Source organism: Aeromicrobium sp. NPDC092404, assembly GCF_040684095.1.
GTDB lineage: Bacteria > Actinomycetota > Actinomycetes > Propionibacteriales > Nocardioidaceae > Aeromicrobium.
This window is the reverse complement of the sequence record NZ_JBFBFI010000001.1, coordinates 110190-558736: the sequence shown is the minus strand read 5'-3', so window position 1 is coordinate 558736 and position 448547 is coordinate 110190. Positions and strand designations below refer to the sequence as shown.

General features: G+C 69.5%; 450 protein-coding genes, 12 tRNA genes and 2 other RNA genes (2 of these 464 cut by a window edge). 186 read left to right on the top strand and 278 right to left on the bottom strand.

Annotated features, from left to right (window positions below; all coding sequences use genetic code 11):
* From AB0N22_RS02915 to AB0N22_RS02895, 5 genes are all read left to right on the top strand, one after another.
* On the top strand, window positions 1-437 hold the 3' portion of the coding sequence (locus AB0N22_RS02915) for a heme-copper oxidase subunit III (RefSeq protein ID WP_364635838.1). The gene continues 133 nt to the left of window position 1, outside the view; 437 of the gene's 570 nt are visible here — the last part of the coding sequence; the start codon falls outside the window, past its left edge; its stop codon occupies window positions 435-437.
* 72 nt (window positions 438-509) lie between these two features.
* The gene (locus AB0N22_RS02910) at window positions 510-1334 is read left to right on the top strand and encodes a cytochrome c (RefSeq protein WP_364635835.1); all 825 of its coding nucleotides are present in this window, start codon (window positions 510-512) and stop codon (window positions 1332-1334) included.
* On the top strand, window positions 1331-2380 hold the full coding sequence (locus tag AB0N22_RS02905; RefSeq protein ID WP_364635832.1) for a Rieske 2Fe-2S domain-containing protein: 1050 nt from the start codon (window positions 1331-1333) through the stop codon (window positions 2378-2380). The genes AB0N22_RS02910 and AB0N22_RS02905 overlap by 4 nt, the downstream gene beginning before the upstream one ends.
* Window positions 2377-4104: a cytochrome bc complex cytochrome b subunit gene (locus AB0N22_RS02900; protein WP_364635829.1), complete on the top strand. Its 1728-nt coding sequence runs from the start codon at window positions 2377-2379 to the stop codon at window positions 4102-4104. Before AB0N22_RS02905 ends, AB0N22_RS02900 begins: the two co-directional genes overlap by 4 nt.
* Window positions 4105-4168: 64 nt before the next feature.
* Window positions 4169-4366, top strand: a complete 198-nt coding sequence (locus tag AB0N22_RS02895) for a hypothetical protein (protein ID WP_364635826.1) — start codon at window positions 4169-4171, stop codon at window positions 4364-4366.
* A 4-nt stretch (window positions 4367-4370) separates the two neighbouring features.
* On the opposite strand, the gene AB0N22_RS02890 is transcribed toward AB0N22_RS02895, so the two are convergent.
* The 11 genes from AB0N22_RS02890 to AB0N22_RS02840 all read right to left on the bottom strand — a co-directional run bounded on the left by AB0N22_RS02890 (window position 4371) and on the right by AB0N22_RS02840 (window position 14835).
* Window positions 4371-5546 carry an Ig-like domain-containing protein gene (locus tag AB0N22_RS02890; protein WP_364635823.1) on the bottom strand — a complete coding sequence of 392 codons (1176 nt, stop codon included), beginning with the start codon at window positions 5544-5546 and terminating at the stop codon, window positions 4371-4373.
* 64 nt (window positions 5547-5610) lie between these two features.
* Window positions 5611-6006 carry a cytochrome c oxidase subunit 4 gene (locus tag AB0N22_RS02885; RefSeq protein WP_364635820.1) on the bottom strand — a complete coding sequence of 132 codons (396 nt, stop codon included), beginning with the start codon at window positions 6004-6006 and terminating at the stop codon, window positions 5611-5613.
* Between the two features lie 3 nt (window positions 6007-6009).
* Window positions 6010-7782: a cytochrome c oxidase subunit I gene (gene ctaD, locus AB0N22_RS02880; RefSeq protein WP_364635817.1), complete on the bottom strand. Its 1773-nt coding sequence runs from the start codon at window positions 7780-7782 to the stop codon at window positions 6010-6012.
* Complete coding sequence (coxB, locus tag AB0N22_RS02875) at window positions 7782-8630, bottom strand: cytochrome c oxidase subunit II (RefSeq protein WP_364639184.1); 849 nt, start codon at window positions 8628-8630, stop codon at window positions 7782-7784. The genes ctaD and coxB overlap by 1 nt, the downstream gene beginning before the upstream one ends.
* Window positions 8631-8754: 124 nt before the next feature.
* Window positions 8755-9729: a carbohydrate kinase family protein gene (locus AB0N22_RS02870; protein ID WP_364635814.1), complete on the bottom strand. Its 975-nt coding sequence runs from the start codon at window positions 9727-9729 to the stop codon at window positions 8755-8757.
* Between the two features lie 58 nt (window positions 9730-9787).
* Complete coding sequence (locus AB0N22_RS02865) at window positions 9788-10156, bottom strand: iron-sulfur cluster assembly accessory protein (RefSeq protein WP_364635811.1); 369 nt, start codon at window positions 10154-10156, stop codon at window positions 9788-9790.
* An 80-nt stretch (window positions 10157-10236) separates the two neighbouring features.
* Window positions 10237-11352, bottom strand: a complete 1116-nt coding sequence (locus tag AB0N22_RS02860; RefSeq protein WP_364635808.1) for a glycerate kinase — start codon at window positions 11350-11352, stop codon at window positions 10237-10239.
* A gap of 7 nt (window positions 11353-11359) precedes the next feature.
* Entirely contained in the window at window positions 11360-12631 is a 1272-nt protein-coding gene (locus tag AB0N22_RS02855) for an aminotransferase class I/II-fold pyridoxal phosphate-dependent enzyme (RefSeq protein ID WP_364635805.1), read from the bottom strand.
* A 27-nt stretch (window positions 12632-12658) separates the two neighbouring features.
* The gene (locus tag AB0N22_RS02850) at window positions 12659-13228 is read right to left on the bottom strand and encodes a hypothetical protein (protein ID WP_364635802.1); all 570 of its coding nucleotides are present in this window, start codon (window positions 13226-13228) and stop codon (window positions 12659-12661) included.
* A 4-nt stretch (window positions 13229-13232) separates the two neighbouring features.
* Window positions 13233-14135, bottom strand: a complete 903-nt coding sequence (htpX, locus tag AB0N22_RS02845; protein ID WP_364635799.1) for a zinc metalloprotease HtpX — start codon at window positions 14133-14135, stop codon at window positions 13233-13235.
* On the bottom strand, window positions 14110-14835 hold the full coding sequence (locus AB0N22_RS02840; protein ID WP_364635796.1) for a PspA/IM30 family protein: 726 nt from the start codon (window positions 14833-14835) through the stop codon (window positions 14110-14112). Before AB0N22_RS02840 ends, htpX begins: the two co-directional genes overlap by 26 nt.
* A gap of 77 nt (window positions 14836-14912) precedes the next feature.
* On the opposite strand from AB0N22_RS02840, the gene AB0N22_RS02835 reads away from it, so the two are divergent.
* Entirely contained in the window at window positions 14913-15443 is a 531-nt protein-coding gene (locus AB0N22_RS02835; protein WP_364635793.1) for a DUF3043 domain-containing protein, read from the top strand.
* A 19-nt stretch (window positions 15444-15462) separates the two neighbouring features.
* Here the strand turns inward: AB0N22_RS02835 and AB0N22_RS02830 are convergent, their stop codons facing one another.
* Window positions 15463-15663, bottom strand: coding sequence for a hypothetical protein (locus tag AB0N22_RS02830; protein ID WP_364635790.1), 201 nt, complete (start codon window positions 15661-15663; stop codon window positions 15463-15465).
* Between the two features lie 3 nt (window positions 15664-15666).
* Window positions 15667-16767 carry a glycine cleavage system aminomethyltransferase GcvT gene (gcvT, locus tag AB0N22_RS02825; protein ID WP_364635787.1) on the bottom strand — a complete coding sequence of 367 codons (1101 nt, stop codon included), beginning with the start codon at window positions 16765-16767 and terminating at the stop codon, window positions 15667-15669.
* Between the two features lie 58 nt (window positions 16768-16825).
* Here gcvT and AB0N22_RS02820 point away from each other — a divergent pair, with 58 nt between their 5' ends.
* A complete protein-coding gene (locus AB0N22_RS02820; RefSeq protein WP_364635784.1) occupies window positions 16826-18274 on the top strand; it encodes a leucyl aminopeptidase in 1449 nt (482 codons plus the stop codon).
* Window positions 18271-19623 (top strand): serine hydrolase domain-containing protein, encoded by a 1353-nt coding sequence (locus tag AB0N22_RS02815; RefSeq protein WP_364635782.1) that lies wholly within the window; start codon window positions 18271-18273, stop codon window positions 19621-19623. The genes AB0N22_RS02820 and AB0N22_RS02815 overlap by 4 nt, the downstream gene beginning before the upstream one ends.
* A 34-nt stretch (window positions 19624-19657) precedes the next feature.
* Here the strand turns inward: AB0N22_RS02815 and AB0N22_RS02810 are convergent, their stop codons facing one another.
* Together AB0N22_RS02810 and AB0N22_RS02805 are read right to left on the bottom strand one after the other, a co-directional pair.
* Window positions 19658-20005 (bottom strand): DUF1801 domain-containing protein, encoded by a 348-nt coding sequence (locus tag AB0N22_RS02810; protein ID WP_364635779.1) that lies wholly within the window; start codon window positions 20003-20005, stop codon window positions 19658-19660.
* A gap of 17 nt (window positions 20006-20022) precedes the next feature.
* Complete coding sequence (locus AB0N22_RS02805; protein WP_364635777.1) at window positions 20023-20601, bottom strand: hypothetical protein; 579 nt, start codon at window positions 20599-20601, stop codon at window positions 20023-20025.
* Between the two features lie 107 nt (window positions 20602-20708).
* Here AB0N22_RS02805 and lpdA point away from each other — a divergent pair, with 107 nt between their 5' ends.
* From lpdA to AB0N22_RS02785, 4 genes are read left to right on the top strand one after another with little or no spacing between them, the layout of a single operon-like run.
* Window positions 20709-22091 (top strand): dihydrolipoyl dehydrogenase, encoded by a 1383-nt coding sequence (gene lpdA / locus AB0N22_RS02800; RefSeq protein ID WP_364635774.1) that lies wholly within the window; start codon window positions 20709-20711, stop codon window positions 22089-22091.
* A 20-nt stretch (window positions 22092-22111) separates the two neighbouring features.
* A complete protein-coding gene (sucB, locus tag AB0N22_RS02795; RefSeq protein ID WP_364635771.1) occupies window positions 22112-23989 on the top strand; it encodes a 2-oxoglutarate dehydrogenase, E2 component, dihydrolipoamide succinyltransferase in 1878 nt (625 codons plus the stop codon).
* 3 nt (window positions 23990-23992) lie between these two features.
* Entirely contained in the window at window positions 23993-24883 is an 891-nt protein-coding gene (locus AB0N22_RS02790) for a TIGR01777 family oxidoreductase (RefSeq protein WP_364635768.1), read from the top strand.
* On the top strand, window positions 24880-25401 hold the full coding sequence (locus AB0N22_RS02785; protein ID WP_364635765.1) for a DUF664 domain-containing protein: 522 nt from the start codon (window positions 24880-24882) through the stop codon (window positions 25399-25401). Before AB0N22_RS02790 ends, AB0N22_RS02785 begins: the two co-directional genes overlap by 4 nt.
* A 12-nt stretch (window positions 25402-25413) precedes the next feature.
* Here the strand turns inward: AB0N22_RS02785 and AB0N22_RS02780 are convergent, their stop codons facing one another.
* Window positions 25414-25845: a hypothetical protein gene (locus tag AB0N22_RS02780; protein WP_364635762.1), complete on the bottom strand. Its 432-nt coding sequence runs from the start codon at window positions 25843-25845 to the stop codon at window positions 25414-25416.
* 80 nt (window positions 25846-25925) lie between these two features.
* Here AB0N22_RS02780 and lipB point away from each other — a divergent pair, with 80 nt between their 5' ends.
* From lipB to AB0N22_RS02765, 3 genes are read left to right on the top strand one after another with little or no spacing between them, the layout of a single operon-like run.
* Window positions 25926-26648: a lipoyl(octanoyl) transferase LipB gene (lipB, locus tag AB0N22_RS02775; RefSeq protein WP_364635759.1), complete on the top strand. Its 723-nt coding sequence runs from the start codon at window positions 25926-25928 to the stop codon at window positions 26646-26648.
* Between the two features lie 36 nt (window positions 26649-26684).
* The gene (gene lipA / locus AB0N22_RS02770; protein WP_364639181.1) at window positions 26685-27608 is read left to right on the top strand and encodes a lipoyl synthase; all 924 of its coding nucleotides are present in this window, start codon (window positions 26685-26687) and stop codon (window positions 27606-27608) included.
* A gap of 10 nt (window positions 27609-27618) precedes the next feature.
* The gene (locus AB0N22_RS02765) at window positions 27619-28326 is read left to right on the top strand and encodes a DUF4191 domain-containing protein (RefSeq protein ID WP_364635757.1); all 708 of its coding nucleotides are present in this window, start codon (window positions 27619-27621) and stop codon (window positions 28324-28326) included.
* Between the two features lie 60 nt (window positions 28327-28386).
* On the opposite strand, the gene AB0N22_RS02760 is transcribed toward AB0N22_RS02765, so the two are convergent.
* A complete protein-coding gene (locus AB0N22_RS02760; protein ID WP_364635754.1) occupies window positions 28387-28746 on the bottom strand; it encodes an RDD family protein in 360 nt (119 codons plus the stop codon).
* Window positions 28747-28917: 171 nt separating this feature from the next.
* Between AB0N22_RS02760 and glnA the strand changes: the two genes are divergently transcribed.
* From glnA to AB0N22_RS02735, 5 genes are all read left to right on the top strand, one after another.
* Window positions 28918-30339, top strand: a complete 1422-nt coding sequence (gene glnA / locus AB0N22_RS02755) for a type I glutamate--ammonia ligase (protein WP_364635751.1) — start codon at window positions 28918-28920, stop codon at window positions 30337-30339.
* A gap of 274 nt (window positions 30340-30613) precedes the next feature.
* Window positions 30614-31261, top strand: a complete 648-nt coding sequence (locus tag AB0N22_RS02750) for an SGNH/GDSL hydrolase family protein (protein WP_364635748.1) — start codon at window positions 30614-30616, stop codon at window positions 31259-31261.
* Window positions 31262-31325: 64 nt separating this feature from the next.
* Complete coding sequence (locus AB0N22_RS02745; protein ID WP_364635746.1) at window positions 31326-31592, top strand: hypothetical protein; 267 nt, start codon at window positions 31326-31328, stop codon at window positions 31590-31592.
* Between the two features lie 39 nt (window positions 31593-31631).
* The gene (locus tag AB0N22_RS02740; protein WP_364635743.1) at window positions 31632-33035 is read left to right on the top strand and encodes an NAD(P)-binding protein; all 1404 of its coding nucleotides are present in this window, start codon (window positions 31632-31634) and stop codon (window positions 33033-33035) included.
* Window positions 33036-33215: 180 nt separating this feature from the next.
* On the top strand, window positions 33216-33872 hold the full coding sequence (locus AB0N22_RS02735) for a GNAT family N-acetyltransferase (protein WP_364635740.1): 657 nt from the start codon (window positions 33216-33218) through the stop codon (window positions 33870-33872).
* Window positions 33873-33882: 10 nt separating this feature from the next.
* Here AB0N22_RS02735 and AB0N22_RS02730 read toward each other — a convergent pair whose 3' ends face one another.
* A complete protein-coding gene (locus AB0N22_RS02730) occupies window positions 33883-34803 on the bottom strand; it encodes an NAD-dependent epimerase/dehydratase family protein (RefSeq protein ID WP_364635737.1) in 921 nt (306 codons plus the stop codon).
* A gap of 126 nt (window positions 34804-34929) precedes the next feature.
* On the opposite strand from AB0N22_RS02730, the gene AB0N22_RS02725 reads away from it, so the two are divergent.
* Entirely contained in the window at window positions 34930-35649 is a 720-nt protein-coding gene (locus AB0N22_RS02725) for a TetR/AcrR family transcriptional regulator (protein ID WP_364635734.1), read from the top strand.
* A gap of 93 nt (window positions 35650-35742) precedes the next feature.
* A complete protein-coding gene (locus AB0N22_RS02720; RefSeq protein ID WP_364635731.1) occupies window positions 35743-36156 on the top strand; it encodes an SRPBCC family protein in 414 nt (137 codons plus the stop codon).
* Between the two features lie 7 nt (window positions 36157-36163).
* Here the strand turns inward: AB0N22_RS02720 and AB0N22_RS02715 are convergent, their stop codons facing one another.
* Window positions 36164-36796 (bottom strand): TetR family transcriptional regulator, encoded by a 633-nt coding sequence (locus AB0N22_RS02715; protein ID WP_364635728.1) that lies wholly within the window; start codon window positions 36794-36796, stop codon window positions 36164-36166.
* Between the two features lie 137 nt (window positions 36797-36933).
* Between AB0N22_RS02715 and AB0N22_RS02710 the strand changes: the two genes are divergently transcribed.
* The 6 genes from AB0N22_RS02710 (at window position 36934) to AB0N22_RS02685 (ending at window position 41586) form a co-directional block, all read left to right on the top strand.
* Window positions 36934-38022 carry an FAD-binding oxidoreductase gene (locus AB0N22_RS02710; RefSeq protein WP_364635725.1) on the top strand — a complete coding sequence of 363 codons (1089 nt, stop codon included), beginning with the start codon at window positions 36934-36936 and terminating at the stop codon, window positions 38020-38022.
* A 16-nt stretch (window positions 38023-38038) separates the two neighbouring features.
* Window positions 38039-39322 (top strand): acyl-CoA desaturase, encoded by a 1284-nt coding sequence (locus AB0N22_RS02705; protein ID WP_364635723.1) that lies wholly within the window; start codon window positions 38039-38041, stop codon window positions 39320-39322.
* A 24-nt stretch (window positions 39323-39346) separates the two neighbouring features.
* Window positions 39347-39562: a hypothetical protein gene (locus AB0N22_RS02700; protein WP_364635721.1), complete on the top strand. Its 216-nt coding sequence runs from the start codon at window positions 39347-39349 to the stop codon at window positions 39560-39562.
* 128 nt (window positions 39563-39690) lie between these two features.
* A complete protein-coding gene (locus AB0N22_RS02695) occupies window positions 39691-40920 on the top strand; it encodes a cyclopropane-fatty-acyl-phospholipid synthase family protein (protein WP_364635718.1) in 1230 nt (409 codons plus the stop codon).
* 3 nt (window positions 40921-40923) lie between these two features.
* Entirely contained in the window at window positions 40924-41202 is a 279-nt protein-coding gene (locus AB0N22_RS02690) for a WhiB family transcriptional regulator (RefSeq protein WP_364635715.1), read from the top strand.
* Window positions 41203-41247: 45 nt separating this feature from the next.
* On the top strand, window positions 41248-41586 hold the full coding sequence (locus AB0N22_RS02685) for a TfoX/Sxy family protein (protein ID WP_364635712.1): 339 nt from the start codon (window positions 41248-41250) through the stop codon (window positions 41584-41586).
* A gap of 15 nt (window positions 41587-41601) precedes the next feature.
* On the opposite strand, the gene AB0N22_RS02680 is transcribed toward AB0N22_RS02685, so the two are convergent.
* Both AB0N22_RS02680 and AB0N22_RS02675 read right to left on the bottom strand, forming a co-directional pair.
* Window positions 41602-42171, bottom strand: coding sequence for a hypothetical protein (locus tag AB0N22_RS02680; protein ID WP_364635709.1), 570 nt, complete (start codon window positions 42169-42171; stop codon window positions 41602-41604).
* 63 nt (window positions 42172-42234) lie between these two features.
* The gene (locus AB0N22_RS02675) at window positions 42235-45156 is read right to left on the bottom strand and encodes a bifunctional [glutamine synthetase] adenylyltransferase/[glutamine synthetase]-adenylyl-L-tyrosine phosphorylase (RefSeq protein WP_364635707.1); all 2922 of its coding nucleotides are present in this window, start codon (window positions 45154-45156) and stop codon (window positions 42235-42237) included.
* 122 nt (window positions 45157-45278) lie between these two features.
* Between AB0N22_RS02675 and AB0N22_RS02670 the strand changes: the two genes are divergently transcribed.
* Both AB0N22_RS02670 and AB0N22_RS02665 read left to right on the top strand, forming a co-directional pair.
* Entirely contained in the window at window positions 45279-45707 is a 429-nt protein-coding gene (locus AB0N22_RS02670) for a YciI family protein (RefSeq protein ID WP_364635704.1), read from the top strand.
* Between the two features lie 84 nt (window positions 45708-45791).
* Window positions 45792-47021, top strand: coding sequence for an RNA polymerase sigma factor (locus AB0N22_RS02665; RefSeq protein WP_364635701.1), 1230 nt, complete (start codon window positions 45792-45794; stop codon window positions 47019-47021).
* On the opposite strand, the gene AB0N22_RS02660 is transcribed toward AB0N22_RS02665, so the two are convergent.
* The 3 genes from AB0N22_RS02660 to AB0N22_RS02650 form a co-directional block, all read right to left on the bottom strand.
* Entirely contained in the window at window positions 47005-48342 is a 1338-nt protein-coding gene (locus AB0N22_RS02660; RefSeq protein ID WP_364635698.1) for a glutamine synthetase family protein, read from the bottom strand. The genes AB0N22_RS02665 and AB0N22_RS02660 overlap by 17 nt on opposite strands.
* A 61-nt stretch (window positions 48343-48403) precedes the next feature.
* The gene (locus AB0N22_RS02655; RefSeq protein ID WP_364635695.1) at window positions 48404-48724 is read right to left on the bottom strand and encodes a transcriptional regulator; all 321 of its coding nucleotides are present in this window, start codon (window positions 48722-48724) and stop codon (window positions 48404-48406) included.
* Entirely contained in the window at window positions 48717-49301 is a 585-nt protein-coding gene (locus AB0N22_RS02650) for a hypothetical protein (RefSeq protein WP_364635692.1), read from the bottom strand. Before AB0N22_RS02650 ends, AB0N22_RS02655 begins: the two co-directional genes overlap by 8 nt.
* 112 nt (window positions 49302-49413) lie before the next feature.
* Here AB0N22_RS02650 and AB0N22_RS02645 point away from each other — a divergent pair, with 112 nt between their 5' ends.
* A complete protein-coding gene (locus AB0N22_RS02645; RefSeq protein ID WP_364635690.1) occupies window positions 49414-51165 on the top strand; it encodes an NAD+ synthase in 1752 nt (583 codons plus the stop codon).
* A 93-nt stretch (window positions 51166-51258) separates the two neighbouring features.
* Entirely contained in the window at window positions 51259-52143 is an 885-nt protein-coding gene (panB, locus tag AB0N22_RS02640) for a 3-methyl-2-oxobutanoate hydroxymethyltransferase (RefSeq protein ID WP_364635687.1), read from the top strand.
* 14 nt (window positions 52144-52157) lie between these two features.
* Here panB and AB0N22_RS02635 read toward each other — a convergent pair whose 3' ends face one another.
* Genes AB0N22_RS02635 through AB0N22_RS02625 form a run of 3 tightly spaced genes read right to left on the bottom strand, consistent with a single transcriptional unit; the run spans window position 52158 to window position 53414 of the window.
* Window positions 52158-52430 carry a hypothetical protein gene (locus AB0N22_RS02635; RefSeq protein WP_364635684.1) on the bottom strand — a complete coding sequence of 91 codons (273 nt, stop codon included), beginning with the start codon at window positions 52428-52430 and terminating at the stop codon, window positions 52158-52160.
* A complete protein-coding gene (locus AB0N22_RS02630; RefSeq protein ID WP_364635681.1) occupies window positions 52427-52627 on the bottom strand; it encodes a hypothetical protein in 201 nt (66 codons plus the stop codon). Before AB0N22_RS02630 ends, AB0N22_RS02635 begins: the two co-directional genes overlap by 4 nt.
* A gap of 4 nt (window positions 52628-52631) precedes the next feature.
* Entirely contained in the window at window positions 52632-53414 is a 783-nt protein-coding gene (locus AB0N22_RS02625) for a class I SAM-dependent methyltransferase (RefSeq protein ID WP_364635678.1), read from the bottom strand.
* 53 nt (window positions 53415-53467) lie between these two features.
* Here AB0N22_RS02625 and map point away from each other — a divergent pair, with 53 nt between their 5' ends.
* Window positions 53468-54316, top strand: coding sequence for a type I methionyl aminopeptidase (map, locus tag AB0N22_RS02620; protein WP_364635675.1), 849 nt, complete (start codon window positions 53468-53470; stop codon window positions 54314-54316).
* 26 nt (window positions 54317-54342) lie between these two features.
* Here the strand turns inward: map and AB0N22_RS02615 are convergent, their stop codons facing one another.
* Entirely contained in the window at window positions 54343-55179 is an 837-nt protein-coding gene (locus AB0N22_RS02615) for an aldo/keto reductase (protein ID WP_364635673.1), read from the bottom strand.
* Between the two features lie 167 nt (window positions 55180-55346).
* Here AB0N22_RS02615 and AB0N22_RS02610 point away from each other — a divergent pair, with 167 nt between their 5' ends.
* Window positions 55347-55586, top strand: coding sequence for a hypothetical protein (locus tag AB0N22_RS02610; RefSeq protein WP_364635670.1), 240 nt, complete (start codon window positions 55347-55349; stop codon window positions 55584-55586).
* Window positions 55587-55633: 47 nt separating this feature from the next.
* Here the strand turns inward: AB0N22_RS02610 and rnpB are convergent.
* Window positions 55634-56020: RNase P RNA component class A (gene rnpB / locus AB0N22_RS02605), an RNA gene on the bottom strand.
* A gap of 243 nt (window positions 56021-56263) precedes the next feature.
* On the opposite strand from rnpB, the gene AB0N22_RS02600 reads away from it, so the two are divergent.
* From AB0N22_RS02600 to yaaA, 3 genes are read left to right on the top strand one after another with little or no spacing between them, the layout of a single operon-like run.
* The gene (locus AB0N22_RS02600) at window positions 56264-56815 is read left to right on the top strand and encodes a TMEM165/GDT1 family protein (protein ID WP_364635667.1); all 552 of its coding nucleotides are present in this window, start codon (window positions 56264-56266) and stop codon (window positions 56813-56815) included.
* A gap of 10 nt (window positions 56816-56825) precedes the next feature.
* Entirely contained in the window at window positions 56826-57899 is a 1074-nt protein-coding gene (locus AB0N22_RS02595) for an SLC13 family permease (RefSeq protein ID WP_364635664.1), read from the top strand.
* A gap of 26 nt (window positions 57900-57925) precedes the next feature.
* A complete protein-coding gene (yaaA, locus tag AB0N22_RS02590) occupies window positions 57926-58690 on the top strand; it encodes a peroxide stress protein YaaA (protein ID WP_364635661.1) in 765 nt (254 codons plus the stop codon).
* Here the strand turns inward: yaaA and AB0N22_RS02585 are convergent.
* From AB0N22_RS02585 to AB0N22_RS02560, 6 genes are read right to left on the bottom strand one after another with little or no spacing between them, the layout of a single operon-like run.
* Complete coding sequence (locus tag AB0N22_RS02585; protein WP_364635658.1) at window positions 58687-59808, bottom strand: bifunctional RNase H/acid phosphatase; 1122 nt, start codon at window positions 59806-59808, stop codon at window positions 58687-58689. The genes yaaA and AB0N22_RS02585 overlap by 4 nt on opposite strands.
* Entirely contained in the window at window positions 59805-60548 is a 744-nt protein-coding gene (locus tag AB0N22_RS02580; RefSeq protein WP_364635655.1) for a C4-type zinc ribbon domain-containing protein, read from the bottom strand. The genes AB0N22_RS02585 and AB0N22_RS02580 overlap by 4 nt, the downstream gene beginning before the upstream one ends.
* A gap of 56 nt (window positions 60549-60604) precedes the next feature.
* Window positions 60605-61726 carry a Nif3-like dinuclear metal center hexameric protein gene (locus AB0N22_RS02575; RefSeq protein ID WP_364635652.1) on the bottom strand — a complete coding sequence of 374 codons (1122 nt, stop codon included), beginning with the start codon at window positions 61724-61726 and terminating at the stop codon, window positions 60605-60607.
* Window positions 61727-61773: 47 nt separating this feature from the next.
* Window positions 61774-63912, bottom strand: a complete 2139-nt coding sequence (locus AB0N22_RS02570) for a RecQ family ATP-dependent DNA helicase (RefSeq protein WP_364639178.1) — start codon at window positions 63910-63912, stop codon at window positions 61774-61776.
* A 26-nt stretch (window positions 63913-63938) separates the two neighbouring features.
* Complete coding sequence (locus AB0N22_RS02565) at window positions 63939-65102, bottom strand: hypothetical protein (RefSeq protein ID WP_364635649.1); 1164 nt, start codon at window positions 65100-65102, stop codon at window positions 63939-63941.
* Between the two features lie 55 nt (window positions 65103-65157).
* A complete protein-coding gene (locus AB0N22_RS02560) occupies window positions 65158-65928 on the bottom strand; it encodes a putative protein N(5)-glutamine methyltransferase (RefSeq protein ID WP_364635646.1) in 771 nt (256 codons plus the stop codon).
* Window positions 65929-66020: 92 nt separating this feature from the next.
* Here AB0N22_RS02560 and AB0N22_RS02555 point away from each other — a divergent pair, with 92 nt between their 5' ends.
* Window positions 66021-66452, top strand: coding sequence for a CBS domain-containing protein (locus tag AB0N22_RS02555; RefSeq protein ID WP_364635643.1), 432 nt, complete (start codon window positions 66021-66023; stop codon window positions 66450-66452).
* Between the two features lie 113 nt (window positions 66453-66565).
* The gene (locus tag AB0N22_RS02550; protein WP_364635640.1) at window positions 66566-66925 is read left to right on the top strand and encodes a hypothetical protein; all 360 of its coding nucleotides are present in this window, start codon (window positions 66566-66568) and stop codon (window positions 66923-66925) included.
* A gap of 18 nt (window positions 66926-66943) precedes the next feature.
* Here the strand turns inward: AB0N22_RS02550 and AB0N22_RS02545 are convergent, their stop codons facing one another.
* From AB0N22_RS02545 to AB0N22_RS02530, 4 genes are all read right to left on the bottom strand, one after another.
* Window positions 66944-68476, bottom strand: coding sequence for an adenylate/guanylate cyclase domain-containing protein (locus AB0N22_RS02545; protein WP_364635637.1), 1533 nt, complete (start codon window positions 68474-68476; stop codon window positions 66944-66946).
* A gap of 100 nt (window positions 68477-68576) precedes the next feature.
* Window positions 68577-68650: transfer RNA gene (locus AB0N22_RS02540), tRNA-Val, on the bottom strand.
* A 161-nt stretch (window positions 68651-68811) separates the two neighbouring features.
* On the bottom strand, window positions 68812-69270 hold the full coding sequence (locus AB0N22_RS02535) for a peroxiredoxin (protein WP_364635634.1): 459 nt from the start codon (window positions 69268-69270) through the stop codon (window positions 68812-68814).
* A gap of 42 nt (window positions 69271-69312) precedes the next feature.
* Window positions 69313-69699 (bottom strand): DUF3052 domain-containing protein, encoded by a 387-nt coding sequence (locus AB0N22_RS02530; RefSeq protein WP_364635631.1) that lies wholly within the window; start codon window positions 69697-69699, stop codon window positions 69313-69315.
* A gap of 126 nt (window positions 69700-69825) precedes the next feature.
* Between AB0N22_RS02530 and aceE the strand changes: the two genes are divergently transcribed.
* The gene (gene aceE, locus AB0N22_RS02525; RefSeq protein ID WP_364635628.1) at window positions 69826-72582 is read left to right on the top strand and encodes a pyruvate dehydrogenase (acetyl-transferring), homodimeric type; all 2757 of its coding nucleotides are present in this window, start codon (window positions 69826-69828) and stop codon (window positions 72580-72582) included.
* A gap of 56 nt (window positions 72583-72638) precedes the next feature.
* The gene (locus AB0N22_RS02520; RefSeq protein WP_364635625.1) at window positions 72639-73700 is read left to right on the top strand and encodes a phosphatase PAP2 family protein; all 1062 of its coding nucleotides are present in this window, start codon (window positions 72639-72641) and stop codon (window positions 73698-73700) included.
* 5 nt (window positions 73701-73705) lie between these two features.
* On the opposite strand, the gene AB0N22_RS02515 is transcribed toward AB0N22_RS02520, so the two are convergent.
* Window positions 73706-74656 carry an alpha/beta fold hydrolase gene (locus tag AB0N22_RS02515; protein WP_364635622.1) on the bottom strand — a complete coding sequence of 317 codons (951 nt, stop codon included), beginning with the start codon at window positions 74654-74656 and terminating at the stop codon, window positions 73706-73708.
* 89 nt (window positions 74657-74745) lie between these two features.
* Between AB0N22_RS02515 and AB0N22_RS02510 the strand changes: the two genes are divergently transcribed.
* Window positions 74746-75567 (top strand): acyl carrier protein, encoded by an 822-nt coding sequence (locus tag AB0N22_RS02510; protein WP_364635619.1) that lies wholly within the window; start codon window positions 74746-74748, stop codon window positions 75565-75567.
* Window positions 75568-75580: 13 nt separating this feature from the next.
* Here AB0N22_RS02510 and AB0N22_RS02505 read toward each other — a convergent pair whose 3' ends face one another.
* Window positions 75581-76090, bottom strand: coding sequence for a DUF3145 domain-containing protein (locus AB0N22_RS02505; RefSeq protein WP_364639175.1), 510 nt, complete (start codon window positions 76088-76090; stop codon window positions 75581-75583).
* Window positions 76091-76201: 111 nt separating this feature from the next.
* On the opposite strand from AB0N22_RS02505, the gene AB0N22_RS02500 reads away from it, so the two are divergent.
* Window positions 76202-76507, top strand: a complete 306-nt coding sequence (locus AB0N22_RS02500) for a GNAT family N-acetyltransferase (RefSeq protein WP_364635616.1) — start codon at window positions 76202-76204, stop codon at window positions 76505-76507.
* Window positions 76508-76513: 6 nt separating this feature from the next.
* Here the strand turns inward: AB0N22_RS02500 and AB0N22_RS02495 are convergent, their stop codons facing one another.
* Window positions 76514-78571: a PhoX family phosphatase gene (locus tag AB0N22_RS02495; RefSeq protein WP_364635613.1), complete on the bottom strand. Its 2058-nt coding sequence runs from the start codon at window positions 78569-78571 to the stop codon at window positions 76514-76516.
* Between the two features lie 136 nt (window positions 78572-78707).
* On the opposite strand from AB0N22_RS02495, the gene AB0N22_RS02490 reads away from it, so the two are divergent.
* The gene (locus AB0N22_RS02490; RefSeq protein WP_364635610.1) at window positions 78708-79391 is read left to right on the top strand and encodes a GAF and ANTAR domain-containing protein; all 684 of its coding nucleotides are present in this window, start codon (window positions 78708-78710) and stop codon (window positions 79389-79391) included.
* Between the two features lie 2 nt (window positions 79392-79393).
* Here AB0N22_RS02490 and AB0N22_RS02485 read toward each other — a convergent pair whose 3' ends face one another.
* The 3 genes from AB0N22_RS02485 to AB0N22_RS02475 all read right to left on the bottom strand — a co-directional run bounded on the left by AB0N22_RS02485 (window position 79394) and on the right by AB0N22_RS02475 (window position 80735).
* Window positions 79394-79822, bottom strand: a complete 429-nt coding sequence (locus tag AB0N22_RS02485; protein ID WP_364635607.1) for an HAD family acid phosphatase — start codon at window positions 79820-79822, stop codon at window positions 79394-79396.
* A gap of 253 nt (window positions 79823-80075) precedes the next feature.
* On the bottom strand, window positions 80076-80591 hold the full coding sequence (locus AB0N22_RS02480) for a hypothetical protein (protein WP_364635604.1): 516 nt from the start codon (window positions 80589-80591) through the stop codon (window positions 80076-80078).
* Window positions 80592-80661: 70 nt separating this feature from the next.
* Window positions 80662-80735: transfer RNA gene (locus AB0N22_RS02475), tRNA-Met, on the bottom strand.
* A gap of 27 nt (window positions 80736-80762) precedes the next feature.
* Between AB0N22_RS02475 and AB0N22_RS02470 the strand changes: the two genes are divergently transcribed.
* On the top strand, window positions 80763-81503 hold the full coding sequence (locus AB0N22_RS02470; protein WP_364635602.1) for a PIG-L deacetylase family protein: 741 nt from the start codon (window positions 80763-80765) through the stop codon (window positions 81501-81503).
* Window positions 81504-81505: 2 nt separating this feature from the next.
* Here AB0N22_RS02470 and AB0N22_RS02465 read toward each other — a convergent pair whose 3' ends face one another.
* The 12 genes from AB0N22_RS02465 to AB0N22_RS02410 form a co-directional block, all read right to left on the bottom strand.
* Window positions 81506-81721: a hypothetical protein gene (locus AB0N22_RS02465; protein WP_364635599.1), complete on the bottom strand. Its 216-nt coding sequence runs from the start codon at window positions 81719-81721 to the stop codon at window positions 81506-81508.
* Entirely contained in the window at window positions 81714-82418 is a 705-nt protein-coding gene (locus tag AB0N22_RS02460) for a hypothetical protein (protein WP_364635596.1), read from the bottom strand. The genes AB0N22_RS02465 and AB0N22_RS02460 overlap by 8 nt, the downstream gene beginning before the upstream one ends.
* A 92-nt stretch (window positions 82419-82510) precedes the next feature.
* Window positions 82511-82583: transfer RNA gene (locus AB0N22_RS02455), tRNA-Asn, on the bottom strand.
* Entirely contained in the window at window positions 82546-83043 is a 498-nt protein-coding gene (locus tag AB0N22_RS02450; RefSeq protein WP_364639172.1) for a sigma-70 family RNA polymerase sigma factor, read from the bottom strand. Before AB0N22_RS02450 ends, AB0N22_RS02455 begins: the two co-directional genes overlap by 38 nt.
* Window positions 83044-83241: 198 nt before the next feature.
* Window positions 83242-85143: a DNA primase gene (dnaG, locus tag AB0N22_RS02445; RefSeq protein ID WP_364635593.1), complete on the bottom strand. Its 1902-nt coding sequence runs from the start codon at window positions 85141-85143 to the stop codon at window positions 83242-83244.
* Between the two features lie 10 nt (window positions 85144-85153).
* On the bottom strand, window positions 85154-85783 hold the full coding sequence (locus tag AB0N22_RS02440) for a hypothetical protein (RefSeq protein ID WP_364635590.1): 630 nt from the start codon (window positions 85781-85783) through the stop codon (window positions 85154-85156).
* 34 nt (window positions 85784-85817) lie between these two features.
* Complete coding sequence (locus AB0N22_RS02435) at window positions 85818-87050, bottom strand: deoxyguanosinetriphosphate triphosphohydrolase (RefSeq protein ID WP_364635587.1); 1233 nt, start codon at window positions 87048-87050, stop codon at window positions 85818-85820.
* Window positions 87047-87523: a GNAT family N-acetyltransferase gene (locus tag AB0N22_RS02430; protein ID WP_364635584.1), complete on the bottom strand. Its 477-nt coding sequence runs from the start codon at window positions 87521-87523 to the stop codon at window positions 87047-87049. The genes AB0N22_RS02435 and AB0N22_RS02430 overlap by 4 nt, the downstream gene beginning before the upstream one ends.
* A 13-nt stretch (window positions 87524-87536) precedes the next feature.
* Complete coding sequence (gene mutM, locus AB0N22_RS02425; RefSeq protein WP_364635581.1) at window positions 87537-88388, bottom strand: bifunctional DNA-formamidopyrimidine glycosylase/DNA-(apurinic or apyrimidinic site) lyase; 852 nt, start codon at window positions 88386-88388, stop codon at window positions 87537-87539.
* Window positions 88389-88397: 9 nt separating this feature from the next.
* Window positions 88398-89117 (bottom strand): ribonuclease III, encoded by a 720-nt coding sequence (gene rnc, locus AB0N22_RS02420; protein ID WP_364639169.1) that lies wholly within the window; start codon window positions 89115-89117, stop codon window positions 88398-88400.
* Window positions 89117-89302, bottom strand: a complete 186-nt coding sequence (rpmF, locus tag AB0N22_RS02415; RefSeq protein ID WP_056213101.1) for a 50S ribosomal protein L32 — start codon at window positions 89300-89302, stop codon at window positions 89117-89119. Before rpmF ends, rnc begins: the two co-directional genes overlap by 1 nt.
* Before the next feature lie 3 nt (window positions 89303-89305).
* Window positions 89306-89854 (bottom strand): DUF177 domain-containing protein, encoded by a 549-nt coding sequence (locus AB0N22_RS02410; RefSeq protein WP_364639166.1) that lies wholly within the window; start codon window positions 89852-89854, stop codon window positions 89306-89308.
* A 166-nt stretch (window positions 89855-90020) separates the two neighbouring features.
* Between AB0N22_RS02410 and dinB the strand changes: the two genes are divergently transcribed.
* A complete protein-coding gene (dinB, locus tag AB0N22_RS02405) occupies window positions 90021-91205 on the top strand; it encodes a DNA polymerase IV (RefSeq protein ID WP_364635578.1) in 1185 nt (394 codons plus the stop codon).
* Window positions 91206-91276: 71 nt separating this feature from the next.
* On the opposite strand, the gene coaD is transcribed toward dinB, so the two are convergent.
* From coaD to AB0N22_RS02385, 4 genes are read right to left on the bottom strand one after another with little or no spacing between them, the layout of a single operon-like run.
* On the bottom strand, window positions 91277-91750 hold the full coding sequence (coaD, locus tag AB0N22_RS02400; protein ID WP_364635575.1) for a pantetheine-phosphate adenylyltransferase: 474 nt from the start codon (window positions 91748-91750) through the stop codon (window positions 91277-91279).
* A gap of 1 nt (window position 91751) precedes the next feature.
* Entirely contained in the window at window positions 91752-92294 is a 543-nt protein-coding gene (rsmD, locus tag AB0N22_RS02395; RefSeq protein ID WP_364635572.1) for a 16S rRNA (guanine(966)-N(2))-methyltransferase RsmD, read from the bottom strand.
* Window positions 92291-94435, bottom strand: a complete 2145-nt coding sequence (gene recG, locus AB0N22_RS02390) for an ATP-dependent DNA helicase RecG (protein WP_364635569.1) — start codon at window positions 94433-94435, stop codon at window positions 92291-92293. Before recG ends, rsmD begins: the two co-directional genes overlap by 4 nt.
* On the bottom strand, window positions 94435-96024 hold the full coding sequence (locus AB0N22_RS02385; RefSeq protein ID WP_364635566.1) for a DAK2 domain-containing protein: 1590 nt from the start codon (window positions 96022-96024) through the stop codon (window positions 94435-94437). Before AB0N22_RS02385 ends, recG begins: the two co-directional genes overlap by 1 nt.
* A gap of 160 nt (window positions 96025-96184) precedes the next feature.
* On the opposite strand from AB0N22_RS02385, the gene rpmB reads away from it, so the two are divergent.
* From rpmB to AB0N22_RS02370, 3 genes are read left to right on the top strand one after another with little or no spacing between them, the layout of a single operon-like run.
* Window positions 96185-96370 (top strand): 50S ribosomal protein L28, encoded by a 186-nt coding sequence (gene rpmB / locus AB0N22_RS02380; RefSeq protein ID WP_364635563.1) that lies wholly within the window; start codon window positions 96185-96187, stop codon window positions 96368-96370.
* Window positions 96371-96410: 40 nt separating this feature from the next.
* Window positions 96411-97829 carry an amidase gene (locus AB0N22_RS02375; protein WP_364635560.1) on the top strand — a complete coding sequence of 473 codons (1419 nt, stop codon included), beginning with the start codon at window positions 96411-96413 and terminating at the stop codon, window positions 97827-97829.
* Window positions 97826-98332, top strand: coding sequence for a GNAT family N-acetyltransferase (locus AB0N22_RS02370; protein ID WP_364635557.1), 507 nt, complete (start codon window positions 97826-97828; stop codon window positions 98330-98332). The genes AB0N22_RS02375 and AB0N22_RS02370 overlap by 4 nt, the downstream gene beginning before the upstream one ends.
* An 11-nt stretch (window positions 98333-98343) precedes the next feature.
* On the opposite strand, the gene AB0N22_RS02365 is transcribed toward AB0N22_RS02370, so the two are convergent.
* Entirely contained in the window at window positions 98344-99300 is a 957-nt protein-coding gene (locus AB0N22_RS02365; RefSeq protein ID WP_364635554.1) for a thiamine-phosphate kinase, read from the bottom strand.
* Between the two features lie 87 nt (window positions 99301-99387).
* Between AB0N22_RS02365 and AB0N22_RS02360 the strand changes: the two genes are divergently transcribed.
* Complete coding sequence (locus AB0N22_RS02360) at window positions 99388-99624, top strand: Lrp/AsnC ligand binding domain-containing protein (protein WP_364635552.1); 237 nt, start codon at window positions 99388-99390, stop codon at window positions 99622-99624.
* A 10-nt stretch (window positions 99625-99634) separates the two neighbouring features.
* Window positions 99635-100087 (top strand): DUF3515 domain-containing protein, encoded by a 453-nt coding sequence (locus AB0N22_RS02355; RefSeq protein ID WP_364635549.1) that lies wholly within the window; start codon window positions 99635-99637, stop codon window positions 100085-100087.
* Here AB0N22_RS02355 and AB0N22_RS02350 read toward each other — a convergent pair.
* A complete protein-coding gene (locus AB0N22_RS02350) occupies window positions 100084-101142 on the bottom strand; it encodes a D-alanine--D-alanine ligase family protein (RefSeq protein ID WP_364635546.1) in 1059 nt (352 codons plus the stop codon). The two genes, AB0N22_RS02355 and AB0N22_RS02350, sit on opposite strands and share 4 nt — an antisense overlap.
* A 48-nt stretch (window positions 101143-101190) precedes the next feature.
* Here AB0N22_RS02350 and AB0N22_RS02345 point away from each other — a divergent pair, with 48 nt between their 5' ends.
* A complete protein-coding gene (locus tag AB0N22_RS02345) occupies window positions 101191-102258 on the top strand; it encodes a PLP-dependent aspartate aminotransferase family protein (RefSeq protein WP_364635544.1) in 1068 nt (355 codons plus the stop codon).
* Here the strand turns inward: AB0N22_RS02345 and AB0N22_RS02340 are convergent.
* A complete protein-coding gene (locus AB0N22_RS02340; protein WP_364635541.1) occupies window positions 102255-103256 on the bottom strand; it encodes an NAD(P)H-dependent glycerol-3-phosphate dehydrogenase in 1002 nt (333 codons plus the stop codon). The two genes, AB0N22_RS02345 and AB0N22_RS02340, sit on opposite strands and share 4 nt — an antisense overlap.
* Window positions 103257-104009: a lysophospholipid acyltransferase family protein gene (locus AB0N22_RS02335; RefSeq protein ID WP_364635538.1), complete on the bottom strand. Its 753-nt coding sequence runs from the start codon at window positions 104007-104009 to the stop codon at window positions 103257-103259.
* 43 nt (window positions 104010-104052) lie between these two features.
* On the opposite strand from AB0N22_RS02335, the gene AB0N22_RS02330 reads away from it, so the two are divergent.
* The gene (locus tag AB0N22_RS02330) at window positions 104053-104241 is read left to right on the top strand and encodes a hypothetical protein (protein WP_364635536.1); all 189 of its coding nucleotides are present in this window, start codon (window positions 104053-104055) and stop codon (window positions 104239-104241) included.
* Window positions 104242-104245: 4 nt separating this feature from the next.
* Here the strand turns inward: AB0N22_RS02330 and leuD are convergent, their stop codons facing one another.
* Together leuD and leuC are read right to left on the bottom strand one after the other, a co-directional pair.
* The gene (gene leuD / locus AB0N22_RS02325) at window positions 104246-104845 is read right to left on the bottom strand and encodes a 3-isopropylmalate dehydratase small subunit (RefSeq protein WP_364635534.1); all 600 of its coding nucleotides are present in this window, start codon (window positions 104843-104845) and stop codon (window positions 104246-104248) included.
* 2 nt (window positions 104846-104847) lie between these two features.
* Entirely contained in the window at window positions 104848-106269 is a 1422-nt protein-coding gene (gene leuC / locus AB0N22_RS02320; RefSeq protein WP_364635531.1) for a 3-isopropylmalate dehydratase large subunit, read from the bottom strand.
* A gap of 88 nt (window positions 106270-106357) precedes the next feature.
* On the opposite strand from leuC, the gene AB0N22_RS02315 reads away from it, so the two are divergent.
* A complete protein-coding gene (locus AB0N22_RS02315) occupies window positions 106358-107074 on the top strand; it encodes an IclR family transcriptional regulator (protein WP_056213070.1) in 717 nt (238 codons plus the stop codon).
* Here AB0N22_RS02315 and AB0N22_RS02310 read toward each other — a convergent pair.
* The 4 genes from AB0N22_RS02310 to AB0N22_RS02295 form a co-directional block, all read right to left on the bottom strand.
* Window positions 107071-107535: a hypothetical protein gene (locus tag AB0N22_RS02310; protein WP_364635529.1), complete on the bottom strand. Its 465-nt coding sequence runs from the start codon at window positions 107533-107535 to the stop codon at window positions 107071-107073. The genes AB0N22_RS02315 and AB0N22_RS02310 overlap by 4 nt on opposite strands.
* Window positions 107536-107547: 12 nt before the next feature.
* Complete coding sequence (locus tag AB0N22_RS02305) at window positions 107548-107985, bottom strand: Rho termination factor N-terminal domain-containing protein (protein ID WP_364635526.1); 438 nt, start codon at window positions 107983-107985, stop codon at window positions 107548-107550.
* Window positions 107986-108069: 84 nt separating this feature from the next.
* Window positions 108070-108546: a methylated-DNA--[protein]-cysteine S-methyltransferase gene (locus AB0N22_RS02300; protein ID WP_364635523.1), complete on the bottom strand. Its 477-nt coding sequence runs from the start codon at window positions 108544-108546 to the stop codon at window positions 108070-108072.
* Window positions 108543-109988, bottom strand: a complete 1446-nt coding sequence (locus AB0N22_RS02295; RefSeq protein ID WP_364635520.1) for an AlkA N-terminal domain-containing protein — start codon at window positions 109986-109988, stop codon at window positions 108543-108545. The genes AB0N22_RS02300 and AB0N22_RS02295 overlap by 4 nt, the downstream gene beginning before the upstream one ends.
* 97 nt (window positions 109989-110085) lie before the next feature.
* On the opposite strand from AB0N22_RS02295, the gene AB0N22_RS02290 reads away from it, so the two are divergent.
* On the top strand, window positions 110086-110871 hold the full coding sequence (locus AB0N22_RS02290) for a hypothetical protein (RefSeq protein ID WP_364635517.1): 786 nt from the start codon (window positions 110086-110088) through the stop codon (window positions 110869-110871).
* A 58-nt stretch (window positions 110872-110929) separates the two neighbouring features.
* Here the strand turns inward: AB0N22_RS02290 and AB0N22_RS02285 are convergent.
* From AB0N22_RS02285 to AB0N22_RS02270, 4 genes are all read right to left on the bottom strand, one after another.
* Window positions 110930-111005, bottom strand: a tRNA-Glu gene (locus tag AB0N22_RS02285).
* A gap of 66 nt (window positions 111006-111071) precedes the next feature.
* Window positions 111072-111143, bottom strand: a tRNA-Gln gene (locus AB0N22_RS02280).
* Window positions 111144-111219: 76 nt separating this feature from the next.
* Complete coding sequence (gene gltX / locus AB0N22_RS02275) at window positions 111220-112719, bottom strand: glutamate--tRNA ligase (RefSeq protein ID WP_364635514.1); 1500 nt, start codon at window positions 112717-112719, stop codon at window positions 111220-111222.
* On the bottom strand, window positions 112709-113491 hold the full coding sequence (locus AB0N22_RS02270) for a fumarylacetoacetate hydrolase family protein (RefSeq protein WP_364635512.1): 783 nt from the start codon (window positions 113489-113491) through the stop codon (window positions 112709-112711). The genes gltX and AB0N22_RS02270 overlap by 11 nt, the downstream gene beginning before the upstream one ends.
* A gap of 88 nt (window positions 113492-113579) precedes the next feature.
* Between AB0N22_RS02270 and AB0N22_RS02265 the strand changes: the two genes are divergently transcribed.
* The 3 genes from AB0N22_RS02265 to AB0N22_RS02255 are packed head-to-tail and all read left to right on the top strand — an operon-like array spanning window position 113580 to window position 116091.
* Window positions 113580-114125, top strand: coding sequence for a TetR family transcriptional regulator (locus AB0N22_RS02265; RefSeq protein WP_364635509.1), 546 nt, complete (start codon window positions 113580-113582; stop codon window positions 114123-114125).
* Window positions 114122-115084: a nitrilase-related carbon-nitrogen hydrolase gene (locus tag AB0N22_RS02260; protein ID WP_364635506.1), complete on the top strand. Its 963-nt coding sequence runs from the start codon at window positions 114122-114124 to the stop codon at window positions 115082-115084. The genes AB0N22_RS02265 and AB0N22_RS02260 overlap by 4 nt, the downstream gene beginning before the upstream one ends.
* Window positions 115081-116091 (top strand): agmatine deiminase family protein, encoded by a 1011-nt coding sequence (locus AB0N22_RS02255; protein ID WP_364635503.1) that lies wholly within the window; start codon window positions 115081-115083, stop codon window positions 116089-116091. The genes AB0N22_RS02260 and AB0N22_RS02255 overlap by 4 nt, the downstream gene beginning before the upstream one ends.
* On the opposite strand, the gene AB0N22_RS02250 is transcribed toward AB0N22_RS02255, so the two are convergent.
* The 4 genes from AB0N22_RS02250 to AB0N22_RS02235 form a co-directional block, all read right to left on the bottom strand.
* Window positions 116076-116840, bottom strand: coding sequence for an isoprenyl transferase (locus tag AB0N22_RS02250; protein WP_364635500.1), 765 nt, complete (start codon window positions 116838-116840; stop codon window positions 116076-116078). The two genes, AB0N22_RS02255 and AB0N22_RS02250, sit on opposite strands and share 16 nt — an antisense overlap.
* Window positions 116840-117568: a DNA repair protein RecO gene (gene recO, locus AB0N22_RS02245; RefSeq protein WP_364635497.1), complete on the bottom strand. Its 729-nt coding sequence runs from the start codon at window positions 117566-117568 to the stop codon at window positions 116840-116842. Before recO ends, AB0N22_RS02250 begins: the two co-directional genes overlap by 1 nt.
* An 83-nt stretch (window positions 117569-117651) precedes the next feature.
* Window positions 117652-117873, bottom strand: coding sequence for a hypothetical protein (locus tag AB0N22_RS02240; protein WP_364635495.1), 222 nt, complete (start codon window positions 117871-117873; stop codon window positions 117652-117654).
* Entirely contained in the window at window positions 117873-118301 is a 429-nt protein-coding gene (locus AB0N22_RS02235) for a VOC family protein (protein WP_364635492.1), read from the bottom strand. Before AB0N22_RS02235 ends, AB0N22_RS02240 begins: the two co-directional genes overlap by 1 nt.
* Window positions 118302-118353: 52 nt before the next feature.
* On the opposite strand from AB0N22_RS02235, the gene AB0N22_RS02230 reads away from it, so the two are divergent.
* Entirely contained in the window at window positions 118354-119010 is a 657-nt protein-coding gene (locus AB0N22_RS02230) for a DUF429 domain-containing protein (RefSeq protein WP_364635489.1), read from the top strand.
* 133 nt (window positions 119011-119143) lie between these two features.
* Here AB0N22_RS02230 and AB0N22_RS02225 read toward each other — a convergent pair whose 3' ends face one another.
* The 4 genes from AB0N22_RS02225 to leuA all read right to left on the bottom strand — a co-directional run bounded on the left by AB0N22_RS02225 (window position 119144) and on the right by leuA (window position 125287).
* The gene (locus tag AB0N22_RS02225) at window positions 119144-120649 is read right to left on the bottom strand and encodes an aldehyde dehydrogenase family protein (protein ID WP_364635486.1); all 1506 of its coding nucleotides are present in this window, start codon (window positions 120647-120649) and stop codon (window positions 119144-119146) included.
* A gap of 1 nt (window position 120650) precedes the next feature.
* Entirely contained in the window at window positions 120651-121745 is a 1095-nt protein-coding gene (locus AB0N22_RS02220) for a saccharopine dehydrogenase C-terminal domain-containing protein (protein WP_364635484.1), read from the bottom strand.
* Window positions 121746-121891: 146 nt separating this feature from the next.
* Entirely contained in the window at window positions 121892-123409 is a 1518-nt protein-coding gene (glpK, locus tag AB0N22_RS02215) for a glycerol kinase GlpK (protein WP_364635481.1), read from the bottom strand.
* A 138-nt stretch (window positions 123410-123547) separates the two neighbouring features.
* Window positions 123548-125287 (bottom strand): 2-isopropylmalate synthase, encoded by a 1740-nt coding sequence (leuA, locus tag AB0N22_RS02210; RefSeq protein ID WP_364635478.1) that lies wholly within the window; start codon window positions 125285-125287, stop codon window positions 123548-123550.
* A gap of 141 nt (window positions 125288-125428) precedes the next feature.
* On the opposite strand from leuA, the gene AB0N22_RS02205 reads away from it, so the two are divergent.
* Window positions 125429-126415, top strand: a complete 987-nt coding sequence (locus AB0N22_RS02205) for a glutathione S-transferase C-terminal domain-containing protein (RefSeq protein ID WP_364635475.1) — start codon at window positions 125429-125431, stop codon at window positions 126413-126415.
* Here AB0N22_RS02205 and AB0N22_RS02200 read toward each other — a convergent pair.
* The 4 genes from AB0N22_RS02200 to AB0N22_RS02185 all read right to left on the bottom strand — a co-directional run bounded on the left by AB0N22_RS02200 (window position 126412) and on the right by AB0N22_RS02185 (window position 132365).
* On the bottom strand, window positions 126412-128619 hold the full coding sequence (locus AB0N22_RS02200) for a DUF3488 and transglutaminase-like domain-containing protein (RefSeq protein ID WP_364635472.1): 2208 nt from the start codon (window positions 128617-128619) through the stop codon (window positions 126412-126414). The genes AB0N22_RS02205 and AB0N22_RS02200 overlap by 4 nt on opposite strands.
* Window positions 128606-129868, bottom strand: a complete 1263-nt coding sequence (locus AB0N22_RS02195; RefSeq protein ID WP_364635469.1) for a DUF58 domain-containing protein — start codon at window positions 129866-129868, stop codon at window positions 128606-128608. Before AB0N22_RS02195 ends, AB0N22_RS02200 begins: the two co-directional genes overlap by 14 nt.
* Before the next feature lie 5 nt (window positions 129869-129873).
* Window positions 129874-130812 (bottom strand): AAA family ATPase, encoded by a 939-nt coding sequence (locus tag AB0N22_RS02190; protein ID WP_364635467.1) that lies wholly within the window; start codon window positions 130810-130812, stop codon window positions 129874-129876.
* Between the two features lie 83 nt (window positions 130813-130895).
* Window positions 130896-132365, bottom strand: a complete 1470-nt coding sequence (locus tag AB0N22_RS02185) for a class I SAM-dependent methyltransferase (protein ID WP_364635464.1) — start codon at window positions 132363-132365, stop codon at window positions 130896-130898.
* A 112-nt stretch (window positions 132366-132477) separates the two neighbouring features.
* Between AB0N22_RS02185 and AB0N22_RS02180 the strand changes: the two genes are divergently transcribed.
* Together AB0N22_RS02180 and AB0N22_RS02175 are read left to right on the top strand one after the other, a co-directional pair.
* Window positions 132478-132963 carry a flavodoxin family protein gene (locus AB0N22_RS02180; RefSeq protein WP_364635462.1) on the top strand — a complete coding sequence of 162 codons (486 nt, stop codon included), beginning with the start codon at window positions 132478-132480 and terminating at the stop codon, window positions 132961-132963.
* A gap of 31 nt (window positions 132964-132994) precedes the next feature.
* A complete protein-coding gene (locus AB0N22_RS02175; protein WP_364635459.1) occupies window positions 132995-133720 on the top strand; it encodes a hypothetical protein in 726 nt (241 codons plus the stop codon).
* Here the strand turns inward: AB0N22_RS02175 and AB0N22_RS02170 are convergent.
* From AB0N22_RS02170 to AB0N22_RS02160, 3 genes are all read right to left on the bottom strand, one after another.
* Complete coding sequence (locus tag AB0N22_RS02170; RefSeq protein ID WP_364635456.1) at window positions 133676-134818, bottom strand: hypothetical protein; 1143 nt, start codon at window positions 134816-134818, stop codon at window positions 133676-133678. The two genes, AB0N22_RS02175 and AB0N22_RS02170, sit on opposite strands and share 45 nt — an antisense overlap.
* Before the next feature lie 94 nt (window positions 134819-134912).
* Window positions 134913-135932: a PHP domain-containing protein gene (locus AB0N22_RS02165; RefSeq protein ID WP_364635453.1), complete on the bottom strand. Its 1020-nt coding sequence runs from the start codon at window positions 135930-135932 to the stop codon at window positions 134913-134915.
* Between the two features lie 9 nt (window positions 135933-135941).
* Entirely contained in the window at window positions 135942-136742 is an 801-nt protein-coding gene (locus AB0N22_RS02160; RefSeq protein ID WP_364635450.1) for a pentapeptide repeat-containing protein, read from the bottom strand.
* 25 nt (window positions 136743-136767) lie between these two features.
* On the opposite strand from AB0N22_RS02160, the gene AB0N22_RS02155 reads away from it, so the two are divergent.
* The gene (locus AB0N22_RS02155; RefSeq protein ID WP_364635448.1) at window positions 136768-137034 is read left to right on the top strand and encodes an acylphosphatase; all 267 of its coding nucleotides are present in this window, start codon (window positions 136768-136770) and stop codon (window positions 137032-137034) included.
* Between the two features lie 76 nt (window positions 137035-137110).
* Complete coding sequence (locus AB0N22_RS02150) at window positions 137111-137548, top strand: hypothetical protein (protein WP_364635445.1); 438 nt, start codon at window positions 137111-137113, stop codon at window positions 137546-137548.
* 84 nt (window positions 137549-137632) lie between these two features.
* Here the strand turns inward: AB0N22_RS02150 and era are convergent, their stop codons facing one another.
* The 8 genes from era to hrcA form a co-directional block, all read right to left on the bottom strand.
* Window positions 137633-138550: a GTPase Era gene (gene era, locus AB0N22_RS02145; RefSeq protein WP_364635443.1), complete on the bottom strand. Its 918-nt coding sequence runs from the start codon at window positions 138548-138550 to the stop codon at window positions 137633-137635.
* Window positions 138547-138876: a cytidine deaminase gene (locus tag AB0N22_RS02140; protein ID WP_364635440.1), complete on the bottom strand. Its 330-nt coding sequence runs from the start codon at window positions 138874-138876 to the stop codon at window positions 138547-138549. Before AB0N22_RS02140 ends, era begins: the two co-directional genes overlap by 4 nt.
* Window positions 138860-140170, bottom strand: a complete 1311-nt coding sequence (locus tag AB0N22_RS02135) for a hemolysin family protein (protein WP_364635438.1) — start codon at window positions 140168-140170, stop codon at window positions 138860-138862. Before AB0N22_RS02135 ends, AB0N22_RS02140 begins: the two co-directional genes overlap by 17 nt.
* Window positions 140171-140180: 10 nt before the next feature.
* Complete coding sequence (ybeY, locus tag AB0N22_RS02130; RefSeq protein WP_364635435.1) at window positions 140181-140657, bottom strand: rRNA maturation RNase YbeY; 477 nt, start codon at window positions 140655-140657, stop codon at window positions 140181-140183.
* A complete protein-coding gene (locus AB0N22_RS02125; RefSeq protein WP_364635432.1) occupies window positions 140635-141672 on the bottom strand; it encodes a PhoH family protein in 1038 nt (345 codons plus the stop codon). Before AB0N22_RS02125 ends, ybeY begins: the two co-directional genes overlap by 23 nt.
* A gap of 79 nt (window positions 141673-141751) precedes the next feature.
* Entirely contained in the window at window positions 141752-142096 is a 345-nt protein-coding gene (locus AB0N22_RS02120) for a histidine triad nucleotide-binding protein (RefSeq protein ID WP_364635429.1), read from the bottom strand.
* Window positions 142093-143241: a molecular chaperone DnaJ gene (dnaJ, locus tag AB0N22_RS02115; protein WP_364635427.1), complete on the bottom strand. Its 1149-nt coding sequence runs from the start codon at window positions 143239-143241 to the stop codon at window positions 142093-142095. Before dnaJ ends, AB0N22_RS02120 begins: the two co-directional genes overlap by 4 nt.
* A gap of 29 nt (window positions 143242-143270) precedes the next feature.
* Entirely contained in the window at window positions 143271-144287 is a 1017-nt protein-coding gene (gene hrcA / locus AB0N22_RS02110; protein WP_364635424.1) for a heat-inducible transcriptional repressor HrcA, read from the bottom strand.
* 59 nt (window positions 144288-144346) lie between these two features.
* Here hrcA and AB0N22_RS02105 point away from each other — a divergent pair, with 59 nt between their 5' ends.
* Entirely contained in the window at window positions 144347-144790 is a 444-nt protein-coding gene (locus tag AB0N22_RS02105; RefSeq protein WP_364635422.1) for a hypothetical protein, read from the top strand.
* Complete coding sequence (locus tag AB0N22_RS02100) at window positions 144783-145622, top strand: DUF3097 domain-containing protein (protein WP_364635419.1); 840 nt, start codon at window positions 144783-144785, stop codon at window positions 145620-145622. Before AB0N22_RS02105 ends, AB0N22_RS02100 begins: the two co-directional genes overlap by 8 nt.
* Here the strand turns inward: AB0N22_RS02100 and AB0N22_RS02095 are convergent.
* From AB0N22_RS02095 to lepA, 6 genes are all read right to left on the bottom strand, one after another.
* Complete coding sequence (locus AB0N22_RS02095) at window positions 145612-146454, bottom strand: CHAP domain-containing protein (RefSeq protein ID WP_364635416.1); 843 nt, start codon at window positions 146452-146454, stop codon at window positions 145612-145614. The two genes, AB0N22_RS02100 and AB0N22_RS02095, sit on opposite strands and share 11 nt — an antisense overlap.
* A 56-nt stretch (window positions 146455-146510) precedes the next feature.
* Window positions 146511-147611: a CHAP domain-containing protein gene (locus tag AB0N22_RS02090; protein ID WP_364635413.1), complete on the bottom strand. Its 1101-nt coding sequence runs from the start codon at window positions 147609-147611 to the stop codon at window positions 146511-146513.
* A 106-nt stretch (window positions 147612-147717) separates the two neighbouring features.
* A complete protein-coding gene (hemW, locus tag AB0N22_RS02085; protein ID WP_364639163.1) occupies window positions 147718-148878 on the bottom strand; it encodes a radical SAM family heme chaperone HemW in 1161 nt (386 codons plus the stop codon).
* 33 nt (window positions 148879-148911) lie between these two features.
* Window positions 148912-150747, bottom strand: a complete 1836-nt coding sequence (locus AB0N22_RS02080; protein WP_364635410.1) for an AMP-dependent synthetase/ligase — start codon at window positions 150745-150747, stop codon at window positions 148912-148914.
* A 67-nt stretch (window positions 150748-150814) separates the two neighbouring features.
* Complete coding sequence (locus AB0N22_RS02075) at window positions 150815-151450, bottom strand: MOSC domain-containing protein (protein ID WP_364635407.1); 636 nt, start codon at window positions 151448-151450, stop codon at window positions 150815-150817.
* 97 nt (window positions 151451-151547) lie between these two features.
* A complete protein-coding gene (gene lepA, locus AB0N22_RS02070) occupies window positions 151548-153398 on the bottom strand; it encodes a translation elongation factor 4 (RefSeq protein WP_364635404.1) in 1851 nt (616 codons plus the stop codon).
* Between the two features lie 166 nt (window positions 153399-153564).
* Here lepA and rpsT point away from each other — a divergent pair, with 166 nt between their 5' ends.
* Window positions 153565-153825: a 30S ribosomal protein S20 gene (gene rpsT, locus AB0N22_RS02065; RefSeq protein ID WP_056212949.1), complete on the top strand. Its 261-nt coding sequence runs from the start codon at window positions 153565-153567 to the stop codon at window positions 153823-153825.
* A 40-nt stretch (window positions 153826-153865) separates the two neighbouring features.
* Here the strand turns inward: rpsT and AB0N22_RS02060 are convergent, their stop codons facing one another.
* The 10 genes from AB0N22_RS02060 to AB0N22_RS02015 form a co-directional block, all read right to left on the bottom strand.
* A complete protein-coding gene (locus AB0N22_RS02060; RefSeq protein WP_364635400.1) occupies window positions 153866-155032 on the bottom strand; it encodes a DUF418 domain-containing protein in 1167 nt (388 codons plus the stop codon).
* Entirely contained in the window at window positions 155032-156006 is a 975-nt protein-coding gene (gene holA / locus AB0N22_RS02055) for a DNA polymerase III subunit delta (RefSeq protein ID WP_364635397.1), read from the bottom strand. Before holA ends, AB0N22_RS02060 begins: the two co-directional genes overlap by 1 nt.
* 9 nt (window positions 156007-156015) lie before the next feature.
* Entirely contained in the window at window positions 156016-158253 is a 2238-nt protein-coding gene (locus AB0N22_RS02050) for a ComEC/Rec2 family competence protein (protein WP_364635394.1), read from the bottom strand.
* On the bottom strand, window positions 158253-158990 hold the full coding sequence (locus AB0N22_RS02045; RefSeq protein ID WP_364635392.1) for a helix-hairpin-helix domain-containing protein: 738 nt from the start codon (window positions 158988-158990) through the stop codon (window positions 158253-158255). Before AB0N22_RS02045 ends, AB0N22_RS02050 begins: the two co-directional genes overlap by 1 nt.
* Before the next feature lie 190 nt (window positions 158991-159180).
* The gene (locus AB0N22_RS02040) at window positions 159181-160023 is read right to left on the bottom strand and encodes a DegV family protein (protein WP_364635389.1); all 843 of its coding nucleotides are present in this window, start codon (window positions 160021-160023) and stop codon (window positions 159181-159183) included.
* 56 nt (window positions 160024-160079) lie between these two features.
* Window positions 160080-162914: a leucine--tRNA ligase gene (gene leuS, locus AB0N22_RS02035; protein WP_364635386.1), complete on the bottom strand. Its 2835-nt coding sequence runs from the start codon at window positions 162912-162914 to the stop codon at window positions 160080-160082.
* A 108-nt stretch (window positions 162915-163022) separates the two neighbouring features.
* Window positions 163023-163271, bottom strand: coding sequence for a hypothetical protein (locus AB0N22_RS02030; protein WP_364635383.1), 249 nt, complete (start codon window positions 163269-163271; stop codon window positions 163023-163025).
* A gap of 9 nt (window positions 163272-163280) precedes the next feature.
* Complete coding sequence (locus AB0N22_RS02025) at window positions 163281-164996, bottom strand: sodium:solute symporter family protein (RefSeq protein WP_364635380.1); 1716 nt, start codon at window positions 164994-164996, stop codon at window positions 163281-163283.
* A 115-nt stretch (window positions 164997-165111) separates the two neighbouring features.
* On the bottom strand, window positions 165112-165783 hold the full coding sequence (locus tag AB0N22_RS02020) for a TrkA family potassium uptake protein (protein ID WP_364635377.1): 672 nt from the start codon (window positions 165781-165783) through the stop codon (window positions 165112-165114).
* Window positions 165776-167131, bottom strand: a complete 1356-nt coding sequence (locus AB0N22_RS02015; RefSeq protein WP_364635374.1) for a potassium transporter TrkG — start codon at window positions 167129-167131, stop codon at window positions 165776-165778. Before AB0N22_RS02015 ends, AB0N22_RS02020 begins: the two co-directional genes overlap by 8 nt.
* A gap of 52 nt (window positions 167132-167183) precedes the next feature.
* On the opposite strand from AB0N22_RS02015, the gene AB0N22_RS02010 reads away from it, so the two are divergent.
* The 8 genes from AB0N22_RS02010 to AB0N22_RS01975 all read left to right on the top strand — a co-directional run bounded on the left by AB0N22_RS02010 (window position 167184) and on the right by AB0N22_RS01975 (window position 177315).
* Entirely contained in the window at window positions 167184-169004 is a 1821-nt protein-coding gene (locus AB0N22_RS02010) for a CDP-glycerol glycerophosphotransferase family protein (RefSeq protein WP_364635372.1), read from the top strand.
* Window positions 169005-169049: 45 nt separating this feature from the next.
* The gene (locus AB0N22_RS02005; RefSeq protein WP_364635369.1) at window positions 169050-170024 is read left to right on the top strand and encodes a glycosyltransferase; all 975 of its coding nucleotides are present in this window, start codon (window positions 169050-169052) and stop codon (window positions 170022-170024) included.
* Entirely contained in the window at window positions 170014-171192 is a 1179-nt protein-coding gene (gene glf / locus AB0N22_RS02000; RefSeq protein WP_364635366.1) for a UDP-galactopyranose mutase, read from the top strand. Before AB0N22_RS02005 ends, glf begins: the two co-directional genes overlap by 11 nt.
* On the top strand, window positions 171182-172393 hold the full coding sequence (locus AB0N22_RS01995; RefSeq protein ID WP_364635363.1) for a CDP-glycerol glycerophosphotransferase family protein: 1212 nt from the start codon (window positions 171182-171184) through the stop codon (window positions 172391-172393). Before glf ends, AB0N22_RS01995 begins: the two co-directional genes overlap by 11 nt.
* Window positions 172394-172396: 3 nt before the next feature.
* On the top strand, window positions 172397-173860 hold the full coding sequence (locus tag AB0N22_RS01990; RefSeq protein ID WP_364635360.1) for a hypothetical protein: 1464 nt from the start codon (window positions 172397-172399) through the stop codon (window positions 173858-173860).
* A complete protein-coding gene (locus AB0N22_RS01985; RefSeq protein WP_364635357.1) occupies window positions 173857-174795 on the top strand; it encodes a phosphatase PAP2 family protein in 939 nt (312 codons plus the stop codon). The genes AB0N22_RS01990 and AB0N22_RS01985 overlap by 4 nt, the downstream gene beginning before the upstream one ends.
* Before the next feature lie 64 nt (window positions 174796-174859).
* A complete protein-coding gene (locus AB0N22_RS01980; protein WP_364635354.1) occupies window positions 174860-175366 on the top strand; it encodes a SigE family RNA polymerase sigma factor in 507 nt (168 codons plus the stop codon).
* Window positions 175363-177315 (top strand): beta-propeller domain-containing protein, encoded by a 1953-nt coding sequence (locus AB0N22_RS01975; protein WP_364635351.1) that lies wholly within the window; start codon window positions 175363-175365, stop codon window positions 177313-177315. Before AB0N22_RS01980 ends, AB0N22_RS01975 begins: the two co-directional genes overlap by 4 nt.
* A 13-nt stretch (window positions 177316-177328) precedes the next feature.
* Here AB0N22_RS01975 and AB0N22_RS01970 read toward each other — a convergent pair whose 3' ends face one another.
* The 3 genes from AB0N22_RS01970 to AB0N22_RS01960 form a co-directional block, all read right to left on the bottom strand.
* Window positions 177329-178435 (bottom strand): patatin-like phospholipase family protein, encoded by a 1107-nt coding sequence (locus tag AB0N22_RS01970; protein WP_364635349.1) that lies wholly within the window; start codon window positions 178433-178435, stop codon window positions 177329-177331.
* Window positions 178436-178602: 167 nt separating this feature from the next.
* On the bottom strand, window positions 178603-180021 hold the full coding sequence (locus tag AB0N22_RS01965) for a bifunctional cytidylyltransferase/SDR family oxidoreductase (protein WP_364635346.1): 1419 nt from the start codon (window positions 180019-180021) through the stop codon (window positions 178603-178605).
* Window positions 180022-180047: 26 nt separating this feature from the next.
* The gene (locus AB0N22_RS01960; RefSeq protein ID WP_364635343.1) at window positions 180048-180908 is read right to left on the bottom strand and encodes a siderophore-interacting protein; all 861 of its coding nucleotides are present in this window, start codon (window positions 180906-180908) and stop codon (window positions 180048-180050) included.
* Between the two features lie 35 nt (window positions 180909-180943).
* On the opposite strand from AB0N22_RS01960, the gene AB0N22_RS01955 reads away from it, so the two are divergent.
* Window positions 180944-182869, top strand: a complete 1926-nt coding sequence (locus AB0N22_RS01955) for a M13-type metalloendopeptidase (RefSeq protein WP_364639160.1) — start codon at window positions 180944-180946, stop codon at window positions 182867-182869.
* Window positions 182870-182987: 118 nt separating this feature from the next.
* Entirely contained in the window at window positions 182988-184208 is a 1221-nt protein-coding gene (locus AB0N22_RS01950) for an MFS transporter (protein WP_364639157.1), read from the top strand.
* On the opposite strand, the gene AB0N22_RS01945 is transcribed toward AB0N22_RS01950, so the two are convergent.
* The 17 genes from AB0N22_RS01945 to AB0N22_RS01865 form a co-directional block, all read right to left on the bottom strand.
* A complete protein-coding gene (locus AB0N22_RS01945; protein WP_364635340.1) occupies window positions 184209-185366 on the bottom strand; it encodes a hypothetical protein in 1158 nt (385 codons plus the stop codon).
* A 2-nt stretch (window positions 185367-185368) separates the two neighbouring features.
* Window positions 185369-186178 (bottom strand): DUF5819 family protein, encoded by an 810-nt coding sequence (locus AB0N22_RS01940; protein ID WP_364635337.1) that lies wholly within the window; start codon window positions 186176-186178, stop codon window positions 185369-185371.
* Window positions 186179-186281: 103 nt separating this feature from the next.
* Window positions 186282-187697 (bottom strand): LPXTG cell wall anchor domain-containing protein, encoded by a 1416-nt coding sequence (locus tag AB0N22_RS01935; protein ID WP_364635334.1) that lies wholly within the window; start codon window positions 187695-187697, stop codon window positions 186282-186284.
* Between the two features lie 193 nt (window positions 187698-187890).
* The gene (locus tag AB0N22_RS01930; protein ID WP_364635331.1) at window positions 187891-188658 is read right to left on the bottom strand and encodes a hypothetical protein; all 768 of its coding nucleotides are present in this window, start codon (window positions 188656-188658) and stop codon (window positions 187891-187893) included.
* A gap of 61 nt (window positions 188659-188719) precedes the next feature.
* Entirely contained in the window at window positions 188720-190243 is a 1524-nt protein-coding gene (locus tag AB0N22_RS01925) for an alpha/beta hydrolase (RefSeq protein WP_364635328.1), read from the bottom strand.
* Window positions 190244-190585: 342 nt separating this feature from the next.
* Window positions 190586-190658: transfer RNA gene (locus AB0N22_RS01920), tRNA-Ala, on the bottom strand.
* Between the two features lie 64 nt (window positions 190659-190722).
* A complete protein-coding gene (locus AB0N22_RS01915) occupies window positions 190723-191370 on the bottom strand; it encodes a histidine phosphatase family protein (RefSeq protein WP_364635325.1) in 648 nt (215 codons plus the stop codon).
* Window positions 191367-191720, bottom strand: coding sequence for a ribosome silencing factor (gene rsfS, locus AB0N22_RS01910; protein ID WP_364635322.1), 354 nt, complete (start codon window positions 191718-191720; stop codon window positions 191367-191369). The genes AB0N22_RS01915 and rsfS overlap by 4 nt, the downstream gene beginning before the upstream one ends.
* Window positions 191717-192346 (bottom strand): nicotinate-nucleotide adenylyltransferase, encoded by a 630-nt coding sequence (gene nadD / locus AB0N22_RS01905; RefSeq protein ID WP_364635320.1) that lies wholly within the window; start codon window positions 192344-192346, stop codon window positions 191717-191719. The genes rsfS and nadD overlap by 4 nt, the downstream gene beginning before the upstream one ends.
* A gap of 5 nt (window positions 192347-192351) precedes the next feature.
* Window positions 192352-192495 carry a hypothetical protein gene (locus AB0N22_RS01900; protein WP_364635319.1) on the bottom strand — a complete coding sequence of 48 codons (144 nt, stop codon included), beginning with the start codon at window positions 192493-192495 and terminating at the stop codon, window positions 192352-192354.
* 12 nt (window positions 192496-192507) lie between these two features.
* Window positions 192508-193755 carry a glutamate-5-semialdehyde dehydrogenase gene (locus AB0N22_RS01895; RefSeq protein ID WP_364635316.1) on the bottom strand — a complete coding sequence of 416 codons (1248 nt, stop codon included), beginning with the start codon at window positions 193753-193755 and terminating at the stop codon, window positions 192508-192510.
* Between the two features lie 22 nt (window positions 193756-193777).
* The gene (gene proB / locus AB0N22_RS01890; protein WP_364635313.1) at window positions 193778-194866 is read right to left on the bottom strand and encodes a glutamate 5-kinase; all 1089 of its coding nucleotides are present in this window, start codon (window positions 194864-194866) and stop codon (window positions 193778-193780) included.
* Window positions 194866-196434, bottom strand: coding sequence for a GTPase ObgE (obgE, locus tag AB0N22_RS01885; protein WP_364635310.1), 1569 nt, complete (start codon window positions 196432-196434; stop codon window positions 194866-194868). The genes proB and obgE overlap by 1 nt, the downstream gene beginning before the upstream one ends.
* A 131-nt stretch (window positions 196435-196565) precedes the next feature.
* Complete coding sequence (rpmA, locus tag AB0N22_RS01880) at window positions 196566-196829, bottom strand: 50S ribosomal protein L27 (protein WP_364635308.1); 264 nt, start codon at window positions 196827-196829, stop codon at window positions 196566-196568.
* A gap of 12 nt (window positions 196830-196841) precedes the next feature.
* Entirely contained in the window at window positions 196842-197150 is a 309-nt protein-coding gene (gene rplU / locus AB0N22_RS01875) for a 50S ribosomal protein L21 (RefSeq protein ID WP_364639154.1), read from the bottom strand.
* Between the two features lie 95 nt (window positions 197151-197245).
* Window positions 197246-199837: an Rne/Rng family ribonuclease gene (locus AB0N22_RS01870; protein ID WP_364635305.1), complete on the bottom strand. Its 2592-nt coding sequence runs from the start codon at window positions 199835-199837 to the stop codon at window positions 197246-197248.
* A 165-nt stretch (window positions 199838-200002) separates the two neighbouring features.
* Window positions 200003-200767 carry a TIGR03936 family radical SAM-associated protein gene (locus AB0N22_RS01865; protein WP_364635302.1) on the bottom strand — a complete coding sequence of 255 codons (765 nt, stop codon included), beginning with the start codon at window positions 200765-200767 and terminating at the stop codon, window positions 200003-200005.
* Between the two features lie 109 nt (window positions 200768-200876).
* Here AB0N22_RS01865 and AB0N22_RS01860 point away from each other — a divergent pair, with 109 nt between their 5' ends.
* Window positions 200877-202100, top strand: coding sequence for an MFS transporter (locus AB0N22_RS01860; RefSeq protein WP_364635299.1), 1224 nt, complete (start codon window positions 200877-200879; stop codon window positions 202098-202100).
* Here the strand turns inward: AB0N22_RS01860 and AB0N22_RS01855 are convergent.
* The 4 genes from AB0N22_RS01855 to AB0N22_RS01840 form a co-directional block, all read right to left on the bottom strand.
* Window positions 202090-202284, bottom strand: coding sequence for a hypothetical protein (locus tag AB0N22_RS01855; protein WP_364635296.1), 195 nt, complete (start codon window positions 202282-202284; stop codon window positions 202090-202092). The two genes, AB0N22_RS01860 and AB0N22_RS01855, sit on opposite strands and share 11 nt — an antisense overlap.
* 144 nt (window positions 202285-202428) lie before the next feature.
* Entirely contained in the window at window positions 202429-205296 is a 2868-nt protein-coding gene (locus AB0N22_RS01850) for an AAA family ATPase (RefSeq protein ID WP_364635293.1), read from the bottom strand.
* Window positions 205297-205348: 52 nt separating this feature from the next.
* Window positions 205349-205546, bottom strand: a complete 198-nt coding sequence (locus AB0N22_RS01845) for a hypothetical protein (RefSeq protein ID WP_364635290.1) — start codon at window positions 205544-205546, stop codon at window positions 205349-205351.
* Between the two features lie 126 nt (window positions 205547-205672).
* Window positions 205673-207604 carry a TIGR03960 family B12-binding radical SAM protein gene (locus AB0N22_RS01840; RefSeq protein ID WP_364635287.1) on the bottom strand — a complete coding sequence of 644 codons (1932 nt, stop codon included), beginning with the start codon at window positions 207602-207604 and terminating at the stop codon, window positions 205673-205675.
* Window positions 207605-207701: 97 nt separating this feature from the next.
* On the opposite strand from AB0N22_RS01840, the gene AB0N22_RS01835 reads away from it, so the two are divergent.
* On the top strand, window positions 207702-208328 hold the full coding sequence (locus tag AB0N22_RS01835) for a hypothetical protein (protein WP_364635285.1): 627 nt from the start codon (window positions 207702-207704) through the stop codon (window positions 208326-208328).
* Window positions 208329-208338: 10 nt separating this feature from the next.
* On the opposite strand, the gene ndk is transcribed toward AB0N22_RS01835, so the two are convergent.
* The gene (gene ndk / locus AB0N22_RS01830; protein WP_364635282.1) at window positions 208339-208746 is read right to left on the bottom strand and encodes a nucleoside-diphosphate kinase; all 408 of its coding nucleotides are present in this window, start codon (window positions 208744-208746) and stop codon (window positions 208339-208341) included.
* 102 nt (window positions 208747-208848) lie between these two features.
* Between ndk and AB0N22_RS01825 the strand changes: the two genes are divergently transcribed.
* The 5 genes from AB0N22_RS01825 to ugpC all read left to right on the top strand — a co-directional run bounded on the left by AB0N22_RS01825 (window position 208849) and on the right by ugpC (window position 214890).
* Window positions 208849-210510 carry a glycoside hydrolase family 13 protein gene (locus AB0N22_RS01825; protein ID WP_364635279.1) on the top strand — a complete coding sequence of 554 codons (1662 nt, stop codon included), beginning with the start codon at window positions 208849-208851 and terminating at the stop codon, window positions 210508-210510.
* A 101-nt stretch (window positions 210511-210611) separates the two neighbouring features.
* Window positions 210612-211931: an extracellular solute-binding protein gene (locus AB0N22_RS01820; protein ID WP_364635276.1), complete on the top strand. Its 1320-nt coding sequence runs from the start codon at window positions 210612-210614 to the stop codon at window positions 211929-211931.
* On the top strand, window positions 211928-212869 hold the full coding sequence (locus AB0N22_RS01815) for a sugar ABC transporter permease (protein ID WP_364635273.1): 942 nt from the start codon (window positions 211928-211930) through the stop codon (window positions 212867-212869). Before AB0N22_RS01820 ends, AB0N22_RS01815 begins: the two co-directional genes overlap by 4 nt.
* Before the next feature lies 1 nt (window position 212870).
* A complete protein-coding gene (locus tag AB0N22_RS01810) occupies window positions 212871-213722 on the top strand; it encodes a carbohydrate ABC transporter permease (protein WP_364635270.1) in 852 nt (283 codons plus the stop codon).
* A 4-nt stretch (window positions 213723-213726) separates the two neighbouring features.
* Window positions 213727-214890 (top strand): sn-glycerol-3-phosphate ABC transporter ATP-binding protein UgpC, encoded by a 1164-nt coding sequence (gene ugpC, locus AB0N22_RS01805; RefSeq protein WP_364635267.1) that lies wholly within the window; start codon window positions 213727-213729, stop codon window positions 214888-214890.
* A gap of 6 nt (window positions 214891-214896) precedes the next feature.
* On the opposite strand, the gene AB0N22_RS01800 is transcribed toward ugpC, so the two are convergent.
* Genes AB0N22_RS01800 through AB0N22_RS01785 form a run of 4 tightly spaced genes read right to left on the bottom strand, consistent with a single transcriptional unit; the run spans window position 214897 to window position 218091 of the window.
* The gene (locus AB0N22_RS01800; protein WP_364635264.1) at window positions 214897-215751 is read right to left on the bottom strand and encodes a chromosome partitioning protein ParB; all 855 of its coding nucleotides are present in this window, start codon (window positions 215749-215751) and stop codon (window positions 214897-214899) included.
* Window position 215752: 1 nt separating this feature from the next.
* A complete protein-coding gene (locus AB0N22_RS01795; protein ID WP_364635261.1) occupies window positions 215753-216376 on the bottom strand; it encodes a metallophosphoesterase in 624 nt (207 codons plus the stop codon).
* Window positions 216377-216415: 39 nt separating this feature from the next.
* Entirely contained in the window at window positions 216416-216757 is a 342-nt protein-coding gene (locus AB0N22_RS01790; protein ID WP_364635258.1) for a DUF4233 domain-containing protein, read from the bottom strand.
* Window positions 216754-218091 (bottom strand): folylpolyglutamate synthase/dihydrofolate synthase family protein, encoded by a 1338-nt coding sequence (locus tag AB0N22_RS01785; protein WP_364635255.1) that lies wholly within the window; start codon window positions 218089-218091, stop codon window positions 216754-216756. The genes AB0N22_RS01790 and AB0N22_RS01785 overlap by 4 nt, the downstream gene beginning before the upstream one ends.
* A gap of 130 nt (window positions 218092-218221) precedes the next feature.
* On the opposite strand from AB0N22_RS01785, the gene AB0N22_RS01780 reads away from it, so the two are divergent.
* Complete coding sequence (locus AB0N22_RS01780) at window positions 218222-220339, top strand: MMPL family transporter (RefSeq protein WP_364635252.1); 2118 nt, start codon at window positions 218222-218224, stop codon at window positions 220337-220339.
* An 85-nt stretch (window positions 220340-220424) separates the two neighbouring features.
* A complete protein-coding gene (gene valS / locus AB0N22_RS01775) occupies window positions 220425-223010 on the top strand; it encodes a valine--tRNA ligase (protein ID WP_364635249.1) in 2586 nt (861 codons plus the stop codon).
* 6 nt (window positions 223011-223016) lie between these two features.
* Here the strand turns inward: valS and AB0N22_RS01770 are convergent, their stop codons facing one another.
* Window positions 223017-224672 (bottom strand): putative PEP-binding protein, encoded by a 1656-nt coding sequence (locus tag AB0N22_RS01770; protein WP_364635246.1) that lies wholly within the window; start codon window positions 224670-224672, stop codon window positions 223017-223019.
* Between the two features lie 124 nt (window positions 224673-224796).
* Between AB0N22_RS01770 and AB0N22_RS01765 the strand changes: the two genes are divergently transcribed.
* On the top strand, window positions 224797-225564 hold the full coding sequence (locus tag AB0N22_RS01765) for a DeoR/GlpR family DNA-binding transcription regulator (RefSeq protein WP_364635243.1): 768 nt from the start codon (window positions 224797-224799) through the stop codon (window positions 225562-225564).
* Here the strand turns inward: AB0N22_RS01765 and AB0N22_RS01760 are convergent.
* From AB0N22_RS01760 to AB0N22_RS01675, 18 genes are all read right to left on the bottom strand, one after another.
* Window positions 225561-226565, bottom strand: coding sequence for a cytochrome d ubiquinol oxidase subunit II (locus AB0N22_RS01760; protein WP_364635239.1), 1005 nt, complete (start codon window positions 226563-226565; stop codon window positions 225561-225563). The genes AB0N22_RS01765 and AB0N22_RS01760 overlap by 4 nt on opposite strands.
* Entirely contained in the window at window positions 226562-227965 is a 1404-nt protein-coding gene (locus AB0N22_RS01755) for a cytochrome ubiquinol oxidase subunit I (protein ID WP_364635236.1), read from the bottom strand. Before AB0N22_RS01755 ends, AB0N22_RS01760 begins: the two co-directional genes overlap by 4 nt.
* 78 nt (window positions 227966-228043) lie before the next feature.
* Complete coding sequence (locus AB0N22_RS01750; protein ID WP_364635233.1) at window positions 228044-229204, bottom strand: saccharopine dehydrogenase NADP-binding domain-containing protein; 1161 nt, start codon at window positions 229202-229204, stop codon at window positions 228044-228046.
* Window positions 229205-229238: 34 nt separating this feature from the next.
* A complete protein-coding gene (gene clpX, locus AB0N22_RS01745; RefSeq protein WP_364635230.1) occupies window positions 229239-230510 on the bottom strand; it encodes an ATP-dependent Clp protease ATP-binding subunit ClpX in 1272 nt (423 codons plus the stop codon).
* Window positions 230511-230656: 146 nt separating this feature from the next.
* Window positions 230657-231259 carry an ATP-dependent Clp protease proteolytic subunit gene (locus AB0N22_RS01740; protein WP_364635227.1) on the bottom strand — a complete coding sequence of 201 codons (603 nt, stop codon included), beginning with the start codon at window positions 231257-231259 and terminating at the stop codon, window positions 230657-230659.
* On the bottom strand, window positions 231256-231834 hold the full coding sequence (locus AB0N22_RS01735; protein WP_364639150.1) for an ATP-dependent Clp protease proteolytic subunit: 579 nt from the start codon (window positions 231832-231834) through the stop codon (window positions 231256-231258). The genes AB0N22_RS01740 and AB0N22_RS01735 overlap by 4 nt, the downstream gene beginning before the upstream one ends.
* A 117-nt stretch (window positions 231835-231951) precedes the next feature.
* Window positions 231952-233118, bottom strand: a complete 1167-nt coding sequence (locus tag AB0N22_RS01730) for a phytanoyl-CoA dioxygenase family protein (protein ID WP_364635224.1) — start codon at window positions 233116-233118, stop codon at window positions 231952-231954.
* Complete coding sequence (locus tag AB0N22_RS01725) at window positions 233115-234113, bottom strand: Gfo/Idh/MocA family oxidoreductase (protein ID WP_364635221.1); 999 nt, start codon at window positions 234111-234113, stop codon at window positions 233115-233117. The genes AB0N22_RS01730 and AB0N22_RS01725 overlap by 4 nt, the downstream gene beginning before the upstream one ends.
* 76 nt (window positions 234114-234189) lie before the next feature.
* Entirely contained in the window at window positions 234190-235341 is a 1152-nt protein-coding gene (locus tag AB0N22_RS01720) for a Gfo/Idh/MocA family oxidoreductase (protein ID WP_364635218.1), read from the bottom strand.
* Window positions 235338-236228, bottom strand: a complete 891-nt coding sequence (locus AB0N22_RS01715; RefSeq protein ID WP_364635215.1) for an ATP-binding cassette domain-containing protein — start codon at window positions 236226-236228, stop codon at window positions 235338-235340. The genes AB0N22_RS01720 and AB0N22_RS01715 overlap by 4 nt, the downstream gene beginning before the upstream one ends.
* On the bottom strand, window positions 236225-237271 hold the full coding sequence (locus AB0N22_RS01710) for an ABC transporter permease (protein ID WP_364635212.1): 1047 nt from the start codon (window positions 237269-237271) through the stop codon (window positions 236225-236227). The genes AB0N22_RS01715 and AB0N22_RS01710 overlap by 4 nt, the downstream gene beginning before the upstream one ends.
* 96 nt (window positions 237272-237367) lie before the next feature.
* Complete coding sequence (locus AB0N22_RS01705) at window positions 237368-238330, bottom strand: sugar ABC transporter substrate-binding protein (protein WP_364635209.1); 963 nt, start codon at window positions 238328-238330, stop codon at window positions 237368-237370.
* A gap of 51 nt (window positions 238331-238381) precedes the next feature.
* On the bottom strand, window positions 238382-239878 hold the full coding sequence (locus AB0N22_RS01700) for a CoA-acylating methylmalonate-semialdehyde dehydrogenase (RefSeq protein WP_364635206.1): 1497 nt from the start codon (window positions 239876-239878) through the stop codon (window positions 238382-238384).
* Window positions 239875-241806: a 3D-(3,5/4)-trihydroxycyclohexane-1,2-dione acylhydrolase (decyclizing) gene (iolD, locus tag AB0N22_RS01695; protein ID WP_364635203.1), complete on the bottom strand. Its 1932-nt coding sequence runs from the start codon at window positions 241804-241806 to the stop codon at window positions 239875-239877. Before iolD ends, AB0N22_RS01700 begins: the two co-directional genes overlap by 4 nt.
* The gene (gene iolB / locus AB0N22_RS01690) at window positions 241803-242654 is read right to left on the bottom strand and encodes a 5-deoxy-glucuronate isomerase (RefSeq protein WP_364635200.1); all 852 of its coding nucleotides are present in this window, start codon (window positions 242652-242654) and stop codon (window positions 241803-241805) included. Before iolB ends, iolD begins: the two co-directional genes overlap by 4 nt.
* Complete coding sequence (locus AB0N22_RS01685; protein WP_364635197.1) at window positions 242651-243544, bottom strand: aldolase; 894 nt, start codon at window positions 243542-243544, stop codon at window positions 242651-242653. The genes iolB and AB0N22_RS01685 overlap by 4 nt, the downstream gene beginning before the upstream one ends.
* Window positions 243544-244494 carry a 5-dehydro-2-deoxygluconokinase gene (iolC, locus tag AB0N22_RS01680; RefSeq protein WP_364635194.1) on the bottom strand — a complete coding sequence of 317 codons (951 nt, stop codon included), beginning with the start codon at window positions 244492-244494 and terminating at the stop codon, window positions 243544-243546. Before iolC ends, AB0N22_RS01685 begins: the two co-directional genes overlap by 1 nt.
* On the bottom strand, window positions 244491-245384 hold the full coding sequence (locus AB0N22_RS01675; RefSeq protein ID WP_364635191.1) for a TIM barrel protein: 894 nt from the start codon (window positions 245382-245384) through the stop codon (window positions 244491-244493). Before AB0N22_RS01675 ends, iolC begins: the two co-directional genes overlap by 4 nt.
* A 122-nt stretch (window positions 245385-245506) precedes the next feature.
* Between AB0N22_RS01675 and AB0N22_RS01670 the strand changes: the two genes are divergently transcribed.
* Both AB0N22_RS01670 and AB0N22_RS01665 read left to right on the top strand, forming a co-directional pair.
* Entirely contained in the window at window positions 245507-246244 is a 738-nt protein-coding gene (locus AB0N22_RS01670) for a GntR family transcriptional regulator (protein WP_364635188.1), read from the top strand.
* Window positions 246245-246310: 66 nt separating this feature from the next.
* Window positions 246311-246952, top strand: coding sequence for a flavin reductase family protein (locus tag AB0N22_RS01665; RefSeq protein WP_364635185.1), 642 nt, complete (start codon window positions 246311-246313; stop codon window positions 246950-246952).
* Between the two features lie 7 nt (window positions 246953-246959).
* Here AB0N22_RS01665 and AB0N22_RS01660 read toward each other — a convergent pair whose 3' ends face one another.
* The 5 genes from AB0N22_RS01660 to AB0N22_RS01640 form a co-directional block, all read right to left on the bottom strand.
* Window positions 246960-247430 carry an SRPBCC family protein gene (locus AB0N22_RS01660; RefSeq protein ID WP_364635182.1) on the bottom strand — a complete coding sequence of 157 codons (471 nt, stop codon included), beginning with the start codon at window positions 247428-247430 and terminating at the stop codon, window positions 246960-246962.
* Window positions 247431-247457: 27 nt separating this feature from the next.
* Window positions 247458-248717: an alpha/beta hydrolase gene (locus tag AB0N22_RS01655; RefSeq protein WP_364635179.1), complete on the bottom strand. Its 1260-nt coding sequence runs from the start codon at window positions 248715-248717 to the stop codon at window positions 247458-247460.
* A gap of 57 nt (window positions 248718-248774) precedes the next feature.
* The gene (tig, locus tag AB0N22_RS01650) at window positions 248775-250142 is read right to left on the bottom strand and encodes a trigger factor (protein ID WP_364635176.1); all 1368 of its coding nucleotides are present in this window, start codon (window positions 250140-250142) and stop codon (window positions 248775-248777) included.
* A gap of 129 nt (window positions 250143-250271) precedes the next feature.
* Window positions 250272-251936, bottom strand: coding sequence for an alkaline phosphatase D family protein (locus tag AB0N22_RS01645; RefSeq protein WP_364635173.1), 1665 nt, complete (start codon window positions 251934-251936; stop codon window positions 250272-250274).
* Window positions 251937-252032: 96 nt separating this feature from the next.
* Window positions 252033-252106, bottom strand: a tRNA-Pro gene (locus tag AB0N22_RS01640).
* Between the two features lie 31 nt (window positions 252107-252137).
* Between AB0N22_RS01640 and AB0N22_RS01635 the strand changes: the two genes are divergently transcribed.
* Both AB0N22_RS01635 and AB0N22_RS01630 read left to right on the top strand, forming a co-directional pair.
* Window positions 252138-252683 (top strand): 4-amino-4-deoxy-L-arabinose transferase, encoded by a 546-nt coding sequence (locus AB0N22_RS01635; protein WP_364635170.1) that lies wholly within the window; start codon window positions 252138-252140, stop codon window positions 252681-252683.
* A 47-nt stretch (window positions 252684-252730) separates the two neighbouring features.
* Window positions 252731-252807: transfer RNA gene (locus AB0N22_RS01630), tRNA-Gly, on the top strand.
* A gap of 103 nt (window positions 252808-252910) precedes the next feature.
* Here AB0N22_RS01630 and AB0N22_RS01625 read toward each other — a convergent pair.
* A complete protein-coding gene (locus tag AB0N22_RS01625; protein WP_364635167.1) occupies window positions 252911-253471 on the bottom strand; it encodes a type 1 glutamine amidotransferase domain-containing protein in 561 nt (186 codons plus the stop codon).
* A 161-nt stretch (window positions 253472-253632) separates the two neighbouring features.
* On the opposite strand from AB0N22_RS01625, the gene AB0N22_RS01620 reads away from it, so the two are divergent.
* Window positions 253633-254274 carry a hypothetical protein gene (locus tag AB0N22_RS01620; protein ID WP_364635164.1) on the top strand — a complete coding sequence of 214 codons (642 nt, stop codon included), beginning with the start codon at window positions 253633-253635 and terminating at the stop codon, window positions 254272-254274.
* Between the two features lies 1 nt (window position 254275).
* Here AB0N22_RS01620 and AB0N22_RS01615 read toward each other — a convergent pair whose 3' ends face one another.
* The 8 genes from AB0N22_RS01615 to AB0N22_RS01580 are packed head-to-tail and all read right to left on the bottom strand — an operon-like array spanning window position 254276 to window position 261595.
* Window positions 254276-254851 (bottom strand): YdeI/OmpD-associated family protein, encoded by a 576-nt coding sequence (locus AB0N22_RS01615; protein WP_364635161.1) that lies wholly within the window; start codon window positions 254849-254851, stop codon window positions 254276-254278.
* Window positions 254848-256020 carry a PP2C family protein-serine/threonine phosphatase gene (locus AB0N22_RS01610; RefSeq protein ID WP_364635158.1) on the bottom strand — a complete coding sequence of 391 codons (1173 nt, stop codon included), beginning with the start codon at window positions 256018-256020 and terminating at the stop codon, window positions 254848-254850. Before AB0N22_RS01610 ends, AB0N22_RS01615 begins: the two co-directional genes overlap by 4 nt.
* 10 nt (window positions 256021-256030) lie before the next feature.
* Window positions 256031-256843 carry a DNA-formamidopyrimidine glycosylase family protein gene (locus AB0N22_RS01605; RefSeq protein WP_364635155.1) on the bottom strand — a complete coding sequence of 271 codons (813 nt, stop codon included), beginning with the start codon at window positions 256841-256843 and terminating at the stop codon, window positions 256031-256033.
* Window positions 256836-257294, bottom strand: a complete 459-nt coding sequence (locus tag AB0N22_RS01600) for a ribose-5-phosphate isomerase (RefSeq protein WP_364635152.1) — start codon at window positions 257292-257294, stop codon at window positions 256836-256838. The genes AB0N22_RS01605 and AB0N22_RS01600 overlap by 8 nt, the downstream gene beginning before the upstream one ends.
* Window positions 257295-257327: 33 nt before the next feature.
* Window positions 257328-258869 (bottom strand): CDP-glycerol glycerophosphotransferase family protein, encoded by a 1542-nt coding sequence (locus tag AB0N22_RS01595; protein ID WP_364635149.1) that lies wholly within the window; start codon window positions 258867-258869, stop codon window positions 257328-257330.
* Window positions 258870-258885: 16 nt separating this feature from the next.
* Complete coding sequence (locus tag AB0N22_RS01590) at window positions 258886-259779, bottom strand: alpha/beta hydrolase (RefSeq protein ID WP_364635146.1); 894 nt, start codon at window positions 259777-259779, stop codon at window positions 258886-258888.
* Window positions 259780-259808: 29 nt separating this feature from the next.
* Window positions 259809-260450 (bottom strand): DsbA family protein, encoded by a 642-nt coding sequence (locus AB0N22_RS01585; protein ID WP_364635143.1) that lies wholly within the window; start codon window positions 260448-260450, stop codon window positions 259809-259811.
* Complete coding sequence (locus AB0N22_RS01580; RefSeq protein ID WP_364635140.1) at window positions 260447-261595, bottom strand: glutamate--cysteine ligase; 1149 nt, start codon at window positions 261593-261595, stop codon at window positions 260447-260449. The genes AB0N22_RS01585 and AB0N22_RS01580 overlap by 4 nt, the downstream gene beginning before the upstream one ends.
* 73 nt (window positions 261596-261668) lie before the next feature.
* Between AB0N22_RS01580 and pepN the strand changes: the two genes are divergently transcribed.
* Together pepN and AB0N22_RS01570 are read left to right on the top strand one after the other, a co-directional pair.
* A complete protein-coding gene (pepN, locus tag AB0N22_RS01575) occupies window positions 261669-264188 on the top strand; it encodes an aminopeptidase N (RefSeq protein WP_364639148.1) in 2520 nt (839 codons plus the stop codon).
* Between the two features lie 174 nt (window positions 264189-264362).
* Window positions 264363-265340, top strand: coding sequence for a hypothetical protein (locus AB0N22_RS01570; RefSeq protein WP_364635138.1), 978 nt, complete (start codon window positions 264363-264365; stop codon window positions 265338-265340).
* A gap of 102 nt (window positions 265341-265442) precedes the next feature.
* On the opposite strand, the gene AB0N22_RS01565 is transcribed toward AB0N22_RS01570, so the two are convergent.
* Complete coding sequence (locus AB0N22_RS01565; protein WP_364635135.1) at window positions 265443-265727, bottom strand: hypothetical protein; 285 nt, start codon at window positions 265725-265727, stop codon at window positions 265443-265445.
* A gap of 33 nt (window positions 265728-265760) precedes the next feature.
* Here AB0N22_RS01565 and AB0N22_RS01560 point away from each other — a divergent pair, with 33 nt between their 5' ends.
* On the top strand, window positions 265761-266696 hold the full coding sequence (locus AB0N22_RS01560) for a mechanosensitive ion channel family protein (RefSeq protein WP_364635132.1): 936 nt from the start codon (window positions 265761-265763) through the stop codon (window positions 266694-266696).
* Window positions 266693-267073, top strand: coding sequence for a globin (locus AB0N22_RS01555; protein WP_364635129.1), 381 nt, complete (start codon window positions 266693-266695; stop codon window positions 267071-267073). Before AB0N22_RS01560 ends, AB0N22_RS01555 begins: the two co-directional genes overlap by 4 nt.
* A gap of 45 nt (window positions 267074-267118) precedes the next feature.
* Here AB0N22_RS01555 and AB0N22_RS01550 read toward each other — a convergent pair whose 3' ends face one another.
* The 3 genes from AB0N22_RS01550 to AB0N22_RS01540 are packed head-to-tail and all read right to left on the bottom strand — an operon-like array spanning window position 267119 to window position 269605.
* Window positions 267119-267841 (bottom strand): thioesterase family protein, encoded by a 723-nt coding sequence (locus AB0N22_RS01550; RefSeq protein WP_364635126.1) that lies wholly within the window; start codon window positions 267839-267841, stop codon window positions 267119-267121.
* A 31-nt stretch (window positions 267842-267872) separates the two neighbouring features.
* The gene (locus tag AB0N22_RS01545) at window positions 267873-268097 is read right to left on the bottom strand and encodes a biotin/lipoyl-binding carrier protein (RefSeq protein WP_364635123.1); all 225 of its coding nucleotides are present in this window, start codon (window positions 268095-268097) and stop codon (window positions 267873-267875) included.
* Window positions 268097-269605 carry a carboxyl transferase domain-containing protein gene (locus tag AB0N22_RS01540; RefSeq protein WP_364635121.1) on the bottom strand — a complete coding sequence of 503 codons (1509 nt, stop codon included), beginning with the start codon at window positions 269603-269605 and terminating at the stop codon, window positions 268097-268099. The genes AB0N22_RS01545 and AB0N22_RS01540 overlap by 1 nt, the downstream gene beginning before the upstream one ends.
* Before the next feature lie 170 nt (window positions 269606-269775).
* Between AB0N22_RS01540 and fabG the strand changes: the two genes are divergently transcribed.
* From fabG to AB0N22_RS01525, 3 genes are read left to right on the top strand one after another with little or no spacing between them, the layout of a single operon-like run.
* Window positions 269776-270531, top strand: coding sequence for a 3-oxoacyl-ACP reductase FabG (gene fabG, locus AB0N22_RS01535; protein WP_364635118.1), 756 nt, complete (start codon window positions 269776-269778; stop codon window positions 270529-270531).
* A gap of 1 nt (window position 270532) precedes the next feature.
* The gene (locus tag AB0N22_RS01530; RefSeq protein ID WP_364635116.1) at window positions 270533-271567 is read left to right on the top strand and encodes a phosphotransferase family protein; all 1035 of its coding nucleotides are present in this window, start codon (window positions 270533-270535) and stop codon (window positions 271565-271567) included.
* Window positions 271568-271577: 10 nt separating this feature from the next.
* Window positions 271578-272195 (top strand): TetR/AcrR family transcriptional regulator, encoded by a 618-nt coding sequence (locus tag AB0N22_RS01525; RefSeq protein WP_364635113.1) that lies wholly within the window; start codon window positions 271578-271580, stop codon window positions 272193-272195.
* Between the two features lie 8 nt (window positions 272196-272203).
* Here the strand turns inward: AB0N22_RS01525 and AB0N22_RS01520 are convergent, their stop codons facing one another.
* Both AB0N22_RS01520 and AB0N22_RS01515 read right to left on the bottom strand, forming a co-directional pair.
* On the bottom strand, window positions 272204-272602 hold the full coding sequence (locus AB0N22_RS01520) for a holo-ACP synthase (protein ID WP_364635110.1): 399 nt from the start codon (window positions 272600-272602) through the stop codon (window positions 272204-272206).
* On the bottom strand, window positions 272593-281592 hold the full coding sequence (locus AB0N22_RS01515; RefSeq protein WP_364635107.1) for a fatty acid synthase subunit beta domain-containing protein: 9000 nt from the start codon (window positions 281590-281592) through the stop codon (window positions 272593-272595). The genes AB0N22_RS01520 and AB0N22_RS01515 overlap by 10 nt, the downstream gene beginning before the upstream one ends.
* Before the next feature lie 184 nt (window positions 281593-281776).
* Here AB0N22_RS01515 and AB0N22_RS01510 point away from each other — a divergent pair, with 184 nt between their 5' ends.
* Both AB0N22_RS01510 and AB0N22_RS01505 read left to right on the top strand, forming a co-directional pair.
* On the top strand, window positions 281777-282718 hold the full coding sequence (locus AB0N22_RS01510) for an oxidoreductase (RefSeq protein ID WP_364635104.1): 942 nt from the start codon (window positions 281777-281779) through the stop codon (window positions 282716-282718).
* Window positions 282715-283290, top strand: coding sequence for a TetR/AcrR family transcriptional regulator (locus tag AB0N22_RS01505; protein ID WP_364635101.1), 576 nt, complete (start codon window positions 282715-282717; stop codon window positions 283288-283290). Before AB0N22_RS01510 ends, AB0N22_RS01505 begins: the two co-directional genes overlap by 4 nt.
* Here AB0N22_RS01505 and AB0N22_RS01500 read toward each other — a convergent pair.
* The 3 genes from AB0N22_RS01500 to AB0N22_RS01490 are packed head-to-tail and all read right to left on the bottom strand — an operon-like array spanning window position 283287 to window position 286433.
* A complete protein-coding gene (locus tag AB0N22_RS01500; protein ID WP_364635098.1) occupies window positions 283287-284042 on the bottom strand; it encodes an SDR family oxidoreductase in 756 nt (251 codons plus the stop codon). The genes AB0N22_RS01505 and AB0N22_RS01500 overlap by 4 nt on opposite strands.
* Entirely contained in the window at window positions 284039-285256 is a 1218-nt protein-coding gene (locus AB0N22_RS01495; RefSeq protein WP_364635095.1) for an acetyl-CoA C-acetyltransferase, read from the bottom strand. Before AB0N22_RS01495 ends, AB0N22_RS01500 begins: the two co-directional genes overlap by 4 nt.
* A 31-nt stretch (window positions 285257-285287) precedes the next feature.
* Window positions 285288-286433, bottom strand: coding sequence for an acyl-CoA dehydrogenase family protein (locus AB0N22_RS01490; RefSeq protein WP_364635092.1), 1146 nt, complete (start codon window positions 286431-286433; stop codon window positions 285288-285290).
* A gap of 103 nt (window positions 286434-286536) precedes the next feature.
* Between AB0N22_RS01490 and AB0N22_RS01485 the strand changes: the two genes are divergently transcribed.
* A complete protein-coding gene (locus AB0N22_RS01485; RefSeq protein ID WP_364635089.1) occupies window positions 286537-287112 on the top strand; it encodes a TetR/AcrR family transcriptional regulator in 576 nt (191 codons plus the stop codon).
* Here AB0N22_RS01485 and AB0N22_RS01480 read toward each other — a convergent pair.
* Window positions 287109-287654, bottom strand: a complete 546-nt coding sequence (locus tag AB0N22_RS01480) for a YceI family protein (RefSeq protein ID WP_364635087.1) — start codon at window positions 287652-287654, stop codon at window positions 287109-287111. The two genes, AB0N22_RS01485 and AB0N22_RS01480, sit on opposite strands and share 4 nt — an antisense overlap.
* Before the next feature lie 98 nt (window positions 287655-287752).
* Here AB0N22_RS01480 and AB0N22_RS01475 point away from each other — a divergent pair, with 98 nt between their 5' ends.
* Entirely contained in the window at window positions 287753-288226 is a 474-nt protein-coding gene (locus AB0N22_RS01475) for a MarR family transcriptional regulator (RefSeq protein WP_364635079.1), read from the top strand.
* Here AB0N22_RS01475 and ettA read toward each other — a convergent pair.
* From ettA to AB0N22_RS01450, 5 genes are all read right to left on the bottom strand, one after another.
* A complete protein-coding gene (ettA, locus tag AB0N22_RS01470) occupies window positions 288223-289905 on the bottom strand; it encodes an energy-dependent translational throttle protein EttA (RefSeq protein WP_364635077.1) in 1683 nt (560 codons plus the stop codon). The two genes, AB0N22_RS01475 and ettA, sit on opposite strands and share 4 nt — an antisense overlap.
* A gap of 43 nt (window positions 289906-289948) precedes the next feature.
* Complete coding sequence (locus AB0N22_RS01465) at window positions 289949-290398, bottom strand: single-stranded DNA-binding protein (RefSeq protein ID WP_364635074.1); 450 nt, start codon at window positions 290396-290398, stop codon at window positions 289949-289951.
* Between the two features lie 107 nt (window positions 290399-290505).
* Window positions 290506-292155 (bottom strand): GTPase, encoded by a 1650-nt coding sequence (locus AB0N22_RS01460; RefSeq protein WP_364635071.1) that lies wholly within the window; start codon window positions 292153-292155, stop codon window positions 290506-290508.
* On the bottom strand, window positions 292152-293867 hold the full coding sequence (locus AB0N22_RS01455) for a dynamin family protein (RefSeq protein ID WP_364635068.1): 1716 nt from the start codon (window positions 293865-293867) through the stop codon (window positions 292152-292154). The genes AB0N22_RS01460 and AB0N22_RS01455 overlap by 4 nt, the downstream gene beginning before the upstream one ends.
* Before the next feature lie 103 nt (window positions 293868-293970).
* Window positions 293971-295158: a PrsW family intramembrane metalloprotease gene (locus AB0N22_RS01450; RefSeq protein ID WP_364635065.1), complete on the bottom strand. Its 1188-nt coding sequence runs from the start codon at window positions 295156-295158 to the stop codon at window positions 293971-293973.
* A 92-nt stretch (window positions 295159-295250) separates the two neighbouring features.
* Here AB0N22_RS01450 and AB0N22_RS01445 point away from each other — a divergent pair.
* Window positions 295251-295324, top strand: a tRNA-Arg gene (locus AB0N22_RS01445).
* A gap of 69 nt (window positions 295325-295393) precedes the next feature.
* Here the strand turns inward: AB0N22_RS01445 and AB0N22_RS01440 are convergent.
* Window positions 295394-296275: a LysR family transcriptional regulator ArgP gene (locus AB0N22_RS01440; protein ID WP_364635062.1), complete on the bottom strand. Its 882-nt coding sequence runs from the start codon at window positions 296273-296275 to the stop codon at window positions 295394-295396.
* A gap of 70 nt (window positions 296276-296345) precedes the next feature.
* Between AB0N22_RS01440 and AB0N22_RS01435 the strand changes: the two genes are divergently transcribed.
* The 3 genes from AB0N22_RS01435 to AB0N22_RS01425 are packed head-to-tail and all read left to right on the top strand — an operon-like array spanning window position 296346 to window position 297705.
* Window positions 296346-296972: a LysE/ArgO family amino acid transporter gene (locus AB0N22_RS01435; protein WP_364635059.1), complete on the top strand. Its 627-nt coding sequence runs from the start codon at window positions 296346-296348 to the stop codon at window positions 296970-296972.
* The gene (locus AB0N22_RS01430) at window positions 296969-297349 is read left to right on the top strand and encodes a CrcB family protein (RefSeq protein WP_364635057.1); all 381 of its coding nucleotides are present in this window, start codon (window positions 296969-296971) and stop codon (window positions 297347-297349) included. The genes AB0N22_RS01435 and AB0N22_RS01430 overlap by 4 nt, the downstream gene beginning before the upstream one ends.
* Window positions 297346-297705, top strand: a complete 360-nt coding sequence (locus tag AB0N22_RS01425; RefSeq protein ID WP_364635054.1) for a CrcB family protein — start codon at window positions 297346-297348, stop codon at window positions 297703-297705. The genes AB0N22_RS01430 and AB0N22_RS01425 overlap by 4 nt, the downstream gene beginning before the upstream one ends.
* 62 nt (window positions 297706-297767) lie before the next feature.
* Here the strand turns inward: AB0N22_RS01425 and AB0N22_RS01420 are convergent, their stop codons facing one another.
* Window positions 297768-298532, bottom strand: coding sequence for a thioredoxin domain-containing protein (locus AB0N22_RS01420; protein ID WP_364635051.1), 765 nt, complete (start codon window positions 298530-298532; stop codon window positions 297768-297770).
* Window positions 298533-298666: 134 nt separating this feature from the next.
* Between AB0N22_RS01420 and orn the strand changes: the two genes are divergently transcribed.
* Window positions 298667-299290: an oligoribonuclease gene (orn, locus tag AB0N22_RS01415; RefSeq protein ID WP_364635048.1), complete on the top strand. Its 624-nt coding sequence runs from the start codon at window positions 298667-298669 to the stop codon at window positions 299288-299290.
* A gap of 61 nt (window positions 299291-299351) precedes the next feature.
* Window positions 299352-299427, top strand: a tRNA-His gene (locus AB0N22_RS01410).
* A gap of 42 nt (window positions 299428-299469) precedes the next feature.
* On the opposite strand, the gene AB0N22_RS01405 is transcribed toward AB0N22_RS01410, so the two are convergent.
* Both AB0N22_RS01405 and AB0N22_RS01400 read right to left on the bottom strand, forming a co-directional pair.
* Entirely contained in the window at window positions 299470-300243 is a 774-nt protein-coding gene (locus AB0N22_RS01405) for a DUF4097 family beta strand repeat-containing protein (RefSeq protein ID WP_364635045.1), read from the bottom strand.
* On the bottom strand, window positions 300243-301991 hold the full coding sequence (locus AB0N22_RS01400; protein WP_364635042.1) for a glycerol-3-phosphate dehydrogenase/oxidase: 1749 nt from the start codon (window positions 301989-301991) through the stop codon (window positions 300243-300245). The genes AB0N22_RS01405 and AB0N22_RS01400 overlap by 1 nt, the downstream gene beginning before the upstream one ends.
* A 104-nt stretch (window positions 301992-302095) precedes the next feature.
* Between AB0N22_RS01400 and AB0N22_RS01395 the strand changes: the two genes are divergently transcribed.
* On the top strand, window positions 302096-302761 hold the full coding sequence (locus tag AB0N22_RS01395; protein WP_364635039.1) for a histidine phosphatase family protein: 666 nt from the start codon (window positions 302096-302098) through the stop codon (window positions 302759-302761).
* Between the two features lie 120 nt (window positions 302762-302881).
* Here AB0N22_RS01395 and AB0N22_RS01390 read toward each other — a convergent pair whose 3' ends face one another.
* Window positions 302882-303868 carry a pirin family protein gene (locus AB0N22_RS01390; RefSeq protein ID WP_364635036.1) on the bottom strand — a complete coding sequence of 329 codons (987 nt, stop codon included), beginning with the start codon at window positions 303866-303868 and terminating at the stop codon, window positions 302882-302884.
* Window positions 303869-304015: 147 nt separating this feature from the next.
* Between AB0N22_RS01390 and AB0N22_RS01385 the strand changes: the two genes are divergently transcribed.
* The 5 genes from AB0N22_RS01385 to AB0N22_RS01365 all read left to right on the top strand — a co-directional run bounded on the left by AB0N22_RS01385 (window position 304016) and on the right by AB0N22_RS01365 (window position 307338).
* On the top strand, window positions 304016-305536 hold the full coding sequence (locus AB0N22_RS01385; protein WP_364635033.1) for an NAD(P)/FAD-dependent oxidoreductase: 1521 nt from the start codon (window positions 304016-304018) through the stop codon (window positions 305534-305536).
* Window positions 305537-305568: 32 nt separating this feature from the next.
* A tRNA-Lys gene (locus tag AB0N22_RS01380) sits at window positions 305569-305641 on the top strand.
* 80 nt (window positions 305642-305721) lie between these two features.
* A complete protein-coding gene (locus AB0N22_RS01375) occupies window positions 305722-306060 on the top strand; it encodes a TraR/DksA C4-type zinc finger protein (protein ID WP_364635030.1) in 339 nt (112 codons plus the stop codon).
* A gap of 73 nt (window positions 306061-306133) precedes the next feature.
* Window positions 306134-306415 carry a zf-TFIIB domain-containing protein gene (locus AB0N22_RS01370; protein ID WP_364635027.1) on the top strand — a complete coding sequence of 94 codons (282 nt, stop codon included), beginning with the start codon at window positions 306134-306136 and terminating at the stop codon, window positions 306413-306415.
* A 74-nt stretch (window positions 306416-306489) separates the two neighbouring features.
* On the top strand, window positions 306490-307338 hold the full coding sequence (locus AB0N22_RS01365) for an NAD(P)H-binding protein (protein ID WP_364635024.1): 849 nt from the start codon (window positions 306490-306492) through the stop codon (window positions 307336-307338).
* Here the strand turns inward: AB0N22_RS01365 and AB0N22_RS01360 are convergent.
* Entirely contained in the window at window positions 307335-307937 is a 603-nt protein-coding gene (locus AB0N22_RS01360; protein WP_364635021.1) for a hypothetical protein, read from the bottom strand. The genes AB0N22_RS01365 and AB0N22_RS01360 overlap by 4 nt on opposite strands.
* 35 nt (window positions 307938-307972) lie before the next feature.
* Here AB0N22_RS01360 and AB0N22_RS01355 point away from each other — a divergent pair, with 35 nt between their 5' ends.
* A complete protein-coding gene (locus AB0N22_RS01355; protein WP_364635018.1) occupies window positions 307973-308269 on the top strand; it encodes a DUF503 family protein in 297 nt (98 codons plus the stop codon).
* A 7-nt stretch (window positions 308270-308276) separates the two neighbouring features.
* Window positions 308277-308891, top strand: coding sequence for an FMN-binding negative transcriptional regulator (locus tag AB0N22_RS01350; protein ID WP_364635016.1), 615 nt, complete (start codon window positions 308277-308279; stop codon window positions 308889-308891).
* A gap of 64 nt (window positions 308892-308955) precedes the next feature.
* On the opposite strand, the gene AB0N22_RS01345 is transcribed toward AB0N22_RS01350, so the two are convergent.
* Together AB0N22_RS01345 and AB0N22_RS01340 are read right to left on the bottom strand one after the other, a co-directional pair.
* On the bottom strand, window positions 308956-310128 hold the full coding sequence (locus tag AB0N22_RS01345) for a hypothetical protein (protein WP_364635013.1): 1173 nt from the start codon (window positions 310126-310128) through the stop codon (window positions 308956-308958).
* Window positions 310129-310426: 298 nt separating this feature from the next.
* Window positions 310427-312307, bottom strand: coding sequence for a hypothetical protein (locus AB0N22_RS01340; protein ID WP_364635010.1), 1881 nt, complete (start codon window positions 312305-312307; stop codon window positions 310427-310429).
* 440 nt (window positions 312308-312747) lie between these two features.
* Here AB0N22_RS01340 and AB0N22_RS01335 point away from each other — a divergent pair, with 440 nt between their 5' ends.
* Genes AB0N22_RS01335 through AB0N22_RS01325 form a run of 3 tightly spaced genes read left to right on the top strand, consistent with a single transcriptional unit; the run spans window position 312748 to window position 315322 of the window.
* Window positions 312748-313797, top strand: coding sequence for a CoA ester lyase (locus AB0N22_RS01335; protein ID WP_364635007.1), 1050 nt, complete (start codon window positions 312748-312750; stop codon window positions 313795-313797).
* A gap of 9 nt (window positions 313798-313806) precedes the next feature.
* Window positions 313807-314682, top strand: a complete 876-nt coding sequence (locus tag AB0N22_RS01330) for a CoA ester lyase (protein ID WP_364635004.1) — start codon at window positions 313807-313809, stop codon at window positions 314680-314682.
* Window positions 314683-314710: 28 nt separating this feature from the next.
* Window positions 314711-315322: a hypothetical protein gene (locus AB0N22_RS01325; protein WP_364635001.1), complete on the top strand. Its 612-nt coding sequence runs from the start codon at window positions 314711-314713 to the stop codon at window positions 315320-315322.
* 56 nt (window positions 315323-315378) lie between these two features.
* Here AB0N22_RS01325 and AB0N22_RS01320 read toward each other — a convergent pair whose 3' ends face one another.
* The 3 genes from AB0N22_RS01320 to AB0N22_RS01310 all read right to left on the bottom strand — a co-directional run bounded on the left by AB0N22_RS01320 (window position 315379) and on the right by AB0N22_RS01310 (window position 317423).
* Window positions 315379-315540, bottom strand: a complete 162-nt coding sequence (locus AB0N22_RS01320; protein WP_364634998.1) for a hypothetical protein — start codon at window positions 315538-315540, stop codon at window positions 315379-315381.
* Window positions 315541-316021: 481 nt separating this feature from the next.
* Window positions 316022-317140 (bottom strand): FUSC family protein, encoded by a 1119-nt coding sequence (locus AB0N22_RS01315; RefSeq protein WP_364634995.1) that lies wholly within the window; start codon window positions 317138-317140, stop codon window positions 316022-316024.
* Window positions 317141-317174: 34 nt separating this feature from the next.
* Complete coding sequence (locus AB0N22_RS01310; RefSeq protein WP_364634993.1) at window positions 317175-317423, bottom strand: DUF3618 domain-containing protein; 249 nt, start codon at window positions 317421-317423, stop codon at window positions 317175-317177.
* Between the two features lie 73 nt (window positions 317424-317496).
* Between AB0N22_RS01310 and bcp the strand changes: the two genes are divergently transcribed.
* The 4 genes from bcp (at window position 317497) to AB0N22_RS01290 (ending at window position 318827) form a co-directional block, all read left to right on the top strand.
* Window positions 317497-317967, top strand: coding sequence for a thioredoxin-dependent thiol peroxidase (bcp, locus tag AB0N22_RS01305; protein WP_364634990.1), 471 nt, complete (start codon window positions 317497-317499; stop codon window positions 317965-317967).
* Window positions 317968-318006: 39 nt separating this feature from the next.
* A tRNA-Leu gene (locus tag AB0N22_RS01300) sits at window positions 318007-318088 on the top strand.
* 147 nt (window positions 318089-318235) lie between these two features.
* Window positions 318236-318391: a hypothetical protein gene (locus AB0N22_RS01295; RefSeq protein WP_364634987.1), complete on the top strand. Its 156-nt coding sequence runs from the start codon at window positions 318236-318238 to the stop codon at window positions 318389-318391.
* Window positions 318392-318428: 37 nt separating this feature from the next.
* Window positions 318429-318827: a GAF domain-containing protein gene (locus AB0N22_RS01290; protein WP_364634984.1), complete on the top strand. Its 399-nt coding sequence runs from the start codon at window positions 318429-318431 to the stop codon at window positions 318825-318827.
* A 33-nt stretch (window positions 318828-318860) separates the two neighbouring features.
* Here the strand turns inward: AB0N22_RS01290 and AB0N22_RS01285 are convergent, their stop codons facing one another.
* Window positions 318861-319286: an SRPBCC family protein gene (locus tag AB0N22_RS01285; protein ID WP_364634981.1), complete on the bottom strand. Its 426-nt coding sequence runs from the start codon at window positions 319284-319286 to the stop codon at window positions 318861-318863.
* A gap of 58 nt (window positions 319287-319344) precedes the next feature.
* Between AB0N22_RS01285 and AB0N22_RS01280 the strand changes: the two genes are divergently transcribed.
* From AB0N22_RS01280 to AB0N22_RS01270, 3 genes are all read left to right on the top strand, one after another.
* A complete protein-coding gene (locus AB0N22_RS01280; protein WP_364634978.1) occupies window positions 319345-320523 on the top strand; it encodes a benzoate/H(+) symporter BenE family transporter in 1179 nt (392 codons plus the stop codon).
* Window position 320524: 1 nt separating this feature from the next.
* Window positions 320525-320989: a tRNA (cytidine(34)-2'-O)-methyltransferase gene (locus tag AB0N22_RS01275; RefSeq protein WP_364634975.1), complete on the top strand. Its 465-nt coding sequence runs from the start codon at window positions 320525-320527 to the stop codon at window positions 320987-320989.
* Between the two features lie 145 nt (window positions 320990-321134).
* Window positions 321135-321827 carry an SGNH/GDSL hydrolase family protein gene (locus tag AB0N22_RS01270; protein WP_364634972.1) on the top strand — a complete coding sequence of 231 codons (693 nt, stop codon included), beginning with the start codon at window positions 321135-321137 and terminating at the stop codon, window positions 321825-321827.
* On the opposite strand, the gene rdgB is transcribed toward AB0N22_RS01270, so the two are convergent.
* The 9 genes from rdgB to AB0N22_RS01225 all read right to left on the bottom strand — a co-directional run bounded on the left by rdgB (window position 321824) and on the right by AB0N22_RS01225 (window position 328219).
* Window positions 321824-322435 (bottom strand): RdgB/HAM1 family non-canonical purine NTP pyrophosphatase, encoded by a 612-nt coding sequence (rdgB, locus tag AB0N22_RS01265; protein WP_364634969.1) that lies wholly within the window; start codon window positions 322433-322435, stop codon window positions 321824-321826. The two genes, AB0N22_RS01270 and rdgB, sit on opposite strands and share 4 nt — an antisense overlap.
* Complete coding sequence (gene rph, locus AB0N22_RS01260) at window positions 322432-323151, bottom strand: ribonuclease PH (RefSeq protein WP_364634966.1); 720 nt, start codon at window positions 323149-323151, stop codon at window positions 322432-322434. Before rph ends, rdgB begins: the two co-directional genes overlap by 4 nt.
* Window positions 323152-323164: 13 nt before the next feature.
* Window positions 323165-323929, bottom strand: coding sequence for an MBL fold metallo-hydrolase (locus AB0N22_RS01255; RefSeq protein ID WP_364634963.1), 765 nt, complete (start codon window positions 323927-323929; stop codon window positions 323165-323167).
* Window positions 323926-324738, bottom strand: coding sequence for a glutamate racemase (murI, locus tag AB0N22_RS01250; protein WP_364634960.1), 813 nt, complete (start codon window positions 324736-324738; stop codon window positions 323926-323928). The genes AB0N22_RS01255 and murI overlap by 4 nt, the downstream gene beginning before the upstream one ends.
* An 87-nt stretch (window positions 324739-324825) precedes the next feature.
* Entirely contained in the window at window positions 324826-325803 is a 978-nt protein-coding gene (locus tag AB0N22_RS01245) for a ribose-phosphate pyrophosphokinase (protein ID WP_364634957.1), read from the bottom strand.
* Between the two features lie 110 nt (window positions 325804-325913).
* Window positions 325914-326462 carry a hypothetical protein gene (locus AB0N22_RS01240; protein ID WP_364634954.1) on the bottom strand — a complete coding sequence of 183 codons (549 nt, stop codon included), beginning with the start codon at window positions 326460-326462 and terminating at the stop codon, window positions 325914-325916.
* Window positions 326463-326530: 68 nt separating this feature from the next.
* Window positions 326531-327478 carry a cysteine synthase gene (locus tag AB0N22_RS01235; protein ID WP_364634951.1) on the bottom strand — a complete coding sequence of 316 codons (948 nt, stop codon included), beginning with the start codon at window positions 327476-327478 and terminating at the stop codon, window positions 326531-326533.
* Between the two features lies 1 nt (window position 327479).
* Entirely contained in the window at window positions 327480-327758 is a 279-nt protein-coding gene (locus AB0N22_RS01230; protein WP_364634949.1) for a MoaD family protein, read from the bottom strand.
* Window positions 327758-328219, bottom strand: a complete 462-nt coding sequence (locus AB0N22_RS01225) for a M67 family metallopeptidase (protein WP_364634947.1) — start codon at window positions 328217-328219, stop codon at window positions 327758-327760. Before AB0N22_RS01225 ends, AB0N22_RS01230 begins: the two co-directional genes overlap by 1 nt.
* A 137-nt stretch (window positions 328220-328356) precedes the next feature.
* On the opposite strand from AB0N22_RS01225, the gene AB0N22_RS01220 reads away from it, so the two are divergent.
* Both AB0N22_RS01220 and AB0N22_RS01215 read left to right on the top strand, forming a co-directional pair.
* Window positions 328357-328950, top strand: a complete 594-nt coding sequence (locus AB0N22_RS01220; protein ID WP_364634944.1) for a TetR/AcrR family transcriptional regulator — start codon at window positions 328357-328359, stop codon at window positions 328948-328950.
* 17 nt (window positions 328951-328967) lie between these two features.
* Window positions 328968-329861 carry an alpha/beta fold hydrolase gene (locus tag AB0N22_RS01215; protein WP_364634941.1) on the top strand — a complete coding sequence of 298 codons (894 nt, stop codon included), beginning with the start codon at window positions 328968-328970 and terminating at the stop codon, window positions 329859-329861.
* 6 nt (window positions 329862-329867) lie between these two features.
* On the opposite strand, the gene AB0N22_RS01210 is transcribed toward AB0N22_RS01215, so the two are convergent.
* Both AB0N22_RS01210 and clpS read right to left on the bottom strand, forming a co-directional pair.
* On the bottom strand, window positions 329868-330452 hold the full coding sequence (locus AB0N22_RS01210) for a DUF2017 domain-containing protein (RefSeq protein ID WP_364634938.1): 585 nt from the start codon (window positions 330450-330452) through the stop codon (window positions 329868-329870).
* Window positions 330453-330487: 35 nt separating this feature from the next.
* On the bottom strand, window positions 330488-330784 hold the full coding sequence (clpS, locus tag AB0N22_RS01205) for an ATP-dependent Clp protease adapter ClpS (RefSeq protein ID WP_364634935.1): 297 nt from the start codon (window positions 330782-330784) through the stop codon (window positions 330488-330490).
* A 53-nt stretch (window positions 330785-330837) separates the two neighbouring features.
* Between clpS and AB0N22_RS01200 the strand changes: the two genes are divergently transcribed.
* Both AB0N22_RS01200 and AB0N22_RS01195 read left to right on the top strand, forming a co-directional pair.
* Window positions 330838-332166: a nicotinate phosphoribosyltransferase gene (locus AB0N22_RS01200; RefSeq protein ID WP_364634933.1), complete on the top strand. Its 1329-nt coding sequence runs from the start codon at window positions 330838-330840 to the stop codon at window positions 332164-332166.
* Complete coding sequence (locus tag AB0N22_RS01195) at window positions 332163-332714, top strand: nicotinamidase (protein ID WP_364634930.1); 552 nt, start codon at window positions 332163-332165, stop codon at window positions 332712-332714. The genes AB0N22_RS01200 and AB0N22_RS01195 overlap by 4 nt, the downstream gene beginning before the upstream one ends.
* On the opposite strand, the gene AB0N22_RS01190 is transcribed toward AB0N22_RS01195, so the two are convergent.
* Window positions 332707-335625, bottom strand: a complete 2919-nt coding sequence (locus AB0N22_RS01190) for an esterase-like activity of phytase family protein (protein WP_364634927.1) — start codon at window positions 335623-335625, stop codon at window positions 332707-332709. The two genes, AB0N22_RS01195 and AB0N22_RS01190, sit on opposite strands and share 8 nt — an antisense overlap.
* Before the next feature lie 104 nt (window positions 335626-335729).
* Here AB0N22_RS01190 and AB0N22_RS01185 point away from each other — a divergent pair, with 104 nt between their 5' ends.
* Entirely contained in the window at window positions 335730-337025 is a 1296-nt protein-coding gene (locus AB0N22_RS01185; protein WP_364634925.1) for a GNAT family N-acetyltransferase, read from the top strand.
* Window positions 337025-337519 (top strand): GNAT family N-acetyltransferase, encoded by a 495-nt coding sequence (locus AB0N22_RS01180; protein WP_364634922.1) that lies wholly within the window; start codon window positions 337025-337027, stop codon window positions 337517-337519. The genes AB0N22_RS01185 and AB0N22_RS01180 overlap by 1 nt, the downstream gene beginning before the upstream one ends.
* Here the strand turns inward: AB0N22_RS01180 and AB0N22_RS01175 are convergent.
* The 7 genes from AB0N22_RS01175 to AB0N22_RS01145 all read right to left on the bottom strand — a co-directional run bounded on the left by AB0N22_RS01175 (window position 337516) and on the right by AB0N22_RS01145 (window position 345763).
* Window positions 337516-338541, bottom strand: a complete 1026-nt coding sequence (locus tag AB0N22_RS01175) for an LLM class flavin-dependent oxidoreductase (RefSeq protein WP_364634919.1) — start codon at window positions 338539-338541, stop codon at window positions 337516-337518. The two genes, AB0N22_RS01180 and AB0N22_RS01175, sit on opposite strands and share 4 nt — an antisense overlap.
* Window positions 338542-338718: 177 nt before the next feature.
* Window positions 338719-341235, bottom strand: coding sequence for a hypothetical protein (locus AB0N22_RS01170; protein WP_364634916.1), 2517 nt, complete (start codon window positions 341233-341235; stop codon window positions 338719-338721).
* A 49-nt stretch (window positions 341236-341284) separates the two neighbouring features.
* Window positions 341285-342181, bottom strand: coding sequence for an oxygenase MpaB family protein (locus AB0N22_RS01165; RefSeq protein WP_364634913.1), 897 nt, complete (start codon window positions 342179-342181; stop codon window positions 341285-341287).
* A gap of 54 nt (window positions 342182-342235) precedes the next feature.
* A complete protein-coding gene (locus AB0N22_RS01160) occupies window positions 342236-343180 on the bottom strand; it encodes an alpha/beta hydrolase (protein ID WP_364634911.1) in 945 nt (314 codons plus the stop codon).
* Window positions 343181-343217: 37 nt separating this feature from the next.
* Window positions 343218-344918, bottom strand: a complete 1701-nt coding sequence (locus AB0N22_RS01155; RefSeq protein WP_364634908.1) for a DEAD/DEAH box helicase — start codon at window positions 344916-344918, stop codon at window positions 343218-343220.
* Window positions 344908-345180 carry a DUF3039 domain-containing protein gene (locus AB0N22_RS01150; protein WP_364634905.1) on the bottom strand — a complete coding sequence of 91 codons (273 nt, stop codon included), beginning with the start codon at window positions 345178-345180 and terminating at the stop codon, window positions 344908-344910. The genes AB0N22_RS01155 and AB0N22_RS01150 overlap by 11 nt, the downstream gene beginning before the upstream one ends.
* A 34-nt stretch (window positions 345181-345214) precedes the next feature.
* Window positions 345215-345763, bottom strand: a complete 549-nt coding sequence (locus tag AB0N22_RS01145) for a YqgE/AlgH family protein (RefSeq protein WP_364634902.1) — start codon at window positions 345761-345763, stop codon at window positions 345215-345217.
* Between the two features lie 62 nt (window positions 345764-345825).
* Between AB0N22_RS01145 and AB0N22_RS01140 the strand changes: the two genes are divergently transcribed.
* The gene (locus tag AB0N22_RS01140) at window positions 345826-346584 is read left to right on the top strand and encodes a MerR family transcriptional regulator (RefSeq protein ID WP_364634899.1); all 759 of its coding nucleotides are present in this window, start codon (window positions 345826-345828) and stop codon (window positions 346582-346584) included.
* A 58-nt stretch (window positions 346585-346642) separates the two neighbouring features.
* Here the strand turns inward: AB0N22_RS01140 and AB0N22_RS01135 are convergent, their stop codons facing one another.
* Complete coding sequence (locus AB0N22_RS01135; RefSeq protein WP_364634896.1) at window positions 346643-347101, bottom strand: hypothetical protein; 459 nt, start codon at window positions 347099-347101, stop codon at window positions 346643-346645.
* A gap of 141 nt (window positions 347102-347242) precedes the next feature.
* On the opposite strand from AB0N22_RS01135, the gene AB0N22_RS01130 reads away from it, so the two are divergent.
* Window positions 347243-347893 carry a TetR/AcrR family transcriptional regulator gene (locus AB0N22_RS01130; RefSeq protein ID WP_364634893.1) on the top strand — a complete coding sequence of 217 codons (651 nt, stop codon included), beginning with the start codon at window positions 347243-347245 and terminating at the stop codon, window positions 347891-347893.
* A 3-nt stretch (window positions 347894-347896) separates the two neighbouring features.
* On the opposite strand, the gene AB0N22_RS01125 is transcribed toward AB0N22_RS01130, so the two are convergent.
* Genes AB0N22_RS01125 through AB0N22_RS01115 form a run of 3 tightly spaced genes read right to left on the bottom strand, consistent with a single transcriptional unit; the run spans window position 347897 to window position 350490 of the window.
* A complete protein-coding gene (locus tag AB0N22_RS01125) occupies window positions 347897-348931 on the bottom strand; it encodes a DUF3048 domain-containing protein (protein ID WP_364634890.1) in 1035 nt (344 codons plus the stop codon).
* 56 nt (window positions 348932-348987) lie between these two features.
* Window positions 348988-349473 (bottom strand): histone H1-like repetitive region-containing protein, encoded by a 486-nt coding sequence (locus AB0N22_RS01120; RefSeq protein WP_364634888.1) that lies wholly within the window; start codon window positions 349471-349473, stop codon window positions 348988-348990.
* Window positions 349474-349476: 3 nt separating this feature from the next.
* A complete protein-coding gene (locus AB0N22_RS01115; RefSeq protein WP_364634886.1) occupies window positions 349477-350490 on the bottom strand; it encodes an OmpA family protein in 1014 nt (337 codons plus the stop codon).
* A 109-nt stretch (window positions 350491-350599) separates the two neighbouring features.
* Between AB0N22_RS01115 and AB0N22_RS01110 the strand changes: the two genes are divergently transcribed.
* Genes AB0N22_RS01110 through AB0N22_RS01100 form a run of 3 tightly spaced genes read left to right on the top strand, consistent with a single transcriptional unit; the run spans window position 350600 to window position 356597 of the window.
* Window positions 350600-355144: an ATP-dependent helicase gene (locus AB0N22_RS01110; RefSeq protein ID WP_364634883.1), complete on the top strand. Its 4545-nt coding sequence runs from the start codon at window positions 350600-350602 to the stop codon at window positions 355142-355144.
* Complete coding sequence (locus AB0N22_RS01105; protein ID WP_364634880.1) at window positions 355137-355916, top strand: DNA-formamidopyrimidine glycosylase family protein; 780 nt, start codon at window positions 355137-355139, stop codon at window positions 355914-355916. The genes AB0N22_RS01110 and AB0N22_RS01105 overlap by 8 nt, the downstream gene beginning before the upstream one ends.
* A gap of 60 nt (window positions 355917-355976) precedes the next feature.
* Complete coding sequence (locus AB0N22_RS01100; RefSeq protein WP_364634878.1) at window positions 355977-356597, top strand: vitamin K epoxide reductase family protein; 621 nt, start codon at window positions 355977-355979, stop codon at window positions 356595-356597.
* Here the strand turns inward: AB0N22_RS01100 and AB0N22_RS01095 are convergent.
* The gene (locus AB0N22_RS01095; RefSeq protein WP_364634875.1) at window positions 356594-356884 is read right to left on the bottom strand and encodes a 4a-hydroxytetrahydrobiopterin dehydratase; all 291 of its coding nucleotides are present in this window, start codon (window positions 356882-356884) and stop codon (window positions 356594-356596) included. The two genes, AB0N22_RS01100 and AB0N22_RS01095, sit on opposite strands and share 4 nt — an antisense overlap.
* Before the next feature lie 132 nt (window positions 356885-357016).
* Between AB0N22_RS01095 and AB0N22_RS01090 the strand changes: the two genes are divergently transcribed.
* On the top strand, window positions 357017-357523 hold the full coding sequence (locus tag AB0N22_RS01090; RefSeq protein ID WP_364634872.1) for a sigma-70 family RNA polymerase sigma factor: 507 nt from the start codon (window positions 357017-357019) through the stop codon (window positions 357521-357523).
* The gene (locus tag AB0N22_RS01085; RefSeq protein WP_364634870.1) at window positions 357520-358191 is read left to right on the top strand and encodes a zf-HC2 domain-containing protein; all 672 of its coding nucleotides are present in this window, start codon (window positions 357520-357522) and stop codon (window positions 358189-358191) included. The genes AB0N22_RS01090 and AB0N22_RS01085 overlap by 4 nt, the downstream gene beginning before the upstream one ends.
* A gap of 203 nt (window positions 358192-358394) precedes the next feature.
* Here AB0N22_RS01085 and ssrA read toward each other — a convergent pair.
* The 8 genes from ssrA to AB0N22_RS01045 form a co-directional block, all read right to left on the bottom strand.
* Window positions 358395-358763: a transfer-messenger RNA gene (ssrA, locus tag AB0N22_RS01080) on the bottom strand.
* Between the two features lie 93 nt (window positions 358764-358856).
* A complete protein-coding gene (locus AB0N22_RS01075) occupies window positions 358857-360233 on the bottom strand; it encodes an MFS transporter (protein ID WP_364634867.1) in 1377 nt (458 codons plus the stop codon).
* Window positions 360230-361105, bottom strand: coding sequence for an amidohydrolase family protein (locus tag AB0N22_RS01070; protein WP_364634864.1), 876 nt, complete (start codon window positions 361103-361105; stop codon window positions 360230-360232). The genes AB0N22_RS01075 and AB0N22_RS01070 overlap by 4 nt, the downstream gene beginning before the upstream one ends.
* A 2-nt stretch (window positions 361106-361107) precedes the next feature.
* Entirely contained in the window at window positions 361108-361581 is a 474-nt protein-coding gene (gene smpB, locus AB0N22_RS01065) for an SsrA-binding protein SmpB (RefSeq protein ID WP_364634862.1), read from the bottom strand.
* Between the two features lie 46 nt (window positions 361582-361627).
* Window positions 361628-362872 carry a peptidoglycan DD-metalloendopeptidase family protein gene (locus AB0N22_RS01060; RefSeq protein WP_364634859.1) on the bottom strand — a complete coding sequence of 415 codons (1245 nt, stop codon included), beginning with the start codon at window positions 362870-362872 and terminating at the stop codon, window positions 361628-361630.
* 207 nt (window positions 362873-363079) lie between these two features.
* Entirely contained in the window at window positions 363080-363994 is a 915-nt protein-coding gene (ftsX, locus tag AB0N22_RS01055) for a permease-like cell division protein FtsX (protein ID WP_364634856.1), read from the bottom strand.
* 9 nt (window positions 363995-364003) lie between these two features.
* Entirely contained in the window at window positions 364004-364693 is a 690-nt protein-coding gene (gene ftsE / locus AB0N22_RS01050; protein ID WP_364634853.1) for a cell division ATP-binding protein FtsE, read from the bottom strand.
* 46 nt (window positions 364694-364739) lie between these two features.
* The gene (locus AB0N22_RS01045) at window positions 364740-365954 is read right to left on the bottom strand and encodes an ROK family transcriptional regulator (protein ID WP_364634849.1); all 1215 of its coding nucleotides are present in this window, start codon (window positions 365952-365954) and stop codon (window positions 364740-364742) included.
* A 103-nt stretch (window positions 365955-366057) separates the two neighbouring features.
* Between AB0N22_RS01045 and AB0N22_RS01040 the strand changes: the two genes are divergently transcribed.
* The 6 genes from AB0N22_RS01040 (at window position 366058) to AB0N22_RS01015 (ending at window position 372693) form a co-directional block, all read left to right on the top strand.
* Entirely contained in the window at window positions 366058-367593 is a 1536-nt protein-coding gene (locus AB0N22_RS01040) for a sugar ABC transporter ATP-binding protein (RefSeq protein ID WP_364634846.1), read from the top strand.
* Window positions 367590-368603 carry an ABC transporter permease gene (locus AB0N22_RS01035; RefSeq protein ID WP_364634844.1) on the top strand — a complete coding sequence of 338 codons (1014 nt, stop codon included), beginning with the start codon at window positions 367590-367592 and terminating at the stop codon, window positions 368601-368603. The genes AB0N22_RS01040 and AB0N22_RS01035 overlap by 4 nt, the downstream gene beginning before the upstream one ends.
* Window positions 368604-368648: 45 nt before the next feature.
* Window positions 368649-369698 carry a substrate-binding domain-containing protein gene (locus AB0N22_RS01030; protein WP_364634841.1) on the top strand — a complete coding sequence of 350 codons (1050 nt, stop codon included), beginning with the start codon at window positions 368649-368651 and terminating at the stop codon, window positions 369696-369698.
* 78 nt (window positions 369699-369776) lie between these two features.
* Window positions 369777-370964, top strand: a complete 1188-nt coding sequence (locus AB0N22_RS01025; RefSeq protein WP_364634838.1) for a Gfo/Idh/MocA family oxidoreductase — start codon at window positions 369777-369779, stop codon at window positions 370962-370964.
* Window positions 370961-371968: a sugar phosphate isomerase/epimerase family protein gene (locus AB0N22_RS01020; protein ID WP_364634835.1), complete on the top strand. Its 1008-nt coding sequence runs from the start codon at window positions 370961-370963 to the stop codon at window positions 371966-371968. Before AB0N22_RS01025 ends, AB0N22_RS01020 begins: the two co-directional genes overlap by 4 nt.
* A gap of 125 nt (window positions 371969-372093) precedes the next feature.
* Window positions 372094-372693, top strand: a complete 600-nt coding sequence (locus AB0N22_RS01015) for a hypothetical protein (RefSeq protein ID WP_364634832.1) — start codon at window positions 372094-372096, stop codon at window positions 372691-372693.
* Here the strand turns inward: AB0N22_RS01015 and prfB are convergent.
* Window positions 372690-373796 (bottom strand): peptide chain release factor 2, encoded by a 1107-nt coding sequence (gene prfB, locus AB0N22_RS01010; protein ID WP_364634830.1) that lies wholly within the window; start codon window positions 373794-373796, stop codon window positions 372690-372692. The two genes, AB0N22_RS01015 and prfB, sit on opposite strands and share 4 nt — an antisense overlap.
* A 22-nt stretch (window positions 373797-373818) precedes the next feature.
* Window positions 373819-374001, bottom strand: a complete 183-nt coding sequence (locus AB0N22_RS01005) for a DUF5302 domain-containing protein (protein WP_364634827.1) — start codon at window positions 373999-374001, stop codon at window positions 373819-373821.
* A 37-nt stretch (window positions 374002-374038) separates the two neighbouring features.
* On the opposite strand from AB0N22_RS01005, the gene AB0N22_RS01000 reads away from it, so the two are divergent.
* Complete coding sequence (locus tag AB0N22_RS01000) at window positions 374039-374455, top strand: HIT family protein (RefSeq protein WP_364634824.1); 417 nt, start codon at window positions 374039-374041, stop codon at window positions 374453-374455.
* Here the strand turns inward: AB0N22_RS01000 and AB0N22_RS00995 are convergent.
* Window positions 374452-374574, bottom strand: a complete 123-nt coding sequence (locus AB0N22_RS00995; protein WP_364634821.1) for a hypothetical protein — start codon at window positions 374572-374574, stop codon at window positions 374452-374454. The genes AB0N22_RS01000 and AB0N22_RS00995 overlap by 4 nt on opposite strands.
* Before the next feature lie 86 nt (window positions 374575-374660).
* On the opposite strand from AB0N22_RS00995, the gene AB0N22_RS00990 reads away from it, so the two are divergent.
* Both AB0N22_RS00990 and AB0N22_RS00985 read left to right on the top strand, forming a co-directional pair.
* The gene (locus tag AB0N22_RS00990; protein ID WP_364634818.1) at window positions 374661-375020 is read left to right on the top strand and encodes a hypothetical protein; all 360 of its coding nucleotides are present in this window, start codon (window positions 374661-374663) and stop codon (window positions 375018-375020) included.
* A gap of 355 nt (window positions 375021-375375) precedes the next feature.
* Window positions 375376-376083, top strand: a complete 708-nt coding sequence (locus AB0N22_RS00985; protein ID WP_364634816.1) for a hypothetical protein — start codon at window positions 375376-375378, stop codon at window positions 376081-376083.
* 165 nt (window positions 376084-376248) lie between these two features.
* Here AB0N22_RS00985 and AB0N22_RS00980 read toward each other — a convergent pair whose 3' ends face one another.
* On the bottom strand, window positions 376249-376863 hold the full coding sequence (locus AB0N22_RS00980; RefSeq protein WP_364634814.1) for a hypothetical protein: 615 nt from the start codon (window positions 376861-376863) through the stop codon (window positions 376249-376251).
* Window positions 376864-377010: 147 nt separating this feature from the next.
* Between AB0N22_RS00980 and AB0N22_RS00975 the strand changes: the two genes are divergently transcribed.
* The 6 genes from AB0N22_RS00975 (at window position 377011) to AB0N22_RS00950 (ending at window position 384004) form a co-directional block, all read left to right on the top strand.
* A complete protein-coding gene (locus AB0N22_RS00975; RefSeq protein WP_364634811.1) occupies window positions 377011-378297 on the top strand; it encodes a hypothetical protein in 1287 nt (428 codons plus the stop codon).
* A 159-nt stretch (window positions 378298-378456) separates the two neighbouring features.
* Complete coding sequence (locus AB0N22_RS00970; RefSeq protein WP_364634808.1) at window positions 378457-378699, top strand: hypothetical protein; 243 nt, start codon at window positions 378457-378459, stop codon at window positions 378697-378699.
* Window positions 378700-378723: 24 nt separating this feature from the next.
* Complete coding sequence (locus AB0N22_RS00965) at window positions 378724-379242, top strand: DinB family protein (RefSeq protein WP_364634805.1); 519 nt, start codon at window positions 378724-378726, stop codon at window positions 379240-379242.
* 100 nt (window positions 379243-379342) lie between these two features.
* Window positions 379343-380623 (top strand): DUF222 domain-containing protein, encoded by a 1281-nt coding sequence (locus AB0N22_RS00960; protein WP_364634802.1) that lies wholly within the window; start codon window positions 379343-379345, stop codon window positions 380621-380623.
* A 64-nt stretch (window positions 380624-380687) separates the two neighbouring features.
* Window positions 380688-383444: a penicillin acylase family protein gene (locus tag AB0N22_RS00955; protein WP_364634799.1), complete on the top strand. Its 2757-nt coding sequence runs from the start codon at window positions 380688-380690 to the stop codon at window positions 383442-383444.
* Between the two features lie 11 nt (window positions 383445-383455).
* Window positions 383456-384004: a hypothetical protein gene (locus AB0N22_RS00950; protein WP_364634796.1), complete on the top strand. Its 549-nt coding sequence runs from the start codon at window positions 383456-383458 to the stop codon at window positions 384002-384004.
* Here the strand turns inward: AB0N22_RS00950 and AB0N22_RS00945 are convergent.
* The gene (locus tag AB0N22_RS00945) at window positions 384001-384600 is read right to left on the bottom strand and encodes a TetR/AcrR family transcriptional regulator (RefSeq protein ID WP_364634793.1); all 600 of its coding nucleotides are present in this window, start codon (window positions 384598-384600) and stop codon (window positions 384001-384003) included. The genes AB0N22_RS00950 and AB0N22_RS00945 overlap by 4 nt on opposite strands.
* 138 nt (window positions 384601-384738) lie before the next feature.
* Between AB0N22_RS00945 and AB0N22_RS00940 the strand changes: the two genes are divergently transcribed.
* The 4 genes from AB0N22_RS00940 (at window position 384739) to AB0N22_RS00925 (ending at window position 388198) form a co-directional block, all read left to right on the top strand.
* Window positions 384739-385455 (top strand): response regulator transcription factor, encoded by a 717-nt coding sequence (locus AB0N22_RS00940; protein WP_364634791.1) that lies wholly within the window; start codon window positions 384739-384741, stop codon window positions 385453-385455.
* Window positions 385456-385460: 5 nt separating this feature from the next.
* Entirely contained in the window at window positions 385461-386870 is a 1410-nt protein-coding gene (locus tag AB0N22_RS00935) for a HAMP domain-containing sensor histidine kinase (protein WP_364634788.1), read from the top strand.
* Between the two features lie 102 nt (window positions 386871-386972).
* Window positions 386973-387716, top strand: a complete 744-nt coding sequence (locus tag AB0N22_RS00930; RefSeq protein WP_364634785.1) for a PspA/IM30 family protein — start codon at window positions 386973-386975, stop codon at window positions 387714-387716.
* Window positions 387713-388198: a DUF2505 domain-containing protein gene (locus AB0N22_RS00925; RefSeq protein WP_364634782.1), complete on the top strand. Its 486-nt coding sequence runs from the start codon at window positions 387713-387715 to the stop codon at window positions 388196-388198. Before AB0N22_RS00930 ends, AB0N22_RS00925 begins: the two co-directional genes overlap by 4 nt.
* Before the next feature lie 4 nt (window positions 388199-388202).
* Here the strand turns inward: AB0N22_RS00925 and AB0N22_RS00920 are convergent, their stop codons facing one another.
* The 4 genes from AB0N22_RS00920 to AB0N22_RS00905 are packed head-to-tail and all read right to left on the bottom strand — an operon-like array spanning window position 388203 to window position 391766.
* Window positions 388203-388511: a hypothetical protein gene (locus tag AB0N22_RS00920; protein ID WP_364634779.1), complete on the bottom strand. Its 309-nt coding sequence runs from the start codon at window positions 388509-388511 to the stop codon at window positions 388203-388205.
* Window positions 388508-389914 (bottom strand): wax ester/triacylglycerol synthase family O-acyltransferase, encoded by a 1407-nt coding sequence (locus tag AB0N22_RS00915; protein ID WP_364634776.1) that lies wholly within the window; start codon window positions 389912-389914, stop codon window positions 388508-388510. Before AB0N22_RS00915 ends, AB0N22_RS00920 begins: the two co-directional genes overlap by 4 nt.
* A gap of 41 nt (window positions 389915-389955) precedes the next feature.
* A complete protein-coding gene (locus tag AB0N22_RS00910; RefSeq protein WP_364634773.1) occupies window positions 389956-391107 on the bottom strand; it encodes a hypothetical protein in 1152 nt (383 codons plus the stop codon).
* Complete coding sequence (locus AB0N22_RS00905; protein WP_364634770.1) at window positions 391104-391766, bottom strand: hypothetical protein; 663 nt, start codon at window positions 391764-391766, stop codon at window positions 391104-391106. Before AB0N22_RS00905 ends, AB0N22_RS00910 begins: the two co-directional genes overlap by 4 nt.
* Before the next feature lie 109 nt (window positions 391767-391875).
* On the opposite strand from AB0N22_RS00905, the gene AB0N22_RS00900 reads away from it, so the two are divergent.
* Window positions 391876-392124: a helix-turn-helix domain-containing protein gene (locus AB0N22_RS00900; RefSeq protein WP_364634767.1), complete on the top strand. Its 249-nt coding sequence runs from the start codon at window positions 391876-391878 to the stop codon at window positions 392122-392124.
* Here AB0N22_RS00900 and AB0N22_RS00895 read toward each other — a convergent pair.
* Window positions 392108-392611, bottom strand: a complete 504-nt coding sequence (locus tag AB0N22_RS00895) for a hypothetical protein (RefSeq protein WP_364634765.1) — start codon at window positions 392609-392611, stop codon at window positions 392108-392110. The two genes, AB0N22_RS00900 and AB0N22_RS00895, sit on opposite strands and share 17 nt — an antisense overlap.
* A 125-nt stretch (window positions 392612-392736) precedes the next feature.
* Between AB0N22_RS00895 and AB0N22_RS00890 the strand changes: the two genes are divergently transcribed.
* Together AB0N22_RS00890 and AB0N22_RS00885 are read left to right on the top strand one after the other, a co-directional pair.
* Window positions 392737-393333, top strand: a complete 597-nt coding sequence (locus AB0N22_RS00890; RefSeq protein ID WP_364634762.1) for a LysM domain-containing protein — start codon at window positions 392737-392739, stop codon at window positions 393331-393333.
* A complete protein-coding gene (locus tag AB0N22_RS00885) occupies window positions 393330-393812 on the top strand; it encodes an Rv3235 family protein (protein ID WP_364634759.1) in 483 nt (160 codons plus the stop codon). Before AB0N22_RS00890 ends, AB0N22_RS00885 begins: the two co-directional genes overlap by 4 nt.
* A gap of 63 nt (window positions 393813-393875) precedes the next feature.
* Here the strand turns inward: AB0N22_RS00885 and secA are convergent, their stop codons facing one another.
* From secA to ahcY, 9 genes are all read right to left on the bottom strand, one after another.
* Window positions 393876-396584 (bottom strand): preprotein translocase subunit SecA, encoded by a 2709-nt coding sequence (gene secA, locus AB0N22_RS00880; protein ID WP_364639145.1) that lies wholly within the window; start codon window positions 396582-396584, stop codon window positions 393876-393878.
* An 80-nt stretch (window positions 396585-396664) separates the two neighbouring features.
* Window positions 396665-397876, bottom strand: a complete 1212-nt coding sequence (locus tag AB0N22_RS00875) for a crosslink repair DNA glycosylase YcaQ family protein (protein WP_364634756.1) — start codon at window positions 397874-397876, stop codon at window positions 396665-396667.
* A gap of 31 nt (window positions 397877-397907) precedes the next feature.
* The gene (locus AB0N22_RS00870; protein WP_364634753.1) at window positions 397908-398570 is read right to left on the bottom strand and encodes a response regulator transcription factor; all 663 of its coding nucleotides are present in this window, start codon (window positions 398568-398570) and stop codon (window positions 397908-397910) included.
* Between the two features lie 44 nt (window positions 398571-398614).
* The gene (raiA, locus tag AB0N22_RS00865) at window positions 398615-399241 is read right to left on the bottom strand and encodes a ribosome-associated translation inhibitor RaiA (protein ID WP_364634751.1); all 627 of its coding nucleotides are present in this window, start codon (window positions 399239-399241) and stop codon (window positions 398615-398617) included.
* Between the two features lie 118 nt (window positions 399242-399359).
* On the bottom strand, window positions 399360-400067 hold the full coding sequence (locus tag AB0N22_RS00860) for a phosphoribosyltransferase family protein (RefSeq protein ID WP_364634748.1): 708 nt from the start codon (window positions 400065-400067) through the stop codon (window positions 399360-399362).
* Window positions 400068-400127: 60 nt separating this feature from the next.
* The gene (locus AB0N22_RS00855; protein WP_364634745.1) at window positions 400128-401912 is read right to left on the bottom strand and encodes an LpqB family beta-propeller domain-containing protein; all 1785 of its coding nucleotides are present in this window, start codon (window positions 401910-401912) and stop codon (window positions 400128-400130) included.
* Entirely contained in the window at window positions 401909-403438 is a 1530-nt protein-coding gene (mtrB, locus tag AB0N22_RS00850) for an MtrAB system histidine kinase MtrB (protein ID WP_364634742.1), read from the bottom strand. The genes AB0N22_RS00855 and mtrB overlap by 4 nt, the downstream gene beginning before the upstream one ends.
* A gap of 28 nt (window positions 403439-403466) precedes the next feature.
* Window positions 403467-404165, bottom strand: a complete 699-nt coding sequence (gene mtrA, locus AB0N22_RS00845; RefSeq protein WP_364634739.1) for an MtrAB system response regulator MtrA — start codon at window positions 404163-404165, stop codon at window positions 403467-403469.
* A gap of 83 nt (window positions 404166-404248) precedes the next feature.
* Entirely contained in the window at window positions 404249-405676 is a 1428-nt protein-coding gene (gene ahcY / locus AB0N22_RS00840; RefSeq protein WP_364634736.1) for an adenosylhomocysteinase, read from the bottom strand.
* A gap of 145 nt (window positions 405677-405821) precedes the next feature.
* On the opposite strand from ahcY, the gene AB0N22_RS00835 reads away from it, so the two are divergent.
* The 5 genes from AB0N22_RS00835 (at window position 405822) to AB0N22_RS00815 (ending at window position 410507) form a co-directional block, all read left to right on the top strand.
* Window positions 405822-407504: a hypothetical protein gene (locus tag AB0N22_RS00835; RefSeq protein WP_364634734.1), complete on the top strand. Its 1683-nt coding sequence runs from the start codon at window positions 405822-405824 to the stop codon at window positions 407502-407504.
* A 1-nt stretch (window position 407505) separates the two neighbouring features.
* A complete protein-coding gene (locus AB0N22_RS00830) occupies window positions 407506-408507 on the top strand; it encodes a hypothetical protein (protein ID WP_364634731.1) in 1002 nt (333 codons plus the stop codon).
* 73 nt (window positions 408508-408580) lie between these two features.
* On the top strand, window positions 408581-408841 hold the full coding sequence (locus AB0N22_RS00825) for a DUF3311 domain-containing protein (RefSeq protein WP_364634728.1): 261 nt from the start codon (window positions 408581-408583) through the stop codon (window positions 408839-408841).
* On the top strand, window positions 408838-409899 hold the full coding sequence (locus AB0N22_RS00820) for a hypothetical protein (protein ID WP_364634725.1): 1062 nt from the start codon (window positions 408838-408840) through the stop codon (window positions 409897-409899). Before AB0N22_RS00825 ends, AB0N22_RS00820 begins: the two co-directional genes overlap by 4 nt.
* Window positions 409794-410507, top strand: a complete 714-nt coding sequence (locus AB0N22_RS00815) for a hypothetical protein (RefSeq protein ID WP_364634723.1) — start codon at window positions 409794-409796, stop codon at window positions 410505-410507. The genes AB0N22_RS00820 and AB0N22_RS00815 overlap by 106 nt, the downstream gene beginning before the upstream one ends.
* 82 nt (window positions 410508-410589) lie before the next feature.
* Here the strand turns inward: AB0N22_RS00815 and AB0N22_RS00810 are convergent, their stop codons facing one another.
* From AB0N22_RS00810 to AB0N22_RS00800, 3 genes are read right to left on the bottom strand one after another with little or no spacing between them, the layout of a single operon-like run.
* Complete coding sequence (locus tag AB0N22_RS00810) at window positions 410590-410757, bottom strand: Trm112 family protein (RefSeq protein WP_364634721.1); 168 nt, start codon at window positions 410755-410757, stop codon at window positions 410590-410592.
* Between the two features lie 22 nt (window positions 410758-410779).
* The gene (locus AB0N22_RS00805) at window positions 410780-412138 is read right to left on the bottom strand and encodes a phosphomannomutase/phosphoglucomutase (RefSeq protein WP_364634719.1); all 1359 of its coding nucleotides are present in this window, start codon (window positions 412136-412138) and stop codon (window positions 410780-410782) included.
* Window positions 412135-412455 carry a DUF3499 domain-containing protein gene (locus AB0N22_RS00800; RefSeq protein ID WP_364639142.1) on the bottom strand — a complete coding sequence of 107 codons (321 nt, stop codon included), beginning with the start codon at window positions 412453-412455 and terminating at the stop codon, window positions 412135-412137. The genes AB0N22_RS00805 and AB0N22_RS00800 overlap by 4 nt, the downstream gene beginning before the upstream one ends.
* Before the next feature lie 57 nt (window positions 412456-412512).
* Between AB0N22_RS00800 and AB0N22_RS00795 the strand changes: the two genes are divergently transcribed.
* The gene (locus AB0N22_RS00795) at window positions 412513-412959 is read left to right on the top strand and encodes a metallopeptidase family protein (RefSeq protein ID WP_364634716.1); all 447 of its coding nucleotides are present in this window, start codon (window positions 412513-412515) and stop codon (window positions 412957-412959) included.
* 7 nt (window positions 412960-412966) lie between these two features.
* On the opposite strand, the gene AB0N22_RS00790 is transcribed toward AB0N22_RS00795, so the two are convergent.
* Genes AB0N22_RS00790 through AB0N22_RS00780 form a run of 3 tightly spaced genes read right to left on the bottom strand, consistent with a single transcriptional unit; the run spans window position 412967 to window position 417399 of the window.
* A complete protein-coding gene (locus tag AB0N22_RS00790) occupies window positions 412967-414310 on the bottom strand; it encodes a DUF5719 family protein (protein WP_364634713.1) in 1344 nt (447 codons plus the stop codon).
* The gene (locus AB0N22_RS00785; protein ID WP_364634710.1) at window positions 414307-417105 is read right to left on the bottom strand and encodes a glycosyltransferase family 2 protein; all 2799 of its coding nucleotides are present in this window, start codon (window positions 417103-417105) and stop codon (window positions 414307-414309) included. The genes AB0N22_RS00790 and AB0N22_RS00785 overlap by 4 nt, the downstream gene beginning before the upstream one ends.
* Window positions 417106-417144: 39 nt before the next feature.
* Window positions 417145-417399, bottom strand: a complete 255-nt coding sequence (locus AB0N22_RS00780; RefSeq protein WP_056212467.1) for a WhiB family transcriptional regulator — start codon at window positions 417397-417399, stop codon at window positions 417145-417147.
* 117 nt (window positions 417400-417516) lie between these two features.
* Here AB0N22_RS00780 and AB0N22_RS00775 point away from each other — a divergent pair, with 117 nt between their 5' ends.
* From AB0N22_RS00775 to AB0N22_RS00760, 4 genes are all read left to right on the top strand, one after another.
* On the top strand, window positions 417517-418293 hold the full coding sequence (locus AB0N22_RS00775) for a 2-phospho-L-lactate transferase CofD family protein (RefSeq protein ID WP_364634706.1): 777 nt from the start codon (window positions 417517-417519) through the stop codon (window positions 418291-418293).
* Entirely contained in the window at window positions 418290-418955 is a 666-nt protein-coding gene (locus AB0N22_RS00770; RefSeq protein WP_364634704.1) for a TIGR03089 family protein, read from the top strand. Before AB0N22_RS00775 ends, AB0N22_RS00770 begins: the two co-directional genes overlap by 4 nt.
* A gap of 81 nt (window positions 418956-419036) precedes the next feature.
* Complete coding sequence (locus tag AB0N22_RS00765) at window positions 419037-419894, top strand: ABC transporter permease (RefSeq protein WP_364634701.1); 858 nt, start codon at window positions 419037-419039, stop codon at window positions 419892-419894.
* The gene (locus AB0N22_RS00760) at window positions 419884-420672 is read left to right on the top strand and encodes an ABC transporter ATP-binding protein (RefSeq protein ID WP_364634699.1); all 789 of its coding nucleotides are present in this window, start codon (window positions 419884-419886) and stop codon (window positions 420670-420672) included. Before AB0N22_RS00765 ends, AB0N22_RS00760 begins: the two co-directional genes overlap by 11 nt.
* Window positions 420673-420698: 26 nt before the next feature.
* On the opposite strand, the gene AB0N22_RS00755 is transcribed toward AB0N22_RS00760, so the two are convergent.
* Both AB0N22_RS00755 and AB0N22_RS00750 read right to left on the bottom strand, forming a co-directional pair.
* Complete coding sequence (locus AB0N22_RS00755; protein WP_364634696.1) at window positions 420699-422102, bottom strand: LCP family protein; 1404 nt, start codon at window positions 422100-422102, stop codon at window positions 420699-420701.
* Between the two features lie 95 nt (window positions 422103-422197).
* Window positions 422198-423631, bottom strand: a complete 1434-nt coding sequence (locus AB0N22_RS00750; RefSeq protein WP_364634693.1) for an LCP family protein — start codon at window positions 423629-423631, stop codon at window positions 422198-422200.
* A gap of 156 nt (window positions 423632-423787) precedes the next feature.
* Between AB0N22_RS00750 and AB0N22_RS00745 the strand changes: the two genes are divergently transcribed.
* The 3 genes from AB0N22_RS00745 to AB0N22_RS00735 are packed head-to-tail and all read left to right on the top strand — an operon-like array spanning window position 423788 to window position 426744.
* Window positions 423788-424936, top strand: a complete 1149-nt coding sequence (locus AB0N22_RS00745; protein WP_364634690.1) for an LCP family protein — start codon at window positions 423788-423790, stop codon at window positions 424934-424936.
* A gap of 24 nt (window positions 424937-424960) precedes the next feature.
* Window positions 424961-425905 (top strand): 2,3,4,5-tetrahydropyridine-2,6-dicarboxylate N-succinyltransferase, encoded by a 945-nt coding sequence (dapD, locus tag AB0N22_RS00740; protein WP_364634687.1) that lies wholly within the window; start codon window positions 424961-424963, stop codon window positions 425903-425905.
* A 14-nt stretch (window positions 425906-425919) separates the two neighbouring features.
* The gene (locus tag AB0N22_RS00735) at window positions 425920-426744 is read left to right on the top strand and encodes a hypothetical protein (RefSeq protein ID WP_364634684.1); all 825 of its coding nucleotides are present in this window, start codon (window positions 425920-425922) and stop codon (window positions 426742-426744) included.
* Between the two features lie 69 nt (window positions 426745-426813).
* Here AB0N22_RS00735 and dapC read toward each other — a convergent pair whose 3' ends face one another.
* Together dapC and fdxA are read right to left on the bottom strand one after the other, a co-directional pair.
* Window positions 426814-427920 (bottom strand): succinyldiaminopimelate transaminase, encoded by a 1107-nt coding sequence (gene dapC / locus AB0N22_RS00730; RefSeq protein WP_364634682.1) that lies wholly within the window; start codon window positions 427918-427920, stop codon window positions 426814-426816.
* On the bottom strand, window positions 427917-428240 hold the full coding sequence (fdxA, locus tag AB0N22_RS00725) for a ferredoxin (protein ID WP_364634679.1): 324 nt from the start codon (window positions 428238-428240) through the stop codon (window positions 427917-427919). Before fdxA ends, dapC begins: the two co-directional genes overlap by 4 nt.
* A 96-nt stretch (window positions 428241-428336) precedes the next feature.
* On the opposite strand from fdxA, the gene AB0N22_RS00720 reads away from it, so the two are divergent.
* Together AB0N22_RS00720 and AB0N22_RS00715 are read left to right on the top strand one after the other, a co-directional pair.
* Window positions 428337-429317, top strand: coding sequence for a GNAT family N-acetyltransferase (locus AB0N22_RS00720; RefSeq protein ID WP_364634676.1), 981 nt, complete (start codon window positions 428337-428339; stop codon window positions 429315-429317).
* Between the two features lie 41 nt (window positions 429318-429358).
* Window positions 429359-430207 carry a 3,4-dioxygenase subunit beta gene (locus tag AB0N22_RS00715; RefSeq protein ID WP_364634674.1) on the top strand — a complete coding sequence of 283 codons (849 nt, stop codon included), beginning with the start codon at window positions 429359-429361 and terminating at the stop codon, window positions 430205-430207.
* 25 nt (window positions 430208-430232) lie between these two features.
* Here AB0N22_RS00715 and AB0N22_RS00710 read toward each other — a convergent pair whose 3' ends face one another.
* Genes AB0N22_RS00710 through mshB form a run of 4 tightly spaced genes read right to left on the bottom strand, consistent with a single transcriptional unit; the run spans window position 430233 to window position 434134 of the window.
* On the bottom strand, window positions 430233-432365 hold the full coding sequence (locus AB0N22_RS00710; RefSeq protein ID WP_364634671.1) for a VanW family protein: 2133 nt from the start codon (window positions 432363-432365) through the stop codon (window positions 430233-430235).
* Window positions 432362-432895: a flavin reductase family protein gene (locus tag AB0N22_RS00705; RefSeq protein ID WP_364634668.1), complete on the bottom strand. Its 534-nt coding sequence runs from the start codon at window positions 432893-432895 to the stop codon at window positions 432362-432364. Before AB0N22_RS00705 ends, AB0N22_RS00710 begins: the two co-directional genes overlap by 4 nt.
* Window positions 432892-433227, bottom strand: coding sequence for a hypothetical protein (locus AB0N22_RS00700; RefSeq protein ID WP_364634665.1), 336 nt, complete (start codon window positions 433225-433227; stop codon window positions 432892-432894). Before AB0N22_RS00700 ends, AB0N22_RS00705 begins: the two co-directional genes overlap by 4 nt.
* Window position 433228: 1 nt before the next feature.
* The gene (gene mshB, locus AB0N22_RS00695) at window positions 433229-434134 is read right to left on the bottom strand and encodes an N-acetyl-1-D-myo-inositol-2-amino-2-deoxy-alpha-D-glucopyranoside deacetylase (protein WP_364634663.1); all 906 of its coding nucleotides are present in this window, start codon (window positions 434132-434134) and stop codon (window positions 433229-433231) included.
* Window positions 434135-434204: 70 nt separating this feature from the next.
* Between mshB and AB0N22_RS00690 the strand changes: the two genes are divergently transcribed.
* Window positions 434205-436286: a prolyl oligopeptidase family serine peptidase gene (locus AB0N22_RS00690; protein ID WP_364634660.1), complete on the top strand. Its 2082-nt coding sequence runs from the start codon at window positions 434205-434207 to the stop codon at window positions 436284-436286.
* A gap of 21 nt (window positions 436287-436307) precedes the next feature.
* Here AB0N22_RS00690 and AB0N22_RS00685 read toward each other — a convergent pair whose 3' ends face one another.
* Window positions 436308-436574, bottom strand: coding sequence for a hypothetical protein (locus AB0N22_RS00685; RefSeq protein WP_364634658.1), 267 nt, complete (start codon window positions 436572-436574; stop codon window positions 436308-436310).
* Window positions 436575-436704: 130 nt separating this feature from the next.
* On the opposite strand from AB0N22_RS00685, the gene AB0N22_RS00680 reads away from it, so the two are divergent.
* Together AB0N22_RS00680 and AB0N22_RS00675 are read left to right on the top strand one after the other, a co-directional pair.
* A complete protein-coding gene (locus tag AB0N22_RS00680) occupies window positions 436705-438276 on the top strand; it encodes an ABC-F family ATP-binding cassette domain-containing protein (protein ID WP_364634655.1) in 1572 nt (523 codons plus the stop codon).
* Window positions 438277-438297: 21 nt separating this feature from the next.
* The gene (locus AB0N22_RS00675; RefSeq protein ID WP_364634652.1) at window positions 438298-439539 is read left to right on the top strand and encodes an FAD-binding protein; all 1242 of its coding nucleotides are present in this window, start codon (window positions 438298-438300) and stop codon (window positions 439537-439539) included.
* 8 nt (window positions 439540-439547) lie between these two features.
* Here AB0N22_RS00675 and AB0N22_RS00670 read toward each other — a convergent pair whose 3' ends face one another.
* The 3 genes from AB0N22_RS00670 to AB0N22_RS00660 are packed head-to-tail and all read right to left on the bottom strand — an operon-like array spanning window position 439548 to window position 441615.
* On the bottom strand, window positions 439548-440414 hold the full coding sequence (locus AB0N22_RS00670; protein WP_364634649.1) for a bile acid:sodium symporter family protein: 867 nt from the start codon (window positions 440412-440414) through the stop codon (window positions 439548-439550).
* A gap of 8 nt (window positions 440415-440422) precedes the next feature.
* Window positions 440423-440860, bottom strand: coding sequence for a cupin domain-containing protein (locus tag AB0N22_RS00665; RefSeq protein ID WP_364634647.1), 438 nt, complete (start codon window positions 440858-440860; stop codon window positions 440423-440425).
* Window positions 440857-441615 (bottom strand): phosphotransferase, encoded by a 759-nt coding sequence (locus AB0N22_RS00660; protein ID WP_364634644.1) that lies wholly within the window; start codon window positions 441613-441615, stop codon window positions 440857-440859. Before AB0N22_RS00660 ends, AB0N22_RS00665 begins: the two co-directional genes overlap by 4 nt.
* Before the next feature lie 9 nt (window positions 441616-441624).
* Here AB0N22_RS00660 and AB0N22_RS00655 point away from each other — a divergent pair, with 9 nt between their 5' ends.
* Window positions 441625-442860 (top strand): YibE/F family protein, encoded by a 1236-nt coding sequence (locus AB0N22_RS00655; RefSeq protein ID WP_364634642.1) that lies wholly within the window; start codon window positions 441625-441627, stop codon window positions 442858-442860.
* Between the two features lie 2 nt (window positions 442861-442862).
* Here AB0N22_RS00655 and AB0N22_RS00650 read toward each other — a convergent pair whose 3' ends face one another.
* Window positions 442863-443039 carry a hypothetical protein gene (locus AB0N22_RS00650; RefSeq protein ID WP_364634639.1) on the bottom strand — a complete coding sequence of 59 codons (177 nt, stop codon included), beginning with the start codon at window positions 443037-443039 and terminating at the stop codon, window positions 442863-442865.
* A 229-nt stretch (window positions 443040-443268) separates the two neighbouring features.
* Between AB0N22_RS00650 and AB0N22_RS00645 the strand changes: the two genes are divergently transcribed.
* Entirely contained in the window at window positions 443269-443478 is a 210-nt protein-coding gene (locus tag AB0N22_RS00645) for a hypothetical protein (protein WP_364634637.1), read from the top strand.
* Between the two features lie 57 nt (window positions 443479-443535).
* On the opposite strand, the gene AB0N22_RS00640 is transcribed toward AB0N22_RS00645, so the two are convergent.
* Entirely contained in the window at window positions 443536-444162 is a 627-nt protein-coding gene (locus tag AB0N22_RS00640) for a class I SAM-dependent methyltransferase (protein WP_364634634.1), read from the bottom strand.
* 118 nt (window positions 444163-444280) lie between these two features.
* Here AB0N22_RS00640 and AB0N22_RS00635 point away from each other — a divergent pair, with 118 nt between their 5' ends.
* Both AB0N22_RS00635 and AB0N22_RS00630 read left to right on the top strand, forming a co-directional pair.
* The gene (locus AB0N22_RS00635) at window positions 444281-444862 is read left to right on the top strand and encodes a hypothetical protein (RefSeq protein WP_364634631.1); all 582 of its coding nucleotides are present in this window, start codon (window positions 444281-444283) and stop codon (window positions 444860-444862) included.
* A gap of 152 nt (window positions 444863-445014) precedes the next feature.
* The gene (locus AB0N22_RS00630; protein ID WP_364634628.1) at window positions 445015-445173 is read left to right on the top strand and encodes a hypothetical protein; all 159 of its coding nucleotides are present in this window, start codon (window positions 445015-445017) and stop codon (window positions 445171-445173) included.
* Window positions 445174-445191: 18 nt separating this feature from the next.
* Here the strand turns inward: AB0N22_RS00630 and AB0N22_RS00625 are convergent, their stop codons facing one another.
* The 4 genes from AB0N22_RS00625 to AB0N22_RS00610 all read right to left on the bottom strand — a co-directional run bounded on the left by AB0N22_RS00625 (window position 445192) and on the right by AB0N22_RS00610 (window position 447905).
* Window positions 445192-445545: a DUF1801 domain-containing protein gene (locus AB0N22_RS00625; protein WP_364634625.1), complete on the bottom strand. Its 354-nt coding sequence runs from the start codon at window positions 445543-445545 to the stop codon at window positions 445192-445194.
* A gap of 195 nt (window positions 445546-445740) precedes the next feature.
* Window positions 445741-446829, bottom strand: coding sequence for a redox-regulated ATPase YchF (gene ychF, locus AB0N22_RS00620; RefSeq protein WP_364634622.1), 1089 nt, complete (start codon window positions 446827-446829; stop codon window positions 445741-445743).
* 19 nt (window positions 446830-446848) lie between these two features.
* A complete protein-coding gene (locus AB0N22_RS00615) occupies window positions 446849-447367 on the bottom strand; it encodes a GNAT family N-acetyltransferase (protein WP_364634619.1) in 519 nt (172 codons plus the stop codon).
* The gene (locus AB0N22_RS00610) at window positions 447354-447905 is read right to left on the bottom strand and encodes a GNAT family N-acetyltransferase (RefSeq protein ID WP_364634616.1); all 552 of its coding nucleotides are present in this window, start codon (window positions 447903-447905) and stop codon (window positions 447354-447356) included. Before AB0N22_RS00610 ends, AB0N22_RS00615 begins: the two co-directional genes overlap by 14 nt.
* A 94-nt stretch (window positions 447906-447999) precedes the next feature.
* Between AB0N22_RS00610 and AB0N22_RS00605 the strand changes: the two genes are divergently transcribed.
* Window positions 448000-448422: a DUF6542 domain-containing protein gene (locus AB0N22_RS00605; RefSeq protein ID WP_364634613.1), complete on the top strand. Its 423-nt coding sequence runs from the start codon at window positions 448000-448002 to the stop codon at window positions 448420-448422.
* A 53-nt stretch (window positions 448423-448475) separates the two neighbouring features.
* On the top strand, window positions 448476-448547 hold the 5' portion of the coding sequence (locus AB0N22_RS00600; RefSeq protein WP_364634610.1) for a class I SAM-dependent methyltransferase. Its footprint extends 762 nt past the window's final position; only the first 72 of its 834 coding nucleotides appear in the window; its start codon is at window positions 448476-448478; its stop codon lies off the right edge, out of view.

Here is a 448547-nt window from a genome sequence, read left to right as displayed (position 1 = left end):
CCGCCAACACCACGATCCTCGTGCTGTCGTCGCTGACCTGCCAGTTCGGCGTGTTCGCCGCCGAGCGCGGCAAGCCGGGCCGCACCGGCAAGCTCCACCAGATCAAGCTGTGGGGCATGCGTGAGTGGTTCCTCCTCACCTACCTCATGGGCGCCGTGTTCATCGCCGGCCAGGCCACCGAGTACGCCGCCCTGGTCACCGAGCACGTCACGATCTCGTCGTCGCCCTACGGCAGCGTGTTCTACCTCGCCACCGGGTTCCACGGCATCCACGTCCTCGGCGGCCTGATCGCGTTCCTGCTGGTCATCGGGCGAACGTTCGCCGCCCGCAAGTTCACGCACGAGCAGGCGATCTCGGCGATCGTCGTGTCCTACTACTGGCACTTCGTCGACATCGTCTGGGTCGGCCTGTTCGCGACGATCTACATCCTCAAATAAGGCTTCCCTCACTGCATGTCGGGTCACCGCCCGAAGGTATTCTCAGAAGCACTCCAAGGAACGAGGTTCTCGGTGCGGAAACTGTCCACCAGACGCCGGCATCCACTCGCCGGCATCGTCGTGATGCTTGTGGCGCTCGGCGTTGTCGGAGGTGTCTACTCAGCTGTCGCACCTGAGCCCGCCAAGGCCGAGACCGTGTCGACGCAGGATGTCGAGGCCGGTCGCGACCTGTTCTTGATCGGCTGCGCCAGCTGCCACGGCAAGAACGCCGGCGGCATCGAGACCAAGCGCGGCGGCAACTATGGTCCGTCGCTGATCGGCGTGGGCGCGGCCGCGGTCGACTTCCAGGTGGGCACCGGACGCATGCCGATGGCCCAGATGGCCCCGCAGGCCCCCAAGAAGGATCCCGAGTACACCGCCGAGGAGACCCGGCAGCTCGCGGCCTACATCGCGACGCTCGGCCCCGGCCCCGCGATCCCCGACGAGGAGTACACCAACACCTCCGGCAAGACCGCTGAGCAGATCCGCGAGGGCGGCGAGTTCTTCCGCACCAACTGCACCGCTTGCCACAACTCGGTCGGCGCCGGTGGCGCCCTCCCCGGTGGCAAGTACGCCCCTGCCCTCGACGGCGTCAGCGCCAAGCACATCGCCGAGGCCATGATCACCGGCCCGCAGCAGATGCCGGTGTTCTCCGACGACGTCATCACCCCTGAGGACAAGAGCAACATCATCGCCTACATCGAGGCGGTGCAGGAGCAGCCCAACTACGGCGGCATGGCCGGCGGCGGCCTCGGCCCGGTGGTCGACGGACTGTTCACCTGGATCATCGGCATCGGCGGCCTCGTGATCGCCGCCGTCTGGATCGGTGCCCACGGAGCGAGAGTGAAGAAGAAATGAGCGACGAGCTCGACCGCGTGCCCGACACCGAGCCGGTGCGGGATCCCGGCCTGCCCGAGCACCAGTACCGGCCGACCGACGTCGACCCGGCCCAGGACCGTCGCGCCGAGCGACAGATCTCGGGCATGTTCGCGGTGGCAGCGGCGCTGCTCGTTGGCTTCTGCGTGGCTTACATCATGATCGACGAGGACCAGACGTTCCTCGGCTGGTCCGCCATGAACTTCACGCTCGGCGCGACCCTCGGCGGCGCGATGCTGCTGATGGGCGTCGGGATCATCCAGTGGGCCAAGAAGCTCATGGGCGATCACGAGATGGTCGAGATGCGCACTCCGGCAGCCTCCAGCTCGGAGGACCGCGCCCACGCGCTCAAGGACCTCAACGACGGCATCAACGAGTCCGGCTTCGGCCGCCGCCCGCTGATCCGTCGCACGCTCTTCCTCTCGATGGGCGCACTGGGCCTGCCGGCCATCGTCCTGCTGCGCGATCTCGGCCCGCTGCCCCACGGCCACCGCAACACGGTCTGGAAGAAGGGCATGCGCGTCGTCAACGATGTCTCCGGCACTCCCCTGAAGCCCGCCGACCTGCAGGTCGGCCAGCTCGTCAACGCCGAGCCCGCGATCATGTACGAGACCGACGAGGACGGCCACCCGGTCCTGCACGGCGCCGAGCTGCTGGCCGCGAAGTCCAAGGCCGCCGTGATCGTCGTCCGCATGCGTCCCGAGGACATCACCCCGGACAAGGGCCGCGAGAACTGGGGCGTCGGCGGCATCCTCTGCTACTCCAAGATCTGCACGCACGTCGGCTGCCCCATCAGCCTGTGGGAGCAGCAGACGCACCACCTGCTCTGCCCGTGCCACCAGTCGACGTTCGACCTGGCCGACAACGGCAAGGTCGTCTTCGGTCCGGCACACCGGCCGCTGCCCCAGCTGCCCCTCGCGGTGGACGCCGAGGGCTACCTGATCGCCGTGAGCGACTTCACCGAGATCGTGGCGCCCAGCTACCCAGAGCTGGTCCGCGACCAGAAGAGGTTGGACGATAAGTCATGAGCACCGTCGACGACACCACCAGCACCGAGGGCACCGCCATCGAGGACACCGGCTTCGGCAAGAAGGCTGCCGGCCCCGTCGGCTGGCTGGACGACCGCCTGGGCCTGGCCGGTGCCAGCAAGCGCTCGCACCTGCTCCGCAAGGTGTTTCCCGAGCACTGGTCGTTCATGCTCGGCGAGATCGCGCTCTGGAGCTTCGTCGTCCTGCTGCTCACCGGAACGTTCCTGACGTTCTGGTTCGTGCCGAGCATGGGTGAGACGACCTACAACGGCTCCTACACCCCGCTCAACGGCCTGGAGATGTCGCAGGCGTACGCATCGACGCTCGACATCTCGTTCGACGTCCGCGGCGGCCTCCTGATCCGTCAGATCCACCACTGGGCGGCTGCGCTGTTCGTCGCCGCCATGATCGTGCACATGCTGCGCGTCATGTTCACGGGCGCCTACCGCAAGCCGCGCGAGATCAACTGGCTGATCGGCCTCGGCCTCCTGCTCCTCGGCCTCGTCGAGGGCTTCGCCGGCTACTCGCTCCCGGACGACCTGCTGTCCGGCACGGGCCTGCGGTTCGTCGACGGGCTCGTCAGGTCGATCCCGATCGTCGGGTCCTACCTCGAGTTCTTCATCTTCGGCGGCGAGTTCCCGGGGGACATCATCATCCCGCGCCTCTACATGGCGCACATCCTGCTGATTCCTGCACTCCTGCTCGGGCTCATCGGTGCCCACATGCTGCTGCTCGTCTACCACAAGCACACGCAGTGGCCTGGCCCCGGACGCACCGAGAAGAACGTCGTCGGCTACCCGATGCTTCCGGTCTACGCCGCCAAGGCGGGCGGGTTCTTCTTCGTGGTGTTCGGCTTCACCGCCCTGATGGGTGCCACGCTGCAGATCAACCCGATCTGGGCCTACGGCCCCTACAACCCGTCCGAGGTCACGGCCGGCTCCCAGCCGGACTGGTACATGGGCTTCGTCGAGGGCGCCGTCCGCATCTTCCCCAACTGGGAGAGCACGTTCTTCAACTTCACCTGGAGCTGGAACGTCTTCCTGCCGGGGGCGATCCTGCCCGGACTGTTCCTGGGTGTCGGCGCCGGCTGGCCGTTCATCGAGCAGTGGATCACGGGCGACAAGCGGGAGCACCACCTGCTGGAGCGCCCGCGCAACGCGCCGTTCCGGACCGCGTTCATCGTCGCCGGCATGACGGCGTACGGCGTGCTGTGGATCGCGGGTGGCAACGACATCATCGCCACCCAGTTCAACATGAGCCTCAACGCGATCACGTGGTTCTGCCGCATCGGCTTCTTCATCCTGCCGATCGTCATGTTCATGATCACCAAGCGGATCTGCATCGGCCTGCAGCGCGCTGATGCCAACCGCATCCTGCACGGCTACGAGACCGGTGTCATCGAGCGTTCGCCTGACGGCGGGTTCACGGAGCGCCACGCTCCCCTGCCGGTCGGCGCGCAGTACACGCTCACGACGCACGACCGGCTGCCGGTGCTCGAGGCCCCGGCAGAGACCGATCACAACGGCGTGGCAGCCCCGCACAGTCGCCGCGAGAAGCTCCGGGCCAAGCTCCGGGCGTTCTACTACGACGGGGCGCTCGACAAGCCCACCGTCGAGGACGTCCATCACGCTGAGGAGCACCTGCGCGACCACGACGGCCACCCGGTCGAGCTCGGCGACGAGTTCCAAGGCGTGTCCGAGACCGGTATCCCGCGCGTGCACTAGATCGCCGGTTCGACCCGCAAGCCCCCGCCAGCACGCTGGCGGGGGCTTCGTCGTTCTGACGGCGATGCCCCCGCCAGCACGCTGGCGGGGGCTTCGTCGTTCTGACGGCGATCTCGCCATCGGTGACGCCCTCGACGGCGCCCCCACCCTGCTGCGCACCTTGGTGCTCGCCACGGCCGCCGTGCCGATCGTCGTCTACGGCCCGATGCCGCAGCTGCACCGGGCCCGCGGCACCCTGATCGTGCGCCGACGCAACCGGTGAGGCCTCAGGTCTTGTCGAGCGCCGAGCCCTGGACCCAGGTCGACCACGGCACGTTCCAGTCGGTCCAGCCGTTTCGGTCCTCCAGCGGCCTCGGGCTGTTGATGTAGCGGACCACGTCGCCGCGTCGGGAGTTGCGGTAGAGCCAGCCCGCGTCGGCGGTGCTCATGCCGGTGCACCCGTGGCTCACGTTGGCCCTGCCCTGAGAAGCCACCGACCAGGGCGCGGCATGCAGGAACTCGCCCGAGTTGGTGACCCTCATGGCCCAGCGCACGTTCTCGATGTTGTAGTAGCCGGGGTCCTCGGAGTCGACACCGGTCGTGGCAGCGTCCATGTCGATCGAAGGGAACTTCTCCATGATGACCTTGGTGCCCTCGCGGGTGCGGTGGGTGCTGTCCCCCGTCGACACCGGGATCGTCTTCTCCACCTTGCCGTCGACGGTGTACTTGAGCCGGTGCTTGGCGACGTTGACGACGCTGACCCGCTTGCTCCCGACCTTGAAGTCGATGAGCTGGTCCTGCTGCCCGTAGACGCCGTTGCCGGCGGGCAGCCCGTTGAGGCGGAGGTTGATCTTGACGCGGGCGTGAGCGGGCCAGAACGTACGCGGGCGGAAGTGCGCCTCTCGGTCCGAGAACCAGCTCCACGAGCCTGACACGGCCGGCTTGGACTGCACGCTCATGCTGCGCTCGAACAGGGCACGGTTCTTGACCGGCACGTCGAACGTGACGATCACGGGCATGCCGACGCCGACCGTCTCACCTTGGAGCGGTGCGACGGACGGATAGGTCTGCTGCTCGAGCGTCAGGGGCTGGGTCGTGAAGTGCCGGACGAGGCGTCCGCGCTTGCCGTCCTCACCCTTGCCGTTGACCTTGAGCGTGTAGGCCGTGCCCGGCTCGAGCCGCTGACCCGCGCGCCAGGAGCCGTCGGCGACCCGACCCCGGATCGTGGACTTCCCGTCGTCGCTCGCGAGCACGCCGCTCGTGATGGAGCCGTCCTGCGCCTCAACCGTGACCACGGTGCTGACCTTGACGTCGGCGGCCTTCTCGTCGACGTTGGCGGTCAAGGACACCGGGTCCTTGGCCTCACCGGGCGTGACGGCATCCTTGACGCCATCAGCGGTGCAGGCGGACAAGGCCACGAGAGCCGCGCACACGAGCGCGGCCGGCAGACGAAGATCCCTCACCAGGTCATTCTAGGTGGTCGGGCGTAGCAGCCTACGCCCATCGACCGGCGTGCTGCGACGTGGATCAGTGCGCGTGGACGCCGCGGTAGTACTCGAAGATCCAGCCGACCGCGGTGACGGCCATGAACACCGAACCGATGATGAACAGCCACCAGCCGATCACGACGCCCAGCACCACGACAGCCAGCGACGCGGCGCAGAACAGCGGCCACCAGCTGTAGGGCGGGAAGAAGCCCTGCTCGCCGGCACCGTCGGCGATCTCACCGTCGCTGCGGTCCTCAGGACGAGCCGGGATCTGCTTGGCCACGACAGCCAGGTAGAAGCCCAGCAGCGCGGTCAGCAGGAAGGTCATGGTCAGCGCCGAGGTGCCGGTGGGGTCGTGGGTCAGCACCCAGTAGACCGGCGCGACGATCGCGAAGAAGATGCCGCACGCGACGATGGTCCAGTACTCAGCCTTCATGGATCAGTGACCGCCCTTGCCGTCGTCGGTGGTGTCTGTCGGCGCCTGGCCCTCGCCCTTGCCCTCGACATCGGGCGCGTCGGCGAAGGCCGACTGCTCCCCCGGGTTCTCGAGCAGCTCGAGCCGCGCGATCTCCGGGTGGTGCAGGTCGAACGCGGGGCTCTCGGACCGGATCCGCGGCAGCGACGCGAAGTTGTGGCGCGGCGGCGGTGACGACGTCGCCCACTCGAGCGAGCGGCCCCAGCCCCACGGGTCGTCGAGGCCGACGAGCGGGCCCCGACGCGACTTCCAGACGTTGTAGAAGAACGGCAGCGTCGAGGCGCCGAGCAGGAAGGCCCCGATCGACGAGATCTCGTTGAGGGTCGTGAAGCCGTCGGTCGCGCTGTAGTCGGCATAGCGGCGCGGGAAGCCCTCGACGCCCAGCCAGTGCTGGACGAGGAACGTCATGTGGAACCCGATGAACAGCAGCCAGAAGTGGATCTTGCCGAGCTTCTCGTCGAGCATGCGGCCGGTGAGCTTGGGCCACCAGAAGTAGAAGCCGGCGAACATCGCGAACACCACGGTGCCGAACACGACGTAGTGGAAGTGCGCGACCACGAAGTAGCTGTCGGAGAGCTGGAAGTCCAGCGTCGGCGACGCCAGGATGATGCCGGTCAGGCCGCCGAAGAGGAACGTCACGAGGAAGCCGAGCGAGAAGATCAGCGGGGTGTCGAAGGACAGAGATCCCCCCCACAACGTGCCGATCCAGTTGAAGAACTTGACTCCTGTCGGCACCGCGATCAGGAAGGTCATGAACGAGAAGAACGCCAGGTCGACCGAGCCGGTCACGAACATGTGGTGCGCCCACACGGCCACCGAGAGCGCCGCGATCATGAGCGTTGCGCCGACCAGGCCCATGTAGCCGAAGATCGGCTTGCGGGCGAAGACCGGCAGGATCTCGGTGATGATGCCGAAGAACGGCAGGGCGATGATGTAGACCTCTGGATGCCCGAAGAACCAGAACAGGTGCTGCCACAGGATCGGGCCACCGTTGGCGGCGTCGAAGACGTGCGCACCCAGGCGCCGATCGGCCTCGAGCGACAGCAGCGCGGCGGCGAAGATCGGGAACGCGATGATGACCAGGATGCTCGTGACCAGCGTGTTCCACACGAAGATCGGCATGCGGAACATCGTGAGACCGGGGGCTCGCATCGTGAAGATCGTGGTGATGAAGTTGACGCCGCCCAAGATGGTGCCGAGGCCCGACATCCACAGGCCCATGACCCACAGGTCACCGCCTATGCCCGGAGAGTTCACCGCATCGCTGAGCGGTGCGTACGCGAACCAGCCGAAGCTCGCCGCTCCACCGGGGACGAAGAAGCCGGAGACGACGATCGTCGAGCCGAACAGGTAGAGCCAGTAGCTGAACATGTTGAGCCGCGGGAACGCGACGTCAGGTGCACCGATCTGCAGCGGCATGATCGCGTTGCCGAAGCCGAAGAACAGCGGCGTCGCGAACATCAGCAGCATGATCGTGCCGTGCATCGTGAAGAGCTGGTTGTAGGTCTCCTCGTCCACGATCTGCGTGCCGGGCTGGGCCAGCTCGGCGCGGATCAGGAGCGCCAGGATGCCGCCGATGATGAAGAAGGCGAACGAGGTGAAGAGGTACATGTTGCCGATCACCTTGTGATCGGTCGTGGTCAGCACCGTGACGACCTTCTGGCCGAGGGTGCGCTCCCGCGTTCCGGCGCGGAGCACCTCGGAGCCGTCGTCGAATGCCGCTGTTGCGTCGGCCATCAGTGCCCCGCTCCTTCCTGGACGTCTTCGGCGTTGCCGTTGCCCTCGTCTTCGAGGCCGGCGATCGTGTTGGCTTCCTTGGCACCCTTGGGCGCACCCGTCTGGTCCGCGTCCTGGAGCTCGCGCAGGTGCGCGTCGTAGTCGGCCCTGGACACGACGTGGACCTTGAAGATCATGCGTGAGTGATAGAGCCCGCACAGCTCCGCGCAGCGACCGGTGAAGGTGCCCTCGCGCGTCGGCGTCATGTCGAAGTGGTTCTTCTGGCCCGGGACGACGTCCATCTTGAAGTAGAACTCGGGGATCCAGAACGAGTGGATGACGTCGGGCGACAGCAGGTTGAACCGCACCGACTCGTCGACCGGCAGCCAGAGCTCGGTGGGGTCCTCGGGGGTCCCGATGTCGAACACGTCCTCGCCCTGGGTGGCGTCCTCGTCGAGGTAGTTGAACGCCCACTGCCACTTGCTGCCGACGACCTCGACGGTGTGGTCGGGGTTCTCGACGTCGCGCAGCATGTCGTTCTGCGACGTCACGGTGTGGAAGAAGAAGACCGCGACGATGATGACCGGCGCGAACGTGTAGAGCGCCTCGATCGGCAGGTTGTAGCGGATCTGCACCGGGACCTCGTCCTCGCTGCGGCGGCGGTAGCGGATCATCGAGTAGACGATCAGGCCGAAGACCAGCAGGAACACCACCAGCGTGGCGATCCAGGCACCCAACCAGACGTTCCACATGGCGTCCGAGCGGTCGCTGCCCTTGACGGGCAGCGCGAGACGCTGCACGTCGGAGTCATCGACGGGAGAACAGCCGCTCAAGATCACGGCGGCGACGGCGAGAACCGCCAGCTTCATCCGACCCACGGGGTGCCTTTCTGAACCATGACTGCACGTGAGGACACGTGCAGAACCTTACTTGAGCGCGACCGGGCACCTGCGGTGAGGTCAGCCTCTGTTGAACGGGTGTCGGCCCGACCTGTCACGCGAGCGCGAGGGCTGCGCCGATGTCAGCCTTCGCCTGCTCACCGTATGCCGCTGCGATGCGCTTGAGGAAGCCCTCACGCTCGAGCTGGTACTCCTGGGTGCCCTTGGTCTCGACGACGCTGGCGGCGATCGTGCAGCCGATCTGCGCCGAGCGCTCGAAGTCGAGTCCGGCCGCGATGCCGGCCAGGAATCCGGCACGGAAGCTGTCGCCGACGCCGGTCGGGTCGACCGCGACGATTCCTTCGTTGGCGCCGACCTCGATGGGGTCACCATCGGCCGGGTAGATCGTGACGCCGGCCTTGCCCCGGGTGACGATGCGCGTGCCGACGTGGGCCTGGACGTCGGCCGTCGACCAGCCGGTCTTCTGCTCGATGAGCGCCGCCTCGTAGTCGTTGCTGAACAGGTAGGTGGCCCCGTCGATCAGGTCGCGGATCATCTCGCCCTCGGCGAACGCGAGCTGCTGCGAGACGTCGGCGGCGAACGGCACGCCGCGCTCACGGCAGGCACGGGTGTGCCGCAGCATGCCCTCGGGATCGTCAGGTCCGATCAGGACCAGGTCGAAGTCCTCGCCGACGGCGAACAGGTCGATGTCGCGGGACTCGGACATCGCACCGGCATAGAACGTGGCGAACTGCGCCAGCTCGCTGTCGGTGGTGCACACGAACCGCGCGGTGTGGCGGGTCTCGGACACGAGGACGCCCGACGTGTCGACGCCGGCGTCGTCGAGCCAGCCGCGGTACTCCGCCTCGAAGTCGCGGCCGACAGCCCCGACCAGCAGGGCCCGGTGCCCGAGCTTGGCGAGGGCGTAGGCGATGTTGGCGGCACACCCCCCACGGCGTACGTCGAGGTCGTCCACGAGGAAGGACAACGAGATCTTGTCGAGCTGGTCCGGCACGAGCGAATCGGCGAACTTGCCCGGGAATGTCATGAGGTGATCAGTGGCGATCGAACCGGTGATGGCGAGGTGCACCCCCACACCATAGACAACGGCCTCCTGCGATGCAGGAGGCCGTCGTGTGTCGTAGGTCCTAGTGGAACGAATCACCGCAGGCGCAGGAGCCCGTGGCGGCCGGGTTGTCGATCGTGAAGCCCTGCTTCTCGATCGTGTCGACGAAGTCGATCGTCGCGCCACCGAGGTAGGGCAGGCTCATGCGGTCGACGACGACGTTGACGCCGCCGAACTCGAAGATCTGGTCGCCGTCGAGCGAGCGCTCGTCGAAGAACAGCTGGTAGCGCAGGCCGGAGCAGCCGCCGGGCTGCACCGCGATGCGGAGCGCGAGGTCGTCGCGACCTTCCTGGGCCAGGAGGCTGCTCACCTTCTCGGCCGCACCCTCGCTCAGGGTCACGCCGGTGGCAGGTGTGGTCTCGACGGTGGACTGCTCAGTCTCGATCGTCATGTGGTCTCCCATGGATCTGGTCTGTGGTCACGACACGGTGGTCAACATGTCCCGTGCCGATTCCATTCCATCGTACGCCGTCAATCCTCATGCCGAGGCGACCACGTGCGCGCGACACGCTCGGCGAGCGCCGCGAGGCTCGCATGGGGCTCCCCCATCGCAGCGTCGAGTCCCACGAGGTCGGACACCGAGTAGGCGCTCTCGACCCCCATGGCGCGCATCTCCCGGGAGCCGACGAGGACCTGCCCCGCGAGCACGATGCAGGGACGGGCCGCAGAGCCGGCGACCGACGCCACGCCGTAGACGACCTTGCCGGCGCGCGACGAGAAGTCGTACGTCCCCTCGCCCGTCACCACGAGGTCGTGCGCGTCCGCCTGGGCGGTGAGCCCGACGGCCTCGGCCACGAGGTCGATGCCGGAGACGACCTCGCCACCGAGCAGCATGAGCGCGAACCCCAGCCCGCCGGCTGCGCCGGCGCCCTTGGCGTCGGCGACCCGGCGCTCGGCCGGCGTCGAGCCGCAGGTCGCCTCGACGAACCGGTCGAGGATGCCGTCGACGGCGATGATCTCCTCGTCGGTCAGTCCCTTTTGCGGCCCGAACGTCTTGGTCGCCCCGAACATGCCGAGCAGCTGCACGTCCACATCGGCCGCGATGACGAGCTCGACCCCGTCGAGCCGGGCGCGGGCCGGAGCGAGATCGACCTGTGTGACGCCGGCGAGCCCGTCGGGCCCGGCGTCCAGACCTACGTCAGCGGTGGCCCCGAGGGCGGCGAGCAGGCCCGCTCCCCCGTCGTTGGTGGCGCTGCCACCGAGGCCGACCACGACGCGTCGGGCGCCCGCGTCGAGGGCGGCACCGATCGCCTGCCCGACGCCGTACGTGGTGGCGTGCAGCGGGTCCTGCGGATCCGCCAGGTGCAACCCGCACGCCTGGGCGCTCTCGACGTACGCCGTGCCGTCCGCGTGCAGGATCGTGACCGGGACGTCTGCGCCCACCGGCCCGCGCACGGTCGCGACCTCGAGATCGCCGCCGGTCCCCTGGTGCAGGACGTCGACGAAGCCCGGACCCCCGTCAGCCATCGCGGCGGCGTGGAGCTCGTCGTCGGGGGCGTGGCGCCGCCAGCCCTCGATGATCGCCCGGGCCGCCTCAGGGGCAGTGAGGGTGCCGCCGAACGCGTCAGGCGCCACCAGGACCCGCATGCGCGACCTACTGGGCGAGGGCCTGCTCGGCGGCGGCGATCAGCACGCACGTGGCGAGCACGTCGATCGCGGCCTCGAGCTCCTGGGGCGACGGGTAGGACGGCGCGATGCGGATGTTGCGGTCGCGCGGGTCGTCGCCGTACGGGAAGGCCGCACCGGCAGGTGTCATCGCGACGCCGGCCTCACGGGCGAGCTGGATGACCCGCGACGCGGTCCCGTCGACGACGTCGAGGCTGACGAAGTAGCCGCCCTTGGGCTCGGTCCAGCTCGCGACCCCGTGGTCGCCGAGGCGGGCACGCAGGATCTCGGCGACGGTCTGGAACTTGGGTGCCAAGATCGCCCGGTGGCCGTCCATGAGCTCGTGGACACCCTCGGCACTCTTGAGGAAGCGGGCGTGACGGAGCTGGTTGACCTTGTCGGGGCCGATCGTGCGCTTGCCGAGATGCTTGAGGTACCACTCGATGTTGGCCGCCGAGCTGCCGAGGAAGCACACGCCTGAGCCCGCGAACGTGACCTTGGAGGTCGACGCGAAGATCACCGGGCGGTTGGGATGCCCGGACGCTGAGCACAGTCCGAGGATGTCGGCTGTCTTGGTGTGCTGCTCCGTCAGGTGGTGCACGGCGTAGGCGTTGTCCCAGAAGATGCGGAAGTCCGGCGCCGCGGTCTCCAGCGCCGCGAGCTCGGCCGCGACGGCCTCGCTGACGACGGCGCCGGTCGGGTTGCTGTAGGTCGGGACGAGCCACATCCCCTTGACGGCCGGATCCTTGACGAGCTCACGCACCGCGGCGACGTCGGGACCGTCGTCGAGCAGGTCCACCGGCAGCATCTCGATGCCGTACTCCTCGAGCAGGGCGAAGTGCCGGTCGTAGCCCGGGACGGGGCAGATGAACTTGACGGCCTCCTCGACGCCCCACGGCTGCTCGGAGTCGGCGACACCGTGGAAGAGCGCGAACACGAGGTTGTCGTGCATCATCGCGAGGCTCGCGTTGTCACCCGCGACGACCTGGTCGACCGGCACCTGCATGATCGGTGCGAAGATCTCGCGCAGCTCCTTGAGCCCCGTGAGCCCGCCGTAGTTGCGCGTGTCGGTGCCGGCGGCGTCAGTGAACTCCGAGCCGGGCATCGACAGCAGCTCGTTGGACAGGTCGAGCTGGGCCGGCGACGGCTTGCCGCGCGTGAGGTCGAGCTTGAGGCCCGACTCCTTGAGCGTCTGGTAGGCCGCCGTCTGCTCGGCGAGCAGGGCCTGGATCTGGTCGGTGGAGAGGGTGTCGAACGTCACCTGTCCAACCTATCCGCCCGGGTCCTGTCAGCCGAGACCGGGAGCGCCCCAGATCGCGAGCCACTTCGTGAGGTCGGGCTCGACCGGCACGTCCTCGCCCACGATGCCGCGCACCTGCAGCTCCAGCGCGTTGTCACGCTTCTCGCCGTCGAGCGGAGCGAACGGGTAGAACGTGCCGCGCTTGTAGAGGTAGACCAGGGCGAGCGGCTTGGCGTCGACCGCGGTGAAGCCGATCGTCGAGCACAGCAGGGCCGAGCCGAAGCCCGCGTCGGCCAGCGAGCTGTTGACGGCGTGGAGGTCGGTCACGAGGCCCGACACGTCGCCGTCCGTACGGGTGACCGTGAGCCAGTGGAAGCCGAAGCGGTCCGTGCTGCGGGCGACGGTGGCGCCTGCGTTGGTCGTGATCAGCTTCTCGGCCTCGGCCATGACCGTGTCGTCGGCGCTGCCCTCGACGTCGCGGAAGCACACCGAGCCCGAGCCGCTGGTCGTGAAGCCCTCGGTCTGCAGCGACAGCGCGGCCTGCGGCACGGCGAACAGGACGTCGAGGTCGGCCTGCGGCGGCTTGGTACGACCGAGGATGGCGTCGAAGATGCCCACGGCGTCAGCCCTGCTCCGACAGCTCGGCGCTGACCTTGGCGAGCTGGTCGAGCCGGACCTGCAGCGGCGGGTGCGTCGCGAACATCGCGCCGATCGACTCGCGGTTGATCGCGGGGGCGAAGAAGAACGCGCTGATCGCCTGGCCCTCACGCAGGTCGCGGTTGGGGATGCGCGCCATGTCACCGGAGATCTTGACCAGCGCCGACGACAGCTTGGACGGCCGGCCGGTCAGGTAGGCGCCGCTGCGGTCGGCGCTGAGCTCGCGGTAGCGCGACAGCGACCGGGTGAGGACGAAGCTCACGAAGTAGACGACCATGCTGACGAGGAACACGACCAGGAACACGGCACCGCTGTTCTTGTTGCCCCGCCCCCCGAAGATGTTGCCGGCGTACATGCCCCAACGAGTGATGAAACCCGCGAGCAGGCCCAGCGACGAGGCGACGGTCATGACGGTGACGTCGCGGTTGGCCACGTGCGACAGCTCGTGCGCCAGCACGCCCTCGAGCTCGTCGGCGTCGAGCCGTTGCATGATGCCGGTCGTCACGCAGACCGAGGAGTGCTTGGGCGAACGCCCGGTCGCGAAGGCGTTGGGCATGTCAGTCACGGCGACGGCGACGCGGGGCTTCGGCATGTCGGCGAGGGCGCACAGCCGGTCGATCATGGCGTGCAGCTCGGGAGCCTGCTCGGGCTCGACGACCTTGGCTCCCATCGACTTCAGCGCGAGCGTGTCGGAGAAGAACCACTGGCCCCACGCGATGGCCAGGACGATGACGATGCCGAAGGCGCCCAGTGACGTCTGGGTCAGGAGGACCGCGCCGAACGCGACGTAGAGCGCGCCCAGGCCGAGGGAGACGCCGCCCATCCGCCAGGTCAGCCCACGATCACCTTTGAAGCGAGTCCGTGCCATCGTCGTCCTTCCCGGGAGTGGAGATCTGCTCGAGCTGCCGGTCGACCTCGGCGCTGTCGAGTGCGGTGTCGAAGCGGCGACGCAGCGCGTCGTCGGAGCTCTCGCCCGGCTTGGTCACCACGCCCTCGGCGACGAGCTCGTCGACGGCGTCGGCCGTGGCCTCGAGCTCACGCGTACGGCGTTCGGCCGACTCGACCGCCTGGCCGACGTCGCTCACTGAGGAGTTGATGCCGCGGGTCGCGCTGTTGATCTCGGCGCGCGCCGCCGCTGCCGTGTGGCGCGCGGCCAAGGTGTCCTTGCGAACGCGGAACGCCTCGACCTCCTGCTCGATCTTGAGGGCGGCAGCCTCCAGCTTGTCCTCCTCGAGCACCAGGTCGGCATGCCGGGTCCTGAGGTCGGCGGCCGCCTTCTCGAGGGTGACCTTGCGGGTCAGGACCGCTCGCGCCGCGTCGTCGTTGCCGTGAGCCACGGCCTGGCGTGCCTCGTCGTCGAGCTGCGCGGCCTGCTGGTCGAGCGCGGCGAGCTGGAGCTCGACCCGTTTGCGGCTCGTCGCGACGTCGGCCACGCCGCGGCGTACCTGCCGGAGGAGGGCCGTCTGGTTGCGGTAGGTCTCGTCGAGCTTGTCCTTCAGGTTCTCGACATCGTTGCCGCGGAAACGCCATGAGCGGAAGATCCTGGCGAGCCGCTTGCCGATGCTCATGCCGTGCCCTCCGTCGCCGTCGTCGGGCGGTTGCTGCGCTCGCTCATGTCACCAACCCTACGGGTAGGGTTGCGCCCGTGGTAGACGAGACAGAGGCCGGCAAAGGACGTCGCACGCCGACGCGCAAGGAGGCCGAGGCCGCGCGCAAGAAGCAGATGAAGGTCCCCCTGACGCGCAAGGAGCAGGCCAAGCGTGAGCGGGCCGCCCGCGAGGAGATCCGCCTCAAGCAGCGCGAGGCGCTCAAGACCGGCGACGAGAAGTACCTGCCGGCCCGCGAGCGCGGTCCGGTGCGCAAGTTCTGCCGCGACTACGTCGACCGCCGCTGGAACTTCGGGGAGTTCCTGCTCCCCCTGCTCGTGGTGATCCTGATCGCGGTGTACGTGGCCCCCGTCCTCACGTCACTCCTGTGGGCCGTGACACTGGCGGCGTTCGCGATCGACGAGCTCTTCCTGATCCGCGGACTGAAGCGGGAGCTCAAGAAGCGGTTCGCGCCCGAGGACGTCCGCGGCACGACCTCCTACACGTTCTTCCGCAGCACGCAGCTGCGCCGTCTCCGGCTGCCGAAGCCGCAGGTCAAGCGCGGCGACCCGCTCGCCAACCGCTACTGACTGGTCTCGCGCGGGTCGCTCAGGCGTCCTCGGCGTGCAGCGACATCGGGCCGTAGACCTCGGTCTCGCCCTCGAAGAGGCGTACCTGGTCGATGCCCTGCTCGATGAGCGACTCGAAGTCCTCGCCCACCCAGGACTCGGCGTCACCGCGGCTCTCGAACTCCTCGGACCGGCCCTTGACCTCGCCGAGTGAATCCTCCAACGTCCAGGTCCATGCCATGACTCAGCTCTCCTTGGTCGACGGTTGCACGAATGGTGGCTTGGTGACGGTAAAGGCCTCGGAGCGTCCGCGCACGTCGACGACGACGGTCGCGCCGTCCTCGACCGAGGGCTCGAGCAGGGCCAGCGCGATGCCTTGGCGGAGCGTCGGCGAGAACGTGCCCGAGGTGATCTCCCCGAGCTCGGCGCCGTCGGCGTCAGCGACCGTCATGCCGGGGCGCGGGATGCCGCGACCCTGTGCCAGCAACCCACGCAGCGTGCGGACGGTCTTCTCCGCGCGCTGACGCTCCAGTGCCGCCTTGCCCCAGAAGGCCGGCTTGCCCCAGCCGACCGCCCAGCCGGCGCGAGCCATGACCGGGCTGATCTCGGGCGACAGCTCGTGCCCGTGGAGCGGGTATCCCATCTCGGTGCGGAGGGTGTCGCGTGCACCGAGGCCGCACGCCCGGATGCCGTGCTGCTCCCCCGCTGCCATGACGGCGTCCCACACGTCGCCGGCGGACGCCGACGGCACGACGAGCTCGTAGCCGCGCTCGCCGGTGTAGCCCGTGCGGCAGACCGTGATGTCCTGGCCCGCGATCGTCGCGTCGGCGAACGACATGTACTCGTGGTCGACCGGCAGGTCGAGCGCCTTCAGCACCTCGTCGCTCAGCGGACCCTGGATCGCCAGGACGGCGTGATCGCGGTGCTGGTCGGTCACCTCGATGCCCGCGGGGGCGGCAGCCTGGAGGCGGGCGACGACCGCGGCGGTGTTGGCCGCGTTGGGGATCAGGAACACCTCGAAGTCGCTGCGCAGGTAGGCGATGAGGTCGTCGACGGTGCCGCCGTCGTCGTCGCAGCACAGGGTGTACTGGGCCTTGCCGGTCTCGATGCGGGCCAGGTCGTTGGTCAGGCACTCGTTGACGAACTGGGCCGCGCCCGTGCCACGCACCAGCGCCTTGCCGAGGTGGCTGACGTCGAACAGGCCGACTGCCTCGCGCACCGCCTTGTGCTCGGCGAGCACGCCCCCGCCGGCGTACTCCAGCGGCATGTCCCAGCCACCGAACTCGGCGAGCTTGGCCCCGAGGGCCACGTGGCGGTCGTGCAACGGCGAGTGCAGCAGATCCATGGGACCCAAGGTAGGGCACGGTCGCGCACGCTCGACGTGCGAGCCTAGAGTGGCGGACATGCTCTCAGTGACCCTCAGCACCGCCAAGCCGACCACTGCCCGCGCCGACGCACTGATCCTCGGAATCCGCGGCGACGAGGACAAGGGTGACCTGGCTCCCACGCTCGACCTGCTCGGGTTCACGGGCGAGAAGGGCCAGACCGTGACGTTCCCTGCCGGGGACGCCGCCAAGGCCTCCTTGATCGTGGCCGTCGCCCTCCCCGAGGAGCCGACCGCCGAGGACCTGCGACGCGCCACTGCACGCGGGGTTCGTGCTGCCAAGAACGCCACGAGCATCGCGATCGCCCTGCACCCGGCCGGGGTCGACGAGGTCGAGGCGATCGCCGAGGGCGTGCCCCTCGGCGCGTACGTGTTCGACACCTTCAAGTCCAAGAAGAAGGGCGACGCCAAGAAGCCCAAGCTCAAGTCCGCCGTGATCCTGAGCCCGTTCGCGCGGCAGACGACTGCGACCAAGGCCGTGGAGCGCGCCGCCACTGTCGCCGCCGCCGTCAACACCGCCCGCGACTGGGTCAACACGCCTCCCGGTGACCTGCGACCGGCCGACTTCGCCGAGGCCATCACGGCGCACGCCGGCACCGACGTCAAGGTCACGGTGTGGGACGAGAGGCGCCTGGCCAAGGAGAACTGCGGTGGCATCCTCGGCGTGGGACGCGGCTCCGACAGCCCGCCCCGGCTCGTCACGATGACGTACGCCCCGGCCGACGCGGTGACGCACCTCGCGCTGGTCGGCAAGGGCATCACGTTCGACTCGGGCGGACTCTCCATCAAGCCCGGCGCGTCGATGCAGACCATGAAGCTCGACATGGCCGGCGCCGCTGCCGTCGCCGCCGCGACCGTGGCGATCGCCCGTCTCGGCCTGCCGATCAAGGTCACGGCGTACGCCTGCATCGCCGAGAACATGCCGAGCGGCGGAGCGACGCGTCCCGGCGACGTGCTGTCGATGCGCAGCGGCGCCACGGTCGAGGTGCACAACACCGACGCCGAGGGTCGCCTCGTGCTCGCCGACGGTCTCGCGCTCGCGGCCGAGGGCAAGCCCGACCGCATCGTTGACGTCGCGACGCTCACCGGAGCGTGCGTCGTCGCCCTGGGCGAGCACACCAGCGGCATCCTCGGCAACGACGAGGAGTTCGGCGACACCGTCTTCGCGGCGTCCAAGTCGGCCGGCGAGTCGATGTGGCCCTTGCCCATCACCGAGGAGATGAAGGGCAAGGTCAACTCCTCCAGCATCGCCGACCTGCGGCAGCACAACCCCAAGCCGTACGGCGGCACGCTGTTCGCCGCGGCGTTCCTGCGGGAGTTCGTCAAGGACATCCCCTGGGCGCACCTCGACATCGCCGGTCCGTCGTTCAACGAGGGCAGTGCGTTCGACTACACGCCCGTCGGCGGCACCGGCACCGGCGTCCGCACGCTGGTCCGGCTGGCATCGGAGCTGGCCGGGGCTCGATGACGATCGACGCCGCCACGGCCAGGGCCCTGTCGCAGCGGTTGGCCGTCGAGCAGTCCACCCAGCGGCTGCCGTCGATCGCCGCCGGCATCGTCCGTGACGGCGCGCTCGTGTGGTCCGACGTCGCGGGCACCCTCGACGGGCAGGCAGGCGGCACGCCACCGACGACTGACACCCAGTACCGGATCGGCTCGATCTCGAAGACGTTCGTCGCGGTCGAGGTGCTGCGGCTCCGCGACGAGGGTCGCCTCGACCTCGGCGACCCGATCGGTACCCACCTGCCCGAGGTGCCGTTCCCCCAGGTGACCGTCGCCCAGCTGCTGACGCACACGTCCGGCCTGCAGGCCGAGACCGACGGGGACTGGTGGGAGCGCACCGAGGGCGTGCCCTGGGCCGAGCTGATGGCCTCGGCACCTCGGCTCCGGAGCACGCCCGGGACGGGCTTCCACTACTCCAACGTCGGTTTCGCCGCGCTCGGCGAGCTGATCGCCCGGCTCCGCGACCGACCGTGGGACGAAGCGGTGCGGACCGGCATCCTCGAGCCGCTCGGCATGACCCGTACGACGGTGAGGCCGGTCGCTCCGGCAGCACCCGGCCTCGCGGTGCATCCCTGGGCCGACCTCGTGCACGTCGAGCCCGAGCACGACGCCGTCGCGATGGCCCCCGCCGGGCAGCTGTGGTCCACCGTCGACGACCTGGCCCGCTGGGCAGCGTTTCTCGGCGGTCGGACCGCCGGGGTGCTGTCGGAGGCCACGCGGGTCGAGATGCTCCGGCCGATCGCGGTCAACGACCTTCCTGGCGTGGCGTGGACGGGCGCGCACGCGCTCGGCTGGCAGGTGTGGAACGTCGACGGCCGCCGCTTCGCCGGTCACGGCGGGTCGATGCCCGGCTTCCTCGCGACGCTCCGGGTCGACATCGAGTCCGGCGACGGGATCGTGCTGATGACCAACTCGACGAGTGGACTCGGCACGTCGACGTCGGACCTGCTCGACCTGTTGGCCGAGAAGGAGCCACTGGCCCCGAAGCCGTGGAGCGCCGACTCGGCGGAGGCTGCAGCGCTGGACCTCGTCGGCCCGTGGTTCTGGGGGACGTACGCGTTCACCCTGTCCATCGCCCCCGAGGGCGTGCTGCGCCTCGGGACGCCCGGCGAGGGACGCGGAGCCCGGTTCAGGCCCGATGGCGACGCCTGGGTGGTGCTGGACGGCTACTACCGCGACGAGCCGCTCACGGTGGAACGTGACGCCTCAGGCCAGCCCGTCCGGCTGCTGATCGCGTCGTTCGCCTTCACGCGTACGCCCTACGACCCCGACGCGACGGTCCCCGGCGGCGTGGACGAAGCCGGCTGGCACTGACCGTCCGCCTGCTCGGGCGGGCCGGTCGGCGGGTTCAGCGGCTGGCGGCGATGAACTGCACGATCCGGGTCAGCAGCTCGTGCGGCAGCGGGCGGTCGTACATGAGCTTCACGGTGTCCTTGTCCGAACGCAGCGGCGCGATCTCGGGCTCGAGGTCACCGTCCGCGACCGGGACCGGGTAGAGGCCGATGTGCTTCGACCACCCGGCGTAGTGGACCAGGTAGCGGTCGCCCAGGGTCACGCACGGCATCTGGTAGCGGATCGTCTCGCCGGACCCCGGCACGGCCGTCCTGATGGTCGCCCGGACGTCATCGAGAACGGCCTGCACCTCGACCGGGAAGGAGGCGATGTACTCGTCGACGGTGTCGAAACGCTCTGCCATGCCGTCAGTCTGGCAGGTCAGTCGGGCAGGCCGAGCGTCCGTGCTGCGTCCTCGACGGTGTCCCACTTGGTGCGCTCGCCGCCGAGCCGGTCGGGGTGCGCCTGCTTGCGGGCCTTGCGATAGACCCGCATGAGCTCGTCGAACGACGGATTGGTGGGCAGGGGGTCGACGCCGGCGACCGACTCCAGGGTCATGATCGCGGCGAGCTCCTTAGGCGTCTGCTTGGCCGGCGCGGAGGTCGTGGAGCTCGACGAGGACGGCGGCGGGGTGCCCTTGGCCTTGCGCAGGTCGTAGTCGCGCTTGCGTGACGGCACACCGACGAGGTTGGCGTCGTAGACCGGGATGTTGAGCTTCTTGCGGGCGAACTCGTAGGCCGCCTGCGCCGATGCGACCCGGCGCCGGATCGACTCGCCGTCGGCCGCCACCAGGAGCAACGTCGTCTGGGTGACGGACGTCTTGGGCTCGACGTACGCCTCGACACCCTGGCGTGACTCGGCGAAGGCGCGCAGCGCGTCGAGGTCGGCACGGCTGGCGTTGCGGTCGGAGACCACGGCGCCGCCGTCCGTCCTGGCCTTGCGGCCTCGGAAGATTCCCATGCGCACAAGTGTGCCCGATCGGAGGGCATCGCCGGATCAAACCCCGGTGGCAGCGTCCTTGCCGCAAGTGACAAGATGATGACGAACGACATCCTTGGGAGGACACCGTGGCGGACGTCGCCGGCAACAACTTCGACATCGTGATTCTCGGCGGCGGCAGTGGCGGCTACGCCTGCGCGCTGCGCGCGGTCCAGCTGGGCAAGAGCGTCGCCCTCATCGAGAAGTCCAAGCTGGGCGGGACCTGCCTGCACTGGGGCTGCATCCCGACCAAGGCGCTCCTGCACTCCGCGGAGGTCGCCGACCTGGCCCGCGAGGGCGAGAAGTACGGCATCAAGTCGACCTTCGACGGCATCGACATGAGCGCGGTCAACACCTACAAGGACGGCGTCATCGAGCGCCTCTACAAGGGACTGCAGGGGCTCATCAAGTCCGGCGGCATCACGGTCGTCGAGGGCGAGGGCAAGCTCGTCGATCCCAAGACGGTCGAGGTCAATGGCGAGCGCTACACCGGCGCCAACGTCGTCCTGGCGACCGGCTCGGTCTCCCGCACCTTGGGCCTCGACATCGGCGGCCGGGTCATCACCAGCACCGAGGCGCTCGCGATGAGCGAGGTACCCGAGAAGGTCGTCATCATCGGCGGCAGCGTCATCGGCGTCGAGTTCGCGTCGGTCTGGAAGTCGTTCGGCGCCGATGTCACGATCATCGAGGGCCTGCCGACGCTGATCCCGCTCGAGGACCCGTCGCTGTCCAAGCAGCTCGAGCGCGCGTTCCGCAAGCGCAAGATCAACTTCAAGACCGGCGTGAAGTTCAGCAGCGTCGAGCAGAACGAGTCCGGCGTCACGGTGTCCCTCGAGGACGGCACCACGATCGACACCGACCTCGTCCTCGTGGCCGTCGGCCGTGGACCCAACTCCGCCGGCATGGGCTACGAGGAGGCCGGCATCACGGTCGACCGTGGCTGGGTGCCCACCAACGAGCGGCTCGCGACCAACGTCGACGGCGTGTTCGCCGTCGGTGACCTCGTCCCCGGCCTGCAGCTCGCGCACCGCGGCTTCGCGCACGGCATCTTCGTCGCAGAGGAGATCGCCGGCCTCAACCCGCAGCCGGTCGTCGACTCGGGCATCCCCCGCGTCACCTACTGCGACCCCGAGGTCGCCTCGGTCGGCCTCACCGAGCCCCAGGCCCGCGAGAAGTACGGCGACGACAACGTCGAGATCCAGGACTACAGCCTCGGCGGCAACGGCAAGTCGCAGATCCTCGCGACGACCGGCAGCGTCAAGCTCGTACGCGAGAAGGACGGCCCCATCGTCGGCGTCCACATGATCGGCGCCCGCTACGGCGAGCAGGTCGGAGAGGCGTCCCTGATGGTCAACTGGGAGGCTTACCCCGAGGACGTGGCGCAGTTCATCCACGCCCACCCCACCCAGAACGAAGCTCTCGGCGAAGCAGCACTCGCACTCGCCGGCAAGCCCCTCCACTCGCACGCCTGACCCGGAGACCTGAGGACATCATGGCAACTGAAGTCACCCTTCCCGCGCTCGGCGAAAGTGTCACCGAGGGCACCGTCACGCAATGGCTCAAGCAGGTCGGCGACTCGGTCGCCGTCGACGAGCCGCTGCTCGAGATCTCGACCGACAAGGTCGACACCGAGATCCCGTCGCCCGTCGCCGGCACGTTGCTCGAGATCAAGGCCGACGAGGACGACACGGTCGAGGTCGGCGCGGTCCTCGCCGTGATCGGCGAGGAGGGTGAGAGCACCGACGACTCGGCGACGGCTCCCGTCTCCGAGGAGAACCTCCAGGCCGACAAGTCCCAGGACGACGGATCGACGTCCTCGGACGGCTCACAGCCCGAGCCCGACGCGGTCGCCGAGATGCGCACCGTGACTCCCGACGACAGTGCCGAGGCGGCGCACGACGCGGCCGAGACCGAGGCTGCCCCGCAGCCCGAGACCAAGCAGACCTCCGGCGGAACGGCTGTGACGCTCCCCGCGCTCGGTGAGAGCGTCACCGAGGGCACCGTGACCCAGTGGCTCAAGCAGGTCGGCGACGACGTCGCCGTCGACGAGCCGCTGCTCGAGATCTCGACCGACAAGGTCGACACCGAGATCCCGTCCCCCGTCGCCGGCAAGCTCCTCGAGATCAAGGTCGCCGAGGACGAGACCGTCGAGGTCGGTGCCGAGCTCGCGATCATCGGCTCCGCGGATGCCGCGCCCGCCGAACCGGCAGCCGAGGCCCCCGCTCCGGAGGCCAAGGCTGAGCCGGAGCCCGAGCCCGAAGCCAAGGCGGAGCCCGAGCCGGAGCCGGAGCAGGCACCTGCATCCGAGCCCCAGGCCGCCGAGCCGGAGTCACAGGCCAACCCGGCCGAGTCCTCGCCCCCGGCCGAGGCCCCCGCTGCCGCGGAGGCACCCGCCCCCGCGCCCGAGCCGGCACCTGTGCCCGCCGCGTCACCCGGTTCCACGGGCGACACCTATGTGACGCCCATCGTCCGCAAGCTCGCCAAGCAGCACGACGTCGACCTCGCGACCGTGACCGGCACCGGCGTCGGCGGGCGCATCCGCAAGCAGGACGTGCTCGACGCGGCCGAGAAGGCCTCCTCCGCCCCGGCAGCAGCACCCGCTGCCGCGGCCCCCGCTGCCCAGGCTCCCTCGGCCGAGCCGTCGCCGCTGCGTGGAAAGACCGAGAAGCTCAGCCGTCTGCGCAAGGTCGTCGCCAGCCGCCTGGTCGAGTCGCTGCAGATCTCGGCTCAGCTGACCCAGGTGCACGAGGTCGACGTCACCGAGGTGGCCCGCCTGCGGGCTCGGCACAAGGACGCGTTCCTCGAGCGTGAGGGCGTCAAGCTGACCTACCTGCCGTTCTTCGCCAAGGCCGCGATCGAGGCGCTCAAGCAGTACCCGACGCTCAACTCGGCCGTCGACATCGAGGCCGGGACGATCACCTATCCGGCCGGCGAGCACCTCGGCATCGCCGTCGACACCGAGCGCGGTCTGCTCGTGCCGACGATCAAGGATGCCGGCGACCTGTCGATCGCCGGGCTGGCCCGCAAGATCGCGGACGCCGCCGAGCGCACCCGCACCAACAAGATCACCCCGGACGAGCTGTCCGGTGCGACCTTCTCGATCACCAACCTCGGCAGCAACGGCGCGCTGTTCGACACGCCGATCATCAACCAGCCGCAGGTCGCGATCCTGGGCGTCGGCGCGGTCGTCAAGCGTCCTGTCGTGGTGACCGATGCGCAGGGCAGCGACAGCATCTCGGTCCGCAGCATGGCCTACCTCGCGCTGACGTATGACCACCGCATCGTCGATGGCGCCGATGCCGGCCGGTTCCTCACAGCGGTGAAGCAGCGCCTGCAGGGCGGCTCCTTCGAAGGCGAGCTCGGGTCCTGACCCATGCACGTCGTCATCGGTGGGGCATCGGGCTTCCTGGGCAGCGCCCTGACGCAGCACCTGCGTCAGGGCGGCCACCAGGTCACCCGTCTCGTACGCTCTGCCGACACCTCTGACGACACGTCGCTCTGGGACCCCTACACGGGTCGCATCGACCAGATCGTGATCGACCGCGCCGACGCAGTGGTCAACCTCTCGGGCGCCTCGGTGGCGCGATGGCCGCGTACGCCCCAGCGTCGCCGGGAGATCCTCGAGTCACGCACGGCCCCCACCAGCACGCTGGCCAAGGCCGTGGCCGCGTCGCCCAACCCCCCCGCCTTCATCTCGGCCTCCGGCATGTCGAAGTACGGCGTGGACCGCGGCGACGAGGTCCTGACCGAGAGCAGCACCGCCGGCAGCGGCTTCCTGCCCGAGGTCATCCACGCCTGGGAGGCGGCCGCAGCCCCGGCTGTCGACGCCGGGGCTCGGGTCTGCTTCATGCGCACCTCCCTGGCCCTCGACGGCGACGAAGGCCTGCTCCGGTTCATGCTGCCGGCCTGGAAGCTCGGCGTGGGTGCTCGCCTCGCCAGCGGTCGCCACTACATGTCGTTCATCTCGCGCCGCGACTGGGTGCGCGCGGCGGAGCTGCTCATCGAGTCCCCCGACCTCAGCGGGCCGTTCAACTTCGCGGCGCCGACTCCGGTGACCAACGCCGAGTTCACCGACGCGTTGGGCGACGCCGTCCACCGGCCGACGTTCCTCGTCGCGCCCGGCTTCGCCCTCAAGGCGGCGCTGGGCAGCATCGCCGACGATCTGCTCGGGTCGCTGCGCATCTTCCCGAGCGCGCTGCTCGACGCGGGCTTCACGTTCGAGGATCCCGACATCGCCTCGGCGCTCGGATCCGCCCTGCGATGAGCGGGTCGCTGCCGTCGCCCCACACGGCGTCGTCAGACCCGCAGGAGGCGTTCATCGCCTACCTGGACTTCTTCCGCGAGGCGGCCCGCCACAAGGTGGCCGGACTCGACGAGCAGGCCCTTCACCAGAGCCGATTGCCGTCAGGCTGGACTCCCGTCGAGCTGCTGGAGCACCTGGTCCACATGGAGCGCCGGTGGCTCGTGTGGGGATTCCTCGCCGAGCCCGTCGACCGCCCGTGGGGTGACCACCTCGACGACGTCGACTCCGGCCGGTGGGCCACCCGGCGCCCGCTCGAGGAGATCCTCACCGACCTCGCCGAGGGCGGCCGGCGCACGACGGAGATCGTCCGCTCGCACGACCTGCTCGACCAGGCTGCGACCGGCGGACGGTTCCCGGCGGACGGGGCGGTGCCCACCCTCACCACGATCCTGTTCCACGTGATGCAGGAGTACGCCCGCCACGTCGGGCACCTCGACATCGTCCGCGAGCTCATCGACGGGACCACCGGCGAGGAGTGACGCGAGGCCGGCTCAGCCCTGGTCGGACCCGGCGATCCGCCAGCCCTCAGGCGTACGCACGAGGGTGATCTCGCGACGCGACGACCGGTCCCTCGGCAGATCGGTCACGGCTCCGTCGGACCACACGACGCGCGCCGGGCCCAGCCGGTCGACGACGTCGAGCCGGGCCCGGGAGCCCGACGCCGCCAGCACACGGCACGAGATGACCCTGAGGTCGGCACCGACGACGCGCCCGCCACGGCGCCGGTAGTCGGCGATCGTCATCGCGTCCGCCTGCAGCGAGCGGCTGCCGCGGACGTACACCCGGTCGAGCAGCCCGGCCTCGGACGTCGCGAAGGCCTCGGCTCGCACCTCGTCGAGCTCGCCGAGCCTGGTCGCCCACTGGTCGGCAGGTGCGGGCGAGACGGCTCGCACGGCCGCGATCAGCACCCAGAGCCAGTCCATGGCGCCACTGTGCCGTCGTACGGCCACACGCGCTCGCCGCCGTCCACAGGCGGTCATCGCCGGAGGGTTACGCTGGAGACGTGACGCTGCAGATCCTGGACGAGTGGTACGGCGAGCGCGCGATCGACTACGCCGAGGCGTGGGAGCTCCAACGCGAGCTGCACGGTCAACGCGTGGCCGACGAGATCACCGACACCGCACTGTTCCTCGAGCACCCCGCGGTGTACACGGCGGGCCGGCGCACCGAGCCCCACGAGAGGCCGTTGGACGGCACTCCCGTCGTCGACGTCGACCGCGGCGGCAAGATCACGTTCCACGGTCCAGGCCAGCTCGTCGGCTACCCCATCACCAAGCTGCCGTCCCACGTCCTCGTGGTCGACTACGTGCGCCGGGTCGAGGAGGCGATGATCCGCGCCTGCGCCGATCTGGGCGTGACAACGGGACGTGTCCCCGGCCGCTCCGGCGTGTGGCTCGCTGCCGGCCAGGGCCGCATCGAGCGCAAGGTCGGCGCCATCGGCATCCGCGTCTCAGGCGGGGTCACGATGCACGGGTTCTCGCTCAACGCCAACGTCGACCTGGGCTTCTACGACCGCTTCGTGCCGTGCGGCATCGCCGACGCGGGAGTGACGTCGCTCAGCGCCGAGCTCGGCCGCGACGTGACGGTTCGTGAGGCCGCGGAGGCCATCACCCCGCACCTGCGCGCGCTGCTCGAGTGGCAGGCGTACGAGCCCTCCGCGGACCTGGTCCACGACGAACATCCCAGCGTCCCGGTCCTCGGTCTGAGCGCTGGGGCACGGGCGTAGGCTGGCACTGTGACCATCGCACCTGAGGGACGCAAGATGCTGCGTCTGGAAGTCCGCAACGCCGAGACCCCCATCGAGAAGAAGCCCGAGTGGATCAAGACCCGGGCCAAGATGGGTCCGGAGTACAACGAGCTGATGAAGCTCGTCAAGGGCGAGGGCCTCCACACGGTCTGTCAGGAAGCGGGTTGTCCTAACATCTTCGAGTGCTGGGAGGACCGCGAGGCGACCTTCCTCATCGGTGGCGAGCAGTGCACGCGCCGCTGCGACTTCTGCCAGATCGACACCGGCAAGCCCGACCCGATCGACCGCGACGAGCCCCGCCGCGTCGCCGAGTCCGTCCAGAAGATGGAGCTGCGCTACGCCACCATCACCGGCGTGGCCCGCGACGACGTCCCCGACGGCGGTGCCTGGCTCTACGCCGAGACGGTCCGCAAGATCCATGAGCTCAACCCCGGCACGGGCGTCGAGAACCTCATCCCCGACTTCAACGGCATCCCCGAGCTGCTCACCCAGGTCTTCGACAGCCGTCCCGAGGTGCTGGCGCACAACGTCGAGACCGTTCCGCGCATCTTCAAGCGCATCCGGCCGGCATTCCGCTACGAGCGCTCGCTCGACGTCATCACCCAGGCCCGTGACTACGGCCTGGTCACCAAGTCCAACCTGATCCTCGGCATGGGCGAGACCCGCGAAGAGGTCTCGCAGGCGCTGGTCGACCTGCACGAGGCCGGTTGCGACCTCATCACGATCACCCAGTACCTCCGCCCCTCGGTGCGCCACCACCCCGTCGAGCGGTGGGTCAAGCCCGAGGAGTTCGTCGAGCTCAAGACCGAGGCCGACGAGATCGGGTTCGCCGGCGTCATGTCCGGACCGCTCGTCCGCTCGTCCTACCGGGCCGGCAGCCTCTACAAGCAGGCCATCGAGTCAGGACGCGGCGGCGCTGCACTGCGCAACGCGACGTAGACTGACCCTCATGTCGAATGCCACCCCCGAACCCGCCAAGGGTCGCCTGGGCCAGATGCGCCAGGCGTACACGATCACCAAGCGCAGTGACCGCAACATCGGTCTGCTCCTGCTGCTGACCTTCCTGCTGGCCGGTGGCCTGGCGGCGACGCTCGGCTACTTCGTGTTCGGCACCGGCACCTTCGGCCTGATCTTCACGATCCTGTTCGGCGTGCTCATCGGCATCCTCGCGGCGCTCATCGTCTTCGGCCGCCGCGCCGAGAAGGCCGCGTACGCGCAGGTCGAGGGCCAGGTCGGCGCCGCCGCCGGCGCCCTGCAGATGCTGCGTCGCGGCTGGGAGCTCAAGCCTGCGGTGGCATTCACCAAGAACCAGGACGTCGTGCACCGCGTGGTCGGCCGGCCCGGCATCATCCTCGTCGGCGAGGGCAACCCCACGCGGGTTCGCAACCTGCTGACCGCGGAGAAGAAGAAGCACGCGCGCATCGGCGGCGACGAGGTCCCCGTGCTCGACGTCGTGGTGGGCAACGGTCCCGACGAGGTGCCGCTGACCAAGCTGGTCAAGCACATGCGCAAGCTGCCCAAGAACATCAAGCCCGCCCAGATGACGGCGGTGCTCTACAAGCTCAAGGCTCTCGACGCAATGCGTCCTGCCGCTCCCATGCCGCGTGGCCCCGTGCCGACGAGCATGAAGGGCTCCCGCAAGGCGATGCGCGGCTGATTTCGCGTCATGCCTTCTGAGGTCCGTGGGCCTCGGTCCTCATGACGCAACAGGCGTGGGTCAGGCTCGGGCGACGCGAGAGCCGGCGGCGAGGTCGTGGATGCCGCGCTTGTCGTCGGTCATGACGACCGCGGGGAGCACCAGGCACAGGAGCAGCGAGCGCACGAAGGCGCGTGGGAGGCCGATGGGGCGCCCGTCAGGGTTCTCCACCTTGAGCTTGAAGAGTCGCTTGCCGATCGTGAACCCCAGCAGTCCCGTCAGGACCGACATCTCGACGACGAAGAACGCCGTGATGATCAGGTTCTCCCGGATGTCCTCGGGCGGGTAGCCCGTGCCCACGATGGCTGCTGCGCTCAACGACGCGATGATCCAGTCGACGAGCAGGGCGCCGAGGCGGCGGACGAGCGAGGGAGGCTGCACGCGGCCGAGCCTACCGACGGCCCGATTGCGCTCGGCACGGGCACTTGTAACATTCCTGAAACAATCCAGTGACTGCCGGGAAACTGCCCGAGCCTAGCGTCAACGGTACGGTGCAGCGACGCACTCACCTGTCATCGACAACACAGGCCGCACAGCGGTCGAGGAGGCCCCATGTTCGGCAATGCCGACGAGCTGTTCAAGTTCATCAAGGACGAAGGTGTCGAGTACCTCGACGTCCGATTCACCGACTTGCCCGGCATCCAGCAGCAGGTCACCCTGCCTGCTTCGACCTTCGACGCCGACATGGTCGCCAACGGCGTCGCGTTCGACGGCTCGTCGATTCGCGGCTTCCAGACGATCGACCAGTCCGACATGGTGCTCTTCCCCGACATCAAGACCGCCTACATCGACCCGTTCAAGGCGCGCAAGACGCTCGCGATGGACTTCTTCGTCCACGACCCGATCACGGGCGAGGCCTACTCCCGCGATCCGCGCAACATCGCCCGCAAGGCCGAGGCCTACCTGGCGACGACCGGCATCGGTGACACCGCGTACTTCGCGCCCGAGGCCGAGTTCTACATCTTCGACCGCGTCAACTACGGCACCAGCGCCAACAAGTCGTTCTACGAGATCACGTCGGCCGAGGCCGCCTGGTCCACGGGTGACTCGATCGACGACAACCGCGGCTACAAGGTCCGCTTCAAGGGCGGCTACTTCCCCGTCGCGCCGACCGACAAGACCGCCGACCTGCGCAACGACATGATGAGCAACCTCACCGAGGCCGGCCTCGTCCTCGAGCGCGGTCACCACGAGGTCGGCACGTCCGGCCAGGCAGAGATCAACTACCGCTTCGACACGCTGCTCAAGGCCGCCGACGACGTCATGAAGTTCAAGTACATCGTGCGCAACACGGCGTGGGCGAACGACAAGACCGTCACGTTCATGCCGAAGCCGATCTTCGGTGACAACGGCTCGGGCATGCACGTGCACCAGTCGATCTGGAACGACGGCAGCCCGCTGTTCTACGACGAGGCCGGCTACGGCGGACTGTCGGACCTGGCGCGGCACTACATCGGCGGCATCCTGAAGCACGCGCCGTCGCTGCTCGCGTTCACCAACCCGTCGGTCAACTCCTACCACCGCTTGGTGCCGGGCTTCGAGGCGCCGATCGCGCTCGTCTACTCCGCCCGCAACCGTTCGGCCTGTGTCCGCATCCCGATCACGGGCTCGAACCCCAAGGCCAAGCGCATCGAGTTCCGCTGCCCCGACCCGTCCGCCAACCCGTACCTCGCCTTCTCGGCGCTGCTGCTGGCCGGGCTCGACGGCATCAAGAACAAGATCGAGCCGCCGGCGCCGATCGACAAGAACATCTACGAGCTGCCGCCCGAGGAGTACGAGGCCATCGACATGGTGCCGACCTCCCTCAACGCGGTGCTCGACTCGCTCGAGGCCGACCACGAGTTCCTCACCGCCGGTGACGTGTTCACGCCCGACCTGATCGAGACGTGGATCGACTACAAGCGCAACGAGGAGATCCTCCCCGTCCAGCTGCGCCCGCACCCGCACGAGTTCGAGCTCTACTACGACATCTGAGTGGTGGTCTCACCGACCTGAGAGCACGGCGTGAGGTGACTCCTCCGTCACTCAGCCGGCGAGAACAGTCGAACCGCCCGACGACAGCGCATGCAGGTCGCCCCCAGCCCTACGGCTGGGGGCGATCTGCGTCTCGTACGGCTCGCGCGAACGACGCGTGTCAACATCACCTCCGGAGCCGTGACCTGCCGTATATTTGGGCCCTGACCGACGGCGGGTCTGGTCCCCCTTCGAAGAAGCGAGAGACGATGTGAAGGCGCCCATCATTGTCCTCATGGTCGTCTTCGCGCTGGCGCTGTGCAGCACCGCAGTCCCGACCGGCTCCGTTGAATCTGCTGAGGCCGCGGCCACCCCGGCTCCCCGGGTCCTGTTCGTCGGCGACTCGTCGGTCTCGCTCTACAACAACAGGGTCGGCAGCTATCAGCGCGGCTGGTGGTCGTACGTGGCCGCCGCCAAGGGTTGGACCCCGATGAAGGACGCGGAGTACGGGTCGGGCTACCTGCGACGCGGCAACTCCTGCACGGGCACGCGGTACGCCCACCGGTTGCCTGTCGTGAGCGAGCGGAAGCCCGACGTGATCGTCGTGGCCGGCGGACGCAACGACGCCAAGAAGTGCGTGGCCGGCAAGCTGGTCCCAGCCACGACCGCCGAGCTGGCCCGGCTCGCCGACACCTACTTCGACGAGCTGTTGACCCGCGCGACGGCGGCTGGGGTCGACAAGGTCTATGTCCTGTCGCCGTGGGCCGGCGACTTCCCCGTGGGCTACAAGATCCGCCCGATCATCCGTGACGCTGCGCAGGCACATGGGTTCACCTGGATCTCGACGTCGTTCATCCCGAGGAACTACACGACCGACGGACTGCACCAGAACGCCAGCGGCAACCGCCTGATCCGCGATCAGGTCCTCGCGGGCATGTCCTAGCTGCCGACCCCCACGGCGCCGTGCGGGGCTGACCGTATCGAACATATGTTTTATTGTGGGCAGCATGGGGTTCGTCGACCGTTCCAGTGAGTTCCCGGAAGGCCGGGACCCCGTCAAGCAGCCCGCCCGTCACGTCTGGGTCAAGCCGTCGGCCCAGTACGCCATGACCCCATGGGCCGGGCTGCTGATCGAGTGGCGGCGTACGTCCTCCGGTGAGTGGCTCGCCCTCGTAGCCGTCGTCACCGGCGGGGTCGGCAACAGCCTCACCGTGCAGTGGCACAAGGCAGATCAGCTCGTCCCGGCCAAGGGCTACGCAATTCCCCCGAACTAGCCAGTGCCAGGCGGCCTCATGAGGTCCGATACTCAGGGGATGGACAGCAGCACCGACTACCTCGTCGTCGGCGCGGGCGTGAGTGGCCTCGCGTTCGCCGACAGCCTCGTCGCGCACAGCGACGCCGAGGTCACGATCGTCGACCGCCGTAGCGCACCGGGCGGGCACTGGACCGACGTCTACCCGTTTGTCCGGCTCCACTCCCCCTCGACCTACTACGGGGTCAACTCGCTGCGCCTTGGACAGGACGCGATCGACACGGCCGGGCCGAACGCCGGGCTGTACGAGCGCGCGTCCGCCGACGAGCTGTGGTCCTACTTCCGCGAGGTCACCGACCGGCTGACTGCGACCGGTCGGGTGAAGGCGCTGCTGGGTCACGAGGTGCTGGACGACGCGCAGGGCACCGTGCCCGTCCGCGACCGTGCCACCGGGGACATACAACGGATCGAGGTGCGACGCCGGGTGGTCGACGCCCGGTTCCTGGAGGTCTCCGTGCCAGCCACCCACACGCCGACGTTCGGGGTCGCGGCGGACGCGTCCTTCGCTCCGGTGCACCGCCTCCCCGAGGTCGCCCACAGCGCCTCGGCCTTCACGGTGCTCGGGTCGGGCAAGACTGCCGTCGATGCCGTGCTGTGGCTCATGGACAACGATGTCGACCCGGAGCGCATCCGCTGGGTCCGGCCCCGCGAGGCGTACGTCCACAACCGCGAGGCGTTCCAGGCGCTCGATCTGGTGGTCGACGTGATCGACGGCATCGCCACGGACACCGAGATCGGAGCCCGGGCGACCAGCAACGCCGACCTCGTCGCCGATCTCGAGCAGAACGGCCGGCTGATCCGTCTGGACCCTGACGTGCCGGCCACGATGTACCGCGGCGCCATGCTGAGCAGCCACGAGGTCGACCGGGCCCGACAGGTCGCCGACGTCGTCCGCCTCGGCCGGGTACGCCGCGTCGAGCGCGACCGGCTGGTGCTCGAGGACGGCGAGGTGCCGACCGACGGCGCGCTGCACGTGGATGCGAGCGCCAGCGGGCTGCGACTCGTCCCGCCGCGACCGATCTTCGCTCCAGGCCGGATCACCCTTCAGCAGGTGCGGCACAAGACCCCGTCCTTCAACGCCGCACTGCTGGGCTGGGTGGAGGCGAACCGGGAGGACGACACGGACAAGAACCGGCTGTGTCCTCCGAACCCGTTCACCCACTCCGTCGACGAGTGGGCCGCGATGTGCGCGCGGACCTGGCGCACCGAGAGCGGGTGGGGTGGCGAGCCCGACCTGCAGGCGTGGGTCGGGTCGTCCCGCCTCAATCTCATGCAGGCGCTCCCCCAGCACCTGCACGAGCCTCGCGCCCAAGCCGCCGTGACGCGCTTCGTCGCCAACGTCGGCGATGCCATCGTCCGTCTGGAGGAGATCGCGGGCCAGACCCGGCGCACTTCCTCGGAGTGACATGACGGCAGGTGGGTACGGCCACGGTGACCGAGAGGAACACCATGACCACACCGCACCCCGAAGATCCTGCCGAGGGTCCAGACACCCCGGCCACCACCGAGCCCGGGCAGGACCCTGCCGAGGACGCCGGACAGGACGTCGATCCGGCGCCCTGATCCGCGCTGGTTGAATGGCGGGATGACGACCGGCACCGAGCACGAGCTTGTCGAGCGCTGGATCACCACGTGGCGACACGCTCGGGCGCTCGAAGCCTCGGTCCTCGACGGCTGGCCGCTGGTGCATGTCCGCTCACGCACGCGTGAGTCCGAGCTGATCTGCATCGATCCGGGGCCGGACGCGTTCTTCGCGCTGTTCGAGCACATCGACGGGGATCCGCGGGCGATGCTCACGGTCATCGCGAGCGACGCCGACCCCTACCTGGCGCTCGACCTGCCCGCGGGCGTGAGGGTGGACCGCGACGACGAGACGCTGATGACCACGAGATTCACGCCGATCGACGCGCCGCTGCTCGACGCCGGGCTCACCCCACGGTGGGACATCGACGAGCATCGCACCAGGTACGTCCTGGAGTCCGGCGACCGCGTCGCCGCCGAAGGCACGATCGGCATCCTCGGCGAGGACGCGACGTTCGACGCGGTCGAGACCACGCCCGCGTTCCAGCGACGCGGGCTCGGCCGGCACGTCATGGCCACCCTCACGACGTACGCGATGGAGTGCGGCGCACAGCGCGGGGTGCTGGCGGCCTCAGCTCAGGGGCGCCGGCTCTACGAGTCACTGGGCTGGGACTCCGCGTTCGAGATGCTGTCGCTCATGGGCACCTCCACGGAGGAATGAGCTCGAGCGCTCAGACGACCGCGCTCCGGCGGCAGACCTCGTCCCAGGGAGTCGGCTCCATCCCGAAGTGCTGACGTGCCGCGTCGTCGTCGAGCACGTACGGCGCGTTCCACTGGTACGACAGCTGACGCAGCTCCCAGACCAGAGGCACGACCTTCGACAGCGCGGCGAAGACCGGCTCCGGCACCGAGCTGACCGGTACGGCCGGGTTCCCGATGCTGGTCAGCACGTCGGTGATGGCCTCCTGCTGCGTGCGCGGAGGGTTGCTAGGGACGTGCCAGGTCCGGCCGTGCGCGGTCTCGTCGTCGGCGGCCGCGATCAGCAGCCGCGCGACGTCGAGGACGTCGGTGAAGGTGTGCGGCTGGTCCTTGCGGTTGAAGACCCACGCCCGCCTGCCCTTGAGCGCACCGGGGACCTGGCGGGTCACGTGGCCGTTGCCGCCGACCCCGGTCCCGACATAGTCCGAGCCGCGGACCTCGACGGTCCGGATGCGCCCCGCCTCGTGCAGCGCCTTGGCGTCCGCCCACATCGTCGCACGCAGCCGACCCTTGAAGTCGGTGGCCGCGTCAGGCATGTCCTCGCGCATCGGCTGGTCCACCGGGCCGTACGGATAGAGGTTGCCGGTGATCGCGTAGACGGCTCCCGAGCGCTCTGCCGCGACGAGGAAGGCCGCAGCCAACGGCGGCCAGAACCTGCCCCACGTCGTGTAGTCGGCCGGGTTGGCGCAGTTGTAGAGCACCGATGCGCCCGCTCCGGCGGCGCTCAGGGCATCGGCGTCCGAGGCGTCCAGCGTGAGGTGCGTGACGCCGTCGATGCCGGTGTCCGTGCCCGAACGCGTGGCGACGACCACCTCGGAGCCCCGTGCCGCGAGCAGCTGGGCCACGTGGCGGCCGACGGGTCCGGCCCCCACGACGAGATGACGATCAGACATGGCGATGGTCCTTCCGTTGATGGAGAGCACCGCTCTCGATCATGATCCTGACACAAGAACCCAGCCAGTACAAGAGCACCGCTCTCGTTTGTTGCGTGTGCTCTCGGGTTGCGCCAGAGTGGACGCATGACAGTCGCACGCACGGCCCGCGAGCGGGCTCGACAAGAGATCACCGCCGAGATCCTGGCGGCGGGACGCGCCCAGCTTCGTCGAGTGGGTCCCGGTGAGCTCTCCCTGCGTGCCGTGGCGCGGGACGTCGGCATGGTCTCGTCCGCGGTCTACCGCTACTTCGCGAGCCGTGACGAGCTGCTGAACGCGCTGATCATCGCCGCGTACGACGAGCTCGGCGAGGCTGCCGAGGCCGCGGACGATGCTGTCCAGGACCGGGACGACCACGTGGCGCGCTGGATGGCGACGTGCCGCGCGACCCGTGAGTGGTCCGTCGCCCATCCGCACGACTACGCCCTGATCTACGGCTCTCCCGTGCCGGGCTACGCGGCGCCGCAGGACACCGTCGTCCCGGCGACGCGCGTGATCGTGCGGCTCGTCGAGATCATCGTGGCGGCGCATGCGGCCGGCAGCACGACCGCGGCCGCCATGCCGCCGGCGAGCGCCGCCGACCCCTCCGGCGTCGTCGCCGACGCGATCGCGTTCATCGCCGAGCGGAGCGACGTCGACCTCGAGACGCTGCCCGAGCTGGTGATGCGGACCCTGATGGTGTGGTCGACGATCTTCGGGACGCTCTCGTTCGAGCTCTTCGGGCACTTGAAGGGCTCGGTCAGCGACCTCGAGGGCTACTTCGAGCAGACCGCCTTGCGCCTCGCCGGCGACCTCGGCCTGGCGTGACGAGTGAGCAATCCCTCACCGGTTCGATGAGGCCGGGGGCGGAGCGGCACGCGACAATGTGGGCATACCTCCCAGCCGCGCCGAAGGATCTCCATGCCTCGCATCACCCGTCGTACGTTCGTCGCCGCCCCCGCTCCCCACGTGTGGCAGCTGGCCGGTGACTTCGCCGAGTGGCACCCCACGCTCCGCATCTACGCCAATGGCCCGGAGGCTCCTGCCGACGTCGTCGTGACGATCGTGTCGCGGGACGACGAGGCGATGACGCTGTCGTACCACATCCCTGATCCGCCGTTCCCGATCGCCAACCACCGGGCCACGATCCTGGTCGAGGACGCCGGCCACTCGTGCTCGTACGTCACGTGGGAGGCCGACTTCACCGCCGAGCCCGAGGTCCTGCAGGAGCTCGAGGACTCGATCGGCGACGACGTGTTCGTCAAGGCCCTCGACAACCTGGCGACGTACGCGCAGGACGAGTACGGCCGCCAGCAGATCGCCCGCGCCGGCTGACCCTCGCTCAGCTGCGCCAGTCCCTGAAGCCGACCACGATCAGGCGCATCTGCCTGCGGGCGCCCTCCTTGATCTTCTCCTCGAGGTCCGGGCGACCGTCAGGCATCTCGACGACCTCCTCGGCGTTGGAGACCATGTTGCGGACGAAGAGCCGCGACACCATCTGCACGTCCTCGGTCGACCAGTTCTCGATGTTGGGCAGCCGGGCCAGCACGACCGCCAGCTCGCTGACGAACAGGTCGAGCTCGTGCCGGATCGCCGTCCGGACGACCTCCGGCCCGCCCACGCGCTCGCGTGCCACGAACGCGAAGTGCGCCTTGCTCTGCTTGACGGCCTCGACGAGCACGTCGGCCGCCGCGTCGATGATGTTGTCGAAGACATGCGGATCGCGCTGTGCGTCGCGGATCATGCGCCGCAGCGTCGAGAACGACTGCTCGACGAGTGCGAGCCCGAGCTTGTCCATCGACTCGAAGTGCCGGTAGAACGCGGTCGGGACGACGCCGGCGTGGCGGGACACCTGACGCAGGCTGACCTGCGCAAACCCCTGCTCGTGGCTCAGCTCCAGGGCGGACGCGAGGATCGCCTGTCGGGTGCGCTCCTTCTGGACCTGGCGCGAGGCGGACTGGGCTGGCTCGGACACCTTCACAGCCTATCCACCCCTTTCGGTGCACACGTGTATCGCTGGTGTTGGAGGTCACTCGGCGCGTCAGTTGCGCGTACCGCGTGAGTCATGCACAATTTGAGTGTACGCATGTTCACTGATTTCGAGGAGACGGCATGGGCATCATCCGCAAGGCTCTCGCCTCGCGCCCCGTGGCCTCGCTGACCTCCCCGTTCACGATCGATCACTACCTCGACCAGATCCACCCGATGCTCGCAGCGGAGAACGTCCGCGCCCGGGTGGTCGAGGTGCGCCGGGAGACCGGTGACGCCAGCACGGTCGTCCTGCGCCCCAACGGCGCCTGGAACGGCTTCGTCCCCGGGCAGCACGTCCAGTTCGGCGTCGAGGTCGACGGCAAGCGCCGCGTCCGCGTCTTCTCGGTCTCCAGCTCCAAGGCCGCCAAGAAGGGCACCTTCAGCGTCTCGGTCAAGGCCCACCCCGACGGCTACGTCTCGCAGTTCCTGCACCACGAGCTCGAGCCCGGCACGATCGTCTACATGTCGCAGGCCGAGGGCGAGTTCGTCCTCCCCCGCGTCGTGCCGGACGACCTGCTGCTGATCAGCGGCGGCTCCGGCATCACCCCAGTCATGTCGATGATCCGCACGCTTCGCGACACCGGCCACCAGGGCCGGGTCACGTTCCTGCACTACGCCCGGTCGCGCGACGACGAGATGTTCACCGCCGACCTCGACGCCCTCGCCGACCTGCCCAACGTCACCGTGACCCGGGTCTACACCCGCAAGCCGGAGCCGGGCGCCGAGCTCGAGGGCCGCTTCCACGTCGACCACCTCAAGCACCTGGGCATCGACCCGACCGACACCCTGACGTACGTCTGCGGGCCCGCCGGCCTGATCGCGACGGTCCGTGACACCTACACCGAGCTCGGTGCGGCTGACCAGCTGCGCCTTGAGTACTTCAAGGTGCCGTCGGTCGACCTCGACGCAGCCGACGCCACCGGCACCGTGACGTTCGACGAGGCGGGCATCGAGGCCGACAACTCCGGCGCGACGATCCTCGAGCAGGCCGAGGCCGCCGGGCTCAAGCCGGAGTTCGGCTGCCGCATGGGCGTGTGCAACACCTGCGCCCTGAAGAAGAACAGCGGTGCCGTCCGCCACGTCGTGAGCGGTGAGGTCACCGCCAACACCGACGAGACCATCAAGATCTGTGTCAGCGTCCCCGTCGGCGACGTCAACGTCGCCATCTGAGAGAGGGAGAACCATCATGGCCAAGCACGCACCCATCGCACCCCGCAGCGCGAGCGCCCACGACGCCGCGCCCAAGTCGCTCGTCGGTGAGGACACCGAGAAGCGCGCCACCATCGGGCTCGACCTGATGACGTACGAGCAGCTCGAGGAGTTCGGCGAGGAGCTCAACGCCGTTCGCCAGCGGGTCCTGGACGACCTCGGCCAGAAGGACGCCGACTACATCCGGCGCGTCATCCGGGCCCAGAAGGCCAGCGAGGTGCTGGGCCGCATCGGCATCTTCATGCCGTTCTTCCCGCCCGCGTTCATCGCCGGCATCCTGTTCCTCGGCCTGGCCAAGATCCTCGACAACATGGAGATCGGCCACAACGTCATGCACGGCCAGTACGACTGGATGAACGATCCGATGATCGACGCCAGCCGCTACGAGTGGGACAACATCGCGCCCGCCAAGGACTGGAAGCACGGCCACAACTACATCCACCACACGTACACCAACATCCATGGCATGGACCGGGACATCGGCTACAACATGTTCCGCATCGACGAGGACCAGCCCTGGTACGCCAGCCACCGGTTCAACCTGCCGCTCGCGTTCGTCCTGATGCTCATCTTCGAGTGGGGCATCATGTATCACGGCGTCGAGCTGGACCAGTACCTCCAAGGCAAGATCACCAAGGAGGACTTCCAGGGTCGCAAGAAGCGCGCCCTGCGCAAGATCCGCAAGCAGGTCTTCAAGGACTACGTCGCGTGGCCCGTTCTCGGCATCGCGCTCGTGCCGTTCGTCGGCTGGTGGGCGCCCGTCGCGATCCTGGTCGCCAACATCGTCGCCAACGTCATCCGCAACGTCTGGTCCTTCATCATCATCTTCTGCGGCCACTTCCCCGCCGAGGTTCAGACGTTCGCCGAGGAGGACGCGCAGAACGAGACCCGCGGCCAGTGGTACCTGCGCCAGCTGCTCGGCTCGGCCAACATCACGGGCCACAAGCCGTTCCACGTCCTGACCGGCAACCTCAGCTACCAGATCGAGCACCACCTGTTCCCCGACATCCCGGCCCGCCGCTACCCCGAGGTCGCCGAGGACGTGAAGCTCCTGGTCGAGAAGTACGGCCTGCAGTACAACACCGGTCGCCTCTCAAAGCAGATCGGCAGCGTCATCAAGCAGCTGGCCAAGCTCGGCCACAAGCCGGACGATCCGTACAAGATCGGCAACAGCCCGGAGTCGAAGGCACTGCGTCGCGCGAAGCGCGAAGAGGCTGCCCGTCGCATGGAAGAGGCACGTGCGCCACAATTGACCTCGTAGTCACTGTGACCGAGAGGGAGTCCGATGGCACTGAGCCGCCGTGAGATCGCCAAGGATGTCCTCCAGCAGTCGACCGAGGCCGCGATAGCCAGTGCGGGCCACGTCGTGGCGATCCTGTTCGAGTCCGCCCGCAAGATCACGACCGAGATCGGTGCGTTCGGCACCGAGATCTTCGAGATCACCGAGGCGAGCAAGCGGGCCGGGCAGGACGCCGAGGCAACCAATCCGGTGGATCGCTAGCGACGAATCACTGGCATGAGCATGATCGCCAGCCGTCGACCCGGCCACCCTCACGCCCACCGGAACGCGTCCGCCCCCGCCCTGCGGGGTAGTCGTCGGACGACCGACTCGTTGCAGGGAGGCGTCCGATGACCGACATCGCCACAACCCGCTGGCCCGGCATCGCGCGGGCGCCGCGCACCCCGCTGAAGGCGCGAGTCGCCAAGGCGATCCTCAAGCCGACCGTCAACCACGTCCCCGTGCGGCTGACCTTCGCCAACGGCAGCACCTGGGGTGCCGGCGGCGCCGATTCCCCCGAGATGCGCGTCGTCCGTCCGAAGTCGTTCTTCGCCCGCCTCGGCGCCGACACCAAGATCGGCTTCGGTGAGGCCTACATGGCCGGTGACTGGACGACCGGGACCGGCACCGACCTGGCCGACCTGCTCGAGCCGTTCGCGGCACGCATGGCGACCATCGTGCCGGTGCCCCTGCAGCGGTTCCGGGTCTTCGTCGACAAGAAGCTGCCGCACCACCAGCGCAACTCGGTCAAGGGGTCGCGCAAGAACATCGAGGCGCACTACGACCTCTCCAACGACCTGTTCGCCCAGTTCCTGGACCCGACGATGTCCTACTCGTCCGCATGGTTCGAGAGCCCTGAGCAGGACCTCGAGGCCGCCCAGCTCCGCAAGATCGACGCGATCCTCGACGACGCGAACGTCACGGCCGGCACACGGGTCCTCGAGATCGGCAGTGGGTGGGGCGCACTCGCGATCCGCGCCGCACAGCGCGGCGCCACCGTCACGACCATCACGTTGTCGTCAGAGCAGGCCGCCCTCGCCCGGCAGCGCTTCGTCGAGGCCGGCGTCGACGTCGACCTCCAGCTCGTCGACTACCGGGAGGTCACCGGCGAGTACGACGCGATCGTGAGCGTCGAGATGATCGAGGCGGTCGGCGAGGAGTACTGGGCGACGTACTTCGCCAAGATCGACCAGCTGCTCGCCCCCGGTGGCCGCGTGGCCATCCAGGCGATCACGATGGACCACCACCGCTACCTGGCCACCCGCAACTCGTACGGCTGGATCCAGAAGTACATCTTCCCCGGCGGGCTCATCCCGTCCCTCGACGCGATCGACCAGACGCTGGGTGACTACACCGGCCTCACGGTCACGAACCGACGCTCGCTCGGCCAGGACTACGCCCGCACGCTGCACGAGTGGCGCGACCGGTTCACCACGAACTGGGAGGCCGTCCGGGTCCAGGGCTTCGACGAGACGTTCCGCCGGATGTGGGAGTTCTACCTGGCCTACTGTGAAGCGGGCTTCCGCACGGGCTACCTCGACGTCTACCAGCTGGCCATGGGCCGGCCGACGGAGGTCTGAGCCATGGCCAGCGTCAGCCGTCTGCCGAAGCCGCTGCAGGACTCGTACGAGTGGCAGTACGACGCGGCGTGCGTCGGTGCCGACGAGTCCGTGTTCTTCTCCCCCGAGGCCGAGCGCGGCCCGAGCCGCAGAGCGCGTGAAGCGGCCGCCAAGGCACTGTGCGCGGTGTGCCCGGTCGTTCAGGAGTGCCTGCAGCACGCGCTGACGGTCCGCGAGCCGTTCGGAGTGTGGGGCGGGATGAACATCAACGAGCGGGAGCAGCTCCTGCGCGCGAGCGCGTAGCGGTTTTCCCGGCCGGGTGTCCGAGCATGGTGCCATGCTGGGCCCATGCCGAGGATGGAGCAGGAGGCCGCGCACGCGCGGCTCGACGCGCTGTCGGCCGACCTGCAGCAACAGCCCGATGTCGACTGGGGCCGGATGTTCGGCTCGACCGGGATGCGGGTCAGGGGCAAGGTCTTCGCCGTCGCAGCACACGCCGGCGGCCTGCTGATCAAGGTCCCGGAGGCACACGCCGACGAGCTGGTCGAGACCGGCGTCGCCGACCGGATGGTCATGGGCGGTGTCCCTCGGCGCGAGTGGGTGCTGGTCCCCGACGACGCCGATGACGCCACGTGGTTCGCCGAGCTCCAGACGGCCTACACGTACGTCGACTCGATCACACCCTGAGCTGAGCCTCTCGGGTCAGTGCGGGACCAGGACCGACGGTGCATCGCCGATCGGCAGCTCCGCAGCCTCGCGGTCTCCACGCGAGTCGACCGTGGTGATGCTCTCCTTGCCCAGGTCGAAGTTCATCCGCAGCACGCTGTCGCCGACCAGAGCTGCCTCGCTTCGCCAGACTCGTCGGTCGACCAGCCAAACGGTGGATCCCCACGAGGCGGCCTTGTTCTTGTTGAAGACGGTGATGTCGAAGTTCAGTGACTCGCCATCGAAGTACGCGCTGGTGAGCGTGTCTGGATCGAGCCTGAGCGCGTAGTGCCCGCGGTCGTCCGTCGTGATCGGCTTGCTGTCACGAGTGTCGACGGTCCCGCCCTCCTCGACCTCACCGGCATCGTCGGGCCAGAGCGTCAGCCACACCTTGGCACCGGCCAGCGGTTCTCCTTCGTGCTTCACGATGCCCTGGACCACCATGGTTCCTGTGCCCGGTCCGGCTGTCGCGACCGGCTTGTCCGGCTTGTCCTCGCCTCCGCACGCCGCCAGCAGAGACGTAGCACTGGCCAGCAGGAGACCGATGGTGCGGGCCTTGAGACGCATGCGACTGAGTGTCGCAGATCAGGTGACTGGCAGGTCCCGTTTCCGGGATCGGGCCCCTGCGTCTCACTCGTAGAAGATGCGCTCCACGACCTTGCGGGCCTGCCGGGTCGTCCGGAGGTACTCGTCGACCATCCGCTCGCTCTGGTCCATGCCGTACCCCAGCAGGTGGGCGACACCGGCTCGCTCGGCGACCTGCTCCACCATCGACTCGGCCGGCTTGCCGCGCATCAGGACGACGGCGTTGCGGATGCGACTGACGAGACGCCACGCGGCCTCGAGCGCCTGGGCATCCTCCTCGCTCACGAGCTCGGCCTCCGTCGCGGCATGCAGGGCGTCAAGGGTCCGCGTCGTACGCATCCCGGGCACGGCGTGCGCGTGCTGCATCTGCAGGAGCTGCACGGTCCACTCGACGTCGGCGAGGCCCCCGCGACCCAGCTTGAGGTGCGTGTTGGGGTTGGCGCCCCGAGGCAGGCGCTCGGAGTCGACGCGCGCCTTGATGCGACGAACCTCCCGGATCTCGGCCGGCGTGGCACCACCCTCGGGCCAGCGCAGGGGGTCGATCAGCGCCGTGAATCGCTGGTTGAGGCTCGCGTCACCGACCGTCGCGTTGGCGCGCAGCAGTGCCTGCGCCTCCCAGACGGCCGACCACTTCTCGTAGTAGGCCCGGTAGGCGGCGAACGTACGGACCAAAGGCCCGTTCTTGCCCTCGGGACGCAGGTCAGCGTCGACGTCGAGCGGCGGGTCGTCCCCGGGCGCGGCGAGCATCTTGCGCAGGCCCTGAGCGACGGCCATCGCCGCCTCGGCCGCCTCGGTCTCGTCGGCACCCTCGACGGGGTCGTGCACGAACATCACGTCGGCGTCGGAGCCGTAGCCCGCCTCGCCGCCGCCCAGCCGCCCCATCAGCACGATCGACATCCGGGTCGGCATCTCGCCACGCTCGGCCTCGACTGCGGCCGTCGCGGCGTTGAGGGCTCCGTCGAGGGATGCCGTCGACACGTCGGTGAGCGCCTCGCCGACCTCGAGGATGTCGAGGCGGCCCAGCACGTCCGCGATGCCGATGCGTGACAGCTCGCGGCGCCGCACACGCCGCACGGCACGGATCGCGTCTTGGGGATTCTTGTGACGGCTGGACGCGAGCTCGACCTCGGTGCGCAGCCGATCCCGCTCGAGCGGGCGCAGCTCCGCGTCATCGCCCAACAGGGCCACGGAGTCGGGCGCGCGCAGGATCAGGTCGGTGACGTAGCGGCTGGACGAGAGCACGTGGGCGAGCTGCTCGGCGCCTTCGCCCTCGTCGCGGAGCTTGCGGAGGTACCAGTGGGTCTCACCGAGGCCCTCGGAGATCTTCCGGAACGCGAGCAGGCCGGCGTCGGGGTCGGGCGACTCGGCGAACCACGCCAGCATCGCCGGCAGCAACGACTTCTGGATCGCCGCGCGACGCGAGACGCCCGACGTCAGTGCCTGGATGTGCGCGAGAGCGCCCTTGGGATCCGCGAAGCCCAGCGCCGTGAGTCGTTGCTCGGCGGCGAGCGCCGTGAGTCGCAACCCGTCGGTCGGCAACGAGGCGACCGCCTCGAGCAGCGGCTGGTAGAAGAGCTTCTCGTGGAGCCGCCGGACGATGCGTCGGTGGGCCTGCCACTCCCGCGTGAGGTTCTCGGCCGGGTTCTGGCGGAAGCCCATGCTGCGGCCGATGCGGCGCAGGTCCTCGACGTCGTCCGGCACGATGTGGCTGCGCCGCAGCTTGTAGAGCTGGATGCGGTGCTCGAGCGTGCGCAGGAACTCGTACGCCTCCTCCATCGCAGCACCGTCTCGGCGGCCGACGTACCCACCTTCGATCAGCGCCTTGAGGGCGTGCACCGTCGTCGGACTGCGCAGCGACAGGTCGGCACGGCCGTGGACCAGCTGCAGCAGCTGGACGGCGAACTCCACGTCCCGCAGACCACCGGCGCCCAGCTTGAGCTGGCGCTCGCGATGGTTGGACGGGATGTTCTCGATGACCCGCCGGCGCATCGCCCGTACGTCCCCCACGAAGTTTTCGCGCGTGCTGGCCATCCAGATCATCGGCGACAGTGCGTCGAGATAGGCCTGCGCCAGCTCCTCGTCGCCGGCGGCGTAGCGGGCCTTGAGCAGCGCCTGGAACTCCCACGTGGTCGCCCACCGCTCGTAGTAGGCGATGTGGCTGGACAGCGAGCGAACCAGCGGGCCTGAGCTGCCTTCGGGGCGGAGGTTGGCGTCGACCTCCCAGATCGTGCCCTCACCGGTGTGCTCGCGGCAGAGCTTCATCACCGCTGCGGCGAGCCGGGTGGCGGCCGCGATCGCCGCTCCCTCGTCGGCGCCCTCGGCCGGCTCGTGGATGAAGATGACGTCGACATCGCTGACGTAGTTGAGCTCGCGCCCGCCGGTCTTGCCCATCGCCATGATCGTGAGCCGGCACAGCTCGCCCCCGTCGTCCGCAGCGCACGCGATCTTGAGCGCCGCACCCAAGGTCGCCACCGCCAGGTCGGCGAGCTCTGCCGAGGATTCCTCGAACGAGGTCAGGGCCGTCAGGTCCCGGGCCGCGATGTGCAGGAGCTTGCGGTAGTAGCCCACCCGCAGCTCGTCCGCGGTCGTCGCCTCCTCCATCTGCCGGCGGCGTACGTCCAGCGAGATCGGAGTCGTCGACAGCTCGGCGGTGCTCAGGTCGCGCACGTGCTCGGGGTGGCGCACCAGGAAGTCGCCGAGCGCCTCGCTCGTGCCGAGGACGACCAGCAGCCGTTGGCGCAGCTCGGCGTCCGTGGCGAGCAGGTCGAGCAGCTCGGCGGTGCCGAATCGTTCGGCGATGTTGGTCAACGACGCCAGGGCGGTGTCGGGACTGGCGACCCCCGCGATCTGGTCGACGAGGGCGTCCGGCACGGCCCCGAGCCTGGTGAGGTCGGCGACGGCGCCCTCCCCGTTGCGAAACCCCTTGCGGGCAAGTGCTAGGGCGAGCTCACGTGCGTCAGTTGCCACCCGTGCAGGCTACCCGGAAAGAAATCCGGAAAAATTCTGCGACATGTGTCGATCTCGACTTCTCCCGTTCGAAGCGTAGATGAGAGGGTCGAGACACGGCCTGCAAACGTAGAGGACACATCATGCGATACATGCTCATCATGCGGACGCCCACCGAGTTCGAGATGCCTGCCGACTTCGACTTCACCGAGGTCATCAACGCCATGGGCGCCTACAACGAGTCGCTGATCAAGGCCGGCGTGCTGCTGAGCGGCGACGGCCTGGCCCCCGCCGAGGAGGGCTTCGTGGTCGATTTCGACTCGACTCCCCCGGTCGTCACCGACGGCCCGTACGCCGAGGCGAAGGAGCTCTTCACGGGCTTTTGGATCATCCAGACCTCGAGCAAGGAGGAGGCCGCCGAGTGGGCCAAGCGCTGCCCCCTCGGCCCCGGCACCCGCCTGGAGGTGCGCCTCATGACGGAGACCGAGGACTTCGACCAGTCGAACGAGTACATCCAGAAGGAGTACGAGTGGCGCGAGCAGCTCGGCACCCACACCCCGGTGCAGGGCTGAGCCATAGAGCAGCGCGCGCAGGACACCGACGCGGCGGGTGTCGAGGATGACTCCTCGGCATCCGCCCGTCGTCGTGTCGAGGCGGTGTGGCGCATCGAGTCCGCGCGCATCGTGGCAACGCTGACGCGGGTCGTCGGCGACTTCGGTCTCGCCGAGGACCTGGCGCAGGAAGCCCTCCTCGACGCACTGGCCCAATGGCCGCGCGATGGCGTGCCACCCAACCCCGGCGCGTGGTTGACGACTGTGGCCAAGCGCAAGGCGATCGACGGCTGGCGCCGCAACGAGCGCCTCGACGACCGTCACGCCGCCATGGCCCGCGAGCTGGCCGAGCAGCAGCGGCTCGCCGCCGCCGATGACGACCTGCCGTGGGACCCCGAGACCATCGACGACGACGTCCTGCGGCTCGTCTTCACCGCCTGTCACCCGATCCTGCCGCGCGAGTCGCAGATCGCGTTGACCCTGCGTGTCGTGGGCGGCCTGACGACGGAGGAGATCTCTCGCGCCTTCATGATTCCCGTCGCGACGGTCCAGCAGCGGGTCGTGCGGGCGAAGAAGACCATCGCCGCGGCCGACATCCCGTTCGAGGTGCCGGCGCGCGAGGAGTTCGAGCAGCGGCTCGGCTCGGTGCTCAGCGTCGCCTACCTCATCTTCAACGAGGGATATGCCGCCACGTCAGGCTCGAGCTGGATGCGTACCGACCTGGCGTTCGAGGCGATCCGGCTCACCCGCATCCTGAGCGCCCTCGTGCCCGACGAGCCCGAGGTGCACGGCCTGCTGGCCCTGCTCGAGCTGCAGGCCTCGCGGTTCGCAGCACGGGTCGACGGCAACGGTGACCCCGTCCTCCTCGCCGACCAGGACCGCACACGGTGGGACCACGGCCAGATCCAGCGCGGCCGCGCGGCACTCGCGCGAGCCGACGCCGCAGGGCGCGGCCGAGGGGCGTACGCGTTGCAGGCCGCGATCGCCGAGTGCCACTCCGTCGCATCCTCGGCCGAGGAGACCGACTGGGACCACGTCGTCGCGCTCTACGAGGCGCTCGCGTCCTTGGCACCCTCGCCGATCGTCGACCTCAACCGTGCCGTTGCGACGGCGATGGCTCAAGGACCGGCCGCCGGGCTCGACATCGTCGACGAGCTCGCCGGCAGCGCCCTCAAGGGGCACCCGCTCCTGCTGGGCGTCCGCGGAGAGCTGCTCACTCGGCTCGACCGCCACGACGAGGCGCGCGCCGAGTTCCTCGCCGCCGCCGAGCTGACCCACAACGAGCGCGAGAAGGCCGTCCTGCTGCAGAAGGCCGGCGTCAGACCATCGGCATGAGGCGGTCGAGCTCGAACTGCGTGACCTGGGACCGGTAGTCCTGCCACTCGGACCTCTTGTTGCGCAGGAAGAAGTCGAAGACGTGCTCGCCGAGCGTCTCGGCGACGAGCTCGCTGCCCTCCATCGTCCGGATCGCCTCGTCGAGGTTGCGCGGCAGCGGAGCGATGCCCATCGCCTTGCGCTCGTTCTCGCTGAGGCCCCAGACGTTGTCCTCCGCCTCGGGAGGCAGGTCGTACTTGCCCTCGATGCCCTTGAGCCCGGCCGCCAGCACCAGGGCGAACGCCAGGTAGGGGTTGCAGCCGGAGTCGATGCCGCGGTGCTCGACGCGCGCAGACCCGCCCTTGTGCGGCTTGTACATCGGGACGCGGATGAGTGCCGAGCGGTTGTTGTGGCCCCAGCAGACGTAGTTGGGCGCCTCTCCCCCGCCGGCCAGCCGCTTGTAGGAGTTGACCCACTGGTTGGTCACCGCGGTGATCTCGGCCGTGTGCTCGAGGACACCGGCGATGAACGCGCGGCCGGTCTGCGACAGCTGGTACTCCGCGCCGGCCTCGTAGAAGGCGTTCTCGTCGCCCTCGAACAGCGACACGTGGGTGTGCATGCCCGAGCCGGGGTGGTCGGTGAAGGGCTTGGGCATGAACGAGGCCCACTTGCCCTGGCTGAGCGCCACCTCACGGACGACGGTGCGGAAGGTCATGATGTTGTCAGCGGTCGAGAGCGCGTCGGCGTAGCGGAGGTCGATCTCCTGCTGGCCCGGGCCGTTCTCGTGATGACTGAACTCGACCGAGATGCCCATGTTCTCGAGCATCGTGATGACCTCGCGGCGGAAGTCCTGGCCGCCGCCCTGCGCCGTGTGGTCGAAGTAGCCGCTGTCGTCGACCGGCACGGGCTGCTCGCCGAGGCCGGGCTTGCCCTTGAAGAGATAGAACTCGATCTCCGGATGCGTGTAGAACGTGAACCCCGCCTCGGCCGCCTTCTGCAGCGTTCGCTTGAGCACGTGCCGCGGATCGGCGTACGACGGCGTGCCGTCGGGCATCAGGATGTCGCAGAACATGCGCGCCGTAGCCGGGGTCTCGCCGCGCCACGGCAGGATCTGGAACGTGGACGGGTCGGGCATCGCCAGCATGTCGGACTCGTGGACGCGAGCGAAGCCCTCGATCGCCGATCCGTCGAAGCCGATGCCCTCGGCGAAGGCGCCCTCGAGCTCAGCCGGCGCGATCGCTACGGACTTCAGGGAACCGAGCACGTCGGTGAACCACAGACGTACGAAACGGACATCGCGCTCCTCGAGGGCGCGCAGCACGAAGTCTTCCTGTTTTCCCATGCTCACAGTGTGACCACGACGTGTTACGGCCATGTAAACGGGGTGCGGGGCCGCAGGCGCCTCAGGCGGTCCGTCCGGGACCCGCGAGACCCTTGAGCCGATCGAGCTGCGCCCAGTGCCGGGCGATGCGCTCTGCACCGTGCTCGGTCAGCGTGACGTTGGTGTTGGGCTTCTTGCGAACGAACCGCTTCTCGATGCGTACGAGGTCCGCGTCCTCGAGCTTCGTGAGGTGACTGGAGAGGTTGCCCTTGGTGAGTCCGGTCGTCCGCTGGAGGAAGACAAAGTCGGCCTCGGCCACCGACGTGAGGACGGTGAGGATCGCCAGGCGGCCGGGCTCGTGGATCAGCCGGTCGAGGGCGAAGTCGTCGTCAGGCTCAGGCATGGGCGTCCCCGCCGGATCCGAACCTGCGTACGAGCAGTCGGTGGTCGAGCAGTCCACTGATGATGAGGGCGATCCCCGCCATCCACAGTCCGGTGTTGCCGCTCATGCCCTCCCGCTCCCAGACCGGCAGGAGACCGGCGACGAGCAGCGTGCCGTAGACCACCACGTGATGGGTTCGCACACCGACCGTCGCCGCACCGACCATCAGCATGATGAGCGCCATCGAGATCGCGATCGTGTTGAGCGGCAGGTCGAGCGACCACGAAGCACGGCTCGACAGGAGCAGGGAGCCGAAGAAGATGGCCGGAGCCCCGACGAACATGGCAACGGCCATCCGGCGATGGTGGCGACCGGTCGGCCGCGACCAGCCGTATCTGCTGTTGTAGTGGCTGTTGAGGCCCCACGCGGCAAGGCCCAGCACCACGACACCCGCGACGAATGCCGCCGGGTGCTCGAACGGGCCCCAAGCGCTGTTGCCGAGCGCGGACAGGATCAAGAGACAGCCGCCGACGACCCCGAACAGTCCCCGGAAGTGTGAGTTCTCGGCGACTGCAGTGGTTACGTCGCTGTGTTGCATGGCGTTCTCCTCAAACTGGTTGGCGAGACAAACCTAACCGACGAAGACGACCACGTCAACTAGTCTGCGCCACAAACCTGACCGGCGCGCTTCGCGCCTATACGCTGACGGTGTGCCCCAGCTGCGTCTCGCCCTTGCCCAAGTCAACGCCACGGTCGGGGACCTGGCCTCCAACGCTGATCTCGTGGTCGAGCACTGCCGGCAGGCCGTCGAGCAGGGCGTGCACCTGGTGGTCTTTCCCGAGATGGTGCTGACCGGCTATCCGATCGAGGACCTGGCGATGCGCGCCTCGCTCATCAAGGCCTCGCGGGCTGCGGCCGAGGATCTCGCCGCCCGGCTCGAGCGCGAGGGATGCGGTGACGTCGTCGCGATGGTTGGCTTCCTCGACCAGGCTCAGGACGTCACCGAGACGATCGGCGTCCCCAAGAACGCCCCGACCAACTCCGTCGCCGTCATGCACGGTGGCCGGATCGTCGCCCGCCAGGCGAAACATCACCTGTGGAACTACGGCGTCGGCGACGAGATCCGCAACTTCGTTGCCGGTGACACGATCAACATCGTCCAGATCGGCGGCATCGACGTCGCGCTCGCGATCTGCGAGGACCTGTGGCGCGACGGCCCGTCCGCCGCCGCCAAGGCCGCCGAGGCCGCGCTGCTCGTCGTGCCGAACGGGTCGCCGTACGAGGCCGACAAGGACGACGTACGACTGGAGCTGTGCGCACGCCGGGCCAGCGAGGGCGAGTGCGTCCTGGCCTACGTCAACCTGGTCGGCGGACAGGACGAGCTGGTCTTCGACGGAGACTCCATCGTCGTCGACGCCACGGGCACGGTCCTCGGCCGCTCGGGACAGTTCGATCCGGAGCTGCTCGTCGTCGACCTCGACCTGCCCGCCGCGACCCCGGCGATGCCGGACGCCGACGAGCGTTTCGGCGGGCTCTCGATCAAGCGGACGATCATCAGCTCCGAACCCTTTGCGGCGTACGAACCGATGCCGACGGTCCACCACGAACGCATGCCACGGCTCGAGGAGATCTGGACGGCTCTCGTGGTGGGGTTGCGGGACTACGTGCACAAGAACGGCTTCCGGTCCGTGCTGTTCGGCATGTCCGGCGGCATCGACTCGACGCTCGTCGCCGCGCTGGCCGTCGACGCGCTCGGTGCCGAGAACGTCTTCGGCGTCTCCAACCCGAGCGCCTGGTCGAGCGAGCACTCGAAGTCGGACGCCGCCGAGCAGGCTCGTCGCACGGGGCTGTCGCTCGACACCGTGCCGATCGCGCCGATCTTCGACGCCTACCAGGAGGCGCTGCATCTTGACGGACTCGCCGAGGAGAACCTCCAGGCCCGCGTCCGCGCCGTCATCTGGATGGGACTGTCCAACCAGCACGGCCAACTGGTCCTGGCGTGCGGCAACAAGTCCGAGCTCGCCACCGGCTACTCGACGATCTACGGCGACGCGGTGGGGGCGTATGCGCCGATCAAGGACGTGCCCAAGACGCTGGTGTGGGAGCTGGCCCGGTGGCGCAACCAGGCGGCCACCGAACGCGGCGAGACGCCGCCCATCCCCGAGGACACGATCAGCAAGCAGCCGTCGGCCGAGCTCCGGCCCGGGCAGCTCGATTCGGACTCGCTCCCCCCGTACGACCTCCTCGACGCGGTCCTCGACGCGTACGTCGAGCGTGACCTCGGCTCGGCCGACGTCATCGCCGAGGGCTTCGATCCCGCTCTGGTCGAGCGCGTGATCACCCTGGTGGACAAGGCGGAGTACAAGCGCCGCCAGTACCCGCCCGGACCCAAGGTCTCCCGTCGAAACTTCGGGCGCGATCGCCGGGTGCCGATCACCCATCGGTGGCGCGAGAAGCTGTAACCAGTCTCACGTCTGCAACCTCTCCGGTTTCTGGCACGCTGGAGACATCCGTGGACTCCGCGAGGAGCTGCGAGACGACAAGGAGCAACGACCATGGCCGACGCCACCCCTGAAGAGACCGCGCCCTACGGCTCCGGACCGGCCGCAACGCCCGCTGCCCCGGCCGGAAGCAGCCAGATCCGCAAGATCCGCACGCATCACCTCCAGCAGATGAAGGAGCGCGGCGAGAAGTGGGCCATGCTCACGGCGTACGACCAGTACGCCGCCGCGACGTTCGACGAGGCCGGCATCCCGGTCATGCTCGTCGGTGACTCCGCGTCCAACAACGTCTTCGGCAACGAGACCTCGCTTCCGGTCACGGTCGACGAGCTGATCCCTCTCGTGCGCGCCGTGACCCGGTCGACGACGCGAGCCCTGATCGTGGCGGACCTGCCGTTCGGCTCCTACCAGCGCTCCCCCGGCCAGGCGTTCGACACCGCGGTCCGGTTCATGAAGGAGGCCAACGCGCACGCCGTGAAGCTCGAGGGCGGCCTGCCGATGGTGCCGCAGGTCAAGCTGCTGACCGACGGCGGCATCCCCGTGATGGCGCACATCGGATTCACCCCTCAGGCCGAGCACAACCTGGGCGGCTATCGCGTGCAGGGGCGGGGCGAGGCGGCCGAGAAGCTGATCGCCGAGGCCAAGGCGTTCGAGGAGGCCGGGGCGTTCGCCATCGTCATGGAGATGGTCCCGGCCCCCGTCGCTGCCGAGGTCACCAAGGCGCTGCGCATCCCGACGATCGGGATCGGCGCCGGCGTGGACTGCGACGCCCAGGTGCTGGTGTGGCAGGACATGATGGGGCTGCGCACCGGCAAGGCGCCACGCTTCGTCAAGCGCTACGCCGATCTGCACGGCGTGATGCTCGAGGCCGCCAAGGCCTACGCCGACGACGTCGCCAACGGCTCGTTCCCGGCGGCCGAGCACTCCTTCGAGAGCTGAGACCTCCTACGAGCTCAGGGGCTCCAGTCCCAGACGACGGCCCCGACCCAGGCCAGGCCCACCCACGCCAGCAGCCCCACGACCGGGACGATCATCGTCCGGCGCGGGTGAGGGCGCGCCCACCTGGCCACGAGCCAGACCTGCGGGCCCAACAAGGCGAACGCCATCGCGATCCCCCACCACGGGGCGAAGAGCGCCGTCGAGACCGTGCACCACAGCACCATGAACAGCCCGACGACGGCGACCCACGGTCCGGACCGGTCGAGGTTGAGCCTGCGCCGACTCACTCCTTCGGCTGCTCGGCGGCGTCGTCGTTCCAGTCGGGGTCGTTATCCCAGGCCTTCGTACGCTCCGCTGCGATCTCGTAGGCACGCGAGGCCTCTTCGGCCGTGTCGTACGGGCCGAGCCGGTCGGCCGCCCGGCAGCCGTCGGGGCCCTCGACCGTCTTGTGCTTCGTGCAGTAGTAGAACGTGCCGTCGCTCATGTGCTCACCCTTTCGAAGTCCGCCCCACGTTATCCGGTCGAGCCGGCTTGCGGCCGACTCCGTACCGGAGGTGGTTGACCAAGGTGTACCCGCCGTCCGGCCTGCGGAACGCCTTCGCCGCGGCCAGGACCGTCGGCGCCAGCTCTTCGAGCGTCTCCGGATCCTCGCCCAGCAGCACGCCGCGCACCAGCGCGTCGTCGTCGTCCGCGTGCCACGGCACCTTCACGAGGCCGCCTTCGGCGCTGACGAGACCGCCGCTCGTCAGCAGCTGCTCCAGCTCGCCCGCAGCCCTGAGAGCGCCTTCGGGGCGGGGCTCGTCGCCGACGGCGTCGGCCACGGCCGCCTCGATCGTGTCGAGGTCGTTGAGGTCGCGGCCGGCCCAGTTGACGACCGCCACGCTGCCGCCGGTCACCGTCACGCGTACCAGCTCGGCCAGGGCGGCGTCGGTGTCTGCCACCAGCTGCAGCGCGTTGACCGCGGTCACCAGCTCGAAGCTGTCAGTGGGCCACGGCAGGTGCTCGGCGACTCCGAGTTTGACGTCGGCACGAGGGACCCGGTCGTGGGCGAGGGCGACCATTCCCGGTGCGGGATCGATCCCAGCTGGAGCAAAACCCTGCCGCTCGAGGTGGGCGATCAGCTCGCCGGAACCGCACCCGACGTCCAGCACCCGCGAGCCGGGCGCAGGGACGGCGACGGCCAGGACCGCGGCCCAGGCAGGCTCGGGGAACCGGCCCCACAGCTCAGACCAGCCCTCGGCCACCTCCGACCAGCCGTCGCCTCCGTCCACGTGCCCCACGCTACCGAGCCGAACAGTTCGGGCGGGGTCTCTAGACTCGGCGGGTGACTGTCCTGACTGCTGGCCGCCTATCGGCCGAGCGTGCGGTGCCGTCGTCGATCGAGCGGCCCGAGTACGTCGGACAGATCGCGCCACTCCCCTATCGCGGACCTCTCGTGCGCGACGACGAGACGATCGCCGCGATGCGGATCGCCGGCCGGATCGCGGCCCAGGCGCTCGATGCCGTCGAGGCCGCCATCGCACCCGGCGTCACCACGGACAGGCTCGACGAGATCGGCCACACGTTCCTCGTGGACCACGGCGCCTACCCGTCGACGCTGGGCTACCGCGGCTATCCCAAGTCGCTGTGCAGCAGCGTCAACGAGGTCATCTGCCACGGCATCCCCGACGACCGTCCGCTCGAGGACGGCGACATCGTCAACATCGACATCACGGCCTTCATCGGCGGCGTGCACGGCGACACCAGCAAGACCTACCTCGTCGGCGACGTCGACCAGGAGTCACGCCTGCTGGTCGAGCGCACGCACGAGGCAATGATGCGCGCCATCCGCGCCGTCAAGCGTGGCCGCGAGGTCAACGTCATCGGCCGGGTCATCGAGTCGTACGCCAGGCGGTTCGGCTACGGCGTGGTTCGCGACTTCACCGGCCACGGCGTCGGACCCGCCTTCCACGACGGGCTCGTCATCCCCCACTGCGACGATCCGACCTACGACACCGTGATCGAGCAGGGCATGACGTTCACGATCGAGCCGATGCTGACGCTCGGGTCCGTCGAGTGGGACCTGTGGGAGGACGGCTGGACCGCGACGACGCAGGACACCTCACGGACGGCACAGTTCGAGCACACCTTGCTGGTGACCGCGGACGGCGCGGAGATCCTCACGCAGTCCTGAGGCAGCCGGGTCTCAGGCGCCAGTCGTCAGGGGATCCAGTTGAACGTGTCGGGGTCGGGCCCGGTGCGGTGATCCTTGTCGAGCGCCGTGATGAGACCCATGTCCGAGTCGGAGAGCTCGAAGTCGAACAGCGCGAAGTTCTCCTCGACCCGGCTGCGGGTGACCGACTTGGGGAAGACGATGTCGCCGCGCTGGACGTGCCACCGCAGGACGACTTGGGCCGGCGTACGTTCATGGGCGTTCGCGATGCCGGTGACCACCGGGTCGTCGAGCACGAGGCCCTGCGCGATCGGTGACCAGGCCTCGGTCGCGACGCCGTGCTCGGCGTTGACCGCGCGCACGTCGTCGTTGGTGAGGTAGGGGTGCACCTCGATCTGGTTGACCGCGGGCACGACCTCGGTCTCCTGGATCAAGCGGCGCAGATGGTTCGCCTGGAAGTTGGAGACACCGATCGCCCGCGCCCGCCCGTCGCGATAGATCTCCTCCAAGGCGCGCCAGGTCTCCACGAAGTCGACCTCGATGCCCGGCAGCGGCCAGTGGATCAAGAACAGGTCCACGTAGTCGAAGCCGAGGGCCTCGAGAGTCCCGTCGAACGCCGTCAGGGCGTCGTCGTGAGCGTGGAAGCCGTTGTTGAGCTTGCTCGTCACGAACACGTCGCCGCGGTCGAGACCCGACTCCCGCACGGCTTCTCCGACGCCCTTCTCGTTGCCGTACATCTCGGCCGTGTCGATGTGCCGGTAGCCGACCTCCAACGCCGTCAGCGTCGCCTCCTTGGTGTCCTTCGGCGGCACTTGGTAGACGCCGAACCCGAGCTGCGGGATGGCTGTTCCGTTGTTCAGGTCGATCGTGGGGACAGTGCTCATGAAGACAATCTCCTGTGAGGTTCGTGGGGTCTGAAAGCGCTCATCGGCCGCTGCCGGAGACCGGCGGGCTCGCTCTCGCCAGCGTACGTGGCGCGTGATGATGCGCACGCCTAACTTCCGTGCGTCCTGGTCGTTCTAGATGTGGGGGCCCAGACGAGGAGGACCAGATGCAGCGAGTCGTGCTCAACATGCAGATGAGCAGTGACGACGCGTTCAGCACCGTGTCCACCGCCTTGGGTGCCATCCCGGACATCACGATCGACGCCCCCGGCTGGAACAACAACCGCCACCTCGTCGTCACGATCGAGACCGACGATCCCGACATCGTCGACATCGTCCGCGAGATCACCTGGCAGTTCGACGCCTTGGCGATCCAGCACTCGTTGCACCTCGCCGACGCCGGCTGAGGCCGTCCGGCCCTCGCCGCCAGCCCGGACGGGCTCGATGCCGGGTGCGAATGAGCCGGCCTGTAAGCCGGATCCTGTCGGGCCACCGAAGTGGCCCGGGCGACCATCCATCTGGGACGCCCATTGCTGGACGCCTCGTGCAACCTACCCGCTGACATCGGACGAGCAGCCCGTCAGCGCAGGCCCGGAGGCCCTCTTGGTCTTGCTCCCGGTGGGGTTTACCTAGCCGTCCCGGTCACCCGGGACGCTGGTGAGCTCTTACCTCACCGTTTCACCCTTACCCGTTCCTCGAAAGGCCGTTGGCGGTTTGATTTCTGTGGCACTGTCCCGCACGTCGCCGTGGGTGGCCGTTAGCCACCACCGTCGCTCTACGGAGTCCGGACTTTCCTCGACACCCCACCGAGGTGGGGCGCCGCGGCCGCCCGGCCGACTCATTCGCGTCCTCCAGCCTACCGCCCGGCGCGACGGCATGGCGTCGTCCGCTAGGCTTGACCCGCGAAAGGGAGTAGTCCCCAACGGCTGTGTCGACATACTGACTCCACGAAGCTGTGGAATCCGGTGCAGCAGGCCACCTCGCGGTGGCGGACGAGACTTTCGACCGGGATGAGTCGATGACTATGCCTGGTCGAAGGCTTGTCATCCCGGCTCTTCGTCCAGGTGGACGAGGAGCTTTCTTCATGTACGCCGTCCTGCTGAGCGCGGCCCTGGTGTTCGTCGCCGAGCTCGGCGACAAGAGCCAGCTGATGTCGATGACGTTCGCGACGCGCTACCGCGCGCGCACCGTGATCATCGGCGCCGGCATCGCCTGCACGCTCACCAACCTCGTCTCCGCCCTCGTGGGCAACGCGATCGGCGACGCGCTTCCCGAGCAGGCCGTACGCGTCGCCGGTGGTGTGCTGTTCCTCCTGTTCGCCGCATGGACCCTGCGTCATCTGGCCGCCGGCGAAGAGCCCAAGGCCCCGGCCAAGGGTGGCGCGGCGGTGTTCGTCGTCGGGGTCGCCTTCGTGCTGTCCGAGCTCGGCGACAAGACCATGCTCGCGACGATGACGCTGTCGACGCAGCACCACTGGGTGCTGATCTGGATCGGCAGCACCGTCGGAATGCTGATCTCGATCGTGCTGGCGGTGTTCGTCGGACGCGCGCTGCTCCAGGCTCTGCCGATCAAGGCCGTGCACCTCGTGTCAGCCCTGTTGTTCGCCGCGGTCGGTGTGTGGATGCTCGTCGGCTAGCGTCGTCGGCGTGATCCACGACCTCGCCTCCCTGGCGGAGACCGTCGCCTTCCTGGTCTCGATCATGGTGCTGGCGCAGGCCTGTGCCGACGAGGGCCTGTTCGAGATCCTCGGCGAGCACATGGCGCGGCTGGCCGCGGGCTCCAGCACGACGCTGCTGGCTTGGAGCGTCGGCCTCGCCGCCGCAGTCACCGCCGTCTTGAGCCTCGACGCCACGGTCGTGCTCCTGACGCCGATCCTGATCGCCGCGACCGGGGTCAGCCCGCACCGCTCGCACGCGTACGCATCGGTCCGGATCGCCAACTCCGGGTCGACCTTGCTGCCGGTCTCCAACCTGACCAACCTGCTGGTCTTCGGGGCGACAGGGTTGTCGTTCGTCGGGTTCGCGTGGGCGATGCTCCCGGTGTGGCTCGTCGCGGTCGCGGCGGAGTACGCCGTCCTGCGCTGGTGGTTCCGGTCCGAGCTCCGCGAGCCGTACGTCCCGCCTGCCGGGGAGTCGTACGCCATGCCGCTGTTCCCGGTCGCCGTCGTCCTCGTCGTCCTGCTCGCGCTGGCCAGCGGCATCGTCCCCTGGCTGCCGGCGCTCGCGGGCGCGATCCTGGTCGGCGGTCATGCACTCGTGCGGCGCAACAGCACCTGGGCCGACCTCGTGGCGGCCGCCAACCTGCCGTTGGCCGCGTTGGTGCTGGTCTGGGCGCTGGCCGTCGCCTGGCTCGGCACCACCAGGTTCGGCGAGTGGTTCGACGATGCCATGCCGACCGGCACGAGCCTGGGTGCACTCGTCGCGATCGCCGTGATCGCGATGATCGCCGCGAACCTCGTCAACAACCTGCCGGCGACCTTGCTCCTCCTGCCGGCCGCCGCGGCGGCCGGACCTGCTGCAGTGCTTGCCCTGCTGATCGGCGTCAACGTCGGGGCGAACCTGACGGTGGTCGGATCGCTCGCCAACCTGCTGTGGCGCCAGTCCGGTGGTCGCACGCTCTCGTCGCTGCGGGAGTTCCACCTGCTGGGTCTCGCCACCACGCCGCTGCTGGTGGTCGTCTGCACGTTCGTCCTTTGGGGGTGGACGTCCGTCATCTGGTGACGAGCTCGCCCAGATAGGGTCGAGCCGTGCTGATCCTGCTGCCGCCGTCCGAGGGCAAGACGCGGCCGGAGACCGGCGCACCACTCGACCTCGAGGCCCTGTCGTCCAGCAGCCTCTCCCCCGTCCGCGCGCAGCTGCTGCGGGCCCTCGTCAGGCTCTGCAACGGCAACCCCAGACGGGCGATGGAGGTGCTCGGGCTCGGCACGACCCAGGCTGACGCGATCACCGTCAACGCGGCGCTCCCGGACGAGCCGACGGCGCGAGCCGACGCGATCTACACCGGGGTGCTGTTCTCCGAGCTCGACCTGTCGACGCTCGACGACGCGTCCCGCAAGCGCGCCGACGAGTCCCTCGCGATCGCCAGTGCCCTGTTCGGGCTGCTCCGACCGGACGACCTGATCCCGGCCTACCGCATGTCGGGCACCGTGACCCTGCCCCGACTCGGCTCGGTCGCCGGTCGCTGGCGCGGGCCGCTCCCCCGCGTGATGTCTCAGCTGGCGGCTGACGGCCTCCTGATCGACCTGCGCTCCGGGACCTACACGGCGCTCGGCAAGCCGCCGGCCGAGCTCAGCCACCGCACCGCCACGATGCGGGTGCTCCACGAGCACCGCGGCGTTCGCAAGGTGGTGAGCCACTTCAACAAGGCGACCAAGGGCCGGGTCGTACGGGGACTGCTCGAGTCCGGCGCCGATCCGCGCACGGTCGACGAGCTGCAGTCCGTGCTGGCCGACCTCGGCTGGACGGTCGAGCGCGACGGACAGCGCCTCGACATCGTCGTCTCCGAGGTCTAGCCGCCGGTCGGATCCGGGACGACGTTGAAGTTGCGCAACGACGCCGCACCGTCGCCGAACCACTGGATGGTGGTGAGGGATGCCGGTGACAGCTCGATCTTGTAGATCACCTGCATCGGTGCGTCGAGCGCTCGCCGCACCAGCATCTTGATCGGGGTCACGTGGCTGACCGCGACCACCGTTTGGCCGGCATGAGACTCCAGGAGTCGGTCGCACGCCGCGGACACCCGCTCGTACACCGCGTCGAACGTCTCACCGCCGGGCGGCGCCACCGCCGTCGACGCGAGCCACGCGTCGAGCTCCGCCGGCCACCGCTGCATGATCTCCGCGAAGCTGGATCCGTCCCACTCGCCGAAGGCCGCTTCGGCCAGCCCGGCCTCCAGGTCGACGTCGAGTCCCAGCTCATCGGCGACGACGGCCGCGGTCTCACGCGTCCGTTGCAGGGGTGACGCGACGATCGCGTCCACGCCACCCAGCCGCTTGAGCCAGGCGGCTGCTCGCCGCGCCTGCTCCACCCCGGTGGGCGTCAGCCCGGGATCTGTCCCGCCGCTGCCGCAGAACACCTTGCGCTCGGTCGACGGCGTCACGCCGTGACGCAACAAGATGAGCGTCGTGGGCTCGCTGTGCGGGCCGCCTCGCCAGCCGAGCTGGGTGGCGGGCTTCACGGTCGTCGATGGCGACCCACCGACCGTTCCTGACCCGCCCGCCGCCTCGTCGTCGAGCGCGGCGTTGGCCAGGGCATCCGCGGCTGCGTTCTGCTCGCGCGGGACCCAGGTCCAGGTCACGCCAACCCGCGGCAGCAGGCCACGAGCCTCCGCAGCGAGCGGCTTCATCGACTCGTGCTTGATCTTCCATCGGCCTGCCATCTGCTCGATGACGAGCTTGGAGTCCATGCGCACCTCGACGGACGACGCATCAGGCACATGCTCGCGCGCCAGCCGGAGCCCGGCGACCAGGCCGGAGTACTCGGCGACGTTGTTGGTCGCGACGCCGATCGTCGCACCCTGCTGGGCGATGACCCGCTCGGAGTCGGCATCGCGGACCAGCGCACCGTAGGCCGCTGGACCGGGGTTGCCCCGCGAGCCACCATCGGCCTCGATGATGATCCGCGAGGTCACAGCCCGGACTCGGCCGTCCGTACGAGGATGCGTCCGCACTCGGGGCAGCGCAGCACGTCGTCCTCCGGCGCGGCGGCGATCTCGCGCAGATCGGCCCCGTTGATCTCGAGCCGGCAGCCCTCGCAGCGGCGAGCCCGCAGCGCGGCAGCGCCGAGACCGCCGTACTGCGCACGCACCTTGTCGTACAGAGCGATGAGGTCGTCAGGAACACCCGAAGCGGCCTGAGCCCGATCCGCCAAGGCGGCGGTCGCCTGCTCGTCCAGCACGACGATCGCGGCGTCCCGGGCGGCGACGGCCTGAGCCAGGTCTTCGTTGATGGCACCGAGGTCGGCCTGGACTGCGGCCAGCCGGATCTGCGCCTCCTCGAGCTTCTCCATGATCTCGAGCTCGTCGTCCTCGAGGGTCGAGATGCGGCGCTCGAGCGCGACGAGCTCGTGCTGCAGGCTCTCGAGGTCCTTGGGATTGCTGATGGCACCGGAGTTCAGCCGCTCCTCGTCGCGGGTGCGACGGGTCTTGACCTGTTCCACCTCGGCGTCGGCCTTCTTCTGGGCGCGGCTGAGGTCGGCCACCTCCGTGTCGGCCTCGATGCGTGCCCCGTCGAGCTCGCTCGCCTTGGCCTGAAGGTCCTCGATCTGCGCGTGCTCCGGGAGGGAGTTCTTGCGGTGCTGGAGCTGGGCGAGGACGGAGTCCTGAGCCTGCAGGTCGAGCAGGGCGGACTGGGCGGTGGGGTCGGCTTTCACAAGGGCTACCGTACCGGCTGCGGATTCCCCGTCATGGCCCGCTCAGGCCGCTCCGCTCACGAGATGTGCGACGTCCAGGGGTCGGTGACGATCGTCGAGACCTTGGTCTCGACGCCTGGCACCCGCTCGGCAAGCGCCGCCGCGGCAACCGGCAGCCAGGTCCACTCGGCCGCCCAGTGCGGGACGTCCACGACCGCGCAGGCGCCCGGTTGCTCGAGGTGCTCGCTGACGGGGTGGTGCCGCAGGTCCGAGGTCACGTAGACGTCCGCACCGGACCGGGTCGCTGTCGCGAGCAGGAAGTCGCCCGACCCTCCGCACAGCGCGACCGTGCGGATCGGCCGCTCCGGGTCACCGGCGACGCGGGTCGCGCTGTGGTGGCTCGGCAGACGGTCGGCGACATGCGCCGCGAACTGTGCCAGCGTCATCTCCGAGCTCAGCGTGCCCACGCGTCCACTCCCCCGGTCGGCGGCCCTGGCCGCCGGTTCCAGGACGTCGTAGGCGACCTCTTCGTACGGGTGCGCCTCGACCAGCGCCGCCCGGACGTCCTCGCGCAGGCGGCGGTCGGCGACCATCTCGATCCGGACCTCGGGGACGCGCTCGACCGTGCCCACCTCACCGATCGCCGGGTCCGCGCCGGGCAAGGGCCGGAACGACCCGGTGCCGGTCGACCGGAACTGGGTCGAGTCGTAGTCGCCCATCGCGCCTGCACCAGCGCCGTGCATGGCTGCGGCGACGGTGTCAGCGGCCTCCTCCGGGACGAAGACGACCCACGTGTCCGTCGGATCGGCCGGGTCGGCCTCCAAGGGGTGTACGTCGGAGAGCCCGAGGGCGAGCGCCATCGACTCCGAGACGCCAAGGGCCGGGCTGTCCGCGTTCGTGTGGCAGGTGTGGAGCGCGATGCCGTGACTGATCAGGGTGTGCACGACGCGGCCCTTGGGTGTGGTCGCTGCGACGCTCGTGACGCCCTTGAGCCACAGCGGGTGGTGCGTCACCACCAGGTCCGCGCCCCAGGTCACGGCCTCGTCGACGACCGCCTGGACGGGGTCGACGGCGAACAGCACCTTGCCGACCTCGGCATCCGGATCGCCGGCGACGGTGCCGACGGCGTCCCAGCTGTCAGCCCACCGCGGGTCGTACAGGCCGTCGAGGACGCCGACGACGTCGCGCAGAGTGGGCATGACCGCACTCTAGCGATCAGCGCGCACGCCGCTGAGCGTGGCGACGGTCAGGCGACGACGGCCAGAGCCAACGGGAGCACGGCTCCGGCACCACGGAGCCGCAGCTCCCGGGCAGCGACCGTCATCGACCAGCGGCTGTCGACGCGGTCGTCGACCAGCAGGACCGGCTTGCCGTCCAGAGCCCGAAGGCCGGCGGCCAGCTCGTCACCGATGCCGAACGTGCCCCACACGTCGGCGAGCCGATAGGCGCTGTTGCCACCGGGTCCGCCACGAGAGCCCTCGCCGAGCAGGTCGAGAGACCCGAGGTCCTCGAGCCGGCCGATCCGGGCGATGCCGCGCGCCAACGAGTCCACGAGCTGCGGGTGCGACCGCGACGGCATGCTAACGACGGCAGCCGGGCGTCGAGCCCAGTTCCAGTCCTTGAGCACCCGGACGCAGGCGCCCAGCAGCTCGTCGGTCACGGGCGCGTCCTCGACGCCCGGCGAGAACAGCTCGCGCAGCACGCCACCCCAGCCGAGGTCGGTCAGGCGGGCCACCGCTCGGCCGGGCTCGAAGCGCTCGTCCTCGGCGATCTTGCCCTTGGCCTCGACCCCCAGCCGGGTGGCGCCGGTCGGCCACTGCGCGCGCGGCTCGATCTCGACGCCGACCTTGTCGAGCGTGCTGGATGCGACCTGGGCGGCGTCGTCGGCGACATCGGTCGGGAACCACGGCCCGGCACACACGTCGCAGCGACCACACGGGGCAGCGGTCGGGTCGTCGAGGTCGCGCTGCAACATCTCCATGCGGCACGTCGTAGCCCGCTCGTAGGCGAGCATCGACTGCTGCTCGGCGGCGCGTGCCTCCGAGATGCGCTCGTAGCGCTCACGGTCGTACGTCCAGGGCTGCCCCGTCGCGACCCATCCGCCCTGCACCCGGCGCACCGCACCGTCGACGTCGAGCACCTTGAGGAGCAGCTCCAGCGGCGTGCGCCTGATGTTGACGAGTGCCTCGAGCGCCGGCGTCGACAGCGGCTTGTCGCCGAGCTCACCGATCACCGCTGCCGCGCGCTCCTCGCTCGGCATCGACGACGTGGCGAAGTAGTGCCAGATCTCGGCGTCCTCGCGCCCCGGCAGCAGCAGCACGTCAGCGTTGTCGGTGGCTCGTCCGGCACGTCCGACCTGTTGGTAGTAGGCGACCGGCGAGGACGGCGCACCGAGGTGGATCACGAAGCCGAGGTCGGGCTTGTCGAATCCCATGCCCAGCGCGCTCGTCGCGACCAGGGCCTTGAGCTCGTTGTCCTTGAGCTGTCGCTCCAGCTCCTCGCGCTGCTCGGGATCGGTCCGCCCGGTGTAGGCGCGCACCGCGTGGCCACCTTCGCGGAGCAGGCGGGCGGTGTCCTCCGCCGCCGAGACCGTCAAGGCATAGATGATGCCGCTGCCCGGCAGCTCGGCGAGGTGGCTGAGGAGCCAGCCGAGCCGGTCACGGGACCCGGTCAGCTCGAGCACGCCGAGCCGCAACGACGTACGAGCGAGGGAGCCCCTGATCGTCGTGACCTGGTCGACCGAGCCCAGCTGCTCGGCCACGTCGGTGACGACCCGGGCGTTGGCGGTCGCGGTCGTCGCGAGGACGGGCAGGTCGTCGGGCAGTCGTCCGATCAGCTCCGCGAGCCGGCGGTAGTCGGGCCGGAAGTCGTGGCCCCAGTCCGAGATGCAGTGCGCCTCGTCGACCACGAGCATGCCCATCCGGTCGATGAGGGCGGGCAGCTGCTCGTCACGGAACCGGGGGTTGTTGAGCCGCTCCGGCGACACCAGCAGGATGTCGACCTCGTCCGCCGCCAGCTTGGCCTGCGTGTCCTCCCACTCGTGCGGGTTGGCGGAGTTGATCGCCACCGCCCGCACGCCGGCCCGTGCGGCTGCGGCCACCTGGTCACGCATCAGCGCCAGGAGGGGCGACACCAGCAGCGTCGGCCCGGTGCCCCGCTGGCGGAGCAGCAGGGTGGCGATGAAGTAGACCGCCGACTTGCCCCACCCGGTCCGCTGCACCACCAGGGCACGACGGCGGTCGTCGACGAGCGCCTGGATCGCCTCGAGCTGGCCGTCGTGGAAGACCGCGTCATCGCGACCCGTCAGACGCCGCAGCGCGGTGGTGGCGTCCAGCTCGGTGCTCGTCGAAGTCATGACCCCCACTGTGTCAGCCCGAGCCGACAGTGGCTCCCTTGCCGTCCACAGCGCCGTCAGCTCAGCGGCGGGATCCGCACGACGACCTGTCGCCACGCCTTGGTCCCATGGTTCATGCTCACGAGGGCTTGGGTCCCGCCGGCATTCAGCTCATCGAACGAGCTGTCCTCAGGAAAGGCCTTCACCGTGCGTGAGTCGAGGTCGACGAGGAACCGGCGATCAGCGCCGCCGTCGCCGGTCATCGTGACACCTGTCCACGGTCCGACGGGGGCCACGTGGTGCGGTACCGGGTTGTTCAGCGAGTCCGTGGGGAACGGAGTGAAACGGGTCGTCCGGCCCGAGTGTTCCGTGATGGTCAGCACCGGATTCACCACCTCGCCAGGTTCGTCACCGCCGGGCTCGCCCATGCACAAGGTCTCGAAGGAATCGGTGAGCTCCGCTCCGCAGAATCCAGGTTCCTTCACACGGGGGCTGACTGGAAGCCGAGTCGTCTCGCCCGTCGTGAGGTCCCGGCTGAATCCGGCGCCCTTGACCTCATACCTCAGGGCGTCGCCTGCGAGCGTCACGAACTTTCCTCCGTCGATCAGAACCTTCGCAGGAGACGAGCCGTCGGCCGGCACCGAGTAGACCGCGGCGTCGCCACGGTCACGCTCGCGGCAGCAGGCGAATCTGCTGAAGTAGACCGTGTCGCCGGCGACCACCAGATCGTCGCCCCCAACCATTCGGCCACCAGGGTCGATTGCGCTGTACAGACGGGTGACCTTCTTGCTCCGGCGGTCGTACGAGTACAGCGCAAACGCTGAGCTGGCGATGTGGGTCTCGGGCGTCTCCATCCACACCACGTGGTCGCGCGTGCCCACGATCGTCGGCACCTGCGTCGGCTTCGCGCGCTCGCGTTCGTCGAGGACGGTGAACTCCGTTGTCTCCACGTCATACAGCACGGGGTGGGTCTGCGCGATGAGTCCGCCACCGACGACGCCGTCGCCGGACCGTTTCTCCGGGAGCGACACCGTTCCGAGGAGCTGTCCGTCAGGCGTGAAGCCTCGGAAGTTTGCGTCCTGGTCCCCCAGGTTGCTCGGCAGATCAGCGACGATCTCAAGGTCCTCGCCGAGCTTCAGCGTCGGCGCCTTCGCCGGGTCGATGGTGCGGACGGTGTCTGTGGTCCGATCTGCCTGGGGCAGCTCGTCGGACCCCGATGTGCAGCTCGAGATGCACAGCAACCCGACCAGACCGAAGACACACTCTCGCAATCGCATGCCGCATCATGGCACTCCGTCAGCGTGGGCGTGACCCAATCACGACGGTTCCGTCCACGTCTTCTGCTCTGCGTACTGTCGAGGTCAGTCCCGACTCGGCGAACACCTCGGCCGTACGGGCTGCCTGTTCCCGGCTCGTCTCGATCAAGAGGTGGCCCCCCGCGGCCAGCCACCCGGCCGCACCTGCCGCAACCCGCTGCTGGACGTCGGTGCCGTCCGGTCCCCCGTCGAGCGTCACGTGCGGCTCGTGCTCCCGCGCCTCCGGCGGCATGAACGCGATGGCGTCAGTGGGCACGTACGGTGCATTCACGACGAGCAGGTCCACCTGCCCGCGCAACGCGGCCGGCAACGGGGCGTAAAGGTCACCCTCGAAGACGCAGCCGCCCAGCGGCTCGAGGTTGCGGGCAGCGCACCGTACGGCCGCCGGCTCGATGTCGGTTCCGTACAGCTCGACCCCTCCGAGCTCAGCGTGCACCGCCGCGCCGACCGCGCCCGTCCCGCAGCACAGGTCGACGACGACTGCGCCGGCCCGGCCCAGCGCCGCCGCCTCGCGGACCAGGACCTCCGTACGGCGTCTCGGCACGAACACGCCGGGCTCGACCCCGATGCGCAGGCCGCAGAACTCCACCCAGCCCACGACGACCTCCAGCGGCAGGCCGGCAACGCGCCGCTCGACCATCGTCTCGAGCTCCTCGGATGTGCGTGCCTCGGCGACCAGGAGCGCCGCCTCGTCCTCGGCGAACACGCTGCCGGCCGCCCGCAGCCGCGCGACGACGGGCGAATCGGGCATGACGGCATGGTTTCACAGCTGGATCGGTCGTTATCGCGGCGAGCACGTGGGTACGCCCCGGGTCAACGCGACAACGCAAGGGAGGATTCGAGATGACGACAGCACGAGAGATCATGACCGGCGGCGTCGACTGCGTGGACGCCAGCGAGACCCTGGTGGACGCCGCCAGGAAGATGCGCGACCTCGACGTCGGCGCCCTCCCGATCTGCGGCGAGGACCAGCGACTCAAGGGCATGCTCACCGACCGCGACATCGTCGTCCAGTGCATCGCAGAGGGCGGCGATCCCGCGACCAAGACCGCCGGTGACCTCGCCGACGGCAAGCCCGTCACGATCGGGGCGGACGACTCGATCGAGGAGACGCTGCGCACCATGACGGAGCACTCCGTACGTCGCCTGCCGGTGATCGACGGGCACGAGCTCATCGGCATCGTGAGCCAGGCGGACGTGGCGAAGAACCTGCCGGAGGAGCGGGTCGGCGAGCTCGTCGAGGCGATCTCGGGCGCACCGAGCAACGACGGCTGATCCACAGGGGCTGGGCCGTGGGCCATCGAGGCCTTGCGGCCCGGCCCTCCGTCGTGGACGGTGGTCCCATGCATCGGTCGTGGCGGAGTCGTGGACGGACAGCGGCTCTGGCAGTGACGGGCATCCTGGTCCTCGCGAGCTGCTCGTCGGACCCTGACAAGGCACCGGACCGCCCAAGGCCCACGGCACTCACCGCCGAAGGCATCCGCTGTGACCGCGAACGGGCGACGGCGGAGGTCAAGGACACCATCGAACGCGTCGGCGGCCTGGTCGCCGACGACTACGTGGTGCGGTTCTCGCAGAGCACCCAGGCCGGCGTCGTCGCGCTCGTCGACGGCGACGTGCAGAAGGCGTTCGACGAGCTGACGAGCACGACCGCGGTCACTATCGTCGCGAAGTTCGAGGACGACACGTCCGTCAAGGTTACCGGGTTCCAACAGGTCCGTGACCTCGTCGCGTCGGTCTGCGGCTGACAGGCGTACGCGGGCAGGTCACGCCAGGCGAGCGGTGGCCGTCGGCTCGTCACGACCACGCAGCACGAGGCTCTCGTGGTCGACCCAGTGCCGGCCCTCGTCCGCGCCGGCCTCCGAGACGCTCGCCGCGGCGACCAGCACCCGTCCCTCAACCTCTTTTGCCAGCTCCGTCAGCCTGGCCGCTGCGTTGACCGCGTCGCCGATGACGGTGTACTCGAACCGGGAGCGGTGGCCGACATTGCCGGCGACGGCTGGCCCGGTCGAAACGCCGATACCAGCACCCACCTCGGGCAGCTCGGTCTGGAGCCGTTCGGCGATGACGCGCGCCGAGGCGAGGGCAGCGCTGGCGTGGTCGTCCAGGTCGACCGGTGCGCCGAAGATCGCCAGCACGGCATCGCCCATGAACTTGTTGACCAGCCCGTCGCGCCGATCGACCTCTTCCACGACGACCTCGAAGAACCGGTTGAGCATGCCGACGACCTCGCTCGGCGGCCGATTCTCCGCGTACGACGTCGAGCCGATCAGGTCGATCATGAGGACCGAGACGATCCGCGTCTCTCCCCCGAGCTCGACCTCGCCCGAGGTAGCCGCCTTCGCAACCGCCTGTCCGACGTGGCGCCCGAAGAGGTCACGGATCTGCTCACGTTCGCGCAGCCCGGTCACCATCTCGTTGAACCCCGCCTGCAGCAGACCGAGCTCGGTGCCGTCGTCGACCCGGACCTCGACGTCGAAGTCGCCCTCGCCGACCTTGGTGAGAGCGCCTTGGACCGCCTTGATGGGGCCGACGACGGCTCGTGCGTTGAGGACCGTCACCATGAGTCCGAAGACGAGCACGACCGCGGCGAGACCCGCCACGACGAACGCGAGCCGCGTGACGCTCGCCTCCTCGATCGTGAGGGCGACGACGGCCGCCACCACGAGGCCGAGGACCGGAGCGCCCGTGCCGAGGCTCCAGAACACGATCATGCGACGTTGCACCCCGGCGCCGAGCCGATCGGTGCTCGACCGACCGGCCAGCGCCCGTGCCGCCACCGGGCGCAGCGCGAACTCGGTGAGCAGATAGGCGATGGCGCTGACCACGACGCCAGCGATGCCCACGGCGAAGAACGCGCTCAGGGCGCCTTCGGGCTGCACGACCAGGGCGAGGACACCGAAGACGATGACGCCGCCGAACCACAGCTGGGACTGGATCAGCGTCAGTCGCAGCGGCAGCCGCAGGGCGGTACGACGTTCGTCGTCGGTCGGCTCTCGTTCCTCGAGCGCCCAGCGCATCGCCCGCAGGGCACTGACCGTCACGGTGCTCGCGCCGATCACCACGGCCGCGAGGACGTACACCGGGACGGCGATCGCGAGAGCCGTGAGATACGCGGTGGACGGACCCTCCCCGGGGGTGATGAGGAACGTCAGTCCGAAGACGATGCCGGCGCCGATGACGTTCGTCAGGACCAGCAGCACCGTGAGGAGAACCTGCACGCGGATCCGCAGCTTGACGAAGGGCTGCTCCGGCGAACCGACCAACCAGTCGTTGCCGCGCCGGTACACGCTTGCCACGGCAACTCCGTTCCTGTGAGGGGCTCGGACGAGACCCTACCGGCCGGATGCCGCAACGACTGCGACCCCGGGCACACAGCAGTCGGGGCAACCATCGATGTGGGCGAAGAGGGACTCGAACCCCCGACCTTCCGGGTGTAAACCGGATGCTCTAACCAACTGAGCTATTCGCCCTCAGGACCAGCGGAACGATACCGCAAGCGCCGCGCAGGTCCCGCATGAGCAAGAGGCCGGGCACGCAGAACCGCGGCTGCCAAGGTCTCGGGTCCCTGGCAGCCGCGGCAGCTCAATCAAAGCGTATGGGCACGTTCGACCGCAGGTGATTTGGGAAGATTTCAGGAAAGTTCGGCCACCGCAGCGCGATAGTCGGCGAGATCGCGCTGATCGCCGATTCCCATCTGCACCATCCACCTCAGCACTCCCTCGCGATCGATGACGTACGTGCCGCGGTTGGGCACGCCGACCTCGTCGTTGAAGATGCCGTACGCCCTCGAGACCTCGCCGTGCGGCCAGAAGTCGCTGAGGACCGGGAACGGGTGCCCCTGCTGGTCGGCGAACGCGCGGTTGGAGAAGAAGTGGTCGCACGAGACCACCAGGATCTGGGTCTGTGCCGCCTCGAACGTGTCGGCGTCGTCACGCAGGGCGGCGAGCTCGTCGGAGCAGATGCCGCTGAACGCGAACGGGATGAAGACCAGCAGGACGTTCGTCCCTCGGAAGGACGAGAGGGACACGTCCTCGCCGTGCTGGCTCTTGAGGGTGAAGTCCGGCGCGACAGATCCGACATCGAGGCTCATGCGTCGAGCCTAGGACCCCACCGGGCCGGGTGCCCGCTGGAGCTAGCGCTTGTGCGCTGTGAGCCGGGTCGAGGCCCAGTCGTCGGAGGCCGAGGCCGTGGTCGTCGTCGACAGACCCGCGATGGGCGCCGCTTCGACGACGTCGGCGCCGGGCACGTACCCGGGTCGGCCGACCTTGGGCGTGAACAACCAGACCGAGCCGCCTTCGGCGAGGTCCTGGAGAGCGCCGACGAGCTCGTCGACCAGGTCGCCGTCTTGGTCGCGCCACCAGACGATGACGCCGTCGACGACGTCGCCGTGGTCCCCGTCGACCAGGTTGTTGCCGGTGACCCGCTCGATCTCGACCCGGAGCTCTTCGTCGACGTCCTCATCCCAACCGAGCTCCTGGATGACGGTGTCAGGACTGAAGCCCAGCTTGCCCGCGTCCACCGCGATGTCCCCTTACGTTCGTGGAAAACCTACTGAAAAGTAGGTTCGTCAGCACTGTTGCCGCTAACACAGTAGCGAACCCGGGGTGGGATGATGGACACGTCCACAAGACTCTAGGGAGCAAGCATGCCGCAATCCGGCCCCGATCGACCGCCCGTCATTCACGAGGGTCTGCCGACCCAGTTGCCCGACATCGACCCGGACGAGACCTCCGAGTGGGTCAGCTCGCTCGACGAGATGATCGACAGCCGCGGCCGCAGCCGTGCGCGTTACGTCATGCTCAAGCTGCTGGAGCGTGCGCGCGAGCAGAACGTCGGCGTGCCGGCGCTGCGCAGCACCGACTTCATCAACACGATCCCGCCCGAGCGGGAGCCGTGGTTCCCCGGCAACGAGGCCATCGAGCGCCGCATTCGTGCCTACATCCGCTGGAACGCCGCCGTCATGGTGTCGCGCGCCAACCGCCCGGGCCTCGGCGTCGGCGGGCACATCGCTTCCTACCAGTCGGCGGCCAGCCTCTACGAGGTCGGCTTCAACCACTTCTTCCGCGGCAAGAACCATCCCGGTGGCGGTGACCAGATCTACTTCCAGGGCCACGCGGCGCCCGGCATCTACGCGCGGTCGTTCCTCGAGGGCGGGCTCAACGAGACCCAGCTCGACCGATTCCGGCAGGAGCACTCGCACGGCGAGGGCAACGGTCTGTCGTCCTACCCCCACCCGCGACTCATGTCGGACTACTGGGAGTTCCCGACGGTGTCGATGGGCCTCGGCGCGATCAACTCGATCTACCAGGCACGGTTCAACCGCTACCTGCACAACCGCGGCATCAAGGACACCAGCCAGCAGCACGTGTGGACGTTCCTCGGCGACGGTGAGATGGGCGAGCCGGAGTCGCTGGGAGCGATCGGCATCGCCGCGCGCGAGGAGCTCGACAACCTCACGTTCGTCGTCAACTGCAACCTGCAGCAGCTCGACGGCCCGGTGCGCGGCAACGGCAAGATCATCCAGGAGCTCGAGTCCACGTTCCGTGGCGCCGGGTGGAACGTCATCAAGGTCGTCTGGGGACGCGAGTGGGACGACCTGCTCGCCCGCGACACCGACGGTGCGCTCGTCAACCAGATGAACCGTACGCCGGACGGCGAGTTCCAGACGCTGTCGGTCGAGTCTGGCGCCTACAACCGCGAGAACTTCTTCGGCCCCGACCCGCGCCTGCGCAAGATGGTCGAGCACCTGTCCGACGAGGAGATCGAACGTCTCCCCCGCGGCGGGCACGACTACCGCAAGGTCTACGCCGCGTTCGACGCCGCCCAGAAGCACACGGGACAGCCGACCGTGATCCTGGCGCACACGATCAAGGGCTGGCTGCTCGAGTCGTTCGCGGGCCGCAACGCGACCCACCAGATGAAGAAGCTGACCAAGGACGACCTCAAGGGGTTCCGCGACCGGCTCAACATCCCGATCTCCGACGCCCAGATCGACGGCAGCGACATCGCGCCGTTCTACCACCCGGGCGAGGACAGCGAGGAGATGCAGTACATGCGGGCCCGCCGCGAGGCACTCGGCGGCTCGCTGCCCAAGCGCGTCGTCAACCCGGTCAGCGTCAAGCTGCCCGAGGACCAGATGTACGACGAGCTCAAGAAGGGCTCCGGCAAGCAGCAGATCGCCACGACGATGGCCTTCGTACGCCTGTTGCGCGACCTCATGAAGGACCCCGAGATCGGACACCGCATCGTGCCGATCGCCCCGGACGAGTACCGCACGTTCGGCATGGACTCGATGTTCCCCTCGGCCAAGATCTACAACCCGGCCGGGCAGACGTACGAGGCGGTCGACCGCAAGCTGCTGCTCGCCTACAAGGAGTCCGTGAAGGGCCAGCTCCTCCACGAGGGCATCAGCGAGGCCGGGGCGATGGCCTCGGCGATCGCGGCCGGCAGCGCGTACTCCACGCACGGCGAGCCGATGATCCCGGTCTACCTCTTCTACTCGATGTTCGGCTTCCAGCGCACGGCCGACTCGATCTGGGCGATGGCCGACCAGCTGGCCCGTGGCTTCCTGATCGGCGCGACCGCCGGTCGTACGACGCTGACCGGCGAAGGCCTGCAGCACGCGGACGGGCACTCGCCCCTGATCGCGCAGACCAACCCCGCGGTCGTGCACTACGACCCGGCGTACGGGTTCGAGATCAGCCACATCGTGAAGTACGGCCTCGAGCGCATGTACGGCACCACCGAGTCGTTCCCCAACGGTGAGGACATCATCTTCTACCTGACGGTCTACAACGAGGCCTACAACCAGCCCGCCGAGCCGGAGGAGGTCGACGTCGAGGGCATCCTCAAGGGCGCCTACCTCTACCGCAAGGCCACCGGTGGTGAGGCGTCCGCGCGCATCATGGCGTCCGGTGTCTCGGTGCCGTGGGCGCTCAAGGCGCAGGAGATCCTCGCCGCCGACTACGGCGTCGAGGCCGACGTCTGGTCCGTGACCTCGTGGAACGAGCTCGCGCGCGACGCCGTGGCAGCCGAGAAGTGGAACCTCAACCACCCCGGCGACTACAGCCGGATGCCCTACATCACGGCCAAGCTCATGGAGACGTCCGCCGTGACGGTCGCGGTCAGCGACTACATGCGCGCGGTGCCCGACCAGATCGCCCGTTGGGTGCCCGGTCCGTGGCAGTCGCTCGGCACCGACGGGTTCGGCTTCGCCGACACCCGTGCAGCCGCCCGGCGCACCTTCCAGGTCGACGCGGAGTCGATCGTCCTCTCGGTGCTGCAGACGCTGGCACAGCGTGGCACCGTCCGGCCCGAGACGGTGCGTGACGCGTTCAGCCGGTTCCGCATCGACGATCCGACCGCCGTCGCAGACGTACCTCAGGAGGGTGGCGACGCCTGACGCAGCCGCCAAACCCACGGGACAAGCTCTCAGGTAAGGGCCATAGGATGGCGGTCATGTTCCGCTGGCCCTACACGTTCGCCGTGTGTCTTTCGCTTGCCGTGGGGGCGACTGCGGTCTACTACTCGCAGCACCTCGACGTCGGCCTCAAGGATCCCGAGGGATTCCTGGGGCCGGCGTACGTGCGGCTGCCGCTGATCGGCCTGCTCATCTTCGCCGTCGGCATCGTCCCGCAGTCGATCCATCGGTTCGGCTTCCGGCACTTCATCGGCGGCGTCCGGACGATCATCCGCGACGAGTGGACGTTGAAGCGGGTCGGCTACGTCGCGGCCGGAATGCTGTCGTTCTACATCTGCTACGTCAGCTACCGCAACCTCAAGAGCTACCTGCCCGAGCTGCGCGAGGACGTCAACTACGACCGGGAGCTGGCCGCGCTCGACCACTTCCTGTTCTTCGGCAACTACCCCGCCGAGGTGCTGCACTCGGTGTTCGGCACCGCGGTCATGGCCCAGGTGCTTGCGGTCCTGTACGTCCTCTACCTGCCGTTCGTCCCCATCACGGTCGGCGCCGTCCTGGTGCTGCACCGCGACTTCACGGTCGGCGCCTGGTACGCCACCGCCGTCAGCCTCAACTGGGTGCTCGGCACGATCAGCTACTACATCCTGCCGTCGCTCGGCCCGGCGTTCTTTCAACCACAGTCCTTCTACGACCTGCCGGAGAACGGCGCCTCCGCGTTGCAGATGTCGCTGTTCAAGGGTGCCTTCAACTTCAAGGAGGACCCGCAGGGCGACGCCATCTTCGGCATCGCCGGCTTCGCCTCGCTGCACGTCTCCGTCGTCTTCACCGCGTGCCTGTTCCTCCACTACGCGGGCATCAACCGCCTCGTGCGGACCGCCGCCTGGACCTATCTCGGCTTCACGATCCTCGCGACGCTTTACCTCGGCTGGCACTACATCGCGGACGACATCGGCGGCCTGTTCATCGGCTGGCTGGCGGTCGCCGTGGGCGCGTTCGTCACCGGCAACACCCGTCGGCAGAAGCGCAAGCGCCTCGCCGCGAACGAGGTCGAGGGAGTCAGACCGGCCACCGAGGTCGCGACGACCGGGCCCAGCATCTAGGCAGCTCAGCTGATCGCAGGCTCGACCGTGTCAACCGCCGGTACGCTCTCGAGCGCGAACTGGTCGCCCCTGCGGAGCAGCGCGCGCCAGCGGCCGCGATGGTAGTGAGCCGGCTCGTTGGCTGCGATGAACGCCGTCACGAGACGGCAGAACTCCTCGGGGTGGTCCTTGTGCGGGAAGTGCCCGGCGTCGTCGAGCACGTGGACGTCCGAGACCTGGGTGGGCGCGAAGTCGGCGTGCTTGGAAGGGATCACCATGTCGTCGCGACCCCAGACGACCAGCACCGGCATCAGCCGGGCGAGGTAGCTGCGGTCCGTCATGGTGACGAACTGCCCCTTCCAGTTGAGCACGTGGCTGGTCACGCGCTGGACGGCCCTGCGAGTCGCCGGGTCCGCCAAGGACTCGTAGATCCTGGCGACCTCGTCGAGGTCGCGGGTGGCGGTCAACGGCGTACGCGCGAGGGCACGCATCGCGCCGCCCACGAGCGGACGCAACGGCCGAGCCGTGGCGGCGGCGATCGCCGCGGTGCTGCCGGGCACCGTGAGGAACCGGATCAGGGGCGTGACCTCCTTGCCGAGGCCTCCGGTCGACACCAGCACGACCCGCTCGGTGCGGTCGGGGAACTGGTAGGCGAACTGCATCGCGACGCCGCCGCCGAAGCTGTGCCCGACGACCGTGACCTTGTCGATGCCCAGCACCGTCAGCAGGTCGCGCATCCCGTTGGCATAGCCGCCGAGGGAGTAGTCCGCGTCGGGCTTGTCGGACTCGCCGTGGCCCAGCAGGTCAGGGGCGATCACGGTGAAGTGCTCCGACAGGCTGGGCATGACGTCGAGCCAGGTCGAGGAGTCGCAGGCCAGGCCGTGCAGCAAGAGCAAAGCCGGGCCGGTGCCGGAGATGCGGAACGCGCGCCGGTAGCCGTGCACCACCACGTACTGGACGTCCTCGACGCTTTCCATCCGGTCATCCTAGGGCGCTCCCGCCTAGCCCTCCGGGCTGCCCCTGCGCGGTGTGCGGCATCGTCGCCCCGGCTCGTTAGACTCGACTCGTGCCGTCCTCCACCTCAGTCCTCGAGCAGCTCACGGACATCCTCGTCCGTGTCGTCGACTGTCGCGCCGATGCCGTGGTGCCGGAGGCGACCCTCAGGGAGCTCGGCACCGACTCGCTGACGATCGTCGAGATGGCCGAGGAGCTCGGGCGGCGGTTCGACGTCTACCTGTCCGACGACACCGTCGACGGTCTCGTGACGGTCCAGGACGCCGTCGATGCGGTCGTCGACCACGACGGGGCCACCGCGCCTGCAGCGGGCGGGCGCGTCCCCACGACGCTCGAGTCCCCCGCGCGGCCGGAACACGACGAAGAGACCGTACGCCGGCGGCGTCTGGCCGAGCGGCTGTTCTTCCTGTTCATCTTCATCGGTGCGGGTCTCGGCGCGGTCCTCGGCTTCGGCGGCTCCGCGCTCGTCGAGGCCACGGGGATCGGTGCTGTCGACCTGCCGTCAATCAGCAATCCCACGACAGCCCCGACTCCGACGCCGTCGGCGACACCGACGCCCGAGCCCACCGAGACCACGCCCGCCAGGCCCAACGAGCCGAAGCCGACGATCAAGGTGTCCAAGCCCCAGGTGGCACCGGGTGAGCGGTTCGTGATCGAGGGCCGCTATCCGTCCCTCGGAGAGGGTGCTTCCCTCCAGGTGCAGGTCAAGGACGAGGGCACCGACTGGGACGACTTCCCCATCGAGACCACGACGAGGGACGGCGGGCGGTTCAAGACCGAGCTCTACACGTCGCGCACGGGTGAGCGCCAGTTCCGTCTCCTCGACAAGCGGAGCGACAAGGCCACCCCGTCGGTCACCGTGCAGATCGGCTGATCCGAGCGATCCGCTAGATCACCTGGTGCAGCCAGCGGACCGGCGCGCCGTCCCCGGCGTGGCGGAACGGCTCGAGCTCGGCGTCCCACGCCGTGCCCAGGAGCCCGTCGAGAGCGGTCTCCATGTCGACCTCTCCGAGCGCAACCTTGACCCGGAACGCCTTGATGCGGTCCTCCGGGATGAGGATGTCGCCGTGCAGCCCGGCCATGGCATGGAAGATGCCGAGCGACGGGGTGTAGGAATAGCGCGCGCCCTCGGTGGACGCCGTGGGCTCCTCGGTGACCTCGAAGCGCAGCTGGTCCCAACCTCGCAGCGCCGACGCCAGGGCAGCGGCCGTACCGGCAGCGGCCTGCCAGGACAGCTCGGCGCGATAGGTGCCGGGCTCGGCCACCTGCGGCACCCAGGCGATGTCGGGAGTGCCGCCGAGCACGCCGGCAGCAGCCCACTCGACGTGCGCGCACAGCGCAGACGGTGCCGAGTGCACGAAAAGTACACCCCGGGTCGGGGTCGTCGGCGTAGACATGTTCATCGGTGCCTCCCTAGTGTCGCCTTCCCCAGCGTCTTGGGAGCACCTGAGACCATTGTGACGCATGTTCTCCTGCACGGACAACATCTGAGCCGAAAGGAATGTCGGATGGCGACCACTGTGGCGGACAACCCCGCCTCGTCCAGGTTCGAGATCGCGGTCGACGGCGAGCTGGCCGGGTTCATCGACTATCGCCGGGACGGCGACGAGTACGCCCTCCCACACACGCGGATCTATCCCCAGTTCGAGGGCCGAGGACTCGGCACCCAGCTGGTCAAGGGCACGCTCGCGGAGATCGCGGCCCGTGGCGGCACCGCGCTCCCCTACTGCCCGTTCGTCCCGCCCGTCATCCAGGCCAACCCGGAGTTCCTCGAGCTCGTGCCCGAGGAACAGCGGGCGACCTTCGGGCTCTAGCCCCGGTCAGCGCCCACGGCGACGACGCTTGGGCCACACCGCGACGACCGCCGGGCGCGGCACCGAGCCCGGGCCGTCGGGCCAGGTCGAGGCGGGTGCCTCGACCGAGGCGCCGGACATCTCCCCGGGGTGCTGCACGCAGACCATGACGCGTTCGCGGTCGATGTGCGGTCCGCAGGTCTCCGCGCCGTTCGGCACGGTCAGGAACTGCTTGACCTGGCCGCGGTACTTGCCCTCGAGCGCCAGCCCGAAGAGGCCGTCGTGGGAGCCCAGGGCGTTGCCATCGGTCGAGATCCACAGGTTGCCGTAGTCGTCGAACGCCAGGTTGTCCGGGCACGAGATCGGCGAGACCTGGCTCTTGTCGAAGCCCGCGAAGTAGGTCGACGGGTCCTGGGGATCGCCGCACAGCAGCAGCACGTTCCAGCTGAACGTCGTCGCGCCGGAGTTGTTGCGTGCCTCGGTCAGCTCGATCACATGACCGTGCTTGTTGTTGTTGCGCGGGTTGGCCTCGTCGGCGCCGGCGGCGCCGTTGGCGCCGCGGTTGCTGTTGTTGGTCAGCGCGATGTAGACCTTGCCAGTCTCAGGGCTGGGCTCGACGTCCTCGGGACGGTCCATCTTGGTCGCGCCGACCTTGTCACCGGCCTGGCGCGTGAACAGCAGGACCTCCTCGGCCGTCATCCCGTCCACGAACGACTGGGTGCCTCGGACGAGCGGGATCCACTCGCCGCTGCCGTCGAACTGTCCATCGGCCGGCAGGGCGCCGGAGCCGTCGACCGGCCCGGAGTCGCCGGTGAACTTGGCGACGTAGAGCGTGCCTTCGTCGAGCAGCGTCGCGTTGTGGCGACGAGCCGCTGCGCCGTGGCCACGCGCGACCCGCTTGTCGGAGACGAACTTGTAGAAGTAGTCGAAGCGCTCGTCGTCGCCCATGTAGACCGCGACGCGACCGTCGCTCGTGATGCGGGGCTGCGCCGCCTCGTGCTTGAACCGGCCGAGCGCGGTGCGCTTCTTGGGCGTCGAGTGCGGGTCGTACGGATCGACCTCGACGACCCAGCCGAAGCGGTTGACCTCGTTGGGCTCCTTGGCGATGTCGAAGCGGTCGTCGAACCGCTCCCACTTGCGCTCGGTGGCGGTCCCGGAGACGCCGTAACGCTTCAGACGCGCGGCCTGGACCGGCTCGGTCACGGTCGCGGCGTTGGCGAAGTACTGGTTGATGTTCTCCTCGGCTGTCAGCCAGGTCCCCCAGGGCGTCAGGCCGCCGGAGCAGTTGTTGAGCGTGCCGAGGACGGTGCGCCCGCGGGGGTCCGCCTTCGTGCGTACGAGGGGGTGACCCGCGACAGGTCCGGTCAGCTCGAACTTCGAACCGGTGTGCAGACGCCGGTTGCGCTTGTCGCCGACGATCGGTCGCAGCGAGCCGTCACGATCGGACTCCTTGACGGCCACGACGCTCAGACCGTGTGCCGCCCAGGCGATCTCCACCTGCTCGCGGGTCGGGTTCGCCGCGTCGTACGCCGGGAACATCAGCGTCTCGCTCGTGTACTCGTGGTTGATCACGAGCAGCTTGGTGTCCCGACCGTAGGGCAGCAGGCCGAGGTAGTCGTTGTTGAAGCCGAACTGCCGGCGCTGGGCCTCGGCCGTCTGGGCGCGCACGTCAAAGGCCGGGACGCCCTTGAACAGTGGATCGCCCCAAGCGATGACGACGCTCTGGTCGTACCCGGCTGGGATGACGACGTCGTCGATCACGTTGGGCGGCACCGTGGCAAAGTCAAGGCCCGGCGCGAAGCCCTTGACGGGCGGCTTGGGCCGGCCCTTTGTCGCGGCAGCAGCCGCTCCGCCGCTGAGTGCGGGCGCAACCAGGCCCGCGACACCCACGACGGCGCCGGCGCGCAGCAGGCCGCGGCGGGTGACCGCCGCGCGCATCATGTCGCCGAAGTACTCGTTGTCCGAGCAGTTGGGGGCGGCCTGCGCGCAGGCGTTGCCACACCGGTAGAGGCACGTGACGGAGGAACGCCCGGGGCGGTGGGGTGACTGGTCGTCGAGCTTCTGGCGGGGTTCGATCGTGAACATGGGGGTTCTCCCGAGGTGTCGATGGTTGCTGCCGACGACGCTAGGGGTGGTGCCCGGCGAACGACCCAACGTCAGGTGAACGTTCGATGGACACCGGCGGACGCATGGTGGGCCCTGTTGCGGGTAGGTTGAGGCCGTGGGACAAGAAGATCTGCACGACAGCATCCGTCAGCTCGCCAAGGCCCTCAAGCCCGGCGACTTCGACGCGACCCTCAGCTCCATCACCGCCGCAGCAGTGGAAGTCCTGCCGGACGTGCACTATGCCTCGATCACCGTCAAGCACGCCGACGAGAGCATCGCCACGGTCGCGCCGACCCACGACCTCGTCCTGGACCTCGACGCCCGCCAGTACGAGCTCAAGGAGGGCCCGTGCTACGACGCAGCCACCAACACGGCCCACGTGATCTCCCCCGATCTGGCCGCTGACGACCGGTTCCCGGAGTATGGGCCGTACGTCGTGTCCAAGGGCATTCAAGCCCAGGCGGGCCTGCGCCTGTTCGACGCGCCCAGCTCGCAGGGCGCCCTGAATCTCTATTCGCACAGCATCGGCGCGTTCGAGGACTTCTCCACGGTCGCGGCGCTGTTCGCGCACCAGTCCGCCATCGCGATCGCGTATGCGCGCGAGATCTCCGACCTCAACGACGCCTTGCGCACACGATCAACGATCGGTCAGGCCGTGGGCATCATCATGGAGCGCTACGAGCTCAACGACGAACGCGCCTTCGCGTTCCTCACGCGGTTGTCGCAGCATCGCAACGTCAAGCTGCGCCTCATCGCGGCGGAGATCGTCGATGACGTCGAGCGGCGCCGCAACGGCTGATCTCAGTCGACGACGTGCACCTCGATGCCGTTGTCGCGCCACAGGTCGATCACGTCCGGCTTGTCGTCCCAAGCCTCCAGCACAGCGAAGCCGTCGTCGGCGATCTGGCCGAGGATGTCCTTCTTGATCAGGACGTCCTTGCGGTAGTCACCGACGATCCGCATGTAGAGGGCGTCGTAGGGCACGCCGTGCTCGACCAGCCAGTCGAGGGTGAGGTCGCGCCAGATGAACTCCCGGGACGTCACCACCAGGACCGCCCGGCCTTGCTCGTGCTGGGCGCGAGCCGCCTTGACGACCTTGGGCCGCGGCGGGCACGTCGCCGACGCGGCGTGAAAGGCGTGGAAGTCCTTGTCCTTGCCGGCGATGAAGTGCTCGATCGTCGTGGTGTCGCACAGCGTGCCGTCCATGTCGAAGATCACCGCGTCGCGCATACCTTGATTGTGTCGCATGAGCCGGACCTTCGGCGGCGCACTCTCCTCGGCCGACCGGCATGTCCCTGTGAATGGCTTCGTGGCTCTCTCCTCGAGCCATGGCCGCGCGGCGCACCAGCTCCGAGACGTCCCGCCGCCCTGTGGGGCGACGGGACGCCGCCGGCCATCCAGAAGAACTGGCCTGCGGATCGAAGACTAGCGGTGTCTCGCAGAGACGGTGGGCGATTCGGGCCGGCCGGCAGCGGAACAGGGATCACGGAAGTTTGTCAGCCACGCCCTGGTTCGGACCTTCCTGTCGGCCGGTCCTCGCTCCGAGAATCAGGAAGATCGCCAGCACACCCAGCGGAATCGTGAAGATCAGCGAGCCGAGGGCTTGTCTGCGATAGAAGGGCTCGTTCGTGGCGGCGAAGAACGCGAACATCGCGACGGTGCTCAGGACCATGTAGATCGGGACAGGAAGGTCCAAGAGGAGCGACCGTGCAGGCAGGCGTCGGCCGGCGAAGTGCGTGACGGCTGGCCAGAAGCTGATCGCGATGAAGAACCCCGGGTAGACAAGAGCGCCCCACGGATGACCGCTGCCCAACGCGCGGGGAAGGTGGAAGCAGAAGAAGATCCCGACCCCGGCCGCCACCGGCCAGGAGGCCAGCACGTCCGAGACCTTCTTGGACTCGGCTTCGGCCGCTTGCTTGGACTTCGGGTTGTACCTCGGCATGCCTTCAGCGGCCTTCTGCAGCTCTCCCCCGTCATCAGAGGCTTCTCGACCCGCCATGCCGCCACACTAGGTTTGGCAGGAGCCCTCCGCCAGCTCGGCTGGGGTCATCGACCAGCACCGTCCTTCGTAGGGAGGGCGGGGCTCGAACCCGCGACCCAGGGATTATGAGTCCCCTGCTCTGACCAGCTGAGCTACCTCCCCTTGGGAATGCGGGCTTAGCCTAACCGTATGGAACCCGAACGCCTGGAGCCCGTCGACGAGAGCTGGGACCGCGCGCTGGTCGTGGTGGCACACCCCGACGACGTCGAGTTCGGCGCCGCCGCCGCGATCGCGCGGTGGACCGGCCAAGGCAAGACCGTCGTCTACTGCATGGTCACCAGCGGTGAGGCCGGGATCGACGGCATTGCACCCGACGAGTGTCGCGAGATCCGTACCGCGGAGCAGATCGCCTCCGCGAAGATCGTCGGCGTGGACGAGGTCGAGTTCCTCGGCCTGCCCGACGGCACGATCGAGTACGGCGTGCCGCTTCGCCGGGCCATCGCCGAGGTCGTCCGGCGGCATCGACCCGAGATCATCATCACCAACAACTTCCGCGAGACGTGGGGAGGATCGATGCCCAACCAACCCGACCACATGGCAGTCGGTCGCGCAGCGCTCAACTCCGCCGCGGACGCGGGCAACCGCTGGATCTTCCCCGAGCAGCTGACCGAAGGCCTCGAGCCCTGGGGCGGTGTCCAGCAGGTCTGGGCCGCCGGCTCCCCCGACGGGCGGCACGCGGTCGACACGACGGAGACCTTCGATCGCGGTGTCGAGTCGCTGAAGGCCCACCGTGCGTACATCGACGGGCTCGGCTGGGACAACTTCGACCCGGCCGAGATGCTCGAGGGCATGTCACGACCGACCGGTTCCCGACTGGGCGTCACCCATGCTGCGCCGTTCGAGGTGTTCTCGATGACGTGGGGGGACTGACCTCAGCCTGACTTCGACAGGACGAACTCGATCGCGTCAGGCGGTAGCACCGTACGCACCTCGCCCTGCGACTCCTCCGACTCCGGGATCACCCCGGCGCGGTGCACCTCGCCGGCGACGTCCGGCTCCAGGTGCTGGCGCGGATCTGTCGTCAAGAGCTCTTGCGTCTTCGGTGACAACTTGGACCACCACAGCTCGGCGTCGTCGGTGTCAGTCATGGTTCCCCTCATCCCTGCGGCCGGCTGCCGCGTCGCTGCTGCGTGATCGCCGGGCGGCGCGATAGGCGCCCTCGCGCATCGCGGCTGCCCAGTCGTAGTACCCCAGACCCGGGAGCTGGTTGAGCACCGGGTCGAATGACGGTGAGTCGCCGGACGAGGTCTCGGTCAGCGTCATCCGGGCGAACGACTCCCACGCCCCGCCGACGCGAGCACAGGCAAGGTCGAAGACCAGGCCGTCGGCGCCCACCGGAACCGCCGCGAGCACCACGGCTCCTGCCGGGGAGCGGTACGGCAGCAACGTCGAGTACGCCCGTTGACCCGGGTGCTGGGCCGGGAACAGCACGAAGCGCGTCAGGCGGCCCAGTCCGGTCGTGGCGAAGAGCAGGTCGGCGTGCTCCCCGTCGACGAGAGGCACCCGGAGTGACAGTCCGTAGATGTCCGGCAAGGCGGTCGGGATGCCGATCGCCCGCGAGACACGGACGACACCGGTCGACGTGCCGGGATCGTCGACCCACGGCACCCCGATGCCGTCCCTCAGGCCAACGCCCTCGATGGTCGCACTGTGGAGCCGTCCCCGTGGGTGCAGTGGCTTGCGGGTCGGTCTGATGCGCCCCGTGGCAGCGAAGACGCCCTCGAGCGCCTTGCCGGTCAGCGCCGCGGCCCCGTGCCCGAGCTGCTGTGTCTTCGTCCTGTCCACGGCGGACGCGTACCCCACCAGGTCGATCTGACGCGGCGCGACCTGCCCCGGAACCACGAAACGGCGCCGAGATCGGCGCCGTCCGGGTGATGCTCCCCCACTTGGACTCGAACCAAGAACCCTCCGATTAACAGTCGAATGCTCTGCCAATTGAGCTATGGGGGATCGGCTCCTCTTGCAGAGGAGCACGGTCAATTACTTTAGCAAGCCGCTCGCGCAGTTGTCGCATCGCCTTGCCCTCGATCGTGCGGACCTGCGCGATGCTGAGACCGAGCCGCTCGCCGACCACCCGACGGGGCATCGGGACGGCCAGAGGATCGCCCAGACCGAAGCGCAGCCGAAGCACCTCCGCCAGCTCGTCCGGCATCCCGTCGAGCAGGTCGAGATCGGAGATCTCGGCCTCGGAGGTCGGCCTGTCCTCGTCGCCGAGGGGTTGCTCGGGGCGGTGCTCGACGGTCATCGCGGCACCGATCCAGTGCCAGGCGTACGTCGCCAGACGCGCACCGCGGTCGGGGTCGAAACGGTCGATCGCCCGGATCAGGCCGACCGCTCCGGACTGCACGGCATCGCGCAGCTCTTCGCCGACGAGGCCGCGAAGCCGCGCTCGCATCGCGACCGACCGCATGCCGGCCGTGATGAGCGCGTCGCGGGCGCCGCGGTCGCCGCGCTGCGCCAGCCGGGCCAGTGCGAGCTCCTCGGCGGCGTCCATGGGTGGGAGCGAGAGGAGCTCACGCACGAATCGATCCATGCCACCAGCCTCGGTCGGCGTACGCGACGCAGGGCATGCCTGCCGGCAACCTGTGGATCGATGACAGGCTGCAGGTCAGCTGGGGATGTCGCCGCCCAGCGAGCGGTCGCGCAGGGTGCGGAACTGCTGCTCGAGGGCGATGAGCTCGCCGAACATGCGGTTGTAGGACTCGGCCTGCTCGATCGGGTTGGTTCGCTGGAGCTTCGACTTGACCTCGGTGATCCGGCGTCCGCACGTCAGCAGCTGCAGCCGCAGGATGACCGAGGCGACGACCGCGCCGGTGTTGTTCTCGCGAGCCCGCATCGGCTCGACCGCGGCCACCGACAGCACACGTCGGGCGTCGTCGTCATGAATCGACTCGGCGAGCCTCGGCAGCCAGGTGGTGTCGGGGCCGGTCGGCCAAGTCATGCCCTGGATGTGCTTCCAGAGGTACTTGGACACGAAGTGGGTGAAGTCGTTGTCGTCCAGCTCGTCGGCATGCTCGCTCGCGAGGTGCGGGAACTGCACGATCGCCTTGAGCGCCTCGCGCTCGTCGGCGAACTGCGGCGCACCGAAGCTGACGACCTGGCCGGCCGGCTCGGCGGGCGGCGCCTCGGCCGTCGCCGTTGCCGGCGCACCGGGTGCGGCAGCCGGCTTGGCGCCGGTGGCCGTGCGCTTGCGGTGCTCCGCCCGCACCTGCTCGATGTCAGTGCCGACCCGGCCGGCGATCTCGCGCAGCAGCTCATCGACCTTGGACTTGTCGCGGATCGCCGATGCCAGCGAGACGGCTTCGCGTACCGCATCGACTCGCTGGTCGCCGCGGTCGAGGTCGTACTTGCCCAGCATGTTGTCGAGCACGAAGCGATAGAGCGGAATGCGGGATGCAACCAGCTCGCGCACGGCGGCGTCGCCCTCGGCCAGGCGCAGGTCGCACGGGTCCATGCCGCGCGGCTCGACGGCGACATAGGTCTGCGCGACGAACTGCTGGTCGCCGCTGAACGTCTTGAGCGCAGCTCGCTGGCCCGCCTCGTCGCCGTCGAAGGTGAAGATGACCTCGCCGTGGAACGCGTCGTGGTCGAGCATGAGTCGGCGCATGACCCGCGCGTGGTCCTCGCCGAACGCGGTGCCGCACGTCGCGACCGCGGTCGTCACGCCGGCCTCGTGGCACGCCATCACGTCGGTGTAGCCCTCGACGATGACCGCCTGGCTCGACGACGAGATCGACCGGCGCGCGAGGTCGAGGCCGTAGAGGACCTGGCTCTTCTTGTAGATCGGCGTCTCGGAGGTGTTGAGGTACTTGGCCTCGACCCGGTCGTCGTCGAACATGCGGCGTGCGCCGAAGCCGATGATCTCGCCGGTCATCTCGCGGATCGGCCACAGCAGCCGGCCGCGGAACCGGTCGTAGAGCCCGCGCGAGCCACTGGCGGCGAGGCCACCGACCGTCAGCTCCTCGTCGGTGAAGCCCTTGGCCTTGAGGTGGGCGACGAGCGCCTCTCCCCCGCGAGGCGCGAATCCCATGCCGAACTTCTCGGCGGCCGACTGGTCGAAGCCTCGGTCCCTGACGAACTGGCGACCGACCTCGGCGTCCCTCGAGCTCTGCAGCGCAGCCGCGTAGAACTCGCCTGCCTCGCGGTGCGCCGCCAGCAGCCGTGGCCGCTGGTTGGGGTCGCGCCGCGGGCCGGTGTGGCCGCCGTCCTCGTAGCGCAGCGTGATGCCGGCCTTGGCGGCGAGCCGCTCGACGGTCTCGACGAAGCTCAGGCCCTCGATCTCCATGACGAACCGGAACACGTCGCCGCCCGCGCCGCAGCCGAAGCAGTGATAGGACCCGACGGAGGGGCGTACGTTGAACGACGGCGACTTCTCGTCGTGGAACGGGCAGAGACCCTTGCGGGAGCCGCCGCCGGCGTTCTTGAGGGTCACGTACTGCTCGATGACCTCGTCGATGCGGGTGCGCTCACGGACGAGCTGGATGTCCTCGTCCTTGATGCGTCCGGCCATGGGGTGAATGCTAGTCGGCCGCACCCACGGCCGAGTCGGCCATCGCTCGATACTCCCCGTCCACGTCGTGCTCCTCGTCCGCGAGGTACCAACGGTCGGAGATGGGTGATGCGCGCCAGAGCGTGAAACGGTGGTGCAGCGCCTGTCCTCGCACCCAGCCTCGTCCGCCGTGGTAGTGGTACATGTCGTACGCACGAACGTCAGCCACAGCCTTGGTGCCTTCGATCCTGACGCCGAGCCAGTCCGTCACGTCCAGCCGCGTGTCGTCATACAGATCGAGACTGCCGGACCCATGGAGCCGCCGGATCTCGAGGATCTCGTCGACGTAGTCATCCCACGCCCTCATCTCACGAGCCACGTGATGCTCGACCCAGACGGCTCGAACCGCACGTTCGATCCGGTCCCGCGATCCCCGGGAGCGCAGCTCCTCGGCCGTGACCTCCGTCGGACGCTCCGGGAACGCACCGATCGCGCGGTCGCCGCGCACGAGCTCGGGCACGGCCGCCTTCACCCCGGCGATGTCGTCAGGATCGCCGGAGAACCTCTCGGTGCCGGCCCGCTGCACGACGAGGATCGTGACCAGCACCGCAAGGCACAAGCCGACGAGACCCGGGACGACACGGAACCGTGAGGCAGCCACACGGCGACGCTACTGCAGCGGATGCAAGGCGGCGCTAGTTGAGCAGGCGGAGGGCCCAGGTACAGGCGGAGGCGTCGGTCAGGCTGGCGACCTGATCGATCACCACGCGGCGCCTCGCGGCGTCGTCGGCGGCGTGCGCGAAGTCGAGGGCGAACTCCGCCTCGAGCTCCTGACCGTCGGACTTGTCGAGCACCTCGACCAGCGCCAGCAGCAGCTCGCGCTGGCGGCTGAGCGGTCCGGCCCGGTCGTCCGACCGCATGACGTAGTGCGCCGCGATCGACTTCAGCACGGTGATCTCGTCGCGCGTGTCGTCGGGCACCTCGAGATCGGCTGCGAAGCGGATCAACGGCCCGCCTCCCCAACGCTCCACCGTCGCGAGCTCCGCGGCACGGGCGAAACGGCCGATCAAGGCGCTCGTCAGGCTCTTGAGCACGGCCCTGGCCTGCCGGCTGCCGTCGAACGCCGTCGTGGGCCACTCCGGCAGCTCCTGCAGGCGTACGAGCGCTGCGTCGAGCCGGTCGTCAGCCGCGCCTGGGTCGTACCAGTCCCGTGCGACGGCGTGGATCGACTCGCGGTCGAGCTCGCCGGAGAGCAGCCCGAACCAGCCGCCGACGACCCCGTCCTCGACGTCGTGCACCGAGTACGCGATGTCGTCCGCCAGGTCCATGACCTGCGCCTCGATCGGCCGCCTCGTCGCGGGCGCCCCCTCGCGCAGCCAGGCGAAGACGTCGACGTCGTCGGCGTACGCTCCGAACTTGCCTCCGGCGCCGGGCACCTCGCCGCGGAGCCACGGGTACTTCACGCACGCCGAGAGGGTCGCGCGGGTCAGGTTGAGGCCCACGCTCGCACCGTCGCCGTCGAACGCCTTGGACTCGAGTCGGCTGAGGATCCGGAGCGTCTGGGCGTTGCCCTCGAACCCCCCGCACGACTGAGCCGCCTCGTCGAGCGCGACCTCGCCGTTGTGGCCGAACGGGGGGTGCCCGAGATCGTGGGCGAGCGCCGCCGAGTCGACGATGTCCGGATCGCACCCGAGGGACTTGCCGAGCTCACGTGCCACCTGGGCGACCTCGAGCGTGTGCGTCAGGCGGTTGCGGACGAAGTCGTCGAACCCGGCGCCCATGACCTGCGTCTTGGCCGACAGCCGCCGAAGGGCCGCGGAGTGGACGACGCGGGCGCGATCGCGCTCGAACGGCGTACGGCCCGAGCGCTTGGGCGGTTCGTCGACGAAGCGTGCGCGGGCCTCGTCGCCGTAGAGCGGGTCGGTCACGCCGACGGGATCCGCTTCATCATGTGCATGCTGGTCAGCTGGTAGCCGGCCGACTCGTAGAGGGCCCGGGCCGTCGTGTTGGGCGCGAACACGTTGAGCCGCACTGACGCGCTGCCGTGCTCGGCGCTCCAGGCCTCGGCGGCGCCGAGGAGCGCACGGCCCAGTCCCTTGCCGCGATGGGACTCGAGGATCTCGATGTCGTAGATGTAGGTGCTGGGCACCGGCAGCTCCGGGTCGGTGAACAGCCAGAGGTTGCCGACGACGTCGTCGTCGACGACACCGACGAAGAGCTCGTGACCCGTCGTCCGCCTGCCATCAGGAAGGGTCTCGGCCTGCTCCTTCCTCGACAGCTGCAGCGCATGCTCCTCGGTCCACACACCGGCCTCGACCTTCTCCCGGGCGTACTCCACGACGAGTCGCTCGTTCCACGTCGCGAAGTACTCGTCCGTCATGGGCTGCAGGGTGAGGCTCACGCCGCAAGACTAGTCAGAACCTGCCGTTGCGCGGACGTGGCTGGCACGTCGGGCACCAGAACGACGACCGGTTCATGAAGGCGTCACGGCGGATCGGTGTGCCGCAGCGCTGGCACGGCTTGCCCTCCTGCCCGTACGCCTGCAGGGACCGCTCGAAGTAGCCGCTGTTGCCGTTGACGTTGACGTAGAGCGTGTCGAACGACGTACCGCCCTGCGCCAGCGCCTCGAGCATGACCTCGCCCACGTGCACCAGCAGGCCCTCGACCTCTCGAGAGCGGAGGTGTCGCGTGTTGCGGGCGTAGTGCAGCGGGGTGCGCCACAGCGACTCGTCGGCATAGATGTTGCCCACGCCCGAGATCAACGTCTGGTCGAGGATCGCTCGCTTGACCCCGGTCTCGCGCTTGCGCAGGCGGGCGGCGAACTCGGCGGCGTCGAACAGCGGGTCGAGGGGGTCGCGGGCGATGTGGGCGATCTCGGGCGGCAGGTGGGCGCCGTCCTCGCTGAACGACATGCCGCCGAAGATGCGCTGGTCGGCGAATCGCAGCTCGCGCCCGTCGTCGAGGGTCAACGCGATGCGCAGGTGCCGCGGGGGCGGCGCGTCGGCCTCGGAGATCAGGAACTGCCCGCTCATGCCGAGGTGGCACAGGACGGCATCGTCGTGGTCCAGCTGCAGCCAGAGGTACTTGCCGCGGCGCGCGGCACCCATGACCGTACGACCCTCGAGCCGGTGCTCGAAGTCCGTGGCGCCGGGGAGGTGGCGACGCACCGAGCGGACGTCGTGGACGACCACGCGATTGATCGTGCGGCCGACCACGTGCTCGGCGATGCCGCGGCGGACGACCTCGACCTCGGGCAGCTCTGGCACAGGAGCAGCCTAGGCGGGGTCTGCGACAGAACTCTCGAGGTCCGCGCTGATGGAGCGCCAGGCGATCTCGGCGACCATCTGCTCGGCCTCCTTCTTGGAGCGCCCGGCACCACCGTCGAAGACCCGCTCGCCCACGTGCACCTCGGCCGTGAAGGACTTGTCGTGGTCGGGGCCGGTGCCCTCGAGCACGTAGTGCGGCACACCCAGGTCGTTGTTGGCGGCGATCTCCTGCAGCGAGGTCTTCCAGTCGAGGCCGGCGCCGAGCTCGGCCGCCACGGCGATCACCGGGTCGAAGATGCGGTGGATGACCTCGGCGGCCCGTTCGATGCCGAACTGCACGTAGATCGCGCCGAGGAGCGCCTCGACGGTGTCCGACAGGATCGACGCCTTGTTGCGGCCCCCCGTCGTCTCCTCGCCGCGGCCGAGGCGGACGTGCTCGCCGATGCCGAGCGTGCGGGCCACCTCCGCGAGGGCCTTGGCGCTCACGACGGCCGCGCGCAGCTTGGCGAGCTGGCCCTCGGGAAGCTCGGGGTGCTCGGTGAACAAGGTGTCGGTGACGACCAGCCCCAGCACCGAGTCACCGAGAAACTCGAGGCGCTCGTTGTTGGGGACGCCACCGTTCTCGTACGCGTACGAGCGATGCGTCAGGGCATGCTGAAGGAGCCCCGCATCCAGGTCCTCCACACCGAGAACCTGCCGGAGCCCATCAGCATCAGATGCTGCAGAGATCAGAGGACCTGGCGACGCTCGCCGCGAGCTCCGTACTGTCCGCACTTGGTGCACGCGTGGTGCGGCTGCACCTTCGAGTCGCACGCGGGGTTCGCGCAGTCCACGATCGCGGTCTTGGTGGTCTTCCACTGTGCACGACGATGGCGCGTGTTGCTGCGCGATGTCTTCCTCTTCGGGACTGCCACGATCTACTCCTTGCTGTCGTCGGACGCGATGTCCGACCCTGTCTGGTCGGCTGGCGGGACCGGTTGCTCCGCCAGCTGGCTCAACGACGCCCACCTCGGGTCGATCGCCTCACCGTGTGTGTGATCTGGATCATCCGCGAGCCGCGCACCACATTCAGGGCACAGTCCCGGACACTCCGGACCACACAACGGGTTGTGCGGCAGTGCGAGCACCACCGCGTCCCGCAGGACGGTCTCGAGGTCGAGCAGGTCGTCCTCGAGGAAGAACTCCTCTTCCTCCGCCTCTTCCGTGTCGGAAGGAGCTTCGTAGAGGTACAACTCCTGGAATCCCACCACGACAGCCTCGTCGATCGGGTCCAGGCACCGCACACACTCGCCCACGGCCCGCGCCGAGATGGTGCCTGTTGCCAGAACACCTTCCATGATGGCCTCGAGCCGGAGCTCGATCTCCATCGGGGAATCCTCGGGCACGCTGTAGACGTCGTAACCCATGTCTGCCGGCGCGGGGACGGTCAGGGTGTGCGTACGTTCGGCGCCCGGTTTGCGACCCATCTCGTGGGTGTCGAAAACCAACGGTCCCGAAAGCACGGCTTGCCCATCTGTCCAAGTGCACGACAAAACTTCAACCTGCGAACAGGCCGAAGAGAATCGTAACCCGCCGGGCCCAGCGGAGGCCAATCCGTGGCTGGGTGTCCCCACTGGGTGACACGATGACGGTATGACCGAGGGTACCGTCCTGCACGCGGACCTCGACGCGTTCTACGCGTCGGTGGAGCAGCGCGACGACCCCTCGCTGCGGGGCCGCCCGGTGATCGTCGGCGGAGGCGTCGTGCTCGCCGCCAGCTACGAGGCCAAGGCGCGCGGAGTCCGCACCGCCATGGGCGGGCGCCAGGCGCTGCAGCTGTGCCCCGAGGCGGTCGTCGTGCCACCACGGATGAAGGCCTACACACAGGCCAGCAGCGACGTGTTCGAGGTGTTCCGCGACACCACGCCGCTCGTCGAGGGCCTGTCGATCGACGAGGCGTTCCTCGAGGTCGGTGGGCTGCGCCGCATCCGCGGCCTGCCGTCGTCGATCGCCCGGAAGCTGCGCGAGGACGTCCGCACCAAGGTCGGCCTGCCGATCTCGGTCGGGGTGGCCCGGACCAAGTACCTCGCCAAGGTCGCGAGCGCCGTGTCCAAGCCCGAGGGCCTTCTCGTCGTCGAGGTCGAGCGCGAGCTCGAGTTCCTCCACGCGCTGCCCGTCGAACGGCTCTGGGGCGTCGGCAAGGTCACCTCCCAGAAGCTGCGGGACGCCCGCATCGTCACGGTGGGCGACGTGGCCAACCTCTACGAGATCGAGCTCGTCCAGCTGCTCGGGCCCGGCGCCGGCCGGCACCTCCATGCGCTGGCCCACAACCGGGACCCCCGGCCGGTCGTCGTCGGCAAGCGCCGCGGGTCGATGGGCGCCCAGCACGCGATCGGGCGCGGCCCGCACTCCCCCGACGAGATCGACCTGGCGCTGCTGACCCTGGTCGACCGGGTCACGCGGCGCATGCGCGCTGCCGGGCGTACGGGCAGCACCGTCACGATCCGATTGAGGTTCGGCGACTTCACCCGGTCGACGAGCTCGCACACGCTGGCGCGGCCGACGGCGCACAACCTGACGGTGCTCGAGGTCGCCCGCACGCTCCTGGCCTCACGAGCCGAAGCCATCAAGGAACGCGGCATCACCCTGATCGGTGTCTCGGTCGGCTCCCTCGACGATCAGCCGGCCCAGCTCGCGCTGCCGCTCGACGTGACGAGCGGGGCAGAGCTCGACGACGCGATCGACGCGGTGCGCGACAAGTACGGCTCGTCGTCGCTGCGCCGTGCCGTGCAGGTCGGCAAGAAGGAGCACCTCTCCGTCCCCCTGCTGCCGGACTGACACCGACTTTTGTGACGCATCTCGTCACGACCGCGCCGATCGTGACGAGGTTTGTCACAAAGCTGGGCGGGTCAGGCGTACTTCGCCTTGAGGTCGGTGAGCACGAAGTCGGGCACCAGCCGCGAGACGTCACCCCCGTGCTTGGCGACCTCCTTGACGAGGCTGGAGGCCAGGAAGGAGTACTCCGGGGTCGTCGGGATGAACAGCGTGTCGACCTCGGTCAGGCTGCCGTTCATCTGGGCCATCTGCAGCTCGTAGTCGAAGTCGGTCACGGCCCGCAGGCCCTTGACGATCGCGGAGATGCCGTTGTCGGTGCAGAAGTCGACCAGAAGCCCGTTGAACGAGGCCGTCGAGACGTTGGGCAGGTCCGACGTGGCCCGGTCCAGCAGCTCGAGGCGCTCGTCGATCGTGAAGAGGCCCTTCTTGCTCTCGTTGACCAGCACGGCGACGACCACCTCGTCGAACAGGCGGGAGGCCCGCTCGATGATGTCGAGATGACCATTGGTCACCGGGTCGAACGAGCCGGGGCACACGACCTTCGTCATGTCAGCGACCGTACCAAAGCGACGTCTCGCCGTAGGTCTTGTCGCGGAGACCTTCGACACCCTCGGGCCACGCGAACGGATCACGGGTCGCCCGCTCGACGACGAAGAGCGCGTCGGCGGCGCGGCCCGCCTTGAGCCTGCGCACCAGCTCCGCCACGACGGCGGTCGCCACGGCATAGGGCGGGTCGATGAACACGAGCCCGAACCGGCCGTCGGCCTGGTCCACGAAGGGCCCGGCCTTCATCCGGACGACCGACCCGTTGGCACCGAGCAGCCGGATGTTGGCCTTGATCACTGTCGCGGCACGTTGGTCGGACTCGACGAACACCGCAGAGCCCGCTCCACGCGACAGCGCCTCGAGTCCCAGCGCGCCGGAGCCCGCGAACAGGTCGAGCACGCGCAGCTCGTCGTCGAAGCCGCCGAGCTCGGACTCGAGCGACGAGAACATCGCCTCGCGGACGCGGTCCGACGTGGGGCGGGTGCTGTCGCCCTTGGGCGTCTCGATGCGGCGGCCCCCGTAGGCACCCGCGATGATCCGTGTCACGTGCGCTCCAGGTAGTCGGCCCGCTCGGACCGCTCGAGCTCGTGCACCGCCGCGGCGAGGGCCGGGTGCGAGGCCAGTGCCGGGTCGGCAGCCACGATCGCGTCCGCCACCTGCCGGGCCTCCTCGATGACATCACCGTCCTTGACGACCGACAGCAGCCGGAGGCTCGACCGGATGCCCGACTGCCGGGCGCCCAGCACGTCACCTTCACGCCGCAGCTCGACGTCGAGCCGGGACAGCTCGAAGCCGTCAGACGTCGACGCCACCGCGTCGAGCCGCTCGCGCGCCGGGGAGTCGCCCTCGGATGCCGTGACCAGCAGGCACAGGCCGGCCTCGGAGCCACGACCGACGCGGCCGCGGAGCTGGTGGAGCTGGGACATGCCGAAGCGATCGGCGTTCATGACGACCATGACCGTCGCGTTGGGCACGTCGACGCCGACCTCGACGACCGTCGTCGCGACGAGCACGTCGATCTCGCCGCGGGCGAACGCGTTCATCGTCGCGTCCTTGTCGTCCGGTGTCATGCGTCCGTGGAGGCTGCCGAGGCGAAGCCCGTGGAGCGCGCCACCTTCGAGCTCCTCACGCATCTCCAGCAACGACCGCGTGTCCTTGTCGGTGCCGCCGTCGTCGCCCTCGCCGATGCGCGACACCACGACGTAGGCCTGACGGCCCCTCCCGACCTCCTCGCGCACGCGCTCCCACCCCCGCTCGAGCCACTGCGGCCGCTCGGCGTGGGGGACGACGGTGGTCTGGATCGGCTGGCGCCCGGCCGGCAGCTCGCGCAGCGTCGACACCTCGAGGTCGCCGAAGACCGACATCGCGAGCGTGCGCGGGATCGGCGTCGCGGTCATCACCAGCACGTGCGGCGTGACCTCGGCACGATCGACCAGGGCGGCCCGCTGCTCGACGCCGAAGCGGTGCTGCTCGTCGACCACCAGCAGACCGAGCTCGGCGAACTGCACGTGGTCCTGGATCAGCGCGTGCGTGCCGATCACGATGCCGGCCTCGCCCGAGGCGGCGTCGAGCAGCGACTCCTTGCGAGCCTTGGCCCCTTGGGACCCGGTCAGCAGGCGCACGCGGGTCGCGCCGTCGGCACCACCGAGCATGCCCCCCTTGGCGAGGTCGCCGAGCATCTTCGTGATCGCCCGGTAGTGCTGGGCCGCCAGCACCTCGGTCGGCGCCAGCAGGGCGGTCTGCGCACCGGCGTCGACGACCTGGAGCATCGCGAGCAGCGCGACGATGGTCTTGCCGGAGCCGACCTCGCCCTGCAGCAGGCGGTGCATGGGGTGCGTACGCCCGAGGTCGGCGGAGATCTCGTCGACCACGGTCTTCTGCCCGGCCGTCAGCTCGAACGGCAGCTGCTGCTCGAACCGCTCGCGCAGGCCGCCTGGCGTGAACGGACGCGAGGCGGCACGCTCGTGCTCGAGCGCGTTGCGCCGTTGGGCGAAGATCGTCTGGACGACGAATGCCTCCTCGAAGCGGAACCGGTCGCGGGCGCTCTGCCAGTCCTTGGCGTTGCGTGGCCGGTGGATCGCCTCGAACGAGCCCTTGAGGTCGTGGAAGCCGCGTGCCGCGCGGACGTCTTCCGGCAACGGGTCGTCGAGCGGGCCGATCGCGTCGAGGCACATGCCCACGCAGCGCTCGATCTTCCACGACGCCATGGCGGCCGTTGCGCGGTAGAGCGGGATGACCCCGCGGGCAAGGCGCGAGGCGTCGGTGGGATCGTCCGACTCGGTCAACGGCTCCCAGTCGGGGTGGGTCAGCTGCAGGCGGCCGTTGAACTCGCTGACGACGCCCGCCGCGAGACCCAGGGACTCGACCTCCATCGACTTGAGCCGCCAGGCCTGCTGGAAGAACGTGAGGGTGAGGTGGCCTGTGCCGTCCGTGACGACGACCTCGGTGCGCGTACGCCGGCCGCCCGGGCCGAACGCGTAGTTCTTGACCGACGCGACGCGCGCCATGATCGTGACGTGCTGGCCGACCACGAGCTGCGACAGGTCGGTGAGCCGACCCAGCTCGGCGTAGCGGCGCGGGTAGTGGCGCAACAGGTCCTCGACGACGACCATGTCGAACGCCTTGGTCAGCGGCTTGGTGGTCTTGTCGCCCAGGATGTTGACCAGCTTGGTGGAGAGCTCGACCATCACTCCACCGCGATGAACAACGGGTAGTTCTCCTGGCCGCCTTCGTAGACCACGAGGTCGACGTCGGGGCGCAGCGTGCGGAGGTACTCACCGATCGACTCCTCGATGAGACCCTGGGCTCCCTCTCCCGTCACGACGGTGAGCATCTCACCAGCCGGCGACAAGATGCGGTCGATGACCTCGTAGGCCACGGCGAGGATGTCCTGGCCGATCACCGCGAAGTCACCCGCGACGACGCCCAGCACGTCGCCCGCGTCGCACGGCCCGACCATCGTCATGCCGGGCTCGGTGGCGATCGTGACGGCACCGTGCTGCGTGTGCGCCGCCGCGCTCGACATCGCCACCACGACCTCGTCGAAGCCGAGACCGGGGTCGTGCACGGCGAGGGCGGCGAGGCCCTGCACCTGGGCGTGGGTCGGGATGACCGCGACACGTACGCCGTCCTGCCTGGCGGCCTGCGCGGCGGCCTCGAACTGTCGGACGTACCGCTGGTTGTTGGGCAGCACGATGACCTCGTCGGTCCCGGCCTCGCGCAGCGACGCGCTCATCTCGGCGATCGTCAGCGGACGCTCGCGGGTGAACTCGAGCGCCAGGGCGCCGGCCTCGCGGCAGAGCGCCGTCAGCCCGTCGCCGGTCGTCGCCACGATGACGGCGCGGCCGGTGCGCGGCTGCTGCGCCATCTGGTCCGCGAAGTGGGTGACGGCGATGCGGTAGGGCCGGCCGGCCGCGATGCCGGCCTCGATCGCCGCCCCGACGTCGTCGACGTGGACGTGGACGTTCCAGAGCCGGTCGCCGCCGACCACGACGAGCGAGTCTCCGAGCGGCAGCAGCGCCGAGCGCAGACCGGCGATGCGGTCGTCGTCGGCCTCCAGGAGGTACATCACCTCGTACGACGGTCCGTCCGCGCTCAGGTCGTCCCCGGGGGCGACCGCCGGCACCGGGATCGTGCTGGCGGCGGGCCTGGGGATGCGCCCGGTCAGCGCCTGCTCCGTGGCGTCGAGGACCACGACCAGCGCGCGGCCACCGGCGTCGACGACTCCGGCACGGGCCAGGAGCTCCATCTGCTCGGGGGTGCGGGCCAGTGCCTCGCGTGCGGCTGCGGCGGCCTTGCCGAAGACCGTACGTCCGTCGATGCCGGCTGCGGCCGACTCGGTCGCGCCCTCGGCCGCGGCCTTGGCCACCGAGAGGATCGTGCCCTCGACCGGCGCGCCCACCGCAGCCCATGCCGCGTCGGACGCTGCGACGAACGACCTCGCCACGTCGTCGGCGGTGATGTCGCCGCCCGTGAGGTCGAGGTCCCTGAAGCAGGCCCGCACGAGCTGGGACAAGATCACGCCGGTGTTGCCCTTGGCCCCCGTGAGCAGCCCGTCGACGTATGCCTTGACGAGCTCGGGGAACGGGACGTCGGCCGGCACGGCCTCGACGGCATCGGCACCGGAGGCGAACGTCAGGTAGGCGTTGGTCCCGGTGTCGCTGTCGGGCACGGGGAACACGTTGAGGGCGTCGATCTCGGCACGGGCCGAGGACAGGGCTCCCGCGCACAGCTGTGTCCACGCCCGGAATGCCGCGGGGTTGAGGGTGAGGCCCATGGGGCGAGGCTATCGGTCGGACCGGCGCAACCACGGGAGCAGCCGGCCTGATTCGCTTCGACGTCGGGTCGTCGGCTATTCTTGAGCGGTTGTCGTCGCACCGTTCGGTGCCGGCGGCGCCCGTTTCGTCCAAGTAGTCTCAAATCCTCAGGAGTTCGCCGTGGCTGCGGTCTGCGATGTCTGTGCCAAGGGACCTGGCTTCGGCCACAACGTCTCCTTCTCGCACCGACGCACCAAGCGTCGTTTCAACCCCAACATCCAGCGTGTTCGCGCCGTGATCAACGGGACCCCCAAGCACGTCAACGTGTGCACCAAGTGCCTCAAGGCCGGCAAGGTCTCGCGCTAGTCGCTGGCTGTCGGTTGCGATGTGACCCTAGAGTCATCTCGTGACCCTTGAGAAGAACACTCGCGTCCACGCCTTCGGCGACGATGCACTCGGCGACCTCGACTCTGTCGGGGTCGCCGCTGCCATTGCCTCGGGAGCCATCAGCGCCCGCGAAGCCGCCGAGGCTGCCATCGCCCGCGCCGAACGGGTCAATCCCGAGCTGAACGCGATCCAGCACCCCGATTTCGAGCGCGGCCTCGCCGCGGCCGAGCAGCCCACCGAGGGCCTGCTCGCCGGCGTGCCGACGTTCGTCAAGGACAACACCGACTTCGCCGGGCTGCCGACCGACCAGGGATCCCTCGCGGTGAAGTCGGTCGCGGCCCCTGCCCATGCCCCGTTCACGGACCAGTTCCTGTCGGCCGGGCTCACGGTGCTCGGCAAGTCCACGATGCCGGAGTTCGGCTTCAACGCCACGACCGAGTACGCGACCTTGCCCCCGACGCGGAACCCGTGGAACACCGCCTACTCCGCCGGTGCATCGTCCGGAGGCGCTGCGGCCCTGGTCGCGTCCGGCGTCGTGCCGATCGCCCACGCCAACGACGGCGGCGGGTCGATCCGCATCCCGGCCGCCGCGTGCGGCCTCGTCGGGCTGAAGCCGACCCGCGGACGGGTCGTGCCTGCCGCGGAGGCCGCCAAGCTGCCGGTCGACATCGTGTCCAACGGCGTCGTCACCCGCACGGTGCGCGACACGGCACACTTCATGGCAGCCACCCAGGCGTACCGGCCGGCGACGAAGCTCAAGCCGCTGGGACTCGTCGAGGGCCCGTCCGAGCGGCGCCTGCGGATCGGGATGATCCTGGACTCGGTCACCGGCAAGCCGACCGACGAGGACACCCGCACGGCCGTCCTGGCGACGGCGGACCTCCTCGGAAGCCTGGGGCACGAGGTCGTCGAGGTCCCGCTGCCCGTCGACAAGGCGTTCATGGAGGACTTCAAGCACTACTGGGGCCTGCTGGCGTTCTCCACCCAGCACTTCGGCCGCAAGGTCATGGGCCCCGGCTTCGACAAAACCCTGACCGATCCCCTCACGCGCGGCCTGGCTCGCCGGTTCGTCCGGCAGGCGTGGCGTACGCCGACCGCGATCCGCGGTCTCAAGCGTTCCGAGATCCGCTACCGCGCGGCGTTTGCCGACGTCGACGTCATCGTGTCGCCCACGCTCGCGTACGCGACGCCGGAGCTGGGCTTCCTGTCCCCCGCGGTCGAGTTCCCCGTGATGTTCGAGCGCCTGGTGCAGTACGCCGCGTTCACGCCGCTCAACAACGCTGCCGGCGGTCCGGCGATCTCACTGCCGCTGGGCCGGTCCTCGGCGGACCTGCCGATCGGCGTGCACTTCTCGGCCGACCACGGCGACGAGCAGACACTTCTCGAGCTCGCCTACGAGCTCGAGGCCGCCCAGCCGTTCGCGAAGATCCAGAGTTGAGCCTCGTCCTTCGTCGTCTGGCCATCGCGGACGAGGCGGACATCAAGGCCGCGGTGGCCGAGCTCGAGGCCGAGGGCGGGCACTGGTCCTATCGCTACCGCCCCGACCTGACGTGGCCGGACTACGTCGCGCTCGTGCACGGCTGGGAGGACGGCCACGACCTGCCCGGGGACTTCGTGGCCAACGCCGACCTGGTGGCCGACGTCGACGGCGTCGTGGTCGGCCGAGCCTCGCTGCGTCTCGAGCTCAACGACTTCCTGCGCACGCTCGGCGGCCACATCGGCTATGCCGTACGCCCGCAGTTCCGCGGCCGCGGCCACGCCAAGGAGATCCTGCGCCAGTCCGTCGAGCTGCTGCGTGCGCGCGGCGTCAGTCCGGTCCTCGTGACGTGCGACGACGACAACCTCGCCTCGGCGCGGGTGATCGAGGCCAACGGCGGCGTGCTCGAGAACATCGTCCCCGGGGTCGCGGACATCCCCAAACGTCGCTACTGGATCAGCTGACGCCCCGAGATTCAGCGGTAGTGCTGGTGGCCGGCAGGGCCTTCGTACGCGCTGCCGTCGACCGTCAGGCCTCTGCCGTCCGCGACCCGGCCGATGCGGGTCCAGCCCTCCGGGAGGGTGGCCTGCGAGCTGAACGTGGCCACGAGGGCATAGTCGTCGCCGCCGGTCAGCATGAACGCCATCGGGTCGGCCCCGAGCGCCTCGCTGACGGTCGCGACAGCCTCGGGGACCACGAACGTCGTCGAGTCGAGGTCGATCGCGACGCCGCTCGCCTCGGCGATGTGCCCGAGGTCGGCCAGCAGGCCGTCACTGATGTCGGTCATCGCGGTCGCGCCGGCGCCCGCCGCCTGGGGGCCTGCGGCATACGGCGGGTGCGGCACCCGGTGGGCGTCCACGGCAGCCTTGGGCGATCGGAACCCGCGGCTCAGCGCGGCGAACCCCGCGCCCGCGAGCCCCAGCTGCCCGGCGTACGCCACGACGTCACCGGGCAGGGCGCCCGATCGCAGCACCGGACGGGCGACGTCGCCCATCGCGGTGACGGCGATGACGATCTTGTCGGACGCGGTGACGTCTCCCCCGACGATGTTGGCACCGACGTGGGCGCACTCGACCTCGAACCCCCGGGTCATCTCCAGGGCCCACGAGGCCGGCAGGTCTCCCGGTGCCCCGAAGCCGACCGTCAGCGCCGTCGCGACTCCACCCATCGCGTTGATGTCGGAGAGGTTGCAGGCGGCGGCCTTGCGGCCGATGTCGTGTGCCGAGGACCAGTCACGACGAAAGTGCCGGCCCTCGATGAGCAGGTCGGTCGACACGAGGAAGCTGCCGTCCTTGGTCGAGACATGGGCGGCGTCGTCGCCCGGACCGAGCAGGATCTGGCGGTTGTCGCCGATCTGGCCGCGCAGCTGATCGATCAGGCCGAACTCGCCGAGGTCACCGATCGTGGGTTCGTCCGCAGCACTGGTCGCCATGGGCGCCATTGTGTCGCAGGCAGCGGCGCACGTGAGGAGGCGCATCGGGTAGCGTGGCACAGTCCGGTCTACCGAAGGAGTTCCACGATGGCTGTGCAGGCATACATCCTCGTCCAGACCGAGGTCGGCAAGGCCGCCGAGGTCGCGACTGCGATCGCCGCCATCGAGGGCGTCACGCTCGCCGAGGACGTCACCGGCCCGTACGACGTGATTGTGCGCGCGGAGGGCCCCAGCGTCGACGAGCTCGGCGCCCTGGTCGTGACCACGATCCAGAACGTCCCCGGCATCACCCGCACCCTGACCTGCCCCATCGTTCGCATCTAGGCCGCACGACGTGGCTCGCCGCCTCCTGCTCGCACTCGCCCTAGGCACGGCTCTCGCCGCGTCCGGCTGCGGCTCGGAGCTCACGGTCGACGAGTACCCCACCGAGGCGGGCACGACCATCAACTGCAAGAGCCTGCTCGCTGACCTGCCTCGCACGGTCGCGGGCCAGGACAACCGCGCCGTCAAGGACGGCAACGCCGCGGCGTGGGGCGATCCGGCCATCATTCTGAGGTGCGGGGTCGAGACACCCGAAGACCTCGGACCGGCGTCGCGGTGCGACATGGTCGACGGCGTGGGCTGGTTCACCGAGTCGACGGCCGACGGCTACCTCTTCACGACGATCGGCCGCGACTTCCACGTCAGCGTCGAGGTCCCCCACGACCACGAGCCGGAGGCCGATGCCCTCGCCGACGTGGCGGACTCGGTCGAGCGGCACGACCCGGTCGTGAAACCCTGCGTCTAGCGCAGGCCGGTCTCGCGCTCGATCGCGAGCTGGATCAGCCGCTCCACGAGCTCGGGGTAGGACACCCCGCTCGCCTGCCACAGCACCGGGAACATCGAGAACGGCGTGAATCCCGGCATCGTGTTGATCTCGTTGATCACGAGACCGTCGTCGGTCAGGAAGAAGTCCACCCGGGCGAGCCCTTCGCACCCGACCGCCTCGAAGGCCTGCACGGCGTACGTCCGGATGCGCTCGCTGAGCGTCTCGGGGACGTCCGCCGGGGCGACGTTGCTGCTGGTGCCGTCGAGGTACTTGGCCTCGAAGTCGTAGAACTCGTGCGCCGAGTCCTGCGCGACCGTGATCTCGCCGACCACGCTCGCGACGGGCTTGCCGTCCGGGCCCTGGATGACCGCGCACTCGAGCTCGCGCTTGCCCTTGGCTCCGGCCTCCACGATGACCTTGGGATCGAAGTCGCGGGCCTTGTTGACGGCGCCGTCGAGCGCCTCCCACGTGTCGACCATGGTGACCCCGGAGCTGGAGCCGGCCCGCGCCGGCTTGACGAAGACCGGCAGTCCCAGCGCGCGGATGCGTGCCTCGACCCGGTCGCGCTCGCCCTTCCACTGCCACGGCAGCACGGTGACGTACGGCAGCTGCGGGAGCCCGGCGGCGGAGAAGACCGTCTTGGTGAACGGCTTGTCCATGCTGACCGCGCTGGCGAGCACGCCGGCGCCGACGTATCGGACGTCAGCCATCTCGAAGAGGCCCTGGACCGTCCCGTCCTCGCCCCACGGCCCGTGGAGCAGCGGGAACACCGCGTCGTAGCCGCGCAGGTCCTCCCACGCGAAGGGCGGCAGCTCGCCGCGCACCTCGGGCAGCTGGCCCGGCACCAGCTCGGCCCACTCGAGGTTCTCGCGGACCCAGGTGCCGTCGCGCGTGATGCCGACGGGCTGCACGTCGTAGCGATCGGTGTCGATCGCGGCGATGACCTCACGGGCCGTGAGGCACGAAACCCCGTGCTCGCTGGAACGGCCGCCAAAAATGACAGCGAGTCTGGGTCGGTTGGCTGAGGTGTCCATCGAGAGGCTCATTGTCGAGCACCATACCGCTCAGGGCATGATGTCCTCATGCCCGGACACGAACTCTCGCCCTCGACGATCGCCGTCGGCGCCGGCCGGCCGGACCGGGTCCCGGGGAGCCCTCTCAACGCACCGATCACGCTCGCCAGTGCCTTCGTGCCCGGGGGCTCGTCGGAGTACGGCCGCCACGGAAATCCGACGTGGGACTCGTTCGAGACCGTGCTCGGCGCCCTCGAGGGCGGCCGGGCGCTGGCCTTCTCCTCCGGCATGGCTGCCTCGAGCGCCCTGTTCGACCTGGTGCCCGCCAAGGCCACCGTCGTTGCGCCGCGTCACGCCTACTACGGCACGCTCAACCAGCTGCAGGAGCGTGATCGGCGGGGTCAGATCGAGCTCAAGCTCGTCGACATCGACAACACCCAGCAGGTCATCGATGCCGCCGAGAGCGCTGCCCTGGTGTGGATCGAGTCGCCGACCAACCCGTCGCTGGAGGTCGCCGACATCGCAGCGATCTCGCAAGCGGCCTCGCGCTCCGGCGCGGCTGTCGCGGTCGACAACACGTTCGCGACTCCCCTGCGCCAGCGCCCCCTCGACCTGGGCGCCGACTTCGCGGTGCACTCGGCCTCGAAGCTGCTGTCGGGCCACAGCGACGTCATCCTCGGCGCGGTCGTCACCAACAGCGACCGCGCCCACGCCGCGATCGAGAAGCGCCGCACCGTCCTGGGCGCGATCCCCGGCGCGATGGAGACCTGGCTCGCGGCACGCGGCATCCGTACGCTCCACGTGCGCCTCGACCGGGCGGAGGCCAACGCCAAGGAGCTCCACAAGCGGCTCTCGGCATCCAGTCGCATCGTCTACTCGCGTTATCCCGGGTTCGGCACGATCATCGCGTTCGAGGTCGCCGGCGGCGCCCAGGTCGCGCAGAAGATGACCGAGCAGAGCGATGTCATCACCTACGCCACGAGCCTCGGCGGGGTCGAGTCGACGTGGGAGCGGCGGCGCCGGCACCCCAACGAGCCGGACACCGTGCCCGAGGGCCTGATCCGGTTCTCGGTGGGCATCGAGGACGTCGAGGACCTCTGGATCGACATCCAGAACGTGCTTGCGGCGTTCGCCTAGAGCGTCTCGGGCTTCGCCTGCCGCGAGATCAGTGCTCCGACGAGGTCGTCGGGGCTCATCTCACCGGCGATCAGCGCAGCGACGTGCTCGACGATCGGCATCTCGACGTCGTGCAGCTTGGCCAGCTCGCTGACCGACACGCAGGACTTCACGCCCTCGGCCACCTGGCTGGTCTGCGCCGTGACCTCCTCGACGCTCATGCCGCGCCCGAGCTTCTCGCCGAACGTGCGGTTGCGCGACAGCGGTGACGAGCAGGTGGCGACCAGGTCGCCCATCCCCGCGAGCCCCATGAACGTGACGGGGTCGGCGCCGATCACCGCGCCCAGCCGCGCCGTCTCGGCGAGACCACGCGTGATGACGGAGGCCTTGGTGTTGTCGCCATAGCCCAGTCCGACGCACACACCCACGGCGAGGCCGATGATGTTCTTGGCCGTGCCGGCGAGCTCACAGCCGATGACGTCGGTCATCGAGTACGGCCGGAAGGCCGCCGAGTGGCACAGCTTCTGCAGTCGCTCGGCCACGCCCTGGTCCTCGCACGCCACGACGCTGGCGGCAGGCTCACGGTTGGCGATCTCCCGGGCGAGGTTGGGACCCGAGACGACGGCGATGCGCTCGGGTCCAGCACCGGTGATCTCGGCGATGACCTCGCTCATGCGCTTGTGGGTGCCGAGCTCGACACCCTTCATCAGGCTGACCATGACGGCGTCGGCCGGGATGTGCTCGCTCCACGACTCGAGGTTGCCGCGCAGCTGCTGCGACGGCACCGCGAGCACCACGACCTCGGCGCCGGCCATCGCCTCGGCCGGGTCGGACGTTGCCGTGATCTCCTTGGGCAGCGCGATGCCCGGCAGGTAGTCGGAGTTCTCATGCTTGCTGTTGATCGACTCGCACAGCTCAGGCCGCCGCCCCCAGAGGCGTACGTCATTGCCGGCGTCGGCCAGCACCATGGCAAAGGCCGTGCCCCACGAACCTGCGCCCATCACGGCTGTCTGCGCCATTCACGATTCCTGTCTCTTGGGAGGAAGCTGCTGGTAGTTGGTCTTCGGCTTGCTCAAGGTATGCACATCGATGCGAGGTGTCGAGGGCAGCTCGCCCCGCACCTCGGCCATCATCGCAGTCAGGGTGTCCATCAGCCGGTCGGTCGCCGCGTGGAGGACCTGCTCGGTGAGCTCCTTGCCCTGGAAGTCGGACAGGTCCACGGGCTTGCCGACCCTGATGTGGATCGTCTTGCGGGGGAACAGGCGCAGCTTCTTGGCGTACGGCCAGAGGATCTCCTGCGGGCCCCACTGCATCAGCGGCACGAGCGGCTTGCCGGTGCTGAGCGCGACCCGGACGGCGCCGGTGCGCCCGCTCATGGGCCAGGCGGCGGGATCGCGGGTGATCGTGCCCTCGGGGTAGATCGTGACGACGTGGCCCGCCTCGACCGCGGCGGCCGCGGCGCGCAGCGACTCGGCGGCGCCTTCGGTGCTGCGGTAGACGGGGATCTGCTCGGCGCTGCGCAGGATCCAGCCGTAGCCCTTAGCCCCGACCAGCGTGTCCTTGGCCAGGAAGCGTGGCGCGATGTTGTTGTCGAGCATGAAGTGGCCGATCAGGAACGGATCGGCGTGGGACACGTGGTTGGGCGCGAGCACGAATCCGCCCTCCGGCAGGTTCTCCATGCCCTGCCAGTCCCGCTTGGTCGTCATCATCAGGATCGGCCGCAGGAAGAACCTGATGACCCTGATCGTTCGAGGAACGGGGCGTCTCACCATGAGGGCGAGCCTAATCCTTCGCGTCCCGGCTAGGGTGACTGCCATGCAGGGCACCGTCGCGAGCTTCGACCAGTCCACCCGCGACGGCAGCCTCCTGACCGACGAGGGCATGCCGCTGTCGTTCCCGGCGGCGTCGCTCGCCGACCACATCCGTCACCTGCGTGTGGGCCAGCGCGTGTTCGTCGAGACCGGTCCCGACGGCGCCGTGACGGCGATCAGCATCTGGCGCTGACGAGTCAGAGGGTGGCGGGCTTGAAGCTCGGCCGCGACTTCTCGTACGTCACGATGTCGTCCTCGTGGCTCAGCGTGATGCCGACGTCGTCGAGACCCTCGAGCAGGCGCCACCGGGTGTAGTCGTCGATCGTGAACGAGTCCTCGATCGCGTCGACGCCGTCGCCGGCCTTGACCGTGCGCGACTCGAGATCGATCGTGATCGTCGCGCCGGGGTTGGCGTCCAGGTAGTCCCAGAGGCGCTGCACGACCTTGTCGTCGACCTGGGCCGCGAGCAGGCCGGCCTTGCCGGAGTTGCCGCGGAAGATGTCGCCGAAGCGGGGCGAGATGACGACCTTGAAGCCGTAGTTCTGCAGCGCCCAGACGGCGTGCTCACGCGACGAGCCGGTGCCGAAGTCCGGCCCGGCGACGAGCACCGTGGCGTTCTTGAACGCGTCCTGGTTGAGGACGAACGACGGGTCGCTGCGCCAGGCCGAGAACAGGCCCTCCTCGAACCCGTCGCGCGTGACCTTCTTGAGCCACACGGCGGGGATGATCTGGTCGGTGTCGACGTTGCTGCGTCGCAGCGGGGCGCCAACTCCGGTATGACTGCTGAACTTCTCCATCGTCAGGCTCCTGCCTTCTCGAGCTCGGCGAGGTCGGCCGGCCCGGCCAGGTGGCCCAGGATGCCGGTCGCGACGGCGACGTCGGGCGACACGAGGTGTGTCCGTCCGCCCTTGCCCTGCCGGCCCTCGAAGTTGCGGTTGGACGTCGAGGCGCTGCGCTCCCCCGGCGTGAGCTGGTCGGGGTTCATGCCGAGGCACATCGAGCAGCCCGCGCCGCGCCACTCGGCACCGGCGTCCTTGAAGATCACGTCGAGGCCCTCCTGCTCGGCCTGCAGGCGTACGCGGACCGAGCCCGGCACCACGAGGATGCGGGTGTCCGGAGCGACCTTGTGCCCGTCGATCAGGTTGGCGGCGACGCGGAGGTCCTCGATGCGGCCGTTGGTGCACGAGCCGATGAACACCGTGTCGACCTTGATGTCCTTCATCGGCGTGCCCGCCTCGAGGCCCATGTAGCGAAGGGCGTTCTCGGCGGCGATGCGCTCGTTGTCGTCCTCGAACGACGCCGGGTCGGGGACGTTGCCCGACAGCGGCACGCCCTGGCCGGGGTTGGTGCCCCACGTGACGAACGGCGTGATGGTCGACGCGTCGATCGTGATGACCTTGTCGAACTCGGCGTCGTCGTCAGTGACGAGGCTGTCCCAGTAGGCCACCGCAGCATCCCAGTCGGCGCCCTGCGGCGCGTTGGGCCGGCCTTCGAGGTAGTCGTACGTCGTCTGGTCCGGTGCGATGAGACCGGCCTTGGCGCCCCACTCGATCGACATGTTGCAGATCGTCATGCGCGCTTCCATCGACAGCTTGCGGATCGCCTCGCCGCGGTACTCCACGATGTAGCCCTGGCCGCCGCCGGTGGTCTCCTGCGTGATGAGCGCCAGGATCAGGTCCTTGGCGGTCGAGCCGACCGGCAGCTCTCCGACGACCTCGACGGCCATCATCTTGGGCTTGGCCTGCGACAGCGACTGCGTGGCCAGGACGTGCTCGACCTCGGACGTGCCGATGCCGAACGCGATCGAGCCGAACGCGCCGTGCGTCGACGTGTGCGAGTCGCCGCACACGATCGTCATGCCGGGCTGCGTGAGCCCGAGCTGGGGCCCGACGACGTGCACGATGCCCTGGTCGATGTCGCCCATGGGGTGCAGGCGGACGCCGAACTCCTCGCAGTTGCGGCGGAGCGTCTCGACCTGGGTGCGGGACACGAGGTCGGCGATCGGCTTGTCGAGGTCGGTCGTCGGGATGTTGTGGTCCTCGGTGGCCAGCGTGAGGTCGGGGCGGCGCACGGTGCGCCCCGCGATCCGCAGCCCGTCGAAGGCCTGAGGGCTCGTCACCTCGTGGATCAGGTGGAGGTCGATGTAGAGCAGGTCGGGCTCGCCCTCGTGGCTGCGTACGACGTGCTCGTCCCAGATCTTCTCGGCAAGGGTCTTGCCCATGGTGCTCTCCTCAGCTGCGTTCCGTGCCCCTCGGCACGACCACCAGTATGCACTTGCGTCTCACAATGCGATACGGCAGTATCAAGACATGGACAACTCTAGCGGAGTCGGCGTTCTCGACAAAGCCGCTCTCGTGCTCGCCGCACTCGAGCCGGGACCCGCCACGCTCGCCGGCCTCGTCGCCAGCACGGGCCTCGCCCGGCCGACCGCTCACCGCCTCGCGGTGGCACTGGAACATCATCGACTCGTCGCTCGGGACATGCAAGGACGCTTCATCCTGGGCCCACGCCTCGGCGAGCTCGCCGCCGCCGCCGGCGAGGACCGCCTGCTCGCGGCTGCCGGTCCCGTGCTGGCCCGCCTGCGCGACATCACCGGCGAGTCGGCGCAGCTGTTCCGTCGCCAGGGCGACTTCCGCGTGTGCGTCGCCGCCGCCGATCGGCCCACCGGCCTCCGCGACTCGATCCCCGTCGGTGGCCAGCTGACGATGAGCGCCGGCTCCGCGGCCCAGGTCCTGCTCTCGTGGGAGGATCCCGAGCGCATGAACAAGGGCCTGCTCAAGGCCACCTTCTCGGCCGCCGAGCTGTCAGCCGTACGCCGACGTGGGTGGGCCCAGAGCGTCGGCGAGCGTGAGACCGGCGTCGGCTCGGTGTCGGCCCCGGTGCGCTCCCCGTCGGGCAAGGTCGTCGCCGCCGTGTCGGTCTCCGGTCCGCTGGAGCGCCTCACGCGTCAGCCCGGCCGGATGCACGCCCCCGCCGTGGTCGCCGCGGCCGAGCGGCTCTCGCAGAGCCTTCGCCGCTCGAACTAGGCCGCGAGGTCGTCCGGGGACATCACTCGGAGGACCGCGTCGTCCGCAGTGTGGAGCGGCCAGCTGCCGAGAGCGTGGACCTGCGTCACGGCGGTGATGGCGCGGATCCACTGGATGTCGGAGGCACGCGTGCCGGCGTGCGTGGGACGGGCCCACAGCATCGCGACGCTGCCCTCGGGCTCGCTCTCGTCGAGAACCGTGCGCAGCGACCGTGCCAGGCTGACCAGCATCTGGCCGTCCGGCGCGGCCGGGCAGTCGGTGACGTTGACGATCGAGGGGTGCACCCGCCCGTCGTGGCCCAGGATGACCGCGAAGATCTGCCTGCTCCCGAACCCCAGCGGCTCGATGAGCCGGCGCCAGAGAGCCTCGAGGTCAGCGGCTGAGTGGACGTCGGGCAGGTCGCGTGAGGTCATGCCCAACGATGTGCGGACATCGCCGCGGCCGTCGAGCTCGTTGTCCACAGCAGGTCCTCCCTAGACGAGCCGCGCGAGCAGCTGGTCCTTGCGCATGCGGGAGTACCCGGCGACGCCTTGGGCGCGGGCCGCCTCGCGGAGCTGGACCACGGTCCAGGTCGCCTCCGGCAGCGGGGCGTCTCTGAGGGCGAGCGGTTCGGCCCGGGGGTGGTCCGCGATGGCCTGTCGCTCGCGTGCCTTGGCCTTCTTGCGCCGGGCCGTGGCGTCGGCGATGGCCTTCTCGGCCTCGGCGATGGCCTTCTCGGCTCTGCCGCGGACCTTCTGCAGACGGGACTTGTGCTTGTCGGCCCGCTTCTGCCAAGCCTTCGACTCCGCCTCGAGGGTCTTGACCCGGGCCCGCAGCACGGTGACCTCAGCCGTGAGCTCGTCGACCGTCGAGGTCGCCACGGCGAGCCTGCGCTCGAGCTTGCTCGGCTTGGGTGTCGTCTTGCCGGCCATCAGCACCTCCGGGAGCGGATGCCCAGCACCTTGGCCCACCGAGGTGAACGGACGGCGAACGCGAGCACGCGGTCAGCCGAACGGTCAGAACAGGCCGGGCTGCTCGAGGTCGAGCAGGGTCTTCTTGCGCTCGAGTCCTCCGGCATACCCCGTCAGCGAGCCGTTCGAGCCGATGACTCGGTGGCACGGCACGACGATGGGGATCGGGTTCGCGCCGTTGGCCGCTCCGACCGCCCTCGAGATGACCGGCTCGTAGCCGAGTCGACGCGCGATGTCGCCGTAGCTGGCGGTCTCCCCGTACGGGATGCGCTGCAGCTCGGCCCAGACCTTCTTCTGGAACTCCGAGCCCTCACTGGCCAGAGGCAGGTCGAACGCCGTGCGCTCGCCCTTGAAGTACTCGCTGAGCTGCAGCTCGGCGCGGTCGAGCAACGCGTCGCTCACCCGTGTCCTGCGCGGGTTGGCGGCGCCGAAGTCGATCGCCGTGATCAGACCGGCCGAGGCGTGGATGCGGAGCCCGCCGATCGGTGAGTCCATCCACCGCGTGGTGCGTGAGCTGCTCATGAAGGTGTCCTTTCGAGGGCTGAGGTGGCGCGCCACAGGTGCATGCCTGCGTAGGAACGCCATGGGCGCCACCGTTCGGTGTCGTCCGCTGTGATGCCACGACGGTCGAGCTCGCGCCGCAGCACGAGATCGGTCGTCAGGAGGATGTCGGGGTGCGCAAGTGCGCGCATCACGATGTAGTCCGCCGTCCACGGGCCGATGCCGCGCATGGCCACGAGCTGCTCGCGCACGGCCTCGCGATCGACGCCCGGGTCGAGGTCGAGCTTGCCGTCAGCGACCGCCTGGGACAGGTCGATGATCGTACGGGCTCGGGACTGTGGCATCCCGAGCTCGGTGGGTGCGGCCTCGGCCAGTGACTCTGCGGCGGGAAAGGCATGGGTCAGGCCGAAGGCGGCCGCCAGCGCGAAGTCGACGCGCGTGCCGCGGACGGGAACCTGGCGACCGAGCACGGTGTTGGCCCCGGCGACCGAGACCTGCTGCCCGACGATCGTGCGCACGGCGAGCTCGTAGCCGTCCACGTGTGACGGCACCCGCAAGCCGGGCGCAGCTGCCACGAGCTCGCGCATCGCCGGATCGGCACCCAGCACGCCGTCGATGGCCACGGGGTCGGCATCGAGGTCGAGCATCCGCCGGGCGCGACCGATGGCCACCGCCGTGTCGCGCAGGTCGGCGAGCTCGAGCTCGCACTCGACGCGGTCGTCGCACACCGTCAGCGCCATCACGCCCAGCCCGTGAGGCAGTCGCAGCACGCGGGCGTACGTGCGGTCCTGCACCGTCTCGACACCTGGCAGGACGTGCGCGGCCAGGAAGTCCAGCAGCGCCTCGGCATGGAACGGCTGCCGCACCGCCAGGCGTACGGTCACCCGTCCGGTCGGTGTGCTGCGACGCCGGCCCCGCATCTCGGTCGGCGACAGGGCGTAGACGTGCCGGACCGAGTCGTTGAACTGGCGGATCGACGCGAAGCCGGCCGCGAACGCGATGTCCGACATGGGCATGTCGGTCGTCTCGATGAGGACCCGCGCTGCGTGGGCCCGGTTGCTCCGGGCCAGGGCGAGGGGACCCGCGCCAAGCTCCTGGGTCAGCATCCGGGTGACATGGCGCTGGCTGTAGCCGAGACGGCTCGCGAGTCCTTCGACGCCCTCGCGCTCGACGACACCGTCGCCGATCAGTCGCATCGCGCGACCCACGGCGTCGGCCCGGACGTTCCACTCCGGCGACCCGGGCGTGGTGTCGGGACGGCACCGGCGGCACGCCCGGAACCCGGCATCCTGTGCAGCCGCGGCGGAGGGATGGAAGGTGACGTTCTCGCGCTTGGGCGTCACCGCCGGGCAGGAGGGACGGCAGTAGATGCCGGTCGTCCTGACCCCGACGTAGAACACACCGTCGAAGCGCGCGTCGCGCGACGATGCGGCCCGGTAGCAGCGTTCGTGGTCGGTGTGCATGTCTCCATCATGACCGCTTGGCCGGACACTTACCGGCGGGTTTCGGACATGGACGCGGTATGGGTTCGGGGCCGGATGCTGGGGGTACTCGTCACCCATGCATACGACACCTCAGCGACAGTCCGGCCGCGCCGGCACCCGCTCGTTGGCCTGGGGCGTCCTGGCAGCAGCGGTGCTGCAGGTCATCGCCCCGGTCATCACGATCAACGGTCCAGGAGCGTCGCCCGGGAGCGGATCAGGGCCGGACCTGTTGATCACTCCGGTGGGATGGGCGTTCTCGATCTGGGGCGTCATCTACGCCCTGGCCATCGCCCAGGCCATCGGTGTGCTGGTGCGAGGAGGCGACATTCCCCTGCGACTCCAACTCGATCAGATCGTGCTCTACCTGGGCGGCGCCCTGTGGATCGCGCTGGCCGGGCTCGACAGCAGCCAGGCGACCGCGGGAGCTCTGCTGCTGATGCTGGTCGCGGCGGTCGACGGCGTCCTGACAGCAGCTCGCCGACAGCTGCACGCAGGATGGCTGACCGTGCTCACCCGCGCCGCCGTGGGCCTGTACGCCGGCTGGGTCACCGCTGCCTTCTTCCTCAACGCCTCCACGGCACTGGTCGACTCGGGTGTCGTCGAGGCCGATGAGCTCTCGTGGCAGGTCGGCGTCCTCGTGGCAGCCGTCCTCACCCTGGTGGCACTCACCATCGCGTCGCGCGGCATCCTCACCTACGCAGCCGCCGGCGTGTGGGCTCTGCTCGGCATCGCCGTCACCGGCCGGTCCGACGGTACGACCGAGGTGGTCACCGTCGCCGCGATCTCTGCCATCGTGCTCGTGGCGACCACCGCAGCACTCAGGCTGACCGGCCACCGCCCGGCAGCTCACCACACGGCCTGACCGCCGACGCAGAAGACCCCCTGGACCGGCATCTCTGCTGGTCAGGGGGTCTTCTCCATGGTAGCCCCGACGGGATTCGAACCCGCGCTACCGCCTTGAGAGGGCGGCGTGCTAGGCCGCTACACAACGGGGCCATGGGTGGTCTTGCGACCGCATGAAACCCTACCAAAGCGTGCTCGGGAGCTGCTCGGAGGGTTTCGCTGGGATACTAGGACTCGAACCTAGAATGGCGGTACCAGAAACCGCTGTGTTGCCAATTACACCATATCCCACTGGCCGCGGACGGGGTCCGAGCCGAGGTCACACTTTACCCGACCGGACCTTCCACGCCCAAACCGGGACCACCTCTCAGGACGCGATCGCGGACGACAACCGCGCCAGCGTGACGTCCCGACCGAGCAGCTCGAGCGACTCGAACAGCGGTGGCGAGATCCTGCTGCCCGTGACCGCAACGCGTACCGGCCCGAAGGCCAGTCGAGGCTTGAGTCCGAGCCCCTCGATGAGAGCAGCCCGCAGGGCTTCCTCGATCGACTCGGTCGACCAGTCCGCGACCTGGGCGAGGGCCTCGTGCGCCGAACGAGCGACAGCGATGCCGGCCTCGTCGAGGTTCTTGGCGCGGTCCGCCTCGTCGATCGAGAACTCCGACTCACCGACGAACAGGAACCGCAGCATGTCGACCGCCTCGGTCAGCAGCGTCATGCGCTCGTGCACCAACGGCGTCGCAGCCTCGAGGACGCTCAGCTGGTCCGCGGTCGGCTCGGCATCGATCAGCCCAGCGGCCTGGAAGTAGGGCACCAACCGGTCGCGCAGGTCGTCCGGTGCCAGCAGGCGTACGTGCGAGCCGTTGATCGCCTCGCACTTCTTGATGTCGAAGCGGGCGGGGTTGGGGTTGACCCGGCCGATCTCGAACGCCTCGACCATCTCGGGAATCGAGAAGATGTCGCGATCCTCGGCGATCGACCAGCCCAGCAGGGCCATGTAGTTCAGCAGCCCCTCGGGCAGGAACCCCTTGGGCTTGTAGTCCAGCAGATTGGACTCCGGGTCGCGCTTGGACAGCTTGCGGTTGCCCTCCCCCATCACGAACGGCAGGTGCCCGAACTCGGGGGTGAACCCGCCGCCGATGCCGATCTCGGCGAACGCCTCGTACAGCGCGATCTGGCGCGGCGTCGAGCTCAGCAGGTCCTCGCCGCGCAGCACATGGGTGATGCCCATCAGCGCGTCGTCGGTCGGGTTGGTCAGGGTGTAGAGCGGTTGGCCGTTGGCGCGCACGAGGACGTAGTCCTGGACGTTGGCGGAGTCGAACGTGATCTCGCCACGGACCAGGTCGTTGAACGTGTAGGTGCGCTCCGGCATCTTGAAGCGGATGACCGGCTCGCGGCCCTCGGCCTCGTACGCCGCGACCTGCTCGGCCGTGAGGTTGCGGTGCAGGCCGTCGTAGCCGCTGGGCCTGCCGGCGGCACGGGCGGCGTTGCGGCGCTCCTCGAGCTCCTCGGCGGTGTCGTACGCCTTGTAGGCGAAGCCCGCCTCGAGCAGCTGCTGCGCGACGTCGGCGTAGATGTCCATCCGTTCGGACTGGCGGTAGGGGCCGTTGGGGCCTCCGACCTCCGGGCCTTCGTCCCAGTCGAGCCCGAGCCAGCGCATGACGTCGATCAGGAGCTGGTAGGACTCCTCGTTGTCGCGGGAGGTGTCGGTGTCCTCGATGCGGAAGACGAACCGTCCTCCGTGATGACGCGCGAAGGCCCAGCTGAACAGGGCCGTGCGAGCCATGCCGACGTGCGGGTTGCCGGTCGGTGACGGGCAGAACCGAGCCACGACGGGACGGGCGGGCGTATGGATGTCACTGCTCACGGGAGACCACGCTGTTCGTCAGGGTGCCGATGCCTTCGATGGTGACGCTGACCTCGTCGCCGACCGTCATGGGACCGACACCGTCGGGCGTACCGGTCAAGATGACGTCGCCGGGCAGCAAGGTCATGAACGAGGAGACGTACTCGATGATGGCGGGGACGGTGAAGACCATGTCAGAGGTGTTGCCGTCCTGCTTGATCTCCTCGCCGAGGCGGGTCGTGACCTGGACCTTCGACGGGTCGAAGTCGGTCTCGATCCACGGTCCGAGCGGGCAGAACGTGTCGAAGCCCTTGGCGCGGGTCCACTGACCATCCTTGTTCTGCAGGTCGCGCGCGGTGACGTCGTTGCCGATCGTGTAGCCGAAGATCACCTTCGCGGCGTCCGCTGCCGAGATGTCGCGGCAGATCCGGCCGATCACGACGGCGAGCTCGCCCTCGAAGTGGACGTCCTCGCTCTGGTCGGGATAGAAGATCGGCTCGCCCGGCCCGATGACACTGGTGTTGGGCTTGAGGAAGATCAGCGGCTCGGTGGGCACGTCGTTGCCGAGCTCGGCCGCGTGTGCCGCGTAGTTGCGTCCCACGCACACGACCTTGCTGCGCGGGATCACCGGCGCCAGCAGGCGTACGTCCGCGAGCGGGATCTTCTGCCCGCTGAGGTTGAGCCCCGCGTAGAGGGGATCACCGTTCAGGACCGCGATGGTGGGGACGCCGTTGTCGTCCCCGATGACTCCGAAGCGGGGATCGTCGTCCCCCGCGAACCTGGCGATGCGCATAGGGACACAGCCTATCGGTCGACCGACCCGGCAAGACCGCCGCCAAGAAGCGTTGACTGAATATTCAGTCAGGACCTATTGTGTCGACATGACCTCTCGCCAGGACGACATCGTCCGTGCTGCCGCACGCTGCATCGCACGCCAGGGCGTCCGTGGGCTGCGCGTCCACGACGTCGCGGCCGAGGCCGGCGTCTCGACGAGCCTGCTCTACTACCACTTCGCCGATCGCGACGGCCTGCTCGCGGCCACCCTCGCGCACGTGGACGCGCTCGTGCCGGAGCCGCGCACCGGCACGGCGGCCGACCTGACCGAGCTCCTCCTCGGCGAGATCACCGACGACGACGCGATCCGGGCCGGGTCCGTCGCCTGGAGCGAGCTGCGCGCGTCCGCGGCCTTCGAGGACGCGATCCGCGAGCCGCTGGCCCGACGCACTGCAGCGTGGAACGACCGCATCCAGGCCGCCCTCGAGACGGCCGGCGCTCCGGGTGACACCGCGATGCTCGCGATCGCCCTGACCGCCTTGGTGGAGGGGCTGACCGGCCGCTGGATCAGCGGTGAGCTGACCACCGACGAGGCGCGTGGCGTGCTGGCCGGCACCGTCGAACGACTCGTCCCGGCGGGGGTGGCCGCATGAAGCTCCTGACCGCCGACGGCGCCCTGCCTTCTCTCGCCGGGTCCGCGTCCGAGCCACAGCGGCCGCCGCTGCGGGTCGGACTGGTGCAACACCGCTGGCGGGCCGATCCCGACGAGCTGGCCACCGTGCTCCACGACGCCGTCGGCCTCGCCGCCGCCGCAGGGGCCCGCGCGGTCTTCCTGCCCGAGCTGACGCTCAGCAAGTACCCCGCCGACGTCCGGGCGCCGGCCCGGCCCGGCGAGCACGCCGAGGACCTGTCGTCCGGACCCACGTTCGCGCTCGCCGCACGGGCCGCCCGCGAGCACGGTGTCGTCGTGCACGCCTCGCTCTACGAGCGCGCCGACGGTCCGGACGGTCGGGGGTTCAACACCGCGATCCTGGTGTCCGTCGACGGCACGCTGCTGGCGCGCACGCGCAAGACCCACATCCCGGTCACCGCCGGCTACTACGAGGACACCTGGTTCCGCCCCGGGCCGCCCGACGACGCGTACCCGGTGGTCGCGGTCGACCGGCTCGAAGCGCGGCTCGGGCTGCCGACCTGCTGGGACGAGTGGTTCCCCGAGGTCTCCCGCGCCTACTCGCTGGCCGGCGCCGAGATCCTGGTCTACCCCACCGCGATCGGGTCGGAGCCGGCGTTCCCCGACTTCGACACCCAGCCGCTGTGGCGCCACGTCATCGTGGGCAACGGCATCACGGCCGGGACGTTCATGGTCGTGCCCAACCGCACCGGCGACGAGGGAGCGCTGCGGTTCTACGGATCCTCGTTCATCTCGGACCCCTACGGACGTGTGCTCGTCGAGGCACCCCGCGACGAGGAGGCGGTGCTGGTAGCCGACCTCGATCTGCAGCAGCGTCGCGACTGGCTCGACCTCTTCCCGTTCCTCACGACCCGGCGGCCCGACACCTACGCCGCACTCACCCGGCCGGTGGACGCGGCCCGGCCCTACGGGGGCGCATGAGCTGGGTGATGCCGGCTGAGACGGCGCTGCAGGACCGGGTCTGGATGGCCTTTCCACCGAGCGGCTACCTGCTCGGCGACTCGACCGAGGACGCGCACGAGGCCCGTGCCGCGTGGACCGCAGTGGCCCACGCGGTGCTGGAGTTCGAGCCGGTCACGATGGTGGTCGACCCGGCTGACCTCGAGACCGCCCGGACCTACCTGTCCGCCGACATCGAGCTCCTCCCGGTTCCCCTCGACGACGCGTGGATGCGCGACATGGGGCCCACGTTCGTCCGCGGGACCGACGGCTCGGTCGCCGGCGTCGACTGGGTGTTCAACGGCTGGGGCGCCCAGGAGTGGGCCCGCTGGGACCGGGACCAGCACGTGGCGCGGGCCGTCCTGGCGCACGTCGGTCTCGAGGTCGTGCCGTCGCCGCTGGTCAACGAGGGCGGCGGGTTCCACGTCGACGGCGCCGGCGCGGTGCTCGTCACCGACACCGTGCAGCTCGACCCCGGACGCAACCCCGGGCTCGGCCGCGCGGACGTCGAGGCCGAGCTGCGACGGACCCTCGGCGTCGACGACGTCGTCTGGGTGCCGCGCGGCCTCACCCGGGACAGCGAGCGCTTCGGCACCCGCGGGCACATCGACATCGTCGCCACGTTCCCCTCCCCCGGCGTGCTCCTGGTGCACGACCAGCGCGACGAGTCGCACCCTGACGCCGCCGTCATGCGCGACGTCCGCGCGGCCCTTGGCACGCGGTGGGAGATCGTCGACCTGCCCGCGCCGACCGGCCTCAGGGACGCCGAGGGCTGGGTCGACCACAGCTACGTCAACCACCTCGTCGTCAACGGCGGCGTCATCACCTGCGCGTTCGACGACCCGCACGACGCCGACGCCGCGGCGATCCTGGCCGATGCCTACCCGGGCCGGACGGTGCGCAGCGTCGACGCGCGCCCGCTCTTCGCCCGCGGTGGCGGGGTGCACTGCATCACGCAGCAGCAGCCGTCGGCTCAGGCGCTGCCGTAGCGGCGGTTGCGGGCGGCGTACTCCTCGATCGCGGTCCAGAGGGCGCGCCGGTCGACGTCGGGCCAGGCGATGTCGGAGAAGACCATCTCGGCGTAGGCGGACTGCCACAGCAAGAAGTTGCTGGTGCGCTGCTCCCCCGACGTGCGCCAGAACAGGTCGACGTCAGCCATGTCGGGCTCGTCGAGGTAGCGGGCGAACGTACGCTCGTTGACCTTGTCGGGGTCGACCTTGCCGGCGGCGACGTCGCGGGCCAGTGCTGCTGCGGCATCGGCGATCTCGGCCCGGCCGCCGTAGTTGACGCACATCGTGAGGGTCAGGACGTCGTTGGCCTTGGTCAGCTCCTCGGCGGTCTCGAGCTCCTTGATGACGCTGCGCCACAGCCGGGGACGGCGCCCTGCCCAGCGCACCCGGACGCCGAGCTCGTGCATCTCGTCACGCCGACGCCTGATGACATCGCGGTTGAATCCCATGAGGAACCGCACCTCATCGGGCGAACGCTTCCAGTTCTCGGTCGAGAACGCATAGGCCGACACCGCCTTGACGCCGATCTCGATGGCGCCCTCGACGACGTCGAACAGCGCCGCCTCACCCATCTCGTGACCGGCGGTGCGTGGCAGACCGCGCTGCTTGGCCCAACGCCCGTTGCCGTCCATGACGATCGCGACGTGGCGAGGCACCTGCTCGATCGGGATCGCCGGCGGCTTCGCCCCTGAGGCGTGCGGCACCGGCGGACGTACCTCGCGTCGCATCAGCGATCCACGTGGCTCAGCGAACGCAGGCCACGCTCGAGGTGCCAGGAGAGGTACGCGCTGACGATGCTGCTGGCCTCACGGCGCGACCGGTCGTCGGACGTGCCGACCGTGCTCCAGTCGCCGCTCAGCAGGCCGGCGAGCAGGGTGACGGTGAACGGCGAGGGTGCCGCGGAGCCGGCCACCCGGCACTCGTCGCACAACATCCCGCCCGACGCGGCGTGGAAGTTGCGATGCGGGCCCTCGGCGGCGCAACGGGCGCAGGCGTCGAAGGTCGGCGCGTAGCCGGCGATCGACAGGGCTCGCAGCTGGTAGGAGTCGAGGATCAGGCTGGGCGTCATGCGGCCCTCGGTGAGGGCCCGGAGGGCACCGACCAGCAGCTGGAGCTGCGGCACGGCCGGCTCGCCGTCCTCCTGCACGAGCCGTTCGGCGGTCTCGAGCATCGCGGTGCCCGCGGTGTAGGCCGCGTAGTCGCCGCCGAGATCCTTGGCGAAGGCGTTGATCGTCTCGACCTGCGTGATGATGTCGAGCGAGCGCCCCTCGGCGAGCTGCAGGTCAACGTGCATGAACGGCTCGAGCCGGCCGCCGAACCGCGACGTCGTCTTGCGGATGCCCTTGGCGGCGGCGCGCACGATGCCGCGATCACGCGTCAGGAGCGTGATGATGCGATCGGCTTCACCGAGCTTGTGGACGCGCAGCACGATGCCGGCGTCACGGTAGAGGCTCACCCGTCCATTGTGCCGTGCTGGACCGACGATCCTGCCCCGGCACGCTGCATCGCGGCACGACCAGCCGTGCCCCACGTCCCCGGCTAGTCGTGCGGAACGCTGATCCAGCGATAGATCTGGCCGTCGCGCAGCTCGATCTCGGCAGGGCGGGCCGGCGTACGGGTCAGCTCGGCCAACGCCTTGGTGCGCGCGCGGGTCGTGAGGCCGGACTCATGGGTCCAGTGCACGTACGGGTGCACGAGGACTCGCACGCGGTCCCAGTCGGACCGCGTGATCGCATCGAGGACCTCCTGCACCGGATCCATCAGTCGAGGCAGAATTCGTTGCCCTCGGGGTCGCGCATCGTGATGAAGCCGAGCTCCATCGGCGGCTCGGGCTCGACACGGTAGGCCCGCGTGGCGCCCAAGGCCTCGAGTCGATCGGCCTCTGCCTCGAGGACCTCCATCCGGCACTCACCATCGGTGCCCGGCACGCGGACGTCGAGGTGCACGCGGTTCTTGACCGCCTTGCCCTCGGGGACGCGCTGGAAGAAGACGCGCGGCCGCCCGTCGGCCACGATCGCCGACTTGGAGTTCCACTCGCTCTCGGGCACGCCGAACGCTGCCAGCGCGGCCTCCCACGAGTCGAACCCCTCGGGTGGGGCCTGGACCTCGTAGCCCAGCGCCGCGGCCCAGAACGTCGCGAGCGTGCCGGGATCGGCGCAGTCGAACGTGATCTGCACTTCGTTGCTCATGCGGCCCACTCTCCCGCGGGCCACCGACAGATACCAGTGCAAGGATCACGTCATGACGGTTCTGGGAGTGGACGGGTGCCGGTCAGGCTGGGTCGGCGTGCTGTTGGGCACGACGACGCAGGTCCTCGTCGCGCCGACGATCGAGGCCCTGGTCGACCTGGCGGGACGCGTCGAGGCCGTCGCGATCGACATCCCGATCGACCTGCCGACCACCGAGCCGCGCAACGTCGAGCGGCTCGCGCGCGCACGGCTGCCGGGACGGGCGTCGACAGTGTTCAACGCGCCCGCCTCTGACGTGCTGGATGCCCCGGACTACCACGCGGGCAACGCCGCGAACCGAGCCGCGCTGGGCCTGGGGCTGAGCAAGCAGACGTGGTACCTCGTGCCCAAGATCCGAGAGGTCCGTGACTGGCTCGCCGGGCGGTCGGGCGTCCCGGTCGTCGAGGCCCACCCTGAAGTGTGCTTCGCCGCGATGAACGGCGGCGTCGTCATCGACGGGAAGACCACTGCCGCAGGCGAGGCCGCCCGAGTGCGCCTGCTCGCCGACCACGGCATCGAGGTCACCGCCACCCCGCGCCGCGGTGTGGCAGTCGACGACGTCCTCGATGCCGCGGCCACGGCCTGGACCGCCCGCCGCGTGGCCGACGGAGTCGCCGAGCGGCTGCCCGCGGAGCCCCGCGAGCAGCTCAGCCCGGCGATCTGGGTCTGACCTCACCCCTCAGGGCGGTGGGTTGATCGGCCTTCCACGCCTCCGAAGGCCGACCAGGCCACCGCCCAGCAGGGCGTAGGCCGCCCAGGTCACCGCCCAGCAGGGCGTACGCCGACCAGGTCACCGCCCCGCGTCAGACGAACTCGACGCCTTGCGCCAGCGGAAGCTCCGTGGAGTAGTTGACCGTGTTGGTCGACCGGCGCATGTAGGCGCGCCACGCGTCGGAGCCCGACTCACGGCCTCCGCCGGTCTCCTTCTCGCCGCCGAACGCCCCGCCGATCTCAGCACCCGAAGGACCGATGTTGACGTTGGCGATGCCGCAGTCGGAGCCGACGACCGACACGAACAGCTCGGCCTCGCGCACGTCGAGGGTGAAGATCGACGACGACAGCCCCTGCGCGACCTCGTTGTGCAGCGCGAGCGCCTCGTCGAGGTCGGTGTAGGTCAGGACGTAGAGCAACGGCGCGAAGGTCTCGGTCTTCACGATGTCGGTCTGCTTGGGCATGTCGATGATGGCCGGGTGGACGTAGTGCCCCTCGCCCTCGACGTCGGCTGCTGTCCCGCCCGTGACGAGCTCACCACCATCGGCCTTGGCCTGCTCGACGGCAGCGCCGAACGCCTCGAACGCCGGCTGGTCGACCAGAGGCCCGACCAAGGTCGAGGCCTCCAAGGGCGACCCGATCGGCAGCGTCTCGTAGGCGGCCTTGAGGCGAGCCACAAGATCGTCCTTGATCGACTCGTGCACGATGATGCGGCGCAGGGAGGTGCAGCGCTGACCCGCGGTGCCGACGGCGGAGAACACGATGCCGCGCACCGCGAGGTCGAGGTCCGCCGAGGGCGCGACGATCGCGGCGTTGTTGCCGCCGAGCTCCAGGAGCGTACGTCCGAGGCGGGCCGCGACCCGGGGCGCGACCTCCTTGCCCATGCGCGTGGAGCCGGTCGCCGAGATCAGCGGCACGCGCGGGTCGTCGACCAGCACCTCACCGATCTCACGGTCGCCGAGCAGCACGGCGGAGAGTCCCTCGGGCACGCCTGCGCGACGTGCGGCCTCAGCGGCCAGCGCCTGGCAGCCGAGAGCCGTCAGGAGCGTCTTCTCGGAGGGCTTCCAGACGACGGCGTCGCCGCACACGAACGCCAGCGCGGCGTTCCACGACCAGACGGCGACCGGGAAGTTGAACGCCGAGATGACACCGACCACGCCCAGCGGGTGCCACTGCTCCATCATGCGGTGGCCCGGGCGCTCCGTGGCGATCGTCAGGCCGTGCAGCTGGCGCGACAGCCCGACGGCCAGGTCACAGATGTCGATCATCTCCTGGACCTCACCAAGCCCCTCGGACACGATCTTGCCGGCCTCGATCGACACCAGAGCGCCGAGATCGTCCTTGTGCTCGCGCAGCAGCTCACCGAGCTCGCGGACGAACTGTCCACGTACGGGTGCAGGCACGCTGCGCCACTGCTCGAACGCCGACTGGGCGCGGCCGATGACCTCGGCCGCCTCGTCAGCGGTGTGGGCACGCAGGCGACCGATCTCCGCGCCGTCGATCGGCGAGCGGCAGACCAGGTCGCCGTCGGCGACGAAGGGGTCACCGGCGCCGAGGCGGTCGAGGATGTCGTGCGTACGGGTGGCGATGTCGGTCATGTCAGACCTCTCCCTGCTCGGCGAAGTGGCGCCCGGCCTGTGTCGAGAACAGCTGCTCGAGCGTGATGTCTTCCTGCTTGATGAAACCGGAGTGCGGCAGCGCACCGTCGGCGACGAGCTCGACGACACTGACGGCTGATGCCGCCGTGGTCCAGGAGATCGCCCGCCAGATGCGCCCGGAGATGTCGAGCGGCTTGTAGGCGCGCACGTGGTTCTCGCGGAACGGGTGTCCGTTCTTGACCCCTTCGACGGCAGCGTGGATGAACACGACGTCGTCGTTGACCGGCGGCTTGGAGTCGACCAGCATCTTGCCCACGAGCTCGCGCTGCTCGCGCAGGTTGAGCTCGTCGAACAGGAAGTGCATCTGGTCGAAGTGACCGGGATAGCGCAACGTCTTGTAGTCGAGCCGGTGGACCCGGCCCTCGTACGTCTCGCACATCGTGCCGAGCCCGCCTGAGGTCAGCGCGGCCTCGAGCTCGATGCCGCCGATGAACACGCGCTCCTTCTCGGTCATCGCCGGAACCATCTGCCGGTTGCCCGAGCGGAGCACCTCGCAGTCGTTGAGGTACTCGTTGACGACGCCTTCGGGCGACCAGTTGATCGCGTAGCCGAGCAGCCCCGTGGGGTTCTGCGGCAACGCGCCGACCTTGAGCTCGATCGACCGGATCTCGGCGAACGTCTTCGCGATCGAGGCACCGATGATGCCGATCAGGCCGGGAGCGAGGCCGCACTGCGGGGCGAACGCCGCTCCGGCGCCGCCCGACGTGCTCTGCTCCGCGAGCTCGATGACGCGATTGGTCGTCGGGACGTCCTCGGTCAGGTCGAAGTAGTGGGTGCCGGCGTCGTACGCGGCCTCGGCCACGTCGATGTTGAGGTGGTAGGGCAGGCACGAGACGACGGCATCGACCCCGCGCAGCGACTCCCTGAGCCCTGCGGTGTCCTGCACGTCGAGCGGCTTGACCTCGAAGCCGAGATCGTCACGGGGTGCCGAGTCGTATCCGATGACCTTGAAGCCCGACTCCCCCAGCATGACGGCGACGAGCTCGCCGACCTTGCCGAGTCCGAACACCGCGACCTGGTTGATGATGCGCGCCACGAATCCTCCTCACGACCACGATGGATCTCACCGCGGTCCGACGTACGCCGAGGGGTGGTCGGCGACTCCCCGAGCGTATCGCGCCCGAGCCGCATCTACTGTACCGGCCGGTGCAGTGATCTACGGCACGTCGGCGGAGAGCCGGTCTAGTCGACGTCGACCCAGTCGAGAGTCCGGGCCACGGCCTTCTTCCACTGGCCGTACCCGGCCTCGCGCTGCTCGTCGTCCCACTGCGGCTCCCACCGCTTGGACTCGTCCCAGTTCTCGCGGAGCTCGTCCGTCGACCTCCAGAAACCGACCGCGAGCCCGGCTGCGTACGCCGCGCCGAGGGCGGTCGTCTCGGCGACGACCGGGCGGCTGACGGCGACGCCGAGGACGTCGGACTGGATCTGCATGCACAGCTCGTTGGCCGTGACACCGCCATCGACCTTGAGCACCTCGAGCACCACGCCGGAGTCCTTCGCCATGGCCTCCGCGACGTCGCGCGACTGGTAGCAGATCGCCTCGAGGGTCGCGCGCGCCAGATGGGCGTTGGTGTTGAACCGCGACAGGCCGACGATCGCGCCTCGGGCGTCCGACCGCCAGTAGGGCGCGAACAGGCCCGAGAAGGCCGGAACGAAGTAGACACCACCGTTGTCCTCGACCTGGCCGGCCAAGGCCTCGGACTGGGCCGCGCCCGAGATGATCCCGAGCTGGTCGCGCAGCCACTGCACCGCGGACCCGGTCACCGCGATCGAGCCCTCGAGCGCGTAGACGGGCTCGTCGTCGCCGAACTGGTAGCAGACCGTGGACAACAGTCCCGCGTTGCTGCGGACGAGCTCGGTGCCGGTGTTGAGCAGCATGAAGTTGCCCGTGCCGTACGTGTTCTTGGCCTCGCCGGGTGCGAAGCAGACCTGCCCCACGGTTGCCGCCTGCTGGTCGCCGAGGATTCCGGTGATCGGCACCTCGCCACCGAACGGGCCGTTCTCGAGCGTCAGGCCGTACGGCTCCTTGGTCGAGGACGGCTTGATCTCCGGCAGCATCGCCCGCGGGATGTCGAAGAACCCGAGGAGCTCGTCGTCCCACTCGAGCGTCTCGAGGTCCATCAACATCGTGCGGCTGGCGTTGGTGGGGTCGGTGACGTGCACCCCGCCGTTGCGGCCACCCGTGAGGTTCCAGATGACCCAGCTGTCGGTGTTGCCGAAGAGCGCCTCACCCTTCTCGGCCGCCTCCCGCACGCCGTCGACGTTCTCGAGGATCCACTGGATCTTGCCGCCCGAGAAGTACGTCGCCGGCGGGAGCCCGGCCTTGCGGCGGATGATGTCACCGCGCTCGTCGCGGTCGAGGGCACTGGCGATGCGGTCCGTGCGCGTGTCCTGCCACACGATGGCGTTGTAGTAGGGCCGGCCGGTGTTCTTGTTCCACACCACCGTCGTCTCGCGCTGGTTCGTGATGCCCAGCGCAGCCAGGTCCTCGGAGCCGAGGCCGGCCTTCGTCAGGGCGGTCTGGATGACCGCCGACGTACGCTCCCAGATCTCGGCGGGATTGTGCTCGACCCAACCAGCCTGCGGCATGATCTGCTCGTGCTCGAGCTGGTGCCGGGCCACCTCGCTGCCGCTGTGGTCGAAGATCATGAAGCGGGTGCTGGTCGTGCCCTGGTCGATCGAACCTACGTAGTCAGCCATCCTGACGCCTTTCACTGGTGGTCCTGCAGTTGTCAGTGTGCTTGACCAGGTCCACTCGCGCCGACAACCGCGCGATCGACCCCGCGCTGGGCCGGGTCCTGCCGCCGGAGCGGACCGTCCCGGCGGCAGGACCCACGGCTAGCTGGGGATCGTCTGGCCCGCAGCCCGGTTGGCGGCGGACACGACAGCCCGCAGCGACGCCGTGACGATGTTGCTGTGGATGCCGACTCCCCACACGGTCTCGCCGGCCACGTCGCACTCGACGTAGGCGGCCGCCTGGGTCGTCGCACCCTCGCTGGCCGGGGCCAGGGCGTGCTCGGAGTAGTCGAGCAGGCTGATGTCGGCGCCGGCCTGCCGGAGGCTGTCGACGAATGCCGCGACCGGCCCGTTGCCCTCGCCCCTGAACTCCTTGACCTCACCACGCACCCGCAGCATCACCAGCTGCTGGTCGCCGCCGTCCTCTGCTGTGACCGAGCTGTAGCTCTGCAGGTCGTACGGCTCGTCCGCGTCGAGGTACTCGCGCTCGAACGCCGCCCAGATCGCGCTGGGCTCGATCTCGCCGGCCTCGCCCTCGGTGAGCTCCTGCACGACCTGGCTGAACTCGATCTGGAGCCTGCGCGGCAGGTCGAGCTGGTGGTCGTTCTTGAGGATGTAGGCGACGCCGCCCTTGCCCGACTGGCTGTTGACCCGGATGACCGCCTCGTACGTCCGTCCGACGTCCTTGGGGTCGATCGGCAGGTAGGGCACCTCCCACTGGACGTCGTCGACGTCCTTGCCGGCATCTGCGGCGTCCTTGGCCAGCGCCTCGAGACCCTTCTTGATCGCGTCCTGGTGCGAGCCGCTGAATGCCGTGTAGACCAGGTCACCACCGTACGGGTGCCGCTCCGGCACCGGCAGCTCGTTGCAGTACTCCACCGTCCGGCGGATCGCGTCGATGTCGCTGAAGTCGATCTGCGGGTCGATGCCCTGGCTGAACAGGTTGAGGCCGAGGGTCACCAGGCACACGTTGCCGGTGCGCTCGCCGTTGCCGAACAGGCAGCCTTCGATGCGGTCCGCCCCGGCGAGGTAGCCGAGCTCAGCGGCCGCGACACCCGTGCCGCGGTCGTTGTGCGGGTGCAGGGACAGCACGATGCTGTCGCGCCGCGGCAGGTGCCGGTTCATCCACTCGATCGAGTCGGCGTAGACATTGGGAGTGGCCATCTCGACGGTCGCCGGCAGGTTGATGATCAACGGCCAGTCGGGCGTCGGGTCGATGACCTCGATGACCCGGCTGCACACCTCGAGCGCGTAGTCGAGCTCGGTGCCGGTGTAGGACTCCGGGGAGTACTCGTAGGAGATCTTGGTGTCCGGCGTGTGGATCTCGGCGTACTTCATGCAGAGGCGAGCACCCTGCGTCGCGATGTCGGTGATGCCGTCCCGGTCGAGCCCGAACACGACGCGGCGCTGCAGGGTCGACGTCGAGTTGTAGAAGTGCACGATGGCCTGCTTGGCGCCGACGAGCGACTCGAAGGTGCGATCGATCAGGGGCTCGCGGCACTGGGTCAGGACCTGGATGACGACGTCGTCGGGGATGTGGTCGCCCTCGATCAGCTGCCGGACGAAGTCGAAGTCGGTCTGGCTCGCGCTGGGGAAGCCGACCTCGATCTCCTTGTAGCCCATGCGGACCAGGAGCTGGAACATCGCCAGCTTGCGGGCCGGTGTCATGGGGTCGATCAGGGCCTGGTTGCCGTCACGCAGGTCGACGGCGCACCAGCGGGGGGCCTGGGTGATCGTCCGGCCCGGCCAGGTGCGGTCGGGCAGCTCGATCGGCACGAACGGCTGGTAGCGCTCGAACGGCATGCCGCTGGGCTGTTGTGAAGTGGTGGCGTAGGTCGTCATGTGGATCCTCGGGATGCTTGTCTGGCTGGGAAGCGGCCGGTACGTGACAAACTCCGCGCCGAGGGGTCCGACCTAGAGGACCTCGACGCGGCAGCGAAGGAGCAGGCTGTTGATCCGCATGGTGCTGGGTACTTTATCAGCATGACGAGTGACACTGCGAAGGGTTCGTACGTCGAGCCCGGCAAGGCCTTCGACCGCGACATGAACTACATCCCCGACCGCATCACGCGTGACGGCCGTGACGGATGGCCGGTCGAGCCCGGGCGATATCGCCTGGTCGTCGCCCGCGCCTGCCCCTGGGCCAACCGGTCGATCATCGTGCATCGCCTGCTCGGCCTCGAGGACGCCATCTCGATCGGCTACTGCGGACCGACTCACGACGAGCGGAGCTGGACCTTCGACCTCGATCCAGGCGGCGTCGACCCGGTGCTGGGCATCGAACGGCTGCAGGAGGCGTACTTCAAGCGGTTCCCCGACTACCCACGCGGGATCACGGTGCCGGCGATGGTCGACGTGCCCACCGGCCAGGTCGTGACGAACGACTTCCCGTGGATCACGCACGACCTCGCGACCGAGTGGGTCGACTTCCACCGCGAAGGGGCCCCCGACCTCTGGCCTGCCGAGGTGCGGGACGAGATGACCGAGGTCATGCAGCGGATCTTCACCGAGGTCAACAACGGGGTCTACCGGTGCGGGTTCGCCGGGTCGCAGGAGGCGTACGACGCCGCGTACGACCGGCTGTTCGTGGCGCTCGACTGGCTCGAGGACCGGCTCGCGACCCGTCGGTTCCTCATGGGCGAGACGATCACGGAGGCCGACGTCCGCCTGTTCACGACGCTGGCGCGGTTCGACGCGGTCTACCACGGGCACTTCAAGTGCAACCGGCAGAAGCTCACCGAGATGCCGGTCCTGTGGGCGTACGCCCGAGACCTGTTCCAGACCCCGGGATTCGGCGACACCACCGACTTCGAGCAGATCAAGCAGCACTACTACGTCGTCCAGTCCGACATCAACCCGACGCGGGTGGTGCCCCAAGGGCCCGACCCGGCAGTCTGGCTGACCCCTCACGGTCGCGAGGAGCTCGGCGGCAGGCCGTTCGGTGACGGCACCCCACCGCCCCAGCTCTAGGTCGCGGTGAGCGGTCCGCTGGGTACGTAGGCCCGGCGTCCGGCGAGGGACCGGGGCAGGGCGACCGCGCGCCACCGCTCCGCGCGGGACGCGCCGCCGGCAAGCGACGCGACGACCGCCCGCAGGTCGTAGGTGCCGTCGCCGTCCATCGCCGCCGAGCGCGCGAAGCGGGACCGCTCGACCCGCAGCAGCAGCCGTTCCAGCGCCTCGCGGTCGATCCCATCGCGGCCACCGAGGTGAGAGATGAATCCCCGGGGTGTGTCGGTGGGCGAGAAGGGCAGCCCGTAGTCGCGCGCGGTGTCCTCGAGCTCGCGCCAGAGCGGCTCGACGGACGCGCCCGCCCGGCTGAGCCTCCAGCGGCGCCGGGCCGATCTCAACAGGGCCGGAAGGCCGAGGAGCGCGACGAGCGCCACGGTCGTGACCAGGGCCGTGCGGGGCGCGGTCCTCTCCGCCGTCGACGCCGCGGGCGCGGCGGTGTCGACGCTGCCGTCCTGCTCACGCACCGAGGGGTTGTTGGTGCTGGGCACCTCGCCGTCGTCGGTCTCGGACGTCGGTGAGCCCGGCTCCCTGAACGACGTGGGCGAGCCGACGCTCGGCGTCGGCTCGAAGTTGATCCAGCCGACGCCCTCGAAGTAGATCTCGGTCCACGCGTGCAGGTCGTCCGACGTCGCCTCGTACTGGTTCTGGCCGTCCTTGACCCCGACGACGCTGCCCGGCGCGTAGCCGACCGCGATGCGGGAGGGAATGCCGAGCGTCCTGGCCATGACGGCCATCGCCGACGAGAAGTGCACGCAGTAGCCGGACTTCTTCTCGAGGAACTCCGCGATCACGTCGATCCCGTTGCCGTCGTACCCGTCGGCGACCGGTGCGGTCTCGGAGTACGTGAACGAGCCGGTCTGGCGAAGGTGGTCCTGCAGAGCGATGACCTGGTCGTACTGGTTCGTCGCCCCTTCGGTCACCCGCCGGGCCGTGTCCCCGATGATCGCCGGCACCTTGTCGGGAAGATCGGTCTCCAGCTTCAGCAACAGCTCGGACCCGGCCGGCAGCGCCCGCATCTGGTTGGCGGTCGGCTGGATGTCCAGGCTCGTGACGGAGTACTTCTGGCCGCGGGTGTTGTCGGTGCGTGACGTCATCGTGAGACCGAGCCCCGGGTCCCAATTCCCTTCGAGGCCGGTGACCTTCTCCAACGGGTACGGCACCGGCAGCATCGTCGTGCGGAGCTGGCGGATCGTGATGGTCGTCGACTCCTTGTTGACCTTGATCCGGGGGTCGATCATGTCGGCACCCTCGCGCGCTCGGTAGCCGCCCGCGGAGCCCGGCTTCCACGTCTTGCCCGAGAAGTCCCGGAGCGTGGCGACCTTGAGGTAGGGCGCGTCCGGCAGGCCGGTCGTGTAGGTCAACGCCGTGGTGGTGCCGTTGCGGCGCAGGTTCTGCCCGAGCTCGAGCATCGGGTTGATGCCGCGCCCGAAGACGGCGGGAGGCGGCTTGCCCCACGACGTCGCCACGGCGCTGACGTCGGGCGAGATGATCGGGAACGCCACCGATGCAGCCAGAGCCGCCGTCGCGAGGACGAGGGCGGGACCGCGCTGCCCCCGAGCCACCGATCCACCGAGGCCCGTGCGTGACCGCAGGATCAGCAGCCACAGCGCCGCGACGACGACGAACAACCACACCGACGGGGTGTCCCCCGAGATCAGGGCAGGGGTGGCAAAGACCGCCAGCAGCAACAGGCCGATCCCAGAGGCGGCGTGTCGGCGCTGGAGCAGGACGTCGGCGACGATCACGAGCAGCCCGAACGAGCTGGCCATGACCAGCACGACCGGTTCGGCCGCGGCGACCGGCGCCTGCTCCTCGATGATGATCTCCTGTGCCGCCGAGGCCAGGTTGCCGAGCTCGCGGAACGTGTCGAAGGTCGGCACGACGACCATCAGGGTCTCCGGCACGAAGATCCAGGCCAGGGCCAGCAGCTCGACCACGATCGCTATGGGCGCGACCCACCGCAGGCCCACGGCTCGCAGCACCGCGCAGGCGAGGCCCGTGAGCGCCGCCACGAGGATCGTCGTGACCCACCAGTCGTTGCCGGCGATGATGCTGCGGAACCCCGAGAGCAGCGCGGCGAGTGCCACGCCGATCACGACGTGGTCGAACCAGGTGTCGCGGGCCGTGCGGACCGCGCGCTGTGTCGATGCCTCAGCCCGCAGCATGCGCACGCGCCCCGTCGAACTCGGCCCACGACGCGGCGACGTCGTCGTTCGGGCGATAGGTCACGAGTCGCCAGCGGGCGTCCTCCAGGACAGCCAAGGCCTCCGGCGGTGTGTGCGCCTCGACCAGGGCGAGCACGGCGCGCGACGTCGCCAGCGTTGCTGCCCACTGGACGGCGCGATCGACGCTGACCCGCCCGAGCACGACGAACGCGGCACGCTCCGGGGTCACGTGCCGGTCGTGGTCCTCCTCCTGCGGCTCGACCACCGCCAGGTCGACCATCGCGTCCTCGAGCGTGTCCTGGCCATCGGCGATGAACCTGTCGACGGAGGTCCCGTTGGACTGCAGGACCACCACGTATCCGGCCTTGACCAGGTGGGCCGTGATCGAGGCGGCCGCGACGACGCACCACTCGAACGTCGCCGAGTACTCCCAGTCGCCCTGCCGGTCGCGGGCCGTGCCCTGGCTCATCGGTTCGCAGTCGACGAGCACGGCAGCGCGGGGCGTGAGCTGCTGCTCCTCCTGGCGCACCATCAGCTCGCCGCGGTGGGCGGTCGCCTTCCAGTGCAACCGCTTCATGGCGTCGCCGGGCATGTAGCTGCGCGCGATGACGTCGTCCTCTCCGAGGCCGACGTGCTGCGGTGCAGGACGAGTCGCACCGTCCTCGCTCGTCCCCCGCGGGGCGATGGGGCGCAGCTCGTGACGCTTCGGCAGCACGGTCAGCATCTCCGGGCTGCCGAAACGGTGGCGGCGGAAGACCAGGCCGAACGGGTCCATCACGTTGACCCGAAGCGGCCCGATCGGGTGGCGACCGCGGCGCAGGCCCTGCAGGGCGTACGAGAACGAGACGCGGGAGTCGGTGCCGTGGCTCCCGCCGAGGGCGGGCAACGTGCCGGCGGCGTCGCCGGAGATGCCGTGGGGCAGGTCGTCCGACCACTTCGCCTCGAGGCACGGCAGCACCGACAGGTTCGTGATGCGCACCGTGGCCCGCGACATCTGCCCCGGAGGAACGACCTGCGGGGCGAACGAGCGCTCGATCCGTACGCGGGAGTGGCCCGCGAAGACGTAGACCGCCGAGAACAGCACCAGCGCGAGCAGCAGGCCCGTGACGTAGAGCAGGGCGGGGAGGGAGAGGATCGGGGCCGCGGCGAAGGCGACGACAGCGGTCAGGAGGAAGCCGATGCCGCGCGGGGTGAGCACGACCGAGCTTGCGGCCATCTTCAGGCGACCGGCGGGGCTGGCAGGGGTCACGGGAGTCAGCTCGGCTGGACGGCGCCGGCCGGGACCGGCGTCTCGGCGACGATGCGGTCGACGACGTCCTCGACGCTGGCAGCTCCCCGCATCGGGATCAGGCGGTGGGGCAGCACGACGGGCACCAGCGCGTCGATGTCGTCGGGCAGGACGTAGTCGCGGCCCTGCACCGCGGCGCGGGCCTTGGCGGCCCGGACGAGCTGCAGCGTGGCCCGTGGGCTCGCGCCGAGACGGAGATCGGCGTTGACGCGCGTCGCCTGGACGATGTCGACCGCGTACTGCTCGACCGACGGGGACACGTAGATCGCCCTGGCGGCAGCGATCATGGCCTGCACGTCCTCGATCGAGGCGACCGGCTCGAGGTCGTCGAACGGGTTCTCGGCATCACGGCCCTGCACCATCGCCAGCTCGGCGGAGGGATCGGGGTAGCCCATCGAGATGCGCGCCATGAAGCGGTCTCGCTGCGCCTCCGGCAGGGCGTACGTGCCCTCCATCTCGTAGGGGTTCTGCGTCGCCACGACCGTGAAGGGGCTGGCCAGCACGTACGTCGTGCCGTCGACCGTCACCTGGCGCTCCTCCATCGCCTCGAGGAGGGCCGACTGGGTCTTGGGCGACGCGCGGTTGATCTCGTCGCCGATCACGATGTTGGCGAACACCGCTCCGGGCTTGAACTCGAACTCGCGGTCGGCCTGGTTGTAGACCGAGACACCGGTGATGTCGGACGGCAGCAGGTCAGGGGTGAACTGGATGCGCCGGACCGAGCAGCTGACCGAGCGGCCCAGGGCCTTGGCGAGGACGGTCTTGCCGACTCCGGGAACATCCTCGATGAGGAGATGTCCTTCGGCGAGGAAGACGACCAAGGCGGCCTCAGCGGCCTCGGGCTTGCCGTCGATGACCCTCTCGATGTTGGCGAGGATCCCGCGCGCAACCGTCTGGAACTCCATACGTGATGGTAGTCATACCGGGTCAAATGCGCAGGGGTGTTCGGTTGAACATTCACTCGGTGTTCGCCCGGTCGTGCCGGCCTTCAGGGCAGGTACGCGGCCTTCAGCCCGAGCTCCGCGGTGGCGCCCGGAACGGTCGTCACGGTGACCTCGACCCGGTCGGCGCTGCCGACGTCGTGGTGCGGTCCGCCCGTGAAGCTCAGTCCCTTCTCGCCCGGTCGCATGGAGAACCGCTGCACCCCGGCCTTCAGCGCGCCCTTCTTGGGGCTCCACGACCACGTGCCCACGACCTGGTCTCCGGCATGCGCGGTCACGTCGAAGCGTACGAACGGCGCCGGGTCCACGACGTCGAGCAGCACGCGCACGGCCTCCAACCCCTCGACCGGGAACGCGACGCCGCCGCCCGACGTGAAGCGACAGTTGATCTTGTCGGAGTCCTTGTCGTCGGCTCGCAGCGTCGCCTGGCCGCCGCTGCCCACCGGCTTCATGTCCTGGGCGCCGATGACGACGAACGTCCGAGCCTTCACCAACGGGGCCGACACCCGCGTCGGCGGGCGTCCGCTCGCGTTGCGGACGCGCTGCGAGAGCTCGGGGCTGGCGGAGGCCACGACGAGCGTCCAGGCGTTCGACAACGGCTCGACGTGGTGGGCGTAGAGGCCCGCACCGTCGAGCATCTCCTTGAGCCGGGCGACGTCGAACACGGACAGATGTCCCCAGGTGCTCTCGAGCCGGCCGTGGAGCGGGACCGAGAACAACAGGTCGGCGCCCTCGGGCAGGGCGTCCGCCAACGTGCGCAGGGCGCGTTCTGCGTCGTCGACGTGCTCCAGGACCTCGCAGCAGATCATCAGGTTCGCACCCGTGCCCGCGACCTTTTCGGGCGTCAGGTCGAACAGGTCGCCGATCTCCAGCTCGATGGGTGTCTCCGAGAGCCCGTTCGCCGCGAACAGGCCGTGCGCCGACTTCAGGTAGCCCTGGACGACGTCGATGCCGTGATAGGCCGCGATCCCCCGTTCCTTGATGAGCTGCGCGGCGAGGTAGCCACGGCCGAACCCGACGTCGAACACGCGATCGCCGGGCTGGGCGAAGTCCATCGTCCGGCGGTAGCGAAGGCGGTTGACCCTGCTCTCGGGGACCGTCATCGATCCGGGCTTGGCATGGTGGTTGAGCAGGGCGATCGTGTCGTCCGCGTACGCGTGCCACGCGTCCAGCTCGTGCTGGAACACCTGTCGCGCGCCGAGGCGGCTGAGCCGCTCGTGCGCGTCGACCAACAGCCAGCCGGCGGCGACGGCCGCGGCCTCGGTCGGATCCGCCACCTGGCGCTCGAGCTCGCCGCTGCCCACGCCTGCCGGATCGACGACTCGCAGCCAACGGCCGGGGACGTCGCGGACTGCCGCCCCGCGCCCGGCCGTCGGGACCGGACGTCCTGTCAGGAGTGACCACGCGCTCCGCAGCAACGCCACCAGGGCCTCGTCGCGCGGCGCCGGGAGGACTCCGATGATCCTGCGGGCGAGCTTGCGTGCACGGCCTCGGGCTCCGGACCCACGTGGTGACATGTGCAGTGACTCTAGGGCAGGCGCCGTCACGCCCTCGACTGGCACGCCGTTGCTGCACCGGCGGCCGTCGGTGGGATCGTGACAGCGTGCGCCGACCGGTAGCGTCACCCTCGTGAGCCGCCTGCTGATCGTGCACCACTCCCCCACCGCGAACCTGCAGCGGATCACCCAAGCGGTGGTGACCGGCGCCTCGGACGAGCTCATCCACGGTGTCGAGGTGGTCGTGCGGCCCGCCCTGCAGGCAGGCGCCGAGGACGTGCTGGCTGCCGACGCGTACCTGCTGGGGACGTCGGCGAACTTCGGCTACATGAGCGGCGCCTTGAAGCACTTCTTCGACACGATCTTCCTCGAGGCCGGCGGATCGCTCGCCGAGGACGGATCGGCTGGTCGGGGTGCCGGGGGCCGGAAACCGTACGGGCTGTGGGTGCACGGCCGGTACGACACGACCGGCGCTGTCCGCTCGGTCCAGAGCATCGTGCAGGCCCTGTCGTGGACGCAGTCGGCAGACGTCCTCGAGATCATGGGTGACGTCACCGACGCCGACCTCGAGGCGGCCCGCGACCTCGGCGGGACGTTGGCAGCGCTGCTCATGGACTGATGCCGCTTGACCCGCGCGGGACACTGGAGAGGTGACCACGAATCTGCCCGACGCCCTGCCGACCCTGTCCGCGGGCTCTCACGACGCGGAGCACGGCGAGGCCTGCGTCATGGAGTATGTCTCGTTGCTCGCAGGCGAGGAGTGGAGCGACCGCCCCGAGTGCACGCACCCGATGCTGGCGCACGAGGCACGGACGACGAACGACCTCCTCCGCGACAGCGACCGGGGCCGTCTGGTCCCGTTGATCGGTCGGCTCTTCGGCACGACCGAGGACACCCCCGATCTGCGTGCCAGGCTCCGGATCGAGCAGGCCCGGCAGGTCATGGCGCTCCTCGAACCTCACTCCCGAGGCCCGGTCGTCGCGGCGATCGACGAGGCCGAGGCCTGGATCGAACGCGCGGGCGACCCAGCCGATGTCCGCCGGGCGATCGACGAGGCCATGGCGCACCCGCGACGCGAGGGCGACCTGGATCCTGCCCACACGAGCTTCCACCTCGACGCGGCACGCGTGTTCGCCTTCGTCACGACCCCTGAGCTCGGGCCCGCCGAGGCGTACGCCGCCAAGGCCCACGTCGTCGCGCACCTGGTCGCAGCGTCCGGGGAGTGCCGTGCCGACTGCGGCAACGAGCCCGCCCGGGCCCGCCGCATGGTCAAGGACCTCGCTCGGCTGATCGACGTCTACGACGAGGTCACCGGGCGTGCAGCGAGCCCGTCATCGGAGGCGGACGTCAGCGTGCTGGCGCAGAGTCTCCACTGACTCCGAGTCCGACACGGCGCTGCGTCCCGAGCCCGACACCACCGCGCCCCTCAGGTTGTTCAGCTTGCGGATGGCGTCGTCCGCCATGGCGCTGAAGTAGGCGTCCTGCCAGAACGGGAACTCGGTCAACCGGGAGTCGTACTTGAGCCTGGGATGCGCCTTGAGCATCGCCTTCTTGAAGGCCTTGTTGACCGCCTTGTTGTCCTTGACCATCTGGTCGAACTCCTTGCGGAGCTTGCTGTCCGTCGGGGCAATCGACTTGATGACGTCGCCGTAGTCGCCGAGGTTCGCGTAGTAGGACGACAGGGTGCGCTTCAGCTCCGCACACAGCTTCCCGTACGACGTCCGGTCGCAGGCGCCTGCGGCGAAGAACCGGTCGGTGAAGTACGCCTTCTCGACCTTGAGCCCGTTGAGGATCGTCTCGACGTACGCGGTGCGCTCGCCCACCGACGCAGGCAGGCACGACACCTTGGACGTCGAGGGGCAGTAGTAGTTGCCGTTCGTCTGGCCGGGCTTCAGCAGCATGCCCTTGGCCTTGTCGAAGATCTTCTTCGCCCCCGCCGCGTCATCCTTGGTCGAGTTCACCTTGATGTTCCACGTGCAGTCCTTGCGGAGCTGGACCAGCACCTCGTCGGCCTCCTTGGCAAACGCCCGGACGGCCTTCTTGTGGGTCGCCGAGTACTTGACGGCCTTGCGCTCGTCGGAGCTGAGGAGCGTGAAGAAGTTGTCGGGCTCCTCCGGGACCGCTGCCGCGTCCTTGGCGGCAGCGGTGCGGAGATCCAGCACGGCCTCGCACGCGGCCTTCTGCTTCTTCAACGACTTCTTGGTCGTCGGGTCCTCGTCGAAGCTCCACAGGTCCCTGTTGGCCTTCGACGGCGCGCCCAGCAGGTCGTTCCTCTGGTCGTTCCAGGCGTCGAGCGCCTGGGCGTAGTCCTCGGCCTTCGCATCACCCTTGGCCTTCACGGCGTACGCTGCTCCGCCGAGCACCAGCGCGAGGACGGCCACCACGGCCGCGACGATGATCCACCTCCGGCCGATCCGGCGGCGTTTGCGCGGGGCGGATTCGAGCTCGGGAACGGATGGGGTTGGATCAGACATGGTGCTTCCCAGGGAGTGTCGTCGTGCATGGCCAGGGCTGCCCGGACCGACGATGTCCCCGAGACGAGCCGGATCAGTATATGGACGAAAGGCGTCAGTGTTTCGCGTTTGCCCATTCCAGCAGCCGGTCGACCGGCCAGGTCGTGACGATGCGCGAGGCCGGCACCTTGTTGGCGGCCGCCCGTTCCGCCCCGTAGTCGAGGAAGTCGAGCTGTCCCGGCGCGTGCGCGTCGGTGTTGATCGCGAACAGGCAACCGTAGTCGAGGGCGATCTGGATCAGCTGGCTCGGCGGGTCCCGACGCTCTGGACGTGAGTTGATCTCGACCGCGACGTCGAACTTCTCGCAGGCCGCGAACACGATCTCAGGGTCGAAGCGGGACTGGTCGCGGCCACCGCGAGATCCCGCGACGAGCCGCCCGGTGCAGTGGCCGAGCACGTTGGTGTGCGGGTTCGCGATGGCGGTGACCATGCGCCGGGTCATCAGGTCGCGGTCCATCTTGAGCTTGGAGTGCACGCTGGCGACGACCACGTCGAGGCGTCCGAGCATCTCGTCGGTCTGGTCGAGCGTCCCGTCGTCGAGGATGTCGACCTCGATGCCGCTCAGCAGCCGGAGGTCGTCGTGCTGGGCATCGACCTCCGCGATCACGTCGAGCTGCTCGGCGAGTCGTTCCGCGGACAGCCCGTTGGCGATCGTGAGGCGCGGCGAGTGGTCCGTCATGACCTGGTACTCCCGGCCGAGGCGCCCCGCCGCGCGAGCCATCTCCTCGATCGACGAGCCGCCGTCGGACCAGTCCGAGTGGCTGTGCAGGTCGCCGCGCAGCTTGGCCCGCAGCTTGGCCCCGCCCGCGGCCAGGGGCGACGCTCCCCGCTCGCGCAGGTCAGCGAGGTAGCCCGGCACCTCGCCGGCCGAGGCCTCGGCGATGATGCCGAAGGTCCGGTCGCCGATGCCCTTGAGGCGCTTGAGACTGCCGTCCTGCACCTGCCTGCGGATCTCGTCGGGCGAGAGGTGCTCGATGGCCGCGGCAGCCTTGCGGAACGCCTCGACCCGGTACGTCTTGGCGAGCTCGCGCTCGAGCCAGAAGCCGATCTCCTTGAGCGCCTCGACAGCATCCATGGCGTCTCCCTACCCCGCCCAGTGCCCGGGGCGCACCAGAGCCACCGGAATCCTGGTGTGCGCATCGCCCTTGGCCGAGCTGACCTGCATCTGGGTGAGGAAGAGGCTGTTGGTCAGGTCGGCTCCGCTCACGTCGGCGTCCCTGAGGTCGGCGCCGATCAGGTCGGCCTCACGGAGGTCCGCGCCGCGCAGGTCTGCCGCGATCAACAGCGCCCCGCGCAGGTCGGCCCCCCGGAGATCTGATCCGACGAGAACGGCCCCGGCGAGATCCGCGCCGCGCCGGTCGGGTCCACGGTGTGCGGAGCGTACGGCCTCGCTCGTGCGCTGCAGCAGCGGCGCGACCTTGGCCCGGTGCGCCGTCAGGTCGAGGGCGGCGAGGGCTGCGGCCGTCGTACGCGTGAGGGCCTCGGTCTCCGCACGCGCGGCCTCGAGCTCCGGCCGCAGGCCCGCGGCCGCCGGGCGTTGCAGGGCATCGGCCAGGTACCAGAGCATCTCGTGCAGCTGCTGCATGATCGGCAGCGTCGCGAACATCGCCGTCGCGCTGGCCGGATCCGCTCTCCAGCTCGTGCCGCCGAAGGTCACCTGGGCGACCTGCTGCCCGGCGCCGAAGCAGTCGTACACCGCCGATCCCCGAAACCCCTCCTCACGGAGCCTGGCGTGGATGCTGCAGGCGAAGTCGTCCTGCAGGTTGACGCACGGATCGCCCGCGGACTTGTCCACCGGGAAGTCCGCCGACCGCTCGAACGCCAGGGCGACGCAGCACAACCCGAAGCAGCTGCTGCAGTCGGCGACGAGGTCGAGGCGGTCCACCCGGGGAGCCTAATACGCTGGGGCGATGATCAGCCGGCGCGTCGTGGTCCACGGGACCGTGCAGGGGGTGTTCTTCCGCGCCTCCTGCCAACGCGAGGCCGCGGCCAACGGCGTCGCCGGCTGGGTGTCGAACCGTCCCGACGGATCAGTGGAAGCCGTGCTCGAGGGCGACGAGGCGGCGGTCACCGCCGTTGTGGACTGGTGCCGGCACGGTCCGCCGAGGGCTGAGGTGAAGGATGTCGAGGTCAGTCCCGAGGAGCCGACGGGACTGTCCGGGTTCGTCGTTTGCTGACGCGAGACCCCGCACAGACAGAGGTGCGAGAGGATCGACCAGAGCGGACTCCCGCCCCCGGAGCGAAGGACTCAGCATGCCGAAGACCGATTTCACCGTCCACACCAGCCTGGCGCCGAGCGACGTGCTGGCCCTCCTGACCGACTTCGGACCGGGACGGCCGGACACGTGGCCATCGATCGACGCGTCGCACTACACGGTGCACGAGCTCGGCCCGTCCTCAGCCGACGTGACGGAGGGCAACGCCATGGGCTGGGAGCGGGGGCGCTACACGTGGGACGCCGCCGCCGGCACCGTCACGGTCGACACGGTCGAGTCCAACCTGTGGGGACCCGGAAGCGGCTGGCTCTACCGCCTGACTCCTGCGGGCGACGGGACGGACGTCCACGTCACCCTCACCCGCGTGGCGAGCTCGTTCAAGGGGCGGCTCATCGGTGCGTTGATCCCGCTGATCGGCGCCCGTGCCCTCGGCAAGCAGCTCGGCTCGGTGCTGCGCAAGGCCGAGACGCGCTGATCCACCCCAGCCGTGAGCGTGACGATGTGCAGGCGACACGCCGACGACAACCTGCAGGACGTCACGCTCAGCGGGGTCGAGGGGTCAGAAACCGAGCTTGCGGAGCTGCTTGGGGTCGCGCTGCCACTCCTTGGCGACCTTGACGTGCAGGTCGAGGTAGACCGGAGTGCCGAGCAGCTTCTCGATCTGTGACCGCGAGCTGGTGCCGATCTCGCGCAGGCGGGCGCCCTGCTTGCCGATGATGATGCCCTTCTGGCTGTCGCGCTCCACGTAGACGTTGACGCGTACGTCGATCAGCGGCTTGTCCTCAGGACGGTCGGGGCGGGGAACCATCTCGTCGACCACGACCGCGATCGAGTGCGGGAGCTCGTCGCGCACGCCCTCGAGCGCTGCTTCACGGATGATCTCGGCGATCAGCGTCTCCTCGGGCTCGTCGGTGAGCTGGCCCTCGGGATAGAGCGCCGGACCATGCGGCAGCGTGCCGATCAGCAGCTCGGCGAGCAGGTCGACCTGGTCGTTGGCGACGGCCGAGACCGGGATGATCTCCTGCCATGTGAGCCCCGCGTCGATGCCCGCCTGCTGGATCTGCAGCAGGTGGTCACGCAGCTTGTCGGGCTTGACCAGGTCGGTCTTGGTGGCGATCGCGAAGACGGGCTTGCGCCGGATCTGCGCGAGCTCGCGGATCAGGAACTTGTCACCCTCGCCAACCGTCTCGTTGGCGGGCAGGCACATCCCGATCGTGTCGACCTCGGACCACGTCGACCGGACGAGCGCGTTGAGGCGCTCACCCAGCAGCGTGTGGGGCTTGTGCAGCCCGGGGGTGTCGATCAGCACGAGCTGCGCATCGGGCCGGTTGACGAGCCCGCGGATCGCGTGGCGGGTGGTCTGCGGCTTGGACGACGTGATCGCGATCTTGCCGCCGACGAGCGCGTTGGTGAGCGTCGACTTGCCCGCGTTGGGACGACCGACGAAGCAGGCGAAGCCTGACCTGAACTCACTCATGCCACGACTTCCGAGCCGACCGTGCCGCTGGCATCGGCCACGAACACACTGACCCCGTCGCCGGCGAGGTCGCGCACGGCTGTCGTCTCGACCGAGGCCGACTCCGTGACGACCGCCGCTCCCTCGAGGCCCTTCGCGCCCGAGGACACCGCCATCGCGACCGCGAGGTCCAGGGCGGCGACTCTGAGAGACTCCAGGGCGACGGTCGACGCGGCGTAGGTACGCCCGTCGAGATCACGCACGGCCGCGCCCTCGGCCGCACCGGTGCGGGCCCGTGAGGCGCGCGCGAGCGTCACCAGCTTGGCGTCCTCAGGACTGAGTTCCATGGTCCGACCCTCTCGGTGCTGTGGTGGTGTCAGTGTCGTGGTCGACCCGGCTCACGAGAACCCGGCCGATGCGGTTGCGCCGCCCCGACGGCCCCTCGGCCTCCAAGCGCAGCCCCTCGACCTCGACGACGCTGCCGCGGATCGGGACCTTGCCGAGGTGCTTGGCCATGAGACCGCCGACCGAGTCGACGTCCTCGTCCTCGATCGGGATGTCGAACAGGTCCTCGAGATCGTCGACCTCGAACCGTGAGCTGACCCGCCACGAGCCGTCGGCGAGCTGCTCGCTCTCCTCGGGCTCGGTGTCGTACTCGTCGGTGATCTCGCCGACGATCTCCTCCACGATGTCCTCGATCGTCACCATGCCGGAGGTTCCGCCGAACTCGTCCACGACGATCGCGACGTGCGTGCGCTCGGCCTGCATCTCCTTGAGGAGGTCGTCGGCGTGCTTGGTGTCGGGCACGAACAGACACGGCCGGGCGATCGACTCGACCCGCTCGGTCGTCTCGGCGACGTGGTTGTCGAACACCCGCTTGGTGATGTCCTTGAGATAGGCCATGCCGACGACGTCGTCGAGGTTCTCCCCGATGACCGGCATGCGGGAGTAGCCGCTGCGCAAGGCCAGCGACATCGCCTGGCGGAGGGTCTTGTGCCGCTCGATGAACACCAGGTCGGTGCGAGGCACCATGACCTCACGGACGATCGTGTCGCCGAGCTCGAACACCGACTGCAGCATCTTGCCCTCGTCGGTCTCGATGACCGAGCTCGCGGCGGCGAGGTCGACGAGCTCTCGCACCTCGACCTCGGACGCGAACGGGCCCTCGCGGAATCCCTTGCCCGGCGTCACCGCGTTGCCCAGCAGGATCAGCAGCTGCGGAATGGGCCCGAGCAGGCGGGTCAGGCCGATCACCGGCAGCGCCGACGCGAGCGCGATCGATTCGGCGTGCTGGCGACCTAACGTGCGAGGGCCGACGCCGATGAGGACGAAGCTGACGACCACCATGATGCCGACGGCGATCAGCAGGCGTTGCCACAGCCCGTCGACCTGGTCCGCCACGAAGAGGGCGACGAGCACGACGCTCGAGGTCTCGGCGACGACGCGGACGAGCAGCACCGAGTTGAGGTATGGCGCGGGGTCCTCGAGGATGCGTGCCAGTCGCCCCGCTCCCCCGCGGCCCTCGTCCTCGAGCTCCTCGGCTCGTGCCTTGGAGAAGGCAGAGATCGCCGCGTCGACGCTGGCCAGCATGCCCGCGACCAGCGCCAGGGCCACCGACACGACGATCGGTGCCCAGCTCATCGTGGGCTCGTCACGGTTGTTCGGGGTCCTTGCCCTCGGCGGCCTGCTGCCACTCCAGGAGCAGGCGGCCCTGGATGCCGAACATCTCCTTGTGCTCCTCGGGCTCCGCGTGGTCGTAGCCGAGGAGGTGGAGGATGCCGTGCACCGTCAGCAGGTCGACCTCGTCCTGGGCCGTGTGACCCGCTGCCGGTGCCTGCTGCTCCGCGACCTGCGGGCACAGGGCGATGTCGCCGAGATATCCCTCGGGGCTCTCGGCGTCGTCACGGCCCGGCGTGAGCTCGTCCATGGGGAACGACAGGACGTCGGTCGGTCCCTTCTTGCCCATCCACTGCTCGTTGAGCGTCGCGATCGTGTCGGGATCGACGAGGCGCACGGTCAGCTCGGTCGCGGGGTGCAGGCGCATGCGCCGCATCGTGAAGCGGCACAGCCGGGTCAGGCCGACGACGTCGACGTCGGCGCCGGACTCATTGAGTACGTCGACGTTCATGCGGCTCTGCACCCGCCTCGGCGACCCGGCCGGACCGAGGCGCAGCGGCCTTGTCGGCCTCGAACGAGTCGTAGGCGGCGACGATGCGTCCGACGAGCTTGTGGCGGACGACGTCGGAGGCCGTCAGCTGCGAGAAGTGGATGTCACGCACGTCGTCGAGGATGTTCTGCACGACGCGCAGACCGCTCTTGGTGCTGTTGGGCAGGTCGACCTGGGTGACGTCGCCGGTGACGACGATCTTGGAGCCGAAGCCGAGCCGTGTCAGGAACATCTTCATCTGCTCCTGCGTCGTGTTCTGCGCCTCGTCGAGGATGATGAACGCGTCGTTGAGCGTGCGGCCGCGCATGTAGGCCAGCGGAGCGACCTCGATGACGCCGGACGTCAGCAGCTTGGGGATCGACTCGGGGTCGATCATGTCGTGCAGGGCGTCGTAGAGCGGGCGCAGGTAGGGATCGATCTTCTCGCCGAGCGTGCCCGGCAGGAAGCCGAGGTGCTCGCCCGCCTCGACGGCCGGCCGCGTCAGGATGATGCGGGTGACCTCCTTGGCCTGCAGTGCCTGGACGGCCTTGGCCATCGCGAGGTAGGTCTTGCCGGTGCCGGCCGGGCCGATGCCGAAGACGATCGTGTGCTTGTCGATCGCGTCGACGTAGCGCTTCTGGTTGACCGTCTTGGGGCGGATCGTGCGGCCCCGGTTGGACAGGATGTTGAGGCTGAGGACCTCGGCCGGCTTCTCCTCGGTCTCGGTGCGCAGCATCGACACGCTGCGCTCGACCGTCTCACGCGTGAGGTTCTGTCCCGTGCGCACGATCGTCACGAGCTCGTCGAGCAACCGCTCGACCATGGCGGCCTCGGCGGGCGATCCCGTCACCGTGATGGTGTTGCCGCGCGCGTGGATGCGCGCCTCGAAGGAGTCTTCGATGAGGCGGAGGAACTCGTCGGCGGGGCCGAGCAGGGCAACTGCCGGGACGCTCGACGGAATCGTGAACGTGTGGGCAGGCGTGGTGTCTTCAGTCATGTGGTCTCAATCGTACGCATTCGCAGTGACAGCGTGCCAATTCTGTTCCTCGCGGCCTGGTCGGCGATCGGGGTCGGGCTCAGCCCGGCGGCCAGCCGAGCTCGCGACCAGCGAGCACGTGCGCGTGGCAGTGGAACACCGTCTGGTGGGCGTCCGCACCGGTGTTGAACACCAACCGGTAGGACCCGTTGCCCTCCTTCGTGGCGATCTGCCGGGCCTCGGCGAGGAGCGCGATCGTCGCGTCGGGGTCGGCCGCGGCGAGACTGCCGATGTCAGGCTCGTGCCGCTTGGGGATGACCAGCACGTGGGTCGGGGCCTGGGGGTCGAGGTCGCGGAACGCCACCGTGTGGTCGGTCGTCGACACGATCTCGGCAGGAATCTCGCCGCTGACGATCTTGCAGAAGATGCAGTCCTCGCCGCTCACTTGAAGGCGTCCTTGATCTTGCCGAACACACCCTTGTGGTTGTTGCCGATGAGCGCCTCGGGGCGCTCCTCGTCGCGCAGCTTGGCCAGCTGCACGAGCAGGTCGCGCTGCTCGTCGTCGACCCGGGTGGGGGTCTCGACGACGACCTGGACCTTGAGATCGCCCCGGCCGGAGCCGCGCAGCCGCGGCACGCCGTGTCCCTTGATCGTGATCGTGTCGCCGGACTGCGTCCCGGGTGCGACGTCGAGCTCGACCGTCGTCGAGCCGTCCGCCGGCTCCGGGAGATCCGCCTCGAGCGTCGGCAGGTCCAGGTGTGTGCCGAGCGCAGCGGCCGTCATGGGCACCGTGATCTGGCAGAACAGCTGGTCGCCCTTGCGCTGGAACACCGGGTGGCGGGCCACGTTGACCTCGAGGTAGAGGTCGCCGGCCGGACCGCCACCGGGCCCCACCTCACCCTCGCCGGAGAGCTGGATGCGCGTCCCCTGGTCGACACCGGCGGGGATCGTCACCGAGATCGAGCGGCGTGACCGGACCCGCCCCTCACCGGCGCACTCGGGGCACGGCTCGGGGATGACCGTGCCGAACCCGTGGCACGTGGGGCACGGGCGGGACGTACGGATGTCGCCGAGCAGCGAGCGCTGGACGTGCTGGACGTCGCCGTGACCGTGGCAGGTGCGACAGGTGACCGGCTGCGACCCGTTGGCGGCGCCGCTGCCCTCGCACGTCGTGCAGGTCACCGCGGTGTCGACCTTGATCTCGTGGGTCACGCCGAACGCCGCCTCGGCGAGGTCGACGTTGAGCCGCAGGAGCGCATCCTGCCCGCGCTGCATCCGCGGCCGCGGACCACGGCTCGCGTTCTGGCCGAAGAACGCATCCATGATGTCGTCGAAGTTGAAGCCCTGGCCGCCGAAGCCGCCGCTGCCGTGGGCGCTGAGCGGATCGCCGCCGCGGTCGTAGGTCGAGCGCTTCTGGGGGTCGGACAGCACCTCGTAGGCGACCGTGACCTCCTTGAAGCGGTCGGAGGCGTCCGGCTCGCTGTTGACGTCGGGGTGCAGCTGGCGCGCGAGCTTGCGGTACGCCTTCTTGATCTCGTCGGCGCCCGCGTCGCGTCCGACGCCGAGTGTCGCGTAGTAGTCCTGGGCCATCAGTGGTGGGTTTCCTTGATCAACGGGGTTCAGTTGTCGGCCAGCATGCGGCCGACGTAACGGGCGACGGCGCCGACGGCGGCCATCGTTGCGGGATAGTCCATGCGGGTCGGCCCGACGGTGCCGAGGGTCGCGAGCGCCTGGTCGTCCAGACCGTACGCCGATGAGACGACAGCCGTGCTCGACAGGCTCTCGTTGCCGGTCTCGCTGCCGATGCGGACCGTCAAACCACTGGTCGCCTCTCCCAGCAGCTTGAGGAGGACGACCTGCTCCTCGATCGCCTCCAGCACGGGCTTGATCGCGGTGTCGAAGTCGTTGCCGAAGCGGGCCAGGTTGGCCGTGCCGCCGACCGCGATGCGCTCGTCGGACCGCTCGTTGGTGAAGGTCTGCGACAGCGTCGTGACGATCGACGTGACGATCGGCCGGTCGTTGGGTGCGAACGTCTCGATCATCTCGGCGAGCCGGAGCGACGCTTCGGGAAGTCGCTGGCCGACCGTGGCGCCGGTGATGCGGGAGCGGATGTCACCGATGAGCTGCTCGCTCGGGGTCTCGACCAGCTCGATGATGCGCTGCTCGACCCGCCCGCTGCTCGTGATGACCACGAGCAGGACGCGCGCCCCCTCCAGCGCGACGACCTCGATGTGACGGACGGTCGATCGGGTCAGCGACGGGTACTGCACGATCGCGACCTGGTTGGTCAGCTGCGCCAGCACCCTGACGGAGCGCTGCACGACGTCGTCGACGTCGACGGCGCCGGTCAGGAACGTCTCGATGGCCCGTCGCTCAGCCGGGGACAGCGCCTTGACCGTCGCGAGCCGGTCGACGAACATCCGGTAGCCCTTGTCGGTCGGGATGCGCCCGGCGCTCGTGTAGGGCTGCATGATGTAGCCCTCGTCCTCGAGGGCCGCCATGTCGTTGCGGATCGTCGCCGGCGACACGCCCAGCTGGTGCCGATCCAGCAGGGACCGGGAGCCGACCGGCTCCTGGGTGGCGACGTAGTCCTCGACGATGGCGCGCAGCACGTCGAGACGGCGGTCGTCAGACATGCAATCCCCTCTCCGCGAGCCTACTGGCACTCTCCCTGGTCAAGTGCCAGTCTAGCGATGTGCGGGGAATCCAGACGAATGACGACGGCACGATCGCGGTCACAGGCACTGAGCGATCCCTCACATACGCGCCTCGCCTGATCACGCTCGACGACGGGACGACGATCGCCCACGAGTCCCAAGGCGGTGACATGTCGTCGGTGTGGGCCACCGATCTCGGCGGCGGCTGGTTCGTCGAGGTGGCACACCTGGGCGACGGGCCGGCCGGTGGCGAGCTCGTCATGACGGCCACCGAGATCAGGCTCGACGAGACGATCCGCTACGTCGCCATCGGCGACCTGTGGGCCCGCGACCTCCCGGCCGACGTCCAGCCGAGCTGGCCGGCGGCGATCGATCTCGCACTGGGGCTGATGGAGGGCAAGGTCACGATCCTGGGGCCCGGCATCACCAAGGACGACGTCGAGACGCTGCACCAACGACTTCTGGGGGCACTGCATGGTTGACCGATACGGCACCGACGTCCTGTCGAGCGACTGGCGCAAGCCGCCTCGGGGCCGCACGGTCGAGGTCGTCGTCGAGCACGGCATGGTCGTCGAGGACGCCACGACCGGGTTCTGCGGCGAGGTCATGGTCATCGAGAAGGATCTCGGCATGATGATCCTCGAGGACCGGCGACTCGTCCGCCGCTCGTTCCCGTTCGGTCCCGGCTTCCTCCTCGACGGCAAGCCGGTCGACCTCAGGCCTCCGTCGGCCGCGACCAAGGCGACCTCCGGCCGTACGGCCTCCGGCTCCCGAGCGGTCGCCGGTGCCAAGGCCCGCGTGGCCCTGCCGAGTCGCATCTACGTCGAGGGGCGGCACGACGCCGAGCTCGTCGAGAAGGTGTGGGGCGACGACCTGCGGATCGAGGGTGTCGCGGTGGAGTACCTCGGCGGCATCGACGACCTCGCCTCGGTCGTCGACGAGTTCTCCCCCGGACCCGAGCGCCGTCTCGGCGTCCTGGTCGACCATCTCGTGCCGGGGTCCAAGGAGACGCGCATCGCCCAGCAGGTCTCCGGCCGGCCACACGTCCTTGTGGTGGGGCACCCCTACGTCGATGTCTGGCAGTCGGTCAAGGCCGACCGCCTCGGCATGTCCGCCTGGCCGGTGATTCCCCGCGGCACCGACTGGAAGCACGGCATCTGCGAGGCGATGGGCTGGCCGCACCGCGACCAGGCCGACATCGCCCGCGCCTGGAAGCACATCCTGGGCCGGGTCGACTCCTACGCAGACTTAGAGCCCGCCTTCCTGGGTCGCGTCGAGGAGCTCATCGACTTCGTGACGGCTCCTACGGCTTGATGTCCACGACCTGCTGGTGCAGCAGGACCGAGCTCGCGCCGCGGGTCCCGGCGACGTTGGAGCCGTACAGGTAGACCGTGCGGGGCCCGGTCGGCATGCTCGAGCTCGACCACGTCGCCGTGAAGGCGAACTTCGCCGAACGCGAGCTGGTGAAGGTCACCAGCTTCGCGCCGTTGCGGACCACGGCCTTGAGCCTGACGCCGCTCGCGTACGAGTCGGGGTCGGTCACGAAGCCGGACACGTCGATCCTGCCCGAGCTCGGGGAGGTGATCGGGTCGATCTCGCCCTTGACGGTCCCGCTGGCCTGGGCGAACGAGAGGTAGCCGTGCGGCAGCCTCGAGCCGGACACGCGGACCCAGCGGAACGCACCACCCTCGTTGTCCTCCGAGACGGTCACGTAGGTCTTGCCGCCGATCGTCTCGACCTTCTGCACGTACGCCACGTGACCCTTCGGACCGGCCAGGCCGCTGTTGGCCGGCCACCACGCGATGGTGCTCGGCTTCGGCGTCGTCGAGAACGAGGCGCCCCAGCCGGGATGGTCGAGGACAGCCTGCTTCCAGGTCGTCGCGCTGCCCGTGCCGGGCACCCGGGCCGCCACGCGCCCGTTGTGGGTCAGGCGCCAGGCGACGTAGTTCGTGCAGTTGTGTCCGCCGCTCTGGCTCCAGAACGACGACGTGTACCTCGACTGGTAGCCGTAGGTGCTGCGGTTGGCGTCGGCGCAGTCGGCCCAGCCGTTGCAGATGATCTGGAACTCTGTGGCCTGGGCCGGCGCTGCACCCACGAGGGTGCCGAGCGCCAGGGCAGCAGCGACGGCAAGACGGCGGATGCGCATGACTCCTGAAGCTACGCGTCGGAATGCTTGCGGGCAACGCGATGTGGAAACCTGTCTCACCTGACCCTCAGGTACACGGTCCTGCTGCTGCTTCCGAACGACGTCGTCCGGTGGTAGCGCACCTTGATCGCCCACCGGCCCTTGCGCTGGCGCGGCAGCGTGACGGTCCTGCGCGTCCCGCTCTCCATCGTGACCCGGGCGAGGCGCGTCGTCCCGCGCATGACGTCCACCGTGCCGCTCGCCTGCGTCGGGGCCAGGCTGATGCGCACCTTCGGGTGCCGCGAGCGGGTGATCGTCGAGTCGACGAACGACGCACGCGTCGTCGACGAGCGCATGATCGTCACCGGGCGGTGCCCGAGCAGCACGTCACGGCCGGCCGTTCCCGCGGTGTTCAGGGCGTACAGGTATGCCGTCGTCGGCCCCCGCGTGCTGACGTCGTGGAGACGACGGAACCGGAAGAACTCGCTCTGGAACGTGAAGGCCTCGGCACCGACCGTGCCGCGCGGCCCCCCGAGGCTGACGAGGTAGGTCCGGTTGTCGCCGGCGGCGTCCGGGTCCATGGCCGAGCCCCACAGCTCCAGCCTCCCGACCTGCGGCGAGGCCACAGCCGTGAGCTCACCCGCCGGCGAGCCGTCGGACTCGGGGTAGTGGATGAAGCCCGAGGGCCACGTGCCGTCCAGCCGGGTCATGAGCCGCCAGCGGAAGTCGCCGCTGAGGTTGTCCTCCGACACCAGCACCCCGCCCGGCAGGACCGCCTCGACGTAGGCGACGTGGCCCGAGGTCGCCGACGCCCCCGAGACGCCGGCGTCCCACCACGCGACGGCGCCGACCGCAGGCACGTCGTCGACCCTGATCCCGGCCTGTCTGGCGGCTGGTCCCCACGTCAGCGCACTGTTCGTGCCCGGAGGCCGCGCGACGAGCCGGCCATGGGTCAACCGGTAGGCGACGTAGTTGGTGCAGTTGTGGCCCGGCTTCATGCTCCAGAACGACTGCAGGTACACGTTCGCGTACCCGCTGTCGGTCCGCCCGACCGTGAGGCACCCGGTGAATCCGGTGCACAGCACCGTCAAGGCTGCCTGGGCCGGTGCGGCCCACATCGTGGTGATCAGTGCGACGACCACTCCCAGCAGTCGCACCGGCCCATGCGCGTGGCGCATAGCTCCCTCGCCGTTTCTCCCCCGAAGCTCCCTGGGTCCACTCCCATAGACCCACTCCCTGACTGCAGCGTAGGCAGTAACTCCGAGTTACTTGAGGCGAATACAACTATTCGACGAGCTCCCGCACGATGGCGTCCGCGAGGAGGCGTCCCGACCGGGTCAGCACGAGCCGGCCGTCCTCGCGCGTCGCGAGCCCGCGGGCGACGATCTCGGCGACGGCTGCGCGACCCCTCGGGCCCAGTAGCTCGGGCCTGAGCCCGGCCCGCAACCGGGTCTCGAGCATCACGCGTTCCGTGTGGGCCGTCGAGGCATCGATCGTCTCGCCGTCGTGCCGGGGCGACTCTCCGGCGATGAGCCTGCCGGCGTACGCCGCGGGGTGCTTGACGTTCCACCACCGCTCGCCCGCGACGTGCGAGTGCGCGCCGGGGCCGATGCCGATCCAGTCGTCGCTTCGCCAGTAGAGGACGTTGTGCCGGCACTGGGCGGCCGCGTCTCGCGCCCAGTTGGACAGCTCGTACCAGCCGAGTCCTGCAGCGGTGAGCTGCTCGTCCGCCAGGAGGTACTTGTCGGCGGTCTCGTCGTCGTCGGGCAGGACGACCTCCCCGCGGCGTACCTTGCGGGCGAACGCCGTGCCGTCCTCGACGATCAGGGCGTACGCGCTGACGTGGTCGGGCTCCAGGGCGATCGCCTGGTCGAGGCTCGTCCGCCAGTCGTCCACCGACTCGCCCGGCGTGCCGTAGATCAGGTCGACGCTGAGCTGCTCGAACCCGGCCTCTCGGGCCCACCTGACGGCCTGCGGCACCCCGGCCGGGTCGTGCGTGCGCTCGAGCGTCGCCAGGACGTGGGGCACGGCGGACTGCACGCCGTACGAGATCCGGGTGAACCCGCCCTCGCGCAGGACGGCCAACGACTCCGGCGTGACGCTGTCCGGGTTGGCCTCGGTCGTCACCTCGATGCCGTCCACCAGTCCGAAGGTGCGACGGATCGCGTCGAGGATCCGCACCAGGTCGGCCGACGGCAGCTGGGTCGGCGTGCCGCCGCCGAAGAACACGGTCTCGACCGCGGGCGCCTGCGTGAGCTGCCGGCCCGCCCGCTCGATCTCCAGGATCGCGGTGTCGGCGTACGACGCCCGCGTGGCGCCCTCCCCGAGCTCGTCCGCGGTGTACGTGTTGAAGTCGCAGTAGCCGCACCGGACCGAGCAGAACGGCACGTGCACGTAGACGCCGAGCGGTCGCCCCGCCGGCGCAGCAAGAGCCCGGTCGTCCAGCTGGACGACCGGGCTCTCGGGAAGACTCACTGCCTAAGCGTAGAAGGCGTCGAGGATCTCCTTGTTGTTGGCTTCCACGACGTTGCGCTTGACCTTCATGCTCGGCGTGATCTCGCCGTTCTCGACGCTGAGGTCGTGGTCGAGGATGGCGAACTTCTTGATCGTCTCCCAGCGGTTGAGCTTGGAGTTGAGCTCGTCGATCTGACCCTGGATGACGTCGTGCATCTCCGGCGACGCGACGACCTCGGCGTACGGCTTGTCCTTCATGCCGTGGTGCGCCGCCCACTCGGCGACGCCGTCGGGGTCAAGCGTGATGAGGGCCGAGCAGAAGTTGCGCTCGTTGCCGTGCACCACGATCTGGCTCGTCAGGGAGCTGATGCCCTTGAACATGCCCTCGATGTGCGGCGGCGCGACGTACTTGCCGCCCGACGTCTTGAACAGCTCCTTCTTGCGACCGGTGATGTAGAGGAAGCCGTCCTCGTCGATGCGCCCCTCGTCACCGGTGTGCAGCCAGCCGTCGCTGGTGAGCGTGGAGGCGCTCTCGGTGTCCAGGTTGTGGTAGCCGCGCATGACGTGCGGGCCCTTGATCAGGATCTCGCCGTCCTCGGCGATCCGCGCCTCGCTGCCGGGGAATGCCGTGCCGACCGAGCCGAGCTTGAAGTTGTCGGGGTGGTTGACGAACGCGCCTGCGGAGTTCTCGGTGAGTCCGTAGCCCTCGAGGATCAGGACGCCCGCGGCGTGGAACCACTCGGCGATGTCGGGCGACAGCGCTGCGGCGCCGGAGATGAAGAAGCGCACCCGGCCGCCGAAGCGAGCCCGCACCTTGGAGAACACGAGCTTGTCGGCGACGGCGAACTGCGCCTTGAGGATCGGCGAGACGGGCTTGCCCGAGCGCACGGCACGCGAGTGCGCGATGCCGACCTTCTCGGCCCACTGGAAGATCTTGAGCTTGGCGCCGCCCTCGGCCTCCGTCATGCCGACGATGCGTCCGTACGCCTTCTCGAAGATGCGCGGAGCCGCACCCATGAAGGTCGGCTTGACGATGGCCAGGTTGTCCACGATCCGCGGGACCCGGCCGTCGATCGCGGTTGCGAAGCCGATGGCCAGCTGCGTGGACAGCAGGACCTTGCCGAACGAGTGGGCCATGGGCAGCCACAGGAACTGCAGGTCGTCCTCGGAGAGGATGTCCGCGGCGACCATGACGGTGCCTTCATAGACCCAGCCGTCGTGGCTCAGCCGCACGCCCTTGGGCCGGCCGGTCGTGCCGGACGTGTAGATCAAGGTGGCGAGCGAGTCGCCGTTGGTCGCGGCGACGCGCTCGTCGACCACGGTCGGGTGGTCGGCGAGGTAGGCCGCACCGAGCTTCTCGAGGTCCTCGAACGTGATGACCCAGTCGCCGTCGCCTTCTCCGTCGAACACCACCACCTTCGACAACGAGGGCAGCTCGGAGTGCTTCTGACGGAGCTTGGCGACCTGCTCGTCGTCCTCGGCGAAGACGACCCGGCTGTCGGAGTCGGCGAGGATGTAGGCGACGTCGTCGGCCATCGTCGTCGGGTAGACCGTGGTCGTCGCACCGCCCGCGGCCATGACCGCGAGATCGGCCAGGATCCACTCGATGCGGGTGCCCGAGGCGATCGCCACACGCTGCTCGGCCTCGATGCCCAGCGACACGAGCCCGGCGGCGAGGTTGGTGACCCGGTCACCCGTCTCGGCCCAGGTCAGCGACTGCCAGTTCTCGTTCTCGTCGGGGTAGCGGTAGGCCTCACGGGCAGCGCTCTTGTGGACCCGATCGAAGAACATCGCCGACACGCTGGCGGGGCGGTCCTCGATGATGGCGAGCTGTTCCGGGGTGACGACCTGAGGGGGCATGTATGGGTTCCTTCGACGCAGACGTACGGCAGGTATGTGGTGCGGATCACCCTAACTTACCTAGGAGTCACGAGGCCGTGGCAGAACTCACAGTCCCCAGCCGTCGAGCCACGAAATCGTCCAGCCGCGGCTCCTCGGCGAGGCGTGGCACGAGGTGCCGCTCGGTGGTCAGGGCCCGGAACACCAACGCGACCGTCAGGTCGTGATCGCGGCGCTCGACGACCTCGATCGGGTCACCGGCGCGGACCGTGCCGGGCTCGACGACCTTGAGGTAGGGCCCGGGCCGGCCCTCGAGCATGAAGCGCTTGACCCACTGCTTCTCACCGAGGAAGCCCTGGAACACCGAGCACGGGATGCGGACACCCGAGACCTCCAGGAGCGCCCCGCCGACCCGCCACCGGTCGCCGGCCCGCGTGGCGTTGAGGTCGATCCCCCGCGTGGTGAGGTTCTCGCCGAACTGTCCCGGCACCAGCTCGCGGCCGAGGATCCCCTGCCACACGTCGAGATCCTCGCGGGCGTAGGCGTACACCGCCTGGATCGGGCCACCGTGGTGCTGCAGGTCGGCGATCTCGTCGTGCCCCACGCCGTACGTGTGCACGTGCACCGCGCGGTCGACCGGACGCTTGTCGATCGCCGTGCGCTTGAGCTGTCCCCACGGGACGTCGACCGTGTGGCCGACATTGACGGACTCGACGAACGACATGGTCAGACCCTATCCGCGCACCGTCCCCGATTTGTGAGGTATCAGGCGTCTCGCCGCCGCGTTGACCCCTGTGCGTCGACGAATCGCGGAGTGGGAGCTACTTGTCGACGTCGCCGGTGGAGAGGGCGGCGATGAAGGCTTCCTGCGGGACCTCGACGCGACCCACCATCTTCATGCGCTTCTTGCCCTCCTTCTGCTTCTCCAGAAGCTTGCGCTTGCGGGAGATGTCGCCGCCGTAGCACTTGGCGAGCACGTCCTTGCGGATCGCGCGGATGTTCTCGCGGGCGATGACCCGGGCGCCGATGGCGGCCTGGATCGGCACCTCGAACTGCTGGCGCGGGATGAGCTCCTTGAGCTTGGACGCCAGCGAGACGCCGTAGGCGTACGCGTTGTCGCGGTGCACGATCGCGCTGAAGGCGTCGACCACCTCGCCCTGCAGCAGCACGTCGACCTTGACCAGGTCGGAGGCCTGCTCGCCGGTCGGTTCGTAGTCGAGCGACGCGTAGCCCTTGGTGCGGCTCTTGAGCGCGTCGAAGAAGTCGAACATGATCTCGCCCATGGGGAGGGTGTACTTGATCTCGACGCGGTCCTCGGACAGGTAGTCCATGCCGATGAGCTGGCCGCGGCGGGCCTGGCAGAGCTCCATGATCGTGCCGATGTAGTCCGTCGGGCTGAGCACCGTGGCGCGGACGACGGGCTCGTAGACCTTGTCGATCTTGCCGTCGGGGTACTCCGACGGGTTGGTGACGAGGTGCTCCTTGCCGTCCTCCATGTCGACGCGGTAGACGACGTTGGGCGCGGTCGAGATCAGCTCGAGGTTGAACTCACGCTCGAGCCGTTCGCGGACGATCTCGAGGTGCAGCAGACCCAGGAAGCCGATGCGGAAGCCGAAGCCGAGCGCGCCGGACGACTCCGGCTCGTAGACGAGGGCGGCGTCGTTGAGCTGCAGCTTCTCGAGCGCGTCGCGCAGCGTCGGGTAGTCGTCTCCGTCCATCGGGTAGAGACCGGCGAAGACCATGGGGTTGGGGTTCTTGTAGCCGCCGAGCGGCTCCGTCGCGCCACGGACGTTGGAGGTCACGGTGTCGCCGACGCGGGACTGGCGGACCTCCTTGACGCCGGTGATGAGGTAGCCGACCTCGCCGACGCCGATCTCCTTGGCCTTGACCGGCTCCGGCGAGATGACACCGACCTCGAGCATCTCGTGGACGGCTCCGGTCGACATCATCTTGATGCGGTCGCGGTGCGAGAGCTTGCCGTCGACGACGCGGACGTACGTCACGACACCTCGGTAGGTGTCGTAGACCGAGTCGAAGATCAGCGCGCGCGGCGGCGCATCGGGGTCGCCCTTGGGCGGAGGCACCTCGTCGACGATGAGGTTGAGCAGCTCCTCGACACCCTGGCCGGTCTTGGCCGAGACCCGCAGGACGTCATCGGGGTCGCCACCGATGATGCCGGCGATCTCCGCGGCGTACTTCTCGGGCTGCGCGCCCGGCAGGTCGATCTTGTTGAGGACCGGGATGATGTCGAGGTCCGCGTCGATCGCGAGGTAGAGGTTCGCCAGGGTCTGCGCCTCGATGCCCTGGGCGGCGTCCACCAGCAGGATCGCGCCTTCGCAGGCCTCGAGGCTGCGGCTGACCTCGTACGTGAAGTCGACGTGCCCGGGGGTGTCGATCATGTTGAGGACGTAGACCGTGCCGGCGTCGTCGCCGCTGGTCTTGGTGAACGGCATGCGTACGGCCTGGCTCTTGATCGTGATGCCGCGCTCGCGCTCGATGTCCATGCGGTCGAGGTACTGGGCCTTCATGTCGCGGCCGTCGACGACACCGGTGTGCTGCAGCATGCGGTCGGCCAACGTCGACTTGCCGTGGTCGATGTGCGCGATGATGCAGAAGTTGCGCAGGACCTGCGGGTCGGTGGCCCCGGGCTGGGGAACGGGGCTGGTGCTCATGATGCGTCCATTGTCCCATCACCCCGGGCATGCTCGTGCCACGCGCCCGCCCTCGCCGGATTTGAGGGGGCGGGGCGTCCACTGATAGAGTTGGCGGTCGCGTGCCCCGGCACGTCCAACCACTTTTCGCAGCATCCACCACATTCGAGAGAAACAGGTTTGCCCCGTGGCGAATATCAAGTCGCAGATCAAGCGCAACCGGCAGAACGAGCTGGCTCGCGAGCGCAACAAGTCCGTGCGCTCGGCCCTCAAGACCGCCGTTCGCCGCTTCGAGGAGGCCGTGACGGCCGGCAACACCGACGACGCCAAGAAGCTCGCCGGCGAGGCCACCAAGAAGCTCGACAAGGCGGCCTCCAAGAAGGTCATCCACAAGAACCAGGCAGCCAACCGCAAGTCGGCCATTGCCAAGAAGGCCGCGTCGCTCTGACGCACGCCCCGAACTGAGCCGCCCCTCGGGGCGGCTTTTTTCATGCCCGGGAGCGCCTGCCCCACACCGACAGGCGGCGCATGAGCCACTCGAGCGGTCCCTTGCCGACGAACCGCTGCCACAGGGCCGCGGCCACGAGCAGCACCACGACCTGCAGCAGCCAGTCGCGGTAGCTGCCCTCGAGCGCGAACGGCCCGGGATCGTTGATCGCGTCGACCCGCAGCCGCCAGGACCAGAGCACGTGGATCGTGTAGAGCGTCAGCGTCATCGCGCCGGCTGCCCGGACGGGCATCAACAGCCGCCGCATCCACGACACCCTGAGCGCGAGGGAGCACAGTCCGACGACGAGGAGCGCCGAGCCGATCGCGCCGAGGACGTTGAGAGGCGTCGACGTGTGCTCGCCGACCTGCAGCAGGTCGTTCCACCTGGCCGGCTCGAACGGCCAGAAGCTCGGGGCGAAGAGCTGGCGCCAACCGATCTCGTAGCGATCGTCGACCAGACCGCCCTCGATCAGCAGCCATCCCGTCGCGAGGGTGGCTGCCACGAGTGCGGCGCCCACGCCCGCGAGCCGTGCCGCGACCGAGGCGCTCCGCAGGTCGAGCCGCCCGACCGCGAGGCCCACGAGGACGTACGCGAACCAGACGGCGGCCGGGTAGGCGCCCCAGACGACGATCTCCATGAACAGGTCGACGGGATGCTCGAGGTCCGACAGCTCGGCCTGCCCCGCCTCGACGGGTGCGTGCTCGATCTTGGCCCACATCACCAGCACCGGGGCCACCGCGACCCAGACTCCGGCCAGCAGCAGCAGCGACCGTGCCGAGAGCCGGCGGAACGGCAGCGCAACCATGATCAGGAGGCCGTAGTAGGCCAGGATGACGAGCATCGGCAGGTCGTCCAGCGAACCCAGGCCGAGTCCGAGGGCGATCAGCAGGACCGCCCGGATCGTCGTGGCCCGCACCGACCCGGCACCACGGGCGTCGCGCTCGTGCACCAGCATGAGCGCGGTCCCCGCCAGCAGCGCGAACAGCGGCGCGGCCCGTCCGCCGAAGATCATGTGGCCCAGTGGCGGGTCCCGGTCGACCCAGAAGGCGGCGAGGTGCACCAGCATCATGCCGAGCAGGGCGAAGCCCCGGGCCAGGTCGACCGCCTCGACGCGCCCCGCACGTGAGGTCGAGGCCGCCTGCGGCTCCCCCACCTGCGTCGCCATCAGTGGCGCCGGCGGGACGCCGCGACCTGGAGCACCATCCGCTCGATGGCATACGCCGGATCGGCCGAACCGCCCTTGACGTCGAGATCGGCCTGAGCCACGGCTCCGAGCGCGTGCGCCAGACCGTCCTGCTCCCACGACCGCAGCTGCTGTCGCATCGAGCGGATCTTGAACGGCGGAGCGCCGATGTGCGCAGCCAGGTCGTTGTCACGCATGCCGTCGGGGGCGCTGGCGAGCTTGGCCAGCGACCGCAGACCGCTCGCGAACGCGCTCGTGATCAGCACGGGAGCGACCTTGGCCGTCTCGGCCCAGCGCGCTGCCTCGAGCGCGACGTTGATGCGGCCGTCGATCGCGGCGTCGGCGATCTCGTAGCCACGCACGTCGGCACGTCCGCCGAAGTACTGACGTACGAGGGAGGCGCTGATCTCCGCGCCCTTGTCGAGGTTGGCGACGAGCTGGTCGGCCGCTCCACCGAGGGCACGGAGATCCTGGCCGACGGCGGCGACGAGAAGCGTCGCCGCCTCTTCGTCGATGCGGGCACCGAGGTCGCGGATCTCGGTGTAGACCCAGCGGGCGTAGTCGCGCTCGTACTTGGGCTGCTCGAGCTTGACCTCGCTGACGCTGCCGAGCTTGCGCAGCTTGTCGAGCAGCCCCTTGCCCTTGGTGCCACCGCCGTGGACCAGCACGACGGCGATGTCGGGCGAGGTCTCGGCGGCGTAGGCGAGCAGCTCGGCCTGGGCGACGTCCGGCAGGTCCTGGAGCTCGGTGAGGACCAGCGCGCTCACGTCGCTGAACAGCGAGGGACTGGTCAGCCCGGCGAGCTCACCGGGCTGCAGCCCGGACGCGGTGGCCTCGGCCACCTGGCAGTCAGGATGCTCAGCGGTGACGGCCTTGACGGCGCGCGCACGGGTGCGATCGGCAAGGAACTCGGCGTTGCCGGTGATGAGCAGGATCTTGCCGAATGCCGAGGCCACGGACACAGACTATCCGCGAGTGACGACGAGAAGCCGACCGTCACGCTCGACGATCGCGATGTCGCCGTCGGTGTCGGTGCGCCACCACCGCATCCCCTGGGCGCGCATCAAGGCGAGGGCCGCGCCGGCGGGGTGCCCGTAGTCGTTGTCCTCCCCGGCACTGATCGTGACGAGCCTCGCCCCGACCGCCTCGAAGAATGCCTCGGACTGCCGGGCGCTGCCGTGGTGCGGCATCTTGAGGACGTCCGCGGCGAGGTCGCGGTCCTCGCGGAGGATGCCCTGCTGGGCGTCCGGCTCGATGTCGCCGGACAGCATCAGGCGGACCCCCCGGACCCGTACGGCCAGCACGACGCTGGCGTCGTTGGCCGCCGACCCCTCACCGCCCGAGGCGCGGACCGGGCCGGTCGCCACCGGCCACACGACCTCGGCCGTGACGTCGCCGATCGTGAAGGACTCCCCCGGCGCCGTGACGTGCCGTGGGATCGCAGCGGCAGCCGGCCCGCCGGTCGGACCCACCGCGACCTGGTCGACCGTCCGCCCGCCCAACACCCCCGGCCAGCCGTCGACGTGGTCGGCGTGTGCATGGGTGAACACCATGAGGCGTACGCGATCGATGTCGAGCCGGTCGAGGCAACGGTCGACAGCCGTCGGGTCCGGGCCGGCGTCGACGACCACGGCTGAACCGTCGCCTGCGGGCAGCACCGTCGCGTCACCCTGCCCCACGTCGCACGCGACCATCACCCATCCGTCGGGCGGCCAACCCGTCTCCGGCGGCCGCCACACGGCCACGAGCAGGCCCGCCGAGAGGCCGATGAACAGGACCGGCCTGGAGGAGACCGCGACGATCGCCGCGGTGGCCACGGGCACCAGCACGAGCAGCCACTGCCACGGCGAGCGCCACTCGAGCGCCGCGGCGTCGAGCGCCGCCGCCCGGTGCCCCACCGTCAGGATCCAGCTGGCACACGCCCCGGCAGCGATGCCCGCGAGGTGTCCGAGCGGCAGCGACACGAGGGCCAGCAGCCCGCCGACGAGACCGGCCACGGTCGCCGGTGCGACGGCGGGTGCCGCGAGCAGGTTCGCGACGACGGCGACGAGGGAGACCTCCCCCGAGAGAGCAGCGATCGCCGGCGTGCACACCAGCTGGGCGGCGATCGGGACGGCGATCGCCAGGGCGCACCACCGTGGCATCCACCGTTCGAGCCGGCGCGCGAGCGGCGGCGCGAGCAGCAGGATCCCGCCCGTCGCCGTGACCGAAAGGATGAAGCCTGCCGATCTGGACAGCCAAGGGTCCAGGAAGAGCAGGCCGACGACGGCCCAGGCGAGCGCGCGAACGCCACCACGCGCGCCGAATCCCAGCGCGGCGACGCCCACAGCCCCCATCGCGGCTGCACGCACGACACTGGGGTCAGGCCGCGCGAGCAGCACGAAGGCGATGATCGACACCGCGGCGAGCATCCAGAGCCCGCGGCGGCGGACGCCCGCCGCCCGACCGACGCCCATCACGACGGCGAGCACGATCGTCAGGTTGGTGCCCGAGACGGCCATCAGGTGCGTGAGACCGGCCCGGCGGAAGTCCTCCTCGACCTTGTCGCTGACCCGGCCGTCGTCGCCGTCGACCAACGCGGGCACGAGAGCCTCCGGCTCGTCGCCGACCGGCGTCACCGCCTGCCGTACGCCCTCTCGCACGTGCTCCGACGCCTCCCACCACCAGGTCGCCCGGTCGGCGGGTCCACGGCTGACGATGTCGATGACGGCGGCCTCGTCCGACGCCTCGGAAGGAGCGAGCCGCCCCGTGGCCGTGAATCGTCGCCCCACCACCAGGTCGCCGGCACCCCCGTCGAGGAAGGCGGTCGCGTGGTCCCGGGTGTCGAGGTCGACATCGCGGCTGACGGCACGCCGGACGAGGACCTCGACGACGACGGACTCGTGCCCATGATGCGTGAACGTGCGCGCGTCGCGACGCACCTCGAGGTCGAGCGTCACCAGACGGCGCTGGACCGCGAGCTCGGCCAGGGGCGAGTGCTCGACCGTCGCCAGGCGCCACGCGGTGGAGGCTGCGACCGCCGCGAGGCAGACCGCGGTGAGCACCCAGACGAGCCCCCGACGCGGGCGCCATCTCGTCAGCCCGGCACCCGCGGTCACGGCGATGACTGCCACCACCACGCCGATGCGCGAACCGGCCGTGACGAGCCACGCAGCCGCGCCCCACGCGACCAGAGCCGGCGGGACCATCCGGAGGTCGTGCATCACACCGAGACGTGGTCGCGCAGCTCAGCGAGCGTGGCGTCGCCGATGCCCTTGACGTCGAGCAGGTCCTCGACGGACCCGAATCGGCCGTTCTCCTCCCTCCAGTCGAGGATCGCCTGCGCGGTGACCGGCCCGACGCCGGGCAGGGTGTCGAGCTGCTCGGCGGTCGCGGTGTTGAGATTGACCGTGGCGCCGGTGCCCGACGCGGGAGAACCGCCGCCGCCTGTGGCCGGCGCGGGGGCCGCTCCCACGGGCTCGAGGCCGACGAGGATCTGCTCGCCGTCCGTCAGGATGCGCGCCATGTTGAGCGATGCGGTGTCAACGCGGCCCTTGAGACCTCCGGCGGCCTCGATCGCCTGATAGACACGCGACCCCTTGGGGAGCGTGACGATGCCGGGCTTGCGGACCTTGCCCACCACGTCGATGATCAGTTCCGGATCGGTGGCCTTGGCGGCACCGGCCGGCGCGCTGGTCTCGGCGAAGGCCAAGGGGGCAGCCGGCTCACTGGTCTCCGGCCGTCCGGACAGCAGCCACCACACCAGCAGCACCGAGGCTGCGACGGCGATCGTGGCCAGGACCCGGACGTGCGGCAGCTCGACGGTGCGGCGCGCGGCAGCCTGCTCCGGCTCGTCGGCCGGCGGCAGCTCGGCGTCGAACGAGGCAGCGAGCTGGGCGAGCCTGCGGCGCGCGATCTCCGCACGCGTCTCGTCGGTGGGAGGGGGAGGTCGCCGCTTCACACGTCGACGCTAGGCAGGGCGGGAGGTGTCGCGCCTGCTCCCGGAGGGAGGCTGTGGACGATGCGCCAAGACGTACGCCCGGTGGAAAACCTCCGACCCCATCCGGGAGCGGTGGGCTGGTCGCCCATCAGCAGGCGTGAGAGGCGACCAGGTCACCGCCGATCGGGCGAATCGGCGACCAGGTCACCGCTCAGCGCGGGGTGACGGTCACGGAGATCATGCCGGGTCCGACGTGAGCGCCGATCGACGCTCCGACCTCGTCGACCCCGATCGTGTCCAGCCCCAAGGCGGCGGCGAGACGCTCGGCGACGGACGTCGCCACACCGGGGCTCGCGAGGTGCTGGACGCCGATGTCGAAACCGTTGTCGCACGCCGTGGCCTTCTCGACGGCCAGCGCCTCGAGCCGGGCGAGCGCCTTGGCCTGGGTGCGTACGCGTTCGAGCGGCACCACGAGGCCGTCCGTGAGCGTGAGGATCGGCTTGACCGCGAGAGCTGAGCCGATCAGGGCGGCGGCGGCGCCCACGCGCCCGCCACGCTTGAGGTACTCGAGCGTGTCGACGTAGAGCAGCACCGTGGAGGACTCACCGGCCCCGCGTGCTGCCTCGGCGACACCCGCCGCGTCCTCGCCGGCATCGCGGGCGCGAGCTGCCCGGCCGGCGGCGAAGCCGGTCGCGATCCCGACCTGGGTCGAGTCGATGCAGGTCACGGGCACCGACGCCTGCTTGGCCGCCAGGATCGCGGAGTCGAGCGTGCCGGACATCTTGGCGCTGAGGTGCACCGAGACGACGGCCTCGGCCCCGTCGGCCGCCAGACGCTCGTACACCGCGAGGAAGTCGTCAGGGGTCGGACGCGAGGTGCTGACCGGCACGAACGACGCGAGTGCCTCGGCGATCATGTCGGCCGTGACGTCGACGCCCTCGGTGTAGGTCTCGGCACCGATGATGACCTGCAGCGGGACCACCGAGATGCCCTCGCGCTCGGCGTCGGCGGGCGACAGCGAGGACGTCGAGTCCGTCACGATGCCGATGGTCATGCGGGAGATCGTATCCGGCCGCCGACGCAGCCACCGGGCGAGTCGCGAAGGGCGACTCACACCACGATGCTGACGAGCTTGGGCGCCCGCACGATGACCTTGCGGATCTCGCGACCGTCGATCGAGCGTACGACGTTGGGCTCGGCGAGTGCGAGCGCGGTGAGCTCGTCGTCCGAGATGTCCGGGCTCACCTCGAGCTTGCCGCGCACCTTGCCCAGCACCTGCACGACGCAGGTCACGGATGCTGCGGAGAGGTGCGCCGGATCCGCGGTCGGGAACGGCGCGTGCGTCAGCGAGTCGGGGTGACCCAGGCGGGACCAGAGCTCCTCGCCCAGGTGCGGGGCGAGGGGCGCGAGCATCAGGACCAACGGCTCGACCGCGGCTCGGCTGCGCACGCCTGCCTTGGTGAGGTGGTTGGTGAGCTCGATCAGCTTGGCGACAGCCGTGTTGAACCGCATGCCCTCCATGTCGCTGCGGACGCCCTCGATCGTGACGTGCAGGACGTGCAGGGTCGCCGCGTCCAGATCGGCGTCGTCGACCAGCAGCTCGCCGCTGTCCTCGTCGACCAGCAGACGCCACACCCGCTGCAGGAAGCGCTGCGCGCCGACGACCGCCCGGGTCTCCCACGGCCGCGAGACGTCCATCGGCCCCATCGACATCTCGTAGACCCGCAGGGTGTCCGCACCGTACGACTCGTACATCTCGTCCGGGGTCACGGCGTTCTTGAGGCTCTTGCCCATCTTGCCGAACTCGCGGGTGACCTGCTCGTCGCCGAACCAGTAGGTCTTCGTGCCCGAGTCGTCGACCCGCTCCTCGACCTCGGCCGCCTCGACGTAGACGCCACGCGCGTCCTTGAACGCGTCCGCCTGGATGTAGCCCTGGTTGAACAGCTTGTGGAACGGCTCCTCGCTCGACACGTGGCCCAGGTCGAACAGCACCTTGTGCCAGAACCGGGCGTAGAGCAGGTGCAGCACCGCGTGCTCGACCCCGCCGACGTACAGGTCGACGCCACCGGTCTCCCCCGGCTTGCGCGGGCCCAGCCAGTAGCGCTCGTTCTCGGGGTCGACGAGCCGTTCTGCGTTGTGCGGGTCGGCGTAGCGCAGCTCGTACCACGACGAACCGGCCCAGTTGGGCATCGTGTTGGTCTCGCGCCGGTAGGTCTTGGGGCCGTCACCGAGGTCGAGCTCGACGTTGACCCACTCCGGCACGCGAGCCAAGGGCGGCTCCGGGTTGCTCTCGGCGTCCTCCGGCTCGTACGTCTTGGGCGAGTAGTCGGGCACCTCGGGCAGCTCGACCGGCAGCATCGAGTCGGGTACGGCGATCGGCTGGTCGAGGTCGTCGTACACGATCGGGAACGGCTCGCCCCAGTAGCGCTGGCGGCTGAACAGCCAGTCGCGGAGGCGGTAGGTAGTCGTGCCCTCCCCGGCCCCGTGCAGCTGGAGCCAGGCGATCACCGCGGCCTTGGCCTCGTCGATCGACATGCCGTCGAGGGCCAGCTCGTCGTTGGTGGAGCCGATGACGACGCCCTGCCCGGTGAAGGCACCCTCGTGCCCCTCGGGCGGCTGCACCGTGTGGACGATCGGCAGCCCGTACGCCTCCGCGAACTCGTGGTCGCGCTCGTCGCCGCCCGGCACCGCCATGATCGCGCCGGTGCCGTAGCCCGTGAGCACGTAGTCGGCGATGAAGACCGGGATGCGCGCCCCGTTGACCGGGTTGGTCGCGTACGCCCCGGTGAAGACGCCGGTCTTCTCCTTGTTCTCCTGGCGCTCGAGATCGGTCTTGGCGGCGGCCATCGTTCGATAGGCCGACACCGCCTCGGCCGGCGTCTCGGCGCCGTTGGTCCACGTGCGAGGCGTCTCGGCCGGCCACGCGTCTGCCGTGAGGTCGTCGACCAGCCCGTGCTCCGGCGCCAGGACCATGTAGGTCGCCCCGAAGATCGTGTCGGGCCGGGTCGTGAACACGTCGATCGGCGTCGCGAGGTCCTCGACGGGGAAGCTGATGCGCGCTCCGTGCGAGCGGCCGATCCAGTTCCGCTGCATGTTCTTGACCGAGTCGGGCCAGTCGACGCGCTCGAGGTCGTCGATGAGGCGGTCGGAGTAGGCCGTGATCCGCATCTTCCACTGACGCAGGTTGCGGGTGAAGACCGGGAAGTTGCCGCGCTCGCTGCGGCCCTCCGCGGTGACCTCCTCGTTGGCGAGCACCGTGCCGAGCCCGGGGCACCAGTTGACCGGGGACTCGTCCACGTACGCCAGGCGGACGGAGTCGATCAGGACGCTCCGCTCGATCGGCGTGAGGTCGGCCCACGCCGTGCCGTCAGGAGCGGTACGGGCGCCGGACTCGTAGTCGGCGCGCAGCTCGCTGATGGGCCGGGCCCGGCCCTGCTCCTGGTCGTACCAGGACTCGAAGATCTGGATGAAGACCCACTGCGTCCACCGCATGAAGTCGGGGTCGATCGTCGCGAAGCTGCGGCGCGGGTCGTGTGCCAGCCCGAGTCGCCGCAGCTGCCGGCGCATGTTGGCGATGTTGGACTCGGTGTTGGTCCGGGGGTGCTCACCGGTCTGCACCGCGTGGATCTCGGCCGGCAGGCCGAACGCGTCGTAGCCGAGGGCGTGCAGGACGTTGTCTCCGCGCATGCGGCGGTAACGGCCCACGACGTCCGTCGCGATGTAGCCGAGCGGGTGGCCGACGTGCAGTCCCGCACCCGAGGGGTACGGGAACATGTCCATGATGAAGAACTTGTCGCCCGTGGCGTCGCCGGCGAGGTCGCCGACGGGGTTGGGCGCCTCGAACGTGCCCTCGGCGGCCCAGCGATCCTGCCACCGCTGCTCGATCTCGCCTGCGAGCGCACTCGTGTAGCGGTAGGAGGCAGGGCTCAGATCAGGCGTGGTCACCGCCCGAATGTTACCGGGCGCGCGGGTCCTCCCCCGCCCCGCCTTGCGTCACACGAGCTGCGGCCCGGGACCCTCACCACGTATGACGCAGGAAGCTGCGGCGATGGTCTACTCCTCGGTGTCGTCGGGGACGATCACGGGACGGAGCCGCGCCCACGCGATGAATCCCACGCCCACCACCAGCATCCCGAGGCCTGCCCACAGGTTGATGTTGAGCCCGTCGCCACGAGCGAGCTCCTCGTCGCTGGCGTTGAAAAGGCCCAGGAGCGTGAGGATCACCCCGTAGAGACCGATCAGTCCACCGATGATGATGCGGATGTCGAACAAGCCGACAGTACGTTTGCCAGGTTCAGCCATGTCGGACTCCTATCGGAAGATGACGTTGAGGACGATGACGATCACGAGCCCGATCCCGGCCAGCTTGGGCGGTGACTGGTACCACGGCAGGTGCACCTCGTCCGGGTCGACGAGGGACTCCTTCGGGGTCAGGGAGTAGACCAGGCCCTTGAGCTCGGACTCGGCCCTCGGCCGGGTGACCATCGTGACGATGACGCTGACCACGATGTCGACGACGAACGCGGCGCCGGCCGCCACGAAGCTGGCGCCCTGGCCGGAGATGCCGAGCACGCCGATGCTGGCGCTGCCGAACGAGTCCTCGCTGAGGAAGGCGACCAGGACCGCTGCGAGCGTGCCGGAGACCAGACCGGTCCAGCCGGCCGTGGCCGTCATGCGCTTCCAGAACATGCCGAGGATGAACGTCGCGAACAGTGGGGCGTTGAAGAACCCGAACAGCGTCTGGAGGTAGTCCATCAGGTTGGAGTAGTTGGACGCGATTCCCGCGGTGCCGATCGCGATGACGGTGGCGGCGACGGTCGCGATGCGGCCGACCCCGGTGTAGTACGAGTCCTCCTCGTCCTTCTTGACGTACTGCTGCCAGAGGTCGTACGAGAACACCGTGTTGAAGGCCGAGATGTTGGCCGCCATGCCGGCCATGAACGACGCCAGCAGGCCGGCGATCGCGATGCCGAGCATGCCGTTGGGCAGCAGGTCGCGCATCAGCAGCAGGATCGCGTCGTTGTACTTCACGTCCCCGGAGGCTTCACCGGCCTTGAGCTTCGCCAGCTCGGGGATGATGATCGCCGCGATGATGCCCGGGATGATGACGATGAAGGGGATGAACATCTTGGGGAACGCGCCGATGATCGGTGCGCGCTTGGCCGCTGAGATCGACTCGGAGGCCATGGCCCGCTGCACCTCGACGAAGTTGGTCGTCCAGTAGCCGAACGACAGGACGAAGCCGAGCCCGAACACCAGGCCGATGACCGACAGGACCGGGTTGTCGATGCCGGTGAGGTCGGTGCCCGGCCACGACGAGAGCTGCTCGCCGGACGAGCCGGCCTGCCCCGCACCCGCCTTGACCTTGTCCTGGATGCCCTGCCAGCCGCCGACCTTGTGGAGCGCGATGATCGTCAGCGGCAGCAGCGCGGCGACGATCACGAAGAACTGCAGCACCTCGTTGTAGATCGCCGCGGACAGTCCACCGAGCGCCGTGTACGACAGCACGACCGCCGCAGCGACCACCAAGGAGATCCAGAGCGACCAGCCGAGGAGCCGGTTGACGATCGTGGCGAGCAGGTAGAGGTTGATGCCCGCGATCAGCAGCTGAGCCACGGCGAAGCTGATGGCGTTGACCAGGTGTGCCCCGGTGCCGAAGCGCTTGCGCATGAACTCCGGCACGCTGCGGACGCCGGAGCCGTAGTAGAACGGCATCATCACGATGCCGAGGAACAGCATCGCGGGCACCGCGCCGACCCAGAAGTAGTGGACCGTCGCCATGCCGTACTCGGCACCGTTGGCGGACATGCCCATGATCTCGACCGCGCCGAGATTGGCCGAGATGAACGCCAGTCCGGTCACCCACGCGGGCAGGGAACGGCCGGACAGGAAGAAGTCGAGGCTCGTCGAGACCTGACGGCGGGCCATGACGCCGATCCCGAGCACGACCACGAAGTAGATCGCGACGATCGTGTAGTCGAAGAAGTCCGCGTCGAGCCTGAACGTGTCGTCGGCGGTGTGCAGCACTGGAGTTCCCCCGTCTTCCCAGGGCGTCACCCGCCCCCCTGGCGGGTTCCCTCCCGGGACGTTACTCCCGGTTCACCTGACCCGCACCCCGACGTCCGTGAGCGGACGCCCGCGGTCAAGGCAGCGCGCAGAAGACCTCGACCTTGTGGGTCGGGCCGGAGACGATGAGCTCGTCCGAGTGAGCGATCGAGGTCTCGGGGCGGGCGTAGGTGAAGTCCTCGCCGCGCGTCTTCACGCCGACGACGGTGATGCCGTACTTCTGGCGCAGCGCCGACTCGGCGAGGGTCTTGCCGCAGGCGACCTGCGGGGTGCGCGTACGGGCGATCGCGAACCCGTCGTCGAACTCGATGTAGTCGGTCATCGTGCCCGTCACCAGGTGCGCCACCCGCTTGCCCATGTCGGACTCCGGGCGTACGACGTGGGTGGCGCCGACGCGCTCGAGGATCGCCGCGTGCTTGCCGCTGATGGCCTTGGCCCAGATCTCGGCGACGCCGAGGTCCGAGAGGCTCAGCACGGTCAGCACGCTGGCCTCGATGTCGGTGCCGATGCCGACCACGGCGCGGCGGAACTGCTCGGCACCGATCTGGCGCAGCGCCTCGGTGTCGGTGCTGTCGGCGGACACCACGTGGGTGAAGTCGCCGGCGAACTTCTGGACGATCTCGGGTCGCTCGTCGACGGCCAGCACCTCGTGCCCGAGCCGTACGAGCGACTTGGCGACGGACGAGCCGAAGCGCCCCAGCCCGATGACCAGGACAGGAGCAGTTGGGGATTCCGCGCTCTTAGCCAATGATCGGTTGCTCCTCGGGAAGGTGATACCTCGGGACATGGCGTCGAAGGACGAACGCGGACGCAGCCGTAATCGTGCCCACTCTGCCCAGGAACATCAAGCCGATCAGCACGATCTGGGCATTGGCCGGCAGGTCGGGAGTGATGCCGGTGCTCAGGCCGACGGTGGCGAACGCCGACGTCGACTCGAACAACGCGGCGTCGAACTCGACGTCGGTCATGAGCATCAGCAGAAGGGTCGTGACGGACACCAGCATCACCGCGAGCAGGGCGATCGTGAGCGCCGACCGCATGACCACGGAGCTGATCGACCGGTTGCCGATCGTGACGTCGGGATCGCCGCGCAGCTCGGCGAGGATCACGTAGGCCAGCAGCAGGAACGTGGTGATCTTGATGCCGCCTGCGGTGCTCGCGCTGCCACCGCCGATGAACATCAGCACGGTGCCGATGTTCAAGGTCTCGGGTCGCACCGCTCCCCAGTCGAAGCTGTTGAGCCCGCCCGAGCGCGGCATGATGCCGCCCTCGATGCCGGACACGATCTTGTGCCAGAACCCGAGACCGCCCAAGGTGTCGGGGTTGCTCCACTCCAGGGCCAGGAACGCCAGCGCGCCGACGATGAGCAGCCCGATCGATCCCCACACCGTCAGCCGGGTGTGGATCGTCCAGCGGTCCGGCGTCCGCCACTCCTGGAACAGCTCGGCCAGCACCGGGAACCCGATCGCGCCGACGAACACCGCGATGCAGATCGGGATGATGATCAGGCCGTCGCCGGCATACCCGGTGAGGCTGTCCCGGTTGAGCGAGAACCCGGCGTTGTTGAAGGCCATGACCGAGTCGAAGACGCCGTGCCACACAGACGTGGACAGGTCGTCGAAGTAATGGGCCCGGTAGCGGATCGTCAGCACCGCGGCGGTGATCGTCTGGAAGAAGATCATGGTCACCGCGACCCGGCGGAACAGCGGGCGGACCTCGCCGAGGCTCACCACGTGCATGTCGGCCTGGGCGACGAGTCGGGTCCGCAGACCGAGTCGCCCACCGATGAACAGGCCCAGGACAGTCGCGAGCGCGATGATGCCGAGGCCGCCGATCTCGACGAGGGCCAGGATGATGCCCTGCCCCACAGGCGACCAGTACGTCCCGGTGTCCACCGTTGCGAGGCCGGTGACGGTCACGGCGGACGTGGAGGTGAAGAACGCCGGCATGAAGCCCGGCGCGTTCTCCCCCGCGCGGGCGAACGGCATCAGCAGCAGGAGCGTCCCGATGACGATCAACGCGAGGAACGTCAGCGGCAGGAGGCGGACGGGATGCGCGATCGCGGCGGGGATCCGGAGGCTCCGAGGCGCGCGCACGCCATGACGTTACCGCAGAGGAGGCCCGAGGACGCGTGATAATTTCGTCCGCATGGTCTCGCCCGTTCGTGCTGCTCAGGCCGCATTCCACCGATTGGGCCGGACCGAGGAGCTGCCCGGGTTCCTGCTCTCGGTGGGCTGCCTCTTCCTCGCCCTGCTCTGCGCCGCGCTCGGGCTCGAGATCGGCGCTCTCGTCTTCCTGCTCCTCTCGGTGCTGGGCGAGCTGCCGTTCGAGGTTCGCTCGTCCACGGCCTCCGACCTGCTCGACCAGGCGTCGTTCGGCCTGCCGATGCGCTTCGCCCTGCGCGTGATCGCCGGGCTGGTGGTGAGCGACCAGCTCGACAGCGCCGCAGCGGTGCGGGTCTTCACCGTGGTGGCGGTCGCGTACGCCCTGGTGCTCTGCGCCCGGGCACTGCACCAGGAGTACCGCCGGGTGGGCCCGCTCAAGCCGATGGAGACCCGCAACATCCCGGGATCACCGCGCATCCACGACGCTCCCCGCCGCCGGGCCGTCGAGGTCGTGCTGACCCAGCTGCTGGTCCTCGGTCCGGTGCTGTTCGGCACGCCGTGGCTGCCGGTCCTGCTCGCCGGCATCGTGGCGGTGGCTGCGCTGACCGCGGTCACGGTGCCCGACGTCAGGGCCTCCTGGGCGCTCCGCCAGCAGAAGCGGGCCACGGGATTCACCGCACCGCTGCGCCGCATCCAGGAGTTCCTCGACGACTACCAGCCCGACGTCGTCGTGCACCTGAGCGGTCCGGAGGCCGCGGGCTACCAGATCAACACCTGGCTCGAGAGCCTCGAGGCGCTCGATCGCCGGGTGTTCATCGTCCTGCGCGACCACCCGCTGTTCACCAAGATGGCCTCGACGTCGATCCCCACGCTCGAGCTCAAGGACCCGGGCGAGCTGCTGATGCTCGACTTCTCGTCGGCTCGCGTCGCCCTCTACCCGTCCAACACCGGCAACAACATCCACCTGCTGCGCCTGCCGACGCTCATGAGCGCGTTCATCGGGCACGGCGACAGCGACAAGAGCGCGTCCAACAACCCGTTCTCCCGCGCGTACGACGAGCTGTGGGTCGCCGGCGAGGCCGGGGCGGACCGCTACCGGCGGTCCGGGCTCGGGGTGCACGAGGACCAGTACCGCTTCGTGGGCCGGCCGCAGGTCCACGGCATCTCGCGCGAGCCCAGGCTCGGCGACGAAGACGTCCCGACGGTGCTCTACGCCCCCACCTGGGAAGGCGTCAACCACGACCAGGAGTACTCGTCGGTCTCCGCTGTCGGCGTCCGCGTCGTCCAGGCGCTGCTGGCCGCCGATCCGCCGGTCCGGGTCGTGTTCAAGGCGCACCCCTTCACCGGACAGCGCGACGCCAAGTACCGCGCCGTCCTCGCGCGGATCGCCGGCCTGCTCGACGACGCCTCGGCGCGTACGGGCATCGACCACCGGGTCGTCAAGGGCGGCTCGATCAACGAGTGGTTCAACCGGGCGACCGCGCTCGTCACCGACATCTCCAGCGTCGTCAGCGACTTCCTCGCGAGCGAGAAGCCGTATGCCGTCTTCAACCACACCGACGACGACGACGCGACGTTCCGGGCGACCTACCCGTCGACCGGCGCCGGCACCACGATCGGCCGCGACGGCCGCGGCATCGCGGAGTTCATCGACGTCGTGACGCGGTCCGCCCCCGACCTGCAGGCCGGTGCCCGCTCCGAGCTGGCGACCTATCTGCTCGGCCCCCCGGAGCAGCGCACCCTCGCGGCGTTCGCCGCGTCGGTCGACGCCTTCATCGCCCGCTCCGACGCCGAGCGTGGCGCCTATCGCGGCACGTCGTACGCCGTGGAGCCGGGCGACTCCGAGGACGAACCAGCGCTGTAGCCGAGCGATTCGGAGGCAGGGGCGCTCAACGGTAGGGTTGCACGGGTGAATTCGGCACCTGGGAAGATCGCCATCGCGATCGTGACGTTCAACCGATCGACGTACCTCAAGGAGCTTCTCGCCAGCGCCGCAGCGATGGACACTCCCCCGTTCCGGATCGTCGTCGTCGACAACGCGAGCACCGACGACACGCAGGACGTCCTCGCAGCCGCGGCCGCAGACTTCCCCGACGGGATGCTGGTCAACCACCGGCTGGACACCAACACGGGTGGCTCGGGCGGCTTCAGCGAGGGCACCAAGGTCGCGCTCGAGCTCGGCGCCGACTGGGTCTGGCTGATGGACGACGACGTCGAGATCCTCCCCGACGCGCTGCAGCAGTTCGCGCCGTGGATGGAGCGCTTCAAGGTCATCCACGGTCGGCGCTACGACTTCGACGGCACCCCGTTCTACTGGCAGGCCAAGTTCAACGAGTTCCTCGGCGTGCCGCTGCCCTACAGCGGCAAGCAGTTCAACCGCGAGGGCTTCGCCGTCACCAACTCCGGGACGTTCGAGGGCATGCTGATCAGCGCCGACATCGTCCGGGCCATCGGCCTGCCCGATCCGCGGTTCTTCATCTCCTGGGACGACGCCGCGTACGCCTGGCTGGCCGCGCAGCACACCGACGTCGTCTACGTCGACGCGTTCGTGCTCAAGCGCAAGCGCGAGCAGAAGCAGGTCAACCTCGGCATCCGCCACCTCAACGACGGCAGCCCGCTGTTCCGCTTCCACGTGATCCGCAACCGCGCGTACGTCGGCAAGTACTTCGCCGAGTACGGCAAGCTCAACCGGGTCGGGTTCGGCCTCGGCACCGCGCTGACCCTCGCCAAGGAGGTCTTCCGCCTCGTGGTCGTGCAGCACACCCTCAAGGGGCTCGGCGACCTCGCCCGGGGATTCCGGGCCAATCGGGCCCTGTGGCGGGACAAGACGTGGCGTCCGATGGATCCGGCCGACGTACCGGCACAATTGACGAATGACCGCTGACCTCCTGATCGTCGGGTCCGGGTTCTTCGGGCTGACGATCGCCGACCGGTGCGCCCGCGAGCTCGGCCTGCAGGTGCAGGTGATCGACAGGCGACCCCACATCGGCGGCAACGCCTACACCGAGGTCGAGCCCGAGACCGGCATCGAGGTGCACCGCTACGGCGCGCACTTGTTCCACACCTCCAACAAGCGGGTCTGGGACTACGTCAACCGGTTCACCGACTTCACGCCCTACCAGCACCGCGTCTACACGACGTACCGCGACGAGGTCTTCCCGATGCCGATCAACCTCGGCACGATCAACCAGTTCCAGCGGGCCGCCTTCACCCCCGCCGAGGCCCGCGCGTGGGTCGCCGAGCAGGCCTCGATGCTGACCGGCGAGCCGAGCAACTTCGAGGAGAAGGCGATCTCCTTGATCGGGCAGCCGCTCTACGAGGCGTTCATCAAGGGCTACACCGCCAAGCAGTGGCAGACCGATCCGCGCGAGCTCAGCGCCGAGATCATCTCCCGCCTGCCGGTCCGCTACACGTACGACAACCGCTACTTCTCCGACACCTACGAGGGCCTGCCGGTCGACGGCTACACCGCGTGGCTCGAGCGCATGGCCGACCACCCCAACATCACCGTGACGCTCGAGGCCGACTTCTTCGACGAGACGCAACCCCATCATAAGGCCGCGACGGTCGGTCAGGTGCCCATCGTCTACACGGGCCCGGTCGACCGCTACTTCGACTTCGCCCACGGCGACCTGTCGTGGCGCACGCTCGACTTCGAGACCGAGGTCCTCCCGGTCGGCGACTTCCAGGGCACGACCGTCATGAACTACGCCGACACCGACATCGACTACACCCGCATCCACGAGTTCCGGCACTTCCACCCCGAACGTGACTACCCGAGCGACAAGACCGTGATCATGCGGGAGTTCAGCCGCTTCGCGGAGCACAGCGACGAGCCCTACTACCCCATCAACACCCCGCAGGACCGCGAACGGCTGCTGGCCTACCGCGAGCTCGCCAAGGGTGAGACCGACGTGCTGTTCGGCGGACGCCTCGGGACCTACCAGTACCTCGACATGCACATGGCGATCGGCTCGGCCCTCAGCATGTACGACAACAAGCTGGCGCCGCACTTCACGGACGGCAAGGCCTTCACCGACCATGGCCTCTGAGGCGCGGGTCGGGCTGGCCCGTCGGCTCCAGCTCTGGGCGATCGGCCGGCTGCGACATTCGCGCTTCCTGCCGGTCGGCATGCCCGACAAGCTGACCGACGAGCCGCGGCTGGGCACGCCCTTCACGCAGCAGGTCATGCTCTACTTCCCGACCCCGCAGGACAGCCTCTACCAGCTCCGCCCCTGGTACCACGCGTTGCGAGAGCTCGACCGCGTCCACCCGATCGTGTGTGTCTTCAAGGACTCCCGGACCGCAGCCGTCGTCCGCGCCGAGACCGGCTTCGACTGCGTGACCTTGGCCCGTTACGGCCAGCTCGACGAGATCTTGTCGATGTCGGAGGTCAAGCTCGCCCTCTACGTCAACCACGACCCGATCAACTTCGAGTCGCTGCGGTTCACGTCGCTCGTGCACGTCTACGTCGGTCACGGCGACAGCGACAAGGGCGTCTCGGTCTCCAACCAGGTCAAGGCGTACGACTGGTGCTTCCTCGCCGGCCAGGCGGCCCTCGACCGCACGGCCTCGGCGGTCATGCTCTACGACGCTCCGGCGCACAGCCGCCTGATCGGCCAGCCACAGCTCGACGGGGCGGCCCCGGTCGCCGCCCGACCTGCGCCGGACGGTCGCCAGACCGTGCTCTACGCACCCACCTGGGAGGCGTCGCAGCCGTCCGTGTCGTACGGCTCGCTCGAGACCCACGGCGAGGCCCTCGTACGTGCGTTGTCCTCGGCCTACCGCGTGATCTACCGGCCGCACCCCCTCAACGGCGTGATCCGGCCGTCGTACGCCGCCGCCGACGCCGCGGTGCGTGGTCTGGCCGACCGCGTCGACACCGACGTCAGCCTCGAGCAGTCGTTCGCCGATGCCGACCTGCTCGTCACGGACGTCTCGGCGGTGAGTCTCAACTGGCTCCCCAGCGGCAAGCCCCTGCTGGTCACGCGGCCGCTCGTCGCCTACCCGCCGAGCCGCTTGATGGCGACCGTGCCGCAGCTCGCTGCCACTGACGACTTCGCCGCCGTCGTGGCCGAGCACCTGTCGACCGACCCCACCAAGGCCGACCGTGACGCCCTCGTCGAGCACTACCTGGGTGATCCCACGCCGGGCGCGGCGACCCGCCGCTTCATCGCCGCGTGCGAAGAGGTCATGGCGATCCGCGACCGCGAGTGGGACGCCGCGAGGGCTCGCGGCGCCAACGGGACCTGAGGCGTGGCGGGCCTCTGGACGAGACTCTCGCCGCTCGCCGTCATCTCGATGGCGGTCGCGGTGCTGATCGCCCTGCGCCTCCTGATGTTCCGGGCGTACGTCGGGGCCGACGAGGCCGGCTTCCTCATGGTCGGCACCGGCTGGCACGACGGATCGTCGCTCTACGGCGACTACTGGGTCGACCGCCCTCCCCTGTTGCTGTGGATGACCGAGCTCGCCGGCGGGGTGACCTCGCTGCGAGTCCTCGGGCTCGCCGCATCCGTGCTGACCCTGCTCGGCATCGCCTGGGCGGCCCACGTCGCCCGTGGCCCGGAAGCGGCGCGCTGGGCCGCCGGCGCAGCCGCCCTGTTCGGCGTGGCCCAGTGGCTCGGTGTCGCCAGGGTCAACGGGGAGATGCTCGCCGCCCCCTTCGTGGCGTGGAGCATCGGCCTGGTGCTGCGCGCCGTGCTGCACCCGAGGTGGCGCGTCCCGGCAGCGCTCGGCGCGGGGGTGCTGGCGATGGGCGCGCTGGCCATCAAGCAGAGCGTCATCGAAGGATTCGTGTTCGCCATCGCGCTCTCGCTGGCGATGGCCGTGCAGCGCCGCGAGTCCCTCCGTGTGGTCGTCCGCGTCGTGGCCTGGGGCGCGCTGGGCGCCGCAGCAGCGGCGGTCGTGATGCTGGTCGCCGCTGACGCGCGCGGTACGTCGCCGACCGACCTGTTCGACGCGGTGGTCCGCTTCCGCGCCGAGGCCGGTGAGGTCATCCGGGCCTCGGCCAGCGGCGCGACGCCGCTGCGGCTGCTCGTCATGATGGGCACCTGGGCGGTCAGCGGCCTCGGAGCGGCGACCGTGCTCACGGTGCTGCTGGGTGCCCGTCTCAAGGACCCGCTGCTGCTGGCCACCGCGGCGACGCTGCTGTGCAGCCTCGTCATCGCCCTGTTCGGAGGCAGCTACTGGGCGCACTACCTGATCCAGATGGTGCCTGCCGCGAGCCTGGCCGCCGGGCTCCTCGCCGGCCGCGCTCCCGTACGCCTGATGCGGCGCCTGGCCATTGCGACGGTCGCCGTGACGGCGGTCAACCTCGTGATCGCGCTCGGGTTCGAGCCGGACGACAACGGGCAGCAGCACACGGTCGGCACCTGGCTGCGCGAGGCTCGCGAGCCCGCCGACACCGGGATCATCACGTTCGGACAACCCAACGTCCTGTTCGAGGCGGGGATGTCGAGTCCCTACCGTTATCTGTGGAGCCTCCCGGTCCGCACGCGCGACGCCGACCTCAGCGAGCTGTCCGCGGTGATCGACTCCTCCCGCCGGCCGACCTGGGTGGTCAACTGGTCGGGGCTCAACTCGTGGGGGATCGAGCCGGGGCGCACCGTGCAGCTGCTCCGTGACGGCTATCGCAAGGTCGCGACCATCTGCGGGAGGTCGATCTGGTTGCTCACGACCGAGACCCGCACCCTCCCAACCGTCCCGAAGGTGTGCCCATGACGACCCGAGCTGATCAGCTGCCGAGCACGTCGTCGAGGTGGCGGGCGCCGGCCGTGGCCGCGTACGCCGTCGCGCTCGGCGTCTGGATCGCGCTGATCGGCGTGCCGACGGACCCGTTCCAGATGTTCGTCTGGCTGTGGCTCGTGACGATCGCCTGGCGGCCGTCGGCGCCCTGGCGCTACCACCTGGGGTTCGCCCACGACTGGGCCCCGGCGTTCGGGCTGCTCGTCATCTACCTCTACAGCCGTGGCCTGTCCGACGAGTGGATCTCGATGCCGGTCCACTGGACCATGCCGATTCGTGTCGACGAGTGGCTCGGCGGCGGCGAGCTGCCCACCACACGGCTGCAGGACGCCTGGTGCGCCGCGCCGTGCACCAGCTCGACCGAACCGCGCTGGTACGACGCGATCCTGACGACGGTCTACTTCACCCACTTCGTGGCGGGCCTGACGATCGCGGTCGTCCTGTGGCTGCGCAGTCGCGAGGCCTGGATCCCCTGGATGCGCCGCTATCTCGTGATCAACTTCTCGGCCCTGGTTGTTTACATCCTCTACCCGATGGCGCCCCCGTGGCTGGCGTCCAAGGAGGGCTACATCGCCGGGGACGTCCCGCGGCTCACCGGTCGAGGGTGGGACGACCTGGGCCTCGGCGGCTTCCACGTCGTGCTCGCCAAGGTCGGCAATCCGGTGGCGGCGATGCCGTCGCTGCACGGCGGGCTCGCGATGCTCATCGTCCTCTACGCGATCACCCGCCTGAGCAGCCCGTGGCGCTGGCTGCTGCTCACCTACCCGCTGCTGATGGGCCTGGCACTGGTCTACTCGGGCGAGCACTATGTCATCGACATCGTGGCCGGCTGGGCCCTGGCCGCGCTCGTGATGGCCGGGTGCGGCTGGTGGGAGCGGACCCATCCCCGCACGCCACCGCTCACCACCTGAGCCCGGATGGAACCGTTCGCCTTCGGGATCCGTCGTAAGGTGACAGGTCATCTGAGGAGGCGGCGTGGACGCGACGTCAGAAGCGAGCTTCGCGGAGTTCGTGCGCACGCAGTGGCGTGATCTCGTTCGTGCCGCGATCTTCCTCGGCGCCGGTCCCGACGAGGCCGAGGACCTGGCTCAGCAGACCTTGGTCCGCTGCTACTCCAGCTGGCAGCGGGTGACCGACGCGGCCAACCGCGACGCATACGTCTACCGCATGCTGCTCAACCAGCTCCGCGACGTGCGGCGCACGCGCTGGTGGCGGAGCCGCGTCGACATCGAGCCTGACGGGCACGTCGAGGATGTGAGCGGCGACGTCGTCACGTCCGACGCGATCCACCACGCGCTCGCGGCGCTGACCAAGGCGCAGCGCGACGTCGTCGTGCTGCGCTACTTCGTGCAGCTGACCGAGGCGCAGACCGCCGCCGCCCTTGGCATACCGGCCGGCACGGTCAAGAGCCGACTTTCCCGCGCGCTGGCGATCCTCGCCGGCTCGCACCACCTCTCCGAGCTGTCCGAGGAGCACCGATGAGCGATCTCGAAGACCTGTGGGACGAGCTGCCGACCGGCACGCCGCCGGTGGAGGCGATCCAGTCGGCCGGCCGCGCCGAGGCCGCCCGGCGGCGCAAGCTGCGGCAGACCTTCATCGCCGTCGGTGCCACGGCCGCTGTCGTCGGCTCGTTCGTGGCCGGCGCCGCGGTCGGCAATCGTCCCGGGCCGGGCAGCTCGACGCCCCTCAGCGACGCCCGCCCCGTCGCGTTCCAGGCCGACCTGGAGCCGGCGCAGAGCTGTGACGAGCTGCTCGACTCCTATCGCGACCGCGCGCTGGGGCTGGTCTCGGCGTGGGGCTGGGGCCGGCGGTTCGACCCATACGGCTCGTACAAGCTGGAGAGCAGCACATCGCTCAGCCTGGAGCGCATGGACGTTTTTGCAGCAACGGGAACCGCCAAGGACATCGGAGGCCAGCGGTCGCAGGACTCGAGTGACACCGGCACCAACGTCCAGGAGAACGGCGTCGACGAGCCCGACAACGTCAAGACCGACGGCAGGCTGGTGGTGCGGCTCCGCGGCAGCAGCCTCGTCGTCTACGACGCGTCCGGCCCCAAGATGGTCAAGCAGTCGAGCACCCCGCTCCAAGGCATCGAGGACGGCCAGATCCTGCTGGCCGGGCAGACCGTCATCGCGATCGGCACCGACACCCACAGCCCCCGCGACGAGGCAACCGGCCTGCGTCGCGGCAGCCGGGTCATCACGGTGTCGGTCGAGGACACTGCAGAGCCGAAGGTCGTGTCCGACGTGGAGTACTCGTCGCGGGTCGTCTCGGCAAGGCAGCATCGCTCGACCGTCCGCCTCGTCATGGCCGCGGGTCTGCCCACGCTCGACTTCATCCGGCCCGAGGGCAAGGTCACCGAGCGCGAGGCGCTCGTGGCCAACCGTCGCGCCGTCGAGGAGTCGACGATCGAGGACTGGCTGCCGAGCTACACCGCCGGCAAGGACCGGCGTCAGCTGCTCGACTGCACGAACGTCGCAGTCCCGGACACCGCCGCCCTGGACACCGTCAGCATCGTGGGATTCACGGCCACCGACGCCGCGAAGCCGCATGCCATCGGACTCGCGGGGGGCACCACGATCGCGTACGAGTCGGCAGGTCACCTCTACCTCGCAGAGTCTCCTCGTCGGTCGGACTGCTTCGGGTGCAAGACCATAGGGTCACAGGGCGGCGGGACCACGCACCTGTACGACTTCGAGCTCGACGGCGTCGACGCGGTCCACGTCGCCTCGGGCGAGGTCGAGGGACGGGTCGCGGACCGCTGGTCGCTCGACGAGGCCGACGACGTGCTGCGCGTCGCTGTGGGACCGTCCAGCGAGACCGGCAACTTCAACTCGGTCGTCACGTTCAAGCGCGAGGGCACCGAGCTGACGGAGATCGGCCGGGTCGACGGGCTCGGCCGCAACGAGGACCTCAAGGGTGTCCGTTGGTTCGACGACCTCGCCGTCGTGGTGACGTTCCGGCGGGTCGATCCGCTGTACACGATCGACCTCAAGGATCCGGCGAAGCCTCGATTGCTCGGCAAGCTCAAGATCCCCGGGTTCAGCGACTACCTGCACCCGCTGAGCGACAGGTGGCTGCTCGGTGTCGGCCGCGGCGGACGGGGCGCGCAGATCGCCCTCTTCGACACCTCGGACCTCACCGACGTCCGGCGCACTGCCGTCGAGACCTACAAGAGGTCCCGGGCGCTCGCCGGGGACGACCCGCGATCGTTCACGTGGCTGCCCGAGCACGACACCGCCCTCGTGGTGATCCAGAAGGGCCGGCGGGTCAAGATCGCCACGGTGACTGTCAAGCACGGCCGCTCGGACAGCACCCTCACCAGTGTCGAGTACGGCGACGATGCCGCCCAGGTCCGCACGATCGGCATGCCCGACGGTCGGGTCGTGCTGGTGACCGGGGAGGACGTGCGCTTCTTCGATCTCCCGTGAGGCCGTCAGCCACTCAGGGCTCCGGCGCCGCCCACGAGCTGAAGTCGCCGAGCCGGCGGGGGAAGAACGTCGCCAGGGCGGCTCCGACGGTCCACCATCCGCGGTGCACCAGCGCCCGGCACAGCGCCGGGTCGAGCTTGTCGAACACGGTCGGCACGAGGGCGAGATCGCGATCCTCGTGCGTACGGCGCTCCGGGAAGGCCTCGCGCCACGCCCTCAGCGGCGCCGGCCCCGGTTCCGGCAGCGCCGTGACGAGGCCGGTCAGCACGCCGCGACGGCCGTCGGGCGGCAACGGCCCCGAGCCGGCCTTGCGGCCGCGCTGGAACTGCGCGACCAGGCTCGTGGTCCGCAGCGCGACGCTCTGGCGGTAGAGCAGCGAGTTGGCTCGGGCCAGGTCGCGGATGACCGGCACCCGGCCGTACGGGCCCGGTCGCAGCAGGCCGCCGGCGTTCATAGCGACGAGGAACACGTCGCGGTACGCCTTGTCGTCCAGCGCCTGCAGACCGGTGTTGTCGTACGTGCCGCCGTCCATCAGCACCGGCAGGTGCTCCGCGCCGGGCAGCTTGGGTGACGTCAGCACGACCGGGGCGAACGCTCCGGGCACCGCGGCCGACGCCGCGACGGCGGTGCTGAGGCGGAGCCCGCTGCCGGCCGTCGGCGCGTGGCCGATCGTGTAGTCCCCGACCATGTCGCGCTCGAAGCCGAACCGGACGCCGGTCGTGAGGTTCGCTGCGTTGACGATCCAGCGGACGCTGCGGTCGAGCTGCTCGAGCTCCACGCCGTCGAACCACCACTCGTCGAGGCGTCGCGCCAGCAGGTCCGTGCGGGTCGAGGGCCCGATCGCCCGCCAGCTCCCGCGGACGAGCGACCACTTCAGCGACTGCGTCGAGATCTGGGCGACGAACGGGTCGATCAGGTGCTCCTGCACGGCAGCGCCGGTCAGTCCGGCGTCCCTCAGCAGTGGCCAGCGCGACGCGAGCAGGCCGTTCGCCAAGGAGCCGCCCGAGACCGAGGAGACGTACCGGAGGTCGCCGAGCATCCCGGCATCGGCCAGCAGGCGGATCGCGCCGAGGCCGGCGAGGGTGGCCCGGAACCCACCGCCCGAGATCGTGAGGGCCACCGGCGCTGCTGATCGAGGCGGCTTGCGCGGTGGCCTGTCACCCCGAAATCGCTCGGGCTGCAGCCCGGAACCGATGGCAGGTGAGTCGACGACCCATCGGCCGGAATCCTCGCGCTCCCCCATCTGGACACCCTCTCACCGGGTGCCTCCGGCGTCGAGCGCTACGTCTAGGAGCCGCCGCCGACCGCGGCCGGGCCGTCCTCGCGACGGATGTCGATGATGTGCCCGGTCTGCTCGGCCAGCAGCACGTCGAGGGACTGCCGGGCGACCTCCATCGAGCTCAGCAACGTGCCTTCGGGCTCCTCGCCGAACGCCTTGGTGCGCATCGGCGTGCCCGTACGTTCGGGGTTGACGCAGTTGACTCGCACCTCGCCCGCCCACTCGTCGGCCAGTGCCTGGGTCAGGTTGACGACGGCCGCCTTGGCCGAGGAGTAGAGCGAGTAGCCGCCGCGCCCACGCGTGTAGGAGGACGACGTGAACAGCAGCAGCGAACCGGACGACCGCGCGAGGTGTGGGTAGAACTCCTGCGCGATGAAGATCGGGGCCAGGTAGTTGATCTCGGTCGCCGCGAAGATCGTCTCCTCGGAGGTGTCGGCAAGGTCCTCGATCACCAGCACGCCGGCGGTGTTGACGACGAAGTCGATCGACTCGGACTCCTTGAGCACTGCGGCAGCGGCGGCGGCGATGTCCTCTCGGCGATCCACGTGCGTGTTGGTCGACGAGCGCGAGAACGAGTGCACTGTCGCACCGAATCCGCGGGCGAGCTCGGCGATGTCGCCCCCGATCCCGTAGGACCCGCCGAAGACGACCATAGTCTTGCCCTCGAGCGCCGAACGGTACTGCTCGTCGGTGAGCTGGTCGGGCTTGTCGGCTGAGTGCAGCTGGAAGAGCTTGTCGGCGATGTAGACGTCGATCGGCTCGGTGACCTTCATGTTGCGCTCGTGCCCCGTGACGACGGCGATCGGCACCTCGGGCAGGTAGCGCAGCACGACGGTGCAGTCGTCCGTCGCGGTGAAGTCCGGGTCCTGCCACGCCAGCTCGTACGCCTTGCGGATCACCGAGAGGCGGAACGCCTGGGGGGTCTGGCCGCGGCGGAGCAGATGGCGCGGGAGCACGTCCGAGATCGTGTCGGTCCCGTCGGGTGTGTCGTGCACCTGCACGACGGTGTCCGCCGAGGGGATCGCCGTGTCGACCGCCTCGTGCGTCGCCAGGGCTGCGACGACGTCACCGATGATCGTCTGCGACACGAGCGGGCGCACGGCGTCGTGGAACAAGACGTTGCACTCCTCGGAGCCCAACGCCTCGAGCGCGCGGCTCGTCGACTCGTTGCGGGTCTCGCCGCCCTCGACGATCTGGGTGACCTTGTCGTACCCGCCGTTCTGCACGATCGCGCGCACCGGATCCAGGTGCCCCGGCGTCATCAGGATCACGATCTCGTCGACGAGCGAGGACGCCTGGAACGCCGCGATGGTGTGCTCGATGATCGTCTTGCCGGCGATCTTGATGAGCTGCTTGGGGATCGACAGACCGACCCTCGTGCCGGTGCCACCGGCCAGGACGACGGCCACGTTGCGGAGTTCAGTCACCCGACGAGGTTACCGTCAGGGCAGCGTCAGGGCGCCGCCGGTCGCATGACCGCGTCCTTCTGGGCGGACTTCCACTCACGGAAGCCTTCCTCGGTCGCGCCGCGCCGCCAGTAGGCCGAGACCGAGACGTCCGCGCGAGCCACACCCCGGTCGTCCAGCACGTACGGCCGGACGCTCTTGAGCAGTGCTGACTCGCCGTGGATGAAGGCCTGCGCACGGCCCGGACGCCAGCTCCAGGCCCGGACGGCGTCGTCGAGCAGCGTCGTGGTCCCCGGAGCACGGTCACCGCGGTGCAGCCAGTGCATCTCGAGCTCCGCGACGGTCGCGAGTGCGATCTCGTCGTCCGCTCCCCCGACCTCGACGAAGGCCACGGCCGCGGTGCCGGCCGGCAGCGCCTCGAGAGCGGCCGAGATCGCGGGGAGACCGGCCTCGTCGCCGACGAACAGGTGCCAGTCCGCAGTCGGATCGGGCCGGTAGGCCCCGCTGGGCCCTCGCACGTGCACGGTGTCGCCGGGCTCGGCGCCCGCTGCCCACGGACCGGCGACGCCCTCGTCGCCGTGCACGACGAAGTCGATCGCGAGCTCCTGGGCCTCGAGGTCGACCCAGCGGACGGTGTAGGTACGCAGCACCGGCCAGGCCTCGGGCGGCATGGTCTCGCGCACGGCTGCGAGATCGAGCGGTCGCTGGTAGTCGTACCCGTCGGCGAGGAAGACGAGCTTGACGTACTCGTCGGTGAAGGCGCCGCCGTCAGGGACGTCCCGGTTGAGCAGCGCGTGCCGGTTGCCGAACTCGACGAATCCCGGCCCACCGAGCACGACGCGGCGCATGCCCGGAGCCACGAATTCCGTGCGGACGACCGTCAGTTCGGCCGGATGGGTCTTGCTCACCTGTGTAGCCTACTGGCGTGACCCACGGCATCGACATGACCCAGTTCGACCCCTCCATCCGGGTTCAAGACGACCTGTTTCGCCACGTGAACGGCCCGTGGCTACGGACCGCGGAGATCCAGCCCGACCGCGCCACCGCGGGCTCGTTCGTCACCCTCGTCGACGAGTCAGAAGCCAAGGTCCGCGAGATCATCGAGAGCGCCAGCAAGGCGCCCGAGGACGACGAGCAGCGCAAGATCGGCGACCTCTACGCCAGCTTCATGGACGAGGAGCGCGTCGAGCAGCTCGGCGCGACCCCGCTCCAGGGCGAGCTCGCCCAGGTCGACGCCATCTCCGACATCCCGGCATTCGTCTCGACCCTCGGTGCCCTCGACCGGCAGGGCGTCGGCAGCGTGTTCGGCATGTACATCGGGCCCGACAGCGGTCAGCCCGACCGCTACGTGACCCACCTGGGCCAGGGCGGCATCGGCCTGCCCGACGAGTCCTACTACCGCGAGGAGGGTTCCGCCGCGATCCGCGAGGCGTACGTCAGCCACCTCACGACGATGCTCGGCCTCGGCGGACTCGACGACCCAGCAGGCCGCGCCCAGCGGATCATGGACCTCGAGACCCGCTTGGCGACGTTCCACTGGGACCGGGTCGAGTCCCGCGACGCGCAGAAGACGTACAACCTCCTGGCCCTCGACGGCCTGAAGTCCCTGACCCCCTCGTTCGACTGGCTCCTGTGGTCCAGCGCCGCCAAGATCCCCGAACCCGTGGTCGCCGAGATCGTCGTGGCTCAGCCCTCCTACCTCGAGGGACTTGAGACCCTGCTCGTCCCGGCCGAGCTCGAGGCCTGGAAGGACTGGCTGCGCTGGCAGGTCATCCACAGCGCGTCGCCCTACCTCTCGTCGGCGTTCGTCGAGGCCAACTTCGAGTTCTACGGCAAGACGCTCAGCGGCACCGACGAGCTGCGGCCCCGCTGGAAGCGCGGCGTGGGCTTCGTCGAGGGCGCCATGGGCGAGGCAGTCGGCAAGATCTACGTCCGCAGCGAGTTCCCGCCCGCCTCCAAGGAGCGGATGACCGAGCTGATCGACAACCTCCTCGAGGCCTACCGCCAGAGCATCTCGGCCCTGCCTTGGATGAGCGACGAGACCAAGAAGCGTGCGCACGACAAGCTCGACACCTTCAACCCCAAGATCGGGCACCCTGACGAGTTCAAGGACTATTCCGCGCTCGAGACCGCGCCGGACGACCTGCTCGGCAACGCCCGACGCGCGATCGCCGTGGCCACCGACCGCGAGCTCGCCAAGATCGGCTCCCCGATCGACCGCGACGAGTGGTACATGACGCCGCAGACCGTCAACGCCTACTACAACCCGACGATGAACGAGATCGTCTTCCCCGCCGCGATCCTGCAGCCGCCCTTCTTCCACGCCGACGCCGACGACGCGGTCAACTACGGGGCGATCGGCGCCGTCATCGGTCACGAGATCGGGCACGGCTTCGACGACCAGGGCTCCCAGTACGACGGGTCCGGAGCGCTGCGCAACTGGTGGACCGACGAGGACCGCGAGTCCTTCGAGAAGCTGACCTCGGCCCTCATCGCCCAGTACGACGCCCTCTCCCCCGAGGGCGCCGACGACCGTACGGTCAACGGCTCGCTCACGATCGGCGAGAACATCGGGGACCTGGGCGGCCTCGGCATCGCCTACCGTGCGTTCCGGCTCACCCAGCCCGACGACGCCGAGATCGACGGACTCACCCCCGACCAGCGGTTCTTCATCTCATGGGCGCAGGCGTGGCAGTCCAAGGTCCGCCCCGCCGAGACCGTCCGCCGCCTGACGATCGACCCGCACTCGCCCCCGGAGTTCCGCTGCAACCAGGTGGTCCGCAACATCGACGCGTTCTACGACGCCTTCGGCGTCACCGCCGACGACGAGCTCTGGCTCGACGAGCAGGAGCGCGTGACGATCTGGTAGGTGGCGCGACTTCGTCGCTTCAGCGGCTCGTTCCTCGCCGCTGCCGGGCTTCGCCCGGGCCACTGCCATCGCTCGCTGGCGCTCGCTCGGCCCATGCGTGCGTTAGGTTGCTCACGTGATGGAGACAGCTCCCGTAGTTGATCCGGCTCAGCGGCGCATCGTCACGGTGCTCTCGCTCGTGCAGGTCGTCGGTGGTGTCGGCAACGGCGCGGGCCTCGCCGTCGGAGCGCTCCTGGTCAAGGACGTCAGTGGGTCGTCCGGCTGGGCCGGCATGGCCGTCGTCATGCTGACCCTCGGAGCAGCCGGCTTCACGATGCCGCTGTCGTCGATCGCTGCGCGCACCGGGCGGCGTCCGGCACTTGCACTCGGCTGGCTCCTCGGGGCCTCCGGCGCAGGTGTCATCATCGCCGGCGCCGAGATCGAGTCCTTGCCCGTCCTCCTGGCCGGTCTGCTGCTGTTCGGTGCCAGCACGGCAGCGAATCTGCAGTCCCGCTTCGCCGCCGTCGACCGCGCCGCGCCGGGACAGGTCGGCCTCGCGCTCTCCTTGGTCGTCTGGTCCACGACTGTCGGCGCCGTCATCGGACCCAACCTCACCGGCCCCGGAGCCACGGTCGCCGACGCCGTCGGGCTGCCGGACCTGGCCGGCCCCATGCTGTTCTCGGCCGCCGGCTTCGCCGTCGCCGGCCTGCTCACCGCGCTGCTCCTGCGCCCTGACCCGCTCATCCGGGTCGAGGGCGCCAAACCGGCCGCGCGCGGCGTCAGGGCGGCCTTGCCCCACGTCCGCGGCCGCGCCGCCACGGCGATCTTCGCCATCGCGGCCTCGCACGCGGTCATGGTCGCCGTCATGGCACTGACTCCGGTGCACATGGAGGACCACGGCGCCAGCCTCAACGTCATCGGCCTCACGATCAGCCTGCACATCGCCGGCATGTTCGCCCTGTCGCCCCTCATGGGCGTCCTGAGTGATCGCTGGGGTGCCGACCGCACGATCCTGCTCGGTCAGTCGATCCTGCTGCTCGCGGTCTTCGTCGCCGGCACCTCCGGGCACTCCGAGGTCCAGATCACCGTCGGACTGACGATCCTCGGCATCGGCTGGTCCGCCTCGGTCATCGCCGGGGCCGCGATGCTGACCCAGGCCATCGCGGTCGTCGACCGACCCGTCGTGCAGGGGTTCTCGGACCTCTCGATGAACCTCGCCGGCGCGCTCGGCGGCCTGCTGGCCGGCATCGTCGTCGCCCTCAGCGGCTTCGGGACGCTCAACGCAGCGGCAGCCGTGCTGACGGTGCCGGTCATCGGCCTGGTGCTGGCCGGCCGGCGCGTCGCTGCCGCCGTCGCCTAGCTAGCCGGGCTGGTCGGCGGGACCGCTGCGCACCAGGCTGGGTTCCCGTTCCTTGACGCCTTGGCCGTCGTCCTCGGCGCCGCGGCCGTCCTTGGATCGTCCCGGCAGCTTGTCGACGATCGGGTCGGCGACGTCCCAGAACAGGTCGGCGACGGGTCGCAGCTTGGCGCGTATCCATCTGTCGAACAGCACGAAGGTCGCCGTGCTGACGAAGATCGCGTCGAACGCGATCATCGACAGCGAGAACCACGGCAGGGCCATGAAGACCGCGATCGAGAGGTGGAACATGATCGCGCAGAAGATGGCGATGCGTCGCGCGACGGGATGCAGCAGAGCCAGGCCGAAGCCGATCTGCACGACCATGGCGACGTACGTGCCGAGACCCACCATGACGCCGAAGTGGGTCATCGCGTCGGTCAGGAACGGGAACGGCTTGTACTCCTGCAGCTGCATCGGATAGTAGATCGCGGTGCCGTGGTACCAGAGCGAGCCCTGTGCCTTGAACCAGCCCGCCGAGAAGTAGATCATGATGAGCTGCCACCCGAGCGCGATGAGCACGACGTTGTGGATGCCGTTGGTCAGCCACAGGGGCAGCACGCGCTGGTTGTTGTAGAAGTTCTTGAGCACCGAGCCGACGCCGTCGTTGGGCGCGGCCTCGGTTCGCGCTCGTCTGCGCGCATCGAGCGACCAGTGCTCGTTGATGTGCATGAACAGCAGCAGGAACAGACCGACACGCAGGATGTTGTCACCCTGGTCACCGAGGACCGGGATGCGCTCGATGATCGACATGTGGCCGATCAGCATGAGGACGCCGACCACGCGGCTGTGCCAGCCCAGCACGAACAGCAGGGCGAGCAGGATGACGAACAGGTAGTAGAACAAGAACGTCGTGTTGCCCATGTGGCTCACGATCAGGCGCGGCGGCCAGTAGATCGCATCGTCCTGGAGCGGCTTGTTCCAGACCGACCCTTGGCCGAACATCAGGTTGCGCACGCGGAAGTTGGTGATCAGGATGCCCATCACCGAGCAACCGGCGAGGATACGGGCCAGCGAGGCACCGTAGATCGATCGCTTGTCGGTCAGGAGCCACGCCTCGAACCGGTCGTACCACTCGTTGACCAGGTCGAGCCCGCGGGAAGCGACGGAGGGCTGGGACATGCTCACTCACCGCCCTTCGTCGACTTCGGCGCCTTGCGGACATAGCCGTCGAAGGCGGCCTGCGCATCGGCGTTGCCGGGCAGCGCCTTGCGGACCCCGATGCGGTAGTAGGTGAACGGCACGTCGAGGAAGTTCTCCTCGTTGCGCCTGCTGTAGTTGGGGACCGAACGGTGTCCCACCTGGAACTCGACCGCCGAGACGCCCTTGCCCCAGCGGGCGTTCGCATACATCGTGCCGAAGCGGGTCAACATCTCGTCGTTGTCGATGTACTGGTCGATGTTGGCCTTGCCCTGCAGGCCCTTGGTGTTGCCCTGCTCCAACAGCTGCCTCAGCTTGCTGCGCGGCGACGTGATGAGGGATCCGCCGATCAGGATCCGCTGCCGCTTGTTGAACTGGCCGACCGTCGAGTTGATGTTGCCGCCGAGGCGGCGGGTCGCGGAGTGGAACCGCGAAGGATTGACGAGGTACTTGATCCGCTGGTCCTCTTCGGCCGTGATGTCGTACCACTCGGTGACGCGGCTGTCGTCACTGCCGGGCAGTCCGTAGTAGGCCCTGAGCTTGACGTTCTCGCCGCCACGTCGCGGAGTCGGGGCGAAGACGGACCACGACTGCTCGAACGGGAACACATCGTTGTTGATGTATCCATAGAGGTTCTCGCCACCGACCGCGTCGCGGAACGGGTTGGGCGGCTGGATCCAGATCGTGATCAACGCGGTGTGGATGGCGAACACCACACCGATGCCGACGATCACCAGACGACGCCCGATCGATGGGATGGGTGTCGCGTGCTGCGATGCTTTCGGCTCTTCCACTCTCACGTGTCCTTACGTGCCAGACGCTGCCCACGACTACGCCGAAGCGTAGCCGTGGACAGCGTCGGATGCTGTCTGATCAGGCTCGTGTTGCTCGCCGAGCTCAGGCCTGCTGGCGGCGACGTGCGCTGAAGATGACCGCGCCACCTGCAGCGACGAGGACACCACCGGCTGCGAGCAGACCGAGGTTCGAGCCACCGGTGTCCGGCAGCGCATCGTCGTCGCAGTCCTCAGCGGCGGCCTTGAACTGCGTCGCGCTCAGGATGCTCGTCGTGCTGGTGCCGGTGAGGCCGGTCACCAGGACACCCTCGAGAGCGCCCTCGACAGCGACGGCGTCGATGTCGGTGTCGCCCGTGATGGAGTTGGTGCTGGCCACGGCGTCGAGGTCGAGGCCGGCGACAGCCGAACCGTCCGTCTCGGTGCCGGTGGCCGCGAGACCCGCGACGCCCACCGAGTTGGGGCTGGCAACCGCGACACCGTCGAGGTTGGTGGTGACGAGCTCGCCGTCGGTGGTCGTGCCATCGGCATCGGCCGTGACGGCCTCGATGCCGGCAACGCCGACCGAGTTGTTGGCGGCGATCGCGTCGGCGTCGAGGCCGGCGACGACTTCACCGTCGGTGTCCTCGCCCGTCGTGCTGGTCACGGCCGTGATGCCCTGGACGCCGACCGAGTTGGTCTCGGCGACGGCGACACCGTCGAGGTTCGACGTGACGAGCTCGCCCTGCGTCTGCGTTCCGGCGACAGCTTCGAGGCCGGTCGTGCCGTCGACGTCGACGGCGATCGAGTTGGTGGCGGCCACGGCGTCGAGATCGAGGCCGGCGGCTACTTCGCCGTCGGTCTCCACGCCGGTCGTGCTGGTGGCCAGGATGCCGTCGAGCGCGGCGGAGTTGGTCGCTGCGATGGCAACGCCATCGAGGTCAGTGGTGACGAGCTCACCATCGGTCTCGGCGCCGGTCACGGCCTCGATGCTCTCCTCGCCGGCGACGTTGGTCGCGACGGAGTTGGTCGAGGAGACGGCGTCGAGGTCGAGGCCCACGGCAACGGTGCCGTCGGTCTCGGTGCTGGTGGCGATCGCGCCGTCCGCGATGGTCGAGTTGGTCGACGCAACAGCGTCGATGTCGAGGTTCTGCGTGACCAGCGTGCCGTCGACCTGCGTGGCCGTGGTCAGCACGCCCTCGGTGGTGTTGACGGCGTTGGGGCTGGAGATCGCGACACCATCGATGAGGAGGACGAGCTCGCCGTCGACGTCATCACCATCGGCGTCGACATCGACGTTGGTGGCGTCGAGAGCGTCAGCGTCGGCGTTGACATTCGTGTCGGTGTCAGCGTCGGTGTCGGCGTCAGCGTCCGTGTCGGCGTCTGCATCGGTGTCGGCGCTGGTGTCCGCGCTGTCGTCCACGCAGCTGTCGGCCGTCACGAGGCTCGCGGGGGCAGCGCTAGCGCTGCCGGCGAAGCCGATCGACGTGCCGGAAGCCAGGACCAGGGTTCCGAGCGCCATGGTGGCTTTGCGGATCTTCATGCGTTTCCTCGTCATTTCTGCGTGTTCACGGGAGTTCTGGGACTACGTGCAGTGCGCCGGCGCCGCGTGGTGCGACACAAGCCAGTGAAAAATTACCACACCTCGTGATGCTTCCGAGACATTCGGTCGCTTCTTCGAGCCTAATTGATGTGAAGCACATCACCACTTGAACAACGAGTTCGGCGGCCTGGGGTTATTGCGAGGCCGCGACGATCTGGACCTGCTCGTCGACCTGGACCTGGATCCCCGACTCGAAGGCAGCGAGGCGCTGGAACAGCTCGACGGGGCGGTCTCCGAGCTGGAAGAAGAACGCCTCCTGGTCGTCGATCTTCTCGGCACCGTCCTTGGTCTGGGCGATGACGTCGTCCGCATACGTCACGAGATCCAGCTTCAGGAGCCGAGATCCCTCGGGGACACTCTGCTTCTCGACCTGCGAGCGTGCCTTCTTGTACGCGGGAAGGACCCGTTCGCGGAGCGGATCGCCGTTCAGCACCGGGTCGTCTCCCAGGAGAGTGCCCGGACGCAGGCCGACCAGCTTCTTGCCGGCAGCGATGAACTTCGAGTCCGGGATCGCCCTCTTGCGCAGGTAGGTCTCCAGGTCGGCCAGCGACTGAAGCGCTGCCCGTCGCCGATCCTCGGCCGACTGGTAGTCGTCACTGTGCTCGCGCCCGTACGACGTGGTGCCTCTCTCTCCGAGCTCCGGTGCCCCTCTCAGCTTCGCCTGGGCCAGCTTCAGCAGCGCCGGATAGCCGTCCTGGTCCGCGTCGTGCTTGCTGGCGATGTCGGCCGCCGCGTCGGAGACATAGCGACTCACGGCCCTGTCGAAACGCTGGGCCACCGCGTCAGCCGCCCGGATCTCGTCACGCTGCTCGGGCGACTTCGCGACGACCGACCCGAGACCGGCCAGGACGAGGCCGATGACGAACGTCGCCAGGACGGCGAGCCGCAGTCGTGACCTCATGACTCCAGTGTGCGGCTGAGCGGGGTCCTTGCGTCGTCGCGGCCCCCGTCGTGCCCCCGGTTCACTCCGTGTCATCACACGTGACCGGTCCGCTGGGCTCTTCGTTGAACACCAGGTAACGCTCGACGACCCGGTCCACGCACGCGTTGCCCACGCCGTACCCCGTGTGGCCATCGCCCTTGCGGGTCACCAGGATTCCGCTCGACAGGTCCTCGGCCAAGGACTCGGACCACTCGTATGGCGTGGCCGGGTCCCGCGTCGAGCCGATCACCACGATCGGCGCGGCACCCTCGGCGCTGACCGGCTGCTGCGGGTGCTCCGAGGTCGCCGCCCAGTCCTGGCACTCCGCAGCGGACCAGGCCATGACCCCGCCGAAGACGGGCGACGCCTTCGAGTAGTCCGGAAGTCGACGCACGATGGTGTCGTCGTCCGGAGCCTTCGGGAAGTCGAGGCACCGGATCGCGAAGAACGCCTGGGCGCTGTTGTCCTTGTAGGTGCCGTCCTGCCGCCGGCCGTAGTACTGGTCGCTCAACGCCAGCAGGACGGTTCCATCCCCGAATCCAGCTCGGACCAGCCCCGTCGTCAGGACGTCCCAGCTGTCGGGGTCGTACATCGCGTAGGCGATGCCGTAGATCGCGGCTCCCTCGGTGAGCTTGCGGTCGAAGCGGGTCTCGATCGACTTGTCCTCCAGCGCGTCGAGGAGCTCGAGGATGTTGTCGTTCGCGGCGTCCTTGTCCTCCCCGAGGGGGCAGCTGCCGCCCTCGAGGCAGTCCGCGACGTACGCCTTGAGGGCCCGCTGGAAGCTCTTGGTCTGGTCGAGCCCCTGCCGCTCCTTCGAACGGGACGGGTCGACGGCGCCGTCGAGCACCAGCGCGCCCGACCGCTTCGGGAACAGCTCGGCGTACGTCGCTCCCAGCTGCGTGCCGTAGGAAGCGCCGTAGTAGGTCAGCTTCTTCTGCCCCATCAGGGCGCGCAGGACGTCGAGGTCCCGCGCCGCCTCCTCGGTCGTGACGTGCGAGGCCAGTGCGCCGGAGTTCTTGACGCACGCCTTGCTGAGCTTGCGGAACCCGTCCCCCAGCTTGTCGACGAGCTTGAGCGTGTCAGGGTCTGGGTCCATCGCGATGAGCTTGTCGAACGTCGCGTCGGTCTGGCAGGTCACGGGATCGCTGCGCCCCACCCCCCGGGGGTCGAAGCCGACGATGTCGCGCTCCCGGCGAAGCTCCTTGGACGTCAGGGACGCGAACTGGTCGACGAACCCGACACCCGATCCGCCGGGGCCGCCGGGGTTGATGAACACGCGGGCGTCCGTGTCGGAGAGAGCCGGGCGAAGCTTGACCCGCAGCCGGATGGTCTCGCCGGCGGGCTCCTCGTAGTCGAGCGGCACACGCACCCACGTGCAGATGGAACGGCCGCACGGGTCCCAGTCCAGCTTCTGGTCGTAGAAGCGCTCCAGGCCGGCGGGCGCCTTCTCCCCGGTCGCGACCGGGATCAGGTCCGCCTCGGTGCCGCGATCCCCCACGTACGCCGCAACGATGATGATCCCGGCCATCATGGCGGCGATGCCGAAGCTGATGCGGGCGAGCACGGGTGGCGGAACCTTCCTGGTTCGACGGGGCGGCCACCAGCCTAGGGTGTGCGTTCTCGTGCGCGGGCGATCAGGGGTGCGTGGCGTGTGCAACGGGAGACCGCTCGCGCGCTCCTCCCCGAATCGCTAGCCATACGCAACGAAGAAGGACCCCCAGAGCAAAGAGCGCTCTGGGGGTCCTTCTTCGTTGTGGAGCATAGGAGACTCCGTCGCGCGCTCGCGCTCTGGCACCACCGACGTACCCACCAGACCCGGGAGACCGCTCGCGCGCTCCTCCCCGAATCACCAGTCCCATACACGCCAGAAGGCCCGGGCAAAGAGCGCCCGGGCCTTCTGATCGTGTGGAGCATAGGAGATTCGAACTCCTGACCTCTTCCATGCCATGGAAGCGCGCTACCAACTGCGCCAATGCCCCGCTGTGGCCCGTGTGTTGGGCCTCGCCAATGCTAGCCGCTGACCCCGGGCAAGCCCAAACCGGGTCACTCGTCGTCGGACAGGACCGGCTCCGGCAGGGTCCCCGCGTTCCATTCGGTGAGCCGCCACATGGACCAGTCCTTGTGGCTGGACTCCTCGAGGACCGACCACGAGCAGTTGCCAAGCCCTCCGAAGGTCGCCCAGTGCGACTCGGGGATGTCGAGGAAGGCGCACGCTCCCGTGCGCAGGACGGCACCGTGTGCCACCACCACCATGACCCCGCCGGCCGGCAGGTCCTCGAGCAGGTCGTGCAGCGCCGCGGCGAACCGCTCCCCTGCCTGCCGGTGCGTCTCGCTCCCGGGAATCTGCGTCTCGTCGCCGTCGACCCACGCCTGCATCCCGTCGGGGAACGTCGTCCACGCCTCGCGCCAGGTGAGGCCTTCGCGCTCCCCGAAGTTGAGCTCCCGGAGGCGGGGGTCGAGCTCGACCCGGCCACCTGTCACGTCAGCGAGCGCGCGGGCGGTGTCGGCAGCGCGTACGAGGTCGGAGCTGACGATCCGGTCGGGCCGGAGCGCGGCCAGGCGCGACGCAGCGGCCTTGGCCTGCGCCAGGCCGACCTCGTCGAGCGGGATGTCACTCTGGCCCTGCACGCGGCCCTCGACGTTCCACTGCGTACGTCCGTGGCGCCAGAGGATGACCTGGCGGGTCGTCATGACAACGGGACCAGGGGGCAGTCGCTCCAGAGCCGCTCGAGGGCGTAGAAGACCCGCTCGTCCTGGTGCTGGACGTGCACGACGATGTCGGAGAAGTCGAGCAGGACCCATCGGCCCTCGCGCTCACCCTCACGGCGTACGGCCTTGGCGCCGAGCTCGATCATGCGCTCCTCAATGGCGTCCTGGACGGCCCTGACCTGACGCGGGCTCGACGCCGAGCAGAGCAGGAAGACGTCGGTGATCGCCAACAGCTCCGAGACGTCGAACGCGATGATGTCCTGCGCGAGCTTGTCCTCTGCAGCGGCGGCCGCAGCCTTGGTGAGCTCGACGGCTCGATCAGTGGCGCTCATGCTTCGGCCTTCCGGTAGAGCTCGTGCTTGCCGATGTACTGGACGACGCCGTCCGGCACCAGGTACCAGACCGGCTCGCCGTTCTCGACGCGCTGTCGGCAGTCCGTCGACGAGATGGTCAGGGCGGGGATCTCCACGAGGGTGATGCGGTCCTTGGGCAGGCCCTCGAGGGTGACCTCGGTGAGCTCGTGGCCAGGGCGGGTGCAGCCCACGAAGTGCGCCAGCGTGAAGAGCTCCTCGTGGTCCTGCCAGGTCAGCAGGGCGGCCATCGCGTCGGCTCCCGTGATGAAGTAGAGATCTGCATCGGGATGCAGCGCCGTCAGCTCGCGCAGGGTGTCGATCGTGTAGGTCGGCCCGCTGCGGTCGATGTCGACCCGGCTGACCTCGAACCGCGGGTTGGCGGCTGTCGCGATGACGGTCATGAGGTAACGGTGCTCGGCCGGCGACACCGCGCGATCGGCCTTCTGCCACGGCTCCCCGGTGGGGACGAAGATGACCTCGTCGAGGTCGAACCAGGACTGGACCTCGCTCGCGGCCACGAGGTGGCCGTGATGGATCGGGTCGAACGTGCCGCCCATGATGCCGACGCGTCGGCGCTCACTTCCCGCGCGGCGGTCCCGCGTCACGTCGTTCAGGAGTGCTCGCGACCCTTGCCGAACGACAGCAGCGCGAGCATCAGGAGGACGAGGATCGCCAGGGCGATCGCGCCAACCGCGTAAGGATCGATGCCGATGTCGCGAAGGGGCTCTTCGGACGTCACGAGGTTCGAGAACATGACGTCAATCTATCAGCGGGTGTGTCCCTCGCCCACGACGACGTACGTGGTCGTGGTCATCTCGGTCAGGCCCATCGGCCCGCGGGCGTGCAGCTTCTGCGTCGAGATGCCGATCTCGGCGCCGAAGCCGAACTCACCCCCGTCGGTGAACCGCGTCGACGCGTTGACCATGACCGCCGCGGAGTCCACACCGGTGGTGAACCGTCCTGAAGCGGCCAAGGACGAGGTGACGATGGCCTCGGTGTGGCCGGAGGAGAACGTACGGATGTGGTCGATCGCGTCGTCGATCGAGTCGACGACGCGGGCGGAGATGTCCAGCGAGAGGTACTCGGTGGCGTAGTCCTCGTCGGTGGCCGGGACGACGTCGTCGTGAACCGCCCCGAAGGACGCGTCACCGTGGATCGTCACGCCGGCCTCGCGCAGCGCCGCCACGACGCGCGGCAGGAACGCGTCGGCGACGGCCTTGTGCACGAGGAGCGACTCGGCGGCGTTGCACACGCTCGTCCGGTGGGTCTTGGAGTTGAGGACGATGTCGAGCGCCATGTCGAGGTCCGCGTCCGCGTCGACGTAGACGTGGCAGTTGCCGACGCCGGTCTCGATGACGGGCACCGTCGACTCCTCGACGACGGCTCGGATGAGGCCCGCACCACCACGCGGGATCACGAGGTCGACGAGCCCGCGTGCCTGCATCAGGTGCGTCGCCGAGGACCGGTCGTCTGCGGGGATCATCTGGATCGCGTCGGCGGGCAGGTCGGCCACCTCGAGCGCACCGCGCATGACCTCGATGATCGCGGCGTTGGAGCGGGCTGCCGACGCCGAGCCACGCAGCAGCACCGCGCTGCCGGCCTTGAGGCAGATCCCCGCGGCGTCGGCCGTCACGTTGGGCCGGCCTTCGTAGATCATCCCGATCACGCCCATCGGCACCCGGACCTGCTGCATGCGGAGGCCGTTGGGCAAGGTCGCCCCGCGTACGACCTCTCCGACGGGGTCCGGCAACGCCGCGATGTCGCGCAGGCCGTCGGCGAAGGCCGCCACGCGAGCGGGGTCGAGCCGGAGCCGGTCGATCACGTGCTCCCCTGTGCCGCCGGCGCGGGCGGCCTCGACGTCGAGGTCGTTGGCCGAGACGATCGCATCCGTGGCGGCAACCAGTGCGTCAGCCATGACGTGGAGCGCGGCGTCCTTGCCGGCTCGTGTGGTCACGGCGAGGACGGCTGCGGCGGTACGGGCGCGGCGGGCAGCGGTGTGGACCTGCTCCTTCATACGACAATCCTAGGAGCCATGGTCAGATCACCATCATGTCGTCGCGGTGCACGACCTCGCGCTCGTACTCGGCACCGAGCTCAGCGGCGAGGTCACGCGTCGATCGGCCAAGGAGCGACGGCAGCTCAGCGCTGTCGTAGTTGACGATGCCGCGGGCGATGACGACGTCGTCCGGGCCGATCAGGTCGACCGGGTCGCCGGCGACGAACGTGCCGGTGACTCCGGTGATGCCGGCGGGAAGCAAGGAGGCCTTGCGGACGGTCAAGGCCCGCACCGCGCCGGCGTCGAGGTGGACACCGCCCTTGGTGTTGCTGGCGTGGGCCAGCCAGAGCAGCCGCGTGGGTCGGCGGCGACCCGTGGGGTGGAACCGGGTGCCGACGGGCCTGCCCTCGAGCGCCGCGCCGGCCTGCGGAGCCGACGTCAGGACGACCGGGATGCCGGCGCCGGTGGCGATGCGTGCCGCCTCGACCTTGGTGACCATCCCCCCGGTCCCGATCGCGGAGGCACTGGGCCGCACGATGTCGAGCTCGGCGATGTCGGCCTCGCCGTGGACGTCCGCGATGATGCGCGCGCCCTCGCGCCGCGGGTCACCGTCGTACAGCCCGTCGACGTCCGACAGCAGGACGAGCAGGTCGGCGTGGACCAGGTGTGACACGAGAGCCGCCAGCCGGTCGTTGTCGCCGAACCGGATCTCGCTCGTCGCCACGGTGTCGTTCTCGTTGACGATCGGCACGACGCCGAGCTCCAGGAGCCGGGCGAAGGTCTGGTAGGCGTTGCGGTAATGGCTGCGCCGCGTGACGTCGTCGGCGGTCAGCAGGACCTGACCGACGACGAGGTCGTGGCGGGCGAACCGTTGCGCGTAGCGCGCGATGAGGGCGCCCTGTCCCACGCTCGCGGCCGCCTGCTGGGTTGCGAGGTCGCGCGGACGGCGAGGCAGGGCGAGCGGCGCGAGCCCCGCGGCGATCGCGCCGGAGCTCACGAGCACGATCTCGTCGCCGCGATCCCGGCCCGCAGCGAGAGCATCGACCAATGCGTCGACGCGCTGGCCGTCCAGGCCGCCCTCAGCAGAGCTGAGCGACGACGAACCCACCTTGACCACGATGCGGGTCATCAGCGCGGGTCCTCGGAGGCGCCATCACCGTCCAGTTCAGCACCGTCGGCGACGTCGTCGGCCAGCGACGGATCGTCCTCGGGGAAGCTCCAGTCCGGCTCCTGTCCCACTTCGCGCGCCTCGCGCTTCTCGGCCTCGTACGCCCGCCTGGCGGCGAGCTCCTCGCGACGCTGCACGTTGGTCCGGCGATCCGACTGGTCGATGCGCAGGTCCTCGCCGCGCCGGCCCAGGACCTCGGCACCGGCCGGGATCTGCGGGTCGAAGTCGAACATGACCGCGTCGTCCTCGTCGCCGATGATGACGTCGTCGCCGGCCTTGGCACCGAGCTTGAGCAGCTCGTCCTCGACACCGAGCCGGTTGAGCCGGTCGGCGAGGAAGCCGACGGCCTCGTCGTTGCTGAAGTCGGTCTGGCGCACCCACCGCTTGGGCTTGTCGCCCCGCACGATCCACTGGCCGTCGCGCTGGGTGATGGTGAACTCGCGGCCCACCCCGGCCTCGGCCTTGGGCCGCAGCACGATGCGGGTCACCTCGGCGACCGGCGTCTCCGCGCGGCGCGAGGCGACGATCTCGGCCATCGCGAACGACAGCTCGCGCAGCCCGGCGTGACTCGCCGCCGAGACGTCGAAGACCTCCAAGCCTCGAGACTCGAGCTCGTCGCGGACGAACCCCGCGATCTCCTTGGCGTCGGGGACGTCGGTCTTGTTGAGCGCGACCAGGCGGGGCCGGTCGCTCAGGTCGCTGCCGGTCGCGTCGGCGTACTTCGTGAGCTCGGCCTCGATGACGTCGAGGTCGGTCAGCGGGTCGCGGCCCGGGTCGACGGTTGCGCAGTCGATGACGTGCACGAGCGCGGCACACCGCTCGACGTGACGCAGGAAGTCGTGACCCAGCCCCCGACCCTCGCTGGCTCCCTCGATGAGCCCGGGAACGTCGGCGACGGTGAACGTCGTGGAGCCGGCCGTGACGACGCCGAGGTTGGGCACGAGCGTCGTGAACGGGTAGTCGGCGATCTTGGGCCTCGCCCGCGACAGCGCCGCGATCAGGCTGGACTTGCCGGCGCTCGGGAAGCCGACGAGACCGATGTCTGCGACGACCTTGAGCTCGAGCGTGAAGACCAGCTCGTCGCCGGGCTCACCCTTGAGGGCGAAGCCGGGAGCCTTGCGCTTGGACGAGGCGAGCGCGGCATTGCCGAGCCCCCCGCGACCGCCGGCAGCGATGACCAGCTCGGTGCCGGGTCCCACCAGGTCGGCCAGCAGCTCGCCGTGCTCGTCGCGGACGACCGTGCCGTCGGGCACCCGAAGGACCAGGTCCTCGCCGTTGCTGCCGCTGCGGTTGCTGCCGGCACCGGGCGCACCGTTGGTGGCCTTGCGGTGGGGCTCGTGGTGGTAGTCGACGAGCGTCGTGACGTCCGCCCCCACGCGCAGGATGACGTCGCCGCCGTGCCCGCCGTTGCCGCCGTCAGGGCCGCCGAGGGGCTTGAACTTCTCGCGGTGGACCGAGGCCACACCGTCGCCGCCGGAGCCGGCCGTGACGTGGAGCGTCACCTTGTCGACGAAGCTGGGAACAGCCACCGGTCGCTCCTTCCGTGTGGGCCTCTAGGGACCGAGAACTCGATTGTTGCCGTGAAACGGGACGAAGGGGCAGCCCGCAGCTGCGGACCGCCCCTTCGACTCGATGTGTCTGAGAGAGTGTGCTCGCCGAACTACTCCGCCGGGACGCCGGGGACGATGTTGACGACCTTGCGCCCACGGCGGCGGCCGAACTCGACCGCGCCCGAGGACAGTGCGAAGAGCGTGTCGTCGCCGCCACGGCCGACGTTGGTGCCGGGGTGGAAGTGGGTGCCGCGCTGACGCACGATGATCTCGCCGGCGTTGACGAGCTGCCCGCCGAAGCGCTTCACGCCGAGGCGTTGCGCGTTGGAGTCGCGGCCGTTCTTGGTGGAGGCTGCGCCCTTCTTGTGTGCCATGAGTTCAGTCCTCTACTTCTTGATCCCGGTGATCTTCACCTGGGTGTACTTCTGACGATGACCCTGACGCTTCTTGTAGCCGGTCTTGTTCTTGTACTTCTGGATGACGATCTTGGGACCCTTGGACAGGCCCAGGACCTCGGCGGTCACCGTGATCTTGGCGAGCGAGTCGGCGTCGGCCGTGACGGTCTCGCCGTCGACGAACAGCACCGCGGGAAGGGACAGCGTCTCGCCCTCGGCCTGCGTGACCTTGTCGATCTGGATGACGTCGCCGACGGCTACCTTCTGCTGGTTGCCGCCACTGCGGACGATTGCGTACACCACGGGATTCCTCACTCGTTTCAGCTCTGGGGGCACGCCCGCTCGAAGAAGCGGGCCGCGCGAGAACGGCGCGCAGAGCGCACCGAAGGACTAGTTTACGGAGCCTGACCCTCGCTGGTCAAAACGGGGTTGTCCCCACCCTGTCCAGAAGGCTCAGAAGTCGTGCCGGCGACCTGGGTGCTGGCCGGTTCGACGGGCGGCGGCGGGCCGGCCGGCTTGGAGGCCGAGCCCCGCTTGCGCGAGGTCTTCTTCGCCGGTGCAGCAGCCTGGTCGTCCGGCGTGCGGTCGGCAGGCGCGACGTCGGGAGCCGGAGCGCGGTTCTCGGTCGAGGCGCCGTCCTGCGTGTCGCCGTTGCTCGGTGCGGGGTCCGCGGGCTTGTCGGGCGTGTTGCCACCCGTTGCCGCGTCGGAAGCCTGGTCGGGCTGGTTGCGGCCCGAGCCGTTGCCGCGTTTGGCGTTGCCGCCCTGGTTGCCGTTGCCGCCCTGGTTGCCGTTGCTGCCCTGGTTGCCGTTGCCGTTGCCGCCCTGGTTGCCGTTGCCGGTGCGGCCACCTCCACCGCGGCCGCCTCGGCCACCGCGACGCTGCTCGTCCTTCTTGGGCTCGACCGGGGCGTCCTGGATCATGACGCCACGACCGTTGCAGTGCTCACACTCGTGGCTGAACGACTCGAGCAGTCCCGTGCCGATGCGCTTGCGCGTCATCTGGACGAGGCCGAGCGACGTGACCTCGGCGACCTGATGACGGGTGCGGTCACGACCGAGGCACTCGACGAGGCGGCGGAGCACGAGGTCGCGGTTGCTCTCGAGCACCATGTCGATGAAGTCGACGACGATGATGCCGCCGATGTCACGCAGCCGGAGCTGGCGGACGACCTCCTCGGCTGCTTCGAGGTTGTTCTTGGTCACGGTCTCCTCGAGGTTGCCCCCGGAGCCGGTGTACTTGCCAGTGTTGACGTCGACGACCGTCATCGCCTCGGTGCGGTCGATCACGAGGGAACCGCCCGACGGCAGGAAGACCTTGCGGTCGAGGGCCTTGTGGATCTGCTCGTCGAGCCGGTACGCCGTGAAGGCGTCCTGCCCGTCCTCGGCCTCCCAGCGCCTGACCCGCTCAGCGAGGTCGGGCGCGACGTGGTCGATGTAGCCCTTGATCATGTCCCAGGCGTCGTCGCCCTCGACGACGAGACCTTGGAAGTCCTCGTTGAAGAGGTCCCGCACGACCTTGATCATCAGGTCGGGCTCGGAGTAGAGCAGCTCGGGCGCCTTGCCGGCCGCCACCTTGCCCTCGATGACCTCCCAGCGGGCCGAGAGCGCAGTGACGTCGCGCGTCAGCTGCTCCTCGGTCGCCCCCTCTGCGGCGGTGCGGACGATGACGCCGGTGTTGTCGGGCAGGACTTCCTTGAGCAGGGTCTTCAGGCGCGCTCGCTCGTTCTCGGGCAGCTTGCGCGAGATGCCACTGGTCTGACCGCCGGGCACCAGCACCAGGAACCGGCCGGGCAGGCTGATCTGGCTCGTCAGACGAGCACCCTTCTGGCCGATCGGGTCCTTGGAGACCTGGACCAGGATCGTCTGGCCGGGCTTGAGCGCATCCTCGATCTTGCGCTGCTTGCCGTTGCCCAGAGTGGTCCAGTCGACCTCACCGGCGTACAGGACGGCGTTGCGGCCGGCGCCGATGTCGACGAAGGCCGCCTCCATGCTCGGCAGGACGTTCTGGACCTTGCCGAGGTAGACGTTGCCGATGATCGAGACCTGGGACTCGCGGGCGACGTAGTGCTCGACCAGGACGTTGTCCTCGATCACGGCGATCTGCGTGTAGTCGTCACGCTGGCGCACGACCATCTCGCGCTTGACCGACTCACGACGGGCCAGGAACTCGGCCTCGGAGACGATCGGCGCGCGGCGGCGTCCGGCCTCGCGGCCCTCGCGACGGCGCTGCTTCTTGGCCTCGAGGCGGGTCGAGCCGGCGACGCCGGTGATCTCGTCCTCGGCGGTCCGCCCATTGCGTACCCGGACGACGGTGTTCTCCGGATCGTCCGGCGACGCGTCGGCGCCTTCTCCGGCACGGGCCCGGCGACGCCTGCGGCGGGTCCCGCCGTTGCCGTCGTCCTCGGAGTCGTCGTCGCTCTCGGTGTCGCCGTCGCCCGAGGCCTCGTCGCCGTCCGCATCGCCCTTGCGGCGGCGGCGGCCGCCCCGGCTGCGGCGACGCCGCTTGGGCGCGTCAGGATCGTCGTCGTCCTCGTCCTCGGCGTCGTCATCGACGTCGGACTGGGCCGGCTTGGGGCGAGCGGGCGCAAGCCCCGGCTCCGGCGCCTTGAACATCGCCGCTGTCGCGGGGACGGGCGCTGATTCGGCGGAGTCGTCCTCGTCATCCTTGGCGGCGGACTTCTTGGCCGCGGCCTTCCTGGCCGGGGCCTTCTTGACGGGTGCCTCGGTCGTGTCCTCGTCGGCACCGCCGGCCCCATCGCCGGCCCCTGCTGCCTGCTGGTCAGCCGGGGCCTTCTTGGCCGGCGCCTTCTTGGCACGGGGCTCGGCGGGAGCGTCGTCCTGGGGCGCCTGGGCCTTGGGCTCAGGCGCAGCAGGAGCGGAGAAGCTGACTGCTGCGGGCGGTCCGGCGGGGCGGCCGGCGGCCCTGCGGCGTGCGGGGGGTGTCTCGGTGGTGGATCCGGCGGGTGTCTCGTTGTCGTCGAGCATGTGCTCTCCTTCGCCCGAGGCCGATCGAGATCGGCCTGGGCACGTCTGCGGCCCGTCAAGCGGGCCTGAAGCCTTCGGTCAACCCCTGCGCCACGCGCCGGGGTGTGACGTCGATCCTTGGTCTGTCACATCAGCTCCCACATTCACCGCCGCGGTCGACACCCGTCAGGATGCGTCGCGGTCGAAGGCAAATGGATCGCCCACCGTGCCGGTCTCTGTGTCCAGAGGGCCCTGGGCCAAGCGAGTCGCGATGGGCGTCTGCTCGAGCTCGAGGCCACCGCTGGATCGGAGTCCGGCGAGAACGTCGTCCGGTCGTATCGACGGTGTGTCGTGTCGTACAACCACGGCCAGTATCGCACATGGGCCCATCCGGGTCTCGTCGGAACGCGCGGACAGGGCCAGCACGGCGTCGCGGCAGTCCAACGTGCGGAGGCCGCGCTTCATCATGCGCTCGATCAGCACCTCCTCGGTCGCGAGGAACGCCTCGACGGCAGATTGAGCGTGCTCAGGGGCCACCCCGGGCAACGCGATCTCCCAAGAGCTGGCCTCGAGACGGTCGGCCAGGGCGCCGGGCCTGGCCTCGACGACGTCGACGAGATCGAGCCCGTCGGGCAGCGCCGCGTCGAGGGACGCCCGAACGTCGTCGGGGTCGCAGCGCCTCGTCATGCCGATCTCGAGGTACTCCGCCTCGCTGGCCGCGCCCGTCGGCGACGCGTTGGCGTACGAGATCTTGGGGTGCGGCGTGAACCCCGACGAGAACGCGATCGGTATGCCGGCTCGCCTCACGGCTCGCTCGAACGCGCGGGCGAAGTCGCGATGACTCGTGAACCGCAGGCGTCCGCGCTTGGCGTAGCGGATCCGGAGCTTCTGGACGATGGGCAGCTGCGGATTCGGGGCTTCGGGGTTCGGCGTCCCCTCGAGGGTTGTCACCCGACGAGGCTACCCGCGCAGCGTCTCGGCGATCGATGCGTGGGCACGATCCCGGCCCGCGACGGACCCGGACGTCGCGGCGCTGCTGCGCAGGGCAGGATGGTGGATCGTGACCTCCGCTGCACCCCGGCCCACGACCCGGGGACGTCTGCTCGTCGGCGCCGCGATCGTGCTGCTGGCCCTCAACCTGCGGGTGGCCGTGGGCAGCGTCGGCGTCGTCCTCGGGCCGCTCCGCGACGACCTCGGGATGAGCACCACCGTCGCCGGGATCCTCACCGCCGTGCCGGTCATCTGCTTCTCGGTCTTCGGCGTGGGCGCCCACGGCGTCGTCAAACGGCTCGGGCTCCACCGCACGGCGGCCCTCGTGCTCGGCCTGGTCACGGCGGGACTCGTCCTACGGGCCTTGGTCGACACGACCGGGCTGTTCCTGGTCTTCACGACCTTGGCGCTGGCCGGGGCCGCGATGGGCAACATCATCCTTCCGCCCCTGGTCAAGGTGCACTTCCCCGACCGGATCGGGCTCATGAGCGCGCTCTACGGCGCGGCTCTGATGGCCGGCGCCAGCCTCGGCTCGTTCGCCACGGTTCCGCTGTCGGACGCGCTCGGGGGGTGGCGGGAGGGTCTCGGCCTGTGGGCGGCGCTGTCGTTCGCGGCGCTGCTCCCTTGGCTGGCCTTCCTTCGGCACGACGTACGCACCGATCCCGCGGGGCCGGAGCGGCTCGCCGCCCGTGACGTCGTCCGCTCACCCTTGACGTGGGCGATGCTGCTGCTGTTCGGCTCGCAGTCTGCGATGGCGTACGCCCAGTTCGGCTGGTTGCCCGAGATCTTGACGGAAGCCGGCCTGAGCGAGGCTCACGCCGGCGCGATGCTCGGCCTGCTGAGCAGCATCGGGATCCCGCTCACGCTGGGACTGCCGTGGCTCATGCGGGTGTTCGGGGACCGACCGGTCCTGCCGGTGGCCTTCGCGGCGGTGACCGCCGCTGGATGGCTGGGGGTGCTGCTGGCGCCGACCACGCTGACGTGGCTCTGGGCCGTTCTGCTCGGTCTCGGGGGTGGCGCCTTCACCTGGACCCTGACGATGATCGGCAAGCGCACCCGTACGGCTGCGGGCACCACCGCGCTGTCGGTCTTCACCCAGGGCCCGGGCTACCTGATCGCCGGGATCGGTCCGCTCGGGGCCGGGGTGCTGCACGACGCCACCGGTTCGTGGACCGCTCCGCTCGTCGTGCTCACAGCGCTCAGTGCAGTGATTGCGGTCTCCGGCTGGTTCGTCGCGCGGCCCGTGATGCTCGAGGACACCCTCGGACACGGGCCGCGAGGCCTCAGCAGCTGACCGGACGGGCGACGGCGAGGGTGGCGCGGCGCGTACGGGCCAGGTGGGCCATGAGGGCGAGACGATCGCCGTTGAACTGCTCGGCGACCAGGCGCTCCGCTGCGACGCGGCGGCGCTCGAGGGTCTCGGCGAGCTCACGCTCGTGCTGCTGGTGGTCGACCTGTGCGAGGTATTCGGTGATCATGATGGACTCCGTCTCTGGGGTTCTTTCGACATCACCTACATTCGTCGCTGAGGTGGCCCTGCCACATCGGGCGGATGCCTTAACTTCTGCCTGAGTCCTCACCACAGGAGGGGTCTGAGGTACCTCAGACCCGCCTGAGGTCCCCTAGACGCGGATGGTCGATCGTTCGGCGATCATGGCTGCCTCGGTGCGGCTCGACGCACCCAGCTTGCGCAGGATGGCCGAGACGTGGACGCTCGCGGTCTTGACGCTGATGAACAGCCGCTCGCCGATCTGCCGGTTGGTCAGCCCCTCGGCGATCAGGTCGAGCACCTGCTGCTCGCGTGCCGTCAACGTGACCGACCCGGTCTCGTGGCGATCGGCGGCACCGCCGATGGGCAGCCCGGCTCGCCCGGCGAAGGACAGCGCCTCGGCGGTCACCAGCCCTGCCCCGAGGGCATCGGCGGCTTCGATCGCCGCCAGCACGGAGACCGACGAGTCGGCGCGGCGCCCGCCCGCGTGCTGCGCCATCGCGAGGCGCAGCAGCATGTAGGGGCGCAGCTGGGCCGGAAGCGTGTCGGCGAGATCCAGCGCGTGCTGCCAGGCATCGGGGTCGTCGCCGGTGCGGGAAGGCCCGCCCAGCTCGGCGTCGACCACGGTGGTCCACTGGCCAGCCGTCGGCCAGAACGAGTCGGTGGCCAGCTTCTTGCGCAGCTGCTGCTCGGCGTCGTCGAGATCCTCATTGGCGGTCCCGTCGCCCCGCAGCCGGCTCAGAGCTCGCGCGGCCTGGGCGTAGATGGGCATGGCGTGCCCGGGCTGGGAGGGGAAGTCGTCCGCGATGACCTGGGACAGGTGGGTCCAGGCCGTGGCCGAGTCGCCGCGGGCGAGTGCGAGATCGCCGGCCAGCCGGATGTACTGGAGCCTCGTCTGGATCTCCACCTCGGCGAGCGCGATCATGTGCGGGCTCCACTGCTTGAACATCCGCTCGGCGACCTCGAGCTCCCCGCGCCACAACGTCGACCAGACCTTGGACTGCAAGAGGTAGACCCGGAACGTCAACGGGGGTGACAGCGCGATCACCCGGTCGAGCAGGCGCGTGGCTCGTTCCCACTCGCCCTGCGCGAACAGTGGGTCGATCATGTTGGACGCCAAGATGGCGCCGGAGCTGCGCTCGACGCCGAGCTCGCGCGAGCGGTCGAGCCCCTCGTCGGCGACCGCGACGGACTCGTCGTAGCGACCGAGGAGGTTGAGCATGTCGGAGTAGTTGACCCGGAACCGCAGGAGCGCGTCGGGATCGCCCTGGGCGAGGTCCTTGGCCCGTTCGAGATCGGCCAGGCCGCCCGCGACGTCGCCACGGTGTGCGCGAACCACCCCACGGATGTTGGACGCCACCGACGCCGCCTCGGGGTCGCCGAGCTCGAGGGCGAGCTCGAGGGCCTGCGTGGCCGTCTCGACGGCGGCGGGCTGGGCGCCCTCGATCATGTACCTCGCGGCGAGGCGGTAGAGGATCGTCGCTCGCAACGTCTCGTTGACACCCTTGGGCACCAGCTCCAGGGCTTCCTGGAGCAGTGGGATCGCGCCGAGCCTCGCGGCGTTCTGGAGGCACTGCGCCTTGAGCATCAGGTGACGGGCGAGATCGGGGCCCTCGACGTCTCCCACGGAGATCGCGAGGTTGACCGTGGCGAGGGCGCGTTCGGGCTCGCCGGCCGCGTGGAGGTAGGCAGCGACCCGCCCCATCAGCATCGACCTGGGCATCTCGGCGACCGCCTGGGCGTCGTCGACCGCGTCCCAGATCTCGAGGGCACGCTCCCCCATCTGCGCCGCGGCGGCGTACGCATAGGAGTGCGCGGCGCTGCGCATCGCCGCGATCGTGGCGGGGAACGCCTTGTCGTGGACGTTGGCCGCGTGCCAGTGATAGGCAATCTCCGTGATGTCGCCGGGCTTCTCGCGGTCGGCGAGCGCCTCGGCGTATCGGGCGTGGAAGCGGGTGCGCTCGCCCGGCAGCAGGTCGCCGTGCACCGCCTCGCGCACCAGGGCGTGCCGGAACGTGTAGGCGCTGTCGTCGACCACCAGGACGTTCGCGACGACCGCAGCGCGGGCCGCCGAGTCCAGCTGGTCGGAGCCGCGGTCGAAGATCGCGTTGACGAGCTCGTGCTCGACCCGCAGGCCGCCCGCCGAGACCACCCGCAGGAAGTACTGGGTGGCTTCGTCCAGTCGCTCATAGCGCGCCAGCAGCACGTCGCGGAGGGTCTCGGGCAGGACCGAGTCCTCGCACCCGACGAGCTCCTCGACGAAGAACGGCACGCCTTCGCTGCGCTCGAAGACGCTCTCGACGAGGTCGAAGTCGGGCGTACGCCCGAGGATCGCCTGGGCCTGCTTGCGCACCTGGGCGCGGGTCAGCCGCCGCAGCTCGAGCCGCTTGGCCCGCCGCCCGCGCTCGATCTCGGTGAGGAACACCCGCAACGGGTGCCCGCGATGGACGTCGTCGCTGCGATAGCTCAGGACGATCATGATCGGCCCGGAGGTGACGGCGCGCAGCAGGAACCTCAGCACCGTGAGGGTCGCCTCGTCGGCCCAGTGGAGGTCCTCGACGACCAAGATCAGCGGACGCTCTCGCGCGACCTGCTCGAGCAGCAGTGCCACGCCCTCGTGGAGACGGTTCTCACCCGCCCCCGCTGCGGCCTGCCGGCCCAGCTCGGGGAGCAGCACGCCGATCGTGTCGCGGCCGGGGCCGGCGGCCTCGAGCACGCGTTCGGCGCCCTCCTGGGCCACGAGCTCGCGCAGCAGTGCGGTGATCGGTGCGTAGGGCGTCGCCACCTCGCCGAGGTCGACGCACTGGCCGTGCAGCACGCGGGCGCCGTCGGCCGTGCGCTCGGTGAACTCGGTGAGGAGCCGGCTCTTGCCGATGCCGGCCTCTCCGGCGATGACGACCGCTCTCGGCTCGCCCGCCACGACCTGGGCGTAGAGCGCCTCGAGCTCGCGCAGGTCGGCCGCGCGCCCGATCAGGGTGGCGCTGGAAGGCGGGAGGTGCACGGTCTCATCGTGCCACCTCCCGCCGACGGTTTGACGGTCTTCGGAATCGCCCTCAGCCATGCGCCGGAGCGTCGGAGAAGAGCTCCGCAAGCCGGTGCCGCACGACGTAGGACAGCCCGTGCCGCGCCGGCCGCGCCTTCGCTCGTACGCCATGGCGCTCCAGGGCGACGCGACGGCGCTCGTTGCGGAGGTTCATCTCCTGCTCGCGCTGCAGGAAGAGCGCGTGGTGGGTGTAGTCCGATGCAGTCATGATGACCACTCCTTCGATCTCGATGTCTCCATCGTGATTTCTAAGGTGGGGTCGCCACATCGGGCACCTGCCCTATCTTTGCGCTGACCTGCGCCCGAGGTTGCCCTAAGGCATCCGTGCTCCGGCTCAGACCACCGAGAGCGGCAGGAGGCTTCGACCGGTGGGACCGATCTGGATCTCGGTGTCCATCTGCGGGCAGACGCCGCAGTCGAAGCACGGGGTCCAGCGGCAGTCCTCCACCTCGAGCGCGCCGTCGGGGTTGAGCGCGTCCTGCCAGTCCTCCCACAACCAGTCACGATCGAGGCCAGCGTCGAGGTGGTCCCACGGCAGCACCTCGGCGTACTCGCGCTCGCGGACGGTGTACCAGTCGAGGTCGACCGGCTCGTCGGCCAGCGCCTCGGCGGTCTTGTCAGCCCACCGGTCGTACGAGAAGTGCTCGCTCCAGCCGTCGAACCGGCCGCCGTCGCGCCACACGGCCTCGATGACCCGGCCGACACGGCGGTCGCCGCGTGAGAGCAGTCCTTCGATCGTGCCGGGCTTGCCGTCGTGGTAGCGGAAGCCGATCGCCTTGCCGTACCTCTTGTCGGCGCGCACGGCGTCGCGCAGCTTCTTGAGCCGCTCGTCGGTCGTCTCGTGGTCGAGCTGCGACGCCCACTGGAACGGGGTGTGCGGCTTGGGCACGAAGCCACCGATCGAGACCGTGCAGCGGATGTCGTTGCGTCCCGAGACCTCACGGCCGGTCTGGATGACCCGCTTGGCGAGCTCGCCGATCTGCATGACGTCCTCGTCGGTCTCCGTCGGCAGGCCGCACATGAAGTAGAGCTTCACCTGCCGCCAGCCGTGCGAGTAGGCCGCGGCGACGGTACGGATGAGGTCGTCCTCGCTGACCATCTTGTTGATGACCTTGCGCAGCCGCTCGCTGCCGCCCTCGGGCGCGAACGTCAGCCCCGAGCGGCGGCCGTTGCGGCTGAACTCGTTGGCCAGGGTGATGTTGAAGGCGTCCACGCGGGTCGAGGGCAGCGACAGCGAGGTGTTGGTGCCCTCGTAGCGGTCACCGAGCTGCTTGGCGACCTCGCCGATCTCGGTGTGGTCGGCACTCGAGAGGCTCAGCAGGCCGACCTCCTCGAAGCCGGTCTTGTCGAGGCCGTTCTGCACCATCGCGCCGATGCCCTCGATCGAGCGCTCGCGGACGGGGCGGGTGATCATCCCGGCCTGGCAGAACCGGCAGCCACGCGTGCAGCCGCGGAAGATCTCGACGCTGAAGCGTTCGTGGACCGTCTCGGCGAGCGGGACCAGCGGGTTCTTGGGGTACGGCCAGGAGTCGAGGTCCATCAGCGTGTGCTTGGCGACGCGCCACGGCACCCCCGGACGGTTGGGCACGATGCGCTGGATGCGCCCGTCGGGCAGGTAGCTGACGTCGTAGAACTTGGGCACGTAGACGCCGCCGGACTTCGCGAGGCGCATCAGCACCTCGTCGCGTCCGCCCGGGCGCCCCTCGTCCTTCCACTCCCGGACGACGTCGCTGATCGCCAGCACGATCTCCTCGCCGTCGCCGAGGACCGCCGCGTCGATGAATGTCGCAATCGGCTCGGGGTTGAACGCGGAGTGGCCGCCGGCGATGACGATGGGGTCGTCCTCGCCGCGGTCGACGGCGTACAGCGGGATGCCGGCGAGGTCGAGCGCCGTGAGCATGTTGGTGTAGCCGAGCTCGGTCGAGAACGAGATGCCGAACAGGTCGAACGCCTTGACCGGCCGGTGCGCGTCGACCGTGAACTGCGGGATGTCGTTGTCCCGCATGACCTTCTCCATGTCGGAGAACACCGCGTACGACCGCTCGGCCAGGATCCAGTCGCGCTCGTTGAGGACCTCGTAGAGGATCTGGACGCCCTGGTTGGGCAGCCCCACCTCGTACGCGTCGGGGTACATCAGCGCCCAGCGCACCTGCGCCGAGTCCCACTCCTTGCTCGTCGCGTTCAGCTCACCACCGACGTACTGGATCGGCTTGCTCACGGAGGGCAGCAACGGTTCCAGGCGGGGAAAGACGGACTCGACGGCCATGCCTCTAGGTTAGGCGCTGGGCCCCGCGGCGCGAAAACGTCGTGCGACGGATCGGTCCCCGGCCGGGCGGTCGGAGGCGACGGCCTAGGCTCGGCGTGTGAGACGCAGATCCCGCCAGCAGCGCCCGTTCTCCGTGAAGTACGTGCCGATCGCCACCGACGGTGGACCCGACCAGGTCCTGACGATCGAGAACCACACCGACGTGTCCGTCATGCCCACCTTGGCGTTCACGCCCATCAGCGTCTACGGCCAGGAGCTGCCGAACGTCGTGACCCAGACGGTGCACGGCTCCCACCGGGGAGGCCCGGTGCTGCCCGCCAACGGCATGCTGCGCGACATCCTCCGCTTCGACGGGCCCGGCAGCCGCCACGTGCGTGGCGTGAACGTCGAGCTCGCCTCCGTCGAGGAGCTCGACCATCCGGCGATGGAGCAGGAGACCCGCAGCGTCATGATCGACCTCGACCAGAAGGCGACCGACATCCCCGAGGAGTTCTGGGGCATCGGGCTGGTCAACCCCAACTCGTTCGGCGTCACGGTCCGCGTGTCCCTGCTGGAGTTCGAGGAGCGCGAACGCGACTTCCCGCGGCAGGTCGTCGACGTCGTGACGCTGCAGGACGACGTCGACCTCGCCTCGGTGTCCAACCACGTGATCTGGCTGCCGGAGGACGTCCGGGGACAGTTCCACGAGGTCGAGCACCACCTGCGGGCGCCCACCTACGCCTGAGACCAGACGCTCAGAGGTCGGGGAACCAGAGCGCGATCTCGCGCGCAGCCGACTCCTCGGAGTCCGAGGCGTGCACGAGGTTCTCGCGGTTGGACAGCGAGAAGTCGCCGCGGATCGTGCCGGGCGCAGCCTGCCGGCCGTCGGTGACGCCGTTCAGCAGGCGGACGACGGCGATGGCCTCGTCGCCCTCCAGGACCAGCGCGACCAGCGGCCCGGAGACCGCGAACTCGCGCAGCGGCGGGTACCACGGCTGCTCGACGTGCTCGGCGTAGTGGGCGTCGGCCTGGGCGGCGTCGATCGTCCGCTGCTCCAGTGCGACGACCGAGAGGCCCTTGGACTCGAACCGGGACAGGATCTGGCCGGTCAGGCCGCGGCGTACGGCGTCGGGCTTGATCAGGACGAGGGTGCGTTGCGACATGGCCAAAACCTATCCTGCGCCCAGGTACGCCCGACGGGACGCCCGTGCGTCGTCCTGCGTACGTTGGACGCGGCGCCGGCCGGCGCCCGGAGGGAGGCGAACATGGCACGATCCGGCGAGCAGTGGTGGCGCGACGCGGTGATCTACCAGGTCTACCCACGCTCGTGGGCCGACTCGGACGGCGACGGGATCGGCGACCTGCCCGGCATCACGGCACGTCTCCCCCACCTCGCCGACCTCGGCGTGGACGCCGTGTGGCTCTCGCCGTTCTACACCTCCCCGCAGCACGACGCCGGCTACGACGTGGCCGACTACCGGGACGTCGACCCAGTCTTCGGCGACCTTGCTGATTTCGACACGCTGACCAGTCGGGCGCACGAGCTCGGTCTGCGCGTCATCGTCGACATCGTCCCCAACCACTCGTCCCACGAGCACCCGTGGTTCCGCGCGGCCCTGGCATCGACTCCCGGCAGCCCGGAGCGGGCCCGCTACATCTTCCGCGACGGCCGCGGCGACGGGACGCTGCCGCCCAACAACTGGCAGAGCCTGTTCGGCGGGCCCGCGTGGACCCGGGCGACCGAGCCGGACGGATCACCCGGGCAGTGGTACCTGCACCTGTTCGACACGACCCAGCCCGACTTCGACTGGACCAACCCCGAGGTGCGCGCAGAGCTCGAGGACGTCCTGCGTTTCTGGCTCGACCGCGGAGTCGACGGCTTCCGCATCGACGTGGCGCACGGCTTGGTCAAGGCCGACGGCCTGCCCGACAGCGAGTTCGACCAGTACACCGAGCCCACCGCCCTGGCTCCGATGTGGGACCAGCCCGGGGTCCACGACATCTACCGCAGCTGGCGCACGATCACCGACTCGTACGCCGTGGAGGGCCAGGACGCCGACCGCATCCTGTGTGCCGAGGCATGGGTCCTTCCTGCGGAGGCGCTGGCCCGCTACGTCCGCAAGGACGAGCTGCACCAGTCGTTCAACTTCGAGTACCTCATGACCCCGTGGCTGGCGGCCGATCAACGGGCCACGATCACCCACTCCCTCGCCCAGGCCGAGGCCGTCGGCGCGCCCCAGACCTGGGTGCTGTCGAACCACGACGTCGTCCGCCACGCGACCCGGCTCGGCTTCCCGCAGACGCCGGGACTGGAGCGGATCGACGGCATCGGGACCGACGACCCGCAGCCGGACACCGCGGTCGGGCTGCGCCGGTCTCGCGCGGCGACCGCCGTGATGCTGGCGCTCCCCGGCTCCGCCTACCTCTTCCAGGGCGAGGAGCTCGGCCTGCCCGAGGCGACCCGGCTGCCGGACGAGGCTCGGCAGGACCCGACGTTCGCCCGCACCCAGGGCGCCTCCAAGGGCCGCGACGGTTGTCGCGTGCCCGTCCCGTGGGAGGCCGACGCACCGTCGTACGGCTTCGGGCCCGGCGACCGGTCGTGGCTGCCCCAGCCGGCCGAGTACGGACCGCTCGCGGCGGACCGTCAACGCGGCGCAGAGGGGTCGACGCTCGAGCTCTACCGAGGCCTGCTGCGCCTGCGCCGCGAGCTGCGGCTGGGCCGCGGACGGCTCGCCTGGCTCGACGGCTTCCCCGACGATGCCCTGGCCTTCACCGTCACGTCACCCGATGGATCTGTGACGGTCCTGGCGAATCTCGGCGAGACACCCCTGGCCCTCCCGGAGGGTTCGACGATCCTCGCGGCCAGTGAGCCCCTCGAGCTCGGCGCGACCCTGACCACCGATGTGACGGTGTGGCTGACGACCTGACTCCCGCCCGGTTGCGCTCCCCCAGAGGTGCGGATACGTTCGAGGCGTCCCTGTGACCCGCATCACCTGCGGGGCCACCGAAGGGCTCGGTAGGGGGAGGAATGGCCGTACGTCCAGTTCGTCGAGTCGTCGCAGGCATGGCCGCTGCGGCGCTGTCCGTCAGCGTGCTGTCCGCCTGCGGCGGTGGCAGCGGCGGCAAGGCCACGCTCAACTGGTACATCAACCCTGACGGCCAGGTGACGCTCAACAAGCTGGCCAAGGATTGCAGCACCGATCAGTACGAGATCAAGATCCAGCTGCTCCCTGCCAGCGCGACCGACCAGCGCACACAGCTCGCCCGGCGCCTCGCCGCCGAGGACAGCTCCACCGACTTGATGAGCCTGGACCCGGTCTTCGTGCCGGAGTTCGCCAACGCCGAGTGGCTCGCCCCGTTCGAGGGTGAGCAGGCCGACCAGGTCCTCGACGACGACGTCCTCAAGGGCGCCGCCGAGACCGTCCAGTGGGACGACAAGGTCGTCGCCGCGCCGCAGTGGGCCAACACCCAGGTGCTCTGGCACCGCAAGTCGCTCGCCGAGAAGGCCGGGCTCGACATGACCAAGCCCGTCACGTGGGACCAGGTCATCGAGGCGGCCTCCGACAACAAGGGCACGGTCGGCGTCCAGGCCAACAAGTACGAGGCCTACGTCGTCTGGATCAACGCTCTGATCCAGGGCGCCGGGGGCAACATCCTCGATCCCGAAACGGTCGAGAGCGGGCGTGACGCCAAGGTCACGATCGACTCCGAGGCAGGCAAGGAGGCAGCCGCGGTCATCAAGAAGCTTGCTGACTCCCCCGCCGCGCAGCCTGACTTCACCACCTCCAACGAGGGCACGAGCCTCGGCCAGATGTTCCCGGCCGAGGGTCCGGGCGAGTTCATGACCAACTGGACGTTCGTCTACAAGAACTACGAAGGCCTGATCGGCAAGCCCGGCGGTCCCAAGGACAAGAAGGGCTTCGAGGACCTCGGCTGGGCCCGCTACCCCGAAACGGTCGAGGGCGAGGAGTCCAAGCCCCCGATCGGCGGCATCGACATCGGCGTCGGCGCCTACTCCGAGAACCTCGAGTACGCCCAGAAGGCCGCGGTCTGCGTGACGAACGCCGAGGCCCAGACCCAGCTCGCCGTCAACGAGGGGCTGATGCCGTCGCGCCAGTCGGTCTACGACTCGGCTGAGCTCAAGAAGGCCTACCCCGCCGACCTGCTCGAGCTCTTCAGCGAGAGCGTCGACACCGGCGGCCCCCGGCCCAAGAGCGCGTTCTACAGCCAGATCTCGAGCGCGATCCAGTCGAGGTGGCACTCGCCCAACTCGGTGAGCCCGAACAGCACGCCCGAGAAGTCAGCTGACTTCCTGACGGCGATCCTCGAGGGGAAGGCCCTGCTGTGAGCACCACATACGTCCAGAACGCTGCCGCGGAGGACACGCCGCCGCCGGTCGACTCCGACCGGGCGCGCGCGGAGACCTCGCTGGCCCGCAAGCTGGTGGCGCCCGCCGTCATCCTGATGCTGCTCGTCACGGCGTTCCCGATGCTCCGGGCGCTCTACCTGTCGCTGTTCGACTACTCGCTCACGGCACCGGACGACAAGGAGTTCGTCGGTCTCCAGAACTACGTCACAGCGCTGACCGACGGCCTGTTCTGGCGCGACACCTTCACGACCGTCATCATCATGATCATCACGGTGGCGTTCGAGCTCGTCATCGGCTTCGCGTTCGCGATGGTCATGCACAAGGTGGTCTTCGCCCGCGGGACCATCCGCACGTCGATCCTGATCCCCTACGGCGTCATCACCGTCGTGTCGGGCTTCGCGTGGCAGTTCGCCTTCTCCAACAGCAACGGCTTCGTCAACGGCTGGCTGCCGTTCGTCGGCGACGACTTCAACTGGTTCTCCGAGCGCAACTCCTCGTTGATCGCGATCATGGCGTCCGAGATCTGGAAGACCACGCCGTTCATGTCCTTGCTCCTCCTGGCCGGCCTTGCACAGGTGTCCAACGACATGCTGGAGGCGGCGAGGGTCGACGGCGCCACGTGGTGGCAGCGGCTCTTTAAGGTCATCCTGCCCAACATGCGCGCGGCGATCATGGTCGCGGTGCTGTTCCGCGCCCTCGACGCCTACCGCATCTTCGACAACATCTTCGTGATGACCGCCGGTGCGAACGCGACCGAGTCGATCTCGTTCCTGACCTACAGACAGGTGATCGAGCAGTTCCAGCTGGGCATCGGCTCAGCCTTGTCGGTGCTGCTGTTCCTGTCGGTCCTCGTCGTCGCCTACGTGATCGTCAAGCTGTTCAAGGTCGACCTGGCTGCGGCCCGACAGGAGGACTGAGATGAGCACGAACGGAGATCTCAAGAGCAAGGCCCTGACGGGTGTCGGAGTCGCCTTCATCCTCGCCTGGTGCCTGCTGCCGGTCGTCTGGATCGTCTCGCTGTCGTTCAAGTCGCAGGACGCCGTCACCAACGGTAGCCCCGGCTTCTTCCCGTCCTCCGGGGGCCGGGCCGGCTTCGACAACTACACCCAGGTTCTCAAGGATGACAACTTCTTGTTGGCCATCCGCAACTCACTCGTCGTGTCGCTGAGCGCGACACTGCTGTCGGTGATCTTCGCGACGCTGGCCGCCTATGCCATCGCGCGGCTGGAATTCAAGGGCAAGAAGTTCGTGCTCACCACTGCCCTGGTCATCGCGATGTTCCCGGTCGTGTCGCTCGTCGGGCCGTTGTTCGACATGTGGCGCACGTTCGGGCTCTACGACACCTGGTGGGGCCTGATGATCCCCTACATCTCGTTCACGCTGCCGCTGGCCATCTGGACGCTGTCGGCGTTCTTCCGCGAGATCCCTTGGGAGATGGAGCAGGCCGCCCAGGTCGACGGCGCGACGGCATGGCAGGCGTTCCGCAAGGTCATCGTCCCGCTCGCCGCGCCGGGCGTGTTCACCGCGGCGATCCTGACGTTCTTCTTCGCGTGGAACGACTTCGTCTTCGGCATCTCGCTGACGTCGACCGAACGCGCCCGACCGATCCCCGCCGCCCTGTCGTTCTTCGTCGGGGCTGATCCGTTCAACCGACCGGCCTCCCTCCTGGCCGCGGCTGCCGTGGTCGCCACGGTGCCGATCATCATTCTCGTCCTGTTCTTCCAGCGCAAGATCGTCGCCGGCCTCACCGCCGGCGCAGTGAAGGGTTGATCGCATGGCCACCATCGAGATGAAAAACATCGTCAAGAAGTACGGCGACGGGTTCCCGGCCGTGAACGACGTCAGCATCGACGTCGCCGACGGCGAGTTCCTGATCCTCGTCGGGCCCTCGGGCTGCGGCAAGTCGACCTTGCTGCGGATGATCGTCGGCCTCGAGGACATCACGTCGGGCGACATGGTGATCGACGGGACCAGGGTCAATGACCTCGCCCCGCGCGAGCGCAACCTGTCGATGGTGTTCCAGAACTACGCGCTCTACCCCCACCTCACGGTCTACGAGAACATCGCCTTCCCCTTGCGCCTGGCCAAGATGAGCGACAAGGAGGTCGACGAGAAGGTCCGCGAGGCCAGCAAGACGCTCGATCTCGACGAGCACCTCCAGCGCAAGCCCGGCAACCTGTCGGGCGGTCAGCGCCAGCGCGTCGCCATGGGCCGCGCGATCGTGCGCGAGGCCAAGGCGTTCCTGTTCGACGAGCCGTTGTCCAACCTCGACGCCAAGCTCCGCGGCCAGATGCGCACCGAGATCGCCCGCCTGCAGAAGCGGCTCGGCATCACCACGGTCTACGTCACGCACGACCAGACCGAGGCCATGACCCTCGGCGACCGCGTCGCGGTCATGAAGCGCGGTGTGCTGCAGCAGCTCGCCACCCCGCGTGAGCTCTACGAGCAGCCGGTCAACCTCTTCGTCGCCGGCTTCATCGGCTCACCGCCGATGAACTTCCTGCCGGCCACGGTCGAGGGCAACAAGGTCACGCTGCCGTTCGGCGAGTTCACGATCCCCGACGCCAAGGCCGAGAAGACCGCCGGCAAGGGCCTGCTCATGGCCGGCGTCCGCCCCGAGCACTTCGAGGACGTGTCCGTCATCGACTCGGGCAAGGTCGACACCGACCAGACGTTCAAGGCACACATCGACGTCCGCGAGTGGCTCGGCGACCAGCAGTACGCCTACGTGCCGTATGAGGCCGAGGCCGAGGTGCAGGGCCAGCTCAAGGAGCTGGCGCGCGAGGTCGACAGCGACTCGCTGCGCACGCAGCTCATCGTGTCGCTGGACTCCGACAGCAAGGTCACCGAGGACGACGACGCGACGTTGTTCATCGACACCAACAAGATGCACCTGTTCGACCCGGCGAGCGGCGACAACCTCACCGTCGGTCTCTGAGGCTGGTCAGCGCTTGCGCTTGCCCTTGCTCGTCACCGACTTCATGACGTCGGCGTTCCACTCGTGCTCGCGGATCAGCCGATACCGCTCGCACGCGACGCGGAGGTAGGCCTCGGCCGGTCGCTCGTCCTTGCCGCGGACCCCGGCGTCCTCGATCATCGCGACGACCGGCTGGAACTCCTCGGCGTACCACCGTGCGGCCATCGTCGCCTTGTCCATGTAGGCGCCCTCGGCGTGCATGGCGCGCGCCGCCCACGCCTCGACGGTCTCGGCGATGACGCCGTAGTCGAAGGGGTTGTCGACCGCGACGGCAGCCCGAGCCTCGCCGGTGAACGGGACCCGCTGGAGCATGAGCCGCCGCCAGTACTTCAGCTCGAGGTCGGCGCGGGCGCCGATGCCCACCGGGGCCAGAAAGGTCTCGATCGCGGTGACGTTGGCCTCGATGACGTCGAGCTTCAGGCTGCGGGCGACCGAGACGCGGTGGTGCCCGTCGCGGACGAAGTAGTAGTCCCCGACCTGGTAGACGTCGATCGGCGGGATCTCCTCGCCGGTGCGACTGGCTCGCGACAGCCGTTCCCACCGCTGCCGGCTGACCGCCGAGGTCGGCCGGAAGCGCCGGTCGAAGTCGCGCGCCTTGTCGACCGAGCCCACGATCGCGTCGAGCGGGATGACCTTGGTGCCGGCATAGTGCTCGGCCTTGCGTCCGAGCGCGTCGACCACGTCGTCGAACGACATCGACTGGATGACGTCGTCGGCGTCGTTGCGCAGTCGGGCGGCGAGGCCGGACAGCACCTGGTGGCGCCGCGCCCGCATGAAGTCGCTCTCGGCGTCGACGCGGGGCGATCCTGAGTCGCGCACCATGTCAGCCCCTTCCCGCGCGGGCGCCGACCGGAGCCGCTGCCGGATCGATCTCGATGACCTGCCACGGGATCACGTTGCGGATCGTCGTCGAGCCGAGCTCGCGGTCGGGCTTGTGCATGCCGTAGGGATGAATGTGTCCATGCAGGTGCCAGGTGGGGCGCAACGTCTCGATGACTCCGTGGAGCGCCGAGATGCCCACATGGCTCGGGTCGGGCTCGTCGCCGAGGCCGAGCGGCGGCGCGTGGGTCAGCAGCACGTCGACGGGCCCGGCTCGCCGGGCGTCCTTGAGCAGGCGCCGGGCGCGCCGGTCGTACTCCTGCTGGGTGTACTGGTGCGGTCCGGAGTTGTAGCGGACGCAACCGCCGAGACCGGCAATGCGAAGGCCGCCGACCATGAGCACCCGCCCGTCGACGTCGACCAGCCCGTCAGGGCCCCTGCCACCGGCAGTGCTCGGGTCGTGGTTGCCCGGCACGTACGCCGCGGGCACGCCGAGCACCGAGGCGAGGGACTCGAGATAGCTCCACGGCAGGTCGCCGGCGCCGAGCAGCAGATCGACCCGCAGGTCCTGGACCCGCGCCTGCGCCCCGGGCACCTCTTCGTCGGCGACGACCAGCACACGCACCATGCCCTCGACACTAGCGCGGGAGGACCCCGGAGACACGGGTCAGCCCTGGCCGGCCTCGCGGGCCCAGCGGGCCTTGTCCTCCTCGATCCGCCGGCCCAGGAAGAACGCGGCGAACCACAGCGCGGCGAACATCGCACCGACGAAGAACATCACGGTGACGAGGAAGCCCAGCGCCATCGCGCCGACCTGGATCACGTGGCCCACGACGTACGCCTGCGGGCGTCGCAGCGCACCGGCGGTCAGCACGCACAGCACCGCGAGCCCGAGTCCCGAGGCGAGCGCCAGCGGCGTGCTGACGTCCTCGACGGAGATCATGACGGGCACCGCCAGGGCGAGGATGATGGCCTCCAAGGTCAGCATCGCGGCGCACATGCCCCTCATGCCGGAGTGCCTCCGAACAGGACCCGCGCCTCGCCGACCGTGATGACCGAGCCGGTGACCAGCACGCCACCGCTGCCGATCGCGTCCTCGTTGCCCTCGGCCGAGTCGGCCATCGCCACGGCGCGCTCGATCGCGTCGTCGAGCCGCGGCTCGAGGATGACCCGCTCGGCGCCGAAGATGTCCTCGGCGATCTCGGCGAGCTCCGCCGCGGGCATCGACCGCGGCGTGCTGTTCTGGGTGCACACGATCTCGGCCATCAGGGGCTCGAACGTGCGCAGCACCTCTTCGACGTCCTTGTCGGCCATGACACCGACGACGCCGATCAACGGGCTGAACGTGAAGGCGTCCTGCACGGCCTCGACCGTCGCACCGGCGCCGTGCGGGTTGTGCGCGGCATCGAGCAGCACGGTGGGGCTGCGACGGACGACCTCGAGCCGGCCCGGCGACGTGACCTGTGCGAACGCCTGCCGCACGAGATCGGCGTCGAGCTCCTTGCTGCCGGTGAACGCCTCGACCGCTGCCAACGCGTACGCCGCGTTGTGGGCCTGGTGGGCGCCGTGGAGCGGCAGGAAGATGTCGGAGTAGGCCGAGGCGATCCCCTGCAGGTCGATCTGCTGGCCACCGACCGCCGTCGCCCGATGGTTGACGCCGAAGTCCACGCCCTCGCGCAGCGCGATCGCCCCGACATCGACCGCGCGCCGCATCAGGACGTCCATGACGGCCTCCTCCTGCTGCGCGATGACGACGTGCGAGCCGGGCTTGATGATGCCGGCCTTCTCGACGGCGATGATCTCGGCGCGGTCACCGAGGTAGCGCTCGTGGTCGACGCCGATCGGGGTGATGACCGAGACCTGGCCGTCGGCGACGTTGGTGGCGTCCCAGGAGCCGCCCATGCCGACCTCGACGACCGCGGCGTCGACCGGCGCGTCGGCGAACGCCGCGAAGGCCATCGCGGTGACCAGCTCGAAGAACGAGAGCGGGTGCTCTGACGAGTCGTCGACGATCTGCGCGTACGCCGCCACGTCAGCGAAGGCGTCGACGAACAGCTCCTCGGACAGCGGCACGCCGTCGAGGCAGATGCGTTCGGTCATCGACTGCAGATGGGGGCTCGTGAAGCGGCCGGTCCGCAGGTCGAGGGCGCGGAGCAACGCATCGACCATGCGGCTCGTCGACGTCTTGCCGTTGGTGCCGGTCAGGTGGATCACGGGATAGGCCCGCTGGGGGTCTCCGAGCAGCCGGCAGACGGCGGCAATCCGGTCCAGGGACGGCTCGAGACGGGTCTCCGGCCACCGGCCGAGGAGCGCGCGCTCGACCTCCGCGTACGTGGGTGTCATCTCGTCCATTGTCGCAGGGCATCAGGGGCGACTCAGGGTGGCCACCCATGGCGCTTGTGTCAGTGCATTACGACATGATGTAGTCGCTGTGTCTTCGCGCCTTGAAGGGCGCTCTCACGAGGAGTTGTGCATGAACCGGCAGATCGCAGGGTGGGTCACCCACCACTGGGCCAAGTGGGTCACCTTGGGTGTCTCGCTGCTCGTCATCATGGGCACCGGATCGCTCGGCGCCAAGCTCGCCGACGTCCAGGAGAACGACATCGCCGGGTGGCTGCCCGGTGACGCCGAGTCGACCAAGGTCATCCAGCAGTCGGAGCAGTTCTCCGACCCCGACGCCATCCCGGCGATCGTGCTCTACGTCCGCGACTCGGGCGTCACGCCCGCGGACTTCGCCAAGGCCGAGGCCGACGGTGCCGAGATCGCCAAGATCGAGGGCGTGCAGGACAACATCGTCGGGCCGATCCCCTCCAAGGACGGCAAGGCGCTGCAGGTCATCGCCACGATCAACATGGGTAGCGACGGCTGGGACAAGCTGCCTGACGCCGTCGACGACATGAACGACATCGTCGACAAGGGCGGCGATGGCCTCGACGCGCAGCTCGCCGGTCCCGCAGCGCTGGGCGCCGACCAGGCCAAGGCGTTCGAGGGCATCGACGGCATCCTCCTGCTGGCCGCGCTCGGCATCGTCTTCATCATCCTGCTGATCACCTACCGCAGCCTGCAGCTCGCGATCCTCTTCCTGTTCTGCGGCGTCGGCGCGGTCTTCACCGCCCAGGGCGTCGTCTACCTGCTCGCCAAGTACGCCGACCTGACGGTCAACGGGCAGAGCGCCGGCATCCTCAGCGTTCTCGTGCTGGGCGCCGGCGTCGACTACGCACTGCTCCTGGTGGCCCGCTACCGCGAGGAGCTGCACAACTACGAGGACCGGCACGAAGCCATGGCCCACGCGCTGCACCGTGCCGCTCCGGCGGTCATCGCCAGTGGTGCGACGGTCATCATCGGCCTGCTGTGCCTGCTGTTCGCCCAGATGAACTCCACGAGCAGCCTCGGGCCGGTCGGCGCTGCCGGCATCGCCATCGCACTGCTGGTCATGCTCGTGATGCTCCCGGCGCTGCTGGTCATCGTCGGCCGCTGGATCTTCTGGCCGTTCGTCCCCCGCTTCGGCGACCCGGTCAAGAGCGAGACCGGCATGTGGGCCAAGGTCGGCCAGCGCATCACCAAACGGCCCCGCGTCGTCTGGGTCACCACCAGCATCGTGCTGATCGCCCTCACTTTCGGCATCACCCAGCTCGGTGCCAACGGCCTGACCAACGAGGAGAGCTTCACCAAGGCGCAGCCGTCGGTCGCTGCCGAGAAGGAGCTCGCCAAGCACTTCGCCGGCGGTGCCGGGTCGCCGGTCGCCGTGGTCGCCAAGACCGAGCGCGCCGACGCCGTGGTCCAGGCGCTGTCGGACGTCAAGGGCATCGACCCGGCCACGGTCGAGGTCAAGGACGCCAAGGGCGGTGTGTCCTACATCGAGGGCACGCTCACCTCGGCTCCGGACTCCACCGCAGCCTTCGACACCGTCGAGGCGGCTCGTGACGCGGTGCACGCGGTCGACGGGGCGGATGCGCTCGTGGGCGGCAACACCGCGGTCAACAAGGATGTCCAGGACGCGTCGTCGGCCGACAACAAGCTGATCATCCCGATCATCCTGGTCGTCGTCCTGCTGGTCCTGGCGTTGCTCCTGCGCTCGATCGCGGCGCCGTTGATCCTCCTGGTGACGGTCGTCGTGTCGTTCGGTGCGGCCCTGGGCATCAGCGGACTCGTCTTCAAGCACGTGTTCGACTTCGCCGGGACGGACTCGTCGTTCCCGCTGTTCGCGTTCGTGTTCCTGGTGGCGCTGGGCATCGACTACAACATCTTCCTCATGACGCGAGTCCGCGAGGAGTCGTTGAAGCACGGCACCCGTCGCGGCGCGCTGATCGGTCTGGGCGCAACGGGCGGTGTCATCACGTCGGCCGGGTTCGTGCTCGCCGGCACGTTCGCGGCGCTCGCCACCCTGCCGGTCGTGTTCCTCGCCGAGCTCGGGTTCATCGTCGCGGTCGGCGTCCTGCTCGACACGATCATCGTCCGCTCGGTGCTCGTGACGGCGCTCAACCTCGACATCGGCCGACACATCTGGTGGCCGAGCAAGCTCGCGCACAAGGAGGACGTCCCGGTCGGCCAGCCCGGCGACGACGTCGCCTACGCCAAGGCCGACGCCTAGGACCGGCGAGCGGCGTCGCGGGTCACCTCGGTGGCCCGCGACGCCGCTGCCGGAACGCTGAACGTCCCGCCTAGACTTGCCTGCTGTGACCAGCCCCACGAGCAACCGCGTCCCGGAGAAGCCTGTCCTCGAAGGCCTCGAGGCCGTTTGGTCCGCCCGCTGGGCGGAGCAGGGCACCTACACGTTCGACCGCACGAAGACCCGCGAGGAGATCTTCTCGATCGACACCCCTCCGCCGACCGTCTCGGGCTCCCTGCACGTCGGCCACGTGTTTTCGTACACGCACACCGACCTCATCGCGCGCTACCAGCGCATGCGCGGCAAGGAGGTCTTCTATCCCATGGGCTGGGACGACAACGGCCTGCCCACCGAGCGCCGCGTCCAGAACTTCTACGGCGTCCGCTGCGACCCGTCGCTGCCCTACGACGCCGAGTTCACGCCCCCCGAGAAGCCCGACGCCAAGAAGCAGGTCCCCATCAGCCGGCGCAACTTCGTCGAGCTGTGCAACGAGCTGGTCAAGGAGGACGAGAAGGTCTTCGAGCAGCTGTGGCGCACGCTCGGGCTCAGCGTCGACTGGTCGCAGCAGTACACGACGATCGGCGACGAGTCCCAGACCGTCTCCCAGCGCGCCTTCCTGCGCAACGTCGCCCGCGGCGAGGCGTACCAGCAGGACGCGCCGACGCTGTGGGACGTGACCTACCAGACCGCTGTCGCTCAGGCCGAGCTGGAGGCGCGCTCCTACCCCGGCGCCTACCACCGCGTGGCGTTCCGCGGTGCCGACTCCCCCGTCATCATCGAGACCACCCGGCCCGAGCTCATCGCGGCCTGCGTCGCGCTGATCGCCCACCCCGACGACGAGCGATACCAGACGCTGTTCGGCACCACCGTGACGTCGCCGCTCTACGGCGTCGAGCTGCCGGTCCTGGCGCACCCGCTGGCCGATCCCGAGAAGGGGTCAGGCATCGTCATGTCCTGCACGTTCGGCGATCTCACGGACGTGCAGTGGTGGCGTGAGCTGCAGCTGCCGAACCGTACGATCATCGGCCGCGACGGCCGGGTCCTGCGGGAGACGCCCGACTGGATCACCGGCGACGGGATCCCCCGCTACGAGGCGATCGCCGGCAAGACCACGTTCTCCGCCCGCGAGGCCGTGGTCGAGGCGCTGCGTGAGACCGGCGACCTCGACGGTGAGCCGACCCCGACGGAGCGCATGGCCAACTTCTACGAGCGTGGCGACCGGCCGCTCGAGATCGTCTCGACGCGTCAGTGGTACATCACCAACGGCGGGCGTGACGCCGACCTGCGGCAGAAGCTCGTCGCCCGGGGGGACGAGATCGAGTGGGTCCCGGCCTACATGCAGTCGCGCCTCACCAACTGGATCGAGGGCCTCAACGGCGACTGGCTCGTCTCGCGCCAGCGCTTCTTCGGCATCCCGTTCCCGGTCTGGTACCGGCTCGACGCCGACGGCGAGCCCGACTACGACGACCCGATCTTCGCCGACGAGTCGACCCTGCCGGTCGATCCGTCCTCCGACGTCCCGCCCGGCTTCACCGAGTCGCAGCGGGGCGAGCCGGGCGGGTTCCTGGCCGATCCCGACGTCCTTGACACCTGGGCGACCTCGTCGCTGTCGCCGCAGATCATCTGCGGCTGGGAGCGGGACGAGGATCTGTTCGCCCGGACGTTCCCGATGGACCTGCGTCCCCAGGGCCACGACATCATCCGCACCTGGCTCTTCTCGTCGATCGTCCGGGCCCACCTGGAGCACGGCGTCGCGCCGTGGAAGCACGCTGCCCTGTCAGGATTCGTGGTCGACCCCGACCGCAAGAAGATGAGCAAGTCCAAGGGCAACGTCGTGGTGCCCGACGAGATCCTCGACAAGTACGGCGCTGACGCGGTCCGCTGGCGTGCCGCAGGATCGCGACCCGGCGCCGACTCGCCGTTCGACGAGGCGCAGATGAAGGTAGGTCGACGGCTCGCGATGAAGGTGCTCAACGCGAGCAAGTTCGTCCTCGCCTCCGAGGAGGCCTACGGGCTGGGTGCCGGTGCGGACGACCTCGACCCCTCGCGCGTCACCGAGGCGATCGACCTCGCCATGCTCGCAGGGCTCCGCGACGTCGTGACGGCGGCGACTGCCGCCTTCGAGGCGTACGACTACGCCTCGGCCCTGGAGATCAGCGAGCGGTTCTTCTGGGACTTCTGCGACGACTACCTCGAGCTCGTCAAGGAGCGGTCGCGCCGGGACGACCCCACCGGTCGCTCGGCGCGGAGCGCCTTCGTGCTCGCCCTGTCGGTGCAGCTGCGCCTGCTCGCTCCGTTCCTGCCCTATGTCACCGAAGAAGTCTGGTCGTGGTGGCAGGAGGGCTCGATCCACCGCGCCGACTGGCCGGTCAACGACGTCGACCTGACGACGGGGCACCAGGATCCCGCGCTGCTGGCCTCGGCCGCCTCGGTCCTCGCCGACATTCGCGGAGCCAAGTCGATCGCCAAGGTGAGCCAGAAGACCGAGATCAGCAGCCTGACGATCGGTGCCACCAAGGAGCAGCTCGACCATCTGCGCCTGGCCATGACCGACGTTCTCGCAGCTGGCCGCGTGGTCGTCGAGCCGACCTACGTCGCCGACGAAGCCGTCGAGGGCTTCAAGGTCGAGGCCGTTCCGGCCGTCGTCGACTGAGGCCCGTCAGTCCGCCAGCCGCTCGATGGCGACCTGGCGGGCCTCCGCCGGCCCGGAAGCCTCCATCGCAGCCGCGGCGGCCGAGCGGCACGCCTCCAGCGTCACGCCGCCCAGCGTCGCTCCGACCAGCGGTGCGGCCGTTGCCGCCGCGGACAACGAGCTGATCCCGAGCCCGGCCAGGACGCAGGCGAGCTGGGGGTCAGCCGCTGCCTCGCCGCAGACCCCGACCGGCTTCCCCGCGTCGAGGCCGGCCCGGGCCACGCCTTGGACGAGTCTGAGCAGCGCCGGCTGCCACGGGTCCGTGAGGTGCGACAACGAGGCAGCCATGCGGTCGGCCGCGAAGGCGTACTGGCTGAGGTCGTTGGTGCCGATCGACACGAAGTCGACGTGCCGCAGGATCCGGTCGGCCAGCAGGGCCGCGCTGGGAACCTCGATCATGACGCCCGGCACCAGGCCGTGCGCCCGCACCTTGGCCCCGAACCAGGCCGCCTCGTCCTCGGTCGCGACCATCGGCGCCATGACCCACACCTCACCCGCAGAACCCTCGGCTGCGCGCGCGACGGCGTCGAGCTGGCGATCCATCAGCCCTTCGTCCTGCAGGCCGAGCCGCATGCCGCGGACGCCGAGCGCCGGATTGGGCTCGTCCTTGATCGTCGCGAATCCCAGCGGCTTGTCCGAGCCGGCGTCGAGCGTGCGGATCACGACCTTGCGCTCGCCCATCGCATCGAACACCTCACGGTAGATCGCCGCCTGCTCGTCGACCGTCGGCTCGACGTCGCGGTCGAGGAAGCAGAGCTCGGTGCGGAACAGGCCAACGCCTTGGACGTGCGTCTCGGCGGCCCGGCGCGCTCCGGCGCCATCCTGCACGTTCGCGAGGATCTCGACCCCGTGACCGTCGGACGTCGTCCCGGGACCACGCCACGACGCTGCGGCCGCCACCGCAGCCTCGGCCGCTCCCGTACGTTCGCGGGCAAGGTCCGGACTGGGCTCGATGACCACCTCACCGGCCGAGCCGTCGACCAGGACGCGTGTCCCCTCGGCCACGTCGTCGAGACCGTTCGTGCCGACGACGCACGGGATGCCGAGCTGGCGGGCGATGATCGTCGTGTGGCTCGTCGCGCCACCCAGCGACGTGGCGATCGCGACGACCACGGCGGGATCGAGACCGGCCGTGTCGGCCGGTGCCAGGTCGTCGGCGCACAGGACCGACGGAACCTCGGGTGACGGCACGCCGGGCTCAGCCTGGCCGGTGAGGTCGGCGATGACCCGGTCGCGGATGTCGGCGAGATCCGTGACCCGCTCGGCCATCACGCCGCCCGCGGCACTGAACATGCCGCTCAGCTCGTCGATGGCCCCAGCCGTCGCCGCGCACAGTCCTGCGCCCTCGGCGAGCCGCTTCTGCACGAGCGCGACCAGGCCGCGGTCGCGCGCGAGTGCCGCTGTCGCGAGCAAAACCTCCGCGGCTGGTCCGGTCGCCCGCTCCGCACGGTCCGCGAGCCGGTCGGCCACACGAGCCGCGGCGGCGCTGAACTGAGCCGTGCCGGCGTCAGGGTCGATGCCGGGCTCGTCGGCGGGCACGACGGGGCGGGCTATCGGACGCACGACCGGGCCGACCCCGATGCCGGGAACCACGCCGTTGCCATGGAGGACGGAATCGGACATGGACACTCCTGAACGCGGGACTGGGCAGACGATTCGCCCCGACTCTACTCGCGACCGGGCGCAAAGCCATACACTCGATCGCGAAAGCCACACAAAACCACGTCCTTCGAGCGAGGAGCGCCGCGTGTACGCCGCAGAACGTCAACAGCTGCTCGCCGAGCGGCTCCAGCAGGACGGGCGACTGGCCGTCATCGACCTGGCCGAGGAGCTTGACGTCAGCAGCGAGACGATCCGCCGCGACCTCGCGGTCCTGGAGCGCGAGGGCGTGGCCCAACGCGTGCACGGTGGCGCGGTGGCGACCCGGGCGCTGACGATCCTGGTGCCCAACCTGGCCCAGCGCGAGATCGTCCACGCCGAGCAGAAGCGCCGGATAGCCCGCGAGGCAGCGGCCCTGCTGCCCGACGCCGGCGGCAGCGTCGTCCTGGACGCCGGCACGACCGTCAACGAGCTCGTCGACGCCTTTCCCCTCGATCGCACGCTGACCGTGTTCACGCACGCCGTCCCGGCTGCGGCCAAGCTCATCACCCTGCCGTCGATCACCCTGCATCTCCTGGGTGGCCGGGTCAGCGGGGCGACCGCGGCCGCCATGGGTCCGACGACGATCGACTCCCTGGCCGACCTGCGGGCCGACGTGTGCTTCCTGGCCACGAGCGCTGCGTCCACGGCCCATGGGCTCAGCACGCCGGACCCCGACGAGGCCGCCGTCAAGCGCGCTCTCGTCCGGTCGGCTCGCACCGTCGTCGCCGTGTTCGACTCCTCGAAGTTCTCGCTCGACCACGTGTTCTCGTTCGCGTCCTACGACGACCTCGACGTGGTCATCACCGACACCGACGCGAGCGAGGACGATATCAAGGAGCTCCGCGCCCGCGGGGTCGAGGTCGTGAGGGCCTAGTGCGACTCGGTCCAGCGCTCTGACTGCGTGAGCCAGAACAGATAGGCAAGCGCCGGGACCACGATGACGCCGGCGAGGCCGACCACGACGAGCAGGCCGGACAGCGTCGCATCGGCGCCGGCGGCCGCGGTGATCGTGACCTCGTCGACCAGCATCCACGGATACTGCGCGACGCCCCAGCCGATCACGACCGCCGCCACGGCAGCGACCGCGGCGAACCGGGCCTGACCGAAGCGTCGCCGGTGCAGCAGGACGAGCGTCGCGAGTCCGGCGATGGCGGACGCGACGATGAGGGGTGCCGCGGGCCCGAGCAGGCGGTCGCTGAGCGTCGGCGAGTCCTGCTTGATGGGCACGAGCGCCGCGAACACGATGACGCCCGTGGCGATCCCGACACCGATGGTCCGGGTGCGCAACGCCTCGCTGAGGTCTTGGTGCCTCGCCCGCGCGGCATCGGCGGTCAGGAAGACGCCCGCGAGGAAGGCACACGTGCCCACCGCGATCAGCCCTCCGAACAACGAGGTGGGGTGCAGCCACGAGTCGAGCTGGTCACCGTTGCCCTCGGCCGGCACCCGGCCCGACGCGACGGCGCCGGCGGCCGCACCGAGGAAGAACGGCGTGATCAGCGAGGATCCGGCGAACACCGCGCCGAACAGCCTGGCCTGGGCGAGGGTCGCGGAGTACTTGCGAAAGGCGAAGCTGGCACCGCGCAGCACGATGCCGACCAGCGCCAGCGCAAGCGGCAACGTCAGGGTCGTCGTCGCTGCGGCGAAGGTCTCCGGGAAGCCGGTCCACCAGATCACCAGGATGTAGATCAGCCACACGTGATTGGCCTCCCACACCGGACCGATGCTGTGGTCGATCAGGGCGCGCAGCTCTCCGCCGCGCTCCGACCCGCCCGCCGTGAGGTCGAAGAAGCCCGAGCCGAAGTCGGCACCACCGAACAAGGCGTACAGGACGATGCCGGCGAACATCGCGATCGCCACCACGACGGCGAGGCTCATCGGGCAGCCGCCTCGTCGACCGTGGCGTTGCCCGGACCGTACGGGCTCGGCAGGTCCTCCTCGCCCGCGCGCCACCGCCTGGCCATCGACCGCAGCACGACGAAGGCGCCGATCGTCATCCCGACATAGATCACGACCGCGGCAGCGAGACTCCACCACAGCCCTGCGCTCTGGCTGGCGGCGTCCTCGGTCCGCAGGATCCCCCAGACGACCCAGGGCTGGCGGCCGACCTCGGTCGCGATCCAGCCCGCTTCCATCGCGATGATCGCGAGGGGTCCCGCGACGACGGCGCCACGCAGGAACCAGCGATGGGACAGCAGGTCGTGGCCCCGCCAGCGGGCGAGCCAGAACAGGATCACGGCGATCATCAAGAGGGTGCCGATCCCGACCATCGACTGGAACGCGAGGTGGGTGATGTTGACCGGCGGCTGATCCGCTGCCGGAACCGTGTCGAGGCCCGGCACGGGCTTGTCGAACGAGTTGCGGGCGATCAGGGAACCGAGCTTGGGGATGTCCAGGGCGCCGCGGACCTCACCGTCGATGAGCACCCCGCCGAGCCGCAGCGGAGCAGGCTGCTCGGTCGTCGTCGCGAGCTCGAACGCCGCGAGCTTCGACGGTTGGGTCTCTCCCACCCGCAGGCCGAGCACGTGACCGATGAACGGCTGCACGATCGCCGCCACGGTCGCGAAGATGAACGGCACGGTGAACCCGAGCCGGTGATGGGCATCGACCCGGCCCTTGAGCATGCCGGCGGCGTAGACGCCCGCAACGACGAAGCCGACGACCATGAAGGCCGCGAACCACATGTGTGCGAACTGCAGCCAGACACCGTCGTTGAACATCGCCCGCCACGGGTTGACGTCGGTCACCTCGCCGTTCACGAGGGTGAAGCCGGTCGGGTTGTTCATCCAGGCGTTGACCGAGATGACGCAGAACGTGCCCACGACACCGGCGATCGCCATCGGGATCAGCATCGCGAGGTGACGACGCGGCGGCATGCGGTCCCAGCCGTACAGGTAGATGCCGAGGAAGATGGCCTCGACGAAGAACGACAGCCCCTCGAAGGCGAACGGCAGCCCCAGCACGTCTCCGAACCGGCCCATCAGCCCGGGCCACAGGATGCCCATCTCGAAGCTCAGCACGGTGCCCGAGACCGCACCGATGGCGAACAGCACGGCCGACACCTTGGCCCAGCGCTTCGCCAGGGCCAGGGCGACGGGGTCGTCGCGGACGATGCCGCGACGGTGGACGACGTAGATCATCGCCGGGAACGCCACGCCGAAGCAGGCCAGGATGATGTGCCAGCCCAGCGAGAGCGCCATCTGCTCGCGGGCGGGAAGCAACCCCGGCGGGGCATCACTCGAGGCCAGGACGTGGGTGATGGCTCCGGCGAGATCCATGCCTTCAGCCTACGTCCGCAGCGCCGCCGAACCCCGTCCGAGGAGTGTGAGAAGGTCGCGCATCGAGTTCGTCACACGTCAGGCGTCGTCGACCGTCCGGAAGATGATGCCGGCCTGCTGCAGGCGGTCGATCAAGGCGTCCCCCATCGCCACCGCGGTGGTCGTCTGGCCGGACACCTCGGGCAGGTCGTCGTACGCCAGGCAGAGGGCCGACTCGCCCAGCATCTTGGACGTCTCGGTGTAGCCGGGGTCGCCGCCGGTCACCTCGGTGTGCACCTTCTTGCCCCCACCCTCGGCGAACACGCTGAGCTTGAACCAGGACTTCTCACGCTTCTCGTCCGACGGGCCGGCCCCGGGATCCTTGGCCTTGAGCAGGAGGGCGCGGGTGGGAGGCAGCTGCGCACCCAGGAACGCGACGCCCAGCCCAAGACCGGAGGCCGCCAGCATGCGGCGGGTCTTGAAGTGCGCGAAGTGCGAGTAGGTGAACTCCGGGCCGTAGCGCTCCAGCGCCCGCGCCGAGCGCAGCACGATCTGCGGATCGATCGTCGGCATGGGGACGCCCCAGCCGCCCAGCTCCGGCGCCTTGCCGAGCTTGCCCGACCCGCGCACCGTGCGGCCCTCGGGCCGAGGCTCGGCCTTGCGGCGAGCGCCAGAGACCTTGCCCGACTCGCGCATCGACGAGAACTGGTTGATCGCCGAGTGGTAGGTGCCGCCGGAGAACTCGGCGTTGGCGCGGATGTAGCCCCGCACCCGGATCGGCACGTCCTCGGGGAGCTGCTGGACGGCGTGCAGGACGCCGAGGTCGTACGGGATGGAGTCGAACCCGCACGCGTGGATGATCCGTGCGCCGGTCTCCACGGCCCGGTCGTGGTACTTGAGCCACATGTCGTCGACGAACTGCGGCTCACCGGTCAGGTCGACGTACGCGATGCCGGCCTCGACGCTCGCCTTGACCGCAGCCTCGCCGTACTTGAGGTAGGGCCCGACCGTGGTGACCAGGACGCGGGTGCTGCCGGCCAGGGCGCTCATCGAGTCGGCGTTGCCGATGTCGGCCGAGATGATCTCGGGGCGCACTCCCCCGAGTCCCTCGATGCGGTCCGCGACGGCCTCGAGCTTGCCCTGGTTGCGGCCCGCGATGGCCCACGACCCGCCCGGCGGCAGGTGCGTGCCGAGGTAGTCGGCGGTCAGTCCGCCGGTGAATCCAGTGGCTCCGAGCAGGGCGATGTCGACTGAGGTCATGTCCCCAACGTACCGACGGACGGCAGGAGCGGCTCTACGAGGCCTTCTTGGCCACGTCGTCGTGCGTCAGGATCGTCGGACCCTCGATGCCGGCGACGGTGGCATCGGTCACGATGACCTTGGCGACGTCGTCACGGCTCGGGATCTCGTACATGACCGGCTCGAGCACGGCCTCGATGATCGAGCGCAGCCCGCGAGCACCGGTGCCACGCGCCAGAGCCAGGTCGGCCATGGCGTCGGCTGCGTCAGGGCTGAACTCGAGCTCGACACCGTCGATCTCGAACAGCCGGACGTACTGCTTGGTCAGCGCGTTGCGGGGCTTGGTGAGGATCTCGACCAAGGCGTCCTTGTCGAGGTTGTCGACGGCCGCGATGACCGGCAGACGGCCGATGAACTCCGGGATCAGCCCGAACTTGAGCAGGTCCTCGGGCAGCACCTTGGAGTAGAGCTTGTGCGGCTCGGCGGCCTTGCCGATGTCTTGCTGACCGGTGTTGAAGCCCAAGCTCATCTTGCCGCTGCGCTGCTCGATGATCTGGTCGAGGCCGGCGAACGCACCGCCGACGATGAACAGCACGTTGGTCGTGTCGATCTGGATGAACTCCTGGTGCGGGTGCTTGCGCCCGCCCTGGGGAGGCACCGAGGCCGTCGTGCCCTCGAGGATCTTGAGCAGCGCCTGCTGCACGCCCTCGCCCGACACGTCGCGGGTGATCGACGGGTTCTCGCTCTTGCGCGAGATCTTGTCGACCTCGTCGATGTAGATGATGCCGGTCTCGGCCTTCTTGACGTCGTAGTCCGCGGCCTGGATGAGCTTGAGGAGGATGTTCTCGACGTCCTCACCGACATAGCCGGCCTCGGTCAGTGCGGTCGCGTCGGCGATGGCGAACGGGACGTTGAGCATGCGGGCCAGCGTCTGGGCGAGATAGGTCTTGCCGCAGCCGGTGGGTCCCACGAGCAGGATGTTGGACTTGGCCAGCTCGACCTGCTCGTCCTTGCCCCGCGTGCTGCCGACCTGCGCCTGCACGCGCTTGTAGTGGTTGTAGACCGCGACGGCCAACGACTTCTTGGCGCCGTCCTGCCCGATGACGTAGCCGTTGAGGAAGTCGTAGATCTCGTGGGGCTTGGGCAGCTCACCGAGGCTCAGCTCGGCTCCTTCGGCGAGCTCTTCCTCGATGATCTCGTTGCAGAGGTCGATGCACTCGTCGCAGATGTAGACGCCGGGTCCGGCGATGAGCTTCTTGACCTGCTTCTGGCTCTTTCCACAGAAAGAACACTTCAGCAGATCGGCGGTTTCACCAATGCGTGCCACGTGGAGAGTCCCTTCGTTGGACTACGCAGTCTTCAACTGCGCGGTGTGAGCCGGAGCCGGCCCGTGACCGAGAGAGCAACATTTTCACCTTAGCGGCGAATGTGGGCTGCGTCTCGGTCACGGCGCCTGTGTCGTCGTGCGTGTCGTCAGACCGCGGGGACCTTGAGCGTGTCGAGGACCTCGTCGACGAGGCCGTACTCGACCGCCTGCTGGGCCGTGAGGATCTTGTCGCGGTCGACGTCCTTGCTGACCTCCTCGATCGACTTGCCGGTCGCCTCGGAGATCATCTTCTCCATCAGCTCGCGCATCCTGAAGATCTCGTTGGCCTGGATCTCGAGGTCGGAGATCTGACCGCCGGTGCCCTCGGTGTAGGGCTGGTGGATCAGGATGCGGCTGTTGGGCAGCGCCAGGCGCTTGCCGGGCGTCCCGGCCGCGAGCAGGATCGCCGCCGCGGAGGCCGCCTGGCCGAGGCACAGGGTCTGCACGTCGGGCTTGATGTAGCGGATGGTGTCGTAGATCGCCGTCAACGCCGTGAAGGAGCCGCCCGGGCTGTTGATGTAGATCGAGATGTCACGATCCGGGTCCATGGCCTGCAGCGACATCAGCTGCGCCATGACGGCGTTGGCGACGTCGTCGCTGATCGGGGTGCCCAGCATGATGATGCGGTCCTCGAACAGCTTGGTGTAGGGATCGATGCGCCGGAAGCCGTAGGAGGTGCGCTCTTCCCACTGCGGGATGTAATAGCTCATGAGGTCAGATCTCCTGCGCTCGCGACGACGTGATCGATCAGTCCGTACTCCTTGGCCTGTTCCGGCGTGAACCACCGGTCCCGGTCGGAGTCGAGCTCGATCTGCTCGACGGTCTGGCCACTGTGGACCGACTGCAGCTGGTTGAGCTGCTTCTTGAGCAGGACGCTCTGCTCGGCCTGGATCTTGATGTCCGACGCGGAGCCGCCGATGCCGCCCGAGGGCTGGTGCATCATGATGCGCGCGTGCGGCAGGGCGTAGCGCTTGCCCGCGGTGCCGGCGGCGAGCAGGAACTGGCCCATCGAGGCAGCCAGGCCCATGCCGAACGTCGCGACGTCGTTGGAGATGAACTGCATGGTGTCGTAGATCGCCATGCCCGAGTCGACCGAGCCGCCCGGTGAGTTGATGTAGAGATAGATGTCGGCCTGCGGGTCCTCTGCGTTGAGCAGCAGCATCTGGGCGCAGATCGCGTTGGAGTTGGAGTCGCGCACCTCGGAGCCGAGGAACACGATGCGTTCCTTGAGGAGCCGCTGGTAGATGTGGCCGTCGAGATCCGAGGGGCCGGCCTCGCCGGCCATCCTCGGCGACAGGGGGCTGGGGGTATCCGGTGTGTTCACGTCCCCAAACCTAGACGGCCGGGCCTTCGAACACACGCCAAAACACGGCTGTTCGCTGACAGCGTGAACGGGCCGGCGCTAGCGCGTACGTCGGCGCGCCGCGTGGTCGTCGAGCGCCCGGTCCAGCTGCGCGGCGTCCCAGCTCTCCCCGATCGCACGATGGAGCAGGTCTGCCTGCGACGGCGGCGTGAGTCCGCCGACGGGCTGGTCGAGGTCGAGGTTGGTCGGGAACGGGTAGCCCTCTGCCGCGGCCGCCACCGCGTTCGCGACCTGTTCGATCGCCATGCCGTCCCGGCTCCGTGCGGCGAGCGCCGGGAAGATCGCCCGCGTAACGCGGTCGCGATCGACGGCCTCCATCGCGCGACCGAAGCCCGACGACACCTGGAGCAGGTTGGCCATGCGCTGGATGCCGGCCGAGACGTTGCTGCCCGCCCCGTGGAACAGCGCCGGGTTGAAGAACGCCGCGTCCCCCTTCTCGAGCGGCAGCTGCACGTGATGCTCGGCGAAGTGCTGGCGGAACTCCGGCAGTCGCCACGCGAGGTAGCCCGGGACGTACTTGTGCGAGTGCGGCAGGTACATCGTCGGACCGCTCTCGACCGGCATGTCGGAGTGCGCCACGGCACCCTGCAGCGTGAGCACCGGGGACAGCAGGTGGACGTGGGTCGGGTAGCGCTCGACGACGTCGTTGGCCAGGAAGCCCAAGTGGTAGTCCCGGTGCGGGTCCTGTGCAACGCCTCCGGGCCGGACGACGTTGACCTGCGACGTCACCTGGTAGCCCGGGCCGAGCCAGGCGGTTGAGACCAGCGCGATCATGTCGTTGGCGTAGTAGTCGACGAACGCCTCGGGGTCGCGGACCGCGAGCTTCTCGAGCGCGTTCCAGACCCGGCTGTTGGCGCCCGGCTTGGCGAAGTGGTCGCCCACGGTGGCGCCGGAGGCCGCCTCCTCGGCGATCATGGCGTCGAACGCCGCGCTGACCCGGTCGACGACGGCGAGGTCCTCGAACGCTCCACGCAGCACGACCAGGCCGGGACCCTCGGTCAGGGCGCGGACCAGCTCGGCCTCGACGTCCTGCCGGCCGTCGGTCGTCGCGGACGCAGCGCGGAGGTCGTCGGACTCGTAGACCAGGACCTCGTCGACGACGTCGCCGACGTGCGGGAAGTCGGCCGGGTCGGTCGTCGCGGACACGATCTCGACGAAGTCGTCGATGCGGCAGTCCGAGGCGCGCAGGCGGGACGCGTGGCTCATGCCGCGTACAACCCGGGCCGCTCCGGCACGTCGACGGCCTCGAGGAGGCCCGAGCCGAGTGCGCGTACGCCTGACGCGGCGACGAGGTTGGCGACGTAGCCGTCCCACGCGCTCGCCCCCACCACGTGCCCGGCCGACGACGCCTCGGCCCACGCCGCCAGCTCGAGCCGGTAGGACTCGATGAAGTGCGCCACGAAGTCGCTGCCGATCGAGCTGCCGCTCGAACCCGAGACGCGGCGGACCACCGGCGTACGAGGCTCGAGGGTGGCCGATCCGCCGGTGCCGACGACCTCGACGCGGACGTCGTAGCCGTAGCCGGCGTTCACGAACACCTCGGCGGTGATCATCTGTCCGCCGCTGGTCCAGAGGGTGGCGACCTGGGGATCACGGAAGCCTTCGACGATCGGCGACTCGACGCGGATGCCGACGATCTCGCCGTCGAGCAGCCAGCGGAACGTGTCGAACTCGTGGATCATCGACCCGGTCACGAGGCCGGCGTCGTCGGTGCTCGTCGAGTTGGACGCGTTGCGATGGATGCCGTGCACGACGCGTACGTCGCCCAGCGTGCCGTCGTCGACCGATGCCTTGAGGTCGCGAAAGCCCGGATCGAAGCGACGGTTGAAGCCCACCTGCACGAGACGCCGGCCCAGGGCGACCTCGGCGTCGACGACCCGCCGCGCCTCGTCGGCGCTGACGGCGAGCGGCTTCTCGCAGAGCACGTGCTTGCCGGCAGCGATGCAGGCCAGCGCCAGGTCGGCGTGGGTGAAGTCCGGCGAGGCAATCACCACGGCGTCGACCTCCGGGTCATCGACCAGCGCCTCGGCCGAGTCGGCGGCTCGTGCACCAACGGGGCCGGCGATCTCCTTGGCGCGCGCGGTGTCCATGTCGAAGACCTGGGTGACCTGCGCCGCCGGCACACCAGCGCTCAGCGTCGCCACGTGGGACGCACCCATCGCTCCGGCGCCGATCACGCCGACCCTCAGTCGCTCGTTCACAGCGAGACCCCCGTGAAAGAAAAAGCGTACGGGGGCCTCGCTGCGAAGCCTCGATCGTTCTCTCGCTGGCGCTCGTTCACAGGGAGACCCACTTTCGTTCGTCGGCCGACACGATCATCGCGTCGACGGTGCGCGCTGCGACCAGCGCGTCATGGATGGTGGCGCCGTGCGGCTTGCCGTCGGCGATCGACTGCACGAGCCGTCGGGCCTCGATGACCTTGAGGTCGTCGAACCCCATCGGGTTGTTGGCCCCGGGCTGGAACGCGGCGAGCTCGCCGTCGCCCGGGGCCGCGTAGCGCGTCGCGTAGAACGCGTCGTGGTAGTCCTGGTCGACACAGACCTGCAGCTCGTTCATCCGCCGGAAGTCCCACTTCAGGGCCCCGGTCGTGCCGTGCACCTCGATGCCGTACGTGTTCTGCTCCCCGACCGCGGCGCGGCTCGCCTCGAGGATGCCGCGGGACCCGTCGTCCAGGCGCAGGAGGGCCGAGACGTAGTCCTCGTTCTCGACAGGTCCCATCGCGCCGGAGCCGCGCTCGTAGTGCATCGCTCCGGGACGCGCCTCGGGTCGCTGCGGGATGAACGTTGCCCGGTCGGCGATGAGCTCGTCGATGTCGGCCACCACGTGCCGAACGAGGTCGGCGGCGTGGCTCACCAGGTCGCCCAGCACACCGCTGCCGGAGAAGGCGTTCTGGAAGCGCCATGACAAGGCGCCGTCGGGGTGGGCGGCGTAGTCGGACACGAAGCGGACGAACGTGTGCTCGATCGTCCCGAGCCGGCCCGAGGCGATGAGCTCGCGCGCCAGCTCGACGGCCGGTGCGTTGCGGTAGTTGAACCCGGCGGCCGTCTGGACGCCGGCCGTCTCCACGGCGGCGGCGATCTCGGCCGTCTCCCCGGCGTCGCGACCGGCGGGCTTCTCGACCCACAGGTGCTTGCCGGCCTGCGCCGCGGCGACCGCGACATCACGATGGATGAAGTTGGGGCCGGTGACGCACACGAGGTCGAGGTCTGCCCGACCTACGAGCTCGGTCCAGTCAGAGAGCTGTTCCTCGAACCCGAACGCAGCGACCGACCTTGCCAGTCGGTCGTCGTCAGCCGGGTCGGCCACGGCCACGAGGCGTGGCCGCAGCGGGCTGTCGGGATAGTGCTGCAGCAGCCGGCTCAGCGCCCGGGCGTGGACCTGGCCCATCCAGCCCAGGCCGACGATCCCGACGCGGAGCTCGGCCGTCACGTGACGTCTGCCTTCATGTCCTGCGCGATCGTCGAGTCGGCACCCATCGTCTCCTCGATCTCGTGCGCGAGCGACGCCAGCTCCTCCCCGCCGGCCATCATCGAGGTCAGGTCCTCGAGCGAGAGCTCCGACTTCGGGAAGTCGCCCATGCTCTTGCCGCGGCGCAGCAGCATGAACCGGTCGCCCACGGGATAGGCGTGATGCGGGTTGTGGGTGATGAAGACGACGCCGAGACCGCGCTCGCGCGCCTTGGCGATGTACTTCAGCACCACGCCGGACTGCTTGACGCCGAGGGCCGCGGTGGGCTCGTCGAGGATCAGCACGCGGGCACCGAAGTAGACCGCACGGGCGATCGCGACGCACTGCCGCTCGCCGCCGGAGAGCGTGCCGATCGGCTGCTCGACGTCACGCAGGTCGATGCCCATCGCGGAGAGCTCGGACTTCGTGGTCTTCTTCATGAACTCGATGTCGAGCTTCTTGAACGGACCGACGCCCTTGCTGATCTCGCTGCCGAGGAAGAAGTTGCGCCACACCGGCATCAACGGAACGACGGCAAGGTCTTGATAGACCGTCGCGATGCCGAGCTCGAGCGCCTCACGCGGGCTCGAGAGCTGCTGCTCCTCGCCGTCGATCAGGAGCTGGCCGTCGGTGTGCTCGTGCGCACCCGCCAGGATCTTGATGAAGGTCGACTTGCCGGCACCGTTGTCGCCCAGCACGCACGTCACCTCGCCGGCACGGACCTGGGTCGTCACGTCGCTCAGCGCGATGATGTTGCCGTAGCGCTTGCCGATGTCGCGCACCTCGATGATCGCGGTGCCGCGCGGCGGTGGGGTGTAGGCCGCCGTGACGGGGGAAGCCGCCTCCACGGTCTCGTCGTTGTCGCTCATTTTGCCGCCTCCGCCCGTTTGCGAACCCATTCGTTGAGGAGCACCGCTCCCAGGAGCATGACCCCGAGGAAGGCCTTGAGCCAGTTGTTGTCCCAGCCCGAGTAGACGATGCCCTGGTTGACCATGCCGTAGATCAGCGCGCCGAGGGCGGCACCGATCGCCGAGCCGTAGCCGCCCGTCAGCAGGCAGCCACCGACCACGGCGCAGATGATGTAGATGAACTCCTGGCCGACGCCGGTGTTGCTCTGCACCGTCGACGTCGTGAAGATCAGCAGCATGCCGACGAGCCAGCCTGCGGCGGCGGTCGTCATGAACAAGCCGACCTTGGCCTTGAACACCGGCACGCCGACCTGGCGCGACGAGACCTGCGCCCCGCCGACGGCGAAGATCCAGTTGCCGGTCCGCGTGCGCAGCAGGACCCAGGTCGCCACGAGCGTGACGCCGATCCACCAGAACACCGACGCGTAGATCTGCCCGCCGGCACCGGTGCCGTTGATGTCGATCGAGGAGCCGAAGACCTTCTTGGCCTGGTCGTAGTAGGGCACGTTCGTCATGCCCTGGATCGCGACCTGGCCGATCAGGGCCTTGGTGCCGGCGAGGTCGATGCCCTGCAGGACGAAGAACGTGCCGAGGGTGACGATGAAGCTCGGGAGTCCCGTCTTCATCACGAGGATGCCGTTGATCGCGCCGATGCCCAGGGCCAGCGCGAGCGACACGAGGATGGCGGCCCAGATGTTGAGGCCGTACTCGGTCGTGAGGACACCGACGACGAGCCCGGTGAAGCCGGTCATGGCGCCGGCGGACAGGTCGAACTCCCCGCCGATCATGAGCAGGGCCACGGCGACGGCCATGATGCCGATCGTCGAGGCGCCCCGCAGCCAGGTGCTGGCGCCGCTGCCGGTGGCGAAGGTGTTCGTGGTGACGGCGAAGAACACGAAGATCACGATGGCTGCGACGAGCGCCCCGATCTCCGGGCGTTTCAAGAGCGTGGTGAGGGTCGACGTACGCGCGACGCGCTCGTCGTCCAACGTTGCGGTGGTCATGATGGCTCCGTTCCTCGACGCCCAGGTGCTCGTCGAGCCTGCGTATGGATGAGGGTGAGGCCCGGGGGCCCGGCAGGTGCCGGGCCCCCGGTCAGCTCAGCGTGTTCCGTTCTTGGCGAACTTCTCGACCGCTGCCGCGTTGTCCTTCGTGATGAAGGCCGGTCCGGAGTTGATCGGCTGTCCGCCACCGATGTCGTTGCCGTTGATCGACTTCAGGTAGAGACCGCTGACGCCCAGGAAGCCCTGGACGTACGGCTGCTGGTCGACCGCGAACAGGATCGTGTCGTCCTGGATGGCCTTGAGGACGTCCTCGGAGAGGTCGAACGTCGCGATCTTCGCGCTGCTGCCGGAGTCCTTGACGGCGCCGACGGCGTCGATCGCATACTGGCCACCGAGGGTCAGGACGGTGTCGATGTCCTTCTCCGACTGGAGCTTCGACGTGATCGTCGACTGGACGGCGGCGTCATCGGTGCCGTCGACCTGCAGGTTCTCGACCTTGCCGCCGAAGGTCTTGGCGACCGCGGCGCAACGCTCCTCGAGGCCGATGTTGCCGGCTTCCTGGATGACGCAGATCGCGTTCTTCAGGCCCTCACCCTTGAGCCGCTCGCCGACGGCCTCGCCGGCGATCGTCTCGGTCTGGCCGATGTGGGTGATCGCGCCGAAGTCCTTGAACTTGTCGACGCCGGAGTTGATCGAGATGACCGGGATGCCTGCGGCAACGGCCTTCTTGACGCTGTCCTCGATGCCGTCGGGGTTGGCCATCGACACGACGATGCCGTCGACCTTGTCGGCGACCGCGCCGTCGATCAGCTGCGACTGCTTGGCCGGGTCGCCGTCCGAGCTGTACTCGACCTTGACGCCGTAGTCCTTGCCGGCCTGCTCCGCACCGGACTTGACCCGGTCCCAGAAGGCGTCGCCGGGCGAGCCGTGGGTGACGACCGCGTAGGTGTAGTCCTTGTTGGCGGTCTCCTCGGTTCCTTCGTCCTTGCCGGTGCCACTGCACGCGGCCAGCAGGACGCCGGCGGCCGCCATGGCGCCGATGATCTTGATCTTCTTCATGTGATGGTGTTCCTTCTCTTTCGGGAGCCCGTCGCCGTTGAGGGTTCGGGATCAGTGTGCCGTCGGGAAGTTCAGCTGCGCGAGGGAGTCCTCGTCGACGTGTGGCCACCGGGTGGTGACCACCTTTGCCTGGGTGTTGAACCTCACTCCTTCGGGACCGTGGATGTGGTGGTCGCCGAACAGTGAGTCCTTCCAGCCCCCGAAGGAGTGGAAGGCCATCGGGACGGGGACCGGCACGTTGATGCCGATCATGCCCACATGAACCCTCCGTTGGAAGGTTCGTGCCACCTCGCCCGAGGAAGTGAACACCGCTGTGCCGTTGCCGTACGGGTTCGAGTTGATGAGCTCGATGGCAGCGTCCAGCGTCGGAACCCGCAGCACGGTGAGCACGGGTCCGAAGATCTCGTCGGTGTAGACCGACATGTCGGTGGTGACCTGGTCGAGCAGGGTGGGGCCGACGAAGAAGCCGTTCTCGTGCCCCTCGACGACCAGGTCGCGGCCGTCGACGACGACCTTGGCGCCGGCGAGCTCACCCTGACCGATGTAGTCGACGACCCGGTCGCGGGAGGCGGCCGTCACGACGGGGCCCATCTCGGCGTCAGGATCGGTGCCGACGCCCACCTTGAGCCCGACGGACCGCTCGCGGATCTTGTCGACGAGCGTGTCGGCGGCCGGGCCGACCGCGACGACGGCGCTGATCGCCATGCACCGCTGCCCTGCCGAGCCGTAGCCTGCCGCGACGATGTGGTCGGCCGCGAAGTCCAGGTCGGCGTCGGGCATCACGACGGCGTGGTTCTTGGCTCCGCCGAGGGCCTGCACCCGCTTGCCCGTGCGCGAGGCGTTCTCGTGGACGTACTGGGCGATCGGCGTCGACCCGACGAACGACACGGCCCTGATGCCCGGGTGCTCGAGGATCGCGTCGACCGCGACCTTGTCGCCGTGGACGACGTTGAACACACCGTCAGGCAGGCCCGCCTTCTGATAGAGCTCGGCGACCATCTGCGACGCGCCCGGATCGCGCTCGGAGGGCTTGAGGATGAAGGTGTTGCCGCATGCGATCGCGACCGGGTGCATCCACAGCGGGACCATGATCGGGAAGTTGAACGGGGTGATGCCCGCGACGACGCCGAGCGACTGGCGGAACGTGTGCGAGTCGACGCCCGCCGAGACCTGGTCGTTGAACTCGCCCTTGAGCAGCTGCGGGATGCCCGCGGCGAACTCGACGACCTCGCGGCCGCGGACGACCTCGCCCTTGGCGTCGTCGAGCGTCTTGCCGTGCTCGGAGGAGATGATCGCGGCCAGCTCGTCCTCGTGCTCGACCAGCAGCTGACGGAAGTCGAACATGATGCGGGAGCGCGCCGTCACCGACGAGTCGCCCCACGTCTCGTACGCCTTCGCGGCGGCCTGCACCGCCGCGTCGACGTCGCCGGCAGTCGCCAGGCGCACCCGCGACTGCGGCGTGCCGACAGCCGGGTCGTACACGTCGGCGAACCGGTCGCTCCGGCCCGTGACGCTCGCTCCGGCGATCCAGTGGTCGTACGTCGTCATGCCTCGTCCTTCTCGTGGTCGGGGGCCGGCGCGAGGTGGCTGCGCTGGCGGGTCTTATGGTCGTCGTACGCCGTGCGGGCCTGCTGGGTCGACTCCAGTGCGGAGATCTCGGCCACCGGGACGTCCCACCATGCCGGACTGTCCGGAGCGGGGACCAGCGGGTCGGTCTCGACGTGGATCACGGTGGTCCGCGTGGACTGCTTGGCCTTGAGGAGCGCCGCGCGGAAGTCCTCGATGCCGGTCGCCGAGAGCACGTCGGCGCCGAGACTCGCGGCATTGGCGGCGAGGTCGACCGGCAGCCGATCGCCGTCGAGGCCGGTGTCGGTGCGGTAGCGGTACTGCGTGCCGAACCGCTGGGACCCCAGCGACTCCGAGAGGGCACCGATGGAGGCGAAGCCGTGGTTCTGCACGAGCACGACGATGATCTTGACGCCTTCGGCGACCGCGGTCACGAGCTCGGTGTTCATCATCAGGTAGGACCCGTCGCCGACCATCACGAACACGTCGCGCGCGGCCTCGTCGAACAGGGCCTCCTCGTCGAGGGCGGCGAGCTTGACGCCGAGGCCTCCGGCGATCTCGTAGCCCATGCAGGAGTAGCCGTACTCCACGTGGTAGCCCTTGCGGTCGCGCGTGCGCCACAACTTGTGCAGGTCTCCGGGCATCGAGCCCGCGGCACACAGCACGACGTCGCGCGGACCCGAGAGCTCGTTGACCGCGCCGATGACCTGCGACTGGGCCGGCAGGGGTTGGTTGTCCCGGTCGTACGCGGCCTGGACCGTCGCGTCCCACTCACCGGCGAGCTGCGTCGCCCGGGCCGTGAGGTCCGCATCGGCCGTCCAGCCCTCGAGCTCGACTGCCAGGGCACGCAGGCCCTCGCGGGCGTCTGCCACGAGCGGCGTCGCGGACAGCTTGTGGGTGTCGAAGGCCGAGACGTTGAGGTTGACGAAGCGGACGTCGTCGGCCGCGAACACCGTGTGGGACGCGGTCGTGAAGTCGCTGTAGCGGGTGCCGACGCCGATCACGACGTCCGCCTCGGCGGCGAGGGCGTTGGCTGCCGTCGTCCCGGTGGCACCGATCGCGCCGACCGACCGGGGGTGGTCGTAGGCCAGGGCGCCCTTGCCGGCCTGGGTCTCGGCGACGGGGATGCCGGTCGCCTCAGCGAGCTCGCGCAGCGCATCGTTGGCGCGGCTGTAGGTCACTCCGCCGCCGGCCACGATCAGCGGCTTGCGCGCGGAGCGGATGGCGGCGACGGCGCGATCCAGCGCCGCAGGCTCGGGCACCGGACGGGCGATGTGCCAGACCCGGCGGGCGAACAGCTCGTCGGGCCAGTCCCAGGCCTCGGCCTGGACGTCCTGGGGCAGCGCGAGGGTCACGGCTCCTGTCGCGGCGGGGTCGGTCAGCACCCGCATGGCGTGCAGCAGGGCCGGCGCGAGCTGCTCGGGGCGGTGCACGCGGTCGAAGTACGCCGACACCGGACGGAACGCGTCGTTGACGGAGATGTCGCCGTTGGCGGGGTCCTCCAGCTCCTGGAGCACCGGGTTGGCGACCTTGGTCGCGAACGTGTCGCCGGGCAGCAGCAGCACCGGCAACCGGTTGATCGTGGCGAGCGCCGCACCGGTGACCATGTTGGTGGCACCGGGGCCGACCGAGGCGGTCACCGCCATCGTGGCGAGCCGGTCACGCTGGCGGGCGTACGCCACCGCGGCATGCACCATGGCCTGCTCGTTGCGGCCCTGGAGATAGCGCAGGTGCGACGGGTCACCGGCGACCTCGCGCTCGAGGAGCGCCTGGCCCACGCCGGCGACGTTGCCGTGACCGAAGATGCCCCAGCAGCCGGTGAAGAACGCGTTCTCGACCCCGTCGCGCTCGACGTGCTGCACCTCCAGGAAGCGCACGAGGGCCTGCGCCACCGTCAGACGTACGGTCATGCTTTCTCCCCTCCGAACGGCAGCCGCGGGTCGACGGGCTGGTCGGCCCACGTGTCGCGGACCCAGGTGTGCGCTGGGTCGTCACAGATCAGCCAGGCTCGCTCGGCGCCGGGTCCGGCCATGACGTTGAGGTAGTAGAGGTCGTAGCCGGGGGCGGCGATCGACGGGCCGTGCCAGCCGTGCGGGATCAGCACGGCGTCGCCGCTGCGGACCTCGGCGGTGATGTCGATGTCGGCGCCGTCGTGGCCATAGACCCGCTGGAAACCGACGCCGGGTCCGTTGGGCCCGTCGGCGACCTCGAAGTAGTAGATCTCCTCGAGCGCGGTCTCCCCCTCACGCTCCTCGTCGTGCTTGTGCGGCGGCCACGACGACCAGTTGCCGCCGGGCGTCAGCACCTCGCACGCGATGACGCGGTCGGCCTCGAGCACGCCGGGGATGCCGAAGTTGTTGACCTGCCGGCTGGACTGGCCGGCGCCCCGCAGCTCGACGGGCACGTCGGCCTTGGGCAGGTGGGCCGGCTCGAGCCGGTTGTCGCAGCGGGCCGAGGCCAGGGCGAATCGTCCGTGTCCGGTGCTGGTGATCGTCACCTCGGCGTCTCGCGGGGCGTAGACGACGTCGCTCGGACCCGCGAAGACGTTGCTGCGGCCCTCGAGGTCGTACGCCTGGCCGTCGACGACGACCTCGGCCGAGCCGCTGAGCGACAGCACGACGTACTCGGACCCGCCGGTGGCGATCGTCTCGCTCTGCCCGGCCGACAGGTCGACGATGCGCAGCCCGCAGTGACCCCAGCCCGCAGACTCCGGGGTGATCTCGAGGAGACCGTTGGTCGAGTGCAGCACCTGGTTCACGGTGTCATCATCTCCACCGTCGTGTCGACAGCGCCTTCGACATCGCCGTCGGGCGGGAACAGTAGGGTGCGGCCGACGACCATGCCGCGCACGTTGGGGCTGGCGAGGGCCTTGGACCATGCGGCGAACTGGGCCTCCTGATCGGCCGAGACCTCACCGCCCAGCAGGACGACCGGCAGGGTCGTCGCCGCCAGCACTGCGTCCATGTGATCCACCACGGGCAGCTTGAGCCAGGTGTATGCCGAGGTGCTCGCCAGACCGGCGGCGACGGTCGCGGATCGGATGACGGACTCGGTCGTGAGGTCGTTGCGGATGCGTCCCTCGGCGTCGCGCCGGGAGATGAACGGCTCCACCATCGCCATGACGTGGTGCGCGGCGAGCTCGTCGACCGCGTGGGCGCACGCCTGCATCGTCGCGGGGGTCGCGGGGTCCTCGGGGTCGATGCGGAACAGCATCTTGCCGCCCTGGTAGCCCGCGGCCGCGATGGACGCCGCGCCGTACCCGGTGAACCGGTCGTCGATCTCGAAGACCGTGCCGGCCAGGCCACCGCGATTCATCGAGCCGATGACGACCTTGCCCTCGAGGGCGCCCAGCAGCAGCAGGTCCTCGATGACGTCGGCCGTGCCGAGCACGCCGTCGACGCCAGGGCGGGCGAGTGCCCGGACCATGCGGCTCAACAGCTCGGCCCGGTCGCCCATCGCCATGGCGTCGTCACCGGCCCGCAGCGCCCCGCGGGCCGGGTGATCGGCGGCGACCAGCAACAACCGGCCGGTCTCCCCCGCCAGGCTGGTCGGCTGCTGCCGGGCCGCGGCGAGCTCGGCGATCCGCTCAGGATGGAGCGCGCGCGTCGCGACGATGCTCGCAATGCTGTCGGCGTTCACGGCGGTCATCAGACCTTCCCCCGTTCGAGCACCGCGGCGACCTCGCCTGCGGTGGGCATGGCATCGGCGCAGGACAGCTGTCCCGCGACATGGGCTCCGGCGGCGTTCGCGAACGCCAGGGTGGTCGCAAGGTCCCAGCCGGCGAGCAGCCCGTGGACGAGGGACCCGCCGAAGGCGTCTCCGGCCCCGAGGCCGTTGATGACCTCCACCGGGACCGGCGGCACGACGACCGACTCGTCGCCGCGGACGCCCAGGACCCCGGCGGGGCCCTGCTTCACCACGGCCAGGTCGACGCCGGTCGCCCGGAGCGCCTTCGCCGCGGCCTGCGGGTCGGTCTCGCCGATCGCGACCTGGCACTCCTCACGGTTGCCCACGGCCACCGAGACGTGCGGCAGCGCCGCTTGCATCTGCACGGTCGCCGCGTCGGCCGACTCCCAGAACATCGGCCGGTAGTCGAGGTCGAGGATCGTGATGCCCCGCCGCCCGCGCGCCTCGAGGGCCGCAAGGTGCGCCTCTCGACTGGGCTCCTGCGAGAACCCGGTGCCGGTGACCCAGAAGACGTCGGCGGCGCGGATCGCGTCGTAGTCGAGCTCGTCGGCGCTGATCTCGAGATCAGGCGCCTTCGGCTCACGATAGAAGTACAGCGGGAAGTCGTCGGGCGGGAAGATCTCGCAGAACGTCACGGGCGTGGGCAGCTCGGCGACCGAGGTCACCCACCGGTCGTCGACGCCGAAGCCCTGCAGCGCGGTGTGGATGAACCGGCCGAACGGATCGTCCCCAGTACGCGTGATGGTGGCGACGCGGTGGCCCAGCCGTGCGGCCGCCACCGCCACGTTGGTCGAGCTGCCACCGAGGAACTTGGCGAACGAGGCGACGTCCTCGAGGTGCACGCCGACCTGCTCGGGATAGATGTCGACCCCGACGCGCCCCATCGTGATGAGCTCGAACTGCTCGGTCACGCCAGCACAGCCTTCACGAAGTCCAGGCTGGCACGGACGTTGGCGATGGGACCTTCGCCCTCGGGCTCCCCGTCCTTGAACATGACGTCCTGCTCCAGGACGTACCAGCCGTCGTAGCCGGCGCCCTCGAGTGCCTCGATCATGGCGCGGATGTCGACATCGCCCTCCCCGAGCACCTGCCACATCCCGCTGGCGACGGCGTCGGAGAACGTGAGCTCGCCGGCGACGACCCGGGCCGACATCGCGGTGTCGACGTCCTTGAGGTGGACGTGCTTGACCCGGTCGAGGTTGGCCAGCGTGATCGCCACGGGATCGGCTCCAGCCGCCGCCAGGTGGCCGGTGTCGATACAGAAGCCGATGTGGGATCCGTCGACGACGCGCTGCACGTCCTCGGCCGTCTCGACCAGCGTGCCGATGTGGGGATGGACGACCGCGAGCAGATCCCGCTCCGCGGCGCGATCCGCCAAGCGGTCGAGGTTGGTCAGCAAGGTCTTCCACTGGATGTCGTCCAGCACCGGGCGAGCGTCGTAGCCGTCGACGCCGGTCGCCGCGGCGAGCACGACGACGCCGGCACCGGTGGCCAGGCAGACCTCGATGAAGGCATCCACCTCGGCCATCGGGTCGTGGGTGGGATCGTGCAGCACGACGGGAAGGAAGCCACCGACGGCCTGCAGGTCGTACGTCTCGAGGAACACCTTGCGTGCCGTGGGATCGTCCGGGAGGAACCCGTCGGGCCCGAACTCGGTCGCGGAGAGCCCGAGCCGTTCCATCTCGGCCATGACCCGCTCGGCGGGGAGCTGGAATCCCCAGCCGGGGACCTCACACACTCCCCACGAGATGGGGGCACCGGCCACCTTGGGGCCGGCCGGGCGCAGATCGCTCGAGGTCATGCTGATCCTTTGCAGGTTTGTGCTGACAAACTATCAAGGAAGAGTGTGTCGCCACTCACACCCTCTGTCAACCATTTGTCCTGACATATTGACGTCCAGTCATGAGTGGATACATTGTCCGCATGCCAGGTCCCCGGTTCACGCTCGACCGATCGAGCCCCGTCCCGCTGTACTTCCAGGTGGCCGAGCAGTTCGAGCAGGCGATCCTGACCGGTGAGATCGCACCCGGCGAGCGGATCGAGAACGAGATCGCGCTGGCCAAGGACCTCGGCCTGTCGCGGCCGACGATGCGCCAGGCGATCCAGGTGCTGGTCGACAAGGGCATGCTCGTGCGCAAGCGGGGTGTCGGCACCCAGGTCGTCCACGGGAAGATCCGCCGCTCGGTCGAGCTCACCAGCCTGTTCGACGACCTCAGCGCTGCCGGGCAGAAGCCACGCACCGAGGTCCTCGCGGTCGGCAAGGTGCCGGCCGAGGAGGACGTCGCGCACGAGCTCCAGCTCGGCGTCGGCGACGACGTGTGGTCGCTCGAGCGGCTGCGGTACGTCGGCAAGCAGCCCCTGGCGCTGATGCACAACTTCATCCCCGTCGACGTCGTCGACCTCGACGAGGTGGACCTGGCGAAGACCGGCCTCTACGCGCACCTGCGGACGACCGGCATCCTCATGCGCGTCGCCCGGCAACGCATCGGCGCGCGCGGAGCTGGTGCCGACGAGGCCGCCCGGCTGGGTGAGAAGAAGGGCGCTCCCCTGCTGACGATGCAGCGCACGGCGTACGACAACGCCGGGCGTGCCGTCGAGTACGGCCGTCACGCCTACCGGCCCGACCTCTACGCCTTCGAGCTCACCCTCGTCGACCGCTGACCCGCGCCGCAACGCCAGGTCCGAAACCCGCCGGACTCGACGACCGGTCTCGCGGAGCATCGAGGTGTGACCACCTCGACGCACCTCCGTGACCCCCACACCGTGATCGACCCGGCCATCCTCTACTTCGGCACACCGGTCGTGCTCGTCACCTCGGTCAATCCGGACGGCACCAGCAACATCATGCCGATGTCATCGGCGTTCTGGCTCGGGAGCACCGGCGTGCTGGGCATCGGCGGAGGCTCACAGACGGCCGTCAACCTGCGGCGCAACCCCGGGTGCGTGCTCAACCTGCCTTCGGCCGACCTGGTGACCGCGGTCGACCGGCTCGCCCTGACGACCGGGCGACGCGACCTGTCGGCGGGGAAGGCCGCCCGCGGCTACCGGTACGAGCCGGACAAGTTCACGGCGGCCGGCCTGACCGCGCTCCCGGCGGGGACCGTCGACGCAGCCCGCATCGCCGAGTGTCCCGTCAACCTGGAGGCGCACGTCGTCGACGAGCATCCGGTCGATGACGGGATCCTGCTGTTCGAGGTGCGGGTGGGCCGCGTCCACGTGCACGACGACATCCGACTCGCAGGCACCGAGCATCGCATCGATCCCGACCGCTGGCGGCCGCTCATCATGAGCTTCCAGCACTTCTACGGCCTCGGCGACCGGGTCCATCCCTCACGCCTCGCCACCATCGACGAGGAGCTCTACCGCTGAGGCTGGCTCAGCGCTCGACCTCGGACTTGATCGCGGCGAGCGTACGGTCCATGCCGTCGCACAGCTCGACGTCGTGCGCCTCCGCGCCGCCCAGGGCGAGCCGTGCGGTCAGGCGTACGCTCAGCGACGGGTCGGGCAACGCCGTACGCCGCTCCGTCAGTCGCGTGCCGCCGTCGGCGGGCTCGATCTCGTAGGACCAGTCGACGTTGGTCGGCCAGACGTGGAAGCGGAACACGCCTCGTCCGTCGTCGTTCGCCGGCGGCTTCCACTGGGTCACCCGGCTGAAGGTGGGCCACACGAACGCCTTGCGGCGGTTGAGGTTGACGCCCCGGCGGCCGGCCTGCGGCCTGCCGAACAGCCACATGCCCACCAGCTCGGGGCTGCGGCGGCGCATGGCCTTGACGTCCGACACCGCGGCCCAGACCTGGTCGGGGGTCGCGGCGATCTGGACGGTCGACTCGAGCGGGGGCTGCCCCATGGCTAGGCCTTTCGGTACGGGAGCGGGTCAGGCACGCCGCGGCGCGGCGGGCAGGGCGCGCACGGTGCGCGTCCGGGAGTTGAGCCACTCGACGAGCCAGTCTCCCACCTGGGGGTGGTTGAGGAGCGCGAAGTGGTGGGCACTCGGGAGGTACTCGAACGTCGCACCGTCCACGATCGGCCCGGCCCGGCCCACGCCGGTCGCCGACGAGAAGTGCACCAACAGGTCACCGAGCACGGCGCTCAGTGGATGGCGCTGCGAGGCGCCGAGCGTCGCGGCGACGAAGTGGTACTCCGCGTTGGGCAACGGAGCAGCGGCGATGCGGTCGAGACCCCACTGGCCGGTGAGGTCCTGGCCCTCCCACTCGTCCTTGGTGATGTAGCCGTGGCGGAGGTCGACGATGCCGGCCGACCGGGCGTCGAGGATCGAGCTGAACGGTGTCGACTCGGGCCAGAACCGCAGGAGCCGCGAGCCGAGGTGCGCGACCTTCTCGAGGTTGGCGCCTCCGTGAGGTGTCCCGAGGCAGACCACGTCGCGCACCAGGTGCTGCCAGGTCTGCCCGGACGCCGTCGCGTGGTTGGTCGCCGCCCGGGCGACCAGACCACCCATCGAGTGCCCCACGAGCGTGATGCGGGTGACCGGGACGGGCCACGACTCCACGAGCCGCTGCAGCAGGGCGTCGAGGTGCTTGCCGTTCTCGGAGATGTGCAGGCCGGTGTTGTAGCGGACCATGACGGGGGTGCCGTCGGTCTCTGCGACGACCCGCTCGGCGTACGTCGTACCGTGCACCTTGGCCGCGTTGGACCACGACTCGTCGTTCTCGCAGAGCCCGTGCAGGAACACCACGGGGTGGCTGGTGCCGTCGCGGAACACCTCGGCGAGCGGCCACGAGGTCACCGGGACGTCCTGACCCTCGTGACGGACCGCCATCGTGATCGCCTGGGGATCGTCGAGCATCCGCAGCTCGTCCCCGATCAGGCCGTTGACGGCGGCGACGACGAGCCGGCCCCGGCGCGAGTCCTCGATGGGTCGGCCGACGCCCCGGGTCGCCAACGCCCGGACGGATCCGCTAGAGACCCGCAGGACGCCGGAGATCGCGCCGTAGACCGACGTCACGACGGCATCGTGCAGCGACTCGGGCACCCGACCGCCGACCACCCGGGTCGCCTTGAACACGCGGGACGTCACGGCGCCGTGCAGCTCACGTACGGTCCCGACGATCAGGCGGTCGCTGTAGTCAAGAGCCAGCGCCGCGACGTCGGTCGTGCGTGCTGGTTCACCGGGCATGGGTACATACTGCCGGTATCCGAAGCGAAAATGAACTCCCACGCCGGGAGGCATGCGTCACGCGTCGGCGGGAGCCTCTGCGTCGTCGGCCTCGTCGGCGTAGGTGCCGTCGGCACGCAGCTTGGACAGCTCGATCACGTTGCCCGACTTGTCAGACACCTTGGCCGATTCGACGAGCGACGCGAGTGCCTTGCCGCGCAGCACCTCGCTGACCATCTCGGGCACGTGGTTGTGCTCCATGATGTGCTGGATGTAGGCGTTGGGGTCCTCGCCGGACTGCTGCGCACGGCGCATGATGTGCTGCGACAGCTCGGCGTCGTCGATGCCGAACTCCTCGTTGGCGACGATCTGGTCGAGGACGAACTGCGCGATGAGCGAGTCGCGCACCCGCTTCTCGAGATCGGCCTCGAACTCGTCGACGGTCTGCTTCTCGTCGTCGAGGTAGGTCTGGAACTCGACACCGGCCATCGCGAGCTGCTGCTCGATCTGCTGGCGGCGGCTGTCGATCTCCTCGGCCACGAGGTTCTCGGGCAGGGGCGCGTCGATCTTGCTGACGATCTCGTCGAGCACCAGGTCGCGGGCCTCGTTGGCCTGCTCCATGCGCTTGCCGCGCGTCACGCGGTCGGTGAGGTCGGCACGGAGCTCTTCGATCGTGTCGAACTCGGAGGCGGTCTGCGCGAACTCCTCGTCGAGCTCGGGCAGCTGCTGCTCCTTGACGTCCTTGACCGTCACCGTGACGTCGACGTCCTGGCCCGCGAGCTCGCCGCCCACCAGCTTGGTCGTGAAGGTCTTGCTCTCGCCGGCCTTGAGACCCGTCACGGCCTCGTCGAGCCCGTCGAGCATCGTGGCGCGACCGATCGTGTAGGGCATGCCCTCGGCCTGTGCAGCCTCGATCTCCTCGCCGTTCTGCGACGCCGACAGGTCGATCGTCAGGAAGTCGCCCTCGGCGGCGGCGCGGTCGACCTCGGCGAACGTCGCGAAACGCTCGCGAAGGGCGGTGAGCTGCTCCTCGACGTCGTCGTCACTGACCTGGGCGTCCTCGACCGTGACCTCGATCGTCGAGATGTCCGGCAGCTCGAGCTCGGGGCGCACGTCGAGCTCGGCGGTGACCTCGATCGGCTCGCCGTCCTGGAACTTCGACAGGTCGATCTCGGGCTGGCTCAGCGGCTGGATCTTGGTGTCCTGCAGGGCCTGACTGTACCAGCCCGGCAGAGCGGAGTTGATGGCCTCGTCGAGGACCGCGGTGCGACCCACACGCTGGTCGACGATGGCGGCGGGGACCTTGCCCTTGCGGAAGCCGGGAATCGTGATCTGCGAGCCGATGGTCTTGTATGCAGCGTCGAGGCTGGGCTTGAACTCCTCGAACGGCACCTCGATGGTGAGCTTGATCCGGGTCGGGCTCAGTGTCTCGGTGGTGCTCTTCACGTGACTGACTCCTGCATGATCTCGATGCTTGACGGTTGGGGGCTGTGGCCGACGGACGCGCGGCGAACACAGCGACGTACCAGTCTCTCATGAGCGCCAAGAAGCCCCGAATCGAGTCTCGGCCGGTGCTCACGCCTCGACCGGTCGTCGCACCGCCTCGACCCGGGCGGCACCGGACCGGACCGCCCACGACGCAAGATGACTGCTGGCCGCACGAGGATCGCGGCGGTCGACCGCGAACCAGTCCATCTGGATGCGGGCAGCCGTCACGTCGAGGACGCAGTAGCCGTGGTCGTCGAGGTTCACGAACCGCACGTGCGGGTTCTCGTCCTGGATCGCCGCCTCGAGGGCGAGCGAGACCGTGCGGGGACGTGCGCCGATGAAGTCGTCCACGTTGTTGCTCGTGATGGAGCTGCACACGAGCTCGGTGGCGACCGGCACGCCACCGGTCCCGGGCACGTCATTGGCCCACGCCGTGTGGACGTCGCCGGTCAGGAACACGACGTCCTTGGTGCCCTCGGCCTCGACCCGGTCCAGGAGCCGCCGCCGGTCGGAAGGGTAGCCGTCCCAGGCGTCGGTGTTCGGCGCCGCCGACCTCAGCGGCGTGAAGCTGACCACCTGGCGGAGCGCGAACTCCTGGGCCGCCGGCCGCGGCGGCAGGCGTACCGGCGTGACCATCACCGGGTTGCCGATGAGCTTCCAGCGACACGGTGACGTCGCGAGGTTCGCAGCGAGCCACGGGAGCTGGTGACCGCCGGCGATCGTACGACGGGGCTCGCCGATCGCCGGGTCGTCGGCAGCGACCCGTTTGCTCCGGTAGCTCCTCAGGTCGAGCATCGACAGGTCCACGAGCTGGCCGAACTGGAGCCGGCGATAGATCTTCGACCCGTCGCCGGGCTCGGCGGTGCCGGAGATCCGGACGGGCATCCACTCGTCGTACGCCCGCTGGGCTGCACGCACCCTGCGGTCGTACGGGCCCTCCCGGCCCGGCTGGTGCTCGAAGGCCCCGTGCGCCCAGCTGCCGTCCGCCACCTCGTGGTCGTCCCACGTCACGATGAACGGCACCGCAGCGTGCAGCGCCTGGAGATCGGGATCGGTCTTGTACTGCGCGTGCCGCCGCCGGTAGTCGCGCAGGGACACGATCTCGCGTGGCGGGTCGTGCCGGCGGATGTCCTCGTTGCGGTGGCCGTACGAGTACATGCCCGGCTCGTACTCGTAGAGGTAGTCCCCCAGGTGGATCACCGCGTCGAGGTCGCCCCGCTCGGCGAGGTGCCGATAGGCGCTGAACCAGCCCGCCTGCCAGTTGGCGCACGACACGACGCCGAAGCGCAGCCGCTTGGGCGTGTTGCTGGGCGCCGGTGCGGTGCGCGTACGGCCGACCGGCGAGGCCTCGTCACCGACCGCGAACCGGTAGAAGTAGTCCGTCGCGGGCTGCAGGCCGGTGGCGTCGACCTTCACCGTGTGGTCCCGGTCGACGTTCGTGACCGCTGTGCCTGAGCGGGCGACGCGGGTGAAGCCGTCGTCGAGTGCGACCTCCCACCGAACCGCGACGGCGGGCCCGATCCCGGACCCCGGCAGGGCCTGCTCCGTCGGCGTGACGCGGGTCCACAGCACCACGGCGTCCGGCAACGGGTCTCCTGACGCCACACCATGCCGGAACGGCGACACGGTGGACGAGTCGGCCGGCGCCGAGAGCGTCTCCGAGCCGAGGGCGCCGAGGCCGGCGGCGAGCCCGACACCGCCGAGCAGGAGATGACGGCGACCCGGATGCACAGCAGCTGCGCTGGTACTCACCCCGCCATTGCGACAGGCCCGGCGGAACCGTCCCGCCAGCCGGGGGTGAACGTCGCGCGTCGATCAGACGTACGTCCGGTGCCGTTGTCGGTGAAGTCGGGATGACAGGATTTGAACCTGCGACCCTCCGCTCCCAAAGCGGATGCGCTACCAAGCTGCGCTACATCCCGTAGCCGCGTCAGTCTAGTGGACACTGGCCCCGTGACTTCGCATCGGTACGACGAGCTCGTCGCGATCATCCGCGATCGGCAGCCGGCGTGCGGCTCGACGACGGTCGTCGCGATCGACGGACCGAGCGGATCGGGCAAGACCAGCCTCGCCGACCAGCTCGGCCAGACGACGGGCGCCGCCGTGCTGCACCTTGAGGACCTCTATCCGGGGTGGCACGGCCTTGCGGCGACGCCGCCGATGGTCCGCCGCATCCTCGACTCGATCGCGGTCGAGGAGGTGGGGTCTGCCGCGCGCTGGGACTGGGTCGAGGACCGTCCGGGCCCCGCCCTGCTGGTGCCTCCAGCGCCGCTGCTGGTCATCGACGGGGTCGGCAGCGGCGCAGCGGTCCTCCGGCCGTTCCTCAGCCTGCTGATCTGGGTCGATGCGCCGACCGCGGTGCGAAAGCAGCGCGCGCTGGCTCGTGACGGTGGGACCTACGCGCCGTTCTGGGACGTCTGGGCGGCTCAGGAGGCCGAGCACTTCAGCGTCGAGCACACCCGTCGGCACGCCGACGTGGTCGTGCGAACCGGGGTCTGATCGCCGGGGCGCATGTGGCAAGATGGATGTCGTTGCCGCAAGGCTTCGCGGACGTAACTCAATTGGTTAGAGTCTCTGCCTTCCAAGCAGAATGTTGCGAGTTCGAGTCTCGTCGTCCGCTCCATCCCCGCGTAGCGGTCCGTCGGCGGACGACGAGACTCATGGGTCCCTCAGCGCGGCGAAGCCGCCGTCTAGGGATCGTCGTCCGCTCCGTCACCGCGCAGCGGTCACGACGCGGCAGACTCCGCGGTCGCGACGATCGCCGCGACGAGCGCGTCGCAGAACGCGTCGAGGTCCTCGGGCGACCGGCTCGTGATCAGGTTGCCATCGGTCGCGACCTCCTCGTCCACGACGTCGGCACCAGCGTTGCGGAGGTCGGTCCGGATGCTCGGGAAGGACGTCACCGTACGCCCAGCCACGACGCCGGCCTCGACGAGCGTCCACGGCCCGTGGCAGATCGCCGCGACGGGCTTGCCGCTCTCGACGAACTCGCGCACGAAGGCGACGGCCGCCTCGTCAGCCCTCAGCTTGTCCGGGTTGACCGTCCCGCCGGGCAGCACGAGCGCGTCGAAATCGGCGACGGAGGCCTCGCCGACGAGGCCGTCGACGTCGAAGGTGCCCGACTCGTCCAGGTCGTTGTCGCGCGCCGCGATCGTGCCGGTCTCCAGCGACAGGAGCATCGTCTCCGCCCCGGCCCCGACGAGGGTCCCCCGCGGTTGCTCGAGCTCAACACGTTCGACCCCGTCCGCCGCCAGGAAGGCCACGCGGAACCCGTTCAGATCAGCCATCTCAATCCCTTTCGTCTCGGGCCCGATACCCCTCGTTCGCGGGCCGAACCGCACGCGGGCCAAACGGCACGATTGCTTGGCCCCGGGCTGCCGGGGTACTTCCTCGAGAGCCTCCACGTGAGGACAGGACGCGCGACCGCGCGGCAGGACAGGAGACAGCCATGATCTGGAACCGTGACAAGGGTGAGCACCTCGACTCCGCCGGGGACACGCGCAGCCCCGAGACCCGACGGGTGGACCCCGCGTACGACCGCCCCGCTGACCGGGCCGCTGAGCGCGAGGAGCACCGCCACGAGGAGTGGGGCGGCATGAACTTCGGCGCCGGCTTCTTCGGCTGGCTCGTCGCCGTCGGCATGGCGGTGCTGCTGTCCAGCATCATCGGAGCCGTCGCCGCGGGGGTCGGCAACGCCAATGACGTGACCCAGTCGCAGCTCGAGCGCGAGAGCGGCGAGATCGGCGTGGCAGCCGCGATCGTGCTGCTCGTGGTGCTGCTGATCAGCTTCTACGCCGGAGGGTACGTCGCCGGCCGGATGTCACGCTTCGACGGCGCCCGGCAAGGGTGGGCGGTCTGGCTCATCAGCCTGGTGGTCGTGATCGCGGCTGCGATCGTCGGTGCGGTGTTCGGCTCGGAGTACGACGTCATGAACCGCGTCGACATCCCGGACGTGCCGATCCCGACGGAGGACCTGACGATCGGCGGCGCCATCACGATCGCCGCCGCGATCCTCGCCACGCTGCTCGCAGCGCTGGCCGGCGGCAAGGCGGGCACGCACTACCACCGCAAGGTCGACCGGACCGCCTAGCTCACTGGAGCTTCTCCCCGCGCTCGAACATCGCGATGAACTTCTCGATGCGCCGGGCGCGGGTCTCCGGACGTTTGGCGTGGTGCAGCTGGTAGTAGATCGCGAAGGTATTGCTCTTGTTGAGCGTCGCGTAGAACTCCTTGGCCGCGGGACTCGCCTCGAGCGCCTCGAGGAAGTCCGCAGGCACCTCGGCCGTCGACGGGCTCGCCGTCGCGGCGTCCCACCGGCCGTCCTGCTTGGCCCGCTCGACCTCGGCGATCCCGGCCGGCCGCATGCGACCGGCGGCGGTCAGCGCCGCGACCTTGTCGCGGTTGATCTGCGACCAGGGGCTCCGTGCCCGCCTCGGACCGTACGACTGGAGGTAGGCCTGGTCGTGGAGCGAACGGCGCTGTCCGTCGATCCAGCCGAACGCCAAGGCGAGATCGAGCAGCTCCGTCAGGGTCGGCGTCTGCAGTGCGGAGCCCTTCTTGGCGATCACGAACCACGCCTTGTCGGTGTCGGCGTGATGGGCCTCGTACCAGGCCTCGGCCTCGGTGGCGTCGGCGAAACGCAGAGGCTCTGCGTCCTCGGCCGTCATGGATGTGCGTGGTCAGGACGCTCTGCCGACCCGATCTCCTCGGCTGAACGGCTCGGCACGCCGGGACGACTGATGATCAGGACGGCCCGATCGTCGTCGCCCGACTCGACGAGCTTGAGGATCCGTCGAGGAGCCTGGTCGAAGCCTGCGCTGACGATCGTGGCGGCCTCGGTGCGCAGCCAGTCGATTCCTGCGGTGAAGTCCTGCGTCCGCGACTCGACGACGCCGTCGGTGTAGAACATCAGGGCTGAGCCGACCTCGAGGCGGCCGGTGGTCTGGTGGAAGTCAGGGCGCTTCATGATGCCCAGCGCCGTGCCCCGTGCTCCGTCGAGGTCCCACGAGGAGCTCGCGGTGTTCCACCGGAGGGCGGGCGGATGTCCTGCGTTGATGATCGAGTAGTCGCCGGTCTTGAGGTTGACCAGGACGTGGACCGCGGTGGCGAAGCCCTCGTCCCAGTCCTGGCGGATCAAGAAGTCGTTGCCCGCCGCGAACAGGCCCAACGGCGGAAGCGCTCCGATGAGACCCCCGAGGGCGCCGGCGAACTGCAGCGACTGCGTGCCGGCGGCGACTCCCTTGCCGCACACGTCGACCAGGACCAGCTCGAGCTTGGTCTCGTCCTCGGACAGGTTGGCGACCAGGAAGTCGCCGGCGAACTTCGCTCCACCGGCCGACAGCATCGCCGACTGCGACCGCCACCCCTCTGGCAGCGCCGGCACGACTCCCTGGGCCTGGAGGCGGTCCTTCAGCTCGACGAGCATCGCCTCGCCGAGAGGACCGGGCAGCCCGCTGCGGTGCCGGCTCGACTCGAACAGGACGATGATCGCGACCAGTGCCATCACGACCAAGGTGCTGATGCGCCCGGTGGTCATGCCGCTCTCGACCGTCTCCTTGGTCACCGTGAGAGCGGTCGCGAGGACGATGAACGCCACGAGCGCGAGCAACGGCTGGTAGCGCAGTGCCATCGTGCCTAGCAGGATCGGGATGACGAACGTCGCCGCCGGGAACGTGTTGTAGCTGATCAACGACACCAGCATGATGCCCGCCGACATGAGCAGGAGCGCTCCGAGGACGACGGCCTGCCCCTCGCTGGTGCCGGTGCGCCACCTGACGATGCGGTCGTCGACGTAGCGCGCCACATTGGGCAGGGCGCGCTGGAACCGTGTCGTCACACGGTCGAGCCTATCCACGATGCTGACATGTCGGGCACCAAAACAGGTTTCTGCCGGCCAGGACCCGACGGCGTACGGGGGTCCCGCACACCAGGCAGGGCTGCTGGTCGCGTCGGTAGACGTACACCTCGCCGCCGTGGTCGTCGGCGCGCGGCTCGCGCCCCATCGCCTCGGGCTCGTGCTCCGGCCTGACGGTGTCGATGCGACCCGTGCGCACCCCGTCATGCATCAGCTCGACGAGGTCGGCCCACATGGCGTCCCAGCGCTTGCGCGTCACCCGCCGGCCCGCCGTCATGGGTGCCACCTCGTTGCGGAACAGCACCTCGGCCCGATAGACGTTTCCGACGCCGGCGAGCACCGCCTGGTCCATCAGCAGCGCGGCGATGGGCACGGTCGAGCGGTGGATCCGGTGCCACGCCCGCTCGGGGTCGGCGTCGGGACGCAGCGGATCCGGCCCGAGCCGCGCGATCCTGGCGTCCATCTCCGGCGGCGTGAGAAGCTCGCAGGCGTTCGGCCCCCGGAGGTCTGCCGTTGCGTCGGCCTCGACCCGCCACCGCACCTGACCGACGACCGGCAGACCCGTGCCGGGGGTGATGACGAACGAGCCGTAGAGGCCGAGGTGGACGTGCACCTGCTCCGGCAGGTCCGCGAACGTCACGAACAGGTGCTTGCCCCAGGCCTCGGCGCCCTCGAGGACGAGCCCGTCGAGGCGGACGGCCTCGGCGGCGAATCGACCCTGCGGGCTCGAGCACGCGACGACCCGTCCGGCGTACGCACTGCGGAGCTCGTCAGCCAGGCGGTGGAGCGTGTGCCCCTCAGGCAAGCTCGCCGGTCTCCTCGTAGGTGCGCAGCATGTCGATCCGGCGCTGGTGGCGCTCGGCCTCGCTCCACGGCGTCGTCAGGAACGTCTCGACGATCGCCGTGGCCTCCTCGGCCGTGTGCATGCGGGCACCGATGGCGACGACCTGGGCGTTGTTGTGCTGTCGCGCCAGCGACGCGGTCTCGGTGCTCCACGCGAGAGCGGCACGAGCGCCCTTGACCTTGTTGGCGGCGATCTGCTCGCCGTTGCCGGATCCCCCGACGACGATGGCAAGGGACCCCGGCTCGGCGACCGCTGCGGCAGCCGCGTCGATGCAGAACGGCGGGTAGTCGTCCTCGGCGTCGTAGGCGTGGGCCCCGTGGTCAACCGGCTCGTAGCCGTTGTCGGTGAGCCAGGCGATCAGGTGGGTCTTGAGCTCGAAGCCGGCGTGGTCGGAGCCGATGTGGACGCGCATGATCCCAGTCTTCCAGTTGCCCTGCTGACGCGCTCAGGCACCTCGGACGAGATCCCGCACGAATGCGGCGAACGCGTCGGCAGACTGCTCGTCGACGAACTCGCCCAGGACGTAGCGCTTGCGCTCGGCGCGCGCGACGGCCAGTGGATCACGCTCCAGCAGGTCGTCGAGCACCTCGTCGAGGTTGGACAGGTCACCCAGCAGCACGTAGGCCGTCTCGGCCACGGAGAACTCCTCGCGGAAGTCCTCGACTCCGGCGCGCATGCTCGTCATGGCATATGGCTTCTCGGACTGCAGGAAGTCCGAGACGACGCTCGAGACGTCCGAGATGAGGGCGTCGGAGCGGTTCGCGCAGTCGACGACGCTCCACGTGTTGTCGGCCAGGTTGCCCCACACGTGCTTGAGCCCTGACTGGGCCTTGTCCTCGCGCAGGATCGCCTGGATCTCCTTGACCACCGCGCGCCGGATGCGCCACCGATAGCTGAGCGGGTGCGGCCGGAAGATCACCTTGACCCCGCGCTGGACCAGGGCACGGACGATCTCGGGGCCCTTCTCCAGGGACGAGAAGTTGACCGCCTCGTCGAGGCCCTGCCAGGTCGGCGCGTAGAAGACGACCTTGGGCGGGTCCAGCTCGGCGACCGGCCCGCGAGCCGGCTTGACCCCGGAGGCCTGGGGCCGCCCCAGGATGCGGAACTTCTCGGGTGCGACGTGGATCCCGTGCCGCTCGTAGCGGTCGACCCCAGCCTGCCCGCAGACCACCAGGACGTCGTACAGCGCGTGCCGCGGGTTGAAGTTGGCCGGCTTGTCGGAGTCGCCGTGGTTGAGCCACACGTGCGTCAGCTCGGTGTGCGCCATGAAGCCCTTGTTGGCCTGGGCGTTCTGGACGTAGAACACGGCCTTGATCGACGGCACGAACAGCGCGTCGAGGTCGCGAGTGCCGCGGGACCCGAGCTGGACGAGCGGCGACGTCAGGTTGGCGCCGTCGAGGATCAGCGGCAGGTACTTCTCGTGCAGCGTGATCACGACGCACCGCTCACCCGAGCGCAGGATGTAGGGCTCCCACATCCGCAGCTGCCACGGACCGCCGGAGCGTCCCGCGAAGCCCATCGCCGTGGTCGGGGCGTACGCCTCGAGGGCCTGGCGCACCCTCCGGCCGTGCCGCAGGTAGCGCAGCATCGTGGCCGCACAGGCCAGCCACGCCACCACCGCGACCGCGGCCAGGGCCACGAACGCAGGAGCGGGCGCGTCGACGATCGTCAGCACCACGGCGGCGACGGCCGCGGCGAGGCTGACCCAGGTGTGCGCCTCGACCGGGACGCGACTCGGTCGAGGTGGCCCGTCGGGCACGCCCGGCAGGCCGTAGGAGTACGACGGGGTGTCGGAGATGCGTGGGACCAGGAACGACCCAGCGGCCAGCACCAGGAGCGAGACGAAGATCGTCGGCTCCGGCAGCAGCGCCAGGAGCACGACCAGCGTCACCCCGACGATCGGCAGCACCACCAGGCGGGGGCGCTCGGCGACCTGCTTGCCGACGGCCTGCGAACGCTTGCTGGACAGCCGCACATCCCCGGTCACGCGCTCAGTATGCCAGTCAGCGTGCCCGCGCCCGATGGGCGTCGAGCAGGGCCCCGACCGTCGTGACCGCGGCGCGTGAGGCGTCGAAGACGGTCGGTTGCCGCCAGAAGGCGTGCACCATCCCCAGCGCCCTGAAGGCCGTCACGTCGACGCCGGCCTCGGCGAGCTGCGCGGCGTACGCCTCGCCCTGGTCGCGCAGCAGGTCGTGCTCGTTGGTCACCAGCAGGGCCGGCGGGTGCTCGGCCAGGTTGGACGCGTTGACGACCGAGACCTCGGGGTCGTCCGCCGCCCCGCCCGGGGCGTACGCGTCCCAGAACCACTCCATCGCCTCACGCGACAGTGCCGCGTTGTCCTCGGGACCTTCGAGATCGGCACGACGGTCGACCGGTGGGTACATCAAGACCTGGAAGTCGAGCGCCGACGGCTCCCGCACCGCGAGTCCGGCAACCAGGTTGGCGCCTGAGGAGTCGCCGATGGCCGGCACGAAGGACGCGTCGACCCGGTGCTCGCGGTCATGCGTGCGCAGCCATCTCGCGGCGGTCTGCACGTCGTCGAGCGGTGCGGGGTGGGGATGCTCCGGCGCTCGTCGGTAGTCGACTGCCAGGAGCGCCCATCCCGTCGCGTGGGCGAGATAGCGACAGAAGCTGTCGTGCGTCTCCAGGTCGTGCAGCACCCAGCCTCCGCCGTGGACGTACAGCGCCACCGGTGCACCCTGCCGGGGCCGGTAGAGGCGACAGGGCACGCCGTCGGCGTCGAGGTCGCTGACGTGGTCGAGGCCGATGCGGCCGGGCGCTGCCAGCGCCTCGGCACGCGCGGTCGCCCGGACCTCCGCGTACGTGTCGTTCAACGAGTCGTACGCAGAGGGTCCGAGCAGGTCGAGGAACGCACGGGACTGCGGGTGGAGCGCCATGCGGGCAGCCTAGTGCGCCGCCCGGTGGGTCAGTCGAAGCTCAGGTCGCCCTTGCGGGTCCGCTTGAGCTCGTAGAAGTCCGGGTAGCTCGCGAGCAGCCGTGCGCCGTCGAACACCGAACCGGCGACCTCGCCGCGGGGGATGCTTTGGAGGACCGGGCCGAAGAACGCCGTCCCGCCGATCGCGATGACCGGGGTGCCGACCTCCTCGCCGACCCGCTCGATGCCGTCCTGGTGCGAAGCGCGCACGGCGTCGTCGAGCGAGGCGTCCTCAGCCGCGTTGGCCAGGTCGATCGGCAGACCGATCTCCTCCAGGACCTCCTCGTAGAGCGCCTTGTCGAACTCGCGCTCCTCGTTGTGGTGCTTGGTGCCGATCGCGGTGTAGAACGGCCGCAACGCCTCGGTGCCGTGCGCCTGCTCGACCGCGATGGCGATGCGTACCGGGCCCCAGCCGCGCTCCAGCATGTCCTTGTAGCGCTGCTCGACGTCCTTGTCCTCGTTGAGGACCGACAGGCTCATGACGTGGAAGGTGGTGTGCACGTCGCGGACCTTCTCGACCTCGAGCATCCAACGCGAGGTGATCCACGCGAACGGGCACAGCGGGTCGAACCAGAAGTCGACGTTCTCGGTGGAGGTCTGCGGGTCGGGCGGGAGGTTGTCGGTAGAAGTCATACAACGTTCAACAACGGATGACCCGCTCGCATTTCCTGGACCAAAGATCCGACGACCGCGTCGAGCTCGCCGCCGTGCATCGCGGCGACCTTGCGCTGGCGCTGGTAGGACGCGCCACCGGAGATGATGTCGTGGATGCCGGCGAGCTCCTCGGTGCACTTGAGCCGCTCGGCGACCGGCTCGAGCTGCTCGAGGACGCGGTGCAGATGGGTCGTGACGAGCTCCTCGTCGGCGTGCTTGTCGAGGATCAGGATCGCGTCCATGCCGTAGCGAGCCGACCGCCACTTGTTCTCCTGTGCGAACCACGGCGGCATGCTCGGCAGCTCGCGGCCGGCATCGAGCTCGGCGGAGAAGTGCTCGACCAGGCAATGGGTGAGCGCCGAGATGCTGAGCAGCTCGGCCATCGACGGGATCCCGTCGCACACCCGCACCTCGAGCGTGCCGAACTTGGGCGACGGTCGCAGGTCCCAGCGGATCTCGTCGAAGACGTCGATGACACCGGTGTGCAGCATGTCGTCGACGTAGCCCTCGAGCTGGTCCCACGTCTCGAACTGGAACGGCAGACCGGCCGTCGGCAGCTGCTGGAACATCAGGGCCCGGTTGGAGGCGTATCCCGTCGCTTTGCCTCCCCAGAAGGGCGACGAGGCGCTGAGGGCCTGCAGATGGCCGTAGTAGGTCAGCATCGCCCGGCTGATCGGCAGGACCTTGTCGCGGTCGTCGATGCCGACGTGGACGTGGACGCCGTAGATCAGCATCTGGCGGCCCCACCACTGCGTGCGGTCGATCAACGTCGCATAGCGCTCCTTGTCGGTGACCTTCTGGTGGTCCCACGCGGCGAACGGGTGCGTGCCGGCGCACATCAGCTCGACCCGCAGGGGGTCGGTCACGGTGCGGATCTCCTCGATGGCCCGCTCGAGGTCGGCGCCGGCCTCGCCGACCGTGCGGCACACCCCGCTGACGATCTCGACCGTGTTGAGCAGCAGCTCCTGCCGGATGTGCGGATGCTCGCCACCACCGGCCGGCGCGACCGCGTCGAGCACGGTCTGCGCGACTTGGCGGAGGTCGCCGGAGTCCGAGTCGACCAGCGCGAGCTCCCACTCGATGCCGATGGTCGATCGTTCGGACTGGGCGAACGGGATTTCCATGACTCCATCCTGCCTGAGATCGGCGACTCGGCCCCCCTCGTCCCAGGAACGGTCCCGTGAAAGCATGACGAACATGCCTGGTACCAACCTCACCCGCGAAGAAGCCAGCGAGCGCGCCTCGATCGTCTCCACAGAGACGTACGACGTGCAGCTCGACCTCACCCTCGACTCCGACACCCGCTTCGGGTCGACCACCACGATCCGGTTCGGCGCGACCCCCGGGGCCGCCACGTTCGTCGACCTCGTCGACGCCGAGATCTCCTCGATCACGCTCAACGGCGATGCCGTCGACGTCACGGCGTACGCCGACAACCGCATCGCGCTCACCGGCCTGGCCGAGAGCAACGAGCTCGTCGTCGACGCGACCTGCGCCTACTCCCGCTCCGGCGAGGGCCTGCACCGCTTCGTCGATCCCGTCGACCAGCGGGTCTACCTCTACACGCAGTTCGAGGTGCCGGACGCCCGACGCGTCTTCGCGACGTTCGAGCAGCCCGACCTCAAGGCCGTGTTCACGTTCCACGTCACCGCGCCCAGCGGGTGGGCCGTGGTGTCCAACTCCCCCACTCCCGAGCCCGTCGCGGCCGGCGAGGGCACCTCGACGTGGCACTTCGAGCCGACCAAGCGCATGTCGACCTACATCACCGCACTGATCGCCGGCGAGTACGTCTCGGTGACCGACTCCTACCGCGGAGCGTACGAGGAGATCCCCCTCGGCATCTTCTGCCGCCAGTCGGTCGCCCCGCACCTCGACGCGGACGACATCTTCCTCGTCACCAAGCAGGGGTTCGAGTTCTTCGAGGGCGCGTTCGAGATGGCGTACCCGTTCGGCAAGTACGACCAGCTGTTCGTGCCGGAGTACAACATGGGCGCGATGGAGAATGCCGGCGCCGTCACCTTCCGCGACGAGATGATCTTCCGCAGCCGGCAGACCGTCGCGGCGTACGAGCAGCGGGCCAACACGATCCTGCACGAGATGGCGCACATGTGGTTCGGCGACCTCGTCACGATGAAGTGGTGGGACGACCTGTGGCTCAACGAGTCGTTCGCGGAGTTCGCGGCGTCGCACTCGGCGACCAACGCGACCCGGTTCACCGACTCGTGGACGAGCTTCACCAACGCTCGCAAGAACTGGGCCTATCGCCAGGACCAGCTGCCGTCGACCCACCCCATCGCGGCCGACAACCACGACCTGCACGCTGTCGAGGCCAACTTCGACGGCATCACGTACGCCAAGGGCGCCTCCGCGCTCAAGCAGCTCGTCGCCTGGGTCGGCGAGAAGGACTTCTTCGCCGGCCTGCGGGCGTACTTCGGCAAGCACGCCTACGGCAACACCGAGCTCAAGGACCTGCTGGTCGAGCTCGAGGCGGCTTCCGGCCGCGAGCTCGGCGAGTGGGCCGAGGAGTGGCTGCAGACCTCGGGCGTCAACACCCTCCGGGCCTCGTTCGAGACGAACGACGAGGGCTTCTTCACGGCGTTCTCGGTCGAGCAGACCGCCATCGACGCCTACCCGACCCTGCGCCGGCACCGCATCGCGATCGGCCTGTACGACCGGGTCGACGGCCGCCTCGTGCGCCGGGAGCGCGTCGAGACCGACATCCGCGGCGCCTCCACGCAGGTCGCCGAGCTGCTCGACACCCGGCAGCCAGACCTGATCCTGCTCAACGACGACGACCTGACGTACGCCAAGATCCGGCTCGACGAGCGCTCGTTCGCCACGCTGATCGAGAGCATCGCGACGTTCGAGGAGTCGCTCCCCCGCGCCCTGTGCTGGGGCTCGGCCTGGGACATGACGCGTGACGCCGAGCTGTCGTCGTCCGACTTCGTCACCCTCGTCCTCGCCGGTGTGGGGTCCGAGACCGACCTGACTGCCGTGGGATCGCTGCTCCGGCAGGGCTCCAGCGCCGTCAACCTCTTCACGCCCGACGCGGCGCGCCCCGAGCTCAAGGAGCGGTGGGAGTCCGGCGTGCTCGCGCTGATGGAGGCGGCCGAGCCCGGCAGCGACCACCAGCTGGCGTTCGTGCGGGCGTACGCGTCGGCGGCTTCAGGTCCTGACCGGCTGCGGGAGATCCTCGACGGCGGCCTCGACGGGCTCTCGGTCGACACCGACCTGCGGTGGACGCTCGTGACGGCGCTGGCTCGCATCGGTGCGGCCGACGAGGCGGAGATCGCTGCCGAGCTCGAGCGGGACAACACGATCTCGGGCCAGGAGAACGCCGTCGCGGCCCGGGCGATCCGGCCGCTCGCCGAGGCCAAGGCCGAGGCGTGGCAGATCGCGGCGGTCGATCCGTCGACCCCCAACGAGACCCGTCGACAGGCCGCGCTGGCGTTCCAGGTCGCGGGGCAGTCGGAGGTCCTCGAGCCGTACGTCGATCGCTACCTCGACATGGCCGCGACGATCATCGACGACATGGGCGTGTGGATCGGCCAGGTCGCGCTGATCTACCTGTTCCCGTCGGCGAACCCGTCGCAGGCGACCCTCGACAAGGTCGATGCGTGGCTGGCGTCGACGACGGCCAACCCGGCAGCGGTGCGCTACGTCTCCGAGGGCCGCGACGACCTCGCGCGAGCCCTCAAGGCCCAAGCCGCCTTCTGACCCCAGCCTCCCCGCTGGCCGTGACCCGCTGGGAGTGACGTTCTGCAGGCCCGCATCGGCGTGTCGCCTGCAGAACGTCACTCTCACGGGTGAGCGGGCTGTGGACGGGCGCGCGCATCCACAGCGTGACGCTTTGGAGCCCTAGGCCTCTCGCGCCGCGGTCATGTTGGGTGCATGTCTGACCTTCGACCCATGACCCGTCGCGCCGCACTGCAGCTCGAGCTGACCCGTTGGAGCCTCACGAAGAGCCCGTGGACTCGCCCGCATCATGGCGTGGTCGCTCCCGATCACCTGGATCCCGACGATCCGCTGGTTCGTGTGGGCCACGTGATCCCGATCCTCTCAACGGGCAGCGTTCTCACCGGTTGGGGGTCCGCCCGTTGGCAGGGCAACCTGATGCTCGGCGGGATCGACCGGTACGGCCATCGGCTGCCAGTCACGGTGGCCACTCCCGACGGCGGCCAGCACCGCCACCGGCCCGGCATCCGGGCCACCCGGCGATCCATGCTGCCGGACGAGACCTTGGTGTTCGACAACGTGCCGGTGACGACACTTGCGCGGGCCGTCTACGACCAGGCGCTGGACGCACACGACCTGCGCGAGACAGTCGTGACGATCGACATGGGTGTGTCGCGGGTCGTCTCGCAGGCACGCACGACCCTCGCCAACATCGACCGCCTCGTCGAGCGCCATCGCAAGACCCGGGGCATCGTGCGAGTGCGAGAGGCGCTGTCGTTGGCCACGGATCGTTCGGCGAGCCCGTGGGAGACCCGGACGCGGCTGCTGGCTGAGCTCGACGCCGACGTCCGGGGCCTCCTCTCGAACGTCCCCGTTTTCGACCTCGACGGCGGATTCCTGGGCGTCGCCGACCTGATCGACCCTGAGTCCGGACTCGTCGTCGAGTCGGACGGCTCGCACCATCGCGAGGCGGAGCAGCACGCGGACGACAACCGTCGCGAGGAGCGGTTCGAGCGCGCCGGCGCCGTCGTGTGCCGTGTCACAGCACTAGACCACCGTGCGTCGGAACGCTGGACAACCGTCGGGCGCATCCGTCGGGCGTACCTCGACGCGGCCCGCCAGGGCAGCCGCGACTGGACGCTCGATAAACCTGACTGGTGGTCGGGCTGGGACCCCGGCCGACGCTGGGACTGACCTCACCCACCCATGAGCGTGACGATGTGCAGGCGACACGCCGACACGAGCCTGCAGAACGTCACTCCCAGCGGGGCACTACCAGCGGGGAGCCAGCGACGGTCAGTGGTGGTGGGTCGGGGTGTTGTCCGTACGGACGTGGATCTCCTTGCCCGGCGCCGGCGGGACGTAGTTGCGGCGAGCCGTGAGCAGGGCGAACAGCGAGATGACGACGAACAGGCCGACCGTGCCGCCGCCGAACACGACGAGCAGCCACAGGTCGCTGCGCTCCTCGCCGCCGGACCAGTAGCTGCCGACCGGCTCGTCGGCGAAGGCCGCGGACGACCCCGCGAGGAGCGTGACGACGAAGGCGAGCGCGAGTCCGAGCAGACGGGCAGGAGTCCTCATGGGCCCCATCGTAGCCACCCGTAGGCTGGAGGAATGTCACCCCTCGACGTCAACTGGGACCTCCCCGCCGACACGGCCTACAACTGGTTCGTGGCCGCTCCGTTGTCGATCCTGCTCATCATCGTCTCGGGTCTGGTCTTCCGCTGGTTCGTCTGCCGGGCGATCGACCGGCTCGTCGCCCGCGCCAGCAAGGGCGCCGTGCCCGGCGTCATCGCCAACTCCAAGGCCGGCGAGTTCCTCGACGGGCTCAAGCAGGGCAGCAACCAACGCCGGGAGCAGCGCGCACAGACGATGGGGTCGCTGCTCAAGAGCGTCGCGACCGGCATGATCCTGGCCGTCGTCATCGTCATGGTGCTGTCGAAGCTCGGCGTCGACGTCGCTCCCATCATCGCCAGCGCCGGCATCCTCGGCATCGCGTTCGGCTTCGGCGCCCAGAACCTCGTCAAGGACTTCCTGTCGGGCATCTTCATGATCCTCGAGGACCAGTACGGCGTCGGCGACACCGTCGACCTCGGCGAGGCCACCGGCACCGTCGAGGCCGTCGGCCTGCGCGTCACCCGGCTCCGCGACGTCAACGGCACGGTCTGGTACGTCCGCAACGGCGAGATCCTGCGTGTCGGCAACCAGAGCCAGAACTGGGCGCGCACGGTCCTCGACGTGACCGTCTCGTACGACGCGGACCTCGACCGCGTGCAGGAGATCCTCCAGGAGGTCGCGACGACGACCTATGAGGACCCGCGGTTCCACGACGTCATCATCGAGGCGCCGGAGGTCTGGGGCGTCGAGCGCTTCGACAAGGACGGCGTGGTCGTCCGGGTCGTGCTCAAGACCGCCCCGGCACAGCAGTGGCTCGTCGCCCGCGCGATGCGCCAGCGCATCAAGGCCGAGTTCGACCGTGCCGGCGTCCGCATGCCGACGACGTTCCCCGTCGCCACCACGACTCTCGCCGACGAGGAGCCCACGCCGTGACCGAGCAGACCTTCTACGACGCCATCGGCGGCCACGACACGATCAAGCTCATCGTCGACACGTTCTACGAGGGTGTCGCGACCGACGAGGTGCTGCGACCGCTCTATCCCGAGGAGGACCTCGGCCCCGCTGCCGAGCGTTTCACGATGTTCCTCGTGCAGTACTGGGGCGGCCCGACGACGTACTCCGACCAACGCGGACATCCCCGCCTGCGCATGCGGCACGGGCCGTTCGCCGTGACGATGGAGGCACGTGACCGCTGGCTCGTGCACTTCCGCGAAGGCCTCGACCGCGCGAAGCTCTCCCCCGAGCACGACGCTCAGTTCTGGGCGTACGTCCAGCACGCCGCCAACTTCATGGTCAACACCGCGGACTGAGCGAAGCGAAGCGGTGTTGGGCCATGAAGCACCAACGCAGCATGGTCAACTCCGCGGACTGAGGCCGCCGAACTCGTTCTTCTCGGTGTCGCTGAGCCGGCGCGAGCGCTGGCTGTCGAGGTCGAACCCCACGAGCACCGAGCGGCACTGCGCGAGCGCGACGTCGCCGTCGGCCAGCTGTGACTCGATCGTCACCGACGAGGAGCCGACCCGGCTGACCCAGTTGCGCGCCTCGTAGGGCTCGGTCCGCCACGAGAGCGGAGCGGCGTACGAGACCTCGACGTGTCCGACCACGAACCGTCCCGGGGTCATGGACGTCAGGCGTTGCGACAGGAAGAGGATCCGTGACTCCTGGAACAGCTCGAACATCTTGGTCGTGCTGACCGCACCGGTCAGGTCGAGGTCGCTGTGGCGTACCCGCGTCGGCAGCGGATCGCCGGCCTCGGCGGGGAGCGCGAGGGCGGCCGGGTCGCCGTACGTCGTCGTGACCCGCGCGAAGACGACGTCGCTGCCCTCGGCCCGGATCTCCTGGACCAGTTCGGTCCCGTCGGCGGTCGACCGGACCTGCACCGGGTGGCTGCTCAGCAGCAGCGGTCGCAGGAAGTCGATCGCGATGCGGCACACCGGCCGGTCATCCAGCACGCCCTCGTCGACGAGCAGGGCCCGGCTCTCTGCGGCGTAGTCGAGGTAGACGACGTTGTTGACGTGGTTGAGCGAGTCGAGGTCCGCCCAGCGCATGGGCAGCTCGTGAACGGCATCGGCGGGCACGCGCCGATGATGCCAGACGGTGCCGATCGCGTCAGGCGTGGCTCTCGTCGATCTCGATGAGCGGGTCGCCCTCCTGGACGATCTGTCCGACCTCGACGAGCACCTTGCTGACGAACCCGGAGGCCTCGGCGTACACCGGGATCTCCATCTTCATGCTCTCCAGGACGGCCAGCACGTCGCCGGCCCCGACCTGGTCACCCTCACGGGCGACGATCTTCCAGACGTTCGCAACGATCTCGGCCCGCGCAGCGAACATCAGATCGACGACTCGTGCGTCAGCATCCGCAGGGCAGCAGCCATGCGGTCGCGGGTCTCCTCGGGCAGGATCACGTCGTCGACGATACCGGCCTCCGCGGCGATGTAGGGGCGCGCGACTTCCTCGCGGTAGACCGCGGCGAGCTCGTCGCGGAGCTTGGCCGGCTCCTCGGCCTCCTTGAGCGCACGACGGTGCAGCAGTGCGACAGCACCGCCGGGACCCATGACGGCGATCTCGGAGCCGGACCAGGCCCAGTTCACGTCGGCGCCGAGCGAGGCGGCACCCATCGCGATGTAGGCACCCCCGTACGCCTTGCGGACCACGACGGTCAGCTTGGGCGACGTGGTCTCGACGTACGCCTTGAGGAGCTTCGCGCCATGCGTGATGACGCCGCGCCCCTCCTCGACGGTGCCGGGCAGGAAGCCGGGCACATCGACGAACGTCAGGACCGGCAGGTCGAACCGACCGCAGAACTCGACGAACCGCGCCGCCTTGACCGACGCCTTGGCATCGAGGATGCCGCCGCGGGCGTTCGGCTGGTTGGCCAGGATGCCGACCGCGTGGCCGTCGAGCCGGCCGAAGAGGGTCAGGATGCTCGGCGCGTGCGTCGGCATGAGCTCGAGGCGCGCGCCGTTGTCCAGCACGCCGTCAAGCAGGGCATTCATGTCGAACACGACGCTCGACTTCTCCGGCACGAGGCCGGGCAGACGCTCGACCGCGCCGGGGTTGGCCGGCACCGGGCTGTGCCGCTTCTGCGGGGCGCCCTTGTGCGTCGGCAGGAACGACAAGAGCAGGCGAGTCGCGTGGAACGCCTCCTCCTCGCTGTCGACCTCGAGGTGCGCGACGCCGCTGACCTTGGTGTGCAGGGCTGATCCCCCGATGTCCTCGGCCGAGGCGTCCTCGCCCGTCGCGGCCTTGACGATCTCCGGCCCGGTCAGGAACATCTGGCCCTGCTCCTTGACCATGATGGTCCAGTCCGTCAGCGCCGGCGAGTAGGCCGCCGCGCCTGCGCACGGCCCGAGGATCAGCGAGATCTGCGGGATCCGCTTCTGCGCCTCGATGTTGTTGGCGAAGATGCCGCCGCAGCCGTGCAGCGCGAAGATCCCGTCGTGGATCCGTGCTCCACCGGAGTCGTTGATGTAGACGATCGGGTAGCCCTTGTCGATGGCGAACCTCTGCGCCTTCATGATCGCGTCGGCCATGACGGCACCGATGGCACCCGAGGCGACGGCCGCGTCGTGCGAGACGACGACGACCGCGTGCCCGTCAGTGGTGCCCCAACCTGCGACGACGCCACTCCCGGCGCCTCCGCCCGCCGTGCGCAACGGCGTCATCTCGACGAAGGAGCCCTCGTCGACCAGCATCTCGGCGCGCTCGCGCGCCGTGAAGACACGCTTGCCCTTGGGCTCGACCCGGGCAAACCGATCCTGCCGGCGCTGCGTGAGCGTCGTACGGTGTTCGGCCTGGTCCGGCGCTGAGACCACCGAGGGGGTGTCGAGCTGCGTCACGAGGACTCCTAAAACATGAGGTTTTCCTCAACTATACACAAACATGAGGAATCCTTCATCTTCGCCGTCGGCAATCTGGCAGGTGATCTCGCACACGCGAGCCGGGTGCGATACCGTGCGATGAGACCACTAAGCAAGCGCTTAGGCGCCCGTTCTTGAAGGAGCACGCCGTGACCGAATCCCGTACCGCGATCGTCACCGGAGGCGCACGAGGCATCGGCGCCGCCGTCTCGCAGCGCCTCGCCGCCGACGGCTTCCAGGTCGCCGTCGTCGACCTCGACGAGGCCTCGTGCGCGAGCACCGTCGACGCCGTCACCGCAGCCGGCGGCAAGGCCCTCGCCGTCGGTGCCGACGTCAGCAACGAGGAGCAGGTCGCCGGGGCGTTCGAGCGCATCGCCGCCGAGCTGGGTGCCCCCACGGTGCTGGTCAACAATGCCGGGATCATCCGCGACAACATGCTGTTCAAGATGACGGTGGACGACTGGGACGCCGTCATGAACGTGCACCTGCGCGGCGCGTTCCTGATGACCAAGGCAGCGCAGAAGCACATGACCGAGGCCAAGTTCGGCCGCATCGTCAACCTGTCCAGCACCTCTGCCCTCGGCAACCGCGGCCAGGCCAACTACTCCGCTGCCAAGGCCGGCATGCAGGGCTTCACCAAGACCCTGGCGATCGAGCTCGGCAAGTTCGGCATCACCGCCAACGCGATCGCGCCGGGCTTCATCCAGACCGACATGACGGCGTCGACGGCCGAGCGGCTGAAGATTCCCTTCGACGACTTCATCACGTGGAACGCCGAGCAGATCCCCGTCGCCCGCGTGGGCCAGCCCGAGGACATCGCGCACACGGTGTCGTTCCTCGTCAGCGAGGGCGCCGGGTTCGTCTCCGGCCAGGTCATCTACGTCGCCGGCGGGCCCAAGGACTGACATGAGCGACACGGACCCCCAGGGGCTGGACCTCGCGGCGCTCCAGGACTGGCTCGAGCGGGAGCGCCCCGAGCTGATCACCGGTCCGCTCTCAGCGAGCCTCATCACGGGCGGCAAGTCCAACCTGACGTACACGCTCAGCGCGGGATCGCGTGAGTACGTCGTACGTCGCCCGCCCCTGGGGCACGTCCTCGCCACGGCGCACGACATGGGCCGCGAGCACCGTGTCATGGCCGCTCTCGCGCCGACCGACGTGCCCGTGCCGCAGATGATCGCGCACTGCGAGGACACCTCCGTCGTCGGCGCCCCGTTCTACGTGATGGAGAAGGTGGCCGGTACGCCCTACGGTCGCGCGGCCCAGCTCGAGCCGCTCGGACCCGAGCGGACCCGCGCCATCAGCGAGCGCATGGTCGACACCCTGGTGGCCCTGCACGACGTCGACCACGCAGCGGTGGGACTGGGTGACTTCGGGCGGCCCGACGGCTACCTGGGCCGTCAGGTCGCACGCTGGAAGAAGCAGCTCGAGGCGTCGACGAGCCGGGAGCTGCCCGGCATGGACGAGCTCGTCGGCCATCTCGAGTCGAGCATCCCGGACAACGGCGACGGCACGATCGTGCACGGCGACTACCGGCTCGACAACCTACTCGTCGACGCCGACGACCGGGTGACCGCGGTGCTCGACTGGGAGATGAGCACGCTCGGCGACCCGTTGACCGACGTCGCGGTGCTCCTGGCGTACCAGCAGCTCGCCGAGGTCGCTCCCCCGGCGCGCGAGGGCGCGGCGCTGGTCACCGACGCCCCGCTGGCTCCCGGCTACCTCAGCCGCGAGGACGTGCTCGCCCGGTACGCCGAGGGGTCCGGCCGCGACGTGAGCGACATCGGGTTCCACCTCGCGCTGGCGTTCTTCAAGCTTGCCGTGATCCTCGAGGGGATCCACTACCGGCACTCGCACGGACAGACCGTGGGGACCGGATTCGACGGCATCGGCGACATGATCGTTCCTCTGATCGCCGCGGGGCGCGCCGCCACGAGATAGGGTGGCGCGCGTGACGGCCGAGATCCTCGAACCCCGGCGCCGCCCGACGCAGGAGCGCAGCCACAAGAAGTTCGACCACCTGCTCCAGGTGTCGCGCGAGCTGCTGCTCGACGTCGGCTTCGAGTCGTTCACCTGCGAGGAGGTCGCGCACCGGGCCGGCCTGCCGATCGGCACGCTCTACCAGTTCTTCCAGAACAAGTACGTCATCGTGTGCGAGCTCGACCGCGTCGACGCCGTGGCGGTGCGGCAGGAGCTGGCCAGCTTCGCCCAGGAGATCCCGACCCTCGACTGGCTCAAGTTCCTCAACCGGGTCATCGACCACATGGCCGCGCTGTGGGTCAACGACCCGTCACGCCGCGCCGTGTGGCTCGCCGTGCAGTCGACCCCAGCGACGCGAGCGACCGCCGCCGTCACGGAGCGCGACCTCGCCGCCGAGGTCGCGAGGGCGTTGGCGCCCTTGACTCCGGGCACGCCGCGCGAGCGCCGCACGATCATGGCCGAGGTGCTGGTGCACGTCGTCTACTCGATGCTCAACTTCTCGATCCGCGACGGCCAGGAGCACGCCGAGTCGATCATCGAGCTCAAGCGCCTCGTCACGGCCTACCTGCTGAGCGCCGAGCCCGCCTGACTCCCCGGTCAGGCGCGCGACAGGACGACGTACGCGATGGCGTAGTCGCCATCGTGGCTGAGCGAGACCTCGAGGTCGTGGCCGTCGAGCCACTTCGCCACCTCGCCGTGCAGCCGGATGCGCGGGCGTCCCCAAGCGTCGGAGACGACCTCGATCAGGTGGTGCACGTGCTCGTCCATCACGGGCGGCTCACCGTAAAGGGACGCCGACCACGCCTTGATGACCGCCTCCTTGGCGGCCCAGCGCACCGCGAAGTGACGTGCGGAGTCGGAGGGACGACTCCGCACGTCACGCCGTTCACCGGGCAGGAAAGCCGTGACGAACGTCGTTCCGGGCTGGTCGAGCTGGTCCGCGAACGTGGGAACGTGGACCAGGTCGACACCGACACCGACCACCGTCACTGGCACGACGCTCCGAAGTAGACGTCGTCCTCACCCAGCCGTGCCTGCGGGTCCAGGAGCAGTCCAGCCTCCCGGGTCCGCACTCCCTCGCTGCCGAGGCGCCGGTCGGCAGGGCGTTCGTACAGCGAGGGGCCGCCGTACATCGCCCTGACGAGGCGCATGCGGCCCTCGATGATCCGCGCTTCCGCACGGGCGGCGTACGAGTCGCGCTCCTCGCCGCTCAAGGTCGCAAGGAATGCCTGGGGGTGCGCGATCGCGATCAGGCCCGCGACGTGGCCGAAGCCGAGGCTCGTCAGGATGCCCGCCTTGAGCCGGCCGGCGGCGAGCGGCTTGCGGAGCCACACGAGGTGCTCGTGCTCGGCGAGATCGTCCATGACGCAGTCGAGGCTGCGGTTCGGCGGAATGACCCCGCCGGACAGGACCTGGCACAGACCGACGACCTGGAAGGCCGCGGCGCCACCCTTGGTGTGGCCCGTGAGGCTCTTCTGCGAGATCACGTAGAGCGGGTTGCCCTCGCTGCGGCCGATCGCCGCGGCGAGCCGCTCGTGCAGCTCGGACTCGTTGCGCTCGTTGACGCCGGTCGACGTGTCGTGCTTGGACAGCACGCCGATGTCGTCCGCGGTCAGCCCGAGCGTGTCGAGCGACCTGGCGAGCGCGGACTCCCGGCCGCCGAGACCCGCGGCGAGCGCACCCATGCCGGGCGCCGGGATCGACGTGTGCACGCCGTCGGCGAACGAACCGGCATAGGCCACGACGCCGAGGACCGGCAGGCCCATGCGCAGCGCGAGGTCACCGCGAGCCAGCAGGATCGTGCCGCCGCCCTGTGACTCGACGAAGCCGCCGTAGCGCCGGTCGTTGGCCCGGCTGAAGTAGCGGTCCTCGAGCCCCTTGGCCCGCATCGCTGCAGAGTCCGCTGTCGCCGACATGTCGGCGAAGCCCACGATGCCCTCGACGCTCAGGTCGTCGAAGCCTCCCGAGACCACGAACTCGGCCTTGCCGAGCTTGATCTTGTCGACTCCCTCCTCGACCGACACCGCCGTGGTGGCGCAGGCGGCGACCGGGTGCACCATCGCGCCGTAGGAGCCGACGTACGACTGCACGACGTGCGCGGCGATGACGTTGGGCAGCGCCTCCTGCAGGATGTCGTTGGGCTTGCTCTCGCCCAGGAGCGTGTCGAGGTAGAGCGACTGCATCGACTGCATGCCGCCCATGCCGGTGCCCTGCGTGTTGGCGACCAGCGCCGGGTGGACCCAGCGCATCAGCTCGGACGGGTTGAAGCCGCTCGACAGGAACGCATCCACCGTGCAGATGAGGTTCCAGAGCGCGACGCGGTCGATCGACTCGACCATCTCGGCCGGGACGCCCCACACCGTGGGGTCGAAGCCTGTCGGGATCTGGCCACCGACCGTGCGGGTCAGAGCCATGCGGCGCGGCACCCGGATCTCGGTGCCGGCCTTGCGGGTCACGGTCCAGTCGCCGTCGGCGGTGGAGGAGATGACCGTACGCTCGGGATCGGCCTCGCGCAGCGCCTGCGCCTCGGCCTCGCTGGACACCGTGAACGAGAGGTCCTTGTCGAGGAACACCGAGGTCAGCAGCGGAGCGGAGTTGTCGACCATCGTGCCCTCGTCGACATAGCGCCGGATGCCGACGGCCTCACGCACGACCTCCTCGTAGCGCTCCACGAGATCGGCCTCGTCGACCTTCTCCTGGGACTCGGTGTCGAACCAGCCCCCGCTCTGCTCGTCCCAGCTGACCAGACCGGTCGTCCACGCCAGCTCCAGGACGCCGGCGGCCGACAGCTCGTCGGACACCTCCATCTCGAAGCGGGTGCGGGACGAGCCGTAGGGGCCGAGCTCGCCGGCGCCGACGATGACCACGAGGTCCTTCGGGCGGGCCTCGACGGGCGCCCAGTCGGGCTGCTCGACGCGGTCGAGCTGCGCGGGCGAGGCCGCGAGCGCAGTGATCGTCGCTGCCTCGTCCTCGACGACCGCCGTGGGACGTTCGACGCCTTCGGCGAGCGCCTTCATGTCCAGCTTGATGCCGGCCAGCCCGCCGGTGAGGTCGACCGTGAGCGGCTCGACCTGCGCGGCAGCGCGCGCCTCGCGCGTGGCGGTCTCCAGGAGTGCCTGAGCCATCTCCTCGGGCGACCAGGTGCGGACGCCGCGCGCCTCGATGGCCTCGACCAACGGGTCGTTGCCGCCCATGAGCCCCGTGCCCCGCACCCAACCGATGATGGCGTGGCTCAGCGTGACGCGATCGGCCCACGTACGCTCCGCGGACCAGCGGGTCACGATCGCGTCGAGCGCCGACTTGGCCTCGCCGTAGCCGCCGTCGCCGCCGAACATCCCGCGGTTGGGCGAGCCCGGCAGCACGACGTGGAGGGTCGAGGTGAGGTCGCGGTCCTGCACGCCGGCCGAGAGCCGCCCGATCAGGCGCTCGACGGACCACAGCAGGATGCGCATGTCGACCTCGGTACGGCTGCCGGCGTCGGTGAGGTCACCGGCGACGCGGCCCGCCGCGAACGGGAACAGCAGTGTCGGCGTCATGGCCGGCTTGGCGACCGTCGTGACACCCGCGCGCGTCTGGGTCTGCTCGCTGGCGATCCAGCTGGCCAGGGCGTCGACATCGGCGTACGAGGCCATGTTGGCCGGCACGACCCACAGGGCTGCGCCGTCGACCGCATGGGTCCGGTAGAGCTCCTTGTAGAACGCGAGGCGCTTGGCATCGAGGCCCGAGGTCGTGGCGACGACCGTTGCGCCGCCGGCGAGCAGCGTGCCGGTCACGGCTGCGGCGATCGAGCCGCGGCTCGCGCCGGTCACGACCGCCAGCTCGCCTGCCCACGACTGGTCCGCCACGCTCAGCGCATCCGCGGCGATCTGCGTGAACCGCTCGGACAACCGCGGGTCAGCGTGTGCGGCGTGCCAGCGAGCCTGCGCTGCGACGACCGTGCCGGCCCCCACGAACGAGGCGTCGACGGTCTCGCCGGCGGCGATGCGGGCGAGGTCCTCGCGGGCGCTGGCCCACCGGTCGTCCAGCACGACGGCCTTGAGCGGGTCGAACGCCGGAGCGGTGAGCTTGGCCCAGTCGCTGCCGAGCTCGGCCTCCACGCGAGCCAGGATCTCCGCGTCGGCCTCGTCGGTCTCGACGACCGCCGGTACGTCGGTCAGCCCGAGCTGGTCGAGCACGAGGCGGGCCGACGAGGCGAGGACGCCGTCGGGTCCGGTGATCTGGGCGGTGAACTCGCCGAGGGCGGCCGCGTCGATCGTGGCTCCCTCTCCCCCGCCGGTGGACGGCAGGTCGACGCTGATGCCGTGGCGCGCGGCCACGGCCTGCACGCTGGCATCGATCGCCGCGTCGACGTCAGCAGCGGACGCGAGACCGGTCAGCGAGCCGTACTCACCGCCCCGGACGCTGGAGCCCTCACGGCTCGAGAGGGCGAGCTCGACGAGTGCGTGACTCGCCCAGCCCGGCCCGAGCTGCCAGACGTCCGCGACGCGCTCGGCGACGGCCGACTGGCGCTTGCCCGTGGGACCGAGCACCTTCTTGAGGTGGTCGCCGAGGGCCTCGGCCAGCACCGGGCCGAACGGCTTGTAGCCGCGGGCCAGGCCCTTGACCTGGGTGGACAGCGTCGGCAGGTCGGCGTCGGCCGCACCGTCGATCGCGCCGAGGCTCAGCTCGCCGCCGAGGTCGACGAGCAGCTGGTTGCGGCGCGAGGACGCACCGTCGCACAGCGACTCGATCGTGTCGGCGGCTCCGATCTGGTCGAGGCGCATCTTGGTCCACCAGGCGATGAGCACCGTGGTGGCGTCGGCCGCGTCGAACGTCAGGTCGGCCGGACGCGGTCCGCTCGCGGTCGCGGGAGCAGCCGCAGCCGTCGGCGCGGCGGGCGCTGCAGGTGCGGAGCTCTCGGCCGGGGCCGTCTCCTCGGCCTCGTCCTCGACGACGGCCTGCTCCTCGTCGGTCGCGAAGACCGCAGCGCCGTCGCGCTCGAAGTTGAGCACCTCGACGGGACGGCCGAAGCGGCCGGGCAGCTTGAGGGTCGACGACGCGAGGTTGGCCACGGTGGGCGCCTGGCCGACGCCGACCTCGATGAAGCGCTCGACACCCAGCTCGCCGAACAGCAGGTCCTGGGTCTCGATCCAACGGACGGGGCTGGCGAACTGCCACGCGAGCAGCTCGATCAGCACGATCCGGCACAGCTCACCGGGCTTCGCCGACCAGCTCGCGAAGTCGGCGAGCACCGCGTCGAGCGGCTCCGACGGGACGAGGTCGGCGATCTCCTGCAGGAAGGCACGATCGAGCGAGAACGGCTTGGGCACGAGGTTCGGGACGTAGCGGCCCTCGAGGATCGCCGGGTCGATCGTGGCCGGCAGGAGCTCGGTCAGGCGGTCGCGGAAGTCCGGGACGCCGTCGCGCAGCACCGTGGAGTGGAACGGCACGTCGATGCCCGGCACCAGGATGTAGGCGGCCTTGCCACCGAACGCCTCGCGCCGACGGGTGATGTCCTCCTCCAGCACCTCCAGACCGCGCACCGTGCCGGCGATCGCGTACTGCGAGTCGCGGAGGTTGTAGTTGACGATCTGCAGGAACTCGCCGGACTCCTCGGCGATGCGGTCGACGTACGCCGTGACGTTGTCGTCGTCCAGGCCGATCTGTGCCGGACGGATCGCGGCGAGGCGATAGTCGCTGCGGCCCGCGGCGTCGCGCGGAACGAGGGTGTGCATGACCGAGCCGCGCTGGAACACGACCTCAACAACGGCCTCGAGCGGGATGACGCCCGAGACGGCTGCGAGAGCGTTGTACTCACCGACCGAGTGGCCCGCGAGGATCGATCCCTCGACGAAGGCACCCGTCTCGCGCAGCTCGGCCATCTGGGCGGCACCCAGCACCGCCATGGCGACCTGCGTGAACTGGGTCAGGAACAGCACGCCGTCAGGATGCCTGTGGGTCACGCCGTTCGTCACCAGGACGGTCGGGTTGTCGCGGACGACCGTGAGGATCGAGAACCCGAGCGCCTGCCGGGTGTGCGCGTCGGCCCGGTCCCAGATCTCGCGAGCGGCCTTCGACCGCTGGTAGCCGGCCATGCCCATGCCCTGGTGCTGGATGCCCTGCCCCGGGAACGCGTACGCGGTGCGGGGTGCCTCGAGCCGGGCGGTCGCCGACATGACGACCTCACCCTCGGCGCGGCACGTGACGTCGACGAGCTCGGCGCCGTTGTCGAGGCCGATGCGGTCGGCCTTGACGTCGACCGTGACGCCGGGGCGCACGGGCGCCATGAATCGCGTCGTCCAGCCGGTGATGCGCCGGTCGGCCAGCACCTGCTGGGCGGCGGCGGAGACCCACATGCCGTGCACGATCGGGGCCCCGAGGCCAGCAAGACGGGCTGCCGCGACGCTGGTGTGGATCGGGTTGTGGTCGCCCGTCACGGCGGCGAAGCCGCGCAGGTCGGTCGGCGCGGCCAGCGTGGCGGCACCGCGCGACTTGCGCGGTGTGTCGGTGGCGTCGGCGCTGATCGCTCCCCCGGCGCGGGGCGGGTCGGCCAGCTCGCCGGCGCCGGTGCGCCCACGGATGGCGAACCGCTCGCGCAGTGTCGCGACCTCGCCTGCAGCGGACGAGACGGTGACGTCGACCGCGACGACCCGGCCGAAGCCGGTGTCCTCGATCGACTCGACGACTGCGGAGATCGTCAGGGACGTCGGCGCGAGCGGCAGCGTGCTGGTCAGGGCGATCGCGTGGTCGAGGTGGACCAGGTCCAGCATGCCCTCGATGACCGGGACGCCGTCCTGGGTCGTGGCTTCGCCGAGCACGGCGAACACCGACGGCCAGGCCAGCCCGACCAGCACGTCGGGCACGGGGTGGACGGGGGTGTGCGCTCCCGTGACACCGGCGTGGTCGGCGATCAGGTCAGGATCCCAGTCGACGTCGACCGTTGCCCGGCCCTGCGCGACGGCCGGCACGACACCGCCGGCTGCACCGGCGACGAGCGAGGACATCGCGGAGGCGGCGACCTCGGTCGTGACGACCGGTGCGGCACCGGCGAGCACCGCGTCGTCGACCGCGATGCGCAGTGTCAGCGGACGCGCCAGCGGCACCTGGAGCTCGGCGGTACGGCCGTCGACCGCGACAAGTGCCGCGCCCGTCTCGGGGTGCTCGGCGCGCTGCGGGTCGACGATGACCCACTCGGCGCCCAGTCGGTGGACGGGGTTGCGGACGGTGCGGCCGGCCCACACGAGGTCGGCGGCGGCCAGGACGAGGGAAAGGACGTCGCCGGCGCCCTCGACGCGGCGCCGTCCGGTCACGCGCTGGGCCGCGCGGCCCGAGGCGAGGAGCCCGTCGATGGTCGCGTCCTCGAAGCGACGCAGCAGGTCGGCGACCGGCTCGTCGACGCGGTCGATGCCGGCGACGGAGACCGTCCCGGGGATGATGCAGACCTCGTCAGCGGCGTAGCGGGGATCGTGAGCCTGCCACAGCGAGTCCGAGCGCCACCAGCGGCGTACGTCCTGGTCGAGGACCGGCACGAAGTTGACCGGCTTGCCCGGGGTGCGGCACTGCTCGACGAAGAACAGGACGTCCGCCGGATGCAAGATGACGCCTTCGGCGTGCGGATAGGTCTCGAGGAGGGTCGCAACGGCGTGGGAGCCATCCTCTACCGAGGCCGCGTCGGCGAACAGCGTCGGGATCGTGCCGCGATCGGCCGGGTTGAGGCGGGCCTCGGCGCGCTGCAGCATCGCGTGGAAGCGGTCGCGGATCGTCACGTCGAGCCACTCGGGCGTGCCCGACAGCTCGACGTACCGGCGCAGCCACTGCGCGTACGTCATGGTCTCGACGTCGCCGAAGTAGGGCTTCGCGGTGCGGTTCAGCGCCTCGATGATCTCGTCACGACGCGCGACGACCGCCCTGGCATCGCCGGCGACCTCGTCGAGGAGCCGGCCCGTGCGCGAAGCCGTGTTGTCGATCTCGTGGATGTCGGCGCCGAGCTGGCTGCGGCCGGAGGCCATGCCGCCCTTGGCGCTGCCGGCACCCACCCAGGAGCCGGTGCCACGGGTGTCGACGAGCAGCTGCTTGACCTCGGGTGCCGTGGTGGCCTCGAGGGTCGCCATCGCGGCGGTGCCGACGAGGATGCCGTCGAGCGGCATGACGGGGAAGCCGTGGCGGCGGGCCCACTCCCCGGTGAGGTACGCCGAGGCGACCTCCGGCGTGCCGATGCCGCCGCCGACGGCGACGACGACGTTGTCGAGGCCTCGCAGCTCGCCGTACGTCGCGAGCAGCAGGTCGTCGAGGTCCTCCCACGAGTGGTGGCCGCCGGCGCGGCCGCCCTCGATCTGCACGATGATCGGCGTCGGTGCGACGGCCTTGGCGATCGCGAGCACCTGGCGGATCTGCTTGACGGTGCCGGGCTTGAAGACGACGTGCGTGATCTCGGCGGCCCGCAGCTCCTCGACGAGCGCGACGGCGTCGTCGAGCTCGGGGATGCCCGCCGTCACGATGACGGCGTCGATCGGCGCGCCGGCGGCGCGGGCACGCTGCACGAGGCGCTTCTGGCCGAGCTGCAGCTTCCAGAGGTAGGGATCGAGGAACAGCGAGTTGAACTGGTACGTCCGACCGGGCAGCAGCAGCTCGTCCAGCTCGGCCACGCGGTCGGCGAAGATCTCCTCGGTCACCTGGCCACCGCCGGCGAGCTCCGACCAGAACCCGGCGTTGGCCGCCGCGGCGACGATCTTGGCGTCGACCGTCGTCGGCGTCATGCCGGCCAGCAGGATCGGCGACTTGCCGGTCAGGCGCGTGAAGCGGGTCTCCACGTGCAGGCTGCCGTCGGGCAGCGTCACGACGCTCGGGGCGTACGCCGACCACGGGGTGGCGAGGCGCGGCGCCGCGCCGGCCGCGGTGAGCTCGCGGTGGCCGCGGCGGGTCGTCGTCGCGATGACGCCGGCGCCACGGCTGCGCAGCTCACGTGCCGACAGACGGGCGGCGATGTCAGCCGGCCCGAGGTCCAGCAGCCAGGTCGCACCGGCGTCCAGCGCCGACTCGAGCGACGCGACCCAGTCCACGGGGTCGACGATCGAGCGCATCGTGAGCGTACGGGCGAGGTCGCCGTCGAATCCGCACGCCTCGGCCCACGACGCGACCAGGTCAGCCGCCTCCGCGAGGTCGGGGTGGTGGAACGCCAGCAGGGCCGGCAGGGGCTCGAGGACCGGGGCGAACGGCGAGCCGCCGGTGACCTTGCGCTCGCGGTCCGCCTTCTCGGCCGCGGCGATCTCCCCGAGGCGGGCCTCCACGACCCGGAGGCTGTCGGCGGGACCGGACAGCACGACACTGCGGCGGCCGTTGCGGAGGCGCGAGACGACCCGCAGCGACGCGGGCAGCTCGGCGAGGATCGCGTCGATGCGCTCGGGGACGACGTCTGCGACGCTGAGCATCGTGGAGCCCAGCAGTCCGCGGCGACGGCCCACGAGCTGCGCAGCGGCACCCATGAGGCGAGCGAGAGCGAGCAGCTCGACGTCGTCGCCACCCGCCACCGCCTGGGTCGCCAGGTCGCCCTGCGAGTGGCCGATGACCGCGACGGGCGTCACGAGCTGCGGGTCGACACCCTGGCGGCGCAGCGCGCGGAGGCCGGCCAGCTGGGACAGCAGGATGCCGGGTACCGAGGCTCCGGGTGTATCCAGCACCGCGGAGCTCGGCAGTTCAGGAGCGTCGTCGTCCTCGGCGGACTCACCGACAGCGATGACATCGGCCCACGCGAGCGGCGTGAACGTCACGCCGACCCTCGCGAGCTCAGCGGCGACCGGCGCGAGGCGCTCCTCGGCCTGCGACACCAGAGTCTCGAGCTCGGCCTCGAGCGCGAAGTCCCGGATCAACCCGGCCAGCGGCTCGAGCCACGGCGCACCCTGGCCGCCGAACGCGATGGCGTACGGGGTGCCGGCGGAGATGCGATCGACCAGGGCGCCGCGGCGCTCGGTGGGCTGGATCGTGGCAAGCGGGGTGTCGATGGTCGTCACGTGGAATCCCTCGGGGTCCTGCCGTCGCTGGATCGACGGGCGGTCATTCCATCATCGCAAAACATGAGGGGTTCCTCAAGTTTAGTGCGAGGGTTTCCTCATGTTTCTGACGAGACGTGGGTCACCCTTGCGTAGGTGACCGCGGTACGCTTGAATGAATGAACATTCAGTCATAGGAGACCCAGTGAGCTGGACCCAGAAAAACATCCCCGACCAGACCGGTCGCATCGCTGTGGTGACCGGCGCCAACGGGGGCCTCGGGCTCGAGTCCGCCGAGGCGCTGGCAGGCGCCGGCGCCCACGTCGTCATGGCGGTCCGCAACCAGGACAAGGCCAAGGCGGCTGTCGATCGCATCCGCACCGCCCACCCCGACGCATCGCTCGAGCTGGTCCCCCTCGACCTCGGAGATCTGGCCTCCACTGCTGCCGCAGCCGACCAGATCCTGGCCGGGCACGACAGCATCGACCTGCTGATCAACAACGCCGGCGTGATGGCGATGCCGGAGCGCACCACGACCGACGGGTTCGAGATGCAGCTGGGTGTCGACCACCTGGGCCACTTCGCCTTCACGGCCCACCTGCTGCCGGCGATCCTCGCGGCGGATGCCGCGCGCGTCGTCACCGTGACCAGCATCGCCCGGTTCCAGGGCCGTCCGTTCGATCCCGACAATCCGCACATGAAGGGCAGCTACGGCGCCTGGAGCGCCTACGGACAGGCCAAGCTGGCCAACTACCACTTCGGTCTCGGCCTGCAGGACAAGTTCGAGGAAGCCGGGGTCGCCGCCCAAAGCCTCATCGCTCACCCCGGCTTGTCGCACACCGACCTGCAGACCACGACTGCTGCCGAAGGTGGCGCCGGATGGCTCGGCCGCGCGTCCGAGACGCTGGCCGCGCGCACAGGAATGCCGCCCCACAAGGGAGTGCGGCCCCAGCTTCGCGCCGCCACTGACCCGAAGGCGAAGGGCGGTCAGATGTACGGCCCGCTGCTCGCGTCCAACGGTCCGGCCGTCAACCGTCCCATCCTCCGACGCATCGGGCTCGGCCGGCGCATCAAGGAGCTGTGGGACATGTCCGAGCGCGAGACCGGCGTGATCCTCGACGTGGCACGGGCTGCGAGACAGGCGTGACGCCGCCCGTCGCGATCGATCGAGCCGAAGCCGTCCGGCACGCCTTGATCCGACTGGTGGCCCGCGACGGGTTCCACGGCACGTCGATGACCGCCATCGCCAAGGAAGCGGGTGTCGCGACCGGCACGGCGTACGTCCACTACGCGTCGAAGGACGAGCTCGTGATGGCCACGTACGTCGAGGTCAAGCACGGTGTGGGCGAGGCGGCCCTGGCATCGGTCGACGCCGGCTCCCCGCTACGAGAACAGTTCGCCCAGATGTGGACCGGGGTCCGCAGGCACCTCGAGGCCCATCCCGACCGCGCCCGGTTCCTGGTGCAGGCCGACAGCTCGCCGTACGCCGCGATCGCCCACGAGCAGGCCCTCTCCGCGGAGGACGACCCGCTGATGTCCTCACCGGTGGTGGCCCGGCTCCTTGACGAGATGGTCGACCTGCCGCCGGAGGTCCTGTTCGACCTGGCCATGGGCCCGGTGGTCAGGCTCACCGCGACCTCCCGCGGCATCGACGAGTCCCTCGCCGAAACGCTGATCGAGGCGTGCTGGCGTGCCGTCACGGACTCGGGAAGCCGCTAGACGCCACCGGTGAGGGTCAGGCCGCCGTCGATCGTGATGGTCTGGCCCGTGACCCACGCGGCGTCCTCTGACAGCAGGAACGCCACGACCGAGCCGATGTCGTCCGGCATGCCGAGCCGCTTGAGCGGGTACGTGGCCGCGACCTCGTCCTCGCGGCCCTCGAACAGCGCGGTGGCGAACTTGGTCTTGACCACCGCGGGCGCCACGGCGTTGACGCGGATCTCCGGGCCCAGCTCGACCGCGAGCTCCTCCGTCACGTGGATCACGCCGGACTTCGACGCGCCGTAGACGCCGATCCCCGGCGCCGGCTTGAGCCCGGCCACGGAGGCGACGTTGACGATCGCGCCGCCGTGGTCCGCCATCCACGCGCGGTAGGCCTTCTGCGCCCACGCGATCGACGAGATCACGTTGACGCGGAACGTCTTCTCAGCGGCGCCCAGGTCGACGTCGATCATGCGGCCGTACGTCGGGTTGATGCCCGTGTTGTTGACCAGGAAGTCGACGCTGCCGAAGGCGTCCATCGTCGCCGCGACCGCAGCGTCCTGGTGATCGGCGTCGTCGGCCGCACCTGCCACGAAGATCGCGTGCTCGCTGCCGCCGAGGGACTCGACCGCCTCGGCCAGCGCATCGGCCTTGCGCGCGGTGATGCACACCCTCGCCCCATCGGCCACGAGCCGCTCCGCGACGGCGAGGCCGATGCCTCGGCTCGCGCCGGTGACGATCGCGGCCTTGCCGGCGAATCGCTGGGTCATGACAGGCGCTCGAGCACCATCGCCATGCCCTGACCGCCGCCCACGCACATCGTCTCGACACCGAACTGCTTGTCGTGGTGCTGCAGCGAGTTGATCAGCGTGCTCGTGATGCGCGCGCCGGTCATGCCGAACGGGTGGCCGACCGCGATGGCACCACCGTTGACGTTGAGCTTGTCGATGTCGATGCCCAAGGCTTGCGCCGAGCCGAGCGCCTGGACCGCGAACGCCTCGTTGATCTCGAACAGGTCGATGTCGTCGATCCCCATGCCCGCGTGGCCGAGCGCCTGCTTGACCGCCTCGACGGGGCCGAGGCCCATGATCTCCGGCGACAGCCCGGTGACGCCCGTCGAGACGATGCGGGCCAGCGGGGTCAGGCCCAGCTCCTTGGCCTTGGTGTCGCTCATGATGACGACCGCGGCAGCGCCGTCGTTGAGCGCGCAGCAGTTGCCGGCCGTGATCGTGCCGTCGGGACGGAAGACCGGCTGGAGCTGCGACACGGCTTCGTACGTCACGCCGGCACGCGGGCCGTCGTCGGTGCTGACGACCGTGCCGTCAGGCAGCGTGACCGGGGTGATGTCCTTGGCCCAGAAACCGTCGGCGATGGCCTTCTCGGCGAGGTTCTGGCTGCGGACGCCGAACTCGTCCTGCTCCTGGCGGCTCATGCCGATGAGCTGCTGGACGTTCTCGGCGGTCTGTCCCATCGCGATGTAGGCGTCGGGGAGGATGCCGTCCTCGCGGGGGTCGTGCCACGCCTCGGCGCCGCCCTGCGCGCGCTGGTCCGTACGCTCCACGGCGTCGGCGAACAGCGGGTTGTGGGCAGCAGCCATGTCGGCCATGCCGTTGCCGAAGCGGCTGACGGTCTCGACGCCGAGGGACAGGAACACGTCACCCTCGCCGGCCTTGATCGCGTGGAAGGCCATGCGGGTGGTCTGCAGGCTCGAGGAGCAGTAGCGGTTGACCGTCACGCCGGGCAAGTGGTCCATGCCGGCCTGCACGGCGACGATGCGCCCGAGGTTGTTGCCCGACTCACCGGCCGGCTGGCCGACGCCCAGGTGCAGGTCGACGATGTCACGCCGGTCCAGCTCGGGGACCTTGGCCAGCGCCGCTTCCAGCATGAGGACCGAGAGGTCGTCGGGACGCATGTCCTTGAGCGATCCCTTGCCGGCTCGGCCGATGGGCGAACGGGCGGTTGAGACGATGACTGCTTCGGGCATTTTCGTTGCCTTCCTGATGGGTGGTCCGGCCTCAGAATCCGAGGTCGCGGCCGATGAGCTCTTTCATGATCTCGTTGGATCCGGCCCAGATCTTGCTGACTCGAGCATCGCGCCACGCGCGCGCGACCCGGTACTCGTTCATGAATCCGTAGCCTCCGTGCAGCTGCACGCAGTGGTCGAGGACGTCGTTCTGGATCTCCGACGACCACCACTTGGCCTTGGCCGCGTCGGTCGCCGTCGCCTCGCCGTTCGTGTGGGCCAGCACGGCCTGGTCGACGTACGCCTCGGCGACCTCGATCTTGGTCACCAGCTCGGCGAGCAGGAACTTGTTGTGCTGGAGGCTGCCGATCGGCTGCTTGAACGCGACCCGGTCGTGGGCGTACTGGATCGTCTCGGCCAGGATCTGCTTGGCGTGAGCGACGTTGGAGACCGAGCACGTCAGCCGCTCCTGCGGCAGTCGCTCCATCATGTAGATGAATCCGCGGTCGACCTCACCGAGGATGCGGTCGTCGCCCACGCGGACGTTCTCGAAGAACAGCTCCGACGTGTCGGCCTCGCCCTGGCCAACCTTGTCGAGCTTGCGGCCGCGGCTGAAGCCCTCGTCGGTCGCCTCGAGGCCGAACAGCGTGATGCCCTTGGCACCCTTCTCCGGCGACGTGCGCACGGCCGTCAGGACGAGGTCTGCGGAGAAACCGTTGGTGATGAACGTCTTGGACCCGTTGATCACCCACTCGTCGCCGTCGCGCACCGCGGTGGTCTTGAGCGCGGCGAGGTCGGACCCGCCGCCCGGCTCGGTCATGCCGATCGCGGTGACGATCTCGCCGGTGGCGCAGCCGGGCAGCCAACGCTGCTTCTGCTCGTCGGTGCCGAGGTCGACGATGTAGGGCACCGCGATGTCGGAGTGGATGGCCACGCACGAGGCGAGGGCCGCATTCAGCTTGCTGAGCTCCTCGGCCCAAACGGCGTTGAAGCGGAAGTCGCCGGCATCCGCGCCGCCGAAGTCCTCGGGGATCTCGAGACCCAGGAACCCCTCGGCCCCGGCCGCGAGCCAGAAGTCGCGGGGCAGAGCCTTGTTCTCGAGGTACGACTCGAGGTTCGGGGTGACGTGCTTGGCCAGGAAGGCCGCGCAGGAGTCGCGGAACGCGTCGTGGTCCTCGTCAAAGATGGTTCGTCGCACGGCACTGCCTTCGTTGATCAGGAAACAGGGAGCGCATACCGCCCTAAGCGCTTGCTTAGCATGCAATCCCTCCGTCATGCTGTCAACCGAAAGAGGTGCGGACATGACGACCATCACGGCACGCGAGCGGCTGATCAACGCCGCCATCGAGGCGTTCGCCGAGAAGGGCTTCGCCGGCACGACGACGCGCGACATCGCGTCGCGCGCCGGGATGAGCCCCGCGGCGGTCTACGTCCACCACGACTCCAAGGAGAGCCTCCTCTTCACCGTCAGCCTCAACGGGCACCGCAGCGCGCTGGAGGTCATCACGAGTGCCGCGGCGTCCAGCAGCGAGCCCGTCCAGCGCCTGCGTGCGATGGTCTACGACTTCAGCCTCTGGCACGCCGACCACAGCCGGGTCGGCCGGATCGTGCAGTACGAGTACCACGCCCTGACCGACGAGCACCGCGCCGAGGTCGCGACCTACCGGCGCAGCATCGAGAAGGCGATGCAGGACGCCCTGGCCGACGGTGTCGACCAGGGCGCCCTGGATGTGGATGACGTACCGGGGACGGCGTTCTCGTTGCTGTCCCTCGGCGTCGATCTCGTGCGGTGGTTCGAGCCGGGCGGGTCACGCTCCGGCCACGAGCTGGCCAGCCTGCACGCCGATCTGGCGGTCAGGATGACCCGTCCGACCTAGGCCTGGAGAACGGCCTCGGCGACGATGTGCAGCTTGATCTTGTCGCCGATCATGACCTTGTCGCCGGAGACGGGGATGTTGAAGTCGATGCCGAACTCCTTGCGGCTGATCTCGCCCTTGGCCTCGACGCCCACACGGGTGCCGCCCCACGGGTCGCCGCCCTCACCGAGGAACTCGACCTCGAGCTCGACGGGCTTGGTGACGCCCTTGATGGTCAGGTCTCCGGTCAGGACGAACTCGTCGTCGCTCTCCTGCTTGATGGCCGTGCTCTTGAACGTCATCGACGGGTAGGTCTCGACCTCGAAGAAGTCGGCCGAGCGCAGGTGCGCGTCACGGTCGGCGGTGCCGGTGTTGATCGAGCTCAGGTCGACGGAGACCTCGACGTTGGAGGCCGTCACGTCCTCGGCGGTCACGATCGTGCCCTCGAACGACTCGAACTTGCCGCGGACCTTGCTCATCAGGTGACGGACGGTGAAGCCGATCTCGGTGTGGGTCGGATCGATCGTCCAGGTGCCGGTGCTGACTGCGTTTGCGATGGTCATGCGTTCTCCTCGAAGTATGTAGTTGATCGTTCAACGAGATAGACTGTACCACGAGGTTGAAACTTCAACCAACGGTCTCGCGGAGTAGGATGGATCACATGGAGACGACGACGGCCACCCCGTGGCTCAGCGCCGAGCAGCAGCGCGTGTGGCGCGCCTTCCTCGGCGGAACGACAGTCCTGATGGACCGGCTCGACCGCGACCTGCGCGCAGCGCACGGTCTGTCGATGCCCGAGTACGAGATCCTCGTACGTCTGTCGGAGGCTCCCGGACGTTCAATCCGCATGGCCGAGCTCGCCGACGCCGTCGCCCACTCCCGCAGCCGGGTCACCCACACGATCGCCCGGCTCGAGCGCGAGAACATCGTCCTGCGGGGCCAGTGCTCAGAGGATGGCCGCGGCGTCTCTGCCGTGCTGACCGACCACGGCTTCAGCGTGCTCGAGGCCGCCGCGCACACCCATGTGCAGGGTGTCCACGACTACCTCATCGAGAACGCCGACCCGGCAGACTTCGAAGCCATGGGCCGCATCATGCAGGGCGTCATCGAGAGCCTGCACGGCCGCAAGTTCTAGTCGCGGGTCAGCTTGCGGTAGGTCACGCTGTGCGGACGCGCGGCTTCCTCGCCGAGGCGCTCGACCTTGTTGACCTCGTAGTCGGCGAAGTTGCCCTCGAACCAGAACCAGCGCGCGGGCGTCTCGGCGTTGCCCTCCCACGCCAGGATGTGCGTCGCGACGCGGTCGAGGAACCACCGGTCGTGCGAGACGACGACGGCGCAGCCCGGGAAGTCCAGCAACGCGTCCTCGAGCGACTGCAGCGTCTCGACGTCCAGGTCGTTGGTCGGCTCGTCGAGCAGCAGCAGGTTGCCGCCCATCTTGAGCGTCAGCGCGAGGTTGAGCCGGTTGCGCTCGCCGCCGGACAGGACGCCGACCTTCTTCTGCTGGTCGGGCCCCTTGAAGCCGAACGACGCGACGTAGGCGCGGCTGGGGACCTCGTAGTTGGCGACCTTGATGAAGTCGAGCTCGCCTGACACCAGCTGCCAGATGTTGAGGTCGTTGTCGATGCCACCACGGCCCTGGTCGACGTACGAGATCTTGACGGTCTGGCCGACGTCGAGCGAGCCCTCGTCAGGCTTCTCCTCCCCCACGATCATGCGGAACAGGGTCGACTTGCCGACACCGTTCGGTCCGACGACGCCGACGATGCCGGCCCGGGGCAGGTCGAACGTCAGCCCGTCGAACAGCTCGCGGTCGCCGAAGCTCTTGTGCAGGTCCTTGGCGTTGAGGACGACATCACCGAGGCGCGGCCCGGCCGGGATGTTGATCTCCTCGAAGTCGAGCTTGCGGCCGCGCTCGGCCTCTGCGGCCATCTCCTCGTAGCGGCTGAGCCGGGCCTGGTTCTTGACCTGGCGCGCCTTGGCGTTGGAGCGCACCCACTCGAGCTCCTTGGCAAGGATCTTGGCGCGCTTGGCGTCCTTCTTGCCCTCGACCACGAGGCGGGCCTGCTTGGTCTCGAGGTACGTCGAGTAGTTGCCCTCATAGGGGTGGGTCTTGCCGCGATCGAGCTCGAGGATCCACTCGGCCACGTTGTCGAGGAAGTAGCGATCGTGGGTGATCGCCAGGACGGCGCCGGGGTAGGACGCGAGGTGCTGCTCGAGCCACAGCACGCTCTCGGCATCGAGGTGGTTGGTGGGCTCGTCGAGCAGCAGCAGGTCGGGCTGCTCGAGGAGCAGCTTGCACAGGGCCACGCGGCGGCGCTCACCACCGGAGAGATGGTCGACGAGCTCGTCCGGCGGCGGGCACCGCAGCGCATCCATGGCCTGGGCCAGACGGGAGTCGAGGTCCCAGGCGTTCGCGTGGTCGAGGTCGGTCTGCAGCTCGCCCATCTCGGGCAGCAGCGCGTCGTAGTCGGCATCGGGGTCGGCCAGCTCTTCGCTGATCTTGTTGAACCGGTCGATCTTGCCCTTGATCTCGGCGACGGCCTCCTCGACGTTCGCCAGAACCGTCTTGCCCTCGGTCAGCGGGGGTTCCTGCAGGAGGATGCCGACGGATGCGTCGGGGTCCTTGATGGCATCGCCGTTGTCGGTCTGGACCAGACCGGCCATGATCTTGAACAGCGTCGACTTGCCGGTGCCGTTGGGGCCGACCACACCGATCTTGGCGCCGTGGAGGAACGACAACGTCACGTCGTCGAGGACGACCTTCTCGCCGAGCTTCTTGCGTACGTTGCGGAGGGTGAAGACGTAGTCGGCCATGGGGCCAAGCCTATCGATCGCGGCCCTTGCCGACGAATCGGCGTCAGGCCGCCGGAGCCTCGACGGACTCGCCCTCCAGCTCGGCCAGTGCGGCGACGGTCGTGTCGTTCCGGGCCGCGGCCGGCGGCTGGCGGTCGACACGCTGGAGCCGGGTGACGCCCCACGTGAGGTCGTGGCCGATCAGGGTGGCCTCGAGGACGGTGCTCTCGCGCGGCTGACCCTCTTGTGTCGTCCACTTCTCGGTGCGCATCTTGCCGATCACCACCACGGGGTCGCCGACCTCGAGCGACTCGGCTGCGTTCTGCGCGAGGCTGCGCCACGCCTTGACGGAGATCCAGATCGTCTCGAGGTCTCGCCACGTGCGCGTCACCTGGTCGAAGTAGCTCGGCGTGGACGCGACGCGGAACAGCACCCAGGGGATGTTGGTCCCCTCGCGGAGCTCGACCTTGGTGCCGACCCGGCCGTGGAACGTCATGGTGTTGTCGTTGGACATGGATGACTCCTTGGGTTGAGGAGCTCCAGACTCGCGTCCACGCCCGGGCGGGGACACCGCAGGACGTACGACCTGTGGACAGGTCGCGTCGCCGGCAGGGCTGTGGATCAGGCCAGCGCTGCGAGGATGCCGGCGCGGTAGGCCGCGTAGGCGTCGAGCTCGGTCTGGATCGGGGCGATGACCCGCTCGGCGGTCACCCGGTCGATCGCTTCGCGCAGCTGACGATCCGCCCGCTTGGCCTTGCGACGGCCGCCGATGCGCGAGGCCAGGCTCGACAGGAGCGAGAGCAGGAGTCCTCCGACGAGACAGCCCCCGGCCACGACCGCCGCGACCGGCGCTCCGCCGACCTCGCCGAGATCGGGCAGGTCGAACGAGACGAGCTGCTGGATGCCTTGGGCGGCCAGCCAGCCGAGACCCGCGACGAGACCGAGGAACAGCAGGAGCTGGACGACCTGGACGATGCGCCACCAGATCGCCGGCTTGGCCACGCCGAGGCTCGTCTCGTGGATCGCTCGGTCGAGCGCGTCGATGATGTCGTCGCCGGGTGGGTTGGACGCGTCGCGGATCGCGTCACGCCACGGCCGCTCGAGACCGACGGACGCCTTCTCGGCAGCGTCGCGGATCGCGAGCTCTGCATTGGCCCGCTGGACGTTGCCGGTCTCGGGAACGGCAGCCCGCGCCAGCGCCGACATCGACAGGTCGTCGCCGAGGCCCAGCTCGCTGAGCGGGTCCTTGCGCAGACCACGGAGCCAGCGCGTCACCGGCCACCCGGTGCGCTGCGCGGCCCGCCGCCGGGTCGACCGCGAGACCGCGTCGACGATCTGGGGCACGCCCGCACACTCGAGGAGCGCCTCGTCGAGCGCCTGGCGGTCGACCGGGGTCAGTCCCGGCGCGTCGCTGGTGCCGCCGACCTGGGCGATGACGCCGGCGGCGGCGGAGATGTCGGAGGACAGGCGCGACTTCGCCGACGACTTGGCGCGGATGCGGCTCGCCATCTCCCGCTTGAGGTCCTCGACCCCGTCGCCGCGGGTGGCCGACACCCCGATGACCGTGACGTCGGGCAACCCCTCGTCGGCAAGGATGCGCCGCACGTCGGTCAGGGCCCGCTCACGTTGCTCGAACGGGATGCGGTCGATCTGGTTGAGGACGACCAGCGTGACGTCGGCGTAGGACGCCATGGGCCGGATGTAGCGGTCGTGGATCGCGGCGTCGGCGTACTTCTGCGGATCGAGGACCCACACGAGCAGGTCGGCGTACTTGATCAGCCGATCCATCTCGAGGTGGTGGGAGACCTCGGTCGAGTCGTGGTCGGGCAGGTCGAGCAGCACCAGCCCGTCGAGCCTGGTGTCCTCGGCGGAGTGGTCGAGCATGCTCATGCGGGACACCTGGTGGCGAGCCGGGATGCCCATCCACTCCAGGAGTCCCTGCGCACCATCGGGTCCCCAGGCGCAGGCCAGTGCCCACGAGGTCGTCGGGCGGCGGACGCCGACGCCGGCGAGCTCGAGGTCGGTCAGCGAGTTGAACAGCGACGACTTGCCGGACCCCGTGGCCCCGGCCAGCGCGACGATCGTGTGGTCACCTGACAGCGTGAGCCGCTCCGCCGCTCGGTCCGACAACATCTCGGCCGGTGCCAGGATCTCGGGGTCGATGCGGCCCCGGCTGGCCTCGACGGCCTTGGTGAGCCCGTCGAGCCGGGACGCGACGTCGTTCCGACCGCCGCCGAACACTGCTTCGGCGGCTTCGCTCGGCGCTGTCATGACGTCGTCTCTCCGTTCAGGAAGTCGGCATGTCGAGCGTATTCGGCCTGACGTGCGGATTCGCGGAGGACGCCCTGGTGGGCCTTGACGGTGTCGGGTGACTCGACGAGGTCGAGGAAGCGCTGCGCCTCGCCCTCGAACAGGGCGGCGACGCGTGACTCGAGGTCGGCCTGCGCACGGGCGGCAAGCGACTCGACGACCTCCGCACCGAAGATCGCGTCGAGCAGCTTGTGGCCCAGCGCAGCGGTGCCGCCGGCCTCCTTGCCCTCGCCGTTGCGCGAGAACATCACGATCATCAGGGCGACGCCGATGCCGTTGACGCCGAACGCGAGGAATCTCGCGGTCATGCGCTTGTCGGCACCCTCGACGCGGACGAGCTCGAGCACGGCCTGGCGCCAGTCGTGCACCACACGCTCGGCTCGCACGCGGAAGTCGCGCGAGGCGCGGTCGATGCCGCGGTTGGCGTCGAGCAGCGTGCGGCCCGCAGGGCGGGTCGCCCAAGAACGTGACGCGGCCTCGGCGGCGGCCTCGGCGTGCTCGACCAGCAGCATCTGCACGCCGGTCTCGATCGCCTCGACGACCTCGGTCGAGCGCGTGCGCTTGCCGGTCACGCCGTCGACGAACCGGTCGCGGATGCGGCTGACCTTCTCCTCCACGGAGCGCAGCAGCTCACCCGTGCCGACGAACTCCTGCCACCGCGCCAGCACCTCGCCCTTGAGCACCGTGCCGTCGGTGACCTGCACCGAGAACGTGTCGACGGCCTTGCGGTAGATCGTGTCGATGTCGCCGTGCAGCACCTCGGACGCGGCGATCTGGGCATCCATCGCATCGGCGACGTCGTGGGTGCGCAGCACGACGTGGCGGACCGCGCCGTCGAGCGTACGGGCCATCACCATCTTGCGGGCGGCCGGATCGGCGGCGAGCTCGTGCAGCCAGACGACGATCGGCGAGACCGCGTCGCGCGGCAGGAGACCGTCGGCGTCGACACCGGACTCCGGGACGGTGAACAGGGGCGAGTCGGACAGGCCTCGTGACGTCATCATGCGCGCGAGGTGGCCTCGCACCTCGATCACGGCGTCGGCCGTCGTGCGGTCCAGCACGACTGCGACAGAGGTGCTGCGCTCGGCCGCCTGGCGGAGGTAGTCCCACGGGACCTGGTCGGCGTAGCGCGCCGCCGAGGTGACGAAGAGCCACAGGTCGGCGGCGGCGAGGAGCTGGGCGGCGAGCTCGCGGTTGCCCCGGTCGATCGAGTCGACGTCGGGTGCGTCGAGGATCGCCAGCCCGCGCGGGATCTTGGCCGACGTCGCCAGCCGCAACGCGTACGTGTCGTTGCTCGGCACGTCGGTGCGCGGGAGGTCGGGCAGGATGCGGTCGGGCAGGAACCACTCGGCATCGTCGGGGTGATGCACCAGCACGGGCGACCGGGTCGTGGGGCGCAGCACGCCTGACTCGGTGACCCGCTCGCCCACGAGCGAGTTCACCAGGGTGGACTTGCCGGCGCCGGTCGAGCCGCCGACGACCGCCAGGAGGGGCGCGTCGAGCTGCACGAGACGGGGCAGGACGTAGTCGGACAGCTGGTCGGCGACCTTGGCCTGGGTGCCCCGGGCCACGTCGACGCCCTCGACCTCGAGCCGCAGCGTGATGTCACGAACGCTGGACAGGAGCTTGCTCATCGCGCCAAGGAGCTCGGCCGAAGCGTGTTCGCTGGCCACTGGGTGCTCCTCTCGTCGACGATCGTCTTGTGCGCATGGGTGTCTGTGCACAGATTAGTGGACGAGAGGGCACTTCGCCGCCACGCCTCGTGCAACGCGGGGGTCAGGAGTGACGCGCGGTGCTCTGCAGGGCAGGCGGGAATCGCAACATGGGTCGCAGCTCGTACATCGCGTCGAGCAGGGCGTACGTGCGCTCGACCCCGCGCGGGATGACCCGGCCGCTCATCAGGGAGTCGTGCAGGAACGCCATCTCGGTCGCCAGGCGCTGGTATCGCGTCACGACCTGCGCCGCGACCTTGCCGTCGTGGTCCTTGGCGTAGCGCCGCGCAGCCTTGCGATAGCCGAAGCGCGACAGGTAGGGGATCTCGGCCGGGTGGATCCAGCCGCGCTGCGCGACGTACGACAAGGAGCGCTCGAGGATGCGGACCTGCCGGTTGCGCACGATGATCGCCAGCACGGTCAGGCCGACGAGGACCACGGCCAGCGCGAGGTAGGCGAGGATGAAGCCCAGCCCGCCGCCGTAGCTCAGCGAGCCGTTCCACAGGGCGTGCAGGCCGATGCTGACGACCAGGCCGGCGAAGCCGATCAGCACCTTGAGGATCTTGGACTTACGACCCGCGGCCAGGCCGATCGCGATGCCGAAGGCCGAGGTGAACAGCGGGTGCGCGAAGGGGCTGAACAACCCCCGCACGACGAACGTCGTCGTGACCCCCTCCGCTCCCGCGACCTGGATGTCGGGCGAGCCGAGGTAGCTGCTGGCGTAGTAACCGATGTTCTCGATGAACGCGAAGCCGATGCCGACGATGCCGGCGTAGATGAGCCCGTCGAGGAAGCCGTCGATGACCCTTCGGGCGCGGACGAACGTCAGGATCAGGAACAGGCACTTGGCCGGCTCCTCGGCCAGGGGCGCGATGAACGACGCCATCTCCTTGTCGCTGAGGTTCCAGGTCTCCTGGATCCAGAGCTCCAGCGCGAGCGCGATCGCGACGGCTATGACACCGCCCCAGACGAAGGCGGCGAACTTGTAGCGACGGGGCTCGGGCTCGTAGCGGTCGAGCCACCAGTAGACGAGCAGCAGCAGCGGCAACGGGATGACGGCGAACAGGATCGACAGTCCGGACCCCGTCGCGTCACCGTCGCTCCCCCGCCAGGCGATCCACCCGGCACCGGCGACCCCGACCACGGCCACGATGGCGAACAGCGCGATCAGCGCGGTGCGACCCCTTTGGCGGATGGCCTCGCGGTACTTGGGCAGCGCGGGCGGAATCGCGGCGGCAATCGCATCTGTCACCCGCAAATCGTAGGGCATGCTCCCCCGGCCGGTGCTGGTCCACGTGCCGGGCGACCTGCGCCGATAGGCTTGGGGTCGGGTCCACGACCCGAGCGCCCGTAGCTCAGCCGGATAGAGCAAGAGCCTTCTAATCTCTAGGTCGCAGGTTCGAATCCTGCCGGGCGCGCACACCCAGCGTGCGGTTCCCTCGGAACTCCCGGCGCTCAGGATTCGGGGAGGAAGGCGCTCCGCGCGCTCACGTCAGGTGCGTGCGAGCGGCCTCGCGGATCGCCTTCGCGGTCGCCTCCAGCGCGGGGGTCTGCAGCGTCCATTGCTGCCAGTGGAGCGTGACGTCGACGTGCCGCCCGGGGTCGATGTTGACGAGCTCACCGGCGGCCTCCCTCGACCCGGACTGCTCCTTGGGGAGCATCCCCCAGCCCAGGCCGAGCGCGATGGCGTCGGCGAACTGCGACGACGCCGGGACGTGCTGACGGGGCGGAGCGAGCCGACGGCGGCTTCGCTGACGCAGGTAGGCGTCCTGCAGGTCGTCGCTGCGGTCGAACACCACGACCGGCGCGGCGGCCAGGCTCACGGCGTTGACGCCGTCCGCGAACCACGTCGCGGCAAATGCGGGACTCGCCATGGGGCGATAGCGCATGACGCCGAGCCGCGTCGATCGGCAGCCCTGCACGGCAGCGGCGTCCGAGGTGATCGCCGCCATGACCGTCCCGGAGCGCAGGAGGTCGGCGGTGCGACCCTCGTCCTCACGGCGTACGTCGAAATAGGCGGTGCCGCTCAGCGAGGCGAGGGCGGGCAGGACCCACGTCGCCAGCGAGTCACCGTTGACCGCCAGGGGGATCGTCGGCAGGTTCTGCTCAGCCGGATCCACCTCGACGCGTACGTCCCGCACGAGCGACTCGACCTGCCGGGCGAGCCGGAGGTACGCATGACCGGCCTCGGTCGCCTCGGTCGGCTTGGTCCGGCGCACGAGCACCCGGCCAGCCGAGTGCTCGAGCGCCTTGATCCGCTGGCTGACGGCCGACGGCGTGAGGTGCAGGGCTGAGGCGGCGGCGTCGAAGGATCCCTCGTCGACCACGGCCGCTAAAGCCCGAAGCTGCGCCAGGTCGATGTCGCTCACATCAATGATGCTAATGCATCTTTCAGAACATGAACTGGTCTTCAGGCAACGCAGGCCGTTGAATGGACTCATGGATCACGCAGCCCTCGTCGCCACGCTCGCCGGAGCCGGGTTCGGCCTCTCCTTGATCGTCGCGATCGGGGCGCAGAACGCGTTCGTGCTGCGTCAGGGCCTGCGAGGCGAGCACGTCCTCGCCGTCGTGCTGGTGTGCGCCGTCTCGGACGTCGTCCTGATCGCTCTCGGCGTCGCCGGGATCGGCAGCCTCCTCGAGCTGGCACCCTGGCTGGTCGACGCGATGCGGATCGGCGGTGCCGCCTTCCTGCTGACGTACGCGGTGATCGCGGGGCGCCGCGCGATCCGTCCCGGCGCGATCGACCCCGAGACGTCAGGTGCAGCCACCCCCCTGTGGCCCACCGTCACCACCGCCGTCGCCCTGACGTGGCTCAACCCGCACGTCTACCTCGACACGATCCTGCTGCTCGGGTCGATCGCCGGCACGCACGGGGACGAACGGTGGTGGTTCGGCGCCGGCGCCGCGGTGGGCTCCGTCGTCTGGTTCTCGGCGCTCGGGTTTGGTGCCCGGCTGCTCCGGCCGCTGTTCTCCAGGCCGGCGTCGTGGCGCATCCTCGACGCGCTGATCGCCGTGGTCATGGCGGCGATCGCTGCCAGCCTGCTGCACGGTCTAATGGACGGGTGAGGTCCTTTGCGCTCGTCGCCGCTGGTGGAGCTGCCGGGACCCTCGCGCGGCACGGCGTCTCCGAGGCACTTGGCCCTGATCGCCTCTTCCCCGTGGCGACGTTCCTGGTCAACGTCACCGGGTCGTTCGCACTGGGTGCCCTGCTGGCCGTGCTGCTGGTACGCCGAAGGCCAGCACCGTCGGATCGGTTGCGCCTGCTGGTGGGCACCGGCTTCCTCGGCGGCTACACGACGTACAGCGCCCTCGCCGTCGAGACCGACGCCCTGCTGCGGGGCGACCACGTCGCACTGGGTCTCGCGTACGCAGTCGGCAGCGTCCTGGCGGGACTCGTCGCCGCGGGCGCCGGGGTCGCGACCGGGCGGGCGGTCGCGCGATGACGATCCTGCTCATGGCGCTGGCCGGCGGCCTGGGTGCCGGTACGCGTTACTCGCTGGACACCTGGCTGCGCCCCAGGGTCTCCGGCCGGTTCCCGTGGTCGACGCTGCTGGTCAACGTCAGTGGATCGCTGGTGCTCGGCATGATCGTCGGACTCGGTGCCGACGACTCCTGGCACGCCATCCTCGGCACGGGGTTCCTCGGCGGCTACACGACGTTCAGCGCCGCGAGCGTCGAATCGGTGCACCTGGCGCTCGATCGCCGCTACGGCGCCGCGGCAGTCAACGCCGTCGGCATGCTCGTGCTCGGCGTCGCCGCGGCATCGCTCGGGTACGCCCTGGGCCGCGCCCTGCGCTGAGAGTGACGTTCTTGCGGCGACACGCCGGGACGGCCGGCAAGAACGTCACTCCCAGCGGGAGGTCAGCCCTTGGCTGCGGCCGTGATCGCGGCCTGGAGGTTCTCCGGGGTCGGCGTCTCGACCGTCTTGCCGTCCACCTGGATGGTGGGCGTCGCCGAGACGTCGGCGGCGCGGGACGCCTCAGTCGCGTCGACGATCCATGGGACGAAGCGTTCGGTCTTGATGCACGTGTCGATGCCGGTCACGCCGACCTGCTTCGCCATGTCGATCAGTCCACTGTCCGGCATGCCGTCGGTGCCTTCCTCTGGCTGGCTGGCGAACAGCGCCGCATGCATCTCCTTGAACTTCTTGGGACCCGACTCCTCCATGACGCACATCGCCGCGCTGGCGGAGCGGCTGGAGTACTTGTTGCCGTTGCTCGCCCGGTCCAGGAACGAGATCGGACGGTACTCGACGGTGATGTCACCCTTCGCGACGGCGTCCTCGAGGAAAGCCCCGCTCTGCTCCTCGAACGAGCGGCACGCCGGGCACTGGAAGTCCTCGTAGGCGACGACCTTGACCGGGTTGCTGGCGGGCTTGCCTGTTGCGACCTCCGTCGTGTACTCGACGCCGTAGTCCTTGGTGACGCCCGGCGGGGTGATGAGCTCCTTGTTGGTCTCGTTCTTGTCGGCCTCTTTCTTGACGGCCCACCCGCCGACCGCGATCAGGGCCACGACCACCACGACGATGCCGACCGTGATCAGGTTGCGCTGCTTGCGGTCGGCCTTCTCGCGTTCCTTGCGCATCTGCTCCGCGCGGGCGGCTCGCTGCTGACGATCGTTGCTCACTGGTTTCTCCTGGGTCGGGCGGTCACCATGTGACCAACGCGGCTCGCTCGTTGAAGGTTCCATCAGACCTTACCGGGGCCGTCGCAGGGCGGCGTCGACATGTGGCGTCTGCGGACCGTACTAGTGTTCAGCGGGTGAATGACAAGCTGGTGTGGATCGACTGCGAGATGACCGGACTCTCGCTCGAGACCGACGCATTGGTCGAGGTGGCCGCCCTGGTCACCGACTACGACCTCAACGTCCTCGGCGAGGGCATCGACCTCGTCGTCAGGCCTCCGCAGGAGGCGCTGGAGCAGATGAACGACTTCGTCCGCGAGATGCACACCAGCTCCGGGCTGCTGACCCAGCTCGACGCGGGCCTGAGCCTGCGCGAGGCCGAGGAGCAGGTGCTCACGTACGTCCGTGAGTTCGTCAAGGAGCCCCGCCGGGCACCGATGGCCGGCAACACCATCGGCACCGACCGATCGTTCCTCGCCCGCGACATGACCGAGCTCGAGGGCTGGCTGCACTACCGCGTCATCGACGTCTCGTCGATCAAGGAGCTCGCGCGCCAGTGGTTCCCGCGCGCCTACTTCGCGGCACCGGCCAAGGCCGGGCACCATCGCGCACTGGTCGACATCCAGGAGAGCATCGAGGAGCTGCGCTACTACCGCCGCGCAGTTTTCACCCCCGATCCCGGCATCGACACCGAGACCGCCAAGGCCATCGCCGCAGAGGTCGCCGGGTCGCTGACCGGAGAGTCGCAACCTACGGTCTGACCACCCGCGGGCCTGCGTTAGACTTGCCGACGCCGTGTCGGGCGCATGCCCGGCACGCGTGGTGGGCGTAGCTCAGTTGGTAGAGCACCGGCTTGTGGTGCCGGTGGCCGCGGGTTCAAGTCCCGTCGTCCACCCCACGAAGACCCCCGTTCCGCGAGGAACGGGGGTCTTGTCGTTCGTCACCGGTTGGCGAGCCTGATGTCGCCGCTGTCGGTCGTCGCGCGGACGATGCCGCCGCCGTCCTGGTCCCCGCCGAGGGCGTTGGTGACGTCGCCGTCCATCGAGTTGACGATCTTGCCGGACTTGGAGGACACCACGACGGAGTACTTGCGCTTGCCCGAGGGGACCGTCGCACGAATGTCCCCGCTGTCGGTCTTGGCCTTGAGCCCGAACGGCTGCGTGGCGAACGTCGCGCTGATGTCGCCGGAGCCGGTGTCGGCCTGGAACTCATCGACCCGCAGGTCGGTCACCGCGACGTCGCCGCTGCCCGAGGTCACCGTGAGGACGCCCTCGGCCAGTGAGGCGGCCTTGACGTCGCCCGACGTGGTCTTGACCACGATCGGCAGCCCCTTGGGCACCTCGAGCGTCGCCGTGACACCGCATCCCGGGGACAGCCAGGTCTGGCAATCCGACACGATCTTGATCTCGTTGCCGCGCCGACCGAGCTGGTAGTCGGTCTTGCGCAGCCCTGACGTGATGCGGGCACGGACGCGGACCACGCCCTCCTCGCCCTCCACCAGGCGTACGTCGGCCGAGCCGGCGTTGATCACGAGCTGGGCGATCTGCCCCAGCTCCACGTCAGCCGTTGCCACCCGGGTGTCCCGCTTGACCAGCGAGGCGCCCACCACGAGCCCGCCGAGGATCAGCACCGTCACGATGGTGCCGATCACGGTCAGCAGCGTGCGCGACGCCGGAGAGCGGACGTCGTAGTCCGCGACGGTCTCCTCCGCCATCAGGCGGACTTCGCCTTCGTCGACGTCGTGGCGATCGGGACGACGTCCTCGGCGCCCATGCGGGCGGCGTCGGCGGTCTCGTCGTCGGGCATCGTCTGGCTCTCGCGCTCGGCCTCGACCCGCTTGAGGTAGTGGTCCACCTCGTTGTCGCGCTGGGCGTCGGTCCAGCCCAGCACCCCGGCCATCAGCTCGGCGACCTCGACCGCCACGTCGACGCCGCGGTCGAACGTCTCGATCGAGATGCGGGTACGGCGGGCGATCGCATCGTCGAGGTGACGCGCACCCTCGTGCGTCGCGGCATAGACGATCTCAGCGCGGAGGTAGTCGTCCGCACCCGTCAGCGCCTCGCCGAGGTCCGGCCGCTCCTTGATGAGGTCGAGCAGCTCATGTGTGAGGGACCCGTAGCGGTGCAGCAGGTGCTCGAGCCGGCCGACCCCGATCCCGCTCGACGAGGCCAGCATCTGGCGCTGGTTCCACACGGCCTCGTAGCCGTCGGCGCCCAGCAGCGGCACGTCCTCGGTGCACGACTCCGGCACCTTGCGGTCGAGCAGCGTCGACATGCCGTGCACAGCCGCGTCGACGGCGTCCTTGGCCATGACCCGGTACGTCGTGTACTTCCCGCCGGCGATCACGACGAGTCCCTTGACGCTCGTGCCGACGGCGTGCTCGCGGGACAGCTTGCTGGTCGCCTCGTCCTCGCCGGCAAGGAGGGGACGCAACCCGGCAAAGACGCCCTCGACGTCGTCATGGGTCAGCGGCTCGACCAACACCGAGTTGACGTGCTCGAGCAGGTAGTCGATGTCGCTGCGGCTGGCGGCGGGGTGGTCCTTGGACAGCGACCAGTCGGTGTCGGTCGTGCCGATGATCCAGTGCCGGCCCCACGGGATCACGAACAGCACCGACTTCTCGGTGCGCAGGATCAGTCCCGACTCGCCCCGGATGCGGTCGCGGGGCACGACCAGGTGGACGCCCTTGCTGGCACGGACGTGGAACTGGCCGCGCTCGGACGTGAGCGCCTGGGTCTCGTCGGTCCAGACCCCGGTGGAGTTGATGACGGCCTTGGCGCGGATGTCGAACTCGCGGCCTGACTCGAGATCCTTGACGGTGGCACCGGTGACGCGGCCGCCCTCACGGAGCAGCCCGACGACGCGCGTACGACTGGCCACGTGGGCGCCGTAGGCCGCCGCGGTCCGTGACAGGAACATCGTGTGACGGGCGTCGTCGACCTGGCCGTCGTAGTAGTGGAGGGCGCCGACCAGCGCGTCCTTGCGGAGCGCGGGCATCATCCGCCGGGCGCCCCTGCGGGTCAGGTGGCGGTGCAGCGGGACGCCCTGGCCGTAGCCCGACGCCTTGCTCAAGGCGTCGTAGAGGGCGACGCCGGAGCCGGCATAGACGCGCTCCCAGACCCGGTGGGTCAACGGATAGATGAAGCCGACCTCGCGCACGAGGTGGGGTGCGAGCTTCTGCAGGCTGAGACCGCGCTCCTTGAGCGCCTCGGCCACGAGCCTGAAGTCGAGCATCTCGAGGTAGCGCAGGCCGCCGTGCATCAGCTTGCTCGACCGGCTCGACGTGCCGGACGCGAAGTCGCGCGCCTCGACCAGGCCGACCGACAGGCCACGAGTCGCCGCGTCGAGCGCCGCGCCTCCACCCACCACGCCCCCACCGATGACCAGGATGTCGAGCGGGGTGGCCGCCATCGCATCGAGAGCGGCTTGACGGTTCTCGGGTGACAGGGCTACCGATCGCATGCCCCTAGTCAATCAGGTTCACCAACCGGCGGATCTCCGGTGGTTCGGCGCACGGCAGGCGACCCGTACGCGTGCTCCGCGGGCCGCTTCCATAGGCTCGGCACATGCGCTTGATCCTCGTCCGACACGGCCAGACCCCCGCGAACGTCGAGGGCATCTTGGAGTCGACGGTGCCCGGGCCCGGCCTCACGGCGTTGGGCCACGACCAGGCCGAGCAGCTCGTCGACGCGCTGGCGGACGAGAGGATCGACGCGATCTTCGTGTCCTCGATGATCCGGACGCACCTGACCGCCGCTCCCCTGGTGGCTGCCCTGGGCATCGAGCCTGCCGTGCGCGACGGCCTCCGGGAGATCGCCGCCGGGGACGTCGAGGGCAACACCGACGAGGCGTCGGTGCACCAGTACGTCCACACGCTGCTCGCCTGGTGCGCGGGCGACCTCGACGTCCGCATGCCGGGGGCGGAGACCGGCCACGAGGTGATCGCCCGGTTCGACGAGGTCGTCGCCGAAGCCGAGGCGATGGGCGCGAAGACGGTCGTGCTGGTCAGCCACGGCGCGATGATCCGCGCGTGGTGTGCCGCCAGGACGAGCAACGTCGACCTCGACTTCGTCAGCAACCACTACGTCGTCAACACCGGCATCGTCGTCGTCGAGGGATCGAGCGAGGACGGCTGGGAGGTCGAGTCGTGGCTCGGCGAGAGCATCAGCGAGGCCGCCGCGATGGGCGTCGCGTCCGACCACAGCCCCGCCTCGGAGCCGCTCGACGAATAGCCCGGGCCGATCCACCACCCGCTTGGGCGGTGAATCCTCAACCGAAAGCGCCGACATTCGGTGGCGGATCCACCGCCCGCTCGTCATAGGGTTGCGGATCCACCGCCCGACCGCCCGTGGCTAGTCCTGCAGCATCTCGCCGTGCACCTCGGCGTGCGGGACGGTCGGGATCGAGCCGAGACGGCCCTTCTGGAAGTCCTCGAACGCCTGCCGGACCTCGTCCTTGGTGTTCATGACGAACGGCCCCGCCCACGCGATCGGCTCGCGGATCGGCTGCCCACCGAGCAGCACGACCTCGAGCGCCGGGTGGCGGCCGTCCTGTCGCTGGTCGGCCCCGACGGTGATGGTCTCGCCGTGTCCGAGAACCGCGAGCTGGCCGGGCCCGATGGGGCGGCGCTCACGGCCGACGTAGCCGTCGCCGCTCATGACGTAGACCAGGGCGTTGAAGTCCGTGCGCCACGGCACGGTCATCTCGGCCCCGGGGAGGACCGTGGCGTGCACCATCGCCATCGGCGTGTGCGTCGAGCCCGGACCCTTGAGCCCGTCGACCTCACCCGCGATCACGCGCAGCAGCGCCCCGGCGTCTGCCGTGGACCCCAGGCCCACGTCGCCACCCCGGATGTCCTGGTAGTGCGGCGGCAGCCACTTGTCAGCCTTGGGCAGGTTGACCCACAGCTGCAGGCCGTGGAACAAGCCGCCCTTGACCACGAGCCACTCCGGCGGAGCCTCGATGTGCAGGAGCCCGCTGCCGGCCGTCATCCACTGGGTGTCGCCGTCGGTGATCGAGCCGCCACCACCGTGGCTGTCCTGGTGGTCGAAGACGCCGTCGACGATGTAGGTCACGGTCTCGAACCCGCGGTGCGGGTGCCAGGGCGTGCCCTTGGGCTCGCCGGGGGCGTAGTCGACCTCACCCATCTGGTCCATGTGGATGAAGGGGTCGAGCTTGCTGGGGTCGACCCCGGCGAACGCGCGACGCACCGGAAAGCCCTCTCCCTCGTAGCCTTGCGGCGCGGTGGTCACCGACACCGGCGCGCGGTCCTCGGTCTGCGTCGGCGCCGCGATCACGCGGGGCAGGACGGTCCAGTCGGCGACATTCACAGCAGGCATGGGGTGCTCCTTCGTAGGTCTGTAATCTAGTTTAGCCTTCAATCATCGTCAAGCATTCCCCGGACCTCGGCGCGATCCCATTCCCGTGACCGGTCATGTGGCTGACGCGCCCGCGTCCACGGTGGCATTCGGATCTACTGTGGGGCCATGGAACGAGCATCCGAGAAGCAGGACGTCGTGATCGTCGGCGGCGGACACAACGCGCTCGTCGCAGCGACGTACCTTGCTCGAGCCGGCCGCGGTGTCACGATCCTCGAGCGCCAGGCCCACGTCGGCGGTGCTGCGATCAGCGCCCCGGTGTTCGACGGCCTCGACGCGCGACTGTCCCGCTACTCCTACCTCGTGAGCCTGATGCCCCAGGAGCTGATCGACGAGCTCGGGCTCGACCTGGAGCTCCGCTCACGTGACACGGCCTCCTACTCCCCGTACGACGGCGGTGGCCTGCTCGTCGAGACCGAGCCTGGCCAGGCGACCGAGGACTCGTTTCGCGCGCTCACCGGCTCGGACCGCGAGCTGGAGGCCTGGCGCCGGTTCTACGACGAGGTCGCGACCATGGCCGATGCGATCGCCCCCACCCTGCTGCGGCCACTCCCCCACATCGGCGAGCTGCGCGACCGGGTCGAGATGGCCATCTGGACCGATCTCGTCGACGAGCCCATCGGCACGGCGATCGAGCGGCGGTTCGCCGACGACCTGGTCCGCGGTGTCGTCGCCACCGATGCCCTCATCGGCACCTTCGCGTCGCTCCACGACCGCACGCTGGTACAGAACCGCTGCTTCCTCTACCACCTGATCGGCAACGGCACCGGCGAGTGGCGCGTGCCGGTCGGCGGCATGGGAGCCGTGACCGCCGAGCTCGAGAGGGTTGCGCGCGAGGCCGGGGTCGACATCCGCACCAACTGCGAGGTCGACGGCATCGATGCGTACGACGTGGGGGCCACGGTGTGCGGGGACGGCTTCGTCATCGAGACCGACTGGGTCCTGAGCGGCGTGGCACCCTACGTCCTGGCGCGGCTGCTGGGCCGGCCCGCGCCCGTGAAGCCTTCGGGGTCGCAGTTCAAGATCAACCTGCTGGTCTCCCGCCTGCCCGAGCTCAAGTCCGGCATCGATCCCGCGATCGCCTTCGCCGGCACGCTGCACGTCGGCGAGTCGATGAGCGAGCTGGAACGAGCCTACGAGCAGGCCGCTGCGGGGTCGCTGCCCAGCGCCGCAGCAGGCGAGCTCTACTGCCACACGCTCACCGACCGCACGATCCTCGGTCCCGACCTGGCCGACTCGGGCGCGCAGACCCTCACGTACTTCGGGCTGCACACGCCCTACGAGGTGCTGCCCGACGAGGCAGCCGCGGCGACGGCGTACGAGCAGTTCCTCGACGCCATCAACGCCCACCTCGCAGAACCCCTCGAACCTCTGATCCTCGGTGTCGAGCACAAGACCCCCGCTCAGGTCGAGGAGGCGCTGGCGATGCCGGGCGGCCACATCTTCCACGGCGACCTGCAGTGGCCGTGGCTCGAGGAGGACGAAAAGCCCCGGCATCCCGGCGAGCGGTGGGGCGTCGCGACGGACCACCCGCGAGTCCTGCTGTGCGGCAGCGGCGCCCGCCGCGGAGGCGCCGTCAGCGGCATCGCCGGGCACAACGCGGCCCACGCGATCCTCGATTATGAGTGACCGAGGGCGGCTGATAATGTTGCACCCGCTTCGCGGCATTAGCTCAATTGGCAGAGCAGCTGACTCTTAATCAGCGGGTTCGGGGTTCGAGTCCCTGATGCCGCACTGTGAAGGCCCCGTTCCTCGCCGAACGGGGCCTTTGCTTTGCTTGAGGCACAGCACACGACGACCGGGAGGCGGACGAGATGGACCAGGCCAAGGCGCTTGCCCTCCTCGACCACGAGCGCGAGGCTGCGCTGACCATGCTGGCCGCGTTGACCCGCGACTTCGCCGGCGTCGTCGACGCCTCGGTGGACTCCAACGCCGACGACGAGCACGATCCGGAGGGCTCCACGATCGCGTTCGAGCGGTCCCAGCTCGGCGCCCTGATCGAGCAGGCCGAACGCCGACTCGCGGAGATCGACGCCGCTCGAGCCCGCCTCGACGACGGGACGTACGGTCGGTGCGAGACGTGCGGCCGGCCGATCGCCGACGGACGCCTCGAGGCGCGCCCCGTCGCCCGTACGTGCGTGGGCTGCGCCTGACCTGCACCGGATCGCCCGGCACGGGAACTCTCGTCCCGTCCCGGGAGTTGGGCGGGGCAAGGAGGAAACATCCATGAAGTGTCCGACCGACAACGCCACCCTCGTCATGAGCGAGCGGGCCGGCATCGAGATCGACTACTGCCCCGAGTGCCGCGGGGTCTGGCTAGACCGCGGTGAGCTCGACAAGATCCTCGAGCGGGCGACCGCAGACGGGCCGCCGGCTCCCGCTCCCACGCAGGCACCGCCGCAGCAGTACTCCGAGCCGCGCTACGAGCAGCCGCGCTACGACAGCCGGCACCAGCAGCCGTACCGCAAGAAGAAGAAGGAGCACTGGCTCAGCGAGATCTTCGACTGAGCAGGCGTCGACAGGGGCACGTCGTGTGAACCTCGTCACGAAATAGCATCTCGGGTCCCCCGGTTGAGTCAGGCATGAAGATCTTGCTCACCGGGGGAACCGGTTTCATCGGATCAGCCGTGCTCGACCAGCTGGTCGCCGCCGGCCATCGCGTCACCGCCGTCGTCCGCAGCCAGAAGTCCTCGCTCCAGGTGCAGGACGCCGGAGCGACCGGAATCATCGGCGACCTGTTCGATCCGGAGTGGCTCGCAGCCGAGCTCCGCGGTCACGACGCCGCGATCCACACGGCCGCCGGCAGCGACGAGCGCGACGCCACGCTCAACGACGCCGTGATCGACGCCGTCATCGCCGCATTCGGCGGCACGAGCAAGCCCTTCATCCACACCGGCGGGATCTGGGCGTACGGCAACAACCCCGCCATCAGCGAAGCCAGCCCGCTCGATCCCCCCGCCCTCACGGCGTGGCGGCCGGCAGGTGAGCAGCGGCTCCTGGACTCCGGCGTCCGGGCATCGGTCGTCCAGCCCGGGATCGTGTACGGCCACGGCAAGGGCATTCCCGCTCTGCTCAGCCCCGAGCCCGGCATCGTGAGGCTGTTCGGCTCCGGCGAGCAGCACTGGACGACGGTCCACGCCGACGACCTGGCCGATCTGTACGTCCGGGTGCTCGACCAGGCGCCCGGCGGTCGGACGTACATCGGGGTCAGCGGGCACAACCCCACGGTCCGTGAGCTCGGTGAGGCCCTGGGCGGTGCGATCACCGCCGAGACTCCGGAGGCGACCGTCGAGCGGCTGGGCGGCTTCGGCGAAGCGCTCCTGCTCGACCAGCAGGCAAGCGGTCTCCGGGCCAAGACCGAGCTCGGCTGGCAGCCGACCCGCCCGACCCTGGTCGAGGAGCTGCGCGTGGGTTACGAGGCCGCCGCCTAGGCCCGCTCGGCGCCCGTCGCGGGCCCGTCGGGTGAGAGCACCGGGAACCGTCTCGCCAACAGGTCCACCAGCGGGCCCAGCAGCACGATCACCAGGAGCGTGCCGGGTCCGACGGCGGCGCCGCACAGCCACCCCAGCGCCGCTCCTCCACCCTGCACGACGCTGTAGCTCCACATGAACGGCACCGGAGGGTCGAAGGCCAGCGCTGCCGCCTCGGTCGGGCCGGCGCCCGCGTCGACGGCGAGATAGCCCGCCACGCCGACCGCCACGACCGGGAACGACAACGCCAGCAGGATCGCGCGGATCGCCATCGTCTCCGGCTCGTCGAACACCTCGAGAAGTCCCGAGACCACGAACCCGACCACGACTGGTTGCGTGATGGTGCCGAGCCCGGGCGTGAGCCCACGAGCCCAGGCCATGCCGACGAGCACGATCCCCACGACGAGGTTGACGACCCAGAACGTCACCCCGGTGGCGATCGAGAACCCGTTGATCATCGTCGAGTAGCCGTCCGAGCCGAGTGAGGCCAGCAGCAGCATCGCCACGCCGGCACCGAGGACCGCGCACGACACCGTGAGACGTACCAGCTGTGACACCACGAGGCGATCCTCGCAGGCCCTGAGATGATCGATCCATGTGGATCGGCTGGATCGAGTTCGACATCCTCCTCGGCGACGTGCACTCGCTCAAGTCGAAGCGGTCGATCGTCAGACCGCTGGTGGCCGACCTCCGGCGGACGTTCAGCGTCTCGGCGGCCGAGACCGGGAGCCTCGACCTGCATCGGCGGGCCGGGGTCGGAGCGAGCCTAGTGGCGGCCGACAGCCACCACGTGATCGACGTGCTGGACGCCGTCGAGAACTTCGTGGCCGGCCGGCCTGAGATCGAGCTCCTGTCGGCCCACCGGGGACTCAGCAACAGCGACGACGCCTAGGAGCGACATGTACATCCCGCACTTCAACGCGATGGACGACCACGACGACATCCGCGCATTCGTCGAGTCGGTCGGCAGCGCGGAGATCGTGACCGTGGCGCCCGACGGGACCCCGACGGCGACCCTTCTCCCGATCCTCTGGAGCGCCGACGGCGGCACCGTGGTCGCCCACATGGCACGGGCCAACCCCCACTGGCGTGACATCAGGGACGGCGCCCGGTTCCTCGCCATCGTGGCAGGCCCTCAGGCATACATCTCGCCGGCCTGGTACGCCAGCAAGGCCGAGCACGGACGCGTCGTGCCGACCTGGAACTACTCGGCCGTCCACCTCACCGGCACCGCACGGGTGCACGACGACCCGGCCTGGGTCCGTGAGGCGGTGACGCGCCTGACCGACCACCACGAGACGCCGCGCTCCGAGCCCTGGGCCGTCACGGACGCGCCTGCGACGTACGTGGACAAGAATCTCAGGGCCATCGTTGGTCTGGAGCTGTCGGTCGAACGGGTCGAGGCCAAGGCCAAGCTCAGCCAGAATCGTTCAGCGGAGGACCGGGCCGGGGTCGTCGCCGGTCTGCGCGCAGAGGGCGGCGACCCTGCTGTCGCCGACGCGATGCAGACCTGAGGACCCCCGACGTACGAGAAGGGGAGCCGCCGAAGCGACTCCCCTCCACGTGATCAGCTGTCGATCAGTGACGTCCTCCGCGGAAGAACGAACCGATCGCTGCGACGACGTCGCCCACGGCCTCCATGAAGCTGATGGGCTGCGCCGAGGCGTGCACCCGCGTGGTCACGACCGGCTGCGACACCGGCGGAAGGATCAGCGAGTAGCTCGGCATGCCGCCACCGATGGCCGCGTGGGCCACCGGCCTACGACGCATCAGGATGACGAGTCCTGCTGCCGTCATCGGGCCGGCGACCAGCAGCATCCAAAGAGGCAGACCACCTGTGTCGGGCAGGAGCTCGTCCTCCTTGACCGCGGAAGGATCCTCGAGCTCCCTGGGCTCCTCGCCACTGGGCGGCGTCTCGGCGCACTCCGGGTCGTCTGCCGACAACATCGGCAGCACCGTGATCTCCTCCTCGAACGCGAGATCGGTCAGCACATAGCCGACCACAGCCGAGGCGGTCACGACGTAGTCGCCCGGCCCGGTTCCTGCAGGCGTCGACTCGTAGATGACGCCCTCGGTGTCGGGGATCACCAGAGTGCCGTCAGCGGTGCACGTCGGCGGAGTCGCCGTCGGCGGGACCGGCGTGGCGTTGATGAGCTCGACCGGAGGCTCGTCCGGCAGGTCGCAGCCGTTGTTGTAGATCGCCTGGCCCTCGGCGGTCCAGTTGAGTCCCGGGTACTGCTCCCCGTCGAACTCGAACGGCGGGATGATGTCGCCCCATCCCGGCGTCGGGAAGAGGCCACCGGTGTGGCCCGTGTGACCGTGCAGGTCGCCACTCGCGTTGGGCGCGTTCTGCACGTACGGGTTGGTCTCCGACGAGGTGGAGTGGCAGATCGTGATCTTGACGGGCGCGGCAGCCACGACGTCCTCATCCTCGGCCACCACCTCGGCGACGACCGGCTCCTCGACAACGGGCTCCTCGACGACCGGCTCCTCGACCACTGGCTCCTCGACGACCGGCTCCTCGACGACCGGCTCCTCGACCACTGGCTCCTCGACGACTGGCGCCGGGGGCTCCGGTTCTGGGGCCGGCGGCTCCGGTTCTGGCGCCGGCGGCGGAGGAGGCGGTTCCTCCTCCACGTTCTCCGTCGTCTCTGACGACGAGGTGTCGGCGGCCGGTGCCACCGGCTCATCGGCGGTCGCGGGCTGCGCGAGGAACACGCTTGCCGCGATCATCACGAGTACGATCAGCATCTTCTTCATCACACAAACTCCATCCGTGACGCCCCTTGCGGGGACGGTTCGAGTCGTAGTCGGGGGGTTCCTCGGCTGCGTTTCGGTCGCGACAGGAGGGAGTGCGCCGCGACCGTGTCTATATGGGGCAACGGCGCACACCGCGCTCGTGTCACGTCGAATGCCGGCAAAATCACCGGTCTTTCGGGGAGACAGCCAGACTTCATCCTCATGAGCCACGGGCTCTAGTTCGGATGAGCCCCTGGATGCGAAAAGGGGAGCCGCCGAAGCGACTCCCCTTCTCGTGATCAGTGCTTGATCAGCGACGTCCTCCGCGGAGGAACGAGCCGATCGCTGCGACGACGTTGCTCACGGCCTTCATGAAGCCGATGTGCTGCGTCGAGGCGTGCGCCCGCGTGATCCCGGCCGGCTTCTTCACCGGCGGGAGGGTCAGCGAGTAGGTCGGCATGCCGCCACTCGTCGAGGCGTAGGCCACCGGCTGGCGACGCATCAGGATGATGAGTCCGCCGGCCGTCATCGGCCCGGCCACGAGCAGCATCCAGAGCGGGATACCGCCGGTGTCAGGCAGGAGCTCGTCCTCCCTGGCCGGGTCGACCTCGCCCTCGGGGTCGGGGTCCTCCTCGCCGCCGGGCTCCGTGCAGTCGTCCACTGACAGCTGCGCGTCGACCGTGATCTCGAAGACGCTCTGACCGACGAGGACGAACTCCTCGTTGAGCGGCGCCGCGGTGACGACATAGTCGCCCGGACCGGTTCCGTCCGGCGCCGAGGTGTACACGATGCCCTCGGTCTCCGGCAGGATCAGCTCGCCGTCCATCTCGCAGTCGGCCGGGACCGCCGTGGGCGGCTCAGGCGTCACCTCGGTCGGCACGATGCCGGCTCCGTCGCAGGCCCCGTCGTTGTAGAACGCGATGCCCTCAGGCGTCCAGTTCTGACCGGGGTAGTCGACATCGTTGTACGTGTAGGGCGGGATGATGTCGCCCCACTCGATGCCCTGCGCCTTGAGCGTCGGGTTCCAGATCGGGCCCTCGTGCTCCTGGTCGTGACCGTTCGCGACGCCGGCGGTGGCCGGACCGTTCACGACGTACGGATTGACGTTGCTGTTCGTCCGGTGGCAGATCGTGATGTCGACGGTGTCGCACTGCGCACCCGTCAGCTCCTGCGGAATCGCGACGAACTCGAGGAACGGGAACTCCGTCAGGTAGAAGCCGGGCTCGGGAAGGGCAGTCACGAAGACCACGTTCCCGAGGATCGGGATGACGAAGTAGTTGATGTTCTCGTCGTCCTCGAACACCAGCGCGCCGTCAGCCGAGCAGGTCGCCGGCGTCACCGACACGCCCGGGTTGGCCGGCGCGAGTCCGTTGATGATGCACTGCGGGCCGGTCAGCTGCGGAAGGACCTCGACGACAACCTCGAAGTCGGGGTTGGTCAGCTCGTAGCCGATGTCCGCCGTTGCGGTGATCGTGTAGGTGCCCGGGCCGGCGATGGCCGGATCGACCTCGTAGATGACACCTTCGGTCACCGGAAGCTCCAGAGAGCCGTCTGCGAGGCAGGTCGGCGCAGTGGGAACCGGGGCGACAGCGGTGGCCTCGTCGAGCGGCTCCGGGTCCTCGCCCACCGGGGCGCAGCCGTTGTTGTAGATCGCCTGGCCCTCGGGGGTCCAGTTCTGGCCCTCGAAGCTGCCGTCGGCGTTGTCGAACGGCGGGATGATGTCGCCCCAACCGGGCGTCGGGAAGACGCCGCCGTCGTGGCCGTCGTGGCCGCCGAGGATGCCGCTGACGTTCGGGGAGTTCTCCACGTAGGGGTTGGCCTCCGACGAGGTCGCGTGGCAGATCGTGACCTTGATCGGAGCTGCAGCGACGACGTCATCGCCGTCCGCGTTGGGTGCGTTGCCCGACGTGCTCTCGTCGGGCTCGGCCGCGTTGCCGTTGTCGACGGGCGGAGCCTCTTCGGCCTTCTCCTCGGCCGGGGCCTCGGGAGCCTTCTCCTCAGCCGGCGGCGGCGCCTGCTCGGCGGGCGCCTGCTCTGCAGGCGGATCCTCCGCCAGCGGCTCGGCGGCCGGCTCGGTCTGTGCGGGCGCGCTCTCGGCGGCCGCTTCGGTGCCCTCTGCCTCGGCAACTGCGGGCTGCGCGAGGAACACGCTTCCCGCAATCATCACGAGTACGAGCAAGATCTTCTTCATGCTGGATAACTCCATCCGTATCGCCCCTGCACGGAACGGTTCGAGTCGTAGTCGAGGAGAGCCCCCGCTGCGGATGACCGCGGCATCATGGGAGTGCACCGCAGTCTTCCCCCACCCAACTGCATAGAGCGCACCAACGTCACGCCGAACCGCGACCGGACAGCGGTAATTCAACGCTTTTCGGCTGATTTCATTCGGAATGACCATGTCGACTAGTCACAAAGAACTATGTCGAATAGGACTAGACCTTATCGATTAGCGACGGCATGTCGTCGCAGGCTGCAACGGGTGTGCCGAGGACCGGCGCCTCCCGCTTCAGCCGCAGCCGGCTCGATCCGGCTGCGGTCGACCCGACGTGTGATGTCCGCCCTAGGCGCTGACCGGCGCCGATGGACATACTGGGAGGAGTTTTGTCCTCGTCAGGAAGAGATGTGACCCGCGTGCGCAACCCCCGAGCCTTCCTTCGCCCCCTGGCCGTCGGCGCTCCTGCTCCGGCAGCGGACATCCCGTTCCGCCCGAGCCGGATGATCCACTTCTTCGATCCCAGCAACGAGAAGATGCAGGCCAAGGTGCCGGAGATCGCCACCAAGGTCGACATCATCCTGGGCAACCTCGAGGACGCCATCAAGACCGAGAACAAGGAAGCGGCCCGGCAGGGCTTGGTCGACATCGCCAGGAAGACCGACTTCGGTCAGACCCAGCTCTGGACCCGGATCAACAGCCTGGACTCGCCGTGGGCCCTGGACGACCTGATCACTCTCGTGACGGAGATCGGCGACAAGCTCGACGTGATCATGGTGCCCAAGGTCGAGGGCGCCCAGGACATCCACTACGTCGACCGGCTGCTCGCGCAGCTCGAGGCGCGGGCCGGGCTGACCAGGCCGATCCTCGTGCACGCGATCCTGGAGACCGCCGAGGGCATGACCAACGTCGAGGAGATCGCCGGCGCCAGCCCGCGCATGCAGGGCATCTCGCTCGGACCCGCTGACCTCGCCGCGAGCCGGCGCATGAAGACCACGCGCGTCGGCGGTGGCCACCCCGGCTACCTCGTCCGGCAGGACCCGATCGGCGACGATCTCCACTCCGGCCGCACGACGTACCAGCAGGACCTGTGGCACTACACGATCGCGCGCATGGTCGATGCCTGCGCAGCGAACGACATCCTCCCGTTCTACGGCCCCTTCGGTGACATCAAGGACGTCGTGGCGTGCGAGGACCAGTTCCGCAACGCCTTCCTGCTGGGCTGCGTGGGCGCCTGGAGCCTGCACCCGGTGCAGATCGACATCGCCCGCAAGGTGTTCTCCCCCGACCCCGCCGACGTGGCGCACGCCAAGGAGGTCGTGGAGGCGATGGGCGATGGCTCCGGCGCCGTCATGATCAACGGCAAGATGGAGGACGACGCCTCCTGCAAGCAGTGCCAGGTCATGCTCGACCTCGCCAAGGCCCTCGCTGAACGCGATCCCGAGCTCGCCACCGCCTACGACCTCTAGGAGCCCCGCATGACCGACACTCTCCTTCGCCCGCGCCGCTCCGTCCTCTACATGCCCGGCGCCAACGAGCGGGCCCTCGAGAAGGCCAAGAGCATCGACGCCGACGCGTTGATCCTCGACCTCGAGGACGCCGTCGCCCCCGATGCCAAGCCCGAGGCGCGCGATCGCGTGTGTGCCGCCGTGACCTCCGGCGACTACGGGCACCGCGAGCTGGCGATCCGCGTCAACGGGATCGGCACCGAGTGGCACGGGGCGGACATCGCCGCAGCCGCCGAGGCGGGACCCGACGCGGTGCTGGTGCCCAAGGTCAACTCCGCCGCGGAGGTCCGCCAGCTCGTCGCCGCGCTCGAGCACGCCGGCGCACCGGACCGCACGGCGCTGTGGGCCATGGTCGAGACGCCCGTCGCCCTGCTCCAGGCCGCCGAGATCGCGGCCGCGCACGAGCGGCTGACCGTGATCGTCATGGGCACCAACGACGTCGTCAACGAGACGTACGGGCTGCACGTGCCCGGGCGCAACCCGGTCGTCCTGACGTCGCTGTCGATCGCGCTCCTCGCCGCTCGCGCGGCCGGCAAGGTCATCCTCGACGGCGTCTACAACGACGTGAAGAACCTCGAGGGCTTCGACGCCGAGGCCCGCCAGGGTCGGGAGATGGGCTTCGATGGCAAGACGTTGATCCACCCGAGCCAGGTCGAGCCGGCCAACGCGATCTTCGGGCCCTCGGACGACGACGTCGCGCATGCCAAGGAGATGATCTCGACGTTCGAGGAGGCCAGGGCCGCAGGGCACGGCGTCGTCACGTTCAACGGCCGCATGGTCGAGGAGCTCCACGTCCGGGATGCCCGACGCATCCTGGCGCTCGACGAGGCCATCAGCGCCCGCTGAGCTCCGGGCTGGGCTACGGTGCCTGACCATGAACGAGTTCACCGACGACCTGCAGGTCGCGGAGCGCCAACGCGAGGCCATCGCCGAAGCGTGCTACGAGCTCGCCTCGGCCGAGGGGTTCGCGGCCGTGACGCTCGAGGACGTCGCCGTACGTTCCGGTCTCCCGCTCGAGACCGTGCTGACTCACTTCGACGACCCGGACGAGCTCATCGAGTACGTCATCGTCGGTGACATCGGCCAGGTGATGGCCGAGACGACGGTGCTCTTCAGCGGCGGCACCTCGGCACCGGACGTCGTCGTCGAGGTGTTCGCCTACGTCTACCGGCGGCTGTGCGACACCCTCACGTTCAAGGAGCTGCTGGAACCCGGACGCACGCGCCTCATGGACCACCTGCGTGGGAACCGACCGGAGAACCTGATCCTCTCGATCGACTTCGTCGCAGAGGAGCTGCGGACCCTCGGCGTACGCACCGGGACCCCTGTCGACGACCCGGACGGCGGGGCTGAGTTCTTCATCCGCCTCCTGCTCTCGCTGATCGTCAGCCCCCAGCTCGGTCCGGACCTGTCGGAGGACGGAGTCGTCGAGGCGGTCGCCCGTCGCTGGCTGCTGCCCGGGCTGTTCAGCGGTCAGGCCCGCTGACGACGAAGCGGCGAGCAGGGATCGCTCCCCGCTCGCCGCTCCTTGTCTCGCGCCGTTCAGCGCATGCTGCGCAGACGGTAGATCTCGTTGTGGATCGCGAGGTTCTGCTTCTCGATCTTGCGGCGCTGACGCACCGACTCCAGGAGCACCACACGGTCGATCTCGGACATCTCGTCCCAGGCGCGCTTGCGCTCGTTGCGGGAGCTGAGGACACCCACGGCCTTCACCCCCTCTCCATCAGTTCCTGTCGTCGGATGTGGAGTGGTCGGGTTCTGTGCGGGCATGAGTCGTGTATCGGGCTTCGTGGTCATAGCGCGCCTCCTTTCTGGAAGGTCGGATGTGTGGAGTAGGTGTTCGGACAAAAGAAAAACCGCCTCAGATCTAGGATCCGAAGCGGCAGAAGAGCCAACGAGTGTGGACTACTTCAGGTGCACTGCTCCGGAGGTGGGGCCGGCAAAAGGCATGACGGCGTCGCGGCCGGCGAGGCCGAGAGTCGTGACGTTGATCTTCTGCATGGGTCCACCTCCTTCGACGTGTTGCGCTCCGAGCGGAGCAGTTCGAGAAACGTAGCGCATGAGCGGACACCTTGTAAAACATCCGGCGTGTCGCGGCCGGCGGAAGCGTGTTGCGACGACCGCGACACCTCATGGACCCATGGCACCGGACCGGGATGAACCCCGTCTGAACGCGTGCCCGACCTCAGTCGAACTCGAGGCGTTCGTCGATCTCGTCCCGCGTGTAGCCACTGGCGTAGAGCAGGTCGGCCGCCAGCGACCTGACCTGAGCGGCGATGGAGGCGCTGTTCATCGTCATGGCATCCGGCAGCGCGGCCGACGCCATCCGCGCGGCCTCGACGAGCTCTTGGCGGGCGTGGTCGAAGTCGTCGTGCTCCGACAGGTCGTCGGCGAAGATGCCGATCGCCTGGGCGAGGGCATCGATCGCCCGGTCCATGTCGGGCGGCACGCGCTCACCGTGTCGCAGCAGCGCCGAGGTCTTGCGGGCCAGGACCCGGGCGTCGCGGATCGCGTTGTCGAGGTCGCGGACCGTGGCGACGTACGTCTGCACGTGGTCGCGCTGCTTCCAGCGCATGGGCGAGAGGCGGGCGATCTCGCTGACGTTGGCCGCGGTCGACGTCATCGACTCGACCTGCGGCTGCATCGCCCGGGCCTCGTCCAGCGCCAGGTCCGCCAGCGAGGCGTCGACCGTTCGCAACGCCTGGGCCGTACGGCTGAGGATCGCGGCCAGCCGCTTGAGGAAGCCCTGCACCTCACGGTCTATGTCGCGGACCGGGTTGCGCGGAATCAGCAGCACCATCGCCAGTCCGACGGCGCCACCCACGAGCGCGTCGAGGAAGCGGCTGATCGCCGGGTTGCCGGAACCCGCGACCGGGATCACCGCTGCGAGCAGCACCGACGACGTCGCGGCCTGGGTGAGAGCAAGCCCCTTGAGCCCCAGCAACGTCCCGGCGATGACGGTCAGCGTGACGACCAGCGCCAGCTGCCAGGTCCCTCGGCCGATGCCCAGGATCAGCAGCTCGCCCACCAGGACGCCGAGCGAGACGCCGACCACCAGCTCGTACGAAGTGCGGCCACGCAGCCCGGCACCCGCTATCAGCACGATGATGCAGGCGATGGGGGCGAAGAACGCCTGGCGGTGGTCGAGGACGTGCGTCGCGACGAAGTAGGCGAGGGCCGTGCCGACGCTCAGCCGCACGAGCGTGCGCCACCGGCGACGCAGGGCACGGAGACGGTCCTGCCAGGAGTCAGCAGGCCTGCGCAGCCGGAGGCGGCGCAGCGGGATGTCGCGCGAGGGGCTCATGGGCCGAGATGACGCACGACCATGCGCGACATGGTCAGCGAACGAGTCGGCGGATGACGATGATCCCCGCGACGACCGCGACCGTGCCACCGACCAGCGGGACGATCGTGCCGAGCTTGGGCGAGCCCGTCTCGTCCACGAACCGGGAGCGCAGGTTGCCGAGGCCGCGCCGCGCGATGTTGCGCGGGCTGGTGCGGTCGATCAGTGCGTCGACGGTGTCCGCCAGCCGCTCCCGGATCTCCTCGATCTCCTCGACCATCTGGTCGGGTTTAGCCTTCGCCACGTCGTGCCTCGCTCACCTGGGTCTGCGGAGGGTGCAGGCCACTCACCTGCACACGTACGTCAGGATAGTGCCCATGACGACGCGCCTGCAGCCCGGAGACACGGCACCCGACTTCACGCTGATCAGCGACGCCGGCGACGAGGTCACGTTGTCCGACCTCACCGACCGCAAGGTCATCGTCTACTTCTACCCTGCCGCGATGACGCCCGGCTGCACCAAGCAGGCCTGTGACTTCAGCGACTCGATCGACCGCCTGCAGGCCGAGGGCTACACCGTCCTGGGCATCTCCCCCGACAAGCCTGAGAAGCTCGCCGCGTTCCGCGAGCGCGACGGCCTCACGATCACGCTCCTGTCCGACCCGTCGAAGGAGATCCTGCGCGCTTGGGGCGCGTTCGGCGAGAAGAAGCTCTACGGCAAGGTCGTCGAGGGCGTGATCCGGTCGACGTTCGTCGTCGAGGACGGCACGATCAGCCTCGCGCAGTACAACGTCAAGGCCACCGGGCACGTCGCCAAGCTGCGCAAGGACCTCGGCCTCGGAGCGTAGGACCACTGACGTCGACCACTCGCCTATCCTTGGCTCCGGGCCGGTGTGGTGGAACTGGTAGACACGCAGGACTTAGGATCCTGTGCCTTCGGGCGTGCAGGTTCAAGTCCTGTCACCGGCACTCAGACGTGACGGTCGACCTCAAGGCTGCAGACCTGCCCTGAGCTTGTGACCAAGAGGGACCGACGATGCTGTTTGTCCTCGGGCATCCGAGGGTATTGCGGTGACTCAGGTTCCCGATGTGGGCACCCCAAAGGGAGGCAGATCCATGCCGAACGTCGTCACCCCCTTCACCCGCAAGCGCCAGGCCGTGGCAGCTGCTCCGGCCGTGGCGCCGCGTCATCGCCGCGACGGCTGGTTCGACGACAAGGACCAGTGGCACGACGCCGCCGAGAGCGTCGAGCCGGCCCGCGCGCACGGCTGACCTGCGCGAAGTGCTCCTCCCGGTCTACCGGGCCCCCATGAGGTCGCGCCGCGACGACCTCCCTGTCGCCGCGGCCGTCGAGCGTGCACTGGCGATCGGCGTGTGCGGCATGGGCGCGGCCGACGACGACCGGGCCAGGCGACGGCTCGATCGCTTCATCGCCGCACCCATGGGCTCGTTCGTCTGGACCCGTGACGCCGACGGCGGCACGTACGTCGGCCGGCTGACCGGCGCCTGGCGGCACGACCCCGAGGGCGCGGAGGTCGACCTGGTGAACGTCCGCGACGCCGAGTGGACCAGCGACCCCGTCGACGCTGCGCTCGTGCCTGCGGCAGTCGCGCAGACCTTCGCCCGCGGCGGACGCAACTTCCAACGGATCCACCCCGGCGACGTGGAGGTCGAGACGGCGGAGCTCTGGGAGCGTCTCAGCTCATGACGACCGCGCTCGTGCGGTCTTGCGTGCGGTACCTCACGGGGTCAGCTTCGGCAGGCCCTTCTTGATGTTGGCCGCGACGACCTTGCCGACCAGCCCGGCGACGCCGGGGACCGGCAGGTTGAAGCCGATCGTGTAGTCCAGCCGGGTGCCGCCGTCGGCGGTCGGCGTCAGCTTCTGCACGCCCCAGTGGTCGCGGAGCGGGCTCCCCTTGCTGATCTTGTACTCGATCAGGCTGTGCGGCTCGGCCTTGGTCGTCGTCTCGTGGAAAGCGGGCAGGGGGCCGATCTTGAGGCTGCGGGTCGATCCGGGGCCGTTGCGCGACGTGTCACCGTCGCAGACCCGGGTGATCCTGGCGCCGAAGAGGGGCCCCAGGTTCTCGTGCTCCGCGAGCTTCTCGAAGACCGTGGCGGGATCGGAGGTGTAGGTGTGCGTGACGTGGACGCGCTGAGGGGAGGCCATAGCGGGTGAGTCTAGGCTGACTCCCCATGGAACGGCACTGCGCGGTCTCGGGTCGCGGATGACCCGTTCGGAGCTCCAACAGCCGATCAGCGCCGGCATCATCGCCATGGTCGTGGGCTACACCAGCTCGTTCGCAGTGGTCCTGACCGGCCTCACCGCCGTCGGCGCCGACCGCCGCGAGGCCGCGTCCGGCCTCATCGCCCTGTGCGTGACCCAAGCAGTCGGCGTCATCTGGCTGAGCCGCCGGCACCGCATCCCGATCGTGCTCGCCTGGTCCACCCCCGGCGCCGCCCTGCTGGCGGGCATGAGCTCGGTCGACGGAGGGTGGTCGGCGGCGATCGGCGCCTTCATGCTCGCCGGGCTGGCCTACGTCCTCACGGGGTTCTGGCCGGCACTCGGCCGGCTGATCGCCCGCATCCCGGCCCCGGTGGCCCAGGCCATGCTCGCCGGTGTCGTCCTCGGACTCTGCCTCGAGCCGGTGAGGAGCCTGGTCGACAACCCCGGGGCCATCGTGCCGATCGTGCTCGTGTGGCTGGTCGGCGTACGACTGGCACCTCGTTGGGCCGTGCCGGCCGCGTTCCTGACCGCGGGGGTCGTGATCGGCATCGACATGGTGCGCCGCGGCGAGGGCATCGCCTCCTCGAACCTGCTGCCGGAGCTCTCGTTGACGTCGCCGACGCTCAGCTGGGAGGCCGTCGTCGGCATCGCGGTCCCGCTCTACATCGTCACGATGGCGTCGCAGAACGTGCCGGGCGTGGCGATCATGAAGTCCCTCGGCTACCACGTGCCGTGGCGCGACACGATCGTCACGACCGGGGTTGCCACGATCGCTGGCGCCACGGCCGGCGCGCACTCGGTCAACCTCGCCGCGATCAGCGCGGCCCTCGCCGCAGGTCCGGACGCCGGGCCCGATAAGGACCGGCGGTGGATCGCGTCGCAGTCGGCCGGATGGACGTACCTCGTCCTGGCCGCCGCCTCCGCCGCGCTCGCCGCCCTGGTCGCGGTGGCTCCGACCGGGGTCATCGCCACCGTTGCGGGCCTGGCCCTGCTGGGCACGCTCGCGGACTCCCTCGAGGGGGCCATGTCCCGGCGCAAGGGCCGCGAGGCCGCCGTCGTGACCTTCCTGGTCGCGGCGTCGGGGATCAGCGCGTACGGGATCGGTTCGGCCGCGTGGGCCATCGTCGCAGGCCTCGTGGTCCACGCCGTGCTGGACTGGTCTCCGAAGGGACGTGCCTGAGATGTTCCGGATCCTCTTCCACGAGCCGCGCATCGCCGGCAACACCGGGGCGGCGATCCGCCTCGCCGCCGTGACGGGTGCCGAGCTGCACCTGGTCGAGCCGCTGGGCTTCGACCTCGAGGAGTCCAAGCTCCGGCGCGCCGGGCTCGACTACCACGATCTCGCAGTGGTCTCGGTGCATGCCGATCTCGACGCGGCGCTGGAGGCGCTCGACGCGCCACACGTGTACGCGTTCACGGCCGGAGGCGACCGGGTCTATACCGAGGTGGCCTATGAGCCGGGTGACGTCCTCATGTTCGGGGCGGAGCCGACCGGGCTGCCGGCCCACGTGCAGGACGACCCGCGGGTCACGGCGCGCGTACGCCTGCCCATGCTGCCCGGACGGCGCTCCATGAACCTCGCCAACACCGCGTCCGTCGCCGTCTTCGAGGCTTGGCGCCAGCACGGATTCGCCATCCCGGAGTAGTCATCGAGCCAGGTCTTCATGAACCGTTCGGATGAGGTTTGGTGACTTTTGGATTGACTTCTGCGATTTCGTCGGGCCGGACAACAATTTCGACCTACAGTGGCGCTCACTCAGCACAGAAAGCGCGCGCATGACGATTCCGAGGATGACGACACGGCGACCTGTCGTCCTCGCGATCGTGGCCGCGCTGCTGATCGCCCCGTTCGTCGCCTGGCAAGGTGCGACCGGCGACGAGAGACTGCCGGTCTCGCCGCTCGCACCCCAGGGGATCGTCGTGGTGGGTGACTCGATCACGGCTCGCTACAACGACGAGCCGGGGGCCGAGGAGCAGGGCTGGTGGAGCATCGTCGGTCGCCACTTCGACGCCGAGGTCACGCGCTTCGCCCAGTCCGGTTCGGGCTACCTGCGGCCCGGTCACGCCTGCTCGGGCAACACGTTCATCGACCGGCCCGACGCCTATGCCGGCAAGACCCCGTCGCTCGTGATCATCGAGGGTGGTCGCAACGACTGGGCAGCCTGTGAGGGCGGCCGCTTCGTCCCGGCCTCCGACGAGGCCATCACGCATGCGGTCGACCGATACCTCGACACGCTGCAGACGTTCCTGCCGCGGTCGACCCGCATCATCGTCCTCGGCCCGCCCTGGGGGCCGCTGGACCAGGCCAACCGGGTCCGCGTCACGGCCATCATCCAGGAGCAGGCCGAGGCGCACGGCATCGAGTTCATCAGCACGCGGGGCGCCCTGACCGCTGACCGGGTGGTCGACGGAGTGCACCCCAACCGTCGCGGCAGCCTGGCGATCGCGCGACGGGTCATCGCCGCGCTCGACGCGACGTCCTAGGTCAGCGCCGCCACCACGGCAGGCGCGATCGCGGTGAGGGCCTTGCCGCGGTGGCTGATGCGGTCCTTCTCGCCGGGCGGGAGCTCGGCGGTCGAGACGTCGTAGCCCTCGGCGGCGAACAAGGGGTCGTAGCCGAAGCCGCCCTCGCCCTGCTCGCCCCGGAGGATCCGGCCGGCCATCTCGCCCAGCTCGATCACCTCGGAGCCGTCGGGCGTGCACAACGCCACGGCGCACCTGAACTGTGCCGTGCGCCGGTCGTCCGGCACGTCGGACAGCTGGCTGAGCAGCAGCGCGTTGTTGGCGGCATCTCCCCCGGCGTCCTTGGCCACGCCCGACCAGCGCGCCGAGAGGACGCCCGGCATGCCGTTGAGCGCGTCGACACAGAGCCCGGAGTCGTCGGCGAGGGACGGCAGCCCGGTCGCAGCGAGGCACGCCCGCGCCTTGATCAGCGCGTTGCCCTCGAACGTCGGCTCGGTCTCGGCCGGCTCGTCGTAGGCCGCGACGTCGGCGAGTCCCAGCACCTCGACGCCGGGGACGAGCGGTTCGAGGATGCGGCGCAGCTCTGCGAGCTTCTTGGCGTTGTTGGAGGCCAGCACCACGCGGGTCATCGGGCGAGGGCCTCGTTCTGCAGCGCGGTCAGGTCGGCACAGCCCTTGGCGGCGAGCTCGAGCAGTGCGTCGAGCTCCGCCTTGTCGAACGGTGCACCCTCGGCCGTGCCCTGCACCTCGATGAACTTGCCGCCACCGGTCATCACGACATTCATGTCGGTCTCGGCGCGCACGTCCTCGACGTAGGGCAGGTCGAGCAGCGGGACGCCGTCGATGATGCCGACGCTGATCGCCGAGATCGACTCGACCAGAGGCTCTCCGCTCAAGGCGCCCTTGGCGCGGAGGTGCTCGACGGCGTCGACGAGGGCGACGTAGGCCCCCGTGATCGCGGCCGTGCGCGTCCCGCCGTCGGCCTGCAGCACGTCGCAGTCGATCGTGATGGTGTTCTCGCCGAGCGCCTGGTAGTCGATCGCGGCGCGCAGCGAGCGCCCGACGAGGCGGGAGATCTCGTGCGTACGCCCGCCGACGCGGCCCTTGACCGACTCGCGGGGCGACCGGTCGTGCGTGGCCTGCGGCAGCATCGCGTACTCGGCCGTGACCCAGCCGAGCCCCGAGCCCTTGCGCCAGCGCGGCACACCCTCGCCGGCACTCGCGGCGCACAGCACCTTGGTCTTCCCGAACTCGATGAGGCACGAGCCCTGCGCGTGGTCGAGCCAGTTGCGGGTGATGGTCACGGGTCGGAGCTGGTCGGCACTGCGGCCATCGTCGCGGGTCATGCCGCGAGCCTATCTAGCCGAGCTGACAGGTGAAGCCGGCGGTCACGAGCTCGTAGGGGCCGTCCCAGGTGGTCTTCATGTCGGCCTCGACCTCGGAGCGATCGGTCCACGCCGGGATGTGGGTCACCAGCAGGCGACCCACGCCGGCCCGGGTCGCGTAGTCGCCCGCCTCCGCTCCGGTGAGGTGCAGGTTGGGCGGGTTGCTCGCGGACTCGAGGAAGGAGGCCTCGCACAGGAACAGGTCGGCCCCGCCGGCGAGGTCGACGAGCACGTCGGTCGGCCCGGTGTCGCCGGAGTAGACGAGCGAGTGCGCCTCGGTGGCCACCCGGATCGCGTACGCCGGCACGGGGTGGTCGACCAGGACCGAGGTGACGCTGAACGGCCCGAGCTCGACCGTGCCACCGTCCTCCCAAGCCCGGAAGTCGAACTGCTCGGTCATGCCGACCGGCTCGACGATGCCGTAGGCCCTCGCGAGAAAGTCTCCGGTGCCGGCCGGGGCCAGGACCGGGATGCGGTCGAGCGCGCCGGCCGGGTGGTACTTGCTCACGACGTAAAGACCCGACAGGTCGAAGCAGTGGTCGGCGTGCAGGTGCGAGAGCGCGACGGCATCGACGTCGCGCAGGTCGCAGAACCGCTGCAGGTGGCCCAGGGCCCCCGAGCCGAGGTCGAGCAGCAGCCGGTAGGTACGCCCCTCGAACGGCGCCTCGACGAGATAGCAGCTGGCCGGGGAGTCCGGGCCCGGGAACGAGCCGGCGCAGCCGATGACGGTGAGCTTCATGCGCCGGCACCGACCCAGGAGAACTGGCGGGCCGACTCGACCTCGGGGCCGAGGAACCGGCGCGCGAGCACCGCGAACTCCTCGGGCCGGCCGGTCGTGAGGAAACCGTGCTCGGGGGCGGGGAGGTCGAGGTCCCGTTCGAGGCCCTCGCGCACCAGCAGCGCGTAGACGTCCTTGGCGGTCTCCTCGGCGCTCGACACGAGCGTGACGCCGTCGCCCATGACGTACGAGAGGACACCCGTGAGCAGCGGGTAGTGCGTGCAGCCGAGCACAAGCGTGTCGACCTGGAGCTCGATCAGGGGACGCAGGTAGTCCTCGGCGACGGCCAGCAGCTCGGGACCGCTCGTCACACCGGCCTCGACGAGGTCGACGAAGCGGGGGCAGGTCTGGGTGTGCAGCGTGACGCCGGGGTTGGCGGCGAACGCGTCGTCGTACGCCTTCGAGGTGGCCGTCGCCTCGGTGCAGATCACGCCGATCGACCCGTTGCGCGTCGCGCTGACCGCCCGCCGGGTCGCCGGCACGATGACCTCGACGACGGGCACGTCGTAGCGCTCCCGGGCGTCCCGCAGCACCGCGGCGCTCGCGGAGTTGCACGCGATGACGAGCGCCTTGACACCCTGCGCGACGAGGTGGTCGAGGCACTCCAGGGCGTACTCGCGGACCTCGGAGATCGTCTTGGGACCGTAGGGCTGACGGGCCGTGTCGCCCAGGTAGAGCACCGGCTCGTGCGGCAGCTGGTCGAGCACGGCGCGGGCGACCGTCAGGCCGCCGAAGCCGGAGTCGAAGATGCCGATCGGTGAGGTGCTCACAACCGAAGAGGTTACGGGGGTGGAGTGTTACGGCAAAGTGAACAGGCCGCAGATCACACGTGAGTCTCCTCGCCCCGCTCGGCGGGACTAGAGCGGGAGCTTGGGCTGCGGCGGAGCGTGCGCCGGGTCGACCCCGTCGAACAGCGACGAGACCGACTCCCCCGCGTGGATGCGGGCGATCGCCTCGGCGAACAGGCCGGCGATCGACCGTACCTGCAGCTCCGGCCAGTCAGCCGGCGGCGGCACGGTGTCGGTCGTCACGACCTCCGTGATCGAGGGGTGGTTGCGCAGACGCTCGACGGCCTTGCCGGTGAAGAGGCCGTGCGTGCAGGCCACCGACGCCTCGGTGCAGCCTTCCTCCTCGAGCTTGTTCATCAGCTCGATGATCGATCCGCCGGTCGCGATCTCGTCGTCCAGGACGATCGCGGTCTTGCCGGCCACGTCACCGACGATCGCGTCGATCACGACCTTGTCGTCGGCCTGCCGCTGCTTGCTGCCGGCCGCGACCGGCACGCCGAGCAGGCGGGCGAACAGCGATGCGGTCTTGGCGTTGCCGAGGTCGGGCGAGACCACGACGGTGTCGGCGAGGTCGCGGTTGCGGTAGTAGTCGGCGAGCTCGCCGATCGCGGTGAGGTGGTCCACCGGCACGCTGAAGAACCCGTGCACCTGCGGCGCGTGGAGCGTCATCGTGACGACCCGGTCGGCGCCGGCCGTCGTCAGCATGTCGGCCACGAGCCGGCCGCCGATCGAGATGCGGGAGGCGTCCTTCTTGTCGGAGCGGGCGTACGCGTAGTGCGGGATGACGGCGGTGACCGAGTCCGCGCTGGCGCCGCGGGCAGCGTCGATCATGAGCAGCAGCTCCATCAGGTGGTCCTGCGTCGGCGGGACCAGCGGCTGGATGATGAAGACGTCCTTCTTGCGGCAGTTGGCGAGCAGCTGCACCTGGAGGCAGTCGTTGCTGAACCGGACCGTGTCGGACGCCGAGAGCGGCTGGCCGAGCTCGGAGCAGATCTTCTCGGCGAGGGGTCGATGGGCGCTTCCGGAGAACACCACGATCTGGCTCACGGCACGAGGCTAACCGACGGCGCCCCGTCGCGGTACGGCCTCCAGGATTTGTGACGGTCTGCACGTGTCCCCGGCGCTGCCGGCGTGCAGACCGTCACACATCGCGTGGGTCAGGGCAGGACGCGCTGCAGCATCCCGCGGTGGACCTCTTCGGGGCGGTACTGCTCGCTCGCGTACGACGCGATGGCGACGATCGCACCGGTCAGCGCCGGGACGGCCCACTGCAGCTGCTTGAGCTTCTTCTGGGCCGCGGCGACGTCCGGCGGCGTGCTGGCGGTCGGCGTCGTGCCGTCCGCGGCCGGTACGGCGTGGTGCTGGGAGACCTTGCGACCCAGCACGCGGCTGTAGGCCGTCACGCCGAGGGCACCGATCGTCACGGCGGTCTTGGCCAGCGCCATCGAGCCGACGCCCTTCTGCACCGACATGCGGCCGAGGTCGTGCTTCAGGAGGCCGACGCTGCCGATCAGGTGGGCGCCGATCGCTGCGGCGTTGACCGGTGTCCAGCGGTCCCAGCCCTCGTTGGCGACGGCGCCCGTGCTGGCGGCGTCACCGCTGTGCGCGGCTGCCTTGTTGAGGGCGACGGCGTTGGCGAGCGTTCCGCCGAACCAGGCGGCGAGGCCGAGGTCGTGCAGCTGGTGGGCGGTCGTTGCGCGGGCCATGAGGGCTCCTTCGGGTCGGGATCATCCCTGTACCCAAAGCGCCGTGCGGCCATTCGTACGGCGTGGGGTCAGGCCCAGAGCTGGCCGTCGAGCTTGTCCTCGGCCTCATCGAGCGTGCCCTCGTAGGCACCGGTGGAGAGGTACTTCCAGCCGCCGTCACACACGATGAAGACGATGTCCGCGGTCTCGCCGGCCTTGACGCACTTGGCGGCCTGCGCCAGCGCGGCGTGCAGGATCGCGCCGGTCGAGATGCCCGCGAAGATGCCCTCGCGCTCGATGAGCTCGCGCACGCGGCGCACGGCGTCCCGGGGCCCGACGCTGAAGCGCGAGTCGATGAGCGTCGCGTCGTAGAGCTCGGGCACGAAGCCCTCGTCGAGGTTGCGCAGCCCGTAGACCAGCTCGCCGTACCTCGGCTCGGCCGCCACGATCCGCACGGAGGGACGGTGCTCGCGGAAGAACCGGCCCACACCCATGAGGGTGCCGGTCGTGCCGAGCCCGCCGACGAAGTGCGTGATCTCCGGCAGGTCGGCGAGGAGCTCCGGGGCCGTGCCCTCGTAGTGCGCGTCGGCGTTGGCCGGGTTGCCGTACTGGTAGAGCATGACCCAGTCGGGGTGCTCTGCGGCGAGACCTTTGGCGACTCGCACGGCCTCGTTGGAACCGCCCGCGGCCGGGGACGGAATGATCTCGGCACCCCACATCGTCAGCAGCTGCGTCCGCTCGATCGAGGTGTTCTCCGGCATGACGCAGATCAGCCGGTAGCCGCGTTGGCTGGCGACCATGGCCAGCGAGATGCCGGTGTTGCCGCTCGTCGGCTCGAGGATCGTCGCACCGGGGGCGAGGCGGCCGTCCTGCTCAGCCCGCACGATCATGCTCAGCGCCGCGCGGTCCTTGATCGAGCCGGTCGGGTTCTGGTCCTCCAGCTTGGCCCACAGCCGCACGTCCGGCGCCGGTGAGAGGTTGGGGAGGCCGACGAGCGGGGTGCCGCCGACGGAGTCGATCAGCGAGTCGAACCGCATCTCAGGCGGCGCCGCCGGCCACGGCCGGCAGGATCACCACGGTGTCGCCGTCGGCGACCGCGGTGTCGAGGCTGCCCGTGAAGCGAATGTCCTCGTCGTTCACGTAGATGTTGACGAACCGACGGGCCTCGCCGTTCTCGAGCAGGCGCTCCCGGATGCCGGGGTGGTCGCCCTCGAGCTTGTCGATCAGCTCGGCGACCGTTGTTCCGCTGCCTTCGACGGCGCGTTCGCCGCCGGTGTAGGGGCGCAGGATCGTGGGGATGCGGACCTCGATGGCCATCAGTGCTCTGCCTTCTGTTGGGTTGCTGCTACGTCTTCATAACGGTCGACGACGCGAACTTCTTCCTCCGTGACCTCGCCGTCGACGATGCGGTAGGACCGGAACTCCACGGGGCCGGCCTGGTCGGCACCGTCGCGAGTCGAGACGAGCACGTAGTGCGCGCCCGGCTCGCCGGCCAGGTTGATGTCGGTGCGCGACGGATAGGCCTCGGTGGAGGTGTGGGAGTGGTAGACGACGACGGGCTCCTCGTCACGGTCGTCCATCTCGCGGTAGAGCCTGAGCAGGTCGCCGGAGTCGAACTCGTAGAACGTCGGGGACATCGCCGCGTTGAGCATCGGGATGAACCGGGCCGGCACGTCCGAGCCGATCGGCCCGGCGACGACGCCGCAGGCCTCGTCGGGGTGGTCGCGTCGCGCGTGCGCGATGATCGCGTCATGCGTGGCTCGGTCGATGGTCAGCACCAGCCGAGTTTATCGGCCGGCACGCGAGCCCCTCGGCGGCGGCCAACCGCTGAGACACCGCCGAGGAGGTCGTGGTCCGGCGGCCGGTCGCGGCGAAGCGCTCGACATGAAAAGAACGACCGTGCTATAAATGGTCCATGTCCAAGGGTGACGAGACGCGACGCGCGATCCTGACCGAGGCGACCGCGGTGGCCGCGAAGGTCGGGCTGACCGGCATGACGATCGGACAGCTCGCCACCCACACCGGGATGTCCAAGAGCGGGCTCTATGCCCACTTCGCCTCCAAGGAGGCGCTGCAGATCGAGATCCTGCGCCACACGCGGGAGCGCTTCGTCGACGAGGTCGTCCGACCCGCGCTGCGGGCCCCGCGCGGCGTGGCCCGGCTCCGGGTGCTGTTCGACTCCTGGGTGACGTGGTCGGAGTCCGCCGAGGACAGCGGCTGCCTGTTCGTCGCGGCGAGCTCGGAGCTCGACGACCGACCCGGCCCGGTGCGCGACGCCCTGGTGCGCGACGAGCGGGACTGGCTCGAGATGATCGCCACCGTCGTCGGCACGGCCGTCAGCGAGGGTGAGTTCCGTCCCGACGTGGATCCCGACCAGTTCGCGTACGAGATGCACGCGCTGACCCTCGCCCACCAGCACGCGTCGCGCCTGTTGCGGGACCCCCACGCCCTCGATCGCGTGCATCGCGCCTTCGAGTCACTCATCACCCACGCCGGCCAGCCGGCCTGAATCCCGAAGGAACTCCCATGGCACTTGACTCGGCACAAAAAAGCACGAACGTTCGGCCTTCTCAGCACCTATTGCGCGGCGCCTTTCGCGTTCTCGAGCACGTTGCGCCGTCGCTCGGAGCCCGCTGGGCCGACCGCTGGTGGTTCGCGCTGCCGCCCTCCCGGGTCACTGAGCTGCCGCCGGGTCACACGCCGTTCGAGGTCCGCTCGCAAGGCCGTACGATCCGCGGCCACCGTTGGGGCTCGGGTCCCGTGGTCTACCTCGTGCACGGCTGGGGTGGCAACGAGACACAGCTCGGCCGCCTGGTGCCGCCGTTGGTCGCCTCGGGATTCACCGTCGTCACCCATGACGCTCCGAGCCACGGCACCTCGGACGCGGGCGAGGTCGTCGGCCAGAGCCACGCGGTCGAGATGGGCCACGCGATCGACGCCGTCGCGGCGGTCCACGGACCGGCCCACGCCGTCATCGCGCACTCGATGGGCGGCCTCGCGACCGGCCTGACGCTCCAGCACGGCTGGCTCGGCACGGACCGCCTCGTGCTGATCGCCCCGATGGTCCGCATCAGCGACCATCTCCCGACCCTGCAGGCGGGCCTCGGCTTCGGGCCCCGCACCCGCGCCCGCCTGGAGCAGCGGGCGCTCCGACGGGTGGGCCTGGCGGTCGAGGAGGTCAACCTCGTACGGATCGCGGACGAGATCGACAAGCCGCCGCTGCTCGTGGTCCACGACCGCACCGACCGCCTGGCGAGGTACGCCTCGGCGGTGCAGCTCGTCGAGCACTGGGCCGGCGCTCGGCTCACCACGACCGAGGGCCTGGGCCACCAGCGCATCCTGGCCGACGACGCCGTCGTGCGGCAGGTCGTGGCGTTCGTCGTGGCCGGCGCCCTCGAGGAGCTCGACGAGACCGCGTGAGGACGCTCAGTCCAGCGCGGCGATGAGCGTCTCCTGCACGTAGCCGAGCCAGTCGTAGATCTCCGACATCGCGGCGATCGCCTCGTCCTCCGACTGAGCGATCAGCATGATGTCGTCGTCGTCCTCGATGCCGAGCCGCACGGCCAGTGACAGGCGTACGTCGGTCAGGGCACGGAGCCAGGCCTGCACCTGCGCCGGGTCGAGCTCGACCTCGATGGGCTGCTGGTCAGCGTCCGCCGGGACCCCGAAGGCGAGCCCGCCGTCGACGAGCGAGCCGATCAGGGCCTCGGCGTTCGCCACCTTGGCCGACGTCAGCGATCGCTCGGTGAAGCGCCGGAACTCACCGGAGTCCTCCGCGTCGTCGCGGTAGGCGTCGGGCAGCAACCGGCGCAGCACCGGGTCCTCGGGCGGCAGCGAGGGCCCGCCCATGCCGAGCTGGGTCGCGAGCGGGTCGGCCGTCGACTCGTCGGCACCGTTGCGGTCACGCAACAGCTCGACGACCTGGCCGGACAGGCTCGCCAGGAGGTGCGCCTCACCGGCCTCGAAGGTCGCGGTGATGCCGCCGCGGCGGCGCTTCTTGAACGGTTTCACAGCTCCTGGCCCCCGGCCGTCGATGGCATCAGCATTCAGGCGTCCTGCCGCTCCAGCGTCGCCCACAGACCGTACTCGTGCATGGCCTGCACGTGGCGCTCCATCTGCTCTCGACTGCCGCTCGACACCACGGCCTTGCCCTCGTGGTGCACCGCGAGCATGAGCTGGTGGGCCTTCTCCTCGGTGTAGCCGAAGTAGTTGCGAAAGACGTAGGCGACGTACGACATGAGGTTGACCGGGTCGTTCCAGACGATGGTGACCCACGGGTCCTCGAGCTCGACGATCTCGTCGACGTCGGGCTCCGCGATCTCGACGGGCGTCGGCGTGGTCATGCCGTCCATTGTGTCCCAGGCGCCTGGGCGAGCGAAACCGAGCCGCCGGGCCGATGAGTCCTAGGCTGGATACCGTGAACGCCAATGCCAGCACCGCCCTGCTGACCGACCGGTACGAGCTCACGATGCTCCAGGCGACACTGAGGGACGGCACGGCCCATCGCCGTTCCGTCTTCGAGCTGTTCGCCCGCCGACTGCCCCAGGGGCGCCGCTACGGCGTGGTCGCCGGGATCGGCCGGCTGCTCGACGCCCTCGAGGACTTCCGCTTCGCCCAGGCCGAGCTCGACTGGCTCCGCGAGGCGGACGTCGTCGACGCCGACACGATCCAGTGGCTCGCCGACTACCGGTTCACCGGGACGCTCTGGGGCTATCCCGACGGCGAGCTCTACTTCCCGCAGTCACCCGTCCTGGTCGTGGAGGGGACGTTCGCCGAGTGCGTGATCCTCGAGACGGTGTTCCTGTCGATCCTCAACCACGACTCGGCCATCGCGTCGGCCGCGGCACGCATGATCTCGGCTGCTGGCGACCGCCCCTGCATCGAGATGGGTTCGCGGCGCACCCACGAGGCGTCGGCGGTCGCGGCCGCCCGCGCCGCATATATCGCCGGGTTCGCGGCGACGTCGAACCTCGAGGCCGGACGTACGTACGGGATCCCCACGACGGGCACGAGCGCGCACTCGTTCACGCTGCTCCACGACACCGAGCGCGAGGCGTTCGAGGCGCAGGTCCGGGCCCTCGGCCCGGGCACGACGCTCCTGGTCGACACCTACGACATCCCCGAGGCCATCCGCACCGCCGTCGACGTCGCCGGGGCCGAGCTGGGCGGCGTACGTCTGGACTCCGGTGACCTGGTCGCGCTCGCGCGCGAGGTGCGCGCCCAGCTCGACGGCCTCGGCGCCACGTCGACCCGGATCACCGTCACGAGCGACCTCGACGAGTACGCCATCGCCGCCCTCGCTGCCGCCCCCGTCGACGGCTACGGCGTCGGCACGGCGCTCGTGACCGGCTCGGGCGCGCCTACCAGCGGCTTCGTCTACAAGCTCGTGTCACGAGCGGGCGAGGACGGCACGATGGTGCCGGTCGCCAAGAAGAGCACCGACAAGATCTCGGTCGGCGGCCGAAAGTCAGCGCTGCGCAGGCGCTCCGCCGACGGCACGGCCCAGGCGGAGGTCATCGGCATCGACCTGGCACCGGTCGACGACGGCGACGACCGAGCCCTGCTGGTCGAGCTCGTGCGACACGGCGTACGCGTGCACCACGAGACCCTCGACGCCGCACGCGTACGTCTTCGCAGCTCGCTCGCCGAGCTGCCGGTCACGGCCATGCAGCTCATGCGCGGAGAGCCGGCCATCGAGACCGTCTACGAGAAGGAGAAGGCATGACCCGAGCACTCATCGTCGTCGACGTGCAGAACGACTTCTGCGAGGGCGGCTCCCTCGCCGTGGCAGGAGGCGCCAAGGTCGCCGGCGACATCGCCGACCTGCTCGCCACCAGGACGTACGACACGGTCGTCGCGACCCGCGACCACCACATCGACCCGGGCCCACACTTCTCGGACACCCCGGACTACGTCGACTCCTGGCCGCGGCACTGCGTCGTCGGGACGCGTGGCGAGGAGCTCCACGCGCCGCTCGAGCCGACGCTGTTCGACGAGATCTTCTACAAGGGCGAGTACGCCGCGGCCTACTCCGGCTTCGAAGGGGCGTCCGCCGACGGCGTGGGCCTCGCCGACTGGCTGCGATCGGCCGGCGTCGAGGCTGTGGATGTGTGCGGCATCGCGACCGACCACTGCGTACGCGCGACAGCGCTCGACGCCGCACAGGAGGGCTTCTCGGTACGAGTCCTCGAGGGACTCACGGCCGCGGTGACGCCCGACAACCTGCCCTTGGTCCACCGCGAGTGGGCCGAGGCGGGCGTCACCCTCAGCTGACCCTGACGGTGACCGACGGAGTGTGCGAGACGGCAGCCAGCGAGCTGCCGAGGTAGTACGCCCTCAGGTGACGACGGCCCGTCCACCGCAGGGTGACCTTGGCACTTCCCTTGCCGCCGCTGAGCCTGATGGTCTTGATGACCTTCGAGCCGTCGCGGACCTGCACCGAGCCGGCCGGGGTGAACCCCGTGCCGGTGACGCGCACGGTCGCCGTCACGGTCCGGCCCTTGCGCACCGAGTGGTCGTTGACCGACAGCTTGGTCGCCGTGGCGCCCTTCGCCACGGTCAGCGTGACGGGAGCGCTCGCACTGCTCGTCGTGCGGGCATCGCCGGCGAACTCCGCCGTCAGGTGCCGCGTGCCCGGCTTCAGGCCGCTCAGCGTGAGGGTCGCTGCGCCGTTCACGATCACACCCTTGGCCACGGTGGACGGACCGTCCTTGACGACGACGTCCCCTGACGGCTCGACCCCGGCACCGCCGGTCACGGAGATCGCGGCCGTCGTCTTCTGCCCGTACTTGATCGACGAGCTGGACAGCTCCAGAGTCGTCGTGCTCTTCAGCGCGTCGCTGAACGCGTCGGTGGCCTGGCCCAGGCGGAGGAAGACCGTCTCGCCCGTCGAGTCCTTGAGGCCGTCGTTGTCCGTCACGCCGTAGAGCGCACCGTCAGCAGCGATCGTGAAGCCCTCCAGCTTCTCCTGCGTCCACCCGTGCGTGGCGCGGAGCTCGGGGAGGACGTCGATCGCCAGCGACTTCTCCAGGACCGGCACCTCGTCGCCGACCGGGTCCGTGGCGGGGATGTCGACCGTGTAGATCCGCTTGTTGCGGGCGTTCGGGCCGTTGAGCTTGTCCCGCTCGATCACCGCGAACGTGTCGTCGTCGACGGCCGTGATCTCCGACAGGCCCACCCAGTCGCCCCCGTCCTTCTTGGGGCTGTTGAGCTCATAGCCGTACCAGTGCCAGGACCCGTCCTTGACGTCGTAGCGGCCGATGCGAGCGATGTTGTCGCCGTCGAGGCCCTCGGTCTGGTCCGACACGTCGGCCCACAGCTGGCGCTGGACGACGGTCCACACGTGCTCGCCATCGGCGTCCGTCGTGGCGGTCACGCCCTCGAGACCCCAGTTCTTGATGTGATCGGTGACCGAGGTCGGCAGGGTCACGGTCTGCTGGATCGCGCCGGCGTCGTCGGTCCGATAGATCTTGTTGGCCGCGCCGGTTGCTCCTTCCGAGGCGAGCCAGAAGCCACCCTCCGGACGGGCGTACAATCCCTCGATGTCGAGGTTCGACGGCACGCCGCCCTCGCTCACCGTCATGGCCGCGGTGATGTGCGCCGGCCTCCGTGAGACGTCGACGGTGAAGATCTGCGCCGGCTTCAGCACCGTGTCGGCTGCTGCGAACAGCGTGCCCGGATCCTTCGGAGCGGCCGTCAACGCGCCCAGGGCGCTCCAGCCGATCGGCGCCCCGGCGACCTCGTCGGACTCGATCGAGGGAAACGTGCCGGCCCCGTCACCGAGCTCGTAGAAGCTGACGCTCGCTCGCACGTTGACCGAGGCGTCGTCGGTCTCGCTGGAGACCGCGAGCAGGTCACGTCCGGGGATCGGCAAGATCCCCTCGGGGCCGTTCGTGGCCGGGAGGATCTGCTTGAACACCGGCGAGGTCGGGTCACTCAGGTCGTAGACGGCGATGAAGTTGCTTCGCTCGGAGCCCACGAACGCGTACGTCACCCCGTTGATCGTCGAGATCGAGAGCCCCTCGGGCTCGGTCCCCTTCTTGGCCGCGCGGTCGTCGTTGTAGTAGCCGTGCTTCACCGCGAGCCGTTCGAACGTGTTGCCGGCGTCCCAGTCGACGGAACCATCCGTGGCGTCGAAGATCGTCCACCCTCGTGAGCCACCCTTCCAGTCACCCTCGTTGGCGGTTGCCACGTGGGTGTCGTCGACCCACGCGATCGAGTCCGGCTCGCGGACGACGTTCGTCAAGGAGTCCGTCAGCGAGACCTTGCCATCCTTCTTGGTGTCGAAGCCGGCGCCGGAGACACTGCCGGCGGTGAAGACCTTGTCGATCGCCCGCGTCGCGAGGTCGATGACGACGATCCCGTTGTTCTCCTGCAGCGTGAGCGCGAGCTTGTTGTGGCGATTGATCGAGACGTACTCCGGCTCGGGGTCGGTCGGCTCCACGATTCCTGCGTCGACGAACGACGGCAAGGCCGTGCCGTCACCGTTGACCAGATCGATCCTGTGCGGCTGCCAGTCGGCCGGTGCACCCCCGAGATCGATGACCTGCACGAACCCTGCCGGCAGCTGCGGCAGGTCGCCCTTGGACCTGCCGGGAGGCGTGGCGTCCTCGTCGCGCTGGTTCTCGATGGCGATCGCGGCGAACTGCTCGTCGGCGCTGATGTCGATCGAGTCGGGCTGGCCGTCGAGGGGGATGCTCCGTATGCGCTTGGAGTCCGAGAGCCTCACGATGTCCAAACGACCCGAGGGATCGGCGAAGCTCGTGCTCGTGTCGACGACCACGAGGACGTACTTGCCGACAACGGCGACGGACGTCGGCTGGTCATCGGCGTCGCCGAGCTGTGCGAGCGAGAGACTGCCGTCGCCGACCGGTGACGAGGGGTCTGAGATGTCGAGGAACCCGATCCGCTTGCCGGCCGCGTCGGTGTAGATCAGCGTCTTGCCGTCCTTCGACACGTCGGAGATCTCCGCGACCGTCTCGGAGCTCGCCGGGACGTCCTTCGGCAGGTTCTTGTAGACCGGATAGGTGGCGACCCGATGGAAGGTCTGGTCCGTGTCGGCACTGGCGCCGGTCGACGGCACGACGACGGCCGCGAGCGCTCCGGCGACCGCTCCCGCGAGGGCCGGTCGGGCGATCGAGCGTACGAGCAGGGAGAGGCGGGAGGGCAGGGGGCTGTCTGGCATGGCCTGGATCCTGTCGACCCGAGTCGACATGTCGGCGACGTCCGGGTGAACGGCGGCCCATCAGTCGGCGTCGGGTTGTCCAGAGCGGTGGTTAGCCTGATGCCATGGGCCACGACAACCACCTCGACCTGCCCGTCGACGACGTGTCCGCCGAGCGGCTCGCCGCCGACGGGCTCCGCCTCGGACTCCTCGACCCCTCAGACCAGCAGGCCTACGCCGCATGGTCCCGAGCCGAGTCGCGCGGGTTCCACGGCAGCCGCGAGACGAGCGAGGCGATCGAGCAACGCCGCACGTACGTCATGTCCCGGCGGATCACCGGAGTGTGGGACGCGTCCGCTCCCCTGCCGGACGAGCCGGTCGCGACGACCGAGGTGTGGCCCGCCGACCTGACGGTTCCCGGGCGCCGCTCGGTCGGGTCGTGGGCCATCAGTGGTGTGACGGTGGCGCCGACCCACCGGCGACGGGGGGTGGCCCGCGCACTGCTCGAGGCCGAGCTGCGCACCGCGATGGCCCACGGCACGCCAGTGGCCACGTTGACCGTGTCGGAGTCCACGATCTACGGCCGGTTCGGCTTCGCCCCGGCCGCGCTCGCCCGTGACCTGACGATCGACACCCGCCGCGCCCGGTGGACGGGTCCGCAGCCGAGCGGCCGGGTCCACTTCGTCACGGCCGACGAGCTGCTCGCCGACGGACTCGCCCTCGTCGAGCGCGTGCGGCTCGAAACCCCCGGCCAGATCGCCTACGACGGCATCCTCTGGGATCGTCAGCTCGGCCTGATGATCGGCGACGAGGATGCCAAGAAGCAGCGGTTCATCCGCTACGACGACGCTTCCGGCCAGCTGCAGGGGTTCGCGAGCTACAAGCTGACCGCGAACGACCGCGACTTCACCCAGCACCGGCTCGACCTGTTGCACCTCGTGACGGCGACCGACGACGCGTACGCCGCCCTGTGGCGATTCGTCCTCGAGATGGACCTGGTGTCGGAGGTCCGCGCCCACCTGCGTCCGGTCGACGAGCCCGTGCGATGGATGGTCTCGGACTTCCGGGCGGTGCAGGTCGCCGAGCTCGATCACCTCTGGATCCGCATCCTCGACATCGAGGCCGCGCTCGGCGCTCGCACCTATGCAGCACCGGGGCGGCTGGTGCTCGGCGTGAGCGACCCGTTCGGAGCGTGCGACGGCACCTGGGCCCTCGACGTCGACACCACCGGTGCCGCGACCGTGACGCCCAGCAACGAGCCGGCCGACGTGGCGCTGTCGGTCGAGGACCTCGCGGCGATCTACCTCGGCGGGGTCTCGCCGGTCGTGCTCGCCGCGGCCGGGCGCATCACCGGCTCCGCTGCCGAGCTCGAGCAGATGTTCCGCTCCCCCGTCGCGCCGTTCCTGAGCATCTGGTTCTGATGGTGGAGATCCGTGAGCTCGCCGACGGCGACTGGCCGCAGGTGTGGCCGATCATCCGCGAGGTCGTGCTCGCCGGCGACACGTTCACGTACGACCCGGGCCTGACGGCCGAGCAGGCGCGGGAGCTCTGGGTCAAGCCCGCGCCCGGCCGCACGGTCGTCGCGCACGACGGCGGTGCGATCGTCGCGACGGCGCAGATGGGCGCCAACCGCGCGGGCCCCGGCTCGCACGTCGCGACGGCCAGCTTCATGGTCGCCTCAGCCGGCCGGGGGCAGGGCATCGGGGGCGCCCTGGTGCGCGACGCGCTCGACTGGGCCCGCGCGCAGGGGTTCGCCGGCATGCAGTTCAACGCCGTCGCGGCATCCAACGTCTCGGCGGTCGAGCTCTACCAGCGCCTGGGCTTCACGATCATCGGCACGGTCCCCGGAGCGTTCGAGCACCCAACCCAGGGCCGGGTGGGGCTGCACGTGATGTACGCGCCGCTCGAGCCCTAGAGCAGCTCCTTGGCCAGCAGCTCGAGGGTCTGCTCGCGCCCCGGCGCCGTGCGCGGGTCCGTGCCGCGGCGGGCCGACGCCACGGGGTTGACCATGACCTCGTCGACCGCGAACGTCTCCGCGAGCTCGCGGATCTGCTCCGCCGCCTGAGCGGGCGTGCCGACCACGGCGCGGGCCAGACCGGAGCTGATCATCGCCTCGACCTGCGGGTGCAGCTCCGCCGCCTGGGCGTCCTCCACGAGGTCGAGAGCCGTGAGCGGCTGGCCCGTGCGCAGGCGAGCCATCATCTGCAGGTTGGGCAGCATCAACGCCGCCGCCTCGCTCTCGGTCTCGGCGACCGAGGCGTTGACGGTCAGGAAGGTGACCGGTTCGCCGGCAACATCGCTGGGCTGGAACTCCGACCGGTAGACCTCCAGCGCCTCGGCGGTCCCGTGGCCGGAGAAGTGATGGGCGAAGACATAGGGCAGGCCCTTGGCGGCCGCTAGGTGCGCCGAGTACATCGAGGAGCCGAGCAGCCACATCCGTGGCTCGGAGGCCGCCGCCGGGGTCGCCTTGAGCACGTAGTTCTGCCGCGGCACCGCGACACGTACGCCGTCGGCCCCCATCAGCGCCACGACGTCGTCGAGGTACTGCGGGAAGTTCTCGATGTCCGTGTCGTCACGGCCTGCGGCGCCGCGCAGCGCCATCGAGGTGACCGGGTCGGAGCCGGGAGCGCGGCCGATGCCGAGGTCGATGCGACCCGGGGTGGCGGCCTCCAGCAGCGCGAACTGCTCGGCAACGGCCAGTGGCGCGTGGTTGGGCAGCATGACCCCGCCGGAGCCCAGCCGGATCGAGGTCGTCTGCGCGCCGAGCATGGCGATCAGCACCGGCGGTGACGTCGCCGCGACGGCCGGCATGTTGTGGTGCTCGGCGAGCCAGTAGCGGGTGAAGCCGAGGCGGTCGGCCACCTGGGCCAGCGACACGGTGGCCGCCAGGGCGTCACCGCTCGACTGGTCGGAGCGTACGGGGACGAGGTCCAGCACGGAAAGTCTCACACCAGTGCCAACGCGCGACCCTCGTCGATGCTTCCCGCCTCCGCCCTGGGCGGTGGATCGTCAACCGAAAGGGCCTGCATTCGGTTGACGATCCACCGCGCGGACCGCATTCGGTTGACGATCCACCGCGCGGACCGCATTCGGTTGACGATCCACCGCCCGGACCTAGCTGATCCGCGCCACCGCTCCGCCGGGGCCGAACGAGACGGTTCGGGTCGCCGTGGCGCCGGAGCTCGTGCGGGCGCAGTAGGTGAACTTCGAGGCCAGTCGCGTGTGGGGCTGGCCGGCCTTCAGCAGCACGCCCTGCACGGTGGTGCCGAGAGGAATGCCCCTGATGACGCTCTCGTCCTTGATCGCCTCGGGATCGCGGCACGCGTCGTTGGTCACGCCCTCGGCCCGCTCCCACATCGCGAGGTAGGCCTCCGCGCCGCGGGCCATGTCGTCGGCGATCGCCTGACCGCCCTGCTTGCGGAGGTCCTCGACCCAGTCCGGGTAGAGGCCGTAGTGCGAGACGCCGTCGACGTTGATGTCGTACGTCCGCTTGCCGCTGACCTGCTTGTCGATCGTCACGCCACCGAGACCCGTGAAGGGGTACGTCACCTTGTCGGGCACGTCCGCGCCGCGCGGGTTGCCCTGAGCGCCGAGCCCGTTGATGTCGGCGCCGAACCCGAAGCCGAAGTAGTAGCGCGGGTCGGCCCACGTCAGGTGCTTGCGCCACTTCTCGACGAATCCGGCGCTGTCGCCCGCGTACGGCGTCACGACACCACCGAGCTCGTAGATCCGCGGGTACGCGTCCGGGGTGGACCAGGAGTGGCTCGACACGACGCCGGGATACTTCAGCTTCTCCGCCAGGTCGAGCGAGGACTTCCGCGCCGCGACACTCATGTGGTCAGGGTCGAAGATCATCTTGCGCTCGGCCATGCCCTCGATCGTGTGGTCGCCGAGACTCGTGAGCCCGCGGGCGTTGCAGTGCGGGCCCGAGGCGTACAACGGGAGCTTGATCGGCAGGTGGAGACCGGCGATCGCGCCGAACAACGCGTCCTGCGCGGGGGCCACCGACGGCAGCGCGAGCTGGTCCTTGTCGTGCACCTCCGGGTCGCCGCCCGGCGCGCACGTGCGCATGTCCCAGAAGGAGCCGGTCTCGAGGAAGTTCGCGGCATTGATCAACGGAGCGGCGGTGCCCGTGTCACCGGCCACGCCTGACAGCGCGTTGTCGAACTTGTTGACGAGCTCCATCTGCCGCACCCCGAGGGCGTGAACCTCGTCGAGCTGCTTGTCGATCGACTCGGGGCTGCACTGCGGCACGTCGAGCTTCTTGGAGCAGCCGAACAGCGCGCTCGTCTCGATGCCCATCACGACCGCGAGCTTGCCCTGGTTGATGACCTGCCGGGCCTGGAACGGATCCGTCACGATGCGGTACCAGCCCTTGCCGGGCCCGCCGCTCTGCGCGTCGATGTAGCGCTCGAGCTTGCGCATGTCAGCTGCCTGCAGCCGGACGGAGTCCATGTCGTTGCACGAGTTGTGCTTGAGCGGGTAGAGCATGCACAGCTGGTTGTTCTCGACCAGCAGGTTGACGAGGATGCGCTGGCCGCCGCGCCACGAGCGCTCCAGCCACTTGTAGTAGGTGCCCTCGTGGGTCAGCGAGTCCGGTGCCGGCCAGTCCTTGAACGTCGGCCAGCCGACGGTGTCGTGCGGCTCGACCGTCCCGCCCTTGAAGAAGTTCTCGAGCACCGCTCCGCTGCCACCGGTGAGCTCGTGGTCGATGCAGTCCTTGAGCGCGTACGCGACGCCGTAGCGGTGCCACGGCCGGCCGCAGTGGACGTCGCCGCCGAGGAACTCGAACGCCATGCCGTGCGTGTGGGCGTCGAGGTAGCCGCGGACCTCCTGGAACGGGGTCGTGCCGGCAAACGGGTTGCCCTTGACGTTGACGTCGATCTCCGGCCATTCGTCGCACCCGGAGGTCAGCCGGAGGTTGAACGGAGCCGGAGTCCCGTTGACGAGTGCACCGGACGACGACCGGCCGAGCGAGATGTTCTTCGCGGGCAGGGTGAACGTGAAGGTCGACCCGGTCCGGTTCACGGTCCAGTCACTCCACGTGCTGGGCGTCCCGTGCGCGCTGGGACGGGTCAGCAGGTTGGCGCTGAGGAAGGTCTTGCCGGGCCCATAGAGGAGGTACGTCCCGAGGTCGGTCGCCTGGAAGTGGAACGGCATCGCACCGGCGAGCGAGCTGCCCTTGGCGGCGTACTCCCCTGCTTCCGGCACGACCCACTTGCCGGTCGTGGCCGACTGCAGGGCGTAGCAGCCCCCGGCCATCGCGTAGCGGTCCGCGGGAACGGCGACGCGCTCGGCGGGTGAGGGCGCCGGGACGAGCGTGGGATCCGGCTCGTTGCGCTGCGCCGCGACGCTGCTGAAGTGGGCGATCGCCTGGGTGAACGTCGTCGGGTCGGTCGTGTCGCCGGTCTGGGGCGCCCGAGAGATCGCGTTCTTGGTCGCCGCGTCGTCGTGGGTGTGAGGCTTCGACTCGTCCACGACGGGACCGGCGGTCGTGGCCGGCTCGGCCGGCTCGCCGTGGAACCGCTCGACCCACGTGGCGTAGGCCGGGAACGTGCTCATCGTGACGGCGATCGTGGTGACCGCGATCGTGACGGGCCAGAAGTGACGGTGGCGTGAGACCGGCCGCATGAAGCCTCCCAAGTTACTTGGAGGTCACAACGAGACGTACGTCACGAAGTCACGCGGACGTCGCCCTCCGGTCGGCCGCGTCCTCTACCGTCTCGGGCATCGTGGCGGGGAAGGTGCCGAGCCTCTCCACCATGAATCCGCCGGGGTACGTCTTGATGCGCTTGAGGTCCTTGGCATACCTCGGCCGGCGGCGGGGCGGCAGGAACCGCACCACCCTCGCCCGCATCCGCAGGCCGCCCCGGGCCAGCGCCACGACGGCGCGTGACGGCTGCTCGAGCTCGAACGCCGCGAGGAGCCGATCGTCCATCAGGGCACGGCTGAAGGCCTCGACCGGCCGCGCGAGGACCCGCGGGTAGAACGAGACGAGCAGCTCCAGCGTGGCGTCGGCGACGGCGCGGGTCTTGGGATCCGGGGCGAAGTGCTGCGACTCGTACGTGTCCAGCAGCTCCTCGAAGCCGGCGAGATCGGCAGGGATGTCCTTGATGCCCATCAGCGCGCCGAGCCGCTGGTAGTAACGCACGGACGCCGTCGTCTCGACCTCGCTCGGTCTGCGCCAGCCGTAGTCCTGCAGCCAGCGGTGCGGGACCACGACGAACGTCGCCAGGACGTAGCGCAGGTCGTCGTTCGAGATGTCGTAGCTGCCGTGCATCTGGTTCATCCGGCGCACCGCGGCACGGCCGCCCGGCGACTCGGCGCCGTCGACCAGCACCGCCTCTAGCACCAGGGCCGTGTCGTCATGGCGCTTCTGCGTGCGCTGGGTGAACTCCCCGGTGTCGTACAGCAGCCGGCCGATCGACGGCACGGCGTACGTCCGGAAGAGGGCGAAGCTCAACGCCTGCTGGTAGTCCCACGGGAACTCGTGGTACGACGCGATGCGCGCGATCTCCTCGTACTGCGTCTCCGGGTCGAGCTCGGCGATCCGGCGCTGCCAGTGGTCACGTCGCATGCCGCGACCCTACCGTGACAGCGGCACTGTCACCATGGTTCGGAGGACCTGGGATCAGAGGGTCTGGGCGAGGAAGTCGACGATGTCGTCGAGCGCCTGCCTTGCCACCGGCACGACGCCGGGCAGGCTCATGAAGCCGTGGATCGCTCCGTCGTACTCCGCGTAACGCACCGGCACCCCAGCAGCGACGAGGACGTCGCGGTAGCGAGCGCCGTTGTCGAGCAGCGGGTCGAGCTCCGCGGTGAGGATGAACGTCTTGGGGAGACCGGCGTGCGACTGCGCCCGGATCGGCGAGGCGCGGAAGTCCTCGTCGCCGTACCGCTCTCCCATGTAGAGCCGGACGAACGCGCGCATGTTCCTGGACGTCAGCACCGGGGCCTCGGCGTGCCGGTCCTCCGAGGGCCACCGGTCGTACATCTCGGTGCCGGGATAGATCAGCACCTGCGAGCGGAGCTCCGGGCCGCCGGCGTCGCGGGCGAGCAGGGCCATGACGGCCGCCAGGTTGCCGCCCGCACTGTCCCCCATCACCGACAGTCGGTGTGGGTCGACGCCCAGCTCCGCGGCGTGCGCCACGACCCACTCGAGCGTCGCCCAGCAGTCCTCGACCCCCGCGGGGAACGGGTGCTCCGAGGCCAGCCGGTACGCCGGGGAGATCACCACGGCGCGGTTGCGCACCGCGATGCGGCTCGCCATCCAGTGCGACTGCTCCGGATTGCCTTGCACCCATCCGCCGCCGTGGAAGTTGATGACGCACGGCAGCGGCGCGATCGCGCCGACGGGTCGGTGCACGAGCGCGCGTGAGCCGTTGCCGACCGTGATCTCCTCGACCGACGCGGCCCGGTCAGCGCGACCGAAGACGAAGCGACCCACCGGGGTGCGCTGCAGCTTCGCCCGCTTGGCTCGGTGGGCCGGCAGGTCGACGACGTCCTCGATGCCCTTCTCGGAGACCTTGAGGAGCGCTGCGAACAGCCGCGTGCGCGGGGCCATGGAGGACGTCACGCCGCGAGCGTAGCCGTACGACCCACCTCGGGAGAGGTCAGCCGGACGCCTTGAGCGCCCAGGCACGGATCGCGTCGATCCGTTCCTGCAGCTGGGCGGCCGAGGCCTGGGCCGCCGGAGGGCCGCCGCACTGGGACCGCAGCCGGCTGTGGGTGACGCCGTGCGGCGCACCCGTGCGGTGGTGCCACGCGCCGACCAGGGCATGGAGCTCGCGGCGCAGCTCGCTGCGCCGCTCGAACGCGACGTCGGCCTCGGGTGCTGCCGTGTCCTTGGCCTTGGCCTTGGCCCTGGCGCGCTTGGCCCGCGACGAGCGCAGCAGCTCGGCGACCTGGTCCTGGTCGAGCAGGCCCGGGATGCCGAGGAAGTCCAGCTCGCCCTCGTCGTCCGACAGCGCGTCGTAGCCGAACTCGCCACCGTCGTAGACCAGCCGGTCGAACGAGGCGTCGCTGCCGAGCGCGCGGTACTCGCCCAGCTGGTCCGACGCGCCCTGCTCCTCGTTGGCCTTGGCCAGCAGGTCGGCCTCGGCGGCGAACAGGTCTTCGGCGTCCTTGACCGGCCGGCCGATGACGTGGTCGCGCTGGCTCTCGAGGTCGGCCGCGAGCTGCAGCAGGCGCGGCACGCTGGGCACGAAGATCGACGCGGTCTCACCCTTGCGACGGGCTCGCACGAAGCGACCCACCGCCTGCGCGAAGAACAACGGGGTCGAGGTCGTCGTGGCGTAGACGCCGACCGAAAGGCGCGGGACGTCGACGCCCTCGCTGACCATGCGGACCGCGACCATCCACTGCGTCATGCTTGCGGAGAACTCGGCGATGCGTGCACTGGCACCGGCCTCGTCCGACAAGACGACGGTCGGCGTCGTGCCGGAGATCTCGGCGAGCACAGCGGCGTATTGGCGCGCGGTGTCCTGGTCGCTTGCGATGACCATGCCACCGGCATCGGGGACGTCGCGGCGCACCTCCATGAGGCGCGTGTGCGCAGCCGTCAGGACCTCGGGGATCCAGGAGCCGTTGGGGTCGAGCGCGGTGCGCAGGGCCTGCGCCGTCGCGGCCCGGTCGAGCGGCTCGCCCAGCCGGGCGGCGACCTCGTCGCCCGCCCGGGTGCGCCAGTGCATCTGCCCGGAGTAGGCCATGAAGAGCACCGGCCGCACGACCCGGTCCTTGAGCGCCTGCGCGTAGCCGTAGGAGTAGTCGGCGACGCTCGTCACGGTGCCGTCGACCTGCGGGGCGTAGGTGACGAACGGGATCGGGTTGTCGTCGGACCGGAACGGCGTGCCGGTGAGCGCGAGGCGTCGGACCGCGGGCTCGCACGCCTCCTGCACCGCATCGCCCCACGACAGGGCGTCGGCCGCGTGGTGCACCTCGTCGAGGATCACGATCGTCGGCCGGTGCTCGATGCGGGCCCGGTAGGCGTTGGGGTTGATCGCGAGCCCGGCGTAGGTCACGGCGAAGCCTTGGAAGTCCGCCCCGAGGACGCCTTGGCCCGCGAGCGTCGGGTCGAGCGTGATGCCGATGCCTGAGGCTGCCAGGGCCCACTGCGTCTTGAGGTGGTCCGTGGGCGTGACGATCACGACGCGCTCGACGACGCCGCGGGCGAGCAGGTCGGCGGCGATCGTCAGCGCGAAGGTCGTCTTGCCGGCGCCCGGCGTGGCGACGGTGAGGAAGTCGCGCGGCTGCGCGCGCTGGTAGAGCTCGAACGCCTCACGCTGCCAGACCCGGAGGTGCTGGCTACGCGTCACCCGAGGGATCCCCCTGATCGCCGTCGTCGCTCATGCTCTCCCAGATGTCCTTGCACTCGGGGCACACCGGGAAGGGCTCGGGATCACGGCTGGGCACCCACACCTTGCCGCACAGCGCGACGACGGGGTTGCCCATGATCATCGCCTCGGTCAGCTCGTCCTTGGGGACGTAGTGCGAGAACTTCTCGTGGTCACCTTCTTCGGTGCGCATGTCGGTGCGCTCGTCGACAACCGTCTGAGTACCTCGCCCGAAGAAAGCCACGGCCCCAGTCTAACGAGTCCTGGCGCCAGCCGGGTCAGTTGGCGGAGGGGTCGTCAGGGAATGTCGTCCAGAACCGGACGTCGTCGTCCTGACGTCGCAGGACCTCGCGCCAGAGCGTCTCGGGCTGCGGCGAGATGAGGTCCGAGTCGAGCGCCTCGACGACGAGCCAGGCACCTTCCTCGAGCTCGGCCTCGAGCTGGTCGGCCCCCCAGCCGGCATAGCCTGCGAACACGCGGATGCCGGCGAACTCGCCGCTTCCGGGCAGCGGCCCCTCGAGGTCGACCAGGCCCACGCGACCGGCCATCTGCCGCCATCCGGTCGGCGGAGCGACGTCGGCGATGACGCCCAGTGCCAGGGCCGAGTCCATCGCGACCGGGCCGCCGTCGAACAGGCAGACCGGCGCGTTGACGAGGCCGGCCCAGTCGGGCAGCACGTCGTCGACCTCGGAGTCGAGCGGCCGGTTGAGGATCACACCGAGGGCCCCGTCGGCGTCGTGGTCGAGGACGAACACGACGCTGCGCAGGAACGGACCGGACTCGATGGCCGGGGTGGCCACCAGGAGTCTTCCTCGCAACGTGTCCATGTCTCCATGATGCCTCGTGCCACCCCACCGCGCCCGGAATGGGCGCGGCCTATGATTCGTGCATGCCAGAGGACGCCGAGCGGGGCGAGGAGTACACCGTCGACGAGCTCGCCTCACGCGCTCAGATGACGGTCCGCAACGTCCGGGCGTACGCCGGCCGCGGCCTGATCGAGGCGCCACGGCTCGAAGGGCGTACGGGCTACTACAACCACGAGCACCTGCAGCGGCTCCAGCTGATCCGTCAGCTGATCGAGCGCGGGTTCACCCTCGCGGCGATCGAGAAGGCGATCCTGAACGCTCCGCATGCGGCCGGGCACACCCTCGACCTCATCACGATCCTCGACGAGCCCGACTCCGCCGAGCCCGAGATCATGTCGCGTGACGCGCTCGCCGCGTTGGCGGGGGTGCACCGCGACGACACCTTGATCGAGTCGCTCGTCGGACTCGGCCTGGTCGAGAAGCTCGACCCGGACCGCGTACGCCTGATCGAGCCCTCGGTCGTCCGTTCGGGCGCAGCGGCAGTCAAGCTGGGGCTGGCGCCCGAGACCGTCATCGGCCTGTTCCCCCTGCTGCAGACGCACCTGCGCACGATCGCGGACGCGTTCGTCCACGAGGTCGTGCAGGAGATGCTGCAGCCGTTCATCGATGCCGGCCTGCCGGACGACGAGTGGCCTCAGGTGCTGAACATCGTGGAGAGCCTGCTGCCGATCGCGAGCCAGGTGACGCTCGGGATCTTCCGCTCGGAGTTCCGGGCGGCGATCGACGTCGAGGTCGGCGAGCAGATCACCGGCATCGCGGCCAAGCAACCGCCAACGAAGTAACCCCGCCCGGCACCAGAGGGAGGGGGTGCCAGGCGGGGTGGTCTGCGACCGGTTCTTCCTACGCGGCGGTGGCCGTGGCGACCACGGACTCGCGAGCGGAGTTCATGATCCGGCGACCGTGACCCGTGAGGTCCGGGTGGCTCATGGGGACACCGGCGGCGGCAGCCAGGAACGCCTGTTCCTTGGCGAAGGCCTTCGCCAGCGCGGTCTCGTGGATGTGGGCGTCGAGCAGGGCGCGGGCACCGGGCATCTCTGCGGCGGTGTTGACCCATGCGGTGGCGGCCATCATCTCGGGGGACTCGGTGCTCTCGGTGACGAGACGGTCCAGCTGCCCACTGAGGCGCTGGAACCAGGACATCTGCAGGTCGAACAGCAGCTCGGTCTCGTCCGCGAAGGCCTTGCGGTCCTCGTCGACGGTGTCGAGCAGCTCGGTGAGGGTCAGGTCGCGGCGCCGGTCGGCGATCGCGAGCAGGTCACGGAGTGTTTCCTTGCGACGGTTGTAAGCATCCCAGGTCATGGTGTGCTCCTTTCTGTTCCGTCGGATCGAGAGTTCCATACTCTCGGTACGTACTCTCAGTATGTTGGCTGCTGATCGTCAAGGCAAACCCTCGGTATGTGATTCGCCCCACGGGTGGTGTTCGGCCGTAGACTGGTCGGCATGCCTCACCACGCACGCGTGACCAAGAACGTCCTGCGCACGGCGCGCAAGACCACGCGACGCCAGGACTACTCCTCGAGCACCAAGCGTGCTCTGCTCGACAGCGCCACGATCCTGTTCACGGATCACGGCTATGCGGGCACCTCGCTCGACGAGGTCGTCGCGGCGGCGCGGGTCACCAAGGGCGCGCTCTACCACCACTTCCCCAGCAAGCTCGCGCTGTTCGAGAGCGTGTTCTTCCGCGTGCAGGAGGCCACGACGAACGACGTCGAGAAGGCCATCAACGCGTCCAAGGACCCCTGGGAACGCGCCCAGATCGGCCTCGAGAAGTTCCTCGAGGTCTGCCGCGAGCCCCAGTTCCGCCGCATCTGCATGCAGGAAGGCCCGGTCGCCCTGGGCCACGAGCGCTGGGCCGAGGCCGAGCGCGCGTCGTCCTTCGGCATCGTCCAGCGCACGGTCGACGACCTGCTGGCCGACCTCGGCGGCGGCGGAGAGCTCAACGAGTCCTTCGGCGCGGTGTTCTACGGTGCGATCCGCTCGGCCTCGGAGTACGTCGCCGACGCCGAGGATCCCGAGGCCGCGAGCGAGGACGTGCAGTCCACGATCGCCGCGATCCTGGCCGGCCTGCGTCTGCTGCCCTCGATCGACTGACCGTCAGCCGAGGGTGACCTTGCCGTCGCCCTTGGGCACGAGCTCGACGAACACCTTGCCCGGGTCGATCGTGAACGGCTCCCCCGCCTTGGTCGAGAACCTGATCGACTCGTCGAGGCTCGGCTTCAACCACTCGACCTCGGTCACGGTGCTGCCACGGAAGATCAGCGCGCGTCCCTTGCCTTCGAGCTTGGTCTCGGGCACCGGGTTGCCGGCCGGGTCGGTGTAGCCCGCATCGCCGACGCGGCAGAACATCACGATCATGGTGTTGGCCTTGAACTCCTTGCCCGGGGCAGCGTGGCCGTTGGTGCGCCGCCACGTCCCGCCGGCCAGCTTCCAGGTCGTCGACGTGGAGTTGGAGAAGCGTACGGTCGCGCGGCGAGCCGTCTTCTGACGCGGCGGAGCGGGAGCCGAGGCGCTCGCATCAGGTTCCGAGTCGGTCGACTTCTTGGGGGTCCACGGCAGGTAGGGACCTTTGATCCTGGACGCCTTGGCCTTCTTCGCCACGGTCTTGAGGTTGATGAGCCGGTTGTAGGGGCGACCCAGCGCGGGATCGCTGCTGAAGCCCGGCGCGCCGCCATCCTCCGAGAAGACCTTGATGCCGGACCGCTCGACGCGTCGGTAGGTGCCCGCGGCGCCACCCGACGCCACGACCTGACCCCCCACCGGCGCGGCGATGCCGATGTCGGTGTCCCGCAGCGAACGGACGTGCCCGATCTTGGACGGCAGGTTCGAGTAGTAGAACGCTGCCAGCCTGGTGAGCCCGCCCTCGACGAGCTCCTCGACGACCAGGTCCGACTTGTCGAGCCCGTACTGCGGGGCGCCAGCAGCCGTGTTCTCGATCTTGACGACGAACACGGGGTTGCTGGGGCGGCCGTTCGGCAGGGCACGCCCGGTCAGCGGTGAGACCTCGACGAGCTTCTTGGCGGTGCCCTTGGACGCCTCGGGCGTCGTCGGCTCCTTCTTGCCGTCTGACGAGGAGCAGGCGGTGAGGGTGAGGGCCGTCGCGGTGACCGCGACGAGCAGGCGCAGCTTCATGCGGCCAGCATGCCTCATGGGCGAGCTCACCCCGCGCACCGACGCGGGTCAGTCGCCTAGGTGTCTTGAGAGCCCTCCGGCGGTGCCGGACTCGGTGGGGCCTGCTTGGTCGCAGGGCTCTTGACCGGCGCTTTCTTCGCCGCAGCCTTCGTCGCCGCTGTCTTCCTGGCCGGCGTCTTCTTCGCTGCGGTCTTCTTCGCTGCGGTCTTCTTGGCCGGCGTCTTCTTCGCCGCGGTCTTCTTGGCCGGCGTCTTCTTCGCCGCGGTCTTCTTGGCCGGCGCCCTCTTGGCGGCAGCCTTCTCCTGCGGCCCCTCGTCGGCCGAGGGAAGACCCAGCGAACCCTCGGCTGGGGGCGCCGGCTCAGGTGGCTCGGGCGGAGTGGCCGGTACGACGGTGGGCGGTGCCGGACGTACGCCCAGGGTGCTGGTGGAGCCCGACCTCGCACGCAGCACGAGCTCCCTCGCGACCCATCCGAGCGCGAAGCCCAGTCCGGCCGCGAGCAGCAGCCAGACGATGATCTCGCCGATCGTGTAGCCCGACATGCCTCAGCTCTCGTTGACGACGAACTCGACGCGGCGGAACTGCCTCGACGCCACGTCGGCAGTCTGCCGGTGGGAGGCAAATGTCCTCGTGCTGACGCGCGCCGGGCTCACGCCGGACCGCACGAGGTACGCCTTGACGGCTGCGACGCGAGCCAGGCTGAGCACCTCGCCCTCGGACGGGTCATCGGGTCCCGCGTACCCGCCGGCCTCGATCGTGACGCCGACGTTGCGCCGCAGGACAGCGGCCACGTCGTCGAGGATCCCCCGGTTCGCCGCGCTGAGGTCGGAGCTGTCGCGGCCGAAGTAGAGCGTCGACGAGATGAGGACCGTCGCATCTGCCTCGGAGAGGCCTGCTCGCCGCACGCTGAGTCGGTTCACGACGTCGAGCTCCGGCACTGCGGCGGCGACCAGCCTGCGCGCGTCCTCGACCCCGGACCGGCTCTCGATCGAGCCGCCGAGGTCGAGCGTTCCCGAGCCGTCGATCTCGAGCTCGAGGTCCTTGATCCCGACGAGGTCCACGAACGCGTGCGTCAGCTCATCGGTCCACGGAGCCGGGCCCACGGCGGGATCGATGGCCAGGTCGCCGGTGACCGGCACGGCGAAGGCCTCCGCGACCCCGGCCTTGATGCCGACCGCACCATCGGCGTCCGGCACCGTGCCGCTGATCGTGATGCCGGCGCCCGTGCGCGAGACGCGGAGGGTCGGGGTCGTGTCAGCCGCCTCGGCGGGAGCGCCACCGGCCGGCCGGACGACGTCCGCCCGGCGCACGCCCTCGATGCCCTCGACGACGAGCTCGGCCTGGCCGAGGTCGTCGACAGTGCCACCGCTGAGCTCGGCCTCGCGGCCCTCGAACGTCACCCGGATCTCGTCGAGGCCGGCGGAGGCAAGGGCCCGCTCGGCCTTGCCCTGCAGGTCCGAGGCCGCGGACGAGGACCCGACCAGCGCGCCCACGGCGACGACTGCGAGAAGGGTCGTCCCGAGCAGGGCGGCCAGCCCCCTGAGTCGCTGCTCCGACACTCCCGGTCCCCCTGCATGGACGTCTCGACGAGCGTCCAGCGTAGCGGTCAGCGCGCCGGCGCCGAGCACGTCCCGAGCGCATGTCGGTGGTGGCTGGGACGATGGTGGCATGACCGGCACGCTCGACCGATTCGCCCCTGCCACCCGGCAGTGGTTCGACGAGTCGTTCGATGCGCCGACCCCGGCGCAGCTCGGCGCGTGGGACGCCGTCGCCGGCGACGAGCACGTCCTGGTCGTCGCGCCGACCGGCTCGGGCAAGACGTTGGCGGCGTTCCTGTCCTCGATCGACCGGCTGATGCACGCGGGCGAGTCCGAGGGCACGCGGGTGCTCTACATCTCGCCGCTCAAGGCCCTCGCGGTCGACGTCGAGCGCAACCTCCGGTCACCTCTGGTCGGCATCACCCAGGCGGCGGCCAGACGCGGCGACGAGTTCCGCGAGGTCACGGTCGGCGTGCGCTCCGGCGACACCCCGCAGCGGGATCGGCGCGCGCTCGTGACGAACCCGCCCGACATCTTGATCACGACACCGGAGTCGCTGTTCCTGATGCTGACCTCGGCCGCGCGTGAGACGTTGCGGACCGTCGAGACCGTCATCGTCGACGAGATCCACGCCGTGGCCGGCACCAAGCGCGGCGCCCACCTGGCCCTGTCCCTCGAGCGCCTCGACTCCCTGCTGACCGAGCCGGCTCGCCGCATCGGCCTCAGCGCCACCGTGCGGCCGCACGACGAGGTCGCACGGTTCCTGGGCGGCTCTGCCCGCGTCTCTGTCGTGGCGCCCGAGGCGGCGACCCGCCTGGCCCTCGAGGTGGAGGTGCCGGTCGACGACATGACGAGCATTCCCGCGCCCCCGCGCGAGGAGGGCAGCGGCGGACGCGCGATCGACGACGACGACCAGCCCCGCGGCAGCATCTGGCCCCACGTCGAGGACGCCGTCATGCGCCGGGTCCTCGAGCACCGGTCGACGATCATCTTCGTCAACTCCCGCGGCGTCGCCGAGCGCCTGACCGCGCGCCTGAACGAGGCCTATACCGCCCACGTCGACGCCGAGTCCGGCGCGCCGGCCTCAGACCGTCCACCGGCGCAGCTGATGGGCGGCAGCGCCCAGACCTCCGGGGCCGAGCCGATCCTCGCCCGGGCCCACCACGGGTCGGTCAGCAAGGAGCAGCGCGCCCTGATCGAGGACGACCTCAAGACCGGCCAGCTGCGCTGTGTCGTGGCGACCTCGAGCCTCGAGCTCGGCATCGACATGGGCGCCGTCGACCTGGTCATCCAGGTCTCCTCGCCGCCATCGGTGGCCAGCGGGCTGCAGCGGGTCGGGCGGGCCGGGCACCAGGTCGGCGAGATCTCGCAGGGCGTCACCTTCCCCACCTCCCGCCAGGACCTCCTCGGAGCCGCGGTCACGACGTCGCGGATGCAGCAGGGCTTGATCGAGCGGCTCGACATCCCGGCCAACCCGCTCGACATCCTGGCCCAGCAGACCGTCGCGGTCACCGCCCTCGAGGCCGTCGACGTCGAGGAGTGGTTCGACACCGTTCGCCGCAGTGCCCCTTTCGCGACGCTGCCGCGCTCGGCCTACGACGCGACGCTCGACCTGCTCGCCGGGCGGTATCCCTCCGACGAGTTCGCCGAGCTGCGGCCGCGCCTCGTGTGGGACCGCGACGCCGGCACCCTGACCGGGCGGCCCGGAGCGCAGCGGCTCGCGGTGACCAGCGGCGGCACGATCCCCGACCGCGGCATGTTCTCGGTCAACCTCGCCGCCGGCACCGACGACTCAGGCGGCAGCCGCAAGGTCGGTGAGCTCGACGAGGAGATGGTCTACGAGTCGCGCATCAACGACGTGTTCGCACTCGGCGCGACGAGCTGGCGCATCCAGGAGATCACCCACGACCGCGTCATCGTCACGCCGGCGTTCGGTCAGCCGGCGCGCCTGCCGTTCTGGAAGGGCGACGCAGTCGGCCGGCCCTACGAGCTCGGCGAGGCAATCGGCGGGTTCGTCCGCGAGGCCGCCAACCTGTCGCCGGCCAAGCTGGCCGAGCGCACCTCCGCGCTCGGGCTCGGCCGGCAGGCCTCCGACAACCTGTCGGCCTATCTGCGCGACCAGAAGGAGGCCACGGGCCAGGTGCCGTCCGACCGCACCTTGGTCGTCGAGCGGTTCCGCGACGAGCTGGGCGACTGGCGAGTCGTGCTGCACTCGCCGTTCGGTCGTCGGGTCCACGCTCCGTGGGCGCTGGCCGTGGGCGCGCGCATCATCGAGCGCTTCGGGATGGACGGTTCGGTCGTGGCCAGCGACGACGGCATCGTCGCCCGCATTCCCGACACCGAGGCCGAGCCCCCCGGCGCCGACCTGTTCATCTTCGATCCCGACGACCTCGACAAGATCGTCACGGTCGAGGTCGGGGGCTCGGCCCTGTTCGCCTCCCGCTTCCGCGAGTGCGCCGCACGCGCCCTGCTCCTGCCCCGCCGCAACCCCGGCTCGCGGGCACCGCTGTGGCAGCAGCGACAGCGGTCGGCGCAGCTCCTCGACGTCGCCCGCAACCACCCGACGTTCCCGATCCTGCTCGAGACCGCGCGCGAGTGCCTCCAGGACGTCTATGACCTCCCGGCCCTCACGGCGCTCAGCAAGCGACTGGCCTCCCGCGAGGTCCAGATCGCCGAGGTCACGACCGAGCGTGCGTCGCCGTTCGCCCAGAACCTGCTGTTCGGCTACGTCGCCGCCTTCCTCTACGAAGGTGACACGCCGTTGGCCGAGCGCCGGGCCTCGGCGCTGACCCTCGACCCGACCCTGCTCGCCGAGCTGCTGGGTCGCGCCGAGCTGCGCGAGCTGCTCGACCCGGCCGTGATCGAGCACACCGAGCTCGAGCTGCAGCGCCTGACGGACGACCGGCGGGCCAAGGACGTCGAGGGCGTCGCCGATCTCCTGCGCATGCTCGGGCCGCTCACGACCGCCGAGGTCGCGGCCCGGCTACAGCCCGACGTCGCCAGCCAGGCCGCGGCCTGGCTCGGCGAGCTGCAGGAGGCACGACGGGCCATCGAGGTCGCGATCGCCGGAGACGTCCGGTGGGCCGTGGTCGAGGACGCAGGCCGGCTTCGCGACGCCCTGGGCGTGGTCGTGCCGATGGGCATCTCGGAGGCCTTCCTCGAGGTCACCGCTGACCCGTTGACCGATCTGCTGTCCCGCTACGCCCGGACCCACGGCCCGTTCACGACCGAGGAGGCTGCGGCCCGCTTCGGGCTGGGCAGCGCGGTCGCGGTCCAGGTGCTGCGCCGGCTCTCCCGCGACGGCCGGCTGACGGAGGGCGAGTTCCGGCCCCAGGCGACCGGCACCGAGTGGGTCGAGCCAGGCGTGCTGCGCCGGCTCAGGTCCCGCTCGCTCGCGGCGGCCCGCCACCAGGTCGAACCGGTCGACCCCCTGACCTACGCCCGCTTCCTGCCGTCCTGGCAGGGCATCGGCGGCAACCTCCGCGGACCCGACGGCGTGCTGACCGCGATCGACCAGCTGGCGGGGCTCGCCCTGCCTGCATCGGCGTGGGAGTCCCTGGTGCTGCCTGCCCGCGTTCGCGACTACTCCCCCGCAATGCTCGACGAGCTGACGACGGCCGGTGAGGTCATGTGGTCCGGGGCCGGCACGCTGCCGGGCAACGACGGCTGGGTCCAGCTGCACCCCTCCGACCTCGTGCTGCGGGCCGCAGGCACCGCTCCACCCGAGCCCGACTCCCTGCAGGACACGATCATCACGGCGCTCGACGGCGGCGGAGCGTTCCTGTTCCGCCAGCTCGCCGATGCCCTCGGCACCGACGACCACGGGGCGCTGGCGGATGCCCTCTGGGACCTCGTGTGGTCGGGACGCGTCAGCAACGACACGTTCGCCCCGCTGCGGACCTTGGTGGGCCGTGGGGGTGCCCACCGCACGACTCGGCCCGCCCCTCGCGCCCGTATCCACGGCCGCCGCACCCGGTCTCCCCGCACGGCACAGCAGGGTCCGCCGACCGTCAGTGGCCGGTGGTTCGCGCTGACCGAGACATCGGGCGACCCCACGAGCCTCCAGCTGGCGCGCACCGAGGCGCTGGTCGGCCGCTACGGAGTGGTGACGCGCGGTTCGGTGATGGCCGAGCAGACTCCCGGCGGCTTCGCAGGGGTCTACCGCGTCCTGCGCGAGCTGGAGCAGACCGGTGCCGTGCTCCGGGGCTACTACATCGAGACACTCGGGGCGGCCCAGTTCGCCGCACCCTCGACCGTCGATCGCATGCGAGGACACGTCGACGACGACGATCGGCCGAGCGAGGCCGCAGCCGTGACCCTGGCCGCGACCGACCCGGCCAACCCTTATGGCGCCGCACTGCCCTGGCCCGACCGCGGCGAGGAGTCCGCCGGTCATCGGCCCGCTCGCAAGGCCGGCTCGCTCGTCGTGATGCACGACGGTCATCTCGTGGCCTACCTCGAGCGCGGCGGCCGCAAGGTGCTCGTGTTCGACGACGAGCCGGCCCGGCTGGCTGCCGCAGCGGCGTCGCTCGTGGCCACGGTGCGCGCCCGGCGGATCAGCAGACTGACGATCGAGACGGCAGACGGCAAGCCGGTGGCGTCGACACCCTTCGGCGAGTCGCTGAGCGAGGCCGGCTTCGAGCCCACGATCAAGGGGCTGCGCATCGATGCCTGAGGGCGACACCGTCTGGCGCACGGCCCACCACCTGCACGAGGCGCTGGCCGGCCGTGAGCTGGTCCGCAGCGACTTCCGCGTCCCGGCGTTCGCGACGGTCGACCTCAGCGGCAGCCCGGTCGACGAGGTGGTCAGCCGGGGCAAGCACCTGCTGATCCGCACCCCTGACCACTCGATCCACTCGCACCTCAAGATGGAGGGCGCGTGGCACGTCTACCGGCTCGGGTCGCCGTGGCGCCGGCCCGGCCACTCGGCTCGAGCCGTCTTGGAGAACGATGAGTGGCAGGCGGTGGGCTACTCGCTGGGCATCCTCGAGGTGCTGCCCCGTTCCGACGAGGGCTCGGTCGTCGGGCACCTCGGCCCCGACCTGCTGGGGCCTGACTGGGACCTCGCCGAGGCCGCCAGACGAGTCGCCGCCGACCCTGACCGGCCGGTGTTCCTCGCCCTGCTCGACCAGCGCAACGTCGCGGGCTTCGGCAACGAGTACGTCAACGAGCTGCTGTTCCTCATGGGCCTGCTGCCGACCCGGCCGGTCGGTGAGGTCGCCGATGTCGAGCGCGTCCTCTCGCGCGGTCAGCGGATGCTCGACGTCAACAAGTCACGCGTCGACCGCTCGTTCACCGGCAGCGCGCGTCGCGGCGAGGAGCGCTGGGTCTATGGCCGCGAGCGCGCACGCTGCCGGCGATGCGGCACTCCGCTTCGCCATGCCACCCTCGGAGACCGGCCGACCACCGAGCGCAACACCTTCTGGTGCCCGCACTGCCAGACGTGATCCCAGCCGGCCCACGGGTCCACCGGACCGAACTTGTCGCTGGACCTTAGGATCACCGTTATGACCGATCTGATCGACGACGTCGAGACCACGGGCGAGAGCACCGTGACCAGCCGGGGTCTTGGCCTCCTCCTGCTGATCGGCGGCGCGATCGGACTGTTCTCCGCAGCTGTCCTCATCGTCGAGAAGATCAACTTCCTCGACGACAAGGCGGCCGGCCGGCCGACGAGCCTGGGCTGCGACATCAACCCCATCGTCGGCTGCGGCAACGTCATCAACACCGACCAGGCGTCAGCCTTCGGCTTTCCCAACCCGCTGATGGGCGTCGCGGGCTTCGCGATCGTCGCCACGATCGGTGCCCTGGTGCTCGCCGGGGTCAAGCTGCCGACGTTCGTCTGGGGCGGCCTGCAGGCCGGAGCCCTGTTCGGCATCGGCTTCGTCACCTGGCTGCAGTACCAGAGCCTCTACGAGATCCAGGGCCTGTGCCCCTACTGCATGGTCGTCTGGGCCGTCATGATCCCGATCTTCGTATGGGTCACCGCCCGCAACCTCCGCGCCTGGGCTCCGACCAATCCGGTCTCCCGGTTCGTCGGCGACTGGACCCTGCTGATCGCCATTCTCTGGTACGTCGCCGTGCTGGCCGCGATCTGGTTCAAGTTCGGCAGCGACCTCTGGGCCTAGGCGGTCGCGCCGGCCACCCGCTCGAGGACCTTCGCGAGTCGGATGTCGCGGTCGGTGACGCCCCCGACGTCGTGGCTGCTGAGCTTGATGTCGACGCGGTTGTAGACGTTCGTCCACTCGGGGTGGTGGTCCATCTCCTCGACCGGCCCGGCCGCGCGGTTCATGAAGTCGAGCGCGGCCCGGAAGTCCGCGAACTCGTACGTCCGTACGATCGCCTCGCCCTCCTGTGACCAACCGGGAAGAGCGTCGAGGGATTCTTCGATCTGGGCATCAGTGAAGGTCGACATGCTCTCGACGATACGTCGGTCCCCCAGCGTTCGACAGCCCTGCTCACGGCTCCGAGCCTTGCGTCGCGCGTCCCCGCGCGTGGAGGATTGAACGGATCGGCGACGCGCGTCGTTGTAGAGCCTGGAGGACTCATGCCCGAGGACCAGGACGAGCTGTTGCGTGCGTTGCACGACGCACACGCGCCTGCCCTGCTGCGCTACGTCACCCGGCTGACGTACGACCCGGCGCTGGCGCAGGACGTCGTGCAGGAGGCGCTGTTCCGGGCCTGGAGGCGACCCGCGATCCTCGAGCAGGGCGAGGCCGCGTCGCGCGCCTGGCTGTTCACGGTGGCGCGCAACCTCGTGATCGACGATCGGCGAACCGCCCGACATCTGCACGAGGTGACCAGCGAGCGGCTGCCGGAGACCTCTCGCGCGGACGGCACCGACGCGGCCCTCGACCGGTGGCTGGTCTCCGATGCGCTGCGATCGCTCTCGCCCGAGCACCGCCATGCGATCGTCAACACGTACTACCTCGGCCGGTCCGCCGCCGAGTTCGCCCGGGAAGAGGGCATACCCGAAGGCACCGTGCGGTCGCGCATGCACTACGCGCTCCGCGCCCTGCGGCTGGCGATGCAGGAAAGAGGTGTCACGCGATGACCGACGATCGGTTCCGCGACTGGGATGCGGCCTACGTCCTCGGCCTGCTGCAGCCCGACGACCGGCGCGCCTACGAGGAGCACCTCAGCACCTGCGCGTCCTGCTCGGACGCCGTCGCCGAGCTGGCCGGCCTGCCCGGCATCCTGACGACGTTGAGCACCGAGGAGGCCGTGGCGCTGCTCGATCCCGCACCCGAGCCGTCCGACGATCTCGTGACACGGCTCGCTGTCAGGGCCGGGCGCCGTCGCCGTCGCGTACGACTCGCGATCGCCGGAGCCGGAGTGGCCGCTGCGTTGGGCCTCGGGATCGGCGGGTACGCCCTCGGCTCCGCCGACGAACCCAGGGAGCCGGCCGGACGGTTCGTCGCCATGAGTGCCGCCGATCCCGAGGTCATGACCGCCAGGCTCCGCCTGGAGGAGCGGGACTGGGGCACGCGACTCGACTGGAGCTGCGACTACCGCGGCACGCCTGGGTACGGCGGCAGCACGACGTACGAGCTGGTGATCACCGACTTGTCGGGCCGCGAGACGATCGCCGCGACGTGGGTCGCAGCGAGCCCGGAGGCGGCCTCGCTCACCACCATCAGCGCCGTGCCGAAGGACGAGATCAAGCGCGTCGAGATCCGCGTTGCCGGCTCGACGAAGCCGCTGACGGAGACTGACCTGTAGCCGGGAGCTGCCGGGATCCCTTCATGGGCGGCTTCGCCGCGACGGAGGGGCCCACTCGATTCACTCTGCTTGTTTCACGAGCTGCCGGGATCCCTTCATCGGCGGCTTCGCCGCGACGGAGGGGCCCACTCGATTCACTCTGCTTGTTTCACGAATGACAGAGCCCCGCTCGCCCAAGACCGGGGCGAGCGGGGCTCTGTCATTCGTGGAGCTGCCGGGAATCGAACCCGGGTCCTACGGCGCTGAGTCAGGGCTTCTCCGGGTGCAGTTCGTCTCTCGCTTTTCTCGGCCCCGACGCTCGGACGAACGCGTCGCCGACAGGCCCAGTCGCAGAAAAGTCCCGGTCACACGCTGCGACGCCGTGTGACCAGCAAGTCCCCTAGATGAGACTGGCGATCCGGAGCGGGAACGCCCCCGGGCCAGCCCTTCACCTATCGCTTAAGCAGCGAGGGCGAAGTCAGTGCGCTTTGAATCGGCACTTGTTGGTTTCCAGAGATCGTTAAAGAGATAACCCTGGATCCTCTACCCGCTTCACCTGAATCGAACGACCTTAGTCGAAACCGATCAGCCCCTCTTGAGTTGTCAACCGCTGCCGAGGCAGCGACACCATCCTACTCCTCCACAACCGCGATCCCACCTGAGCAATTCCCCGGCGGGGCAACGACTCAGTCCTCGGCCGCCAGAGCCTCGGGGCTGACGGCCCGGCCGTGGATGAGAGCCGCGGCGCAAGCACCCGCGACGACCAGCATGCCGACGCAGATCAGCATGCCCATGCGGAAGCCGGGGGCGAACACGTCCGGGTCGGCGAAGTCGTCGCCCGCGATCCCGGCAAGCGGCGGGATCGCCGCGACGGCCAGCAGCGAGGCCGTGCGGGCGACAGCGTTGTTGATGCCCGACGCGATGCCGCTCTGCATGTCCGGCGCAGCGGCCAGCACCGCCGTCGTCAACGGGGCGACCAGCAGGACCAGCCCGATGCCGAACACGATCGCGCCCGGCAGCACGTCGATCCAAAAGCTCGTGTCCTCGTCGATCATGAGCCACAGCAGCAGGCCACCGGCCGCCACGACGGGACCGGCGGTCATCGGCCACCGCGGGCCGATCCGGGTGGCGAGCGCACCGGCCTTGGACGAGAACAGCAGCATGAGGATCGTCGCCGGGATGGTCGAGAGGCCGGCCTCGAGGGGCGAGAAGCCGGCGACGTACTGCAGCTGCAGCACGAGCAGGAAGCCCGAGGCGGCAAGCGCACCGTAGATCGCGAACGTGCAGATGTTGGCCGCGGTGAACACCCGGTTGGCGAAGAGCTCCAGCGGCACCAACGCGTGCGGGGTGCGCTTCTGGTGGAGCACGAAACCGGCCAGCACGACGAGCCCGGCGACCGACCACGGCCACGACTCCTCGACCAGCCCGTACGTCAGCAGGGCCAGGCCCACCGCGGTCAGAGCAGCGCCGGTGAGGTCGAGCTTCTTCTGCTCACCCGTGGTCTCGGGGACGTGCTTGATGGACAGCACCACGACCAACGCGGCCAGCGGCACGTTGATCCAGAAGATCGATCGCCAGCCCACCATGTCGACGAGCCAGCCACCGACCAGAGGGCCTATCGCCGTCGTGACACCGGCGAGGCCGGACCACACCCCGATGGCCGGGCCGCGGTCCTCGGGGACGAACGAGGCCGAGATGATCGCGAGACTGCCCGGCGTCAGCAGGGCCGCGCCGATGCCCTGCAGGCCTCGCGCGGCGACCAGGACCTCGATCGTGGGGGCTACGGCGCAGATCACCGAGGCCACGGCGAACCAGACCACGCCGACGACGAAGACCTTGCGTCGGCCGAGCCGGTCGCCGAGCGAACCACCCACGAGGATCAGCGCCGCCAGGGTCAGGGTGTAGGCGTTGACCGTCCACTGCTGGCCCGGCAGCCCTCCCCCGAGGTCGTCCGTGATCGCCGGCAGCGCGAGCCCCACGATCGAGCCGTCGAGGAACGCCATGCCGGAGCCCAGGATCATGGCCGCGAGCAGCCACTTGCCTTGGGCGCTCGCGAGCCTCATGCCGACACCCCGAACAGCTCCGCGCCGTTGTGCCAGAGCACGCGCCTCATCCACTCGTCGCCGAGGTCGAGCCGCTCGAGCACCTCGACCTGGTGCGCGTACGCGTAAGGGATGTTGGGGAAGTCCGTGCCGAACAGGATCTTGTCCTGCAGCGCCTCGAGGCGCGGCACGACCCCGTCGGGGACCGGAAGTCCCCAGAAGTCGACGAAGGCCATCGTGGTGTCGAGTCGCACGTTGGCGTAACTCTCACCGAGGTCGAGGAATTCCGCGATCTCCGGCATGCCCAGGTGGGCGATGATCAGCGCGAGGTCGGGATGGCGTGAGAGGACGTCGGCCACGTTGGCCGGGCCTGTGTGGTGTCCGGGCGCCGGGCCGGAGCCGGCGTGCAGGACGACCGGCACGCCGCTGTCGGCGATCGCCGCCCAGACCGGCTCGAGCAGCGGGTCGTTCGGCGCGAAGTCGCCGACCTGCACGTGCGCCTTGAACACCTCGACCCCGTCGGCGATGAGCTCCGGCACGTAGGTCGCCGCCTCGGGCTCGGGATAGAACGTGGCCGAGCGCAGGGCGTCGGGCGTACGGTCGGCGAACTCGCCGGTCCAGTCGTTCATGTAGCCGGCGACACCGGGCCTGTGGGCGTACGACAGCGTCGAGAACCGCTTGACCCCCATGGCCCGCAGCTGCTCGACCCGTTCGTCGTCGCTGCCGCGGTACGTCACCGGCCACGGCCGCCCGAGCAAGGGACCGGCGGAGTCGAAGTAGTCCCAGACCTTGGCGAGGATCGCCGGCGGCATGAAGTGGGCGTGGACGTCGACGATCCCGGGGATGCCGAGCCGGGCCGCGTACGCCGGCAGGTCGGCGTCCTGCAGCGCCACCGCTACATGCCCTTGAGGCGACGCCCGAGATCGCGTTCGGCCTCACGCGTCGCGTCGCGCTCGGCGATCGCATGCCGCTTGTCGTAGGTCTTCTTGCCCTTGGCCAGCGCGATCTCGACCTTCGCCCGGCCGTCCTTGAAGTAGAGCGACAGCGGGATGATCGTCAGGCCCTTCTCGGACGTACGACGCTCGATCCGGTCGATCTCCTGACGGTTGAGCAGCATCTTGCGGCGCCGCCGGGTCTCGTGGTTGGTCCAGGTGCCCTGCGTGTACTCGGGGATGTGGACGTGCAGGAGCCACGCCTCGCCGCGCTCGATCTCGCCGAACCCGTCGACGAGGGATGCGCGACCCGCACGCAACGACTTCACCTCGGTGCCGGTGAGGACGAGTCCGGCCTCAAAGGTGTCTTCGATGTGATAGTCGTGGCGCGCCTTCTTGTTCTGCGCAACGAGCTTGCGCCCGGTTTCCTTGGCCACCCCGTCATTGTGTCATCCCCGGCTCGCGGTCAGCCGGGGAAGGCGCTCACAGCCAGTTCATCGGGTTCACGGTCGAGCCGTTGGCGATGACCATGAAGTGCAGGTGGCACCCCGTCGAGTAGCCGGTCGTGCCGGAGTAGCCGATCCGCTGGCCGCGCTTGACCCGCTGCCCCGGGCTGACGGTCCAGCGCGTCAGGTGGTTGTAGGTCGTCACGACGCTCTTGCCGCGCATGCGCCCGTTGTTGAGGATGACCCGGTTGCCGTAGCCGCCGTTGTAGTACGTCTGCAGGACGGTGCCGCCCGCGGCGGCCCTCACCGTGGTGCCGCACGGGATGCCGAAGTCGGTGCCGTCGTGCAGCTTCCAGACGTGCAGCACGGGGTGGAAGCGCATGCCGTACTGCGAGGTCACCGGACCGTTGGCGGGGTATGACAGCGTGCCGCCACCGTCGCCGCCGGCGTCCCTGACCTGCTTGGGCGTGAGGGCGCGGATCCGCGCCTCGAGGCTGCGGCGGTCGGCCTCGAGCGACTCGAGCTGCTTCTTGTCAGCAGCGCGCAGCTTGGCCGCGGTGAACCGTGCGCCTCGACGGGCCGTGACGAGCTGGGCGACCTCGGCCGCCTGGGCCTCGGCGGCGTCCTCGAGCTGCTGCTTGCGGACGAGGTTGGCCGCGGCGGCCTTGCGCTGCTTCTTGACCTGGTCACGCAGCTTCGTCACCCGGTCCCGATTGACCTCGAGGATCACCCTGGCGGCGGCGAGGCTCTGCATCGTGGCGACCTGGTCCTCGCTGACCGCGTCGTTCAGGCTCATCTGCTCGGAGAACGCGTTGGGGTCCTCGCCCTGCAGCAGCTCGCTGAACGCCCGCATGCCGGGGTCACCCTGCTCGATGTTCTGCACCGCGAACTGCTCGACCTTGGCCTCGGAGGCGCGCAGCTCGGCCTTGCCCTTGCTGAGCCGCGCGACGGCGGCGTCGAGCTGGGCCTCGGTCGACACGAGCTTGGCCTGCATCTGGGCGTCCTGCGCCTTGGCGGTGGCGAGCGCGCCACGGGTGTTGTTGAGCTTGGACTGGGCGGTGTTGAGCTTGCCCTGGGCCCGCTTCAGCGCGGCGACCGCGGCGGCGTACTTCTGGGAGGACGCCTCGAGATCCTTCTTGGCGTCGTCGATCTTGCCGCTGACACCCTTCTTCTGCTTCTCGAGGTCGTCCTTCTTGTCGGCGAAGGACGGCGACGTCAGCGCGGCGATCAGTGCTGCGACCAGCAGCACCGCCAGCGCCGCCTTGCGGGTGGTGGGAAACATCAGCTCGACCTTTGGGGAAGGATCCCCCCGGAGGAGGACATGTCGGTGTCTCCTCCGCACCATACGCCACATGCGCCCCAATGCCGGGGATTTGTGTCGCGGTGGTCAGCCGGCGTCGAGGACCGCTGGAGGTCCGCCGACCAGGCCGGTCTCCGCCGCGTCGCGGCGCGGGAGCGGCGAGCCCGACCAGGCCTGCTGAGCCGCGGCTCAGACGTCGAGGTACTTGCGCGTCATGACCAGGGTCGGGATCAGCGCCAGCACGAGGGCCAGCACCGTCGTCAACCCGGCCACGAGGAACGCCTCCTGCCAGCCGACCCAGGTCGTGATCTGGCCCAAGGTGTCGCGCAGGTAGCCGTAGACGACGAAGTACATGAAGGCGGCGAGGCCTGCGGCGGCCAGGGCAGCCGAGAGCAGGGCGGCGAGCAGCGACTCCAGCACGAACGGCAGCTGGATGTGCCAGCTCGACGCACCCACGAGCCGCATGATGCCGATCTCGCGCCTCCGGGCGTACGCCGTCATGCGGATCGTGTTGGAGACCTGAAGGATTGCGGCCATGACCAGCAGGAGGGCCGTGACCAACGACGCCCACTGCAGCTTCTCGAGTGCGGTGAACAGCGGGCCGAGCAGCTGCTTGAACGAGGTGAGGCTGCCGACGCCGTCCATCCCCTTGACCTGGCTGACGACGCTGTCGAACTTGTTGGCGTCCTTGAGGGTGACCCGGTACGACTCGGGGAACGACTCGGGACTCAACGTCTTGAGCTGGCTTCGGCCGGTGTCCGACTGGCCGAAGACGGCGCGGGCCTGCTCGTAGTTGTCGTTGGGCGTGCGCACGTCGAACGACTTGACCTGGGGATTCTCACGGAGGGCCTGCTTGACGGCCTCCTTCTGGTCCTCCGTCGCGACCCCGCCGATGCAGTTGGAGCTCGGCGAGTTCTTGGTGCACAGGTTGACCTGGATCTGCAGCTTGCTGCCGAAGTACTTCTCGGTGCGGTCGGCCTGGCTCTGCATCAGCAGGCCGAGCGCCACCAGGAGCAGCGAGACGGTCATCGTGACGACCAGCGAGATCGTCATGGACTTGTTGCGGGACAGGCTTTGACGCAGCTCACTCAAGGTGCTTCGCATCGACGTCTCCTAGTTCTGGTAACCGTAGATGCCGCGGGCCTCGTCACGGACGACGTGTCCGTTGTCGAGCTCGATGACCCGCTTGCGCATCTGGTCGACGATCGACGAGTCGTGCGTCGCCATGACCACGGTGGTGTCGGTGCGGTTGATCCGGTCGAGCAGCTTCATGATGCCGACGCTGGTCGCGGGATCGAGGTTTCCGGTCGGCTCGTCCGCGATGAGGATCATGGGCCGGTTGACGAACGCGCGCGCCACGGCGACGCGCTGCTGCTCGCCACCGGACAGCTCGTCGGGCATGCGGTGTCCCTTGCCCTCGAGTCCGACCATCTCGAGCGTCTCGGGCACGAGCGCGTTGATCTCGCTGCGCGACTTGCCGATGACCTGGAGGGCGAACGCGACGTTCTCGGTCACGGTCTTGTTGGGCAGCAGGCGGAAGTCCTGGAACACCGTGCCGACTTGGCGGCGCAGCTTGGGCACCTTCCAGCTCGAGAGCTTGTTGATCTCCTTGCCCGCCACGTACACGCGACCCGTCGTCGGACGGGCCTCGCGGAGGATCAGGCGCAGGAACGTCGACTTGCCCGAACCGGAGGAACCGACGAGGAAGACGAACTCGCCCTTCTCGATCTCCAGGTCGACGGCGTCGAGCGCAGCGCGCTTCTGGCCGGGGTAGGTCTTGGTGACCTTGTCGAATCGAATCACCCGTCGAGTGTAGGGCGGCGGTCCCACCCCTCGTCGGACCCGGTGGTCAGGCCGGGTGCGCTGCAGTCTGTCTCGCGACGTAGTCGTCGACGGCGCGCGGGGACAGGACCGCGTCGATCACCATCGCGCTCGCGCCGAGGATCCCGCCCCGGCTCTCCGCCGACGTGCTGACGATGCGCAGGTCGTGCGTCGCCAGCGGCAGCGAACGCTGGTAGACGACCTCACGCACGCCTGCCAGGAGGTACTCCCCCGCCTCCGAGAGCTTCCCGCCGATCACGATCACCGACGGGTTGAGCAGGTTGACGCACGTGGCGAGCACCGTGCCGAGGTCGCGGCCGGCCTCGCGAACGGCCTGCAGCGCGGCGATCTCGCCGGCGGCGACGGCGTCCACGATGTCCTGCGAGCTCTCGACGTCGAGCCCTCGCTCCCGCAGCTTGCCGGCGATGGCGGGTCCGGCGGCGACCGCCTCGAGGCAGCCGGTGTTGCCGCAGCGGCACACGATGTCGTCACTGGCGCCCGCGACCTGCACGTGCCCGAGGTCACCGGCCGAGCCGAAGGCGCCACGCATCAGGCGCCCGTCCGAGACGATGCCGGCACCGATGCCGGTGGCGACCTTGACGAGCATCAGGTGGGGCGCGGTCTGCCACGACGTCGCGTACTCGCCAAGGGCCATGAGGTTGACGTCGTTGTCGACGAGCACCGGACCGGCGAACGTCGCTCCCAGGTGCTGGGGGATGTCGAAGTCGTGCCAGCCCGGCATGATCGGCGGGTTGGCCGGTCGGCCGGTGGCGTGCTCGACCGGCCCGGGCACTCCGATGCCCACGCCGGCGACGTCGCTGACCGGGCGGTCGATCGAGGCCAGCAGCTCGAGGCTGATCGACGTGACCTGCTCCAGGACCTTGTCGGGACCGTCCGCGATGTCGATGTCGACGGTCTTCTCGTCGAGCACCTCACCCGAGAGCCCGGTGACGGCCACGCTGGCATGCGAAGCCCCGAGATCGATCGCGACCACGACGCGATTGTCGCGGTTGAGGGCGAAGCGCGTCGGCGGGCGGCCGCCGGTCGAGGCAGCCTCCCCCACAGGGGCCAGGAGCCCTGAGGCGAGCAGCGCGTCGACGCGCGTCGTGACGGTGGACCGGGCCAACGACGACAGCTGCGCCAGCTCGGCACGCGTGCGGGGAGTCCCATCACGCAGCAGCTGGAACAGTTCCCCCGTGCCGGCCAACGTGGGCGGCAGCACGGCGGGCAGAGACATGGCCATGAGTAAACCATGCACCCTTTGGCGCCATTCGTCGAGCAAGTACGTCGATGAGACTCAGACTTTTGCTTGACGAACGACAAAACGTGTGACTAGCATCACCGCCATGCCACAGCCCCTTCTCGAGATGCGCGGCATCGTCAAGGAGTTCCCCGGTGTCCGGGCCCTCGACGGTGTCGATCTGGTCGTTCGCGCCGGCGAGGTCCACTGCCTGCTGGGCCAGAACGGTGCCGGCAAGTCGACCTTGATCAAGGTGCTCGCCGGGGCCCATCCGATCGACGAGGGCACGATCTTGTGGAACGGCGAGCCCATCGCGTTCGCCAACCCGCAGGCCGCGCTGGCCACCGGGATCGCGACGATCTACCAAGAGCTCGACCTCATCGACGGCCTGAGCGTCGCCGACAACATCTACCTCGGTCACGAGAACGCCCGCGGCGGCGTCACCAACGACCGCGACATGAACCGCTCCGCCCGCGAGCTGCTGAAGCGCCTCGGGCATCCCGAGATCCGCCCGACCCGTGAGGTCGGCAGCCTCTCGGCAGCCGGCAAGCAGATCGTGTCGATGGCTCGTGCCCTCTCGCGCGACGCCAAGGTCATCGTGATGGACGAGCCCTCGGCCGTCCTGGACCCCGACGAGGTCGACGGCTTGTTCCGTGTCGTCGAGGACCTCCGCACCTCGGGCGCGGCGATCATCTACATCTCGCACCGCCTCGAGGAGATCCGCCGGATCGGCGACCGACTCACGGTGCTCAAGGACGGCCGCACCGTCGCCTCGGACCTTCCCGCACGGGACACCCCGACCTCCGAGCTCATCACGCTGATGACCGGTCGCACCGTCTCCTCGGTCTTCCCGCGGCGGTCGACGCCTCTTGCCGAGGGCGCTCCCCTGCTGAGCGTCGACTCGATCAGCCGTGTCGGCGAGTTCTCCGACGTCTCCTTCGACGTACGTCCCGGCGAGATCGTCGGCATCGCCGGCCTTGTCGGTGCGGGACGCAGCGAGATCATCGAGACGGTCTACGGCGCCCGCCGGGCCGGTCAGGGATCGGTCACGGTCGACGGCCGCACGCTCCGCAACGGCTCGGTCGCCGCAGCCGTGTCCGCGGGGCTCGGACTGTGCCCCGAGGAGCGCAAGTCGCAGGGCCTGGTCCTCGACGACGCCGTCTATCGCAACATCTCGCTCGCGAGTCTTGACCGGTTCGCGCAGTACGGACTCACCCGCGAGGGCGCCGAGCGCAAGGCAGCTCACGAGGCGGCGAGATCGGTCGACGTACGACCCGACGACCCGAACCGCATCATCAGGACACTCTCGGGCGGCAACCAGCAGAAGGTCGTCCTGGCCCGCTGGCTGCTGCGCTCCTGCAAGGTGCTGCTCCTCGACGAGCCGACCCGTGGCGTCGACGTCGGCGCCCGCGCCGAGATCTACGCCCTGATCCGCGAGCTCGCCGACTCCGGCGTCGCCCTCGTCGTCGTCTCCAGCGACATCGAGGAGGTGCTCGGCCTGTCCGACCGCGTCCTCGTGGTCGCCGACGGACGCGTCGTCCACGACGGGCCCAGCGACGCCATCGACGCCTCCGGAGTTCTCGACCGCATCCTCGCGGAGCACGACTCGACCACGACCGACAAGAAAGGGGAAGTTGCGTGAGCAGCGCCCTCGAGCAAGACCCCTCGCTGAAGCTGCCGGCACCGTCACGCGGTGACCGCGGCGGCAACCTCGGCCTGGCCCGCAACCTCGGCCTCGTCATCGCCCTGGTCGTGCTGTGCGTGGTCGGCCTGATCACGGCCGGCGACCGGTTCGCCAGCACCGACAACCTGCTGACGATCCTGCGGCTCGCAGCCGTGGTCGGCGTGGTGTCGATCGGGATGACGTTCGTCATCACCGGCGGCGGCATCGACCTGTCGGTCGGCGCGATCCTCGCCCTCGCCTCGGTCTGGGCCACCACCACCGGGACGCAGGACATGGCCGACAGCATCGGCTGGATCGCGATGGTGTTCAGCGCCCTGCTGGTCGGCACGTGTGCGGGCCTGATCAACGGCCTTCTGGTGGCCTACGGCAAGGTCGTCCCGTTCATCGCCACGCTGGCGATGCTCGCCTCGGCCCGCGGCCTCGCCGAGGTCATCGCCGACCGCAAGACCCAGATCATCCGCAACCAGGGCTTCACCGACTTCTTCGACGCCGAGCCCCTCGGCATCCCGGTCATCGTCATCATCTTCGCCCTGGTGACCGTCGCCGGCTGGTTCCTGCTCAACCGGACGACGTTCGGCCGCCGTACGTTCGCCGTCGGCGGCAACCCCGAGGCCGCACGGCTCGCCGGCATCAAGGTGCAGCGCCACACGGTCTACCTCTACGCGCTGCTCGGCCTGACCTGCGGCATCGCCGCCGTGATGCTGATGTCGCGCACCACGACCGGGTCGTCGACGCACGGCACGCTGCTCGAGCTCGACGCCATCGCCGCGGTCGTGATCGGCGGCACGCTGCTCAGCGGCGGCCGAGGCACCGTGGTCGGCACGCTGTTCGGCGTCCTGATCTTCACGATCCTCACCAACGTCTTCACGCTCAACAACCTCTCGACGTCCACCCAGAACGTCGCGAAGGGCGTGATCATCGTGGTCGCTGTGCTCCTGCAGCAGCGCATCGCGAACCGCAAGACCTGACTTCCCACAGCCCGTCCGCCCCCCACCACAACAGGAGTCCACACCATGTCCGTTTTCCATCATCGTCGGCGTCGCGGTCTCGCGATCATCGGCGCCTTCGCCGCCGCCACGCTCGTCCTCGGAGCCTGTGGCAACAGCTCGGGTGACGACGACGACAACGCCAACATCAGCAAGAGCAACACCGACAACGACAAGTCCGGCAAGAAGGTCGTCATCGGCTTCTCCGCCCCCGCAGCCGACCACGGCTGGATGGGTGCGATCACGAAGGCCGCCGTCGCCCAGGCCAAGCAGTACGACGACGTCACGCTCAAGGTCGCCGAGGGCACCAACGACGTCAACCTGCAGATCTCGCAGGTGGAGACGTTCATCAACGACAAGGTCGACGCGATCGTCCTGCTGCCGTTCGATGGTGCGGCCATGACCGCCGTGGCCCGCAAGGCCATGGACGCCGGCATCACCGTGATCAACGTCGACCGCGAGTTCAACTCGCCGTTCGCCGCCCGCACGACCGTGCTGGGCGACAACTACGGCATGGGCGTCTCGGCCGGCACGTACGTCTGCGAGGACGCCAAGGGTGACAAGAACAAGGTCGTCACCGAGATCGCCGGCATCGACTCGCTGCCGCTGACGCAGGACCGCTCGCAGGGCTTCGCCGACGCGCTCAAGAAGTGCGGCCTCAAGGTCAACAACCGCGTCGCTGCCGAGTTCACGGTCGAGTCGGGTGAGAAGGCTGCCTCGAACCTGCTGCAGGCTGCTCCGAAGATCGACTACCTGTGGAACCACGACGACGACCAGGGTGTCGGCGTCCTCGCGGCCATCAAGAACGCCAACCGCGACGAGTTCACGATGATCGGTGGCGCCGGCTCGGCTGACGTCATGGAGGCCATCAAGGCCGGCAACTCGGTGCTCAAGGCGACGGTCATCTACCCGTCGACCCAGGCTGCCGACGGCATCAAGCTGGCCCGCCTGATCGTCCAGGAGAAGGCGCTGTCCGACCTGGCCGAGGTCGAGGTGCCGCGTGAGATCAAGCTCGCTGCACCGGTCGTCACCGAAGAGAACGTCGACACCTACCTGCCGTCCGCGTTCCGGTCCTGATCGGTCGGGGGCCCGCGGTCACCGCCGCGGGCCCCCACCCCCAGCCCCACTGAGACCCCACACACGAGAGACAGGGACATGACCGACACACGTACCGAGCTCGGGATCGGCATGGTCGGCTACGCCTTCATGGGCGCCGCCCACTCCCAGGCCTGGCGCACCGCACCCGCATTCTTCGATCTTCCGCTCCGTCCCCGGCTTCGCGCCATCTGCGGCCGCAACGAGGACGCCGCCGGCGAGGTCGCCGGCCGGTTCGGCTGGGAGTCCGTCGAGACCGACTGGCGCGCGTTGCTGACCCGCGACGACATCGACGTCATCGACATCTGCACCCCCGGCAACACGCACGCCGAGATCGCGATCGCCGCCCTCGAGGCCGGCAAGCACGTCCTGTGCGAGAAGCCCCTCGCCAACACCGTCGAGGAGGCCGAGGCCATGGCCGCGGCCGCCGACGAGGCCGCGAAGCGCGGAGTCCGCGCCATGGTCGGCTTCACCTACCGACGTACGCCCGCCGTGGCGTACGCCCGCCAGCTCGTCGCCTCGGGCCGCATCGGCACGATCCGCCACGTGCGCGGGCAGTACCTCCAGGACTGGCTCTCGGACGAGAACACCCCCCTGAGCTGGCGGCTGGACAAGTCGCTCGCAGGTTCCGGCGCACTCGGGGACATCGGAGCCCACATCATCGACATGGCGCAGTACGTCAGCGGCTCGTCGATCACCTCGGTGAGCGGCTTGATGGAGACCTTCGTCAAGACCCGCCCCGTGGCGGGCGAGAGCGCGACGCTCGGCGGCACCTCCAGCGCCGATGCCGAGCGTGGACCCGTGACCGTCGACGACGCGGCCGCCTTCACCGCCCGCTTCGCCGACGGCGCGATCGGTGTCTTCGAGGCGACCCGGTTCGCCACCGGCCGCAAGAACGCGCTGCGGCTCGAGATCAACGGCACCCTCGGCTCGATCGCGTTCGACTTCGAGGACATGAACGTCCTCGAGCTGTTCGACGCGACCGAGGACCCCTCGGTCGCCGGCTTCCGCCGCATCCTGGTCACCGAGGCCTCGCACCCGTACGTCGCCGCGTGGTGGCCGCCCGGACACGGGCTCGGCTACGAGCACGGGTTCACGCACCAGGTGGTCGACCTCGTCACCGACATCGCCAAGGGTGCCGACCCGGCGCCCTCGTTCGCCGACGGCCTCGCCGTCCAGCGGGTGCTGGCGGCCGTCGAGGCCAGCGCCGCCGACGGCACGACCCACACGACAGGAGCCTCAGCATGACCCGACCCATCACGTTGTTCACCGGCCAGTGGGCCGACCTGCCGTTCGAGGAGGTGGCCAGGCTCGCCGGTGAGTGGGGCTACGACGGCCTCGAGATCGCCTGCTGGGGCGATCACTTCGACCCGTGGACCGCTGTCGAGGATCCGGGCTACGTCCAGACGCGCCACGACATCCTGGAGAAGAACGGCCTCAAGGTCTACGCCATCTCCAATCACCTCACGGGCCAGGCCGTCTGCGACGACCCCATCGACGCCCGGCACCAGGGCATCCTGTCGTCGCGCATCTGGGGCGACGGCGACCCCGAGGGCGTACGCCAGCGGGCTGCCGAGGAGCTGAAGAACACCGCTCGTGCGGCCAAGCTGCTCGGCGTCGACACCGTCATCGGCTTCACCGGCTCGGCGATCTGGAAGTACGTCGCCATGTTCCCGCCGGCGACCGAGGAGATGGTCGCCGCCGGCTACCGCGACTTCGCCGACCGTTGGAACCCCATCCTCGACGTGTTCGACGCGGAGGGCGTGCGGTTCGCCCACGAGGTGCACCCGAGCGAGATCGCGTACGACTACTGGACGACGCACGCCGCGCTCGATGCGATCGGCCACCGCGAGGCGTTCGGCCTCAACTGGGACCCGTCGCACTTCGTGTGGCAGGACCTCGACCCGCTGGGCTTCCTCTGGGACTTCAAGGACCGGATCTACCACGTCGACTGCAAGGACGCGAAGAAGCAGGTCGGCAACGGCCGCAACGGCCGGCTCGGCTCGCACCTGCCGTGGGCCGACCCCCGGCGTGGCTGGGACTTCGTCTCGACGGGTCGCGGCGACGTGCCGTGGGAGGCGTGCTTCCGCATGCTCAACACGATCGGCTACGACGGGCCCATCTCGGTCGAGTGGGAGGACGCCGGCATGGATCGCCTCCTCGGTGCCCCCGAGGCCCTGGCCTTCGTCAAGGCCAACCTGTTCGACGCACCGACCGCGGCCTTCGACGCCGCCTTCAGCTCGGGAGAGTGAGCGAGGAGCGGTGACGTGGCGTCCACCTCGACCGACTGCCTGGACGCCAGGTCACCGCTCCGTCCCACGTTGCCTGCAGAGGCGTGGATCGGCAGCCGCGGCCCTGGTTCGCTAGCGTCATGGGCATGAAGCTCCCGCTCGGCGACCCTCGAGACGTCCTCGCACTCATGGCGCGTACGCCGGCCATGGCCGAGCAGGTTGTCCTGCTCCTCCCCCGCGCCCTGGCCTTGCTCGACTCCGCCGAGGCGCTGCTCAGCCGCGTCAACGGCCTCGTCGACCGGATCGAGCAGACCCGGGCCGATGCCGACGACGTCATCGGCCGCGTCGACGAGACCGTCACCCACGCGGACGCCTTGATCGTGCGCACGGCCGGCACGGTTGGCAGCGTCGAGCCGACGATCGAGCGGGCCCAGGGGCTGCTCGACTCGTTCGCCCCGGCCCTCGAGCGCTTGCAGCCGACGCTCGACCGCCTCGCGGAGTCCACGCATCCGGACGAGGTCGACGCGGTCGTCAAGCTTGTCGACCACCTGCCGGACCTCGTCGAGCGCCTCGAGACCGACATCCTGCCGATGATGGCGACGTTGCGGAACGTCGGCCCCGACGTGCACGACCTGCTCGACATCACCCGCGAGCTCAACCAGATGCTCGGCAAGCTGCCCGGCATGGGCCGGATGCGCTGCCGAGCCGAGGAGCAACGCGAGCAGGACCCGCGCGAGCCGGACTAGGCTGCCTGACCCCTGCGCCAGCGGATGCCGGCCTCGATGAAGTCGTCGATCTCGCCGTCCAGCACGGCCTGCGTGTTGCCGGTCTCGTGCTCGGTGCGCAGGTCCTTGACCATCTGGTACGGGTTGAGGACGTAGTTGCGCATCTGGTCGCCCCACGACGCCTGCACGTCACCGCGCAGCTCGTCGAGCTGGGCCCGCTCCTCGGCCTTCTTGAGGGCGAGCAGCTTGGCCTTGAGGATCACCATCGCGCTGGCCTTGTTCTGCAGCTGGCTCTTCTCGTTCTGGCAGCTGACGACCGTGCCGGTTGGGATGTGGGTCAGGCGTACGGCCGAGTCGGTCGTGTTGACGCTCTGCCCGCCGGGGCCCGACGAGCGGTAGACATCGACCCGGATCTCCTCTTCGGGGATGTCGATCTCGTCGGTCTGCTCGAGCACCGGGACGACCTCGATCGCGGCGAACGACGTCTGCCGGCGACCCTGGTTGTCGAACGGCGAGATGCGCACGAGGCGGTGGGTGCCGGACTCGACCGACAGCGTGCCGTAGGCATAGGGGGCCTTGACCGCGAACGTCGTCGACTTGATGCCGGCCTCCTCGGCGTACGACGTGTCGTAGACCTCGACGCTGTAGCCGTGGCGCTCGGCCCAGCGGATGTACATGCGCTGCAGCATCAGTGCGAAGTCGGCCGCGTCGACGCCGCCCGCACCGGAGCGGATCGACACCAGCGCGTCCCGCTCGTCGTACTCGCCGGACAGCAGCGTGCGGATCTCGAGCGAGTCGATGGCCTTCTGGATGCGGACGAGCTCACGCTCCACCTCGGCGGACGCCTCGGCGTCGCCCTCCTCGAGCGCCATCTCGTGCATGATCTCGACGTCGTCGAGACGCCCGCGCAGCCCGGTGACGCGCTCGACCTCGGCCTGCAGCGCGGAGAGCCGGCTCGTGACGCGCTGGGCGTTGGCCTGGTCGTCCCACAGACCGGGATCGCCGACCTCCTCCTGGAGGGTCGCGATCTCGGCGCGGATGGAGTCGAGGTCGAGGACCTTCTCGATCGAGGTCAGGGTCGCGTCGAGGGCCTTGGTCTGCTCTGCAAAGTCGGGTGTCGCCACCCGACGAGGTTACAGGGAACGCTCAGATGCTCTTGCGCCGGAACTCCGGTGCCTGGGTCGGGCCGTTGGCACCGTGCGACTTCTCGCTGCCGTCGTGCTCGGCACCCTCGGCGGTGGCGTGGTGCTTGGTCTTCTTCTTCTCGAGCGCCTCGCGGAACTTGGCCTTCATGTCGGTCTTGTTGTCGGTGCCTTCTGCGTCAGCCATGCCGCCACCCTATGCCAACCTGTGATGGGATCGGCACATGAATGCGGACTGCCTGTTCTGCGGCATCGTCGCCGGCGACGTCCCTGCCACGGTCGTGATCGAGACCGATGACGTGGTGGGATTCCTCGACGTACGCCCGGTGTTCAAGGGGCACACCCTGCTGGTGCCGCGCGAGCACGTCGTGACGCTGCCGGACCTGCCGGAGCCGCTGATCGTCCCGCTGTTCGGCACCGCGCAGCGCGTCGCCGACGCCATCACGTCCGGGCTCGGGGCGCAGGGCACGTTCGTCGCGATGAACAACGTCGTCTCGCAGAGCGTCGCCCACCTGCACGTGCACGTCGTCCCACGCACCAAGGGTGACGGGCTGCGCGGGTTCTTCTGGCCCCGCACGAAGTACGCCGACGGCGAGGCCGAGGAGTACGCCGAGCGGATCCGCGCCGCACTCGAGGACTAGTCACCGAGCCGGAGCTGTGACGTCGCCTCGGACACGATCGTGGTCCGCGACGTCCAGCCGGGCGGGGCGATCGCCATGCTCACGGTGCGCTCCAGGCGCACGGACATTTCCGGGGTCACCAGACACCGTCGCACCAGGAGAAGAAGGACCCATCGCCTGTGATCAGCGTGTTGCCGGTATCCGGAGCCTGCCCTAGCCTGCCGACATGACCCCGAGGAAGCCCCGGGACCCGGACGCCATCACTCTTGCGCAAGCGGCCGAATTGCTCAGATTGTCAGAGATCCGGGTAACCCGGCTGCGGCGCGAGGGGCTCTTGATCCAACTCAGCGGCTATCCCTCTTACTCGAGATCCGATATCGAAGAGTTCCTGGACAATCCCTGGCTGAACGGAGTGCAGGCAGCATCGATTCTTGGAGTCAGCCATCACCGGGTGTCTCAGCTCGCGGCCGCCGACCGCATCCCTGCGCATCGGACAGCCTCGGGAAAGCGGATTTACCGCCTACGCCAAATCGAAGTTGTCGCCAACGCGCGGAAGCAGCGCGCTGGTCAACCCACCGAGACCTGATCGGCCCTGGTGAGACCAGATACGTCTGGAACCTTGGCGGGATCTCCGATCGACTGGGTCGACGGGATCAGCCTACGCGGCGCCGGGCGGGTTGCGCCGGCACTCGATGATGTCCGCGTCTAGACCGCTGTCAGAACCCTCGCCACTCATGTCGGTCACGGGGGCCACAGGAGTGCCGCAGCGCTCGGGTGGTCAGGTCATCAACCTGACCGCGAAGGGCTGCCTCCATGGCGTCGACATCGGGTCGGTCGAGAAAATCAGGTCTACCCGAAAGACTCGCAGGCCTATCGACGACACCCGGACACGCCGAATCGCGGCCTCGAGCACTTAGCGTAGGCGGCAATAGACTACCCATATGCGCCTGTCCAAAGAGGTGACGAAGGCAATCGACGAGTTCGAGTATGGAGATCCGGAGTCGGCGATGGCGCATGCATGCATGGCGGTAGATGGCTCCGCGAAGATCGCGTTCCCCCACATGGGAGTCGGCGCACGATTCACGAGATTCCTCCGTGACCACGTGGACGTGCTCGAACGCATGGGTCTCATGGGGCTAGACGCGGCGGACTCACGGTTCTCGGTGCCCAAGGAGATGCTCCGAAGCGACGGCACAGCGCCGGACGTCGCTGAGCTGATTTACTCCGTTCACAGATGCGCGCACGGTCACGGCGACGCCGTCGCGGAAAGCTTCGAGCTCCTGCCGCCGGGTGACGCGGACTGGCATCTGCAAATCGGGATGGAGGACCGTTCGGTTCGGCTACCCGAGTCAGTGATTTGGGGGCTTCTCGGGGCCACGGTCCTGGCGGCGACCAATGCGGAGCAACCAGCCGTGGCGCCGTACTACAAGCTGCACTGGCAGCCCGGACGGGGCCAACAGGCAGATTGGCTAGCGATGCCGATTAAAGACTGGTGGGGCCGCGAGCAGGACTTCCTAGACATCGCCCTTCTGCACCCTCGGAGCTTCCTCCGCGTCACGCCCGAAGGCCCGCACTACGTCACCGTGGAACCCGGGTCGGGAGGCGTGGAGATCGTCGCTCAGTTGGGCGACGACATCGCGGCATATTGAACCTCGCAATCAAGCGCGGCGGACGTCGGCTGCGGTGACTCAGCGGTCGACCCGTACGGACCATTGGAATTCGCCCTCCGTCCTCACGAATGAACACGGGAATTGATGGCGAACGCCGCGCCGACGCTCTAGCCGTGCGACGCATGTCTGCAGCGCCGGCCCACTTCACGTGACCCACTCTTCCTCAGGGAGGTCTTCGCCGAGGCCGGGCTGCTTGCGTCGGAACCAGCGGTCAGACTTCAGCTCTCGCATGGGGCGGTCTTCATACTTGGACCACGAAATGTTGTTGGCGTCGGTAAACGCCAGGAGGAGTTTCGCCTTTTGATAGGCACCCGGGGGAAACACCATCTGGTATCGACGCTGCTGGCCAGGCTTCATCACACCGGCCGATGCTGTGATCGGCGCTGGGTCGAACGGATTCTTCTGCAGCCGTGCGGTCACCCCGTATGCGAAGCGATCCGATGCGTTGACGATCTGCACTGAGACGACATAGCAGTCGCTTTTTGCCACGTACGTCAGGCCAATCCCGTGACCCTTGTCCAGTAGGGCGGCACGATCCAAGAGTTGCCCGATGGCGGGGACCCTCTCGCCGTTCGCAACAAACTCGTCATCGTCATCTACGGTGCGGAAGCACTCCACCATGCTCGCTTGCGATGAGCGCTCCCGCTGTGAGTTCCGCCAGTAGGTCCATGCGGCGAGCGACAGGGCACCCATCGTGCCGATCGCACTGATGCCCTCAGCGGTGAACGGCCACATCCACTCCCACAGGTCTGACGCCATGGGGGCGAACATAGCGCTGAACAAGCGCGTTGTCCGTTGATGTGGCGGGGGTGCATTCTGTACGTGTCCGCGTGCGACAGATGGGTCTCGACATCACCGCACCGCGAATACGCTCGAACGTGACAGGCCGCAACTAGGCTCGGTGGAATGACAAAGACTGTAAGTCTTCCCGAAATTCCAGGCTCGGGCGACGAGCTGGAAGACTACGTCGCTGCGCTCTTCCAAGCGTCGGGACACTTCGTGGAGAAGCAGGTCGTCGAGGCCGACCCACTCGACCTTTTAGAACTCGACATCGTGACGACGATGTACTCGAAGACGAAGTTCGCGAAACGCCTTGTAGAGGTCAAAGGCGGCAAGTGGGGGTACGGCGACCTTTTTAAGGTTGTCGGATGGATGGAGTACCTGAACATCCCAGTCGGCGCGTTCTTCGTGAAGGATTGGTTCGATCTCGGGAACTCCGCCGAGCGATTCCAACCGCTTGGCCTTGACGTAGTTCAGTACGGCAATTTCGAAACGGCCGCTGACCAGTTCGAAGCCGAAGGATTCGGGCAGTTTGCCGACCCCGAACTCGTCGGGCTGTGGCGTCACTCCTACAACGTGGAGCGAGCCCTCGTGCAATGCGTTTTTAAAGGCGCTAAGACCGGGCACGAGGGAGCCAAGTCAGCCAAGTCCTACTACAAGCTAGTCAACAACGGCACGTTCTTCGCCCGGACGCCCGAGGAGTCGCTGAATCTCCTCTACGCGGCGTACAAGGAGCATCCGAAGATCTCGCTCGGCTACGCGCTGGAACTCGACGGCGGGACTTTCGATCCCCACGCATCGGGCGTCCAGAGTGACGCGTACACGCGAGCCATGCGCGGCGGCGAGTTTCCCGAAGTCCAAGCGTGCATGTACCTAGAGCAGCGGGCTCGTCTCTCGATCCTCAAGAGTGCCGTCGACTACGCGCTGCTTCATCCGCAGGGTCCTCCGGCGCTAAAGGAGGGAACATTCACTTGGGGTGATCTGGACTTTCACGTACTCCCACAGAGTTTCAAGAGCGGCCTTGAATGGCTCATGGCCCAGGACAACTACGCCCTCTACCCGACGTTCTGGCAGCAGTTCCTGTGGGGGTGGGGCGGCTTCTACCTGACTGATCGTGAAGCCGAGGAGTTTGAGTGGATGAGCAAGTACTCAGGTATTCCTGCAGCCGAGATCCCGATCGCGCTCGAAGCGTTTGATCACTTTTTCCCGTGGGCCGGATGGTTCACCAGCCTCGGCAGCGCCCCAATTCGCTGGCTCAAACTGACCCCGTTCCTATTTCAGGGTATCGGGGCACATCACCGTCGCAGCCAGTACTCCACCCCGGAACTGTCTAACCTGAGCCTCGGAGACTTCGGCACGCATCTTCTGGGAAGCCGTATCAACACTACTGTCGACTTCCTGCTCCCGGACTGATCGGAAAGACTGGCAGGTGTCATTCACGCCGGTTCACCGTCTACACCGATGTGATGTACGGAGCTAGCCGGAGCTTCGTCGCACAAGAGTCGTGGGACAGACGCTCGTCCAACAGGTCCTCGGAATGCGGTGCTCGGCATCCCGACCTACGGTCGGGTCATGCGAACCACCGTGACGATCGAGACCGACGAGCTCCCCGAGATCACCCGCGACATCCGCGAGAAGCTCGAGGCCGCTGACGAGTCCCTCAGGAAGAGCTTCGCGGGACTGGACGTGGAGGACGTCATCCCCGAGGTCAGGCGCTCGCTCGACGAGATCGGCATCGACCTGCCCACCGAAGAGGTGCGGCAGTACGCCCAGCACATCTGCGACCGCGCCGACTACGAGCTCGTCCTGCACTAGTCGCCGCGTGGCACGATCAGGCCCATGACCTGGACCGTCCCCACCCCGACTCCTGCTCCCGAGGGGCCGATGACCGGCCCCGACCGCCCGTTGCTCGAGGAGATGCTGGCGCACCACCGAGCGACGCTGCTCAGCATCTGCGCGGGCCTGACCGCCGAGCAGCTGGCGGAGCGCCCGATCCCGTCGACCAGCCTCACGCTGCTCGGGCTCGTTCGCCACATGGCCAAGGTCGAGCGCGTGTGGTTCCGCAAACGGCTGGCGCAGCAAGACATCGAGCACCTGCACAACTTCGAGGCACGCGACGACACCGACTTCAACGTCATCGACCCGGCTGATGCCGAGCGCGCCGTGGCCGAGCTGATCCGCGAGCAGCAAGAGGCCGACAAGGTGGCCAAGGCGCTCGACCTCGACGTGACGTTCGAGAGCCATGGCGAGGACATGTCGCTGCGGACCCTCTACCTCCACATGATCCAGGAGTACGCCCGGCACAACGGCCACGCCGACCTGATCCGCGAGGCGATCGACGGGGTCACGAGCCGCTGACTTGCGGGTTTCCACACCCCGTCTCGAGGCCCATGGACAGTGTCGGTGGGCTGGTCTAGATTGGGATCAGTCGAACATCTGTTCTAGTGATCGGGGGATCATGGTCGCCGAGCTCGTCCCGCAGCCACCACCGTTGGTGGGGTGCCTGGACGCGCTCGAAGAAGTCCTGGACTCGATGGCTGTGGATGCGTACGAGGGGTTGGATCCGGTGCTGCAGCGGGCGGCGGTCGAGCGGTTGCGGCGGTTGAAGGCACGGGTGACCGCGCACGAGCTGGCCGCCGTCCGGGCGTTGGACGCCGGGCTGGGTGACCGGGCCAGGACCGGTGACCTGCTGGCCCGGGGGTTCGGTCGCGACCGGCATGAGGCCAACCGGATTGTGCGGGTGGCCAAGACCATGTCGTCCGCACCCCAGACGGAGGACGCACTGGCCGCCGGTGAGCTGGCCGAGACCCAGGCCGCGGTGATCGCCGGCGCCATGGACGGCCTGCCCGACGACGTGACTCCTGCCCAGCGCCATGCGTGTGAGACCACGTTGATCGCCGACGCGAAACGGTTTCCGATCAAGGACCTGCGCCAAAGAGCGTTGCGGATCACCGACGTGTTCAAGCCACCCGCTGAGGCCGCCGTCGACGAGGACGAAGCCCTGAGACTGCGCGAACGCCGTGCTTGGGGTCGCACCGAGATGTGGATGATCGACGACCACGACGGCACCTGGCGGTTCGGCGGACGCCTCCCCTCGTTGCAGGCCGAGATGCTCAAGACCTCACTGGACGCGATCGCCGCACCCCGCCGGCGCCACCTCACCGAGCAACAAGAGCGTGACCAGGACGAGCTGACCTACACCCAGAGGATGGGCCGGGCGTTCGCGCATTTGGTGGAGCACCTGCCGGTCGACGAGCTCCCCACCACCGGCGGCACACCGGCCCTAGTCACCGTCAACATCAACCTGACGGATTTGAAAGACCAAGTCGCTGCAGCGACGTTGACCACCGGTACCCGCATCAGCCACACCGAGATGCGCCGCATCGCCTGCAACCAAGGCATCCTGCCCATGGTCTTCAACGGCGCATCGTTACCGATCGACATGGGACGGTCCAAACGACTGTTCACCCCAGCCCAAAGGATCGCGATCGCCAACCGCGACCACGGCTGCGTCGCACCAGGCTGCGAAGCACCGCCCGGCTGGTGCGAAGCCCACCACTGGCAGACCGACTGGGCCCACGGCGGCACCACCAACATCGACGACGGCACCCTGCTCTGCTCACGACACCACCACCAAGCCCACAACGAACACTGGCAGTTCCGACAACACACCGACGGCCACATCCAGACCAAGACACCCCACGGCATCTGGCAGACCAACCACCGCTGGCGACCCTGAGGAAGTAACTCCCTGTCACCCAACTCGTTGTGACCTGCAACACAACCAGTCAAAGGGAGCACCCGTGCGTCGTCGTGCCGCCGTAGTCAGCATCTTCAGTGTCGTGGCAGTCGGGGCGGCGGTGATCCCCGCCCAGGCCGCAACGGTCCCGTCGCCGACGACCGCCGACTCGTACGGCAGCGTGCGCAACATCGTCCCGGCCGGCCAGCGCGGCACGATCAACGCGCTCCAGCTCGCCAACGTGCTGCTCGGAGGCGGCCTCACGGCCGTCGACGGGAAGAACGCTCCCAAGAACTACGCCGACCAGCTCGAGATGTACGACGCCCTCGCCAAGCAGCGACCCGGCACCATCACCGACGCCGTCGTCGACAAGAACTACAAAAAGGCCGGGTTCGTGCCCGAGAAGGTGGTCAGCACCGAGAGCCCGAAGCCGGGCGTGACGATCGTCCGCGATGCGTACGGCGTCCCCTACATCACCGGCAAGACCTACAACGACACGATGTTCGGCGCCGGGTTCGCCGGCACCCAGGACCGCATGTTCCTGATGGATGCCCTGCGCCACCTCGGCGCGGGCCGTGGCGCCGAGTTCGTCGGTGGCACCCCGGGCAACATCGCGATGGACCGAGCGCAGATCCGCTCGGCCTACTACACGCCCAAGGAGGCGGCCGACCAGCTCGAGATCATCGCGCAGGAGAACGGAGCCGAGGGGCAGCGGCTGCTCGAGGGCGCCGATGCCTACCTCGCCGGCATCAACGCCGCGCAGGACCAGATGTGCCCCCTCGGCCTCCCGACAGGTCTCGAGTGCCCCGCCGAGTACCTCGCCCTGCAGAAGAAGCCGACGCCATGGACGCGGGCCGACCTGACGTACGTCGCCTCGCTCGTCGGCGGCATCTTCGGCAAGGGCGGCGGCCAGGAGTACGCCAACAGCATGTTCTACGGCAAGCTCGTCAAGAAGTACGGAACGGCCAAGGCCGACAAGATGTTCGCCGGGCTCCGCGAGAAGAACGACAAGGAGGCGCCGACCACGTCGACGCTGTCCTTCCCGTACGACAACAAGGCGTTCAACCCCCGTCAGGCCGGAGTCGCGGTCCCCGACGTCGACGGCGCCCACGGCACCGGTTCCGGCGACGACGTCGGCAGCACCAGCCCCATCGAGACGCTGCTCGACGCGCTCAAGCTCGGGCTCACCGGTGTGCCCAGCGAGGTGACGACACCTTCGGGGACCATCGACCTCAGCAGCCTGTTCTCGGCCAACGGCATGAGCAACGCGCTCCTCGTCGGCGCCAGCAAGTCCAAGACCGGTCACCCTCTCGCGGTGTTCGGCCCGCAGACCGGCTACTACAACCCGCAGCTGCTCAACGAGCAGGTGCTCATGGGCCCCGGCGTCTTCGCGCGCGGCGTGTCCTTCGCCGGCACCAACCTCGTCGTCGAGCTGGGCCACGGCCTCGACTACGCCTGGTCCGCGACGAGCTCCGGCAGCGACAACATCGACACCGTGATCGAGAAGCTGTGCAACGCTGACGGCAGCACTCCGACGGTCAACTCGACGTCGTACCGCAAGGACGGCGGCGCCTGCGTGCCGATGCAGTACAACGAGCACAAGCAGACCGTGATCCCCAACATCTCCGCCCCGACCCTGCCCAAGACCATCAAGATGCAGGTCTGGCGCACCAACCACGGCATCGTGCAGACCCGCACGACGGTCAAGGGCGTGCCCGTCGCGGTCGTCATCGAGCGCAGCACGTACGGCCGCGAGGCCGCCTCGATCCTGGGCTTCTCGCGCTTCAACAACCCCGACTACGTCAAGGACGCCACGACGTTCAAGCAGGCCGCGAACGGCATCGACTACACGTTCAACTGGTTCTACGCCGACGACCGCGACATCGCGTTCTTCTCGTCGGGTCGCCTGCCCGTGCGTGCTGCCGGCACCGACACCGACCTGCCGCGCTGGTCCGACAAGGCATACGACCCCACCGGCTGGCTGAGCGCCGCCAAGCATCCGCAGCAGGTCAACCCGGCGTCCGGCTACCTCGCGAGCTGGAACAACAAGCCGGCCCGCGACTTCGCAGCCGCCGACGACAAGTGGTCGGACGGATCGGTGCACCGGTCGCTGGCCCTCAGCCGACGGACGACCAAGGCGATCGCCGCGGGCAAGATCGGGCGGGCGCAGCTCGCCGGGCTCGTCGAGGACGCGGCGACCGAGGACGTCCGCGCCAAGGAGCTGCTCCCCGAGCTGCTCAAGGTGCTCGGCGACGACCCGCAGACCGCCGAGGCACGCAAGCTCCTCTCGGCCTGGCACGCCTCCGGCGCCCACCGGGTCGACTACGACCGCACCGGCTCCTACGAGCACCAGGCCGCGATCCGGATCTTCGACACGTGGTGGGAGGACGGTGACAAGGCCCTGGCGTACGACTTCATGAAGCCGAGCATCGGCACCGACCTCGCCCGCGCCCTGCCGCAGCCGCTCGACGACCACCCGCGCGGGGGCAGCGGCTCGGCATGGCTCGGCTCGCCCTGGTACGGCTACATCGACAAGGAGCTGCGCGGACTGACCGGGTCGACGGTGCAGACGCCGTATCCGTACCGCCTGTGCGGCACCCTCACGACGTGCCGCACGACGCTGCGCGCGTCGCTGCGCGACGCCGTCCAGCGCGCTCTGACGGCCCAGGGGGCAACGAGCCCGGGCAAGCTGACGTACGACAAGTCGATCGACTACATCCGGCCGACGACGGGAGGCGTCGTCAGCGTCCGCCCGATCGACTGGCAGAACCGGCCGACCTTCCAGCAGGTCGTGGACTACCGGAGGCACCGGGCTCGGTGATACTGGTCGGCATGAGACGCACTCCCCTGGTGGTCACGGCGATCCTGTTGCTCACCGCGGGGTGCGGGGGCTCTGACGACCCCGAGGACGCGTCAGACGGGACGACGGCGACACCCACCACCACGACGGCATTGACCCCCTCGACCACCACGCCGGCGCCGGGGCCGGGCTCGACCTTGATCGACTACGGCGACGACGAGGTGACCGTCGCCAGCGCCGGCGACGTCGACAAGCTGACCGGCGCGCCAGAGGACTTCAAGGCGTTCGTCGTGGCCGACCTCCAGCGCCAGCAGGACACCAAGGACGACGTCTGCACCGAGAAGCCGGAGATCCGCGTCGCCCGCGTCGATGTCGAGGGCTGGGCGGCGGGCGGCACCTTCATCCCGCAGTGCGGGGGCAGTGCCGTCCTCTGGGCCAAGGTCTCGGGCACCTGGCAGGAGGTATGGGGCGGACAGACGCTGCCGGACTGCGCCATCCTGGAGAAGTACCGCTTCCCCGCGACCGTCGCCGGCAAGGAGTGCGGCACCGCCGACGGCGGGACCCGCGGCTACCCGGCCTAGGCCGACGGTGCCGTGATGGCGGCGACCAGCGGCTCGATCATCCGCAACAGGCGGTCGGGCTTGGCGTCCGGGTTGACCGACTGGCGCATGGCGAGGCCGATCGCGTAGTCGACGGCGGCCTCCGCCAGCACCTCGAGCGTCTCGGGATCGATCGAGTCGGCCGGCAGGAGCGACCGGACGACGTCCACCGCCTGCTGGATCGAGGCAGTCTGCCGCTCGGTCTGCGCCGCAGCCAGCCGCGGGTCGTGCATCGTGTCGAGCAGCAGCTCGAGCTCGAGCCGCACCCAGCCGGACGTCATGGCTTCAGCGGCCCACCCCCGGACCTGGTCGAGCACGTCGCCGGAGTCCCGCGCGAGCGCCACCCGTTCGCCGAGGGCACCGATCTGCTCGGCCTGCAGGCGTTCGAGCACGTTCAGGGCCAAGTCGGCCTTGCTGCCGAAGCTCGAGTAGACGATCCCGGTGGTGAACCCGGCCTCCTTGGCGACCGAGGCCACGGAGTTCGCGACGTAGCCGTCGCGCAGGAAGGCGGCGCGAGCCACCTCGAGCACCTTCTCCCGGTTCAGGTCCTGCACCTGGGATCGGGTCAGCCGCGCCATGAGTCCAGCGTAGTGGCGATCCGCCGTCTGCCGCACAGCCCGTCACCAACGAGTCGTCTGCCACGCCCGGACCGCACTCACAGGTGTCTCACAGCAGGTTCTCACCCATCCCCGTGGCGGGACCTCCACACTGGGCTCATGTCCTCCAGCTTGACCCGTGCGGACGGCACGCCCCTGCGGGTGCTCGTCGTCGACGACGAGGTCAACATCGCCGAGCTGCTGCAGATGGCCCTGCGGTACGAGGGCTGGGACATCCGGACGGCGCACACGGGTCGCAAGGCCGTGGCCGCCGCCAAGGAGTTCGGGCCCGACGCGATCGTGCTCGACATGATGCTGCCCGACTACGACGGCATGGAGGTCCTGCGCAAGGTCCGCTCCCAGTCCCCGGACATCCCGGTGCTGTTCCTGACCGCCCGCGACTCCGTCGAGGACCGTGTGGCGGGTCTGACCGCCGGCGGCGACGACTACGTCACCAAGCCGTTCAGCCTCGAGGAGGTCGTGGCCCGGCTGCGTGGGCTCATGCGGCGTGCCGGGGCGATGGACGCCAGGCCGAGCTCGGTCATCACGGTCGGCGACCTCACGCTCGACGAGGACAGTCGCGACGTCGAGCGCGCCGGCCGGCAGATCGAGCTGACCGCGACCGAGTTCGAGCTGCTGCGCTTCCTGATGCGCAACCCGCGACGGGTCCTGTCGAAGGCCCAGATCCTGGACCGGGTCTGGGACTACGACTTCGGCGGGCAGGCGAACGTCGTCGAGCTCTACATCTCGTACCTCCGCAAGAAGGTCGACGCGGGGCACGAGCCGATGATCCACACCAAGCGCGGTGCCGGGTACGTCCTGAAGCCCGCCGAGTAGGTCACGTGCGCCAGCTCCTCCCCTCCTCCCTGACCGCCCGGCTGATCGTCACGGTCGTGACGCTGGTCGCCGTCACCAGCCTGCTCGTCGCCGGCGTCGTGACGGCGGTCATGAGCAACTACCTGACCGACCGGCTGGACGAGAAGCTGGTCCAGTCCATGGCTCGCGCCCAGCACGCGCCGGCCCGCGCCGCCATGGGCCCCCAGGGCAGGCGGCCCGTTCCCGGCCGCGGCCAGGACGTCGGCCTGATCACGGTGGTACCCGACTATCCGGGTTCGATCGTCAGCGAGGACGGCGAGGCGCCGACGATCTCGACGGCCGCGCGCGACCTGCTGGCCGACGTGACCCCTGACGGTGAGCCGCGCGACATCGACCTGCCCGCGTACGGCTCCTACCGTGTGCTGGCCGCGAAGGGTCCCGACGGCTCGATCTGCATCGTCGGGCTGCCGCGCAGCTCGGTCGACAACACGATCGGCAACCTGATCTGGTGGGAGGTGCTGCTAGCCCTCGGCGCCACCGCCGCCGCCGCGGTCGCCGGGCGGGTGCTGGTACGACGTCAGCTCCGCCCCCTCCGCGAGGTCGCTGCGACGGCGCACGAGGTCATCGCGATGCCGTTGTCGTCGGGCGAGGTCGGCCAGACGGTCCGAGTCCCGGCAGAGCTCACCGACGCCGGCACCGAGGTCGGGCAGGTCGGCGGTGCCCTCAACCAGCTGTTGGGGCACGTCGAGGAGGCACTCGATGCCCGGCACGAGAGCGAGCAGCAGGTGCGCCAGTTCCTGGCCGACGCCTCGCACGAGCTGCGCACCCCGCTCTCGACCATCAAGGGCTATGCCGAGCTCGGCAGGCGCACCGGTCGGGACGATCCCGACCAGATCCTCGCCAAGGTGGAGTCCGAGGCCGGCCGCATGTCGACCCTGGTCGAGGACATGCTGCTGCTGGCCCGGCTCGACTCCGGCCGGGAGATCGACCGGCGGCCGGTCGACCTGACGCGCCTCGTCGTCGAGGCGGTCGACGACGCCCGGGTCGTCGATCCGGAGCGGAGCTGGACCTTCGACGTGCCCGACGAACCCGTCACCGTGACCGGCGACGAGCAGCGGCTCCACCAGGCCGTGACCAACCTGCTGACGAACGCCTCCCGCCACACCCCGCCGCGCACCACCGTCGACGTACGCCTGCGCGCCGACGACCAGGTGCGGATCGACGTGCACGACGACGGTCCGGGGATCGACCCGGCGCTGGTCCCCACGATCTTCGACCGCTTCGTCCGCGGCGACTCGTCGCGGACCCGCTCCTCGGGCGGTGCCGGGCTCGGCATGTCGCTCGTGCGCGCCATCATGCAGGCACACGGCGGGGCCGCGGCCGTCGAGAGCAGGCCCGGCGACACGACGTTCACCCTGACCCTGCCGGTCCACTGAGCTCCCGGGCGGCGGTACGGCTCACGCAACCAGTTGTCTCGTCAGGTGTCATGCACCAAGATCGACAGGAGACGACGAGATCCCTGACAGAGAGTGACCACCATGGCCCAGAAACAGACCATCCTCGGGCGCATCGGACAGTTGACGCGCGCCAACATCAACGCCCTCCTCGACAAGGCCGAGGACCCGGAGAAGATGCTCGATCAGCTCGTGCGCGACTACACGAACTCGATCGCCGAGGCCGAGGACGCCGTGGCGCAGACCATCGGCAACCTGCGGCTCGCCGAGGCTGATCATGCCGAGGACGTCGCTGCGGTCAAGGAATGGGGCCAGAAGGCGCTCGCCGCCTCGCAGAAGGCCGACGCGCTGCGCGCCTCCGGCCAGGCGACCGAGGCCGACAAGTTCGACCAGCTCGCGAAGATCGCCCTGTCGAAGCAGATCGGCTTCGAGACCGAGGCCAAGCAGGCCGCGCCGATGATCGCGTCGCAGAACGAGACGGTCGAGAAGCTCAAGGTCGGGCTGATCGGCATGCGGGGCAAGCTCGGCGAGCTGCAGACCAAGCGTGACCAGCTCGTGGCCCGCGCCAAGACCGCCGAGGCCCAGGCCAAGGTCCAGGACGCCGTGAAGTCGATCGACGTGCTCGACCCGACGAGCGAGCTCGGCCGGTTCGAGGACAAGGTACGTCGTTCCGAGGCGCAGGTCGCCGGCCAGGCCGAGCTCAACGCGGCCACGGCCGATCCGTGGGAGCAGCTCGAGGAGTCGTCGACCAACGCCGAGGTCGAGGCCCGGCTGTCCGAGCTCAAGAGCCTCGGCGCCGGCACCACGACGGAGCAGGTGTCCGAGTGAAGCTCACCGAGTCGTTCAGCTATTCAGGCGCCGACGTCGAGGCGGTCTACGCCCTGATCACCGACCAGGCGTTCCGCACCGAGTCCTGCGCCAACCAGGGGTCGATGGACTACGAGGTCACGGTCGAGCCGGCCGGCGACGGCGCGACCGTCACGGTCGTCCGTACGCAGGAGGCCGACATGCCCGACTTCGTCAAGAAGCTCACGGGCAACACCGTCAAGGTCAAGCAGACCGAGGTGTGGAGCGGCCCTGACGCCAGCGGCAACCGCAGCGCCGACGTCAAGGTCAGCATCATCGGCCAGCCTGCCGAGATGACCGGCCAGGCCAACCTCGTCGCCAACGGGTCCACCACCGACTTCACCCTGAACGGCGACGTCAAGGTGTCGATCCCGTTCATCGGCAAGAAGATCGAGCCCGAGGTCGCCAAGGCGATCCGCTCCTCGCTCCGCGAAGAGGTCGAGTACGGCCAGACCAGGCTCTAGGCGACTACGACGCCGTGCTCGGCCCCGCGAGGGCGCTGAGCACGGCGTCGATCTCCTGCGTGGCATACCACGCGAGATCGCCCGTGCCGTCGACGTCGAGGTGGAACGACACGACGTCCTCCAGCGTCACCGGGCCGTCGGGGTCGTCGAGCTCGGCCGCGGCGACGGCAGCGGCGTGCTCGGACGCCTCCTCGAGCGCGGCGAGCTCGTCCTCCTCGTCCTGCGAGGCAGCGAGGAATGCGGCAGGGGTGATCGCCTCGCCGTCGGCGAGCGCGGCCAGGTTGTCGCGGCTGACCGCGAGGTAGACCCTCATGACTTCTTCGCCGGTCGCTGGCGGCCCCGGGGCGCCCGGCCACGGCGGCCCTCGACGGACTCGACGAGCTCGAGCAGGGCATCCTCGATGCACTGGGCCAGCACCTCGACGTCGGGCACCGCCTCGCGGTCGGCGACGATGCCGAAGAACACCTTGCTGTTGTAGGACGTGACGCCGATCGAGATGGCTCGGCGCCCGCTCAGCGGGATGCAGGGATAGACCTCGCTGACCGCCTCACCGGCCATGTAGACCGGGTCCTGGGGTCCCGGCACGTTGGTGATGACGATCTGGTGACCGCGCCCCGCCTCCGCGTCCGCCACGCGGGCGCCGACGGCGTGGAACGTCGAGGTCGCGAAGCCGGGCAGGTTGGCCAGCTTGTTGGCGGCGACCGCAGATCCGGTCTCGCGGTGGTCCTTGAGCGCGTACGACACCTGGTGGAGCCGCACGACGGGGTTGGACTCCCCCACCGGCAGCGACAGCAGATGCCCACGCACCTTGGAGCCCAGCGAGGTGGGCAGGCCGTCCTCGGCGACGACCGACATCGGCACCATCGCGCGAAAGCTCGTCTTGGGGGTCACCGGCTCGGCGCGGGTCAGCATCCAGCCCCGGATGCCGCCGGCGATCGCCGCGAGGATCACGTCGTTGACGGTGCCCCCGTGCTCCTCCCGCACACGGCGGAAGTCGTCGAGCTTGGCCGCGAGCGAGGCGAACCGGCGATGCCTCGACAGCTCCGTCGACAGGACGCTGTTGGGTGGCTGGCCGTCGGCGCCGATGACCGGCAGGCGGCGGGCGAGGCGTCCGAGGTTGAGCTCGGCGACGCGAAGGGCCTCGCCGGGATGCCGCAGGTTGCGGTTGAGGGTGCCGACGACGAGGCCGGCGGCGTTGGGCTCCGAGCGCGGGTTCCACTCCTCGTGGGGGATGTCCCGCTGGTGGGCGGTCTCCTCTAGGAGCACCTGCGCCAGGTCGACCGTCTCCGAGCCGTCGACGAGCGCCTGGTGCGCCTTGAACAGGAGCGCGACGCGGCCCTTGGACAGCCCCTCGATGAGGTAAAGCTCCCACAACGGCCGGTCGAGGTCGAGTCGGCGGGCGATCAGCCGGCCGACCAGCTCGTGCAGGGCTGCGGTCGTGCCGGGACGTGGCAGGGCCGATCGGCGTACGTGCAGCGAGATGTCGAAGTTCTCGTCGTCGAGCCACACGGGGGTTCCCAGTGAAGCCGGGACGGTGCGCGGGACCTGCCGGTAGCGGGGCACGAGGTCGATGCGCTCGTTGATGACGTGAATCAGCCGGTCGTAGTCGAGGGGGTGCTCACCGGGCTCGAGGATGGCCAACGAGGCGATCTGGCGGGGGACGGTCGGGCTGTCCTGCTGCAGGAACATCGCATCCAGCGGGCTCAACCGTTGCATGACTCTCCTCTGGGACGTCCTGCAGAGAAGTTACCACCGGGTCATGGTGCCGTGGCCGTGAGCACGCCGGGGGTCACCAGCTGGGACACCAGGCTCCTCGTCAACACCTCGACCCGCGTGACGAACGGTGACGACGGCGCGACCTCGCGCGGCGTCCGGCCACTGACGGCGGCGAGGTCGAGGCCGGACTGGTCGAACGGGAGGTAGGCGGTCGGCGCGAGGCCGGTCAGCCGTCGCAGCGTCGCGTCGATCTCGCGCTCGCGCCAGCCGAGCGACGTACGGGTCATGTTGACCACGAGCGTCGGTTCGCGGCCCGGTACGGCCTCGGCCAGGTCGTGCAACCCTCGCACGAGACGGGCCAGACCCACGGGATCGGGCCGGCCCACCGCCACGATCTCCTCGGCCTGGTCGAGCACCTGGAGGGTCGTCTGGTTGCGCTGGCCCGCGTGCCCCGACCCGGTCTCGAGGGAGAACCCGCAGTCGACCACGAGCAGGTCGGTCACGGGCCGCAGCCTCGCCAGGACGAGCTCGAACGCCCCGGTGCGCACCTGGGGCCACATGTCGGCGCGCGGCAGCCCCGTGAGCAGTCGCAGCCCGCTCTCGACATCGAGCAGGTGGTCGGCGGCCTCGTCTGCTCGTCCGGTGTTGGCGGCCCGGCACGCGGCGACCAGGCCGCTCACGTCGTCGAGGACCGACAGCGCCTGGCCCTGCGAGCCGCCATAGGTGTCGGCGTCGACCAGCACGGTGTCGATGCCCTGTGCCGCGGCTGCCGAGGCAAGGCCCAGGGCGACGGTGCTGCGACCGGGTGCTCCCGACGGCCCCCAGACCGCCACGAGAGGCGCGCGGTGCTCCTGCGGCGCATGGCGGGGCTCGGGAGCGTCCCGGGCCACGACGTCGAGGGAACCCAGCCGCAGCCTTCGTTCGATGCCGAGGGCACGGCACCGCTCCTCGTCCGCATCGACGGCGGCCACGCGCACGCCGGAGTGCTCGAGCCGGTAGACCGTGTCCGCGTCGAGGCCCGGCAGGTCGGCCGAGACGAGTGCCGCGGAGGCCAGGTCGGTCTCGGCGACCGCCAGCAGGTCGGCGACGTCGACGCACCGGCGCACCAGTCGCAGGTCCGGGGCCGTCTCGATCTCGCGGATCGCGGTGGCCTCCCAGGGCGCCCCGCCGGCGGCGAGGACGACGTCCGTCACGACACCCTGACCAAGGTCACGTGCCCCGCCGCCACGGTGCTGACGACCGATCCCTTGAGCTGCGACTGGTCGACGTCGACCAGCACGGTCTGTGCGAGAGACCCGTTGAGGGCGGCGGCCTCGTCACCCGACTCGACGACCCGCACCGACTCCAGCACCAGCCTCGCCTTGGCCGCCGGCTCGTCGCCGGGACCGGGCCCGACCCAGACGTCGACGAGGTCACCACGACCGAGGTCGGCCGGCGCCGCCCCTTCGGCGACGTTGAGCGGCAGCTGGTTGCGCGTCGTGGTGTCCCGCGGGACGAGCGCCTGCTTGGCGACCAGCGAGCCCTCCGCCACCCCGTGGGCCCAGACCAGCTCGTCGAGCGGCGCCGCGAACTCCTCGTCCGTACGCAGGTAGCGGTCCGCCGTCGCCGAGGACAGGCGCACGCGGGTCATCTGCAGCGAGTCCTCGGTCACCGGGTCCCCGGGGGCGACCGTGGACCGGACCGACCAGTACGCGACGGTGTCGTCGCTGGCTGCCGCGAGTCGGGCACCGCCGACCGTCGCCCCCAGCACGAGCAGCAGCCCGATCAGGAGTCGTGGATCCCGCCACGGTCGGATGCGCAGCCGTTGCGCTGCTGCCCTGCCTGAATCCCCAGGCCCCCGCCAGTTCGTCATGCATCGGTTGTACCGACTCGGCCGGTATTCGTCCATACCCCTGCACGGTTGTCCACAGGCGGCGCGAACCCGCGGACGGGCTGACACCGGGGCGTGGGAAACTGAAGCCATGCCACCCACCAGCCCGCGGTTCCTCACGCTGGCCGACGTCGCAGAGGTCCTCAACGTCACGGTGCGCCAGGTCTATGCGTTGGTCCGCTCAGGCGATCTCCGTGGCATCCAGATCGGCGGTCGCGGCCAGTGGCGCGTCGAGAACGACCAGCTCGAGGACTACATCGCCCGGCAGTACGCCCGCGCCGAGGTGCCGGACCACGTCGACGAGCACATGCCCGCCGACGACGTCACGTCCGACCGCTGACCACCGCGATCGCACCGAACGGCAGCACCTGACCCCGCCCTGACCCGGCGCTGAGCCGGACGAAGTCCCGGCCGACCACCAGCACCGTCCCGTCGCGGACGCTGCCGTCGACGAGCCGGATGCGGATGTCCTCGCCGGCGTCCCGCAGGGCCCGGAAGACGTGGCCCCAGCCGAGCGCGTCGTCCACGGCCGTCCGCGCGTCGGCCCGACGCTCGCTCGACTGGACGGACGTCACCGCCGCGGCGTTCACCACGTGGTCGAGCGCCTCGCCACGAAGGCGGACCAGTCGTTCGTTGACCAGGGCCACCGTGCCCTCGACCCGGTCAGCTCCACGGACCGTCAACACGACCCGGCCGCCGAGCAGGTCCTGCCACGAGGTCTGCCCCCATTCGCCGTCGCGTAGCTCGTCGACCAGAGCGTCGCGCTCGTCGAGCTCGAGGTCCGCCGCCTGCGCCTCGAGATCCGCGAACAACCGATCCCATCGCATGCCGGAACGCTATCCCAGCGGACCGGTGGACCGACACCTGTGCACGACAGGTTGACACGCGTCCTCAAACAGACTTGTCTGTCATCAAACGTCATCCAACGTCATCAAACGCAGATCGGGGGGTCATGGTGTTGAGTCGTGCGGGTTGGTTCCTGACCGGCTTGGCCGGCATGGGCGTGGCTCTGCTGGCCCCGGGCGCGGACCAGGCCGTACGCGACGTGGCCGGGCCGAGCCTTCCCACCGCGCTGCTCGGTCTCGGGTGCCTCGTCCAGCTGGCCCTGTCCACCTGGGTCCTCCTGACCGTCGCCCTCACGCTGATGCGTGCACCTGACTCTCTCGTTCGCGCCATCGCACCTCGGCTGCTGCGCAGCGCGCTGCTCGCCGGCACGGCAGGCGCTCTGGTCCTCGGCCCCGTCCACGCCGAGCGATCGACGGTCCCCGACGCCCGGGCCCGTCACGACCCCGCCGGGCTGCGCCTGCCGGACCGGCCGGTGGCGTCACCGCCACGTGCCTCGGCGGCGCCGTCGACGGTCGTCGTACGACCGGGCGACACCCTCTGGGCCATCGCCGCCCGCTCGCTGCCCGCAGACGCCTCCGACGCCGAGGTCGCCGCGGCCTGGCGTCGCTGGCACGCCGTCAATCGCGACGTGATCGGCGCCGACCCTCACCTCATCTTCCCCAAGCAACGACTCCATCCGCCGCTCGGGAAGGCCCCCACATGAGAACCGCAACAGCCCTGATCGTCCCCTCGCTCCAGCCGTCGTTCGCCGGCCCGGTCGAGCCGGCTCCCGGACAGATCCCGCTGCCGTTCCCGGGCCTGAGCCCGGTGCTGCCGGTTCCCGTCGAACGTGGCGACGCCGGCCCGATGCGCCAGCGGGCGGCGCGGTTCATGCAGGCTCTCGTCGAGGTGCTGTCAGGGGAACGCGCGGCGCGACAGATGGCCGCCTGGATGGCGCCCGACGTCTACGACCAGCTGACCAGCCGGCTCGCGGCGCACGCACGGGTCCCGCTGCGCTCCCGCTCGGGCCGCGGGGCGCGCATCGTGTCGGTGCACGTCGCGATGGTGCACGACGGCGCAGCCGAGATCGCCGGACGCATGGTGCACCGCGGTCGTTCGCGTGCCCTTGCCGTACGCCTGGAGCTGCAGACCACCCACCGCGGCGACCAGGTCTGGAAGTGCACCGCCCTCACCTGGGCCTGAACGCGCCGAGCCTGACGTCCTCGCACGCGCCGTCGGCGTGCGAGAACGTCAGGCTCAGCGGGTCTAGCGGTTGTTCTTGCGGGACTTCCGCTGCTGCTTGGCCTTCTGGCGCGCCCTGTTCTTGGCGTTCGCCTGACGCCGGGCCTCGGCCTCCGGCGTCTCGTCGGCCGCCGCCTCGCCACGCACCTCGGGCTCGCCGTCCTCGCTCGGTGCGGAGTAGGACAGGGCCTGCGGCTTCTTCTCGGCCGTGAGGCCCTTGGCGCTGACCTGCGGCTCGGCTGCCGCTGCCTCCTCGACCTGGACGTCGAGGTTGAACAAGAAGCCGACGGACTCCTCGGCGATGCCCTCCATCATGGCGTTGAACAGGTCGTAGCCCTCGCGCTGGTACTCCACGAGCGGATCGCGCTGCGAGTACGCCCGCAGGCCGATGCCCTCGCGCAGGTAGTCCATCTCGTAGAGGTGCTCGCGCCACTTGCGGTCGAGGACGCTCAGGACGACGCGCCGCTCGAGCTCGCGCATGACCTCGGAGCCGAGGTCCTCCTCGCGCTTGGCATAGGCCGCCAGCGCATCCTCGGCGACGGCCTCCTGGAGGAACTCCCGCGTCAGGCCCTCGCGGCCTCCCGCCTCGGCCTCGACACCCTCGACCGTGAGGCCGATCGGGTAGAGCGTTCCGAGTGCGGTCCACAGCTGCTCGAGCTCCCACTCCTCGGGGAATCCCTCGGTGGCACCGCGGACGTACGCCCCGGCGACCTCACCGATCATCGAGGTGACCCACTCGTGCATGTCCTCGCCCTCGAGGACGCGGCGGCGCTCGGCGTAGATGACCTCTCGCTGACGGCTCATGACGTCGTCGTACTTGAGGATGTTCTTGCGAGTGTCGAAGTTCTGCGCCTCGACCTGTGCCTGCGCCGACGCGATCGCACCCGTGACCCGCTTGTTCTCGATCGGGACGTCGTCGGGGATCTTCATCGTCTGCAGGACCCAGTTGACCCAGTCGGCCTTGAACAGCCGCATGAGGTCGTCCTCGAGCGACAGGTAGAACCGGGTCTCCCCCGGGTCACCCTGACGACCGGAGCGGCCGCGCAGCTGGTTGTCGATGCGGCGCGACTCGTGCCGCTCGGTGCCGATGACGGCCAGGCCGCCGACCGAGGCGACCTCGTCGTGCTCGGCAGCGACCTGGTCCTCCATCTGCTTGAGGGTCTGCGGCCACGCGGCCTCGTACGCCTCGGAGTCCTCGAGCGGATCGAGACCCTTCTTGCGCAGCGCCTGGTCGGCCAGGAACTCGACGCTGCCGCCGAGCATGATGTCGGTGCCGCGGCCGGCCATGTTGGTGGCCACCGTGACGGCGCCCTTGTGCCCGGCCATCGCGACGATCGCGGCCTCGCGGTCGTGCTGCTTGGCGTTGAGCACCTCGTGCGGGACGCCGCGCTTCTTGAGCTGCTTGGAGAGCCGCTCGCTCTTCGCGACGCTGGTCGTGCCGACCAGGATCGGCTGGCCGTTGTTGTGCCGCTCGACGATGTCCTCGACGACGGCGTCGAACTTCGCCTGCTCGGTGCGGTAGACCAGGTCGGGCTGGTCGACACGGGCGACCTCGCGGTTGGTCGGGATCGGCACGACGCCGAGCTTGTAGATCTTGTCGAACTCCGACGCCTCGGTCAGGGCCGTACCGGTCATGCCGCTGAGCTTGTCGTAGAGGCGGAAGTAGTTCTGGAGCGTGATCGTGGCGAGGGTCTGGTACTCCTCGCGGATGCGCACGCCCTCCTTGGCCTCGATCGCCTGGTGGAGGCCCTCGTTGTAGCGGCGCCCGTCGAGGATGCGTCCGGTGTGCTCGTCGACGATCAGCACCTCACCCTCCATGACGACGTAGTCCTTGTCGTTCTTGAACAGCTCCTTGGCCTTGATGGCGTTGTTGAGGAAGCTGATCAGCGGGGTGTTGACCGCGTCGTAGAGGTTGTCGATGCCGAGCTGGTCCTCGACCCGGTCGATGCCTTCCTCGGTCACGGCGATCGTGCGCTTCTTCTCGTCGACCTCGTAGTGCTCGTCGACCTTCATGGCACCGACGATCTTGGCGAACTCGGCGTACCACTTGACCTCTTCCTCGGTGGGACCCGAGATGATCAGCGGCGTGCGCGCCTCGTCGATGAGGATCGAGTCGACCTCGTCGACGACGGCGAAGTTGTGCCCGCGCTGCACGCACTCGGCGATGTCGTCCGCCATGTTGTCGCGCAGGTAGTCGAAGCCGAACTCGTTGTTGGTGCCATAGGTGATGTCGGCGGCATAGGCCTCGCGGCGCTCGTTCGGCGTCATCGACGGCAGGATCATGCCGACGCTCAACCCGAGGAAGTGGTGCACGCGACCCATCCACTCGGCGTGGTACTTGGCGAGGTAGTCGTTGACCGTGACGACGTGCACGCCCTTGCCGCTGAGCGCGTTGAGGTAGGCCGGCAGCGTCGAGACGAGCGTCTTGCCCTCGCCGGTCTTCATCTCGGCGATGTTGCCCAGGTGCAGCGCTGCGCCACCCATGATCTGCACGTCGAAGTGCCGCTGACCGAGCACGCGCTGGGCGGCCTCACGGACGGTGGCGAACGCCTCGGGCATGAGATCGTCCAGCGTCGCCCCCTCGGCGATGCGGGTGCGGAACTCCGCGGTCATGCCCTGCAGCTCCTCGTCGGTCATGCCGTGGAACTCGTCCTCGAGGTCGTTGACCTGCTTGGCGACCGCCTGGAGCTGCTTGAGGATCTTGCCTTCGCCCATGCGAAGGATCTTGTCGATGACCTTGGGCACGTAGATGCACTTCCTGATACGCCGGAGTCCGCGATGGCTGGAGCCCCAGAAAAAGTTTGAGAGCCTGTTCAGTCTAGGTGACGTGCAAGGGACTTCGTGAGTTCCCCGGCCAGATCGCCCTTGGCAGGAGGAACGACGGAGTTCAGGCCGAGCCAGCCCGCCATGAGCCGCAGCTCGGTGGCGAGCTCGGCCGCGGTGTGGTCCGGCGCGTGCGACTCGGCCCAGGCACCGTGGACCAGCAGCGACCCGGACTGCCGATCGGCCTTGAGGTCGACCCGCGCCACGAGCCGGTCGCCGAGCAGGAACGGCAGGACGTAGTAGCCGTGGACGCGCTTGTGTGCCGGGACGTAGATCTCGATCCGGTAGCGGAAGTCGAAGAGCTGCTCGGTGCGGGTGCGCTCGAACACCAGGGGGTCGAACGGGCTCAGCAGGGCACGGGCGGCCACCTTGCGCGGCCGGGTGGCGTCGCGGTGCACGTAGGCGGGCCGCTTCCAGCCGGCGATCGTGGCGGGGACCAGCTCGCCGGTCGCCACGAGCTCGTCGATTGCGGCCTTGGTGGGCTCGGGGGCCATGCGGAAGTAGTCGCGCAGGCACTGGGCCGTGCCGACCCCCAAAGCGCGGGCGGCGTGACTGACCAGCACGCGATGGGCCTGCGCCGGGTCGAGCGGCGGCTCGTCCAGCTGTGCCTGCGGGATGACACGCTCCGGGAGGTCGTAGACCCGTTCGAACGCTGAGTTGCGGCGAGCGGCGGTGACCTGCCCCTTGTAGAACAGGTACTCCAGCGCCATCTTGACCTCGGACCAGTTCCAGCCCCAGCTGTCCTTGTCGCGCGGCGCGTCGTGCTCGATCTCGCGGGCGGTCATGGGGCCTTTGTCACGCACCTCCTGCAGGACCCAGGCGACGAACTCGGGCTTCTGCTCGATGATCTGCGCCATGCTCCCCCACATCCGCGCGCCGCTGTCCATGCGGAACTGGAACGCCTGCCAGAGCCGGACGTCGACGAGGGCCGCCTCGTGGGCCCAGTACTCGAACAGCCTGCGAGGCCGGCGCGAAGCCGCTCGGTGCAGGAGCTCGCGGTCGTAGGGGCCGAGGCGGGAGAACAGCGGCATGTAGTGCGCCCGGACCAGCACGTTGACCGAGTCGATCTGGAAGAAGCCGAGCCGCTCGATGATGCGGTTGACGTGGCGGGACGCGACCTCACCGTCGAGGCCGGGGCGCGGCCGGGTGAACCCCTGCGCACCTAGCGCGATGCGGGCAGCTTGCGATCGGGTCAGGTCCATGAACGCCGATGCTCGTCTATCGAGGTGACACTTACGGGAGGTCGTCGACCAGCTTGCTGCGAACGGCGTACATCGCCGCTTCCATGCGCGACTTCATCTGCAGCTTCTCGAGGATGTTGCGGATGTGGTTCTTGACCGTGTTCTCGCTGATGAACAGCTCCTCGGCGATCTCGCGGTTGCTGCGTCCGCGGGCGACGTGGCGCAGCACGCCCAGCTCGCGCGGCGTGAGGTTCGTCGTCGGCGCCGGGCTCTTGGACATGTGCACGAACTCGTCGAGCAGCTTCGTCGCCATGCTGGGGCTGATCAGCGACTGGCCGGAGGCCACGAGGCGGACGGCCTCGGCCACCTGCTCGTACGTCGAACCGTCCTTGAGCAGGTAGCCGGAGGCGCCGCTGCGGATCGACTCGTAGAGATCGGACTCGTCGTCGCTGGCGGTGAGCATGATGATGCCCGTCGTCGGCGAGATCTCCTTGATCGCGGCGCACACCTCGACGCCGCTGCGGCCCGGCATGCGAACGTCGAGCAGGACGATGTCGTAGGGGTTCTCGGCGACCATCTCGAGCGCCTTGTCACCGTCGTCGACCTCTTCGAGCTCGAGCACGTCGTCGGCGCCGAGGACCATCTTGACGCCACGCCGGAAGAGCTCTTGGTCGTCGACCAGTAGGACCCGAATGCTGTCACCCCGCGAAGTCACATCCTTGATCATGCCACGGGACGAGCCGATTCGCTGGCACCGGCCTACTCGGTGACGTCGAGGTGGATCACGCCGTAGTCGTAGCCCTTGCGCAGGTAGACGACGCTCGGTCGCATCGAGTCCTTCTCGAGGAACAGGTAGAAGTCGTGCCCGACGAGCTCCATCTCGTACATCGCCTGGTCCAGCGTCATGGGCGGCGCCTGGTGCGTCTTCTCCCGCACCACGATGGGGCAGTCGCCCTCCGAGGCGATCGGCGAGGACTGGCCGGCCGGGAGGTCGACGTCCGGCTCGCCGTCGGCCGGCCCCTCCATCGGCAGCTCGGCCGTCGCCTCCGACAGCGAGGTGGGGGCGTGCCGGCCGTGATGGATGCGGCTGCGGTCGACGGCGCGACGCAGGCGCGACTCGAGCTTGTCGATCGCGGCGTCGAGCGCCGAGTGCTGGTCGGTGGAGGCGGCCTCGGCGCGCACGGCCGGGCCGCGCGAGCGCAACGTCATCTCGACCTTGGCTGCGGTGTCCTGCTGGCGAGGATTCTTCTCGTGCGTGACCTCGACCTCGACGCGGCTGATCTTCTGGCGGGAGTCGTACTTCTCGAGTCGATGCAGCTTTTCCTCGACATGCTCCCGGAACCGCTCAGAGATCTCACTGTTGCGACCGTTGACGACAATTTCCATGGGAACTCCCTTGTCTCGGTGTCGCGCTCGAGTGCAGCGCAGCCTTCATGCCATACCTGTGACGGTAGACCGCGCTCCAAGGATTCGCCAGAGCCGATGCCAAACTCATCCCGGATGCTCAGGATCCGGTCGCGCGACTTCCCGTCATCCGAGGGGTGGCGGCCACCACCGCGATGCCGAGCGGTCGGTGACCCGCTGCGCTGAGCACGCGCACGGCCTCGGCCACGGTCGCACCGGTCGTCAGGATGTCGTCGACCACGACGACGTCACGACCGGGGAGGAGCCTCGTGCTGCGCACCCTGAACGCCCCCCGCAGGTTGGCCGCTCGTGCGGCGGCGCCGAGGCCCACCTGGTCGGTCGTGGCTCTCGCAGGCGCGAGCGCCTGCGAGACCCGCGCCTCGAGCCCCGTGCCGCGCAGCAGCCCAGCCGCCGAGCGGGCGAGCTCGTCGACGAGGTCGCAGCCTCGCTCGCGGCGACTGCGTCGTGACGTCGGCACGGGGACGAGGACGAGCGGGCGCCCCGGCCGGGCCAGCTCGACGACTGCGCTCGCGAGCAGGTGGTCGAGCACCGAGGTCAGCCTGGTGCTGCCGGCCTCCTTCCATGCGACGAGCACCCTGCGCAGGCGGTCGGTGTGGACGCCGGCGGCGACCGGGGTCACGAGGGTGGGCCGTCGCAGGGCAGCCGGGCACGGGTCGGGCCACGCCTCAGCAGGCTCGGGCCGGATCGCCTGCCCGCAGGGACGGCACACGGTCAGCGCCGGCCGGTCGCAGCCGGGGCACCGGGCACCCAGCAGCAGGTCCGCGGCCGGGACGAGGAAGTCACGCATCCGCCGACGATGTCGTGGCGGTCGTCGCCGTTCCAGATCGCCGCACCGAGCCTGTGGACGTCAGGAACCGTAGGTCAGGCCTGTGACTCCTCTGGCCGACAGCAGCTGCCAGGACTGGCCGGCTGGCAGGAACCACAGGCGCCTGCGCGCGTCCGTGGCGTAGCGAGCGGGCGTCTCCCCCGTGCCGACGGCCAGGTCGGTCGCTCCGACGTCCGGCAGGAGCGCGCCGTCGCGAGACAGACCGCCCGACGTCGACGAGCCGTCGATCGCGGTCGTGTGGACCTGGCGTCCCGTCTGGGTCTCGGCGAGGTAGCTCACGTCGGTGCCGGACGACCACGTCACCGACCGCGGCGCCGTCGCGGGGGTGAAGACCGACGTCGGGTCGCCGAGACCCAGGACCCGGTCCTTGGTGTCCCGCTCGACCCAGCCGACCCGGAGGGAGGTGCCGCCCACGCCGCGCACCGTGGCGGCGTAGCGCGAGCCGTCAGGTGACAGGGCGAACGTCCTGACGTCGAGCCGTGCCAGTCCACCGATCCCCAGCGTGCGGATGCGGTCGCCCGTCACCAGCCGGGCCCGGGTCCGGCCCGCCTGGCGGTCGAGCAGCCACACGCTGCCGTCATCGTCCCACCGCGGCGTCAGGAGCTGGGAGCCACCGAACGTACGGGCGTCCGTGCCCTGCCGGTTCGTGACGCGCACGAGGTTGCGACCCCGGAGGACGCCGGCCACGCCGGCGTCCGAGACGCCCACGGCCACCGCCCCCCGGGCGTCCTGGCCCCACGCCCCGCTGAGCCGCTTGACGGTCGACTCGTCGATCTGCACGACCCGGTCGTCCGCGATCGCGTACGCGTGCCCCCGAGCCCCTCGCGGGCCGAAGCTGCGCCACGAGCTCACGTCCTGGGTCGTCCTGTCGCTGTTGGAGAGCACCGTGGTTCCCCCGGCCAGCCGGACGGAGCTCACGTCGGGCACCTGCCGCAGGGTCCAGACGATCTGCGCCGACAGGTGGTTCTGGGCGGACTCGCTCATGGCCGCGAAGTCCGTGGTGAACTCGACGTCGGCGATCCCGTCGTCGGACACCGGCACCGAGGGCCGCAGCGACCGGAGTCGGGGGACGTACGTGCGGGTGGCACCTCGAGCCGAGGTGGCGGGACCGCGCGCGAGGCTCGTGACGAGGGTGGTGGCGAGCTGTTCGCCGACGACGGCGTGGACGGGGTCGGGGACGACCCGGCGCCCGGGTCGGTCGAAGTAGAAGATGTTGAACGACCGGTAGTAGTCGTCGAAGAACTTGCGGTTGACCAGCAGCCCGTCCTGGGGGTTGGTGATCCGCCACTCGCCCTTGACCCGTTCGAGGCGGTAGGTCACGTTCCCGGGCCCGGCCTGGCGCGTGTAGTGGCCTTGCTGGTCGAGCCTCGCGTCGAGGACGAGGCGGGTCTCGACCTCCACCGGGTCGCGGGTCTTGTCGGTGGTCTCCCCGCCCTCACCGCTCTCGCCGGCGGCCAGCGTGGGACCGGACAACCCGACCAGCGAGTAGACCCGCACGCCAGCGGACGGGTTCCACCCCTTCTCCCCCTCTGGCGTGAGGAAGGCCGTCGCCGTGCCGGTGGACACCGGATAGGCCAGCATGGCGTCGAGATAGCCGCGCACGATCTGCTGAGGTGATGCGCCCTCGGCGGGACGCGCCGGCGAGTAGCGCACCGTGCTCTCGCCCAGTCCGCCGTCGTCGGCCACCTTGGACACCGGACCGGACGACGGGATGCCGGCGCACGCCGACACGACCAGCAGCGCGATGACGGCAAGAGCGGAGCGCCGCGCGGTGGCCGGCGCAGCGGTGCGGCTCGCGGACGTCATGCGTGCACCGAGGTCAGGGCGGGATGCTTCGCGGTGCCGTCTGGCTTGGGGATCGTGAGGATGAACTCGCTGCCTTCGCCGGGACGGCCCCAGGCCTGCAGGGTGCCTCCGTGCAGGGCCGCGTCCTCGCGGGAGATCGCGAGGCCCAGGCCCGTGCCGCCCTGCGTACGCGCGGGGTCGGCCCGCCAGAACCGGTCGAAGACGCGGAGGTTCTCGTCGCCGGACAGGCCGATGCCGAAGTCGCGCACGGCCAACGACACGCACTCGTCGTTCTGGGCGACCTCGACCTCGACGCGCGGCGAGCCGCTGTACTTCGCGGCATTGGTCATCAGGTTGCGCACGATGCGGTCGATGCGTCGGATGTCGGCCTCGACGATCGCCGGCTCGTCGACGCCGATGAGCCGCACCTCGATGCCCTTGCGCGCGACCGTGGGGTCGTCCGCGAAGTGGCGCGCGACCTGGCTCAGGTCGATCGTGTCGAGCTCGAGCTTCGCCGCGCCGGCGTCGAAGCGGCTGAGGTCCAGGAGGTCCGACAGCAGCGACTCGAAGCGATCGAGCTCGCCCTTGAGCAGCTCGGCCGACCGGGCGGTCTGCGGGTCGAACCGGTCGCGCGAGTCGTACAGCACCTCGCTGGCCATCTGCACCGTCGTCAGCGGCGTGCGCAGCTCGTGCGACACGTCCGACACGAAGCGCTGCTGGAGCCGCGACAGATTCTCCAGCCGACGGATCTGGCTCTGCAGGCTGGCGGCCATCTGGTTGAACGACGAGCTCAGGCGGGCGATGTCGTCCTCGCCGCTGACGTGCATCCGCTGCTCGAGGTTGCCGCTGGCGTAGCGCTCGGCGATCCTGCGGGCCAGCCGGACGGGGTCGAGCACCTGTCGCGAGACGAGCCACGCGACGCCGCCGACCATCAGCACCATGGCCAGCCCGCCGAGCAGCAGTGCCCGGCGGACCAGGTCGAGCGTCTCCTGCTGGTCCTCCATCGAGAACAGGTAGTACAGCGCGTACGTGTCGCCGGTGCCCGGTGCGCGCAGCTGGCTGCCGACCACGACCGACGGATCGCTGTCGGAGGCGCCGAGCAGCGCGAGGTTGGAGTAGCGCCAATAGGTCCCCGGATTGGTCCTGACCGCCCGGTCGAGATCGGCCGGCAACGAGCCGGGCTGGATCGCGGCGGACGAGCGCACGGGGACCTCGCCTGCACCGGTCAGCAGAGGTCCCTCGAGCACGAGCTCGTACGTCCGCTTGGCACCTCGCGAGCTGGTCAGCGAGTCGACCATCTGCGTGAGCGCCTGCGACTGCGTCGCCGGCTCGGTCTCGACGGTGGCGTCGAGCTGGGTCTGGGCGTAGTCGAAGCCGGACCGTGCCTCGGAGATCGCCGCGACGCGGCGGCTGTCGGCCAGTCCCCCGGCCACGTCACGCAGCAGTGCCCAGCCGGTCAGCGAGATCACAAGGGCGCTGAGCACGATCGTGCTCGTCACGACCCGGGCCTGGATCGACCGCCGCCAGATGCGGGTCAGGCGCCGCATCGGGCACCGTCGGACGGGCGTGGCGGCGTCATGCCGCCGGGCTGATCGCCTGGTAGCCGACGCCGCGGACGGTGCGGATGATCTGAGGGTTCTCGGCGTCGTCCTCGATCTTCGACCTGAGGCGCGTCATGTGCACGTTGACGAGCTTGGTGTCGCCGGGGTGGTGGTAGCCCCACACCTTCTGCAGCAGGGTCTCGCGCGTGAAGACCTGGGCGGGGTCGCTGAGCAGGCAGGCCAGGAGGTCGAACTCCAGCGGCGTCAGCTCGAGCGGCTCGCCCTTGCGGGTCACGGTGTGGCCGGCCGGGTCGAGCACGATGTCGCCGAACACGAGCGGCTCGGCCAGCTCCTCCGAGCGGCGCAGCCTGGCGCGGACCCGCGCGACCAGCTCGGTGTTCTTGAACGGCTTGGTGATGTAGTCGTCGGCGCCGGCCTCGAGCCCGGCCACCACGTCCGGGGTGTCGGCCTTGGCGGTCAGCATGATGATCGGCACGGCCGACTTCTCACGGATCTGCCGACACACGCTCATCCCGTCGAGCCCCGGCAGCATCAGGTCGAGCAGCACGACGTCGGGCTTGAACTGGCTGAACGCCGCCATCACGCGATCACCCGACCGGCAGACCGCTGCGGTGAGGCCCTCGCCCTCGAGGACGATCGTCAGCATCTCGGCGAGCGAGGCGTCGTCGTCGACGACGAGCACCCGGTCGCGTTTGGTCCGTCGGTATGACATGAGGCCTCAATGATACGGAGCCCGACACAGCAACGGGCGCCAGATGCGAACACCTGGCGCCCGAGCTGTCGTCGTGCGGGATCTCAGTAGCGGTAGTGATCCGACTTGTAGGGGCCGGCCACGTCGACACCGAGGTAGGCGGCCTGCTCCTTGCTGAGCTCGGTCAGCTCGACGCCGAGGGCGTCGAGGTGCAGGCGGGCGACCTCTTCGTCGAGGTGCTTGGGCAGCACGTGGACGCCCAGCTCGTACTGGCTGGCCTTGCTGAAGAGCTCGATCTGCGCGAGCACCTGGTTGGTGAACGAGTTCGACATGACGAACGACGGGTGACCCGTCGCGTTGCCGAGGTTGAGCAGTCGACCCTCGGACAGCACGATGATCTTCTTGCCGTCGGGGAAGATCCACTGGTGGACCTGCGGCTTGATCTCGTCCTTGACGATGCCGGGGATCTTGGCCAGGCCGGCCATGTTGATCTCGTTGTCGAAGTGACCGATGTTGCCGACGATCGCCTGGTGCTTCATCTTCTCGAAGTGCTCGACCCGGATGATGTCGAAGTTGCCCGTCGTGGTGATGAAGATGTCGGCGGTCTCGACGACCGACTCGAGGCGCTTGACCTCGTAGCCGTCCATCGCGGCCTGCAGCGCGCAGATCGGGTCGATCTCGGTGACGATGACGCGAGCGCCCTGGCCACGCAGCGACTCCGCGGAGCCCTTGCCGACGTCGCCGTAGCCACACACGACGGCAACCTTGCCGCCGATCATGACGTCGGTGGCGCGGTTGAGGCCGTCGATCAGCGAGTGGCGGCAGCCGTACTTGTTGTCGAACTTGCTCTTGGTGACCGAGTCGTTGACGTTGATCGCCGGGAAGAGCAGCGTGCCCTCACGGAAGCGGTCGTAGAGGCGCAGGACGCCGGTGGTCGTCTCCTCGGAGACGCCCTTGATGTCCTTGGAGATCGTGGTCCAGTGCTGCGGCTTGTTCGCGACCGAGCGCTCCAGGACCCGCAGCACCTCCTTGAACTCCTCGTTGTCGGTGCTGTCCTGCGAGGGGACGACGCCGGTCTTCTCGTACTCGACGCCCAGGTGCAGCAGCATCGTGATGTCGCCGCCGTCGTCGAGCAGCACGTTGGGTCCGCCCTCGGGGAAGTCGAAGACCTTCTCGGCCTCGTCCCAGTACTCGGCCAGCGTCTCGCCCTTCCAGGCGAAGACCGGGGTGCCCTTGGGGTCGTCCACGGTGCCGTCACGGCCGACGACGACTGCTGCCGCGGCGTGGTCCTGGGTCGAGAAGATGTTGCACGTCGCCCAGCGGACGTCGGCGCCGAGGTCCACGAGGGTCTCGATCAGCACGGCGGTCTGGATCGTCATGTGCAGCGAGCCGGCGATGCGGGCTCCGGCGAGCGGCTTGTCCTTGCCATAGCGCTCGCGCATGGCCATGAGTCCCGGCATCTCGTGCTCGGCGAGGTCGATTTCCTTGCGACCGTAGTCCGCGAGGGACAGGTCTGCGACGTTGTAATCCATACGGGACAGCGTACCGGCGGGCGGCGCCTCTCACCGAATCGACGCGGGTGACACATCTCGCGACGTGCGTGCGTAACCTTTGCGACAGTCCGTTCTCAACGTCGATAGGATGTGCGGACGGCGCGGGCAGTCAGGGGGCGGGTCGATGACGGACGGACCGGAGCAGGTCTTTGCCGACATGACGTCCGGCGAGCCCGGGACGCTGGACGCCGCGATCGATTCCTGCGCCACCACGATCCGCCACCTCGCCGACGCGATCGACCTGATCGGCATGGCGACCGACAAGCCCGAGTGGGACAGCTCCGAGGCGTACGAGGCCTACAACCTGCGGGCCTGGACGACACGGGCGGCGGCCGAGGTGGCCCTCATGCGGGTCAACCGCACGTCCCTGGCCCTGCAGATGGTGGCCGAGGCCTACGCCGCGATGGTCGAGTCGGCAACCGTCGTCATCCAGTGGTGGCGCACCACCAAGGGGTCAGACGTGAGCGGGGACCAGGTGTCGCTCGCGCGCAGCATCGCTCTCGTGCGCCTGGCCCTCGTTCGCCTGGCCTTCAACGCCCGCCTCGCCGAGGCGATCGACTTCGTGCAGACCAACCCGTTGAGCGAGGACCAGGAGCAGTGGCGCACGACGGGTCTGATCAAGTCGATGCTGTACGACCTCAACAACCCGACCGACTCCGGCCCGATCATCCCCAACACCTTGGCCACCGGCGACGACGACACCGGTTGGAAGCCGCAGGGCCTTGGCTACGACCCCGACGGCAACCCGCCGGCGCTCCTGCAGACCGCGTACTCGGACGATCAGGCGCAGCTGGCGCGCATCGACCCCGAGACCGGCGAGCAGCTGGGGTTCGTCGACCTCGGCGGCCACGAGGGCGGCCCTCCCCCCGACCATGCCGGTGGCGTGACGGTGCACGGCGGCCAGGTCTACGTCATGTCGTCGGGCGACGACCCCACGATGTACGCATATTCGCTGCGCGAGATCCGCGAGGCCGGTCCCGGGCAGGGCGTCAGTCCTCTGGGCGAGCCGGTCCCGATGGCCGCGGGCGCCTACTCCACGATCGACGGCGACACCATGTACGTCGGCACCCATGTCGAGAACGGTCCCGGCGAGCTCTTCACCTACGTCAAGGACGAGGCAGGCGCGTGGGTCGAGCAGTCCGGTCCGCATGCCACGCCGCCGCAGGTCCAGGGCGCAGCGGTGATCGACGGCCAGGTCGTGTTCTCGACCTCCTTCGGCCGCGGCAACACGAGCGACCTCCAGGCCTACCGGCTGAGCGACGTCCTGGCCGGCCACGGCAACGACGGGGACCGCATGCTCGGCGAGGTCAGCCTGCCCACGATGTCCGAAGGCGTCATCGCGATCGACGGCCAAGGCCTGATCACGACGTACGAGTCCGGCGCCGCGCCGTACTCCACGGCCAGCGACTCGGCGAGCCTCGAGGACCTGTGGGCGGCCCAGACCATGACCGTCACCCCGTTCGCCGAGCTCGGCCTGACCGGTGACGGCATCGACGTCGTCCCGGTGTCGCTCGAGCGGGCGTCGGTCGACTTCGACGCCGGAGCCGGCCGTCTGCGCAGAGCGGCGACCTCGATCGACGAGGTGACGCTCCCTTCGGGGTGTCTCGGAGTCAACCCCCAGGGGGACGCGTTCGCGTCCGTCGTCACGACGCACTGCGACGAGACCTCACAGTGGATCAGCCAAGGGCGGATCTCGGCCGACGTGACGGCAGACGGCCTGGTCGCGTCGGCCAGCTCCTACGTCACCGCCGATCAAGCCATACGCGACGTCTTCTCGTCGCTCTCCTCGTGGTTGGGTGGGCCCTGACATGCGCCGGACACTGACGTTGCTGATCACGGGCCTGCTGTTGGCCGCCTGCGACTCCCCGGACGCCGGTGGGCTCGACTGGCCGGGCGTCGACGAGCCGCTGGGAGCCGAGGCCGGACTGTCCTGGGCCAACTGGCGGACTGGCGAGGTCCATCTCCCGGACGGCAGCACAGTGGAGTCCGGCCGGCCGATCGCCTCTTTCGTGGTGGCCGGCCGAGGTGCCTACGTGGTCGATCGCGCCAGCAAGGAGCTGGTCGAGGTGACCGCGGACGGCGCGCGTGAGACCGGCGCAGTCGTCGACGAGACACCGACGGCCTCCCCCGACGGGAGATATCTCGCCTTCCTCGACACCGAGGCCGGGCCCGCGAACAACGAGGACGTGCACGTGCTGACCTCGGTCGTGGTCGATCTCGAGACCGGGGAAGAAGTGCTGCGCTCCACCCGAGGCATGGGCGATCCCGACAAGGACGATCTCACGGTGCTCTACGACGACGTCGCCCACGGGGTCCTCGCGGTCTCCGACGCAACGGCCTGGATCCACGCCGCCAAGGGCTACGTCCTGGCGGTCGACCTCGCGACCGGTGAGGTCGAACGCGAGTCCGACGCCGACCTCGGCGGTGAGCAGCACCCGTGGGTCACCCCGCAGCTCTCGCCTCCCACGGCCGGCGGTGACGCGAACCCGGACCGCACCTGGGGCATCTACCACGTCAACAAGATGGACCCCAAGATCTCGACCGACCCGGCCGTCCGCTTCCCCTACGACGAGCTGGAGCGAGCCGGCGGCACCCGACTCGTCCCCCGAGTCGACGCGAGGAACTGGTACCTCAAGCAGTGGGTGGACAACACCACGGTGGCCGGGTTCGCCAACACCGGGCTCGACGACCCTGAGCGGGTCAAGCGCACCATGCCCAGCTCGCTCCTGACGTGCACCGTGCCGAGCGGCGAGTGCGAGCTCGTGCCCGACTCGGACGACGCGATCCTGCCCGAGCCGAGCCTGTACTGACACCCCGATCGGCAGCCGCTAGGTTGGTCCGGGGCGTGACGGGGGTCACGCCGACATGACTGGGGGGTCACACATGTCAGAACACACCGCGCCCGGCAAGGGCCCGCTGATCGGGGCGGGGGTGGCGCTGACGATCGCGATCGTCGTGCCGCTGCTCGTGTGGACGTACGCCAAGCCCGATCCCGAGCTCTGGGGCATCCCGTTCTTCTTCTGGTACCAGTTCCTGCTGGTCATCGCCTCGGTCGTCCTGACGACGATCGCCTACTGGCTCGTGATCGGCCACGAGCGCAAGCGTCGCCTCGCTGAAGGCCGCACGAACGGGGGCCCGCGATGAACGACGTCGATCCGGTCGCCCTCAGCATCTTCCTGTTCTTCTTCCTCCTCGTCACGGTGCTCGGCTTCCTCGCCGCGCGCTGGCGCAAGGCCGAGACGCTCGACAACCTCGACGAGTGGGGCCTCGGCGGGCGCAGCTTCGGCACGTTCATCGCCTGGTTCCTGATCGGCGGCGACATCTACACCGCGTACACGTTCATCGCCGTCCCGGCCCTGCTGTACGCCGGCAACGCCACCGGGTTCTTCGCCGTGCCCTACACGATCATCCTGTACCCGATCATCTTCATCTTCCTGCCGCGGCTGTGGTCGGTCTCGCACCGCAGGTCGTACGTCACGCCGGCCGACTTCGTGCAGGGCCGGTTCGACTCGCGCGGGCTGTCGCTGGCGATCGCCTTCACCGGCATCCTGGCGACCCTGCCCTACATCGCGCTGCAGCTCGTGGGCATCCAGGCGGTGCTCGACGTCATGGGCCTCGGCGGCGGCGAGGACGCCAGCTGGTTCCGCAAGGACATCCCGCTGTTCGTGGCCTTCGCCCTGCTGGCGGCCTACACGTACTCGTCGGGCCTTCGGGCGCCCGCCCTGATCGCCTTCGTCAAGGACACGCTGATCTACCTCGTGATCATCGTCGCCGTGATCTACCTGCCGACGCAGCTCGGCGGCTGGAGCGGCATCTTCGACTCGGCCGGCAAGGCGTTCGACTCGTTCAACCAGGAGAACGCCGATGCGATCGCGGCCGGCGAGGCCAGTCCCAAGGGGCTGATCCCCGGCATGGGGTCTCGCAGTGGGCGTACGCCTCGCTGTCCCTCGGCTCGGCGCTCGCGCTGTTCATGTATCCGCACTCGGTCACCGCGGTCCTGTCGACCAAGAACCGCAACATCATCCGGCGCAACGCGGCCCTGCTCCCGGCGTACTCGTTCCTGCTGGGCCTGCTCGCCCTGCTCGGCATCGCCGCGGTGGCTGCCGGCATCCAGGTCAAGAACCCGCAGCTGGCGATCCCGCAGCTGTTCGAGCAGGAGTTCTCGCCGTGGTTCGCCGGCGTCGCGTTCGCCGCGATCGTGATCGGCGCGTTCGTGCCGGCCGCCATCATGTCGATCGCCGCGGCCAACCTGTGGACCCGCAACATCTACAAGGCGTTCCTCAACCCGGACGCCACGGATGCGCAGGAGGCCAAGCAGAGCAAGATCGCAAGCCTCCTGGTCAAGTTCGGTGCGCTGCTGTTCGTGCTGGCGCTGCCCAAGGACTTCGCGATCAACCTGCAGCTCCTGGGCGGCATCTGGATCCTGCAGACGTTGCCGGCGATCGTCATCGGTCTCTACACCCGCTGGTTCCACCGCTACGCGTTGATCGCCGGCTGGGCCGTCGGCATGGTCTGGGGCACCATCGCGGCCTACAACAAGGAGGTCGTGGGCGATCCCGGGTCGCACTTCGGTGGCTCCGTCGGGCCGCTCGAGGTGTTCGGCATCGAGCTGAGCGACAACCTCATCTACTTCGGGCTGACGGCGCTGGCGCTCAACCTGATCGTGGCGGCCATCGGCACGTTCGTCTGCCGCGCGCTCGGCGTCGACGCCGGCACGGACGACACCCACCCGACGGACTACCTGGCCGACGCCGGCGACCCGGACGTCGTCGACCGGCTCGATCCGCTCGCGACTCCCCCGGTCGACTAGGCAGGCCGGGACCTGGCGGCTGGATCACCACGGGGCGCGTGCCCGCTGGTGATCCGGCCGCCAGGCCGTGGCGGGTCGAGGGTCAGATGCTGCGGGCCTCGTCGACGAGCATCACCGGGATGTCGCGGCGGACGGGATAGGCCAGGGCGCAGGTGCTGCAGACGAGCTCGCTGGCCTCGTCGTCGACGGCCAGCGTCGCCCGGCACTGCGGGCACACCAGGATCTCGAGCAGGGCGGGGTCAAGATTCATGATCGCCACTCTAGTGGGCCGTTCAGCGCCGGATGACGGACAGCACGTCGTCGCGCACGCGCGCCATCGTCGCCTCGTCGTCACCCTCGACGTTGAGCCGCAGCAGCGGCTCGGTGTTGGATGCGCGCACGTTGAACCACCACTGGTCGCCCGTGACGGTCAGCCCGTCCAGGGTGTCCTGCGGCAGGTCGGCGTACGTGCTGGACAGCTCGGCCAGGATCGCGGGCCCGTCGTCGACGGTGCTGTTGATCTCGCCCGACGACACATACCGCTCGTACTGCGCCATGAGCTCCGACACCGTGCCGTCGGTCTCGGCCAGCGCGGCCATGACGTGCAGCGCGGCGATCATCCCGGAATCGGCGAGGAAGAAGTCCTTGAAGTAGAAGTGCCCCGAGTGCTCGCCGCCGAAGACCGCGCCGGTGCGCGCCATCTCGGCCTTGATGAGGGAGTGGCCCACCGGCGTACGGACCGCGGTGCCGCCGTTCTCGGCGATGATCTCCGGCACCGCCTTGGACGTGATCACGTTGTGCAGGATCGTCGCGCCCGGCGTGGTCAGCAGCGCCCGTGAGGCGATCAGCGCCGTGATGGCCGAGGGCGAGACGACGTCGCCGCGCTCGTCGACGACGAAGCAGCGGTCGGCGTCGCCGTCGAAGGCCAGGCCGATGTCGGCGCCGGTCTCGCGCACGGTGGCCTGCAGGTCGACGAGCGTGGCGTGGTCGAGCGGGTTAGCGTCGTGGTTGGGGAACGTGCCGTCGAGCTCGAAGTACATCGGGGTCAGCGCCACGTTGAGGGTCGCGAACACCGACGGCACCGTGTGCCCGGCCATGCCGTTGCCGGCGTCGGCGACCACCTCGAGCCGGCGGCGGTCCGGGACCGGCACGAGCTCGTGGAGGTAGTCGGCGTAGCGGCTCAGGGCGTCGAGCTCCTCGTAGGTGCCGGTGGGGTCGGGCAGCTCCGTGCGGGCCAGGAACTCGGTGGCGCGCTCGGCGATCGCCGACAGCCCCGTGTCGTAGCCGATCGGCTTGGCCCCGGCCCGGCACAGCTTGATGCCGTTGTAGGCCGCCGGGTTGTGGCTGGCCGTGATCATCGCGCCCGGCAGGTCGAGGTCGCCGGAGGCGAAGTAGAGCAGGTCGGTCGAGGCCAGGCCGATGCCGATGACGTTGCCCCCCTGGGCCCGCACACCGTCGGAGAACGCCTCGACGAGCAGCGGCGACGTGTCGCGCATGTCGTGGCCGATCACGACCGTGCCGCCGCCGGTGACCCCGGTCTCGATGGCGAAGGCCTCGCCGAGGGCGCGGGTCAGGGCAGGGTCGAGCTGTTCGGGCGAGCGGCCGCGCACGTCGTACGCCTTGACCACCTCCGCCAGACGGGGGTCGATCAAGAGTCAGGCCTCACGAGTCGAAGGGCGGGTGGTCCGTCGGGCTGGGGCGCCGGTGGGCGGCCGGCCTCACGCACGGCGTCTGCAAGGGCGAGCAGGTCGTCCCGGGTGGGCTCGGTCGCGGCGGGGTCGGGAGCAAGACGCAGGACGTTCCAGCCCTGGGGCGCCGACATCCGTTGCGAGTGCTCGGCGCACAGGTCATAGGTGTGCGGCTCGGCGTAGGTCGCGAGGGGACCCAGCACAGCGGTCTGGTCCGCATAGACATAGGTCAGCGTTGCCACTGCCGCCTGGGAGCACGCCGATCGCGTGCATCGTCTCACCGCACCCACGAGCCGAGGTTATCCCCCGGCGCCGACACCGCGCGTTAGGCTCACCGCATGGATCACCTCGGTGGCGTCGTCAGCGGTCCGCGGCCCGGCCGCATGCGCGATCGACGCGGGCGGGGCCCACGGGGACCGATGGCTCTCCCGGGCCCGCTCTCGCCGCGCAGCGTGCCGGTTCACCGCCCGGCGCGTGCGTCGTTCGACCTGCTGGTCGGGGACGTCCTGGCCGCGCTCGAGCCACACTTCACGGTCGAGCCCGACCACGTCGAGGTCGTGGTCGAGGAGGCGCCGCTGCTGCCCCCCGAATGGACCGACGACGTGCCGTTGAGCATCGTCGCGCCGGAGGCCGAGGGCTCCCGAGTCGTGCTGTTCCGCATACCGATCGCCCAGCGGTGCACCAGCAACGACGACCTGGAGGACCTCGTCTGGACGGTCGTCCTCGACCGCCTCGCGGAGGTCTGGCACATGTCGCCCGACGACCTCGATCCCCGGCCGCGCTAGTCCTCGGCTAGGAGACCGGCCGCACCTGCGGGCTCAGCACCTTCACCGGCGCAGCCGTGAGCGCCAGCGAGCTGATGCCGTCGTCCTTGACGTACGTTGCCGCGGCCACGACCTTGCCGCCGCGCGGCGTCACGACGTAGTACGCAGCCTCGGCGGTCTCGAGCCGTGTCCAGGTCGTGGTGCGGGCCTTGATCTTCACCTCGGTGGAGGCCAGACGTCGCATCGACGCGTCGTAGGCCTGGACGTCGACCGACGCCGCCGCGCCCGGCGCCGTGAGCAGCAGCCTCGGCACCTTGATCTCGGGGCCGATGTCGACCGGCACGATCGCCGGACCGGTCAGCGCTGGGACGGCCTCGGCATACGCGTAGTCCTCGTCGTCCGGAGCCAGCCGCACGGACGCCGAGACCGGCTGGTCCGAGGTCACCCGCAGTGCCTGCGCGCCGGCACCGGCCGATTTCGGCACGGTGACCGATCGGGTGCTCTCGGCCCGGACCTTGATCTGCTCGAGGCCCGAGGGCGCGAAGGTGCTCTTCGCGCCGATGACCTTGACGTCGACGCGCGCGGTCGACTGGCCGGGGTTGACGAGCATGAGGGTCCGGCCCTCGGTGCCCTCGACCAGCCCGCCGACGACCTGGCTGCGGCGCGGGGACAGCGTCGCCGAGATCGGCTCGGTGCCGCTGAACACCGAGGTCGAGCTGTCGTTGACGACGGCGGAAAGGGAGCCGCGGCGACGGTGGACGTGCAGCGCGAGCTCGGTCTCGCCCGCCGCGAGGTCGTCGAGGCGGATGCGCCTCACCGACGCCGGCTTGACCACGATGCCCTCGGAGCCGACCGCGTCGATCTTGCCCTTGGGGCCCCAGAGGGACAGGTCGACGGCGGCCGGGGTGTCGGCGAGATTCGTCAGGATGAGGGTCGAGAAGTGCTTCCCACCCGAGCCGAGGCCCAGCAGCCACGCGTCGTCGACGACACCGGGGCACGAGCCGACCACGAGACCGCCGCCGCCCTTCTTGGGCGCCGTGCCCGCGAAGAAGCCCACGGGGCCGGAGGCCCTGCCCTGCTGCTGGACCATGACGCCGGAGCCGTCGACGACCGAGGTGCGCCACGTGGCGGGGTCCTCGAGGTCGGCATCACGGTCGCCACCCGGGAAGACGCTTGCGACGGCGCCCGCCCCGGCGCGGACCTGGCCGGCGGCCACGGTGATGGTCGAGCCGGCCGGGCAGGCGTACGACGCCTCGGTGACCGTGACGCGCGACGGCGGCCGTGCGGGGTCCGAGCTCGACGGGGCGACGAGGGCCAGCCCGACGAGGAGCGCTGCAGCGAGGGGCAGCACCAGGTAGCGGAGATCCTTCATGCCGTGACCTCGGCTTCCTCGTCGTCGCCCAAGGGCTCGGGGGTCGCCCGCCGGCGTACGGGTGCGGTGAGCACGATCGCCACGAGCCAGGCCAGGACCTGCGTCGCGGCGACCAGGCGGTGCCACCACGGAGTCGCGGCTGTCTCGTTCCTGGGTTGCGGCGCCAAGGTCCAGACGCGCGAACCGGGCTGGTCGCTGCCGGCCGGGGAGAGTCGCGGTGCCGCGTCGATCCGCCGACTGACCTCGGGGTCGGCGCCCGGCGCATAGATCGAGTCGATGCCGAGCTCACCGAGAGCGTCGACGTCGGCGGTGGTCGCCTGCGCCAGGATCCGGCGCACCACGGCCGTCAGACGGGCGGAGTCCGACGAGGTCGCCGTCACCGCCTCCTGCCCCAGGAACGGCCCGTCGCCCGCGACGACCCGGTAGTCGACGCCGTCGTCGATGCTGCCCGTCACGATCAAGGTGTCCCCGGGACGCTCGGCGAGGAAGACCGGCACCACGTCGGCGCGGCCGTCGTCCACCGGGTCGGCGACCCCGCGGACCAGCCACCAGCCCGCCGTGCCGAGAGGCAGGACGAGGGCGACCACGACAGCCGCCGTGAGGGCCGGCCGTGGCCACGACAGGGCAGCGGGCACCGCCAGCAGGACGGCCGTGAGCAAGCCGCCGATCCAGACGACCGTGGGGATGCCGACCCACGGGGTGATGTCGGCCGGGCCAGCGTGCGTCGAGTAGTCGACGAGGGTTCCCACGAGGGCCGCGCCGAGACCCAGGAGGGCGACGAGCCACGAGAGCAGCACGCCGGTGCGCGTGCGACGAGGCACCAGGGCGACCAGCGCGAGGACGAGGAGGCCAAGGCTCAGCCACTCGGGGGCCGCGCCCGGCCCGCCGGCCCGACCGAGGACGACTTCGCGCACCGTGGCAGTGCCGGGCACCGGGTAGCCAGCTTCCCACCAGGTGCGCCACGGGCGGAGAGCGCGCTGCGCCAGCCACGGCCCGAGCAGGACGAGCGGCACCACCGCCGCGACGACGAGCTGCTTGCGGACCCAGCGACCCTCGGCGTACCAGAGGACCAGGAGCCCCGCGAGGCTCATGGGCAGGACGATCGGGGCGAACGCCGCGGCGAACGCGACCCAGATGCCGAGCCGGAGCGCGAGCTGCCACCCGGGCTTCTCGGCGAGCTGCCACGCGGTGTTGGCGATGACCGGCAGCACGACGAGGGCCACGACGGTGCCGAGCCGGCCTTGGCTCACCGCGCCGGTCGCGACGACGCACAACGCGTAGGAGATGGCCCAGACCATGCGGGGCGCGCGGTGCGGGCTGATCTGACGACCGAAGCGGTGAGCCGTCAACGCCGCGAGCGGCACCGAGAAGACCATGACGACCGTGACGACGAGCCCCGGGTGGAACCACACGGGCGTCGCCAGGGCGGCCAGGGGCAGCGCGAAGATCGGCGGGAGGGTGTCGCTGGGCAGCCCGACGTCGTGACGCGTGCCGAGCAGCAGCTCCCACCAGCCGCCCGCCGTGCCCGGCGCCGGGAGAAGAGCACCCCCCTGGAGCCCACCGCCGAACAGACCCCGGCCGGCGACGACCGAGAGCACGGTGAACACCAGCACGACCGCGAGCCACGGTCGTCGCTGCAGCAGCGAAGGGCCGTCGTCGAGGTCCTCGGCCTCGTCGGGCGCGTGGTCGAGCGTCGTCGACCGGCGGCCGACAGTCTCGACGGCCTCCGGCTTGATCAGCGCGGTCGCGGTGTCCCGCACCATGTCGAAGCCGTGCTGGTACGGCAGCCAGAACGGCGCGAGCAGGTGGCGTATCGAGCGGTGCGACCGCTTGGCGGTGGCCCGCCTGCGCCGTCTGGCCCGGATGAGCTTGACGGGATGCGCGTACGCCGAGCGCAGGGCGAGCAGCTCATCGCTCGCGGACTCGGGGTCCTTGCCGATCAACAGTCCGGCCACCCGCAGGAGCGACCCGAAGAACAGCCGGACGTACTGCCACAGGAAGCGCGGCATCGGGGTGTTCGCGAGCAGCGTGTAGATCGCCGCCCGACGCTCCTCCCAGTGCGGCACGTCGCCGGCGGTACGCACGCGGGTGCCGCGACGGCTCGACTCGGCGTGGAACACGACGGCGGTCGGCGCGGTCCTCGTGCGATAGCCGGCCCGTGCGATGCGCCAGCCCAGATCGATGTCGTCGTAGAACATCGGGAGGTTGGGGTCCAGCCCGTCGAGCTCGTCCCACACGTCCCGGCGGATCAGCATCCCCGCGGTGTTGACCGCGAGCACGTCGCGCGGGCGGTCGTGCTGGCCGGCGTCCGGCTCGCCCGTCTCGAGACCGGTCTCGCGTGAGCCGGTCGCGGTGATCGTCAGCCCGACCTCCAGCAGGCGGCGCAGCGACGGCCACTCGCGGATCTTGGGTCCGACCGCCGCGATGTCCGGGGCCGACGTGGCGGTGTCGAGCAGGCCCGACAACGTGCCGGGCAGGACGGCGGAGTCGTCGTGCAGGAGCCAGATCCAGTCCGTGCGGGGCATCGACTCCAGGCCGAGGCGCACGGCCTCGCCGAACCCCGTGCCCGATGGCGCGTAGGTGATGCGCTCAGCCCCGAAGGAGTCGCGCAGCAGGCCGGCACTGCCGTCGGTCGAGCTGACGTCGACGACCCGCCAGGTGGTCGGGGCGTAGAACATGTGGGCGAACGAGGCGAGGACCTTGGGCAGCCAGGTGGCGCCGTTGTGGGCCACGAGGATGGCGCCGACCGTGGGCGGTTCGTCGAGCCAATGGCGCGTCGTGCTGGTCTCGTCCACGTAGAGCGACTCTAGTGGACGAGGACAACGGGCTCTCTGCTAAGCCCGCTTCTTCAGCTTGCGACGCTCACGCTCGGACAGACCGCCCCAGATGCCGAACCGCTCATCGTGTGCCAGGGCGTACTCGAGGCATTCTCCGCGGACGTCGCACGTGAGGCACACTCGCTTGGCCTCACGCGTCGATCCACCCTTCTCGGGGAAGAACGCCTCGGGGTCTGTCTGAGCGCAGAGGGCGCGCTCTTGCCACATGAGTTCCTCATCGAGCTCCTGCGGCAGACCCAGATCGAATGACATACATGGAATTACAGTCCTGTCACCTGTCACAAGTCAAGCCGAATGGCAAGATTCATGAAATCCCCGGCGTGTCGCCCGCCTGCTCGCCGCCTCGGTCGGCACGACACAATGGCCGGCATGCGGATCACGGTCATCCTCGGCGCGGACGGCGCCCCCTTCATGCACGACCTCGTCGGGCTGCTCGAGCCCGAGGACGAGCTGGTCGTGGTGGTTCCCACGATGCGTGACCGCTGGACCACGGGCCTCAAGGCATGTCCCGATCTCGACGCCCTGCTCGCGGCGCCCGGGGCGACCTACACCCACGCGGTCGCCGACGAGCTCATCGGGATCGGCTACTCCCCCGCGTGGCAGCGACCCACCGACGCCGACGTCGCGGGCCAGCTGATCCGGACCGAGCTGCTCGCCGCGGGCTACTCGTTGACCGACGCCACCGCCGCGACCGCCAAGCGCCGCGATCTCGGTTTCACGGTGCTGCCGGTGAGCGACGACCGGGCCGAGCTGCACGTCGTCGTGCCTGCGGCAGACGGAGCTCGTGCCGTGCACGTCAGCGAGGTGCTCGCCGACCCCGACGCCCACGACGTGCAGGACCTGGTGCTGGTCGCCGAGACCTGGTCGGCGTCCGAGGCCGCCCGCACGGCGATCGCCTCGGCCGACGTCGTCGTGCTCGGCCCCAGCAGTCGTACGCTCGCGATCGACCCCGTGCTGCGCGCCCCGAGCCTGCGGGAGTCGTTCCGCTCCGACCACCCCGTCCTGGTCGTCGAGCACGACGACCCCGCCCCGGCCGAGCTCGTCCGCGTGGCCGGCCTGCGTGAGCCCGATCCGGGCCGGGCCGAGCCGGTGCCCGCCGACGCGGGCGCCGTGCTGGACCGCGCCCGCAAGGTCGTGGCGGCATGAGGACGCTCGACCAGCTCCTGCGGTCGGCGACCGACCCGTCCCAGCCGCTCGTGACCTACTACGACCAGTCGACGGGCGAGCGCGTCGAGCTCAGCACGACGACGACGGCCAACTGGGTGGCCAAGACCAGCAACTTCCTCGTCGACGAGCTCGATGCCGGGCCTGGCAGTCGCATCCGGATCGGGCTGCCGAGCCACTGGCTGACGACGGTGTGGATCCTGTCGGCGTGGAACGTCGGCGCCGCGGTCGTCGACCACTCGGCCGACATCGGGCTGAGCGGACCCGACCTCGTCGCAGACGAGCCCGTACGTGTTGCGGCGTCGCTGCGACCGCTGGGTGGGCGCTTCGCCGAGCCGCCTGCCGGGTTCCTCGACGTCGGAGCCGAGGTCCCGGGCCACGGCGACCACTTCATGGCTCTCGACCCGCCGGAGCCCTCCACGCCGGCGCTCGACCTCGAGGGCACCGCTCGTACGCACGCCGACGTGCTCTCCGATGTCGCACCGGATCCCGGGCGCCGTCTCGTGGTGCCGGGCAGCATCCGGCGCGACGCCGAGCTGATCGCTGCAGCATGCCTGGGCGGTGGCTCGCTCGTCATCGTGGCGTCCGCCACACCCGAGCAGATCTCACGCGTGAGCGAGCAGGAGGGCGCCGATCCCGGGTAGGTCGATCCACTACACTCGACGATGCCTCGGCGCAGGACGTCAGGCACGCCCGGACGCCTGAACAGTAGGGACACCACACGGATGACAATCGCCGAGGACGCGGCGCGCCTGGGCCTGCACAAGGTCGGCGGTCGCCCTCCGCTACGCGACTACGTCTCCGAGGTGTGGAAGCGCCGGATCTTCATCTTCTCGATGGCCCGGTTCCGCATCGAGTCGGAGAACCAGCAGAACTCCCTCGGGATGTTCTGGGTCATCCTCAAGCCGTTGCTCAACGCGTTGGTCTACGGCGCGATCTTCGGTCTGCTCATCGGCACCAGCGGCCGGCCCCCGCACTTCGTCGAGTTCTTGATCATCGGCGTCTTCGTCTTCGAGTTCTTCGCCCAGTCCTGGACCACGGCGGGCAAGGCGATCACCAGCAACGCGGCGCTGGTGCAAAGCCTCGCGTTCCCCCGCATGGTGCTGCCGCTGGCGGGCGTGACACAACGCTTCCTGCAGTTCCTGCCCACCATCGCGATCATGCTGGTCTTCCTGCTGGTCAGCGGCAATCCGCCGCAGTGGGAATGGGTCCTGATCCTGCCGTTGTTCGTCCTCTACTACTTCTTCAACGCCGGCCTCGGGCTGATCACGGCCCGGCTCTCGGTGCACTGGCGCGACCTCAACAACTTCCTGCCGTTCCTCACCCGGTTCTTCTTCTACACGACCGGCATCTTCTTCAGCATCGAGGAGCGGTTCGAGAAGCACCCCACCGTCATCACGATCAGCGAGTTCCAGCCGATCCACGAGTTCCTCAGCCTGGCCCGGTCCATCCTGCTCACCGGGCCGACGTACGAAATCGACGCGCACCTCTGGCTCTACGCGGGTGGGTGGTCGCTCGTGCTGTTCAGCTTCGGGGTCTGGTTCTTCTGGCGCGCCGAGGAGAGGTACGGCCGTGTCGACTGACGAGACCCAGGTCCAGGCACCGCAGCCGCCCACCGACCGCAAGCCCGTCGTCGTCGTCGACGACGTGCACGTCGAGTACAAGGTGTTCGCCACCGGCAAGCGGCCGACCGCTGCCGACCGCCGCTCCAAGGTGCTGCGCGGTCGCGGCAAGCAGATGCGCACCGTCCACGCGCTCAAGGGGGTGTCGTTCACGGCGTACGAGCAGGACAGCATCGGCGTCATCGGCACCAACGGCTCCGGCAAGTCCACGCTCATGCGCGCCATCGTCGGGCTCACGCCGACGAGCCGCGGTGCGATCTACGCGTCGTCGCGGCCCAGCCTCCTGGGCGTCGGCGCGGCCCTGATGAAGGACCTCTCGGGCGAGCGCAACATCATCCTGGGCGGCCTCGCGATGGGCTTCACGATGGACGAGATCGATGCCAACTACGAGGACATCGTGAAGTTCTCCGGGCTCGAGAAGTTCATCGACCTGCCGATGCGGGCGTACTCGTCCGGCATGACCGCTCGTCTCAAGTTCGCCCTCGCCAGCGTGCAGACCCACGACATCCTGATCGTCGACGAGGCGCTCGCGGTCGGTGACCGCAAGTTCCGCTCACGCAGCGAGGCCCGCATCCGCGAGATCCGGGACAACGCCGGCACGGTGTTCCTCGTGAGCCACTCGATGCAGTCCATCAAGGACACCTGCAGCCGGGTCATCTGGCTCGACCAGGGCACGCTCGTCATGGACGGCGAGCCCAACGAGGTCATCAGCGCCTACAACGAGGCCCAGGACAAGTAAGGCGCGCGGCTCGTCCCTCGCCACTCCTAGCAGACGGATTTGAGGTCGTCGGTCTGGTTGGCGGGGCGACCGGAGGTGTCCTTGGGCTTCTTGGTCGCCTTGACCGTCGACTCCGACTTGTCGATCGCCTTCTGGATCGCCGCCTGGATCAGTGGGAAGTCCGGGGTCACGGTGTCGAACTCCGGCGGCACGACCGAGACGGTGCGGATCTTCTGGCCGCGGGACTTCAGCGCCAGGTCGGCGAACTGACCGAGCTCCTTGGCCGGGATGTTCGTGCTGAGCAGCTCCTTGCCGGACTGGGCGATCTTGGTCGCGTTCAGCAGCACCGTCTGCGGGCTGAGCTGGTCCGCCATCGCCGCCATCAGGCACTTCTGCCGACCCATCCGGTCGTAGTCGTCCGACCCCACCCGGCTGCGGGCATACCAGAGCGCCTGCTGACCGTCGAGCTTCTGCTCACCGGGCTCGATGTAGGTGTTCTTCCAGGCGTCCTCGTGGCCGAACATCGCGATGCGGGTCTTGACGTTCATCGTGACGCCGCCGACCGCGTTGACCAGGCCCTTGAAGCCGTTCAGGTTGACCATGACGTAGTAGTTGATCCTGAGGTTCGTCACGCCCTGCACGGCATCGATCGTGGCCTCGAGCCCCGGGCTCTGGCTGTTGGGGAACAGGTCGGGACGGCTCTCGGCCGTGACGTAGACGGCGTTGAGCAGGCACTCGGCGCCGCAGTTGAAGCCGTTCGGGTAGAGCTGCTGCATCGGCGAGCCCTTGGAGAACGGCACGTTCTGCAGGTTGCGTGGCAGCGAGATCAGCACGACCTTGCCGGTGTCTGCGTCGATGCTGGCGACCGTCATGGAGTCGGGACGGACGCCCGTGCGGTCGGCACGGGCGTCGGAGCCGAGCAGCAGGATGTTGTAGCGACCCTTGAGCGGCTCGGAGGTCTTGGTCGCCTTGAACACCGTCTTGACGGTGTCGCGCGAGACCTTGATGAGCTGTGAGGCGTACGCCGTCGAGCCGGCCACGCCGCCGATGATCGCGAGGTTGAGCACCGTGATCAGGGCGGCGCGCATGAAGTTGAGCCGATAGGGCGACGCGAGGCGCCAGGCGTCGAGGAACAGGATGACCCACAGCACCGCCACCGCCACGATGGCGCCCCGGGCGAGCAGGAGGACGTCGGTGTCGGTGAACCAGCCCAGGACCTCGGCGCGGTCCGTGCGGTACTTCCACAGCAGGTAGCCGCCGCCGCCCAGTGCGGCGACCCACATCGTGACGGCGAACCAGCCGACCGCCCGCCTGCCGACGGCGATGTGCCCGGAGCCGGGGACGATGACCGTCATGAGGCACAGCAGGAGGGCGCGACGGAAGCGGACGCGCGGCGAGTCCAGGTGGTTGTCCTGGTAGCCGCGGCCCAGGAGACTCGCGCGATGCGACATGAGTTCCCTCTACGAAGTGACCGACGAAGCACCCATTATCACTGACGCACGGGGTATCTGTGACATCGCGTCGGTGATCTCAGCGACTCCTCAGGTCAGCACGCAGCGCCGAGGTCGGAGCTGTGGTTGGCCTTGCGGGGATCCCGGCCGTCGTCGCCGGTCTTGGGCAGCGACAGCTTGGCCTTCGTGATGCCGCTGGGGACCGACGAGCGACCCTCGGCCCGGTCGATCGCCCGGTCGATCATCCGACGCACCTTCGCGAAGTCGGGGTTGCCGGTGTAGATCACCGGGGGCACGAGCGACACGCTGGAGATCTTCTGGGTCTTGGCCTTGAGGGCGAGGTCGACGAACACGTCGAGATCCTGCTTGGGGATGTTGGTGGTCAGCAGCGACTTGCTCGAGCTGGCGATCTTCTCGACGTTGAACAGCACCTTCTGCGGGCTGAGCTGGCGCAGCATGGCGTTCATGACGCACTTCTGCCGGCCCATGCGCGAGAAGTCGTCGTTCTGCACGCGGCTGCGGGAGTACCACAACGCCTGGTCGCCGGTCAGCGTCTGCTCGCCGGCCTCGATCCAGCCGCGGATCGGCGAGCCGATGCCACCGATCGCCGTACGCTCCTGGACGTCCATGCGCACGCCGCCGACGGCGTCGACGAGCTTCGAGAAGCCGTGCATGTTGACCATGGCGTAGTAGTTGAGCTTGAGACCGGTGATCTCCTCGATGGCACCCATCGTGGCCTTGAGACCGGGGTTCTTCTCCTTGAACAGCGACGCGTGGTCGTTGGCCCAGGTGTTGATCGCGTTGAGGTACTGGCCCTCGCCGTTGAATCCGTCGGGGAACTGCTTGGCCATCACCGACCCCTTGGGGAACGGCACGTTCTGCAGGTTGCGCGGCAGGCCGATCAGCACGGTCCGGCCGGTCTCCTTGTCGATGCTCGCGACCGTCAGCGAGTCGGGACGCAGGCCGCTGCGGCCGGAGCCGGAGTCGCCGCCGAGCAGGAGCACGTTGTAGCGGCCCTCCTGCGGCTTGGAGACGGTGCTGGCGTTGAAGACGTCACCGACGAACGAGGTCTGCACCGCGACGAGGTGCGCGGCGAAGAACAGTGTCCCGGCGGTGACGAAGCACAGCGCGCTGTTGATGCCGGTCATCCAGAGCCGGTGGTTGCGCCGTAGCTCAAGGGGCCGGCCCAGGCGCCAGGCATCGACGATGAGCGCGACCCAGGCGATCGCGCCGGCGATGAGGATCCACCGGCCCACCGGCAGCAGCGGCGTCTCGAGCACGAGCGACAGCAGCTGCTTGCGCGAGTTCATGGCCAGGAACAGCAGCACGCCACCCACGACGAGGAAGCCGAGCCACACGCGCACGGCGATGCGGCCGATCCGCTTGTTGCCCGACACGAGCTGGGCGGAGCCGGGCATCAGGAGGGTCATCGCCGTCAGCGTCAGGGCGCGGCGGAACTGGATGCGTGCGGAGGTGTCGGCCGGGCGGGCGTACGACCCACCCATCACACTCGAGCGAACGTCAGACATGGTGTCCTCACGTGGGGAAGAGGCTGAGGCGATTCTCAGTATCCACACAAACCCTCCAGTCGAGGTTGAGGGCGCGCCGAGTTCCTCGGGAATTTCCGGCACGTCCGTGCGGGCGGCTCACCGGCGCGTGAGCCGAGGTCAGGTACGGTCGTGCTCATGTCAGATCAGCGTCCCGACGGCGAGTACGGATGGCTGTACGGCGAGGACAAGCCGACCCGTCAGGTGCCGCCATCGGACAGCCCGACCCGGCCGGTGCCGCGTCAGGCCGCGTCCGACCTGCCACCGCCCAACCTGCCCCCTCCCGGCCGCCGGATCGCCGACGAGCCGCCGTCCGGACCGCGCAAGCCCAAGAAGCGCCACAACGGCCGCCGGATCCTCGGGATCCTCGTGCTGGCCTGGGTCGTCTTCCTCGTCGCGGTCCCCTGGTGGGCCTGGGGGCAGATCGAGAAGGTCGATGCCTCTCCCGCCTCGGGCCGTCCCGACGACCAGCCCGGCACGACCTACCTGTTGGTCGGCTCCGACAGCCGCCGCGGCCTGACCAAGGCCGAGCAGAAGGAGCTGACGACCGGCGGGGACACCGGGGGCCGCGGCCGCACCGACACGATCATGCTGCTGCAGACCGGCAGCGGGCCCAGCGTCTTGATGTCGCTCCCCCGCGACTCGCTCGTCGACATCCCCGGCTACGGACGCACCAAGATCAACGCGGCGTACACCTTCGGCGGTCCCAAGCTGCTCGTCCGGACCATCGAGGACAACACCGGCATCCACGTCGACAACTACATCGAGGTCGGCTTCGGCGGGCTGGTCAAGGTCGTGGACTCCCTCGGTGGCGTCGAGATCTGCCCCAAGGAGCGCATCAAGGACAAGGACTCCGGCCTGAATGTGCAGAAGGGCTGCCAGAACGCGGATGGCAAGACCGCGCTCGCCTACTCGCGCAACCGGCACTCGTACGCGACCCAGGACATCCAGCGCGTGCAGAGCCAGCGCGAGGTGCTGGGGTCGATCTCGGCCGAGGCCAAGTCGCCCTGGACCGTCCTCAACCCCGTCCGCTACCTGAGCGTCGCCAAGGGCGCTTCGGGCTCCCTGCGCATCGGGGACGACGTCAGCCCGATCGCGCTGTTCCGGTTCGCGCTCGCCCTGTCGGCATCCATGGGCGGCGACGGGCTCAACTGCACCGTGCCGTTGCGGGACTTCGCGGTCAACTGGGACCCCGATCGCGCGCCCAAGATGTTCGACCTGATCAAGCAGGATCGCACCGACCGGATCGGCAACCTGTGCACCAAGGACGGCCTGCCGAAGCGCTAGCCGTCCCCAGATAGGTTGGGGGACATGACTTCTGCGGATCATCCCGGCGCGTACGCCTACGGCATCGCGACCCTGACCCTCGACGGTGCGGTCCTCGACGTCTGGTATCCCGAGCCCCGGCTCGGCGCCGCACCCGACGGCGATCCCGAGCCGGGCGAGCTCACGGCGCTGGCCGGCCAGGACGCCATCCGCGAGGTGCACAAGGCCGTCGTCCACACCGTGATCCCGGACCTCCAGCAGCCGCCCACCGACGCGTACGACGTCTACCTCCGCCTGCACCTGCTGTCGCACCGGCTGGTCGCACCGCACGGACAGAACCTCGACGGGGTCTTCGGGCTGCTCACCAACGTCGTGTGGACGTCGCTCGGGCCGTGCGCCGTCGAAGGCTTCGAGACCGTCCGGGTTCGCGCCCGCGGTGCGGGCCTGCACGTCCAGGTCACGAGCATCGACAAGTTCCCCCGCATGACGGACTACGTCGTTCCGTCCGGCGTGCGCATCGCCGACGCTGACCGCGTACGCCTCGGCGCGCACCTCGCCGAGGGCACGACGGTGATGCACGAGGGCTTCGTCAACTACAACGCCGGGACCCTCGGTCACGCGATGGTCGAGGGCCGCATCTCTGCGGGTGTCACGGTCGGCGACGGCTCCGACGTGGGTGGCGGTGCGTCGATCATGGGCACCCTGTCCGGGGGCGGCAAGACCGTGATCACCGTCGGGCAGAACAGCCTGATCGGCGCCAATGCCGGCATCGGCATCTCGCTCGGCAACGACTGCGTGGTCGCGGCCGGCACCTACGTCACGGCGGGCTCCAAGGTGTCGATGCCCGACGGCTCGGTCGTCAAGGCGGCCGAGCTCTCGGGCCAGGACGGCATCCTGTTCCTCACCAACAGCCAGACCGGCGCGATCGAGGCCCGCCCGCGCGGCGAACGCACAGGCATCGAGCTCAACGCCGACCTGCACGCCAACTGAGAGCACGCCCCTTCGTGCGGTTCCGCTGGTTCGTCGTCCTCGCGCTCATCACCGCCACGGTGATGGTCGCGGTCGTGCTGCGTGACCGCGAGCCGCTGCGCAGCGAGTCGTGTGTCGCCGAGGTCGGCACGGTACGCGCGGAGATCGATCTCGAGCAGGCCAGGTGGGCGTCGCTGATGTCAGCGATCTCGCAACGCCGCGGGCTGCCGCCGCGGGCCACCACGATCGCGATCGCCACGGCCTTCCAGGAGTCCAAGATCCACAACATCGACTTCGGTGACCGTGACTCCGTCGGGCTCTTCCAGCAACGTACGTCGCAGGGCTGGGGCACGATCGAGCAGATCTTGAACCCCTACTACTCGATCGGCCGGTTCTACGACGCCCTCGTCAAGGTCAGGGGCTACGAGCGGTTGCAGATCACCGACGCGGCCCAGCGGGTGCAGCGCTCGGCCTATCCCAGCGCCTACGCACAGCACGAGGACTACGCGCGGGCCCTCGCCTCTGCGCTGCGGGGCTACAGCCCGGCGACCTTCACCTGCCAGATCAACCCCAAGGGCAGCGGCACGATCCCCCGGGTGACCGCGGACGTCAAGGCGGCCTTCGGCGACATCACCGCCGAGACGGACGGCGACGACGCGTCCTACCCGCTCGAGGGCGGGGCCTCGGACGTCAAGGCCCGCGGCTGGGCCCTGGCGCACTACCTCGTCGGCAACGCGTCGCGCCTGCGGATCACCGACATCTCGTTCGGCAACCGGGCCTGGAGCGCCGAGGACTCCGACGACGGCTGGACGGCCCACTCCGGCCTCGACTCCGACACCGTACGGGTCTCCACGAACTGACCCAAGTTTTGCGCCGGTCCTCGTCATGTACTAGCCGGAAATGACGAGGTTCGTCACAAAACTTGGGGGTCAGCGGGTCAGGCGGGTGACGGCTTCGGCGACGCGCTCGTCGGTGGCCGTGAACGCAGCGCGTACGTGCTGGGCCCCGGCGGCACCGTAGAAGTCACCCGGCGCCGCGAGGATGCCGCGGTCGGCGAGCCAGTCGATCGTGTCGCGGCACGGCTCGCCGCGCGTCATCCAGAGGTAGAGCGCGCCGTGTGAGTGCTCGATCGTGAAGCCCGCAGACTCGAACGCCCGGCGCAGGTCGGCACGGCGCGCGGCATACGTCCTGCGCTGCACGTCGACGTGCTCGTCATCGGCGAGGGCAGCTGCCATCGCGGCCTGGATCGGCGTCGGCATCATGAAGCCGAGGTGCTTGCGGACCTCGAGCAGCTCGGAGACGATCGCCTGGTCGCCGGTCACGAACGCGTCGCGGTAGCCCGCGAGGTTGGACCGCTTCGACAAGGAGTGCACCGCGAGGATGCCGTCGAACGAGCCACCGCAGATGTCGGGGTGCAGGACCGAGACGGGCTCACCCTCCCAGGCGAACTCGAGGTAGCACTCGTCGGAGACGACCAGCGTGCCGCGCTCGCGGGCCCGCTCGACGACCTTGCGCAGGTGGTCGGGCGGAAGGATCTGTCCCGACGGGTTGGCCGGCGAGTTGAGGTAGATGAGCGCCGGGACCCGCGGGCCCAGGGACACCGTCGAGCCGGCGGCGACGACCTCGCAACCGGCGTAGCGGGCACCCACCTCGTACGTCGGATAGGCCAGCTCGGGCACGACGACGAGGTCACCTGCGCCGAGGCCGAGCTGCACGGGGAGGTTGGCGATGAGCTCCTTGGAGCCGATGGTCGGCAGCACCTGCGACGGCTCGAGCCCGCGTACGCCGAAGCGTCGCTGGATCCAGTCGACCGCGGCTTGGCGCAGCGGCTCCGGTCCGAACACCGTGGGATAGCCGGGAGCGTCCGAGGCGGCGACCAGCGCGTCACGGGCGACTTCGGGCGTGGGGTCGACCGGCGTGCCGATCGACAGGTCGACGAGGCCGCCAGGATGCGCGGCGGCCCGTGCCTTGGCACTCGCCAAGGTGTCCCAGGGGAAGTCCGGGAACCGCGCCGAGACGTTGCCCCTCGAGGTCATTCCTGGGGCTGCGGGGGCAGAGCGGCGATCAGCGGGTGGTCCTTGTCGATCACGCCGAGCTTGGCAGCGCCGCCGGGCGAGCCGATGTCGTCGAAGAAGTCGACGTTGGCGGTGTAGTAGTCCTTCCACTCCGGCGGCGTGTCGTCCTCGTAGAAGATCGCCTCGACGGGGCACACCGGCTCGCAGGCACCGCAGTCGACACACTCGTCGGGGTGGATGTAGAGCATCCGGTTGCCCTCATAGATGCAGTCCACGGGACATTCGTCCACACAAGCGCGGTCCTTGAGGTCCACACAGGGCTGGGCGATCACGTACGTCACGAGCAGTTCTCCTTCGACGAGCTGACACCAGTATCGCGGGTCCGGCAACCGACCCGGTACTGAGGTCCGCCTCACCGTGCATGGAAGTCTTGGGTCATGAGCCTAGACGGTGGAGCCATCGGTCGGCGCGTGGTGCTGCGTCATGAGACAGGCCATGTCGGGCCGTCCGGAGGACCGGAGCTCAACGACGTCATCGGGCGGGTGCGGGCGGTCGACGCGACCACGGTCACCGTCGAACGGCGGGACGGCCGTACGGAGGTCGTTGCGCTGACCGACGTCGTGACGTGGAAGGAGGTCCCGGACCGGCCGCTGCGCCGTCGCAGGGCCCTGGACATCGAGGTCGCGGACCTGACCAGGATCACCTCTCGCGGCTGGCCGGCGATCGAGTCGGTCCCGCTCGGCGAGTGGGAGCTGCGTACGTCCGGGCGCTTCACCGGGCGGGCCAACTCCGTCGCGGTCCACGGGGATCCGGGGCTGCCCTTCGAGCAGGCGCTGGTCCGGGTCCGTGAGTTCTACGCGTCGCACGACTCCCCCGCCCTGGCCCAGGTCGTGGTGGGTTCACCCGAGGAGCGCGCCTTCACCGCAGCCGGCTGGGTGCCGATCACCGGCCATCACGGCGGGGCGGTCGTCCAGGTCGCCGACCTCGACCCCGCCTACGACAGCGATCCGGCCGCGCGCGTCGCCTCCACCGTCGACGACGACTGGCTCGCGAACTACGGCCGGGTCAACGATCCGGTCGCCGCACGGGCCGTGCTCGAAGGCCCGCAGACCGTCGGATTCGTGTCGATCGGGTCGCCGGCCGTCGCGATCGGGCGCATCGTGGTGACCGGTGAATGGGCCGGGATCGCCTGCGTCGAGGTGGCTCCCGCCCACCGCCGCCAGGGGCTGGCGCGCCGGGTCGTCGAGACGTCCCTCGGCTGGGCCGTCGAGCACGGCGCCGACAAGGCGTACCTGCAGACGATGCACTCCAACCACGCCGCCCTCGCGCTCTACCGGCCGTACGGGTTCGTGGATCACCACGACTACCGCTACCTCGAGCCCGGTCCTGCGCCCGCGCCCACAGACTCCGCACAGTGAAGGCACCGCCACCCCTCAGCCCCGGCTCGTACGGTGATGGCATGACGCACGATCACGACGGCCCTCACGAGCACGATCTGGGACTCTCCCACGACCTGCCGGCACTGCTGAACCGGCGCCGAGCGCTGGGGCTGCTGACCGGCGCCGGGCTCGCCGCCGCACTCGCTGCCTGCAGCGGCAGCGACTCCGCGGGCGGGACGACCACGACCAGCACGCCGTCGCCGAGCGGCGGCTCCTCCAGCGGCGGCTCGACCGCGACCGTCGCGGACGAGGTGCCCGCCGAGACCGGAGGGCCGTACCCGGCCGACGGGTCCAACGGCGTCAACGTGCTGGCCGAGACCGGGGTCGTCCGAAGCGACATCCGGTCGAGCTTCGGCGGCACCAGCACGACGGCCGAGGGCGTCCGGGTGTCGATCGAGCTGACGGTCTTGGACCTGAACGGCAGGGAGGTCGCGCCGTACGAGGGCGCCGCCGTCTACCTGTGGCACTGCGACCGTGAGGGCCGCTACTCGATGTACGACTCGGAGATCGCCGACGAGAACTACCTGCGCGGGGTCCAGGCCGCCGACGCCGACGGCCGGCTGACCTTCACGTCGATCTTTCCCGCGGCCTATCCGGGCCGGTGGCCGCACATGCACTTCGAGGTCTACCGGTCCGCCGCCGACGCGCAGAAGGCGACCGGCAAGCTCCGCACGTCGCAGCTCGCCCTGCCCGAGGACGCCTGCGACGTCGTCTACGCCAGCCCCGGCTACGAGCAGAGCGCCGACACGATGAAGCAGACGACCCTCGCCTCCGACCTGGTCTTCAGCGACGGCCACTCGTTGCAGATGGCCACGGTCACCGGCACCGTGGACGACGGCATGACGATCAGGCTCAACGTCGCGGTGTGACCACCGCTCGCGTGCGTCAGTCGCCCTAGGGCTTCTTGCCGCAGATCACGTGGTCGGCCGCCTGGTAACGGGCCGTGTCGGTCTCGGTCTTGACCCGCTTGCCGGCCTTGTAGAACGAGCGATAGATGTCGATGTCGAAGCCCGGGATCGGGTCCTGGGGCACGCAACGGTCGGTGTCGTCGTACTGCTTGCCCGGGGTGCGCCCGTTGCGGCGCTCGGACTGGCCGGCCTTGATCTCCCAGACCTTGGTGCTCCACAGCTCGACGTGCATGATGCCGGCCGACGACGGCGTGCTCTTGACGACGTAGGCACGGATCAGGACGCCGTACTTGGTCGGGTTCTTGAACCTCAGGTCGAGGTTGCCGAAGTAGACCGTCGCCTCGCGGCCCACCGGGTAGCGGTTGATGTAGAACGCGTGCGGGTGGTGCTCGACGTCGTCCATGCCGCCGAAGAAGCCGGCGTTGTACGCGGTCGTCGCGACCTGTGAGACGCCGCCGCCCAGCTCCTCGCGGAACACCCCGCCGTTGATGACGGTGCCGTTGACGAAGCCGTTGGCCGCGGTGCGCTCGCCGACCGTGTCGTTGAAGCTGAACGTCTCGCCGGGCTTGAGGATCGTGCCGTTGATGAGCTCGGCGGCTCGGCTCTGGTTGGTGTTGCGGTACTCGGCGTAGGGGAACTGCGTCTCGAAGCTGCTGATCTTTTCCTTGATCCGCAGTGCCTTGGCGTCCGCCGTCGTGAACAGCGGCTCGACGACCTTGGCCTCGACCTCGACGGACCGCTTCGAACCCGACTCGGTCAACGCCGGAAGCAGCTTGACCGCCATCTCCTTGGGCTGCAGGCCCACGCCCTCCTTGCCGGGGACGATGACGGGCTTGTTGTCCTCGATCTTGACGGTCGCGTCGACGGCCTTCTTGCCGATGCCCGTCGTCGAGTCGGTCAGCGGCTCGGCGAGCTTCTTGGGGTCGAGGTACGGCTGCAGCGCGCCCTCCTTGACCCGCACGACCAGCGCAGGCGCATAGGCCGACACCGGCAGCGTGACCTTCTTGTCGCCCACGCGGATCGTGATGGGCGCGCTGACGGCCGGCTCGGCGATCGTCTTCATCGCGTCAGCCAGACCCTCGGAGTCGACCGCGGGCTCCACTGTCGCCATGGGCACCTTCACCGGCTCGTCGCTGACGAGGTACGCGTCGCGGATCGCCTCGGCGGCGTCGGCCCGGGCGATGACGCGGCCCGCCTTTGGCTCGCGCGGCTTGGGCTCGGCCTTGGGGAAGGTGATCTGCGCCTCGACGACCTCACGGTTGACGGTCTCGCCGATCGTCCCGATCGCGCTCTGAAGCTTCGCCTCGTCGACGTCGAGGGCCGGGTCGCTGTCGTGCTCGCCGAAGAAGAGCCCCGCCATGTCGACCGGGTTCCAGCTGCGTTCGCCGCCGGCCTCGCTGATGCTCCGGTCGAGGTCGAAGGCGAGCCCCGCAGCCTTGGGCTGCACGGGGAACTCGGTCTTGCCGTGTGTCAGGACGATCTCGCGGTCGACGCGCGGGGACAGGGCGTCGTCGACCGCGGCGCGCGCCGCCGCGGGCGACTTGCCGCTGACGTCGACGCCGCCGATCGTCGCGTTGGCCGGCATGCGGGAACCCGTGAGGAAGTAGCCGCCGACGTAGAGCAGGCCGAGCACGAGCACGAGTCCGAGCAGGATGCGCCTGCCCCAGTGAGCGGACCCACCCTCGTCGCCGTCCTCTGCGGGTGGCTGCAGGTCCGTGCTGTCATCGCCCGCGTCGTCGGCCGCCTCCTGCCAGTCCGAGGGAGCGGCCAGGACCTCGTCCGACTCGTCGTCCACGCCGTCGGCATCGGCGTCGTCCACCTCGTCAGTGCCGTCGTCGTCGCCGTCGGGACTCGCCACGGCCTCGTCGAGCACGGCGTCCTCGCCGGGCTGCAGCTCGTGGGCCGGCTCGACGTCGGGTACGTCGTCGAGCTCGATCTCCTCGTCGTGCTCCACCACGAGGCCGGGCTCGACTGCCGCATCACCCTCGCCGGCAAGGTCGGCGTCGTCGGCCCCGGCCGGCACCTCCTCGGAAGGGACGGCCGGATCGCCGTCGACCGGTCCCTCGCCGGCACGCGGCGCGTCGTCCGGCGTGAGGTCCTCGTCAGGCTTGTCGGTCATGTGTTGCTCCCGTAGACAGTCTTCTCGGAGGCGGGCAGGCGCACGATCGTGCCGTAGTGCGAGCGGTAGTACAGCAGTGGATCGTCGAGGTCGTCGCGGACCGCCGCTCCCGTGACCGCACCGACCAAGATCGTATGGTCACCACCGTCCGTGACGGAAACCGTGGTGCACTCCAACCAGGCCAGCGACTCGTCGAGCAGGGCCGCGCCCGACACGCCGCGGTGGTAGGCGATGCCCTGCAGCTGGTCGTCGAGCGGCCGGCCACGGTGCGCGAACCAGGCCGATGCCGCGATGCCCTCCTCGGCGAGGATCGAGACTCCCCAGAATCCGGTCGTCAGCACGGCATCGTGGAAACGACTCGTCTTGTGCGAGCACACCAGGACGAGCGGCGGGTCGAGCGAGACCGACGTGAACGCGCTTGCGGTCATGGCGTGGTCGACACCGTCGTGCACCGTCGAGACGACCGTGACGCCGCTGGCAAACCGTGAAAGCGCACCGCGAAATGCGGTCTGGTCCACCGACGCGGTCATTGCTCAAGCCTAGGAGTGCGGGCGACCCCGACGACGATGGCCCCCAGACAGCCGATCGTGAACGACCAGCCGACCCAGTCCGAGGCGACGAGATAGCTGCCGCCCGGTGAGAGCTGCTGCACCAGCAGGACAAGGCCCCAGCCGAGTCCCAACCAGGCACCACCGACCTTGGTGATGCGATCGGCGGCGAGCACCACGACGTACGTCACCACGATCGCGAGGACGAGGCCCCAGGGCCAGTCGACGCCGGCCGCGTGCCAGTGATGCCGGTGCACGAACGCACCCACGACGCCGACATACGCCCCGAGGACGAGGAGTGCTGCGCGCTTCACCTCAGAGGCCGGCGAACAGGTCTTCCTCGAGACCGTCCGGTCCGACCGGACCGAGCGTGCCCTTGGCGAGCCGGTAGTACTCGGTGCCCCAGACCTCGGAGCCGGCGTTGTTGGACAACGCGAAGAACGGCCCGTCGACGGTGATCTGCGACGCGTGCGCCTTCATGGCGTCCATCTTGGCGTCGGCGTAGTCGTTGGCGTCGACCTTGGCGTCGAGCTCCTCGTCGGTCTGGCCCCACGGCAGGTTGTCGGGGTCCCACCCCTCGAACGTCGTCTCGTCGCCGGCCTCGCGGAGCTTGCGGATGCCATCGGCCATCTGCGTCCTGGACATCGCGGACCAGTAGATCTTGGGGACGTCCCAGGCCTCGCCGAGCTCGGGGCGGTAGGAGCGCACGGCGGCCAGCGCCGCAGCGTAGGTCGCCACGCGGTGGGCCTGGACGTGGTCGGGATGGCCGTAGCCGCCGAACTGGTCGTACGTCACCAAGACCTGGGGGCGGACCTCGCGGATGATCTCGACCAGCAGGTCGGCAGCGACTGTCAGGTCGGCGTGCCAGAACGTGTCGGGACGGGTCTCGTCGGCCGCCGTCGCGCTGCCGTCGTCGGCCCACTTCATGCCGGAGTCGCGGAAGTGTCCCGGACCACCGAGGAACCGGTGGTCGGTGACCCCCAGCTCCTTCATCGCCGCGGCGAGCTCCTGGACGCGGTGTGGGCCGAGCGCGTCGTCGCGGTCGGCCGCGAGGTGCTCGAGCTCGGGGACCAGGATCTCGCCCTCCTCGCCGGCCGTGCACGTCACGAGCGTGACCTGCACGCCCTCGGCGACGTACTTGGCCATCGTCGCGCCATTGCCGATCGACTCGTCGTCGGGGTGGGCGTGGACGAGCAGGATCCGCCGGTCGCTCAAGGTCATGGGTCCAAGGTTACTGACCGGCACCGACGGCACCGGGGCCCACACCTGACCGCGTGATTGGATCGGAGGCATGACCGTCTCCTATCCCCGCCTGGCCGCCCGTACCCTGCGCTTCACCCTTGGCATCCCGCGCAACATCACGGTGTCCCCCGACGGCGGCACGGTCCGCTTCATCCGCACCCCGGACGGCGTCACCCGCACGGGCCAGCTCTGGGAGCACGACGTCGCCGCCGGGACCGAGACGATCCTCGTCGACCCCGTCGCGCTGCTGGGCGAGGAGGGCGAGCAGCTCTCGGCCGAGGAACGATCTCGCCGCGAGCGCAGCCGTGAGTCGGCCGCCGGCCTGGTCGGCTACGACGTCGACGAGACCGGTCGCTGGGCCTGCTTCGCGCTTTCGGGACGGCTCTGGGCCGTGCACCTCGGCGCCAAGGCCGTGCACGCGCTGCCCAGCGTCGGCGCGGTCATCGACCCTCGCCTCGATCCGACCGGGCGGCGCGTCGCGTACGCCTCGGGCGGTGCGCTCCGCGTCATCGGCGTCAACGGGCAGGACGAGCGCACCCTCGCCGAGCCGGAGTCCGCCACCGAGGTGTGGGGCCAGGCCGAGTTCATCGCAGCCGAGGAGATGGAGCGCTTCCGCGGCTTCTGGTGGGCGCCCGACGGCGGATCGCTGTTGGTCGAGCGCTACGACGAGGCGTCCGTCCAGACGTGGCACATCGCCGACCCGGAGCACCCCGAGCGCGAGCCTGTCGCCCAGCGCTATCCCGCCGCCGGCACGCCCAACGCGGACGTCACCCTGTGGCACGTCGACCTCGACGGCAATCGCACCGAGATCACCTGGGACCACGCGACGTACGAGTACCTCGGACGCGTGACGTGGAACCGCCACGGCGACCCCGTGATCCAGGTCCTGAGCCGCGACCAGAAGTCCGCCCAGATCCTCTCGGTCGACGTCACCACCGGACGCACGACGGTGCTGCGGGAGCTGTCCGACCCGGCGTGGGTCGAGCAGTCCTCGGCACCTCGGTTCGCCCCTGACGGCTCGCTCGTGACGATCGAGGACGCCGCCGGGTGGCGCCGGGTGCTGCGCGACGGCGAGGCCGTCTCCCCCGAAGGGTGGCAGGTTCGCGGCATCGTCGAGGTGTTCGAGGACTGCGTCGTGGCGTCGGCGTCGCAGGAGCCCACCGAGGTGCACGTCGTCAGGTTCGGATTCGACGGCAGCGTCACGCCGATCACCGAGGGCGCGGCCGTGCACGGTGCCGTCATCAGTGGTCCCACCACCGTCGTGGTCCGGTCGGGTCTGGAGGCCGTCGGCACGACCGTCACGGTGCACCGGGAGGATGCCGAGCCGGTCCCGATCGAGGTCCTGGCCGAGCCGGCGCCTCACGAGCCCGTCGTCACGCTGCTTGCCGCGGGTGAGCACCAGCTGCGTACGGCCGTCCTCTTCCCGGCCGGCCATGAGCCCGGCTCACGACGTCTGCCGGTGCTGATGGACCCGTACGGCGGGCCGCACGCGCAGCGCGTGCTGGCCTCGGCGCGGGCGTTCCTCGAGGCCCAGTGGCTCGCCGACCAGGGATTCTGCGTCGTCGTGTCGGACGGCCGTGGCACCCCGGGCCGCGGCCACGCCTGGGAACGCGCGGTGATGAACGAGTTCGCCACCGTGACGCTCGACGACCAGGTCGCCGCGCTGGAGGCGGTCGCCGAGGCGTACCCGGACGACGTCGACACGACGCGGGTCGGGATCACCGGCTGGTCGTACGGCGGCTACCTCGCCGCCCTCGCAGTGCTCAAGCGCCCCGACGTGTTCCATGCAGCCGTGGCGGGGGCCCCGGTGACCGAGTGGCGGCTCTACGACACGTGCTACACCGAGCGCTACCTCGGCGATCCTCGTACGCAGCCCGAGGTCTACGACCGCAACTCGCTCCTGCCACTGGCCCCTGCCCTCGAGCGGCCGCTGATGATCATCCACGGACTGGCCGACGACAACGTGGTCGCCGCGCACACCTTGCAGCTGTCGTCGGCGCTGCTCGCTGCCGGTCGGCCGCACACCGTGCTGCCGCTGTCGGGGGTCACGCACATGACCCCGCAGGAGGTCGTGGCCGAGAACCTCAAGCTCCTGCAGGTGCAGTTCCTCAAGGACCACCTGGGCACGTGAGCCGGCCCGTCCTCGAGCCTGTCAGTCCTTGAGGCGCTTGGGCTGGTCCGGCAGGGCCGCCGGGTCGTCCGGGAGGCGGTCGTCACCGGGAAGCCAGCCGCCGTAGACGTCGACCATCTCGACGACCCGGTCGTCGAACGGCTCGACCAGGAGCACCCACGCGCGGTCCTCCCAGTCCTCCTCGCCGGCGAACGCCTCGCGCCTCAGGGTCGTGGCGTAGCCCTCGCCCTCGAGAGCCTTGACCAGCTCCTCCGCGTCGTCGTCGGAGTCGAAGTAGATTCCAAGCACGGGAAGAGCGTACGATGAACGCCGCACACATCCCCTGAGGAACAGGTAGCCGGTCCGTTGAAGCTCTGAGGTCAGATCCCGCGCAGCAGCCCCCAGTGGCCTGCGCACCCATCGACCTCATGGAGCGCACATGCGTGCATCACTTTCTGTCAACGACCTCTCGTTCTCCTGGCCCGACGGCTCGACCGTCCTCGACGGGCTCGATCTCGGCGTCGGCCCGGGCCGGCACGGCCTCGTCGGGCTCAACGGCTCGGGCAAGTCCACGCTGCTTCGGCTCATCGCCGGCGAGCTCGTGCCCCAGCGCGGCTCGATCGGCGTGGACGGCACCGTTGCCTACCTGCCCCAGGACCCGGGCGCCGACCCGGACCAGACGGTGTCCGACGTCCTCGGCATCGCCGATACGCTCGCGGCACTCGGACGGGTCGAGCAGGGCTCGACCGCGATCGAGGACTTCGACGTCATCGGCGACCAATGGGACATCGCCGAGCGCACGGAGGCCGAGCTCGCCCGCCTCGGGCTCGGCCACCTGGGCCTCGGCCGCCCGGTCTCGTCGGTGTCCGGAGGTGAGCTCGTCCTGCTCTCGCTGGTCGCCCGGCTGCTGACCCGGCCGTCGGTCCTGCTGCTCGACGAGCCGACCAACAACCTCGACACCGCAGCACGCGAGCGGCTCATTGACATCGTCGCAGCCTGGCGGGGCACCCTGCTCGTGGTGAGCCATGATCGCGAGCTGCTCAACGCGATGGACGACATCGGCTCGCTCCGTGGCGGCTCGGTGCGCTGGTACGGCGGTGGGTTCGACGACTACGAGGCAGCTGTCGCGGTCGAGCAGGAGGCGGCAGCACGGGCCGTACGCGCGGCCGAGGCCGACCTGCGCGCTCAGAGACGCGACCGGATCGAGGCCGAGTCGGTCCTCGCGACCCGCCGCAAGCAGGGCGAGAAGGCCTGGGCCGAGAAGCGGATGCCCAAGATCGCCATGGGCAACTACAAGCGCAGGGCCCAGGTGTCCGCCGGCAAGCTGCGCGGCGTCCATGAGGATCGGATCGAGGACGCGAATACCCGGCTGATCGAGGCCGAGGAGCTCGTGCACGACGACCGCGAGATCCGCGTCGACCTCCCGAACACCGTCGTCCCGTCAGGGCGCAACGTGCTGACGCTCGATGGCGTCCGTCCGGCGTACGGGAGCATCGAGCTCGACCTCGAGATCCGGGGGCCCGAGCGCATCGGGCTGACCGGGCGCAACGGCACGGGCAAGACGTCGCTGCTGCGCACGATCACAGGTGACCAGGCGCCCGCCGCCGGCTCGGTGCGCGCGCACGTGCCGATCCGCCTCCTGCCGCAACGAATGGACCTGCTCGACGGCTCGCTGACGGTGGCCGAGAACGTCGCCCTCATCGCGCCGAGCACGACCGAGAACGACCGTCGCGCCCAGCTCGCCCGGTTCCTGATCAGAGGCAGGGCCGCGGACCAGCCGGCCTCGACGCTCTCGGGCGGCGAACGACTGCGTGCGACGCTCGCGTGCCTGCTGCTGGCCGAGCCCGCGCCGCAGCTGCTGCTGCTCGACGAGCCGACCAACAACCTCGACCTGCCGAGCATCCGGCACCTGGTCGAGGCGCTGGAGTCGTACCGCGGCGCGTTCGTCGTCGTCAGTCACGACCAGCGGTTCCTCGACGACCTCGGACTCACCCGGCGGATCGAGGTGTGACCCGCCCAGCACACTGGTGACATGACCGAGACCAACTGGGCAGGCAACCTCACCTACGCCGCATCAGCCCTGCGGACGCCCCGCACGGTCGACGAGCTGGCCGCGATCGTCGCAGCCGAGCCTCACGTGCGCGGACTCGGCAGCCGGCACTCGTTCAACCGCATCGCCGACACGACCGGCGTACAGGTCAGCGTCGCCGGCCTGCCGGCTCTGGTCGAGGTCGACGACTCGGCGCGAGAGGTGACGGTCTCGGCGGGCCTTCGCTACGGCGAGCTCGTGGAAGAGCTGGACCGGGCGGGCTGGGCGCTGCACAACCTCGCGTCGCTCCCCCACATCTCGGTCGCCGGGGCCATCGCGACCGGCACGCACGGCTCGGGTGATCACAACGGCAGCCTCGCGAGCTCGGTCGCCGGCCTCGAGCTGGTGACCGCCGACGGCTCACTGCTGACGGTGCGGCGAGGCGACCCCGACTTCGACGGCATGGTCGTCTCGCTCGGCTGCCTGGGCATCGTCACGAAGGTCACCCTCGACATCGTGCCGACGTTCGACGTCCGCCAGGACGTGTACGAGGGGGTGTCCTGGGAGTCGATCGCCGACCACCTCGACGCGATCACCTCCAGCGCGTACAGCGTCAGCATGTTCACCGACTGGGGTGACGCGGGCGCCGGTCAGGCATGGCTGAAGTCCCGGGCCGACGTCACCCCGCCCGCGACGTTCTTCGGCGCCACGCCGGCGAGCCGTGAGCTGCACCCGCTGCCCGACGAGTCGGCGGAGTTCACCACGAGCCAGCTCGGCGCACCGGGCGTGTGGTGGGACCGACTGCCGCACTTCCGCCTCGGCTTCACGCCGAGCAACGGCCAGGAGCTGCAGAGCGAGTACCTCGTGCCGCGGTTCGACGCCGCCGCCGCGATCGACGCCGTACGCTCTCTCGCCCCGGTCATCCGGCCGCACCTGTTCGTCAGTGAGCTGCGGACGATCGCCGCCGACAGCCTGTGGCTCAGCCCCAGCCACGGCGTCGACTGCCTCGCGATCCACTTCACCTGGCGCATGCACGTGCCCGAGGTGACGGCTCTGCTCCCAGCCCTCGACGACGCGCTGGCGCCGTTCGCCGCCCGGCCCCACTGGGGCAAGGTGTTCCAGAGCGACCGCGAGCGCCTGGGGGCCGCCTACCCGCGGATCGACGAGTTCCGGTCGCTGGCCGACCGGCTCGACCCGACCGGCACGTTCGCCAACGAGCAGACCTCGGAGTGGCTCGGCCGCTGACGTGGTCGTCAGGTGCGTGCCGGCGCGCCGATGCGGCGCGACAGGACGTAGCCCCAGGCTGCCGCGAACACGAACATGAACAGCGAGTAGACCGCGGCCGGGACGGATATCTCCGTGCTGTCGAGCACCTCGACCGCGACGTAGATGGCCAGCGTCCCGTTGTGGACGCCGATCTCCATCGAGGAGGCGATCGCCTGGCTCTCGACGATCCCGGCGGCCTTGGGGATGACGTAGCCCACCACCAGGCTCACGGCGCAGAAGACGGCGGTGGCCAGCCCCACGTCGGCAAGGTAGTCGCCCACGTTCTCGCGCTGGTCGAGCAGGATCGCGATGACCAGGATCGCGAGGATCACCGCCGAGCCGATGCGCACGGGCTTGTCCATCCGGGCCGCGAACGCTGCGCGTCGTGCCCGGACCAGCATCCCCAGCAGCACCGGGAGCAGCACCACCGCGAAGACCTCGACCACTTTGCGGAACTGCAGCGACACCGAGTCCTCGCGATCGAACCAGGCGATCGCGAGGTTCGTGATGATCGGCAAGGTGAAGATCGCGATGACCGAGTTGATCGCCGTCAGGGTCACGTTGAGCGCGACGTCCCCGTGGAACAGGTGGCTGAAGAGGTTGGCGCTCGTGCCGCCGGGCGATGCCGCCAGCAGCATCATGCCGATGCCCAGCAGGGGCGGGAGGTCGAACAGCAGGACGAGCCCGAAGCACACCGCCGGCAGCAGGAGCAGCTGACAGGCCAGCGCCACGACGACCGCACGAGGATGGCGGCTGACCCGGCGGAAGTCATCAGGCGTCAGCGAGAGTCCGAGGCCGAACATGATGATGCCGAGGGCGAGTGGCAGCCCGACGGTGCTGAGGGCGGAGTCCATGCCTCACCTTAGGCGGACGGCAGGTCAGCCGCGCCGATCTCGAAGTCGTCGAAGTCGAAGCCGGGTGACACGAGGCAGCTGACGAGCGCATCGCCCTCGGAGGGACGGGTCCGTTGCCAGACGCCGGCCGGCACCAGCAGCTGCGGCAGCTCTCCGGCGTCGAGGTCGAGACCGACGACGTGGGCCTCCCCGACGCCGGGCTCGGCGTCGAACCCGCCGAGCTCGATCACCACGGCGCCGTCGTGGGCGAGCCACACCTCGTCGGACGCGACGCGGTGCCAGACCGAGGCCTCGCCGGCGGGCAGGAAGAAGTAGATCACCGTCGCCGTCGGGCGTACACGACCGTCGGGCAGCTGCACCGAGACGGGTGAGGCCCAAGTGCGCCGGAACCAGCCGCCCTCGGGGTGCGGCTCGAGGTCCAACGTCTCCGCCAGCGGCGGCCTCACAGCGCCGCCTCGATCGCGGGCAGGCGGGCCGTGAAGGCGGCCACCCGGTCGCGCGTGCGTTGCGGCTCTCCGACCTTGGCTAGGTTGAGGAACCCTTCATCCCCTCGCTGCTGACCCGCCGCGATGCGGTCGCTCGCCGCCGTCATGCGCTCGACCACGGCCTGGAGCACGGTCATCGGACCCCACTCGCCGTAGGCGTCCACGAGGAGGTCGAGCCGTCGCACGACGTCGTCGAGCGGGATCTCGCGGTAGAGCGGGATGCCGGTCCAGGCGAGGAACGCGAGGTCCTCGATGGGGCGTCCCGGCCCCGCCATGTCCCAGTCGATCATCGCGACGAAATGGCCGCTCTGGATGATCCAGTTGTAGGCACCGGGGTCGTGGTGGCAGATGACCTGGTCGTCGGCCAGCTCGGACTCTCCGCCGCGCCACCGCCGCGCGCCCTCGGGGCGGAACCCCTCGACGAGGTCGTGGAAGTCGCGCAGCCACGTGACAGCCTCGGCCAGCACCGTGTCGAGGACGATCTCCTTGTCGACCGGCACACCGCGGCCCTCGACGTAGTCGAGCACCTCGCGACCCTCGTCGTCGATGCCGTGCAGCTCGGGGATGCCACGCAGCCCGTTGTCGTGCAGGTAGGTCAGCAGCTCGTGGACGGCGGGCGTCCACGGCCCCGTCGGCCGGCGTACGGTACGCCCGACACGACTCGCCCCACCCACCGCGCCGGGCAGGTGCTCAGGCTCTGTGTCGTCACGTGGCACTCTTTCATCGTGGCACATTCTCACTCGCATGCCGTGGTCGACTCCGGACCTCCCCGACGCGGCCTTGCAGCCACCCTCACAGTCGTCGTGCTGGCGATCGCGGCGGTCGCGATCGCCGCCATGGTCGTCCTGTGGCCCGACTCCGATCAGGTCCCGCGCGACAAGAATCCGTACGGCGGGCAGGGCGTCTCCACGATCGGCGCCAAGGTCACCGGCGTCGACCCGTTCGACTGCAACAGCGGTGGGGAGGGCCCCGACGGGATGCCCCAGGTCGCCGGCGACTGCGCCCACATCACCGCGACCACCGACGAGGGCACGGCGACGTTCGATCTCGATGCCGCCCGGTTCAAGGCCGGCATCGACGTCGGCGACGAGGTCAAGATCCTGCGCATCGCCCCTGAGGGTCAAGCGGTGTCGTACGAGTTCCTCGACTTCCGCCGTGGGGTGCCCTTGACGGCGCTCGCCCTGATCTTCTCGGTGCTGGTCGTTGTGGTCGCCCGGTGGCGTGGCCTGTTCGCGCTGGCCGGCATCGCGGTGACGATGCTTGCACTGACCGAGTTCATCCTGCCGGCGTTCCTGGCCGGCGAGTCACCGCTGCCGGTCGCGATCGTCGGCTCTACGGTCATCATGATCGTCGTGCTCTACCTGGCGCACGGGATATCCATCCGTACGACGTCGGCGTTGTTCGGCACGCTGGTCGGCATCGGGTTGACCGGCCTTCTGGGCTACGGCGCCACCGCATGGACGAACCTGTCCGGCGTCGGCTCCGAGAACGACCAGGTCCTGGTCGCCACGGTCCCGGGCATCGACCTGTCCGGCGTCGTCGCCGCCACGATGGTCATCGCCGGCCTCGGCGTGCTCAACGACGTCACCGTCACCCAGGCCAGCGCGGTGTGGGAGCTTCGCGCTCTGCAACCCGCGATGCGGGCCGGCTCGCTGTTCGCGTCGGCGATGCGAATCGGCCGTGACCACATCGCGTCCAGCGTCTACACCTTGGTGTTCGCGTACGCCGGCTCGGCGATGACGGTCCTGCTGCTCATCACGGCCTATCAGCAGAGCCTCGGCACCATGGCGACGACGGAGGAGCTCGGCACCGAGATCGTACGGACCCTCGTCGGCGCGATCGGGCTGGTGCTTGCCGTCCCCGTCACGACCGCGTTCGCGGTGCTGCTCGCGCCGCGGGGCGAGCACGACGCGCCCACGGCATCGCGCGGCGGCAGCTACGCAGGCCCGGTCGCCGGCTGAGGTCAGTCGTCCTCGGCGCCGGGCCCTCCGGCGTGCGGGGCCAGGTCGCCCGGCTCGTCGCCGAGGTCGCTGGCGTCCTCCGCCTCGGGCGGAACGGGTCCGGGGTTCGCGAGCTGCCCATCGGTGTCGTCGGCGGTCTCGTCTGCGGTGTCGTTGCGTGCTTCCTTGGGATCTGCCATGTGTCGGACGTACCCCTCCCCGGTGGGCCCAAGCGTGGGTCCCGACCGGCGCGGGGGTCTCGCGACGCCCGTCGGATCAGCGTTCAGATGAGATACATCTCGCAGAGGCGCATGTCGCCTTGAGTCTCGAGGCGAGCCGGGGTACATCTGGTGAGTCACGTTCGCCTCCAGCAGCTGGGGCGGTCCTTCGCTGACCGTCACCCGCTTCCCCCTGCCGAGGAATGGTTCCATGATCGACTTCGTCGTCCGCCCGTTGGCGGGCCTCCTGCTCTGCGCCGCCTTCGTCGCACTCTTCCTGCTCCTGCCGACCGCCGTGCGCCATGCGCGTACGTGGATCGGCCAGATCCGTCAGGGCAACCTGCCGGCCCCGGTGCTGAGCCTGATCCGACAGCGCGAGGAGCCCGTCGAGGAGGCGGAGCCCGAGCGCAAGGCGTCCTAGCCGCTTCTCCCAACGCCGAACGAGGTGCGTCCTCGAGCCTCCAACTGACGGCGCGCCTCAACCTGTCCTGACGGCGCTGCCGGCGTACTCGTAGATCCAGGGCCGCGCGATCCTCGGCCCAGATCGGTATTCCCGGTCGAGGTCGGTGATGCCGAATCCGGCGGACTCCACCAAGGCCGGGATGTCGCGCGACAGGTGGCATCCGCCTGCCGCGGCCTTCTGCAAGGGATCGAGACGCCGCTGCCAGCGCGCCACCCGCGGCTCCGGCGCCAGCCCGTGCTCGAGGAAGGCCAGCGTGCCGCCCGGCCGCAGCACGCGATGGATCTCGCGCAGCGCGAGCTCCACGTCCGGGATCGTGCACAGCGTGAACGTGGACAGGACTGCGTCGAACGCGCCGTTAGGCTCGGCGAGCGACTGCCCGTCGAGGCCCGAGCGGACGATCGGGGTCGACGATCCTTCGCGGCGTTCGGCGGACATCCGCCACGCGGTGTCCGACGGCTCCACGGCCGAGACCGACTGCACGGCGTCCGGATACCGCCCGATGTTGAGCCCGGAGCCGAAGCCGATTTCCAGGACCCGGCCCTCCAGCCCCGCGCACACGTGGCGGCGTTGCTGCATGACGTCGTCCGTCGACAGCGCCTTGTCGATGAGATGCGGCAGCATCCGGTCGGTCCACCAAGCCATGCCCGATCGTACGCCGGGCGCCATGGTCAGGACGCAGTCAAAACTGGGGGCGATCACAGCCTGCCCACAGCGTGGCCGACGACCGTGAGGTCCAGACAACGCACTCAGGAGGACTCACATGGACAGATCGACAGCAGCACGCCTCGGCATCGCTGGAGCGGTGGCCGGCGCAGGACTGGCGGCAGGAGGGATCGCGATCGCCTCGGCGGGGACGTCGACGGAGACGCCGAGCAGCGTTCAGGCCCATCCCGGAGGGCACCGAGGTGACCACGGGCAGATGGCCGAGACGCTGGCCGAGGAGCTCGGGCTCACGACGGATGCGGTCCAGAAGGCGCTCGACGCCGTACGCGAGGACCCCCGCCCGTCGAAGGCGACGGACGGGTCGAGCAGGCCGGCCCCGCCCACCGAGGCCGAACGCACCGAGCGACGGGCGGCGCTCGTGACGGCCCTGGCGAAGGAGCTCGACGTCTCCGAGGCCAAGGTCAAGGCGGCGCTGGCGGTGGTCGACAAGCAGGTGGACGCCGATCGCCGGGAGCGCCGGACGGAGCTTCGCGCCGACCTGGTCACGCGGCTCGACGACGCGGTCGAGGCCGGCACGCTGACGTCTGCCGACAAGACGTCGGTGCTCAAGGCGTACGACGCCGAGCTCATCGGCGGCTTCGGCGGTGGCCCGGGCGGTCACGGGTTCGGCGGACGCTGAGGCGAGTGGGATCGGGGCCGACCTCGCCGAGGCCGGCCCCGATCCCACTCTTTCTCATGTGATGCAGGTCACTGGGCGCGCCCCAATCGACCTGCACTCCTGCTTCGAATCCGGCACGGCGCACTCTCGCCGAGACCCGAACAGGAGAGCCGATGACCGACGAGGAAGCGATCCGCCTGGCCAGGACCAAGCTCAGGGAGCGGTACGGCCTGACCGACATGACCGCCCGCTTGATGCTGGCCGTGCGGGCCGACCGGCGCGGGCGGACCCTCGTGCAGCAGGCCCGATCCACCCTCGAGCAGCGGCCCTAGCGAGCCAGCTCCGCACGGTCAGGAGACCACGGAGCGGACGATCTCGGCGATGCGCTTCTCGGTGTCCTCGTCCAAGGTCTCGAAGTACCACGCGGCCGGCATCAGGGCCCCGTCCCGGCCACCGGCGGGCCGGAAGTCAGCCTTCTCCGTGATGGCGAGGTTGAGGCGTTCGTCGGTGCGCAGCGTCAGCAACGCCGGCGTGCTCGCCGACAATGCATAGGCGGGCATCCCGTACCAGATCCGCGGCTTCAGGTCGGGCGCGACCTCGACGATGATCTCGTGCACGCGTTGCATGATCGATCGCCGCGGCTCGTCGGTCTTCGCGAGCTTGTCGACGACCTGGCTGAGGTTCTTCTCGTCCTTCGATGACATGGCATGTCCTCTCGTCCGGCCGATGTCGAGCATCGGCAGCATGAAGTCGGCGCATGGAGCGCCGCACCCCAACCGGACGTGTCCTGAGCTGCTCAGGCCTCTCCGCGATGATTCAGGCGATCTTCACCTGGAAGTGCTGTCGGTGGCGCGAGCCACCACGCTCAGCGTACCGAAACCATGTCACCCAGCGACAGGTCAGACGTTGAAGCGGAACTCGACGACGTCGCCGTCGGCCACGACGTAGTCCTTGCCCTCCATGCGCACCTTGCCGGCCGACTTCGCCGCGGCCATCGTGCCGGCCTCGACGAGGTCGTCGAAGGACACGATCTCGGCCTTGATGAAGCCGCGCTCGAAGTCGGTGTGGATCACGCCGGCGGCCTGCGGAGCGGTGGCGCCCTTGGGGATCGTCCAGGCGCGCGACTCCTTGGGCCCGGCGGTGAGGTACGTCTGCAGGCCGAGCGTGTCGAAGCCGACCCGGGCCAACGCGTCCAGGCCGGGCTCCTCGACCCCCATGTCGGCAAGCATCTCGGCGCGCATGACCTCGGCCTCCTCGTCGTCGCCGAGCTCGACCAGCTCGGCCTCGGACTTGGCGTCGAGGAAGATCGCCTCGGAGGGAGCGACGATCTCGCGCATGCGGGACTTGAGTGCCTCGTCCTGCAGCTCCTCGGTGTCGCAGTTGAAGACGTAGATGAACTTCTTGGACGTCATCAGGTGCAGGTCGCGCAGGAGCTCGAGGTCGAGGCCGGCCTTGAGCACGCCGTCGCCACGCTCGAGCGCGTCCTTGGCCTTCTTGGCCTCCTCGAACGCCGGGACGAGCGACTTGTCCTTGCGGGACTCCTTGTCGAGGCGGGGCAGCGCGTTGTCGACGGTCTGCAGGTCGGCCAGGACGAGCTCGATCGAGATCGTCTCGATGTCGTTCGCCGGGTTGACGTCGCCGTCGACGTGCGTGACGTCCTCGTCGCGGAACACGCGGGTGACCTGGCAGATCGCGTCGGACTCGCGGATGTGGGACAGGAACTTGTTGCCCATTCCCTCGCCCTCGGACGCACCGCGGACGATGCCGGCGATGTCGACGAACTGCACCGTCGCGGGCAGCTGCTTCTCGGACTCGAAGATCCCCGCGAGCACGCCGAGACGGGAGTCCGGCACCCCCACGACGCCGACGTTCGGCTCGATCGTCGCGAACGGGTAGTTCGCCGCGAGGACGTCGTTCTTGGTCAGTGCGTTGAAGAGGGTCGACTTGCCCGCGTTGGGGAGTCCGACGATGCCGATGCTGAGAGCCACGATCGACAAGCCTACGGGTTCAGGGGCGGTCGAGGCGAAACGCCCGGAGCTCCTGGTCGTACCAGTCCGACCTGAGGCCGAGATCCGTCATGCCGAGGCGCTGGCAGACCGCCTGCGAAGCGCGGTTGTCGGGGTGCGTCACGGCATGGAGCTCGGGCATGCCGTACGCCCACGCCCTGTCGACCATCGCCTGCGCCGACTCGGTCGCGAAGCCGTTGCCCCACGCGTCGGGGAGGAAGTGCCAGCCGATCTCCATGTCGTCGCGGTCGATGCCCTCGCTGGCCGGCAGCGGCACGAGGAGGACAAGACCCGCCGTCGCTCCGGTCGCCCGGACCGTGACGCGGAAGAATCCAGCCCCGGGACAGCCCGCCACCCGGTCGACCCACCGGTGGAGGCGGGCGACGGCTTCGTCGCGGTGCGTCATGGGTGTGCCTGCACCACTCCACCGTGCGACCTCCGGCCGGCGATAGAGGTCGAAGACGAAGTCGGCGTCCTCCGCTGTGACCCTTCGCAGCGTCAGGCGGTCAGTCTCGATCACGCCCGAGCCACTCCTGCCGCGTCATGTGGAAGATGTGGGAGTCCCCGCCGTACCAACGGTCCGGAATGATCCCCAGGTCGGTCAGCCCGATGCGCTGGGCGACTCGCGCCGAGGGCTCGTTGTGGGGATACATCGTGCACCAGACCTCGTCGAGCCCGTCCGCGAAGACCGTGTCGAGCAGCGCGACGGCGGCCTCGCTGGCATAACCGTGCCCGGCGGCGTCGGGATGCAGGTGCCAGCCGACCTCGTAACGCCCCTCCGGGTCGCCCGGCAGCGGGGTGACGCCCATGCCGCCGGCCAGCACACCGGTCTCGCGGGGCTCGATCGCCAGGTGCACGGTGTGCTCGCGCTCGGCATCACGCTCGCGCCACTCCTTCATCCGTGCGTGTGCCTCGTCCAGGGACGCCATCGGCACGAAGGGCGGGTTGCTGAGCCACCGGATGACCTCGAGCCGGCTGTGGATGTCGAGGATCCGCTCGGCGTCACCGTCGACGTACGGCCGAAGGACCAGCCTCGGGGTCTCGATCGCGTCGTTCACCCCTCGGTTCTATCAGGCGGCCGCACCAGCGCGGCCAGGCGACACCTCCCGCCATGACGGCGTTCTGTCGGTTCGGTCAACTACCGTCGTAGACATGTCGCAAGCGGTGTCACGCACACCCGCCGCCATGGCCCGGCGCGATCCCAGCGCCCGCCAGGCGATCACGGTTGCCTGCGTCGCGATGGCCGCCGTGATCGGGCTTGACCTCACGGACGGCCGCCTCGGCCTGCTGTTCTCCGTCGGCTTCGTGCTGATCGCCGTGACGGTCCCGCTCGCGGTCGACGTACGGTCGCTGTTCCCCGCGGGCGTCCTGCCGCCGGCGCTGCTGATCGGCAGCCTGCTCCTGGTCACCGTGTTCGCCTCGTCGGCGATCAGGATCGACGGGCTGGCCGAGGACGCGAGCATGATCGGCCGGTTCATCGCAGCCGTGGTGGACCGCGGCCTGACCCTCGTGGTCGGCCACGGCCTCGCGCTGGGGATCATCGCGCTGCGCATCCTGTCCGACCGCGACCGCTGACCCGCACCCGTCCCGACCAAGAGCGAGAGCGAGAGCGCGGCATCATGGGACCCGTGACCGACGACTACCTGCAGATCAACCGGGCGATGTGGGACGACCGCGCCGCCGCCCATGCGGCCTCCCCC

Excerpts from the sequence above, each read along its gene's own strand:
- AB0N22_RS02905 (WP_364635832.1), top strand. The coding sequence starts at position 1,331 with ATGAGCGACGAGCTCGACCGCGTGCCCGACACCGAGCCGGTGCGGGAT.
- AB0N22_RS02900 (WP_364635829.1), top strand. The coding sequence starts at position 2,377 with ATGAGCACCGTCGACGACACCACCAGCACCGAGGGCACCGCCATCGAG.
- AB0N22_RS02895 (WP_364635826.1), top strand. The coding sequence starts at position 4,169 with ATGCCCCCGCCAGCACGCTGGCGGGGGCTTCGTCGTTCTGACGGCGAT.
- AB0N22_RS02885 (WP_364635820.1), bottom strand. The coding sequence starts at position 6,006 with ATGAAGGCTGAGTACTGGACCATCGTCGCGTGCGGCATCTTCTTCGCG.
- ctaD (WP_364635817.1), bottom strand. The coding sequence starts at position 7,782 with ATGGCCGACGCAACAGCGGCATTCGACGACGGCTCCGAGGTGCTCCGC.
- coxB (WP_364639184.1), bottom strand. The coding sequence starts at position 8,630 with ATGAAGCTGGCGGTTCTCGCCGTCGCCGCCGTGATCTTGAGCGGCTGT.
- AB0N22_RS02865 (WP_364635811.1), bottom strand. The coding sequence starts at position 10,156 with ATGACGATCGAGACTGAGCAGTCCACCGTCGAGACCACACCTGCCACC.
- AB0N22_RS02860 (WP_364635808.1), bottom strand. The coding sequence starts at position 11,352 with ATGCGGGTCCTGGTGGCGCCTGACGCGTTCGGCGGCACCCTCACTGCC.
- htpX (WP_364635799.1), bottom strand. The coding sequence starts at position 14,135 with ATGGCACGGACTCGCTTCAAAGGTGATCGTGGGCTGACCTGGCGGATG.
- AB0N22_RS02840 (WP_364635796.1), bottom strand. The coding sequence starts at position 14,835 with ATGAGCATCGGCAAGCGGCTCGCCAGGATCTTCCGCTCATGGCGTTTC.
- AB0N22_RS02830 (WP_364635790.1), bottom strand. The coding sequence starts at position 15,663 with ATGGCATGGACCTGGACGTTGGAGGATTCACTCGGCGAGGTCAAGGGC.
- gcvT (WP_364635787.1), bottom strand. The coding sequence starts at position 16,767 with ATGGATCTGCTGCACTCGCCGTTGCACGACCGCCACGTGGCCCTCGGG.
- AB0N22_RS02820 (WP_364635784.1), top strand. The coding sequence starts at position 16,826 with ATGCTCTCAGTGACCCTCAGCACCGCCAAGCCGACCACTGCCCGCGCC.
- AB0N22_RS02815 (WP_364635782.1), top strand. The coding sequence starts at position 18,271 with ATGACGATCGACGCCGCCACGGCCAGGGCCCTGTCGCAGCGGTTGGCC.
- AB0N22_RS02810 (WP_364635779.1), bottom strand. The coding sequence starts at position 20,005 with ATGGCAGAGCGTTTCGACACCGTCGACGAGTACATCGCCTCCTTCCCG.
- AB0N22_RS02805 (WP_364635777.1), bottom strand. The coding sequence starts at position 20,601 with ATGGGAATCTTCCGAGGCCGCAAGGCCAGGACGGACGGCGGCGCCGTG.
- sucB (WP_364635771.1), top strand. The coding sequence starts at position 22,112 with ATGGCAACTGAAGTCACCCTTCCCGCGCTCGGCGAAAGTGTCACCGAG.
- AB0N22_RS02790 (WP_364635768.1), top strand. The coding sequence starts at position 23,993 with ATGCACGTCGTCATCGGTGGGGCATCGGGCTTCCTGGGCAGCGCCCTG.
- AB0N22_RS02785 (WP_364635765.1), top strand. The coding sequence starts at position 24,880 with ATGAGCGGGTCGCTGCCGTCGCCCCACACGGCGTCGTCAGACCCGCAG.
- AB0N22_RS02780 (WP_364635762.1), bottom strand. The coding sequence starts at position 25,845 with ATGGACTGGCTCTGGGTGCTGATCGCGGCCGTGCGAGCCGTCTCGCCC.
- lipA (WP_364639181.1), top strand. The coding sequence starts at position 26,685 with ATGCTGCGTCTGGAAGTCCGCAACGCCGAGACCCCCATCGAGAAGAAG.
- AB0N22_RS02765 (WP_364635757.1), top strand. The coding sequence starts at position 27,619 with ATGTCGAATGCCACCCCCGAACCCGCCAAGGGTCGCCTGGGCCAGATG.
- glnA (WP_364635751.1), top strand. The coding sequence starts at position 28,918 with ATGTTCGGCAATGCCGACGAGCTGTTCAAGTTCATCAAGGACGAAGGT.
- AB0N22_RS02750 (WP_364635748.1), top strand. The coding sequence starts at position 30,614 with ATGGTCGTCTTCGCGCTGGCGCTGTGCAGCACCGCAGTCCCGACCGGC.
- AB0N22_RS02745 (WP_364635746.1), top strand. The coding sequence starts at position 31,326 with ATGGGGTTCGTCGACCGTTCCAGTGAGTTCCCGGAAGGCCGGGACCCC.
- AB0N22_RS02740 (WP_364635743.1), top strand. The coding sequence starts at position 31,632 with ATGGACAGCAGCACCGACTACCTCGTCGTCGGCGCGGGCGTGAGTGGC.
- AB0N22_RS02735 (WP_364635740.1), top strand. The coding sequence starts at position 33,216 with ATGACGACCGGCACCGAGCACGAGCTTGTCGAGCGCTGGATCACCACG.
- AB0N22_RS02730 (WP_364635737.1), bottom strand. The coding sequence starts at position 34,803 with ATGTCTGATCGTCATCTCGTCGTGGGGGCCGGACCCGTCGGCCGCCAC.
- AB0N22_RS02725 (WP_364635734.1), top strand. The coding sequence starts at position 34,930 with ATGACAGTCGCACGCACGGCCCGCGAGCGGGCTCGACAAGAGATCACC.
- AB0N22_RS02720 (WP_364635731.1), top strand. The coding sequence starts at position 35,743 with ATGCCTCGCATCACCCGTCGTACGTTCGTCGCCGCCCCCGCTCCCCAC.
- AB0N22_RS02710 (WP_364635725.1), top strand. The coding sequence starts at position 36,934 with ATGGGCATCATCCGCAAGGCTCTCGCCTCGCGCCCCGTGGCCTCGCTG.
- AB0N22_RS02705 (WP_364635723.1), top strand. The coding sequence starts at position 38,039 with ATGGCCAAGCACGCACCCATCGCACCCCGCAGCGCGAGCGCCCACGAC.
- AB0N22_RS02700 (WP_364635721.1), top strand. The coding sequence starts at position 39,347 with ATGGCACTGAGCCGCCGTGAGATCGCCAAGGATGTCCTCCAGCAGTCG.
- AB0N22_RS02695 (WP_364635718.1), top strand. The coding sequence starts at position 39,691 with ATGACCGACATCGCCACAACCCGCTGGCCCGGCATCGCGCGGGCGCCG.
- AB0N22_RS02690 (WP_364635715.1), top strand. The coding sequence starts at position 40,924 with ATGGCCAGCGTCAGCCGTCTGCCGAAGCCGCTGCAGGACTCGTACGAG.
- AB0N22_RS02685 (WP_364635712.1), top strand. The coding sequence starts at position 41,248 with ATGCCGAGGATGGAGCAGGAGGCCGCGCACGCGCGGCTCGACGCGCTG.
- AB0N22_RS02680 (WP_364635709.1), bottom strand. The coding sequence starts at position 42,171 with ATGCGTCTCAAGGCCCGCACCATCGGTCTCCTGCTGGCCAGTGCTACG.
- AB0N22_RS02670 (WP_364635704.1), top strand. The coding sequence starts at position 45,279 with ATGCGATACATGCTCATCATGCGGACGCCCACCGAGTTCGAGATGCCT.
- AB0N22_RS02660 (WP_364635698.1), bottom strand. The coding sequence starts at position 48,342 with ATGGGAAAACAGGAAGACTTCGTGCTGCGCGCCCTCGAGGAGCGCGAT.
- AB0N22_RS02655 (WP_364635695.1), bottom strand. The coding sequence starts at position 48,724 with ATGCCTGAGCCTGACGACGACTTCGCCCTCGACCGGCTGATCCACGAG.
- AB0N22_RS02650 (WP_364635692.1), bottom strand. The coding sequence starts at position 49,301 with ATGCAACACAGCGACGTAACCACTGCAGTCGCCGAGAACTCACACTTC.
- panB (WP_364635687.1), top strand. The coding sequence starts at position 51,259 with ATGGCCGACGCCACCCCTGAAGAGACCGCGCCCTACGGCTCCGGACCG.
- AB0N22_RS02630 (WP_364635681.1), bottom strand. The coding sequence starts at position 52,627 with ATGAGCGACGGCACGTTCTACTACTGCACGAAGCACAAGACGGTCGAG.
- AB0N22_RS02615 (WP_364635673.1), bottom strand. The coding sequence starts at position 55,179 with ATGAGCACTGTCCCCACGATCGACCTGAACAACGGAACAGCCATCCCG.
- AB0N22_RS02610 (WP_364635670.1), top strand. The coding sequence starts at position 55,347 with ATGCAGCGAGTCGTGCTCAACATGCAGATGAGCAGTGACGACGCGTTC.
- AB0N22_RS02600 (WP_364635667.1), top strand. The coding sequence starts at position 56,264 with ATGTACGCCGTCCTGCTGAGCGCGGCCCTGGTGTTCGTCGCCGAGCTC.
- AB0N22_RS02575 (WP_364635652.1), bottom strand. The coding sequence starts at position 61,726 with ATGCCCACTCTGCGCGACGTCGTCGGCGTCCTCGACGGCCTGTACGAC.
- AB0N22_RS02560 (WP_364635646.1), bottom strand. The coding sequence starts at position 65,928 with ATGCCCGATTCGCCCGTCGTCGCGCGGCTGCGGGCGGCCGGCAGCGTG.
- AB0N22_RS02555 (WP_364635643.1), top strand. The coding sequence starts at position 66,021 with ATGACGACAGCACGAGAGATCATGACCGGCGGCGTCGACTGCGTGGAC.
- AB0N22_RS02535 (WP_364635634.1), bottom strand. The coding sequence starts at position 69,270 with ATGAGCCTCGATGTCGGATCTGTCGCGCCGGACTTCACCCTCAAGAGC.
- aceE (WP_364635628.1), top strand. The coding sequence starts at position 69,826 with ATGCCGCAATCCGGCCCCGATCGACCGCCCGTCATTCACGAGGGTCTG.
- AB0N22_RS02520 (WP_364635625.1), top strand. The coding sequence starts at position 72,639 with ATGTTCCGCTGGCCCTACACGTTCGCCGTGTGTCTTTCGCTTGCCGTG.
- AB0N22_RS02515 (WP_364635622.1), bottom strand. The coding sequence starts at position 74,656 with ATGGAAAGCGTCGAGGACGTCCAGTACGTGGTGGTGCACGGCTACCGG.
- AB0N22_RS02505 (WP_364639175.1), bottom strand. The coding sequence starts at position 76,090 with ATGTCTACGCCGACGACCCCGACCCGGGGTGTACTTTTCGTGCACTCG.
- AB0N22_RS02500 (WP_364635616.1), top strand. The coding sequence starts at position 76,202 with ATGGCGACCACTGTGGCGGACAACCCCGCCTCGTCCAGGTTCGAGATC.
- AB0N22_RS02495 (WP_364635613.1), bottom strand. The coding sequence starts at position 78,571 with ATGTTCACGATCGAACCCCGCCAGAAGCTCGACGACCAGTCACCCCAC.
- AB0N22_RS02485 (WP_364635607.1), bottom strand. The coding sequence starts at position 79,822 with ATGCGCGACGCGGTGATCTTCGACATGGACGGCACGCTGTGCGACACC.
- AB0N22_RS02480 (WP_364635604.1), bottom strand. The coding sequence starts at position 80,591 with ATGGCGGGTCGAGAAGCCTCTGATGACGGGGGAGAGCTGCAGAAGGCC.
- AB0N22_RS02470 (WP_364635602.1), top strand. The coding sequence starts at position 80,763 with ATGGAACCCGAACGCCTGGAGCCCGTCGACGAGAGCTGGGACCGCGCG.
- AB0N22_RS02465 (WP_364635599.1), bottom strand. The coding sequence starts at position 81,721 with ATGACTGACACCGACGACGCCGAGCTGTGGTGGTCCAAGTTGTCACCG.
- AB0N22_RS02450 (WP_364639172.1), bottom strand. The coding sequence starts at position 83,043 with ATGCGGTCGGTCGCGATGCGAGCGCGGCTTCGCGGCCTCGTCGGCGAA.
- dnaG (WP_364635593.1), bottom strand. The coding sequence starts at position 85,143 with ATGGCCGGACGCATCAAGGACGAGGACATCCAGCTCGTCCGTGAGCGC.
- AB0N22_RS02410 (WP_364639166.1), bottom strand. The coding sequence starts at position 89,854 with ATGGGTCGCAAACCGGGCGCCGAACGTACGCACACCCTGACCGTCCCC.
- dinB (WP_364635578.1), top strand. The coding sequence starts at position 90,021 with ATGACCGAGGGTACCGTCCTGCACGCGGACCTCGACGCGTTCTACGCG.
- coaD (WP_364635575.1), bottom strand. The coding sequence starts at position 91,750 with ATGACGAAGGTCGTGTGCCCCGGCTCGTTCGACCCGGTGACCAATGGT.
- recG (WP_364635569.1), bottom strand. The coding sequence starts at position 94,435 with ATGGTCGAGCTCTCCACCAAGCTGGTCAACATCCTGGGCGACAAGACC.
- AB0N22_RS02385 (WP_364635566.1), bottom strand. The coding sequence starts at position 96,024 with ATGGGCCTCACCCTCAACCCCGCGGCATTCCGGGCGTGGACACAGCTG.
- AB0N22_RS02365 (WP_364635554.1), bottom strand. The coding sequence starts at position 99,300 with ATGGCGACCAGTGCTGCGGACGAACCCACGATCGGTGACCTCGGCGAG.
- AB0N22_RS02360 (WP_364635552.1), top strand. The coding sequence starts at position 99,388 with ATGGCTGTGCAGGCATACATCCTCGTCCAGACCGAGGTCGGCAAGGCC.
- AB0N22_RS02350 (WP_364635546.1), bottom strand. The coding sequence starts at position 101,142 with ATGGACACCTCAGCCAACCGACCCAGACTCGCTGTCATTTTTGGCGGC.
- AB0N22_RS02345 (WP_364635544.1), top strand. The coding sequence starts at position 101,191 with ATGCCCGGACACGAACTCTCGCCCTCGACGATCGCCGTCGGCGCCGGC.
- AB0N22_RS02340 (WP_364635541.1), bottom strand. The coding sequence starts at position 103,256 with ATGGCGCAGACAGCCGTGATGGGCGCAGGTTCGTGGGGCACGGCCTTT.
- AB0N22_RS02335 (WP_364635538.1), bottom strand. The coding sequence starts at position 104,009 with ATGGTGAGACGCCCCGTTCCTCGAACGATCAGGGTCATCAGGTTCTTC.
- AB0N22_RS02330 (WP_364635536.1), top strand. The coding sequence starts at position 104,053 with ATGCAGGGCACCGTCGCGAGCTTCGACCAGTCCACCCGCGACGGCAGC.
- leuD (WP_364635534.1), bottom strand. The coding sequence starts at position 104,845 with ATGGAGAAGTTCAGCAGTCATACCGGAGTTGGCGCCCCGCTGCGACGC.
- leuC (WP_364635531.1), bottom strand. The coding sequence starts at position 106,269 with ATGGGCAAGACCCTTGCCGAGAAGATCTGGGACGAGCACGTCGTACGC.
- AB0N22_RS02315 (WP_056213070.1), top strand. The coding sequence starts at position 106,358 with ATGGACAACTCTAGCGGAGTCGGCGTTCTCGACAAAGCCGCTCTCGTG.
- AB0N22_RS02305 (WP_364635526.1), bottom strand. The coding sequence starts at position 107,985 with ATGGCCGGCAAGACGACACCCAAGCCGAGCAAGCTCGAGCGCAGGCTC.
- AB0N22_RS02300 (WP_364635523.1), bottom strand. The coding sequence starts at position 108,546 with ATGAGCAGCTCACGCACCACGCGGTGGATGGACTCACCGATCGGCGGG.
- AB0N22_RS02295 (WP_364635520.1), bottom strand. The coding sequence starts at position 109,988 with ATGCACACCGACCACGAACGCTGCTACCGGGCCGCATCGTCGCGCGAC.
- AB0N22_RS02290 (WP_364635517.1), top strand. The coding sequence starts at position 110,086 with ATGCATACGACACCTCAGCGACAGTCCGGCCGCGCCGGCACCCGCTCG.
- AB0N22_RS02270 (WP_364635512.1), bottom strand. The coding sequence starts at position 113,491 with ATGCGCATCGCCAGGTTCGCGGGGGACGACGATCCCCGCTTCGGAGTC.
- AB0N22_RS02265 (WP_364635509.1), top strand. The coding sequence starts at position 113,580 with ATGACCTCTCGCCAGGACGACATCGTCCGTGCTGCCGCACGCTGCATC.
- AB0N22_RS02260 (WP_364635506.1), top strand. The coding sequence starts at position 114,122 with ATGAAGCTCCTGACCGCCGACGGCGCCCTGCCTTCTCTCGCCGGGTCC.
- AB0N22_RS02255 (WP_364635503.1), top strand. The coding sequence starts at position 115,081 with ATGAGCTGGGTGATGCCGGCTGAGACGGCGCTGCAGGACCGGGTCTGG.
- AB0N22_RS02250 (WP_364635500.1), bottom strand. The coding sequence starts at position 116,840 with ATGCGACGCGAGGTACGTCCGCCGGTGCCGCACGCCTCAGGGGCGAAG.
- AB0N22_RS02240 (WP_364635495.1), bottom strand. The coding sequence starts at position 117,873 with ATGGATCCGGTGCAGGAGGTCCTCGATGCGATCACGCGGTCCGACTGG.
- AB0N22_RS02235 (WP_364635492.1), bottom strand. The coding sequence starts at position 118,301 with ATGAGCAACGAAGTGCAGATCACGTTCGACTGCGCCGATCCCGGCACG.
- AB0N22_RS02230 (WP_364635489.1), top strand. The coding sequence starts at position 118,354 with ATGACGGTTCTGGGAGTGGACGGGTGCCGGTCAGGCTGGGTCGGCGTG.
- AB0N22_RS02225 (WP_364635486.1), bottom strand. The coding sequence starts at position 120,649 with ATGACCGACATCGCCACCCGTACGCACGACATCCTCGACCGCCTCGGC.
- glpK (WP_364635481.1), bottom strand. The coding sequence starts at position 123,409 with ATGGCTGACTACGTAGGTTCGATCGACCAGGGCACGACCAGCACCCGC.
- leuA (WP_364635478.1), bottom strand. The coding sequence starts at position 125,287 with ATGACGACCTACGCCACCACTTCACAACAGCCCAGCGGCATGCCGTTC.
- AB0N22_RS02205 (WP_364635475.1), top strand. The coding sequence starts at position 125,429 with ATGACGAGTGACACTGCGAAGGGTTCGTACGTCGAGCCCGGCAAGGCC.
- AB0N22_RS02200 (WP_364635472.1), bottom strand. The coding sequence starts at position 128,619 with ATGCTGCGGGCTGAGGCATCGACACAGCGCGCGGTCCGCACGGCCCGC.
- AB0N22_RS02190 (WP_364635467.1), bottom strand. The coding sequence starts at position 130,812 with ATGGAGTTCCAGACGGTTGCGCGCGGGATCCTCGCCAACATCGAGAGG.
- AB0N22_RS02185 (WP_364635464.1), bottom strand. The coding sequence starts at position 132,365 with ATGTCACCACGTGGGTCCGGAGCCCGAGGCCGTGCACGCAAGCTCGCC.
- AB0N22_RS02170 (WP_364635456.1), bottom strand. The coding sequence starts at position 134,818 with ATGTCTGATCCAACCCCATCCGTTCCCGAGCTCGAATCCGCCCCGCGC.
- AB0N22_RS02165 (WP_364635453.1), bottom strand. The coding sequence starts at position 135,932 with ATGGATGCTGTCGAGGCGCTCAAGGAGATCGGCTTCTGGCTCGAGCGC.
- AB0N22_RS02155 (WP_364635448.1), top strand. The coding sequence starts at position 136,768 with ATGATCAGCCGGCGCGTCGTGGTCCACGGGACCGTGCAGGGGGTGTTC.
- AB0N22_RS02150 (WP_364635445.1), top strand. The coding sequence starts at position 137,111 with ATGCCGAAGACCGATTTCACCGTCCACACCAGCCTGGCGCCGAGCGAC.
- era (WP_364635443.1), bottom strand. The coding sequence starts at position 138,550 with ATGAGTGAGTTCAGGTCAGGCTTCGCCTGCTTCGTCGGTCGTCCCAAC.
- AB0N22_RS02140 (WP_364635440.1), bottom strand. The coding sequence starts at position 138,876 with ATGGAACTCAGTCCTGAGGACGCCAAGCTGGTGACGCTCGCGCGCGCC.
- AB0N22_RS02135 (WP_364635438.1), bottom strand. The coding sequence starts at position 140,170 with ATGAGCTGGGCACCGATCGTCGTGTCGGTGGCCCTGGCGCTGGTCGCG.
- ybeY (WP_364635435.1), bottom strand. The coding sequence starts at position 140,657 with ATGAACGTCGACGTACTCAATGAGTCCGGCGCCGACGTCGACGTCGTC.
- AB0N22_RS02125 (WP_364635432.1), bottom strand. The coding sequence starts at position 141,672 with ATGACTGAAGACACCACGCCTGCCCACACGTTCACGATTCCGTCGAGC.
- dnaJ (WP_364635427.1), bottom strand. The coding sequence starts at position 143,241 with ATGGCCCAGGACTACTACGCGACACTCGGCGTCGGACGCGACGCGGGC.
- hrcA (WP_364635424.1), bottom strand. The coding sequence starts at position 144,287 with ATGTCTGACGACCGCCGTCTCGACGTGCTGCGCGCCATCGTCGAGGAC.
- AB0N22_RS02100 (WP_364635419.1), top strand. The coding sequence starts at position 144,783 with ATGGTTGACCGATACGGCACCGACGTCCTGTCGAGCGACTGGCGCAAG.
- AB0N22_RS02095 (WP_364635416.1), bottom strand. The coding sequence starts at position 146,454 with ATGCGCATCCGCCGTCTTGCCGTCGCTGCTGCCCTGGCGCTCGGCACC.
- AB0N22_RS02090 (WP_364635413.1), bottom strand. The coding sequence starts at position 147,611 with ATGCGCCACGCGCATGGGCCGGTGCGACTGCTGGGAGTGGTCGTCGCA.
- AB0N22_RS02080 (WP_364635410.1), bottom strand. The coding sequence starts at position 150,747 with ATGCCCCCTCAGGTCGTCACCCCGGAACAGCTCGCCATCATCGAGGAC.
- AB0N22_RS02075 (WP_364635407.1), bottom strand. The coding sequence starts at position 151,450 with ATGTCGTTCGTCGAGTCCGTCAATGTCGGCCACACGGTCGACGTCCCG.
- lepA (WP_364635404.1), bottom strand. The coding sequence starts at position 153,398 with ATGAGCACCAGCCCCGTTCCCCAGCCCGGGGCCACCGACCCGCAGGTC.
- AB0N22_RS02060 (WP_364635400.1), bottom strand. The coding sequence starts at position 155,032 with ATGGCGACGCAGGTGGGGGAGCCGCAGGCGGCCTCGACCTCACGTGCG.
- AB0N22_RS02050 (WP_364635394.1), bottom strand. The coding sequence starts at position 158,253 with ATGCACGACCTCCGGATGGTCCCGCCGGCTCTGGTCGCGTGGGGCGCG.
- AB0N22_RS02040 (WP_364635389.1), bottom strand. The coding sequence starts at position 160,023 with ATGACCATCGGCATCGTGACGGACTCGACGTCCTCGCTGTCGCCCGCC.
- AB0N22_RS02030 (WP_364635383.1), bottom strand. The coding sequence starts at position 163,271 with ATGGCTGAACCTGGCAAACGTACTGTCGGCTTGTTCGACATCCGCATC.
- AB0N22_RS02010 (WP_364635372.1), top strand. The coding sequence starts at position 167,184 with ATGGTCTCGCCCGTTCGTGCTGCTCAGGCCGCATTCCACCGATTGGGC.
- glf (WP_364635366.1), top strand. The coding sequence starts at position 170,014 with ATGACCGCTGACCTCCTGATCGTCGGGTCCGGGTTCTTCGGGCTGACG.
- AB0N22_RS01995 (WP_364635363.1), top strand. The coding sequence starts at position 171,182 with ATGGCCTCTGAGGCGCGGGTCGGGCTGGCCCGTCGGCTCCAGCTCTGG.
- AB0N22_RS01985 (WP_364635357.1), top strand. The coding sequence starts at position 173,857 with ATGACGACCCGAGCTGATCAGCTGCCGAGCACGTCGTCGAGGTGGCGG.
- AB0N22_RS01975 (WP_364635351.1), top strand. The coding sequence starts at position 175,363 with ATGAGCGATCTCGAAGACCTGTGGGACGAGCTGCCGACCGGCACGCCG.
- AB0N22_RS01955 (WP_364639160.1), top strand. The coding sequence starts at position 180,944 with ATGACCCAGTTCGACCCCTCCATCCGGGTTCAAGACGACCTGTTTCGC.
- AB0N22_RS01950 (WP_364639157.1), top strand. The coding sequence starts at position 182,988 with ATGGAGACAGCTCCCGTAGTTGATCCGGCTCAGCGGCGCATCGTCACG.
- AB0N22_RS01945 (WP_364635340.1), bottom strand. The coding sequence starts at position 185,366 with ATGTCCCAGCCCTCCGTCGCTTCCCGCGGGCTCGACCTGGTCAACGAG.
- AB0N22_RS01935 (WP_364635334.1), bottom strand. The coding sequence starts at position 187,697 with ATGAAGATCCGCAAAGCCACCATGGCGCTCGGAACCCTGGTCCTGGCT.
- AB0N22_RS01930 (WP_364635331.1), bottom strand. The coding sequence starts at position 188,658 with ATGAGGTCACGACTGCGGCTCGCCGTCCTGGCGACGTTCGTCATCGGC.
- AB0N22_RS01915 (WP_364635325.1), bottom strand. The coding sequence starts at position 191,370 with ATGACGACCCGCCAGGTCATCCTCTGGCGCCACGGACGTACGCAGTGG.
- rsfS (WP_364635322.1), bottom strand. The coding sequence starts at position 191,720 with ATGAGCGCCACTGATCGAGCCGTCGAGCTCACCAAGGCTGCGGCCGCC.
- AB0N22_RS01900 (WP_364635319.1), bottom strand. The coding sequence starts at position 192,495 with ATGTTCTCGAACCTCGTGACGTCCGAAGAGCCCCTTCGCGACATCGGC.
- AB0N22_RS01895 (WP_364635316.1), bottom strand. The coding sequence starts at position 193,755 with ATGAAGGAGCAGGTCCACACCGCTGCCCGCCGCGCCCGTACCGCCGCA.
- proB (WP_364635313.1), bottom strand. The coding sequence starts at position 194,866 with ATGACCCGCATCGTGGTCAAGGTGGGTTCGTCGTCGCTCAGCTCTGCT.
- rpmA (WP_364635308.1), bottom strand. The coding sequence starts at position 196,829 with ATGGCACACAAGAAGGGCGCAGCCTCCACCAAGAACGGCCGCGACTCC.
- AB0N22_RS01870 (WP_364635305.1), bottom strand. The coding sequence starts at position 199,837 with ATGCTCGACGACAACGAGACACCCGCCGGATCCACCACCGAGACACCC.
- AB0N22_RS01855 (WP_364635296.1), bottom strand. The coding sequence starts at position 202,284 with ATGATCACCGAATACCTCGCACAGGTCGACCACCAGCAGCACGAGCGT.
- AB0N22_RS01845 (WP_364635290.1), bottom strand. The coding sequence starts at position 205,546 with ATGACTGCATCGGACTACACCCACCACGCGCTCTTCCTGCAGCGCGAG.
- AB0N22_RS01840 (WP_364635287.1), bottom strand. The coding sequence starts at position 207,604 with ATGGCCGTCGAGTCCGTCTTTCCCCGCCTGGAACCGTTGCTGCCCTCC.
- ndk (WP_364635282.1), bottom strand. The coding sequence starts at position 208,746 with ATGTCGCAACGCACCCTCGTCCTGATCAAGCCCGACGCCGTACGCCGC.
- AB0N22_RS01825 (WP_364635279.1), top strand. The coding sequence starts at position 208,849 with ATGGCACGATCCGGCGAGCAGTGGTGGCGCGACGCGGTGATCTACCAG.
- AB0N22_RS01820 (WP_364635276.1), top strand. The coding sequence starts at position 210,612 with ATGGCCGTACGTCCAGTTCGTCGAGTCGTCGCAGGCATGGCCGCTGCG.
- AB0N22_RS01810 (WP_364635270.1), top strand. The coding sequence starts at position 212,871 with ATGAGCACGAACGGAGATCTCAAGAGCAAGGCCCTGACGGGTGTCGGA.
- ugpC (WP_364635267.1), top strand. The coding sequence starts at position 213,727 with ATGGCCACCATCGAGATGAAAAACATCGTCAAGAAGTACGGCGACGGG.
- AB0N22_RS01800 (WP_364635264.1), bottom strand. The coding sequence starts at position 215,751 with ATGGTGCGCGACTCAGGATCGCCCCGCGTCGACGCCGAGAGCGACTTC.
- AB0N22_RS01795 (WP_364635261.1), bottom strand. The coding sequence starts at position 216,376 with ATGGTGCGTGTGCTGGTCGTCGCCGACGAAGAGGTGCCCGGGGCGCAG.
- AB0N22_RS01790 (WP_364635258.1), bottom strand. The coding sequence starts at position 216,757 with ATGAGGGGCATGTGCGCCGCGATGCTGACCTTGGAGGCCATCATCCTC.
- AB0N22_RS01785 (WP_364635255.1), bottom strand. The coding sequence starts at position 218,091 with ATGACACCCACGTACGCGGAGGTCGAGCGCGCGCTCCTCGGCCGGTGG.
- AB0N22_RS01780 (WP_364635252.1), top strand. The coding sequence starts at position 218,222 with ATGAACCGGCAGATCGCAGGGTGGGTCACCCACCACTGGGCCAAGTGG.
- AB0N22_RS01770 (WP_364635246.1), bottom strand. The coding sequence starts at position 224,672 with ATGTCCGATTCCGTCCTCCATGGCAACGGCGTGGTTCCCGGCATCGGG.
- AB0N22_RS01760 (WP_364635239.1), bottom strand. The coding sequence starts at position 226,565 with ATGAGCCTCGCCGTCGTGGTGGCGATCGCGATGTTCGCCGGCATCGTC.
- AB0N22_RS01755 (WP_364635236.1), bottom strand. The coding sequence starts at position 227,965 with ATGGATCTCGCCGGAGCCATCACCCACGTCCTGGCCTCGAGTGATGCC.
- AB0N22_RS01750 (WP_364635233.1), bottom strand. The coding sequence starts at position 229,204 with ATGACCTCAGTCGACATCGCCCTGCTCGGAGCCACTGGATTCACCGGC.
- AB0N22_RS01740 (WP_364635227.1), bottom strand. The coding sequence starts at position 231,259 with ATGAGCTATTACATCCCGCAGTGGGAAGAGCGCACCTCCTACGGCTTC.
- AB0N22_RS01735 (WP_364639150.1), bottom strand. The coding sequence starts at position 231,834 with ATGGCCGGCGAGGCCGGCCCCTCGGATCTCGACGGCCACATCTACCAG.
- AB0N22_RS01730 (WP_364635224.1), bottom strand. The coding sequence starts at position 233,118 with ATGAGCCACGCGTCCCGCCTGCGCGCCTCGGACTGCCGCATCGACGAC.
- AB0N22_RS01715 (WP_364635215.1), bottom strand. The coding sequence starts at position 236,228 with ATGAGCGACAACGACGAGACCGTGGAGGCGGCTTCCCCCGTCACGGCG.
- AB0N22_RS01710 (WP_364635212.1), bottom strand. The coding sequence starts at position 237,271 with ATGACCACCGCAACGTTGGACGACGAGCGCGTCGCGCGTACGTCGACC.
- AB0N22_RS01705 (WP_364635209.1), bottom strand. The coding sequence starts at position 238,330 with ATGAAGAAGATCAAGATCATCGGCGCCATGGCGGCCGCCGGCGTCCTG.
- AB0N22_RS01700 (WP_364635206.1), bottom strand. The coding sequence starts at position 239,878 with ATGACGACGTACGACCACTGGATCGCCGGAGCGAGCGTCACGGGCCGG.
- iolD (WP_364635203.1), bottom strand. The coding sequence starts at position 241,806 with ATGACCGTACGTCTGACGGTGGCGCAGGCCCTCGTGCGCTTCCTGGAG.
- AB0N22_RS01685 (WP_364635197.1), bottom strand. The coding sequence starts at position 243,544 with ATGACCGCCGTGAACGCCGACAGCATTGCGAGCATCGTCGCGACGCGC.
- AB0N22_RS01675 (WP_364635191.1), bottom strand. The coding sequence starts at position 245,384 with ATGACCTCGAGCGATCTGCGCCCGGCCGGCCCCAAGGTGGCCGGTGCC.
- AB0N22_RS01670 (WP_364635188.1), top strand. The coding sequence starts at position 245,507 with ATGCCAGGTCCCCGGTTCACGCTCGACCGATCGAGCCCCGTCCCGCTG.
- AB0N22_RS01660 (WP_364635182.1), bottom strand. The coding sequence starts at position 247,430 with ATGGGGCAGCCCCCGCTCGAGTCGACCGTCCAGATCGCCGCGACCCCC.
- AB0N22_RS01655 (WP_364635179.1), bottom strand. The coding sequence starts at position 248,717 with ATGCCCGGTGAACCAGCACGCACGACCGACGTCGCGGCGCTGGCTCTT.
- AB0N22_RS01625 (WP_364635167.1), bottom strand. The coding sequence starts at position 253,471 with ATGGCTGATCTGAACGGGTTCCGCGTGGCCTTCCTGGCGGCGGACGGG.
- AB0N22_RS01620 (WP_364635164.1), top strand. The coding sequence starts at position 253,633 with ATGATCTGGAACCGTGACAAGGGTGAGCACCTCGACTCCGCCGGGGAC.
- AB0N22_RS01615 (WP_364635161.1), bottom strand. The coding sequence starts at position 254,851 with ATGACGGCCGAGGACGCAGAGCCTCTGCGTTTCGCCGACGCCACCGAG.
- AB0N22_RS01600 (WP_364635152.1), bottom strand. The coding sequence starts at position 257,294 with ATGCGCGTCCACATCGGCTCCGACCACGCCGGCTTCGAGCTCAAGACC.
- AB0N22_RS01590 (WP_364635146.1), bottom strand. The coding sequence starts at position 259,779 with ATGGCGCTCCACCCGCAGTCCCGTGCGTTCCTCGACCTGCTCGGACCC.
- AB0N22_RS01585 (WP_364635143.1), bottom strand. The coding sequence starts at position 260,450 with ATGACTTCTACCGACAACCTCCCGCCCGACCCGCAGACCTCCACCGAG.
- AB0N22_RS01580 (WP_364635140.1), bottom strand. The coding sequence starts at position 261,595 with ATGGAAATCCCGTTCGCCCAGTCCGAACGATCGACCATCGGCATCGAG.
- pepN (WP_364639148.1), top strand. The coding sequence starts at position 261,669 with ATGCCTGGTACCAACCTCACCCGCGAAGAAGCCAGCGAGCGCGCCTCG.
- AB0N22_RS01570 (WP_364635138.1), top strand. The coding sequence starts at position 264,363 with ATGTCTGACCTTCGACCCATGACCCGTCGCGCCGCACTGCAGCTCGAG.
- AB0N22_RS01565 (WP_364635135.1), bottom strand. The coding sequence starts at position 265,727 with ATGAGGACTCCTGCCCGTCTGCTCGGACTCGCGCTCGCCTTCGTCGTC.
- AB0N22_RS01560 (WP_364635132.1), top strand. The coding sequence starts at position 265,761 with ATGTCACCCCTCGACGTCAACTGGGACCTCCCCGCCGACACGGCCTAC.
- AB0N22_RS01545 (WP_364635123.1), bottom strand. The coding sequence starts at position 268,097 with ATGTTCGCTGCGCGGGCCGAGATCGTTGCGAACGTCTGGAAGATCGTC.
- AB0N22_RS01530 (WP_364635116.1), top strand. The coding sequence starts at position 270,533 with ATGAGCGACACGGACCCCCAGGGGCTGGACCTCGCGGCGCTCCAGGAC.
- AB0N22_RS01500 (WP_364635098.1), bottom strand. The coding sequence starts at position 284,042 with ATGACCCAGCGATTCGCCGGCAAGGCCGCGATCGTCACCGGCGCGAGC.
- AB0N22_RS01495 (WP_364635095.1), bottom strand. The coding sequence starts at position 285,256 with ATGCCCGAAGCAGTCATCGTCTCAACCGCCCGTTCGCCCATCGGCCGA.
- AB0N22_RS01485 (WP_364635089.1), top strand. The coding sequence starts at position 286,537 with ATGACGACCATCACGGCACGCGAGCGGCTGATCAACGCCGCCATCGAG.
- AB0N22_RS01480 (WP_364635087.1), bottom strand. The coding sequence starts at position 287,654 with ATGACCATCGCAAACGCAGTCAGCACCGGCACCTGGACGATCGATCCG.
- AB0N22_RS01475 (WP_364635079.1), top strand. The coding sequence starts at position 287,753 with ATGGAGACGACGACGGCCACCCCGTGGCTCAGCGCCGAGCAGCAGCGC.
- ettA (WP_364635077.1), bottom strand. The coding sequence starts at position 289,905 with ATGGCCGACTACGTCTTCACCCTCCGCAACGTACGCAAGAAGCTCGGC.
- AB0N22_RS01465 (WP_364635074.1), bottom strand. The coding sequence starts at position 290,398 with ATGTCCAACGACAACACCATGACGTTCCACGGCCGGGTCGGCACCAAG.
- AB0N22_RS01460 (WP_364635071.1), bottom strand. The coding sequence starts at position 292,155 with ATGACAGCGCCGAGCGAAGCCGCCGAAGCAGTGTTCGGCGGCGGTCGG.
- AB0N22_RS01435 (WP_364635059.1), top strand. The coding sequence starts at position 296,346 with ATGGATCACGCAGCCCTCGTCGCCACGCTCGCCGGAGCCGGGTTCGGC.
- AB0N22_RS01425 (WP_364635054.1), top strand. The coding sequence starts at position 297,346 with ATGACGATCCTGCTCATGGCGCTGGCCGGCGGCCTGGGTGCCGGTACG.
- AB0N22_RS01405 (WP_364635045.1), bottom strand. The coding sequence starts at position 300,243 with ATGGCGGAGGAGACCGTCGCGGACTACGACGTCCGCTCTCCGGCGTCG.
- AB0N22_RS01400 (WP_364635042.1), bottom strand. The coding sequence starts at position 301,991 with ATGCGATCGGTAGCCCTGTCACCCGAGAACCGTCAAGCCGCTCTCGAT.
- AB0N22_RS01395 (WP_364635039.1), top strand. The coding sequence starts at position 302,096 with ATGCGCTTGATCCTCGTCCGACACGGCCAGACCCCCGCGAACGTCGAG.
- AB0N22_RS01390 (WP_364635036.1), bottom strand. The coding sequence starts at position 303,868 with ATGCCTGCTGTGAATGTCGCCGACTGGACCGTCCTGCCCCGCGTGATC.
- AB0N22_RS01385 (WP_364635033.1), top strand. The coding sequence starts at position 304,016 with ATGGAACGAGCATCCGAGAAGCAGGACGTCGTGATCGTCGGCGGCGGA.
- AB0N22_RS01375 (WP_364635030.1), top strand. The coding sequence starts at position 305,722 with ATGGACCAGGCCAAGGCGCTTGCCCTCCTCGACCACGAGCGCGAGGCT.
- AB0N22_RS01370 (WP_364635027.1), top strand. The coding sequence starts at position 306,134 with ATGAAGTGTCCGACCGACAACGCCACCCTCGTCATGAGCGAGCGGGCC.
- AB0N22_RS01365 (WP_364635024.1), top strand. The coding sequence starts at position 306,490 with ATGAAGATCTTGCTCACCGGGGGAACCGGTTTCATCGGATCAGCCGTG.
- AB0N22_RS01355 (WP_364635018.1), top strand. The coding sequence starts at position 307,973 with ATGTGGATCGGCTGGATCGAGTTCGACATCCTCCTCGGCGACGTGCAC.
- AB0N22_RS01350 (WP_364635016.1), top strand. The coding sequence starts at position 308,277 with ATGTACATCCCGCACTTCAACGCGATGGACGACCACGACGACATCCGC.
- AB0N22_RS01345 (WP_364635013.1), bottom strand. The coding sequence starts at position 310,128 with ATGCTGATCGTACTCGTGATGATCGCGGCAAGCGTGTTCCTCGCGCAG.
- AB0N22_RS01340 (WP_364635010.1), bottom strand. The coding sequence starts at position 312,307 with ATGAAGAAGATCTTGCTCGTACTCGTGATGATTGCGGGAAGCGTGTTC.
- AB0N22_RS01330 (WP_364635004.1), top strand. The coding sequence starts at position 313,807 with ATGACCGACACTCTCCTTCGCCCGCGCCGCTCCGTCCTCTACATGCCC.
- AB0N22_RS01325 (WP_364635001.1), top strand. The coding sequence starts at position 314,711 with ATGAACGAGTTCACCGACGACCTGCAGGTCGCGGAGCGCCAACGCGAG.
- AB0N22_RS01315 (WP_364634995.1), bottom strand. The coding sequence starts at position 317,140 with ATGAGCCCCTCGCGCGACATCCCGCTGCGCCGCCTCCGGCTGCGCAGG.
- bcp (WP_364634990.1), top strand. The coding sequence starts at position 317,497 with ATGACGACGCGCCTGCAGCCCGGAGACACGGCACCCGACTTCACGCTG.
- AB0N22_RS01295 (WP_364634987.1), top strand. The coding sequence starts at position 318,236 with ATGCCGAACGTCGTCACCCCCTTCACCCGCAAGCGCCAGGCCGTGGCA.
- AB0N22_RS01290 (WP_364634984.1), top strand. The coding sequence starts at position 318,429 with ATGAGGTCGCGCCGCGACGACCTCCCTGTCGCCGCGGCCGTCGAGCGT.
- AB0N22_RS01285 (WP_364634981.1), bottom strand. The coding sequence starts at position 319,286 with ATGGCCTCCCCTCAGCGCGTCCACGTCACGCACACCTACACCTCCGAT.
- AB0N22_RS01280 (WP_364634978.1), top strand. The coding sequence starts at position 319,345 with ATGACCCGTTCGGAGCTCCAACAGCCGATCAGCGCCGGCATCATCGCC.
- AB0N22_RS01275 (WP_364634975.1), top strand. The coding sequence starts at position 320,525 with ATGTTCCGGATCCTCTTCCACGAGCCGCGCATCGCCGGCAACACCGGG.
- AB0N22_RS01270 (WP_364634972.1), top strand. The coding sequence starts at position 321,135 with ATGACGACACGGCGACCTGTCGTCCTCGCGATCGTGGCCGCGCTGCTG.
- rdgB (WP_364634969.1), bottom strand. The coding sequence starts at position 322,435 with ATGACCCGCGTGGTGCTGGCCTCCAACAACGCCAAGAAGCTCGCAGAG.
- rph (WP_364634966.1), bottom strand. The coding sequence starts at position 323,151 with ATGACCCGCGACGATGGCCGCAGTGCCGACCAGCTCCGACCCGTGACC.
- AB0N22_RS01255 (WP_364634963.1), bottom strand. The coding sequence starts at position 323,929 with ATGAAGCTCACCGTCATCGGCTGCGCCGGCTCGTTCCCGGGCCCGGAC.
- AB0N22_RS01240 (WP_364634954.1), bottom strand. The coding sequence starts at position 326,462 with ATGGCCCGCGCAACGACCGCCCACCAGCTGCACGACCTCGGCCTCGCC.
- AB0N22_RS01235 (WP_364634951.1), bottom strand. The coding sequence starts at position 327,478 with ATGCGGTTCGACTCGCTGATCGACTCCGTCGGCGGCACCCCGCTCGTC.
- AB0N22_RS01230 (WP_364634949.1), bottom strand. The coding sequence starts at position 327,758 with ATGGCCATCGAGGTCCGCATCCCCACGATCCTGCGCCCCTACACCGGC.
- AB0N22_RS01220 (WP_364634944.1), top strand. The coding sequence starts at position 328,357 with ATGTCCAAGGGTGACGAGACGCGACGCGCGATCCTGACCGAGGCGACC.
- AB0N22_RS01215 (WP_364634941.1), top strand. The coding sequence starts at position 328,968 with ATGGCACTTGACTCGGCACAAAAAAGCACGAACGTTCGGCCTTCTCAG.
- clpS (WP_364634935.1), bottom strand. The coding sequence starts at position 330,784 with ATGACCACGCCGACGCCCGTCGAGATCGCGGAGCCCGACGTCGACGAG.
- AB0N22_RS01200 (WP_364634933.1), top strand. The coding sequence starts at position 330,838 with ATGAGTCCTAGGCTGGATACCGTGAACGCCAATGCCAGCACCGCCCTG.
- AB0N22_RS01195 (WP_364634930.1), top strand. The coding sequence starts at position 332,163 with ATGACCCGAGCACTCATCGTCGTCGACGTGCAGAACGACTTCTGCGAG.
- AB0N22_RS01190 (WP_364634927.1), bottom strand. The coding sequence starts at position 335,625 with ATGCCAGACAGCCCCCTGCCCTCCCGCCTCTCCCTGCTCGTACGCTCG.
- AB0N22_RS01185 (WP_364634925.1), top strand. The coding sequence starts at position 335,730 with ATGGGCCACGACAACCACCTCGACCTGCCCGTCGACGACGTGTCCGCC.
- AB0N22_RS01180 (WP_364634922.1), top strand. The coding sequence starts at position 337,025 with ATGGTGGAGATCCGTGAGCTCGCCGACGGCGACTGGCCGCAGGTGTGG.
- AB0N22_RS01170 (WP_364634916.1), bottom strand. The coding sequence starts at position 341,235 with ATGCGGCCGGTCTCACGCCACCGTCACTTCTGGCCCGTCACGATCGCG.
- AB0N22_RS01165 (WP_364634913.1), bottom strand. The coding sequence starts at position 342,181 with ATGCGACGTGACCACTGGCAGCGCCGGATCGCCGAGCTCGACCCGGAG.
- AB0N22_RS01145 (WP_364634902.1), bottom strand. The coding sequence starts at position 345,763 with ATGGACACGTTGCGAGGAAGACTCCTGGTGGCCACCCCGGCCATCGAG.
- AB0N22_RS01140 (WP_364634899.1), top strand. The coding sequence starts at position 345,826 with ATGCCAGAGGACGCCGAGCGGGGCGAGGAGTACACCGTCGACGAGCTC.
- AB0N22_RS01135 (WP_364634896.1), bottom strand. The coding sequence starts at position 347,101 with ATGACCTGGGATGCTTACAACCGTCGCAAGGAAACACTCCGTGACCTG.
- AB0N22_RS01130 (WP_364634893.1), top strand. The coding sequence starts at position 347,243 with ATGCCTCACCACGCACGCGTGACCAAGAACGTCCTGCGCACGGCGCGC.
- AB0N22_RS01125 (WP_364634890.1), bottom strand. The coding sequence starts at position 348,931 with ATGAAGCTGCGCCTGCTCGTCGCGGTCACCGCGACGGCCCTCACCCTC.
- AB0N22_RS01120 (WP_364634888.1), bottom strand. The coding sequence starts at position 349,473 with ATGTCGGGCTACACGATCGGCGAGATCATCGTCTGGCTGCTGCTCGCG.
- AB0N22_RS01110 (WP_364634883.1), top strand. The coding sequence starts at position 350,600 with ATGACCGGCACGCTCGACCGATTCGCCCCTGCCACCCGGCAGTGGTTC.
- AB0N22_RS01105 (WP_364634880.1), top strand. The coding sequence starts at position 355,137 with ATGCCTGAGGGCGACACCGTCTGGCGCACGGCCCACCACCTGCACGAG.
- AB0N22_RS01100 (WP_364634878.1), top strand. The coding sequence starts at position 355,977 with ATGACCGATCTGATCGACGACGTCGAGACCACGGGCGAGAGCACCGTG.
- AB0N22_RS01095 (WP_364634875.1), bottom strand. The coding sequence starts at position 356,884 with ATGTCGACCTTCACTGATGCCCAGATCGAAGAATCCCTCGACGCTCTT.
- AB0N22_RS01090 (WP_364634872.1), top strand. The coding sequence starts at position 357,017 with ATGCCCGAGGACCAGGACGAGCTGTTGCGTGCGTTGCACGACGCACAC.
- AB0N22_RS01085 (WP_364634870.1), top strand. The coding sequence starts at position 357,520 with ATGACCGACGATCGGTTCCGCGACTGGGATGCGGCCTACGTCCTCGGC.
- AB0N22_RS01075 (WP_364634867.1), bottom strand. The coding sequence starts at position 360,233 with ATGAGGCTCGCGAGCGCCCAAGGCAAGTGGCTGCTCGCGGCCATGATC.
- AB0N22_RS01060 (WP_364634859.1), bottom strand. The coding sequence starts at position 362,872 with ATGTTTCCCACCACCCGCAAGGCGGCGCTGGCGGTGCTGCTGGTCGCA.
- ftsX (WP_364634856.1), bottom strand. The coding sequence starts at position 363,994 with ATGCGAAGCACCTTGAGTGAGCTGCGTCAAAGCCTGTCCCGCAACAAG.
- AB0N22_RS01045 (WP_364634849.1), bottom strand. The coding sequence starts at position 365,954 with ATGGCCATGTCTCTGCCCGCCGTGCTGCCGCCCACGTTGGCCGGCACG.
- AB0N22_RS01040 (WP_364634846.1), top strand. The coding sequence starts at position 366,058 with ATGCCACAGCCCCTTCTCGAGATGCGCGGCATCGTCAAGGAGTTCCCC.
- AB0N22_RS01030 (WP_364634841.1), top strand. The coding sequence starts at position 368,649 with ATGTCCGTTTTCCATCATCGTCGGCGTCGCGGTCTCGCGATCATCGGC.
- AB0N22_RS01025 (WP_364634838.1), top strand. The coding sequence starts at position 369,777 with ATGACCGACACACGTACCGAGCTCGGGATCGGCATGGTCGGCTACGCC.
- AB0N22_RS01020 (WP_364634835.1), top strand. The coding sequence starts at position 370,961 with ATGACCCGACCCATCACGTTGTTCACCGGCCAGTGGGCCGACCTGCCG.
- AB0N22_RS01015 (WP_364634832.1), top strand. The coding sequence starts at position 372,094 with ATGAAGCTCCCGCTCGGCGACCCTCGAGACGTCCTCGCACTCATGGCG.
- AB0N22_RS01005 (WP_364634827.1), bottom strand. The coding sequence starts at position 374,001 with ATGGCTGACGCAGAAGGCACCGACAACAAGACCGACATGAAGGCCAAG.
- AB0N22_RS01000 (WP_364634824.1), top strand. The coding sequence starts at position 374,039 with ATGAATGCGGACTGCCTGTTCTGCGGCATCGTCGCCGGCGACGTCCCT.
- AB0N22_RS00990 (WP_364634818.1), top strand. The coding sequence starts at position 374,661 with ATGACCCCGAGGAAGCCCCGGGACCCGGACGCCATCACTCTTGCGCAA.
- AB0N22_RS00985 (WP_364634816.1), top strand. The coding sequence starts at position 375,376 with ATGCGCCTGTCCAAAGAGGTGACGAAGGCAATCGACGAGTTCGAGTAT.
- AB0N22_RS00980 (WP_364634814.1), bottom strand. The coding sequence starts at position 376,863 with ATGGCGTCAGACCTGTGGGAGTGGATGTGGCCGTTCACCGCTGAGGGC.
- AB0N22_RS00975 (WP_364634811.1), top strand. The coding sequence starts at position 377,011 with ATGACAAAGACTGTAAGTCTTCCCGAAATTCCAGGCTCGGGCGACGAG.
- AB0N22_RS00970 (WP_364634808.1), top strand. The coding sequence starts at position 378,457 with ATGCGAACCACCGTGACGATCGAGACCGACGAGCTCCCCGAGATCACC.
- AB0N22_RS00965 (WP_364634805.1), top strand. The coding sequence starts at position 378,724 with ATGACCTGGACCGTCCCCACCCCGACTCCTGCTCCCGAGGGGCCGATG.
- AB0N22_RS00960 (WP_364634802.1), top strand. The coding sequence starts at position 379,343 with ATGGTCGCCGAGCTCGTCCCGCAGCCACCACCGTTGGTGGGGTGCCTG.
- AB0N22_RS00950 (WP_364634796.1), top strand. The coding sequence starts at position 383,456 with ATGAGACGCACTCCCCTGGTGGTCACGGCGATCCTGTTGCTCACCGCG.
- AB0N22_RS00945 (WP_364634793.1), bottom strand. The coding sequence starts at position 384,600 with ATGGCGCGGCTGACCCGATCCCAGGTGCAGGACCTGAACCGGGAGAAG.
- AB0N22_RS00940 (WP_364634791.1), top strand. The coding sequence starts at position 384,739 with ATGTCCTCCAGCTTGACCCGTGCGGACGGCACGCCCCTGCGGGTGCTC.
- AB0N22_RS00930 (WP_364634785.1), top strand. The coding sequence starts at position 386,973 with ATGGCCCAGAAACAGACCATCCTCGGGCGCATCGGACAGTTGACGCGC.
- AB0N22_RS00920 (WP_364634779.1), bottom strand. The coding sequence starts at position 388,511 with ATGAGGGTCTACCTCGCGGTCAGCCGCGACAACCTGGCCGCGCTCGCC.
- AB0N22_RS00915 (WP_364634776.1), bottom strand. The coding sequence starts at position 389,914 with ATGCAACGGTTGAGCCCGCTGGATGCGATGTTCCTGCAGCAGGACAGC.
- AB0N22_RS00905 (WP_364634770.1), bottom strand. The coding sequence starts at position 391,766 with ATGACGAACTGGCGGGGGCCTGGGGATTCAGGCAGGGCAGCAGCGCAA.
- AB0N22_RS00900 (WP_364634767.1), top strand. The coding sequence starts at position 391,876 with ATGCCACCCACCAGCCCGCGGTTCCTCACGCTGGCCGACGTCGCAGAG.
- AB0N22_RS00895 (WP_364634765.1), bottom strand. The coding sequence starts at position 392,611 with ATGCGATGGGATCGGTTGTTCGCGGATCTCGAGGCGCAGGCGGCGGAC.
- AB0N22_RS00890 (WP_364634762.1), top strand. The coding sequence starts at position 392,737 with ATGGTGTTGAGTCGTGCGGGTTGGTTCCTGACCGGCTTGGCCGGCATG.
- AB0N22_RS00885 (WP_364634759.1), top strand. The coding sequence starts at position 393,330 with ATGAGAACCGCAACAGCCCTGATCGTCCCCTCGCTCCAGCCGTCGTTC.
- AB0N22_RS00875 (WP_364634756.1), bottom strand. The coding sequence starts at position 397,876 with ATGGACCTGACCCGATCGCAAGCTGCCCGCATCGCGCTAGGTGCGCAG.
- raiA (WP_364634751.1), bottom strand. The coding sequence starts at position 399,241 with ATGGAAATTGTCGTCAACGGTCGCAACAGTGAGATCTCTGAGCGGTTC.
- AB0N22_RS00860 (WP_364634748.1), bottom strand. The coding sequence starts at position 400,067 with ATGCGTGACTTCCTCGTCCCGGCCGCGGACCTGCTGCTGGGTGCCCGG.
- AB0N22_RS00855 (WP_364634745.1), bottom strand. The coding sequence starts at position 401,912 with ATGACGTCCGCGAGCCGCACCGCTGCGCCGGCCACCGCGCGGCGCTCC.
- mtrB (WP_364634742.1), bottom strand. The coding sequence starts at position 403,438 with ATGCGGCGCCTGACCCGCATCTGGCGGCGGTCGATCCAGGCCCGGGTC.
- mtrA (WP_364634739.1), bottom strand. The coding sequence starts at position 404,165 with ATGTCATACCGACGGACCAAACGCGACCGGGTGCTCGTCGTCGACGAC.
- ahcY (WP_364634736.1), bottom strand. The coding sequence starts at position 405,676 with ATGGATTACAACGTCGCAGACCTGTCCCTCGCGGACTACGGTCGCAAG.
- AB0N22_RS00835 (WP_364634734.1), top strand. The coding sequence starts at position 405,822 with ATGACGGACGGACCGGAGCAGGTCTTTGCCGACATGACGTCCGGCGAG.
- AB0N22_RS00830 (WP_364634731.1), top strand. The coding sequence starts at position 407,506 with ATGCGCCGGACACTGACGTTGCTGATCACGGGCCTGCTGTTGGCCGCC.
- AB0N22_RS00825 (WP_364634728.1), top strand. The coding sequence starts at position 408,581 with ATGTCAGAACACACCGCGCCCGGCAAGGGCCCGCTGATCGGGGCGGGG.
- AB0N22_RS00820 (WP_364634725.1), top strand. The coding sequence starts at position 408,838 with ATGAACGACGTCGATCCGGTCGCCCTCAGCATCTTCCTGTTCTTCTTC.
- AB0N22_RS00810 (WP_364634721.1), bottom strand. The coding sequence starts at position 410,757 with ATGAATCTTGACCCCGCCCTGCTCGAGATCCTGGTGTGCCCGCAGTGC.
- AB0N22_RS00795 (WP_364634716.1), top strand. The coding sequence starts at position 412,513 with ATGGATCACCTCGGTGGCGTCGTCAGCGGTCCGCGGCCCGGCCGCATG.
- AB0N22_RS00790 (WP_364634713.1), bottom strand. The coding sequence starts at position 414,310 with ATGAAGGATCTCCGCTACCTGGTGCTGCCCCTCGCTGCAGCGCTCCTC.
- AB0N22_RS00780 (WP_056212467.1), bottom strand. The coding sequence starts at position 417,399 with ATGTCATTCGATCTGGGTCTGCCGCAGGAGCTCGATGAGGAACTCATG.
- AB0N22_RS00775 (WP_364634706.1), top strand. The coding sequence starts at position 417,517 with ATGCGGATCACGGTCATCCTCGGCGCGGACGGCGCCCCCTTCATGCAC.
- AB0N22_RS00770 (WP_364634704.1), top strand. The coding sequence starts at position 418,290 with ATGAGGACGCTCGACCAGCTCCTGCGGTCGGCGACCGACCCGTCCCAG.
- AB0N22_RS00765 (WP_364634701.1), top strand. The coding sequence starts at position 419,037 with ATGACAATCGCCGAGGACGCGGCGCGCCTGGGCCTGCACAAGGTCGGC.
- AB0N22_RS00755 (WP_364634696.1), bottom strand. The coding sequence starts at position 422,102 with ATGTCGCATCGCGCGAGTCTCCTGGGCCGCGGCTACCAGGACAACCAC.
- AB0N22_RS00750 (WP_364634693.1), bottom strand. The coding sequence starts at position 423,631 with ATGTCTGACGTTCGCTCGAGTGTGATGGGTGGGTCGTACGCCCGCCCG.
- AB0N22_RS00745 (WP_364634690.1), top strand. The coding sequence starts at position 423,788 with ATGTCAGATCAGCGTCCCGACGGCGAGTACGGATGGCTGTACGGCGAG.
- dapD (WP_364634687.1), top strand. The coding sequence starts at position 424,961 with ATGACTTCTGCGGATCATCCCGGCGCGTACGCCTACGGCATCGCGACC.
- dapC (WP_364634682.1), bottom strand. The coding sequence starts at position 427,920 with ATGACCTCGAGGGGCAACGTCTCGGCGCGGTTCCCGGACTTCCCCTGG.
- AB0N22_RS00720 (WP_364634676.1), top strand. The coding sequence starts at position 428,337 with ATGAGCCTAGACGGTGGAGCCATCGGTCGGCGCGTGGTGCTGCGTCAT.
- AB0N22_RS00715 (WP_364634674.1), top strand. The coding sequence starts at position 429,359 with ATGACGCACGATCACGACGGCCCTCACGAGCACGATCTGGGACTCTCC.
- AB0N22_RS00710 (WP_364634671.1), bottom strand. The coding sequence starts at position 432,365 with ATGACCGACAAGCCTGACGAGGACCTCACGCCGGACGACGCGCCGCGT.
- AB0N22_RS00705 (WP_364634668.1), bottom strand. The coding sequence starts at position 432,895 with ATGACCGCGTCGGTGGACCAGACCGCATTTCGCGGTGCGCTTTCACGG.
- mshB (WP_364634663.1), bottom strand. The coding sequence starts at position 434,134 with ATGACCTTGAGCGACCGGCGGATCCTGCTCGTCCACGCCCACCCCGAC.
- AB0N22_RS00690 (WP_364634660.1), top strand. The coding sequence starts at position 434,205 with ATGACCGTCTCCTATCCCCGCCTGGCCGCCCGTACCCTGCGCTTCACC.
- AB0N22_RS00680 (WP_364634655.1), top strand. The coding sequence starts at position 436,705 with ATGCGTGCATCACTTTCTGTCAACGACCTCTCGTTCTCCTGGCCCGAC.
- AB0N22_RS00675 (WP_364634652.1), top strand. The coding sequence starts at position 438,298 with ATGACCGAGACCAACTGGGCAGGCAACCTCACCTACGCCGCATCAGCC.
- AB0N22_RS00670 (WP_364634649.1), bottom strand. The coding sequence starts at position 440,414 with ATGGACTCCGCCCTCAGCACCGTCGGGCTGCCACTCGCCCTCGGCATC.
- AB0N22_RS00650 (WP_364634639.1), bottom strand. The coding sequence starts at position 443,039 with ATGGCAGATCCCAAGGAAGCACGCAACGACACCGCAGACGAGACCGCC.
- AB0N22_RS00645 (WP_364634637.1), top strand. The coding sequence starts at position 443,269 with ATGATCGACTTCGTCGTCCGCCCGTTGGCGGGCCTCCTGCTCTGCGCC.
- AB0N22_RS00640 (WP_364634634.1), bottom strand. The coding sequence starts at position 444,162 with ATGGCTTGGTGGACCGACCGGATGCTGCCGCATCTCATCGACAAGGCG.
- AB0N22_RS00635 (WP_364634631.1), top strand. The coding sequence starts at position 444,281 with ATGGACAGATCGACAGCAGCACGCCTCGGCATCGCTGGAGCGGTGGCC.
- AB0N22_RS00630 (WP_364634628.1), top strand. The coding sequence starts at position 445,015 with ATGACCGACGAGGAAGCGATCCGCCTGGCCAGGACCAAGCTCAGGGAG.
- AB0N22_RS00625 (WP_364634625.1), bottom strand. The coding sequence starts at position 445,545 with ATGTCATCGAAGGACGAGAAGAACCTCAGCCAGGTCGTCGACAAGCTC.
- AB0N22_RS00605 (WP_364634613.1), top strand. The coding sequence starts at position 448,000 with ATGTCGCAAGCGGTGTCACGCACACCCGCCGCCATGGCCCGGCGCGAT.